This is a genomic window from Gellertiella sp. DMC107 (genome assembly GCF_056313605.1).
Genome location: NZ_JBQUZZ010000002.1, coordinates 1 through 449,686 on the forward strand (window position 1 = coordinate 1; position 449,686 = coordinate 449,686).

The following is a 449,686-nucleotide window of genomic DNA, read 5'->3' on the forward strand; positions in this document are numbered from 1 at the left end:
CAACTCCAACACGTTCGCCTTCCCAGGTCCTACCCCTCAGCGGCTAGCCTTCACACAACACGACAAAAACACAGACTTGCCAACAAATCCGCATCTTGGTCGCTGTCCACTCCGCTATGCGGAGAGTTGGAACCACGTCGTTAGCACCGCACTGCCCCCTCGGACTGACCGATGTTCCCCCAATTCGCCCGTTCGGTTCACAGCTGCGTGGCACGTCGAATGAGGACTACGGTTCCGTCTGATGAAAATATTCGGACAACCGTGAAACCGACGCCGATACCAATCTGGGCCACCAAGGAATGAGACGAACAACACCTATATCTAAGGTGGCATAGTTGCTGAAAGTATCATTAAAATTGAAGGCACAGCCCCAGAAACTATAGACCTCCCTGTGTCTTGCAGCGATCACCGGAAATCTGATATTCCAATATTTGTATTTTCTACTTCAAAAGACATCGCATCCAAGAGGTCGCGGCGACGTGCAAAATCCGGGTGAGCCCTCTTCCAGCCTTTTCAGTCCCATTTCGCTCGCTCAGGACATCGTGCGCCAGTATGCAAATGGATTTGCGGATTCCTTTTACCGGTTGTTCTTGGCCCATGAGGAGGCTTCGACCTACCTTTCCCATACGGTTGTTCAGCAGCGACTTACGCAGAGCCTGAAGGATTGGTTGGCAGATATTTGCGCACCGGATCTTGATGAAACAACATTTGCGGATCGGCAACGGCAGATCGGCGAGATCCATGCGCGGTTGAAAATCCCGATCCATCTGGTGCTCGAGGGCGCGTCGCTCCTCAAGAATGAGATGATCGTCCATCTTCACCGTCAAGGCCGGGAACCGGGCGATATTCTGGCGGCTGTTCTGGCGTTCGGTCAACGGGTCGATCTCGCCATGCGCCACATGAGTGCCGCTTTTGTCCAGAAAGCCGGTCAGCGGGCCCGAGCGGACGAAGCCTATCGATTGTTTGCCTTGGGACAGGACGTGGGGGCCGAGCGCGAAAGCCAGCGCGCCGCCCTGATGGAATGGAGCCAAACCGTCCTGTTTGACATCATCGCCAAAGGAGCAGGCCAGAACTGCAAGCCCCTCAACCAGTCACCCTTCGGCCTCTGGGTCCGTCACCGCGCCAGTGTGCTCTTTGAAGGCACATTGACGCTGGAGAACATGAAGGTGGCGATCCAGCAGATTGATGATTTCATCCTTCCAGGGCTGGCCAGCTCCTCCGATAATTCGGCCGCTGACAACGGCCAGATGATCAACGAACTGCGGCGCCGCATCGATGAAATCAAGTTCTTGCTGAATGATCTCTTTCAAACGGCGAATGCCATTGGCAACGGCCACGATCCCCTGACGCGCACCTTGAACCGGCGATTTCTCGCCTCGATCATCAGTCGCGAACTGGAGCTTGCAGCCACCAACGGCGTGGCTTTGACGGTCTTGATGGTGGATGTCGATTTCTTCAAGGCGGTCAACGATACCCACGGTCATGCCAGCGGCGATGCAGTGCTGCAACAGGTTGCCGATCTGCTGCTGAATTCGGTGACTCCAGCCGATTTCGTCTTCCGGTATGGAGGAGAGGAATTTCTTGTTGCGCTGGTCGAAACACCGGTCGCAAAAGCCATGGAGGTTGCCGAAACCATAAGAGCAGCCTGCGAGACGCACTCTTTTCGCCTTCCAGGCCATGGCGAGATTTCTGTGACCGTTTCCATCGGCCTTGCCGAGTTTGAAGGCCATCCCGACTTCAAATTTCTGATCGATTCGGCAGATGAAGCGCTTTATCGCGCCAAAAATGCCGGCCGCAACCGCGTGGAGTGCGGTGTTCGGCCCCTGTGATGCTTGCTTTGTGCTGTCTTTCTCCGGCCGGCCTCAGTTCCGGAGAGCCGCGGCAAGGGGGTGTTAACGTTTATTTTCTATTGATTGTGGTGAGTGTCCTTTGTCCATTTATGATGAGTGTTGTGACTCCCCATGCGCATCAATCGTACAAATTTCGGTAATTCCTCCAACGAATTAGCCAGGGATGAAGGGGATCGCCGCCAGCCCGCTGCAGCTCGTTTCGCAGGTCCCTCCCATCGCGGAACCGATGAAATTGCCGCCAGCGAGATCGAAGGACGAGGAGGCTTGCCTGGCTGGCAGGACGCATTCACGCTTCGACCAAATGTACGCTTCAGCCGCACGCCCGAGGCCGCTTTGAGCCGTCGTCCGGCGAGCGAGCCGGATCACGCGACACCGGCAGAACTGCCAGCCGCCCTTTCTGCCCCCGTGGCAACTGCCGCAACGCCGCATGCTTCCATAGTGCCCGCACCCATTTCCGGAACGGTCCAGATGATCGCTTCCACGCAGGCGATGGCGTCCCCGGTTCCGCAGGAGATCCATCCCACCGGTGCCCGTGCCATTACCTTCAGGCTCCGACAGGAATTCGAGAGCCGCCATCCGGTGGGTGTTCGGCAGAATTCCAGCCATCCGGTCTCTGCGCCGGGTCCATCCGTGTCTGCTCCGCTTGGGCGGCTGATTGAGGCGCTCGGTGAGGCGGCCAAGGCCGAACCCGCGACAGCGCCCTCTGGTCGAGCCGCTGTGGCTGCAACGGTCGCCGCTGAGGCCCGACACTTCCTGTCCGACTTCGCCTTCTGGGAATCCGTCGCCATGACTCCGGAAGAACCGGTGCCTGCGCCACGGCCCGAGCCTTCGGCATTGCGCAACCAGCAGATTTTGCGCGCGTCAGTCCGGACCAGCGCTGAAATCGTGGAACCGGTCCGCACGCCTCCACATGCCTTTGCCGAAAAGCCGGCTGTGCCGGCACCGGCAGTATTGGTTGCGCCCCTCCCGCGCTTTCCGGTCGCAGACGGCTCGATCGCGGGGCTCTACAGGGAAATCCCCGTGGCAACCGCTGCGGTGGCTGTCACGGCACCCACGCCGGAGCCAGCTTCGCCGCCGCCTGCTCACCCCACCCTTACAGAACTGCAGATGACAGCGCGTCTCGTCGAGCCCGTCGTGGTTCCAACGGACAATCCGGAGCCGGCCCTTTCGGTAGAAAAGCCCCGTTTTGCAATGATGGATCCGTTGGTCGTCGCTCAGACATCGGGCGAGTTCGAATTTCCTTCGATTGCGTTGTTGCAGGAGCCCAGCCAGCGGGTAGAGACCTCGATGACGCCCGAGGCTCTCGAGCAGAGCGCCGGGCTTCTTGAAAGTGTGTTGGAAGATTTTGGCGTGAAGGGCGAGATCATCGACGTAAGGCCAGGCCCGGTCGTTACCCTGTATGAATTCGAGCCGGCTCCGGGTGTAAAATCCTCACGCGTCATCGGTCTTTCCGACGATATCGCCCGCTCGATGTCGGCGCTGTCCGCTCGTGTCGCGGTGGTTCCCGGCCGGAATGTGATCGGCATTGAGCTGCCCAATCCGGTGCGTGAAACCGTTTATCTGCGCGAGCTGATCGAATCGTCCGATTATGCCGGCAGCCGTTTCCACCTACCACTCTGCCTCGGCAAGACGATCGGCGGTGAACCGGTCATCGCGGAACTGGCCAAGATGCCGCATCTGCTCGTGGCAGGCACGACCGGTTCCGGCAAGTCGGTCGCCATCAATACCATGATCCTTTCCCTGATCTATCGGCTGAAGCCGGAAGAGTGCCGGCTCATCATGGTGGATCCCAAAATGCTGGAGCTTTCCGTCTATGACGGGATTCCGCATCTGCTCACACCTGTTGTGACCGATCCGAAAAAGGCGGTCATGGCTCTGAAGTGGGCGGTTCGCGAAATGGAGGAGCGCTACCGCAAGATGTCGCGGCTCGGCGTCCGCAATATCGACGGCTATAACAGCAGGGCTGCCGCAGCGCGCGCCAAGGGCGAAACGATTTTCTGCACGGTTCAGAATGGCTTTGATCGCCAGACCGGCGAGCTGCTGTACGAGCAGGTCGAGATGGATCTGACAGCCATGCCCTATATCGTCGTCATCGTGGACGAAATGGCCGATCTCATGATGGTCGCCGGCAAGGAAATCGAGGGCGCCATCCAGCGGCTGGCCCAGATGGCCCGTGCCGCCGGCATCCATCTGATCATGGCAACCCAGCGACCTTCCGTGGATGTGATCACCGGCACCATCAAGGCGAATTTCCCCACCCGCATCTCTTTCCAGGTCACGTCCAAGATCGATAGCCGTACCATTCTCGGCGAGCCGGGTGCCGAACACCTGCTTGGCCAGGGCGACATGCTTCATATGATGGGCGGCGGCCGCATTGCCCGCGTCCACGGGCCCTTCGTTTCCGATGAAGAGGTCGAAAAGGTCGTCGCTCACCTGAAGACCCAAGGCCGCCCGGAATATCTTGGTACCGTGACGGAAGACGCAGACGAGATCGAGGAAGAGGCCGAGGAAGAAGCACCGGTCTTCGACAAGTCAGCCATGGCGGAAGAGGACGGCAACGACCTTTATGACAAGGCGGTCAAGCTTGTACTGCGCGACAAGAAATGCTCGACGTCCTACATCCAGCGCCGGCTGGGAATTGGCTACAACCGCGCTGCATCGCTTGTCGAGCGTATGGAGCAGGAAGGTCTGGTGGGCCCGGCGAACCATGTGGGCAAGCGGGCCATTCTGTCCGGAACCCGGGATCAGCATGAGCCCTCGCCCATGGAGAGCTTTGACTGATCGTCCGCCGTCGATAACAGGGCTCAATCCTGTACGGCCCTGCTCGGTGCATCGCTGATGGGTGGATGATCACCCGATAGAAAGTTGCCGAGCGGCTTCAGTCCGTCCACATGGTCTGCGATCACCTTGATCATCACGAGGATCGGAACGGCCATCAGCGCGCCGATGAAGCCCCAGAGCCACGACCAGAACGAGATGGAGATGAATACCGCTACCGCATTCAACTCCATCCGTCGTCCCACCAGCATGGGTGTCAGGAACTGGCCCTCCGCAATGTGGGTGAAGAGAATGAGCCCCGGGGCGAGCAGACTGTAGAAGACATTGTCAAAGCTGATGATGGAAATGATCCCCACCACCACGATGGAGATCAGCGCGCCGATGTAAGGCAGATAATTCAGCAAGAAGGCCAGCACGCCCCATACGAGGGGATTCTCGATTCCGATCAACCAGAGACCCGCCCCGACGAAAATGCCCACCATGATATTGATGATCGTGATGGTCAGCAGATAGCGGGAGATTTCGCCCTCGATGCTGTAGACGATCCGCAAGACCTTTTTCTTGTCGCTGAGGCGGGAAAAGGATTGAACGATCTTCTGGTAGAAAAGATTTCCTGACGCCAGCAGGAAAAGCGACAGGACGAACGTGATGGCGATGGTGGTGCCGGCCGATAGAAGGTTTCCGGCCGCCTTCGACAGGATGCCGGGCTGGGCGACAACGACTTTCTGTGCGGTCGTATCATTGATGTCGGCCGTCACGTTCTCGATCTGCGACGTGGCCTCGAGAGCGCCTGCGAGGGACTGTCGAAGCCCGATCAGCTTGAATTTCAGCGTATAGCCGATCTGCGGGGCATCGGCGATCAGCCCGGCAATCGGACCGCTGGTGATATAGCCGAGCAGAAAGAAGATGAAGGCCGAGCCCGCTATCAGAAGCGTCGCCGCCAAAGCGGGGGGGACATGCCATTTGCTGAGCATGCGAACCACCGGCGCCAGCGTCGTCGAGAGCATGAAGGCCAGGAAAACCGGCGTGAGGAATTCCTTTCCGAGATAGAGGGAGTGGATCACGAGAATGAAGAAAATCCCTATGATATAGGGCCGGCTGTTTTTGGTCATACGCGTGCTCCCCGCGGCAGCATGCCCGGTTTCCGGATGGAAGCGGAGCCGGCCTTTGCGCGCAGAATGCCCGAGCGCAGGATTGGTTCCCTGCAACGGCGTGCAGGCATGTTTGTGGGCTGTCGCCGGCCGCTTCTGTTCCTCATGGCAGACGGTAGGCAATGACGTAGTCGCCAGGCTTCGTGCCAACGGAGCCGTGGCCCCCGGCAACGATCACCACATATTGCTTCCCGTCCGATCCCCGATAACTCATGGGCGTGGCCTGGCCGCCCGCCGGGAGGCGGCTCTCCCAGAGAACTTTTCCTGTCGTGACGTCATAGGCCCGCAGATAGTCGTCTACGGCTGCACCGAGGAAAGCCACGCCGCCGCGGGTCAGCATAGGCCCACCAATTCCCGGAACTCCCACTTTGAAAGGCAGCGGAAGCGGAGTCATGTCGCGTACGGTTCCGTTGCGATGGCGATAGACGATCTTGCCCGAATTCAGGTCGACACCGGCGACATAGCCCCATGGGGGAGCCTGGCATGGAATACCGAGCGGACTGAGAAACGGCCCCATGACCACGCCATAGGGTGCTCCATCATTGCGGTTGAGGCCCTGTTCACTCCCCTTCGTGCCTTCACCCTTGGGCGGAATGGATGCCGCTGGAACGAGTTTCGAGGTAAAGGCGAGATAGGTGGGCATGCCGAACAGAATCTGCCGCTCCGGATCGATGGCGACGCTGCCCCAGTTGAACACGCCGAAATTGCCCGGATAGACGATCGTTCCGCGCAAAGACGGAGGCGTATAGCGCCCGTCATAACGGTGACTGAAAAAGGAGATGCGGCAGGCCAGTTGATCGAAAAGCGTGATCCCCCACATATCCCGTTCCCGCAAAGCCGGCGGCGAAAAGGTCAGGTCTGAGAGAGGCTGCGTCGGGGCGGTGCGGTCTTCAGGAATAGCCCCACCCGGTGCGGGCACCTCCCGGACGGGAATGATCGGTTCGCCCGTTCTGCGATCCAGCACGTAAATATCTCCCTGCTTGGTCGGCCCGACCAAAGCTGGAACGGACTGCCCATCGGACCGCTTCAGATCCAGAAGCACGGGCTGGGCAGGAACATCCATGTCCCATAGATCGTGGTGCACGGTCTGGCGAACCCATTTCAGCGCGCCGCTGTTCAGGTCGAGGGCGACGATGGACGAGGAGAATTTTTCGACATTCGCGCTTCGGTTCATGCCGAGCTGGTCCGGCACCTGGTTGCCGAGGGGCACGTAGACCATGCCGATCGCCTCGTCGGCCGAGAGCACGGACCAGGCATTGGGAGAATTGGTGGTGTAGAACTGGCCGGGCGGCAGGGGTGCGGTCTGGTCCGGATTGCCCGAATCCCAGTTCCAGACAAGCGCACCGGTTTCGATGTCGAAGGCACGAATGACGCCCGATTGCTCCTGCGTGGAGTAATTGTCGTTCACCGCTCCGCCGATGATCAGTTTGCCGGCGGCGGCAACGGGAGGAGAGGTCGAGTAATAGTATCCCGCGGGGCGATATTTCATGCCCTGCTCCAGGTGAAGCACGCCCTTGTCGGCAAAGCTCTCGCAGATCTTGCCGGTCGCCGCATCCAGAGCGATCAGCCGAGCATCGGAGGTGGGCAGATAGACCCGTTCGGCGCAAGCGCTACCCGCGGCGGCCGTGGGAGACTTGTAATAGGTCACGCCCCGGCATGTCTGGTGCTGCCGGTCCGGATTGAGACCGACATTCGGATCAAAGCGCCACTTTTCTTTGCCGCTGACGGCATCGAGCGCAATGGCAAGATTGTGGGGCGTGCAGAGGTAGAGGGTCTCGCCGACCTTGAGTGGCGTGACCTGATAGGTGGTTTCGCCCACGTCTTCCGGGCGTTTCACGTCGCCGGTCTGATATTGCCAGGCAACGGTCAGCTTGGAAACATTCGCAGGCGTGATATCCGCCAAGGGTGAAAAACGCTGCCCGAAGGGCGTTCGTCCATATTGGTGCCAATCGCTGTCGGGCACGGACCCGCCAAAGGCCGCCGTGTTCTGCACCGCCTCTGGCAAGCTGCCGGTCCTATCGTAGGGATCCTGCGTCATTGCATACAGGGCCACCCCGATGGAGGCGATGAGCGGGAGAGCCAGAACCCAGCTATAGGCGGCCCCGGCCTCCTCGAAGCTGGGTGTTCGCCGGCCGAGGTTCCGGCGGACGAAAGGGAGCAATAGCCAGAGGCCCAGGAGAATAAGCACTCCACCCCTGGGACCGAGCTGCCACCAGTCGAACCCGACTTCGGATATCGCCCAGACCAGCGCCACCACAATCAGAATGCCGTGAAGAGCAAGAGCGAGGGCGCGGCGGCGAAACAGGAAAATGGCGGTTGCCACCATCATCACACCGGCAAACAGATAAAACGGCGTTCCGCCAAGAGCCAGGAGCCAGGCGCCGCCTCCGGCGAGAACAAGGCCGGCGAGCAGAAAGAGGATAGCGGTCAGGGAAATAAGCACGTCATTTTCTCCCGAAGGGATGGGGCGATGGGTCGCCCGTCTGAACTGGTCGTCTTGGAAAGATGTGGGATGCGCAGCGGACGTGACCGGTCACGGCGTCTGGTCAATGGCATGGGGAGACGGTTGCTGCCCTTCGGACGAGGGGCCCGGGGACGGTCCCAGATAACCACCTAAAAAAAGGCCAGCGAGCAGAAGAAGGGCGACGATCAGGATCCAGATCCACCTATTGCGCATGTTTGCCTCCTGCCATTTATCGAGGGGAACGCGGGGCCCGAATGGTTGGTTCCGTCTGGTCACGCCCCGTGCGCGGAAAGAGGCATAAAAAAACCGCCCGTCTGCCAGATGGGAGACGGGCGGGATGGACAGCCGGGACGGTGAAGGGTCAGAGTTTGATCCAGGCTCCGTTACGCTTCGAAGAGGCAATGCAGGCTTCCACGAAGGCTACACCCTTCACGCCGTCCTCAACCGTCGGATAGATGACCTCCGGATCGACAGGCTTTCCCTGACGTCTCGCATGAATCGCGCGGGCTGCTTCCGTATAGATCGTCGCGAAACCTTCGAGATAGCCTTCCGGATGACCGCTCGGGACGCGGCTGACCCGCGCAGCCGCGGCATTCGCACCCGCGCCGTTGCGGGTTATCAGCTGTTTCGGCTTGCCGAGTTCCGTGAACCAGAGGTAGTTCGGGTCAGCCTGCACCCATTCGATACCGCCCTTGGTGCCGTAGACACGCAGCTTCAGCCCGTTCTCATGTCCTGTCGCCACCTGGCTGCACCAGAGCATGCCCCTTGCTCCACCGGCGAAACGCAACATCACATGGGCATTGTCATCCAGCTGTCGGCCAGGCACGAACGTATGCACATCCGCGGCAAGCTCCTCGAGTTCAAGACCGGTGACGAAAGACGCTAGATTATACGCATGCGTTCCGATATCGCCCGTAGAGCCGCCGGCGCCGGATTGTTTCGGATCCGTACGCCAGGCTGCCTGCTTCTGGCCCGACTGTTCGATCGGTTCGGCGAGCCAGTCTTGAGGATATTCGACCTGAACAACCCTGATTTCCCCCAGTTCGCCGTTGCGCACCATCTCGCGCGCCTGCCGCACCATGGGATACCCTGTGTAATTGTGCGTCAGCACGAAGAGCGCATCCGACTCCTGTGCGATTTTCAGAAGCTTCTTTGCGTCGGCGAGGTTGGACGTGAGCGGCTTGTCGCAGATCACGTGGATACCGCGGCGCAGGAATTCCTTGGCCGCCGGATAGTGCATGTGATTCGGCGTCACGATGGCCACGGCCTCGATGCCGTTCTTCAGCTTCGCCTCACGGATCGCCATGGATTTGAAATCATCATAGGTGCGGGCGGGATCGAGACCGAGCTCCGCCCCGGATTGACGGGATTTCTCCGGCGTGGAGGAGAGCGCTCCTGCAACCAGCTCATAATGATCGTCGATGCGGGCCGCAATGCGGTGCACTGCGCCGATAAAGGCGCCCGAGCCGCCACCCACCATGCCGAGCCTGATGCGCGGCTCCCGCTTTTCTGACCGTCCTTCGATCGCCATCCTCGTCTCCTCTCTCTATGATTGCCTTGAGTATGCCCTGAATTGCGTTTATCCTTGAAGTCCTGACGAGAAGGATGCCCTGTCGATGAACAACTGAGATCCGCCTCCCGGCGAGGCCAGACGATGAACGGGACGAATACCCTGTAGGGTCTTCCCCCTTTGACCCCCTGACCCAATGGATCCAGTCATGCCCCTTCTCGACGCGCGCAAGGCGCATCCCATCACGCTTCCCGACGGAACCGTCGTAACCGAAACCGTGCAATTGAAAGCCGTTCTCGATCACCCTCGAATCGAGGCGGGCGACTACACTTATTTCACCCATGCCGGCCGCCTCGAGGAGACGGCGGGCATCCTCGCACCCTACACCTTCCCCTTCAGCCCGGAGCGGCTGATCATCGGTAAATTCGGCCAGATCGCCCGTGGTTCCTATTTCATCACCAGTTCGGCCAATCACCCGATGGACGGCCTCACGACTTTTCCCTTCCGGATTTTCGATCTCGCGCGCACCGGCGGCTATCCGGATCTCCCCTATCAGGACACGATCGTCGGACACGATGTCTGGATCGCCCACGGATCGGTGATCATGCCGGGTGTTACGATCGGGAGCGGTGCGATCATCGCCGCAGCCTCCGTGGTGACCCGCGATGTGGAGCCCTACACGATTGTAGGCGGCAATCCCGCCAGACCTATCCGCAAGCGCTTCGACGACCGGAAGATTGCCGAACTGCTTGACTTGGCCTGGTGGGACTGGCCGGCGGACACCATCGAAACGCATGTCGCCGCGCTCGAGAGCGGCGACATGGATGCGCTTCGCCAGGCCAGCCGCCAAGTCTAGATCCCCAGCATGCGCCGGTTCGCCGCCTCGTCGGTGCCGGCGCCGGCAAAATCGTCGAAGGCCTTTTCGGTGACGCGGATGATGTGGCTGCGGACGAAGTCCGCCCCTTCCCGCGCGCCGTCTTCGGGATGCTTCAGGCAGCATTCCCATTCGACAACAGCCCAGCCATCAAAGTCATGGGCGGTGAGCTTCGAGAAGATCGAGCCGAAATCCACCTGGCCGTCGCCCGGGGAGCGGAAACGCCCGGCCCGGTTCACCCAGGACTGGAAGCCGCCATAGACACCCTGCCGTCCGGTCGGATTGAACTCGGCATCCTTCACATGGAACATCTTGATCCGCTCGTGATAGATGTCGATGTGGTCGAGATAGTCGAGGCACTGCAACACGTAGTGCGAGGGATCGTAGAGCATGTTGGCGCGCGCGTGATTGCCGACGCGGGCGAGGAACATCTCGAACGTGACGCCGTCATGCAGATCTTCACCGGGGTGAATCTCATAGGCGACATCGACCCCGCAATCCTCCGCATGGTCGAGGATCGGCCGCCAGCGGCGGGCGAGCTCGTCGAAAGCGGTTTCGACGAGGCCGGCCGGCCGCTGCGGCCAAGGATAGATGAAGGGCCAGGCAAGCGCGCCGGAGAAAGAGGCCATGGCGGTGAGGCCGAGATTTTTCGAAGCCGTGAGGCAGAGCTTCACCTGTTCGACCGCCCATTCCTGGCGCGCCTTGGCGTTACCGCGCACTTCCGGGGCCGCAAATCCGTCGAATGCCTCGTCATAGGCAGGATGCACGGCCACGAGCTGACCCTGAAGGTGCGTGGAAAGCTCGGTGATCTCGACACCGTTCTCGCGGGCGACGCCGGCGAACTCGTCGCAATAGTCCTTCGAGGTCGCCGCTTTTTTCAGGTCGATCAGCCGGCCGTCCCAGCTCGGCACCTGCACGCCTTTGTAACCGCAATCGGCGGCCCAGCGGGTAATATCCTTCCAGGAATTGAAAGGGGCGGCATCGCCTGCGAACTGCGCCAGGAAAAGCGCCGGACCCTTGATCGTCTTCATGCCAATCCTCCCATGGCAAAGAGTTCAAGCAAAGGAGCGCTTCGATGAAGCGCTCCCCTTAAATCGATTTATAAGCTCAGAAGGGCGAGTCCGGGAAGTAGAAATCCTTGGCATTGTCCTTCGTGACAAGCGTCGCATCCAGCGTGTAGGTGCCGCGCACCGGAACCTGGCTGTAAAGCGCCGCAGCCGTCAGTTCCATGGCAGAACCGACCATGGCCGGCGGATAGAGCACGTCGACCGGGATCATCTTGTCGCCGTCCTGAACCTTCTTGATCATGTCCTTGGAGCCGGCACCGCCGACCACATACTGGATGTCGGTGCGGCCGGACTGCTCGATGGCCTGCAGCACGCCGACGGCCATGTCGTCATCCTGGCACCAGACCACGTCGATCTTGGGGAACTTGGTCAGATAGTCCTGCATCACCTTGAAGGCATCGTCGCGGTTCCAGTTGCCGAACTGGCGGTCGAGAACCTTGACGTTGGAGCCGGCGATTGCCTTGTCGAACCCGTCCTGACGCTGCTGGTCGATCGGGATCGGCAGGCCGCGGATGACGACAACTTCCGCATCCGGCGTGGTGTTCTTGATGTAGTTGCCGGCCACTTCGCCGAGCGCCGGGTTGTTGCCCGCCACATAGAGATCGCGGACCGTGTCGTCCATGACGCTCGGGGCACGGTCGACGATGGCAACGAAAGTGCCCTTGCTCTTCACTTCCTTGATGGCGTTGACCAGCGGATCGGGATCCGTCGGCAGGATGACGAGCGCATCGAGACCCTGGGTTTCGAGATCCTGGATTGCATTGGCCTGGCTTGCCGGATCGGGCGAGGTCTTCACCACCACCTTGAGCCCCGGATGCGATTTCTGCAGGAGTTCGGCCACCCGTTCGGCGTGATAGACGACGCCAGCGGTCCAGCCGTGGTCTGCCGCGGGAATGGAAACGCCGATGGTCTTGGCGTCATCTGCTCCCGCCACACCAGCCGTGAGGCCGATGGCCGCAAAAGCTGCGGCGCGTGCAAAATTCTTGAGCATGTGTGTTCTCCTCCTGGGGTTGATCGCCCTTTCGGGCGGTACGTCTGGCCGAGCCTCCCGGAACGGCCTCACGATTTTCGAACGAGCGAGCGCTGCACGAGCATCGCGATGATGATGATCGAGCCCTGGATGGCACCGATCAGGTATTCGCTGATGAAATTGGAAAGCAGCATGATGTTGCCGACGATCTCCAGAATGAAGGCGCCGCAGATGGTGCCCCAGACCCGACCCGCGCCCCCCTTCAGGGCCGTGCCACCGACGACGACCGCAGTGATGGCCTGCAACTCCCACAGGATGCCCGTGGTGGCTGAGGTCGAGCCGAGGCGTGGCACGTAGAGAAGCACGGTAATCGCGACGCAGAGCCCCTGGATGATGAAGGCCACCATGCGCACGCGGTTGACCGCGATGCCGGAATAGCGGGCCACATCGCTGCTGGAGCCCACCGCCACCACATGGCGGCCGTAGCGGGTACGGTAGAGAATGAAGGCGGCGATGGCGGTGACGACGAGAATGACGACGATGGGAACCGGGATGCCGAGCACGCTGCCGAAGTAGGCAGGACGCACCATCGTCTGAATGTCGGGCGATTTCATCGTGATCGCGCCGCCCTGGGACAGCCAGGTGGTCAATCCGCGATAGATGCCCATGGTGCCGAGCGTGGCGATAAAGGGCTCGATCTTGCCAACGGTGGTGATCAGGCCGTTGAAGAAGCCGCAGACGGCGCCGGCCAGAATGGTCAGGGCGATGGCAGCGGCGATCGTCAGGGCAGGATCGGCAATGGCACCGGAATTCATGAAAAGAATCATGAGACTGGCCACGAAGGCAACCATGGAGCCGACCGAGAGATCGAGATCGCCTGCGGATATGACAAAGGTGGCTCCGACGGCGATGATCGCGATAAAGGCGGAGCGGGTGGCCACGTTGGCAAGATTGGCGAGGCTGATGAAGTTCGGGTTCACCAGCGCGCCGACAATCAGCAACAGGGCCAGCGCTGCAAAGGGTGCGATGGCCCTCAGGTCCATATCGCCGAAGCCTCGCGCCGTCCGCGCCTTGTCCGTCGTTTCCGAATTGCTGTTCATGGCCTGCTCTGTCCCCTCCCGTTCGTTCTTCACGCGCCTCATGCCCCGCTGTTCAAGCGGTCACGGCCTGCACAGGCGGCGATTGCTTCTTCAGCCCCGCGGCGTAACGCATGATTTCCTGTTCGTTGATTTCGTCCCCCTCCAGCACGCCGACGATCCGGCCCTCGCGCATCACCGCAACCCGGCTGCAAAGGCCGATGATTTCCGGCATTTCCGACGAGACCACGATGATCGACCAGCCGTCGCGGGCGAGCGACGAGATAAAATGATAGATCTGTTGCTTGGTGCCGACATCGATACCGCGGGTGGGTTCATCGATGATGACGATCTTGGGATCGGTCTCCATCACCTTGGCGAGGAGCAATTTCTGCTGGTTGCCGCCCGACATGCGCGCCGCCACCACATTGCCGTCCCGCACTCGAATATCGAAGCGACGTCTTGCCCGGTCCATGGCCTTCGCCTCGCTTTTGGGATCGAGATAGGCGACCGATCCGTGGCGCTCCAGCGATTGCAGCGTCAGATTGACGGTCATGCCCTCCTGCAGGAGAAGGCCTTTGCCCTTGCGGTCCTTCGTCATATAGGCAAGACCGGCCCGATTGGCTGTTCGTACATCCCCGGCCTGGAGCGGGGTGCCGTAAACAAGGACATGGCCGCTTGTGGGAATTCGGATACCGGCAATCGCCTCCATCAAGGCGCTGCGGCCTGAACCGATCAGCCCGGAGAAACCGAAAACCTCGCCCTTGCGGACCTCGAAGGTGGCATCCTTGACGTATCCTGTGGTCAGGTTGCTCACAGCAAGGGCAATCTCCTCGTCCACGTCCGGTTCGTGTTTTGCCGGATAGAGGCTGGAAAGTTCACGGCCCACCATGAGCTGGGCAATGCTTTCGCCATCCAGCTCGGAAACCGGCGCAGTCTTCACCCATTGCCCGTCGCGCAGCACGGTCACGCGGTCGGCAAGCTCCATCACCTCGTCCAGCTTGTGCGAGACGAAGACGAAGCTGGTGCCCTGATCGCGTAAGCGCCGCACCTGGTCGAAGAGAATGCGTGTTTCCTCTCGGGAGAGCACCGCCGTGGGCTCGTCCATGAACACCACGCGGGCATTGCGGCTGATCGCCTTGGCGATTTCCACCATCTGCTTGTCGGCAACCGCAAGCGACGATATCAGCGCATCTTCATGAATGCGGGAGCCGAGCCTGTCCAGAATATCCCGGGTGGCCTTGCGCATGGAGCGCCTGTCGAGAATGCCGAACCGGGTGATTTCCCGACCCAGAAACATGCTCTCCGAAACGGTGAGGTGATCGGCGAGGTTGAACTCCTGGTGGATCAGGACAATGCCGGCGGCTTCCGCTGCGCGATTGTTGGCGAAAGACGCATCCTGTCCATCCAGCAGAATTCGGCCCGAGGTGGGCTTCTCGAAGCCGCTCAGCACCTTGACCAGAGTGGATTTTCCCGCGCCGTTCTCTCCCATCAGGGCGTGAACCTCGCCGCGTCGCAATTCGAAGTCGACGCTGAACAAGACCTGCACGGCGGAAAACGATTTGCAGATGCGGCTCGCAGCCATGACGGCCACGCCTGTCTCGGACATGCTTTCCTCCCGGGCCCCTCTTCCCATGGAGGCATGATGTAAACCTTTACATCGACCATGTAAAGGTTTACATTATCGGAAAATCAAGGATTTCGCTGAAAGTTGGCTTTTCATGGGGCCTCAGGCTGTATATGGTCCCCGTCCATTAGCATCTCAGGACCTATCCGCAGTGTCTCACCCCGCTTCCGCAACGATCGAGGATGTCGCCCGTCTGGCGCAGGTTTCCATTGCGACTGTGAGCCGTGCGATTCACACGCCGGAGAAAGTGTCCCAATCGACCCGCCAGAAAGTCCATCAGGCGATCGCGATGACCGGCTACACGACCAATGCCATGGCGCGGGGGCTTCGGCTCGGCCGCTCCAACATGATCCTGGTCGTCGCGCCCGACATTGGCGATCCCAATTTCTCGCACATATTGATGGGCCTGGAAAACGAAGCGCGTGCCCACGGCTACGGCATTCTCATCGGCCACACCCAGAATGAGCCGCTGCGGGGCATGGAATATCTGAAGTTTCTGAATTCCGGCCAGGCAGCGGGCCTGATTCTCTTCACCGGCACACTGCCCTTTGGCCACCAGGCGGCGACCACCCAGCTTCCGCCGACCGTCGGTGTGTTCGAGCCGATCTTCAACGGCGGCATTTCCTATGTCGGCGTCGATGACCTCGCCGGGGCGCGCAAGATGGTGGATCATCTTCTCTCCGCCGGCCATCGGTCCATTGCCTTCATCGGAGAGAGCCGCACGCGTCTCGCCTACCAGCGCCGGCGAGAAGGCTACCAGAGCGGCATGCGCGAGTTCGGAGTTCCTGCCGAAAAGCACATCATCCTGGATGGTGACGGTACGGTGGAAAGCGGCCGGGCTGCCGTAGAACTTCTTTTCATGCGCGACATGCTCCCGACAGCCTTCATGTGCGTGAACGATCAGACAGCGGTCGGCGCCATGCTGGCACTCTCGGCCCGCGGTTACCAGGTACCGCGGGATTTCTCCGTTACAGGCTTCGACGATATTCCGCAGGCCAGCTTCACCAATCCCTCGCTGACCACCATACGCCAGCCACGCAGCATCATCGGCCGCCGGGCCATGGCGCTTCTGATCGAGCGTCTCGGTGGAGCAATTGCGGAGGAGCAGGAAATCCTGGTCTTGCCGGACCTCGTGGTCCGCAGCTCCGTCGGCGCCCCGCGGCAGCGGCTGCTCTGAGCGGTCCCCTACTGGCAAGCGGCGGAAAAGCCGCTATGTCTTGAGGGATGAAACCGGATGCTCTCCTCTATCCAACTCCTGAGGGGCTTTACTGCCCCGTCGGAGATTTTCATATCGATCCCGTGCAGCCCGTGGCGCGGGCACTGATCACGCACGGCCATTCCGATCATGCTCGCTCGGGTCACGGTGCGGTGCTCGCTTCCCGCGAAACGCTCGATATCATGCGCATCCGTATGGGCGAGGGCTTCTGCGGGCGCGAGCAGGTGGCGGTTCCGGGCGGGACGGTGGAAATGGGGGGCGTGCGTCTATCCTTTCATCCGGCGGGCCATGTGCTGGGCTCCTGCCAGATCCGGGTAGAATATCGCGGCACCCGCATCGTCGCCTCCGGTGACTACAAGCGAAGCCTCGATCCCACATGCGCCCCGTTCGAACCGGTGGCTTGCGATGTTTTCATCACGGAGGCGACGTTCGGCCTTCCGGTCTTCCACCATCCCGATCCCCTTGCGGAAATCCGAAAGCTCCTCGCCTCGCTGGCCCAGTTTCCCGAACGGACCCATTTCGTCGGAGCCTATGCGCTCGGCAAGGCGCAGCGCGTCATCGCCCTTCTGCGACAGGCTGGCTATGACAAGCCGATTTTTCTGCATGGAGCGCTCGTACGGCTTTGTGAATTCTACCAGAGTGAAGGCATCGACCTCGGACCGCTAAAGGTGGCCGTGGATGAGGATAAAACGGATTTCCGCGGTGCGGTCGTTGTGGGGCCCCCATCCGCTTTCTCGGGTGTCTGGATGCGCCGCTTCGCCGATCCCCTGCCTGCCTTTGCCTCCGGATGGATGATGGTGCGCCAGCGCGCCCGCCAGCGCGGCGTGGAATTGCCGCTGGTCATCTCCGACCATTGCGACTGGCCGGAACTGACTGCAACGATCCGCGAAATCATGCCCGGTGAAGTCTGGGTGACCCACGGTCGGGAGGAAGCGCTGGTACGCTGGTGCGAGCTTCAGGGCATTGCCGCGCGGCCGCTGCATCTTGTCGGTTACGAGGACGAGGGGGACGCATGAAGGCTTTTTCCGCCCTGCTGGACCGCCTGGTGCTCACACCGGGCCGGAATGCCAAGCTGAAACTCCTGACCGACTACTTTCGCATCGTTCCGGATCCGGACAGGGGTTTTGCTCTGGCGGCCATCGCCGGCACGCTCGACGTGCCGCATGTAAAACCGAAGCTGCTGCGCGAACTTGTGCTGGAACGGATGGACGAGGTGCTGTTCCGCTATTCCTATGATTATGTGGGGGATCTGGCGGAGACGATCTCGCTTGTCTGGGACAACGAACAGGAAAGCGGGGAACGCCTCTCCGAGCCGACCCTTGGCAGCGTGATCGAAAGGCTGAACGGAGCCGGGCGCACGGCGGTGCGCGGCGTGGTGCGCGATTTCCTCGATGCCCTCGATCCGTCCGGTCGCTATGCCTTCCTGAAGCTTGCGACCGGGGCCATGCGTGTGGGTGTCTCACGACGGTTGGCGGTACAGGCGCTGGCCGCCCTTGGAGATCGGGACTTCAATGAGATCGAAGCGCTCTGGCATGGGCTTTCTCCGCCCTACCGCTCGCTCTTCGACTGGATCGAGGGGCGCGCCGAACGGCCTGAACTGAAAAGCCCGGCGATCTTCCATCCGGTCATGCTTGCCAATCCGGTAGAGGAAGGGGATCTGAAGGATCTCGATCCGGCCCATTATGCGGCCGAGTGGAAGTGGGATGGCATCCGGATCCAGCTCACCCGCAAGGGATCGCTTGCCCGCATTTTTTCAAGGAGCGGGGAGGATATTTCCACGAGTTTCCCCGATGTGCTTGAGGCCATCAGCTTCGAAGGCACGGTCGACGGCGAATTGCTGGTCGGTGGCACCAGCCACTCCAATGGTGCAGCGCGGCCCTTCTCCGATCTGCAGCAGCGACTGAACCGCAAGGGCGTCACTGCGAAGACCATGGAGGAATTCCCCGCCTTCGTGCGCGCCTATGACCTACTTTTTTCCGGCGAAACGGACATGCGGCCCGCTTCCTTTCTGGAACGACGCGAAGCGCTCGGCCACGTGATCGGTGCCGCCGATCCCTTCCGGTTCGATCTCTCCCCGCTGGTCGGCTTCGACAGCTGGGACACCCTCGACAGGCTTCGGCGCGAGCCGCCCGATCCGGTCATCGAAGGGGTCATGCTGAAAAAGCTCGACAGCCCCTATCAGGCAGGTCGTCTGAAGGGCCCGTGGTTCAAGTGGAAGCGAGACCCGCACAATATCGATGCAGTGCTGATCTATGCCCAGCGTGGCCACGGCAAGCGCTCCAGCTTCTATTCGGATTTCACTTTCGGTGTCTGGACCGAGGGACCGGAAGGCGATCAGCTCGTGCCTGTCGGCAAGGCCTATTTCGGCTTCACGGACGAGGAGCTGAAGGTGCTCGACCGCTTCGTCCGCAACAATACGGTGGATCGTTTCGGCCCCGTGCGGGTGCTGAGGGCCACGAAGGAAGAGGGGTTCGTCGTAGAGGTGGCCTTCGAAGGCCTCAACCGGTCGAACCGGCATAAATCCGGTGTCGCCATGCGTTTTCCGCGCATTTCAAGGCTCAGGACCGACAAGCGGCCTGCCGATGCAGACCGCCTGGAAACCCTCAAGGCCATGTTGCCGCCCTGAACATGGGGTTTCAGAGGATCGGCTGGCCGCCCGTCACGGCAATCGTTGCACCCGATACGTAGCTGGATAAGGGATCCGCCAGCATCACATAGGTGGTTGCAAGCTCGGCCGGCTGTGCCGGACGTTTCATCGGCACCTGCTTGCCGAAATTCTTCACGCTTTCCTCTGTAAGAGTAGAGGGAATGAGGGGAGTCCAGACCGGCCCCGGCGCCACGCAGTTTGCACGGATCCCCTTTTCCCCCAGAAGCTGTGCCAAGCCTGCCGTAAAATTCTGGATTGCGCCCTTCGTCGTGGCATAGGCAAGAAGCGTCGGGTTCGGTTTGTCCGAATTGATCGATGCCGTATTGATGATCGATGATCCCGGCTTCATGTGCGGCACGGCTGCCTTCACCAGATAAAACATGGCGTGAATATTGACCTTGAACGTCAGATCCCATTCCTCGTCGGTGATATCCGTGATTTCCTGGAAGCTGGCTTGATGCGCCGCATTGTTGACGAGGATGTCGATCCCGCCCAGATCGCTGATTGCCCGGTCGATGATTGCACGGCAATGGCCGGGGCTTTGGATATCGCCTTCCATCAGAAGCGCCAGCCGCCCCGCTTCTTCGACGAGACGTTTGGTCTCCATCGCGTCCTGATGTTCGTTGAGATAGGAGATGATGATATCGGCCCCTTCCCGGGCAAAGGCGATCGCAACAGCCCGTCCGATGCCGCTATCGGCGCCTGTGATGACGGCCCGCTTGCCGAGAAGCCGGCCAGACCCGCGATAGGAGGTCTCGCCGTGATCCGGACGGGGGTGCATGTCTTCCGTCTTGCCCGGCATGGGCTGCTTTTTCGCAGGAAAGGGCGGGGCGGGTTTGTCGTTCATGGCGCGGCTCTCCTTGTCATGCAGCTCAGAACTGCGGGTCCCATTCCACGCCACCGGGCTTTTTTTGTCCGGGCGGCAGGCGATGTATGGTTGCATCCTCGGAGCCGTGCGGCGTGAGAACGGTGGGCTTGGCGCTTGCCACGCCGGACGCCTTGCGGTCCCCCTGGCTCTTGGCGAACTGGCCCTCTGCGTCTTTCTCGATACGGGTTTTCCCCGCGTCCTTGGCGCTGGTCATGATGGAATCCTCTGGCTGGTCGGGCTCAATGGGGGTGGTGTTCGGCGTTTCGCTTGCGCGTCGCGGCTGCTTTTTTTGCGGAGTCGGAGCGCTCGGCTGCGGGGCGCTGCGCGCTCGCCTTGCCGCCCCGCTCGCCGCCTTTTTTCGCCGATACATGGCTGTCGGGCTTGCCGCGGCCCGATCCTGACCGGTTGCCGCCGCCGCTTTCCTTGTTCACCGTTGCCCAAGCCCGGCGTTCGGCTTCGCTTTCGGAAAGACCGCGCTTTTCATAGCCTTCCTCGATATGGGCGGCCTTGCGCTTCTGCTTGTCCGTATAGGCGGATTTATCCCCTCTCGGCATGGATCTTCTCCTCGGCCTCTTGATGCTCTCCCAAGAGAAACAGGCCGAATGCGGAAAGGTTCCTGCGCGATGTCAGCGCATCGTCCAGGGGGCCGACTTGAACCAGTGGACAATCCGGGCAACGCATACCAATGCGGCAAATCCTGCCACGTTCACAAGCAGCGTGGCGGCGGCATCGTGATCCGTGCGGTCAAGAATGATACCCATGACCTGAGCCAGAAACATGCTGAAGACAAAGACCGCCAGGGATTGCTGCCCTACCTGTTGCACCATTTGCCCCGTGCGTCCGCCCAGACGTTCACCCCGTGGGCCCGCAACCTTGAGCGCCAGAGTGGCGACTGCCAGGAAATGCACCAGACGCAACAGCCCAAAAGCCGTCTTGTCCGTGAAGGGCAGGAGAATAGTGGCAATCCATTGCAGCGCTGGCTGGCTTTCCACGAGCGGACGCCATGAAAGCGGGAAAGCGACGAGAAGGATCGCGACGGAAAGGGTGATCGGCACCGCGCCGCGGGAGGGCAAGGATGGTCGGCGGCGCATGAGGAAGAATCCGGCAAAGAACAGCAACTGCCAGCCGAAGGGGTTGAAGAACCAGGGCCGATTGGACCACGGTTCTGCCGGCAGGTGGGTCAGCCCGGCTTGGGTGGCAAGCCACAATACCCCCATCAGGAGGAAAGGGAGGCGCGGATGGACCCGCTCTGCAGCGAGCATGAGCGGAATCAGCGCAAGCAGCACCATGTACATGGGCAAGACGTCAAAGAAATTCGGAACGTAGCTCAGTCCCAGCAGATGCGGAAGCAGCCAGCCGGGCATCTGGAAGAAGGGTTCCAGATTGAGTGCGGTCACGTAGCTATTGCCGTCGGGTCTTGTTCCGGCGATGGCCATCAGGCTTGCGGTTGCGATGAAAAGGCCGATATGCGCCCAATAGATCTGCCAGATACGGTAACCGACTCGGGCGGTCAGCAGCACAAGTCCCTGCCTGTCGGAAATCCGGCCGAAGGCGAGTGCCGAAGCCATGCCGGAGAGGAAAACGAAGATTTCCGTCGCATCGGAAAAGCCGAAGCGCGCCGGAATGAAAAGCGCCCAGTCATCGAAGGGGACATGGGCAATGAGGATGATGAAGAGCGCCAGCCCCCGGAAAAAATCGAGCCGGGGATCGCGGTTTCCTGCGGCGGAGGCCGGGCGCGCCGGGAGAAGGTCTGCGGGAGGCGTTCGCGTCAGCATCGGTTACTCGGTCATCGCAATCGGATCATGCTTCGTCCCGCAGACGAACGGCGCCCCAACGCCCTCTGCGGATCGGCAATGTCCTGTCTATGACACGCATGTAATGGATGAATGACAGCCATACAGACAACGGCCGCATTCTGTGTAGAGAATGCGGCCGCGGAACCGGGAATGCCGGTTGGAAAGATCAGCGATGCTTGAAGTCGGCCTGCCGCTTTTCGACGAAGGCAGCCATGCCTTCCTTCTGGTCCTCAAGGGCGAACATGGCGTGGAACACGCGCCGCTCGTGGCGAAGCCCTTCCGAAAGGCTCAGCTGATCGGCGCGGTTCACCGCTTCCTTCACCATCATGGCTGCCGGCAGCGACATCGCCGCAATCACTTCCGCCGTCTTCAATGCATCCTCGATGAGCGCGGCAGCGGGGACGATACGGGAAACCAATCCCGCCCGTTCCGCTTCCGCTGCATCCATCATCCGGCCGGTCAGGCACATGTCCATGGCTTTGGCGCGCCCGACCAGACGGGTCAGGCGCTGGCTTCCCCCCATACCCGGCATCACGCCGAGCTTGATTTCCGGCTGTCCGAACTTGGCGGAATCGGCAGCCAGAATGAAATCACACATCATGGCCAGCTCACAGCCGCCGCCCAGCGCATAGCCGGCAACCGCCGCGATCACCGGCTTGCGTACGGCCAGCATCCGGTCCCAAGCGGAGAACCAGTCGTTGGAGTACATTTCGATATAGGAAGCGGACTGCATTTCCTTGATATCGGCGCCCGCAGCGAAGGCCTTGTCCGAGCCGGTTACCACGATGCACCCGATGTCCGGATCGGTGTCGAATGCTTCGAGAGCAGCAAGCAGCTCCTCGGTCAGCTGTCGGTTGATCGCGTTCAGGGCTTTCGGGCGATTGAGCGTGATCAGGCCGACGCGGCCCTTCTTCTCCGTCAGGATCGTTTCATAGGTCGTGCTCATGGTGTTCCTCAGGCCGTCAGATCGCGAATATGCTGAATGATTGCAGAGAAGTCTTGGGAGCCATGACCGGACTTGTCAAATGCTTCGTAAAGTTCCGTTGCGTGGGCACCGAGCGGCGTTTCTGCTCCGCTTGCGGTGGCAGCTTCCTGCGAAAGGCGCAGGTCTTTCAGCATCAGGGCCGCAGCGAAACCCGGCCGATAATCATTGTTGGCGGGCGAGGTCGCCACCGGACCCGGTACGGGGCAATAGCTCGTCAGCGACCAGCATTGACCGGAGGAGGTGGAGGCGACGTCGAAGAGTGCCTGATGGGAGAGGCCGAGCTTTTCCGCCAGCACGAATGCTTCCGATACGGCCGCCATGGAAATACCGAGGATCATGTTGTTGCAGATCTTCGCGGCCTGACCAGCACCCGGATCACCGCAATGCACGATCTTCTTCCCCATGGCCGAGAGAATAGCGTTAGCCTTCCCGAAGGCCTCGCTTGTGCCTCCGACCATGAAGGTGAGCGTGCCCGCGGCTGCGCCGCCCGTTCCGCCGGATACGGGTGCATCGAGTGAATGGAGACGCTGGCCTGCGGCCAGTGCGTGGGCCTTTCGTGCGCTTTCCACGTCGATGGTCGAGCAGTCGATCATCAGCGTGCCAGGTCTGGCAACCGTCGTCAGGCTTCCCCAGACGGACAGGACATGTTTGCCAGCGGGCAGCATCGTGACGATGACGGAGGCGTCGGCGGCGGCGGACTCAGCGCTCTCGTAAAGTGTCACGCCCTTGGCCCGCGCCTCTTCTCGGCTTGCCTCGGAAAGATCGAAGCCGGCTACGGCAAAGCCCGCCTTGACGAGATTGGCCGCCATGGGCCCACCCATATTGCCAAGTCCGATGAATGCAATTTTGTCCGTCATGGGTCGCTCCTTGTGGATGGGTCAGCGAAAAAGCCGGGGATGCCGGGGAACGAAATAGCTGGCGACCGTTTCGTCCGAAACGGAGGCGAGATCCGCGGGTGACCAGCGAGGATTTCGGTCCTTGTCGATGATCGCGGCCCGCACCCCTTCGTAGAAATCATGCCCGGCGATCATCCCGGCGGTCACCGCAAACTCCCGCTCGAGGCACGTTTCCAGTTCCGCTGCGCGGCGGCCTTGCCGGTAGAGGTCCAGGGTAATCTTCAGGCTGGTCGGCGACTTGGTCAGCAACAGCGTTCGCGTCGCCAAGGCAAATTCGCTGCCGTCCGCATGCAGAGCCGCCAGAATATCCTCGACCCGATCATGGCAGAACGTGCGGTCGATAATCCGAAGCGCGGCTTCGTCCATGCCCGCCGGAGCCGGTGCGGCAAAAGCCGCGATCCTGTCGCTGACCTGTTGATGGACCGAGCCCGGGGGAAGGACGGTGAGCGTCTCCTTCAGCGCCTCCAGACGCGCTTCCGGCACGAAATGATCTGCAATACCGGCGGCGATCGTGTCGCCGGGCCCGCAGTTGACGCCCGTCATCGCAATATAGGTTCCGAATTCTTGGCCCGGACGCGTCAGCAACCAGGAGGCACCCACATCGGGGAAGAAACCGATGCCGGCCTCTGGCATGGCAAATCGGGTTCGCTCGATCACCAGCCGATGGCTGGCATGGGCCGCAAGCCCGACGCCGCCGCCCATGGTGATACCGTTCATCACGGAAATGACCGGTTTCGGAAATCGGCTCAGGCGGGCGTTGAGGCAGTATTCCTCCCGCCAGAAGGTCTCGGGCAGGCTCTCGCCGGCCTTGCCCGCATCGTAGAGGGCACGGATATCGCCTCCGGCGCAAAAGGCCCGGTCTCCGGCACCGATCATCCAGAGGGCCTGGACGGAATGGTCCGCCTCGAAATGGTCGAGCGCCTTGTCCATCTGCCGGACCATGGTCAGGGACAGGCTGTTCAACACCTTCGGGCGGTTGAGCACAAACACGCCCAGCGTCCCTTGCCGGGAAACCTCCAGCTCCTGTTCCTGTGCGATGTCCATCATCCTCTCCCCACAATACTGCGGGCAATGATCAGCCGCATGATTTCGTTGGTTCCCTCGAGAATCTGGTGCACACGCAAGTCCCGAACGATCTTTTCCAGACCATAATCGGCCAGATATCCATAACCGCCGAGCATCTGCAGCGCCTGGTTGGCCACCTCGAAGGCCCGGTCCGTCACATGGCGCTTGGCCATTGCGCAAAGCTTCGTCGCATCCGCATCGCCTCGGTCGAGCGCCGTTGCCGCGCGCCAGAGGAAAGTCCGTGCCACTTCGAGATCCGTCTCCATATCCGCAAGACGGAACTGCAGTGCCTGGAAATCGATGATCGCCTTGCCGAAGGCCTTGCGCTCCCGCATGTAGTCGACCGCCTTGTCGAAGGCGTTCTGCGCTCCGCCAAGGGCGGCCGCCGCGATGTTCAGACGCCCGCCATCGAGCCCCGCCATGGCGAAGCGAAAGCCCTCGCCCTCTGCGCCGAGCCGGTTTGCGGCGGGCACGCGCACCTTGTCCATGATCACCGCCCGCGTGGGCTGCGCATTCCAGCCCATCTTGCGCTCGTTGGCGCCAAAGGAAAGGCCTTCCATATCGGAGGTCAGCAGGAAGGCGGAAACGCCTTTCGGGCCGTCTTCGCCGGTCCGTGCCATCACGAGGTAGAGGCCGGCGCTGCCCGCGCCCGATATGAATTGCTTCTGTCCGGTCAACACATAATCGTCGCCATCCCGGACCGCCCGCGTCTTCAGTGCGGCCGCATCCGAGCCGGAACCGGGCTCGGTCAGGCAATAGCTCGACAGAACCTCCATCGAGAGGAGACCGGGCAGGAAGCGATCCTTCTGCTCGGGCGAGCCATAACGGTCGATCATGCCGGCGACCATGTTGTGGATGGAAACATAGGCGGAAACGGCGGGGCAACCGCGCGCCAGTTCCTCGATGATGACAGCGGTATCGAGCCGGGTCAGGCCCGTTCCTCCGGCCGCCTCGCTGACATAGATGCCGCCCATGCCGAGCGCTGCCACCTTCTGCAGGACATCGACAGGAAAATGCTTCTGCTCGTCCCAGATCAGCGCATGAGGCGCGATTTCCTCGGCCGCGAAGGCGCGAGCCATGTCCCGGATGGCGGTCTGATCGTCATTCAAGCCGAATTCCATGGGTCCTCCTTGCCGGATCCTCCGCATGTCGTCCGGCCTTGAGCCTTGCATTGCATAAATTCATGCACCGTTATAGGGGTAATTTTCCGCTGTTATTGTGCAGAAATTCACATGTCAAAACCGTTCGACTGGGATCTCCTCCGCTCCTTTCTCGCCGTCGCCCGCAGCGGCAAGCTCACCCTGGCAGCCAAGCGGCTGAAGGTGGATCACTCCACGCTGTCCCGCCGCATCCTTGCGCTGGAAACGTCGCTGAAGGCGAAATTGTTCGACAAGAGCCTGAACGGCTACACGTTGACGCTGGAAGGGGAGCGGCTGATGGCGGAAGCCGAACGGGTCGAGGCGGCGGTCACGACCATCCAGAGCGAGATTGCGGAAGAAAGCGCCGGCGTCTCCGGCACGGTCCGGATCGGTACACCGGACGGTTTCGGTACCTGCTTTCTTGCGCCGCGTATCGGCGTGCTCGCGGCCCGTCACCCGGATCTCGACATCGAGCTGGTCGCCAATCCCCGCAGCTTCAGCCTGTCACGGCGAGAGGCGGATATTGCCATCGGTCTGTCCGTGCCGGCCCATGGGCGGCTCCACACGGTCAAGCTCACCGACTACGAACTTGGCCTCTACGGCTCGGCAGAGCGTAGCGGGGACTGGGACGCGATCGCCGATCTTCCGGACCTCTCGGGCCAACCCTTCGTCAGCTATATCGACGACCTCATCTACACGCCAGAACTCGACTATCTTCCCCTCATCTCCCGCGCACTGACGACGCGCATCAGGAGCTCGAACCTGCTGGCCCAGGCTGAGGCCATTGCCGCCGGGGCCGGTCTCGGCGTGTTGCCCTGTTTTCTGGCGGAGAACGACCGGCGTTTCGTCCGCGTGCTTCAGTCGCGCGTTCGTCTCATTCGCACCTTCTACATGAGTGTGCATGAAGACCTGCGCAAACTGGCGCGGCTGAAGGCGACCATGGATTTCCTGCGCGAAACGACGGCTGCAAACCGGCCGGTTTTCATCGCGACAGAGGGATCGGCCAGCCTTTGATGTTTGCCATATCAGACCTTCGCCTCATGTGCAGGTCATTGACGAACCCGCTTCAAGCATCCCATCTTGCCGAAAAGCCGGAACGTCGGCGGGATTTCAAGGAGGAACAAGATGGACACCTTCCGCGCCATGGTCATCGATCAGGTCGACGGCAAGCCGAAGGCGGGTTTTCGAGACCTGACGCTCGCCGACCTGCCCGACAACGAAGTGCTGGTGAAAGTGGAGTTCTCCACACTGAACTACAAGGATGGCCTGTCCATCTCCGGCCGCGGCCGCATCGCCCGCCGCTTCCCGATGGTTGCCGGTGCCGATCTCGCCGGCACGGTCGTGGAAAGCCGCTCACCCGAATGGAAGGCAGGCGACAAGGTGGTGGTGAATGGATGGGGCATGTCGGAGACCGAGTGGGGCGGCTATAGCGGCTACCAGCGCGTCAAGCCCGGCTGGCTGACGCGGCTGCCCGAAGCCTTCACGCTGGAAGAGGCGATGGCCATCGGCACCGCGGGCTATACTGCAGCCCTCTGTGTGGTGGCGCTGGAGGATTGGGGCACGATCCGCAGGGGCGAGGGCGAGGTTCTTGTCACCGGCGCTGCCGGCGGCGTCGGCTCCGTTGCGGTGGCGCTGCTTGCAAGCCGCGGCTATCCGGTCACGGCCTCGACGGGCCGCCCCGATACCCATGACTATCTCAGGAGTCTTGGCGCAAGCCAGTTCGTGGACCGCGCGACGCTCGCCGAAAAGGGTGGGCCGCTCCAGAAGGAGCGCTGGTCGGGAGCCATCGATTCCGTGGGCTCGACGACGCTTGCCAATGTGCTCGCCCAGACCGTCTATGGCGGTGCGGTGGCGGCCTGCGGCCTCGCGGGCGGCTTCGATCTGCCGGGCACGGTCATGCCCCATATCCTGCGCGGCGTGACACTGATTGGCGTCGATTCGGTGATGGCACCCGCGGCAAAGCGCGATCGCGCCTGGGCTCTGCTGGCCGAAAGCCTCGACCGTCAAAAACTCGCCGCCATGACCACGGTCGAGCCGATGGACCGTCTGCCGGAGCTCGCCACGGCCATCATGGCAGGCCAGACGCGGGGTCGCGTCGTCATCCGTATCGGCTGAAAAGCAAAGGGCGGCTCCGCGCCGCCCTGTCATGGCTTATGCCAGATCGATCCAGGCGGTCTTCAGGTCGGAATATTTCTCCATGGCATGGAGCGACTTGTCGCGCCCGAAGCCCGATTGCTTGAAGCCGCCGAGCGGTACGGTGATGTCGGAGCCGCCATAGGTGTTCACATGCACCACGCCTGCGTGAATCGAACGCACCATGCGGTGGGCGCGGGAGAGATTGGAGGTCCAGACGGCGGAGGCGAGACCGTAATCCGTGCCATTGGCAAGCTTTACAGCTTCATCCTCCGTCTTGAAGGCCGTAACGGCAAGGACAGGTCCGAAGACTTCTTCCCTGAAAAGCGTCATGCCCGGCTGGACACCCGTGACGATGGTGGGGGCCATGTAGCTGCCGCCGGTTTCCGTCAGAATGCGGGAGCCGCCTGCCAAAACCGCGCCGCCTTCCCGTTTCGCCTGTTCGACGAATTCGAGATCCTTTGAAAGCTGGTCCTCGCTCGAAACCGCGCCAATATCGCTCGAAAGCTTGAGCGGATTTCCCACCTTGAACTTGGCCGTCGCCTCGGCCAGCTTCTCGAGGAAGGCATCATGAATGCTCTCCTCCACAAGCAGGCGGGAGCCGGCCACGCACACCTGACCCGAATTGCGGAAAATGCCGGCTGCCGAAACCTTGGCAGCCTTGGCAAGATCCGCCGTATCGGCAAAGACCACGTTGGGCGACTTGCCACCCAGCTCCAGGAAGACGCGCTTCAGGTTGGAGCGGGCGGAATATTCCATCAGCATCCGACCGACGCCGCCCGAACCGGTAAAGGCCAGAGCGTCCACATCCATGTGAAGCCCCAGCGCCTTGCCCGTCACCGAGCCCTTGCCGGTCACCACATTGAACACGCCCTCCGGCATTCCCGCTTCGAGCGCCAGTTCGGCCATGCGCAGCAGCGAGAGCGAGGCGATTTCCGCGGGCTTCAGCACCACCGTATTGCCGGCGGCGAGTGCCGGCGCGATCTTCCAGGCACCGATCATCATCGGAAAATTCCACGGTACGATGCAGCCGACGACACCCAGCGGGTCGCGGTGAACGAGCGCCAGCACCTCCGGCGCGGTCGGCGCGATCTCGTCATAGACCTTGTCGATCGCCTCGCCGTAGTAGCGGAAGGTGCCTGCAGCCGAGAGCGGCTCGGCCTTCAGCGCCATGTTGATCTCGGTGCCATTGTCCCGCACGCCGAGAACCGCAAGCTCCAGCGCATGCTTTTCGATGAGGTCCGCGAGCTTCAGCAGCACCTTCTTGCGAAAGGCCGGGCCCGAGCGCGACCATTTCTCGAAGGCCGCGCGCGCGGCGGCAACGGCGGCGTCGATATCGCTCTCTGCTCCCGATGAAATGCTGGTCAGGAGAGAGCCGTCGATCGGGCTTCTGACCTCGATGCGCTGGTCGCTTACGACCATCCGTCCGTTGATCAGATGACCGCGCGGCGCGATGGCCTCAGCGGCGAGCGTATCAATAGCTTCCTGGTTCAGCATGGACGGGCCTCCTCCGGGGCAAAGCAGCGGGTTCACTATGCGGACCCTTGTTTCACATTTAGACTTGCAAAACTTTCCGGCCGGTGTCAATGTATTTCACACGTTAAGTAAACTCATCGGATCAAGGCGCGGGAGACGCCCCTGGTGAAAGGCCACGCGTCCGGAGGAAAAGGGGAGGGGCGATGAGCACGGTCGGCAAAGCCATGGCGCTTCTCGACGCCTTCGATATGGAGCGCGGCGATCTCGGGCTGACCGAGCTTGCCGTCCGGACGGGCCATGACAAGGCCACAACCCGCCGTCTGCTGATCCAGCTCGCCGAAAGCGGCATGATCGAGCACGATCCGGTCACCCGTCGCTATCGTCTCGGGCCAGCCATCGTCCGGCTCGCCCGCATTCGCGACAGTCATTTCCCTTTCCTTGAAATTGCCCGACCCTTCGTCCAGTCGCTGGCAGACGAAACCGGCGAAACCACCCATCTCTCCGAATTCGAATCCGGCTCGCTCAATTCCATCCACGTAGCCGAATCGCCGCGGGCAAACCGCGTCAGCGTTCCGGTCGGCGCGCGCCTGCCGCTGCATGGCACCGCCTCCGGGCTCGCCTGGCTCGCGCAGGCACCCGAGGATATTGTCGAATCTGTTCTTGCACGGCCGCTCCCCGCGCATACCCGGTTTACCGAAACCGATCCGGCGCGCCTTCGCCAGCTTATCGAGGAAACGCGTATCCGCGGCTATTCCATCGGCCGACAAGGGCATGAAGAGGGCGTTTATTCCACGGGCGCTGCAATTTTCGGGCGCGACCCCCTCATGCCTGTGGGGGCCATCGCGATTGCCTGCCCGCTGGTGCGCATCGATGATGCCGGAATCTTGAAGCTCGGAGCCGCCGTCCGGCGGGCCGCTGACGAGATTTCGGCAAGGCTGTCCGGCGGGGTTCCCCGGAAAGCGCATCATCTCTCTTCATCCAGACTATCTTCAACCACACACTCTCTCGAACCGGCAAAGGCAGGCCCATGACGACCCGTCCCCGCATTATCGTGATCGGTACCGGCGATACGAAATCCGAAGAACTCCAGTTCATGGCCTCCTCGATCCGCGACGCGGGCGGCGAGGCGCTGCAGATGGATGTGAGCATTCTTGGCGACCCGCCCTACGCGCCCGATTTTTCCAAGCATGACGTGCTTGCGGCCGGCGGTCACACCCTTGAAGACGCAACCGCCGGCGGCGATGAAATGTCGGCCATGACCATGATGGCGGGTGGTGCCGCGATCCTCGCCCGCAGGCTTTATGACGAAGGCCGGATCGACGGCGTTCTGGCGCTTGGCGGCTCGATGGGCACGGATCTGGCGCTCGATGTGGCGCTCGCGCTCCCCCTCGGCGTGCCGAAATTCGTGGTCTCCACCATTTCCTATTCGCACCTTCTTCCGCCGGACCGGATTGCCACCGACCTGATGATGATCCTCTGGGCGGGCGGTCTCTATGGTCTCAACAGCGTCTGCCGGGCCGTCCTGTCGCAGGCCTCCGGCGCGGTCGTCGGCGCGGCGAAGACCGCCGTTCGCCCGACGCGCTCGAAGCCCGTGGTCGGCATGAGCTCGCTCGGCAAATCCTGCCTCAAATACATGACCCATCTGAAGCCCGAACTCGACAAGCGCGGCTACGAGCTCGTCGTCTTCCACACGACCGGCATGGGTGGCCGCGCGCTGGAAGCGGTCGCCGCCCAGCGCGGCTTTGACGTGGTGATGGATTTCTCGCTTCAGGAGCTTGCCAATTTCGAGAATGGTTCGGTGGTGAATTCCGGTGCGGACCGGCTGGAAAATGCAGGCCGCCTCGGCATTCCGCAGATCGTGGCACCCGGCGCGGTCGACATGATCGATGTCTGTGCCTGGCTGCCGCTGCCCCCGAAGCTCGCCGATCGCGCCTATCACGGCCATAACCGCCTGATCGGCTCCATCATCGCCACGCCGGAAGAGCGCCGCCATATCGCCGAGAAGATCGGCGAGAAGCTCTCCGCTGCCACCGGTCCGGTTGCCTTCATCCTGCCGGAAGGCGGCATCCAGGAATGGGATCAGGAGGGCCAGCCCTTCCACGATCCGGAAAGCCTCGGTGGCTTCCTCGCCGCCATGCGTGCCGCGATCCGGCCGCCGGTCGAACTCATCGAAACGCCCCATCACATCAATAGCCCGGGCTTTGCCGCCGTGGCCCTTGCCGTTCTCGACCGCTGGGCGGCGGAAGGCAAGGTGCCGGCCGGCGTGCCGGAACGGGCCGGAGAAGCAGCATGACGAGCAAGCTTGCCAAGGTCCTTGTCCTCGATTTCGGCGGGGTGATCTCGAAGACCATGTTCGAGACCCATCGCCTGACCGAACAGTCGCTCGGTCTTGCCGAGGGAACGCTCGACTGGCCGGGCCCCTTCGATCCCGCCCGCGATCCGCTGTGGCAGAAGATGCAGGCCGACGACATCAGCGAGCGGGACTACTGGCACATCCGTGCCGCCGAGACCGGCAAGCTGATCGGCGAGGACTGGACCGACATGCAGACCTTCGTCATCCGCTCCCGCGGCGCCGATCCGGATGCGGTGATCCGCCCCGAGGCAAGGAAGGCGATCGATCTCGTGGCGGACGCCGGCTTCCGTCTGGCGATCCTTTCCAACGAGCTCGACCTCTTCTACGGCAAGGATTTCCGCACCAAGCTGCCGCTGCTCGGCAAGTTCGAACTGATCAGCGATGCGACCTATACCGCCATCCTGAAACCCGATCCACGGGCCTACCGCACGGTGATCGAGGCGCTTGCCGTCGAACCCGATGACTGCGTCTTCGTCGACGACCAGCTGCGCAACGTGAAAGGCGGCGATGCCGTCGGCATGCGCACGGTCCATTTCGACGTGACCGCCCCCTTCAAATCCTATGAACAGGCGCTGGCCCATTTCGGCCTGAGCGCGCAATAAAGGACAAGACCCATGCGCGACAGCAACTTCCTTCGCGAACAGAATGCCCGCCATATCTGGCATCCCATGGCCCATCCGGCAGACATGCAGGCCAACCCGCCGAAGATCATCACCGGCGGCAAGGGCACCCGCGTCACCGATGTCGACGGCACGGAAGTCCTCGATGCGGTCGGTGGTCTCTGGAACGTCAATCTCGGCTACAGTTCGGATCCGGTGAAGAAGGCGATTGCCGCCCAGCTTGACCAGCTTCCCTATTATTCCGCCTTCCGCGGCACCTCGACGGCACCGGCCATCGAGCTTGCCCATGAACTCGCCGACTGGTTCGCCCCGGAGGGCATGGTCCGCTCCTTCTTCACATCTGGCGGTTCGGACAGTGTCGAAACCGCGCTTCGCCTTGCCCGCCAGTACTGGAAGGTGCGCGGCCTTGGCGAGAAGACCAAGTTCCTCGCGCTGAAGAAGGGCTATCACGGCACCCATTTCGGCGGTGCCTCCGCCAACGGCAATGCCAATTTCCGCCGCAACTACGAGCCGCTCATGCCGGGCTTCTTCCACATGCCGGCCCCTTACACCTACCGTAATCCCTTCAACGAAAGCGATCCGGCCGCGCTGGCCAAGCTGATCCTGCAGGCCTTCGAGGACGAGATTGCCTTCCAGGGCGCCGATACGATTGCCGCCGTCATCATGGAGCCGGTGTTGGGCGCTGGCGGGGTGATGGTGCCGCACGAGACCTTCATGCCGGCCGTGCGCGCCCTCTGCGATCGCCACGACATCCTCCTGATCGCCGACGAGGTCGTTACCGGCTTCGGCCGTACCGGCGCCTGGTCGGGCTCCCGCCTCTGGGGCGTCAAGCCGGACATGATGTGCATCGCGAAAGCCATCACCTCGGGCTACTTCCCGCTGGGCGCCACGCTGATCGGGCAGAAGGTGGCGGAAGCCTTCGAGGCGGACAAGACCACCTTCGGCGCCATCGGCCACGGCTATACCTATTCGGCCCATCCGGTCGGTTGCGCGGCAGCGCTTGCAACGCTTGCCGAAACCCGCCGGCTCGATCTCGCCGCCAATGCCGCAGCCCGGGGCCCGGAACTTCACGCCGGCCTTGCGAAGCTCAAGGAAAAGCACGAGGTCGTGGGCGATGTGCGGGGCATCGGCCTGATGGCGGCGCTGGAGCTCGTTTCGGACCGCGCCACCAAGAAGGCCGCCGACAAGAAGGTCATGGCCAAGGCCGCCGATGGCGCTTATGCCGACGGCGTGATGATCCGCGTTTCCGGCTCGAACATCATCCTGTCCCCGCCGCTTATTCTCTCGGCTGATGAAGTGCAGCTCATCCTCGGCGCGCTCGACAAGGCCTTTGCCGGCCTCTGAGTCCTATCCGACATGCACCCGCCGCCAGGCGGCGGGTGCCTCTCCCACGCGCTTGCGAAAGAAGCGGGAGAAATAGGCGGGGTCCTTGAACCCCGTCTCCGCGGCAATATCCTCGATCGGCCGGATGGTGAACATCAGGAGCCGCTTGGCCTCCAGCAGGCGCCGTTCCAGAATGACGGCCTTCACCGTCTGGCCGAACACCTGTTGCGCTGCCTTGTCGAGCAGATGCGGCGTGGTGTGGAGAAGCGCCACATAGAACTGCACGGGATGATCCTGCCGATAGTGCCGGTCGACTGCGCGCCGGAGCGCGAGCGCCAGCGAAACCGTGGGCGAGACGGAGGGCGCTTCCGCTCCCGAGCCGAGCCGGGCGATGTAGGACAGCGCCACGGCAATCAGCCCGGGCAGCACCCGCCCCGTCGGTGTTTCGCCCTCGCGGTACTCCGCCTGGATCAGCTCCAGCACGGCGGACAGCCGGAGCCACCCGATATCCGTTCGGTTGCCTTGCAAGAGCACCGGCTGGTCGAGCGGCAGCGAGGTGAAGCCGGAAAGTGTCTTCAGCGTATCGTCCGCCACCGACACGACGATCGCATCGGTCTGCGGACCGATCTCGAATCCGTGCACGATGTTGGAGGGTACGAAGCTGACCGCCGGCGCGGAAAAGTGAAACTGCCGATCCTCGATCCGGTAATCCCCCTCTCCGCGATACCAGAAGGTGATCTGCCCCATTTGCGCATGCTTGTGCGGCGCCACATGGCCCTGATGCAGGGATTGCCGCTCGTTGACGGTCTCCACATGCAGAAAGCCCACATCCAGAGAGCGGCTCGGCTCGCCGTAGACGAAGAAGGTCGGGATATCCTGATCAGCACTCATGCCGGAAAAAGTACCAGCGAATTGGCGGAAATGTCCATGGCCTCCCGGGCTTGCCCGGCCTATCTTTCCTTAACATGTTCAGGAGGAGAGAGCCCATGCGCCCCGAAGATATCCGCGCCGACAAGACCCGTCCCTTCACCGGGGCCGAATATATGGAAAGCCTGCGCGACGGCCGCGAAGTCTATATCAACGGCGAGCGCGTCGAGGATGTGACCACCCATCCGGCCATGCGCAATTCGGTCCGCTCGCTCGCGCGCCTTTACGATGCCCTGCACGACCCGGCGAAGAAGGACCGCCTGACCTCGCCGACCGACACCGGCAATGGCGGCTATACGCACAAATATTTCCGCGTCGCGAAATCCTCGGCAGAACTCGTCGCCCAGCAGGGCGCCATCGCCGATTGGGCCCGCATGTCCTATGGCTGGATGGGCCGCACCGCCGATTACAAGGCGGCTCTCATGAACACGCTCGGCGCCAATGCCGATTGGTACGGTCAATTCAAGGACAATGCCCTTGCCTGGCACAAGCGCGCACAGGAAAGCGTGCTCTTCATGAACCACGCCATCGTCAACCCGCCGATCGACCGCCACAAGCCCGCCGATCAGGTGAAGGACGTCTTCGTCCACATCACCAAGGAAACCGATGCGGGCATCTATGTCTCGGGCGCCAAGGTGGTCGCGACCTCCTCGGCCTTGACGCACTACAACTTCCTCGCCCAGTCCTCGGCAACGGTCACGGAAGATCCGTCGCTCTCGGTCATGTTCATCGTTCCGATGAATGCGCCCGGCATCAAGATGTTCTGCCGGGTCTCCTACGAGGAGACCGCAAACACCGCGGGTCTGCCCTTCGACTATCCGCTTTCCTCGCGCTTCGACGAAAATGATGCGATCCTCGTGCTCGACAATGTCTTCATCCCTTGGGAAGACGTGCTGGTGCTGCGCGACGCGCAGAAGATCCTCTCCTTCCATCCCGCTTCCGGCTTCATGCACGGCTATTGCTTCCAGGGCTGCACCCGGCTTGCCGTGAAGCTCGATTTCCTCGCCGGCCTGCTTGCCAAGGCGCTGCGCGCCACCGGCGGCGATGCCTTCCGCGGCAATCAGGCGATGCTGGGCGAAGTGATCGCGATCCGCCATCAGTTCTGGGCCTTCTCCAATGCCATGGCCTATAATCCGCAGCCCTGGGCGAATGGCGCGGTGCTGCCGAACATGGAAGCCGCACTTTGCTACCGTACCTTCATGTCGGAAGCCTATCCGAAGGTCATCGACATGGTCCGCCGCACCGTGGCCTCCGGCCTCATCTATCTGCCGTCCTCGGCGAAGGACTTTCAGAATCCCGAGATCAACAAATATCTCGCGCAATATGTGCGCGGCTCGAACGACATGAGCCATATCGAGCGCATCAAGATCATGAAGCTGCTCTGGGATGCGACCGGCACGGAATTCGGCGGCCGCCATGCCCTCTACGAGCTGAACTATGCCGGCGCGCCGGAAGAGGTTCGTCTGCAGGTGCTGAAGGGCGCCGAACGCACGGGGCGGCTCCGCGAAATGGAAGCGCTCGTCGATACCTGCATGAACGATTATGACGAGAACGGCTGGACCGGCGACACCTGGGAACAGTCGTTCCACCAGGATCCGCTCAAGGCAGCTGCCGAGTGAACCGTGCTGCCGGGAGGGCGAGACGATGACCGAAGTATCCAAGGGTGAATTCCGCGATGCCATGGCCCGCGTCTGCGCGCCGGTCAACATCATCACCACGGATGGCCCGCACGGGCGTGGCGGATTCACCGCCACGGCCATGTGCAGCGTCTCGGACGATCCGCCGTCCCTCCTCGTGTGCATGAATGGCAAGTCGGCACAGCGCGACCTGTTTCTCTCGAACGGGCGCTTTTGCGTCAACGTGCTCACCCATGAGCACCAGCATCTGGCGGGCAAGTTTGCCGGCCAGGTGCAGGACATGGCGGAGCGCTATGCCGCCGCCGAATGGGTTCTGATGGAATCGGGCACCCCGGCGCTCAAGGATGCGATCGTCAATTTCGATTGCGAGATCGAAACGGTGCAGCAGGCCGGCACCCACAACATCATGATCGCCCGCGTGACCGGCATCCGCCGCCGCGCCGATGGCGATGCGCTGCTTTACATGGACCGCGCCTACATGCGCCCGCAAACCTTCGCCAATGGCGGCTTCGGCGGTTAGTCTTCGGCGGCTTCGAAGGCGGCCGTCTCGACTATGCCGTTCTGGCTGGCGATCAGCGCCTCCAGCAGGTCAAGCAGCTCCTCGATGCGCTCGGGACCGAAGCGGCGCTCGATCTCGTCATAGATCGCCTGCCGCTCGGGCTGGACTTCATCGATCAGCGCGGTGCCGGGTGGCGCGATAGAGAGCTGAACCCGGCGGCCGTCGCCCTTGAATTTGCCGACGGTGATGAACTGCCGCTCCACCAGCGTCTTGATGATGCGGGTGAGGCTGGGCGCCAGGATCGAGGCCCGCTCGCACACTTCCGAGGCATCGAGAGGGCCTGCCTCCTGCAGGACTCTCAGGACGCGCCATTGCTGTTCGCTGACATTGTGCCGCGCCAGCATGGGCCGGAACTTCGACATGACCGCCTCGCGGCCGCGGAGCAGCGACATGGGCAGCGAACGGCGGGTATTCTTCGGCAGCAAGGATCTCTCCACGATGAGGCGGCCGCCGCCAGGGAATTGGCCGGCGCCTTCCATGGCTTATACTGGAGCGGCAATTTGTTTGGCAACGCCCGCAGGCGGGATCGGGCATTGACCAAAGGTGCAAAATCAGCCTGCATCGACTTGACAAGAGTGCGCAAATATTTAACATGTTAATTACATGAGGCGGCACATCTCAGGATCTGACCGCCGGGGAGGATGGCATGCCGCATTTCAGAATGGAATATTCGGCCAATCTCGAGGATGACGTGGACATGACCGCGCTCTGCGGTCTGGTGCGCGAGACGATTCTCGGAACGGGTCTTTTCGAAGTGGGTGCCGTGCGTGTCCGTGCCTTCCGCGCCGATGCCTGGTCGATTGCCGACGATCTCGCGGAAAATGCCTTCCTCGACATGGAATTCCGCATCGGCAAGGGCCGGAGCGAAGAAGACAAGAAGCGCGCCGGCGAGGCGATCTTCTCGGCCGTTGCCGCTTTCCTGAAGAACCGGTTCGAAACGCCGCATTTCGCCCTTTCGCTGGAGATCCGCGAAATCGATTCGGAGCTCAGCTGGAAGAAGAACGCCATCCATCCCCGCCTTCGCGACAAGTGAAATCCGCCGTTCCCGAGGGGACGGCAATCCATGGAAAGTCTCCGATGTCCACACTCGATGAAAACCTGAAGAAGGCCGAAGCCTATCTCGCCCGCTTCCGCAAGGATGGCGTGCTGAATCACATCGACGGCCAGGCCGTGCCCGCCGCCGATGGCGAAACCTTCGAGATCATCTCGCCCGTCGATCTGAAGCCGCTGGCCCAGGTCGCCAAGGGCAAGGCCGCGGATGTCGATCGCGCGGCAAAGGCTGCCAAGGCTGCCTTCCCGGCATGGGCCGCCGTCTCCGGCGACGAGCGCAAGAAGATCCTGCACAAGATCGCCGATGCCATCGTCGCCCGTGCGGAAGAGATCGCCTTCGTCGAGTGCATGGATACCGGGCAGTCGCTGAAGTTCATGGCGAAGGCCGCGCTGCGCGGCGCGGAAAACTTCCGCTTCTTTGCCGACCGCGCGCCGGAAGCCCGCGACGGCAAGGCACTGCGTGCACCCGGCCAGCTCAACATCACCACCCGCACCCCCATCGGCCCTGTCGGCGTCATCACGCCCTGGAATACGCCCTTCATGCTCTCCACCTGGAAGATCGCACCGGCGCTTGCCGCCGGTTGCACGGTGGTGCACAAGCCGGCGGAATTCTCGCCGCTGACGGCCCGTCTTCTGGTCGAGATCGCCGAAGAAGCAGGCCTGCCGAAGGGCGTCTGGAACCTCGTCAACGGCCTTGGCGAAGATGCCGGCAAGGCGCTGACCGAACATCCCGACATCAAGGCGATTGGCTTCGTCGGCGAAAGCCGGACCGGCTCGATGATCATGAAGCAGGGCGCCGATACGCTGAAGCGCGTGCATTTCGAGCTGGGCGGCAAGAACCCCGTGATCGTCTTTGCCGATGCGGATCTGGAGCGGGCCGCCGATGCCGCCGTCTTCATGATCTATTCGCTGAACGGCGAGCGCTGCACCTCGTCCTCGCGCCTGCTGGTCGAGGCGTCCGTCTACGACAGGTTCACGGCTCTGGTTGCCGAAAAGGCAAAGCGCATCCCCGTCGGCCATCCGCTGGATCCCAAGACGGTCATCGGGCCGCTCATCCATCCCGTGCACGAGAAGAAAGTGCTGGAATATATCGGCATCGGCCGGAGCGAAGGCGCGACGGTTGCGGCGGGTGGCGAGAAGTTCGAAGGCCCCGGTGGCGGCTGCTATGTCTCGCCCACCCTCTTCACCGGCGTGAAGAACGACATGCGCATTGCCCAGGAGGAAATCTTCGGTCCGGTGCTGTCCGCCATTTCCTTCACCGATGAGGCGGATGCTGTGCGCTTGGCCAATGATGTCCAATATGGCCTGACCGGCTATCTCTGGACCTCCGATGTCACCCGCGCACTGCGCATTACGGATCAGCTGGAAGCCGGCATGATCTGGGTGAATTCGGAAAATGTGCGCCATCTCCCCACCCCCTTCGGCGGGGTCAAGAATTCCGGCATCGGCCGGGATGGCGGCGACTGGTCCTTCGATTTCTATATGGAAACGAAGAATGTCGCCTTCGCCATGACGGCCCATGCCATCCAGAAACTCGGCGGCTGAACGGCCGAACCTGAACAACGCCCCGGCTTCGGCCGGGGCCATCCTTAGACTGTGACGGCCGCTTGCCAAAGGGAGGCAAGACAAAGCGCCGAGGAGGAGCGACATGCCCATACCCAGCCCCAATCTTCACCCGGATTTCAACACGGTGCGCCTCAGCCACGTGGAATTCATCGTCAAGGATCTTTCCGCCTCGCGGGCCTTCTATGTCGATACGCTCGGCTTGCAGGTGACCTACGAGGACAAGGATGCGATCTATCTGCGCGCCATGGAAGAGCGCGGCCATCACTGCATGGTGTTGAAAAAGGGCGAGGAAGCCGTTGCCAACGTGCTCGGCATGAAGGTCTATGGCGAGGACGACCTGGACCGCGCCAAAGCCTTCTTCGAAAAGAAAGGCCTGCCGACCGAGTGGGTCGAACGCCCCTATCAGGGCCGGACGCTGCGCACCCGCGACAATTTCGGCATTCCGCTGGAATTCTACCACAAGATGGATCGCTTGGCCCCGATCCACCAGCAGTATAAGCTCTACAAGGGCGTGAAGCCGCTGCGCATTGACCACTTCAACTGCTTCTCGCCCGATGTCGACGCCTCCGTCGCCTTCTACAGCGAGATGGGCTTCCGCGTGACCGAGTATACGGAAGACGAAGAGTCGAAGAAGCTCTGGGCCGCCTGGCTGCACCGCAAGGGCGGCGTGCACGACATGGCCTTCACCAATGGCCGTGGCCCGCGCCTGCACCACACCGCCTTCTGGGTGCCGACGCCCCTCAACATCATCGATCTCCTCGACCTGATGTCGACCACCGGCTACCTGAAGAACATCGAGCGTGGCCCGGGTCGCCACGGCATTTCCAATGCCTTCTTCCTCTATATCCTCGATCCGGATGGCCACCGCATCGAGATCTACTGCTCGGATTACCAGACGGTCGATCCGGATCTCGAGCCGATCAAGTGGGACCTGAAGGACCCGCAGCGCCAGACGCTTTGGGGCGCGCCGGCACCGAAGAGCTGGTTCGAGCATGGCAGCCTGTTTGCCGAGACCGAAGTGCGCGATTCCGCGTTGAAGGCGACGCCGATCATCGCACCGTAAACCTTGGTGAGGGGGGCGCATTAGCTGCCGCCCCCCTCATCCGCCTTCCGGTATCTTCTCCCCGATGGGGATAAGTGAAGGTTGGCCTCTATTGCCCGAGAACCAATCAGGACATGCCCATGCACACCCGCTTCGCAAGCTTCACCCGGAACGGACAGGCCGGCTACGGGATCATCGCCGAGACCGGCGTGATCGATCTCTCCGCCCGTTTCGGCACGGATTATCCGACCCTCCAGTCGGTCGTGGAGGCCGGTGCCCTTCATCGGCTGGAAGAGGCCACGCGTGGGCTTCAACCGGATTTCCCGGTCGCCGAGATTACGTACGAAATCCCGCTGCTCACGCCGGAAAAACTGATCTGCGTCGGCGTGAATTTTCCGGACCGCAACGAGGAATACAAGGACGGGCAGGCCGCGCCCTCGAACCCTTCGCTCTTCATCCGCTTTCCGCGCTCCTTCACGGGGCACGACCAGCCGCTGATCCGCCCGCCGGAAAGCCCGCAGCTGGACTATGAGGGCGAGATCGTCATCGTGATCGGCAAGGGCGGCCGGCGCATTGCCGAGGCGGATGCGCTCGATCACATCGCGGCGCTCACGCTCTGCGACGAGGGCACGATCCGCGACTGGGTGCGCCATGCCAAGTTCAACGTGACCCAGGGCAAGAATTTCGACCGCACCGGCTCTATCGGCCCGTGGCTGGTGCCCTACAAGGATGAGAGCCAGCTCGCCGATATCCGCCTCGTTACCCGCGTCAATGGCGAGGTGCGTCAGGATGACCGCACCAGCCGGATGATCTTTTCCTTCCGCAAGATCATCAACTATATCTCCACCTTCACCACGCTGGTGCCGGGCGACGTGATCGTCACCGGCACGCCGACCGGTGCCGGTGCCCGTTTCGATCCGCCGATCTGGCTGAAGCCCGGTGACGTGATCGAGGTGGAGGCCGATGGCATCGGCATCCTGAGAAACACCGTAGCAGACGAGGGAACCGCCTGATGCTGACCGAAGACCAGATCAAGGACGCCGCAAGGCGCCTCTTCGAGGCCGAGAAGAACCGCACCCAGATCCGCCTGCTCAGCCATGATTTCCCCGGCGGGACCATGGACGATGCCTATCGCGTGCAGGCCGAACTCGTCCGCCTCAAGATCGAGAGCGGCCTTGTGGTCAAGGGTTGGAAGATCGGCCTCACCTCCAAGGCCATGCAATATGCGCTGAACATCAACATTCCGGATTCCGGGGTGCTGTTCGACGACATGTTCTTCCCCGACAGCGCGACCATTCCCGCCGACCGCTTCATCCAGCCGCGCATCGAGGCGGAGATCGCCTTTGTCATGAAGGCGCCGCTGAAGGGGCCGGGCGTGACCATCTTCGACGTGCTGAATGCCACCGATTTCATCACGCCCTCGCTCGAAATCCTCGATACCCGCATCCTGCGCGTCGATCCGGAGACGAAGAAGACCCGTACGATCTTCGACACGATCTCCGACAATGCGGCCAATGGCGGCATCGTCATGGGCGGACGCCCCGTGCGGCCGCTCGATGCCGACATGCGCTGGATGGGCGCCATCGTCTCCCGAAATGGCGAGATCGAGGAAACCGGCCTCGGCGCCGGCGTGCTCAACCATCCGGCCGCGGGCATTGCCTGGCTGGCGAACCGTCTCGGCCAATATGGCTCTTCCATTTCGGCGGGCGATGTGGTGCTCTCGGGCTCCTTCATCCGCCCGGTGGAAGCCCGTCACGGCGATACGATCGTCGCGGATTTCGGCCCCTACGGCACCGTTTCAGCCTATTTTGCCTAAAAAGGAATAATCCATGCCCGCACCCAAGAACCCCTTCAAGGCTGGCTTGAAGGGCGAGAAGGTCATGATCGGCTTCTGGCTGAGCCTCGCCAGCCCCTATACGGCCGAAATCGCCGCCGGCGCAGGGTTCGACTGGCTGCTGATCGATGGCGAGCACGGGCCGAACGACATTCCGCTGCTGCTCGCCCAGCTTCAGACGCTCGCCGCCCATCCGGTCGCGCCCGTGGTGCGCGTGCCGATTGGCGAGACCTGGATGATCAAGCAGGTGCTGGATATCGGCGCGCAAAGCGTGCTGGTGCCGATGGTCGAAACCGCAGAACAGGCCCGCCAGCTGGTCAGGGCGATGAATTATCCGCCGAAGGGCGTGCGTGGCGTCGGTGCGGCGGTGGCGCGGGCCTCCGCCTTCAACCGCATTCCTGACTATCTGACGACCGCCAATGACGAGGTCTGCCTGATCGTGCAGGCAGAGAGCAAGGCCGCCGTCGATGCCATCGAGGAGATCGCCGCCGTCGATGGCGTGGATGCAATCTTCATTGGCCCCGCCGATCTCGCCGCCGACATGGGCTATCCGGGCCGGGGAACCGAGCCGGTCGTGCTCGAAACCATCGAAAAGGCGATCCAGCGCATCCAGGCCGCCGGCAAGCCCGCCGGCATCCTGAATTCCGATCCGAAGCTGGCGAACCGCTATATCGAACTCGGCGCGAAATTCGTGGCCGTTGGCACGGATGTGACGCTGTTCTCGCAGGCGACCAGCAATCTCGCCCGCTCCTACCGGGGTGAAGCGGCACCCCAGCCCGTGAAATCCACATCCAGCTATTGATCGCGTGCGGTCTTTTCCTCAGACCCGCTCGATCAGCATGGCAATGCCCTGGCCGACGCCGATGCAGAGCGTGACGACGGCGCGCCGGGCCTGTCGCGCCTCAAGCTCCAGTGCTGCCGAAAGGGCGAGCCGCGCGCCGGACATGCCGAGCGGATGGCCAAGGGCAATCGCCCCGCCATTCGGGTTCACGTGCTCCGCATCGTCAGGCAGCCCAAGCCCGCGCAGCACGGCGAGCGCCTGTGCGGCAAAGGCTTCATTGAGTTCGAAGAGATCGATGTCGGAAACCGTCAAGCCGGTCTTTGCCAGCAGCTTCTGCGTGGCCGGAACCGGGCCGATGCCCATGATCCGCGGCGGCACGCCGGCGACCGCCATGCCGACAATTCGCGCAAGCGGCTTCAGATCATGGCGCTTCAAGGCAGCTTCAGAAGCAATCAGAAGCGCCGCCGATCCGTCATTGACGCCCGACGCATTGCCCGCCGTCACCGTGCCCCCCTTGCGGAAAGGGGCGGGGAGGGCGCCGAGCTTTTCCAGCGTCGTCTCGCGCGGATGTTCGTCGTGCTCGACAAGCGTGACATTGCCCTTGCGGTCCTTGAGCTCCACCGGCGCGATCTCGCGCCCAAACCGCCCGTTCTTCTGGGCGGCGGAGGCGCGGGCCTGGCTGCGGAGCGCAAAGAGGTCCTGATCCTCGCGGGAAATGCCATGCTCTTCGGCCAGATTTTCCGCCGTTTCCGGCATGGAATCGATGCCATACTGCTTCTCGATCACAGGATTGACGAAGCGCCAGCCGATGGTCGTGTCATAGATCGCGGCATTGCGGGAAAAGGCGCTGTCTGCCTTCGGCATGACCAGCGGCGCCCGCGTCATGCTTTCGACGCCGCCTGCGATCATCAGGTCCGCATCGCCGGAGCGGATCGCACGGGCCGCCGTTCCGACTGCATCGAGGCCGGAGCCGCAGAGCCGGTTGATGGTCGTGCCCGGCACGGCCTCGCCGAGGCCAGAGATCAGCGCCGCCATGCGCGCCACGTTGCGATTGTCCTCGCCCGCCTGGTTGGCGCAGCCGAGGATGACATCCTCGATCAGCCCGGGATCGAGGTTCGGATGCCGCGCCATCAGCGCCTTCAGGCTGTGCGCCGCAAGATCATCCGTGCGGACCGAGGAGAGCGCCCCGCCATAACGCCCGATGGGCGAGCGGATACCGTCGACGATGAAAGCCTCAGCCATGGAAAACGCTCCTATTCGATACCGGCCATGAACATCGGCCCGCCGCGATGGGCAGGGAAGCCATAGCCGTTGATCAGCACCAGATCGATGTCGCTGGCCCGGGCGGCAATGCCCTCGGCCAGAAGCTTGCGCCCCTCGTCCGCCATGGCGGAGACGAGGCGCCTGACAATTTCACTCTCCGAGAAACTCTTTGGCTCAATGCCCTTCTCGCGCCGCGCCGCAGCGATCATCTGGGTCACCGTAGGGTCCTCCTGCCGCTTGCCCTCGACGTAGGCATACCAGCCCTTGCCCGCCTTCTGCCCGAAGCGACCGGCTTCACAAAGGCGGTCGGCAATGACCGAATAGCGTTCGGAGGGATCGCGGGTGGCTGCCTGCCGCTTGCGGCGCGCCCAGGCGATCTCGAGGCCTGCAAGGTCAAAGACGGCGAACGGGCCCATGGCCATGCCGAAGCCTTCCATGGCTCGGTCGATCTCGGCAGGGGAGGCGCCGTCTTCCAGCAGGAATTCCGCCTCCTTGCGATAGGCGGAAAAGATCCGGTTGCCGATGAAGCCTTCCGTCACGCCGCAGACGATGGGAAGCTTTCCAAGCTTTTTCGCCAGCGCAAGGCCGGTTGCGAGCACGTCGGGCGCGGTCTTTTCCCCCTTCACCACTTCCATCAGCCGCATGATATTGGCAGGCGAGAAGAAGTGCAGGCCGACCACGCGGGACGGATCGCCCGTTTCGAGCGCCAGCCGGTCGGGGTCGAGATAGCTGGTATTGGTGGCGAGAACAGCATCGGCGCGGACGATCCCGTCCAGTTCCCGGAAGAGGTTCGCCTTCACGTCATAATCGTCGAAGACCGCCTCGATCACCAGATCGGCGGGCTGAAGCGCCGCCTTGTCGCCAGCGGTCGAAAGCCTGGAAACGCGCGCGTCGAACCCGGCCTGATCGATCCGGCCGCTCGTCATGTTCTTGCGCAGCATGTCCTCGAGCCGGGTCCGGCCTTTCGCGGCCGCCTCCGCCGATTGCTCGACGGCGATCACCCTGAAACCGGCGTCGAGCGCCGAAACCGCAATGCCTGACCCCATCAGCCCCATGCCGACAATACCGATGGTTTCCAGCCTGCGCGGCGATACGCCCTCAAGCCCCTCCACCTTGGCGCTTGCCCGCTCGGCAAAGAAGACATGGCGGAGCGCCCTGGCTTCGGTACTGTCCTTGAGCTCGAGAAAGGTGCGGCGCTCCTCGGCAAGGCCTTTTTCCAGCGTGGCATGGGCCGCGAGCTTCACGAGCCGGATCGCTTCGGCCGGGGCGGCCTGTCCGCGTGCCTTGGAGAGCACCTTCCTTGCGGCGGCGTCCATGTCTGTTTCCGAGGCGGGCCTGACCGGCAGGGCGCCGGTGCGCCGGGGTGATGTGCCGGCGAGATCATGGGCAAAGGCCAGTGCCTCTTCGACGAGGGAGCCTTCTGCAAGCCGGTCGAGGATGCCATGTCCGAGGGCCTCGCTCGCTGCAACCGCCCGCCCGGAGCCGATCATCTCGATGGCGACGGTGACGCCCGCAAGACGCGGCAGCCGCTGCGTGCCGCCAGCGCCCGGCACGAGGCCGAGCTTCACTTCCGGCAACCCGACCTTGGCGGAAGCCGTGGCAATCCGGCCATGGCAGGCAAGCGCAATTTCCAGCCCGCCGCCGAGCGCAACGCCATTCAGCGCCGCGATGACGGGCTTCGAAGACGCCTCGATGGCGGCGACCACGTCAGGCAGGATGGGGTCGACCGGCGGCTTGCCGAATTCCTTGATATCGGCCCCGCCGACGAAGCTCTTGCCGGCGCCGGTCAGCACCATGGCCTGCAGCGCCGGATCGCCATTGAGATGCGCAAGCGCTGCCATGATGCCGGACCGAACCGACTGGGAGGCCGCATTGACCGGAGGATTGTCGAGCGTGACGACGAGAACGCCGTTCGTCACGGTCCCCGATACATTGGTGGAAAAGGCAATGGCAGACATCGGAGGCTTCCCTCTCTCGTTCGGGCGTGGCGTCGGCGTTCCTGATCAATCCGGGATGACGGCAGTCGCCTGGATCTCGATCTTTGCCCGGTCTTCGACAAGCGCAACCACCTGAACGGCGGCCATGGCCGGGAAGTTCTTGCCCATCACGGCGCGATAGGCCTCGCCCAGTCCCTTCGGATTGGAAAGATACTCTTCCTTGCTGGTGAAATACCAGGTCATGGTGGTGATGTGCTCCGGCTTGCCGCCGGCCTCGGCCAGGATCGCCACGATGTTTTCGAGCGTCTGGCGGACCTGCCCGACGAAGTCGTCGGTCTCGAATTCGCATTGGCCGTTCCAGCCGATCTGCCCGCCAATATAGACGGTGCGGCCCGATGCCATGACGCCGTTGGAATATCCCCGCGGCTTTGCCCAGCCTTCCGGTTGCAGGATCGTGTGCATCAACGGGTCTCCTTCAGCAATTCACGGGCAATGATGAGCTTCTGCACCTCGGTTGCCCCCTCGTAGATGCGCAGCGCCCGGATTTCCCGGTAGAGCTGCTCGGTGATTTCGCCGACCGCGACGCCGCGCCCGCCGAACATCTGCACGGCGCGATCGATCACGGTCTGTGCGGTCTCGGTCGCGGCCATCTTGGCCATGGCCGCTTCCTTGGTGGTGTTGAGCTTCTCCACGTCGCGCCGCCAGGCGGCCCGGTAGGTGAGAAGGGCAGCCGCATCGATGCCCGTGGCCATGTCGCCCAGCGCCCCTTGAGTCAGCTGCAGGTCGGCCAGCGTCGCGCCGAACATCTTCCGTGTCTTCGCGTGATGCACGGCCTCGTCGAGCGCGCGCCTGGCAAAGCCGAGCGCTGCGGCAGCGACGGATGCGCGGAAAATATCGAGCGTCCGCATGGCGATCTTGAAGCCTTCGCCGGGCGAACCCAGAAGGCGGTCTGCCGGGATGCGACAATTCTCGAAGCGGATGGTGGCAAGCGGATGCGGCGCGATCACGTCGATGCGCTCGGCAATCGAAAAGCCCGGATCGTCCGCATAGACCACGAAGGCGGAGATGCCGCGCGTGCCGGGTGCCTCGCCCGTGCGGGCAAAGACCGTGTAGACATCGGCGATGCCGCCATTGGAAATCCAGGTCTTTTCGCCGTCGAGCATGAAATGTCCGCCGTCCCGGCGGGCCGCGCAGGCCATGGCGGCGACATCGGAACCCGCTTCCTTCTCGGAAAGCGCAAAGGCCGAAATCCAGTTTCCGGACGTGACCTTCGGCAGCACATGGGCCTTGACCGCATCCGAGCCCGAAAGCCCGATGGCACCCGTGCCGAGCCCCTGCATGGCAAAGGCAAAATCCGCAAGCCCGTCATGCCAGGCCAGCGTCTCGCGGGCGATGCAGATCATTCGGCTGTCGATCACGTCCGTGCCGCCATTGCCGGTCGCGGCAGCCAGAAGCCCGGCTTCACCGAGAAGTTTGACGAGCGCCCGGCAGGCGCCGTCCGTATCGGAATGGTCGACACCGGCAAGCGCGCCCGAGGCGGCAAAGCGGTCGAGCTTTTCCGCAAAGACCTTGTGCTCCGGACCGAAGAAGGGCCAGCCGAGCGGCTCGCGCGTCGGGCCGGGAAGGGTGGTTGTGTGGCCCATCTCAGTCCCCCTTGAATTCAGGCCGGCGCTTTTCGGCAAAGGCCTCGAAGGCGCGGCGGAAATCCTGCGTCGCCATGCAGATCGCCTGGGCCTGTGCTTCCGATTCGATCAGCTCTTCCAGTCCCATGGCCCATTCCTGGTTCAGCATGGTCTTTGTCATCGTATGGGCGAAATAGGGGCCTTCGGCGAGCGAGCGCGCAAGTTTCACCGCTTCCGCTTCCAGTACCTCGCGGTCATGCAGCGCATTGTAGAAGCCCCAGTCCTTCCCCTCCTGAGCCGTCATCACCCGTCCGGTGAAGAGGAGTTCCGAGGCGCGGCCCTGGCCGATGATCCGGGGAAGGATGCCGCAGGCGCCCATGTCCGCGCCTGCGAGGCCGACGCGGGTGAAGAGGAAGGCCGTCTTGGTCTCTGCAGTTGAAAGACGCAGATCCGATGCCATGGCCATGATCGCGCCCGCACCGGCGCAGATGCCGTCGACGGCCGCGATGATCGGCTGCGGGCAACGGCGCATGGCCTTGACGAGATCGCCGGTCATGCGGGTGAAGGCCAGAAGATCGGGCATGGTCATCCGCGTCAGCGGCTCGATGATCTCGAAGACGTCGCCGCCGGAGGAGAAATTGCCGCCGGCCCCGGTCAGCACGATGGCGCGGATATCCGAGGCATAGACGAGATCGCGGAAGAGATCGCGCAGCTCCGCATAGCTGTCGAAGGTCAGCGGGTTCTTCTTTTCCGGCCGGTTGAGACGGATGGTCAGGACCTGTCCGTCCTCGCTGGCCTCGAACAGGAAATGCTCGGCCCTGTAGCCGGCGAAGGACCTCTTGTGGCCCTGCATGATGGTGCTGCGTTCCATGTGATCGTCCTTCCTATCCCGCAAAGACTTCGCCGCCGGAAATCGAAATGGCCTGGCCGTTCATCGAAGCCGCAGCTCGGCCCGCGAGCCAGAGCACGGCATCCGCGACTTCCTCCGGCTTCACAAGACGGTTCTGCGGATTGGTTTTTGTGAAGGCCGAGAGCGCTTCTTCTTCCGAGCGTCCGGTCTTTTCCATGATCTCAGCCACGGCGCGGGCGATGATCGGCGTGTCGGTGAAGCCCGGGCAGACCGCATTGACGGTCACGCCCTTGCGGGCAAGCTCAAGTGCCAGCGCGCGTGTCAGGCCGATCACGCCATGCTTGGCGGCGCAATAGGCACTCACATAGGCATAGCCGGTGAGGCCCGCCGTCGAGGCGACATTGATGATCCGGGCATCGCCCGTTGCCGCGCCGCGCGCCTTCAGGTCGCCCAGCACCGCCTGGGTCACGTTGAAGACGCCGGTCAGATCGACATTCATTACCTTCGACCAGAGATCGAGCGTGGTCTTCTCGAAGGGTGCGCTCGGCGCCTCGCCTGCATTATTGACGAGGATCGAGACCGGACCGAAACCGGCTCGCGCCTTGTCTAGCCCGGCGGCAATCGCCGGCGGATCGGTCACGTCGAAGCCGGCGACGACGGCAGCACCATCGCCCAGTTCCGCCGCGAGCGCCTTGAGCGGCTCCGCCCGGCGTCCGGTCAGCGTGACTTTTGCGCCCGCGCCATGCAGCGCGCGCGCAATCGCCGCCCCGATGCCGCTGCCGGCACCGGTGACGAGCGCATGATGTCCGTCGAGAGCACCCATCGCGACCCCTTACTTCGCAGCCGGGGCGGTTTGCGCCGCGCGCTCGATATTGGTCTCGTACTGGCTCTTGCCCGAATAATACTGCTTCGGCCAGGCGACGTTTTTCACGCCGATCCGGGCTGCTTCATGCAGCGTCCAGGCGGGGTCGGCAAGATGCGGACGGGCGACCGCGCAGAGATCGGCGCGGCCGGCCGCGATGATCGAATTGGCGTGGTCCGCTTCCGAGATCGCGCCGACAGCAATCGTGTCCACCTGGATCTCGTTGCGGATCTTGTCGGAGAAGGGCGTCTGGAACAGGCGGCCATAAACCGGCTGCTCTTCCTTCCACACCTGCCCGGACGAGCAGTCGATGAGATCGGCGCCCGCTTCGCGGAACATTTCGGCAAAGATTGCCGCATCGTCGGGCGTGTTGCCGCCCTCGAACCAGTCATGGCAGGAGAGGCGAACCGACATGGGCTTGTCCTTCGGCCAGATGGCGCGGACGGCCTTGAAGACCTCCAGCGGATAACGTGCCCGGTTCTCGTGGCTGCCGCCATACTCGTCCTCGCGGCGGTTGGTGAGCGGCGAGAGGAAGGCGGAGAAGAGATAGCCGTGGGCGGCGTGGAATTCCAGCCAGTCCGCCCCGGTCGTCACGGCCCGTTCCGTGGCGCTGACGAAATCGGCTTTCACCCGGTCCATGTCCTCGCGGGTCATGGCGCGCGGCACCTGGCTGTGCTTGAGATAGGGCAGGGCGGAGGCCGAAATCAGCGGCCAGGTCTCGCTTTCGGGAAGCGGCTGGTCGATGCCGTCCCAGGCGAGTTTCGTCGCACCCTTGCGGCCCGCATGGCCGAGCTGGATGCCGACCTTGGCACCGCTGTTCTCATGGACGAAATCCACGAGCCGCTTCCAGCCGGCCGCCTGCTCGTCGTTCCAGAGGCCGAGGCAACCGGGGGTGATGCGGGCATCGGGCGAGACGCAGGTCATCTCGCCGAAGACGAGGCCGGCACCGCCGAGCGCACGGGAACCCAGATGCACCATGTGGAAGTCGCTGATCAGCCCGTCCTTGGCGGAATACATCGCCATGGGCGAAACGACGATGCGGTTTTTCAGCGTCAGGCCGCGGATCGTGTAGGGCGTGAACATCGGCGGCGGGGCGCGCTCGCCCTCCTTGACCTCGATGCCCGAGCGGGTGGCGAACCAGCGCTCGTAGCCTTCGAGCCAGGTCTTGTCGCGCAGGCGCAGGTTTTCGTGGCTGATGCGCTGCGAGCGGGTCAGCATCGAATACATGAACTGCTCGGGCTCCAGCGTGTCCGCATAGCGGCGGCCGACCACCTCGAACCATTCCATGGCGTTGCGCGCCGCATTCTGGATGCGGGCAACATCGACGCGGCGGATTTCCTCGTAAGCGTCGAGAACGGCCGGAATCTTGTCCTTCTGGTGCCCCAGCTTCTGGAACTGGTTGGTCAGCTCGATGGCATCGTCGATGGCGAGCTTCGTGCCCGAACCGATGGCGAAGTGGGCGGTATGGGCGGCATCGCCCATCAGCACCACATGGCTCTTGCCGTTGAAATGGCTCCAATTGCCGCAGATCAGGCGGTTGAAGTTCAGCCAGGCCGAGCCGCGCAGATGCCGCGCATTGGTCATCAGCGGCGCGCCTTCCAGCACCTCCTCGAACAGCTTCTCGCAGAAATCGATCGAGCCCTGCTGATCGAGCTGGCCGAGACCATGCTTCTCATAGGCCTCTTCCGTGGTCTCGACGATGAAGGTCGAGGTTTCGTTGTCGAACTTGTAGATATGGGCCTGGAACCAGCCATGCTCCGTCTTGCGGAAATCGAAGGTGAAGGCGTCATAGAGGCGCTTGGTGCCGAGCCAGATATAGCGGTTCGGGCGCACCACCAGATCGGGCTGGAAGACATCCGCATAGGCATTGCGGATCTTGGAATTCAGGCCATCCGACGCGATGATCAGGTCCGCATCCGGGAAGTCGTGATCGCTCTCCACGTCGGTTTCGAAGACGAGTTCGACGCCGAGCGCCTCGCAGCGCTTCTGCAGGATGTTCAGCAGTTTCTTGCGGCCGATGCCGACGAAGCCGTGGCCGGAGGTGCGCTGGCGCGTGCCCTTGAACCAGACCTCGATATCGTCCCAATGGTTGAAGGCATCCTGGATTTCGGCGGCACTTTCCGGGTCCCAGACCTTCATGCTTTCCATGGTCGCATCGGAAAACACCACCCCCCAGCCGAAGGTGTCGTAGGGGCGGTTGCGCTCCACCACCGTGATCGAATGCTCAGGGTGAAGCTTCTTCATCAACAGGCCGAAATAAAGCCCGGCTGGGCCTCCGCCTATGCACACGATCCGCATGTCTGGCCTCCATCAACGATCTCTGGGCACCGCAGTGGCGCCGGGATATTTTAAGTTTAAAACATAGCACCGGACCGCCTTCTGTCAATGCGACGAAATGAAATATTTTAAGTTTAAAATATCTTTGCCTTTCGTCATTTTTGGGCCAATCCCCCGGCTCATGCTGCGCTTTGCAAATGAACATGATAATCGTCCGATGAAACTGGTTCCCCGGAGACCCGCATGTTCCCCCGTTCCCTTGCTGCGCCCGGCGCAGCCCTTGGCCTTCTCGTTCTTCTTGCCGGTTCCGCTACTGCCGCAGACCCGACTATTCCTGCCATCGACAAGGCCGTGAAGGCCTATCTCGGCAAGGACACGCCCGGCCTTGGCGTGCTCGTCATGAAGGAAGGCGAGGTTGTGCATCTGAAGGGCTATGGATATGCGGATATAGAAAGCGAAACGCCGGTCACGCGCGACAGCCTGTTCGATCTCGCCTCGGTGTCCAAGCAGATGACCGCCCAGGCGGCGATGCTGCAGATCGAGGATGAGCTCTACACGCCGGAGACGGAAATCTCGACATTGCTGCCCGCCTTCAAGAACCAGCCCGATGATGAGCGCCCTCTCGTGGTTTCTGATCTCGTCCACCATGTCAGCGGCCTTGCCGATTACCTCGATGGCAACGAGGAACTGAATTACGGCGCAGAAACCACCAATGCGGAGGTGATCAAATGGCTCTCCCGTCAGCCGTTGGTCAGGGCACCGGGCACCAAGTTCGACTATTCGAACTCCGGCTACCTCACTCTCGGTTCGCTGGTCGCCGCTGCCGATGGCAAGAAATCCCTCGACGACGTCCTTGAGGAGCGCATCTTCAAGCCGCTCGGCATGACGTCCAGCGGTCTCGTTACCTCGGACCGGATCGATGAGAACCGGCAGGTCACGGGCTATGCCGGGACGAAGGGCAAATTTGAGGAAAGCTATTCACCCACGGTCACCGAAGGCGATGGCAATGTCATCACGTCCCTGGCAGACCTCGTGAAATACGAAAAGGCGCTTGCCACCAACGAACTTCTGACGCCGGAAGCCACCGACCGGCTTTTCGAAAACGGCAGCTATGACGATGGCAACCCGATCGTCGAGGACGGGGACGGCTATGGCTACGGCTGGTCGATTTCCGAGGGAAAGCAGAACTATGCCTATCACAGCGGCAGCTGGATGGGCACATCCACTTATTATCAGCGTAATCTGACCTCGGGCGTCACCGTCATCCTGCTGGCCAATGGCGAGGATATTTCACTCGGAGATCTGGCAAGCGAGATCGAAACCGCGGCCGACGAAGCGGAGTAAGGGAAGCCCCTTACTCGGTCCGTTCGGCGGAAAGCGGCCGGTAGAGACCGCGCCAATAGACCAGCGCGCCTTCGTCCTCGGCGCGGATGCGCACATCCATCACCCGGCCGACCAGAATCGAATGGGAGGCGCGGTCGATCATCTCCTCCAGACGGCAGTCGAGCGCCACCGCAGCGTCGCCAAGCAGCGGGGCGCCGGTCGGCCCTTCGCTCCATTGCCCGAGCCGGTAGCGCTCCTCGCCCTTCACGCCGCCCTTGCCGGCAAAGAGATCGGCGATCGGTTGCTGCGCCGCTGTCAGCGCATTCACACCGAAATGCCGGAAGCGTTCAAAGAGCGGCCAGGAGGACGCGGAGCGGTTGACGCAGACGATCACCGTCGGCGGATCGACCGAGAGCGAAACAGCGGATGTCGCCACAAGGCCGGAGCGCTCCCCCGGTCGGCCGACCGTGATGACGCTGACATTGCCGGCAAAATGGCGCATGGCGGCGCGATAGGCATCCGCCGTCGGCGGCGCCGTGACAAGGCTTTCCATGATCATGATATCCCCAGACGAAAAGGGTGCGGCGGGCCTTATCGGGCCGAAGCCGGTGCGGCTTTTGCCGCGGAACGAGATGATGCGGGGCCAGCAAGGGCCGGCCCCGGCTGGCCTCAGGCTGCGACCGCCCGGACCCCATTCGGGCGGCGGATGCCTGCGGATTCGAGAATCGGCAGCACGGTGTCGCGGAAATAGGGGAACTCCTCGGCGTAATCCACGAAGGAAAGCGTCGTGCCGTTGAAGCCCGCCTTGTGAAGAGAGATGAGGCCTTCGGCCACCTGCTCCGGCGTGCCCACCAGCGGGAAGCCGCCATGGCCGGCGGCCATGCGATCGCGGATCAGCGCCAGGAGGTCGTGCGGGAAGGAGTGCGCATGGGCAAACTGGAGGTTGACCAGATTGTCGACCGCCGCCCAATCCGCATTGTCCTGGCCGAAATGCTGGAGATAGTCGCGCGCTTCCTTCTCCGTCGGCCGGCAGACCACATGCGAGAAGGTCAGCACGCCGACATTGCGGCCCACGGCCTTTGCCTGTTGCTTGAGACCACCGATTTCTTCCGTGGAGCGCGAGAGATCGATAGCCGGGGTGAAGAGGAAATCCGCATTGCGCACGGCAAATTCCCGGCCCTGGCCGGAGCCGGCCGCATTCAGGATCGGCACCTTCCGGGCCGGGCGCGGATCGCCGAGGACCTGCTTCAGCTTGAAGAACTTGCCGTCCCAGTCGAAGGCTTCTGTCCGGGTCCACAGCGCCTTGATGATGTCGAACCATTCCTGCGCATAGCCGTAACGGTCTTCATGCGCGGCGGGCAGTTCGAGCCCCAGCGCCTCATATTCCGGCTGGTTCCAGCCCGCAACGATGTTGAGGCCGATGCGGCTTGAGGAAATCTGGTCGATGGTCGCGATCTGCTTGGCGACGACAACAGGATGGTTTGCAGCCGTATGGATGGTGGCGAAGACATTGATGTTCTTCGTATGTGCCAGAAGGCCGGCAGCCCAGGTCATGGTTTCCAGCACGCCGCCATGGAAGTTGGTCTCGCCGCCATAGCCGATCCAGCGGGCAATCGGCAGCATGAAGTCGATGCCGGCATCGTCCAGCAGCTTGCCGAGGCGAAGATTGTTCTCCCAGGAATTCACCCAGCGCTCGGGCACCTTGGTGACCGACATGCCGCCGGAGCAATTGGAAGCGAAGGTGCCGAGCACGAACTGGTTCTCGGCAAACATGGAGTTCTGCAATTCCGTCATGGTGGTGGTTCCCCATTTATTATCTGATAGAATTTACGATAGAAAGTCTATCTTAAAAACGGTTCTTGTCAATTGTCAGGCGGCTTTGCATAGGGGGTCTGGTTCAAGATACTAGAAGCTTGAAGTAATTTGGAAATTGACGGAAAACCGCTTTCCTTGGGGCGCCGGGCCTGCAATAAATTTATCCGGCAGGCGGCGGCGGAGGCGAGACAATGGACAAGCGCAAGAGTGGCAAGGTCAGCGACGAGAAGAAGCCGGAGGCTCTCGACCGGCGCTGGCATCTCGCCCGTACGCCCGTCGAAGTCGATGTCGCGGAGATCGAATATGCGCTGATGCGCACCTATGAGTCCTTCAGCCGCTGGCAGACGGAATGCCTTTCCTCGGTGATCGATTTTGCAGCGAGCGGGCCGGAGAACGCCATGTTGCACATCATCCGCATGAACGACCGCCCGAAGACGATCAAGGATCTCGCGCGCCTTGCCAATCGCGAGGACATCCCCAACATGCAATACAGCCTGCGCAAACTCATTCAGGCGGGGCTGGTCGTGCGGGAAGGCAGCGGCCGCTCCGGCGTCACCTATTCCGTCACCGATCTCGGCCGCGACGTAACCGACCGCTACGCGGATGTCCGCTCGGCCCTGCTGGTGGATGCGATCCAGTCGGTCCCCGATTTCCCGCAGCGCCTCGAAGATGCCACCCGCACGCTTCAGCTCCTCAGCGGCATCTACGAACACGTCGCCCGCATGGCCGCCACCCATCGGCGGACGGGGCGATAAGGTCCACGAAGCCACGCCGGAAACGGGATTTGGTGACGATGTAGTGGTCGCTCATCGATGATGACGGAAAGCACGGCATATGCGACGTCATCCTCGGGCTTGTCCCGAGGATCTGCGAGGTTGAACAAGACCGAGAGGGTGGCAGATGCTCGGGACAAGCCCGAGCATGACGGAGAGGAAGGGCTACAGCCTTTGTAGCGTCATTCCACTCCGGAAAACCGAAGGCTTTCCCTGGGATAGCCTGTTTTCGATAGAAAAAAGGGGCGCCGGAGCGCCCCAAATCCCGACAAGGCGGGGGGAGGTCGGTTGCCGCCTCAGGCGGCAAGCTTGGCAAGATAGGCATCCGCCTCTTCCGGCACGGCAAACCAGGGGAAGAAATCGAGCGGGTTGTTGAAGCCGTTGGCAATCCGCTTGGCGAGCACGGGGAAGGCCTGCGCCGAACCCATGATGTTGAGCACATGCGGCGGTGGCGGCTGAAGCAGCGCATTGGTCCAGCCGACGACGAACTGCGCATAGGCCCAGTAGCGGTCGAAGGTCGCCTGCATGAAGGCAGCGTCGAAGGGCCTGTCACCATGCGCAAGGATCGCGTCCATATAGATCTTCGCCGCCTTCGAGGCATTGTTCGAGCCCTGGCCGGTGATCGGATCATTGAGGCAGACCGCATCGCCGAGGCCGAGCACCATGGCGCCCGAGGGCAGCCGGCCGATCGGTTTGCGCACGGTCGGGGCGAAGGAGCCGGCGAGAATGCCGTTGGCATCGGTCAGTTCCACCTCCCGGCAGCGCTCCGCCTCCCAGGGCAGGAAAGTCTCGAGGATCCATTTGGACTTGGCGAGATGTTCATCGGCGCTTTTTACGTCCTTCCAGCAATCCATCGGACCGCCCGGAATCCCCTCGAAGACCATGATGTCGCAAGGCCCTGTCGTGGTATAGGCCGGGAAGACGAAATATTCGCCGATGGTCGGGATCAGGTTGAAATTGACCGCCGAATGGTCGGGACGCGGCCGCATGCCCTTCACATAGGTCAGCGCCAGCGAACGTTGCGGCTTGTCGAAGGGTGATTTTTCCGCGTCACGCTCGAACATCCGCCCGACATCGCCCTTGCCGGAGGCAACGATCACCAGATCGCTTTCCCGTGCATAGGCTTCCATGTCCTCGATGCCGGCATCATGGATCGTCAGGCGGCCGCCGCGCTTTTCGAATTCGGCCATCCAGACGGGCACCTTTACCCGCTGGTCGACACTCTGGCCCGGCTTGTCGAGCTTGCCGTTCCAGTCGATTGCCTTGTTGCCGGATCCGTCAGGCGCAGGCACGCAAAAATTGATGCTGTCGACCGTCGGGCAGACATCGTCCCAGTAGTTCAGCCCGAGGTCGCGCTCGTTCTGGAGCGCATTGTCGAACATGCACTGGCTTGAGAGAACCTTGCCGTTCCTGATGTCTTCTGCGGTCCGGTTCTGCACGATGTGGACCGAATGGCTCGCATCCAGCAGGCCGCAACCGAGCTGCAGGCCCGATTGCCCGCCGCCGATGATGGTGAATGTCCTGGTCTTGCTCATTGTTTCATTCCCCTTCTTGTTTCTTTGATTGTCTGGCGCTCATTCCATCAGGAGCGGAATGGCGGGATCGGCCCGCTCGGGTCCCATGGCGGTGTAGCCGCCATCGACCCGGATATCCGTGCCGGTGATGAAGCTCGCCTGATCGGAAAGAAGAAAGGCAACGGCTTCGGCCACTTCCGCCGGATCGCCGGTGCGGCCGAGCAGGTGGAAGGGCTTTGCCACGCTGTCGGTCTTGGCACGGTTGCCGTTGGTCAGCTGGTTCATGATGTTCGACCAGGTCCAGCCGGGCGAGACCGCATTGACGCGAATGCCATCGGGCGCAAGGTCCATGGCCTGGTTGCGGGTGAGCTGCAAGATCGCCGCCTTGGCGACCGGATAGACCCAGCGCCCGGTCTGGGCGACGCGGGACGAAATGGAGCCGAAATTGACGATGGCGCCCTTGTTGGCCTTCAGATGCGCATGGGCGGCCTGCATCAGCATGATCGAGCCGACCACATTGACGTTGAAGGCCGTCAGCCAGTCGGCCCGGCTCGTGCTGGCGCCATTGTCCAGATAGGTGCAGGCCACGTTGACGAGGAAATCGAGCCGCCCCGTGCGCTTCACCGTTTCCTCGACCAGCGCCTTTATGTCTTCGTCGGACGTCACGTCGGTGCGGATGAAGGAGACATTCGCCCCGAGCCTTTCCGCTGCCGCGCTTCCGTCCGCCTCATTGATATCGGCGATGACAACCTTGACGCCATAGCCGGCGAGCACGTCCGCTACGGCCTGGCCGATCATGGTCGCGCCGCCCGAGACGATCGCCGTCCTGTCCTTCAATCCCCGCATCCGGTTCCTCCTTTTTTCTTCTGGTTGGTTTGATCTGAGATTGCCTCTCAGGCGCTCGCAGCCATCGGCAGGGGTGCTGCCGGCCGCGTGAAATGGCCGTCCGCATAAATCAGGGCCTCTCCGGGATCCTCTTCGGTCACCGTCGCGATGACCTGGCCGATCAGGATCACATGGGTTGCATGGTCGACGGCCTTGTCGAGCCTGCAGTCGAAGCTGACGAGCGCGCCATCCAGCACCGGCGCACCGCTCGTCCCCTCATGCCAGCGCCCGACGCCAAAGCGCTCGCCGGCGGCAAGACCGGCCCGGCCGGCAAAGGTTTCGGCCACATCCTGCTGGTCGGCGGAAAGCACGTTGACGCAGAAATTGCCGCTGACGGGAGCAAGCTGGCCCACCCAGGTCTCGCGATTGATGCAGGCCAGAACAGACGGCGGATCAGCCGAAAGCGAGCAGAAGGCGGTTGCCGTCACACCGCGCCTTTCGCCATCGGGACCTGTTGTTGTGACCACCGTCACCGTGCCGGAAACCCGGCGCATGCCCAGCCGAAAGAGATCGCGCTCGCTCGCCATTCATCCTCCTCGCCCTCGAAAACCGGCCTTCTCCCTTGCCGCTTTTCAAAGCTTTAAATTTAAACTAACCTGATGGTGATCCCTGGGAGGGGAGGCGGCAATCCGCATCGCGCAGCCTTTATCCGGATCGCGCAGTCGGCGCGGCCCTTGCGGCGCGGGATTTTAGGGGTCATGATCGCCCCTGGCGATCTGAACAATGCGGGATGTGACGGAGCGCGGGAGGGAGACCGATGCTTGATGCACTGATACCCCTGAACCAGTTCCAGCTGGTGGACACGCGCGAGCCCGATGCCGCGCGCGAGGAAATCGGCCGCATCTTCTGCCCCCATTTCCTCGATCCGCTGGCTCGCCGAGCCGAAGGTTTCCATGCCCGGCACAACCACGCCCGGGGCAATGGCTATTCGGTGAACTTCGTCAGCTATGGATCGGCGGTCGAGATCGATCCGGGCGCTCTGTCCCGTTTCTTCCTCCTGCAGATCCCGCTGAAGGGGCAGGCGCTCGTGCGATGCGGCACCATGCTGACCGAGGCAGAGGCCGGAACCCGCGCCTCGCTGCTCTCGCCCACGCTTCCCACCCGCATGACCTGGAGCGAGGGCTGCGAGAAGCTTATCCTGCTCATCGACCGGGCGGTCATGGAGGCCCAGTTTGCCAGCCTCACCCATCGCCCGCTCGGCACGGTGGAATTCGAAACGGGGATCGATCTGACGAGCCCCGCCGGTCGTGCGCTGATCCGCCATGCGGAGTTGGTGCTGTCGGCAGCGGAAGATCCGGCGAGCGCGCCGCCGGCCTATCTGGCGCTTTTGCGCGACGGGCTGACGACCCTCTTGCTGAGCGGTTTTTCCCATTCGGGTTCAGCGATTCTCAACCGGCCGCAGCCCCTGCCGGCGCCCGCGGCCGTACGCCGCGCGGAAGAATTCATCGAGGCGCATGCGGGCGAGGCGATCGCCATGGCGGATATCGCTGCGGCAGCGGGCGTGCCGCTCCGCTCGCTGCAGGAAGCCTTCAAGCGGGCCCGTGGACTGACGCTTTCGGAAGCGGTGCTGACGACCCGGCTCGACCATTTCCATGCGCGGCTGAAAAGCCCGCCGCCCGCGTCTTCGGTTGCCGATATCGCCTTCGAATGCGGCTTCGGCCATCTGGGACGGGCCGCCGCCGCCTATCAGGCCCGTTTCGGCGAAACGCCCTCGCAGACGCTTCGCCGGCACCGGTGATTATTTCGCGGGGTCCTTCGGGCTCCAGAGCACGGTTTTCGCGTCCTTTTCATAGGCCATGCCCTTCGGATAGCTGATCGCCTCCAGCTGCAGGCCCCAGGGCGCCTGGAAATAGAGAATGGTCTGGCCGGCTGCCGGACCCTGGTCCACGGGGATCGGCCCCATCCGCGTCTTCACGCCCTTGCCCTCCAAGTAGGCTTTGGCCGCCGCCACATCATCCACGTAGAAGGCGATATGGAAACCACCGATATCGCTGTTTTTCGGCGTCAGGTCTTTTTGGTCGGGTGCGGTATATTTGAACAGCTCGATATTGGAGCCGAAATTGCAGCGCATCATGGTGATTTCCTCGATCACCGCCTTCGGATCGACGCCCAGCACATCCTGCATGAAGGTGCCCTTGTCGTCGGCAAAGGGCCCGAAGCTCATCGCCTTCTCGCAGCCCACCACATCGGTGAAGAAGCTCACGGCCTGCGCCATGTCCGGCACGGTAATGCCTGTATGGTCATGACCGCGCATGCCGGGAATGCTGTCGGCGCTGGCGCCGCTCGCCGCGCCCGCGAGTATGGCCGTTACGGCCAGGATTCTATTGATGGTTTTCACTGCTGTTCTCCCTGATTGGCGGGCAAAACCGGTGCAAAAGGGCACCGTCGCGCCGGACCCGCATTTCCGGCACGGGAAGGAAGGATCGGCATGGGCAGCGATGAGGCGGGTCCCGATAATGGGGGCTCCACCCTCGCAATCATCAGGCGAGCGCAGGTTCCTTCAGCCAGTTCGCATCCACTTCGGGAAGCGGGATGGCATCGAGCAACTCGCGCGTATAGGCGGTTTTCGGGTTGTCGAAGAGCGTGGCGCAGTCGCCCGCCTCCTCGACGCGCCCCTGCCGCATCACATAGACGCGGTCGCAGACGGCGCGGATGACCGAGAGATCATGGCTGATGAAGGCCATGGCGAGACCGAGGTCGCGGCAGAGATCCTTGAGGAGATTGAGCACCTGCGCCTGGGTCGAGACATCGAGCCCCGAGACGATTTCGTCCGCGAGCACGAATTCCGGCTCCAGCAAGGCCGCCCGGGCAATGCCGATGCGCTGGCGCTGGCCGCCGGAAAGCTCGTGCGGATTGCGACCGAGCACGATCTTCGGCAGGCCGACACGGTCGAGCATGCGCACGAGCCGGGTCTCAGCCTCCGCATCGCTTTTGGCAAGCCCGTGGAAAAGCAGCGGTCCTGACAGGATCTGCCGGATCGTGTGGCGCGGATTGAGAGAGGCCATCGGGTCCTGGAAAATCATCTGCATCCGCTTGCGATAGGGCCGCATGGCCTCCTCGCCGAGATGGGTGATGTCTTTCCCGTCGAAGCGAATTTCACCCGCCGACGTATCGACCAGCCGGATGAGGGCCCGCCCCAGCGTCGTCTTGCCGGAGCCGCTCTCGCCGACGATGCCGATGGTCTCGCCCCGGTCGAGATGGATATCGACGCCGTGCAGCACCTTCACGCCGCCGCGGCGGCGATGGCCATAGGTCACCTCGATGCCCGTTGCCGTGATCAGCCGCTCAGCCATGAACGATCTCCTTCGCACCGCTGCGGATTTCCTGGTGAAGCTGGTCGAAGACCGCCTGCGGCACGGGTTCCAGCCCCGCATCCGGCCGGTCGTAGCGGGGACCGGCGGCAATCAGCGCCCGCGTATAGACATGGCGTGGGTTGGAAAGCACGGCCGCGGTCGGACCCGCCTCGATCACCTTGCCGCCATAGAGGAGCGTAACGCTGTCGCAGATCTTCGCGACCACGCCGAGATCGTGGGTGACGAAGATGACAGCGGTGCCGTGGGCCTCCTGCATGCCGCGAATGAGGCGGAGGATCTGCTTCTGCACCGTCACATCGAGCGCCGTCGTCGGCTCGTCCGCCACCACCAGCTTCGGCTCCAGCGAAAAGGCGGCCGCGATCATCACGCGCTGGCGCATGCCACCGGAAAGCTCGTGCGGATAGGCCTTCAGCACCCGTTCGGGATCGCGGATATGGACTTCCGAGAGAAGCTGCAGCGCACGCGCGTGGGCATCGCGGGCATTCATGCCGCGCCGGAGGCGAAGGCCGTCGGTCAGCTGCGCCTCGATCCGCCGGCCCGGGTTCAACGCCGTCTGCGGGTCCTGCGGGATGAGCGCGATGTCGCTCCCCATGATCGCCTGGAGATCCCGGGGCGTCATGGTCAGCAGATCGCGCCCCTCGAAACGCATCGTGCCCGCCGTCACCTTCACCGTGCGCGGAAGGATGCCGAGCAGCGCCTTGGCGATGGTGGATTTTCCCGCACCGCTTTCCCCGACAAGGCCGCGAACTTCGCCCCTCTTCAGGTTCAGCGAGACGTCCCGCAGGATCGGATTGCCGCCTTCGCGGAGCGATATGGCCGAGAGGCCGGAAATGTCGAGCAGCAGGTCACTCATCGTCTCAGCACCGGATCGAGCGCACGGCGCAGTCCGTCGCCGAGCAGGTTGAAGGCAAGCACGGTGGCAAACAGCGTGACCAGCGGGAAGGTGAGCACCCACCAGCCCTGGTAGATGATCTGCCGGCCTTGCGCGATCATGCCGCCCCAGGTCGGCGTATCGGAGGAAACCGAAAGCCCGACGAAGGAGAGGATCGCCTCGACGATGACGGCAATGCCCATTTCGAGGCTGAGAAGGGCGACCAGCACGGGCGCCACATTGGGCAGGATCTCGCGGACAAGGATGCGCAGGCGCGGATAGCCCATGGTTCGGGCGGCGGTTACATAGTCGAGCCGCGCCTGTGCCATGGTTTCCGCCCGGATCACCCGGCAGAAGCGGGTCCAGTCGATGATGACGATCGCCGCGATCACCGAATGCACGCCCGAACCGAAGACGGCGACGAGCAGGATCGACAGCAGTACCGGCGGAAAGGCCATCCAGATCTCGACGAGCCGGGAAATGACCGTATCCGCCCACCCGCCATACCAGCCGGCAATCAGGCCAAGCGCCGTGCCGAATAGCGCGGCAAGGCCCGCCGCCACGAAGGCGACGGTGAGCGCGATCCGCGTGCCGTGGATCAGGCGGGAGAGCACGTCGCGGCCGAGATCGTCCGTTCCGAGAAAATAGCCGGGCTCGTAGCCGGAACCGCCAACCGGGGGAAGCGTGCCTAGCATCAGGTCCTGCTCCAGCGGGTCTTTGGGTGCGATATACGGGGCAAAGAGGGCGAGAATGACGAGGAGGAGAATGAAACCGCCGGCAATGACCACCTTCGGCTCGGAGAGCATCGCCCTCAGTGCCGAGCGGTGGGACGCGGGCTTTTCCTTTGCGGCAGGCTGCATGGCGGCCTCCTTGGGTGCGTCGGAAACCAGACCGGACATCAGGCCTCCATGCGCGGATTGAAGGCGACGACAAGGGCGTCGGTCGCAAGGTTGACGAGAATGAAGAGCGCGCCGAACACCAGAACGAGCCCCTGGATCAGCGGCAGGTCACGGTTGATCACCGCGTCGATCGCCATGTTCCCGATACCGGGATAGGCGAAGATGCGCTCGACGATGACGGTACCGCCGATCAGGAAGGTGAACTGCACGCCAGTCAGCGCAATGGTCGGGCCGATGGCATTGCGCAGCGCCTCCTGCAGCACGAGGCGGAGACGGGACATGCCCTTGAGGCGGGCGAGCAGGATGTAATCCTGTACCATGGCCTCGGCGAGCGCCTCCTTCAGCACCTTGGTGATGATCGAGGCCAGCGGCAGTCCGAGTGCCAGAACTGGCATGATCATGTGGAGCGAAATGTCGAGAAGGTCGCGGAAACGGAAGGTGAGAAGGCTTTCCAGCAGATAGAACTGGGTTGCGAAACCTTCCTGGCTGTCGGGGTTGATGCGGCCCGAGAGCGGGAAGATCGGCAGGAGCACGCCGAAGAGCAGCACCAGCGCCAGCGCCCAGACGAAATCCGGCACCGCGAGGAAAAGCCCGTTCACCGTGTCCACCAGCGGCGCGATCTTCGTGCGGGAGAGAAGGGTTGCCGTCACCGCGATGAGGATGCCGAGCAGCACGGCAAAGACAAGCGCTGCGGCGGCGAGTTCCAGCGTGGCTGGCAGTCGCTCGGCAAGCAGGCCCAGCACGTCGCGGCGCAGCGAGATCGAGGTGCCAAAATCCCCCGACAGTACCGAGGTAAGCCAGATCCAGAACTGCACGGGCAGGCTCTGGTCGAGACCATACTGGGCGCGGAGCGCGGCAATGTCGGCCTCGCTCGCACCGGGCGAGATCATCATGGCGATGGGGTCGCCGGGGACCACGCGCAACAGCACGAAGACGATGACGGCCACCCCGAAAAGGGTAATGGCGGCCATCAGCACCCGGTGAAAGAAGGAATAGGCGGTCATGTTGGCCGGTATCCGTTCCTGGTCGAAGGCTTACAGGAAGGCACAGATCCGCCCGGCCGAGCAATGGTCCGGGGCCGGCTGGCCCATTCAGCGGTAAGGGGCAGGCGGAAGATGGAGATCTTCCGCCTGCGACCGATCAGGCCTTGGAGACGAGCGTCGGTTGCAGCGCGCCGGAAACGTTCGGCGTCACCTTGAGCGAAGACTTGTAGACGATCGGCTGCACATATTGCAGAACCGGGATCACATAGCCCTCTTCCGCAATATACTTGCTGACCTCTTTCCAGCCGGCAATGCGCTTTTCCTCGTCCTTCTCGCCCCAGAGCGGGCCGATCTTGGCGTCGAGGTCGTCGGTGTTCCAGACCGAGTGCGGCGAGGGGCCGAACATGGCGAAACCGGTGGAGGTGGTCGGATCGCCGATCGCATTGCCCCAATTGTAGAAGGCAGCCGGTGCGAGCTGGTCGGCGGCGCGCAGTTCGTAGTGCTTGGCGATTTCGTAGACTTCGATCTCGGCCTCGATACCCACCTTGCGCCACATGCCGACGATTGCCTGGATCATCTCGTAATCCTTCGGCTTGAAGCCACGGGTCGTCTGGATCTTGAACTTGGCGGGCTTGTCCGGCGAGAATCCGGAGGCGGCCAGCAGTTCCTTTGCCTTTTCGGGATCGTAGCCCACCTTCACGGAAGCATCATACGCATCGTATTCCGGTGCTTCCAGCGTATCGATCGGCACGCCATAGCCCTTGAGCAGGCGCTTGACGATGGCGTCCTTGTCGATGGCGTGATGGGCGGCAAGACGCACGTTCTTGTCGTTCATCACCTCGATATTGTTGAGGAAGATCATGCCGATGTCGGAGATCGGGGTGGCAACGCCGGCCAGGCCTTCCTTGCCCTTCAGGCGGTCGAATTCCTCATAGGGGATTTCGAGCGTCACGTCGGAAGCACCCGATTCGATTTCCGCGACGCGGCTCGTCGTATCCGGCACGAACTTGAAGATGACTGTTTCAAAAGCGGGCTTGCCGCCGAAATAATTCGGGTTGGCCTTGAGGCGCAGGAAGGCGTTGCCCTGGTATTCGTCGACCATGTAGGGGCCGGTGCCGATCGGCTTCTTCTCGAAGCCTTCCGGGCCCACCTTTTCATAATAGGCCTTGGGCAGCACATAGCCGGTCAGGAAGGCCATCCACTTGAAGAAGGTCGGCTCGAAACGCACCACGTCGGCGGTGATCTTGTTGCCTTCGACCTTGTAGTTGCCGGCGGTCGACCAGATGAACTGGATCGGGTTGCCGGTTTCCTGCTTGGCGGCGCGCTCCAGCGACCAGACCACGTCTTCAGCCGTGAAGGGCGAGCCGTCATGCCAGGTCACGCCGTCGCGAACCGTCATCCAGAGCTTGCTCTTGTCGTCGTTCCAGCCCCATTCGGTCAGCAGGCCGGGCTCAAAGGAGAGATCGGGCTTCTGGCCGATATACTGGTCGAAGACCGAGCGATAGATCGCCTGAATCGTCGGGTTCACGGCGGAAGGGCCAACCGTCGGATCGAAGGAAGGCAGGTTCACGTTATAGGCAATGGTCAGCGTGCCGTCTTCGGCGGCCAGCACCTTGCTGTGGCCGGCGAGAATGCCGCTCAGAAAGGCGGCCGCGCCGAGCGCAAGCGTTTCGCGTCTGGTAATCTTGGTCATTGGACAAACTCCGTCGTTCCCTGGTTTTTTAACCGGCTCGCCGCCGCCCCTTTTCCTCTCGGAGCCCGCGGTGCCTTTATCTGACTTTTCGGAATTAAAGAATGCCGTCGATGCGGGATGGCGGACCCTGCCCGGGCCTTCTGCCTGTCATGCGCATCCCCTCCCGAAAGCCGCCGCTATAGGCTCCCTCCTTTGACCGGCGGACCATCAGGTGGGATATGTATGTCATAGCATATAAATCCGCGCAAGCACCCTCTTGCGCGTTCCGCCCCAATTCAAGGCTGTATGGCGGAATTGCAAAAGATCGTTGACATTCTCCTTTCCCTCAAAATATGTTTTTGCAAGTTTTAACCGCATGGGCGTCCGCAAGGACGGAGGAGGGTCCCCGTGGCTGAACGGTCGTTTGCACGCGAGGTCGAGGATCTGAAGCTCGGCGAGGGCGAGATCTTCCGGGGCGAGGGCATTCTTGCCATTACAAAGGCGCTTCTACAATCCGGCGTTTCCTATGTCGGGGGCTATCAGGGATCGCCCATCTCCCATCTCATGGACGTGCTGGCCGATGCCAAGGACGTGATGGAAGATCTCGGCGTCCACTTCGAGACATCCGCCTCGGAAGCTGCCGCTGCCGCCATGCTCTCGGCCTCGGTCATGTATCCGGTGCGCGGCGCGGTGACGTGGAAGTCCACGGCCGGTACCAATGTCGCGTCCGATGCGCTCTCCAACCTCTCCTCCGGCGGCGTGACCGGCGGTGCGCTGATCATCATCGGCGAGGATTACGGCGAGGGCTCCTCGATCATGCAGGAGCGCAGCCATGCCTATGCGATGAAGTCGCAGATGTGGCTGCTCGATCCGCGGCCGAACCTGCCCTCGATCGTCAAGGCGGTGGAGGATGGCTTCGAGCTCTCGGAGGCCTCGAACACCCCCGTGATGCTGCAGGTCCGCATCCGCGCCTGCCATGTCCATGGCCAGTTTGTCGCGAAAGACAATCGCCGCCCCGCCTTCACGCTCAGGCAAGCGATGGAAAACCCGGTGCGCGACGTGAACCGCATCGTCTTGCCGCCCGCCTCCTTCGTGCATGAGAAGGACAAGCTGGAGCGCCGCTGGCCGGCTGCGGTCAATTTCGTCAGGGAGCGCAAGCTCAACGAATTCTTCGGTCCCGAGACCGGCGAAATCGGCATCATCACCGTCGGCGGCCTTTATAACGGCGTGCTGCGCGGCCTGCAGCAGCTCGGCCTTGCCGACGTCTATGGCGAAAGCCTGGTGCCCATCTATGTCATGAACGTCGCCTATCCGATGATCGATGACGAGGTGATCGAATTCTGCCGGGGCAAGAAGGCCGTCCTGATGGTGGAAGAAGGCGCCCCTGATTATATCGAACAGGGCCTCAATACCCTTCTTCGCCGCCGCGATATCCAGACCCGCATCTCGGGCAAGGATGTTCTGCCGATGGGTGGGGAATATACCGCGCCCGTCATGCTGAAGGGGTTGACTTCTTTCCTCGAGGCCCATGCAAGCCCGCTTCTCGGCAACCGCCCGCCGGTTCCGGACCCGTCGCCCGTCCTCTCCGACGAACGGGTGAAGGCGCTGGCAACCGTCGTGCCGCCCCGTCCGGCCGGCTTCTGTACCGGCTGTCCCGAGCGGCCGATCTTTGCGGCCATGAAGCTGGTCGAGAAGGAACTCGGTCCCCACCACGTCTCGGCCGATATCGGTTGCCACCTCTTCTCCATCCTGCCGCCCTTCAACATTGGCGGCACGACCATGGGCTATGGGCTCGGTCCGGCCTCTGCCTCCGCCTTCAACGTGGAGGCGGGCAAGCGCGCGATCTCCGTGATGGGCGATGGCGGCTTCTGGCATAACGGGCTCGCCACCTCGGTCGGCAATGCCGTCTTCAACAAGCAGGACGGGGTGATGCTGATCGTCGACAATTTCTATTCGGCGGCGACGGGCGGACAGGACATTCTCTCCTCCCGCGCGGAAAATCCCCGCCGCAAGACCAACAATTCCATCGTGTCGGCGGTCAAGGGCATCGGCGCCACCTGGGTGCGCCAGATCGACCGCACCTATGATGTGGCGAAGATGCGTGACACGCTGCGTGAGGCGCTGACGACGAAGGAGAAGGGGCCGAAGATCATCGTCGCCTCCTCCGAATGCATGCTGAACAAGCAGCGCCGCATCAAGCCGCAATTCGCTGCCGCGGTGAAGTCGGGCAAGCGCGTGGTGAAGGAACGCTTCGGCGTCGACGAGGATGTCTGCACGGGGGATCACGCCTGCATCCGCCTCTCCGGCTGTCCGTCTCTCTCGGTCAAGGAAACCAATGATCCCCTCAGGGACGATCCGGTCGCGGCAATCGACAATTCCTGCGTCGGCTGTGGCAATTGCGGAGAGGTGTCGGAAGCCGCCGTGCTCTGCCCCTCCTTCTACCGGGCCGATGTCATCATGAACCCCACCGGCTGGGACCGCTTCCTTGCCTCCCTGCGCAGCAAGGTGATCGGCTGGCTCCAGCGCCGCCGCGAAAGCCGCCGCGTCCTCTTCGCCGAAGGAGCCTGATCCATGGATGATGCATCGATCTCGGGACGCGCCCGTCTGTCGACCGTCAAGCCGGTGACCATCGCCATTCTCGCCATGGGCGGCCAGGGCGGCGGCGTGCTCTCCGACTGGATCGTGGCGCTTGCCGAAATGAAGGGCTGGGTGGCCCAGTCCACCTCCGTGCCGGGTGTCGCCCAGCGCACCGGTGCCACCATCTATTACATCGAGACCGTGCCCGGCGATGCCAGCCGCGAGCCGACGCTTTCCCTCATGCCGACACCCGGCGATGTGGACGTCGTGATTGCCGCCGAGCTGATGGAGGCCGGCCGCTCGGTCCTCCGCGGCGTGGTCACGCCCGGCCAGACGACCCTGATCACCTCGACGCACCGCTCCTATGCGGTGGCGGAAAAGGAAAAGCCGGGCAACGGCATTGCCGATCCGACGCTCGTTATCTCAGCGACGGATTTCGCCGCCAAACGCACCATCGCCTTCGACATGGAGGCGATTGCGGTGAAGAATGGCAGCGTGATTTCCTCGGCGCTGTTCGGCGCCTTTGCCGCTTCTGGCGTGCTCCCCTTCAGCCGCGAGGATTTCGAGTCCGTGATCCGCTCCGGCGGCAAGGGCATCGAGCCGAGCCTCAAGGCCTTCGGCGCCGCCTATGACCATGCGCTCGAAAAGCCGAAGATTGATCCGAAGCCGAAGGCCGACAAGCATCTGCCGGCCCCGCCGGAGCGTGTCGGCCAGCCCGAACACGATCTCCTGCTGACGCGCATCCGCACCAGCCTGCCGCTCGATCTCCAGCCCATGGCCTATGCGGGCGTGCGCAAGCTCACCGATTTCCAGGATCCCGCCTATGCGGGCGAATATCTCGACCGGCTGGTGGAGATCTTTGCCCGGGATCGTGCCTCGGGCGGGGAGACGCATCGCTTTGCCTTTACCGAGGAAGCGGCGAAATATCTCGCCATCGCCATGGCCTATGACGATGTCATCCGGGTCGCCGATCTGAAGGTGCGCGGCTCCCGCTTCGACCGGGTCAAGAAGGAGGTGGGCGTCAAGGGCGACCAGATCCTCTATACGACCGAGTTCATGCATCCCCGCATGGAAGAAGTCTGCGGCACGCTGCCGAAGGGCCTGGGACGCTGGATCGAGAACAACAAGGGGCTCTACGCCTTTCTCGACCGCCGGGTGAACAAGGGCCGCCGGGTGAAGACGGGCACGATCTTCTGGTTCCTGGGCCTCTATATGGTTTCCGGCATGCGCCGCTTCCGCCGCGGCACCCTTCGGCACGAACGGGAAATGGCCTTCACCGCCGAATGGCTGGAAAAGGCGCTTGCACTGCTTTCGAAGAATTACGCTCTCGCCGTCGAGGTGCTGAAGTGCCGCCGGCTTGTGAAGGGCTATTCCGGCACTCATGTGCGCGGCATCTCGAAATTCGACCGGGTGCTTTCGGCCCTGCCGCTCCTCGAAGCCCGCGAGGACGGCGCCGACTGGCTCCGCCGCCTCCGCCAGGCCGCCCTGCTGGACGAAGACGGTATCGCACTCGACGGCGCTCTGAAGACGGTGGCGTCCCTTTGACGTGAGGTGGCGCTCGCCCTTCGCCCCGCTAGCGCCTCTCTATCGGCCGGTTAGCTTGCGCGCGACCGGCAGTTCTCGATCTCGAGGAAGGCGTGAAGTCCGGTCTTTTCGTCGTCCTGAAAGAAGGATCCCTTGCGTTCGATCCTGCTTATCCGGTCAAGACGGAACGTTCTGAAATCGTTTCGCAATTCGCACCAGGCGGAAAACATCCAGCCATCGGTCAGGGACCAGATCACCAGCGGCCTCAGGCGGCGGCTGGAGGCGATACCGTCCGCATTGGTATAGGTGATCTCGATGATTTCCTTCCTGCGGATGGTCTCGCGCAGAAGGCCCACATGAACAGATGCCGTGCTGCGGTCCTGAAGGCTGAAAAAAGGGGCTTCGTCCAGCTTGCGCTCTTCCGGCTGCGGCAGTCCGGCCTGTATTTTCGCCCGAGCTTCCCGGGCGGCCAGAGCAAGCATGGGATCACCCGAGCGTTCGACGAAGGCGAGTCCCATGGCCAGCGCGTCGATCTGGTCGTGCGTGAAGGTGACGGGCGGCAGATCGAAGCCGGGACGAAGCAGATATCCCACACCCGCTTCCCCCTCGATGGGAAGCCCCGAGGCTTGCAGATGGGCAATGTCACGATAGACGGTGCTGACGCTCACCTCGAGTCGCCGCGCCAGGTCCTGTGCGCGCACCACGTCCGGGCCGCGCATCTCCCTGATCAACCGGAATAATCGTTCTGCTCGTCTCATCGGATCGATTCGCTGACCGGACAAGGCCGGCATCCGCCCGCATCATGCGGCGGACGGATGGAGCTGTCCATGGCTGCCTGCGGATCAGGCAACGGCGGTCGCTTCTATTTCGAACATCAGGTCGGGCAGGGCAAGGCGTGTCACGCCAAGAAGTGTCATGGGTGGACGAGCCTGTGCTGATCCGAGCCGGGCGCCGAGCAGATCGAAATTGCGCATCGCCGCATCCACGTCGGTCGTATAAACGGTGAGCCGCACCAGATGCGCGAATCCCATTCCGGCTGCTTTCAGAATCGCTTCCATATTGTCCAGCGAAAGCTCGATCTGTTTGCGCATTTCGCCGACATGCCGAGGTGCACCCTTTTCGTCGACGGATGTTTGGCCTGCGCAGAAAAGATGTCTGGTTGATCCCTCGATTATCTCTGCCTGATTGTAGCCCAGTTGCAACGACCATGCCCACGGATTGACGGCTGTTCTGTTCATGGAAATCTCCTTTCACGCTCGGTTCCAAGGCCTGTTTTAGACCACAGGCCTGCTGTCACCGTGGTGAGAGGAGTGTTGCGGGCATGTCGGAAATACCCTCTGAATTCGCCTGTTTAACCCTTGGCCGCCACCATGCCATGATGGGCAGATGGCAGGAGAGGTGCGGCATGTCCTATTACGACGCCTATCTGATACCGGTTCCCGAAGCAAAGCTCGCTGCCTACAAGGCCTTTTCGGCACGCATGGCTGCGATTTATCGGGAATATGGCGCATTGCGGGTAGTGGATTGCCTGCTCGATCCGGAAGTCCGGGATGGGGCGGAATTTCATGCCGAAGGCGCGCGGGAGGCGGCCTCGGCCGTCACGCTGCGGGATTTTCATGCGGCGGCGGATACGCGGCCGGGCGAAGTGGTGGTGCTCTCCTTTACCGAATGGCCGAGCAAGGCCGCGCGCGATGCCATCCTGCCCCGTGTGCTGGCCGATCCCCGGGTCCAGCCGGTCAAGGGAGAGGACATGGTCTTCGAAGGCACCCGGCTCGTGGCCGGCGGGTTCCTCGGGCTTCTGGAAGGCTGACGGCAAAGGAAAGATTTGCGGCAGATCCTGTCTGTCAGATCTCGTGCCGGCGGATATTGGTAAGGATGCGGTGGAGCACCGAGAGGAACTGCTTGTATTCCTCCTCGTCCACGCCATCGAACATGTGCAGGAAGAGGTCATACATGGTCGGCCAGACCTTGCCGAAGGCGGCGCGCCCCTCTTCTGTGATCGAGACATCGCGGATGCGCATGTCCTCGGCGCGCGGCTGGCGGCGGATATAGCCCTGTTCTTCCAGCGAATCGAGCGTCCGGCTCATGGTCGACTGTTCGGTGACGGCAAAGACCGAGAGCTCGTTGATCGTCAGCGACGGCGTCAGCGTCAGGATCGCCAGCGCCCGCATCTTGGTGGTGGTGATGTCATGCGTCTTCAGCTCTTCCGCCAGATTGGCGTTCCAGCGGGCCGCGATGCGGTTCATCATGTAGGGCGCAAACTGGTTGAGCCCGATCTCCCCCATGGTCGGAAGGGTTTCATCCGTATCGCCGGGGCGTCGCAAGATCCTGCCTGAGAACCGGTCTTCCATGCGGATGATCTGCCTTCTCGTTTGTTGCTATTTCAGGGATGAGGCCAGGAGGAAACCGGAACCGCCACCCAAGCCCGGCCCGGGATGGGTCGAGGCGCCGATGTGGTAGAGCCCCGGAATGTGGGTCGTGTGGTTAACAGAAGACTTGAACGGGCGCCACAGGAAAAACTGGTCGAGTCCGCAGAAGCCCCCATAGGGATCGCCGCCCACGAGATTGACGTTCATCTTCTCGAGATCGGCAGGCGAGAAGGCGCGGCGCGCAATCACGTTCTCGCGGAAATTCTCGATCCGGTCGGAAAGCATCGCCTCGATCCGGTCTGCATAGCGCTCGCGGATCTCCTCCGTCCACTGGCCGTCGGCCCCGATCCCGATCTCGCCGGCGGCATCGCCCTTGAGGAAGCGGGGCGCTTCCGGCAGCTGAAGCCACAGCACCGCCTGCCCCTCCGGTGCACGGCTCTTGTCGAAGGCGGTCGGCTGGCCCACGCAGACGGTGGGTTCTGCCGGCAGAAGGCCGCGCTCCGCCTCGTTCGCCGCCCGGGATACGCCGTCCAGGCCGGGGGTCAGATGAAGAAGGGCAACCTCGGAAAGTTCGGCCCCCGCCTTCCAGCGCGGCGGGCTTTTCAGCGCATAGTGGATCTGCATGTTGCCCTTGCCATGGCGGAAGGTGGAAAGCCCTTCCGTCACCGTTTCGGGAAACGGCGCTGGCCAGTCCTTCAGGAGGCCACCGTAAAGCTGGCCGGGGGCAACCGAGCAGATCACGCCATGGGTGGCGCGGATCGTCTCGCCGCTGGCCAGCGTCACGCCACCGGCACGCCCGCCAGCACCCTCTATGATCCCGGTCACGTCCGCGCCCGTGCGGATCGTGCCGCCATGATCGGTGATCAGTCGTTCGAAGGCCTTGACCAGATTGGCCGCGCCGCCCTTGACGATCGGGCAACCCGCCAGCTCGATGGCAAAGCCGATGACCTTGGCCATCTGGGCCGAATAGGCGCTTTCGGGGCCGAGGCCCGTATGCAGCACCCAGGGCGCCCAGAGTGCGCGGGTAACCTCGGAACGGTAACTGGTTTCGAGATAGGTCCGGGCGGGCGCAAGCGCCTCGCCGAACCAGCCGGCGAGATTGCGGAAACCGCGCCGCCAGGCTTCCTTGAGAACTGTCTTCGCCATGCCAAAGGACCAGAGCGAGCCGCCAAGCAGCGAAAAGAGGAAGGGCGCATCGCCGCCGAGGCGGTCCATTTCCCGGGCAAAGGCTGCGCCGTCGCCGGGCAAAAGCGCCTCCATCATCGCCACGTTGCGGGCGCGGTCCATGGAGAAGATTGCATGCGATCCATCGGGCCGGAGCACACCGGTCGGCAGCGCCGCATGGGCAAATTCGAGGCCGCGGGCCTCCAGATCCTTGCCGAGCGCGCCATAGGCGGGCGAGGTGAGGAAGAGTACCATGGTGGTGGCCATCACGTCATGGGTGAAGCCGGGCGCCGTCAGTTCTTCGGTGCGCAGGCAGCCGCCCAGTGCCCCGTTGCGCTCGAGAAGCGTGACGCGCTTGCCCTTCCTGGCAAGCAGTGCCGCCGCGACGAGCCCGTTGATGCCGCTGCCGACGATGACGTAATCCGGCTGTTCCATGGTCCCCCTCCTCCCGAATGCGAGGAAGCGGGACTTTCACCCCGCTTCCGAACGTCTTGCCGATCAGCCGGCAACCAGCGCCAGCGCGCGGATCGGCGAACCCGTGCCGCTGACGAATTTCAGCGGCGCGGCGATCAGCACCGCGCCCTTCGGCGGCAGCTGGTCGAGATGGCAGAGGCTGGCGAGGCCATAGCGGTTGGCCTTGTGCATCAGGTTGTGGGCCGGGAAGGGCGGGTTCATGCCGCCTGCGGCGCCTGCATCCGTGCCGATGCATTCCGTGCCCCAGCCGATGGCGCCCTTTTCGAGAATGTACTCGATAGCGTCAGGGGTCGGGCCGGGCGAATGCGGACCGTTCTCGTCGGCATTCAGGAAGGTTTCGGCCGAGCCGTTGCGCTTGTACCAGTCGGTGCGCATCAGCACCCAGCTGCCGGCTTCGATGGCGCCGTGCTTGGCTTCCCAGGCCTTGATACCGTCAGCCGTCAGCAGGAAATCCGGGTCCTTGGCAGCTTCGGCCGAGCAGTCGATGACATTGACCGGGGCCACGAAATTCTGTGCCGGAATGCGGTCGGTCGTGCCGTCGGCATAATCCTTGCCGGTGATCCAGTGAACCGGTGCGTCGAAATGGGTGCCGGTATGCTCGCCGAGCTCCAGCCAGTTCCAGGCCCAGAAGGGGCCGTTCTTGTCGTAGTGGGAGATGTTGTGCACCTTCACTTCCGGCGTGTTGACGGCGATTTCGGGCGGCAGCTTGATGACCGGCGTTTCGGGGCCGAGCGGCGCTGTCAGGTCGATCACCTTGACCGAACCGGAAAGAAGGGCGGATGCGAGCTGAGTGAGTGAAGTGGCAGACATGGACAGTTCCCCTGTTGGCCGTCCGTCGCCGCTTCCTCCTACGGCATGACCTCCGGACGGCGATCGGAAGGGAGCCTATGTCACAAAATATGTGCTTGCAAGTATTTTACGTGACGCCATGCGGGCTTTCGAGAGAACGGGCTTTCGCCCGGTAGGAGCCGCTTGATGGCTGTCAATCCTTCCGATTCAGGGGTCAGAAAGCGAATAGGCGACCTGCCGAAACCCCGTCCACCCCGCGCTTCGCCCTTGACCGATGCGAGAAAAATGTATGCATATGAGAATAAAGAGGCTGGAAGAACCTGAGGGGAGGAACACATGACGGCAGTCGATGCAGTGGTGATCGGGGCGGGGCATAACGGGCTGGCTGCCGCGGTCAATCTGGCAGCGAAAGGCTGGTCGGTCACCGTCATCGAAGCCAGGGACGAGCCCGGTGGCGCGGTGAAGACGCGGGAACTCACCCTTCCGGGCTTCCGGCACGATCTTGCGGCCATGAACCTCTCGATGTTCGCCGGCTCCGCCTTCCATGGCCAGCATGCGGGCGATCTCGCCCGCCACGGCCTCGGCTTCGTGCCAGCCGAACATTGCTTCGCCAGCATCTTCCGCGACCAGACCTGGCTGGGCGTCAGCAAGGATCTCGGCCTCACCACCTCCCGCATCGCGGCGCTCTCGCCCCGGGATGCGGAGGCCTGGAAGGCGATGTTTGACGAATTCGGTGCCGATGCGCCGCATATCTTCGGCCTGCTCGGCTCTCCCATGCCCTCCTATGATGCCTTCAAGGTGCTCTGGAGGGCCTGGCGCGCCCGCGGTACGGCCTGGGTTTATGACATGGTCCGCCTGCTGCTCGCCTCGCCGCGCGATTTCCTGGATAGCCGCTTCGAGAACCAGAAGGTGAAGACGATGATGGCGGCCTGGGGCCTGCATCTCGATTTCTCCCCGGATACGGCCGGCGGCGCGCTCTTCCCCTATCTGGAATCCATGGCGAACCAGGCCTTTGGCATGGTGATCGGCAAGGGCGGCGCGGCCACCATCATCGATGGCATGGTCGGTCTGCTGAAGGAAAAGGGCGGCACGGTCCGCACCGGTTCGCCGGTCGAGGAGATCCTCACCTCGGGCGGCCGGGCAAGCGGCGTACGGCTGGTGAGCGGCGAAGTCATCGAGGCCCGTCGTGCGGTGATTGCCAATGCCCATCCGAAGCTCGTCTTCGGCAAGCTTCTGAAGGCCGATCCGGCGCGCGCCGGCTTCGACCGGAAGATCGCCGGCTTCCGCGCCGGTCCGGGCACGATGATGATTCATCTGGCGCTGGACGGCCTGCCCGACTGGACCGCAGGTGAGGAGCTGAAGCAGTTCGCCTATGTGCATCTCGCCCCCGACCTGCCGATGATGGCCAAGGCCTATGGCGAGGCGGCCTCCGGCATCCTTCCGTCCGAACCGGCCCTTGTGGTCGGTCAGCCGACGGCGCTCGATCCCTCGCGCGCGCCGGAAGGAAAGCATGTGCTCTGGGTGCAGGTGCGGGTGCTGCCTGCCGAAATCGGAGGCGATGCGGCCGGCGAGATTGCGCCGGGCACCCCTTGGGATGCGGCAAAGGATGCCTACGCCGATCGCGTCATTCGCCTCATCGAAACCTATGCGCCGGGTCTTTCGGGGAAAATCCTCGGCCGCTCGGTCTTCTCGCCCGCCGATCTCGAAGCGGAAAACCCGAACCTGATCGGCGGCGACAATCTTTCCGGCAGCCACCATCTCGACCAGAACTTCCTGTTCCGGCCAGTTGCGGGCTATTCGCGCTACAAGACACCGGTCACGGGTCTCTATCTCTGCGGCGCCTCCACCTGGCCGGGCGCCGGCACGGGGGCGGGCTCCGGCCAGATGCTATCGAAGATGCTCGCCGGTTGAAGGCTCCACCCCGACCTTTGACATTTAAAGCATTTCGTCTAGAGGTTGGGGAGGGGGCAGGGCAGGCGTCGGACAGCGGAAGGGGTGACCCCATGGATCTCGAAATCATCGTTCAGGGGGCGCAGGCCGAAAGCAAGCCGGAGCTGAAGCTCTGGCTGCGTCTTCTGTCGACCACCAAGCTGATGTCTCACGAAATCCGCCGCCGTTTGCGGGCGGAATATGGCGCGACGCTGCCCCAGTTCGACCTGCTCGCCCAGCTCTATCGCGAGCGGGACGGTCTGCGTCTCGGCGAGCTTTCCCGTCGCACCATGGTGACCAATGGCAATGTCACGGGTCTGGTCGAGCGGCTGGAGGCCGATGGCCTTGTGATCCGCGAAACCCCGGATGGTGACCGGCGCGTGACGGTCGCGAAGCTGACCCCCAAGGGAGAAGAGTTTTTCGCCGGCATGGCCGCCGCCCATGAGGGCTGGCTGCGCGACATGATGGCCGATGTCTCGCCCGAACTGATCCAGTCCATGCTGCGCGAGGTCGGCCTGCTGAAGGCCTCGGCCCGCAATCATCTTTCCGGTACGGAAGACGAATAGAAAAAGGGCTCCCGGCGCGAACCGAAAGCCCTTTATGATCTCATCCGATTGTTACTCGGCGTCAGCCTTGCTCAGCGTTTCGAGCGTCGGCATGGAGGTGATGTTGTAGCCGGAATCCACATAGTGGATCTCGCCCGTCACCCCGCGCGACAGGCCAGACAGCAGATAAAGGGCCGAAGAGCCGACATCCTCGATCGTGACGGTGCGGCGCATCGGCGAGTTCTTCTGCTGCCAGGAAAGCATGGCGCGCGCGTCCGAAATGCCGGCGCCCGCAAGCGTCCGGATCGGACCGGCCGAAATCGCATTCACGCGCAGGCCGCGCGGACCGTAATCGGCGGCGAGATAGCGCACGGAGGCTTCCAGCGCCGCCTTGGCCACGCCCATCACATTATAGTTCGGCATCACCCTAACCGATCCGCCATAGGTGAGCGTCAGCATGGATCCGCCCTCGTTCATGATGGCGGCGGCGCGCTTGGCCACTTCCGTGAAGGAGAAACAGGAAATCACCATGGTGCGGGTGAAATTGTCCCGCGTGGTGTCCGCATAAAGCCCCTTCAGCTCGTTCTTGTCGGAGAAGCCGATGGCATGGACGATAAAATCGATCCCGCCCCAGCGCTCCTTCAGCGCGTCGAAGACCGCATCCACGGAGGCGAGATCCTCCACGTCGCAGGGAAGAAGGAAGTCGGAGCCGACTTCGGCCGCCAGCGGCTTCACGCGCTTGCCCAGCGCCTCGCCCTGATAGGTGAAGGCGAGTTCCGCACCTTCCGCGGCGATCGCCTTGGAAATCCCCCAGGCGATCGAGTGATTGTTCGCGACGCCCATGATGAGCCCGCGTTTCCCCTGCATCAGCTGTGCCATGCCCCGTTACCCGTTGTAGCGCTGGAAGACCAGCGTCGCGTTCGTGCCGCCGAATCCGAAGGAGTTGGATAGCGCGGTGTCGATCTTTGCATTGTCGATGCGGCTGCGCACGATCGGCACGCCGGAAAATTCCGGATCGAGCTCGGTGATGTGCGCGCTCTCGCCGATGAAGCCGTTCTGCATCATCAGCAGCGAGTAGATGGCTTCCTGTGCACCGGCCGCACCCAGAGAATGCCCGGTCAGCGACTTGGTGGACTGGATGTGCGGCATCTTCTCGCCGAAGACTTCGCGGATCGCGCCGATTTCCTTGGAATCGCCCACCGGCGTGGAGGTGCCGTGGGTGTTGATGTAATCCACCGCACCCTTCACCGTGGAAAGCGCCTGGCGCATGCAGCGCATCGCGCCTTCGCCCGAGGGGGCCACCATGTCGTAGCCGTCCGAGGTCGCGCCATAGCCGACCAGTTCCGCATAGATTTTCGCGCCGCGGGCCTTGGCATGTTCCAGCTCTTCGAGAACAAGAACGCCGGCACCGCCTGCAATCACGAAGCCGTCACGCGACACGTCATAGGCGCGCGAGGCAGAGGAGGGCGTATCGTTATACTTCGACGACATGGCGCCCATGGCGTCGAAGAGGTTCGACATGGACCAGTCGAGATCCTCGTGGCCGCCGGCAAAGACCATGTCCTGCTTGCCCCACTGGATCATTTCCGCCGCATTGCCGATGCAGTGCGCCGAGGTCGAGCAGGCCGAGGAGATGGAATAGTTGACGCCATGGATCTGGAACCAGGTGGCCAGCGTTGCCGAGGCGGTCGAGGACATCGCCTTCGGCACGGCGAACGGGCCGATGCGCTTCGGAGAATTGTTCTTCTGGGTGATTTCCGCCGCTTCGATGATGGTGCGGGTGGAAGGTCCGCCCGAACCCATGATGATGCCCACGCGCTCGCGCTTGGCATAGTCGGCCTCTTCCAGGCCGGCATCCGCAATCGCCTGCTTCATGGCGACGTGGTTCCATGCACCGCCCTGCGACAGGAAACGCATGGCGCGGCGGTCGACGAGCTCCGTCGGATCAAGCGTCGGCCGGCCCCAGACCTGGCAGCGGAAGCCGTGCTCGGCGAAATCGTTGGAGAACGAAATGCCGGACCTGGCATCACGCAGCGAGGCGGTGACTTCCGCGGCATCGTTCCCGATCGAGGATACAATGCCCAGACCCGTAACTACTACCCGTCTCATCATGGAAACCTTTTCTTGTCGTTTCGTCTGTTGGATCGCCAGGGGCACATGTGGTCCCGCAAGCGATCCTGCAAGTGTCAGGCCTTGGAAAGACCGACGCGAAGGTCGGTCGCCTGGTAGATCGGCTCGCCGTCCGCCTTCAGCACGCCGTCGGCGGTGCCGAGCACCAGACGGCCGCGCATCACGCGCTTGAAGTCGATCTCATATTTCAGGAGCTTGGTATCGGGACGCACCATGCCCTTGAACTTCACTTCGCCAGTGGAAAGCGCCATGCCCCGTCCGGGTTCCCCGAGCCAGCCGAGGAAGAAGCCGGTCAGCTGCCACATGCCGTCGAGACCGAGGCAGCCGGGCATGATCGGATTGCCCTGGAAATGGCAGGGGAAATACCAGTCGTCGGGGCGCACATCGTATTCCGCGCGGATGAAGCCCTTGTCGTGCAGGCCGCCAGTTTCGGAAATTTCGGTGATGCGGTGAACCATCAGCATAGGCGGCAGAGGAAGCTGCGCATTGCCCGGACCGAAAAGCTCGCCCCGACCGCATTGAAGAATTTCCTCGTAATTGTAGCTCGACTGTCTGGTTCCCATGGACCCCGTATTCCTTGACTCTGTGCCGTTGTTCTTTCACTGCTCTAAAGCAAGATTAAGCCAAAATGAAGCGCAACAATGGTCGCGGCAGCGCGCTTGACTGGCCTGCCCACGCCTTTTTTGCAAGAGGCATGGCAGGGCAAGGCCCGCAAAAGCCTTTGCGGGCAGGGTCTTGGGGTCCGTGAGCCCCTTTGTCGCTATTGAAAGCGACCCGACATGAAGTTATATGATGTGCGGATAAAGAACCTGTGACAGCCACCCGCAAAGGGTCGGCCCCCCTGTGGTGGAGATGAAATGACGGTCATGACGGATGCAGGAGCGGAACGACGGCTTCGCCGCCACGGGCTGAGGCCCACCCGCCAGCGCATCGCGCTCGCCGATCTCCTGTTTGCCAAGGGTGACCGGCATCTTACCGTCGAAGAACTGCATGAGGAAGCGGTAGAGGCCGGCGTGCCCGTTTCGCTCGCCACCGTCTATAACACGCTGCACCAGTTCACCGAGGCGGGCATGATCCGGGTTCTGGCCGTGGAAAGCGCCAAGACCTATTTCGACACCAATGTGTCCGATCACCATCACTTCTTCATCGAAGGCCGGAACGAGGTGCTGGACATTCCGGTATCCAACATCACCATCGATAATCTTCCGGCAGCGCCCGAAGGCATGGAAATCGCCCATGTGGATGTCGTGATCCGCCTCAGGCCCAAGCAGGCCTGAAGCCTCCCCTTCGTCACATCACATCGTCGGGATGGCGGCCGGGCCGCGCCTTGTAGGGCGGAAAGGTCCAGCCAAAAAGCAGCGCGCCACCACGCACCAGAAAAGCAAGAACCGAGCCGAGCAGCGAGGCGAGCCAGAGCGGTGCGCCGAGCGTGAGGGCGAGCGTGAAGAGCGCCGCCCCCGCAAGAGCGGCCGTGATGTAGATTTCCGGACGCAACAGCACCGACGGCTCGTTGGCGAGAATATCGCGCAGGATCCCCCCGAAGGCCGCCGTCATCGTGCCCGTGACGATGGCAACCGTCGGCGAGCCGGTTGCGGCCAGCCCCTTGGCGGCGCCCATCACGCAATAGGCGGACAGCCCTATAGCGTCGAGCCAGACCAGCAGCCGGTAGCGGGATTCGAACAGATGCGCGGTGAAGAACACCAGAACGCCCATGGCGATGCAAACGAGAATATAGGTCGGCTTCATCACCCAGAAGACCGGCAGTCGCCCGAGGATGATGTCGCGCAGCGTTCCGCCGCCGATGCCTGTGACGGCAGCGAGGAATAGAAAACCGATGAGATCGAGTTCCTTTCGGGATGCCGCAAGCGCTCCGGTGGCGGCAAAAACCGCGACGCCGGCATAATCCAGAAATTCGAGCAGCGACATCGATCCCCCATCCCGTTCGGGCGCAACCTGGAAAAAGCGCGCGCTTTCAAGCCTCCCGTCTCACCCATTCGCTGTCAAGGGCGGCGCAAGCTCTAAGCCCCATTATGCGCGCAGCAATTCTCACGCCGCGGGCCCCTCAATGCTGATCCGAAAAGCCATCGCCGCCGCCATCGGCGCCATTCTCGCCGTTCTTCCGCTCGTCGCTGGCGCGCAGCAGCAGCTCGTCCAGGATCCCGAGCGGTTCGAGCGCCAGCATTTCACGGAGATCTGCCAGACTGCGATGTTCGATGACGGCTTTGCCAAGGTTCTCGATATCAACAATGATGGCATCAAGGACATGGTCGTCGATGAAGGCAAGATCACCTGCGACGGCAAGGCGAATTATCTTTGCGACGAAGAAGGTTGCCCATCAAACTTCTATGTGCAGGTCAAGGAGGGCGGATATATCCTGGTGGCGACCGCCCGTATCTATGGCTATGACTTCAAGATGCGCTTCGGCAACATGGTCTTCGTCTTCAGCATGCATCAGAAATATTGTGACCGGACCGAAGGCGATCGCTGCCAGATGACCGTACGGGTGCGGGGCACCCGTTTCGTCACCATCAGCAAGCAATAAGCCAAAATCTGGATCAGGGTGCCGGAAACAAACTGTCCGTGCGCCCGGCAAGGTAATTGCCGATGAGCCCCGACCATTCCAGAACGGCCGTGGTCGTGACATTGAAATTGGCCATGGGCTCGTAGAAATCGAGCACGAAGCCCGACGCTGCGTCCGCTTCGTAGTCGGTCGGCCAGGGCAGAACGGTCACGCCCGCCACCCGGAACATTCCGACCGCGCGGGGCATGTGGAAGGCGGAGGTGATCAGCAGGCAGGGACCGAGCTTCTCGCGCTTCAGGATCGCCGCGGTATTCACCGCATTCTCGTAGGTGTTGCGCGACAAGGGCTCTGCGATGATGCGGGAGGGATCGATGTCGAAACCGTCGATCAGGCGCAACGCGATGGTTGCATCGTCGTCATACATCGCCGACATGTGGCCGTCGCCCCCTGACACGATGATCCTGGCTTCCGGATAAATGCGAGCAAGCCGCATCATCTCCACGAAGCGATCCCCGGCATTGTTGAGCTCCGCTCTTTTCCGGCCCGTGGAGATCTCGCTTTCGAAACCGCCACCCAGAACCACCATGCAGCTCGGTGCGGCGCTGAGTTGCGCCCGCGGGAAGCGGTCCTCCAGAATCTTCAGCAACAGGGCGCCACTGGTCGTATAGAGTGTGACGAACAGCACAAGCACGGTGAAAAGGCCGATCAGCCCCTGCAGCCGGCGCCAACCGAAAACGCCCGCCGCAAATGCGGCGAGCGTGAGCAGAAAGATCAGGCTGGGCGGCTGGATGACCAGACCATAAGCCTTCGAGATCAGGTACATGGCGGATCAGGCCTGCGGACGCCCGAGCGTCTGTTCGACAGCGGGGGCCGACGCCTTTCCGCGACGCAGATACCAGATGCCCCCCGCAATCACCGCGCCGGCAGCAATGATGCCCAGCGCCAGCAGCGGACGATAGGCAAACCAGCCCAGCGCAATCACCAGAGGCCCGAGAATGAGCGTCAGCAGAAGGGCGATCGTACCGGTGCCGAACGCGACCATCGATCCGATAAGCGGAATGACATCGGCCAGCACGGAAAGGATGGAGAAGGTCATCACGAAGCCGATGAGCATCATGAACAGTCCGCCGGCGCGGACCAGCCAGGTGATGATCACGTTGACATCTTCCGCATCCTTGAACATCTGCGCGGCAGGAACCTTGCCTGCGGCAGACAAGAAGATCTCGTGACCGTTGGAAGCCGCGTAGGAGCCGAGGCCGTCACCGATCTGCTTGCCAACGAAGCTCGCTTCCTTGAGGTCGCCGCGGGAATAGCTGATGCGCAGGTCGCCCACCCGCGGGCTCGTGGGATTGTTGCCCGCATAGATGCCGCCCTGAGACAGCTTGAGCGTGCGGCCATCGCCGAAGAAGGCATTGAAGGCGGCAAGATTGTCTTCGGTCAGCTTGACGGCACTTGCTTCGCCGAGCGGCGCAATGTCCTCACCCTTGATGGTGAAGCCGCCCACCTGGGCGTCCGGGACTTCGAATGTCTGGCTGGTGACGGGCATTTCCGGATTCTGGTGGCCGTCCGGCTGCTTGAAATCGGAGGAGTCCACATAGCGGTCGCTCCATTCCTTGGAGTAGGAATAGGTGGTCACCGTTTCCTCGCTGCCGCCGAGCTGCTTCTCGGTCTTGGAATCCTGCTTCTCTACCCACTGATACATTTCGACGGAACGGTTCAGCCCGACCGCACCATCGGCGCTGATGCCGAAATCCGCGTCTTCCACGATGCCGCCGGGTTTGACCGCCCCGGAAATATGCACCAGTTTGCCTTCGTTCGCCGCATCGGGCGACGCCGAATCCACGTCGATGACCAACCCTGCGCCTTCTACAAGCGCCCGGTAAGTGTTGATGGCCCGGCCCTCGTTCCAGAAGAGCAGGACGATGGAAGCGACAATCAGGATCAACCCGATAACGATCTTGATCAACGCTTCCTTGATGCGGGTAAACCAGGATTTGGTCGTGGTTTCCGTAAAGCTCATGTGTATGTCCCCTGTTCGAGCCGTATCCCGTCCTGTTTCCCTGTTGACGGACGGCTTCGCTGAGGCGGCCTTTTACACCAATTTTGCACCCTGCGCTTGAAAAAGAGCAATTCGGAATATGATCGCCCAAAAATGTTTCAAAGCTTGCCGAACGACTGCCGACCTATACTTGGCCATAGGCCTTGACGACTTGCGAAAGCACCGTCCTTTCCGCCTCTTTGGCCGCATCTGTCGTCCCATTTTCCGTCTCGCCCTCCTTGCCCTCCAGCGAGCGAATGGAGAGCAGGGTTTTCAGCGCCGCATCGGCCGGCGTCGTGGTTCTGGATTCATTCCGCTGCTTCTCGGCCTCCTTGGCCTCTGCTGCGGCCTTGAAGTCCTCTTCCCGCTTTGCCTGTTCCTTCTTGAAGATCTGGCCGGCGTAGAAAACCTTCTCACGGATCACGATTTCTGTCGGGGGAACACCTTCACCGTTTGCAATCACGATCTTGAATTCCCCCGGTGGGAACTTCTCGCGATTGTCTTCGATAACCGTCCTGAGCGCGTTTGCCTGCATATCCGTGTGGGCTGCGCCATCCACCGGGCCGAGGGAGTTTTCCTTTATCTTCTTGTAGGCATCGTTGAACGCCTTGTTGAGGCTCTTGTCGGTTGCGAAAGCCTCGAGAACGCCGAGCTGCGCCTTGGGCGGCACGAAGCTGACCTCGTCGGATATGGCAAAGCTGGAGGCGCTGAGGGTCTTTTCCTGCTGCAGGAAAAGAGCAAGCGTTGCGGCATTCATGTTGCGGTAAACTGAGACCATGGATGGAGCTCCTGAGCTGGTGCAAGGGAGCGCAGGGCCGGAGGGGTCAGACCGGAAATATCATCGCGCAATATTCATACTTGATGTATTGCGAATAGTAGAAAACAATAAAATTAACGCAAGGTTAAAACAGAAAGAAAAGGGTGAAAATTGGTGGAGCTAAGCGGGATCGAACCGCTGACCTCTTGCATGCCATGCAAGCGCTCTCCCAGCTGAGCTATAGCCCCATCAAAGGTACCGGGCGAGGCCCGGTCCGGGAACCGAGGAGAGTGTTTCGTCCCCGTCGGTGGCGGCTTGATACTTCCAGTTTCCTGTCATGACAAGCCTAAAAAAATCGTCCGGCGCATTTTTTTCAAAACCTTGCGCCGGACCGCTATCCTGCTGACGGATCAGACTTCGTCGTCGCCGCCAGTCACGCCGATCAGGCCGGTCATGTCGTCGTCGTCATCGTCTTCATCGGCTTCCAGGAAGGTGTCGTCGTCGTCATCGCCGAGATCCACGTCATCGTCGCCCATATCGGGCAGGTCATCGCCGCCGGCCGCATCGTCGGCATCTTCCAGCGATACGAGCTCGACTTCCGTGCTTTCGGTATCGACTTCCGCGACCTCTTCTTCGGCAGCCTTCTCCATGATGGCTGCAACGGAAGTTTCCTCGAAATAGGAAAGCGGCCAGGATTTGCCCGTATAGGGCGAAACGACCGGATCGCGATTGAGATCGTAGAACTTCTTGCCGGTGTCCGGGCAAGTCCGTTTTGTGCCAAGTTCCGCTTTTGCCACTGTCAAAGCCTCTTGCTGGCCGGTCGGAGGACCGGAGGGGACCGGAATGTCCGGCGCCATAGGGAAATAGGTTAGCGGGTCGCCTTAATCTATGGCGGCTTTCCTGTCAAAGCGAAACTTGTTGGCCCGGCGCCGGCTTCGTGCTATCGCCAGCCGCGCTTGCCAGAGGGGGCGGGATTTTTTTTCGTATTTAATCGGTTCAGATTCGATCCGACATGCGCTAAAGCCTCACCGTCCCGCCCGCGAACAGAAGACGTGAAGGAAGAAGATCGATGTCCCATGGCGCCGCCCCGAAGCCTGCCACTGCCAGCCGCTCCGAGAACCTCTCCGGCACGGTGACCATCCCCGGGGACAAGTCGATCTCGCATCGCTCCTTCATGTTCGGCGGCCTTGCGGCCGGCGAAACCCGCATCACAGGCCTGCTGGAGGGCGAGGATGTGATCAATACCGGCCGGGCCATGTCCGCCATGGGCGCGAAGATCCGCAAGGAAGGCGAGACCTGGATCATCAACGGCACGGGCAATGGCGCCCTTCTGGCTCCGGAAGCCCCGCTCGATTTCGGCAATGCCGGTACAGGCTGCCGCCTCACCATGGGCCTCGTCGGAGTGTATGATTTTTCCTCCACCTTCATCGGGGATGCCTCTTTGTCCTCGCGGCCCATGGGCCGGGTGCTGAACCCGCTGCGCGATATGGGCGTGCAGGTGGAAGCCGCCGCCGGCGACCGCCTCCCCGTCACGCTGCGCGGGCCGAAGACACCGGCACCGATCACCTATCGCGTGCCCATGGCGTCCGCCCAGGTCAAATCCGCCGTTCTCTTGGCGGGGCTGAATACACCGGGCATTACGACGGTCATCGAGCCGATCATGACCCGCGACCATACGGAAAAGATGCTGGCCGGCTTCGGCGCGGCGCTTTCGGTGGAAACCGATGCCGACGGCGTGCGTACCATCCGCCTCGAGGGTCGGGGCAAGCTTACCGGCCAGACGATTGCCGTCCCCGGCGATCCCTCGTCCACCGCCTTCCCGCTGGTGGCCGCGATCCTCGTTGCGGGCTCGGACATCACCATCCGCAACGTTCTGATGAACCCGACCCGCACCGGCCTCATCCTGACGCTGCAGGAAATGGGCGCCAATATCGAGATCCTCGATCCGCGCCTTGCCGGCGGGGAAGACGTGGCCGACCTGAGGGTCCGCCATTCCGAACTCATCGGCGTGACCGTGCCGGAAGACCGGGCCCCCTCGATGATCGACGAATATCCGGTTCTTGCCGTTGCCGCCGCTTTCGCCCGCGGCGAAACGGTCATGAACGGGCTGGAAGAGCTGCGCGTCAAGGAGAGCGACCGTCTCTCCGCCGTCGCCAACGGATTGAAGGTGAACGGCGTCACCTGCGTGGAGGGCGAGTCCTCCCTTTCCGTCACCGGTCGTCCGGATGGCAAGGGCTACGGCACGCCGAAGGATGCGGCCGTCAGGACCCATCTGGATCATCGCATCGCGATGAGCTTCCTGGTCATGGGCCTGGCCGCGGAAAACCCGGTCACCGTGGACGACGCGACGATGATCGCGACCTCCTTCCCCGAATTCATGGACCTGATGACCGGCCTCGGCGCCCGCATCGCCTGACGTTTCAAGCAAAGGAAGATCGGGCCGGAAATCTTAGCCTCCCGAGGGGCATTTGCGCACTCGGGACAATCCGACCATTTCACCTGCGGAATGCGGGCAACAAAAAACCCGGCTCGAAGGCCGGGTTTTGCATGTCGTCTGTCCGGACCTTACGGGGTCGGCAGCGGAACCGGGGTGTCGGCCAGCGTCGCAAGATAGGCGATCAGATTGGCGCGTTCGTCGTCCTTCTTCAGACCGGCGAAGCCCATGGCGGTGCCGGCCACATACTTCTTCGGTGCATGCAGGAAGCCGTTCAGGTGGTCGAAGGTCCACTTTTCGGAGCCGCCCTTGGAGAAATCCTTCATGGCAGCCGAATAGGCGAAGCCCTCATGGGTCGCGATCGGGCGATCGACCAGGCCGTAAAGGTTCGGACCGACCTTGTTGGGACCACCCTTGGTCCCGTCATGACAGGCCTGACACTTCTTGAAAACGGCTTCGCCTGCCTTTGCATCGGCCTTTGCCAGCAATTCTGCGATCGGAACGGCAGCCGCAGCAGCTTCACCGCCACCCGCAGAAGCTTCACCCGATTCGGCGGCCGCAATTTCGAAACCGGCCTTTTCGGGCGCTTCCGACTTGAAAATGCCTTCAGACGCGATGGATACGGACATCAGCACAAAAACGGTTCCCAGAAGGGCACCGACGCCCATGTTCACATATGAATTCATCAGCGAATGCTCCCCATGTAGCCAGTGCCTCGTCGTAACAGGCCATCTTGAAATCGCGCGGAACCTATGTCTTTTGGTCCGCCGTTGCAACAGTGTTTATGCCCCGATTGCTGAGACTTTTTGCCACTTTTTCGCTGGGGAGAGAAGGGCGCTTCATGAATAATCACCGATTTGACCGGTCTCTTGTGCTGATACCGGCCCGCATGGCCTCAACACGCCTGCCCGGAAAGCCTCTGGCCGACATCGGCGGCCTTCCGATGATCGTGCAGGTGGCGAAACGGGCAGCCGAAGCCGGCGCCTCGCGAATCATCGTGGCGACCGATACGCCGGACATTGTGGAGGCCGTGAAGGCCCATGGCTTCGAAGCCGTCATGACGGCCGCCACCCACCAGTCCGGCTCGGACCGCATCTTCGAGGCGCTCGGCAAGGCCGATCCCGAGGGCCGGGCGGAGATCGTCGTCAACGTCCAGGGCGATCTGCCGACCATCGATCCCGCCAGCATCCGCGCCGCGCTCGCCCCGCTCGAAGACCCCGCCGTCGATATCGCGACGCTGTGTGCCGTCATCCATGACGAGGCAGAGAAGACCAATCCCAATGTGGTGAAGGTGGTGGGCTCACCTGTGTCGCAGAGCCGTCAGCGGGCGCTCTACTTCACCCGCGCCACCGCGCCATACGGGCCGGGACCGCTCTATCACCATATCGGTCTCTATGCCTATCGCCGCGCCGCGCTCGAACGCTTCGTCGCGCTCGGGCCTTCGGCGCTGGAACGGCGCGAGTCGCTCGAACAGCTCCGTGCGCTGGAGGCCGGCATGCGCATCGATGTCGAGATCGTTGACACGGTTCCGCTCGGTGTCGATACTCCCGCCGACCTCGACAAGGCCCGGCAGATGCTCGGCCACTCCCCTCGCTGACGGACGCTCCCATGACCATGAAAACCAACCGCATCGCCTTCCAAGGCGACTTTGGCGCCAATTCCGATATGGCCTGCCGCGACATGTTCCCGCAGATGGAGCCCTTGCCGTGCCAGACCTTCGAGGACGCCTTCATGGCGGTGGAAAATGGCGATGCCGATCTGGCGATGATTCCGATCGAGAACACCATTGCCGGCCGCGTCGCCGACATCCACCATTTGCTTCCGGAATCACGCCTTCATATCGTCGGCGAATATTTCATGCCGATCCGTTTCCAGCTCATGGTCCTGCCGGGTGTGGGCAAGGACGAGGTCCGCACGGTTCACAGCCATATTCATGCCCTCGGCCAGTGCCGCAAGATCATCCGGGTGAACGGCTGGAAGGCCGTCGTCGCCGGCGATACGGCGGGGGCGGCAAAGCTCGTCTCCGAAACCGGTGACCGGTCCATGGCAGCGCTGGCTCCGCGCCTGGCTGCCGATCTCTATGGCCTGCACATCCTGGCGGAGAATGTCGAGGATACGGATAACAACGTCACCCGTTTCGTGGTGCTGTCCCGCGAGGAGAAGTGGACCGAGCAGGCCGGCGGACTGAATGTCACCACCTTCGTCTTTAATGTCCGCAACATTCCCGCTGCCCTCTACAAGGCCATGGGCGGCTTCGCTACCAACGGCATCAACATGACGAAGCTGGAGAGCTATCAGCTCGGCGGCCGCTTTGTCGCCACCCAGTTTTATGCCGATATCGAAGGGCATCCGTCCGATACGCCCGTCCGGCAGGCGCTCGAGGAATTGCGCTTCTTTTCCGAAAAGGTCCGCATTCTCGGCGTTTACAAGGGACATAGGATGCGCAGCCAGCTCTAGTCCGGGCGCCAGGACCCCGTCAGGCGGTCACCGCATCCTTCAGGCCGGGCACGTCCATATGCAGGGGCGGCCAGACGCGGTTGCGCCCGTGATTCTTGGCGGCATATAGCGCCCGGTCGGCCCGGGAAATGATTTCGTCCGGGGCCGCCTGGGCATGTTCGGCGCGCGAAACGCCGAAACTTGCCGTTACCACCGACCCCGCCGAACTGCCGGGATGGGGAATGCCCTGCCTTTCCAGCGAACCGCGAATTCGCTCCGCCAGCTGGATCGCGCCGCACAGATCCCGTTCCCGGACCAGGAGCAGAAATTCCTCGCCGCCATAGCGGAAGGCGTCGCCATCGGTATCGCCCATCTCGGCGAGCAGCAGAAGGGCCACCTGTTTCAGACATTCATCGCCGGCCAGATGGCCGAGCCGGTCATTGTAGATCTTGAAGTGGTCAATATCGAGAATGATGACCGCATGGCCCTCTTGCCAGCCGGGCATGTGCTGGTCCAGCAGTGCGAAACGGGCCTCCAGGGCGCGGCGATTGTAAAGGCCGGTCAGTGCGTCCCGATTGGAGATGCCTTCCATCTGGGTGGCCCGCACCCGCTCGCGGAGGGTCATCAGATAGAGAAGCCGTTGCTCCCGTTCCATCGTATAGGCAGCAAAAAGAATGAAGGCCGATCCGGTGATAACGGTGAGTTCGATGGCAAGAACCACCTCCTGCGACGACAGCCCCTGAAGCAACACAGAAACGGCGAAGATCAGGTTGAAAAGCACGGCGGTCGCGAGTGTATACCAGAACTCCATCCGCTGGATGAGGCATCCATAGAGAATGACCAGGAGGGCGCCCTGGTTGTAGATCACCCGGTCCGGATCCTCACTCAAGACCAGCAGCCAGGCCGTTGCCGAGAAGGAAATGATGAGGTTGAGGGACGCCAGAAGGTTGCGGTATCGGGCGAGCCGGCTTTCCTGCAAGACCACATAGATCAGGATCGAAATCGGTGTAACGACCAGCAGGCGGACGATGACGGCCAGATGGAACACATCGGAAATCAGCATCGAATCGGCAATCAGGAACAGGTTGTAGAGCAGAATGCCGATCAGGGCGGATTTGGTGAGCTGCATGACCTTGCGAGGACCCGTCTCGCGGTCATATTCACGCTCGATATCCGCGGGAAAGCGAAGCCATCTAGCGCCGCGGGCAATCTCTGTCTCCACCGCCTGCGCGGTCAGTCCGGCGGGGGGTGGCAATGCAATTTCTGGTATGCCCATCTGTCTGATCGCCCCGACCTCAACCCCCAATGCTATGTTTTCTTTATAACAATAGACTCACGCAACCACAAATGATTCATGCGTTGCATGCGGGGCTCGGTCCAGAACTCAGCTCGCTGGCCAGTCTACCCAGTCGCGCAGCAGCCGGTGGGCGATAGCCCCTTCCGGCGGCGACCAGTGAGCGGCTCCCTCTTCGGCCACCAGCAGCGCGCGCGCCTCTTCGCGGCTAAACCATCGGCAGTCTTCCAGTTCGCTTTCGTCGCGGCGAATATCCTGCGACCTTGCCTCGGCAAAACAGCCGATCATCAGGGAATGAGGCATCGGCCAGGGCTGCGAGGCATGGTAGCGCACCTGCCCCACATGAATGCCCGATTCCTCGAAGGTCTCGCGCCGGACGGAATCCTCGATCGTCTCGCCCGGCTCGACGAAGCCCGCGAGGCAGGAATACATGCCGGGCGGGAAATGGGGCCCGCGTGCCAGCAGGCAGCAGTCGCGCTCGATGTCGACCGTCAGCATGATGACCACCGGGTCGGTACGAGGAAAGGCCACCTGGCCGCAGGCCGTGCATTCCCGCTTGTAGCCGCCCGCACGGCTTTCCATCGGGGCGCCGCAGCGTCCGCAGAACCGGCTGGTGCGGTTCCAGGAGAGCAGACTGGACGCCTGGGCGAACTCGCCGAGCACTTCGCCGGTGAGGTGTCCTTCCCGATAGATGGTCCGCCCGTCGAGGACTTTCAGATGCCGGGCAAAACCTTCCGGATCGCCCTTGACGGGAACCGCCAGCCGCGGCTCGCCCGAGCGGCGGTAGCCGAGCAGGATCGCTTCATCGAAATCGGGCTCCAGCTCTTTCATCTCATAGAGCGCAAAGAGCGGATCGAGCACCTGCCCGTCATGCTTCAGCACCAGCTTGCCGCCGGAAAAGGCGAAAACATGGGCGCCATCCACCTTGAGCGCCTGTTCGATGCAATCCTCGGCGCGATGTTCCGACTGGCGGTCGAGCGCGTTGGCCGCAAAGGCCGTCAGGCGGCTGGGTTCGGGATGGGGCGGCAGGCGGTCGAAGATCGAACGGGTCATGCGGAAAGCGCTTTCAGGATCTGGCGGGTGAGGTCTCGTCTGTCGGCATCGCTGCGCGGTTCGGCCGTGCCGAAGCCCCAGACGGGTCTCGGCCAGTTCGCATCGCCCTCGCGGCGGGCGACCACGTGAATATGCAATTGGCGGACGATGTTGCCTATGGCGGCAATGTTGATCTTGTCAGCCCCGGTAACGGCCTTGAGCGCCGCGCCTACGCGGTTTGCTTCCGCCGCGGCGGTCATCTGGTCCTCTGGCGAGAGGTCGAAGGGTTCGGAAATGCCGGGCCTGCGGGGAACGAGCACCAGCCAGGGCCAGCGGCCATCCTTCATCAGCCTCACCTCGCTGAGGGCGAGATCGAGGATCCAGTCCGAATCGGCCTTCAGCCTTTCATCCACAGCGAATGCCTGCAAACCATGGCCTCCCGTTCATTGGCTTGCAGATGCTTAGCAGTTTTTTCCGTCCTTGGCTTGCATTTGCCGCGGTAATTTCCGATATGTGCCTTGGGAGGTTGGTGGTGGACGTTCCACTCGCCAACCGGGTCAGGTCCGGAAGGAAGCAGCCCTAACGAGCCCGGCACGGGTCATCGTTCCAGCCTCCCACCCTTCATTTTCACGGGGTTCGCGGCAACAGACCCTTGCGCTTCGGGCGCAGCAGGGCGTGAGAGGGCTTGAGACGCCATGAGCGAGATGGAGCCGAGCGGCGCACAGGGTCAGCAGGGTTCCGGATACCGGGTTCTCGCCCGCAAGTACCGCCCCAAGGATTTCACGGATCTGATGGTCGGCCAGGAGCCGATGGTCCGCACGCTCACCAACGCCTTCGAGACGGGCCGCATCGCCCAGGCCTACATGCTGACGGGCGTGCGCGGCGTCGGCAAGACCACGACCGCCCGCATCCTCGCCCGCGCGCTCAACTACAAGACCGCAGACATCGACCGTCCGACCATCGACCTGAAGATCCCCGGCGAGCATTGCCAGGCGATCATGGAAGGCCGGCATGTGGACGTGATCGAGATGGACGCCGCCTCCCATACCGGCATCGACGACATCCGCGAGATCATCGAGCAGGTGCGCTATCGCCCGGTTTCGGCGCGCTACAAGGTCTATATCATCGACGAAGTGCACATGCTCTCGACCCAGGCCTTCAACGGCCTGCTGAAGACGCTCGAGGAGCCGCCGGAGCATGTGAAGTTCATTTTTGCCACCACGGAAATCCGCAAGGTGCCGATCACGGTTCTGTCGCGCTGCCAGCGCTTCGACCTGCGCCGCATCAGCGCCTCCGATCTCGTCGGCCTGTTCAGCGTGATTGCGGCCAAGGAAGGCATTCCCGCCGAACCGGAAGCGCTGGCAATGATCGCCCGTGCCGCCGAAGGCTCGGCCCGCGACGGTCTCTCGCTGATGGATCAGGCGATCGCCCATGGCGGCGGCCGGGTGGAAACGGACGCGGTGCGCGGCATGCTCGGCCTTGCCGATCGCGCCCGCATCGTCGATCTGTTCGAACATGTGGTGCGGGGCGATGCCGCCGCCGCGCTGCAGGAATTTGCCAGCCAGTACGAAGCGGGCGCAAGCCCCGTCGTGGTGTTGACGGATCTTGCCGATTTCACCCATCTCGTCACCCGCTTCAAATATGTGCCGGACGCCGCCAAGGATCCCTCGCTGAGTGAGGTCGAGCGCGTCCGAGGTGCCGAATTCGGCCAGACGCTCGCCGTCAGCACGCTTTCGCGCATCTGGCAGATGCTGCTGAAGGGCATTGCCGAAACCGAAGGGGCCGCACGCCCCGCCGGCGCGGCCGAAATGGTGTTGATCCGGCTTGCCCATGCGGCAAGCCTTCCCTCACCGGAAGAAGCCGCGCGCATGGCGATCCAGTTTGCCAATGGCGGCGGCGCCCAGCCGCAGGGCGGGCGTTCCCCCTCTCCGGGCAATGGCGGCGGTGCGGGCATGCAGGGCGGGGGCGGCGCCATGGCGGTTGCCGCCGGCCAGCCGATGCCGTCTGCCGGTCCGCGCCCGCAGGGTCAGCCGGTCGCCCATCTGCGCGCCCTCGAGGGTTCGAAGCCTGCCCCCGAAGCGGTCGGCAGGACGGAAGCGCAGCGCGAGCCGCTGGTGGATATCCGCAGTCTCGCCGACATGGTCGATCTCTGCACCGGCAAGGATGCCGTTCTGAAGGCGAAAATCCGCAATTTCCTCAAGCTCGTGCGCATCGAGCCTGGCCGGCTGGACGTGGCGCTTGCAGAGGGAGCGCCGGGAACGCTGCTCAACGAGCTTTCCGCCAAGCTGCGCGAATGGACCGGCATTCACTGGGCCGTATCGCTCAGCAAGGAAGAGGGTGCACCCACCATCGTCGCGCAGGAGGCGGCCCAGCATGGCGCGCGCCTTGTCGATGCCCGCTCCGATCCGGATGTGGCGGCGATCCTGTCGCGGTTTCCCGGAGCCAAGGTGACCGATGTCCGCATCCGCGTCATCGACGAGGATGATGCTGACGAAGGAGAGGTTGCGCCCCCTGCTCTGGCCGAAAGCGAAGAGGGCGACATCCTGCCCGGCGACGATATCATATTCTGATCCCGTTCAATTGTGACAGTCAAAGGAGTTGGCCGATGAAGGACATCATGGGCATGATGGGCAAGGTCAAGGAAATGCAGGCCAAGATGGAGAAGATGCAGGCGGAAATCGCCGCGCTCGAAGTCGAGGGCAAGGCGGGCGGCGGTCTCGTCACCGTGCGCATGAACGGCAAGTCCGAGCTCCTCTCGGTCAAGATCGATCCTTCGCTTTTCAAGGAAGACGAAGTCGAGATCCTCGAAGACCTGATCATCGCCGCCCACAAGGATGCCCGCCAGAAGGCGGAGGCGCAGACCGCTGAAAAGACCCAGGCGCTCACCGCCGGCCTGCCGCTGCCCCCGGGCTTCAAACTGCCCTTCTAAGGGGTTTCACGCCTTGTCCAGCAAGGCTTGCCGGTACCGGCTGGCAAGGGGCGCGGCCATCAGGCGCGCCCGTTCCTCCGGCGAAATCCGCCGTCCGTAGGCGGCCATTATCTCGGGGATCGTCACCCGGTCCCCCGGGAAAGGTTCTGGGCGCACCGGTTCGCCGGCTGCGATCAGCCCGCCCTTCAGCACGCGCACATAGAAGCCCGGCCGGGCGGCCTGCAGATAGCGCCGTGCAAAACCCGGATCGTTCATGCGCAGGGTAAAGGTGGAGCAGGGAATGCGCGGTGCGGTCGCCTCGAGCACCACGTCGCCGATCTGAAACCGGTCGCCCGCCGCCACCTGGCGATTGTCGAGCCCCTCGATGACGAGATTTTCGCCGAAAGTGCCGGGCAGGTAGGGCTTTGCGAGCGCGGTGGCCCACCAGTCGAGCGTCAGCGATCCTTCCACGTAAAGCGCCTGATCCGGCCCGCCATGATGCTTGCGGTTCACCACCGCATCGCCCGCCAGCCCGTTGTCGTCGACAATCACCGCGCCGGTGACCGGATGCTTGAAGATACCGGTTTTCGTTTTTCGGTCCCCGAGCCTTTCGGCGGTCCCGATGCAGACGGCCAGAATTTTCATGGGATCCTTTCCCGAACAGTGATTCCCCCGAATCGGATAGATGGGATAAAAGCGCCGCATGGCAAAGCGAATTACCGGCCCCGAAATCGAGAAACTAATCCAGCTCCTGGCCAAGGTGCCGGGGCTCGGTCCCCGTTCTGCCCGGCGGGCGGCGCTGCATCTCGTCAAGAAGAAGGACCAGTTGCTCGGCCCTCTCGGCAAGGCCATGGGCGAGGCCTATGACAAGGTGCGCATCTGTTCCTGCTGCGGCAATATCGATACGGCCGATCCCTGCGCGGTCTGCACCGACGAGCGGCGCGATCATGGCGTGATCATCGTGGTGGAGGATGTCTCCGATCTCTGGGCGCTGGAGCGGGCCGGGGCCATGAATGCCGCCTATCACGTGCTCGGCGGCACCTTGTCGCCACTCGATGGCGTCGGCCCCGACGATCTGAACGTCAAGGGTCTGGTGTCACGGGTGTCGGAAGGTCACGTTCGCGAGGTCATCATTGCCGTCAATGCCACCGTCGAAGGCCAGACGACGGCCCACTACATCACCGACCAGCTGTCCGGCTTCGAAGTGAAGATCACCCGTCTCGCCCATGGCGTGCCCGTCGGCGGCGAACTCGATTATCTGGACGAGGGCACGCTGTCGGCAGCGCTCAGGGCGCGGACAGCGTTTTGAACGGGGCGGATACCCTTCCTCTGCCCGAAAGGGCGAGGACATGAAATCGGCATCTTGGCCGGTAGGCTCAGTCCGTTCGACAACGTCCATCCGGGAGGAACCCCATGCATCGCCCTAGCCGCCTTTTCCTCGCGCTTTCCCTCCTGCTGGCCTCGGCACTGTCCGCCTTCGCCGTCGACAAGGCCGGGGTGGAGCGGCAGTTTCGCGGCTGGTTGGAGGAAGATCTCTGGCCGGAGGCGAAGGCGAACGGCATTTCGCGTGATGTCTTCGAAAGCGCCATGGCGCGGGTGAAGCTCGACTGGACCCTTTCCGAACTGGTTCCGCCGGGATCGCGCCCGCCGAAAGAAGTGCCGCAGACCCAGGCCGAATTTTCCTCCCCGGCGCCCTATTTCGCCGAAAAGCGCCTTGCCGCCCTGGCGCTGAAGGGCCGGTCGCTGGCCGCCACCCATGCGGCAACGCTGCGGAAGATCGAGAAGCAATATGGCGTGCCGGGTTCGATCCTGCTCGCCCTCTGGGGCCGGGAAACCGGCTATGGTGCCGCGAAACTGCCGAGCCCGGCGCTGGATGTGCTCGCCACCCGCGCCTTCATGTCCACCCGCAAGGACCTGTTCCGCCGGGAGCTGATCGCCGCCCTGCACATCGTCGAAAGCGGCGACGCGACGCCGGACCAGCTGCGCGGCTCGTCGGCGGGCGCGCTCGGCCAGCCGCAGTTCATGCCCACCAGCTTCCTGAAATATGCGGTCGATTTCGACGGAGACGGCCACCGCAATATCTGGACCTCCGTTCCCGACAGTCTCGCCTCCATGGCCCGCTTCCTGGTCGACAAGGGCTGGCAGGGCGGCCGGGACTGGGGCTATGAAGTGGCCATTCCGAAAGGGGTTTCCTGTGCGCAGGAAGGCCCGGACCGGGCCCGCGCGCTGAAGGCATGGGAAGGGCTGGGCATTACCCGCATATCGGGCAAGGCCTTTCCGTCGAGCGAGGCGGGCAGGGAAGCGATGATGCTGGTGCCCGCCGGTACCCACGGACCCGAATTCATCGTCACGCCGAATTTCTACGTCATCAAGGAATACAACAATTCCGATCTCTACGCCCTGTTCATCGGCAATCTGGCAGACCGCATCGCTGCGGGATCGGGGGCGTTCCGGGCCCCTTTCGGCAATGTGGGCGGCATGCTGCGTTCGGATGTGAAGGCCATGCAGGATCGGCTGGTGAAGAAGGGATATGATGTCGGCAAGGCCGATGGACTGGCCGGCTACAAGACGCGCCGATCCATCGGCGAGTGGCAGGAAAAGAACGGACTTTCCCCCACCTGCTTCCCCGAACCGGCACTGAAGAAGGCGATCCGCTGAGGCCCCCTGGTTGCAAGCCTTGCAATCCGGGGCAAAGAGGTTTATATCCGCTTCAAATTCTTGATCGTCTGATGAAGAGTGGGGCCGCAAGGACCCGCTCTTTTTTGTTACCGTCATCGCGGGGGCCGGACGATCGGACCGCGCCGGAAGGCTTCCGGCGGCAAGAGACAAGATCGACGGATTATGAACGAACAGACTGCACCCGAGCCGCGCCTGATTACCGAAACCGGCATCGACCAGAGGCTGGCCGAGATCATCGAGCCCGTGATCACGGGCATGGGGTACCAGCTGGTGCGGGTCCGCCTGCTCAACCAGAACGGCCTGACGCTGCAGATCATGTGCGAAAAGCCCGATGGCACCATGACTGTGGAAGACTGCGAGACCGTATCCACCGCAGTTTCTCCGGTTCTGGATGTGGAAGATCCGCTCGATAAGGCGTATCATCTGGAAGTGTCGTCGCCCGGCATCGACCGCCCGATGGTGCGCATTTCGGATTTTCGCCGCTGGCAGGGCCATCTGGTGAAGGTGGAAACCTCGATCCTCGTGGAAAACCGCAAGCGCTTCCGCGGCAAGATCGTGGATGTGACGGATGAAGGCTTCACGCTCGAGCGCGACCAGATCGCCTATGGCGAGGAGCCGACCGTCAGGATCCCGTTCTCTACGCTCGCCGATGGCAAGCTGATCCTGACGGACGATCTCATCCGCGACGCGCTGAAGGCCGACAAGGCCGCCCGCGCTGCCGCCGCCAATCAGAATGACGAGGAAGACGGCGAAGAAGACGCCTGATTTTCCGAAATAACATGGGGCAGGTCCGGGACAGAGGAGCCCGCCCTTCGAGTTTAACAGACGGAGACTTGAGACATGGCAGTCAGTGCGAACCGGCTTGAACTTCTGCAGATCGCAGATGCAGTGGCGCGCGAAAAGGTCATCGACCGCGAGATCGTGCTGGCCGCGATGGCCGATGCCATCCAGAAGGCAGCCCGCTCCCGTTACGGCAGCGAGAGCAACATCCGCGCCGACATCAACTCCAAGACCGGCGAAATCCGCCTCCAGCGGCTGCTGGAGGTCGTCGATCACGCTGACGACTATTCCACCCAGATCCCGCTGGCTCTGGCCCGCGATCGCAACCCCGACGCCCAGATCGGCGATTTCATCGCTGATCCGCTGCCGCCGATGGATTTCGGCCGCATCGCCGCCCAGTCGGCCAAGCAGGTCATCGTGCAGAAGGTGCGCGAAGCCGAGCGCGACCGCCAGTATGACGAGTTCAAGGACCGCGTCGGCGAAATCGTCAACGGCACCGTGAAGCGCGTCGAATATGGCAACGTGATCGTCGATCTCGGCCGCGGTGAAGGCATCATCCGCCGCGACGAGATGATTCCGCGCGAAACCATGCGCTATGGCGACCGTGTCCGCGCCTATGTCTACGACGTCCGCCGCGAACAGCGCGGTCCGCAGATTTTCCTGTCGCGTACCCATCCGCAGTTCATGGTCAAGCTCTTCACCATGGAAGTGCCGGAAATCTACGACGGCATCATCCAGATCAAGTCGGTCGCCCGTGATCCGGGCTCGCGCGCCAAGATCGCCGTGATCTCGAACGATAGTTCGATCGATCCGGTCGGCGCCTGCGTGGGTATGCGCGGTTCGCGCGTCCAGGCCGTGGTCGGCGAACTGCAGGGCGAGAAGATCGACATCATTCCGTGGAGCCAGGATCCGGCGACCTTCGTGGTCAACGCCCTCCAGCCCGCAGAAGTCGCCAAGGTGGTTCTCGACGAGGATGCCGAGCGCATCGAAGTGGTGGTGCCGGACGAGCAGCTGTCGCTCGCCATCGGCCGCCGCGGCCAGAACGTGCGCCTGGCCTCGCAGCTCACCGGCTGGGACATCGACATCATGACGGAGCAGGAAGAATCCGAGCGCCGCCAGAAGGAATTCAACGAACGCACCAACCTGTTCATGGATGCGCTCGACGTGGACGAGATGGTCGGGCAGGTGCTGGCCTCCGAAGGCTTCGCCGCCGTCGAGGAACTGGCCTATGTGGACCTCTCCGAAATTGCCTCGATCGATGGTTTCGACGACGAGACCGCCGACGAGATCCAGACCCGCGCCCGCGAATATCTGGACCGGATCGAGCAGGAAATGGATGAAAAGCGCAAGGAACTCGGCGTGGCCGACGAGCTGCGCCAGATTGACGGCATGACCGCCAGCATGATGGTGGCCCTCGGTGAGGACGGCATCAAGACGATCGAGGACTTCGCCGGCTGTGCGGCCGACGATCTGGTCGGCTGGAGCGAGCGCAAGGATGGCGAGACCAAGAAGTTCGAAGGCCTCTTCTCCAAGCTGGACGTATCGCGCGTCGAAGCCGAGAACATGATCCTTCAGGCCCGCCTCGCGGCCGGCTGGATCACCGAAGAGGAAATGGCGGCCCAGGCCGAAGCCGTGGCTGCCGAGGACGCGGAAGACGAAGAGGCATGACGCCCGGTGAAGGCGCGGCTGGCCTCGACGATCAGGAGGACGGGTTCGATTATCCCGATGAGGGCATGAACGGACGCACCTGCATCGTCACCCGCGAGAAGACCGAACCGGATCAGCTGATCCGGTTCGTCGCCGCACCCGACGGCACCGTCATTCCCGACCTGAAGCGTCAGCTGCCGGGTAGGGGCTGCTGGATCGGCATCGAGCGTGCGCGCGTCGAGACCGCCATGGCAAAGAACCTCTTTGCCCGGGCGCTGAAGCGGAAGGTGAACGTGCCGGCCGATCTCGCCGATCAGGTGGACAGGCTCCTGTCCCAGCAGCTGGCGGGCATGATGAACCTCGGCCGCAAGGCCGGCCAGTTCATCTCCGGCACGATGAAGGTGGATGCCGCCGTTCGCTCCGGCGCGGCGCTGGCCGTTTTCCATTCGCTGGATGCGGCGCCCGACGGCGTGAGAAAAATCAACCAGGCCCGCAAGGCCTGGCACCTCGGCATGGAGACCGAGGCCGAAATTCCCTCCTTCCACCTCTTTGCCGGGGCGGAGATGGAGGAACTGATGGGCCAGAATGCTTTTATCCATGCCGCAGCGCTTGCAGGGCAGGCGGGTGAGGGTGTAGTGAAGCGCGCAAACCTGCTCGAACGGTACCGCAATGGCGGCCGCATCCGGGCTGTTGGCCGCGCTGGCCGGCAAGACCAATGACGCGGACACCGGCTTTGCCGGCCGCAATGACGATTGTGCAGGGAATGAACGACGGGGTCTGATGTCATCATCCGGCCCCTGTCCGAAGGAACGGGAACGGAATGACCGACAACAAAGACGACAAGACACTCAGCGTAACGGGCAAGAAGACTCTGACCCTCAAGCCATCGGGGATGAGCCAGGGCACCGTTCGCCAGGATATGGGTCGGGGTCGGACCAAGGCAGTCGTGGTGGAAACCCGCAAGCGCCGCCCGCACCGTCCTGAGGACGACAAGCCGCCGATCCAGCCCGTTGCCCCCCAGCCCGCCCCGCGCGCCGAGCAGCCCGCCCAGCCGCAGGCCCCCCGCCCGCAGCAGCCCGGCAACCGTCCGCAGCAGCCGCAGCGCGGCTACGACCAGCGTCAGGACCGGGACCGCGATTACAATCGTGACCGCGACCGCGGCAACCGCACCGGCGGTGGTCAGGTCCTGAACCATCTCTCGTCCAGCGAAATGGAAGCCCGCCGTCGTGCGCTGGTGGAAGCCCAGGCGCGTGACGCCGAGGACGCGCGTCGCCGCGCCGAGGAAGAAGCCCGCCGCCGCGAGGAAGAAATCCGCCGCGCCGCCGAGGAGGATGCTCGCCGCAAGGAAGAGCAAGCCGCCCGCGCCGCCGAGGAAGCAGCCCGCAAGGCCGAAGAAAAGAACGCTCCCGCTGCCCAGGCCCAGCCTGCAGCGCCGGCTGCTCCCGCCGCTCCGGTCCAGCCGGCGATCCGCATGGATGGTCCGGTCCGCCGCCTGAATGATCCCCGTCCCGCTGCCGGTCGCCCCGCGCCCGGCCGTCCGGCCCCGGCTGCTCCGGCAGACCCGGTTCCGGCCGTACAGGCCCGCGTGCGCAAGGTCGACGTGGAAGAGGATGAAGACCGCAAGGTTGCCCGCCCGGGTGCCGGCCCGGCCCGCAAGGTCGCCCGTCCCGAGCCGGCCAAGCCTGCTCGCGTCAAGACCGAGGACGAACGTCGCCGCGGCAAGCTGACGGTTACCGCCGCTGGCCTCGACGAGGACGGCGCGACCCGCGGTCGTTCGCTTGCCTCCATGCGCCGCCGGCAGGAGAAGTTCCGCCGCAGCCAGATGCAGGAAACCCGCGAGAAGATTTCCCGCGAAGTCATCCTGCCCGAGACCATCACCATTCAGGAACTGTCGCAGCGCATGTCCGAACGCGCCGTCGACGTCATCAAGTACCTGATGAAGGAAGGCCAGATGATGAAGCCCGGCGACGTGATCGATGCCGATCTCGCCGAACTCATCGCCGGCGAATTCGGCCATACGGTCAAGCGCGTCTCGGAATCCGACATCGAGCAGGGCATCTTCAACGTCAATGACGAGGAAGGCGACGTGCTGCCGCGTCCGCCGGTCGTGACCATCATGGGCCACGTCGACCACGGCAAGACCTCGCTGCTCGACGCGATCCGCCATGCCAACGTGGTCGCCGGCGAAGCCGGTGGCATCACGCAGCATATCGGCGCTTACCAGGTCGAACAGAACGGTCAGAAGATCACCTTCATCGACACCCCCGGCCACGCCGCCTTTACCGCGATGCGTGCCCGTGGTGCGCAGGCGACCGACATCGCGATCCTCGTGGTCGCCGCCGACGACAGCGTCATGCCGCAGACGATCGAATCGATCAACCATGCGAAGGCCGCCGGCGTGCCGATCATCGTCGCGATCAACAAGGTCGACAAGCCGACCGCCGATCCGCAGAAGGTCCGCACCCAGCTCTTGCAGCACGAGGTCTTCGTGGAAAGCATGGGCGGTGAAGTGCTCGATGTGGAAGTTTCCGCCAAGAACCGCACCAATCTCGACAAGCTGCTCGAGGCCATCCTGCTCCAGGCCGAAATCCTCGACCTGCGCGCCAACCCGAACCGTACGGCGGAAGGCACGGTCATCGAAGCCGAGCTCGACCGCGGCCGCGGTGCGGTGGCCACCGTCCTCATCCAGAAGGGCACGCTGAAGCCCGGCCAGATCATCGTGGCCGGTGACCAGTGGGGCCGTGTGCGCGCCCTCGTCAACGACAAGGGCGAGCACGTCAAGGAAGCGGGTCCCGCCATGCCGGTCGAGGTGCTGGGTCTTTCCGGCACGCCGGCCGCCGGCGACAAGTTCGCCGTGGTCGAGAACGAAAGCCGTGCCCGTGAAATCTCCGAGTACCGCCAGCGTCTGGCCCGCGACAAGGCGGCTGCCCGCCAGTCCGGTTCGCGCGGCTCGCTCGAGCAGATGATGAACCAGCTCCAGACCTCGGGCGTGAAGGAATTCCCGCTCGTGATCAAGGGCGACGTGCAGGGCTCGATCGAAGCCATTGCCGGCGCGCTGGACAAGCTCGGCACCGACGAGGTTCGCGCCCGCATCGTTCACTCCGCAGTGGGTGGCGTGACGGAATCGGATATTTCGCTCGCCGAAGCCTCGAACGCCGCCATCATCGGCTTCAACGTCCGTGCCAATGCCCAGGCTCGCTCGCTGGCCGAGCGCGAAGGCATCGAGATCCGCTACTACAACATCATCTACGATCTGGTGGATGACGTGAAGGCAGCCATGTCCGGCCTTCTCTCGCCGGAACGTCGCGAAACCTTCCTCGGTAATGCGGAGATCCTCGAGGTCTTCAACATCACCAAGGTCGGCAAGGTCGCAGGCTGCCGCGTGGTCGAAGGCAAGGTCGAGCGTGGTGCGGGCGTCCGCCTCGTGCGCGACAACGTCGTCATCCACGAAGGCAAGCTCAAGACGCTCAAGCGCTTCAAGGACGAAGTCGGCGAAGTGCCGGTCGGCCAGGAATGCGGCATGGCCTTCGAGAATTACGAAGACATCCGCGCCGGCGACACCATCGAGTGCTTCCGCGTGGAACACGTCACCCGCACGCTCTGATCCCTCGGGCGCAGACGGACGATATCGAGGCCGCCGGGCTTGCCCGGCGGTCATTTGCTTGAGTGTTCCGGAAAAGTTGCGCTGCCCGTTCGGGGCTGGGGCAAACCCCTCCGGACGCGTGATGACCAGATTGGGTCCAAACCCCAAGGACAAGAACCATGACCAAAGCTACCTCTTCCGCTCCCTCCCAGCGCATGCTGCGCGTCGGCGAGCAGGTGCGCGCGGCTCTCACTAAGGTGCTGCAGCGCGGTGACGTGCAGGATCCCGTCATCGAAAAGACGGTGATCGCCATTTCGGAAGTGCGCATGTCGCCCGATCTGAAGATCGCCACCGCCTATATTTCCCCGCTCGGCGTCTCCGATCACCAGGTGGTCATCAAGGCGCTGGCGAAGAACGCGAAATTCCTGCGTGGCCGCATTGGTCCCGAACTTCGACAGATGAAATACATGCCGGAACTGCGCTTCCGCGACGATACGAGCTTCGACAATTACTCGAAGATCGATGCGCTGCTGCGCTCGCCGGAAGTGGCCCGCGATCTCGATCCCGATACGGACGAAGACGAGGCCTGAGGGCTGTCTGCCGCTTCCTGTTTCCCGGCCGCGCCACCTTCCCGGGTGAGTGGCCCGATTTCCCTTGCCTGACTGAATGGAAAAGCCATGTCCAAGCCGCGCAAACCCAAGGGCCGCCCGATTTCCGGCTGGCTGATCCTCGACAAGCCCTATGATTTCGGCTCCACCGAGGCCGTTTCGAAGATCAAGTGGCTGTTCAAGGCGGAAAAGGCCGGCCATGCCGGCACGCTCGATCCGCTGGCCTCGGGCATGCTTCCGATTGCGCTCGGCGATGCGACGAAGACGGTTCCCTACGTCATGGATGGCCGCAAGGTCTATGAATTCACCGTGACCTGGGGCGAGGAACGCGCCACCGACGACCTGGAAGGCGATGCGGTGAAGACCTCCGACAGCCGCCCTTCGCCGGAGGAGATCCGCGCGCTCCTGCCGAACTATACCGGCACGATCCTGCAGGTGCCGCCGCAGTTTTCCGCGATCAAGATCGACGGCAACCGCGCCTATGATCTCGCCCGCGACGGCGAGGTGATCGAAATCCCCGCCCGCGAGGTGGAAATCCATCGCCTGACGCTGCTCGCCACGCCCGACGAGAACACCGCCCATTTCGAGGTGGAATGCGGCAAGGGCACCTATGTGCGCTCGCTCGCCCGCGACTTCGGCCGCGATCTCGGCTGCTATGGCTATGTCTCGGGCCTGCGCCGCACCTTCGTCGCGCCCTTCGCCGAGGAGACCATGGTGCCGCTGGCGAAGCTCGTCGAACTGGAAGCCGTCGAGGATATGGACGAGCGGCTCGCCGCGCTCGATGCTTACCTCATCGATACCGCCGAAGCGCTCTCCAGCCTGCCGCATGTGCCGGTGTCCGAGGACCAGGCGCACCGGTTGAAGATGGGCAATCCCATCATCCTGCGCGGCCGCGATGCGCCACTGCCGGCGCCGGAAGCCTATGCCACGACCCGCGGCAAGCTGATTGCCATCGGCGAGATCGCCGAGGGCGAGTTCCGCCCGCGCCGGGTCTTTGCCTGAGAGCCGCGGCTTTGCTAGGCTCTCCCCGAGCCGGCACCATGAGGGGGCCGCGAACGGGGAGTGAGGCCATGCTGAAGGCACTGATTGCAGGACTTGTCGTAACCCTTGGGCTCGCCGCCCCCGTCAAGGCGGATGACCGGTGGAAGACCCTGCCGGACATTCCACCGATGCCGAAAGCCGAACAATCCGGCTATGCCGAGGTGAACGGCATCCGCATGTATTACGCCACCTATGGCAAGGGCGATCCGGTGCTGCTCATCCATGGCGGACTGGGCTTCTCCGATGTCTGGGTCCATCAGGTGGAGGATCTCTCCCGGGATCACCTCGTGGTCGTCGCCGACAGCCGCGGCCATGGCCGTTCTAGCCGCACCACCGAGCCCTTCGGTTACGATCTGATGACCTCGGATTACGTGGCGCTGATCGACCACCTGAAGCTCCGCAAGGTCACGCTGGTCGGCTGGTCCGATGGCGGCATCATCGGCATCGACATGGCGATGAAAAATCCCGATCACCTCACCCGTGTCATCGCCCATGCCGCCAATGTCACGGTCGATGGCGTCAAGAGCGACGTGATGGAGAACAAGACCTTCTCCGATTACATCAACAGGGCCGGCGACTATTACAAGAAGCTCTCGCCGACCCCCAACGAATATGATGCCTTCGTCAACCAGATCTCCGCCATGTGGATGAGCCAGCCCGCCTGGACGCCCGAGATGCTGGGCAAGATCACCGTCCCCGTCACGGTGGTGATCGGCGATCATGACGAGGCGGTAAAGCGCGACCATACCGAGCAGATGGCAAAGGACATTCCGGGATCGAAGCTGGTGATCCTGAAAGATGCCAGCCATTTCGCCATGCTGCAGGACCCGGACGGCTACAACGCCATGATCCGCGCCGCCATGAAGGGTGAATGAGCGAGGCTGGACGGGGGCTTTGCCGAAGGAAAGGCCCCCCTTTCCTTTCTGCGCCGAATGGCGTATAGGCTGCGGCAGCTTTTCTGATGCCGGTAACGGGCGGACGAGCATTCATGGCCAAGGCTGGACGACATCCCGGCTTGTGGCGCCCCTTTTTCCTCTCTCATGAAAGGATTTCCCGATGTCGATCACTGCTGAGCGCAAGTCTGCGCTGATCAAGGAATATGCAACCGTCGAAGGCGATACCGGTTCTCCGGAAGTCCAGGTTGCGATCCTCACCGAGCGGATCAACAACCTGACCGGCCACTTCAAGGACCACAAGAAGGATAACCATTCCCGCCGTGGTCTGCTGAAGCTGGTGTCCAGCCGCCGTTCGCTTCTTGATTACCTCAAGAAGAAGGACGAAGCCCGTTACTCGAAGCTGATCGCTTCGCTGGGTATCCGCCGCTAACACTTTCCGGCGGGTGGGGCCTTGGCCGCACCCGCCGGTTTTCATTCTGGCGATAGCCAGAACCTTGCCTTCCGCCCGTCCGCCGCGGTCTCTTCCAGGAAGAGGCAGGAGCGGAAACACGGAAGATGGCGAGCCGGATGGGCCGGTCTCGCCAGGAGAAACCGATGGCCTGTCATGGGGCAGGATTGCCGGATGCTTGAGGGGACGATGTCCCGCCAGATGAAGCTTCCCGTTGTCTTGCCCGTGATCTGCCTCACGACCGGTGATGGAGCGTGCATGAGTTCCGGCCTTTGAAAGAGGCCCTCATGCCCCGTCGCCTTTGAAGGACAAGACATATGTTTGATGTTCATACCGTTGAAATCGAGTGGGCCGGCCGCCCGCTGAAGCTTGAAACCGGCAAGGTTGCCCGCCAGGCCGACGGCGCCGTCATCGCCACCTATGGCGAGACCGTCGTTCTCGCCACCGTCGTTTCCGCCAAGTCGCCGAAGCCGGGCCAGGACTTCTTCCCGCTCACCGTCAACTACCAGGAAAAGACCTATGCTGCCGGCAAGATCCCGGGTGGCTACTTCAAGCGCGAGGGCCGTCCGAGCGAGAACGAAACGCTGGTTTCGCGCCTGATCGACCGCCCGATCCGCCCGCTCTTCCCGGAAGGCTACAAGAACGACACCCAGGTCGTCGTCACCGTTCTCCAGCATGACCTCGAGAACAACCCGGACATCCTGTCCATGGTTGCCACCTCGGCCGCACTGACCATTTCCGGCGTGCCCTTCATGGGCCCGGTCGGCGGCGCGCGCGTCGGCTACATCAACGGCGAATACGTCCTCAACCCGCATCTCGACGAGATGGACGAGTCGAGCCTCGATCTCGTCGTGGCCGGCACGGCCGACGCTGTTCTGATGGTGGAATCCGAAGCCAAGGAACTGCCCGAGGATATCATGCTCGGCGCTGTGATGTTCGGTCATCGCGGCTTCCAGCCGGTCATCGACGCGATCATCAAGCTCGCCGAAGTGGCTGCCAAGGAGCCCCGCGACTTCACCCCGGAAGATCATTCCGCCCTCGAGACCGAAATGCTCTCGATCGCCGAAGCCGAACTCCGCGAAGCCTACAAGATCACCCAGAAGGCCGACCGTTACGCCGCCGTCGACGCCGTGAAGGCGAAGGTGAAGGCCCACTTCCTGCCGGAAGACGGCGAAGCCAAGTATTCGGCTGAAGAAGTCGGTGCCGTCTTCAAGCACCTGCAGGCCAAGATCGTTCGCTGGAACATCCTCGACACCAAGAGCCGCATCGATGGTCGCGATCTCTCGACCGTGCGCCCGATCGTTTCGGAAGTCGGCGTTCTCCCGCGCACCCATGGTTCGGCGCTGTTTACCCGCGGCGAAACCCAGGCGATCGTGGTTGCCACCCTCGGCACCGGCGAAGACGAGCAGTACGTGGACAGCCTGACCGGCATGTACAAGGAACGCTTCCTGCTGCACTACAACTTCCCGCCCTACTCGGTCGGTGAAACGGGTCGCATGGGTTCCCCGGGCCGTCGCGAAATCGGCCATGGCAAGCTTGCCTGGCGCGCCATTCGCCCGATGCTGCCCTCCGCCGAGCAGTTCCCCTACACGCTGCGCGTCGTCTCGGAAATCACCGAGTCCAACGGCTCCTCCTCCATGGCCACCGTCTGCGGCACCTCGCTGGCGCTCATGGATGCGGGCGTTCCGCTGGCCAAGCCGGTTGCCGGTATCGCCATGGGCCTGATCCTCGAAGGCGATCGCTTCGCGGTTCTCTCCGACATCCTGGGTGACGAAGACCACCTCGGCGACATGGACTTCAAGGTCGCCGGCACCGCCGACGGCATCACCTCGCTGCAGATGGACATCAAGATCGCCGGTATTACCGAAGAGATCATGAAGGTCGCGCTCGGCCAGGCCCAGGGCGGCCGCAACCACATCCTCGGCGAAATGGCCAAGGCCATCACCGAAGGCCGTGCCCAGCTCGGCGAATTCGCACCGCGCATCGAAGTCATGAACATCCCGGTCGACAAGATCCGTGAAGTCATCGGTTCGGGCGGCAAGGTCATCCGCGAAATCGTCGAAAAGACCGGCGCGAAGATCAACATCGAGGACGACGGCACCGTCAAGATCGCCTCCTCCTCCGGCAAGGAGATCGAGGCTGCCCGCAAGTGGATCCACTCGATCGTCGCAGAACCGGAAGTCGGCGCCATCTATGAAGGCACCGTGGTTAAGACCGCCGATTTCGGCGCCTTCGTCAACTTCTTCGGCGCCCGCGACGGCCTGGTCCACATCTCGCAGCTCGCCTCGGAGCGCGTTGCCAAGACCTCTGACGTCGTCAAGGAAGGCGACAAGGTCTGGGTCAAGCTGATGGGCTTCGACGAGCGCGGCAAGGTCCGCCTCTCCATGAAGGTTGTCGACCAGGCGACCGGCAAGGAAATCGTGGCCGAGAAGAAGGCCAAGGAAGACGGCGAAGCTGCCGAGTAATTGGCCTTCACCGATCTGAAGACAAAAGGGGCGCGGGTTTTTCCCGCGCCCCGTTCCGTATCTGCGGACCCCCGACATTGTGAAAAGAAGAAACCGAATTATGGCCCGTGAAACGCTGAAAACCCTGTTCCATCCCTTTGCCAGCGGTACGCTGGAACCGTTGCCCGAGGGCGCGCGGGTGGCGTTTCTGGGCGCGGAGGCGGGCTATGTCCTGCCGGAAGGTTTCGCGGCCGCCATCACCGCCGTGCAGGGCATCCGTCCGCTTTACCGCCGGCTGGAGACCAAGGGCGCGGATGTTCATCCCGCCCTGCCCGAAGGAACCTATGATGCCGGCTTCCTCATCCTCAACAAGCACCGCGGCGAGAACGAGAACCGTCTCGCCACGCTGCTCAGCGTCGTGAAGACCGGGGGTCTCATCCTCGTGGCCGGCTCCAAGGAAGACGGTATCCAGCCCATGCGCAAGCTTCTGCTGCAGCAGGGCGTCGCCTTCGAGCACATGCCGAAATATCACGGCGTCGTCTGCTGGTTCGAGGTGCCCGGTCATGCCGCGGAGCTTGCGGCCCGCATCGAGAAGCCCGCAAAGCGGCTCGAAGACCGTTTTGTGACGGCGCCCGGCATGTTCAGCCATGAACGGGTGGACGAGGGCTCCGCGCTCCTCGCCTCCCGTCTGCCGGAAGATTTCGACGGCAATGCCGCCGATTTCGGCGCCGGCTGGGGCTATCTCTCCGTCGCGCTTGCGGAAAAGGCACCGCGCACCGCCCGCATCGATCTCTTCGAGGCCGATCATGCGGCGCTTGAGGCGGCAAAGACCAATCTGGCAAACCTCGTGCCCGATCTGCAGGCGCGGTTCTTCTGGCAGGATCTCGCGCAGGAGGAGCCGAAGGAGCGCTATGACATGGTGATCATGAACCCGCCCTTCCACGAGGGGCATGCGGCCGAGCCCGGCCTCGGCCAGGCGATGATCCGCATGGCGGCGAAGGCGTTGCGCCAGGGCGGCAGGCTGATGCTGGTCGCCAATCGCGGCCTGCCCTATGAGCCGGTGCTCTCCGAGCTCTTCCGCGAAAGCGGCGAAACCTGCCGAAACGCCCGTTTCAAGGTGCTCTGGGCAAAGAAGTAAGGATCGGAAGAAAGGGCGGCTGGACCGCCCTTTTTCAATGGCCCTTCTCGTTGCGGAATTTCCGCTCGAGAAGCCCGACCAGCCGCACCATCGGCCAGAGAATGGCGATGTAGATCAGCGCGGCCGCGATCAGCGGCGAGGGATTGGCATAGAGCGCCTGGGCATTGTTCGCCTCCTTCAGCAGTTCGGGAAGCGCAACCGTCGAGGCAAGCGATGTATCCTTGAACATGGAGACGCAGTTGCTGGTCGTCGGCGCAACGACGACGCGCATGGCCTGCGGCAGCACGATCTTCAGCATGACGACGCGGAACGGCAGGCCAAGCGCCGCCGCCGCCTCGAACTGGCCCTTCGGTATGCTCTCGATGCCGGAGCGGAAGACCTCTGCCGAATAGGCGGCCATCACGATCGACAGCGCCATGATCGCCGAGGACCAGGACGACAGGCTGATGCCGACGAAGGGCAGTGCGAAATAGATCAGGATCATCACGACCAGCACGGGCGCTGCGCGGAAGATGTCGATGAAGCCGATGGCGATATAGCGCACGGGTTTCGGCCCGTAGAGCCGCAGCAGCGCCACGATCAGGCCGCCGGGCACGCCGATGCCGATGGCGGCGAGTGCCAGCAGGAAGGTGTTGAGCAGACCGCGCAGCAGGGCGGGCAGGGCGTCATGCATGACGCCGGCGTTGAAGAAAGTATCGATCAGCGACATGAAGCCCCCAAGCTGAACGCTCATGCGGGACAAGCCGCATGGTCCCATGCCGAGCATAGGCGGAAGAACCGCGCCGGCAAAGCCGGCGCGGCGGTCAATTCAGGCAACCCAGCCCTCAGCCCTTCGGAATCGGCTGTTCGGTGAGCGTGGAGCTGTCGGCCGGGGCATCGGTGCCGAACCACTTCTTGTGGATCGCCGCCATGGTGCCGTCCTTCTTCATCTCGGTGATGGCCGCATTGACCTTTTCAAGCAGGGGATGGTCCTTGGTCATCATCAGGCCGTACTGCTCGCCGGTCTTGATGCGGGACTTCACGGCAAGGTCCGTCATCTTGATGAAGGCATACTGCATGCCCGGCACGTCGGAGACGGCGGCATCGATGCGGCCGGCATTGAGGTCCAGCAGCATGTCCTGCTGGGCATTGTAGCCCTTCACTTCGGTAATGCCGAGCTTGTCCTTGTTTTCGTTCGACCATTTCTCGCCGGTGGAGCCGGAAAGAACGCCGACGGTCTTGCCCTTCAGGTCCGCTTCGGAAGCGAGTGCGGAATCCTTCTTGGTGGCGATGCCCATGTCGGAATCATAATAGGGCTGGGTGAAGGACTGGCTGCCCAGCCGCTCCTTGGTGATGGTGATCGAGGAAATTGCCACGTCGATGCGCTTGGAGCTGGTGGCGGCAAAGAGCGCCTGGAATCCGAGATCGGAGAATTCCGGTGTCAGGCCGAGGCGCTTGGCCACTTCCGAGGCGATCTCTGCCTCGAAACCTTCAAAGGTGCCGCTTTCGTTCTTGAATTCGAAGGGCGGGTTGGACGGATAGGAGCCGATCAGCAGCTTGCCCTCTTCGGCGGCTGCGAAGTGCGGCATGGCAAGAAGGCTTGCCGCGGCGAAGAGGCCCATGACGGTCCGGCGTGTAAAGCTCATTGCAATCTCCCAGGTTTGTCAGGTTTCAGAAAAAGCGTTCCCCCGGCGATTATTCTTGTTTACGCCGGTTTTTGGCATGCGGGATGGGCGGCTCTCAGCCGAGTGCGCCCACCATTCTGTCGAGCGCACGGGCAATGTCGCCGGTATCGCGGCACACGCACATGCGCAGGAAAGCGCGGGACGCCTCCCCGAAAAGATAGCCGGGCGCGAGCCCGACGCGCGCCTCCTCGAGGATACGCCGGCAGACGGCGCGAGAATCCGGCTCTCCCTCAAAGGCGAAGAAGGCATACATGCCGCCCTTCGGCTTGTCGGGCAGGATGATCCCCGGAATGGCCGACAGCCGGTCATAGGCGAGATCCAGCCCGGTCTTGGACAGGGCGCGGACCTGCCGGACCAGCGGCTCGCCTTCGGTAATCGCTGCCGCGCCGGCAGCCTGAAGCACGGCAGGCGTGCCGCTGTTGATATACTGCGTCATGGCGCCCAGCTGTGGCGCGACGGAGGAGGGATGGGTCAGCCAGCCCAGCCGCCATCCGGTCATCGCCCAGGCCTTGGAGAAGCTGTTGACGGACATCACCCGGTCGCCGTCTTCGGCGATCTGCAGGATGGAGGGCGCCACCTCGCCCTCGAAATAGAGCCGGCCATAGACCTCGTCGGAGATGATCCAGATGCCGGTCTTGCGGCTGAAATCGAGCAGCGCCTGCATGTCCGCCCGGCTTGCGGTCCAGCCGGTCGGGTTCGACGGTGTCGACAGAAAGATCGCCCGCGTACGCGCGTCGCAGGCATCGAAGAGCCTGTCGAGGTCCAGCCGCCAGTCCGTATCGAAGCCCAGCGGCACCTGCCGGGGCTCGGCGGCGGAGAGATGGATGACGCTGTGGATGTTCGGCCACTGCGGGCCGACATAGACCACATTCGTGCCCGGATCGGCCACGAGCTGCACGGCCAGAAACAGCGCCTGCATGCCGCCGGGCGTCACCGTGGTGCGCTCCGCAGGCACGGGCCGTCCATGAATGCGGGTCTGGTAGTCGGCAAGCGCCGTCGTTAGCCGGTCGAGGCCGCGCATGTTCGGCACATAGAAGGTCAGTCCCTCGTCCAGCGCGGCTTTTGCGGCATCGCGGATGAAGGCGGGCGTGACCATATCGCCCTCGCCATACCAGAGCGGAATGACATCGCCGATCTCGCGAGCCCTGACGGCCAGAAGCGCGATGTTTTCGGTTACCAGATCGCGGATCTGGCTCCGGATTCCCTGAAACGCAAAGCGGTCCGGCGCGATCTGCAGCCGTTCCAGCGTGGTGTCGATCGTCATCAGCTCGTCCCTCGGGCAGGCTTGCAACCGCCCTGTTCTTGTCTTTTGCCGGATCGTGGTGCAATTCCACGACAATTTCAAGCAAGAAGTTTTAAGTTTAAAAGAACCCCGTTTTCACGGGTCTTTCCGGGCCGCAGCAGCTCTGGCGCTTTGCATGGTTTTCTCCACGGAAGCGGTCAGCACCATGGCGTCACTGCCGAGGATGAAGAAACGCATACCCAGCGATAGATAGGCTTCTATGTTTTCCGGCCCGGGGCGGAACATGCCGAAGGCGCGGCCCGCCTTGCGACACGCCTCGGCGATCGTGTCGATTGCGGCCTCCAGAGTGGGCCGCTCGGCGACCGGCAGGGTGGAAAGCGAAACGCCGAGGTCGCCCGGCCCGATGAAGATCGCGTCGATGCCCTCCACGGCGGCAATTGCATCGATATTCCGCAGTCCTTCCACATTTTCCACCTGAACGGTCACCAGCACCGACCCGTTGGCGCGCGCGAGATAGTCGGGAATGCGGTAGCCGTAACCCGCGGCGCGGCCGGGACCCACCCCGCGGCGTCCGAGGGGCGGATAGCGGCAGGCTGAAACGACCGCTGACGCTTCCGCAGCCGTCGAAACCATGGGCACCATCACCCCGCTTGCCCCCGCATCCAGCACGCCGGCGAGCGCTTCCGGCGCCTTGCCGGGCACCCGCGCCAGCACCGGCACGCCGTGGACATCGCCGGCCCGGCAGAGATTTTCGAATTCGGCTCGTCCGATCTGCGAATGCTCGCCGTCGAGGCATATGAAATCCGGTCTGCCGAGCGCCAGAACCTCCACGGCGGCGGGATGGGCGATATTGCAGAAAAGGCCAAACAGGGCTTCGCCGGAAAGGCACGTCTCGCGAAGGGAAGGGGTCTTGTCGCGCATGGGCATCCGCTCGGGTTTGAGATGCCAACACGCGGACGCGCATCGGCGATGGTGCTTCAAGCTTAAACGATCTTCGGGTCACGGCAAGGGCCTGCCCGGTTTCCTTCCGTTCGTTGCTTCGCTATATGATCAAGCGAAACCTCATGTCCGGAGAACCCGATGACCACCATCCGCTACCACGAAGGCGATATTTCTGCCGCCGACGCTGCTCGCTACACCGGCGCCATCGCCATCGATACGGAAACGCTGGGCCTCGTGCCGCGCCGGGACAGGCTGTGCGTGGTGCAGCTTTCGCCGGGCGACGGGTCGGCGGACGTGATCCGCATCGCGCCCGGCCAGAAGAGCGCCCCGAACCTCACCGCGCTTCTCGAAGATCCGGCAAGGCTGAAGATCTTCCATTATGGCCGCTTCGACATAGCGGTCCTCTTTCATACCTTCGGCGTCACCACCGCCCCGGTTTTCTGCACCAAGATCGCCTCGCGTCTCTCCCGCACCTATACGGACCGGCACGGCCTCAAGGACAATCTGAAGGAAATGCTGGAGATCGACATCTCCAAGGCGCAGCAATCGTCCGACTGGGCAGCGGAAACGCTCTCGCCGGCGCAGCTCGAATATGCCGCGTCGGATGTTCTTTACCTGCATGCGCTGAGGGACAAGCTTTCGGCCCGGCTCGCCCGCGATGGCCGCATGGACCATGCCGAGGCTTGCTTTGCCTTCCTGCCGACCCGCGCCAAGCTCGACCTGCTCGGCTGGGAAGAGACCGATATTTTCGCCCATAGCTGAACCGTTTTTTTGGCTTCAACCCCGCATTTTTCGCTCTGCGGGCAAGCCCCTGAAAATGCATTCGAAAATCCGGCTTTTCAGAACGCGCGCCCGGCTTGGGCGCGCGTTTTGCGTGGTCGGCGGCCCGTTTTTCAAACCCTATGTTAACCATTTTGGGTTCGACTTCGCTTGCCGGGACGCGGTTGGGACCGTCTTCGGCATGATGCAGAATGTGTTATGTTTTTTGGGGGCGTTATGGTTGCCGCATTGCTTGGCAGTTTATCCTATGAAGATATGAGCGACCATCTCCTTGCAGATCAGTTTGAAGACAGCTTGTCCGGCGGATACTCCGAGCTGGACATGAGCGATATGGAAGGCGGGGAGGCCCAGCCTGCCTTCGTGCGCGGCAGCGTGCTCGATGCTTTTGCCGCCCACGATCGCGTGGAGCGGGCGCATCCCGCAAGCCACATTGCCGCGATCGATTCCGACGACAACGGCATTTATCGCCTGTTTCGTACCCGCTAAGGGCCGGACTTTCAGCGTCTGATTGCCCGCGCTCTTTCGCGAATCTCGTCGAAAGAGCGGTCGACCAGCAGATTCCCATCCACGTAGACCGGCTCGAGATGGTTGTGGCGCCGCCCGATCTCCTCGACCCGACAGGCCGTCAATTCACCGAATTCGTCCACAACGGCCAGTCGCCCGGCTTTCGGCGGCTTGTCCCGCATATGGGCCGGCCGGCGCGCCATGTCGATCCAGCGTCCCTCGCCGTTGAGGCGCGCGCTCGCCTTCATGGTGAATTCATAGCTGTCGCGATTGACTTTCTGGATCAGGTTCGAGCCGACGCCGAAGTAGATGTTATCAGCCGAAAAACCCATGGCCTCCATGCGGCCGAGAATGAGTTCCATGTCTTGCGGGCTCACGCCATCGCCCTGCATCACCCGGACTCCATGCTCGATCACCTTGTAGCCGCGGCTGTTGAGGCGGGTTCCGAAGGCATAGGCAAGCTGAGCAACGACCTGCACCGGCGTATCCACCGGGTCGCCGCTGTCCGGACGGATGATCACGGTGGCCCCTGAGCGAATGACATCCTCCTTCAGCGCCTTGCCCCAGATTTCCGCCACCGCATGGGAAATGTCGTAGCTGTCCGAAACGACCGAGACCGCTCCGTATCGAGCGAAATGATCCAGCATCATCCGGTACGCATCCGCTTCGTGGGCCTGCCCCCAGGCGGTCATGGTGGAATGTTCGGATGCGGGCAGCGAATGACCGGCCATCGGCGCGCCATAGAAATTCCGCGCCGCTACCAGTGCTGCAAGCGTATCGGTCCGGTCGAAGAAGAGCAGATGCGCCACGCCGCCCAGCGCACTCTGCTCGCGCGAGGTGGCGGCCCGCGCCCCGAAATCATGCAGGCGGCTCGGCAGATCCACCCGGTCGGGATCGGTGGTCTTCTCATAAAACGGCAGAAGGCGGTCGCGGATCTTGCGGGCATTGCTGGCGACCGAGGACGGGTACCAGACGGCGCGGAGCAGCGCCGTATCGAGCCAGGTCGCCACCCAGGCCGTCTCCGGGTCCGTGCTCGTCACCTGCACGAGCGGTATGCCGCGCATGACCAGCATCCCCTCGGGCAGCGCCTCGATACGGACCGGCAGATAGCCGCCGAACCGCGACACGATCCGCAGCCAGCCCTCGCGATTGAAGGGCAGGCCATGCAGGGTCGCGACCTCTTCCGCTTCCGACACGTCCCGCCGGGTCACGGGTCGTTGCATCATGTCTTTCAGGAACATCTGCAGTCCGAAGAACACCACATCCGGCCACAGAGATTGTCCCCGAGCCTCCACATAGGCGCTGAGAGCGGTCGTATCGGACGGATATTGCAGATGATGGCTCAGCTTGTAGCTGTCCGTATTGAGAAGCGGATTGTCGGGGATCATGCCTCGTTCCTATCGATCCGCATCCATCTCCTGGATTCGGCAGCATAAGCTACAACACCTTCCCGAAAGAGCAAACCGGCCCATCCCATCCGCCTGGTCTTGAAGGGTGGCGGGAAGCATGAAATGAATATGTAATTGCTAAGATCAGGATATAATCATGAAAAGATTTGCCTCTCTCGTGCTCGTTCTCCTTGCCGGCTGCCAGTCAGGCCCGCGGGAAACCCTTTACAAGGCCGGGTCGCTGGCACCGGAAAGACAGGCGACTTACGACGCCTGCAAGATTGCCTCCTTCCGGAAGATCCCCCAGGCGCTCGTCACCGAATACACGCCCGGTTATCACGATCCCGGCGTCCTCCAGTGCCAGACGGATCGCTCCGGTACGACCTGCATGACGATGGGGGCGATCGATCTGCCCGCGCATGCCGAAACCCGGGATGTCAATGCCGCCCTCCGTAAGCGCGAGGTAGAGCGCTGCCTGATCGCGGGAGGGTACCGGCTCCTCCTCCTGCCCCTTTGCCCGAACGCCGCCGACAGGCAGCGGCTGCGCGCCATGCCCCAGCCGGAAAACCCCGATGAGATGGTTTGCCGTCCAGACGATGGTCCTGCGGATTAAGGAAAATCCTCTCTTTCTTAACCTTTTGGCCCTGAAACAGGCCGTGGACAGTAAAAAGGTTAGCAATCTGTTAAATCTTTTGCTCTAATTTGGGTCCTAGACAAGTAAAAATTCCGGGCCATGATTCGCCAGGACGGCTTTGGAAAGCCATCCCGCGGGATAGTAAGGGGCAGGGTGCACTGTCCCCTCCAAAATCTGATCCAGCCACCCTCATTGTCAGAATGGAGCACGCCATGTTGCCTCCTGTTCGTACAATATCCGGGTCCAGCGGGTCCTATCAAAGTTCGTCCTCCGTTTCCGCAAGCGCACATCTGACGGGGGAGGCGATCTACCCAGGGCATGCCGCCGATGCGGACCGGGACGTCAATCCGAACCATTCGGGCAAGCTGAACATCTTGCTGCTGAATGGACGCGACGGTGTGCCCGAAGGGCTGGGCATGATTGCCGATGCGCTGGGCCGCGCGGTCAACCTGCCCCGCCGCGAGGGCGAAACGCCGTCCGCCTATGTCACCCGGCTCGCACTGGCCCTTTCCGTCATGCCCGCCGTGCTGAAGGCGGATGCGGAACACGAGCTGATGAAGATCCTGCGCGGGGTCCGTCTGCAACTGGTCATCGAAGCCTTCCTCAATCCCGCCGGACCCGAAGCGGCCCGCATCGTCGCGCTTCTGGAAATGGCCGGCACCACGGAGCGCGATCTCGCGGCCCTGACGGTGCTGACCTCCTATCGCCAGAACGACGGCGGCGATACGGCCTTGCCCGATCCTGTCATGCAGGGACCGCCGCCTGCGCCCCGCATGCCGTTCGGTCCGCCGCCCGCTCCGGAGGCACCGGTGCCGGGGGCGCCGCTCCTGACGACCGCGGCAGCCATGGGCGCCGCGGAGAGGGCGGAGACGTCACCCCTTCCCGAACCGGCACCCTCCGATGCCCTTCCCCCGGCGGAGGCCGCCGATCCGGACGCGCTCGAGCGTCAGGCCGCGCTGCCCTTCACCGGGGAAGCAGACGACGATCTCGGCCTGATCCGCTACCGCAAGACCGACAATATTTTCAGCCGCACCTCGGCGCCGGAGGCGATGGCCGACCGGCTTCCCGACGCGCCGGTCGAGGCGACGCCGGTGCGCCGGGCCATGGCCGATCTCGATCCGGCCCGGCTCGAGGCCCGGACCGCCGAAAACCCGCTGCGCGGTCTGCCTGCCCCCACCGATGCGCGCGGTCTGCAGACCGTGCTGACGGCTGCCTTCGCGGCAGGCGACAGCGAGGATCCGCTCGTACAGGCCAAGGCCGCCATGGACCTGCTGGCCGGCGAAGCCGCGGATGCCCCGGCTCCGGCCGGGCGCCTGCCCGCGGCCCGTCGGGACTTCGCCAGCCGGCCCTTTGCCGATTATGCCCGCCCCGCGCCGCGGCCCCTGCCGCGCCCGGAGGATTTGCCGCCCATTTTCGGGCTGAAGGGCTGGCCCGAAGACATCTTCATCGAGCCCGGCATCCTGCCCGCATCCCGCCTGACCGAGGCGGTTCTGGCGGCAACGCTGGTGCCCCATGCCGGGCCGGAGCCCGACCAGGCCGATCCCGCCTATGTGCTCCGGGGCCGGGGTGTCGCCGCCAACGATATCGGCGACCACGGCAAGGCGGCCCTCGAGGCCGCCGAGCAGCAATTGATCCGCACCGCCGACCAGGCCGCAGGCCTTTCCGCCGACCGCCGGCTGGATCCGTTGCCGCGCAGCGAGCGCTCCGGCGCCGACCAGCTTCTCGCCGCGGCCCTGCAGCTGGGGATCGATCCCCGCCAGGGCATGGGTTTCGCCAGCCTGCCCAACCCGATCGCCGACGAGCGGGATGAGGGGCCGGCGCCCCGGCGTGGTCACCGCGCAAGCGGCGAAGGCGCGGGCGACGACGAGGGCGACGAGCAGTCCGCAGATCGCGGCTTTGCCGAAGACGGCCCGGAGCCCGAGGCGGAGGACGCTGCCCCGGAGGCTCTTGCCAGCGGGGACGCGCAGCCCGCGTCCGGCCCGGCAGATGCAGCCGATCCCGCCTATGACTATTACCAGCGCATGGCCGGCTGGAGCTGATTACAGCGCCGCCGGTTTCAGGTCATCAAAGGCAGAAAGGCCCGCCATCGCTGGCGGGCCTTTCCTTTTGTCGTGTGTGTCGACCGATTACTCGGCGTTGCGGTTCTTCAGAGCCGCACCGAGGATGTCGCCGAGCGAAGCGCCCGAGTCGGAGGAACCGAACTGTGCGACGGCTTCCTTCTCTTCGGCGATTTCCAGCGCCTTGATCGAAAGCATGATCTTGCGGTCCTTCTTGGAGAAGTTGGTGACGCGGGCGTCCACAACCTGACCGACGGAGAAACGCTCGGGGCGCTGTTCGTCGCGGTCACGGGCGAGATCGGCGCGGCGGATGAACGAGGTGATGTCCTCGTGGTTCACCAGCTTCACTTCGATGCCACCATCGTTGACGGCGATGATTTCGCACGAGACGACGGCATTCTTGCGCAGGTCGCCGGAAGCGGCGGCTTCGCCGACCGAGTCCTTGCCGAGCTGCTTGATGCCGAGCGAGATGCGCTCCTTGTCGACGTCCACGTCGAGAACAACGGCGCGAACGACGTCGCCCTTGTTGTACTCTTCGATGACCTGCTCGCCCGGACGGTTCCAGTCGAGGTCGGAGAGGTGCACCATGCCGTCGACGTCGCCTTCGAGGCCGATGAACAGACCGAATTCGGTCTTGTTCTTGACTTCGCCCTCAACTTCGGTGCCGGCCGGATGGCTGTGCGCGAAGGCCTGCCACGGGTTTTCCAGCGTCTGCTTGAGGCCGAGCGAGATACGGCGCTTGGACGGATCGACTTCGAGAACGACCACGTCGACTTCCTGGCTCGTGGACAGGATCTTGCCGGGGTGTACGTTCTTCTTGGTCCAGGACATTTCCGAGATATGGATCAGGCCTTCGATGCCCGGCTCCAGCTCGACGAACGCACCGTAATCGGTGATGTTCGTGACGGTACCGGAAATCTTCTTGCCTTCCGGATACTTGGCCTGAATGCCATCCCACGGATCGGACTCGAGCTGCTTCATGCCGAGCGAGATGCGGTGGGTTTCCTGGTTGATGCGGATGATCTGAACCTTGACCTGCTGGCCGATGTTCAGGATCTCCGACGGATGGTTGACGCGGCGCCATGCCATGTCGGTCACGTGCAGCAGGCCGTCGATGCCGCCGAGGTCAACGAACGCACCGTAATCGGTGATGTTCTTGACGACGCCGTCAACAACCTGGCCTTCTTCGAGGTTCTGGACGATTTCAGAACGCTGCTCGGCGCGGGACTCTTCGAGAACCGTGCGGCGCGAAACCACGATGTTGCCGCGACGCTTGTCCATCTTGAGGATTTCGAAGGGCTGCGGGTTGTGCATCAGCGGGGTCACGTCGCGGATCGGACGGATGTCGACCTGCGAACGCGGCAGGAAGGCAACGGCGCCGTCGAGATCGACGGTGAAGCCACCCTTGACCTGGTTGAAGATCACGCCTTCGACGCGCTCGCCGTTCTCGAACTTGACTTCGAGACGCAGCCAGCTTTCTTCGCGGCGAGCCTTCTCGCGCGACAGCACGGCTTCACCGAGGGCGTTTTCGATGCGCTCGACATAGACTTCGACTTCGTCGCCGACCTTGAGCGAGCCGTCCTTGGCCTTGGCGCCGAATTCCTTGAGCGCGATGCGGCCTTCGACCTTGAGGCCGACGTCGACAACGGCAACGTCCTTTTCGATGGCGGTGATGAGACCCTTGGTCACATAGCCTTCGGCGAGGTCGTTCTTGGCAAAGGATTCTTCGAGAAGCGCGGCGAAATCGTCACGGCTGGGATTGGTATTGGACATGGAAACTCCTGGAAACATTCCCGTTTCGGGAATGCAGGCGCCGGCGGGTTGGCGTTGATCATGGCCTGAAACCGTCCGCCCTCCTTCTGGAGGGCAACCCGGCGCATAGACGGATTGTCAGGCATTGAGGCAGCCGCTTCACGCGCTGCCCATCATTCATTTCGTCTTCAGGACGGCATCGATCAGGGACCGGGCCGCGAGAAATGCCGCCTCTATACTCATTTCGGACGTATCTAGCAAGTGCGCATCCTCTGCCGGCCGCAAGGGACTTTCCGCCCGGTTCATGTCGCGCTCGTCCCGGGTGCGGACTTCGGCGAAGATCCGGTCGAAATTGGCGGGCTCGCCCGAAGCCATGATCTCCTCGTAGCGCCGGCGCGCCCGCACTTCGGGGCTCGCCGTCACATAGAGCTTCACCGGCGCATCGGGGCAGACCACGGTGCCAATGTCGCGCCCGTCCAGCACGGTTCCGGGCGCGCGCACCGCAAAGCGTCGCTGCGCCTCCACCAGCGCCTTGCGCACGCCGGGCATGACCGCAATCTTCGAAGCGGCCTCGCCGATGGCATGGGCGGCAAGCACCGACCGGTCGAGACCGGCCAGCTCCACCTTTTCCGCAAAGGCCGTCGCCACCGCCTCGTCGTCGAGCGGCTGGCCCGCATCGAGCAGCGCCTTGGCCGTCGCCCGGTAGGTCAATCCCGTATCGAGATGATGAAAACCGTAATGGGCCGCAATCAGCCGGGACAGGGTCCCCTTGCCGGCCGCAGCCGGCCCGTCGATCGCGATGGTGAAACTCATGGCGGTTGGATCCTCGTTCATGGCCGCGCTTCTTAATCCATGCAGCGCCTCTCGGCAAATGGCTTGTCGGGAAGAAGACCGGCTCTCCCGCCCTTCGCGGCTTTGGGCCTTTGCATCGGGGGGGGCTGGCGCTTGATCCGTGGGCTGCGGTGGCCCCAGCGGATCCGGGTCGCCTTGCTGCTCCGGGTGCTCAGCATGCTCGGGTTGCTCCGCATGCGCCATCTGCTCCGGCGGCTCCGCCCGCCCGGTCTGCAGGGGCTGATCCTCCGTCCTGTGCGATCCCCGCCCTATTCTCTGCGAGGGGCGGCGGCCTGCCATCGCGGGCCTGATCTTCAAGACGGGTTCGCCTTTCCAATCCCGACGACATGCCTGCAAAATCGCCCCCTCCTTTGGCCCCTTGTGGGGGCGTGGGGAGGGGGCAGTCATGCCATGCTTCATCGATCCCGCGCTTCGTTCGAAGCCGGGTTATGCCTCATTTCCCCCCTCGGGACACGAGGGGTCGGCCGGGGCGCGGGGAGCACCTCGTATGAATTAGTTTATATGGCGCTTTCCGCGCCCCGTTTCGGCTTTATGCGATGCAACTCCGGCTTCTCTGCACCAAGCCTACGGTCCGCCGGGTATTTCGCATGCCCCCGGCGACGGGCGACCGGATTGACCGGTCTTGTTCGCACCGGATCGCTATTTTTCACGCGACCCGGCCCGTAGCAGTTTTTCGTCGTCACACAGACGGACCCCCCGTCCTTTGCGACGGGGAGCGGAAACCATTTTCTGCACCGTCTCCTCCTGCGCATCTGCGAGAGCGCAGGAAGAAAGACCGGCTCCACCTGACCGGGATCGCAGGGCCCCCGGCGTTACCAGAGCGGAACGAGGAATATTATCCCGCAGGTTTTGATGAGGGGGATGACGGGGGTGCAAATTTATCTGCGGGGGAAAACAGGGGGTTAGGGGGGAGGAGTGAGTAGGGAGTAGTGAGTAGTGAGTAGTGAGTAGTGAGTAGGCAAGGTCAGTTGCCCGCGTAAGAGCACTGGAAGCCGAACGCCAGCGGTTGTCTTTCCTCTCCCCAGCGGGGAGAGGATGCCGGCAGGCAGGTAAGGGGGCGGCAGGCGCGGACCGGAGCCATCGCGTGATTTTACGGAGATCAGAGAGCGGCAGACTCGACCGTCTCCCTCCCCCTTGTGGGGAGGGGCAGGGGTGGGGGTATACCTAGGAAATCGACGTGTTTTGATTGAAAAACGCATTGAGGCCTTCGGCCACTCTTTACGTTCCGACCCCCACCCCTAACCCCTCCCCACAAGGGGGAGGGGAATCCCGCTGTCCTGCCCAACGGCCCCCTCATCTGCCCTCCGGGCATCTTCTCCCCGCTGGGGAGAAGAGGGCATCGCCAACCTTTGCGCAAAACTCAGGATGCTGAACGCCAGCGGCGGTTCCTCCTCTCCCCCGCGGCGAGATTCGCTTGTCCGCCGAGGGAGAGGATGCCGGCAGACAGGTGAGGGGGCGGCAGGCGCTGACCGATGAAGCCGCTTGGTTTGGTGATGATCATGGCGGCAAACTCGACCGTCTCCCTCCCCACAAGGGGGAGGGGAATCCCGCTGTCCTGCCCAACGGCCCCCTCATCTGCCCTCCGGGCATCTTCTCCCCGCTGGGGAGAAGAGGGAGAGTCGCCGATGTTCGCGCAAACCACTGGAAGCTGAACGCCGGCGGCGGTTCCCTCCTCTCCCCAGCGGGGAGAGGATGCCGGCAGGCAGGTGAGGGGGCGGCAGGCGCTGACCGGAGTCATTGCGTGATTTTACGGAGATCAGAGAGCGGCAGACTCGACCGTCTCCCTCCCCCTTGTGGGGAGGGGCAGGGGTGGGGGTATGCCGAGGAAATCGACGTGTTTTGATTGAAAACACATCGCGGCCTTCGGCCACCCTTTACGCTCCGACCCCCACCCCTAACCCCTCCCCACAAGGGGGAGGGGAATCCCGCCGTCCTGCCCAACGGCCCCCTCATCTGCCCTTCGGGCATCTTCTCCCCACTGGGGAGAAGAGGGCATCGCCGACCTCAGCGCAAAACTCAGGATACTGAACGCCAGCGGTCGTCTTTCCTCTCCCCCGCGGTGAGCTTCGCTCGTCCGCCGAGGGAGAGGATGCCGGCAGGCAGGTGAGGGGGCCTCTGGCGCTGACCGGAGTCATTACGTGATTTTACGGAGATCAGAGAGCGACAAACTCGACCGTCTCCCTCCCCTCACGGCGAGCGAAGTTTGGCCGGATGGGGGGAAGGAAGCGTCCAGCAGCGACCGAAGGCGTGCGGTTTTGTTCCGGCCCGTTACCCGATCCCCGCCAGCGCGGCCCAGAAGGTGACGGTTGCGACGCCGAGGAGGGTGGAGAGGGTGATGGCGGAGGCGGCGAGGCCCTGGGCGGTGCCGAAGCGGTTGGCGATCAGCCAGGCATTGACCCCCGTCGGCACCGAGGAGGTGAGCACCATGGCCGCCGCCCATTCCGGCGAAAGGCCGATGAGATGGGCAAAGACCCAGACGCTCGCCGGCAGAAGCAGGAGCTTCAGCAGCGCGATCGTGGTGGAAAGGCCGAGATTGCCGGAAATGCCGTAGCTGCGGAGCGCCATGCCGAGCGAGAGGAGCGCGGCCGGCCCCGCAATGCCGGCAATCTGCGCGGTCAGCGTGTCGAGCATGGCCGGCAGGGCAAGCCCGCTGAAATGCACGGCCGAACCGAGAAGCAGCCCGACGATCAGCGGGTTCTGCACGAGGTTGAGGAGCGTCTGCCTGACGATCGCGACCGCACCGCGGCCGGCCACGCCGGTTTCCCGCCGCACCGCCTCTTCCATCAGCACCGTTCCCGCCACCATCATCAGGGGCAGATGGACCGCCAGCAGCACCGAGACCGCGACGATGCCCTTGGCGCCCACCACCCGCTCCACCAGCGGCAGGCCGATGAAGACATTGTTGGCAAAGGCCGAGGATACGCCGGCGATCACGCCGCTGCGCCGGTCGCGGCCGAAAAGCCGCGTCGCAACCAGATGGCCGGCCGTCCAGGCCACCGTCACACCGGCGAAATAGGCGATCCAGAGCTTCACCGGCGTGCCGGCCCCCACATCCGCATGGGCGATGGTGCGGAACAGCAGCACGGGCACGGCGATGCGGAAGACGAATTCGCCCAGCGCTTCGCCCGTCTCCGCCTTCATCAGGCCGCTCAGAACCGTGAGATAGCCGGTCAGGATCAAGAGGAAGACGGGCAGGACATCATGGATGACGGCGATCATGGGCGACCTGGAAGAGACGGAGCGGCGCGACTTCGGCCGGCACGAAGCCCGCTCCTAGCACCCGTTGCCCTGCCTCTCCAGTGCAAAGCCTGTCACCGTGACGTTTTTCCCTTTCCTCCAGGGGAAAAACCGGTAGAACCGAACCCCGGCTGACAATATGACCGGGGCTTCCCTTTGACCAAGACCACCTATGACGTTCTCACCGTCGGCAATGCCATTGTCGATATCATCTCCCGCTGTGACGATGCCTTCCTGACCGACAATGGCATCACCAAGGCGGCGATGAACCTCATCGACGCGGAGCGGGCGGAGCTGCTCTATTCGCGCATGGGCCCGGCCATCGAAGCCTCCGGCGGCAGCGCCGGCAATACGGCGGCCGGTGTGGCAAGCCTCGGTGGCAAGGCCGCCTATTTCGGCAAGGTGGCGGAAGACCAGCTCGGCCGCATCTTCACCCATGACATTCGCGCTCAGGGCGTGCACTACGCCACCAAGCCGAAGGGCACGTTCCCGCCAACGGCCCGCTCGATGATCTTCGTGACGCCGGATGGCGAGCGCTCCATGAACACCTATCTCGGCGCCTGCGTGGAGCTCGGACCGGAGGATGTGGAGCCCGAGGTCGTGGCCGAGGCCAAGGTTACCTATTTCGAGGGCTATCTCTGGGACCCGCCGCGCGCCAAGGAGGCCATTCTGGAAGCCTGCCGCATCGCCCATGCCCATGGCCGCGAGACGTCCATGACCCTCTCCGACAGTTTCTGCGTCGGCCGCTACCGGGCGGAATTCCTCGACCTGATGCGCTCGGGCACGGTCGATATCGTCTTTGCCAACAAGGAAGAAACGCTCTCGCTCTACGAGACCGGGGATTTCGACCTGGCGCTGACGAAAATCGCCGCCGATTGCAAGCTCGCCGCCGTGACCATGAGCGAGGAGGGCGCCGTGATCGTCAAGGGGACCGAGCGCACCTATGTGCCGGCAACCGCGATCCGCGAACTGACGGACACGACCGGGGCGGGCGATCTCTTCGCCGCCGGCTTCCTGTTCGGCTATACGCAGGGGCGTTCGCTTGCGGATTGCGGCCATCTCGGCTGCCTCGCAGCCGGCATCGTCATCCAGCAGATCGGGCCGCGCCCGCTGATCTCGCTGCAGGATGCCGCCGTCAAGGCAGGGCTTCTCTGAAGCCCGCCCGGGAATAGCCCGCTTTTATTTGAAGACTTCGGCCGGATAGGCGCCCCAGATCTCGCCCTGCGAGATCCAGCCTTCGGTGCCTTCGTAATCGGCCTCGCACCAGTCGCCATTGCATTCGATGAGCTTGACGACCACGCCGGGTTCGAGCCGGGCGACGAGGGGGCTTCCCTTCTGCGGGTCGTGGCGCATGTCCACAAAGACCTCGCCGCCCTTGCCGCGCATCCACGGGGCGGTGACGGCGCTGCGCTGGCCCGAGAGCAGCGCCTGGTTCACCCAGCCCTCGGTGCCATCCGCATCGCGGATCTTCCGCCAATTGTCATATTCCTGGATGATTTCCACCGGCAGGCCGGATTTCAGATACATCCACGAGACCGCATAGCTGGTGCCGGGGCCGACGCGCAGGTTGACCTTCTTCGATTTCAGGCTGACGAAGCGCGGCAGCGGCAGGCCGCTCGGGCCCTTGCTGGCGCTCTGGGCAAGCGCAGCGGCGGGCATGACCGCAAGGCAAGCGGCCAGAAGAACGGGCATGAGGCCCCGGGAGGAGATCTTTGCCAGGAATTGGAACTTGCGGCTTGCCACGGTCGTCTCGCTCTCCAAGGGGTCCCGGTCAGGCCTGCGGGCATTCCTGCCCCCGTCGAAACCGGTGCGGATCGGCCGATATCAACAGCCGTCCGCGCGGGGGCCTTTGTGTTCCCCGGTCCGTCTGCTAGAACTGGCCTTCAAGGATTGTATCGTCCTTTTTGGTTAACGAGACCTGAACGAACCGCCGAAAGCGCCATGACCCCGAAGAAAAAACCCAAGGTTTATATTACGCGGAAACTGCCCGATGCGGTGGAAACCCGCATGCGCGAGCTCTTCGATGCGGATCTCAACATGGATGACCGGCCGCGCTCCCCGGAAGAGCTGCAGGCGGCGGTGCAGACCGCCGACGTGCTGGTTCCGACCGTCACCGACCGAATCGACGAAGCGCTGATCGCCGCCGCCGGGCCGCAGCTGAAGCTGATCGCGAGCTTTTCCAACGGGGTCGACCATATCGATGTGGATGCGGCCGCGAAGAAGGGCATCACCGTCACCAACACGCCGAACGTGCTGACCGAAGACACGGCCGACATGACCATGGCGCTGATCCTCTCCGTGCCGCGCCGGCTGGCCGAGGGCGCCCGCGTCCTCACGGACAAGGGCGGCGAATGGGCGGGCTGGTCGCCCACCTGGATGCTCGGCCACCGCATCTGGGGCAAGCGCATCGGCATCATCGGCATGGGCCGCATCGGCACGGCGGTGGCCCGTCGCGCCAAGGCCTGCGGCCTGTCGATCCATTATCACAACCGCAAGCGCGTCAGCCCGGCGACGGAAGAGGCGCTGGAAGCCACCTACTGGGACAGCCTCGACCAGATGCTGGCGCGGGTGGACATCGTCTCCGTCAACTGCCCTTCGACGCCCGCGACCTTCCACCTGCTGTCGGCCCGGCGCCTCGCGCTGATGCAGCCGACCAGCTATCTCGTCAATACGGCCCGCGGCGACGTGATCGACGAGCAGGCGCTGATCGCCTGCCTGAAGGCCGGCAAGATCGCCGGCGCCGGCCTCGACGTCTTCGAGAACGAGCCGAAGGTGAACCCGAAGCTGATCAAGCTCGCGCAGGAAGGCAAGGTCACCCTGCTGCCGCACATGTCTTCGGCCACCATCGAGGGCCGCATCGACATGGGCGACAAGGTGATCATCAACATCCGCACCTATTTCGACGGCCACCGCCCGCCGAACCGCGTTCTGCCCAATCGCACCTAACCGATTGTCCGCATTGAAAAAAGATCGATTAGCCTGAAAGGGGTTAATCGATCTCTTTCACCATGTCGACGGATGTGGTGCGGTCGAAGCCCGGATGCCGGCTCTCGCCTGCCCGGACAAAGCCCCAGCGCGCGAAGAGGCGGTGGTTCTCGGTGAGTTCCACCCGGGTTTCCAGCCGCAGGCGATGGCAGCCAGCGGCCCGGGCATGAGCTTCCGCCGCCGCGAGCAATTGCCGGCCAAGGCCCCGGCCCTGCCAGGCGGGGTCGACCGCGAGCTTGCCGAGATAGAGCGTTTCCGGGCCGTCGAGACGGCAGAAGAGGCAGGCGACCGGCAGACCGTCCGGACCGTCGATCACGAAGCCGGTTTCCTCCACCGCCTTGTCGCGCAGGCGTCCCGGCGTCAGCGTGCGGGCGGAGGAGGGCGGATCGATCCGTCCGTCCATGAAGGCGAAGGCCCGGAGGATGAGCCCCAGCAGGGCCTCCATATCGTCGCGTGCGGCGTCGATGCGGCGCGGGCCGGTCATCTCATTTCGCCTTCGGCCGCCGGTAGCGGATCGTATCGAAGCGCGCCGAGAGCCCGTCATAGAGAAGCAGCCGCCCGATGAGCGGTTCGCCGGCACCCGTTATCAGCTTGATCGCCTCCATGGCCATCAGCGTGCCGATCACGCCGGTCAGCGCCCCGATCACGCCCGCTTCCGCGCAGGCGGGGATCAGGCCCTCCGGCGGCGGGGCGGGAAAGAGATCGCGATAGCAGGGGTTGAGCTCGCCGGCGGCATTGGTCTCGTATGGCTTCAGCACCGTCACGCTGCCGTCGAAGCGCCCGACGGCGCCCGTCACCAGCGGAATGCGCGCTTTCTCCGCCGCATCCGCGGCCGCATAGCGTGTCTCGAAATTGTCGGACCCGTCGATCAGGAGATCGAAGCCGGAGAGCTGCAGCATCGCCCATTCCGGTGAGAAGCGCTCGGCAAAGCGGATCACCCGCACATGCGGATTGAGCCGGGCGAGCGCGCGCGCCGCACTTTCCGTCTTTTCCTCGCCGAGGCTGCCCGTGTCGTGGATCACCTGCCGCTGGAGGTTGGAGAGCGACACCCGGTCGTCATCGGCAATGCCGAGCGTGCCGACACCCGCAGCGCCCAGATATTGCAGCACCGGCGCGCCGAGCCCGCCGGCCCCGATGACCAGCACCCGGGCGCGTTTCAACGCCTGCTGGCCCTGGCCGCCGATTTCGGGCAGCAGGATATGGCGCTTGTAGCGGTCGATCTCGGTTTCGCTCAGCCGGTCGGCGGTCTCGTTCATGGGGGAAGCCTATCCGCTAATCGCGCCGGCGGCGACGGTAAAATATTGCGCCCTGTCGCCCAGCGCATCGAAGAGCATCCGGTCGGTGCCGGTCATGAAGGCCTGGCCGCCAAGGCCGTCGATCAGGTCGAACAGCGCGGCGCGCCGTCCCTCGTCCAGATGGGCGGCGATCTCGTCGAGAAGCAGGATGGGCGCAAAGCCCGTCATCGTGCCGACCAGACGGGCATGGGCGAGGATGAGGCCGATCAGCAGCGCCTTCTGCTCGCCGGTGGAGCAGCGCCCCGCATCCATATCCTTGGCGGCGTGGAAGACGAGAAGATCGGCCTTGTGCGGTCCCTCCGTCGTGCGCCCCGCAGCCGCATCCCGGTAGCGGTTTTCCGCCAGCAGGGCCGCATAATCCTCTTCGAGGTCGGCGGCAGGCCGCGTCGCCATGCCCTCGTCGAAAAATCCGGTGAGGGAAAGCCGCGCCGAAGGAAAGGGCGCATCATTGGCCACATCGGCGATCAACCGGGCGAGAAAACCCAGCATTTCATGCCGCGCCGCGCCCATGGCGACGCCAAGTTCGGCCATCTGCCGTTCGAGGCCCGTCAGCCAGGCGGGGTCCATCCGCCCTTCGGACAGCAGGCGGTTGCGGCTGCGCATGGCGCGCTCGAAATCGCTCGCCCGCCGCCCGTGTGCGGGATCGATCGAGAGCACCAGCCGGTCGAGAAAGCGACGCCGGTCGCCGGCCGCGCCGGTGAAGAGCCCGTCCATGGAGGGCGTCAGCCAGAGCACACGCAGATGGTCGGTCAGTTCGTCGGCCGTTCTGGCCGCCGTGCCGTTGAGGCGGAGCCGTCTCGCCGTTCCCTCGTCGCGGGCTTCGGCGCCGGTGCCGATCGCCACTTCCCCTTCCATCCCCTGCACGCGGGCAAAGATGGAAAAACCGTCCCCACCATTCACCTGCGTCACCTCGGGATAGGGGGCACGGCGCAGGCCCCGGCCGGGAGAAAGCAGCGAAACCGCCTCCAGCAGATTGGTCTTGCCGGAGCCGTTGTCGCCAGTCAGCACCACATGCCGCCCGTCGAGGCTCAAGGCCGCTTCCGCATAATTGCGAAAGGCGGTCAGCCTGATTTCCTCGATGAAGACCTTTTCGGGCATGGAGAATCCGCATGGAAGGGCACGTGTCCGTGTCCTATGCCGAAGCACCGCCGCTGGCAAGCGCGGCGCTCCCTCCGGCCCCGCGCGCCAACCCTTCGTCCCGGCGCATGTCCGGAGGGAAAACCGGGGTCACGCTTTTCCCGGAAAGGCCCTGGGCCCCGCTGCCAAAGTGGATTCCCAAATCGACAGATGCGCGCTTCCGCCGTTGGGCCGAGCAAGGTGTTTGGGATGCTCTCCCTGAGCCCCTCGTCGAACTGGAGCTGACGGATGATGGGCAGGCGGCGAGGCCTCCGATGACAACGCCGTTCCTGGCTTGCTGGCGATACCGGTCGGCAAACCGAGGCTGTTCCTTGCCGACAAAGGCTATGACGGCGAATTCCTGCGCGAGGAACGCCTGATCCATGGGATCAGGCGCATCGAGGGATGTTCAACGGCCTCAAGCAAGTCCGTCGCGTTGCGACCCGATACGACAAGACGCGAAAATCCTTCTCCGCATCCCTTGCCCTCGCCGCCGCTAACATATGGTTGCCATACTGTGTCAACAGGACCTGGTTTACCGGAGTAGAAAACAGCTCCGATAGCACCTTCGCGTCCTGCTGCTGAAAGCTGCTTCACGATAGTCATAACCTCAGACGGACTGGTCGCAGCCTCAAATAGTTTTGTGGCTACTGGAACAGCAGGCATGATCCAAATCGATAAACTAATATGTTAACAACACTAGATTGTTATAAAAATCTCTCTGCTGCTCGGGTTGTATTTAGCATTAAGTGAATTGTGGAAGGCCATCAGGCTTTCTTTACTGTATATCAGTGCTTGCCTGGTGGTTTCTTTGAGCTCATCTGTTATCGGCCCCTCATGAAAGGGGGTTCGGGGAACAAAAAAGGGGCTAAAAGGATCAAAAATATAGCTAATTTTGATGCTTTCAACAGGTAATCCATCGATGAGGATTGGTGGATCGAATCGGATCGCATCCCCCCGTTGATACTCGAATTCGAACTGATCATCACCAATCCATGTTGTGATGCGTTCAAAGCTTGGATCGTCACGATCAACCAAAGGGCGTTTTATAACTCTAATGCCTGGCCACTTCTTAATCTCTTTTCCGCTGAAGGAACCTCGTTCAGTCTGACTTTCGAATGTAAATCCTTCGCGGGCGGCATCTGAAACGGAATTCGGATCAAACGATTTACGAATTTCCCAGAGCTTTTGATGAAATTGAACAACATCCTGTCGCGGGGTACGCCAGTTGTTGATGAAATGTCCGGAAATTTTGGATCGCCTACCGAAATACGTTACTGTTTCTTGAAGAATTATTCCTGCAACTTTTTCAAGAAATCGTGCGATTGTCTCCTTATCATCAACCGTCAAAGATGGGATCTCTCGATAAAACGGCGCGTTATAAGAAATCTCCTCGAGACTGATGAAGACATTTTCCGGAATGTTGTATGAATTCGGAAATCTGCTTTCAGACGAATTTGCGTCATCCCAGGTCAGAAAGCAAAAATTGATCCGCTCCTCATAGCCACGCGATTCAACCGATCCAACCGTGACTTCTCCTTCCATGAAAAACGTTTGGACCCATCTGCACGGATCATCTTGCCGACGCAAACGGGTTGTCATGCCAACCATCGCGGTAACCGAACCTTGTCCTGATTTGAAATTCCAGCTATTGCCTCTGGTGTAAGTGGACAATCGATGAGATACTTGCCAAGGAATAAGTTCCTGCCTGTGCAGCTGATCTAGGTGTTTGCGACGTTCAGCATCTTCCATTTCGACATCTTCCTGATGATATGTGCGTATGAAATGTATTACGCAATTCTGATATTATCAAGTGATCCAGGCCTGGGCCCCGCTGCCAAAGTGGATTTCCAAATCAGCAGATGCGCGCTTCCGCCGTTGGGCCGAGCAAGGCCTCCGATGACAAAGCCGTTCCTGGCTTGCTGGCGATACCGGTCGGCAAACCGGGCTGTTCCTTGCCGACAAAGGCTATGACGGCGATTTCCGGGCATACAAGGACAGGAACCGCATCGAGCGGATGTTCAACCGCCTCAAGCAAGTCCGTCGCGTTGCGACCCGATACGACAAGACACGAAAATCCTTCTCCGCATCCCTTGCCCTCGCCGCCGCTAGGATATGGCTGCCATACTGTGTCAACAGGGCCTAGAACTGCCGGGAGAGGGTGAGCTTCACCATATGGGATTGCGCGTCGGCGGAAAAATTGCCGCCATAGGTCACGCCGAAACCGGTGCGGCCCTGATCGGCGCTGAGATCGAGACCCGCCTCGACGGCGAGGCTGTCGCCCGCCGTTTCCGCGCCCTTCAGGCTGAAGGCCTGGCTGCCGGCAAAGGAAAAGCGGGGGCCGTCCCCATTCGCCTCGAAGGCATGGTTCCAGCCGAGCATGCCCCGCACCCGCCCCGCCATGCCGCCGATGTCGAAGCGTTGCGCGGCGCGGAGCCCGATCACCGTCTCCGCCTGCGTGCTGTCCGCCGCCGTCACGTCGAGAGCGGCATGGCCGCCCGTTTCCCGGAAGCCCTCCGTGCGCGCCCAGGTGAAGGCCAGATTGGCAAAGGGTTCGAACTCGAGCGAATCGACGGCAAAGCTATGGCTCGCCTCCAGATAGGTCTGTACCGCATCCGCCCCATATCGGGCATCGAGCGTTTCGCTGAAGCCGTTGAAGCGGGCGGTGCGGGTGGAGGCAATGTCCTGATGCACGAAACTGGTGCCGAAGCGCAGCGACACCGGACCCGCCTGCGTGGCGCCATAGAGGCCCAGCGTATAATCCTGGCTGTCGGCGCTGGCGCGCTTGGCGCTCTCCCGCACATGGCCGGCGCCGATGCCGCCGAGGAGGCCGATCCGTAAGTTATCGCTGACGGAACTGTCCCAGCCGAACAAGAGCCCGCCCGTGGAGCCGATCCGGTCGCCTCCCTCTTCCGCCCGGGTGGAATAGCCGCCATAGGCCCGGGCCCAGCCCGTCGGTCCGCGTCGCTTTTCCTCCTCCAGCAGCGCGGCAAAAGCCCGGGCCGCATCATAGCCCTCGGGCGCGACATAGGCGGTCAGGGCGGAGGGTCCGGCGTCCGCGCCGGCCGCCTCCAGGCTCCCCACCCGCTCCAGCGCGGCGGCGCGGGCAAAGCGGCCCACATCGAAGCCGGCAAGGGCCGGCGAGGCATGGATCGTGCCGGCAAGATCGTCGAACGTGGTCTTCGCTTGCCCGGCAGAGAGCGAAACGATCTGGCGATAGAGGGGGTTCGTGCTGTCGAGCCCGTCCGCAATGCCGGCAACCGTCCGGGCACCGGGATCGGCGGCCGCGCTGGCAAAGCGCGTATCGTTGCGATGCAGGGTCAGAAACAGGTTGCGCCCGTCATGGGTGACCGTCGGTGTCACGAAGGCATAATTGGAGGTCACCGTATCGAAGCGGCCGGTGACGCCGCCGCCGCTGGACAGGATCCGGTCCCGCCGGTCGAGGGTGATGGCGCTGTCCTGCACCACATCCAGCACCGCCCCGGATGCAATGGTGGTCTTGCCGGTGACGGCCAGCAGATCCGCCCGGTTGCGGGAAGGCTCGATGCTGGCCTGAAAATGGCTGCCGGCCCCCATGGAGAGATTGCCGCGCACGGTCAGCGTGCCGGTGCCCTTGCCGGCAGGCGCGATGGTTCCGCCCTTGCCGACGGTGACCGAGCCGACCGCGCCGCTGCCGGCGAGCGTGCCATAGCCCCCGACCGAGAGGGTGCCGCCGAGTGCGCCATTGACGCTGAGCGTGCCGCCCGTGATGCGGGTCGAGCCGGTAAAGGCGGACGAATCCGCCGACAGCGCAACGGACCCCGCATCGACCAGAAGGGTCCCCTTGCCGCTGAGACGGGCCGCAAGCCCATAGGCGGGGCCGCCGAAATTGAACACGAGCGCGCCGTTGCCGGCCCCGAAGCGGATGGCGGTTGCGTTGAGATAGCCGGCCCCCCGGGCAATCTCCCCATGCCGCGCCCCGATGGACAGCGTGCCTGCGGACCCCGCATTGACCCCGAGATCGATGGTGGTGGCCTGGAGCCGCGCCTCGCCGGTAAGGGTGAGCGCGCCCGTGCCGGAGCGTCCGATTTCCACCGGATTGCCCGTGGTCAGCACCGTTCCGCCGCCGGAAAGCACGCCGTCGCCGACGCCCCCGGCGCTGGCGCCGAAGACCAGCCGCCCGGCCTTGCCGGTCGCGCCATCCTGAAGACGCAGGCTGCCCCGGCCGGCGGCTCCCACGACCAGATCGCCCGACGCGGCGATGGCCGTGCCGCCATTGCCGCCGACAAGGCTGCCGGACGCGCCGGCCCGCTCGCCGATCACGAGGCTGCCCGTCGAGAGGGTGGCGCCGGTAAAGGCCGTCGCCACGCCCGTGCCGGATTGTCCGATGGTGATCCGGCCGCTGTTGGTCAAGCGTGTGCCGCCGCCGGAGAGGGCAAGCCGGCCGCTGCTCGCCTTGTCGGCGCCGAGCGTCAGGGTGGCGGCGGTCAGCCCGGCCCCGGTCGTGACCGTCAGCGCGCCCGCGCCGCCCTTGCCGATTGCCACCGTTCCGGCGGCAATGGTCGTGCCGCTGCCCGAGGCGGAGCCCGTGCCGGAACCGCCCGCCAGCCCGCCGAACACCAGCGTGCCCGCCTTCAGCCTGCCGCCGCCGCTGATATCGAGCCGACCCTTGCCCGCCTGGCCGAAGGTCATCAGACCCGAAACCGTTGCCGCCGATTGGCCGGCAAGGACGAGCGCGCCATCGCCCGTGCGGCCGCCGCCGAGCGTGAGCGCCCCCGCCGTCAGGCTTCCGCCCCGATAGAGATTGATCTCGCCCCTGCCATTCTGCCCGGCAAGGAGGGTGCCGGCGGAAAGAAGCCGGGCGGCACTGCCGAGAAAGGTGATCGAGCCCCTTGAGCCCGCCTGTGCGCCCAGCGTCAGCGAGCCGAGGGAGAGCGCCTGTTCCGCATAGAGGCTCGCCGTGCGGGAGAGGCCGAGGATGAGCGAGCCCGCCGCACCCGGCTTGCCGCCCAGCCAGAGCTGCGGCAGACGGTCGACGATCGCCGTATCCGTGGCGGAGGGCGCGCGGCCCTTCGACCAGTTGCCGGCATTCGACCAGTCATTGTTGCGCGCACCGGTATAGAGATTGGTCTCGGCGGCGAGGGCGGGGGAAAGGCCGAGCAGTCCGGCGAGCAGGGCAGGCGCAGTCAAGCGTCCGCGGCGACGGGGAAAACGCACCGGAATACTCCCAAATCATTCGGTTGCCGCTTGGGCCCCTGGGGCAGAGCGGATGCCCGTTCGTCATGAGCGGGCCGGATTGCCGAAAAATAGAGCGTTCCCGTTAATGGCCTGTTTGGAAAAAGGGTTAACGTGGGCCCAAGCAAAAAGGGCAGAAGCGATGCTCCTGCCCTTTCCTGACCGGTCGATGAGGGGTCGCTCAGTCGCTGAGCGTATCGAAGAAATCCTTCATCCGGGCGAAGAAGCCCGAGGATTCCGGATTGTTCTCCTTGGAGGAGATCCGCTCGAATTCCTCGAGCAGCTCCCGCTGGCGCTTGGTGAGCTTCTGCGGGGTCTCGATCTGGATCTGGATATAGAGATCGCCGACCTGGGAGGAGCGGAGCACGGGCATGCCCTTGCCCTTCAGGCGGAACTGCTTGCCGGCCTGGGTGCCTTCCGGGATCGTCACGCGGGACTTGGTGCCGTCGAGTGTCGTCACGTCGAACTTGCCGCCGAGCGCGGCCGTCGTCATGGAGACCGGCACGCTGCAATAGAGATCCGCACCGTCCCGCTTGAAGAAGGGATGGGGGGCCACGGAGAGGAAGATATAGAGGTCGCCCGCCGGGCCGCCCCTGACGCCGGCCTCGCCCTCGCCCTGCAGGCGGATGCGGGTGCCGTCCTCGATGCCCGAGGGAATGTTGACAGAAAGGGAGCGTTCTTCGGTGACACGGCCGGCGCCATGGCACTTGCTGCAGGGATCCGCAATCGTCTGGCCGCGACCGCCGCAGGTGGGGCAGGTGCGCTCGACAGAGAAGAAGCCCTGGGTGGCGCGCACCCGGCCCGAACCGTGGCAGGTGCCGCAGGTGGCGGGCTTGGTGCCGGGCTTGGCGCCCGTGCCGGTGCAGGCATCGCAGGTGATGGCGGTGGGCACGCGGATCTGCGCCGTCTTGCCCTCGAAGGCCTCTTCCAGCGAAATTTCCATGTTGTAGCGCAGGTCGGCCCCGCGCTCGCGACCGCCGGAGGACCGACGGCCCCGGCCGCCGCCCATCATCTCGCCGAAAATGTCTTCGAAAATGTCGGAGAAGGAGCCGCCGGCAAAGCCGCCGCCTCCGAAGCCGCCGCCGCCCATGCCGCCCTGCTCGAAGGCCGCATGGCCATAACGATCATAGGCTGCCCGCTTCTGCGGGTCCTTCAGCGTTTCATAGGCCTCGTTGATTTCCTTGAATTTCTTCTCGGCGTTGGCATCGCCCGGATTCTTGTCCGGATGACATTGCATCGCCAGCTTGCGGAAGGCGCTCTTCAGCTCCTTCTCGTCCGCTGTCCTGGCCACGCCCAGGGTTTCGTAAAAATCAGCTTTCGCCATGCTGGTTCAGGCTCCGGTTCATGCAGGCGCCCGTCTTTTCCTCAAAAGCCGCGCGACATTTCTGGCGCGCGGCTTGAAGCTTTCCCGGGCTTTGGGCCGGACCGCCTCTTCAGAAAGGGGCGGCCCGGGATCCCTGACCCGGAAAGGACGGGACGTCGTCTGTCGCTTGGGGATGATCGGCTCAAGCGGAACGCTTGCGCTCGTCGTCCTTTACTTCCTCATAGTCCGCATCCACGACATTGTCGTCGGAAGCGCCGTCGGCACCCTCGGCGCCGGCTTCCGCCTGCTGCGCCTCATAGATGGCCTGACCGAGCTTCATGGAGGTTTCCATGAGGGTCTGCGTCTTCGCCTTGATGTCTTCGGCATCCGGTTCGGAGACCTCGACGGCGGTCTTCAGCGCGGCAATCGCGTCGGAGATGGCGTTGCGGTCCGTTTCGGAGACCTTGTCACCATATTCCTTGAGAGACTTCTCGGTGGAGTGAATCAGGCTTTCGGCCTGGTTCTTGGCTTCCACGCCCTCGCGGCGCTTCTTGTCTTCGGCCGCATGGGCTTCGGCATCCTTGACCATCTTCTCGATGTCGGCATCGGACAGACCGCCAGACGCCTGGATACGGATCTGCTGTTCCTTGCCGGTGCCCTTGTCCTTCGCCGAAACCTGCACGATGCCGTTGGCGTCGATGTCGAAGGTTACTTCGATCTGCGGCACGCCGCGCGGCGCCGGCGGCAGGCCGACGAGGTCGAACTGGCCGAGCAGCTTGTTGTCCTGGGCCATTTCACGCTCGCCCTGCGAGACGCGGATGGTCACGGCCTGCTGGTTGTCTTCGGCCGTCGAGAAGACCTGGCTCTTCTTCGTCGGGATCGTCGTGTTGCGGTCGATCAGACGGGTGAAGACGCCACCGAGCGTTTCGATGCCGAGCGACAGCGGGGTCACGTCGAGCAGCAGCACGTCCTTCACGTCGCCCTGCAGAACGCCGGCCTGGATGGCAGCGCCCATGGCAACCACTTCATCCGGGTTCACGCCCTTGTGCGGCTCCTTGCCGAACAGCTGCTTCACGGTTTCCTGAACCTTCGGCATGCGGCTCATGCCACCGACGAGAACCACTTCGTCGATTTCGCCGGCGGTGATGCCCGCATCCTTGAGCGCAGCCTTGCAGGGTGCGACGGTGCGCTGGACGAGGTCGTCCACCAGGCTTTCGAACTTGGCGCGGGTCAGCTTCATCGTCAGGTGCTTCGGACCGGAGGCATCTGCCGTGATGAAGGGCAGGTTGATTTCGGTCTGCTGCGAGGAGGAAAGCTCGATCTTCGCCTTTTCGGCCGCTTCCTTCAGGCGCTGGAGAGCCAGCTTGTCGTTCTTCAGGTCGATGCCCTGGTCCTTCTTGAACTCGGCTGCGAGATATTCGACGAGACGCATGTCGAAGTCTTCACCGCCGAGGAAGGTGTCGCCATTGGTCGACTTCACTTCGAAGACGCCATCGCCGATTTCCAGAACCGAGATGTCGAAGGTGCCGCCGCCAAGGTCGTAGACGGCGATCGTCTTGCCGTCCTTCTTGTCCATGCCATAGGCAAGGGCAGCGGCGGTCGGCTCGTTGATGATGCGCAGCACTTCGAGACCGGCGATGCGGCCGGCATCCTTGGTGGCCTGGCGCTGGGCGTCGTTGAAGTAGGCGGGCACGGTGATGACGGCCTTCTCGACCTTTTCGCCGAGGTAGGATTCCGCCGTTTCCTTCATCTTCTGCAGGATCATGGCCGAGATCTGCGACGGGGACTGGCCCTTGCCATTGGCCTCGACCCAGGCATCGCCATTGTCGCCCTTGACGATCTTGTAGGGAACGAGGGCCTTGTCCTTCTCGACGGTCGGGTCTTCGTAGCGGCGGCCGATCAGGCGCTTGACCGCGAAGAGGGTATTGGTGGGGTTGGTCACGGCCTGACGCTTGGCCGGCTGGCCGACAAGGCGCTCGCCATCGTCGGAGAAGGCCACCATGGACGGGGTCGTCCGCGCGCCTTCCGCATTCTCGATGACCTTCACATCCTTGCCATCCATGACGGCAACGCAGGAATTCGTCGTTCCGAGGTCGATACCAATTACTTTCGCCATGTCTACTCTCCTTGAAGCAGGCTGAGGGAACCCCATACAGGCATTCCCCGGTCAGCCCCTAACGGGAATGATTTCAGTTCGGGCGCAGCGTCTGCTGCGGTGATGCGGCGTATATAAGAAGCACTTTTCGTCCCTGCAAGGCATCGCGGACAGAAGAACGCCTGAAAAAGAGGCGCTTCGGCGGCCTTTTTTCGAGAAGCCGGAAGCATGGCCGCGCACGCTTGTGCGGACCATGCCATGCGGTCACTCGCCCATGAGAATGTCGAGAAGGCTGCTGCGGTGCGGCACGGGCCGTCCCGCCTCCTGGAGCGGCGGCAGGTTGGGATCGGGCGCGAGGTCGGGGCTGTCGGGCATTTCCCCGGGCGGCGCCTCGGGATAGGCCTCCGGATCGCCGGTGATGACGTCGCTGACGGTGAGCGGACCCTGGCCGACGCCCGGCGGGACCTGGTCGGAGGGCAGGCCGTTGCCGAAGATCGGCGCGGGCGAAAGGCCCTGATGCGCCGCCACCATGAATTCCTTCCAGGTCTGGGCCGGCAGGCCGCCGCCGGTGACCTTGCGCATGTATTTGCCGTCGTCATTGCCGAACCAGACGCCGGTGACGAGATTGCTGGTGAAGCCGAGGAAGAAGGCGTCGCGATAGGATTGCGTCGTGCCCGTCTTGCCCGCCACCTGCCAGCCGGGGAGCGCCGCCTTCTTGCCGGTGCCGATGGCGATCACCTGTCCCATCATGTAGTTCATGTCCACGACGATCTTCTCGTCCAGCACCCGGGGCGGCGTGTCATAGGTGTTTTCGTAAAGCACCTTGCCATCCGGCGTGGTCACCCGGCGGATCAGGTGCGGCGTCGCCTTGTAGCCCCCGTTCTGGAAGGAGGCATAGGCGGCGGTAAGCTCCATCAGCGAGACTTCCGACGTGCCGAGCGCGATGGAGGCATTGGACTGCAGCGGCGAGGTGATGCCGAGCCGGCGGGCCATCTGGATGACCTTGTCGGGCCCGGCCTGCATCACCAGCTGGGCGGCCACCGTGTTCAGCGAGCGGGCGAGCGCCTCGGCCAGCGTCACCGGGCCATTATATTTCTGCTCGTAGTTCTCGGGCGTCCAGTTGCCGATGCGGATGCGGGCATCGTTGTAGATCGAGGCGGGCGTATCGCCCATTTCCAGCGCGGCCGCATAGACGAAGGGCTTGAAGGCCGAACCCGGCTGGCGCTTTGCCTTGGTGGCCCGGTTGAACTGGCTGTCGGCATAGTCGCGCCCGCCGACGACCGCGCGGATCGCCCCCGTGCCGTCGATGGAGATCAGCGCACCCTGCGAGACGCGATACTTGCTGGCATTCTTGGAAATCGCCGTCGCGATCACCTCTTCCGCCTTCTTCTCCAGCGTCATGTCCAGCGTGGTCTCGACCACGATATCCTGCTTCACGTCGCCGATCAGGGCGGGCAGCTCGTCCATCACCATGTCGGCGGCATAGAATTCCCCGCCCGACCAGTAGCTCTTCGCCTTGGTCGGCGGGGCGGACATGGCGGTCTTGATCTCGCTGTCGGTGATGAAGCCTTCCTCGCGCATGGCATTCAGCACCACCTGCGCGCGGGCTTCCGCCGCCTGCGGATCGCGGGCCGGAGACAGGCGGGAGGGCGCCTTCAGCAGCCCGGCGAGAAGGGCGGCCTCGCCGAGCGTCACGTCGCGCGCCGACTTGTTGAAGTAGCGGCGCGAGGCGGCCTCCACGCCATAGGCATTCGAACCGAAGAACACCCGGTTCAGATACATTTCCAGGATCTGGTCCTTGGTGTAGGTATGCTCCAGCCAGAGGGCGAGCAGCACTTCCTGCACCTTGCGCTCGAGCGTGCGCTCGGGCGAGAGGAACATGTTCTTCGCCAGCTGCTGGGTCACGGTGGAGCCGCCCTGCACCATGCGGCCGGCGACCAGATTGGTGATCATCGCGCGGCCGAGGCCGAGCGGATCCACCCCGAAATGGTCGTAGAAGCGGCGGTCCTCGATGGCGACGAGCGCCATGGGAATATAGGGCGACATCTCGTGCAGCGACAATTCCTCGCCGCCGGTCGCACCGCGATTGGCGATCACGCTGCCGTCCACCCCGGTGATCTTCACGTTCGGCGGGCGCTCGGGGATCTTCCAGCTGTCGGCGCTCGGCATGCGCGCGCCGTAATAGACGACGAGGCCCGCAACCGCGATGCCGCCCCAGATGCCGAGCACGATCATCCAGTAGATCAGCCGGCGGATGAGGCGGAAGAGGCTGAAGGAGGAACGGCGCGGCGGCTTGCGCCCGCCGCCCTTCTGGGGCGATTTCGAAGCCTTGGGCTCGGATTTCCGGGGAGATGCCTTGCCACGACTGCCCACGACGCGATCCTCCGAATCCAGCCGGAAATCGTCATCGGCGTGCGACGCACCCTGATCGAACGAGGGTTCGATCCTGTCCCTAGACCTCGACTTTGCTGCCATTGCTTGCGATCAGTCCCACTTCCGGCAGGCTCGTTCCAAGAGGGGTCGAAGCCCGCACCGACCCGCCCGTCATCCTGCATTCCGGAGGCGATGATCTTAAAATGCGGCAAATTAAGGGGGCGTTAAAGAACAACGAGAGAAAAGTGCCACTTTCTCAGTGTGTTGGAGCGGGCGGCAGCCGGACGCCCGCCACCGGTCGGATCCATCCGCGTCTTTCCTCGTCTCCGCCGCCCGAATGCGGGGGGTGCGCGTCCGGTCCCGCCCGGATGGCGGAGCGAAGCCGGCTAGATTTCCCCGGACGAATCGCGGCGCTGCCGGTCCAGCTCCTCGGCATAGCGGCGCAGGGCATGGCTCTCCGTCAGAAGGCCGATCACCTGGCGCCGATAGCGGCTGTCCAGAACGGCGAGCGCATCGCTGCCGCTGCGCTCGAAGACCTGGGCCGCATCGCGCACATTCATGTCCTCCAGCAGATAATCGTCCTTGCAGCGGATGAAGGCCTCGAGGCCCCGTTGGGCATCGGCGTTTTCCATCGGGCTCGCATAGACGTCGGGCAGCTGGACCAGCCCGTCATACCGCCCGTTGGCATCGACAAGAAGGACGCGGCTCGTCGAGCCCAGCGGGAAGCTTTCCTGAAATTCCGGAAGGGGCAGATCGCTGCGGGCCGTGCGCACATCCGGGCGCATCATGTTCCCGACCGTCAGGTTCCTGACCCATCCGATGTCATGGGCGCTTCGGATGCTTTCGCCGCGCAGGTGAAAACGCCAGGTCGCGAAGGAATAGCCGAAGGTCGAGCGCACCACCAGCGACGAGGTGATCACCGCTGCGAGAACCAGGGCGGTAATGGGAAAGTCGCCGGTGATTTCGAGGGCGAGAAAGGTCATGGTGAGCGGGCCGCCAATGACGGCGACGGCCAGCGAACTCATGCCGATCACCGCATAGATGACCGGTGTCAGCGTGGCGTGATCGAAGAAGGGGGCCGCCGAGGCGAAGCCCTTGCCCAGCAGGGCGCCCAGGAACAGCGACGCGAAGAACAGGCCGCCCCTGAAGCCGGAGCCGATGGAAATCGCCGATGCCAGCGCCTTTAACAGGAAGAGACCGAAAAGGGTCGTGAGGGCCACATTCTGCTCGAGATTGAGGTGAAGGGCGCCATGACCGGCGGACAGGACCTGGGTGGTGATCATCGCCAGCAGGCCCACCGCGATCCCGCCGAACAGGGGACGCAGGGCCGGTGGAATGGAGCTGCGGCGCGCGAACTCCTCCGTCAGGGTCACCGCCTGCATGATGCCGATGCCCACCAGGGCGGCAATCACGCCGAGCACCAGCGCCGGCAGATAATCCTCCGGCACCACGGAGCCGAAATTTCCCACCTCGATCAGCGTGGCATCGCCCCTCAGCAGCGTCGCGGTCAGCGTGGCGCTGAGCGCTGCGACGACCACGGGCGCCAGCGACAGGATCGAATAGGTGCCGATGATCAGCTCGAAGGCATAGAAGGATCCCGTCAGGGGCGCGTTGAACGCCGCGGCGACGGCTCCGGCTGCGCCGCAGCCCACCATCAGCCGCAGGTCCGCACGCCGGAGATCGAGCTTGTAGCCCAGCTTGGAGGCAATGCCGGACGAGAGCTGGGTATAGCCCGCCTCGAGCCCGACGGAAGCGCCGAAGCCGTTCGAGATGAGGTTCTGCACCGCCACAAGGCAGCTATCCGTGAGCGACAGGCGCCCGCCATGCAGCGCATTGGCCTCGATCGGATCGACCATGGGTTTCTTTCGGGTCTTGCCCAGGACGAAAAGCAGGAGGCCGAGAAGGCAGCCGCCGGCAATCGGCGCGAGCAGCAGCAGGAGGCGATCCTGGGTGACAAGGCTGCTGAGGCCATCCGACAGCCCGACACCATAAATCCGGTGATGCATCAGCCGCGAGACGAGGCTCATGCCGGACACCACGCAACCCGCAAACACGCCGACCAGAGCGCCGAGAAGGGTAAGACCCAGCTCGCTGCGGCGGCCCGAGGCGACAAGCTGCCGCCAGTCAAACCTCCTGAAAAACGCAGGAAAGCGGATGGGACGGAACGGGCTTTGCATGACCGGTGCTTTCTGCGCGGGCGAAGGACGGGTGTCGGGAAGGGTCGCCGGAGTGTAGAGGAAAGAAGCCCGGATTTCATGGGTTGCGATGCCGCATGCCCGCAAAAGCGGGAGGGGCAGCGCCTTTCGGCCTGCGCTCCGGTCTCCGGGTGACGCCGCATCCGCTCCGCAGGGAAGGCTTTTTCGGCGAAACCAGCCCTTTTTCGGGATGTGACGCCGGGCGGCGCGAATGGTGAAATGGAGGCAGTCCCCATCCTGCGGAGGAAATCCCCATGCTCTCCCACCGCCTTCAGGCCATTCTGGATCTGCTGCCGCTCAAGCCGGGCATGCATGTGCTGGAAATCGGCTGTGCCACCGGCATCCTGGCGAAAGCCATGGCAGACAGGATCGGACGGGGGCTTGTGCTGGGCATCGACCGGTCCGGAACGGCCATCCTGCGGGCACAGCGTCTGGTGGTGGGCGCGGGGAATGGCGCCCGGCTGGCCTTCCGCTGCCAGACGGCGGAGGCCTTTGCGCCCGAGCCCGGGGAAGCGCCTTTCGATCTGGTGGTCGCCATCCGGGTGGGCGCCTTCGACGGACGGCACCCGGCGGCGGGTCATCAGGCCATGCCGCGCCTTCTCGCCTGCATGAAGCCGCAAGCGGGCTTCTTCATCGACGATGCCGGCGGCATTCGCGACATCAGGCGGGACTGGGAAGAGCGGTTGAAGCGGGAGACCTGAGGGCTCAGGCCTCCGTTTCCGGTTTCGGCGCCTGCGCCAGATCGGCCCATTCCGCACCCGTGAGCTCCGCCATGCGCTGCGGCGCGATGTGCACGGCGGCATTGATCGCGCCGGCGGCCGGCACGACCTGATCGAAGGCCTTCAGCGAAAGGTCGCAATAGACGGGCAGGGGCTGCGGCAGGCCGAAGGGGCAGACCCCGCCGACCGGATGGCTGGTCAGCTGGACCACGTCCTCCGCATCCAGCATGCGCGGCTTGACGCCGAAGAGGTCCTTGAACTTGCGGTTGTCGAGCCGCGCCGTGCCCGCCATGACGACGAGGATGACCCGCTCGCCCACCCGGGCGCAGAGCGTCTTGGCGATCTGTTCCGGCGCAACCCCATGCGCCTCCGCAGCCAGCGCCACGGTCGCGGAACTCTTCTCGGTGACGAGGACCGAAATCTCGGGGGCCTTCTCGGCGAAAAACTGGCGGACGGATTCGAGGCTCATGCGAACTGTTTAGAAAACGGGCAGTTCAAGGGCAAGCCGCTTTTTTAGCCATGCTATTTTTGCAACGCTGCACTGCAGCATTTGCGATAGCATAATTCATTCGATGATATATATTCAAACCATCGAAGCGGCGCACTCCTCCTCCCAGCGCCCTTCGTGGAGACTGGCAATCCTCCTCCTCCCAATATATTGCCAGTCAGCATTCGAAACCCGGCGCTCCTCCCGCGCCGGGTTTCGCGCTTTTCGGCAGCCCTTTCCCGCAAGGGCTTGAAAAGCGGTGCGCCCGACCCCATTTCCCCTTCATAAATTGTTAACCATTCCGCGCTATGCTGCAGGAATGTTTCGGGCAAGCTTCCCGACAGACAATTCATCGTCGACGGTCTGACCACGGATGTACTGGCAGGCCCGAGACCGATAAAAGGCCGGGTTTCGCCCGGCCTTTTGCTTTTTGTCGTTATTGCATTGCGAAATGTCGCCCCGGGCGCCATGCCCCGGATGCAAGGGGCATGGGCGGGAAGGACCGTCTCAGCGGGCGCTGAGCTTTTCCAGGATGCGGATCCAGGACCGGATGCCGCGATGATAGGAATTCAGGTCGTATTTTTCGTTGGGCGAATGGATGCGGTCGTCGGCAAGCGCAAAGCCGGCGAGCAGGGATTCCATGCCGAGCATCTTCTGGAAATCGCCGACGATCGGGATCGAGCCGCCCATGCCGACCACGACGGCGGCCTTCGGCCATTCTTCCGAGAGCGCTTCCTTGGCCTTGTTGAGCAGGGCGGAATCGTAAGGCAGCTGGATGGCGGGCGAGCCGCCATGCGGGTGGAATTCGACCGAGCAGTCGGCCGGCACCTTTGCGCGCACATAGGCGCGGAAGGCCTCGCGGATCTTCGCCGGGTCCTGCTTGCCGACCAGCCGGAACGAAATCTTGGCGGACGCCTTTGCCGCGATCACGGTCTTGAAGCCTTCGCCCGTATAGCCGCCCTCGATGCCGTTGACCTCCGCGGTCGGCCGGGCCCAGGTGAGTTCGAGGACCGAGCGACCCTTTTCGCCGGACGGGATGGAAAGGCCGATCTCGCCGAGGAAATCCTTGTCCGAACGCCCGAGCGAACGCCACATGGCCTTGATCTCGTCCGGGGTTTCCTCGACGCCTTCATAGAAGCCGGGCACCGTCACCCGGCCTTCGTCGTCATGCAGGCCCGCGAGGATGCGGGTAAGAATATGGATCGGATTGGCGGCCGCACCGCCGTAATAGCCGGAATGCAGGTCGCGGCTCGCGGCCTGGATCACCACTTCCTCGCCGACGAGACCGCGCAGGCCGGCCGAAATGGCGGGCGTTTCCCGGTCCCACATGGAGGTGTCGCAGACCAGCGCGAAATCCGCCTTCAGTTCGGCCGCATTGGCTTCGAGGAAGGGCTTCAGCGACGGCGAACCGCTCTCTTCCTCGCCTTCGAACAGGATGGTGACGCGGATGGGCAGGGCGCCATGCACGTCCTTGTAGGCGCGGCAGGCTTCCACGAATGTCAGCAGCTGGCCCTTGTCGTCGGAGGTGCCGCGGCCCGTGATCACGTCGCGACCGTCTTCCTGGCGCACGGCCGGATCGAAGGGATCATGGTCCCAGAGGTTCAGCGGATCGACCGGCTGCACGTCGTAATGGCCGTAGAAGAGCGCATGCGGTGCATCGGGCGAACCGGCATCATGATGGGCGACGACCATGGGATGGCCGGCCGTATCCCGCACCGAGGCGGTGAAGCCGAGACGGTTCAGCTCCGCCACCAGCCATTCGGCGGCCTTGCGGCATTCACCCGCATAGGCGGGATCGGTGGAGATGGACTTCAGGCGAACGAGCGCGAACAGGCGCTCGAGGCTTGCCGGCAGGTTCTGGTCGGCGCGGGCAAGGACGGCGGAAAGATCGGACATGGAGGTCTCCTTGTGGCAGCGGCGCAAGGGGGGGCTGCGCCATTGGCGCGGACCGTAAAGGCTCGCGCCGCCCTGCACCAGTTTGAATTTGTGAGGCATCCATAGCAAAGTCTTATGGGGTGCTCAGTCCTTGCGGCCATTGGCGAGCGCCATGCGCATATATTCGAGCAGCAACTCCCGTTCGAACCGGCGGAAGCCGGCAAAGAGCGCGTCATCCGCCGCACAGGCCGCCTCGATGGCCTTTTCTTCGAGCTGGCGGGACTGTTCGGTCAGGAACACCTGCTGGGCCCGCCGGTCGGTGGGATGCGGTCGGCGTTCCACCAGCCCGTCCCGCTCCATGCGCGAGAGCGTGTTGGCCATGGTCGCCTGTTCGATGCCCACCCGGTCGATCAGCTGGCGCTGGGTCAAGCCGTCTTCCGCCCAGAGCTCGAGCAGGATCGGCCATTGCCCCGGCGAAAAGCCGAGCGCCGCCGCATGGTTCTGCAGCGAGCGCGCGAAGGCGCGGGCGAGCTGCCCCGCCAGATAGGCCGCGGAATCCATTCTGTTGAAGGCCATGACCGCTTTCGCCGTACGTCCGAGGGTGGGGCGATAATGCGGTGGCTTTCCGCCCATGGCAAGCTGTGCGCTGCGCCGGACATGCAGTTTAGGAGGGGCTGAACAAGGAAAGGCCGCCATGGCCTGGAGGCGAGCCATGGCGGCGCTCTAAAAAAGGGGACAAAGGCCCGGAGAGGGGATAAGGCCTTTGTCCTGGGTCCGAGTGCCGAGCGGGGGACGGGCAGGCATTCGGACGTCGGCGGCTTCCAAGCGCCGGTAATCAGGAGATGAGGCTCCGATTGTGGTTTTTCAAGGGAAACGGTCGTCCCTTAAAATTACAATTTGGTAACGTTTCGGTGAGCCCTGGCATCCACCGCGAATCCGCGTCCGCCCGATTTCACCGATGGACCTTTGCCCGCCCTCGCGCTATCCATCGTTCCCATGAAAAAAGGCGATCATCTCTTCCTCGTCGATGGCTCGGGCTTCATCTTCCGTGCCTTCCACGCCATCCCCGCGCTGAACCGCAAGTCGGACGGCCTGCCGGTCAATGCGGTCTCCGGTTTCTGCAACATGCTGTGGAAGCTCCTGACCGATGCGCGCGACACGTCTGTCGGGGTGACGCCCACCCATTTCGCGGTCATCTTCGACTATTCCTCGAAGACCTTCCGCAACACGCTCTATCCGGAATACAAGGCGAACCGTTCGGCCCCGCCCGAGGATCTGATCCCGCAGTTCGGGCTGATCCGCCATGCCACCAAGGCCTTCAACCTGCCCTGCATCGAGATCGAGGGCTACGAGGCGGACGATATCATCGCCACCTATGCCCGTCAGGCCGAAGCCATCGGCGCGGATGTGACGATCATCTCCTCCGACAAGGACCTGATGCAGCTCGTCACCCCCAATGTCCACATGTATGACAGCATGAAGGACAAGCAGATCTCGATCCCCGAAGTGATCGAGAAATGGGGCGTGCCGCCCGAAAAGATGATCGACCTGCAGGCGCTGACCGGCGATTCCACCGACAATGTGCCGGGCGTTCCGGGCATCGGCCCGAAGACCGCCGCCCAGCTTCTCGAAGAATTCGGGGACCTCGACACGCTGCTTGCCCGCGCCGGCGAAATCAAGCAGCAGAAGCGCCGCGAGAACATCCTCGCCAATGCGGAGCTGGTGAAGATCTCGAAGCAGCTGGTGACGCTGAAGACGGATACGCCGGTCGACATGGCGCTTGAGGACCTGATGCTGCATCCGCAGGACGGACCGCGGCTCATCGCCTTCCTGAAGGCCATGGAATTCACCACGCTCACCCGCCGCGTCGCCGAGGCGACCGGAACCGATGCCGGCGCCATCGAGGCTGCCCAGGTAGCGGTGGAATGGGGCGCTGCCGCCCGTGGTCCGGATCTCGACCAGGGCGAGGCATCGGGCGGACCCGCAGCCCCGGTCACGGCCACCGCCGTGAAGGCGGACCCCGCCCAGACCGCCGCGACACCCGCAGGCACCCGCGCAAGCGAGGCCTTCGCCGTCGAACGGGCCGGTCTCTTCAAGGACCAGCCGATCGACCGCTCGGCCTATGTGACGATCCGCGATCTTGCCACCCTCGACCGCTGGATTGCCGCTGCCCGCGACACCGGCCTCGTGGCCTTCGACACGGAAACCACCTCGCTCGATGCCATGCAGGCCGATCTCGTCGGTTTCTCGCTGGCGCTGTCGGACAGCCGCGATACCGGTACACCGGGCACGATCCGCGCCGCTTACGTGCCGCTCGGCCACCGTTCCGGCAGCGATGACCTCTTCGGCGGCAACGATCTCGCGCCGAACCAGATCCCCATGGCCGAAGCCCTGCCGCGCCTGAAGGCGCTGCTCGAAGATCCGGCCGTGCTCAAGGTCGCGCAGAACCTGAAATATGATTATCTGCTGATGAAGCGCCACGGCGTCGAGGTGAAGAGCTTCGACGACACGATGCTGATCTCCTATGTGCTGGAAGGCGGCATCGGCACCCATGGCATGGATCCGCTCTCCGAACGCTGGCTCGGCCATACCCCCATTGCCTTCAAGGACGTGGCGGGCTCGGGAAAAAGCCTCGTTTCCTTCGACCGGGTCGAGATCGACAAGGCCACCGCCTATGCGGCGGAGGATGCGGATGTGACGCTGCGCCTCTGGTTCGCCATGAAGCCGCTGCTCGCGGCGCGCGGTCTCACCTCCGTCTACGAGCGGCTGGAGCGGCCCCTCGTGCCCGTGCTCGCCCGCATGGAAGAGCGCGGCATTTCCGTCGACCGGCAGATCCTCTCCCGCCTTTCGGGCGAACTGGCGCAGGGCGCCGCCGCCTATGAGGACGAGATCTACCAGCTTGCCGGCGAGCGCTTCAACATCGGCTCGCCGAAGCAGCTGGGTGATATTCTCTTCGGCAAGATGGGCCTGCCGGGCGGTGCCAAGACCAAGACCGGCCAGTGGTCCACCTCGGCCCAGGTGCTGGAAGACCTCGCCGCCGCCGGCCTCGAACTGCCGCGCAAGATCGTCGACTGGCGCCAGCTCACCAAGCTCAAATCCACCTATACGGATGCGCTGCCGGGCTATATCCATCCGGAGACGAAGCGGGTGCACACCTCCTATTCGCTGGCCTCGACCACGACCGGGCGTCTCTCCTCCTCGGAGCCGAACCTCCAGAACATTCCGGTGCGCAATGCGGAAGGCCGCAAGATCCGCACCGCCTTCATCTCCGCCCCCGGCCGCAAGCTGATTTCCGCCGACTACAGCCAGATCGAACTGCGCGTGCTCGCCCATGTGGCGGATATTCCGCAGCTGCGGCAGGCCTTTGCCGATGGCATCGACATCCACGCCATGACCGCCTCCGAAATGTTCGGCGTGCCCGTGGAAGGCATGCCGTCTGAGGTGCGCCGCCGCGCGAAGGCGATCAATTTCGGCATCGTCTACGGCATTTCCGCCTTCGGCCTCGCCAACCAGCTCGGCATCGAGCGGTCGGAAGCGGGCGATTATATCAAGCGCTATTTCGAGCGCTTCCCCGGCATCCGCGACTACATGGATGCGACCAAGGCCACGGCCCGCGACAAGGGCTATGTGGAAACCATCTTCGGCCGCCGCATCCATTATCCCGACATCCGCTCCTCGAATCCGAGCGTGCGCGCCTTTAACGAACGCGCCGCGATCAATGCGCCGATCCAGGGCTCGGCCGCCGACGTGATCCGGCGGGCGATGATCAAGATCGAGCCGGCGCTGGAAGCGGCCAAGCTCAATGCCCGCATGCTCCTTCAGGTGCATGACGAACTGATCTTCGAGGTCGAGGATGCGGAAATCGAGGCAACCCTGCCCGTCATCGTCGACGTGATGGAAAACGCCGCCATGCCGGCGCTCGCCATGCGCGTTCCGTTGAAGGTGGATGCGCGGGCCGCCCACAACTGGGACGAAGCCCACTAGCGGATTGAGCCCTGGAGGGGCTGCAAACGGCAAGGTCCTGCGCTTCCGGTGCTCATGGACCTTCAAGTCCACTCCGCTCCGGTTCTCGAACCTCACCGTTTTCGCTCGCCCCATGGCTCAATCATCGGGCCTTGATGCAAGAATAAGGGAAAAACCATGGCTTTTGCGACCCTGAACGGACTGAACGTCCATTACGAACTGATCGGCAATCCGAAGGCGAAGAAGCTGATCGTCTTTTCCAACGCGCTGGGCACGGATTTCCGCATCTGGCTGCCGCTCTTCGACGAACTGCCGGACGAGGCCTCGGTGCTGCTCTACGACATGCGCGGCCATGGCCTGACCTCCGATCCCGGAACGCCCTTTACCATCGATGATCTGGCCGACGATCTCATCGCGCTTGTCGAACACCTGAAAATCCGCCAGCCGATCTTCTGCGGTCTCTCGGTCGGCGGTCTCGTCGTGCAGGCGCTCGCCGTGAAGCGCCCCGATCTGGTGAAGAAGCTGATCGTCGCCCATTCCGCCGCCAAGCTTGGCGATGCCGAAACCTGGAATGCCCGCATCGAGACGATCCGCAAGGGCGGCCTTGCCGCCATTTCCGAAGCCACCATGCAGCGCTGGTTCACGCCGGATTTCCACCGCAGCCATGCGGCAGAAATCGCCGGCTACCGCACCATGCTGGAGCGCCAGCCGGTGGACGCCTATATCCGCATGGCGGAAGCGATCCGCGATGCGGATTATCGCGGGCAGGTGAAGGACCTGAAGCTCCCCACCCTCTTCCTCGCCGGCGATCAGGATGGCTCCGTTGCCGCTCAGGTGGTGGAGGACACGGCCGATCTCGTGGAAAATTCGGCCTATGAAGTGCTGGAAAATGCCGCCCACATCTCGCCCGTCGAAGAGCCCGAACAGCTCGCCGCCCTGATTTCGGATTTCATCCGGAACTGACGAACAGAAACGCGCGGCGGATCAGTCCGCCGCGCCGGGCCGTCGATAGCGGGCCCGTATTGCCGCGATTGCTTCCTCGCTGGCAAAGTCTCCACGATCCGCTTCTGCAATGCCGGCATCGATTTCGAGACCGATGAAAAATTCGACGATCGCCTTTTCCGCTTCCTCAAGACGGCCCGAATTGTCGATCGTCACCACGTCGAAATCGCCCTCGACCTCCAGGCTCGAACGATCGAGGCGGCGCAGGATGTCCTCGCGGCTTTCGCGGCCGCGGGCGGCGAGGCGTTCGGCGAGCACTTCGGGCCGGGCCGTGATGTTCAGCACCTTCAGCCGCGGAAAGGCCGCGCGGAAATGCGGAAGCGCCGAGCGCGAGCCATTGGCGATGACGAGCAGGCCCGCCTCCACCTGTTCCCTGGCCTCGGCCGGAATGCCGTAGGACAGCCCATGCGCCCGCCAGAAACAGGCAAAGGCGCCCGTCTGCCGGAGCCGTTCGAATTCCTCTTCCGTGACGGGCCGGTGGTCCTCGCCGCCCGCCTCTGCCGGTCTTGTGATCACCCGGCGCACGATGCGGACCGTTTCGGTCCCCGCGAAATGGCGGCGGACCGCATCGATCAGCGTGTCCTTGCCGGCCCCGCTCGGGCCGACCACGGCCACGAGCAGGCCGGCGGGGGAAGCCGGAGAAGAGCCGTCCATCACGCCACCCGCTTGCCCTGACGCCAGACGGAGCGCACGACGGGCACGTCGTCATGCCGCTCGACGCGGACGAGATCGGCGCGGAGCCCCGGCGCGATCCGGCCCCGGTCATGGAGATGGGCCGTGCGGGCGGGCGTCGCCGACACCAGCGAGATCGCCTTCGGCAGGTCGAGGCCCTCCACGGTATCTGCCAGAATGAAAGGCGCATGCAGCAGGCTGAGCGGCACATAGTCGGAGGACAGCACGTCGAGGAGACCAAGGGCGGCGAGATCGCTCGCGGCGATATTGCCGGAATGGGAGCCGCCCCGCACCACGTTCGGCGCGCCCATCAGCACGCTCATGCCCGCCTCGTGGGAGGCGCGGGCAGCCTCGATGCTGGTCGGGAATTCGGCCAATCGCGTGCCGTAGGAAACCGCCTCTTCCACATGGTCGAGCGTCGCATCGTCATGGCTCGCCAGCGCAATGCCCCGCTCCCGGCAGAAGGCGGCGAGCGCTTCGCGATGCGGCCGGGCGAACCGGTCGGAGGCCTCAAGCCGGCGCTTGACGTAATCGGCAAAGGCCTCGTCCGAAAGGCCCTTCGAGGTCTTGTAGTAGAAAATATACTGGTCCATCGTCTGGAACTGGCGCTGACCGGGCGCATGATCCATCAGCGAGACGAGGCGCACATTCGGGTCGGCCGCGAAATCCTCCACATGCTCGAGCACGTCTGAAGTCGAGACCTCGCAGCGCAGGTGCAGCAGGTGCTCGGCCCGCAGCCGCCCCTCGGCGGAAGCCTTCTGGATCGCATCCGCCATCTCCCGCATCTCGCCCTTCTGGAAGCCGGAATCGAGTTCCGCGCCCATGCGCAGGCAATCGAAGACCGTGGTGATGCCGGACGAGGCCACCTGTGCATCATGGGCCTGAATGGCGGCAGTCTTGTTCCAGCGAAGCCCGGCGCGCGGCGCATAGTGGATTTCCAGATGGTCCGTATGGAGCTCGACGAGGCCGGGGATCAGGTAATCGCCCTCCATGTCCTCGCCGGTCGCGGTGGATGTCTCGGAAATGTCGGCAATCTTCCCGTCGCGGATCAGCACCGATCCGGAAAGGATCGCGTCTTCCAGCACGATGCGGGCATTCTTCAGAACGGATTCCTGGGTCATTGAAAATCTCTTGTTGGATCAGGCAAGCGGGCAAAGCGCCCGAACGGTGAAATCGGCGCCACTTTCCGGCTCGTCGAAAAGGGCAAGGTGGGAAACGGTAAGCGGCTTGCCGATGAAGGCGCGGAAATGCCGCTTCAGGGCCTTATAGACATCCTCCTGCCGCTCGACCGGCACGGGTCCGGTCAGGCTCATGTGGAACTGGAACTGGTCGAAGACATAAGGATAGCCCCACTGGTCGAGCAGTTCCCGCTCGCGCGGCGAGAGGCGCTCCGGCCGGCGGCGGGCATAGTCGGCCTCGGAAAGCGGCGCACGAAACGGCTCGAAATCCGTCACCACAGCGCCGGCAAAGGTGGCGAGTGCTGCGCTCGGCTCGTCCTCGATCAGCGCGAAGAAGGGGCCGATGGCGGCCAGCGCAAGGGTGATCTCGAAAGCCTTGTGCTCGCCGGCAAATGTCTCGACGGCGGTTTCCAGTTCCGCGCTCGTCCGTCCCTCCGCCAGGCGGAAGGGCGCCTTGATCGTCGCGTGAAACCCGTAGCGACGCGGATCGGCGGTGATCGCCTTCCAGAAATCCGGCTCCAGCCCTGTCTCCGCGGGCGGATCCGTGAGCGCCGGACCGCCGAAGGCATCGCGGCCGAGCCATCTGACGGCAGCGCGCGTCAGGGGATGATCGGCGGGCGGAGCGACATAGAGGGCGTGGCGCAAGATGATCTTCCTTCCGGTGGAAGAGGGCGATTCGAACGGTTGTGAGTCTACATCGCTTTGGCGGAAGAAAATGACAGATTGATAACGACTGGGGACGATCCACCACTCTGGCCATTACTTATGGCGTTATGACTTGGTGTGTTCACCGTGCTTCTTAGACTTGCTTTTGGGCTCGAATAGATAGAGGCCTACCAAAGTCCAGAAACCGAAGACAGATGCGGTTGTCGTGGTGACGACCGCAATGAAAGGGCCATCGTTCATTCCTGTTCTGCCGGAGCTTACCACGCAGAGCTGAAGAATGGGAAAAAGTATGAGAAATGCGGCCCAGCACAAGGTGATAATGAAAGATCGATCTGCGTAGATTATACGCTCGCCCATGTCCTGTGCTCGTTCGCGACGGTCAAGATCATCCAGATCATCGATCGGATGCTTGAATATTGCTCCGTCTTCTTCTTGGCCATAGGGGTCTCTGTCAAGCCGAAGATTTTTGTCGTATTTGCTTTTTGGCGGATTCTTACGCCACAGGCGCAACCCCATTTTTCGCAGCCCTTATATCGTCAAAAGTTATTTCAGTACCCTTGGGCACAACATATTTTTCGCGTTCTGCTATTTCGCGCCAAGGTGTACCCGGCGCATGAGTCAGATTGGATAGATCGGCTCCCGAAAAATGGCCGAATCTTTCCCAAATTGCTTTCACGACTTTTTCCGATGTTTCATCAAGTTCGACAGGCTGTCCGCCCGACCAAAAGTCTATTTTGCTTTTGATAGGCTGGCTCTTCCAGATCTTGAGCCGATGATAAAGGCGGCTGAAGACCGGGCCATAGGGCCATACTTCAGGATTGCAATCCACAAGTGGTTCGCGATATCGACGGATTGAAAATTCGTGGGCCAGATACACCAGCTTTTGTATCTGCATATGGGTAAGACCCGCCTCCCCGGCGAGCTCGATGAACCGGTCAGCGATGTATTCCAGCTGATATGCCATCGTTTACTCCACCGTGAATCTGAAAGGCGGCTGGGAGGCCGCCTGTCGAAATTTCTAATATACAGTATCGGATCCGCTGCGGCTATTCAAGAGCAGCCTGCGATGTTGCCTCAATGGGCGGCGGACATGTCGCCCAGCACGTCCTTGGAGGCGACGGTGGAATCGGCGTTCAGCTTGTAGACCATCGGCACGCCCGTCGCGAGGTTGACGGAGAGGATCTGCTCGCGGTCGAGCCGGTCGAGCACCATCAGCAGCGAACGCAGCGAATTGCCATGCGCGGCCACCAGCACCTTTTCGCCGCGCAGCACGCGGGGCAGGATCTCGGTCATGTAATAGGGCCAGACGCGGGCGCCCGTATCCTTCAGGCTTTCCCCGCCCGGCGGCGGCACGTCATAGGAGCGGCGCCAGATATGCACCTGCTCCTCGCCCCATTTGGCGCGGGCATCGTCCTTGTTGAGGCCGGAGAGGTCGCCATAGTCGCGCTCGTTCAGCGCCTCGTTGCGGATCGTTTCGAGGTTCGGCTGGCCGATATTGTCGAGCACGATCTGGCAGGTCTTCTGGGCGCGCGACAGCGTGGAGGTGAAGGCGATGTCGAACTTCATGCCGTAATCGGCGAGCGCCTTGCCGCCGGCATTGGCTTCCTGAACCCCGAGCGGCGTCAGGTCCGGATCGCGCCAGCCGGTGAAGAGGTTCTTGAGGTTCCATTCGCTCTGCCCGTGACGGACAAGCACCAGAGTACCGCTCATTCGAAAATCTCCCTGATAGAGGATGTCATGCGTTGGAAAGCCCGAGCACGTCGAGCATGGAATAGAAGCCGGGCTTGCGGTCCATGCCCCAGAGGGCGGCGGTGACCGCGCCGCGCGCGAAGATCGAGCGGTCGCCGGCGCTGTGGGACATGGTCACCATCTCGCCCTCGCCGGCGAAATAGACCGTGTGCTCGCCGATGACCGAGCCGCCGCGCAGCGTCGCAAAGCCGATCGTGCCGGAGCCGCGCGGGCCCGTATGGCCATCGCGCACGCGCACGGAATGGGACGCAAGATCGATCTTGCGACCCCGGGCAGCGGCCTCGCCGAGCAGCAGCGCCGTGCCGGAGGGCGCATCCACCTTGTGGCGATGATGCATTTCGAGCACGTCGATATCCCAGTCGCGGGCAGGAAGGGCGGCTGCGGCCTGTTCGACCAGAACCGAGAGCAGATTGACGCCGAGGCTCATATTGCCGGATTTGACGATCCGCGCATGGCGGCCGGCGGCGCGGAACTTCTCCTCGTCGTCGCCCGAGCAACCGGTGGTGCCGATCACATGCACGATGCGGGCCTGGGCGGCGAGCCCGGCAAAGGTGACGCTGGCCGCCGGCGAGGTGAAATCGACCACGCCGTCCGCATGCAGGAAGGCGTCGAGCGGCTCGTCGCCGATGATCACGCCATTGGCCCCGAGCCCGGCGATTTCGCCCGCATCCTTGCCGATGAAGGGGGAGCCCGGCCGTTCGATGGCGGCATGCAGCACGGCGCCCGGCATGGCGTGGATCATGCGGATCAGCGTCTGGCCCATGCGGCCGGCCGCACCCGTCACGACAAGCTTCATATCCCGTTCCAAGCTCACGCTCCCTCCGTCTCGGTATCGTTGATCAGGCCGCCATCCGGCGCCTGCAGGCTGTGCAGGCGGGCATAGAGCCCGTTTGCCTTTTTCGAAAGGCTTTCATGCGTGCCCTCTTCCATCACGCGGCCATCCTGCATGGCCACGATCTTGTCCGCATGGATGACGGTCGAAAGGCGGTGCGCGATGACGACGACGGTGCGATGCTTCATCGCCTCTTCGAGCGCCTTCTGCACGGCGGCTTCCGAGGCCGTGTCGAGCGCCGAGGTCGCCTCGTCGAGAAGCAGGATGGGCGCATTGCGCACCAGCGCTCGGGCAATCGAAAGGCGCTGGCGCTGGCCGCCGGACAGCGTCACGCCGTTTTCGCCGACGGGCGTGTCGTAACCCTGCGGCTGGGCGAGGATGAACTCATGCGCATAGGCCAGCCGCGCCGCTTCCTCCACCTCCGCATCGCTCGCCTCCGGGCGGCCGTAGCGGATATTGTCGCGGATCGTGCCTTCGAACAGATAGGGCTGCTGCGAGACATAGGCGATGTGGCGGCGCAGCGACGCCTTGGTGATGCCCGCAATATCCTGTCCGTCGATCAGGATCTCGCCCACCGCCGGATCGTAGAAGCGGGGAATGAGGGCGATGATCGTCGATTTGCCGGCGCCCGAGGGGCCGACCAGCGCCGTCGTCTTGCCGCCTTCGGCGATCAGGTTCACGTCGCGCAGCACCGGCTCGCTGCCGGGATAAGAGAAGCTCACGCCGCGAAATTCGATGCGGGCTTCGGAAATCTTGAGGTCGGTCGCGCCCGGCTTGTCCTGCTGCTGCACGCGCATGTCGAGCAGCTCGTAGATCATCCGGGCATTCACCACGGCGCGTTCCAGCTGCGATTGCAGGCGGGCCAGCCGGCGGGCCGGGTCATAGGCCATCAGCAGCGCTGTCACGAAGGAGAAGAAGGCGCCCGGCGGCACATGGCCGTAGATCGACTGATAGGCCGCATAGGCAAGCACGCCCGAAATGACGAGGCCCGCAAAGCCTTCGGTCAGCGGCGCGGTGCGCTCGGAAAGGCGGGCAATGCGGTTGGCGCGGCTTTCCGCCTCGCCGATCACCCGGTTCAGCCGGTTGCCCAGCGCCTGCTCCATGGTGAAGGCCTTGACGATGGCAATGCCCTGCACGGTTTCCTGCATGGCGCCCAGCACGTGGCTGTTCAGCTCGATGGATTCCCGCGTCGCGGTGCGCAGCCGGTCCCCCACATAGCGGATCGCGAAGATCAGCGGCGGCGCGGTGACGAAGATGATCACCGTCAGCATCGGGTCCTTGGTCACCATCACGCCGAGAAGCGCAATCAGCGTCAGCACGTCGCGGGCAAGCGAGGTGACGGTCATGTTCAGCACGTCGCGGATGCCGGTGACGTTCTGGTTGATCTGGGCGGCCAGATGGGACGAGCGGGAGGCATTGTAGAAGCCGACCGAAAGCGTCATCAGCTTCTCATAGATGCGCCGCTGATAGCTGGCGACGATATTGTTGCCGATCTTGGACAGCGTCACCGACTGGCCGTAGGTGGCAAGCCCGCGCATCAGGAAGGCAACGAAGATCGAGCCGCAGATCAGCCAGACGCGGTTGGGGTCCGGATGCACGAAGGCGGTGGAGATCACCGATTCCATGATCCAGGCAACGAAGGCGGTAGTGAGCGCCATCAAGACCAGGCAGGAAATGGCGAAGACATAGCCCCGGAAGTGTTCCTTGCCGTTCTCCATGAAGATGCGGCGCATCACTTCCCGGTTGCTGGCCGTGCTGACGGCGGCCCTTTCCTGGTCCATTCGGTCGTTCAACGGGCTTCGAGCCTTCCCTGATCGCGTTCAAAAGTCGGGCGAAAAGCCCGTCAACCGGGCTCTATACCTTGATCTTGCCCGCCTCAAGGGAAAAGAGGGCAGGGCCGGCCTTCAAATCGGTTCAGCCTTTCCAGCGTCTTCCCTCGGTGCCAAGGCCGAAGCGGCTGGGCGTGCGGGCATAGGAGGCAAGGCCCGCAAGGGCCGCCATGGGATGGGTGACCACATAGGTGGGAATGCTGGCCATCATCGCCGAATGGGGCGCCTTGTCCTCGAAGCCGGCCCGGAATTCCGGGCTGCGAAGCGCCGGCAGGATCTTCTGCGAAATGCCGCCGGCGAGATAGACGCCGCCCCGCGCCATGAAGATCAGCGCCACATCGCCGGCGACCCGGCCGAGATAGGTGGCAAAGAGCGAGAGCGTTTCTTCCGCTGCCGGATCGGTCCCGTTGAGTCCCGCTGTCGAGACTTCTGCCGGATCGGTATAGCGGGGCGCCTTGCCATCCGCCTTGCAGATCGCCTGGTAGATGTTCACCATGCCCCGGCCACAGAGAAGCTGCTCGGCGGAAATGCGGCCCTCGATCGGCTCCAGATGCGGAAAGATCGCCCGGTCCCGATCGGTGCGCGGGCCGACATCGATATGGCCGCCTTCGCCCGGAACCGGGATCCAGGTATGTTCCGCGTGGATGAGACCGGCAACGCCGAGCCCGGTGCCCGGACCCAGCACGACGCGCGAGGCGGTCATCGCCTCGCCGCTCTGGCCGATGGGCTCCCGATGCTCGTCGGAAAGCGAGGCAATGGCCAGCGCCTGCGCCTCGAAATCATTGACGATCAGCACTTCCTCCAGCCGGAGATCGGCGATCATCTTCTTCGGGCGCACCACCCAGGGGCAATTGGTGAGCGGAATTTCCTCGCCGTTGATCGGTCCGGCAATGGCGAGGATCGCCGCGCGCGGCTGCAGGGAGGTCTTGTCCAGCACCCCCGCCTGGATCGCCTCGTCGATGGTGGCGAAATCCGCGGTCTGGATGATCGGGAATTCCTTCGGCTCGGCATAGACATCGACGAGGATCGAGAAGCGGGCATTGGTGCCGCCGATATCGCCGATCAGGATCGGAAAGGGCAGGGGATGGCTGTAATTGGTGTTCCTGGGCATGTCCGGTCCGTCAGTTCGTGTTTTCGGTTGCGGCGAGGCTTCGCACGAGAATTTCCGCGGTCGCGATATTCAGCGCCATCGGGATGTCATAGACGGTGGCGAGCCGGGTCAACGCCTTGACATCGACATCATGGGGCAGGGCGGACAAGGGGTCCACCAGAAAGATCAGCATGGAGACGTCGCCGGTCGCGATCAGCGCGCCGATCTGCTGGTCGCCGCCAAGCGGGCCGCTCTTCAGCCGCAGCACGTCGAGCGAAGGGCAGGCCTCCAGCACCCGCCCGCCCGTCGTTCCGGTCGCCACGATGGAATGCGGCTTCAGCAAGGCCTCGTTGCGGCGGGCAAAGGCCGCCATGTCATCCTTCTTCTGATCGTGGGCGATCAGGGCGATATAGGGCACGTCAGCCATGTGCAACCATCAATCCGGCGTTTTAAATCGATTTATCGCTCTTATAACATGTCCTGAAGCTTGGAAAGTGCCAAAGCGCGGCAAGGCCCGTCAGGGATGCGGGAAGGGGTAGGGGCCGAATTCCGGCAGCGACGGATAATCGGCACCGGGAATGATGCCCGGCTGCGGCGGCTCTTCGGAAAAGGCGGGCTCCGGGGCTGCGGTTTCTGCAAAGGCCGTGGCTGTCGAGCCGCCATAGGTGGCGGCCGCCATGGAGGGCACGGACGGCGCTTCCAGAACCGTCGTGCAGGCCTTTGGCAGCTGCGACAGCAGGATCGGCCGCGGCTTCGGGGCGGGCTTGTTGGGGTCGGGTTTGGTCTGCGCCCAAGGTTCCTTGGTGAACCACCAGGCGAGCTGCTTGCCACAGCCGTCCCCGTCCGGCACGGGGTCCTGCGCCTTGCAGCCGACCGCGCCCGGCGGGCAATGCATGCGGATGTGGAAGTGGTAGTCATGCCCGTAATAGGGCCGCACCTTGCCCAGATTGGTGCGGTCGCCGGTCCAGGTATCGCACAGCTTCTTCTTGATCGCCGGATTGACGAAGATGCGCTCCACCTGCGGATAGCTGGCCGCGCGCATGATCACCGCCGCATGGGCGGGCGTCCACACAGTCTTGTCCACGGTGAGGAAGGCATTCGGCTTCAGCATGGAGCGCGCGGAAATGTTTTCCCGCTCCGCTGCCGAGAGGGTGCGGGACGGCATGGGCGTCAGCCAGATATCCGCATCGAGCCCGATCTGGTGCGAGGCGTGGCCGCTCTTCATCGGCCCGCCGCGCGGCTGCGACATGTCGCCGAGCAGCAGCCCCGGCCATCCGTCATAGCGGGCGGCATCCTGCGACAGCCGCTCGATGAGGGCTACCAGCTGCGGATTGCCCCAGCGCCGGTTGCGCGACAGGCGCATCGCCTGCCAGGTCGGCCCATCGGTGGGAATGGCGACCGCGCCGCTCAGGCAGCCCTTGGCATAGAAACCATAGGATTGCGCGGCACCGCGATTGGGAAGCTGGACGGCGCCGAACAGGTCCTTGGCCACGCCGTCGGCCCGGGCGGGAAGCGTATCGGCCAGGACAAGGCCGGCGGCGACCGCCAGAAGGGCGCCCCTTCGGGCAAGGACGGAAAGGCGGCGGAGAATAGATGACGTCATGGATCGGTTCCGGTCGTGGTGCCCATCGCGCGAATCGCTTCGGGGCGAGCCTATCTTTAACCGCGGGAAAGGCAAAAGCATGATGGCCCGTTCCGCTGCCCGCGGTGGAACCGTGGGGTCGAATGATGGCCTGCGACCATCGCGCCGGGCTTACTTTGGCTTTCGTATTCGTCTATTTTGATAGTAGAAAAAAACTATTATCAACTAGATAGGATAAGACATGCGGTCTTGGGTGGGGCTTCTTCTGGCGGCGGCTTTGGCCGCGGGTCCGGTTTCGGCGGGCGCGGCAGAGCCGGATTTCGTGCCGGGCGTTTCCAGCACGGGCGATCCTGCGAAATACAAGGCAGGCTTTGCCCGCTTCGATTACGTCAATCCGGACGCCCCGAAGGGCGGGGATGTCACCCAGGCGGTGATCGGCACCTTCGACACGTTCAATCCGCTGCTGGCCAAAGGCGACGTGGCAACCGGCACGTCGCTGGTCTTCGAGACCCTTTTGAAAAGCGCGCTCGATGAAGTCACCACGTCCTATGGTCTGCTGGCCGAAGGCGTATCCGTGCCGGCGGATCTCTCCTCCGCCACCTTCCGCCTGCGCAAGGAGGCGAGATTCGAGGACGGCTCCCCGGTCACGCCGGAGGATGTCATCTTTTCCTTCGAGAAGGGCAAGGAGCTCAATCCGCAGCTCTTCGTCTATTATGCCCATGTGACCAAGGCCGAGAAGACCGGCGAGCGCGACGTCACCTTCCGCTTCGACCAGACCGGCAACAAGGAACTGCCGAGCATTCTCGGCCAGTTTCCGGTGGTGCCGAAGCACTGGTGGGAGGGCAAGGATGCCAAAGGCAATCCGCGCGACATCGGCCGCACGATCCTGGAACCGGTGATGGGCTCCGGGCCTTATCGCATCGCGGCCTTCCAGCCGGGCGCGTCGATCCGCTACGCGCTCAGGGACGATTATTGGGGCAAGGACCTGGCCGTCAATGTCGGCCAGAACAATTTCCGGACCATGAATTTCATCTATTTCGGCGACAAGGACGTGGCGTTCGAAGCCTTCCGCTCCGGGCAGCTGAACTTCTGGGTGGAGAACAAGGCCCTGCGCTGGGCCAAGTCCTACAATTTTCCGGCCTTCAACGAGGGAAAAGTCAAGCGCGAGGAAATTCCCGACCGGGATTCCGGCGTGCTGGTCGGCTTCCTGCCCAACATGCGCCGGGACATGTTCAAGGACCAGAAGGTGCGTCAGGCGCTCAATCTGGCCTATGATTTCGAGGACATGAACCGCACCCTCTTCTTCAACCAGTATAACCGCATCGACAGCTTCTTCTTCGGCACCGAACTGGCCTCGAAGGGCTTGCCCGAGGGGCGCGAGCTGGAAATCCTCAACGAGGTCAAGGACAAGATCCCCGCCTCGGTCTTCACCACCCCCTACACGAACCCGGTCGCCGGCAAGCCGGATCTCTTCCGCAACAACCTGCGCAAGGCGGTCGGCCTGCTGAAGGAGGCGGGCTACGAGATCCGCGCCGGCAAGATGGTGAACACGAAGACGGGTGAGCCCTTCCGCTTCGAGATCCTGCTCGACGATCCCACCTTCGAGCGCGTCTCCCTGCCCTTCGGCCAGGCTCTCGGGCGGATCGGCATCGATGTCCGCGTACGCACCGTCGATGCCGCGCAATATACCAACCGGGTCCGCAGCTTCGACTATGACATGATCTATGGCGGCTGGGGCCAGTCGCTCCATCCCGGCAACGAGCAGGCCGAATACTGGGGCTCGGACGCGGCAGGCCGGCAGGGGTCGAAGAACTATACGGGCATCGCCGATCCGGGCATCGATGCGCTGATCCGCAAGGTCATCTTTGCCGGGACCGGCGACGAGCTGAAGGCCGCCACCCGCGCGCTCGACCGGGTTCTGCTCGCTCATGATTTCGTGGTGCCGACCTATACGCTGCGTGCCAACCGCATCGCCTACTGGGAGCAGCTGGTGCGTCCGGAAAAGCTGCCCGACTACGGGATCGGCTTCCCCGATATCTGGTGGTCGAAGGCGGCGGTGAAATAGGCGGACCGGCAGGAATGTCTTGCTTTGCCGCATTCGCCCGCTACGAAATGCTGAGGACAGGGCGAATCGGCGGAGCAAATTCCGCCAGGCAGGGGACAGATCGATGGCTGTGACGAACGTGGAAGGCGGGCGCTGATGGGTGGCTATATCCTCCGGCGTCTGCTGCTGATGATCCCGACCATCGTCGGCATCATGGCCATTTCCTTCGCGGTCATCCAGTTCGCGCCCGGCGGGCCGGTGGAACAGGTCATCGCCGACCTGACGGGTCAGGGCGACAGCGCCGACCAGCGCCTGAACGGCGGTGGCGGCGACCTGCTGAACCAGCAGGAAGCCTCCTCCGAAATGAACGCCAAGTATCGCGGCGCGCAAGGCCTCGATCCGGACCTGATCGCCAAGCTGGAAAAGCAGTTCGGCTTCGACAAGCCGCCGCTCACCCGCTTCCTCGACATGATGTGGAACTACATCCGCTTCGATTTCGGCGAGAGCTTCTTCCGCAACACCTCCGTCATCGACCTGATCGCCGAGAAGCTGCCGGTCTCGATCTCGCTGGGCGTCTGGATTCTTCTGATCTCCTACGCCATTTCCATTCCGCTCGGCATCCGCAAGGCGGTCAAGGACGGCACCGCCTTCGATATCTGGACCTCCGGCATCGTGATCATCGGCTATGCGGTGCCCGGCTTCCTCTTCGCCATCCTTCTTGTCGTGCTCTTCGCGGGCGGATCCTTCCTCGACTGGTTCCCCTTGCGCGGCCTCGTCTCGGACAATTTCGCCGAGCTCAGCTGGTGGGAAAAGATCATCGACTATTTCTGGCACCTGACGCTGCCGCTGATCTCGCTGTCGCTCGCCGCCTTCGCCACGACGACGCTGCTGACGAAGAATTCCTTCATCGACGAGATCAAGAAGCAATATGTGACGACGGCCCGCGCCAAGGGCCTGAACGAACGGCAGGTGCTCTACGGCCATGTCTTCCGCAATGCCATGCTGATCGTCATTGCCGGCTTTCCGGGGGCCTTCATCTCCGCCTTCTTCACCGGCTCGCTGCTGATCGAGAACATCTTCTCGCTCGATGGCCTCGGCCGCCTCGGCTATCTCTCGGTGGTGAAGCGCGATTACCCGATCGTCTTCGCCACGCTCTACATCTTCTCGCTGATGGGCCTCATCGTCGGCCTGATCTCCGACCTCATCTATACCTGGATCGATCCCCGCATCGACTTCGACCGGAGGGATGTGTGACCATGGCCACCGCCTCTTTCGAACCGGAAGCACGTGCGCCCGAGGCGCCGCCGCGGCGCGGCCTGCTCTCGCCGATCAACCGCCGGCGCTGGGAGAATTTCAAGGCGAACCGTCGCGGCTACTGGTCGCTCTGGATCTTCCTGGTTCTCTTCGTGCTGAGCCTGCTCTCGAACGTGATCGCCAACGACCGCCCGCTCCTCGTCTCCTACAAGGGCGAGTTTCTGGTGCCCGTCCTCGTCGATTATCCGGAAGAGAAATTCGGCGGCTTCCTCGCCGAAACCGATTACCGCTCGGACTATATCGCCGAGGAGATCAACGCCAATGGCTGGATGATCTGGCCGCCGGTGCGCTATTCCTACCAGACGGTCAATTCCAACATCCCCTATTCCGCGCCCACCGCCCCCTTCTGGACCATGACGCAGGAGGAACGCTGTGCCGGCTATCCGCAAGGGGTGGACGATCCCGGCTGCACGCTCGGCAACCTCAACTGGCTCGGCACCGACGACCAGGCCCGCGACGTGGTGGCGCGCATGCTCTACGGTTTCCGCATTTCCGTGCTCTTCGGCCTGATCCTCACCCTCTGCTCGGCCGTCATCGGCGTCACGGCGGGGGCGATCCAGGGCTATTTCGGCGGCTGGACCGACCTTCTGCTGCAGCGCGTGATCGAGATCTGGTCCTCGATGCCGGTGCTCTACATTCTGCTGATCATTGCCGCGATCCTGCCGCCCGGCTTCTTCGTGCTGCTCGGCATCATGCTGCTCTTTTCCTGGGTCAGCTTCGTCGGCATCGTCCGCGCCGAGTTTCTGAGGGCGCGCAATTTCGAATATGTCCGCGCGGCCCGCGCGCTCGGCGTCAACAACCGCACCATCATGTGGCGACACCTGCTGCCGAATGCCATGGTGGCGACGCTGACCTTCCTGCCCTTCATCCTCTCGGGCTCGATCGCGACGCTGACTTCGCTCGACTTCCTCGGCTTCGGCATGCCACCGGGCTCGCCCTCGCTGGGAGAACTCATCGCCCAGGGCAAGAACAATCTCCAGGCCCCCTGGCTCGGCCTCACCGCCTTCTTCACCATGATGACCATGCTCTCCCTGCTGATCTTCATCGGCGAGGCCGTGCGCGATGCCTTCGACCCCCGCAAGACCTTCCGGTGATGCAATGAGCGGGGTTCGGCGCTATAATGGGCCTATTGTCACGCGACCGGAGACGAGGTCATGAACAGGATCGTGCGGAAACACTACCCGGTGTCGAAACTCCCCGAAGACTTGAGGGAGGGTCTTACTGACGGTGCCGAAGTCATGGTCACGATCGAAGTAACGGGCATGCGCACCCGGCCCGATGCCCCGCAGGGACCCCGCGCGCCCAAGTCCGCTGACGAGCTCCGCGACTCCATCCGGCGCTACAAGACATCACCCGCGTTTCAGGAAGCGACGGACGATCCCGTCGAGCGCATCCGCGCCCTGCGCGATGAATGGGATGATCGATGAGGATCTATCTCGATGCCAACATATTCATTCACGCGATGGAGAAGCTTGACCCGGTGGCAGGCCGGCTCGAAACCTTGATTCTGGCGGAGATGCCCCGCGCGGGAATCCTTGTTACCGCCGAACTCACGCTTTCCGAACTGCTGGTGAAACCCTATCGGGAGCAGAATGCTGCCCTGATCCAGCAATACGAGGATCTCCTGACAGATGGCGGGTTGATTTCCGTCTGCCCTTTGACGCGAGACATCTATCGGCTTTCGGCGCATCTGCGTGCCCGCAACAAAGGCCTGAAACTGCCCGATGCCCTGCATCTGGCTGCCGCTGCGGCTGTCGGCTGCAGCCATTTCCTCACGGGGGATCAGGGCATCCGGGCAAGCCAGCTGGAGGCAGACGGGATGGATGGCATGAGCGATCTCACCGTTATCCGCCCCGACATCCCCACCCTTGACGCCCTCCTGAAAAGTCTGGATTCATGACCGAACCGCTTCTTTCCGTCCGCGATCTGTCGGTGGCCTTCCATCAGGGTGGCAAGACGTCGCTTGCCGTCGACCATGTCTCCTTCGATATCGCCCGGGGCGAGGTGGTGGCGCTGGTCGGCGAAAGTGGATCGGGCAAGTCCGTCTCGGCCAATTCGATCCTGAAGCTGCTGCCCTATCCGGCCGCGAGCCATCCGTCCGGCTCGATCCTCTTCAAGGGACAGGACCTGCTGTCCGCCGATGACGAGGCGCTGCGCGCCGTGCGCGGCAATGATATCACCATGATTTTCCAGGAGCCGATGACCTCCCTCAATCCGCTGCATACGATCGAGCAGCAGATCGCGGAAATCCTCGCGCTCCACCAGCAGATCGATGGCGCGGCGGCCCGGAGCCGCATTCTCGAACTGCTCAATCAGGTGGGAATTCGCGAGCCAGAGAAACGGCTGAAGGCCTATCCGCACGAACTGTCAGGTGGCCAGCGCCAGCGCGTGATGATCGCCATGGCGCTCGCCAACCGCCCGGAACTGCTGATCGCCGACGAACCGACGACCGCGCTCGACGTGACCGTGCAGGCGCAGATCCTCGAGCTTCTGGCGAAGCTGAAGACCGAGCACGGCATGTCCATGCTCTTCATCACCCACGATCTCGATATCGTGCGCAAATTCGCGGATCGCGTCTGCGTGATGACCAGGGGCAAGATCGTCGAGGCGGGGCCTGTCGAGGATATTTTCGAAAACCCGCAGCACGACTATACGCGCCATTTGCTCGCCTCCGAGCCGAAGGGCGAGCCGCCGGTTGCCGATCCCTCCAAGCCCGTCATCATCGAGGGCCAGAATGTGAAGGTCTGGTTCCCGATCAAGGCCGGCTTCCTGCGCCGGGTCGTGGATTACGTGAAGGCGGTCGATGACGTGAGCGTCAAGCTGCGCGCCGGACAGACGCTCGGCATCGTCGGCGAGAGCGGTTCCGGCAAGACGACGCTGGGGCTGGCGCTCACCCGCCTCATCTCCAGCGAAGGGCGCATCGCCTTCGTCGGCTCGGATATTCATCAATATTCCTTCAAGGCCATGCGGCCGCTGCGCCGCCACATGCAGATCGTCTTCCAAGACCCCTATGGCTCGCTGAGCCCGCGCATGAGCATCGCCGACATCATTGCCGAGGGTCTGGCCGTCCACGAACCCAGCCTGAGCGCAGACGCCCGTGATCAGCGCGTGGCGGAGGCGCTGGTGGAGGTGGGGCTCGACCCCGCGACCCGCTGGCGCTATCCGCACGAATTTTCCGGCGGCCAGCGCCAGCGCATCGCCATTGCCCGCGCCATGGTGCTGAAGCCCCGCTTCGTCATGCTGGACGAACCCACATCCGCCCTCGACAAGAGCGTGCAGGCGCAGGTGGTGGATCTTTTGCGCGACCTGCAGGCGAAGCACGATCTCGCCTATCTCTTCATCAGCCACGATCTCAAGGTGGTGAAGGCGCTCGCCAATGACATCGTCGTCATGCGGGCCGGCAAGGTGGTGGAGCAGGGCCCCTCGGCCGCCCTCTTCGACGCGCCGCAGGACCCCTATACCCAGAAGCTGCTCGCCGCCGCCTTCGACCTCAAGGTCGTGAAGACGGCCTGACGCAACGCCAGATTTGGAATCCCGAACCATGACCAGCCCCGTCGTCATCGACCTGAAATTCGATCCCGAAAGCGTGGTTGCCGCGCTGAAGGCGGCCTTTCCGGGCCGCGAGACGATCAACATGGCCGATCCCGCCAATCGCGGCCGCGATCTGTCCGGCATCGCCTATGCCGTCTGCTGGAATCCGGATCACGATCTCTTCGCCCGCATGCCGGACCTGAAGGTGATCTTTTCGGGGGGCGCGGGCGTCGACAAGATCCTCGCCATTCCGACCCTGCCGAAGCACATCCCCATCGTCCGCTTCGTCGACGATACGCTGACCAACCGGATGAGCGAATATGTGCTGCTGCAATGCCTCACCCATCTGCGCCAGGTCGGCACCTATCAGGCCATGCAGAAGCGGGGTGAATGGCGCGAACTTGTCCAGCCGGAGGCGGCCGACCTCACCGTCGGCATGATGGGGCTCGGCGTGCTCGGCCTCGATGCGGCGCGCAAGCTGAAGATGATGGGTTTCCACGTCATCGGCTGGTCGCGGACGAAAAAGCACATCGACGGCATGGAAACCTACGATGCCGCCGGCCTCGATGCCTTCCTCGGCAAGACCGATATCCTCGTCGGCCTGCTGCCGCTGACGGCGGAGACGACCGGCCTCTACAATCAGGACCTCTTCGGCAAGCTCCGGCAGGGCGGCGCGCTCGGCAAGCCGGTCTTCATCAATGCCGGCCGCGGCAAGAGCCAGGTGACGGCGGATGTGATTGCGGCGATCCGGGGTGGCGTCCTTCTCGGTGCCTCGCTCGATGTCTTCGAGGAAGAGCCGCTGCCGGCGGATCACCCCGCCTGGGGCGTCGCGGAGATCATTCTCACCCCGCATGCGGCGGCGGCCTCCGACGAGCGGGCGCTGTTCCGGGCGGTAGAGCGCCAGATGGCCCGTTTCGAAGCGGGGGAAGCCCTTCACAATTTGGTTGACCGGACCGTGGGCTACTGATTTCCGGCTGGTGCGCCGGACGGAAATTCACCGAACGAGACTGGACATTCCTGTTCAGGTTTCCAATAAGATCGATTTAGAAAGTGCTTCAGGGCCATGACGGCTTGCCAATTCGAGAGGCGTGAACAGGCGCCGGAGTGTTGCCATGACCAAGACCGATATTGCGAGCCGCGTCTATAATCACACCTGGAAGCTCGACCCGATCATTCGCAGCCTGATCGACACGGATTTCTACAAGCTCCTGATGTTGCAGATGATCTGGAAGCTTTATCCCGAGGTCCATGCCACCTTTTCGCTGATCAATCGCACCACCTCGGTGCGCCTTGCCGACGATATTGACGAGCAGGAGCTGCGCGACCAGCTCGATCACGCCCGCTCGCTGAAACTGACCAAGAAGGAAGCGATCTGGCTGGCCGGTAACACCTTCTATGGCCGCAACCAGATTTTCGAACCGGAATTTTTGGCCTGGCTCGCCGCCTTCCGCCTGCCGGAATACGAGCTTTACCGGGAAGACGGGCAGTTCGTCCTGAATTTCCACGGCCGCTGGGTGGAAACCAGCATGTGGGAAATCCCGGCGCTGGCCATCATCAACGAGCTGCGCTCGCGCGCCGCCATGAAGCATCTCGGCCAGTTCACGCTCGACGTGCTCTATGCCCGCGCCAAGGCCAAGATGTGGAGCAAGGTGGAGCGGCTGCGCACCCTGCCGGGCTTGCGGATTTCCGATTTCGGCACCCGTCGCCGCCATTCCTTCCTCTGGCAGCGCTGGTGCGTGGAGGCGCTGAAGGAAGGCATCGGCGAGGCCTTTACCGGCACCAGCAACGTCAAGCTCGCCATGGACAGCGATCTGGAAGCGGTCGGCACCAATGCGCATGAGCTGCCCATGGTGGCGGCTGCCCTTGCCACCAACGATCGGGAACTGGCCGCCGCGCCCTACAAGGTCCTGCAGGACTGGAACCGGCTTTATGGCGGCAACCTGCTGATCGTGTTGCCCGATGCCTTCGGCACCGCCCATTTCCTGAAACATGCGCCCGACTGGGTGGCCGACTGGACCGGCTTCCGCCCGGACAGCGCCCCGCCCATCGAGGGCGGCGAGAAAATCATCGACTGGTGGAAGTCGAGGGGCAAGGACCCGCGCGACAAGCTGCTGATCTTCTCCGATGGCCTCGATGTCGATGCGATCATCGCCACCTACCGTCACTTCGAAGGACGGGTGCGCATGAGCTTCGGCTGGGGCACCAACCTCACCAATGATTTCGCCGGTTGCGCGCCGGCCGAAAATGCCGGGCTGAAGCCGATCTCCATCGTCTGCAAGGTGACGGATGCCAATGGCCGGCCCGCCGTGAAGCTCTCCGACAATCCCAAGAAGGCGACCGGCGATCCGGCTGAGGTGCAGCGTTACCTGCGATTCTTCGGCACGGAAGATCAGGTGGTTCAGGAAGTCACGGTCTGACAGGGAATTGTAAAGTAGGGAGATATAAAGTAATCATGCGGGCCTGAGCGGGAGGCCTTCATGAAGATCTATGTCATCGGAAATCTCGAAATCACCGATCTCGACCGTTTCCTCGTCTATTCCCGCCGTGTGCAGGCGCTTCTCGCCGAATGGGGCGGCCGCTTCCTCGTGCGCGGTGGCGAGCACCAGACCATCCAGGGCGACTGGCAGGCCCACCGGCTGATCGTGATCGAGTTTCCCTCCCGGGAGGTCTACGACCTTTTCAATGCCAGCGAAGCCTATCAGGCGATCATCCCCATCCGCGAGGCATCAACCCGTGGCAGCCTCGTCGTCGTCGAGGGCGTGCCGGAGGCCGCGTGACCGTCAGCCGAGAAAGGCGCGATAGCTCTCCGGCTTGAAGCCGACGAGGCTTTCCCCCGTATCCTTCACCAGCACGGGGCGCTTGATCATCGAGGGATTGGCGAGCATGAGGCGGATCGCCTTCTCCGCATCCAGGTCTTGTTTGTCTTCGTCCGGCAGCGCCCGGAAGGTCGTGCCGGCCCGGTTCAGCACGGTTTCCCAGCCATGGGCCTTCACCCAGCCGGAAAGCACCGCCGCGTCGATACCGGAGACCTTGTAGTCGTGAAAGGCCGCCTCCTTGCCCTCGCCGGCCAGAAAGGCGCGGGCCTTCTTCATGGTGTCACAGGTCTTGATGCCGTAGATGGTGAGAGACATGGGCGCAGGATCCGTCGATGGTGTGTTCAGGAAAGCCCCCCTCATCCGGCGAACCGGGTGAGGGGGCTGTTGACGTCCTGATATCAGCAATGGACCGAATGGACTACGCCCGCAGCCGCTCGTTTTTCGGATCCCAGACGACATCGGGCAGCACGCGGGCCTTGTGACGCTCGGTGAACATCAGCACCTCGAATTCGGTGCCGGGTTCGGCCTTGTCCGGAGACACATAGGCGAAGGCGAGCGACTTGCCCGTGGCATAGCCATAGGCGCCGCCGGTGGTCAGGCCGATGATCGCATCGCCCGCATAAACAGGCTCGTTGCCGAGGCTGTCCGCATCGGTGGCGTCGATCTCGATATAGACGAGCTTCATGCGCTCGCCCTTCTGCTTGCGGGCAAGGCTCGCCTCGCGGCCGATGAAGGCGTCCTTGTCGGTGCGGATGAAACGCTCCATCGAGGCTTCGAACATGTCGATCTCGGTGGTGAGTTCCGAACCCCAGCCGCGATAGGCCTTTTCCATGCGCAGCGAATTCATCGCCAGCGTACCGAAAAGGCGGATGCCATGCGGCTTGCCGGCCGCCATCAGCGCCGCATAGACCTTGGGCATGTCCGCCATCGGGCAATGCAGTTCCCAGCCAAGCTCGCCCACATAATTGACGCGGAGCAGCCGGACGCCGGCCACACCGGCCACCGTTGCCACCTTGCCGGTCAGCCAGCGGAAGGCGGCATTGGAAAGGTCTTCGCCGGTGCAGGCCGACAGCACGTCGCGTGCCCGGGGACCGGCCAGAACCAGCACGCCGAAATCATCGGTGATATCCGTGATCGTGACGGTCTCGCTGTCGAGCCTGCGCCAGGCGAGCTGGTCGAAGTCGTGCTCCTGTGCCACGGCGGCGGAGAGCACGTAGAAATGCTCCGCGCCGAGACGGGTAATGGTGAGCTCGGATTCGATGAAGCCGTTCGCATTGAGGAGGTGGCCGAGAATGATGCCGCCATCCTTGGCCGGCACCTTGTTGGCGCAAACCCGTTCCAGGAAGGCATAGGCGTCAGGCCCCTTCACCTCGAACTTCGAGAAGGTGGAGAGATCCATCAGCCCGACGCGCTCGCGCACGGCCATGGCTTCCTCGCGCACCGTCTCGAACGTATTGTTGCGGCGGTAGGAATAATCCTCGCCCTTGCCGGCAAGGTCATACCAGCGGGCGCGCTCCCAGCCATAGATCTGGCTGAACTGGGCACCCTCGGCCTTCAGCGTCTCGTGCAGGGAGGAGGTGCGCAGGTTGCGCCCGACATGGTGCTGCTCGCCGGGCTTATAGCAGTAGTACATCTTGTGGTAATCTTCGACGGAGACTTCCTCCGTGTATTCCTTCGAGGCCCAGCGGGAGCCGAAGCGGCGCGGATCGAATTCGCGCATGTTGATTTCGGCCTGGCCGTGCACCATCCATTGCGCGAGATACTTGCCCGCGCCGGCCCCCTGGCAGATGCCGATCGAGGCGCCGCAATGCATCCAGTAATTCTTCGGGCCATGGGCCGGGCCGGAAAGATAATTGCCATCGGGCGTATGGGTGATCGCGCCGGAGATGACGGATTTCAGGCCGGCCTTGTTGAAGAGCGGCAGGCGCTCGCCCGCCCGCTCCAGCCAGGGCATGAGACGGTCGAGTTCCGGTGCTACCAGTTCGCTCTCGAAATCCCAGGCCGGCGGCTTGCCGTCCCAGCACACATGGGCGGTCGCGGTTTCATAAGGACCGATCAGGATGCCGTTGGTTTCCTCGCGCAGATAGGAATGGCTCCAGGGATCGCGCACCACGGGCAGTTCGGGGATCAGGTCCACCAGTTCCTGCAGCGGTTCGGTGATGAGATAGTGGTGCAGCATGTTGGCGATCGGCACATTGTGGCCGGACCAGGCACCCACCACATCCGCATAGGAGCCGGCCGAATTCACCACATGCTCGCAGGTGATGTTGCCCTGATCGGTCACCACCAGCCATTCGCCGGAAGGCAAAAGCTTCACGTCGGTCACCATGGTGCGGCGGTAGATCTCGGCGCCGAGCTTGCGCGCGCCGGCGGCCATGGCATTGGTCACGTCGGCTGGCGCCACATGGCCGTCGGTGACGGTGTGGAAGGCGGCCTTGATGCCGTCGGTATTCAGGAAGGGATGGTATTTCTTGATCTCGTCCGGGCCGATGATCTCGCCCTCGTAGCCCGCAAGGCGCGAAACGCCCCAGACATATTTCAGCCAGTTCACTTCCTCGTCGGTGGTGGCGAGGCGCAAGCCCCCGCAGCCGTGCCAGGAAACGGCATGTCCGGTCAGTTCTTCCAGCTTGGGGTACAATTGTGTCCCATAATTGTGCACCCGGGCGAGGTTCAGCGAGGTGGTGAATTGCGGGCACTGGCCCGCGGCATGCCAGGTGGAGCCGGAGGTCAGCTCGCCTTTTTCGACCAGCACGATGTCGCTCCAGCCCTCCAGCGCCAGATGATAGAGCAGCCCGACGCCCATGATGCCGCCGCCGATGATCACGACTCTCGCGTGAGACTTCATTCGATAACCTCCCTTGCCGGACAGGCGTTCCGGCGACGGATCGGTTTCGGTCCGCCGCCGGTGCCTGCCTGCCGAAGCGCCTTTGTTCCTTCAGGAATCCGCTCGCCCCGATCCAGTTTTCACTGGCCATAAGGGGCCGCGAGGGGGGCTTCGAAGTCAAGCGCCGAGGGCGCCGAAACGCTCAAAAAGAAATTGGAGAATGACCCTACGGATTTTTTGCCTGCCCGCTTGTGGCGCAACGATCGGCACATAGAGAAAATTGTCCGCATCTCTATAACCTAAATGAAATTATTATAGATCAATATTGCGCTAGATAACTATCCATTGAGCGCAAAGATGATCTCCGCGATAGAAAAACTGATCAAGTGCCGCAGCGGTAACTTTACCATCACGACGGCTATTCTCCTGCCCATGCTTCTTATGGGAGTCGGGATTGCTGTGGATATTTCCACACTGTCGCGCAAACGGGAGCAGCTGCAGAACGCGGTCGACTCCGCAGCGCTGGCCGCCACATCCGCGATGGTCAACAACGGCATGTCCGAAACGCTGGCGAAAGCCCTGGCGGTCGGCATGGTGAAGGGGCAGATGACGGCCTCCGGCGAGACGGTCAATTTGCCGACATCGACCGTGACGGTCTCGCAGACCGCGCCGAACAGCCATAGCAAGATCTACACGGCCAAGGTGGTGACGACGTATAATGTGCCCTTGAGCGGTTTCCAGGTCTTGCTGGGCTATACCTCGTCCCGCATCACGGCCGTCGGCAGCGCGCAGAGCGAAATCGAGACCAAGAACCCGATTTCCATGTATCTCGTGCTCGACCGTTCCGGATCGATGCAGTGGGTGACTTCGGTGGTCGATACGACCCGCACGTCCTGCGACAATTATTATGAAGCCAACTGGCCGAATGCGACCTGGCAGAGCCCCTGCTACATCAAGAAGATCGACTCCCTGAAGACGGCCGTGAAGGCCCTGGGGGACCAGCTCGACGCCAACGATCCGACCAGCGAATATGTGCGTCTCGGGGCCGTGTCCTACAACACCGCGATCCAGACACCCCAGAACCTCTCCTGGGGCACGACGAATGTGCGCAGCTATGTCAACGCGCTGACGGCCAGTGGCGGCACCAATGCGGCCCCGGGCATGCAGCAGGCCTATCAGTCGCTGAACGCCAATTCCGAAAACCAGGTTCATGCGGCGAAGAACGGCGGCACGCCCAGCAAGTTCATCCTGCTGATGACGGACGGCGCCAACGACAATGCGTCGAATGACGCCACCACGCTGAGCTGGTGCACGACCGCCAAGACGGCAGGCATGAAGATCTACACGGTTGCCTTCGTCGCGCCGGATCGGGGCAAGACCCTCCTGGCCTCCTGCTCCAGCGGCACCGACTATTATTTCGAGGCGTCCAACGTCCCGCAGCTCATTGCGGCCTTCCAGACGATCGGTCTGAAGACGTCGAAGCTCGCCAATCGCCTCACGCAGTAGCGCGTCTGGCCTGAACGGTTTGGGAAAGCGGCGCCCTGCAGCGCCGCTTTTGCCGTTGGCAAAGCCTGTCGGCCAAAGTCAGGCCATGCGGTCCCGCTGCGGGTCGGTTCGCAAGGCGGTCTCGTAGGTCCAACCGGAAAAGCAAGGCCGCTGCCCAGCCCAAGGCGGGCCGTAGTTACTGCCGAGAAGTATGCAGTAACGGGAAAACCCCTGCTTGAGTAAAGTTTTCAAAAGAACCCGCTGAAGCACTTGATCAGCGGCGTTGCCGCAGGTTTTTTTCTGCACCCGCAGCGAGCAGGCGGAAATGTTAACCGATTTCGATAATTCTGGCCGGACAAATACTGAGTGGAACCTGATTCCGTCCGGCAATGATTGCTGAATTACCTTTTTGGGTGCGGCTTGCGGTGCAGCGGCTGTGGACGTCTCGAAAATGTGAGGAAGCAATGCTGGTGGACGCCATACTGTCGCGTTTCAAGATCAAGACGAAGGTCTTGATGTTCGTCCTGCCATTTGTGGTCACCATTTCCGCGGTGGGTTTTACCGGGCTTTATGCCTCGGGCCTGCTGGAAGGACGGCTGAACCTGTCCAATAGCGTCCTTCAATCCTTGAGCGGTTTCAAGGAGCTGGCCGGTTCCATGCACGAATTCCTGGAAAAGCCGGATGAGGAAAGCCATGGCCGCCTGCTGGAATTCCTGGCCGCCCAGCGCACCGCACTCGATGAAACCATGAAGGGCACGGCTGCGGAAGCGGATGGCATCGATCGTCTCGGCGAGGCCATTTCCGGCACGGATGCGCTGGAGCCGCTCGTCGGCCAGCTCTGGTCCTTCCATGGTGAATCCGAGACGCTGCGGGGCGAACTGCGCAAGGCCCAGCAGATGCTTGTCGGCGTCAGCCTTTCGGTGGAAACCCAGTCGGCCGAGGTCGAGCAGAGGATCATGCTGGAAGAGAGCACGGCCAAGAACATCCTCCGCCAGGCTGATTTCCTCATCCGCAATCGCGAGATGATGAGCAATATTCCGCGCAATTTCTTCAGCGCCAAGGATATGCCCGGCAAGGTCAAGGTGTTCGCCGATGCCGTCGGCAAGCTGAAGCGCATCAGGGGGCCCATCGTGCAGGCAATCGGCGATCCGGCTTCGCCCGCCGTCAAGTCCCTGGACGAGCTGATCGCGGCCGTCGGCCCTCTGCTCGAGGGCGAGCCGACCAACGAGACGATTTCGAAGCTTCAGGCCCAGTTCTCGTCGGTGAATTCCATCGCCGCCGAATTCTTCACCACCGCCAACCGGCGCACGGCGGAGGCGACGAAGGTTTTCGCCTCGCTGGACACCAAGATCGTCACGGCCAATTCCGCCCTCAACGATGTCCGCATCCTGCAGAAGCATATTTATGCGCTGCAGCTCGCCGAAGCGGAATTCCGCAACAATATCAGCGCAGAATCGCTCGGCCGCCTGAAGGGGGAAATCAAGGGCGTAACGTCCGATCTCGCCTCGGTCGATGTCTCTGCCAAGGATGTGGGGGAATTGCAGGGCCTGACGGAACAGGTTCCGCCCATCACCGCCGCCATCGAAAAGAGCGCCACCGCGCTGCTTGCGAACCGCGTCAGCCGGGACGAGACCTTCACCGCCGCCAAGAAGACCATCGATGCGGTCTGGTCCAACCTGACGGACTTTGCCGAGATGCAGAAGGTGGCTGCCGGCAACGAGAAGGAAAAGGCCAATGGCGTTTCCCTGCTCACCACCGGTCTCGGCATCCTTCTGTCGATCACGGGCGGCATTGCCCTGGTGCTGACATTGCAGCGCCCGATCGGCCAGATCACCGGCGTCATGCGCCGCATCGCCGATGGCTATCTCGACACCAGCATTTCGGGCCAGTCCCGCGCCGACGAAATCGGCGAGATGGCCCGGGCCCTGGGCATCTTCAAGGACAATGCGCTCTCCAAGCTTCGCATGGAGGAGGAAACCACCCAGGCGCGTGGCCTGGCCGAGGCGGAGCGCCGCCGCAGCGACGATGAAAAGCGCGCCTTCGACCTGCAGGTGGAAGACGCCGTCAGCCAGCTTGCCGCCGGTCTCGGCCGGCTCGCGCAGGGCGATCTGTCCGTGCAGATCGATACCGCCTTCCAGGGCCGGCTGGACCAGCTGCGGGTGGATTTCAACGCCTCCGTCGAGCGTCTCCATGACACGCTGATCGACATCCAGCACAATGCCGTCGCGATCCAGAACAAGGGATCGGACCTGATGCGGTCCGCCCTCGAACTCTCGCAGCGCACCGAAAACCAGGCCGCCTCGCTGGAGGAAGCCGCCGCTTCGGTGGACGAAATCACCGTGACCGTGCGGTCGACCGCCGAGCGGGCCCATGAAGCGAACCGTGCGGTCTCGAAGACCCGCGCCACCGCCGACAATTCCGCCAGCGTGGTGGAAAGCGCCATCTCCGCCATGGGGCGGATCGAGCAGGCTTCCAAGCAGATCGAGCAGATCATCGAGGTGATCGACGAAATTGCCTTCCAGACCAACCTTCTGGCGCTCAATGCCGGGATCGAGGCCGCGCGGGCAGGGGAGGCCGGCAAGGGCTTCGCCGTGGTCGCCATGGAAGTGCGCGAGCTCGCCCAGCGCTCGGCGGGCGCCGCGCGCGAAATCAAGGACCTCATCACCAAGTCGTCCGAGGAAGTCACCGGCGGGTCCAAGCTGGTGCTGGAGACCGGGGAGGTGCTGGCCGAGATCAGCCGCCAGATCTCCGCGATCAGCCACCATGTGGAAACCATTGCCACCGCCGCCCAGGACCAGTCCGCCGCGCTGCAGGAAATCAACGGTTCCGTCAACAACATGGACCAGATGACCCAGCAGAACGCCGCCGCCGCATCCCATACCACCGAGGCCAGCCGCGACCTTTCCGCCGAGGCCGACCAGCTGATGGACCTCGTCGGCCGCTTCCGGCTGGGCCAGGGCGGGACGCCCGCGCGCCGATATGCGGCGTAAGCAGACGCTTACGATTGAACAAGGGGCGGCCTAGGGGCCGCCCCTTTTGCATCCGGCGCGCCTTTGGTGTAGGGCTTTGCCCGATATAAAAGCACACCATCATGCGATGAACCGTTTATCCGGTCAGCGCGGCTGCGGGAGCTGGATGTGAAAAGGGTGACGCTGAAAGATGTGGCGCGTTCCGTCGGTTTGTCGGTGACGCAGGTCAGCCGTGCCCTGAACGATCATTTCGATGTGAACGAGGAAACGCGCCGCCGCGCCAAGGAAGAAGCCGCCCGCCTCGGCTACGAGCCGAATATTTCCGCCCGGAAGCTGGTGTCCGGCCGCTCGGGCATGGTGGCGCTGGTGGACACCAAATATCCGGGCCTCACCTCGGACTTTCTCTTCTTCGAGATCGTCGCCGGCCTTTCCTCGGAATTTGCGCGGCGCGGCATGCAGTTCGTGCTGCACGTGGCGGAAGAGGGCGACGATATCATCGCCGTCTATCAGAAGCTGGTGGGCAACGGTTCGCTGGATGGCTTCGTGCTGACCAAGCCTGTGATGAACGACCCGCGAATAGACTATCTCGCCAAGCGGAAGGTGCCCTTCGTCGTGCATGGCCGGCTGCCGGGCAGCACCGCCTATCCCTATTTCGACATCGACAACCGCGCCGTGGCGGTGGATTCCGTCCGGCGGTTCATCGAGGGCGGACACCGCCGCATCGCCCTTATCAACGGGATTGCCCATTTCACCTATGCGCGTGCCCGGCTGGAGGGCTATCGCGATATGCTGGCGGAACACGGCATCGCCTTCGATCCCGCGCTTGTGCGCCATGATCACATGACGGAGGAGTTCGGCTACCGCTCCGCAATGGAGATGCTCGCCGCCGATCCGCCGAGCGCGATTTTCTGCAGCAATGTCCTCATTGCGGCCGGTGTCTACCGGGCCGCTGCCGAAAAGGGACTGGCCATTCCCCGCGATCTCTCGGTCATCGCCCATGACGATGCCCTGCCCAATGCCGACCCGGCGGCCTTCGATCCGCCGCTCAGCACCACCTTCTCGCCCCTCAGCGCCAGCTGGCCGCCGCTGGCCGAATATTTGACCGGCGCCATCGAGGGGCGGCCCCTGGCCGACATGCAGCAGGTCGAGCGGCCGAGCTTCGTCGAAAGATCTTCCGTAGCACCCCTGGAACGTTAAGCGGGCCCTGCCGTTTACCTCTCTGGTTGAGGCCTCCGTCTTGCGCCAACAGGCTCTTGACACAAGCGAGCAGTTGACGCTAGCTTTCCGAAACGTTTCGGATTGCGGGAGGGAGCCCTCAATCGAGCGCCATGCGGACAATCCGCATCCAACCGGGAGGATATTTCATGACGATCAGCATCAGGGGCCTGATTGCAGGCTCCGCATTGTTTGCCGTTTTGGCTGCCACGGCCGTCAAGGCCGAAGAAATCACCTATGTCTCGGGCGCGGTCGGCAACGACCTGGAAATCTTCAAGCAGATCGTGAAGCCCTGGGAAGAAAAGACCGGCAACAAGGTCACGCTCGTGCCCATGCCGGCCTCCACCACCGACCAGTTCGGCCAGTACCGTCTCTGGCTTGCCGCCGGCAACAGCGATATCGACGTCTACCAGACCGACGTGATCTGGGCGCCGCAGCTGGCTGACCAGTTCGTCGATCTCACGGATGCAGCCAAGGACGTCATCAAGGACCATTTCCCGTCGATCATCGAGTCCCAGACGGTCAACGGCAAGCTTGCCGCGCTGCCCTATTTCACCGACGCGCCGGCGCTCTATTACCGCAAGGACCTGCTCGACAAATACGGCAAGCAGGCGCCGAAGACCTGGGACGAGATGGCGGCCATCGCCAAGGAAATCCAGGACAAGGAACGCGAGGCCGGCAACAAGGACATGTGGGGCTTCGTCTTCCAGGGCAATGCCTATGAAGGGCTGACCTGCGATGCGCTGGAATGGGTCAAGTCCCATGGCGGCGGCCAGATCGTCGAGCCGGACGGCTCCATCTCCATCAACAACGAAAAGGCCGTGAAGGCGCTGGAAACCGCCAAGAGCTGGGTCGGCAGCATTTCGCCGGATGGCTCGCTCGCCTATCAGGAAGAAGATACCCGCGGCATCTGGCAGAAGGGCAATGCCGTCTTCATGCGCAACTGGCCCTATGCCTATGCGCTCGGCAATGGCGACGACAGCGCGGTGAAGGGCAAGTTCGAAACCGTCGCTCTTCCCTCCGGCGGTGAAGGCGGCCAGTCCGCAGCCACCCTCGGCGGCTGGAACGTGGCGGTCTCCAAATATTCCAAGCATCAGGAAGCAGCCATTTCGCTGGCGCTCTATCTCTCCGGCCCCGAGGCCCAGAAGATGAACGCCCTGCTCGCCTCGCACCTGCCGACGCTGCAGGCGCTCTATGACGATGCGGAAATCAAGGAAAAGCAGCCGATCATCCCGCAGTGGAAGGAAGTCTTCCTGAACGCGGTTCCGCGCCCCTCCGCCCCCACCAAGGGCAAGTATAACGAGGTCTCGTCCAAGTTCTGGTCCGCCGTGCACGACACGCTGTCCGGCAAGGGCACGGCTGCCGAAAACCTCGAAGTCCTCGCGGCCGATCTCGAAGAACTCAAGGGCTCCGGCTGGTAAGCGGACGCCTGCCTCCCGGCCGGGCATGATTGCCCGGCCCTGTTCGCCAGGCTGGCCCGGGTTCATGACCCGGGTCACGCGGAACCTATCGGGAGATGATCATGACCCCCTCCGCTTCCCTTGCCGCGCCGGAGCGCTCGCCGAAGAACGAGCTCAGCCTGCAGCAACAGCGCGTGCGCTCGGCCTTCTGGTTTCTGGCGCCCATGGTGATCGCGCTGATCGCCGCAGCCGCCTGGCCGCTTCTGCGCACCATCTATTTTTCGCTGACCAACACCACCCTGTCCTCGCTCTATGAGGGGCAGTGGATCGGCTTCGACAACTATCTGAGCTGGCGCACGCTGTCTTCCGGCAAGACCATCTGGCGCGGAACCCTGGTCGATCCCGCCTGGTGGAATGCGGTCTGGAACACGGTGCGCTTCGCCTTCGTTTCGGTGGCGCTCGAAACCGTGCTGGGTCTCCTGGTTGCGCTGGTGCTGAATGCGGAATTCAAGGGCCGCGGGCTGGTGCGCGCCGCAATCCTCATCCCCTGGGCCATTCCCACCATCGTTTCGGCCAAGATGTGGGGCTGGATGCTGAACGACCAGTTCGGCATCATCAACGACCTCATGCTGAAGCTCGGCGTGATCGGGCAGAAGATCGCCTGGACCGCCAGCGATGCCACGTCCATGTATGCCGTGCTTCTGGTGGATGTCTGGAAAACCACGCCCTTCATGGCGCTGCTCTGCCTCGCCGGCCTGCAGATGATCCCGAAGGACATCTACGAGGCGGCAAAGATCGACGGGGTCCATCCGGTCCGCGTCTTCTTCAAGATCACGCTGCCGCTGGTGCGCCCGGCGCTGATGGTGGCCGTGATCTTCCGGACGCTCGATGCGCTGCGCATCTTCGATCTCGTCTATGTGCTGACGCCCAATTCCAAGGCAACGAAAACCATGTCGGTCATTTCCCGCGAGAACCTGATCGATTTCGACAAGTTCGCCTATGGGTCGGCGCAGTCCACGCTGCTCTTTGCCATCATCGCCGTCTTTGTCGCGGCCTATATCTGGCTCGGCAAGGTCAACCTGACCGGGGAGGGCCGCTGATGTCCGCCTCCCAGATACTCTACCGCATCGGGTTCTACATCGCGGTCGTGCTGATCGTGGTGATCTCGGTCTTTCCCTTCTATTATGCCATCCTGACCAGCTTCAAGACGGGCACGGCGATCTTCGAGGTCGATTACTGGCCGAAGAGCTTCGACCTGGCCAATTACGACAAGGTGCTGACCCAGGCGACCTTCCCGCGCAACCTGCTGAACTCGCTCTTCGTCGCCACCTCCACGGTCGGCCTGTCGCTGCTCCTGGCGGTCACTGCCTCCTATGCCCTTGCCCGCGTGCGGTTCCGGGGGCGCGGCCTGCTGCTGATCACCATTCTCGCCGTGTCCATGTTCCCGCAGATCGCCGTGCTGGCCGGGCTTTTCGAACTCGTCCGCTTCCTCGGCCTGTTCAACACGCCCTTCGCGCTGATCTTTTCCTACACGATCTTCACGCTGCCCTTCACCGTGTGGCTGTTGACCACCTTCATGCGCGACCTGCCCATGGAGATCGAGGAGGCGGCGATCGTCGACGGGGCGACGCCCTGGGTCATCATCACCAAGGTCTTCATGCCGCTGTTGTGGCCGGCGCTGGTCACGACCGGGCTGCTGGCCTTCATCGGGGCGTGGAACGAATATCTCTTTGCGCTCACCTTCACCTCATCGGAAACAACCCGCACGGTCCCCGTGGCCATCGCGCTCTTGACGGGTGCGTCCGACAAGGAGATCCCGTGGGGACCGATCATGGCGGCATCCGTCATCGTGACGGTGCCGCTCGTGGTGCTCGTCCTGATTTTCCAGCGCAAGATTGTAGCCGGTCTCACCGCCGGCGGTGTCAAGGGGTGAGGGGGTTTTCACATGGCACAGATCGAACTCAAGAATCTCCGCAAGTCCTTCGGCGCCTTCGATGTCATCAAGGGCATCGATCTCGAGATCCGCTCGGGCGAATTCATGGTCTTTGTCGGCCCGTCCGGCTGCGGCAAATCCACCCTGCTGCGGCTGATCGCCGGACTGGAGGACATCACCGCCGGCGATCTCCTCTTCGATGGCGAGCGGGTGAACAACCTCGTGCCGTCGAAGCGCGGCATCGCCATGGTGTTCCAGTCCTATGCGCTCTATCCGCATATGAAGGTCTATGACAACATGGCTTTCGGCCTGAAGCTGGCCCAGGCCGGCGAGGACGAAATCCGCCGCCGCGTGACCGATGCGGCCAAGCTGCTGCAGATCGATCACCTGCTCGATCGCCTGCCGAAGCAGCTCTCCGGTGGCCAGCGCCAGCGCGTCGCCATCGGCCGGGCCATCGTGCGCGATCCCCGCGTCTTCCTGTTCGACGAACCGCTCTCCAACCTCGATGCGGCGCTGCGCGTGCAGACCCGGCTCGAGATCGCCAAGCTCCACCATGCGATGAACAATGTCACCATGATCTACGTCACCCACGACCAGGTGGAGGCGATGACGCTGGCCGATCGCATCTGCGTGCTGCGCGATGGCCGGGTGGAGCAGGTCGGCACGCCGGCCGAGCTCTACGAGAAGCCCAACTCGCTGTTCGTCGCCGGTTTCATCGGCAGCCCGAAGATGAATTTCCTGACCGACAGCTTTGCGCAGGCCTATGGCTGCCACACGCTCGGCATCCGTTCGGAACACATTGCCGTCGGGGATGAGGGCGCCGTCTGGAGCGGGACGGTCGTCCACGCGGAAGACCTCGGATCGGACAATTATCTCTTCGTCGACATTGGCGCGAGCGAGCCCGTCATCGTCCGGCAGGCGGGGAAATTGACCATTCCCTATGGAACAAAGATCGGTCTGAGGCCTTCACCCGAAAACCTGCACCGATTTGACGAGAAAGGCGTACCGGCCCGCTGAGGCCGGCGCGAGGACAGAAGGCGGGGCAGTCCCAAGGGCTCCGCCCACACTGAAAAAGGAGAAACCGATGGCCATCAGAACCGTCGTCTGGGGCGAGAACGTGCATGAGCAGAAAAGCAAGGTCGTCCAGGAAATCTATCCCGACGGCATGCACAATTGCATTGCCAAGGCCCTGGCCGCCGACAGCGCCCTTTCCGTTACGACCGCCACCCTGCAGGAACCGGATCATGGCCTGACCGATAAGCGTCTGGCGGAAACCGATGTGCTGATCTGGTGGGGCCACGCCGCCCATGGCGATGTGGAGGACACGGTGGTGGAGCGCGTCTGCAATGCGGTCTGGGCCGGCATGGGCCTGATCTTCCTGCATTCCGCGCACTTCTCGAAGCCCTTCAAGCGGCTCATGGGCGCGCCCTGCAATCTCTCCTGGCGCGAGGCCGGCGAGCGCGAGCGCCTCTGGGTCACGTCGCGGCACCATCCGATCACCCGGGGTCTGCCCGACAGTTTCGAGCTGGAAAACGAGGAAATGTACGGCGAGCCCTTCGGCGTGCCGGAGCCGCTGGAAACGGTCTTCGTCAGCTGGTTCCAGGGCGGGGAAGTCTTCCGCTCAGGCCTCACCTATCGTCGCGGTGCCGGCAATGTCTTCTATTTCCGGCCGGGCCACGAAACCTACCCGACCTATCACGACGCCAATGTCCAGAAGGTCATCGCCAATGCGGTCCACTGGGCCTACAACCCTGTTGCCCGTATTGCCGATCCGAATGCCGCTCCCAATGTTCCGGTCGACAAGGCGCCGGAAAAGATCGAGGAGCGCGGACCCAAGCTTCACAAGGCGGGCGAGGCCGGCCTTCGCTGATTTTCCATCCGGGAGAGGGCGGCCTCTCCCGTTTTCTTGACCATCAGGCCGGAAGGCGGTGCCATGCAAAGGGGGTGGCAGCGCGTGATCCCCGGCCCGTTGCACAAAGGGGTGCACCATGAATGTTCAGTCCGGCTTCATCAAGGAAGGACCGATCCGGATATTGATCGTGGGAACCGGCGGCATGGCCAGGACCCATGTGGAGTCCTATCAGGCCATCGAGGGCGTGGAAGTGGTGGGCGGGGTCGATCCGCGCGAGGGGCCACGGGCGGCCTTTCTCGAGCGACACGGCATCCCCCACGGCTTTGCCTCCATCGAGGATGCCATTGCCTGGGGCGCGTTCGACGCGGTGTCCAACGTCACGCCCGATCAGGTCCATCATGCAACGACGTTGCCCTTCCTGGCCGCGGGCAAGCATGTGCTCTGCGAGAAACCGCTTGCGACCAGCTATCGTCAGGCGCAGGAAATGGCCGATGCCGCCAAGGCGGCCGGCGTGATCAACATGGTCAATCTCAGCTACCGCAACGTCCCGGCGCTGCAGGAAGCGGCGAAAATGGTGGCGCGCGGCGATATCGGCACGATCCGCCATTTCGAAGCATCCTATCTGCAGAGCTGGCTCACCCAGCCGGCCTGGGGCGACTGGCACACGGAAAGCCAGTGGCTGTGGCGCCTTTCGAAGGCCCATGGCTCGAAGGGCGTTCTGGGCGATGTGGGCATCCATATCATCGATTATGCCACCTTCATCATCGGCAGCGGCGTCAAGGACCTGAACTGCCGGCTCGTCACCTTCGACAAGGCGCCGGGCGGGGTCATCGACCAGTATACGCTTGATGCCAATGACAGTTTCGTCATGCATCTCTCGCTGGAAAATGGGTCGATCGGCACGATCAGCGCGACCCGCTTCGCCACCGGGCACCTGAACGACCTGCGCTTGCGGGTCTATGGCGACAGGGGCGGGCTGGAAGTGCTGTTCGAGAAGAAGGAAAGCCGGCTGCGTGCCTGCCTGGAACCGAACATGATCACCGCCACCTGGGAGGATATTCCGACCCCTGACGTGCCGACCGTCTATCAGCGTTTCGTCTCGGCCATCCGGGGCGAAGACGTGCCGGAACCGGATTTCCAGCGGGGCGCGGAATTGCAGCGGGTGCTGGACGAGGCCGAACGGTTCGAAACGCCCGGCCTGCAGGTGACACCGGACATGGCGCCCGCGACGACGGCCGCATGAGGCAGGAAGAGGGCGGCGCGGGCCGCCCTCTTCAGTTGACCGAGACGGGTTTGGAGCGCATGCGCGCCACGGTCTCGCGCTCGGCACGGCGCAGCCGGACCGGCGGCAGGCCCTTGTCCATGAACTCCATGTCGTCCAGCACCATCTCGCCCATGCGCTTGAAGGCGACGTCGAGGGCGCCGGCCCGATGGGCGGAGCGGAGAAAGCCGGGCATCGTCCGCACGGGATGGTGGGGCGGCAGCGGCTCTTCCGGCCAGACATCCGAGGCGGCAACGATATGGCCGCTGCCGACGGCCCGAACGAGCGCATCGAAATCCACCACATCGGCGCGGGACAGCAGGATGAAGGCCGCGCCACGACGCATGGAGGAGAAGCCCTTCTCGCCGAGAAAGGCGCGGTTCTCACTGGTGACGGCCGCCACCACGAAGATGAAATCGCTCTCCCGCATCACGGTGGCGAGATCGGCGGGCTCCACGCCCGCTTCCTTCAGCACGGTGGCGGGGATCCAGGGATCATAGACGCGGATATGCGGGCGAAAGCCCGTCAGCACCCGGTGCAGCGCCTTGCCCAGATCGCCATAGCCGACAATGCCTATCTCCGCGCCGGAGAGCAGCCGTGCGCTCCGGTTGCCGTCGCCGCCCCAGAGTTCGCGACCTTCGCGGAAATCGAGATCCGCATCCACGATGCCGCGGGCGAGATTGAGCGCCATGGCAAGTCCGAGCTCCGCGACGGGCACGGCAAAGACCTGCCCCGTGGTCAGGACATGGATGCCGCGCGCAAACACGGTGTCATAGGGCATGTTGTTGAGAAGATTGCTCTCGACGTTCAGAACGCTCTTCAGGCCGGAAAGCCGGGCGAGCGTCTCTTCCGAAAGCGGGGGCTGACCGATGATATAGCGGGCCTCGCGGAGGATAGGGTCAGGCAGGTCCGGCAGCGCCTCATCCGTGGTCTCCACGATCCGGTAGCGCTGATGAAGGATCTTCAGGTTTTCCGGGCTGAAAATAAGGTCGAGCGTGCGCGGAAGCGGGCAGGAAAGAACGAGCGGACGGCTGTCTTCGGACATCGATAGTCTCCCGGTCGGATCGGAAAGGATAGCGGGAGCTAATCAAAGCCGGCCGTGATCCGCAAGTCTTGCCGGCGTGGTTCCGGTTCTCTTTAACCGCCGTATTCCTCGTCGGTCACCGGTTCCATCCAGTCGGCGGAGCGGCCGTCGATCGCTTCGTGGATGGCGATATGGGTCATGGCCGTGGTCGGGCTTGCCCCGTGCCAGTGCCTTTCGCCGGCCGGAATCCAGACCACGTCGCCCGGCCGGATTTCCTCGATGGCCTCGCCGGCCTTCTGGACCCTTCCGACGCCCGCGGTCACGATCAGCGTCTGCCCGAGCGGATGGGTGTGCCAGGCGGTGCGTGCACCGGGCTCGAAGGTCACGCTGAGGACCTTCACCCGGCCCGGCGCTTCGGCCTCGTTCAGCGGGTCCTGGCGGACCGTGCCGGTGAAATAGTCCGAAACCACTTTCACGGAGGGCTGCGAGCCCGCGCGTCTGATCTTCATTGCCAATTCCTTTTCCACGGTCTTCGCAAAATCGCCCGGTCTTCGCCCGCTTGCCGCCCTCGATTCGCCGAGGCCCGTCCTCAGTCTCCACAGCCACGCGCAAGCTTCGGGCAATCCAGACTGCCTAATATGAGCCCATGCCGCGATGTTGACGGTAACGAAAGGACAATGACATGTCTAACCAGGTTGAAGCCTTTTTCGAGCAGCAGGATTTCCAGACGCAGCTCGCGCTGACCGATCTGACCGGCGACCAGCTCACCGAGATTGCCGTGGAAGCCCTCTACCGCGCCTTCGAGCTCCTGCGCGACGACGTCGCCACGGAAACCCTGCACTGAAATCGTCTAGCCGGTCTCTTCGACGCCCGCATTTCGGCCGGGGCCGTCGAGCCAGCCGTCCAGCGCGCCGATCACCGACAGCCTGAGGGGCATGCCCTCGAGCAGCGCCCGGGCCAGGGCGGGATCGCCGGGCTCCAGGCCGAGGGCGCGATTGAGCGCGGCGAGATCGAGGTTCCGGCGGGTCATTTCCGCCCGCACGCGGGCAATGGTTACCGGTGTCAGATAGCGCCCCGCCGCAATGGGCAACTGCCCTTCGCCGAGGCCGAGCCAGGCGGCAAAGGCGGCCCGCTCTTCGGATGTCGCCTTGCGCCAGTGTTTCTTCAGCTTGGAGAGCCGGCGGTTCGGGCCCGAAGCAGTCATTCCCTCATTCCTCTTCATCCCTGGCCTTCCGGCAGATCGGCGGGCAGCATTGGCATATTGGCCGAGCCTTGTCATGACCGGCCCGGCGCTCTCTCCCCGATCACCTTCCTGTCAACCCCGGGCTTGCCGTGAAGAAGGTTCTTGCCATCCGGCCCGCCGCAAGGGAAAACGGCGCAACGGGCCATGGCCCATATTTTTTCCAGCACGCCTGTAACACCACGGGCACCAGCTTCGTATGAAAGGCATTGGGTGGAACGATCAGCGCGCGAAACCGAATGGGCTGCCTTGCTGAAGCTCTCGCTTGAGGGGGACAGCAAAGCCTATCATCGGTTCCTCACGGCGCTGACGCCCCATCTCAGGGCCGTTTCGCGAAGGAGATGTGCAGAATTGGGTGCGCCGCCCGGCGATGCGGAGGATCTGGTGCAGGATGTCCTGCTGGCGATCCATCTGAAGCGCGGAACATGGGATCCGGATCGTCCGCTTGGCCCCTGGCTGTCGGCCATCGTCCGGAACAAGCTGATCGACAGTCTGAGGCGCAAGGGCCGCCGGGTGACCGTCACGATCGAGGACGTGATGGAAACGCTGGCGGTTGCTGAAGACCGGGACCGGTCCGACCGCCTCGACGCGGAACAGCTGGTCTCGACGCTCGGCGATCCGCAAAGGGACATCGTGCGATCGATCTCCATCGAGGGTGCGAGCGTGAGAGAGACGGCCGAACGCCTCCGCATGAGCGAGGGGGCGGTGAGGGTGGCGCTGCACAGGGCCCTGAAAAGCCTGGCGGCGCTTTATCGGAGAAGCGAATGAAAACGGATGAGCTGATCAACCTCCTGAAGGAAGATGCGCCGTCACCCGCGCGGGTCGGGCGGTTGCTGCCGCGCTTTCTGCTCGCCGGGGCCGTTTTTTCCGCTCTTCTGCTTCTCGCGACGGTGGGTCTGAGGCCCGATATGGCCGCAATGATCTTCACCCCCCGCGTGGCCTTCAAGATCGTTGAAACGGCGGCGCTGGCTGCCGTGGCCGTGGCGCTTGTCCTGCCCGCCGGCCGTCCCGAAACAGATCTCGGCCGGTCCCTGTGGCTTCTGCTTCTGCCGCTAGCCCTGCTCGCCGGCGCCGTCATCCTGGAGGCCCGGATCATCCCGCAAGCGGATTGGAAGGCGCGCTGGATCGGCGCGCATGCGGGCTTCTGCCTGTTCTTTATTCCCGTGCTGTCGGCCGCGCCGCTGGCGGCTCTCTTGTGGGCCTTGCGAACCGGGGCCCCGGCGCGGCCGGGCCTTGCCGGCGCCGTTGCAGGCCTTTCGGCCGGTTCGATGGCCGCCGCGCTCTATGCCTGGCATTGCCCGGATGACAGCCCCTTCTTCGTGGCCAGCTGGTACATGCTGGCGATCGGTGCGGTAACCCTTGTCGGCTATGCCACCGGACGCCGCCTGCTGCGCTGGTAGCGAGACATGGAAAGACCGGCCCGCGGACAAGGTCCGCCGGCCGGCAATTCAGGCTTCTTCTGTCCGCTTGTGCCGCCCGAAGGGCCTGGGAACTGGCTGCGGATCTTCTTTTGGGGAGCGGTTTAGCGGGCCGGCGGCGAGTAGAGCAGGCCGCCCTTGTTCCAGAGATTGTTGAGACCGCGCTCGATCTTCAGCGGGCTCGACGCGCCGAGATTGCGCTCGAAGATCTCGCCGTAATTGCCGACGGCCCCGATGGCCTTGGCCGTCCAGGTCATGTCGAGACCCAGCTCCTTGCCGGCTTCGCTGTCCTGCCCGAGGAAGCGCTTCTGGGAGGGATTGCCCTTCTCCTCGATCTCGGCCACGTTTTCCTTGGTAATGCCCTGCTCTTCGGCTTCCGTGAGCGCGAACATGGTCCAGCGCACGATCTTGAACCACTGGTCGTCGCCCTGGCGCACGGCCGGGCCAAGCGGTTCCTTGGAGATCACTTCCGGCAGCACCATGTACTTGTCCGGATCGGGAAGTGCGAGGCGCTGGGCATAGAGCGCGGAAGCATCGGTGGTGTAGACGTCGCAGCGTCCGGTGCCGAAGGCCTGGATGGTCTGGTCCGGACGCTCGAAGGTCACGACCGAATATTTCACCCCGTTGGCGCTGAAATAGTCCGCCATGTTCTGCTCGGTCGTGGTGCCCGTCTCGGTGCAGATCGAGGCGCCTTCCAGTTCCTTCGCGCTCTTCACGTTCAGATCCTTGCGGGTCATGAAGGCCTGACCGTCATAATACATGACGCCGACGAAGCTCATGCCCATGTCCACGTCGCGCGAGAGCGTCCAGGTGGTCTGGCGGGAAAGAAGATCCACTTCGCCCGATTGAAGCGCGGTGAAGCGCTCCTTGGTCGACAGCGGCACGAACTTCACCTTCATGGGATCGCCGAGCACCGCCGCGGCAACCGCCCGGCAGAAGTCCACGTCGAAGCCGCTCCAGTTCCCCGCCGTATCGGGGGCCGAAAAGCCTGCCACGCCCTGGCTGACGCCGCATTGCAGCGTGCCGCGTTGCTTGACGATCTCCAGCGTGGTGGCCGCCGAGGCCGCCGTGCCGGAGAGCAGAAGGGCGGCAAGCGCCGTTGTAATTGCAGTCTTCATGTCCTGTTCCTCCTCAGTTTTTGGACACAGTTTCCCCGTGCCGGGACCTGGCCGTCAGGCGCAGGTTCCGGTTGCTCGCAGAGCCGAATTTTTCAGTCAGTTTCCGGCTTCGCCGCCCGCCTTACGCGAGGACGGCGGCGAAGGTATCCTCCAGCACCTCGATCAGCAGGTCCGCATGGGCCCTGGTGAAGATCATCGGCGGCCGCATCTTCAGCACGTTGTCATGCGGGCCCTCCGTGCCCATCAGGATGCCCCGTTCGCGGGCGCCGTTGGAAATCGCCCGGGCAATATCGGTGGCGGGCGCCTTGGTCTTCCTGTCGGTGACGAGCTCGATGCCGAGGAAGAGGCCGAGCCCCCTCACATCGCCGATCACGTCATAGCGCGCCTGCATGCGGCGGAACGCATCCATCAGGTAATTGCCCATGTGGAGCGCATTGTCGCGCAGATTGCCCTGTTCGATCACGTCGAGCACGGCAAGGCCGACCGCCGAGGAAACCGGATTGCCGCCGAAGGTGTTGAAATATTCCATGCCCGTATGGAAGGCATCGGCCATCTCGCGGGTGGTCACGACGGCGGCCATGGGATGACCGTTGCCGATCGGCTTGCCCATGGTGACGATGTCGGGCACCACGCCCTGGGTCTCGAACGCCCACCAATGGCTGCCGACACGGCCGAAACCCACCTGCACCTCATCGGCGATGCAGACGCCGCCCGCCTCGCGGATCATCCGGTAGACGTCCTTGAGATAGCCCTCGGGCAGGAAAACCTGGCCCGCCACGCTCGGGATCGATTCCGCAATGAAATAGCCGGGCTTCTCGCCGCGCTTCTTCATGTCCTCCAGCAGCCGGGCAACGCTTTCCGCATAGCGGCGGCCATGTTCTTCGGCCGGCCAGTCTTCCGGCGCGCGGTAGCTGTCGGGAATCTCGGCCACATGCACATGCGGCTTCTGCCCCTTGCCGCCCTTGCGGCGGAACTTGTAGGCGCTGATGTCGATCAGCTCCTGCGTGGTGCCGTGATAGGCCCAGTCGAGCACGACCGCGTGTTCGCTGCCGGTTTTCGCCCGCATCATGCGGATGGCGAGCGTATTGGCTTCCGATCCGCTGTTGACGAAGCTGCAGATGGCAAGGCCCTTCGGCAGGGTGGCGGAAAGCCGCTCCGCATAGGAAACGATGTTGTCGTGCAGGTAGCGCGTATTGGTGTTGAGGATGGCGGCCTGCCGGGCGAGCGCCTCCACCACCTGCGGGTGGGCATGGCCCACATGGCAGACATTGTTGAAGCAGTCGAGATAGGCGCGGCCCCGGTCATCGATCAGCCAGGCGCCTTCGCCGCGCACGAACTTGATCGGCTTGTCGTAGGAAATCGAAAGATTCGGCAGGAGGATCTCGTGGCGTCTGGCGACGATTTCCTCGCGGCTGCGGCCGGGCGTCCCGTAGAATTCGGGCGCGACGCCGGCAAAGTCCCGCGCATCGGGGAAAAGCTCGGCCCAGACATCCATATAGGCGTCTTCGCCGACGCCGAGGATCTGCGTGGCGGAAAGGCGGGTATCGGCGGAAATCTGCAGGTGCAGATGTGGTGCCCAGCCGCCATTTTCGTCCGGCGCTCCCATATGGCCGACAAGGGCGCCTGCCTCCAGCCGGTCACCGGCCTTCAGGCGGCCCATCGCTTCATGCGCCATATGACCCCAGAGCGACACGAAGGCAGGACCGCCCTCGGGCTGGTGTTCGAGCGCGATCAGGCAGCCATAGCCGAGCGGATCCCTTTCGAGTTCGACGCTGCGCACGGTCGCGGCCAGCGGCGTGAAGACCGGCGTGCCCGCCGGCATGAAGAGGTCGAGCCCGAGATGACGGACGCGGCGCGTATTCTCCCGGAAGCGGGAGACGAACATCTCGCCCTGATAAACCGAGCGCGTCTCGCCGAAGGGGCCGATGCCGAGCTTTGCGCCGCTTGCCTTGCAGGCCTCTTCCCAGATCGCCTGCGCCTTTTCGGGCTCTTCGGCGGCGGACGCCACGGTCATCGGATGGGCTGGATCGCCATAGGGCACCAGCGCCGAGGGGTAGAAGGCGGCAGGATGGGTCAGCAGCGGCTTCAGGCTGCGTCTGTTCTCTGCGATCCAGCGGGAGACGGCACGGGCGCCCGGCACGGTTTCCAGCCCGCAGGCCCGCCGCAGGATGGCGGTGAAGAAATGCGGGTTCATCCGGTCGAGCTTGCGCAGATAATCCCATGCCCCCCGCTCGCTGATGGAGAGATAGGGATTGTCCGTGCTTTCCTCGCGGCGCGACGCCGAGATCGTCACCGAGGTGACGAGGCGCATGGCGATGCAATCATAGAGGAGGGCGAATTCCTCGTCCTCCAGCGGGAAGACGGCGTGATAGCCCGAAACGATGGCGGCTGCGGTATCGATGGGGGCGGTGTGGTCGAAGCCCGCATAGGCGGCCGCAATCGCCACATCCGCAACCAGCGGTCCGTAAAGCGCATCGCCGAAATCGATGATGCCCGAAACCCCCTTGCCGTCGGCGGTGAGAAGCACGTTCCAGTCATTGGCATCGTTGTGGATCACGCCGGCCCGGCACCGCTTGAGCCGGTCCTTCACGCCACCTTCGAAGCGCGCGAGAAACCGCTCCAGAAGTGCCCTGTCCTTGGGATCGGCGACGTGATCCAGCCGGCCGCGTGAACGGTCCGCATGCAGCAGGTTCCAGTCGATGTCGCGCAGGCTGCCCGCATGCATGAAGCCGCGGGAGGCGCGGGCGAGCGTGCCGAGCACCCGGCCTAGATCGCGCAGAACCGCTTCGCTCCGCTCGCCTTCCGCCAGCGGCGTGCCCTTCACCCAGCGCACCAGACGCACCCGGTGGATGAGGCCGCGCGGGCCGACCGCTTCCGCCAGGAACCCGCCCTTTATGGATTCCACCAGATGCGGCACCGGCAGATCGGGCGCGGCCTGGCCGAGATGGTCGAGGAAGGCCGTCTGGAAATCGCTTTCCGCCAGCGGTTCGGCCGCATTGACGATCTTGAGAATGAAGATGTCGCCGCCTTCGGTCTTCACCTTGAAATTTTGGTCCCGCTCGCTTTCGAGCGGCGAAAGCTGCCCCTCGATGCCGAAATGCATCCGCAACAGCGCCTTGGCCTCCTCTTCGGAAAAGGCAGGTGTGGTCTTCAGCATGTCGTTCATCACGCAACTCCGGAAAATTCGATAGGCGCAGATTTGCATGCCCGCTTTCGTTTCGCATCCGGCAACTCGTCGGTTGCACCGGCAGAGTGTCCGGTATAACCAGCATATTGTCGGCGGATGACGGGGAGGGAACCATGCAGGACATCGATGCCATCGACAGGACGATCCTCAGCATCCTGTCCCGCGAGGCACGCATTCCGATGAAAACGCTGGCGGGGCGGATCGGCCTGTCGCGCAGCGCGGCAACCGAGCGGGTGGCGCGGCTGGAAAAGACCGGCGTGATCCGCGGGTATCGGGCCGATATCGGGCAACTGGAGGAAGGGACGATCGACTTCTTCCTGCTCGTCACGCTCCGGCGGACACCGGCGCTGAACGTGCTCGACAGGTTGGCGGGTCTCCCCGCCGTCAAGCGCGTGTCCTCCGTGAGTGGCCAGATCGACCTGGTGGTGGAGGCAAGTGTCGGCTCGATCAATGCACTGAACGAATTCCGCAATGCGGTTGCGACGCTCGAAGAGGTCGAAGACCTCACGACGACCATCGTGCTGCGCCGGGAAATCGACCGCGCCTGAGGCGCTCAGGCGGGCTGGCGCACCAGCCGGTAAGCCGCAGCCTCCGGATCGAAATCCCGGATCACGAAATCCTCCGCAAAGGCAGCCTCGAACTGCGCCCGGCTGTCGAGACGCAGCGCGGTCGCCCGTGCCGGGTCACGCTTCATCGCGTCCTCGAAGCCGGGAGGAATGGCAATGGTGCGGATCTCGCCCTCCAGGGCGAGCAGGTCGCGATTGCCCGCCATCCTGCTTTCCACCACCGGTGCGTCCAGCACCCAATCCACCCGCAGTCGGTCGGACGGCGCCCCCTCGTTGATGCCGGTCATCTCGCCATAGAAATCCCGGTAATAGGTCGAGGCTTCCGCACCGAGAACCCGGATATTGAGCGCCGCATTGGTCTTGCGCAGCGGATCATAGGTCCAGCGGATCCGGCGGATGCCGTTCTCCAGGCACCAGCGGCGCTGGTAGCGCTTGAGCCCGGCGCCGAGGCCAAGGCCGCGCGCCTCGGGCAGAACGGCAAGCCGGTGCGAATATTGCACGAGCGGATCCCGGGTCGGAAAGCCGAACACATAGCCCAGCAGCTTGCCATCCACGAAGGCGCCGCCCACGAGGCCACCCTCGTTCTGCACCACCATCATGAGGTCGAACGGGTCTTCCTTGTCGCCCTCGCCCCAGACGGCGCGCTGCATGGCCTCGGCGGCCTTGAATTCGGAAATGCCGGCGAGGGGCCGGTAGAGGATCTCGCTCATCGGCCGAAGCTCTCCGCAGACAGCGTGATCGTCTCGATGAAATCCCAGTCCGGATGCACCCCGATGCCCGGTCCCTCCGGCACGGGCATGCGCCCGTTCACGGTCTCGAGCTTTTCGTGAATGAGATCGCGGGCGAAATAGCGGCTGGCGGAGGACGTGTCGCCGGGCTTGGAAAAATTGGGCAGGGTGGAGAGATGGATGTTGTGGGCGCGGCCGATCCCGCTTTCCAGCATGCCGCCGCACCAGACGGGCACGTCGAAGGCGGCCGAGAGATCATGGATGCGCCGCGATTCCAGATGGCCGCCGACGCGCCCGACCTTGATGTTGATCACCCGCGCCGCATCGATCTGCAGGGCCTGGCGGCAAATTCGCGCACTGCGGATGCTCTCGTCGAGGCAGATGGGCGTGCGGATCCTTTGCTGGAGCGTCGCGTGGTCCTGAATGTCGTTCCAGGCCAGCGGCTGCTCGATATAGTCGATGGCATAGTCGTCGAGCCGGGCGAGCTTGCCCGTATCGGCGAGCGTATAGACGCTGTTGGCATCGACGCTGAGGGACTGGTGGGGATAGGCCTGACGCACGGCCTCCACCAGCTTCACGTCATGGCCCGGCTTGATCTTCAGCTTGATGCGCTTGTAGCCCTGATCCACATGGGCACGCACCCGGTCGAGCGTTTCGGGGATCGGACCGATCCCGAGCGACACGCCGACATCGATCGCCTCTCCCGAGCCGCCGAGCAGCGTCTTCAGCGGCAATCCCAGCGATTTCGCCCAGAGGTCCATGAAGGCCATCTCGATCATCGCCTTGGTCATGTAATGGCCGCGCCAGGGGGCGAGCAGGCGCTCGACCGCCTCCGGATTCTCGAAGCTCTGGCCTACGACCTGCGGCAGCAGCACATCGCGCAGCAAGGCCATGCCGCCGGCGATCTGTTCGTCGAGATAATCGGGAAGCGGGTCCATCACCCCCTCGGCATAGCCTTCGATTCCATCGGCCCGCAGCGTCAGGAGCGGGATGATCTTCTCGTACATGGTGCCGGTGGAAATGGTGAAGGGGGTCAGCAGTTCCAGCCGCACGAGCCGCAGTTCCGCGCTGTCGATCTTCAGTCCCGAGCCCGTCCGTTCCGCCTGCATGTCATCCTCGTTATCGTTTGCCCAGAAGGCCTTTTTCATCGGCGCTATCTGATTCGGCAGCGACGGCAAATGCAAGCCGTGCATTTCAGCGAGACCCGCCATGGACACCAAAATCGCGGATAAATACGCGGCGAAGCCCGCTTTTTGCTGATGGTCGCCTGAATTTTTTTGGTTTTGGCTCCGATTTCTCTTCGCGCATTCTGTCCGCGGATCGACAGGAAAAAAGGAGCCGATCATGGAGCAGGACGACAGGCCGGTCCTCTTGCCGGCGGCGGAAGCAACGGCGCGCAAGCGCAGTTCCACCTATCCGGAACCGTTTCGCACAAGGGTGGCCGGGCGCATCAAACAGCCGCTCGGCGATCCGTTCGGCCTGACGAATTTCGGCGTCAACCGCACGACCCTGGAGCCCGGCGCCTGTTCCGCGCTTCTCCATCGTCACAGCCGTCAGGATGAGTTCGTCTATATTCTTGCGGGCGAGCCGACGCTGGTCACCGACCGTGGCGAATTCCCGATGCGGCCGGGCCTGTGCGCCGGCTTTCCCGCCGGAGGCATTGCGCACCAGCTCGTCAATCGCACCGATGAGCCGGTGATCTATCTGGAAGTGGGCGACCGCACGCCGGGCGACGAAGGCACCTATCCCGAAGACGATCTCCGCGCGGTGCAGGACGAAAGGGGAGGGTGGGTCTACCTGCACAAGGACGGCACGCCCTACTGAGGGGTCGCCCTCAGGTCTTCGACCGGCTCTTTCCCTTCCGTGCGGCCGCCGCAGCGCGATTTCGCTCGGCCGCCGCCTGGAAAAGCGCCCGTAACGCCGCCTCGTCCGGAAAGGCGCCCTCGGTAATATCGATGGCGCGGCGAACATTCCCCTCGAGGCTGGAGTTGAACAGCCGGTGGGGATCCTCAAGCGCCGCCCCGTTCATGAAGGTGAGCTTCACCGTCGACTTGTAGGTCTCGCCGGTGAACAGGATCCCGTCGGCGGACCAGACCGGCACGCCCCGCCATTTCACCTCTTCGATGACGCCGGGCACCGCCTCCTGCACCAGGCGACGCACCTGCGCGAGCACCCCGCCCCGCCAATCCTCGAGCGCGGCGATCCGCTGGTCGATCAGGTCTGTTGCATTCTCCCCGGCGCCGCTCATGGCCTGTCCTTTCGCTTGCAAAATCCGAGGGTTGGGCCCGCCGGATCGGTGCGCGAAGGGGAACCTTTCAGCCACCGTTTGTCAATCTCCGCAAATGGGGGATGACCGGGACGGGCGCGAGGATGGGCAAGCGCCGGGCCTGCATGCCCGGGCCTGCCAAAACAGAACCGCCGGCATGAGCCGGCGGTTTTGCGAGAGGTGTTTCCGGTAACGGCTGCTGCCGTTTCCTCATGCAGCGCGGCGATGGAGGCCAGCAGACGAGCCGATCCGGAAGCGGGAAACCAGCTCTTTCAGTCGGGTGGCTTCCTGGGACAGCGAGGAGGCTGCCGCTGTCGACTGTTCCACCATGGCCGCATTTTGCTGGGTGGACTGGTCCATATGGTTCACCGCCGAATTGATCTGGGTGAGACCGGAGGACTGCTCTTCGGCCGATGTGGCGATGGCCCGCATATGCCGGTTGATCTCCGAAATATAATCGCCGATCGTTTTCAGCGCGGCGCTGGCATCCCGAACGAGGTTGACGCCGTTCGTGACTTCCGCCGTGGAATTGTGGATCAGTCCCTTGATTTCCTTCGCCGCCTGCGCCGACCGCTGGGCAAGTTCACGCACTTCCTGCGCCACGACTGCGAAACCCTTGCCGGCTTCCCCGGCCCGAGCGGCTTCTACCCCTGCATTGAGCGCCAGAAGATTGGTCTGGAAAGCGATTTCGTCGATGACGCCGATGATGTTCGAGATCTGCTGGGAGCTGCCTTCGATGCGCTGCATGGCATTTTCGGTGTGCCCGACCACTTCGGCAGACTTCACCGCGCTTTGATTGGCCGCCTCGGCCACGCTGCGCACCTGAGCGGTAAGCTTGCTGGCCCCCGAGACATTGACCGTTATCTCGTCCAGAGCCGCTGCCGTCTCTTCCAGGGAGGCGGCCTGTTGTTCGGTCCGGCGGGAAAGATCGTTGGCGCCGGCGGCAATCTCGTGGGTTCCGCTTTCCATGTTCTCGATGGCCGTCATGATGCTGCCGACCGTCAGGGCAAGCTGATCCACCGAGGAATTGAAATCGTGCCGAAGCGATTCGTAATCGGCGGCAAAGCTGGTGTGGATCTGGCAGGTGAGATCGCCGGTGGCCAGTCGCGACAGGCTCTCGCCAAGGCTGGACGTGGCAAACTTCAATTGCTCCGCCTCGCGGGCCGCCCGCTCCTGATCGGCCATGCGGGCGCGCTCGGCGTCGCTGCGCATGGATTCCGTTTGGGCTTCCAGGGCCCGGGCCCGCAACCCGTTTTCCTTGAACACCTGCACGGCATTGGCCATCGTGCCGATCTCGTCGCGGCGGTCGGTGCCGACAATATTGGCTGAGAGATCGCCATTCGCCACTTCGCCCATCACCCGGGCCAACACCGTGATCGGCCGCACCAGCCAGGCACGTATGGCGAAATAGCCGAGGGTAATGACCACGATAATGCCGAGAACAACGGCGCCGACCGTGAGCTGGACCGTGCGGTCCGTCGTGGCTGTCAGGCCTTCGAGTTCGTGATCGGCGACGCCGATCATATCGGCGGTAACCTTGGTGACTTCCGGTGCCAGCGCAGCCAGAAGCGGCTGGCAGTCGCGCAGGAACAAGGCCTGGGCGCTGACATTTTCGACAGCCCCGTTGGCATTCTTGCCGGCTTCCACCGATGAAGCACAGGCAACATCCAGCGCCTGGAGGCCTTTCGCCTTCAAATCGGCCAGACCCGGTTCGTCGGGACGGGCGGCAATGGCCGCATTGACGAAGGTCTCGAAGCCCTTCCGGGTTTCTTCCAGTTCCTTCAAGGCATTCTGGTTACCCTCATCGGAATTGGCGATGAGCAGGTCGCCCATGGCGGCACGCGCTTCCTGGATCGACCGGTTCGCCCGGGACAGCGAAAGGGCCGCCTTCTGCGATCCGTTCGACATGCTGATATAGCCATCATCGATTGCCGACATCGACATGCCGGAATAGAGGGCTGTACAGAGTGAAAAGATGCCAAATGCACCGATAATTAATAAAAACTTTCCAACGATCGGGATATTCCGCATGTGTCACCCCCCAGACTTCAATAGATGGAGCTTCATGCTCTGCGTGGCATCGGAAGGCTGGTCTCGCCTCACCACGGCAGCGTGACAAATGCTGTCAATGCTAAAACTAGCGTCCGACCGTTAAATTTCCTTCAATGACTTTTATATTTTAAAATTTATTTTCTAAATTATGAATCGTGGATCGCCATGGATCCCCTGATCGGGCCGCTGCCGAAATGATTTTCTAAGAATCGCCACAACCATGAGGTGGCAGGTCGGCGAATTATTCCTAATTTCCTGCCGTGAAACGTGCATTCGATGCTCGTTTGGGCATTCTGCTGCTCACGGTCCACCTTGTGAAGGCACGAAGCCACCGCCTGCGTCTTTCGGGACATCGGCCAGGCCTCAACCGGATTGGAACCGCCACAGGCAGGGCGGACGCGCCCTCGGATTTTTGCGGCGCGGTTCGGCTCGTTCGTCCGCATGAGGGGAGACAGGATCCTGTCCGCCGCACCGGGCTGTCCCGGTGGAGCGGTGAGGCAGACGTAAACTTCTGAGGCTTTAGCCGGCACTATTTTTAGCATCATTAAAGATGCGTGTTGTCCCTACCCACAGCTCTCTGGCCGGTATTGTCCCGATATTTGTAGCCCGATGCGGAAGCGACGACGGAAAGTGCAACGTATCTCCCGCCTTGAGATAATATTGAGATCCATTGATTTCGTACAGGATTTCGCCTTCGATGATGTAGACGAAGTCTTCCCCCTCATGCGTCATCATTTCGGAAGCATATCCGACCGGAATTCTCGTTATGCAGCCGTTGAGCTTGGCGCCAGGAAAGCCACGCTCCAATATTTCGTAGACGCGCTCTTTTGTCTCGACAGTATATCCCGCCCTTGTTTCGGACCGGGAAACCATGGATGCAACATGTTGCGGCGGTTCGGAAAGAAACGCGTCGACTGGTGCGTTCAGAGAGTTGGCAATCTTGTAAAGTGAAATCAGGGAAGGTGCGGACAGACCACGCTCGACCTGGCTGATAAAGCCTTCGGTCAAGTCGCATTCTTGCGCAACTTGCTTCATTGTCTTGCCGATTTCTTTTCGCCGCTGTCGAAGGAGCTGTCCCAGCCGAACGCCCTCGTCTTTCGTCGCCATTTCCTCTGCTGCAGAGGGTGCCAGATCCGGCATCGATCGCATCTCCACTTGACTTGCTGCTGAGTTTGACTTTAGTGTATCTAAAGTCGAGCGCAACCACCTTTTCTGCGTTGATAATAGCAAATGCCGCTTGGCGCTCGACAAATTTCTCCGCGGCGACGGAGAAGGCGGAGCGACAACGCAGGGCCATGTAAACGAAATTGGGAGGCCTCAACAACATGAATAAGACGATGCTGTCGCTGATGGGTGCGGTTTTTGCGGTGATGCCGCTCTCGCTTCCCGCCTTTGCGGTCGAGCGGGGCGGGCAGATGAGTTTCGCCCGCTATGACGATTCGGTGCTGATCGACCCGGTCTGGGCGGAGCGCAATCCCGACATCTGGATGGTGACCAACCTTTACGACACGCTGTTGCGCAATGGCGAGAAGGGCGCGCTGCAGCCGGGCCTGGCCGAAAAGCACGAGGTTTCGGCCGATGGCAAGACCATCACGCTGACCCTGCGCGACGGCGTCAAGTTCTCCGATGGCTCCGCGCTCACCGTCGATGACGTGGTCTTCTCGCTGGAGCGGGCCCGCAATCCGGATGGTCCCTGGGGCAACCTGCTCGCCTCCGTCGACGGGGTAAAGGGCGACGGCAAGACCGTGACGCTCACGCTGAAGCAGCCCGATCCGACGATCCTGTCGGTGCTCGCCACCTTCAACACCGGCATCATGCCGAAGGCGGCCTATGAGAAGATGCAAGGGGCGAACGACCAGGAGAAGGCCGCGGCCTTTTACGCTGCCGGTCCGGTCACCTCAGGCCCCTTCATGCTGAAGGAACACCAGAAGGGCTCCCGCATGGTCTTCGTGCGCAACCCGAACTACTGGCGTCCCGGCGAGGACGGCAAGCCGCTCCCCTATCTGGACGAGGTGGATTTCGAGATCATCCCTGACGATGCGACCCGTATCCTGAAGCTGCAATCGGGCGAAGTTGAAGGGGCCGAGTTCATTCCCTTCTCGCGCGTGGCCGAGCTTTCCGCCGATCCCAACCTGGACATGAAGCTCTTCCCGTCCTCGCGCATCATCTACGCGCCGATCAACAGCCGCGACGCCAAGGCGGACGGATCGAAGAATCCGCTGGCCGACAAGCGGGTGCGGCAGGCGCTGAACTATGCGACCGACAAGGATGCGATCATCCGCCTCGTGACCTTCGACACGGGCATGCCGATGACCTCGCTGATGCCGATGGCGACCACCTATCACTACGGTCCGCAGCCGCTCTATGCCTACGACCCCGCGAAGGCACAGACGCTGCTGAAGGAAGCCGGCATCGAGGGCGGGCTCGACATCACCCTGACCACGCTTGCCGGTTCGGCGGATGATTCCACCCTCTTCACGGCGCTGCAGCAGATGTGGCAGGGCATCGGCGTCAACCTCAAGGTCGAGCAGGTGGACAGCCCCACCCGCGGCGAGAAGAACCGGTCCGGCAATTTCGACATCCATACCTATGGCTGGGCGAACGACATCAACGACCCCGCGCAGGTCACCAGCTGGCTCGGCTATTACAAGCATCGCCAGGCGGTCGGCACCGGCTGGAACAATGCGGATTTCAACGCGCTCTTCGAAACCTCGATGACCGAGACCGATCCGGAAAAGCGCCGCGAGGAATACAAGAAGATGCAGGAAATCTACGCGGAGGAAGCGCCGTTGCTCTTCCTCTACGAAACGCCTTTCGCGGTGGCGCTTGCGAAGTCCGTGCAGGGCTACGTCCAGTCGCCGCTGGGCGCCAATGATTTCTCCACGGCGTGGAAATCGAAGTAACCCCTCCCGCCTGCCTCGGGAACAGGTCCTGCGAGGGACCTGTTCCCCCTTTTCATTCCGGGGAGCCCTCATGCCTTCGCTTTCCTATCTTCTCTCCCGTCTCCTGCAGATCGTGCCGACCTTTCTGCTGGTGATGGTGTTCATCTTCCTGTTCGTGCGGCTTCTGCCCGGCGATCCCGCCATCGCCATGGCCGAGGCCAAGGCCAGCGACCAGCAGCTCATGGAGATCCGCGAGCGTCTGGGTCTGAACGAGCCGCTTCCGGTCCAGTTCGGCTATTTCGTCAAGAACACGCTGACCGGTGACCTCGGTCGTTCGATCCTGATGAAGCGGCCGGTGATCGAGGTGATCCTGGAGCGCCTGCCGGTGACCCTCTACCTCTCCCTCTATGCGGTGGCGCTCTCGGTTCTGGTGGCGGCACCCCTCGCGCTGCTTGCGGCCACGCGGGTCAACAGCACCACCGATGTGGCGATTCGCGGCGTCTTCCAGGTCGGGCTTTCCATGCCCGTCTTCTATATCGGCCTCCTGCTGCTCACCGTGCTCGGCGCAAAGCTTCGGCTGTTTCCGGTCGGCGGCTACGGGCGCAGCTTCTTCGCCAATCTTTACCATCTTGCCCTGCCGGCCCTCAGCATCGCGCTCTACACATCCGCCATCCTCATGCGCAATCTCAGGGCCTCGCTGGTGGAAGTGCTCGATGCGGAATTCGTGCAATTCGCCCGGGCGAAGGGCCTGGCGCGCCGTGTGGTCCTAAGCCGGCACGTGCTGCGCAATGCGCTGGTGTCCGCCGTCACGCTGCTGGGCCTGTCGATCGGCAACCTGATGAGCGGAACGCTCGTCACCGAAACCGTCTTTGCCGTGCCCGGCGTCGGGCGGCTGATGCTGGAGGCGATCTTTGCCCGCGACTATCCGCTGATCCAGGGGCTGACGCTGACCTTCGCCGTCATCGTGTCCCTGACATTCCTCGCCACGGACCTCGTCCAGTCCTGGCTCGATCCGAGGCTTCGCCAGGCATGACCACGCTCGATTTTACCGCGCCGCCACGGCGCAGCCGCCTTGCCGCCTTCCTGGCGCTTGCCTTCCGGCGACCGGCCTTCCTGGTCGGCACCGGCATCATCGCCGTCTCGCTGCTCATCGCGCTGATGCCGGGCCTCTTCGCCCCCTACGATCCACTGGCCTTCGACATGACGGCAATCCAGCAGGGGCCGTCCTTCAGCCATCCCTTCGGCACCGACGGATTCGGGCGCGATATCCTCAGCCGCGTGCTCTGGGCCTACCGGGTCGACATGCAGATGGCCTTCTTCGCCACCGTCTTCGCTCTCCTCATCGGGGTCGCGACCGGTGCGCTGGTCGGCTATTACGGCGGACTTGCCGACATGATCTTCGGCCGCATCGTCGATGCCGTCATCACCTTCCCCTTTCTGGTTCTGGTGATCGCCATCGTCGCGGTCCTGGGGCCGGGCCTCGTCAACATGTATGTGGCGATCACCGCCGTGAACTGGGTCTATTATGCCCGCCTCACCCGCGCGGAAATCATGGCGCAGAAGGCGCAGGATTATGCCGCTGCCGCCCGTGTGCTCGGCTATTCCGATGCCCGGATCATCTTCCGGCACCTGCTGCCCAACGCCATCAGCCCCGTCATCGTCTACTGGATGACGGACATGGCGCTTGCCATCCTGCTCGGCTCCTCCCTCGGCTATCTCGGCCTTGGCGCACAGCCCCCGGCTGCCGAATGGGGTGTTCTCATCGCCGAAGGGCGCAATTTCATCATGACGGCCTGGTGGATCAGCCTGATGCCGGGCCTCGCCATCGTGCTGACCGGTCTGGGATTCAGCCTGATGGGGGATTCCCTTGCCGATCTTCTCCGACCGAAGGGGCGTTGAGCCGTGATCTCCGACAATCCATTCGACGCGATCCAGCGCCCGGTCGTGCTGGACATCCGCAACCTCGTCACCAGCTTCGGCCCACCCGACCGGCCGCTCGTGGCCGTCGACCGGGTTTCGCTGACCTTGCGGCAGGGCGAAATCCTCGGCCTCGTGGGGGAAAGCGGCTCGGGCAAATCGATCACGCTGCGCTCCATCCTCGGCCTCATCCGGCCGCGTGGACGGATGTCGGGGCAGATCCTCTGGAAGGGGCGCGATCTTGTGCCGCTTTCCGAGCGGGCACTCGGCGACATAAGGGGCAAGGAGATCGCGATGATCTTCCAGGAGCCCATGACCTCGCTCAACCCGCTTCTGCCGGTGGGCTTGCAGATCACCGAAAATCTGGCGGCCCATACGGATCTTGATGCTCGCGCCCGCCGCGCCGAAGCCATCGCGCTGCTCGATCGGGTCGGTATCCCGGCCGCGGCCTCGCGGCTGGGCGATTTCCCGCACGAGTTCTCCGGCGGCATGCGGCAAAGGGTGATGATCGCGATTGCGCTCGCCTCGCGTCCCGCGCTGCTTCTCGCCGACGAACCGACGACCGCGCTCGACGTGACGATCCAGGACCAGATCCTCCGGCTTCTGCAGTCGCTCGCCGGCGAATTCGGCATGTCGGTGATCCTGGTTACTCATGACATGGGCGTGGTGGCGGCGAGCTGCGACCGCGTGGCGGTGATGTATGGCGGTCGCCTCTGCGAGACCGGCCTCACGGAGGCGGTGATCGAACGTGCGGCCCATCCCTATACGGAGGGGCTGCTGCAATCGATCCCGCGCGGGGTCGCGCCGCGCACGCTGCTCTATTCCATTCCCGGCCTGCCATCCGGCCTGGCGGATCGGCCGGCGGCCTGCGCTTTTGCAGCCCGCTGTCCCCATGCCACGGCGCTGTGCCGGCAGATCCTGCCGCCGCCGGTCGAGATCGGAGCGGGCCGCATGCTCGCCTGCCATCATCCCCGCCGCATGATCGAGGAGCTTTGACATGGATCTGCTTTCCGTTTCCGATTTGCATGTCCGCTTTGCAAAGAGCCGCAATCCGGTCGACCAGCTGATGGGGCGGCCGGCGAAGATCGTCCGGGCCCTGAACGGGGTCGATCTCGGGGTCGCCCGGGGGGAAACGCTGGGCATCGTCGGCGAATCCGGTTGCGGCAAGTCCACCCTGGCCCGCGCCATTGCCGGCCTCGTGCCGCCGACCGAGGGCGAGATCCTGTTTCAGGGCAAGCCGGTCTCCGGCCTCGCCGGCCGGGCCCGGCGCGACTATAACCGCCGGGTGCAGCTGATCTTCCAGGACCCCTACAGCTCGCTCAACCCGCGCATGACCGTGGGCGACATGCTGCGCGAAGCGCTGACGGTGCACCGCATGCGCACCGGCGCGGCCATCGGCGCCCGGATCGGTGAGTTGATGGATCTCGTCCGCCTCCCTTCGGATGCGGTCGCGAAATACCCGCACGAGTTTTCCGGCGGCCAGCGGCAGCGCATCGCCATTGCCCGGGCGCTGTCGGTGGAGCCCGATTGCCTGATCGCGGACGAACTCGTCTCTGCACTCGATGTGTCGGTGCAGGCGCAGGTGGTCAACCTGATGCTCGATCTGCAGGAGCGGCTGGGCCTCGCCGTGCTGTTTGTCGCGCACGACCTGCGGCTGGTGCGGCACGTTTCCCATCGCGTGGCGGTGATCTATCTCGGTTCCGTGGTGGAAATCGGCCCGTCCGAAACGCTGTTTACCGCGCCGAACCACCCCTATTCGCAGGCCCTGCTGGCGGCGGCGCCCAGCCTCGATGTCCGGCGACGCAGGATCGCGCCCGCGCTTTCGGGAGAGTTGCCGAGCCCTCTCGCCATCCCGCCGGGATGTCCCTTCCACCTCCGTTGCCCCCATGCCGCCGAGATCTGCCGGCGGGAGAAGCCGGCGCTGCGCCCCGCAGGCGGGGGCATGGCGGCTTGCCATTTTGCCGGAGAGATCGCGGCAGTCGGTCCGGCCCCCGGTCCCGCCACTCTCGAACCCTCTCTCTGACCCTTCCCGCGCCGGATCGGCGACAGCACCCGAAGGAGTGCACTGATGACCGTCATTCAACCGAAATTCCTGCTGGCCCAACGTCTGGCGGACATGCGGGCCGAACTGGCCCGCCGTGGTCTCGACGGGGTGATCGTGCCCCGCTTCGACGAGCACCAGGGCGAATATTGCGCGCCCCACGACAACCGGCTGGCTTTCCTGACCGGCTTTACCGGCTCCGCCGGCGTGGCGGCGGTCTTCCGCGACCGGGCGGCCCTGTTCGTGGATGGCCGCTACCAGGTGCAGGTGCTGGAAGAGACCGATACGGGGCTCTATGCCATCGAGCATTTTCATGAAGCCCCCTTGCATGGCTGGCTCGCCCGCAGCGTGAAGAAAGGGGAGCGGGTCGGATTCAATCCCATGCTCCTTCCCCATGCCTGGGATGCCGAATGCGGAGACGCGGTGCGGACCGCCGGTGGGGAGTGGGTGCCGCTCGAGACCGATCCGGTCGATCCGATCTGGGAAGACCAGCCCGCCAAACCGCTGGGCAGCATCAGCGCCATGCCGCTCGAGACGTCGGGCATGCGGTCCGCGGACAAGCGCCTGCTGCTGTCCCAGGCCCTGAAAACCATGGGAGCCGACATGCTGGTCGAAGCGCAGCCGGACAATATTGCCTGGCTGCTGAACGTGCGCGGGCGGGACGTCGCCTTCAATCCCATGCCCAATTCCTTCCTTGTCCTGACGGCGGAAGGGGAGGTGGAATGGTTCGTGGACAGCCGCAAGCTGCCCAACGACCTCTCCGAATTCGAACTGGACGACGTGGCAAAGTCCGACCCGGCACGCCTTCGCGAACGGTTGCGGCGGCTCGCTCCGGGCCGAAAGGCCGTGCTGGACCCCAATTTTGCGCCCTGTGCCTTCACCCACGACATTTCTGCGGCAGGCGGCGAGGTGATCTCCCGCCGCAGCCCGGTCACCCTGGCAAAAATGGTGAAGAACCCGGCGGAACTGTCAGGCTTCCGAACCTGCCATGAAAGGGACGGCGTGGCCTGGGTCCGCTTTCTTGCCTGGCTCGACGGGGTCGTGGCGGGACGGGAAGCCGAAGGACAGCCCGTGACCGAACTGGAAGCCGAGGCGAAAATTCTCTCTTTTCGGGAGATGGACCCGCAGTTTGTGGAACCGAGCTTCCGGTCGATCTCGGCGGCCGGCGGACATGCCGCCATGTGCCATTACGCGGCTGCGCCGGAAACCGACGCGCCCCTCTCCGCCAGCCAGATCTACCTGCTGGATTCCGGCGGGCAATATGTCTGCGGCACGACCGATGCGACCCGCACCACCGCCTTTTCCCCCGTGACGGGCGAGGTCAGGCGCGCCTATACGGCCGTGCTCAAGGGGCTGCTTTCCATGCTGGGCCTTCAGTTTCCACGCGGAACGCGCGGCCACCAGCTGGACGCCTTTGCGCGGCGCGCGCTCTGGGCCGAGGGCCTCGACTACGACCATGGCACGGGCCACGGCGTCGGCCATTTCCTTTCGGTGCATGAGCAGGCCCAGCGTTTCGACAAGCGTGTCAATGAAATCGACATTGAGGCCGGCATGGTGACGACCATCGAGCCCGGCCACTACAAGGCCGGCGTTTATGGCATCCGGCTGGAAAACCAGGTGGAAGTGATCGAGGGGCGCCATGAGGGCTTTCTTGCCTTCCGCAGCCTCACCCTCATCCCGCTCGACCTCCGCCTGGCCGACATGGGGCTTCTGTCCACCGACGAAATCCGCCTGCTGAACCAGTATCATGTCGATGTCCGGGCGCGCCTGTCTCCGCATCTCGAAGGCGAGGCGCTGCAATGGCTGCTCGACAGGACCGAGCCCGTACCCTCCTCGCGCCTGGCGGTCTGAACTGCGGCGTCTCGCCGGGAAAGGTCCCTTCCGGCGAGACAGCCATTCCCGGTCGAGGAAGGAAGAAGCCGCCGATGCGGGCCACCTCAGGGGCGCGCGGCGGTCGGAGCCACCGCGACCGTCACGGGTCAGACCATACGGCTACAGAATATGGTTCCGGCGACCTTATCCGGTGCTCGCCGCAAGAAGCGCGCGCGTATAATCGTCGCGCACCTGCCGGGATCTGAGATCCTCCCGGGTCAAGGTCTCCACGCACCGGGCGTTCTGCATCACCATCAGGCGGTCGCATCCATAGGCAATCACAGCGAGATTGTGGCTGACCATCAGATAGGTGAGATTCAGCTCCGCCCGCAGCTGGTTGAGCAGGTTCAGGATTTCGGCCTGGACCGAGACATCGAGCGCCGAGGTCGGTTCATCGAGGAGAAGGATGCGGGGAGACAGCGCCAGGGCGCGCGCGATCGCCACCCGCTGGCGCTGTCCGCCGGACAATTCATGCGGATATCGGGCGCTGAAGCTCGCGGCGAGCCCGGTCATGTCCAGCAGGCGTGCCGTACGACCGGGAATATCGGGAAGCCTGTGGATGCGCATCGGCTCGGCGATGGCGTCTCCGATCGTGTATCGCGGATGCAGGGAAGCATAGGGGTCCTGAAACACCATCTGCGCCAGGAGCGCGCGCTCACCGCGCGCGGTCGTCCTTATGTCCTGCCCGTTCATCCGGATTGTTCCGGTCCAATGACGGTTGAGACCCATGGCGGTGCGCAGCAAGGTGGATTTCCCGGAGCCGCTTTCTCCGACCAGACCGAAGCTTTCGCCTTCAGCGACCGAAAGGTTCACCTGGTCGACCGCCACGGCTGCGCCAAAGCGGACGGTGAGGTTTTCAACCGAGATCATGGATGGTCCTCTCCCCAATGGGCGTTTCGCTCCAGCGTCGGCAAGGGCGTCAAGGGGCCGTCGATGTGAGGCATGCAGGCAAGCAGCCCGCGGGTGTAGGGATGCCGCGCATCCTGCAGCGCCCGCGCATGCAAGGTTTCCACGATCCGCCCCGCATACATGACCAGCACCCGATCGCAGAAGCGGGACACAAGGGTGAGATCATGGCTGATCATCACCAGGCCCATGCCGCGCCGCTGCACGAGGTCGTTCATGATATCCAGAACCTGCGCCTGCACGGTGACGTCGAGGGCAGAGGTGGGTTCATCGGCAATGAGCAGTTCCGGCTCGCGCACGATCATCATGGCGATCATGACCCGCTGCCCCATGCCGCCGGAGAGTTCATGGGGATAGAGCCCGAACACCCGGTCCGGTGCCCGGATACGAACGGCCTCGAGGGATTCCAGCGCCTTCTGCCGGCATTCGGCGGTGCTCAGTCTGCTATTTCCCAGGCGGATCGCCTCGATGATCTGCCGCCCGACCGTCACGACCGGGTTGAGGGAAAATTTGGGATCCTGCAGGATCATGCTCATCCGGCTGCCGCGCAGGCCGCGACGGACCCGGTTCGAGGCCGTTAGAAGATCGATGCCTCCGAATTCCAGTCTCTGGGCCCGGACCGTCGCCGTGGGAGGAAGAACACCCATCAGAGCCCTGCAGGAAAGGCTCTTGCCCGATCCGCTTTCCCCGACGATGCCGAGCTTTTCCCGGCCGATGGAAAAGGAAACGCCCTTGACCGCCTCGACGCTTCTTCCATCCTCTCCACGGAAACTGATGCAGAGCCGTTCTATTTCAGCGAGGTTTCCGCTCATGCCCGTCTCCTCAGATGCGGATCGAGCTGATCCCGCATGGCGTCGCCGAGCAGATTGAAACCCAGGCTGACGATGAAAATGGCGAAGCCGGGAATGGTCGCGACCCACCACTGATCGAAGATGAACTTGCGGCCCGTGGAGATCATCGCGCCCCATTCCGGCAGCGGAGGTTGAGCCCCGAGCCCGATAAAGCCGAGACCCGCCGCCGTCAGGATAATGCCGGCCATATCCAGCGTCATGCGCACGATCACCGAGGAAATGCACATGGGGATCACATGCCGGAAGATGATCCGGGCCTCGGAGCCTCCGGCAAGGCGGATGGCGTTCACATAATCGCTCTCCCGGACAAGCAGCGCCTCGGCCCGCGCCAGCCGCGCATAGGGAGGCCAGGCGGTCAGGGTGATGGCGAGAGCCGCATTGACGATTCCGGGTCCGAGAGCGGCCACGAAGGCGAGGGCGAGCATTAGCTTCGGCACGGCCAGAAACACATCTGTCAGCCGCATGAACAGGGCATCGGTGAAGCCGCCCAAAGTGCCCGCTGCCGCGCCGATGACGAGGCCGATCGGCGCAGAGGTGACGACGACGAGCCCGACGATCAGGAGCGTGAGCCGCGCGCCATACAGAATGCGGGCGAAGATATCCCGCCCCAGCTCGTCCGTACCGAAGAGGTGGTTCGCCCCCGGGGCCGCCAGACGCCCCGCCAGATCGGGCAGATAGGGGTCATGGCTGGCAAGAAGCGGTGCGAAAAGCGCTGCCAGCACCAGCACGACGAGAATGGAGAGCCCGAGAACGCCGAGCGGATTGCGCAGAAAGCGCCGCGCGAAAAGCTGCGCGTCGCGCATCCGCTGCGGACGCGCGGACCGTTTCGCCGGCAGGGGCAGGCTTTGGGTGAGGGTCATGGCTTAGCCCCGTCCATAGAGTTGGGAGCGCGGATCGAGCGCCTGGTAAAGAAGGTCGGACACCATATTGAGGAGAATGAAGACGGCCCCGATCAGAACCGTACCGCCCAGCACCGCATTGACATCGGCGCGGAACAGGGACGAGGCGACATAATTGCCGATGCCCGGCCAGGCGAAAACGGTTTCAACCAGGACAGAGCCTTCGAGCAGGCCGCCATAGGACAGGGCGATGACGGTAACGAGCGGAATGCCGGCATTGCGCAGCGCATGCAGGAGGACCACCCGAAGCTCGCCTGCACCCTTCAGGCGGGCGGTAAGGACATATTCCTTGCTTAGCTGATCCAGCATCATCGAGCGGGTCATGCGCGAGATATAGGCAAGGCTGTAATAGCCGAGCAGCAGCGCCGGGAGGATGATGTGGCTGAAGGCATTGCCAAAAATTTCCCATTCGCCCGCCAGCGCCGAATCCAGAAGAATGGAGCCCGTCGTGACCGGCACGATGCCCTGGTAGAAAACATCGACCTGTCCGGGACCGGATACCCAGTCGAGACGGGCATAAAAGACCAGGAGCCCCACGAGCCCCAGCCAGAAGATCGGTACGGAATAGCCGACCAGACCGATCAGCCGGATGAGATAGTCCGGCCACCGGTCATGCCAGTAGGCGGCCGCAACCCCGGCCGGTACGCCGAGGAGGGTTCCGATGAGGAGGCCGAGCGTCGATAGTTCCAGGGTGGCGGGGAAAAACGTGGCGAGATCGGACAGAACCGCGCGGTTGGTGACGAAGGATATGCCGAAATCTCCCCGCGCCAGCCGCCAGACATAGAGGAAGAACTGTTCCCAGATCGGGCGGTCGAGCCCGAGCTCCTGAAAAACACGGTCATAAACATCCTGCCCGGCCTTTGGGCCGATGATCGAGATGACGGGATCGATCGGCACGAGACGCCCGATAAAGAAGGTCAGGGCCAGGAGGCCGAGCAGCGTCACGGTAACCGTTGCAAGAAGAGAAAGGATGCGCAGGGCCAGGGCCGGTAGCCGGGACGTTCGGGCGAGCGCTTGCGGGGGAACGGAAGCCAAGGGGGTTCTCCGGATTGCCGGGATGGGGAGAGGCCGGCGGAGGGTCTGCACCCCCGCCGGCCGTCCACGTTCCGATTTTATTTCGTCACGTCCCAATAGCGGTCGTCGGAGAAGGTCTGGCCGAGCACCACACCCTTGACATTGCTCCGGATGCCGACCTTGCGGACCTGCTGGAACATGTAGAGGAACGGCGACGTATCCGTATGGGTCTTCTGAAGGGCCTCATACAGGGCGCGTCGCTTGTCCGTATCCTTCTCGCGCACCGCCGCCATGGCGTCGGGAGAAAGGGCGCCCGCATCCCAGCCGAAGCGGTCCGCCAGTCCATCCGAGCCATCGGGGGCATCCTTGGCATTGACGGCAAAGGCCTTGGCGTTCGAATGCGGATCGGGATAATCCGGACCCCAGAGACCAAACCAGATATCCAGCTTGTGGGCACGGTAGCGCTCGAGCCATTGCTGACCGTCGACGACGTCCAGATTAAGCTTCACGCCGGCCTGTGCCATGGTGGCCTGCACCGCTTGAGCGAAGTCCGTATAGGGCGGCGTGTTCCAGACCACGGAATCCAGCGTGATCTCTCCGGAAATGCCGGCCTCGGCCAGCAGCGCTTTTGCCTTCTCGATGTCGAGTTTGTAGGGATTGTAATCGATAGCGCCGAGAAAGCCTTCCGGGACCAGCGTCTGGTGGACCTTGATCGTGCCCTTGGCGACCGTATCGGCGATGCCCTGGTAATCGACGAGGTATTTCAGCGCCTCCACCACTTTGGGCTTGGCCAGGTTCTCGTTGCGGACATTGAGGCCCATATAATAGATCGTGCCGGAACGGCCGGTGACGAAGCCGATATCGGGGTTCTTTTCCAGCGCGCCGAAATCATCCGGGCCGAGCTTGTTGGCGATGTCGATGTCACCCTTCTCCAGCAGCAGTCGTTCGGCAGCGCTCTCCGGCACATGCTGGATGAAGATCCGTTTTACCCCGCCCTCTCCGCCGGCATAATGGGGGTTGCGGGTGAGGAGCATGGATTGCTTCGGCTCCCAACGGGTCAGTTCGTAGGGGCCGGAGCCGGCGGAATGCGCCGCTTTCAGCCAGGCATTTCCGTAATCGCCATTGACCTCGTGCTCCTGCACCAGCTTGGAATCGACGATACCGCCCACATAGGACGAGAGGCAGTAGTAAAGGAACGACGGCGCATAGGCATCGCCCGTGCGGATGACCAGCGTGCTGTCGTCGGTAGCCTTGATCCATTCCTCGACATTGTCAGGCGTGAAGCCGAACTGGGTGAGAATGAAGGCGGAGCGCGACTTCATCAGCACGACCCGGCGCAGCGAATATTCGGCATCGCGGGCGGTTACCGGGTTGCCGGACGCAAATTTCAGCCCTGAACGCATCTTGAAGGTGAAGGTCTTGCCATCCTCAGCCACGCTAAAGCTCTCGGCAAGAATGCCGACGATCTTCGAGGGGTCGGCGATATCCGCCGCAACAAGCGGTTGATAGATCTGGTTCGCGGCCAGAACGCCACCGACCTCCGAGACCTCGCCGGGATCGAGCGTGATCACGTCGTCGATCGCATCGGCGATGACGAGCGTATCCTTGGGCGTTTCCGCCCCTGCCTGCAGGACGCCGATCCCGGACAGGATGATGGCGCTTGCAAAAAACTTCCTGATAAACATGGGTCCTCCTCCCACGGACAGTCAGGCTGTCCCCTTACAATCTGGTGCAACGGTGCATGGGCAATCGCGGCGAAATGCAGGATCGCACAGACTATAGTAAAACTAAAGTTCTTTAGTCAGGATGTCAATTGTGGGATCTGCAGGACCGCGGTTTTCCGGATAGCGAGCCCTGAGGCCTCCTTCGCAACCTAGGAGGCCTGACCCTGCCGCTTTAGCCCGTTCGTTCTGCGGCGAAACGGGTGCGAAACTGCTTCACTTTCGCACGATTGCCGCAAGTATCCATGGAGCACCAGCGGCGGGGCTTCGAGCGGCTGGTGTTCAGGAAGAAGCCACCGCAGGGATCACCTTCGCATCGACCGATTTGGCGCTCCACCGGAATTGCATGAAGGCTGACGACGGCGAGAGCGAGGCGCGCCAGAGGAAGTCGCAGGTCTCCTTCATCCCCCCTGACCGACGACCCCAGAAGCAGCGGCATTTCGGCCAGCAGGCCTGACAGCAACGCCATCAGTTGCGCCGGCAGCGCGGGAGCGTTTGCCGTTCCGGCAGCCCCTAAAATCAAGGTCAGATGGTCCCGCCAAAGCGCCCGGATCGCCAAGGCTTGCTCATGCGCGGCACGGGCCCCCACCGGATCTGCCGCGGCAAGGGCAAGGAGCCCGTCACGTTCCGTATTCTGAAGCAGGCCCGCGGGAACCGACCATTCCACCAGACTGACATAGTCGGGAATGAAGTCCACTTCCCGCCCGCCGCGCCAATGGAACGTATTGGCAAAATCCAGAGCAGGGTCGCCCGCAAGCATTCTCATGCGCCCGATCGATGACGTGTATGCGCGAACGGCCACGGCAGAACCCCTTTCAAAATCGACTGTAACCATTTAAATAGTTACGACTCACTGTGCAAGCCGCTCATCGAGCCGATAGGAGATATCATGGCAACCATCGTATTCGGAATGAACCAGTCGCTGGACGGCTATGTGGATCATATGCGGTTTCCGTCCGCACCAAAGCCGGGGCTGTTTCAGGAGTTTATCCGGCAGACAGAGGGTCTTGCCGGCAGTCTCTACGGAAGGCACCTCTACGAAGCCATGGCCTATTGGGATGAGGATCACGAGACCTGGGACGACGCACAGCGCGCCTTCGCGGCCGCATGGCGCAAGTCCCATAAATGGGTCGTATCCAGAACTCTCGAGCAGGTGGGACCGAATGCAAGCCTTCTCGGCGCAGACGTCGAGAGCGAAGTCCGGCGCCTGAAGCGGGAGGTGGAGGGCGAGATCGAGGTGGGGGGACCGGAACTTGCGCAGGCGCTCACCGAATGGGGATTGATCGACCAGTACCGCATCTATCTGCATCCGGTGGTGCTCGGACACGGGACGCCGTTTTTCGCCGGTCCACGACCGCCGCTACGCCTGATCAGCAGCGATCGTTTCGAAGGCGATGTTCTGCGACTGACCTATGCACCGGCCTGACGGGCTGGAGAGCAGATCAAGGGGCGGTCGCGCCAGGGCGTCTTCCATGACCCTGACTGCGGCAACGGCCCCTTGCCGCTCAAAGATCAGCAGAGACCTCAAGGCAATATCCACGGTCTTCAAATGACGTCACCGGTGAACGAAGGCGATCAATCGCCCCGAGACCCTTTCATAGCGAAGATCATGGCGGCCATAGAGCGGATGTATGCCGGGGATCTGGCGCCCGCACGGTCCGCGCTTGAATCCCTATGGTCCTGCCTCGGAGAAGAGCCGGATGCATTGCACGTCTGCGTCCTCTCGCATTTCCTTGCTGACCTGCAAGGTGATGTCCGTGAGGAATTGGCGTGGGATCTTCGCGCGCTTCGCGCTGCCGGAAACCTGACCGATGAGCGGGTCCGCGAACTGCATCCTTCCCTCCGTGTTGCCGGCTTTCGTCCATCCCTCCACCTGAACGTGGCCGATGCCGCATTCCGCGCCGGCGATGTCGAAACGGCCCACAGGCATCTCAAGGTTTGTCTGGAGCTGAAAGCCGGCCTGTCGCAGTCGCCCTTCGACACGCTCACGCGCAAAGGCATCGACAGCCTGGCTTTGCGGCTTGCCGCAACGCAAGCCCGGTAGGGTCAGGCCATCTCATGGGGCGTGGCGATGGCCACGCGCGAAGGGGCGATCCGAAAATCTCTCGGCAGCATGCGGTGATGCGCCATGACCATCTGGCAGGCGCTGCGGGCGTCCTGGCGCAGGTCGTGATGGATCACGAATGTCAGCCGACTTTCGGCGAGCAGCGTCCGGTTGTCGGCGTCGAGATCATGGGCGGCAAACACGTCAATCGGGCGTTTCTCCTCCGCAAAGGCTCTGAGGATGGCTCGGTTGCCCCCGCCGATCGAATAGACGGCCCGGATATCGGGATAGGCCGACAGCGCCGCCGTCACCAGATTTTCCGTCGTGCGATCCACCCCGAAACCTTCCGAGATGGTGACGGCGCCGAGATGCGGCGCGTCGTTGAGCAAGGCCTCGCGAAAGCCGCGCTCTCGCTCCTCTTCACCGGAAAACCGTGCGCTCGAGAGGGTCAGCAACACCTTTCCGTCGGCAGGACCCGACATGCGGGCCAGCAAATAGGCAGCGGTAGCCCCGGCCAGGCGGTTATCCATGCCCACATAGCCACTTCGCACAGGTTCCGGCAGGTCGGTCACCAGGGTGACGATCGGAATGCCGCTTTCCATCAGGTCCTTCGCCATTGCGGCCATAGCCGGGGTGGAAGGCACCTTCAGCACCACGCCATGGCTGCCTCGCCGCCTGATGCGCGTGAGAATCGAGAGAAGATCCCGCTCCTCGAAGGTTTCCGCCACATGAAAGCGGGCGGACAAGGCGGCCGGGCGCATGCCCGGCAGTTCGGCCTCGAAGGCGGCGCGCACGGCATTGGAAAAGCGCTGCGGCGTTTCCATCACCACATCCAGCACCAGCCGCCGCCCGGCGATCCGGCTTTCCGAATATTGCCGCTCCAGCTCGGCAATGGCCGCCTCGATCCGCATTCCCGTTGCCCTGGCCACGTGGCCGCGGCCGTGCAAGGCCCGGTCGACGGTGGCGAGGCTGAGACCGGATTGCAGGGCGATTTCCTTCAGGGGGAAGCGATGCGGCATAATCCGGCCCTTGAGGTGTTTTTGAGGTGTTTTGATACTCATGTCTCGATCATGTCTTGGCTATGGTCAAGTCAGAAACGGGATTTTGGGAGGAAGCCATGGATGCAAGAACAGTAACCAGCCGCCGGTCTGCGAAGGTGTGGCTCGACAAGGATGCCGGAGATATCGCCGCCTTTCGCGATCTCGTGGCACAGACGACCAATCCGGCCGACTGGCCCTTCGCCGTCGGCGTTGAGAAAAACGTGCTGATCTATGACGGCCAGGCCATCGGCGAGATGGCCCGCGATCCGCAGGCCCGCCGCGACGTGATGGCCGAATGGGTCGAGGCTTTCTCGACAGGTCCGGGTGTGATCGTCATAAAATCCGCGATTGCCGATCCGGCCGTCGTGGATCGTGCCACCGCCGTTTTCAACGGCATCGTCCAGGCGGAGAAGGAAGCCGGCAAGGCAGCGGCAGACCACTTCGCCAAGGCCGGTGCCAATGATCGCATCTGGAACTCGCTCCAGAAGCATGCAATCGCCGACCCCGAGAATTTCGCCCGCTACTACGCCTCCGAGGCGATCGCCATGGCGTCGGAAGCCTGGCTTGGCCGGGGCTACCAGATGACGGCGCAGATGAACCGGGTCAATCCCGGCGGCAAGGCGCAGGTGCCGCATCGCGACTATCACCTGGGCTTCATGTCGCCGGCGCAGATGCAGGCCTATCCGGGCCATATCCACGCCATATCGCCGGTGCTGACCCTGCAGGGGGCGGTTGCCCATTGCGATATGCCGGTTGAAAGCGGCCCGACGCTGTTCCTCCCCTATTCGCAAACCTTCTTTGAAGGATATCTCGCCTTCGGGCGACCGGAATTCCAGGCGCATTTCGCCGAACATCACGTACAGCTGCCCCTGAGCAAGGGCGACGCAGTGTTCTTCAATCCTGCGCTGATGCATGGTGCGGGGAACAATGTCTCGGCCGATATCTGGCGCATGGCAAACCTGCTCCAGGTCTCCTCGGCCTTCGGCCGGGCCATGGAAAATGTAGACCGCGACGCCATGTGCAGGGTCGTCTATCCCGTACTCCTGGCGGCGAAAAAGGCGGATGCACTGACGCCTGCCCAGATCGCCAACGCAATTGCTGCCACGGCGGAAGGCTATGCCTTTCCCACCAATCTCGACAGCGACCCGCCGGTCGGCGGCCTTGCGCCGAAAACGCAGAACAGCATGATGGCGGAAGCGCTGGAGGCAGGGATGGAGCCGGATGCCTTTGCAGCGCTCGTCGCAGCCCAGGCTGCAAAGCGCAAGGCATGAGGAGCACCATGGGAAGACTGGACAACAAGATTGCCGTCGTCACCGGCGGCACGCAGGGACTGGGTGCGGAAGTGGCGCGGCTCTTTGCCGAGCGCGGTGCGAAAGGCCTCGTCATCTGCGGCCGCAGCCGTGACAAGGGCGAGGCGAAAGCCCGTGAAATCACCGGCCGCTACGGCACGCCGGTGCATTTCGTTGCCGCCGATCTCGGCGAGGTCGACGACTGCCGCCGCGTCATCGCCGCAGCAGACGATGTCTTCGGCCGCGTCGACGCGCTCGTCAATGTCGCCGCGATAACGGATCGCGGCACCATCCTCGACACGGACGAGGCGCTGTTCGACCGCATGTTTGCCATCAATACCCGCGCGCCCTTTTTCCTCATCCAGGATGCGGTGAAGCTGATGGTGCGGGACGGCGTGGAGGGCACGATCGTCAACATTTCCTCGATGTCGTCGATGGCGGGCCAACCCTTCATCGCCGCCTATTGTGCGTCCAAGGGGGCTCTCGACACCCTGACCCGCAATGTGGCCTTCAGCCTTCTCCAGAACCGCATCCGCTGCAATGCCTTGAACATCGGATGGATGGCGAGCGATGGGGAGGACCGGATCCAGCGGGAATATCACGGGGCGCCTGCCGACTGGCTGAAGGAAGCCGCCGCCCGCCAGCCTTTCGGCCGCCTCGTCGATCCCGCCGAGGTGGCCCGAGCCTGCGCCTATCTGTCTTCCGAGGAAAGCGGCCTGATGACGGGAGCCACCATCAATTTCGACCAGTCGATCTGGGGCGCCTACGAAGACAGCCCGCATCCGAAGCAGAAGATGATGCTTCCCTGAGGCCAGCGAAACCGGCACCGCAAGTCCCTGCCTCCATCCGGCATGGACAGGCCTTGCGGTGCGGAGTTCAGGAGGGGATGATCCGGTTCCATGCCCACCTGCAGCGGCCCCTGCCTGAAACCCAGCTCCTCGGTTCATCCCCGCGTGTGCGGGGAGCACATGACATTGACCGCCATGCTGTTGCCGAGCGCCGGTTCATCCCCGCGTGTGCGGGGAGCACACGAGATAGGCGGTCACATTGATGGAGCCCGTCGGTTCATCCCCACGTGTGCGGGGAGCACGATGCTGCTGTTTTGGGTGGTATGGTCAACCGCGGTTCATCCCCGCGTGTGCGGGGAGCACTTTGCCCTATTATTCGGTCGGCCGGGCTCTATCGGTTCATCCCCGCGTGTGCGCGGAGCACTTTTCGGTGATTTCGAGGAGGATTGCCTCCTCCGGTTCATCCCCGCGTGTGCGGGGAGCACCAATGTTCGGCCTGCTGCTCTCCCGGCAGTGCCGGTTCATCCCCGCGTGTGCGGGGAGCACTGTTTCTTCCGATGCGGTGACAAGCCTGTGCGCGGTTCATCCCCGCGTGTGCGGGGAGCACCGCAAAATCGCTTTCCTCAATCCATTCATCGCCTGGTTCATCCCCGCGTGTGCGGGGAGCACGCCTGATGCCGTTCGGCAAGGGGCTCCGGCACCGGTTCATCCCCGCGTGTGCGGGGAGCACGAGTTACGGCTGACCGAGTTTCCGCCGTCCTGCGGTTCATCCCCGCGTGTGCGGGGAGCACGTGAAAATGAAGTCCGCGCGGCCCTTCCAGAGCGGTTCATCCCCGCGTGTGCGGGGAGCACCTGCGTCATTTCTGCCCCTGCCTGCTCGGCAGCGGTTCATCCCCGCGTGTGCGGGGAGCACCGCATAGCCGACGATTTTCCGCACGGCCTCGTCGGTTCATCCCCGCGTGTGCGGGGAGCACTCGGTGGATAGACCCATGCGGTCCGCGACGTGCGGTTCATCCCCGCGTGTGCGGGGAGCACACGACAATGGCAGCGAAGCGGTTGTCTCGAAGCGGTTCATCCCCGCGTGTGCGGGGAGCACTAGAGACGGACTGCGTTCGCTGCCTCTTCCATCGGTTCATCCCCGCGTGTGCGGGGAGCACCTGTTCTTCGTGTCCTGAACCTGAAACGCCGCCGGTTCATCCCCGCGTGTGCGGGGAGCACAGTGTCATTTGCGGGCCAGTACCATTCGCAAGCGGTTCATCCCCGCGTGTGCGGGGAGCACTGCACATTGGCGGCAACCGCGCCATCCAGGGGCGGTTCATCCCCGCGTGTGCGGGGAGCACCACGCCGCCCTCGGATGCGCGCGCCTGAATTGCGGTTCATCCCCGCGTGTGCGGGGAGCACTAAAAACGAGTGTCGTATGGGCTGGCTTTAATCGGTTCATCCCCGCGTGTGCGGGGAGCACAATGACGGAGACAAGATTGCGCAACTGTTGCGCGGTTCATCCCCGCGTGTGCGGGGAGCACCCGCCGGTCACGATGCCTGTGGTTTTCAGGGTCGGTTCATCCCCGCGTGTGCGGGGAGCACATGAAGGTGGGGATTGAGGATGACGGCAGCAGCGGTTCATCCCCGCGTGTGCGGGGAGCACCCGTCTGGATTTCACCGTGACGCTGACGGGCGCGGTTCATCCCCGCGTGTGCGGGGAGCACCGGCCGAGGCCTGCGAACAGTCCGTCGAACTGCGGTTCATCCCCGCGTGTGCGGGGAGCACCTCGCGATAAATCCGTCCACCCACTCCAGCGGCGGTTCATCCCCGCGTGTGCGGGGAGCACGTGCTAATGGACAGCGCCGCCCTCTCCGAAGCCGGTTCATCCCCGCGTGTGCGGGGAGCACGCGAAAGCGTTACGGTCCTGTCCGCCATCAGCCGGTTCATCCCCGCGTGTGCGGGGAGCACTCTTCCCAGAAGCATCTGATAAATTGGCGCTTTTTGCAATGGTCATTGACCACCGGCCAAAAGCGCCACTCTGAACGATGTCAAGGAACCTGTCCGGACCTCAGGGTGCGGGCACGAAGGCGACGAGTTTCAGGCCGTCGAAATCGACCGGAACGCGACGTCTTCTGCCGAAGGTTTCGAAATCGAAGCCGGCATCGGTCGAGGCAGTCCAGGCCAGAACAGCATCGCCATCGGCGATCAACGCGGCGATCTGGTCGCGGATCATTTCACGGGTGCGGGTCGAATAAGCGCCTACATAAACGCCGGCGCTCACCTCCAGCAACCAGACAGCAAGCCGTCCGCGCAAACGGGGTGGCGCATTGTTGGTAACGACCACCATCATGATCCTGTCTCCCTTGTCATCCGCGCTGGCCTTCCTCGCCCGAAGGGGAGGGATCGGGGAAGGCCGGCAGGACCGCATCCTGCGGGGCTTCCGGGCGCGGCAGATCCCCGGCCAGGAGCACATCCTCGATGGCGGGGATCAGCCGTGAGAGGATGTTGCTCTTGCGGAAGGTGTCGCGGCAGGCGTGGCGAACCGCCATCTCGACCGGCTTGTCCAGTTTTCCGCGGGCATGCTGGCCGGCAATCCGGAAGGCCTCGGGCACAACGGTTTCAAACTTGAAGAGATCCGCAATGTCATAGACAAACGAAAGCGGTTTGCCTGTGTGAAGAAAGCCCACCGCAGGGGCATATCCTGCGGCCAGAACCGCGGCCTCGGTGATGCCGTAGAGACAGGACGTCGCTGCCGACAGACAGCGGTTCGCCACATCCGAGATATCGAAATTGCCGGGATCGTAATCACGCCGCTTCCAGGTGACACCAAACTGGCGGGCAAGGCCCTGATAGATGGTGCGCACTCGGACGCCCTCGATGCCGCGCAACTGATCGACCGAACGACGCTCAGGCGCGGTTTCGCCGAAACGAACCTGAAACATGCGCCGGACGATCTTCAGCCGTGCATCCGGTTCCAGCGCCAGCCTGCATTGCCAGAGAAGCTTGTCCGAGCGGGCGCCGCCCGGCTGCCCGGTAGAATAAAGCCGGACACCACCCTCGCCCACCCAGACGAGCAGGGTGCCCGCCCGCGCCGCAAGCGACACGGCCGCATGGCTGGTGCGGGTTCCGGGTTCCAGCATGATCGCCGCCAGCCCGCCGACCGGAATGACGGTGCGAACCCCGCTTGCATCCACCAGCACGAAGGCACCGTCGATGACGTCGAGCTGGCCCTTTTCCACGAACACGATCGAGGCGCGGTCCTTGAGCGGTATCGGGCGGGGTGGGGCGGCACCGGGGGGGCTGCTCGTCCGGCCGGGCTCCTTCATGGTCAGACGGACCGCTTGATGAGCATGAGACCGCAGCCGAAAGCCTTGCCCCGGCCGAACCCGGCGGCGACACGGCTGCAGAAACCGTCAGGGTCCGTAACCTCGAGAAGGCCGGAGAGCCTGGCCACGCCAAGCTTCGGGGTCTCCTTCCGCCGGTCGCCGACATTGAGGATACCCTGATCGATCAGATCGGGCGTGCCCGCCAGACAAAATCCGTTCCTCTTCCCCTGCGCGACAAGCCAGTCCTTGAGCGCTTCGGCGGCAAGCCGTTCCTTCTCCACGCCGCGCGGACGGTCTTTTGGTCCCGTATGGCGAAGCGCATCGGCCACCACATCGATCCGCCTGCGGCCTTGCCGCCCCTTTCCGGGATCCAGCTGGCGGTCGACCGTGGCATTGACGACCAGATCGAAGGCCAGCCGATCACCCGGCATGAACCGGGGCATCCACGGCTTCGATTCGACGACGAAAAAGGCACTGTCTTCGCGGGGGCGCGGGCCGAGAAGGTAGAAGCTGTCGGCGCCGGTCATGTCGGGCGCGCGCCGCCACAGGAAGGCGGCCTTGTCCGCCCCCGTTGGCGAGGCGGGCTTGCCAGCTGCCTGCATGTCGGGCGGCATCAGCGTCCACAGCAGGCGGTGCGTGGTATTAAGGCCTCGCCCAGGGCCTGCATCGCCGAGCAGGATCTCGATCAGAGGCGCTACGTCCGGCGCATCGCGGCGGATGGTGGCACGGGTAAACCAAAGTTCGGCTGGGCTCATGTCCTTTCCTCCGGATTGTCCTTTCCCCCCAGCCGCCATTCGTCCCGCTCGCCGAAGGTCCACCGGATGGAACGGTCACGCGGATCGTCGCGGCGGAGATGACGGGAGACCCAGTTGGCGCCCGGCGCATCGTCGCGCGCCTCCAGGCTGAATTCCCGCGCCCTGCGCCTTCCAAGAAGCGGCGTGCGCTCCGCATGGTCCGAAAAGGCGTCGCGGACATCCTCGTGATCGAGAATGAGCGGATTGAAGGGATGGGCCGGCGGGCAGGAGCGCCTGCCGACATAAGGCGCGAAATGCGGGCGCCGGAAGGCCTCGGCCAGATTGGGCAGCGTGAGCACGCCCGGCTTTTCCGACAGGCGGTAGGCCGCCTGCCAGAGACCATCGGTGCGGTAACCCCGGCGCGTGATCGCGGTTTCGAGATGGTCACGGCGAGCCAATGCATCGGCCCGTGTGCGGGCGCCCCTGGCCGATTGGTTCAGCGACTGGAAGGTGTGAAAATCGGCGAGCGGTTCGCCGGCTTCATGGAGTGCCGCTGCCGTCACGAGGGCCGCGGCGAGGGCGGCCTGCCCCTCGCCATCCGTGCGTTCCACGCCCAGTACCGCGCCCGCCAGCCCGATCAGGGCCGAACGGGTCGGCATGTCGGAAGACGGACGCATGGCATTGCCCGGGCTATCGGCGAAGCTCGCAAAGGGTGCCTTGAGCACGATGACCAGCCATTCGGCCATCACAATCCCTCCGCGGCGAAGGCCGCCAGCTGAGCGAGGGTCCTGGATGCCGGATCGCCCGCCTTCAGGATGGCTGGCGGGAGATCCGCATCCTTGCCATAGATATCCTCGAAGTTTTTCCGCTCCCGTTCCAGCTTCGCGATGGCATTGGCAACCATATCCGGCCCCGTGACAGGCACGGTAAAGGCTCCCGCCAGATTGAGTGGTTGCTGGTCGCCCTTCAGCGCCAGAATGTAGCGGGCGCGGGCGTGATTGGCGTAGGAATTGATCTTGCCCGTTGGAACCGCCATTGCCACAGCGCGCACCAGTGCATCGAGCCCGCGCGCGGCCAGCACCTTGTCGCCTCCGAGATTCCGCGTCAGCAGATCCCTGTTGACACAGACATAGAGGTAGTAGATGCCCGACCCGAAGCCGGCCTCGCCAATAAAGCCTGCGCCCGCATCCTCGTCCTTTCCCTTGAGATCGTCCACGGCCGTGTAGAAATCGTCAGCGATGACGGTGCCGTTGACCGTGAAGGCATGCGCCACCTGAACGGCGGCATCCCGGTTGAGATCGGCATTGTCGGCCAGCATGCGGCCGAACATGGCGATATCGACCGCCCCGTCGGCGGGGCGCATGACCAGTCGGGCCAATTCCTTGTCTTTTGGAAGCGCCTCGCCTGCATATCGCCTCTCGGCTAGATCGAGAGCAGCGGCGCGCTCATCCGGCGAAATGAAGGCCAGCTGGGCGGTGCGGGCAAGATCGGCGTTCCTGGCCGTTTCCAGCTTGCCGAAGACCGTCACGATCTCCTTGGCAATATCGATGGCCTGCTTCTCCGGCGCGCCCCTGGCTTTAAGATGGGCGATGACCACTTCGCCCATGCGCTGGGTCCTTTCGCCGAGATGCCCCTCCAGGGCCTCGCGGAAGGCATTATGGGTGCGGATTGCGCGCTTGATGGCCTGGCTGGAAATGCGCTGGCGCTCCACCCCGCCGATCCTAGCGGCTTTGGGCCGCCCGAGATCGTCGCGATTGGGGTTGGAAATCGGATAATCGGTCAGAATATGCAGTTGCAGGAAGCGGCTCATGCGGCGGTCTCCTCGGTTGAAAGGGATGTATTTTCAGATGAGCTGGAATCGTATGGATGGCCGAAATAGTCGTAGGTCCAGCGTCGGCGGGCCTCCTCACCCCAGGAAAGGAGGTCCTTGACGAAGGCTTTCAGGTTGATGTCCTCGTCCCGAGCCAACTGCAGCGCGCGGCGGAGGCTGGTCATGATCTCCGTCTCATCGCCCCGGTCGAGCGCACCGATGAGGGCCTGAAACCGCAGTGGCTTGAGAAGGGTGTCCGACATTTCCTTCTGCTTGCCGAGCGCCCGCATCACGGACGTTCCCTGTTTGCGGTCGGTCTTGCGGCCCGCCAGAAGACCGGCAATCAGTGCAATGCGCCGCAGGCGATGGGGTGCATATCGGTAGGGTTCGAAATCGAAGCCTGTTTCTTTCATCCTCTTCAGGAATTCGTGAAACGCGGGCTCCAGCTCCACATCCGCCGGCGTGGCCGCCCGGCGCAGCTGCGCGCGCGCTCCGGCATCGCCGCGCTGCTTCCTTTCCTCGTTCGGGTAAAGCGCCTGCCACGCCGCGATGATCGCATCCACGGTCGATTTCCTGTCTGTCGTATCGCTTGTCATGCCACATCTCCCTTTGCGCGGTTGCGGGTCGATTTCGGTTCTGACGGTTGAGGGATGCCGAGATCGGCGGCGATCTTGCCGGTGTTCCCGAGTTGCCCAAGGAGACGCCGATGTCCTTCCACAACGGCTTCGATGCGGTTGAGCCGGGCGGGATCGGCGAGCGCCGGAGCCGTGTGCACGTCGTAGATGCGCAGGGCCGTTTGGCGCAGCGTCCTCAGCCAGGCCTTCTTCAAGGCCACGTCTTCGGGAGCATTCTGGTCGGCGATAGCGCGGAGATGGTCATGAAAGGCCGTTTCCGTATCGCTGAAGAAGACGTCGGCCGCTTCGGCAAACAGTCCGGCGTCGGTCGATTTCGCCGTGCCGGAGAACAGGGCCTCGTTCAGCACGATGCGCAACAGCCCGGCAGCCCTGTCCGCGCTGTCGGCAAGGGCGACCGCCAGATCGGCAAGGCGCTGCGCGGACTGTTCATCCGCTGCGATGTAAAGCGGCTGCACGGAGTAAAGGAAAGTTTCCGCCTCCATGTTGGACATCGACCAGCCAGCGGCCATGAGGCGCAAGGTCTGGCCACGCATCGCTTCGGCTGCCCGTCCTTTCAGGACCGCCTCCACCACCGCGGCGGGGTAAGCCGTATTGCTTTTCTCTGCCCTGCCGACCGTCATGCCCACCCAATCCCGGTATCCCACGCGGCTCGCCTTCGGTTTGACGCTATAGGGCGGGGCCTCCTTCAACTGGCGATAGGGTGTCAGCGGGTGGGTCCAGACCGAATAATTCATGCCCCACGGCTTCTGGATGAAGCCGGTGACCAACGGCCCGACTTCTCCTGTCATCGGGCAGGGGCCTTCCCCCCCGATAACCAGCCGGATGCGGCGCGGCATGCCGAAAAAGGCCTGTGCCGGATGCACGGCAGGGTCAGCCTGGGCAATTTCTCGTGGGGGCTTGCCTTCGGACGTGATGGTCGGCCCGAGCCAGGGAAGCACGCGGGCGATATCAACGTCCTGAAGCTGGCTTTCCCGGTCGAACTGCACTGGAAGATTGGCAAGCAGCATGCGCAGAAGCGGCACGGGAGCGCTAACGCCTATGGGGAGAATGAGTGTGGTCATCGGACCACCGCCGCGCATGGATGTCCGGTTGCCCGCCCCGCCCGAGGGTGCAAATTGCTGCAGCGTATAGAGCGCCAGGGCCGCCGCTTTCAGGCCGAGCGCGGGAAAGCGATCGCGGTGGGTCAACAGATCGGAATTCTTTTTCTGTCCGTTGACGCCGGGTGTATCGATCAGCAGGGCTTCGACCGCGTTCGGCTCTCCGGTCAGGTCCTCGAAATCCTGGCAAAAACGCGGGCCCCTGCCGTTTTCATCACCGAAGAGATTGAAGTGGGGCTGCAGCGCCGCAATACGGGCCGCAACATCGGTTGCAGTCTCGCCATACCAGATGGCGCGCCAGTCGGCGGGGCTTGCCGGCTTATGAACCAGTGACAGAACACCGATGCAAAGCTCGGCGCTCGCAATGTTAAAATCGGCACGCGACCATTCGAAGGCCACGGCGTAATCGCCATCCTCGACGAGAAGGTCGATAAAGGTCATCAAGACCCTTGCACCCGAAACCGTAACAACAGGGAAAATGGGATCGGCCAGTATATTGAGCTGTGAAATAGACATGACTATGCGCTCCTTGCGAGCCCAGTTCGCAGGCGCGCATCGGCAATTGGACGGGAGATTTGCGCAACCGCGGATGACGCTGCGCCTATCGAGTTATGCGCTGTGGATACTACGCCTCAGCGGATCACCGGCCGGTGCCGTGGGCGTAATTATTCGTATGAAATCATTGCCATTGAAGGACTGCAAATAAAGGGTGTAGCCAAGAAATATCGCAGCCTCAGTTTGAATTATAGGCATCTAAATAAGAGAGTCAAGCGGGTTCTCTCGCCCCTCAAACACCCCAAGTCTACTAACTTTAAAAATTCCGGCGTGCCAGCAGTGGCCACTCCGACGTCTGATATATGGCGCCTTGTAGAAGTTGCGAAAGCGATGCAATTCATGAGCAAAGTGTCGTTCCTCCCCGCGTGTGCAGGGAACGCCTTTTCGGGGATATGCACCCGAACTCGACCAACGGTTCATCCCCGCTTCTGCGGAGGACTCCACGACTATCGCCCGCTTGGCCCAGTGTCCAGCCCGGCAACCCGCAGGCCACGCCGTAAATCATAAACCAGTCCGGTCGGCTGAAGGGTTTTGAGGCATCCGTCCTTTCCCACCTCAAGGAGCAGGATATTTCGCTCCCATTCTGGCCAGGCCAGACGTGTTCTTTCGACAAATGCTGCATCGGCAGGTTCCGGCGCATGGCTGCCCGCATGGCGCTCCAGCCAACGTTCCCGGACGGATATTTCGCTGAGCGGCCAGTTGAGCCGGTCGTCGGCGTCCTGGCGCCGGACGAGGGGGGCCAGACATTGGCCTTCCCGCCGTGCCAGCCGGATCGTGACCTGTCTGGCGCCAAGGCGCGTGCCCACATCCTCATCTGCGGAAGGGCAGGTCAAATCGCGATAGCCATTTTCCGGCTGGATGACGTTCATTTGCCCCTGTGTTCGCTCCCCGTAGCGCGTGCCCACCGACTGGCGATGTTTGGCCCGAAGCGCCGCTGGCAGATCGTCCTCTTCGCTGCGATAGGCTGCCTCGATGAAGCGTCGGAGATCGTGAGGCGTGTCGAGCCTCCCCTTCTCCAGCAGCATGCGGGCCGTCCGCCACATCACCCCGGCGAAATCATAGACATGGACTGCGCTCCCCAGCACGTGGTTGAGCCAGTCCTCTGGAACATTTTCTTCGGGCGCTGCCGTCAGGAGATAAAGGATCGGCTCGGCGACCGGTCTGCGGGATCGGGCATGGCGCCAAAGACGCCCCGCCCGCTGGACGATCAGGTCCACCGGTGCCAGATCGGAAATCATCAGATCCGCATCGAGATCCAAAGACTGCTCAAGCACCTGCGTGCCGATCAGGATGCGCCCGGCTCTCGTCTCCGGTCGGCTCTGGCGGCCGAAAAGCTCCTGAACACGGCTTTCAATGGCCAGCCGGTCATCGACCACGAAACGCGCATGGGCGAGATGGCATCGGTCGGGGTCATGTCCCGCCTCAAGCATGGCATCATGACATTCAATTGCGGCATCCACCGTATTGCAGATCATGATGACGGCAGCACCTTTTGCCGCGGCCTCAAGCGCTTTGGCGATGCAATCCGTCCTTGACGCCAGCGGGCGAACCCCGACGCTCCGGACGAGCTCCGGCAGGGTTTCGACGGCATGTTCCTCGAGATCTGTCGATTCGCTCCAGCGGGTCAGCAGGGGATAGGACGGAGCTTCCGCGGTTCCCGTGAGGCCTGTCCACAAGCCGCGGCCATCCGAATAGGATTGGACCAGACGATTCCGGTCCTCCCGGGTGAGCGTTGCTGACAAAACGATGACCGAACCGCCAAGCCGAGCCTGCATTTCAACCAGCCGGTTCAGCTCCTCGCCCATATAGGCATCGCAGGCATGGGCCTCATCGACGATCAGGATGCGCCCGGCCAAGGCATACTGGCGCATGGTAAGGTGTTTCTTCGGCAGGATCGAGAGGAAAGCCTGGTCGATGGTTCCAGCACCCGCATCGGCGAAGAATGCCTTCTTGCGGCTGTCGCCGATCCAGGCGTTGAAATGGCTAGCTATACTGTCTTGATCCCCCTGATTCACCGTACCAAGCCGCGCCAACGCATTGGCGAGATTCGACTTGCCATGGGCCAGGACCAGAGTGGCATCGCCTTCGAACAGGCCGTTCATCGCCGCCTCGATCCGGGCGTGCATGGCATTTGCGGTTGCCATGGTCGGCAGTGCGACGAAAATCCCCTCGCCCCGACCTGCCGCGATCATTCGCGCTGCGAGCAGTAATGCGGCCTCCGTCTTGCCGGAGCCGGTTCCGTCTTCGATAATGACGATTTGCGGTTCGTCGGGAATGGCAAGGGTTGCGGCCAGCGCCTGCATTGGGCGCGCCGCCCCCGCGTGGGTTGAAAGGTCACCAAGGGATGCAATGCGTGCCTTCGCGGGGATCAGCCCCTTGTCAGCCAAGGCACGATCAGCAGCCTCAAGGGCCAGTGGCCAATAGTCAGCAACGCCAATGGACGGATCGAGGCAAGGGAAGTAGGCAAGATCGGACCCGACCCAATCCGCCAGCGTGATCAACCCATTGAGGGCAAAGGAAAGTTCTTCCGGCTGGCGAATCCGCGTCAGATCGCGAAGGGCAGGAAACAGGCCAACCAGCTCGGTGCACAATTGCGCAGCGGCGGCAACGCATGCACGGCCGATCTCACCATCGGTCACGGCCCTGTAAGGCGAGGCGGAGAGGTAGTCACACTTTGGTGCCTTCCCATGATGCCCGGCGACCGCGGACACGAGTAGGTCGCTCATGCCGTTCGGTCCGAACACCGGCGTCAATGCGCTCTTGATATCAGCTGCTTTCAAGAGAACCGCCGTTGCCTCCCAATGACCGTAGCGCCGGGAGGTCATTTCCGGCCAGGGGCCTAGAATCGTCGTTGGCCAGAGATCCTGGCGCTGCGCCTGGAAGACCACGGAAATCTTGCCAAGGTCATGCAGGGCGGCAAGGAGGCCGCAAAGACGGACATGCACATCCGCAGGCACTCCAGCCAAAAGCGCTTCCCGCTTGGTGCGAGTGGGATTGTTTTGAAGAAAACGCAGAGCACAAGCCCCGACATCCAACAGGTGATGAGAGACGATCTTGTGGTCGGGCTCTTTACCGTCATGATGTGATTTCGCCCAAAAATGGGAATGCAGGGGGCTCACGATTTTGGTTCCCAGTCTGGTTTCAGTGTTTTGCCAGCTTAAATATCAATGCATAAAACGCTAATATAGGGGAGACCTGATATTAAGGATGTCAACAGGACGGTTTCAGTTTTCCAGCAATGCGTCATGTAGCCGGGGCGATCATGGTTGACCCCCAAGAGCGATACGCGTGCCAAACGGGTGATGAGAGGAGGGGTGATTGGGCCCTGGCTTATGTCGCGACGGTTCCGGGCATCTTGCGGGAAGCCTGTTGGACTGTGCACCACATAGGGTCCAGGTGCTGGCTCAACGGGATGTTTCCTCACCGTCCAGAGGATGGAAACATGCACGCCTGCGCATGTCGTAGAGGGGCTGCCGGTATCAGGCCATATCCAGCGCTATCAAATGAGTGAGGATTTTAGAGGGCTGCCTTGTCTTCACCGCGAAGCATACAATAGGCACCGCACCAAGCCGCGTAATGGTGCCGAAGGCTGAGGGGCAGGCTAACGAACTCAAGGCGCTTTGGCCATGAATTCAAAATAAGATCAACATCTTGTTGAATTTGATGGCGGACAGAGAGGGATTCGAACCCTCGATACGCTTTCACGTATACACGCGTTCCAGGCGTGCGCCTTCAACCACTCGGCCACCTGTCCATTCCGGCGGGTTGGATCTGCGAACCAACCTGCGGACGGGCGGGATATATACAGAGGTTATCCTCCTGATCAACCGAAATCTGAAGGAAATTTCGAGGCAAATGACAAAACTGTGTATGATGGGCAACCTTGTGCCGGTGCAGGTGCTGCCCTATCTTCCCGGCAGGTCCGGAAAGGACGGGCGCGAGCCCAATCGCAAGGAGCCAGAGAGAGTATGCGTTTCCTGCTGCGTAGCGTCAGTTTTGTGTTGCTGGTTGCCGCCGTCTTCGCGGCAATCCTGGATACGATGAGTTCGGTAGCGGATTCGTCCGTTACCCTGACATCGCTCGGAACGGCCTGGAGCCTGATCGACAAGGCCAGCCTCACCAGTCTGGAAGCCGGTTTCGTCGCCGGTCGCCTGCCGGCGAGCCTTGCGGGGCTGTTCCCCTGGCTGCTGGCCCAGCCCGCATTCGGTGTCGCTCTCGCCCTGTCTCTCCTGTTCTGGATCGCCGGCTACAGAAAGCCACGCGCAGCGGGAAGATTCGCCGCCTGACGCCGGCCTGTCCCCATCCTGACCGAAGCTTGAAGAGGTCTCATCATGTTCGCACTCGATATGTTCGCCAAGAAGACCGCCATGCCCACCCCGGAGACAGCCCTTCCCGGGCGCGCCGATCCCATTCCCACCGCCGATACCCATCATGTGAGCGGCCGGCCTTTGTGGGGTCCCTATCCCGAGGGAACGGAAAGCATCTATCTCGGCATGGGCTGCTTTTGGGGCGCCGAACGGCTTCTGTGGAAGATCCCGGGAGTCTGGGTGACCTCCGTCGGCTACATGGGCGGGATCACGCCCAATCCCACCTATCACGAAACCACCACGGGGCTGACGGGCCATGCCGAGGTGGTGAAGGTGGTGTTCGACCCGCAGGTCCTTCCCCTCGAGCGGCTGCTGGCCAGCTTTTTCGAAGAGCATGACCCCACCCAGGGCATGCGTCAGGGCAACGATATCGGCACGACCTATCGCTCCGCCATCTATGCCACCACGGCAGAACAGCTGGCTGTGGCGCGCGCCGTGCGTGACCGTTTCCAGAGCGCGCTTGCCGGCAGTGGCATGAGCCGGCCGATCACGACGGAGATCGCCGAAGCCGGCCCCTATTACCACGCCGAGGACTATCACCAGCAGTATCTGTCAAAGAATCCCGGGGGATATTGCGGTCTGAGGGGCACCGGCGTGTCCTGCCCTGCGGCCTGAATATCACCGCATCCTTATTCAGTGGAAACTTCACCCCCGACGGTTCTCTGTCGGGGGATTTTATTTTTTAGAAACAAATGCTTGAACCGCCCAAAAGGGCGGGCGCCCGCTTCTTTACCAAGTGAAAAATTTCTGATGAATTTTTTCTGGAGCCGTGCAAGGATGGCTTAAGCCAGGCTTTGGAAAAGGGGCCGGCTCAACCGCAGACATGCCCCGCAAGGGGTTTGCGGGAGGACCCAACAAGATCATCAGAAGAATAGGGCTGCACAATGAAGAAAACCCTTCTCAGTCTCCTCGCCATGGCGGCCATGTCCGCAACCGCGCTGGCGGCAGACATCAAGCCGGCGCTGGTTTATGGCACCGGCGGCAAGTTCGACAAGTCGTTCAACGAGGCAGCTTTCAACGGCGCGGAGAAGTTCAAGACCGAGACCGGCATCGAATTCCGCGATTTCGAGCCGACCGGCGATACGCAGGGCGAGCAGGCCATCCGCAACTTCGCGTCCAAGGGCTACAACCCTGTTGTGGCCGTGTCCTTCGCCTGGACCTCGGCTATCGAAAAGGTAGCGGCTGAATTCCCCGACACCAAGTTCGTCCTGGTCGACTCCGTCGTCGACAAGCCGAATGTACGCTCGGTCGTCTATAACGAGCATGAAGGTTCCTATCTCGTCGGCGTTCTCGCCGGCATGGCTTCGAAGACCGGCAAGGTCGGCTTCATCGGCGGCATGGACATCCCGCTGATCCGCAAGTTCGAATGCGGCTACGAGCAGGGCGCTCGCGCAGCCAATGCCAAGGTGGAAGTGTTCCAGAACATGACCGGCACCACCGGCGCCGCCTGGAACGACCCGGTTCGCGGTGGTGAACTGACCAAGAACCAGATCGACCAGGGCGCGGATGTCATCTATGCGGCAGCTGGCGCGACCGGCCTTGGCGTGCTGCAGACCGCTGCCGACAACGGCAAGCTCTCCATCGGCGTCGATTCCAACCAGAACTACCTGCATCCGGGTTCTGTTCTGACCTCGATGGTCAAGCGCGTCGACCTGGCCGTCTACAATGCCTTCTCCGATGCCAAGAACGACAAGTTCACCGCTGGCGTCCAGGCGCTGGGCGTGAAGGAAGATGGCGTGGGCTGGGCGCTCGACGACAACAACAAGTCGCTGATCACCCCGGAAATGCAGGCAGCCGTGGACAAGGCCAAGGCCGACATCATCGCTGGCACGGTCAAGGTTCATGACTACATGAGCGACAATTCCTGCCCGAAGTGAGCTGAATGAACTGGGGCGGATGCGGAGGGGATCTGTATCCGCATCCGCTTTTTCAATAAGAAACCTGGGGAAAGGGATCGTCCACGCCGGCAGACCGGCTGACGATCGTAGGGACAGCCTATCATTGCGGACTCCGTTCCCGTGAACGGTTGGCGCGTCGTTTGCATCCGTGCCGAAGCGGGTGAGGGGAGGGTATTCCCTTTCCGGCGATCCCGGCCGTGGCGCTCCGTCTCAATGGTTCGATCGGTGCCTGACCGATTGCCCCCGACCCCCCGACGTGGAGCCGCATCCGTGACGGATCAACCTGCCATCGAGCTCATCGGCATCGACAAGAAGTTCGGCGCCGTTCATGCCAACAAGAATATCAATCTCACCGTGGCCAAGGGCTCCATCCACGGCATCATCGGGGAAAACGGGGCGGGCAAGTCGACGCTGATGTCGATCCTCTACGGCTTCTATCAGGCCGATAGCGGTGAAATCCGCATCAATGGCAAACCCGTGCATATCAAGGACAGCCAGACGGCAATCAGCGCCGGCATCGGAATGGTGCACCAGCATTTCATGCTGGTCGAGAACTTCACCGTGCTGGAAAATCTGATGCTGGGTGCCGAAGGTGGCGCTTTGCTCGCAAAGGGCGTGACCGCAGCGCGGGCAGAGCTGAAGCGGCTCGAGACCGATTATGGCCTGGACGTCGATCCGGACGCCGTCATCGAGGAACTCGCCGTCGGCCTGCAGCAGCGCGTGGAAATCCTGAAGGCCATGTATCGTGGCGCGGAAATTCTGATTCTGGACGAGCCGACCGGCGTTCTGACCCCGTCTGAGGCCGATCACCTCTTCAAGATCCTCGGCGTGCTGCGCGACCAGGGAAAGACCGTCATTCTCATCACCCACAAGCTGCGCGAGATCATGGCGATCACCGATACGGTGTCGGTCATGCGCCGCGGCGAAATGGTGGCGACCCGCAAGACGAAGGAAACCTCTGTCGAGGAACTGGCCGAGCTGATGGTCGGCCGCCGCGTGCTGCTGCGGGTCGAAAAGGGCGAGGCAAAACCCGGCGATGTGGTGCTCTCGGTCCGCAACCTGACGGTCAAGGACAATCGCGGCGTGACGATGGTGGACAATGTGTCCTTCGACGTCCGCGCCGGCGAGATCGTCGGCATAGCGGGCGTGGCCGGCAACGGCCAGTCGGAATTGCTCGAGGCCCTTTCGGGCATCCGCCAGCCCGCTTCCGGGGACATTCTGGTCGATGGCCAGCCCATCGGCAAGGCGAGCCCCGCCCGGCTGCGCGAGCTCGGCCTTGCCCATATCCCCGAAGACCGGCATCACATGGGCCTCGTCCTCAAGTTCGAGGAATATGAGAATGCCGCCCTCGGCTATCACCGCGATCCGAAATATGGCCGCGGCTTCATGCTCGATCTCGATGCCATGAAGAAGGATGCGGCGGAGAAGATCGAGAAATACGACATCCGCCCGCCGAACCCGCGCCTGAAAACCGCCAATTTCTCCGGCGGCAACCAGCAGAAGATCGTGGTTGCCCGCGAGATCGAGCGCGACCCCCGCATACTCCTGATCGGTCAGCCGACACGCGGGGTGGATATTGGCGCCATCGAATTCATTCACCGCCGGATCATCGATATGCGCGACCAGGGCAAGGCACTGCTGCTTGTCTCGGTGGAGCTCGATGAAATCCGTGCCCTTTCCGACCGTATCCTCGTGATGTTTGCCGGCCATATCGTCGGCGAAAAGACGGCCGAGGCCGGTGAACAGACGCTCGGCCTGATGATGGCCGGCATTGCCGCATGACGAGGCCCCGATGAGCACTGCATCCGTTCCGCTTCCCAACTGGATCACCTACGGCCTCATGCCGCTTCTCAATCTGGTGGTGGCTTTCTTCATTTCCGGGCTTGTCGTCTGGCTGATCGGCGAAAATCCGTTCGAGGCCCTGCAGCTTCTGCTGGTCGGTGCGCTCGGGCGCGGCGAAGGCATCGGCTTCACCCTGTTCTATGCCACGAACTTCATCTTCACCGGTCTTTCGGTGGCGGTGGCCATTCATGCGGGCCTGTTCAACATCGGCTCGGAAGGCCAGGCCTATCTCGGCGGTCTCGGTGCGGCCCTCGTGGCGCTGGCGCTGGACAATTACCTGCCCTGGTATCTGACCATGCCCTTCGCCGTGCTGGGCGCTGCTGTCTTCGGGGCCGCCTGGGCTTTCATTCCGGCCTGGCTTCAGGCCTATCGCGGCAGCCATATCGTCATCACCACGATCATGTTCAATTTCATCGGCGCGGCGCTGATGGTGTACCTGCTCGTCAACGTGCTGATCGTACCGGGCAAGATGGCACCCGAAACCCGCACCTTCCTCGAAGGCGGGCAACTGCCGAAGCTCGACTGGCTGATGGCCATGTTCGGGCTGAAGCTCGGCGCAGCACCCTTCAATTTCTCCTTCATCGTCGCGCTCGTCATGTGCGTGGCCGTCTGGTTCCTGATCTGGCGCACCAAGTTCGGCTATGAAATGCGCACCCTCGGCATCAGCCCCTCGGCAGCCAGCTATGCGGGCATCCCCTATGCGCGCACCGTCATCATCACCATGCTGATTTCGGGCGGGCTTGCGGGCATGATGGCGCTGAACCCCGTCATGGGCGCCTCGGCGCGCCTGCAGGTGGAATTCGTCGGCGGCGCCGGCTTCGTCGGCATCGCGGTTTCGCTGATGGGTCGCAACCATCCGCTCGGCATCGTGCTCGCCGCGCTGCTGTTCGGCGTGCTCTATCAGGGCGGGGGCGAACTCTCCTTCGACATGCCGAACATCACAAGGGACATGATCGTCGTGATCCAGGGTCTGGTGATCCTGTTCGCCGGCGCGCTTGAATACATGTTCCGGCCGACACTGGTGCGGATCTACCAGTCCTTCGTCAAGGCGTGAGGAGACCATCATGGATTATATCGATATCTTCATTTCCATCCTTGGCTCCACCATTCGCCTGTCGATCCCGCTGATCTTCACTGCGCTTGCCGGGCTGTTTTCCGAGCGGTCCGGTGTTTTCGACATCGGGCTGGAAGGAAAAATGCTGTCTTCGGCTTTTGCGGCAGCCTGCATCGCCTACCTGACGGGCAATGCCTGGATGGGGCTTCTCGCGGGGATTGCCATTTCCGTCGTTCTGTCGCTGGTGCACGGTTTTGCCTCCATCACCAATCGCGGCAACCAGATCGTCTCGGGCGTCGCGATCAATTTCGTCGCGGCGGGCCTCACCATCGTGCTGGGCCAGGCCTGGTTCGGCCAGGGGGGACGCACGCCCCAGCTCACCGCCTCCGGTCGCTTCGGCGAGATCAAGTTTCCCTATGCGGCAGAGCTTCGCGACAGTGGCTATCTCGGCAAGTTCTATGCTGATGTGATCTCCGGTCACAACATCCTGACCTATATGGCCTTTGCCGCAGTGCCGATCTCCTGGTGGATCCTGTATCGCACCCGCTTCGGCCTGCGTCTGCGCGCTGTCGGCGAAAATCCCGGTGCGGTGGATACGGCGGGCATTTCCGTCACCTGGCTGCGTTACCGCGCCGTCATCTGCGCGGGCATCCTCTGCGGTTTCTCGGGGACCTATCTGGCGATTGCCCAGTCGGCCGCCTTCATCAAGGACATGTCGGCCGGCAAGGGCTATATTGCGCTGGCCGCGCTTATCTTCGCCAAGTGGAAGCCGGTGCCGGTCATGTTTGCCTGCCTGCTTTTCGGGTTCCTCGATGCCTTTGCCAACTTCATGCAGGGCAAGTCGGTGCTCGGCATCGGCGAAGTGCCGGTACAGATTTTCCAGGCACTGCCCTATGTGTTGACCTGTATCCTGCTCGCAGGCTTCATCGGCGTCGCCCATCCGCCGAAGGCCGGCGGCGTGCCCTATACGAAGGAGCGTTGATCCATGTCGCACGATCTCTTCGAAGCCGCGAAGGCCGCCATGGCCTTCTCCCATGCGCCCTATTCGAAATTCCCCGTTGGCGCGGCGATCCGTGCCGATGACGGCAAGATCTACACCGGCGCCAATATCGAGAATCTGTCCTTCCCGCAGGGCTGGTGTGCGGAACCCACCGCCATTGGCTGCATGATCATGGGCGGCGGCAAGCGCATTGTGGAAATGGCCGTCATTGCGGAAAAGCTGCCGCTTTGCCCGCCTTGCGGCGGTTGCCGGCAGAAGATCGCCGAATTTGCCGACAAGTCGACGCCCATCTACCTGTGCGACGAGGTGGGCGTGAAGAAGACCCTGACGCTCGAACAGATGCTGCCCGGCAGCTTCGAAACGGACCTGCTCGGATGAAGACCATTCTCGATATTCTCGAAGGTCGCCTGGGCGGCCTGAAGCCGCGTCATGCGGTGATCCTGGGCTCGGGCCTCGGCTCGCTGGTGGAGGCGCTGGATAGTCCGGTGCGAATTCCCTACGGCGATCTGCCCGGCTTCCCCCAAAGCGCCGTTTCCGGCCATGCGGGCGAATTCGTGGGCGGCACCATTGCGGGCGTTCCCGTGCTGATGATGTCGGGCCGCATCCATTATTATGAAAAGGGCAATGCGGCAGCCATGCGCCTGCCGCTCGAAGTGCTGAAGGCGCTCGGCATCGAAATCCTGATACTTACCAATGCGGCAGGCTCGGTGCGCGAGGACATGCCGCCGGGTTCGGTGATGCAGATCACCGACCACATCAACTTCTCCGGCGAAAATCCGCTGATCGGCGAGGAGAGCGACGGTCGCTTCACCGGGATGACGTCCGCCTATGATCCGGACCTTGCCGCAGCACTCCACGCCGCCGCCGCCCGCACGGGCACCCCCCTTCACAAGGGTGTCTACATGTGGTTCTCGGGCCCAAGCTTCGAAACGCCGGCAGAAATTCTCATGTCGCGTATCCTGGGCGCGGATGCGGTCGGCATGTCGACCGTCCCGGAAGTCATCATCGCGCGCTTTCTGGGCCTCCGGGTCGCAGCCGCCTCCGTCGTCACGAATTTCGGCGCGGGCATGACCGGCGATGAAATTACCCATGCGGAAACGAAAGAAATGGCTCCCATCGGGGGCAAGCGGCTGGCTGCGATCCTGAAGGACATGCTCGCCCATGAAGGACAAGACAATGGATAATGTCACGGCAGCGCGGCGCGCCCTTTCCGTCCTCGATCTCACCAATCTCAAGGAAGACTGCACGCCGGAGCAGATCGAGGCGCTGGTGAAAAAGGCCGTGACGCCACAGGGCCCGGTCGCCGCCATCTGCATCTGGCCGCGCTTCGTGGCGCAGGCTCGGGCGCTTCTGGGGTCTGCATCGCCGGTGAAGATTGCCACCGTGGTCAATTTCCCCTCCGGCGATGGCACGGTCGAAGCCACGGTTCAGGAAACCCGCCAGGCGCTGGCCGACGGGGCCGACGAAATCGATCTGGTCATTCCCTACAAGGGATTCATCAAGGGCGATGACGCGGCTGTCTCGGCCATGGTATCGGCCGTGAAGGCCGCAATCCCGGCGCCGGCTCGCCTCAAGGTCATTCTGGAGACCGGGGAGATCGTAGAGCCAGCGCTGATCCGCAAGGCGAGCGATCTTGCCATTGCGGCGGGCGCCGATTTCATCAAGACCTCCACCGGCAAGACATCCGGCAATGCAACGGAAGAGGCCGCCGGCATCATGCTCGATGCCATCAGCGCCAGCGGCAAGCCCGTGGGCCTGAAGCCCTCCGGCGGCATCGGCTCGGTTCCGGTCGCAGGCCGTTATCTGGCGCTTGCCGACGGGAAGATGGGAGATGGCTGGGCGGTGGCGCAAAACTTCCGCTTCGGTGCGTCCGGCCTGTTGGACGATATCCTGCGGGTTCTTGAAGGCGGTTCTTCCGCGTCCGGCGGCCCGGGCTACTGACATGCTGCCGCAGGAGACCATCCTCAGGAAGCGCAACGGGGAGACGCTCGATCCCGGCGAGATCGCAGAATTCATCGGCCGCCTCGGGCGGGGCGAACTGTCCGAAGGCCAGATTGGCGCCTTTGCCATGGCGGTCTGGTTCCGGGGCATGAGCCGGGACGAGACCATCGCGCTGACGCTGGCCATGCGTGACAGCGGCGACGTGCTTTCCTGGGCGGATATCGGCCGGCCGATTGCCGACAAGCACTCCACCGGCGGCGTTGGCGACAATGTCTCCCTGATGCTGGCACCGATTGCGGCGGCGTGCGGCCTTGCCGTTCCCATGATTTCGGGCCGGGGCCTGGGTCACACGGGTGGCACGCTGGACAAGCTCGAATCCATCCCTGGCTACACGATCATGCCGGACGAGGCGCTCTTCCGGAAAACCGTTCGCGAGGCGGGCTGCGCCATCATCGGCCAGACCGCGGCCCTGGCGCCGGCCGACAAGCAGCTCTATGCAGTTCGGGATGTGACGGCGACCGTGGACAGCGTTCCGCTGATCACGGCTTCCATCCTGTCCAAGAAGCTTGCCGCCGGGCTCGAAAGCCTGGTGCTGGATGTGAAGGTGGGCAATGGCTCCTTCATGCAGGACATCGCCCGGGCGGAAGAGCTCGCCCGCTCGCTTGTCGAGGTGGCGAATGGTGCGGGCGTGCGCACCACGGCCCTGCTCACCGACATGAACCAGCCACTCGCCGATGCGGCGGGCAATGCGGTCGAGATCCGCAATGCCCTCGATTTTCTTGCGGGCCGCAAGGGCGGAACACGGCTTGAGGCGGTGGTTCTTGCCTTCGCCGCGGAAATGCTGGTGTCAGCGGGCCTTGCCGCCGATCGGCACGCGGCCGCAACCATGGCGGCCGACGCTCTGTCCTCCGGGCGCGCCATGGAGCAATTTTCCCGCATGGTGCACATGCTGGGCGGTCCTGCCGATCTGGCTGAACGGCCGGAACAGCATCTGGCGCAGGCGCCGGTCACCGTACCGGTTCCGGCACCGGCAAGCGGCGTCCTGGCGGGTTGCGAGACACGCGCGCTCGGCATGGCCGTCATCAAGCTCGGTGGCGGGCGCCTGAAGCCCTCGGATGCCATCGATCATCGGACGGGTTTTTCGCAGATCCGCCCGCTCGGAACGAAGGTGGAAAAAGGCGAACCTCTTGCGCTTCTTCATGCCGCCGACCGCGACCTGGCATCGAGCATGGCAGCAGAGGCGGCATTGCTGTTTCGCATCGAGGCTGACGCCCCGCCGCAAGCCCCCGTCGTTCTCTCGCGGGTCTGAGCCCTACTGGCGCAGCATCATCTTTCCGTCTTCCACGCTGAAGGATTTGAGCTTTCGCAGGAAGCTCATCCCGATCAGGGTGCCATCGAGTGCGTCGTCCTTGAGGACGAAGGCTTCGACGGACTGGGTGCGGAGCGATCCGATTTCCACTCTGTCCAGCACCACATGGGCCGCCTGGGCGGGCCCGTTGGCGGTGTTGACGGCATAACGGAAGTCGAGACCGTTGCCGGTAAATCCGAGCTCGCGGGCGGTGGATTCGTTCATGGCGACGAAGGTTGCCCCCGTATCGACCACGCCCTCGACCGTGCGCCCGTTGAGACGGAACGCATCGACAAAATGACCGGCGGCATTGGCCGAAATGGAATAGCTCCCCGGAATGACCGGCGCAGGGGCTTGCAGCTTCGCAGCCTGCACCTCTGCCACCGGTGCGGATGGGACAACCATCAGCTTGGGCACCTGCGACATGGCGACGGCACCGACCACGACAAGAAACAGGTTGCGCACCATCATTGAAGCATTCCTTCTTCTTTGTTTTCGGAAAGCATAGGAAAGGCGCTTCAAAATCTTGCTAACAGTCAAAGTAAAGGCCGTGGAAACGCGGCGGTTCCACAGCCCTTTGTCTTGCCTTGGTTAAAGCTCGGTGTCTGGTTACTTTGTGCCGTACATGCGGTCACCCGCATCGCCGAGACCCGGGACGATATAGCCCTTCTCATTCAGATGGCGATCGATGGAGGCCGTGAAAACGGGCACATCGGGATGCGCCGAGCGGAAATTCCGGATACCCTCGGGCGCCGCCAGCAGGCAGAGGAAACGGATGTTCTTCGCCCCTCTTTCCTTCAGCTTGTCGATGGCGGCTATGGAGGAATTCCCCGTCGCCAGCATCGGGTCCACCACGATGACCAGACGTTCCGACAGGCTTTCCGGCGCCTTGAAGTAATATTCTACCGGCTGCAGCGTCTCGTGATCACGATAGACGCCGATATGGGACACGCGTGCGGAGGGCACGAGATCCAGCATGCCTTCCAGCAGGCCGTTGCCGGCGCGCAGGATGGAGGCGAAGACCAGCTTCTTGCCTTCGAGGATGGGCATTTCCACGGTTTCGAGGGGAGTATCGATGGACTCCATCGTCAGCTCGAGGTCGCGGGTGACTTCGTAGCAGAGCAGGGTGGAGATTTCACGGAGAAGTCGGCGGAAGCTGGCCGTGGAGGTTTCCTTGCGGCGCATGATCGTGAGTTTGTGCTGCACGAGCGGATGATTGATAACGGTGACGCCGTCCATGTTGTCCTGCCTTCGGTCGTATTTTTTCCATGACTTTTTCTTCCACGGAAAAGCGGAGACTCGCAAGAGTACAGCCGAATTTTGCCGCAGGATCTCCCCAGCAGCCTGCCGAAACGGGCTCAAACCAGCGTCAAACCAGCGCAAGCAGCCGGCTGCGGGTGGCGTCGTCGACGAAGGCGGCTTCGAGGGCCGTGCGTGTCATGCCGTCGATATCGGCGTGGGTAAAGCCGAATTCGGTTTCCGCGATCTCGTATTCGCGCGCCAGCGAGGTGTGGAAGAAGGGCGGATCGTCCGAGCTGATCGTGACCCGGACACCCGCTTCCTTGAGCGCACGCAGCGGATGCGACCGGAAGTCGGGGAAGACCTTGAGAGCGATGTTCGAGCCGGGGCAGACTTCCAGAACCGTGCCCAGATCGGCCAGACGGGAGACCAGTGCCGGATCTTCGATGGCGCGCACGCCATGCCCGATGCGCGACGGGCGTACGAGATCCAGCGCATCGGCCACGCTGAAGGCGCCGCAAACCTCGCCGGCATGGATCGTCAGTCCGAGGCCGGCCTCCCGCGCGATGTCGAACGCCGCGGCGTAATCGGCAACCCGCCCCATCCGTTCCTCGCCGGCCATGTTGAAGCCCGTGACCAGCGGATTGTCGGAGCGGGCTGCATAGGCGGCCGCGGCCTTCACGCTGTCGGGACCGAAATGGCGCTCACCGACGACCACCAGCCGGCATTCGATGCCGGTGGCCGCCTTTGCACGACGTACACCCTCGCTGATCCCGGCAAAATAGCCGTCGGCCCCGAGCCCGATCCGGTCGCCATGATCCGGGGACACGAAGAGCTCGCTGTAGATGGTGTTCACGCCCCCCAGTTCCCGCAGGTAGGTCTCCGTCAGGAGGGCGTAATCCTCTTCCGTCCGGAAGACGGAGGCAACTTTATCATAGCAGGCTATGAATTCTGCGAAGTCCTTCCAGACGTAAGCGCCGTCCTTCAGGAAAGCATCGGTGGCTATGTTATATTTCCGCGCTTGATCCACCACGAGAGCGGGCGGTGCCGCACCTTCCAGATGGCAGTGCAATTCCACTTTCTTGAGGGATCGGGTCACAGGAAGCTCCTTCCATGGGTGCCGCCGGGAAGGCCGAGATGCTGGGCCAGGGTTTCGGCAATATCGGAAAATGTCGAACGGACGCCGATCAGGCGCGCGCGGATGCCGGGACCGAAGGCCATGATGGGCACGCGCTCCCGCGTGTGGTCGCTTCCCCTCCAGGTGGGGTCGCATCCGTGATCGGCGGTAATGAGGCAGATATCCCCGGGGCGCATGCGCCGGTGCACTTCCGGGAGACGACGGTCGAAAGCCTCAAGCGCCGCGGCATAGCCCGGCACGTCCCGACGGTGGCCATAGATCATGTCGAAATCGACGAAATTCGAGAAGACCAGATCGCCTTGCCCCGCCTCTTCCATGGATTTCAGCGTGGCCTCCATGATGGCCTGGTTGCCGTTGGCCTTGATCACCCGCGAAATGCCCTTGTGCGCGAAGATATCGCCGATCTTCCCGATGGCATGCACCTGATGGCCCGAGGCGATGACCCGGTCGTTCAGCGTACCCTCGGGCGGCGGCACGGAATAATCGCGCCGGTTGCCGGTGCGTTCGAAGCTGGCGGGGGACTCGCCGATGAACGGCCGCGCGATGACCCGGCCGATATTCAGGGGATCGATCAGGCGGCGCACGGTCTGGCTCAGGGCAAGCAGGCGATCGAGCCCGAAATGCCGCTCGTGAGCGGCAATCTGAAAGACGGAGTCGGAGGAAGTGTAACAGATCGGCTTCCCGGTCCGGATGTGCTCCTCGCCAAGCCGGGCAATGATTTCGGTGCCCGAGGCGTGGCAATTGCCGAGAATGCCGGGAACCTGGCCTTCCCGGCAAATCGCCTCCACCAGGTCCGGCGAGAAGGCTTCGCCTTCGGAGGGAAAATAGCCCCAGTCGAACTCCACGGGGGTTCCGGCAATCTCCCAATGGCCGGAGGGAGTATCCTTGCCTCTGGAAATTTCGCTTGCGGTCCCGTGAAGGCCGAAGACCCGTTCGGGTCGCGCCATGCCGGCCGGATAGGAACCGGTCGCCAGCCGTGCCGCTTCCAGCAGTCCAAGCGCGGACATGTTGGGCAGTTTCAGGGGGCCTTCGCGAAGATCGCGCCGGTCGCCGGCGCCGCCCGCACAAAACTCGGCAATATGGCCAAGCGTGTTGGCACCCCTGTCGCCATAGGTGTCGGCATCCGGTGCACCGCCGATGCCGAAGGAATCCAGTACGAAGAGAAAAGCACGCGCCATGGAATGTTCCCGCTTGAAAGCCGGCTTGCCGGCCCGCTCCTGCCGCGATTGGCAGGAATCCATGGTCTAGCCGCGGAAAGAAGGATTGGCAATTCCCGGCATCAACGCCGCCGGGCGCTCCTCAGCATTCGGAGCAGGGAACTTCGTCACCCACACGCTGGCGGAAGTAGAAGTCACGCTTGATGGTCACGGTGCGTGTGTCGTAGGACATGGTATTGGCCAGGAACAGACCGAGCTGGTGGTCGATCTGCAGTTCCGCATGGATCAGAAACGAATTGGCATTGTTCAGATCGGCCGGCAGGGTCACGACCGCATTCGGCACATAGGGCCGGGTTCCGTCCTGCTGCCAGGACCAGTTGATGCGCGCAATCTTTGTGCCATCCACCTTGATGGCGGAGACCTTCAGCTTCATGTTCTGCGGGGTATAGGGCGCATAGACACTCTGCGCCACGCCGATCATGGTGGCGAGAAGAGCCTTGTTCATCGCGGGCTGCTGGGTCACGAGGTCGGCAATCGTGCCGGCGGCACGGCTTGTCCGCTTGGCCACGCTCATGCCCACCGTGATCTCGAAGGCGCTGATATAGAGCATCAGGAGAATGGGCGCCAGGATGGCGAACTCCACCGCACCCGCGCCGGACCGGTCGCCTCGAAGCCGCCGGACAAGTCCGGCAAGCGGCATCAGAATGCCGCGGAACGCCCTGCCGGAGCCTGCGCGACCGGCCGAAACAGTCGAGTGAGTCACGTTCAATTCGTCCATTACGGATACCGCTCGTTCTGGAATGTCGACGTCGACACAATCAGGAAGTCACGCGGCATGCCGCCGCCCGCCGGCCGGATGGTGGTCAGGTAGGGGCGGACCAGATCCGTCATGATTTCCCAGCGGTAATAGGCGCGCAGCATGTTGATCGAGCCGGGGCCGCCCGGCGTATACTTAAACTTGCTCGTATCGAGATCGGCAAATTTGTCCGAAGAGACTCGCGGAATGGTCTTGGGGATCGCCGAGAAGGTCGCGAAGTTCTGTACGTCGAGGTAAAGCTTCGTGGGCGTCGCCGCCTCGCTGCCGGAGCAGCGGATCAGAACGGCAATCTCGTCGCAGAAGGCCTTACGGAACTGCGTCTGGGTCATGTCGGTCGCCCGGCCCAGATTGTAGGTGATGCGCCCGGTCCGGAGCTTTCTGCCCAGCGTATCCGTCGCATTGGCCACGACCTGCTCGCCGGTGAAAGCGAGAAAGGTTTCCAGAATCGCAATGACGATCATAAAGTAGGGCAAGGAAAGAATGGCGAATTCGATAGCCGCAGCCCCGTCCCTGGAACGCAAGAAGTGCTTCCAGCGGGCTTTCCACCCCTCTGGAGACACGCCATCATGACCTGTCCTGTCTATTGAGCCGTCCATCGTTCCGATCCGTCCCGGTACTCCAGGCTTCGAGCATATAAATAGTGTATTTAAAAACAGTTTAGGACGTCCTCACGATTCGATTTAATCAGGGACGTTCCCGTTCACCCGGTCTTAACACCTCAGCTGCCGCTGGCGCTTGAGGAAGAGGCTCCCGCGCTGGATCCGCCGACGGTTTTGGATTCGCAGTTGGGGGCGCAGGACATGACCGAACGGTCCGTCTGGCGGTAGACCCGGACGGTCTTCGCTTCGTCCAGCGCCACAAGCAGGCGCTCGTCCACGATGGCATTGCCGTCCGCATCGAGAAGAACGAGGTTTGTTGTCCCGAAATTGCGTCCCGTCAGCACGATTGTCTTGGCATCGGCAACCGTTGCGTCGGCAATCTGGTCGTTTCCGATGATCACCTTCGCCACCGGGCGGTCCAGTTTCAGCACGCGCGCGTGATCGAGCGAGAGTTTCAGATAGTCGTCCGCTTCCTCGGCCTTGGCGAAAGAAGCCGCGGCAAGCGCCGAAAGAGCCATGAAGCCGGCAAGAAGGCGGGCGGAGATGGGTAAATGCATCGGAGGCACTTTCATTCGAACATGCCCGGACTGGGCGATCCCGGTCTGATCTTGGCCAAGAATGGTAAATGAAGGCTTAAATTCAGCCAATTGCCCGGAATCCGGCCCGGTTTTCCCCGCCTCGCCGGACCGGTGATCCCAGGATGAAACGCCTTTCCTCGAACGCCCGAGCCGGTGATACCCTTGTAAAGATTATAGTTTTTTAGAAATTCCATTGTCTTTTATGACTGCTTTTATAAAAAGCTTTACCATACGAAGGTCATTGAGGAATTTAGATTTGAATAACCCTTTTCTTTAAGCCGATGGAAATAGGCCTCCACTAAGTTGCAGTCATCCGATCAACGGAAACAGTTGGCGGAAGTGCTGAACAACACGTAGAGTAGGAGTGACCCCCATGACCAAGCTTTTTGCACGTTTCCTGAAGGACGAATCCGGCGCGACCGCCATCGAATACGGCCTCATCGCAGCCCTCATCTCCGTAGCGCTGATCGCCGGCGCAACCTCGCTGGGCGGCCAGATCGGCACGACCTTCAACACCCTGAACACCAAGCTGGATAACGCTAACGGCTAATAGCCTGCGTCTCAGCGGGCCAGCAATGGCCTCGACGAAGCCGCTTCCCCCGGGAGGCGGCTTTTGTCGTTTCCCGCATATCGGCCGCAAAGCATGGCGCCAGAATCTCCAAACATCCTGAAGTTTTGTATTCAATAAAGCAAGTATAAATTATATATTACGAAAATGACGTATATTTTACACGCTTAAGAGGTTGCCTTCACCCCAAGGGGGAGGTGCCGAAGCGGCGCAGGCGCACGGAAAAATGCCGATCCTCCGGCGTGCGGGCAGCGATCGCCCCGTCCGGCATGTCACCGCGGCCTGCCGGTGACCCGCATGCCGGACCGGAAAAGGTCGCGCTCAAGACCCGAAGCGCGCTATGCGGGACGGGGCGACGGCGGAAGGAGAATCCATCGGGTTTGTTCGGACGGATTTGGGGAATGTTTATCTTTCGCTTTTAAACTATGGGCTTCCACAGCATGAGGAGCCTTCACCGTGGTTGCTGCTGCGATTTGCGCCATATTTCCTTTCTGCCTGGCAATGGCGGCCTTTACCGATCTCTTTTCGATGACCATCCCGAACCGGATTCCGCTCGCCGTCCTGGCTGCCTTTCCGGTGGCGGCCTACATGGCCGGTCTGCCGCTGACCGATGTCGGTCTGCACCTCATGGCCGGGCTTCTGGTCTTTGCGGTCTGTCTCGCCCTCTTTGCCGCCAATGTCATGGGGGGAGGCGATGCCAAGTTGCTGACCGCCTGTGCGGTCTGGTTCGGCATCAATATGTCCCTGCTCGAATTTGCCGTCTACGTGTCCTTTCTGGGCGGCCTGCTCACCGTCGCGATTGTCGTCTTGCGCTCCCAGGCGCAGGCCATCCACGCCATGGGCATCGATCTGCCCGGCTCGGTGCTGATGGCCAAGAAAATCCCCTATGGCATCGCCATCGCCGTTGGAGGGTTCCTCGCCTATCCCAGTTCACCCGTGGCCGCCCACCTGCTCGGCCTCTCGGGGTAATTGATAATTAACCAGCTTTGTAAGCAGGTTGTTAACTATAATTAAAGGGTTTGCTGTTCATCTGGGGCGAAGAATTCCGCTTCGCCCAAGGAACAAACATGAAGCCCGCTCGCATAATCATTCTCGGTGTTGCCGTTGCGACCGCGGGTCTGGCCGGTTTCCTCGCCATGCAGATGGCGAACCGACCCGCCCCGGAACCGCAGAAGGTCGTGACCGCGAAAGAGCCCACGGTCAATGTTCTCGTAGCGGCTGACAATCTGCCGACCGGAACACGGTTGCAGCCCCGGTCGATGTCCTGGCAAGCCTGGCCGCAGGGCGCCATTGCGACAGGCTCCATAACGGATGCGCAACGTCCCAATGCCATCGAGGAGCTGAAGGGCAGCGTCGTTCGTCTGCCCATGTTTGCCGGTGAGCCCGTCCGCGTGGAAAAGGTGGTAAACGGGTCCGGTCCGACCATGTCCTCCCTGCTGCCCTCCGGCAAACGGGCCGTCTCCACGGAAATCAGCGTGGCAACGGGCGCCGGCGGCTTCATCCTGCCCAATGACCGTGTCGATGTGATCATGGTGCGCAAGGGCGATGACGGCAACTTCATCACCGAGACGGTTCTGACCAACATTCGCGTTCTCGCCATCGATCAGCAGATCGAGGAACGGAAGGACGACACCCGTTCCGTGGTCGGCGCCACCGCAACGCTGGAACTCACGCCGGATCAGGCGCGGGTGATTGCCGTCGCCCAGCAGATGGCGCAGAGGCTGTCGCTTGCCCTTCGCTCGGTCGCCGACAGCCAGGAGCCGGATACGGGCGCGCCCGGCTATCTTCTCACCGGGTCCGGATCCAATGCCGTCCAGGTGATCAAGGCCGGCAACATCCAGAAGACCACCACCCTGCCTGCAGCGGAATAACGGAGACCGGACGATGTCTTTCAAGAAAAATATGCGCTCCACGCTCGCTGGCGGTTTGTCTTTCTGCCTCGCCTTTTCGGGCCTGCCGGGAGCCATGGTTCCCGGATCCGGCCTTCTGCCGCAAGCCGCGGCCGCAGCCGATACGGTCGTGCGCATCGCCCAGGCCGGCCCGGGAGCCCACAAGCGGCTGAAGATCGGCCTGAACAAGGCCATCGTCGTCGATCTGCCGGTCGATGCCCACGACATCCTGGTATCGGATCCGCAGATGGCGGATGCCGTGACCCGTACATCGCGCCGCATTTACCTGTTCGGCAAAACGGTCGGCCAGACCAACATTTTCATTTTCGGTCAGAACGGCGAGGAAATCGTCAGCCTCGACCTGGAGATCGAGCGCGATATCGCCGGTCTTCAGGACAATCTGCGGCGCTTCATCCCCGGTTCCGATATCAAGGTCGAAATCATCTCGGACAACGTCGTGCTGACGGGAACCGTACGCACGCCCCAGGATGCCGCCCAGGCCGAGCGCCTCACCTCCGCTTTCTTGAAGGGTGGTGAAGCAACCACGCGAAACCAGACCGCGACAGGCGGCAACGCCAATAGCGGCGTGGCCATCTTCGCCGAAGACCGCCAGCAATCCCAGATCGTGAACCTGCTGACGATCGAAGGCGAAGATCAGGTCACGCTGAAGGTAACGGTCGCGGAAGTGTCTCGCTCGGTTCTGAAGCAGCTCGGCTTCAGTGGCGCCATCGGTGGCTCGAGTGGGGGGATTTCCTTCCGCAATCCGACCAATCTCGGCGCATCGGTTGACTGGATGCCGCGCAACTTCATGACGGGTAGCCTCGGTGGGCTCGATGTCATGTCCTACATGAACGCCATGGAGCAGGCGGGCGTCATGCGGACGCTCGCCGAGCCGAGCCTCACGGCCATTTCCGGCGAACAGGCCAAGTTCAAGGTGGGCGGCGAGTTCCGCATGGCCAGCAAGCAGGACTTCAGCGACGGCAAGCAGAGCCGCGAATCCGAAACCACGGAATACGGGATCGAACTCAATTTCCGCCCGGTGGTTCTGTCCCCCGGCCGCATCAGCCTGCGAATCGAAACCAATGTCTCCGAGCCGACCTTCGAAGGCAATTTCGCCTCGGCCGGTTCCGATACGGTCGCCAATCCCTTCGCCAAGCCCACCACCTCCGCCGGCGCCTATGCGCAGGGCAAGTTCGCCCCCGGCGTTACCTATATGGGCATCCGCAAGCGCGAGGCCTCGACCAGCGTCGAACTGCCGTCGGGCGGCTCCATCGTCATCGCCGGTCTTGTCCGCGATGAAGTCCGTCAGGCCATGTCCGGCTTCCCCGGCCTGTCGAAGCTTCCGATTTTCGGCACCCTGTTCCGCTCGAAGGACTTCCAGCGCAACGAGACCGAACTGGTCATCATCGCGACCCCCTATCTCGTCCGCCCGGTCGCCCGCAACGAGCTGGCCCGCCCGGACGACAACTTCAATCCGGCGAGCGACGCTGCGACCTTCTTCATGGACCGCGTGAACCGCGTCTACGGCCGCCGTCAGGACACCGCAGCGGCAGGCCAGTACAACGGCGCCATTGGCTACATCTACAAGTGAGGGAAGCGGTCATGCAGACGAAAAAGACACGCAGGGAACGGACCCTCAGGCTTTGGAAAGGAATGGGCATGGGCAAGTCTATGCTGGTGCGCCTCTCGGCGATCGGGCTGGCGGCCATGGTGCTGCAGTCCTGCGGGACACCCCGGGACGACCTGAAGACCGGCGCGATCCCGGATGACTACCGGACCCGTCATCCGATTTCGCTCGCCGAAGTGCAGCAATCCATCGACATTCCCGTCGGCTCCGGCGAACGCAGCCTCTCGATCGGCTCGCAGGATGTGATCAGCGGGTTCCTGTCGGAAGCCAAGCGCCAGTCGTCGAGCGTGCTGACCATTCAATATCCGTCGGGATCGGTGAATGCCGCTGCCGCACAATCGATGCGCAGACAGTTTCGCCAGCTGGCGATCCAGTCGGGAATTCCCCCGCAGCGGATCGCCGAAATGAGCTATCAGGCGCCCCAGGACGGCGGGCTTGCCCCGGTGCGCATGTCCTTCAATTCCGTGAAGGCCACCACGGAACCGTGCGGCGAATGGCCGAGCGACATCCTGCATGATTCCGAAAACCGGAATTGGGAGAATTTCGGCTGCGCGACCCAGCAGAACCTGGCTGCACAGATCGCCAATCCGACCGACCTCATCGCGCCGCGCATCATGACGCCCATCGATGCGAAGCGCCGTACCACCGTCATCGGCAATTACCGCGATGGCAAGTCGACCGCCAGCAACTGATATCGCCTGAACGGCACCACGACAGGATTGAGCCATGAGCGCCATAGACTACGAGATCAAAGGCAACGGCCTGGACGAGCCAGTGGCTGCCGAGCCCGTGTCTTACAGCGACCTGGAAGCGCTGAGGCCTCTCCCGCGCATTTCGATCCACGCATTTTGCGAGACCGCCGAAACCCAGGCGGTCGTCGAGCGCCTGCAGCAGGACCGCCGCATGGCAAAGGTCAACCTGCGGATCACGGCCGGGGGTATCGGCGCTGCGGCGAACATGTTCGCCAGCACGCCGACGCCGAACCTGCTCATTCTGGAAACCGCAACGGAGCCGGCTCATATCCTGCACGAGCTCGCACCGCTGGCCGAAGTGTGCGATCCCTCCACCAAGGTCGTGCTGGTCGGCCGTTACAACGATATTGCGCTCTATCGCGAGCTGATGCGCAATGGCATCTCGGAATATATCGTGGCCCCGATCGGCATGGCCGAAGTGATGGCGGCGATTTCCGCCATCTTCGTCGATCCGGATGCGGAGCCGCTCGGGCGCTCCATGGCCTTCATCGGTGCCAAGGGTGGCACGGGCTCGTCCACCATCGCCCATAATTGCGCATTCGGCATCTCTTCCCTGTTCTCGACGGAAGTCATTCTGGCCGACCTGGATCTCGCCTACGGCACGGCCAACATCAATTTCGACCAGGACCCCGCGCAAGGCATGGCGGAAGCCGTCTTCTCGCCCGAGCGACTGGACGAGGTTTTCCTCGACCGTCTGCTCGCCAAGTGCTCGGAGCATCTCTCCCTGCTGGCAGCGCCGTCGCTGCTGGACCGCCCCTATGACTTCGACCGGATGGCCTTCCAGCCGGTGATCGAGGTGCTGCAGAGAAGCGTGCCCGTGACCGTGCTCGACGTGCCGCACATGTGGTCGGACTGGACCCGCGCGGTGCTGGCAGAGGCGGACGAAGTGGTGATCACCGCCGTCCCCGATCTGGCCAACCTCCGCAATGCGAAGAACCTGGTCGACAATCTGAAGCGGCTGCGGCCGAACGACAAGCCGCCGCATCTCATCCTCAATCAGGTCGGCATGCCCAAGCGCCCGGAAATCGCCGTTGCCGAATTCTGCGAACCGCTGGAAATGGAGGCTGTCGCCATCATTCCCTTCGACGCTCCGCTGTTCGGCAATGCGGCCAATAGCGGCCGCATGATTTCGGAACTGGATGCAAAATCGCCGACCGCTGAAACCTTCTCCCAGCTGGCGCATCTCCTCACGGGGCGCGCCACCATCAAGAAGGGCAAGAAGGGCGGCCTGGGGCGCATGATGTCGCTCCTGAAACGCAAGTAAGCAATAGCGATATAATCGGGACGGTACGGTATGTTTGGGAAGCGTGGTTCAGAAGGATTTGGGAAGTCGGGCGGTCTGGCGACTCCAGCTGCGCCGCCTCCAGTCGCGGTTCCGTCCGCCTCGGCGGCCCCTGTTCTGAAGGAGCCCGTGCGGGACGATGGCAGCCGCCAGTCGGTTTCGCCGCCGCCTCTTTCCCCGGCGCCCGGCCCGAAGAAGAAGCCGCAGCGCACGGAAAGCTATTACGACACCAAGGCGCAGGTCTTTTCCGCCCTGATCGACACGATCGATCTGTCGCAGCTCTCCAAGTTGGACGGGGAGAGTGCGCGCGAAGAAATCCGTGATATCGTCAACGATATCATCACCATCAAGAACTTCGCCATGTCGATTTCCGAGCAGGAGGAACTGCTCGAGGATATCTGCAACGACGTCCTGGGTTTCGGTCCGCTGGAGCCTTTGCTCGCTCGGGACGACATCGCCGACATCATGGTGAACGGCGCCGGCCAGACCTTCATCGAAGTGGGCGGCAAGACGATTGAATCGGAAATCCGCTTCCGCGACAATTCCCAGCTTCTGTCCATCTGCCAGCGCATCGTGTCCCAGGTGGGACGCCGCGTGGATGAATCGAGCCCCATCTGCGACGCCCGTCTTCCGGACGGTTCGCGCGTCAACGTCATTGCGCCGCCGCTGGCCATTGACGGCCCGGCGCTCACCATTCGTAAGTTCAAGAAGGACAAGCTGACCCTCGATCAGCTGGTGAAATTTGGCGCCATCACGCCCGAAGGCGCGACGATCCTCCAGATCATCGGCCGCGTCCGATGCAATGTGGTCATTTCCGGCGGTACCGGTTCGGGCAAGACCACGCTCCTGAACTGCCTGACGCGCTATATCGATACCGACGAACGCGTCATCACCTGCGAGGATACGGCGGAACTCCAGCTCCAGCAGCCGCATGTGGTGCGTCTCGAAACCCGCCCGCCGAACATCGAAGGCGAAGGCGAGATCACCATGCGCGATCTCATCAAGAACTGCCTTCGTATGAGACCGGAACGCATCATCGTCGGCGAAGTGCGCGGCGCGGAAGTGTTCGATCTTCTGCAGGCCATGAACACCGGTCACGACGGTTCCATGGGCACCATCCACGCCAATACTCCGCGTGAGTGCCTGAGCCGTATGGAATCCATGATCGCCATGGGCGGCTATACCCTGCCGGCCAAGACGGTCCGCGAGATCATCTCCACCTCTGTCGACATCATCATCCAGGCGGCCCGCCTTCGCGACGGCTCGCGTCGCATCACGCACATCAGCGAAGTGATGGGCATGGAAGGCGACGTGATCATCACCCAGGATCTGATGCGCTACGAGATCGATGGCGAAGACGAGCGTGGAAAGCTGATCGGCCGCCATGTGTCGACCGGTATCGGCAAACCCCACTTCTGGGATCGCGCCCGCTACTACAATGAAGAACGCCGTCTCGCCCAGGCCCTTGAGGATCTGGAGAAGAAGTCGAAGTAAACGAGGATATGCCGGCAATGGACATCAACGTCATCGCAATCGTCCTCCTCGCTGCTATTTCGGCGGCGGCGGTATCCTATGGCGTTCTCTTCTCGCGCATCGAGACGCAGAAAAAGACCGAGGGCCGCGTCGCCCGGGTCAAGTCCGCCGAGACGGACCAGAACAAGGTCAAGGCCGCGCGCGATCGTGTCCAGGATCTGGCCAAACGCCGCAAATCCATCCAGGAAGACCTGAAGGCACTGGAAAAGCGCCAGCAGGAAAACAGCAAGAAGAACCTGACCATCAAGGCCCGGATCACCCAGGCAGGTCTGAAGGTAACCCCCACCCAGTTCTATCTGATGAGCGTCGGCGTCGGGATCGGCTCGTTTCTCGCGGCCCTGATGTTGGGCGCATCGCTGCTGATCGGGCTCGGCATCGCCTTCGCCCTTGCCTTCGGTCTGCCCCGCTGGGTGCTCGGCTATGTCATCAAGCGGCGCAAGAACAAGTTTCTGGACGAACTGCCCAATTCGCTCGACGTGATGGTCCGTTCCATCAAATCCGGCCTGCCGCTCAACGATGCCCTGAAGCTGATCGCCCAGGAAGGGCAGGAGCCGGTAAAGGGCGAGTTCCGCAAGGTCGTCGAAGCCCAGGCGGTGGGCCTCAGCATACCCGAAGCCGTTGCGCGCATGTACCAGTCCTTTCCGATGCAGGAACTCAACTTTTTCACCATCGTGATCGCGATCCAGTCGCAGGCCGGCGGTAACCTTTCCGAAGCCCTGGCCAATCTGTCCAAGGTTCTGCGCGAGCGCCGCAAGATGAAGCAGAAGATCGCAGCCGTCTCCATGGAAGCGAAGGCCTCCGCGGCCATCATCGGTTCGCTTCCCTTCATCGTGGCGCTGCTCGTCTATCTGACTTCGCCGGACTACATCAAAATCCTGTTCACCGATCCGCGCGGGCATTTCATCATCGGCTTTTCCGGCATCTGGATGTCCGTCGGTATCATCATCATGCGTAACATGATCAACTTCGAGATCTGAGGAGAGCCGCCGTGTCCGAGGAACTCGCAGCCCGCCTGACAGATCCGGGTGTCTTGCTCGCCATTCTGGTGGCCATCTCTGTATTTGCGACGCTTTACACCCTGGTCGGCCCCTATTTTGCCCGGGGTGACCTCGACAAGCGCATGAAGGCCGTCTCGACCGAACGGGATCTGATCCGTGCCCGCGAGCGCGCCCGCGCCAATGCGGAAGCGGCGGCCGGTCGCCAATCCCTGCGCGGTCAGAAGAACCAGTCGGTCAGCAACATCGTCGAGCGGTTCAACCTCCGCAAGGCGCTGGCGGATGAAAACACGATGAAGAAGCTGCGGGCGGCAGGGTATCGCTCGCAGAACGCCCTCAACATGTTTCTGGTCGCCCGTTTTCTGCTGCCCTTCATGTTCCTGGGTTTCGCTGCGCTGTTTATCTTCGGCCTCGGCAAGATGGCGAACCAGACCTTCATGATCCGCATGCTGGTTGTCGTCGTCGTCGGCTATTTCGGCTTCTATCTGCCCAATCTGTTCATCTCCAACACAGCGTCGAAGCGTCAGCTGTCGATCAAGCGCGCCTGGCCGGACGCGCTCGATCTGATCCTGATCTGCGTGGAATCCGGTATTTCCATCGAAGCCGCGATGCGGCGCGTGTCGGAGGAAATGGTCGAGCAGTCTCCGGAACTGGCCGAAGAAATGGTGCTGACCACAGCCGAGCTGTCCTTCCTTCAGGAACGGCGCCAGGCCTATGAAAATCTCGCCAACCGAACCCAGCTCGATATGGTGAAGAGCGTGACGCAGGCCCTCATCCAGGCCGAGCGTTACGGAACGCCGATCGCGCAGGCGCTACGCGTTCTCGCCCAGGAAAGCCGTGACGACCGCATGGCCGAAGCGGAAAAGAAGGCCGCTGCCCTGCCGCCGAAGCTGACCGTGCCGATGATCGTGTTCTTCCTGCCCGTCCTGATGGCCGTCATCCTCGGACCGGCCGGCATCCAGATTGCCGAGACCTTCAAGTAAGGGGCAGCGCGCATCAAGATTTGCGGAAAAGAAGAAAAGGGCGGGATCGCTGAGATCCGGCCCTCTTTTCGTTCTGGAAGCAATTGCGGAGGATGCAGCCGGCGTCGGATTCAGTTTACCGCGCTGGCCTTTGCAGCCTTACCGTTCTTGTCGTCCTGGGCGAGCTTCGACCAGGAATTCTGCTGCGACAGCATGGAACGAAGATAGGTCATGTTGGCACTGGCCTGCTGCGGATCGAGTTCCCGCGTCGCGATCTGTTCCGCTTCGCCGAACCGGCCCTGAAGGCCAACGACAAGCGCCAGGTTCTGCCGCACGCGACTGTCGGCGTCGGGCTGTGCGGAGGCACTGCGCAGATAGGTTTCCGCGGTCTTCGCGTCGCCCGACAGCAGGTAGGACATGCCGAGATTGGAAAGAACCGTCGGATCGTTCGGCTTGATGTTAAGCGCGCTGCGATAGGCCAGCCGCGCCTCGTCCGTCCGTCCCATCTGGTCGAGCACCGCTCCCCGGGCCGATTCAAGCCGCCAGTCCGGCCGGTCGGGCGTCTGTGCCCGCTCGATGGTGGAAAGCGCCTGTTCCAGCTGGCCTGCGCTGGCCTGTGCCTTGCCATAGGCAGCCAGAACTTCCCGGTCGTTCGGATAGTTGATCGCCACCTGTTGCATCACCGCCAGCGCCTGACCGTTCTTGCCGGTCATCCGCAAGAGATTGGCATAGTTCAGACCGGCATTGCGGTCCTTTGGACTTTTTTCATAAGCTCGTCCGATACTCTCTTCGGCCTGCCGAAGCTCGATCTCGTTCATTTCCTCCACCGGTTTGGAGAAGGAGCGGGAGATGGAGCCCGTTGTCAGGTTGCTGCGGCTCGTGGTGCAGGCCGCCAAGGAAAGGGTACAAAATACGAGACACACTCCCTGAAGAAGACGGCGACTGCCCGGTGTTCTGTACGCCCATGCTGTCATCTGAAAAGCCCCTGGAATGAACTGGCCGGGATTTTCCCGAATCCCAAAGCCAAACCTTGGGTCAAGCAATATTCTGTTAACCTTAACGGACGGTTAAAGACGCCGCCTGCCGCCAGATCGAAAGAATCAAAATGGCCCCCTTCCAGTTCATCGAGCGACACACTCCTTTCACCTCCAAGGGCGGGAAGACCTTGCCGATCTTCGCCGTCACCCCGGCCCATATCGAAACCGGCACCATCGATCCGGTTGCGCTGGACTGGGCGCGCAAGGCGGGCTACCGCGCCGAAACCGGCTCGGTGCTTCTCATTCCTTCCAATGACGGGCATCTCGGCGGTGCCCTTTTCGGGCTCGGCAAAAATCCGTCCGATGCTCCCTTCCTCACCGGCAAGCTCGCCCGCACCCTCCCGGCCGGCGAATGGCATGTGGAAACCGCCCCTCTCACCGCCAATCGCCTGGCGCTCGGCTTCGGCCTTGGCAGCTACCGGTTCGAGAAATACCGTGCGGCGGCAGAGCCGGGCCCCACTCTTCTCATTCCCGCCGATGCGGATGCGACCGATATCCGCCGCCAGCTTGCCGGCGTGTTTCTGGCTCGGGACCTGATCAACACCCCGACCAACGATATGGGGCCTGTGCAACTCGAAGCCGCGTTCCGCCAGCTCGCCGCCCATTACAAGGCCGAAGTGAGCGTCATAACCGGTGAAGCCCTGCTTCAGGCCAATTTTCCGCTGGTTCACACGGTCGGCCGCGCTTCCGCAGATGCGCCGCGACTGCTCGAAATGCGGTGGGGCAAGAAGGGCCACCGCAAGGTGACGCTGGTGGGCAAGGGCGTTTGCTTCGATACGGGCGGTCTGGACATCAAGCCTTCGTCATCCATGCTCCTGATGAAGAAGGACATGGGCGGTGCCGCCAATGTCCTGGGGCTCGCCCTGATGATCATGGATGCCAAGCTGAAAATCGATCTCCGTGTGATCGTCCCGGCGGTTGAGAATTCGATTTCCGCCAATGCCTTCCGCCCCGGCGATATCTATCGCAGCCGCAAGGGCTTGACGGTGCAGATCGACAATACCGACGCGGAGGGTCGCCTCATTCTTGCCGATGCGCTCGCCTATGCCGACGAGGAGGAGCCCGATCTCCTGATCGACATCGCGACATTGACAGGCGCTGCCCGCGTGGCCCTCGGCCCCGATCTTCCCCCCTTCTTTACCGACAGCCGCGATCTCGCCGAGGGCATCGAGGACTCCAGTCTCGAAACGGATGATCCGGTCTGGCGCTTGCCGCTCTACAAGGGCTACGAAAAGGACATCAACGCCCGGATCGCCGATCTCACCAATGCCCCGTCGGGTGGCATGGCCGGAGCCATCACGGCAGCGCTTTTCCTGAAGCGCTTCGTGTCGCGTACGCGCAACTGGGCCCATTTCGATATTTATGGCTGGGCGCAATCGGAACGGCCGCATTCGCCGGTGGGCGGAGAGGCGCAAGCCATCCGCGCCCTCTACCATTATCTGCGCCATCACACGGCCTGAGCCGGCCGGCGGGTCCGTTCCTGTGGGGGACGGACCTCTGCTGGCTGCTCTGCAACCGAACGAGGATTGCCGCTATGACAGTGGAACTCAGCCCCTCGCAAGCTCTTGGCCTCTGGCACCAGGTGCTGGTCGGGCAGGTTCAGGACGATCTGCCGGACCTGACCGTTCGGCAGATGGCAATCCTGCTGCAGATCTATCTCGTGCCGCCCCCGCACACGGTGCGCGGGCTGGCAGCCTTGCTGAACGTGACCAAGCCGGTGATCACCCGTGCGCTCGACCGCATGGGTGAGCTGGGGCTGGTGGATCGCGCCCGCGACCCGCGCGACATGCGCAATGTCATCATCAAGCGGACCGTTTCCGGCGCTCTGTTTCTGGAGCGTTTTGGCGACCGTGTGATCGGTGTGGCGCATGGGCTCGACTAGAATGGACGTTGCCTGTTAGGTATCGAGGCCTGTTGCGAACCCTCACGGAGTGTCCATGTCGCTTCTCGATCGACGTATCCATGCCTATCGCGACGACCTGGCCGATATTCGCCTGAAAGGTCGCGTCGAAGCACCCCGCTATGTCGAGGGCACGCCCGGATATGTCTCAATGCCGGTGGTCGATCTGAAACCGAGGCCCGAGCGGGAGGCCGGTACCGATACCCAGTTGCTGCGCGGGGAGGAAATCCGCATCTTCGACCGGCGCGATGGCTGGGTCTTCGTTCAGTCCCTGCTCGACGACTATGTGGGTTATCTCGAGGAAAGCGTCATCCGGGAGGGTACGGTTTCGGCCACGCATGTGGTGTCCGTACCCCGCACCTTTGCCTATCCCGGCCCCGAGCTGAAAAGGCCACCTCTCGCCGCCCTGTCGATGGGAAGCCGCCTTTGCGTGACGGGCGAGGCCGAAACGCGCGGCACGCGCTATGTCTTGCTGGAAGGCGGGGAGGCGGTGATTGCCGCCCATTGTCGCCGCCTGGAGGACACGGCGCTCGCCGATCCGGTGGCGATCGCGCTGACATTCCTGGAAACGCCCTATCTCTGGGGAGGCCGGTCCGGCTTCGGTATCGATTGTTCCGGCCTTGTCCAGCTGGCCCACCAGATGGCGGGTCGCGCAGCTCCGCGCGATTCCGACATGCAACGGGATGGCTACGGCGCACCGGTCGCGATCGGGGAGCTGACCCGTGGCGACCTCGTCTTCTGGAAGGGGCATGTGGGCATCATGGAAAACGAGGACATCCTCCTCCATGCCAGCGGGCATACCATGTCCGTCATCCGCGAAAATTTCCAGGCAGCCGTGCAGCGGATCGGCTATCTCTACGGTCCGCCCACACTTTGCCGCAGACCCGGCGCATGACGGATCCCGCAAGGGGAGATATCGACATGGACCATCATATCAGGATCATCGTTCCAGGCCTGCTGTTTGCCCTGCTGCCGGCATTGGCATGCGCGCAGGACTTTTCCCAAGACGCCGTCAACAAGGCTCTGCCCTACAAGGATCTTCCGGGCGTCCAGGCGGCCGATGCGGACAAGGGCAGCGACGAGGGCGTGACCTGCACGCAGGAGATGCGCCTGCAGAATGCCCTGCGCCCGAATTCGCTGGGCCAGAAAGGGGCAGGAATCGTCTATCGGTGCGAAAAGGACGGCATCGTCGTCGAAAGCCCCCGTCCGCCGTTGCGCAAGTACTGGAACCCGCTGGAAGCGCAGTAATCCGGGCAAAGTTCGGGTTTTATCCGTCTCTTCGAATTTCGTGATTTTCTGACCGGTCCGCTTGATCTATCGCAAAGTGACCCGGCCTCCGCAGGCGCAGACTTGTCAAACGCCAAGAAGAAGGAGGACGGAATGACCGAAGAAGAAAATCACCCCCTTGCAACTGCAAATGAGCCGGAAGCGGCCGCCGCCCCGGAAGATGTGCTGGCCGGGCCCCTGCCGTCAGACCCCGCATCCACCGGGCCTGACGAAATCAAGGGCGGATCTTTCCATGTGGATCTCCGCAGTCTTCGTCGGGACCCGGAAGCCATCCGGCATACGTTCGAAACGGGCGCCTATCCCTACAAAAGCCGGATGTCCAACAAGATTTACATGGACCAGATTGCCGAATTGCAGGTCGAGCTGCTGAAGGCGCAGGCCTGGATCAAGGAAACCGGTCAAAAGGTGGTCGTCCTGTTCGAGGGACGCGACGCGGCCGGCAAGGGTGGCACCATCAAGCGGTTCATGGAGCATCTCAATCCGCGCGGCGCCCGCGTTGTGGCTCTGGAGAAGCCCACTGAGCGGGAACGCACGCAGTGGTATTTCCAGCGCTATCTGCAGCATCTGCCGGCCGGCGGCGAGATCGTGTTTTTTGATCGCTCCTGGTACAACCGGGCCGGTGTGGAGCGCGTCATGGGCTTCTGCACGCCGCCGGAATATCTGGAATTCATGCGCGAATGCCCGGACCTTGAGAAGATGATGGTCCGCTCCGGCATCCGCCTGTTCAAATACTGGTTCAGCGTGACCCGCGAGGAGCAGGCCAAGCGCTTCGAAGCGCGGGAAACCGATCCGTTGAAGCAGTGGAAGCTGTCGCCCATCGACAAGGCATCGCTCGGCAAATGGGACGACTACACCGAAGCCAAGGAAGCCATGTTCTTCTTTACCGACACGGCCGATGCGCCCTGGACGATCGTCAAATCGGACGACAAGAAGCGTGCGCGGCTCAACTGCATGCGTCATTTCCTGTCGTCGCTGCCCTATGCGGGCAGTGCTCCGAAACACGTCCAGCAGCCCGATCCGCTCATCGTCGGGTCGAGCGCCCATGTCATCGGACGGGATGAAGATATTCTCGGCAAGACGCTTCACCCGCAAAGCCGCCGCAACGGTCGCTAGGCGACCCCTTCGACCGTCCGGCACAGGGTCGGACGGTCCGGCGAAGGGCGTCGTCGCCCCGAGATCCAAGAGCTGGCAATTGCCCCAGGGGCGCAAATCGTCTATGCGGCGCTGGACCGGCCGAAAAGATCCCGCAGGCCGGCGAAAGGGCAAGCCCGTGGCTCAAGACATGTCCCAGTCCGGTGAGGCCGGCGCCGTATCCCAAACCGTTTCGGGGCGGTCGAATCTTCGCGCCATCCTGGTGGTGCTGCTGTCTTTTTCGGTCTTCTCCGGAACGGATGTCATGGTAAAACTGATGGCTGCCGATGTACCGGTGCCGCAGGTCACCTTTCTCATCACCGCAATCGCCCTCGGACTGAGCCTCGTCAACGGCCTGATAACGGGTGCCGCCCGCGATCTGCTGCCGCGCTACCCGGTTCTGGCGATCAGCCGTGCCGTGCTTCTGTCGGTCGACACGCTGCTGATCTATTACGCCTTTGCCCGTCTCCCTCTCTCCGAGGCCTATCTGATTGCCTTTACAACGCCGATCATAGTGGCGGGGCTGGCAGCGCTCTTTCTCGGTGAACGGCTCTCCCTCGTCGCCTGGACGGGAATTCTGGTCGGTTTCGCCGGCGTTGCGCTGGCCCTCCGCCCCGGGGTGCAGCCGCTCAATCTCGGCCACGCCGCCGCTCTGGGGGCCGCCCTGTGCTTTGCGCTTTCGCTGATCCTTCTGCGCCGGGCAAAGGCTGCCGAATCCGATACGGCCCTGATCGTGACGCTGATGACCCTGTTGCTCCTCATTTCGGGCATCGTCACCATGGCCAATGGCGGGTTTGTGGCGGTTTCGACGCATGGCTGGCTCCTCGCCGTCGCCGGGGGCATCCTCCTGTTTGGGGGGCATATCCTGCTGGTGCGGGCCTTCCGCATGGGCGATGCCTCGGTCATCGCACCGTTCCAGTACAGCCAGATCATCTGGGGATGCCTTTATGGCCTGCTGATCTTCGAAACGCCCATCGAGCCCTTCACCATAGCCGGTGCCGTCATCATCATCTTTTCAGGCTGGCTGGTCCTTCGCTAGGCGCGGGGGCTGTTCGTTTCGTCAGCTTCCTGTCAGGTTGGCCGTGGCATAAGCGGGTCGATCAACTTTGGATGGTGCAGACATGTTGAGTCACAAGGAAACCCACCTTATCGAGAGAATTGGCTGGCTGCGCGCGGCGGTGCTGGGGGCCAATGACGGGATCGTTTCCACGGCAAGCCTGATCCTGGGCGTGGTCTCGGCCTCAGGCTCCAGCGAGAATGCACTCGTCGCCGGCGTGGCGGGGCTTGTGGCCGGCGCCATGGCCATGGCCGCTGGCGAATATGTCTCGGTGAGTTCGCAGGCCGATACCGAAATGGCAGATCTCGAGCGAGAGCGCCGCGAGCTTCTGGAACAGCCGGAACATGAACTCGAAGAATTGACGCAGATTTATGTCAAGCGCGGCCTCGACCACGGATTGGCACGGCAGGTTGCCGAGCAGATGACGGCGCGCGATGCGCTGGCCGCCCATGCGCGGGACGAACTCGGCATCCTCGACCATACGGCGGCACGACCGGTGCAGGCGGCGCTGACATCGGCGGCCATGTTCGGGATCGGCGCTGCCTTGCCCCTGCTGGCTCTGCTTCTCGCACCGGCCCCCTTGATCCTCCCCTTCGTGGCTGTGGCATCGCTTCTCTTCCTCGCCGTGCTTGGCGCCATAGGCGCCCGGGCTGGAGGAGCGAATGTTCTGGTCGCCACCGTTCGTGTCACGTTCTGGGGTGCCTTCGCCATGGCCGCAACCGCGGGCATTGGCCTGCTGATCGGCGCACCGGTGGCTTGAGTTCGACGGGCGCGGGCTTCCGAGGCCGTCTTTTCTGCGCCCGCCCTCTGGATTTGCGGCGTCACCACGATAGGGTGGCGTCGGGTCGATCCGGGCCCGGATTTACCGAGCGGGAAGGGGCTGTCGATGGAGCGAATGCAGGTTGCACTTGCGGGCGCGGGGATCATGGGCAAGGGCATGGGCGAACGCCTGCTGGCGGCAGGCCATGGCCTGTCGGTGATTGCCAATCGCAGTCGCGAAAATGTCGATGCCCTGGTGGAAAAGGGCGCGCGGGAAGCCCGCACGACGGCCGATCTGATAGAAGGCGCCGGTGTCATCATTTTGTGCCTGCCGGATACGGAAACCGCACGGCAGGTGATTGCAAACTTCGAGACCTCGCTCAAGCCGGGCCAGATCGTGATCGACATGGGCACGTCCGAACCGGCGCTTGCCGCAGAAATGGTGGATCGGCTGGGTGCGAAAGGCTGCTTCTTCGTGGATTCGCCGGTCGCAGGCGGCGCCGTCCAGGCAGCCGAAGGAACGCTTGGCGCCATGGTGGGCGCCAGCCCGGAGGTGCTCGAGCGGGTTCGCCCTGTGCTTTCGGTTCTCTGCGCCCGCATTGCGCCCATGGGGCCTCCCGGATCAGGCGCAAAGGCAAAGCTCATTTCCAATTATCTGGTGGTCAGCATGGTTGCCAGCATCACCGAAACATTCCAGGTCGCGCGCCGCGCAGGCGTGGACTGGGCGTCTCTCTATGGTGTCATGTTGCAGGGCTCCAACAATTCCGTGGCGCTGCAACGCATCGTCGAGCCGGCCTTGAAAGGCGATTTCGACGGCTACCGGTTTTCCGTTGGGCATGCCCTGAAGGATCTCCAATATTTTCTCAGCATGGCGGAAGGCCTGGGCGGGACGAGCGCATCCGCAGGCGCGACGCTCGCCTTCTACGAAAAGGCGGTCGCGGCCGGTCATGGCGACCGAAACGTGTCCCGCCTGCTCGAAGGGGATGCGAACGCCGACTGACGGCGCGCACCCGTTGCGCCCTATCCGCTTCAGCGGGAAAGGCGCGCGATCAGCCTGCGGCCCCGGTTGCGGAGCGAGTTCAGCAACGAAATGGCGACCGGCACGAAGATCAGGGTCAGGATCGTGGAAGACAGCAACCCGCCGATGATGGCATGGGCCATCGACGCTCGTTCGCCCATGCCGACGGCGAGCGGCAACATCCCGACGATCATGGCCACCGTGGTCATGATGATCGGGCGCAGGCGGATCTTGCCGGCCTCCACAAGGCTTTCGCGGTCGCTCAGCCCGTCTTTGAGAAGCGTGTTGGCATGGTCCACCAGCAGAATAGCGTTTTTGGTCACCAGCCCCATCAGCGTGATGAAGCCGATGATCGAAAACAGATTGAGCGTCGATCCCGTCACGAGAAGGCCGAGCAGCACGCCCGTTAGCGACAGCGGCAAACTGGTCATGATCGCCACCGGCTGGATGAAGGAATTGAACTGCGAGGCGAGGATCAGATAGATGAAGATGACGGCCAGCAGGAGGGCCTGAACGGCATATCCGAAGCTCTCCGCCAGGTCTTCCGCCTCGCCACCGACAGTGATGCGATAGCCCGCCGGCAGGGGCGCCGCCTGCGTGATGCGGGTGACGTCCTCGATGATCGCGCCCAGGGGCCGTTGCGAAACATTGGCGGAGATGCGCACCTCCCGATCTCCGTCCCGGCGATAGATGGCCTGGGGCGCGGTCTCCTCCCGCACATCCGCCACCTGCGACAGCCGCACGGTCTGGGGCAGGCCTTCGGCGCTGGCCGCAGCGGGAATCCGCAGGTTTTTCAGATCGTCCACCGACCGCCGGTCCTCGGCCGAAAGACGCAGGACGACAAAGCGGGTGCGGGCTCCGGGCTCCCCCCAGCTGGCGATCTTCTCGCCGGAAACGAGGGGCCGCAGATTGCGGATCAGTTGATCGGCATTGACGCCGAGATTGGCAAGCACGTCCATTCGCGGCTCGATGACGATCGCCGGCTGGCGTTTTGCGGAAGAGCTTTCGATATCCGTCAGCCCCTCGACGCCCCTGAATTTCTCCACGAGCGCGCTGGCGACCGTTTCGAGCTGGTTCATGTCCTCGCCGAGGACCGAAATCTGCACCGGCTTCGATTCCTCGTCCCCGCCGCCATTCCGCCCCACTTCCACCTCCACGCCGGCCAGCGCGGACAAAACCTTTCGAACCTCGGGTGCGAGCGACATGGAGGTGCTGGACCGCAGCTCTGCCGGAACCATGGTGATGGTGATCTGCGCCTTGTTCGTCTGTCCGCCCTCGTTGCCATTCACGGTGGAGTAAAGGGCGCTCACATCCGGCAAGGTCCGAATCAGGGTCTCCGCATCGCGAACCTTGTCCGCCATGTAGTCCGAGGAGGAGCCTTCCGGCAGGGTCAGGCTGACAGAAACCATGCCCTCATCCGACTCGGGCACGAACTCGGTTCCGATGCGCGGGACGATGAACAGGCTGCCCACGAAAAAACCGATGACGGCCACGGTGACGATCCACCGGTGATCCAGACACCAGGCGATCAGCCGGCCATAGAAACCGGAAAGGCGCACGAAACTGTGCTCGAACCGATCCAGCCCGCGGGACAGGAAGCCCCGCTTCCCGGTGCGCGGCGGATCCGGCCAGACACTGGACAGCATCGGATCGAGTGTAAAGGAGACGAAAAGCGAGATCAGGACGGCGACCGAAACCGTGATGCCGAACTGGTAGAAGAAGCGGCCGAGAATGCCACCCATGAAGCCCACCGGCAGGAAGACCGCCACGATCGAGAGCGTGGTTGCCATGACGGCGATGCCGATTTCGGAGGTTCCTTCTATGGCGGCCCGTTTGCGATCCTTGCCCATGGCCGCGTGCCGGCTGATGTTTTCGCGCACAACGATGGCATCGTCGATCAGAATGCCGATGCAGATGGACAGGGCGAGCATGGTCAGGATGTTCAGGCTGAAGCCCATGAAGGAAACAGCCGCAAAGGTGCCGATCACGGAAATGGGCAGGGTCAGCGCCGTGATGACCGTGGATCGCCAGGAATTGAGGAACACCAGGACAATGATGACGGTCAGCATGCCGCCTTCCAGGATCGTGCTCTCCACATCGCCGATCTGCTGGATGATGGGGCGGGACGAATCCTGCGAGACCGCAATATCCAGATCGCGAAAAGCCGGATCGACCTTGAGCCGTTCGACCTCCGCCTGAACCCCCTTGGAGACCGAAACCGTATTGGCACCATCGATTTTCACGATATCGAGCCCGATGGTCGGAATGCCGTTGTACCAGGCGCGACTTTGCGGTTCGGAGCCCGCTTCGCTGATGTCTGCCACCTCGCGGAGCCGGATGGCACGGCCGGATTTGTCCCAGCCGATCACGATCTCGCGAAACGCGGCGAGGTCGCGCGGAACCACATTCAAGGTGACGCTGCGTTCCTGGGTGATGGACTTGATCGACCCGACGGCATTGTCCTGCGTTGCCTTCTGGATGCGATCGATCAGATCGGTAACGGACATGTTGAAGGAGGACAGCACCGCGATGTCAGGCTTGACCCGGATCTCGGAGGGGCTTCCGCCCACAATGCTCACCTGTCCCACGCCTGGCACGCGCCGGAGCCGGGGCACGAGGATGCGCTCGGCAAATCCCGTAAGTTCGGTCAGCGACACCGAGGATGAATTCAGCGCAAGCGACATGATGGGGGCTTCTTGCGGATTGAAGCGCGTGATCACGGGCGCATCCGACCCCTTCGGCAGCGTGCCCTGCAGACGCGAGACACGCTCGCGAATTTCGTCGGCGGCATCGCGCGAGGCCACATCGAGATTGAACTCGGCAAAAACGGCGGAATAGCCCGGTGCCGACCGGGAGGTCACCCGCTTGATGCCGGAAATGGTGCCGACGGCGTCTTCGACCGGTTTGGTAACCTGCTGTTCCATCGTAAGCGCGGAGGCGCCCTCATAGCGGGTCGTGACAACCACGGCCGGCAGGTCGACCGCCGGAAGCAGGTCAACGGGAAGCCGCAGCCAGGACACGAAGCCAAGCACCAGGATGGCAACCATCATCATGGCCGCGAAAACGGGTTGAGCGATGGAAATGCGGGCAAGGATCATGGCTTGACCCCGTCATGCCCGACGATCTCGACCGCTGCCCCCGCGCCCATTCCGGGAAGGGGAAGGGCAAGGATCGTGTCCCCAGACTTGAGGCCCTTGCGGATTTCCGTCAGCTTGCCGTCATCCAGCAGGCGTCCTCGCGTGACCGGCTGCTCGACCAATCGGCCGTCCGACACGAGCAGGACGGCACTCTCTCCGTTCTTTTCCTGCAAGGCCGGCATGGGTATGGCGATGATATTCTGGTCGCTGCGAAGGTGAAGCGCCCCCTGTGCGAACATGCCCCCGCGCAACATGCCTTCGCGGTCATCGACCGTCAGGAAAATCTGCAGCGAACGGGATGTGTCCAGGGCAACCGGCGCGATCCTGTCCAGGCGGGCGCTGAGCATCCGTGCGTCCAGCCCCTCGATCCGGATCTCTGCCGTCTGGCCGACGGAAAGGCGGGGCGTTGCCTCCAGCGGAACCGCGGCCGTGAGGGTCATGGTCGACGGATCGACGATTTCGATGAGTTCCGTATTCTCGGAGACGCTCTGGCCCGGGCTGATCTTGCGCTGGCTGACGGTGCCATCGAAGGGTGCGGAAAGCTGGGCTTCCTTGAGCTGCCTGCGTGCCTCCCCTTCCTCGGCGCGCAAGGCATCCCGCTCGGCTTCGAGCATCCTGACATCCGTTTCCAGCGACGCCAGTTTGGAAAGAGCGACGGTTCCCCCTTCGGCAAGCCCGCGGCCCCGCTCCAGTTCCCGCCTGGCCCGGTCCAGCTCGGCTTCCTTTCCCTGCGCCCGGGCAGCCCGGCCGGCAAGCTGCAATTGCGCCTGATCCTCATTGAAACGGACCAGAACGTCACCCTTCCTCACCGGGTCACCCACATCCGCAGTGACGTCGGTGACCACGCCGGACAATTTGGCCGACAACACCACCTTGCGCGCCGGCATGAGAAAGCCCTCAATGCGCAGGCTTTCCCGATGCGTCTGCGGCCGTACAACAAGCACTTCGAGTGCCGAAAGCCGTTTCACGACCGGCTTTGAGGCAACGGCCGCTCCGTTTTCCTCGGCACGGGACGGCAGGGCAAATCCGGCCGCGACGCCTGCTGCGATCAGGAAGGAGGCGGAGAAAACGAGCGTTTTTTTGGTCATGATATCTTTAAAAAACAATAGGTTGAAAATGCCCCGATGGCCGGGGACATCGTGGATAGGGCGGTTCAAAGCGACAAACAGCCAAAGAGGCAATCGAATGCATCATCGCGGTTTGCGCCTGATTCGCCATCTGGTCGATTGCGGGAGGCCAATGGCCTTAGCCTCGCCTTGATTGTGGTAATTGCAAGACAGACGGTTCCTGAAACGGAGCGTTTCCACGCCGCTTGCGCCGTCGGATCCGATAGACCGATGCAGGGGGCAGGTTGAGCGACGTACCGCCGATCCGCTCGACCTCGAGGTCGAGACGCAAGAGGATGTCCTCGGGAATCGGGCATCGGGGCCCGTAGGTGAACTGGTAGAAGGCACCCTCGGGCGACAGGCAGCGAAAGGCGCTTTCGGTGATTCTCAGAATGGTCCGCTTGCGCATGGCTTGCAGGCCGAGACCGCTCAGGATCGCGCCGGCATGCCCTTCGCAAAGTTCGGGAACCGACGAAAGGGTGGCCGCATCGATTTCCAGCGTGCGGGCAAGCGGGAAACGGCGGCGCAGCAGAGCAGCAAACTCGGCGTTCACCTCGATCAGCGTGATGTCCCGTTCGGGGATACCCCGCTTTCGCAGGGCGCGGGTGAAAACGCCAGTGCCCGGGCCAAGCTCGATCACCGTCCCCGTTTGCGGCGTGATCTCGCGCGTCATGATCCTTGCGAGCGCGCGGCTCGACGGCGCGATGGCCGCCGTTCGCAGGGGCGCCGTGGCCCAATGGCGCAAGAACAGGAGCCAGTCCTTCATGTGTCGATCCTTTCCGTCGGCTTCTCTGCCCGGCATGGTCGAACGGAAGGATTGAATCAGCATGGCACCTGTCTGCCCTCGTGCGACAAGGGGCAGAAAGAAGGTCAGGAAGCATGAGGTATGGCTTTTGTGGCCGGCGTGTCGCGACCGGCCAGCCCGAATCGCAGGGCGAAACACGCGCCCTTTCGACCCGGCCTTTCGATATAGGCGACCGTCGCCCCATGCAGATCCGCAATGCGCTTGACGAGATTGAGACCCAATCCGGCCCCTCGCGCATCCTGCGCCAGCCGGTGAAAGGGTTCGAAGATCCGGTCGCGCTCCGCCGGAGGGACGCCGTCGCCCTCGTCTTCGATTTCGATCGAGCCGTCCTGCTCGAGACGCAGGCAGATCCGGCCCCGGTATCCCCCGTAATCAATCGCATTTTGCAAGAGATTGGTGAGGGCGCGTTCCAGCGCCATCTCGTCGCCCTTGACGTGGATGTCCCGCGGCGCGGGCTGGAAATCCACCGCATATCCCGCGCGGAAGGCCAGTGGCGCTATGGAAGCCAGAACCCTTTGCGACAGAGCGTTGAGTTCCACCGTCCCGTAACGGATCGGCTGCAGTTCCAGCCTTTGCAAGTCCAGAAGCTGGCCCGCAAGCGTGGCCAACCGCGACGCATCCTCCGCGAGCCTTTGTCTTCCGGCGCCGGGCGGAAGCTCCTCCACATGCGCCGTCAGAACCGCGATGGGGGTCCGCAGCTCATGTGCCGCATCGGCGAGCAGCCGACGCTGGCGCTCGTAACCGTGGTCGAGACGGTCGAGTGCGGCATTCACCGCCCGGACAAGCGGCTGAACCTCCGCTGGCACGGGCTTGTCCGAGAGGCGGACGCCCTCCCGGTCCACGTCGATGGCGTCTGCCTGCCGCTTGAGGGCCTCCAGACCGGAAAAGGCCCGGGATACGACCCAGGGCGTCGCCAGCAGCGTGACCACGACGATCAGCGCCAGCAGCGGGAGCGTCACCACAAGGCTGATGTAGGAAGCCCCCATCAGCAGCCGGCTCCAGGTCAGGAAGGGATGGGCAATCGTGAAGATCTGCACCCGCCCTGCCGCCGTGTCCTTCCATTTTGCCAGCGCAATCACCGATCCCGGCAATCGCTCGGGCCCTGCGATCTCCAGCTGTCCGACGAGCGGGAGAAGATCGAGGGCGGGGCGGAAGCTCTCGGGCATGCGCCCTCCGCTGAGGCTGCGGCCCCGCTCGTCGCGAATGTGAAACCAGAAGCCGGCGGTTTCCCGCCTGATGCGCGCCAGGGCCGGCGTAGCCTCCAGACCGATCGCGCCGTCGCTGCGGCGGTAGACGGCATCCTCTAGTGCATCCATGGCACCGCTTTCATAGTAGCCCGACTCAGACACATAGAGCCAGATTCCGTTGACTGCCACGAGCATGACGCTGATCAGAATGGCGCCCTGAAGCATCACGAGCCGCCGGATCAGGGTCGTTTTCAGGCTCTGCATCTATTCCGCCTCCCGCAGCATGTATCCAACGCCGCGAATGCCTTCCAGCAGCAGCCCGGACTCGGCTTCGGCCAGCTTCTTGCGGAGCCGGCATACATGGGAGTCGAGCGCGTTCGACTGCACGCTGTCATCCAGCCCGAACACCGCCTCCATCAACGAGCTGCGCAGGACCATGCAATCCACCCTGCGCATCAGCGTGGCCAGGACGAGCCGTTCCCGGCGGGGCATCACCAGCAGGCGGCGACCGAGGCGCGCTTCCATCGTCTGAACGTTGAATTCCAGTCTTCCGGCCCGGATCACGTCGTCATCGACCTTTGCTGGCCGTCTGCAAAGGGCTCTCAACCGGGCCACCAGCTCGCTTGTGGCAAAGGGCTTGCCCAGGTAATCATCCGCCCCCTGATCGAGACCGTCGACCCGGTCGGCGAGATCGCCTCGCGCCGAGAGCATCATGACCGGTATGGTGATCCCTGCGGCGCGCAGTGGACGAATGATAGATAACCCGTCCCCATCGGGCAGGCGCCGATCGAGCAGCACCACATCATGGACCCTGTCCCGCAGAACCGAAGACGCATCGGCGATGGTCTGGACATGATCGACCAGCATGTCATGGCGGGAAAGCGCGTCCTTCAGTGTCCGCGCCAGTTCCAGTTCGTCTTCGACAAGCAGTATTCGCATGATCCGGCCCTCCGCTCGCTTCCGGACGAAGGGCTAGCCTTTCCCGATTGCAACAACATTGCATTACCCCAAAAAGCGGGAGTGCAGCGCGGTTCCTCCTGCCATGCAAGCGCAATCCGGCGGCCGGATGGTCTCGCCCATTCCGAAGGCAGGCTTCGGTCAGAAGTACGGACGGCGCATGTGATGATCCCCTTTCCCAAGGCTGCACGCGCTGCGGCGATTTTGCTTTGCCTGGCTGCCTGCGTGACGCCCCGTAGCCCTCCCTTGAACAGCCCGCTGCGAACCCTTGCGATCCCCCGGGAGCAAGGACACGCCGCTCTCTCGGACGAGGTCGGGGTGATCGTGCTGTTTTCCGGCGGAGGCGCTCGTTCGGCCGCCTACGGTTTCGGCGTCCTCAAGGCCTTGTCCCGCACAAGGACCGCAAGGGGTCACGCGCTCACGGAAGCGGTGGACGTCGTGGGCGGCGTCTCGGGCGGTGCCGTCCTCGCCGCCTATTTCAGCCTCAAGGGTGCCGGCGGCCTTTCCGGCTTCCGCCGCGACTTCCTGAGGGCCGATCCCGAGCGGGATCTGAGGATGGCGATCAGTCCGGTCAATCTGGTTCGGGGCTATCGGGGCGGGGTGAACGACGTCTCCGGCCTGCCGGCCTGGCTCGACCGGTATCTCTACGGGGGAGCGACGCTGGGCGACCTGCCCGCCAGACCACACCTTCTTCTTCATGCGACCGACCTTTACAACCGGCTTCCGTTTTTCTTCGACAAACGCGGGTTTTCCGCTCTCTGCAGCGATGAACGGCCCTATCCCATTGCCCTTGCGGTCGCGGCTTCGGCGGCGGTGCCCGTGGCTTTCGCGCCCGTGGTCCTGCGCAATTACAGTGCCACGTGCCCCGCCCGGCTGACGGCGCCGGAAAAGCGCCGCGATCCCGGCGCGTCCTTGCTCGAGCAGGAAGTCGACCGCGCCCGGCAGCGCTTCGCCCACGACCCGTCGATCCGCTATCTCAAGCTCTATGATGGCGGGCTGGTGGATGGCACCGGCGCGCTTGCGCTTACGGAAGCGATGCGTCAGCCGGAACCCTATCCCTTGACCGAGGAACGGGCGCGAGACATCCGCCATCTTCTGGTGATCGTCGTCGATGCGTCGACGCGGTGGGGTGGGTCACTCTCCGAAACGGCGGCCTTGCCCACTGCGCCGGATACGCTGGTGGCTGCCGTGGATGCGATGATCAACATTCCCAATATGCAGGGCATCGAACGGCTGGAGCCGGCGCTTTCAGCGTGGGCGAGACGCCTCGCCCGATGGCGGTGTCCGGCAAAGGGCAAGGACGGCTGTACGCCCCCAACCATCGATCTCGTCCGCATCGCGCTGTCCGACAGAGACGATCCCGGCGAACGCACGCGAATCCTCGGCCTGCACAACCGTTTGAGCCTGCAGCCGAAAGACACGCTCTTTCTGGAGACTTTGGCCGGCGCCCAGCTAAGGCTGGACGCCCGCTACCGCGCGTTCCTCCGGCGAACAGGCGCAAGAGAACTGCCGGATGGAGACGAACGGTAGACGACCCCGGCCTGCGCCTATGCCCTGTGGCACGCCACGCCATCGAAGGACGATCGCTTGCCGGGGTCCCCGGGGGCGTGCCCGATGCGCCGAATGAGATCAGGAAAAGCCAACAAAAAACCCCGCCGAAGCGGGGTCTTTGAATGTTCTCGGACGAACCGGAACTTGAAATTGGTGCCCAGAAGAGGACTCGAACCTCCACGCCTCGCGGCACAGGTACCTGAAACCTGCGCGTCTACCAATTCCGCCATCTGGGCGACGAGGAGCGATGTAATTGGGGGGCGCTCCGGTGTCAACCATGAATTTCAAGAAATTGCCAAAAAAGCAAAAAGCCTTGCTTACCCATGGGTTTGACCGAAGTCGCGGATCAGCTGCAGGCCCTGCGCCAGCAGGCTTTTGGCCGCACCTTCATCCGCAGCCTCCACATAACAGCGCATTTCCGGCGCGTTGCCCGATGGGCGGAAATGGATGATCCGGTCATCGGCCAGCGTGACGCGCAGCCCGTCTATATCGCTCACTCGCGCAACGGCACCCAGCGAGGCCACGAATTTTTCGAGAGAGGCCGCCGAGGAGCGGAGCGATGCCATCAGGGCCGCGCTGGTTTCGACCGGAAAATTCTCCAGCCGGTCCGCATCGGCGAAAGGAAGGCGGATGTCGCTGGACAGCGCAGACAGGCTTTTCCCCTGGCGCGCGGCCTCCGAAAGAACCGCCAGCATGGGCAGGAAGCAATCCCGGGTGGGCAAGGCGGAAATCTCCGCTCCGTTTACCACGAAGGCGCTGGCGGTCAGCAGTCCTCCGTTGGCCTCGAAACCCATCACGGCCGATTTTCCCTCCGACAAGGCCCGCGCCATGGCGGCAATGACATAAGGGGAGCCGACCCGGGTGCGGATGGTTTCGAAGGATCCGTTGGCCTCGATACCGGAGTTCGACGTGACCGGCGTCACCACGACCCGGGCCTTGAGGAATTGCGCCGTGATCAGGCCGAGAAGATCGCCCCGCAGCGGCGTGCCTGTCTCGTCCGCGAGAAGCGGGCGGTCCCCGTCGCCGTCGGCGGAGACGATGGCGGACAGGCTGTGCTGTACGGCCCAGTTCCTGAGCTGTGCCAGCGTGTCGGGCGAAACCGCTTCGGTATCCACCGGAATGAACCGGTCGGAACGGCCGAGCAGCACCACGTCGGCACCGAACCCTTGCAGCAGCTCCGCCAGCATGTCGCGTGCAACCGTGCTGTGCTGGTAGACGCCGATCTTCCAGCCGGAGAGGCTGCCTGCGGGCAACAAGCGGCGGTTGCGGTCCATGAAGCGCTCGGCCGTCGCCCGGGCTTCGTCCGCAAAGTCCGTCGGTCGCGCGGCAATCACGGTTTCGTCCGCCTCCGCCCGGGCAGCGAGCGCCACGATGGCCTCTTCGTCCTGCTTGTCGATTTCGCCGTCGGGCCGGTAAAACTTGATACCGTTCCGGTCCGCAGGAATATGGGAGCCGGTTACCATCAGGGCCGGAACACCTTCGGCGATGGCGCGTTCTGCAAGCGCAGGGGTCGGAACGGTGCCGCAATCGATGGGCCGGAAGCCGAGTTTCTCCAGTGCCGCAGCCGCAGTGGCGGCAATTTCAGGACTGGAGGGGCGATAATCCCGCCCGATGAGAACGCAGGCGCCCGTCTTCGCCGCACCGGATGTCAGCATGTGGCGGCCGAAAGCGGTGGCGTAGACGGCCGATGGTCTTCCCGCAAGATCGACGGAAAGTCCGCGCAAGCCGCTGGTGCCGAATTTCAGGCTCATGATCCACCTCGTTTCCCGATGTCGCCCGTTATATAAGGATGCGCCGCTTTATAGAGCGTGAATAGCAGTTGCCATCCGCCGGCATTTAGTGATTCATTAAAACCGATGTCATGCTACATCAGGGGCGGCGAGAGGAAACGAACCATAGAAGGAACAACCACTCATGCTTCTTCGCAAGAAGGCCCTACTGGCATTGGTGCTCGGCACCAGCATTCTGACGGACGCCGCCTTGGCGATGCCGTTGGGGCGTGCCATCGCGGGCGGCGATTCCCTGATCGTGCGGACGGGCGGCATCGTCTGCGATGTCGATGGCTGCCAGACCTATGACAACAACACCAATTCCGAAGTGTTTGTGGAGCCGCCGCCGCCGCGCCGGCGCCCACCGCCGCCGCCCCCGGTTTATGACGACAATGACGACGACTATCCCTATGACGATCCGACCATCGTGGTCCGACCCCGGGTAGAGCGCCGCATCTTCGTCGAGCCGCCTCCGCCTCCGCGGGTGAACCGCCGGATCTACATCGATCCCGCTCCGGATTATCCGGAACCGGTTCGCGTTCTGTCCCGCGCCCATGTGCGCTGGTGCCTGCAACGGTATCGGTCCTACAATCCGAGAACCGATCTCTATCTGGCGCGCCGCAACGTCTATCGCCGTTGCATATCGCCCTATAGCTGATCCCGTCGATCCGTCGGACCCGCCGTTACTGCGGGTCCGATTCCTCTTTTTGAAGCCCGGTCCGTATGGCCGAGATCCCGCTCCGGTTCGATCACGTCGCGGATGCGCTGCTTCAGTTCCTTGGGTCCGGGAAAACCGCCGTCCCGCTTCCGCTCCCAGACCAGATCCTCATTGACGCGGATCTCGAAATTGCCGCCGGTCCCCGGCATTAGCGTGACGCCGGCCAGGCTGTCTGAAAAGGTCTGCAGCAATTCCTGAGCCATCCAGGCAGCCCGCAGAAGCCAGTTGCACTGGGTGCAATAGAGAATGGTGATACGGGCCTTTTCCGATGTGTCCTGCATGCTTGCTCGTCCTCGCTCTGTCTCATGGACGCTCCCTCATCCTCATAGCTTGAGTTCGACCGGCAGGCATGATCATGTGCAGTCCTTGTCGATCATAGCCGGGAATCATCTGAAGAATGCGCGTCGCCGTCGTCGAGAATACCGTCATTTCCCATCTTGGTCAGGTGGGGGTCGCTCTGGAGGAAGCCGGGGCCGAGATCGTCGTTTACCGGCCCTTCCGGGGAGAGGCGCTGCCCGATATGTCGCGCTATCACGGTCTGGTGGTTCTGGGTGGCGAGCAAAGTGCGATCGATGACGATCTGCATCCCTATCTTCCGCACCTGGCCGCGCGCATGCGGGACGCGGCAGAGGCCGGCAAGGCGGTTCTTGGCATCTGTCTCGGCAGCCAGATCCTCGCCCGGGCCTTTGGCGGACAAAATCTTCTCGGCAAGACCCGTGAATTCGGCTGGCACCGCATTCATCATACGGCCGAAGGCAGGGCGGACCCGGTGCTCTCGGCGGTGGAAGAAGAGTTCCCCATCTTCCAGTGGCACAGCGATACCTTCACGCTCCCGGAGGGCGCCGTCCGGTTGGCGGAGAATACCGCTGTGGCCAACCAGGCCTTCCGTGTGGGCCGGGCCGCCTACGGGACCCAGTTCCATTTCGAGGCCAGCACCCCCGTCGTCGAGGAATGGACCGAAAAATTCGGCCACCTCATCGAGGCGATGCAGCCGGGCTGGATGACCACCTATCTCGAGCAGGCGATGCAAGACGGTGCAAGGGCGGATGCTGCCGGGCTCGCCATTGCGCGCGCCTGGGTAAAGCAGATCGAGGTTTGACCCTGGTCAATTCGCCTGGCCCGTTTCGCAGCTAGGAAAGGCGTCCGCCCAATCCGTGAGAATGCTTCGCCGTGTCACCTGCCAATTTCGCCCTGGCTCTCAGCCTGCTGCTGATCACCCCCGGTCCAACCAACACGCTGCTGGCCATGGCCGGCGCTGACGGGAAACGGCGGATCGGCTTCTGCTGCCTTGCCGCTGAGCTGGCAGGCTATATGACCAGTATTCTCCCGGTGCATTTCCTGGCCGCTCCCCTCCTGGAACGACACCCGGACCTTGCCCGAGCCGTCACCGCTGCAGCCGCCCTTTGGGTGCTTGCGCTGTCGGTCCGTTTATGGGGAAAGGCGCTGGTGCCCGATGCGCGAGGCTCGGTCAGTCCGCGATTGGTTTTCGTCACCACACTGCTCAATCCGAAGGGGCTGGTGATCGCGCTTGCCTTGTTGCCGCAAGAGGCGGGGCCGGAGCTGATCGTCTGTCTCGGCCTGCTGCTTCTCATCATTCCGGCGATTGCGATGCTCTGGCTCGCCTTCGGAGCCACCGTGGTGCGGCGGCTTTCCGCTCGCCACCCGCTGCTCGTCATGCGCACGGCGTCGAGCGCACTCGCTTTCTTCGCGGCAGGTCTGGCTATCCGGGCCGCCGGCCTGCTCTAGGTCCGGCGCGCCCCGAGCAGGCGGGAAGGGGGCTTATTCGTCGTTCATCTTCAGGGCGGCGATGAAGGCTTCCTGCGGAATCTCCACCTTGCCGAACTGGCGCATGCGCTTCTTGCCTTCCTTCTGCTTGTCCAGCAGCTTGCGCTTGCGGGTGGCGTCGCCGCCGTAGCACTTCGCCGTCACGTCCTTGCGCAGCGCGCGCACCGTTTCGCGGGCGATGATCTTGCCGCCGATGGCCGCCTGGATCGGGATCTGGAACATGTGCGGCGGAATGAGTTCCTTCAGCTTCTCGCACATGGAGCGGCCGCGCCGGTCGGCCGCGGACCGGTGCACCAGCATGGAGAGCGCATCGACGGGATCGCCGTTGACGAGGATGGACATCTTCACGAGGTCGCCCTCCCGATAGTCGATGATGTGATAGTCGAAGGAGGCGTAGCCCTTCGAAATCGACTTCAGGCGGTCGTAGAAATCGAACACCACTTCGTTGAGCGGCAGTTCATAGGTCAGCATGGCGCGGCTGCCCACATAGGTCAGCTCGGTCTGCAGGCCGCGCCGGTCCTGACAGAGCTTCAGGATGCCGCCGAGATACTCGTCCGGCGTCATGATCGTCGCCTTGATCCACGGTTCGCGGATGTGGTCGATCTTCACCACGTCGGGCATGTCGACCGGGTTGTGCAGCTCCCGCTCGGTGCCGTCGGTCATGGCGATTTCGTAGACGACCGAAGGCGCGGTGGCGACGAGGTCGAGATTGAATTCGCGCTCCAGCCGCTCCTGGATGATTTCGAGGTGCAGGAGGCCGAGGAAGCCGCAGCGGAAGCCGAAGCCGAGCGCCGCCGAGCTTTCCATCTCGAAGGAGAAGGAGGCGTCGTTGAGACGCAGCTTGCCCATGGCCGCGCGCAGATCCTCGAAATCCGCCGCATCGACGGGGAAGAGGCCGCAGAACACCACCGGCTGGGCCGGCTTGAAGCCCGGCAGGGCGGAGGCTGTCGGGCGGCGGTCGTCGGTGATGGTATCGCCGACGCGCGTATCGGCCACTTCCTTGATCGAGGCGGTGATGAAACCGATCTCGCCGGGGCCGAGGCTGTCCACATTGACCATCTTGGGCGTCAGCACGCCAACGCGCTCGACGGAATATTTCGCGCCCGTTCCCATCATGCGGATGGACTGGCCCTTGGTCAGCACGCCGTCGATGATGCGCACCAGCACCATGACGCCGAGATAGGTATCGTACCAGCTGTCGACGAGCAGCGCCTTCAGCGGCGCGCTTTCGCCACCCGGGCTCTTCGGCGCCGGCAGCTTCTCCACGATGGCTTCGAGCACGTCGGGAATGCCGAGGCCCGTCTTGGCCGAGATCATCACCGCTTCGGAAGCGTCGATGCCGATCACTTCCTCGATCTGTTCCTTGATCCGCTCCGGCTCGGCCGCAGGCAGGTCGATCTTGTTGAGCACGGTCACCAGTTCATGGTTGTTGTCGATCGCCTGATAGACGTTGGCGAGCGTCTGGGCTTCCACGCCCTGGCTGGCATCCACGACCAGCAGCGATCCCTCGCAGGCCGACAGCGAGCGCGAGACTTCGTAGGCAAAGTCCACGTGGCCGGGCGTATCGATGAGGTTCAGGATATAGGTCTCGCCGTTCTTGGCCTGGTAGTGCAGGCGCACGGTCTGGGCCTTGATGGTGATCCCGCGTTCCTTCTCGATTTCCATATTGTCGAGAACCTGTTCCGACATCTCGCGCGCGGCAAGGCCGCCGCAGGTCTGGATCAGGCGATCGGCCAGCGTCGACTTGCCGTGGTCGATATGGGCCACGATCGAGAAGTTGCGGATATGGTCGAGGGGGGTGCGGGTCGGATTGGTGCTCATGGGCCCGGCATATACCAGTGGCCGGGCCGGGCGCAAAGCTAAAAAGCGGCCTATTTCTCGTGTCGGGATGCTATTTGCGCACCGCAATACGGCTCAGGACGAAGAGCGCATAGGCCAAAGCCAGGATCAGGATCGCATAGATGAAGGTCTGCGGCCCGAAGCGGGGGGTGATCGCTGTAATCAGCAGCGGCACCAGCGTGGCCCCGGCGGACCAGGCGACCAGCAGGGCGGAGGAGAGCGGAACGAAATTCTCCGGCGCCGCCCGGTCATTGGCATGGGCATTGGCGAGGGAGTAGATGCTCTCGATGGCGCCGGCAAAGACGGCGAAGACGACCATCAGCAGGCCCAGCCGGCCGAAGTCCATGGTCAGGGCCGCCAGCCCCGCGAGGAAGATCAGGCCGCAGGTAAGGAGGATCACCGTTCGCCGGTCCATCCGGTCGGAGAGCATGCCGATCGGATATTGCACGAAGAGAAGGCCGGTCTGCATCACCAGCGAGAGCATGGCCACGTCGGATTGCGAGATCTTCGCCCCGGTCGCATAGATTGGCGTGAAACCCTGCACCGCCATGGAAATGCCGCCGGCCGTCAGCACGCCGATCACGCCCACCGGCGAGATCCGCCACGCCAGCGGCACGGCCTTCACCATGGAAAGGGCCGGCGGCAGGGGAGGCGGGGGCAGGCGCGTGAGGCCGATGGGCAGAACGGCGATGGCGGTGAGAAGGATGGTGGTCAACGGCCCCAGATTGCCGTCGGCGGGCAGCTGGCCGAAAATGAAGGATCCCGCCCCGAAGCAGAGAATATAGGCCATGTAGAAGAAGGACAGCGCCCGCCCGCGCCAGGAATTGCTGGCGGCGTGGTTGATCCAGCTTTGCGCGATGATGAAATTGATGTTCGAGGCAAGCCCGTAAAGACCGCGCGCCAGCACCCACAACACCGGATAGAACCCCACCGCAATCATCAACGCGGCCACGATGACCAGGGCCAGCGACACGGGAAACAGCCGCGCATGGCCGACCCGGCGGATGAGGGGCCCGGCCAGCACGCAGCCGGCGAGGCCGCCGAAAGCAACCGCCGTCACGGCCGCGCCCGCAAACCAGGGCTCCGCCTGTCGCGTGCCCAGCACGTAGGGCACATAGGTGAAAAGCAGACCGTTGCCCGCGGCCACCAGCATCATGGTGACGATCAGGCTGACGATCGCAAACGGGGAACTGTCTTTCACCATGGGGAAGGGCGCCTTGAGGTCAGCGAGGGAGGAACGCAAGCTGTAGCGGTTGGCTGAATTCGATGGCAAGTGCGGAAAATGACACCGGGCCACAAAATATTCGCGGCCTCTTGTGTTGTGTCGCGTTTTGCGGAATTCTACGATAATGGAAAACGAAGATCATATAGTTGACGACTTCGCGGCGAGACGGCTGCGGCACCTGCGGCGGCAGGCGGGCCTTACCCTCGACGGGCTCGCGCGCGCCTCCGGTGTCAGCCGCGCCATGATCTCGCGCATCGAGAGGGCCGAGGCAAGCCCCACGGCCGTGCTTCTCGCGCGCCTCAGCACCGCGCTTGGCCATTCCCTGTCTTCCTTTTTTGAGGCTGAGGAAGCCAAGCCTTCGCCGCTTGCCCGGAATGACACGCAGCATATCTGGACCGATCCGGAAACGGGTTATGTCCGCCGCGCGGTGTCGCCTCCCGGCACGATGTCGCCGATCGATCTGGTGGACGTGAATTTGCCGTCCGGAAAGGCCGTGCGCTTTCCACCCCAGGCCTCTTCGGCAGGCATCATGCAGCATGTCTGGGTCATCGAGGGCAGCCTCGTGATGCAGGTGGCCGGGGATCGCTTCCCGCTTGGAGCCGGCGATTGCCTCTATCACGATATCGGCCGTGGCCACACATTCGAAAACGAAAGCGGGAGTCCGGTGCGCTACCTCGTGGCGCTGGAACATGGCCGGCGTCGCGGAAAGGGACTGGAATGATCATCCGCCAACTCGAAGGAAAAGCCGCACGGGCGGCGATCGATGGCCTCTCTGCCGTTCTGGTCGATTGTGTGGAGGGCGGCGCCTCGGTCGGCTTCATGTCGCCCTTCGGCATGGAGGAGGCCGCGGCCTACTGGAACGGTGTCTTTCCGGCAGTCGAGGCCGGCGGAAGCTTGCTCTTCGTGGCGGAAGACGCGGATGGCCGAATTGTCGGAACCGTTCAGGTCGGCATCCAGCAATTTCCGAACCAGCCCCACCGGGGCGATCTGAAAAAACTGCTGGTCTGCGAGGCGGCGCGGGGACAGGGGGTCGCCCGCCGTCTGATGGAGGCTGCCGAGCGGGAGGCCCTGCGTCACGGCCGTGCATTGCTGGTGCTGGATACGGCCACCGGCAGTCCCGCCGAGGAGGTCTATCGCAGGCTCGGCTGGTCCACAGCCGGCACGGTGCCAAACTATGCGCTCTTTCCCGATGGCCGCTATTGCGGTTCCACATTCTATTACAAGCAGCTCGGTCCGCTGCCCGACTGGGCACAAAAATGATCGCTCAAAGCGCGTTTCGCTCGCTTCCGGCAGCTCGGCCGTCATGGTAGGTCTTGCCGAAAAAGGAGGGAAACCATGAAAAGTGCTTTTCGGACCATCACCGCCGGGCTGCTTGCGGTCGTCGGCATCGCATCCGCCGCGCTCGCGGATGACGTGACCTTCATCATGCGCAACAGCCATCCCAACGCCGTCGAGGTCGAGCTTTACAGCCAGGATCGCGAGCATGTCTGGCCGGGCGGCAACGAGGTCTATTATCTGGACGATGGGGAAACCAAGGAAATCCCGCTCTCCTGTGAAGGCGGCGAGAAAATCTGCTACGGGGCTTGGGTCGCCGGCGACAAGGGAACCTATTGGGGCACAGGCCCCGACAATGGCGAGCGCTGCGAGGACTGCTGCTACACCTGCACCGGCGGCCAGACCGAGGAAATCAACCTCACCGAATAGGCTATCGATGGGCAAGCGATCGTTCAATCCCGGGGCGTGTCCGCACGCCCCGCAGGATCATCCATAGCCGGATTGTAAAAGAGCGCGAGAAACAGGCTCTTGGCAATGCGCTCCGCCGTCTGCATGAACCAGACACGTGCTTCCGCTTCCGGATAGATCTCCAGGAGAGTGTCTCCGAAAAGCGCAAGCCAGTCCGCAAAGAGCGGCTCCCGCATACCCTCGACCGTCAGATGCGCCTGTACGGGTTTGCCGCCATAGGCACCGTTCTTGAACGCAATGGCCGACCAGAAGCGCTTCATCTTCGCGAGGTGGTCGTCCCAGCGGCCGGAAAGGCGCGCCTCGAAGACCGGGCCGAGGGTAGGGTGGCGGGCAATGCGTCCGTAGAAGGTCTCTACCAGCCGGTTGATGGAGGCCTGGTCGATACCGATCGCGGCCATGTCCGCGATGGCCCGACGGCTGATCGATTCCACATGGGCCGCCCGCGCGGACAATTCCTCAGTCATGGCTCTCGCTTTCCTTGCTGTCGACGGCGGCTTCCCATGTCAGCCGCTTGTAGTCAAACCCGTATTCGAGGGTAGGCTTGACCACCCGGAAATAGGGAGAAAGGTCGAAATCCCGGGGCGTGAAGAGCGAGTGATGGCGGATATGCAGGATTTCGTCCCGGGAATAGCGCGATACGGCCCGCGCATGGCCCGGCACGGCCTCCGTATCGGCGAGGATTGGATAGCGAATGGATTCAAAGGCTTGGGCAATCAGCGTCGAACAGATCGCCCGGGTCGGATCGCCCGATCCGAAGGCGATCATGCGCCGCCGCCAGCGCACCGGCACCGGTGGCGTCGGCAGGAAATAGCGCAGCATGTCGAAGATGTTCTTGAGATCGTAGCGCAGCCCCAGCCGCGACACCATGAAGCGGACGAGCGCTTCTCTGTCCTGCGCGGTCAGGCCGACCGGCCGGCAGATACGCGTGTTGTAGGTCGCATATTTCCCGAGCGCTGCCGTCACGCATCCTTCGCCGAGATTGACCTCGATCAGCTGCGGCCGCTCCAGCACGGGCAGCGCCGCCTCCTCTTCGGAAAGCGGCAGCTGCGCGCCGACGAACATGGCGGCATGCGACCAGGTGGACTGGGTCAGATACTTGATCGCGGAGGAGATCTTCGCATTACCCTCGACCAGCAGGATATCGCCCGGCTCAAGCACCCGCCCCAGCGTATCGGGATCGGAGGGCGTATAGGGCTGATAGCCGGAGGTCTTCTGCTCCAGCAGCGCGGCCATGAAGCGCCCGAGCTTGTCCAGCCAAGTGTCCGGGCTCTGCGAGGGACCTGTCATCATACTGTTCTCTTGCGGCGTGAGGGCGATTTGCCTGCGGACAAGAATGGGGGCAGCGAACCGAGGTTTCAACTCTTGACGCTGGCTTCGGTGAGGAATAGTTTAGAATAATTCTAAAAGGATCCTCCCATGCTCGGCAAATTCTTTCCCACCGGTCGCAAGTCCTTCGATTCTCTCAGCGAACAGGAAATGCTCGCGCTGGCCATTTCCTCGGAAGAGGACGACGCCCGCATCTACATGGCCTTCGCCCAGCGCCTGAAGCCGGATTATCCCCAGAGCGCCAAGGTCTTCGAGGACATGGCGGAGGTGGAGAGCACCCACCGCGCCATGTTGATCGACATGCATCGCCGGCGTTTCGGTGAGGTGATTCCCCTGATCCGGCGGGCCCATGTCAGCGGTTTCATCGAGCGCAAGCCGGATTGGCTGCGGTCGAACCTCACGCTCGATCAGATCCGCAGCGAAGCCGAATCCATGGAAGGCGAAGCGCACCGCTTCTATCTCGCGGCTGCGGAACGCACCTCGGATGCCTCCACGCGCAAACTTCTCGGTGAGCTGGCGCTGGCCGAACAGGGCCATGAGGATACGGCCCGCATGCTGGAAGAACGGCATGTGCCGGAGGAAGTGCGGAGCGAGGAAAATGCCGAGGCGCACCGCCAGTTCGTGCTGACCTATGTTCAGCCGGGCCTCGCCGGGCTGATGGATGGTTCGGTCTCGACGCTGGCGCCGATCTTCGCGGCCGCCTTCGCGACCCAGGATACCTGGCAGACCTTCCTGGTCGGCCTTTCGGCGGCGGTGGGCGCCGGCATTTCCATGGGCTTTACGGAAGCGGCCCACGATGACGGCAAGATTTCCGGTCGCGGATCGCCGCTGAAGCGGGGCCTTGCCTCCGGCATCATGACGGCCATCGGCGGCCTCGGCCATGCGCTCCCCTATCTCATCCCGCATTTCTGGACCGCGACGGCCGTCGCTGTCGCCATCGTCTTCGTCGAGCTGTGGGCCATCGCCTTCATCCAGAACAAATATATGGAGACGCCGTTCCTCAAGGCCGCCATGCAGGTGGTTCTGGGCGGCTCGCTGGTGCTGGCGGCCGGTATTCTGATCGGCAACAGTTGAGACCAACGAAAAAGGGCCGCATCTTGCGGCCCTTTCAATATCCGGAACACGACAGTGCTTACTGCAGCGCGCCCACCAGCACGTCGGCACCGTTCTCGATGGAGACCCAGCGGCCGGAATCGAACGTCGCCTGACGCTTCAGATAGGTATAGGGCGTGCGGTACCAGGGCTTGACCTCGTTCTCGAGATTGTCGAGCACGAAATCGCCGCTGGCGGTGCGCAGGGTCAGCACCGCATGGCCTTCGCCATCCGGCTTGCGTACGACGGTGATCAGAAGCGCCGATTCCGGGAAGCCCTTGTCCATCAGGATCTTGCGCTTGGCGAGAACGAAATCCTCGCAATCGCCCGCATTGACCGGATAGGCCCAGACTTCGTCGCGACCGAAGAGTTCCTGATCGGTGACGGGGGTGATTTCCGTATTCACGGCCAGGTTGACCGAGCGCACCATCGCCCAGCCCGCATCCGTCACCCGCGGCGCAGACAGATTGGTCTTGATCGCATGGCATTCGGCGGGGTTGGCACGGCAGAATTCGTAATGGCCGATCGGCTGGGAGGTGACGCCCCCGGTGATCATCGCAACCATGGCATTCGGCGAAGGCGTGGCGGCCGAAGCCGTGGCGCTGACTGCGAGCAACGCTCCGATGAAGGAAATAAGCTTTTTACGCGTAATCATACCGGTGCCTCGCAAAACCTTAACAAAGAATTAAGGGCGTGCGAGGTGAGGAGTCAATCTGTTAGGGTTCTGTTAACCATATCCCTTCGCAATTATGGTTAAGATGCATCATAGCGGGTGACGCCGACCAGCTCGGAAATCGCGGAAATCATCCGGTCTAGATCCTGCGGGCGCGAGAGCCGGTGATCTCCGTCGCGGATCAGGGTCAGCACGGTATCGTCGGCGGGAAGGTGGTCGAGCAGCTTCAGCGCATGGGCGAAGGGCACGTCCGGGTCACGCATGCCCTGCAGGATATGGACAGGGCAGCCGGTTTCGATCACCCCCTTGAGCACCCGGTTTTCCCGCCCGTCCTCGATCAGTGCGCGCGTGAAGATGTTCGGTTCGGAACTGTATTCGGAGGGCTCGTCGAAATAGCCACGCTCTTCAAGCGACTGTCGCTGCCCATCGGTCAGATGCGGTTCGATGAGTTCGCTGGTGAAGTCGGGGGCCGGGGCGATCAGAACCATGCCCTTGAGCGCCGGGCCTCGTCTTTCCGGGTCGCGCGCGCGCTTCTTCAGTTCCTCGGCAAGGCGGAGTGCGATCCAGCCTCCCATGGAGGAGCCGATCAGCACCAGTTCCTCCGGTGCGATATGATCGATGACGGCAAGCGCCTCCGTAAGCCAGCGGCTGATCGTGCCGCGCACGAATGCGCCTCCCGATTCTCCGTGCCCCGAATAGTCGAATCTGATGCAGGCAATGCCGAGCTTTTCCGCAAGCTGGTCCGCGGCCACGGCTTTCGACCCCTGCATGTCCGACCGGTAGCCGGAAAGCCACAGAAGCGTCGGTTCGCGGCTGTTGCGGGTCGCGGGCCGGTAACGGATGGCAATGGGCCGGAGGGCGTCGCCCGCTCCCACCTCGATGAACTCCGCATTCGTCGTTTCGCCTGTCATTCCTGTCTCCGCTCGCATCGCCGCATCCGACGTGTTTTCCGCATTCTTCCGCTTTTGGCAATGTTGAAGCGAGCCGAATATGGGCGACTACCCCTGTCCGTTGCATGAAAGTCCCCTCGAAATCCGCGTTAAAATCCGCTTTCCCGCCGCAGGAGGGAGGTGATTTTCCCGAAGAGACATGTTAAGAAACTGCCGCGTCGCTCGGCCGAGGGCCTGTCCCATGCACGGGACGCTTCCCATATGGAGCGGCGAATATTAATTTTTGAGGAGAATACGACCATTCGCAGACCTTTCAAAGCCGATGCCCCAACCCGTGACGGGCCGCGTTCCAACCGTGAAATCCGCGTCCCGCGCGTGCAGCTGATCGATGCGGAAGGCAACAATCAGGGTATCGTTCCGATCGATCAGGCCCTCCGTCTCGCCGACGAAGCGGGCCTCGATCTCGTTGAGATTTCCCCGAATGCCGAACCGCCGGTGTGCAAGATCCTCGATCTGGGCAAGCTGAAATATGCGACCCAGAAGAAGGCTGCAGAGGCGCGCAAGAAGCAGAAGATCGTCGAGGTCAAGGAAATCAAGATGCGCCCCAACATCGACACCCATGATTATGAGGTGAAGATGAAGGCGATGAATCGCTTCTTCGAGGAAGGCGACAAGGTCAAGGTGACGCTGAAGTTCCGCGGCCGTGAAATGGCGCACCAGGAGCTGGGCCTCAAGCTCCTGCTTCAGGTCAAGGAAGACACGCTCGGCGTGGCCAAGGTCGAAGCTGAGCCGAAGCTCGAAGGCCGTCAGATGATGATGGTGCTGGCACCGAAATGATTTTTGCCTCCTGAGGCAGAACAGAAAAGCCGTCCTTCGGGACGGCTTTTTTCGTTCTGCCTGACAGTTTGCTGACACCTCGCGTGGGGCTTTGTCAGGATGGTTTTGCGATAGTCCTCTCAACGAAGCAAGACATGAGGTGAATACGATGATCCGCTCCCTGCGAAAGATTGCTCTTCTGTCCTTTACGGCCATGGCGACCCTCGCGATCGTGCCGGCGATCGGCAAGACGGTTCTGACGACCAGTGCTTTTGCCAAGGACGGTAATCACGAATCCCACGGCGGCGATCATTCCGGTGGCGGACGGGGCCATGACGGCGGAGGTCATGAGGGCACGGGCCATGATGACGGCGATGACGACAGCGGCTCCACCGCCGGCACCGATACGGACGACTCCGGCGACGATGCCGATGACGACAAATCTGCAAAGCACGAGGATAATGGCCGCCGGCGTCACGGCAACGATACGGCCCGCGAACATGCAAACGAGCGCAGCCGCGTCGCCCTGTCGGTCTCCGACAGCGAGCTGGAGGGACTGCGGGATGGATCGCTGAAAGCGGTCGACAGCCTCGGGCGGACGCATGAGGTGGAAATCGAAAAGGAACACGGAACGGTCAAGGTGGAGGTCAAGCTGGATGGCGGAGACGACACCGGCGGCGCCATCACCGGCGTGAAAGTCGTGCCAGCCACCTGATCCAGATCATGCGCTTTGCCGGTCCGCGCCCCCATCAAGAGGGCTGGCAAAACAGGAACCCTGCCCAGGCTGCCGCCGCCCCGGGCAGGGTTTCTCCTTTTCCGGAGGTCCGTGGAAACGAAAAACGATTCCCGGCCATGCTTGAATCCGTTGCGGGGAAAGGCCAATCTGGGAAGGAACGGGAGAGCCGATGCAAAGACGTACATTCCTCTTTATCGCCATGACACTCTGCCTCGGCATAGCCGGGCCGATTGCGCCTGCTTTCGCCAAGGACGGTGGCAAGGGGGAAGGCGGCAAAGGGGAAGGCAAGGGCGGTGACGGCGGCGAAGGGGAAGGGTCCGGCGGCGGCGAAGGCTCAGGTGGCGGCGGCGAAGGGGAGGGCTCCGGCGGCAAGGGCTCCGGCCACTCGGGTTCCGATGGTGACGATGGCGATGACGGCGGCTCCGGCAAGGGCTCTGGCGGCGATGACGATGCCAAGGCGGAAGCGGAGGCGGAGGCCGAGCACGAGGAAGCGGCCGAGGCTGTGCGCAAGGGCGAAGTGCTTTCCTACAAGGATGTGATGGACCGTCTGAAAAGCGACCAGGTGGGCCGGGTGTTGCGCATGGAGCTCGATCGCTCTTCCCGCGGCCCCGTCTACCGCATGCGGATCGAAGACGAGGCCGGCTTTGTCTCGACGGTGGTCGTCGATGCCCGCACCGGGCGCTTGCTGTTGCCGGGGGCGCCCTGACATGCGCCTGCTTCTGGCGGAAGACGACGCCGATATTGCTGCCCATACGCTCGCCCGGCTTTCCGCCGAAGGCTATTCGGTCGACCATTGCAGCCGGGGCCCCGAAGTCTGGGACCGGGGCGAGACCGGAGATTATGCCGCGATCATTCTGGATCTGGGTCTGCCCGGCATGGACGGACTGTCCATCCTGAAGCGCTGGCGGGCAGCGGGCGTGGAAACGCCCGTCCTCGTTCTGACCGCCCGCGGCTCGTGGATGGAGCGGGTGGATGGCTTTGAAGCGGGAGCGGACGATTATCTGCCCAAACCTTTTCGTTCGGAAGAACTTCTGGCCCGGCTGAAAGCGCTCTTGCGCCGCGCGGTCAGGGCGCCCGTCGCAGCCCTCGCCGCCGGACGCTTCGTGATGGACGATGCATCGAAGCGTGTCACCTTCGACGGGCAGGTGCTGGACCTCAGCCCGCAGGAATATCGGCTCGTCTCTCTCTTCATCCGCGAAAAGGGCCGCGTGCTCTCACCGATCGAGATTGCCAATCACGTGCAGGGCCGGGACGACGATGCAGCCAAGAATGCGGTGGAAGCGATGATTGCCCGCCTGAGGCGCAAGACCGACCCTTCCGCCATCGAAACCCGGCGCGGCTTTGGCTACTGCATGCCGGACCATCGCGAATGATCCGGTCGCTGCGCTTCCGGCTGGCTGTCGGCGCCCTTGTCGCCATTGCGCTCGCCCTGCTTGCGACCGGCCTCATCCTCAGCCGGGTGTTTACCGATTATGTCGTCCAGCGCTACCGGACCGAAATGGGCGCGGTCATCGATCAGTTGACCGCCGAGATGGAGTTGAGAAATGGCCAGCTGGTAATCCGGCGCAAGCCCGCGGATCCCCGCTTTCGCTTGCCGGCCAGCGGCCGCTATTGGCAAATCACGCCCGAGACGGGCGCTGCGCTGCGGTCTCCATCGCTCTGGGATACGGCGCTGGAGGGGCAGGCGGAGGCAAATTCACCGGCTTTCCTGCGCGGCAGCGGTCCTGACGGAGCGCCCGTCCTGATCGTCGAACGGGCGCTCAAACTCGAATCCGGGGATGGCACGGTGCTTCCCTTTCGGATCATGTCGGCTTTTCCGGAAGAAGAGCTCAATCGGGCCCTGGAAGACTATCACAGCACGCTTCGGCGCATGCTGCTGCTGACGGCTGCACTGCTGATGGCGGCAGCCTATCTGCAAGGCGCCATCGGCCTGCGCCCCCTGACCCGGCTGCGCAAGGAGGTGGCGGAGGTGCGCTCCGGCGCCGCGAACCTCATTGCCGACGAAGGACCCGCCGAGCTGAAGCCGCTGATCGCCGAGCTCAATCTCCTGTTGCGCGAGCGGCAGACGGCCCTGGAGCGCGCCCGCGCCCGGGCAAGCGATCTCGCCCATGGCCTGAAGACACCGTTGACCGTCCTGCAGCAACTGGCCGACAAGCTGCCGGAGCAGGACCGTGCCCTTGCCCGCCAGCAGGTGGAACTCGTGCGCCAGCGGGCCGACCGGCAATTGCAGGCAGCCCGCCTCGGCGTCGAGCAGATGGCGAGCACCGGGCTTGCCGGCCTCTGCGGCAAGCTCGTCATGGTCCTCACGCCCGTCACCCGCAGTCGCAAGGTGATCTGGGAAAGCGAGATCCCCGCCGAAATCGCCATTCACGCGGATGCGGCGGATCTCGCGGAATGCCTCGGCAACATTCTCGACAATGCGAGCCGCTGGGCCGTGAACCGCATCCTGATCCGGGCGGAACGCCTCGAGGCGGGCCGGATCGCGATTGTCGTTTCCGATGACGGGCCGGGCATCGCCGAGGCGGACCGGGAGCGTCTGCTGAAGCGGGGCGAGACCGATGACCGCAGCGCCACCGATGCCGGACAGCCGGCGGGAAGCGGCCTCGGGCTTGCCATCAGCCGCGATATCGTCGAAGCCTATGGCGGTCGCCTCGTGCTTGGACAGGGCGAGACGGGCGGGCTCGAGGTTCGGCTCGACTTTCCGGGTTCCGCCGGGGCCTGAGGCAAAGATTCTCGCGCCGCTCCCGTTGCACTTTTTCAAGCCTGCGGTTATAAGCGCGCGTCCGAACGGTCCGGCAGGGCATGCCGTGGCCGTTCTTTATGCTTGAAAACGGGCTTCGTCTGCCTGTTTCGATACAAGAACAATGGAGTAGCAAAATGCCCAAGATGAAGACGAAATCGTCTGCCAAGAAGCGGTTCAAGATCACCGCGACCGGCAAGGTAAAGGCTGCAGCCGCTGGCAAGCGCCATGGCATGATCAAGCGTACCAACAAGTTCATCCGCGATGCACGCGGCACGATGGTTCTGGCCGAGCCCGATGGCAAGAAGGTCATCAAGAACTACCTGCCCAACGGTCTCTGAGACTGTAAGCCCGCGTTACTTTAAGGAGATCATGACATGGCACGCGTAAAACGTGGCGTAACGTCCCGCGCCAAGCACAACAAGGTATTCAAGGCAGCCAAGGGTTTCTACGGCCGCCGCAAGAACACGATCCGCGCCGCAAAGGCCGCTGTGGATCGTTCCAAGCAGTTCGCTTACAAGGATCGCAAGATCAAGAAGCGGAATTTCCGCGCTCTGTGGATCCAGCGTATCAACGCCGCTGTGCGTGAATTCGGCCTGACCTACGGCCGCTTCATCGACGGCCTGAACAAGGCTGGCATCGCTGTTGACCGCAAGGTCCTGTCCGACATGGCCATCCATGAGCCGGCAGCTTTCGGCGCGCTCGTCGCCGCCGCCAAGAAGGCACTCGCCTACCTCAAGGAAGCCGGTACGGCAAACGAGTTTGAAAGCGCGGTCAAGTAAGCCAGCGCTTCCCAAGCTTTTGCATTAAAACCGATTGGGAAACCCGCGCTGGCAGGGCTGGCGCGGGTTTTTCTTATGCCTGCCTCCTCCCGCCTCTTTCCGATCCAAGCCAGGAAATCCAGGAATGTCCGATCTCGACACTTTGAAAACCGAACTGCTCGGCGCGGTGGCTGAAGCCGCCGACGAGGCCGCCATCGAGGCCGTGCGCGTATCTGCCCTTGGCAAGAAGGGCTCGGTCTCCGAATTGCTGAAGACGCTGGGGGCCATGAGCGCCGAGGAGCGCCAGACGCGCGGTGCGGCCATCAACGCGCTGAAGAACGAGGTGACGGAGGCGATTGCCGCCCGCAAGGCCGAGCTCAAGGAAGCGGCGATCAATGCCCGCCTGAAGGCCGAAACGGTCGATGTCAGCCTGCCGGTCCGCTCTTCGCCGGCCGAGCGCGGCCGCATCCACCCGATCAGCCAGATCGTCGACGAGATCACCGCCATTTTCGGCGACATGGGCTTCTCCATTGCCGAAGGCCCTGACGTCGAGACCGACTATTACAACTTCACGGCGCTCAACTTTCCGGAAGGCCACCCGGCCCGCGAGATGCACGACACCTTCTTCTTCCGCCCGGACGAGAAGGGCGAGCGCAAAGTCCTGCGCACCCACACCTCGCCGGTGCAGGTTCGCACCATGGAAGCGCAGAAACCGCCGATCCGCATTATCATTCCCGGCAAGACCTATCGCCAGGACAGCGACGCCACCCATTCGCCGATGTTCCATCAGGTGGAAGGCCTCGTGGTCGACCGCAAGGCCAATGTGGCGAACATGCGCTGGGTGCTGGAAGAGTTCTGCAAGGCCTTCTTCGAGGTGCCTTCCGTCACCATGCGCTTCCGCCCGTCCTTCTTCCCCTTCACCGAGCCGTCCTTCGAGGTCGACATCCAGTGCGACCGCTCCGGCCCCTCGGTGAAGTTCGGCGAAGGCAAGGACTGGATGGAAATCCTCGGCTGCGGCATGGTTCACCCGAACGTGCTGCGCGCCGGCGGGTTGGACCCGGACGAATATCAGGGCTTTGCCTGGGGCATGGGCCTCGACCGTATCGCCATGCTGAAATACGGCATGCCCGACCTGCGCGACTTCTTCAACGCCGATGTCCGCTGGATGACCCATTACGGCTTCCGGCCGCTGGACATGCCGACGCTGTTCGGGGGACTGAGCCAGTAAGATGCCGACGCTTCTGATATGGCATGGCTACAAGTTCCGTTTTTATGCCTCTGACGGGCCGGAACCGCCTCGCGTCCATATCGTGCGAGACCAGAAGTCAGCCAAGATGTGGCTGATCAGCATGGAACTGGCCTATGCCCACGGCTATAATAGCCGGGAAATCGCCGAGTTTACCGCCAAGGTGGCGGAGAACCGGCAGGTCTGGATGGAGCAGTGGAATGAGTTCTTTGGAATTTGAGACCGAAGAAATGCGCCCGGTGGCTGCCCGTTGTGACAGGGATTTTGTCTATGTCGCCGTGGCGGACGGTCGCGAGATCCGCGCACCACTGTGGTGGTACCCCTTCCTGGCGGAAGCCACGCCAGAACAGCGGGCCCATGTCGAACTCCTCTATTCCGGGGTCTGGTGGCCCGACATGGATGAGGGTGTCTCGGTCAAGGGCCTTTTCCTGGGCTGGAAAGCGCCTGGCGCCAAGGCGCCCGGCAAGGCCGCTTGAATAATTTTCCGGATGTCCGGCATGGCCCCCAAGGGCCAGATGAATGCGACGATGAAGGTTTGATACGATGAAATTCACCCTTTCCTGGCTCAAGGATCACCTCGATACCGATGCCACGCTGGACGAAATCTGCGAGCGCCTGACGGCCATCGGCCTCGAGGTCGAGGATGTCGACGACAAGGCGGCCTACAAGCCCTTCGTCATCGCCAAGGTCGTTTCGGCCGAGAAGCATCCCCAGGCGGACCGCCTGAAAGTGCTGATGGTCGATATCGGTGCGGGTGCGCCGGTGCAGGTCGTCTGCGGTGCGCCGAATGCGCGCGCCGGCCTCGTCGGCGCCTTTGCCGCGCCCGGCACCCATGTGCCCGGCATCGACGTGACGCTTGCCGTCGGCAATATCCGCGGTGTCGAAAGCCGCGGCATGATGTGCTCCGAAAAGGAGCTCGACATGTCCGACAATCATGACGGCATCATCGACCTGCCTGACGATGCGCCCGTCGGCACGAGCTTCGCCGCCTATGCCGGCATTGACGATCCGGTCATCGAGATCAACCTCACGCCGAACCGCTCGGACTGCACCAGTATCTACGGGATTGCGCGCGATCTCGCCGCCTCCGGCCTCGGCCGTCTTAAGACGCCGGTAGCGCCCTCGTTCAAGGCACAAGGCGCAACGCCGACCGAGGTTATCCTCGATCTTGACGATGCAAGTCTCTGCCCCGGCTTTGCGCTCCGCCTCGTGCGCGGCGTAAAGAACGGCCCGAGCCCGGAATGGATGCAGCGCCGGCTCACCGCCATCGGCCTTCGCCCGATCAATGCGCTGGTCGACATCACCAACTACCTGACCTTCGATCAGGGCCGCCCGCTGCACGTCTTCGATGGGGCGAAGGTCAAGGGCAATCTCGTGGTACGCCGCGCTACCGAAGGCGAGACCGTGCTGGCGCTCGACGGGCGCGAATACAAGCTTGGACCCCAGAACGTCGTCATTGCCGATGAAAACGGCGTCGAATCCATCGGCGGCATCATGGGCGGGGAGCATTCGGGCTGCGATGAGAACACGGTGGACGTGCTGATTGAATCCGCGCTCTGGCATCCGCTGAACATTGCCAAGACCGGCCGTTCGCTCGGCATCATCACCGATGCGCGCTACCGCTTCGAGCGTGGCGTCGATCCGGAATACTTGGTCCCCGGGCTCGACCGCGCCACCGAACTGGTTCTGGACCTCTGTGGCGGCGTTGCGGCGGAAGCCCGCGTCACCGGCTATGCCGGCTATCAGGCGAAGATCGTCGATTTCCCCTTCTCGGAAGTCAAGCGTCTGACCGGCCTGACTGTCTCGAAGGAAGAGTCCGTCGAAATCCTGACCGGCCTCGGCTTCACCGTCGCCGGCTCCGGCGAGCGGGTTTCCGTCTCGGTACCCTCCTGGCGGCCGGATGTGGATGGCAAGGCGGATCTCGTGGAAGAGGTCATGCGCATCCACGGCGTCGACAACATCAAGCCCGAGCCGCTGGAACGGGATGTGCCGGTCAATGGCCGCATTCTCACCACGCTGCAGATCCGCACCCGCGCGGCCAAGCGTGCGCTTGCCGCGCGCGGCATGCTGGAAGCCGTCACCTGGTCCTTCATCTCGGAAGAACAGGCAAAGCTTTTCGGCGGCGGTTCCGAGGCGCTGAAGCTCGCGAACCCGATTGCCGCCGACATGTCCGACATGCGGCCCTCGCTGCTGCCGGGCCTGCTCACCGCTGCCCAGCGCAATGCGGACAAGGGCTTCGGCGATGTGGCGATCTTCGAAGTGTCCGGCACCTATGAAAACGACCGCCCGGAAGGCCAGCGTCGCGTCGCCGGCGGTATTCGCCGCGGTACGGCGACGATTTCGGGCGCGGGCCGCATGTGGTCCAACGCCAAGACGGGCGGCGGCAAGAATGCCGATGTCTTCGATGCCAAGGCCGATGCGCTGGCGGTGATCGAAGCCGCAGGTTTGCCGATGGCCAATATCCAGATCGAACAGGGCGGACCGGACTGGTATCACCCGGGCCGCTCCGGCACGATCAAGATGGGCCCGAAGATCGTGCTCGGCCATTTCGGCGAGTTCCATCCGAAGGTGCTGGAAGCGCTCGACGTCTCCGGCGCACTGGCCGGTTTCGAGGTCTTCCTCGATGCCATGCAGGAGCCGAAGAAGAAGGCCACCCGCACCAAGCCGGCGCTGGAGCTGTCGCCCTTCCAGGCGGTCAAGCGCGACTTCGCCTTCGTGGTCGACAAGGCCGTCGATGCCGCCTCGATCCTGAAAGCCGCCGGCAGCGCCGACCGAAAGCTGATTACTGCCGTCAACGTCTTCGACGTCTTCGAGGGTGCATCCATCGGCGAGGGCAAGAAGTCGGTCGCCATTGAAGTGGTGATCCAGCCGGTTGACCGCACGCTCACCGACGAGGATTTCGAGGCGCTGACCGGCCGCATCGTCGGCAATGTCACGAAGACGACGGGCGGCGCGCTGCGGGCCTGATCCGGCAAATGAAACGCTGCAGGAAGGCACCCCGCGGGTGCCTTTTTGCTTTTCGGGTGGTGGAGCCATCGGCGGTCGCGCTAGTTTTCCCTGATCAAGAGGGAGATTCGAGCCATGCGAAAACCCGCATCCGTCAGGGGATTGGAAGAACTCGGCCGCGTGCGCCTGTCGCAAAATTTCTTCCTTCGCGATTTTCTCCATTCGGAAATCGCCGCCCTGCATGGCTTTGCCAATATTCCCGACAATCCCGATCTCGCCATTGCGGCGGGTAAACGCCTTTGCGAAGACCTGCTGGAGCCGCTGCAGGCCACCTTCGGGCGACTGCATATCCGCTCCGCCTACCGGTCACCCGAGGTCAATGATTTCGGCAATCGCAACGGTTTCAACTGTGCCCAGAACGAGAAGAATTATGCGGGCCATATCTGGGACAGGCGGGATGCGGCGGGCCGCATGGGCGCCACCGCCTGCATCGCCATCCCCTGGATCTGGGACCGGTTTCAGACAAAAGGCGACTGGCGCCGGCTTGCCTGGTGGATCCACGATCATCTGCCTTATCACGGTCTCGAATTCTTCCCGAAACTCTGGGCGGTGAACGTCAACTGGCGCGAGGAGCCGGAGCGCATCATCACCAGTTTTGCCGATCCCCGCGGCGTGTTGACACGGCCGGGAATGGCGAACCATGAGGGCCGTCATGCGGCGGAGTATGAGGGTTTCCGGAATTGAAGCGGGCGGGGTGATTTTCAAAGGCAGCTTGAAGATGGTTGGTCTCAGGCGACCCCCACCCCTGACCCCTCCCCACAAGGGGGAGGGGGAAAGCGCCGCCTTGCCAAAGTTGCCATGCATGTCGACCAAAGACCTACATCCAGGCCGGAATGGGGCTGGGGCAGAGCGCCTGCCCTCCCCCCCCTTGTGGGGAGGGGCAGGGGTGGGGGTAACCCTGGAATGGAGGAGTGAGGTAAACTCAGCGAGGAGGCGGGAACCCGGCTCCCGCCCTCAGAAGCTCGCCGGCGTATTGATCCATAGAAGGATGGTCTCGGCTTTGGAGACATTGCGCCAGGAATGGGGGCGATGGCTTTCGAAGGTGAAGCTGTCGCCGGCGTTCAGTTCGAAGAACTGGTCGCCATCGAGAATGATCTCCAGCGAGCCGGTGAGCACATAGATGAATTCCTCGCCGTCATGCTGGTAGGCGCCCTCCGAGGAAGCGCCGGGCGCGAGCTGGAAGCGGTGGCACTGCATCTGCTTGGCGCCTTCGGCGAGCACCTGCACCGTCACGCCCGATGTGGTGGCCGGCCAGGTCGGCCATTCGCCATAGCGCACCAGACTTTCGTTCGGGCGGGTCTTGTCCTCGCCGCAAAGGATCGACACGGTCGTGCCGAAATAATGGGCGACCGCATGCAGCGCCGTCAGCGACAGGCCCTGCGACGTGCGCTCGAAGGTGGAAAGAACGGAGGTAGTGACGCCGATTGCCTTCGCCACCGTGTCCAGCGTGTCGCCCGCCGCCCGGCGCATGCGCCGCACCTTGTGACCGACGGGGATCTCGTCCGGGCCCGGCTTGCGTTCGGGAAGCGGCGCGGCGGCAACGGGCAGGGGGCCTGCGTCGCCCTCGTCCTCCCCCTTCAGAAATTCGCGGATGGCCGCCGGGTTGAGCCCCTGCTCCTGCCGCAGCCAGGCAATCCGCTTCAGTCGTTCCAGAAGATCGCCGTCATAGAGCCGCTGGCCGCTTTCGGTGCGGATCGGTTCGAACAGGGACTGGCTTTCCCAGAGCCGGAGCGTCGAGGGCGAGACTCCCACCATCCGCGCCGCTTCCGCAATCTTGAACCGTGTTGTCTGCATCGGAGGCCAGCCGTTTCTGTGTCGCGATTTCTCTTTAGCGATGGAAATCCATATTGCAAATCTACAGAAAAAATGTAAGTAAATTTTCGGCCCAAGTCGAGGGCCGTTTTCTTTGACCAGAGCGCGGGGCTCCGCGCCGACCACCATCCCGGGGATTTCACCATGTTGAACGCCGAAATTTCAGCACGCAAGAACGAAGCCATCTCTCGCGGCGTCGGTATGACGACGCAGGTCTATGCCGAGCGTGCCGAGAATGCCGAAATCTGGGATGTCGAGGGCCGACGCTATATCGATTTTGCCGCCGGTATCGCCGTGGTCAATACGGGCCACCGCCACCCCAAGGTCATCGATGCGGTCAAGAACCAGATCGACCGCTTCACCCATACCTGCCATCAGGTCGTGCCTTACGAGAACTATGTGCGTCTCGCCGAGCGCCTGAACAAGCTGGTTCCCGGCAACTTCGCCAAGAAGACCATTTTCGCGACCACCGGCGCCGAAGCCGTTGAAAACGCGATCAAGATCGCCCGCGCCGCCACCGGCCGCTCGGCCGTTGTCGCCTTTACCGGCGCTTTCCACGGCCGTACCTTCATGGGCATGGCGCTGACCGGCAAGGTCGTTCCCTACAAGGTCGGCTTCGGCGCGATGATGAGCGATGTCTTCCATGTGCCGTTCCCGGTCGACCTGCATGGCGTCTCGGTCGAAACCGCACTCGACGTGCTCGACAAGCTCTTCAAGGCCGATGTGGATCCAAAGCGTGTGGCCGCGATCATCGTCGAGCCGGTTCAGGGCGAAGGCGGCTTCTATGAAGTCCCCCGCGCACTGATGAAGGCGCTCCGCAAGCTCTGTGACGATCATGGCATCCTGCTGATCGCAGACGAGGTGCAGACCGGCTTTGCCCGTACCGGCAAGCTGTTTGCGATGGAACATCATGATGTGGTTCCGGATCTCACCACCATGGCCAAGGGTCTCGCCGGCGGCTTCCCGCTGTCCGCCGTCACCGGCCGCGCCGAAATCATGGATGCGCCCGGCCCCGGCGGCCTCGGCGGCACCTATGCCGGCTCGCCCATCGGTGTGGCGGCTGCCAATGCGGTGCTGGACGTCATCGAGGAAGAAAAGCTCTGCGAACGGGCCGAAGCGCTCGGCGCCCGCCTGAAGCAGCGGCTGGCCTCGCTCCGTGATGCGGTGCCGCAGATTGTCGATATCCGCGGCCCGGGCTTCATGGTCGCCGTCGAATTCAACAACAAGGGCACCAACAAGCCGGATGCGGATTTCGCCAATGCGATCCGTCTGAAGGCGCTGGAGAAGGGCCTGATCCTGCTGACCTGCGGTGTTTACGGCAATGTCATTCGCTTCCTGGCGCCGATCACGGTACAGGACAACGTGTTCAACGAGGCGCTGGACATTCTCGAAACCTGCATGCGCGACGTATCGGCGGAGGCAAAGTAATGGCGATTTCGAACACACTCCTCTCGAAGCTCAAGGACCCCTCGCTGGTCACCGACAAGGCCCTGGTCGCGGGCGAATGGCTGGCGGCCAGCGAAAGCGGCCGCACCTTCGACGTGACCAACCCGGTCAATGGCGAAGTACTGGCCACGCTCCCGAACCTGACGAAGGCCGAGCTCACCCGCGCCATCGACAAGGCGCATGAGGTGCAGAAGGCCTGGGCGAAGAAGACGGGCAAGGAGCGCGCGGGCGTTCTGCGCAAGCTCTTCGATCTCATGGTCGCGAATGCCGACGACCTCGCCACCATCCTGACGATGGAAATGGGCAAGCCGCTGGCGGAAGCCAAGGGCGAAATCCTCTATGGCGCAGCCTATGTCGAATGGTTCGGCGAGGAAGCCAAGCGCGTCTACGGCGACACCATCCCCGGCCACCAGGCCGACAAGCGCATCATCGTCATCCGCCAGCCGGTGGGTGTGGTGGGCGCCATCACGCCCTGGAACTTCCCCAATGCCATGCTGGCCCGCAAGATGGCGCCGGCACTGGCCGTCGGCTGCACCATGGTGTCGAAGCCCGCCGCCCAGACGCCGCTTTCGGCCCTGTCGCTCGCGCTCCTCGCCGAGCGCGCCGGCGTGCCCGCCGGTGCCTTCTCGGTCTTTACCGGCACCGAGGCGTCCATGGTGGGCAAGGAGTTCTGCGAAAACGAGAAGGTGCGCAAGCTCACCTTCACCGGCTCCACCAATGTCGGACGCATCCTGATGCGGCAGGCAGCCGACCAGATCAAGAAGCTCGGCCTCGAACTCGGCGGCAACGCACCATTTATCGTCTTCGACGATGCGGATCTCGATGCGGCGGTGGAAGGGGCCATGGTCTCCAAGTACCGCAATGCCGGCCAGACCTGCGTTTGCGCCAACCGCATCTATGTGCAGGCCGGCGTCTATGATGCCTTTGCCGAAAAGCTCGCGGCCCGCGTCTCCGCCATGAAGGTGGGCGACGGTCTCGAAGCCGGTGTCAACACCGGCCCGATGATCGACGGCAATGCGCTCGCCAAGGTGCAGGAGCACGTGGACGATGCCGTTTCCAAGGGGGCGAAGATCGCCGTCGGCGGCAAGCAGCCTGATCTCGGCGGCCTCTTCTACCAGCCGACGATCCTGACCGGCGTGACCTCGGACATGATGGTGGCCCGGGAAGAGACGTTCGGTCCCGTGGCGCCGCTCTTCAAGTTCGAGACGGAAGCCGAAGTGGTGGAAATGGCCAATAATACCGAGTTCGGCCTCGCCTCCTACTTCTTCTCCCGCGACGTCTCGAAGATCTTCCGCGTGGCCGAGCAGCTGGAATATGGCATGGTCGGCATCAATACGGGCCTGATCTCCACGGAAGTGGCGCCCTTCGGCGGCATCAAGCAGTCCGGCACCGGTCGCGAAGGCTCGAAATACGGCATCGACGACTATACCGAGCTGAAATACATGTGCCTTGGCGGCATCGAGTAAGCCGAAACCCATGAAAACCCCGGCCTCGCGCCGGGGTTTTTCGGTCTAGAGCAGACTGTCGGCCACTTCCCGACCGAGTCTTGCCAATTCGGCGAAATGCGGCGCGCGGCTGCTGTTGCGCCGCCAGAAGAAGCCGATCGTCCGCTCTGCCCGCCAGTCTTCCAGACGGATCAGATGCAGGTTGCTGTCCTTGCCGAATTCCGAGCGCACATAAAGCTCCGGGAAGAGCGACAGGCCCATTTCGATGGATACCATCTGGCGCAGCGCATCGAGGCTGGTTCCTTCATAATCCTCGGCCATTTCCGCGCCCGAGATGGCGGCGAGACGCCGGACGTCATCGAGCAGGCGGTGGCCGCGTCCGAGCGTGAGCAGCCGCTCGCCTTTCAGCGCCTCTGCCGGCACGGAGGCAAATCTGGCCAGCCGGTGATCGCGATGCACGGCCAGATAGATCTTCTCCCGACAGATCGGCTCGAAGGAAAAGGCTTCCGGATCGTCCGGTTGCTGGCCCAGACCGCAGTCGGTCTCCCCACCCAGCACCGCGCTTTCGAGCAGCCTCGGCCTGTCCTCGCGGATATAGAGTTGCAGGTCGCGATGCGCCGTATGGACCCGGGGCAAGAGATAAGGGAGGAAATAGGGCCCGAAGGAAGGCACCACGCCGAGCCGGATAAGCCCGCCGAGGCTGCCCTTTGCGCTGCGCGCCAGCGCGGTGATCTCGTCAAGGCTGGAGAGGATGCCCCGCGCCGTGGCGATGATCGCCGCCCCCGTTGGTGTCGGCTCGATCCGGCCCGGACTGCGGTCGATCAGCACGGTACCGAGCTGCTTTTCGAGAAGGGCCAGTTGCACCGATAGCGTCGGCTGCGAGACATGGCAGCGCCGGGCGGCTTCACCGAAATGCCCGGTATCGCCCAGGGCGACCAGATATTCCAGCTGTCTGTGCGTGGGCCGGTAGGGCAAGCTTTCCTCCATAGAGGCTATCTATTGCGAGGATAATATCAATCAATTGGATCAATTGGGCAAGGCGTGCGATCTTGCAGGCGTTGAGAAAGGAGTAAGAGATGAAACCGCTGTTGCGATCGCTGCGTACCCGCCATGAAATCGTCGATGCCAAGATCGGAAGCGAGCAGAACCGCCCCATGCCGGACAACCTGCGTATTCGGGCCCTGAAGAAGATCCGGCTGCGTATCAAGGAGCAGATCGCCTTTCTGGAACGGGAGGAGCGCACGCTGCTTGTCGGCTCGTAATACCCCCGCCTCAATCATGCCGGCCCATGAGCCGCCAGGGGCCGCGAGCTGCGGGGATGGCATGTCCGCCGCCATCCCCGCATTCGCCCGATGCGCCTCAGGCACTCCGACCCAGCGCCAGGACAAGAATGCCGAGCGCGGTGAGGCCGATGCCGGCCAGAGAGAGACGGCTGACCTCTTCGCCGAGGATCAGCACGCCGGAAAGGGTGGTGATGATGATGCCGAGCGCCACGAAGGGATAGGCGAAGGAAACCGGAATGCGCGAGAGGACGAAAAGCCAGAGAAGCGTGCCGAAACCATAGGCGGCAAGGCCTCCCCACAGGAAGGGCGATGCGAGCAGGATGCGCACCACCTCAGCCGCGCTGCCACCGCGCCCGAGCACGGCCTGAACGTCGGGGCGCGTCATTCCGACGCGAAAAAGGGTCTGCGCGAAAGCAGAGAGGCAAACGCTGACGAGAATAAGCAGGATCGGCATCAGGGCGTTTCCTTTGATGCGGCGGGATAGACGCAGAGATCGCCCTCCCTGTGCACGGGCGCTTCGGTGACTGCCGGATCGCAAAAGGTCACGACATAATCGATGCCCTGCTGCCGCGCATAGGTCATCCGCGCAGCGGCGGTCGGCAGCACCCGCACGGCGTCATAACGGCGTCGCCATTCGGCGTGGGTTGCGGGCGCCCACATGGGCGCGGCCCCGAATTTGTAGCTCGTCCAAACGGACCGATCGGCCGCTGCGAAAAAGCCGGTGACGTCATAGGCGAGGGCCTGGGAAAGGGCGGAGGCGCCTTCCGGGGCGGCTTCCGTACCCACGGGCAGCAGAAAAACGCTGTCGGCCCGCGTATGCTGCGCCGCCCATTGCCCGATCCGTTCCCATTGCGCGGAAAGTGCCCAGAGATTGCGGCTGCTAGCGATCGAGGGCAGCAGGGTCGAAGAAATGGAAAACGCAAGACTTGCAGCGAAGATGGCCTTTGCGAGCAGAAGCGTGAGGGGGCGCTGGACCAATGTCAGGGCAGGGCGCGCGGCGGGCAAGACCAGAATGACCGCAGCCGCCAGAAACAGGGGAAGCGCCGGCTTGCCGATCACGAGAAGTGCCGCCAGTGCGAAACCGGCAACCTGCGCGGGGCGGGCCTCGTCCGCCGCAAGCCCGGCGGCGGCCATCGAAAGCCCCAGCACGGCGAGCCACTGGATCAGCACGGCGCTGCGGATCAGGTGCAGGTTCAGGATGAAACGGCTTTCGGTGACAAGCGGGACCAGGCTGCCCAGGGCCAGGAGTACGAGTGCGGCGAGGGCCGCGGCCAGAAACAGGGCACGACGTTGCCGTATCAGGAATGCAGCGAGAACCATGCTCGCCGAGAGCAGGGCCAGAGACCACAGGTCCGGCTTCGACAGGCTATCGATGAAGAAATGGTAGGGGAAAAAATCGCGCAGATAGCCGCTGTAGGAATAATCGGGCCTATAGCCGGGCACTTCAGGCGTCAGGATCGTCCGGATGACCGGAACGAGTAGCGGCGCGCCGAGAACTCCCCCCGCCATCACGCCTTTCAGGAGGCCGACGAGACTTTCCTCCTTCGCATGAAGCCGCGTGGCCATGATCGCCAGCCAGAGCGGCGCGAGCCAGACGGCCATGAAGGCATTGAGGAAAAAGGTGACAGAGGCCACAAAGACCGAGCGGGCGATCTGACCTCTCACCGCCAGCGACAGCGAGAATATCAGCGTGGCATTGGCGAGTTCCGAATGAGAGAAATAGTTGATGTTCAGCCCACCGCCGCCCGGCGCATAACCGCTGGCCAGGGGGGATACCGCGATCAGGAACAGGAAATACGCCGAAAACCGGGTGCCGGAATAGCCAAAACTGCGGGCGAAATGAAGCACCGCGCCCATGGTCAGCAGTCGGGACAGGACAAAAGCAAGCAGCAGAAAGCTTTTCGGGGCGATCAGTGAGGCACTGCCGGCAAAAACCAGCCAGAATCCCGACGAAAAGCGTTGGAGTGACTGGATGAAGGCATCCCCAGCAAATTGCGGCAGATCGTAATCGCCCCGCAGGATCGGCAGGTGATAGATATTGTTGTTGTAGAACGGCACGAGCCCTGAATAGAGGATCGAGAGGAAGGCCGCTGCGCAGACGAGGGCGGCGATGACCAGGGTCGAGCCTTTGCTGCCCCCGGATTGCAGGCCGGTCGAGGACATCTGCGTCTCCATCACATGGCCAGGGCAACGAGCGTCAGGGTCGAGGCGCCGACCAACCAGCTGCGGACGTCCGTCAGCGCAAAGACAATCGGATCGTCATGCAATTGCCGCCGGTGGGCGAGCAGCAGCACGCGCCCGATCCAGTAGAGAAACAGCGGGCAGAGCAGCCACAGCAGCGCCGGCCTGGAATAGAGCTGCTTCACCGTATCGGAATTGACATAGAGCGCGAGGACAGTGATCGCATTCATGCCCGCTGCGGCAGCAAGGGCGGCAATGATCGGCAGGTCTGCAACACGGTAATCCCGGTTGGAGGGGTCGGGCAATTCCTTGTCGAGCCTTGCGGAAAGTTCCACATAGCGCTTGGTCAGAGCCAGCGCGGTGAAGAACATCAGGCAGAAGGCAAAGAGCCATTCGGAGACCGCAACCTGCACCGCTCCGGCGCCGGCCACGACGCGCATGGAATAGAGCAGCGAGAGCACGGTCACGTCCACCAGCATCATTTTCTTCAAGGAGAAAGAATAGGCGGTGGTCAGGGCCATATAGCCGACGAGCAGCGCCGCAAAGAGCGGCGGAAGCTGCGTGGCCAGCAGGGCAGAGGCGGCAAGCAGCAGCGGCACGAGCAACAGGCCGTGAGCCGGCGACACCGCGCCGGATGCGAAGGGTCTGCGCCTCTTCGACGGATGTCCGCGATCCGCGTGCAGATCGAGAAAATCGTTGATCACATAGACGGCGGAAGCCGCCAGAGAAAAACAGACGAAGGCGATCAGGGCGGAGACGAATGCCTGCCCCGCCAGCTGGTGCGATGTGAGCGCCGGAACGAAAACCAGCACATTCTTGGCATATTGATGCGGTCGGAGAAGCTTCACCAGCGCCTTGGTGCTGGAGGCCTTGCCCGAAAGCGCGGTCACATCGAGCCCTTCCCGGCGGAAGGCATCCGAATGGCCTGCGCTCATGCCGACCGCATAGGCCCGCCGTGCCGCCCGCCAGCCTGGACTATCGGTCCCCGCTGCACCCAGATAATCGAAGTCCGCTCCCTGTCCTGCCATCCGGAGCACGCTCTCCGGGTGGGTTGAGAAATCGGCCTTCGACAGAACCCCTGTCACGCAGCCGAGCCGTTGTTGCAGCAGCAGGGCGAGGGGCTTCATCGCCGGACTTGCCAGGAGATAGACCGGCCGCCCGGCGCGATGGGCATTGGTGATCACCACCTCGGCCTCTTCCCTCAGAGGCAGGGTCCGGGCCACCGTTTCAAGACCCTCCTCGCCGTCCGTACCCGTCAGGCATCCGATGGCCGCTTTCATCCGGCCGGCGGAAAGATTGGCTGCAAGCCGTTCCAGCCGGATATCCGCAGACAAAAGCCCGCCTTCCAGCTCCACCAGCAGCGGGACCGGCAATGCCGCCGTCTCCACTGCCCGATGCAGTTCCTCTTGCCGTTGGTTCTGCAGCATCATGCGCACGGACGAGTTCCTGTTGAAAAATGGACATACAATGGGAACAGCATATGAATCGATTGATTGAAGCTTTTCTTAACTAAGCCCGCTTTTTTGCGTGCAGCATGAAAAAAGCCGCCTTCCGAGGGGAAGGCGGCTTGAAGGGCCGTGCTGGATCCGGTCAGGATCAGTCCTTGGCGCGCTCCACATAGGAGCCGTCTTCGGTCATGATCACGACGCGGGTGCCGGCAGTGATATGCGGGGGAACGAGCGTGCGAACGCCGTTCGACAGGATCGCGGGCTTGTAGGAGGAAGAAGCCGTCTGGCCCTTCACGACCGGCTCGGTCTCGGTGATTTCGAGTGTCACGTGGCGCGGCAGTTCGATGGCGAGCGCTACGCCCTCGTGCATCGAGAGAATGCAGCTCATGCCTTCCTGCAGATAGGCCTTCATGTCGCCCACGGTTTCCGCGTCGACGGCGACCTGATCGTAGTTTTCGGGGTTCATGAAGTGATAGCCTTCGCCATCCTCATAGAGGAACTGGAAGGGACGGTCTTCCACGAAGGCGCGCTCGACCTGCTCGGTGGTGCGCCAGCGCTCGGAAACCTTCACACCGTCGACGATGCGGCGCATGTCGACCTGGGTGACAGGCGTGCCCTTGCCCGGATGGAAGTTCTGGGCGGTGAGCACCACGTAGAGCTTGCCGTCCACTTCGACGACATTGCCCTTGCGCAGCGAGGATGCGATGATCTTGACCATTAAGACGTCCTTGTAACTCTTCTTCCGGCGTCGTAGAGGGACGGCAACGATGGCGTCCCGGAACCGGCTTTGTCCGTTTCAGGGCCGGGACCTATCCTAATTTGCCGCCAAATGCCAGCCTCGGCGCGTGAAATAGAGCGAAGAAAGCGCGTAAAAAGCCATGGTCGCATCCCCCACACGACCGTCTCCCTGGTGGTCGCCCTCGGTCCATGCCGACCGGCGTCCCTTCCTGATCGGGCGCAACCGCATCCAGGCGGCCTTCCGGGCCTTCTTCGCGCGCCATGATTTCATCGAGGTGGATACGGCCACCCTGCAGGTTTCGCCGGGCAACGAGGCCCATCTGCACGCCTTTGCGACGCAGGCGATCGATCACGCGGGCGCGCGCCACCCGCTCTATCTCCATACCTCTCCGGAATTTGCCTGCAAAAAGCTGTTGGCCGCCGGGGAAGCCCGCATTGCCTGCTTTGCCCATGTCTATCGCAACCGCGAGCGCGGGCCGCTGCATCACCCCGAATTCACCATGCTGGAATGGTACCGGGCCGGAGAGACCTACGAGGCGCTGATGCGCGACTGTGCCGATCTTCTGGCGCTTGCGGCGGAAACCGCCGGCTGCCGGCTCTTTTCCTGGCGTGGCGAAACCTGCGATCCCTTTGCCGAACCCGAGCGCCTGAGCGTCGCTGACGCCTTTGAACGCTTCGCAGGCATCGACCTTCTGGTTACCACCACGGCCGCCGGCGAAACCGACCGGGACGCCCTGGCGGCGGCCCTTTCCCGCGCCGGCATTCGCCATGCCGCCGATGACAGCTGGGCCGATCTTTACAGCCGCGTGCTGGTGGAAAGGATCGAGCCGAAGCTGGGTTTCGGCCGTCCGACCATCCTCTACGGCTATCCGGTCAGCGAGGCGGCCCTTGCGCGGCCCTCGGCCGAGGAGCCCCGGGTGGCGGAACGCTTCGAGCTTTATGCCTGTGGCGTCGAGCTCGCCAATGCCTTCGGCGAACTCACCGACCCGGTGGAGCAGCGCCGTCGCTTCACGCTGGAAATGGCCGAAAAGCGACGGGTCTATGGCGAGGAATACCCGCTCGACGAGGAATTCCTCGACGCGCTCGCCCACATGCCTGATGCCAGCGGCATCGCGCTCGGCTTCGACCGCCTGGTCATGCTGGCGACGGGCGCGACCCGCATCGAGCAGGTGCTCTGGGCACCCGTGGCGGAGGTCTGAGGCGTGGGCGCCCGCACCATCACCACGGCGGAAGGCCTGGCGGATGCCGGCTTGATCTCGCCCGAAGCGGTCGATGAGGCCCGCCGGGTCGGCGCGCGCTATGCGATTGCCCTCACGCCCCTCATGGCCGCTCGGATCGCGGATCCGGAGGATGGCATCGGTCGGCAATTCCTGCCGCAGGCACGGGAACTCGATACGCTGCCGGATGAACTTTCCGATCCCATCGGCGATCATGCCCACGCGCCCGTCGAGGGGCTGGTGCATCGCTATCCGGACCGGGTGCTGCTCAAGGTTCTGCATGTCTGCCCGGTCTATTGCCGCTTCTGCTTCCGGCGGGAAATGGTCGGGCCGACGGGCGACGGCACGCTGTCCAGCGACGCGCTCGACCGGGCACTGGCCTATATCGCGGATCATGCGGAAATCTGGGAAGTCATCCTCACGGGCGGCGACCCGCTGATGCTTTCACCCCGCCGCCTGGGGGAGATCATGGCGCGCCTCTCGGCCATTCCGCATGTGAAGGTGGTGCGCCTGCACAGCCGGGTGCCGGCGGTCGAACCTGCCCGCATCTCGCCAGAGCTGGTGGCCGCGCTTCGCGGCTTCCGGGGCAGCACCTATGTGGCGTTGCATGCGAACCACCCCGACGAGTTCACGAAAGAGGCGGCGGACGCGCTTTCCCGGCTTGTGGACGCCGGGATCGTCCTCCTCAGCCAAAGTGTGCTGCTGCGCGGTATCAACGACGATCCCGATGTGCTTGAAAGGCTGATGCGCCGTTTCGTCGAGCATCGCGTCACCCCCTACTATATCCACCATCCCGATCTGGCTCCGGGGACGGCCCATTTCCGGCTCCCGATCGCCGAAGGCCTCAGGCTGGTCGCCTCGCTGAAAGGCCGGCTTTCAGGCCTCTGCAGGCCCGCCTATGTGCTCGATCTGCCCGGCGGTCACGGCAAGGTGGATCTTGAAAGCGCAGCCGCCGTCGCGCTGGAAGAGGGGCTCTGGCAACTGACCGACTATCGCGGCACGCCCCATCTCTACCGGGATTCCTGCCTCTGACAGAGCCTGATCGGGCAGATTTTCCGCAGCCTGTCCTATGCTGAAATGAAACAGGTGTGTATTTCCGTTTCGGTTTTTCCATCCCGGCCTGAACAGGAGAAATATCGCAACCACCTGTATTCAAAGCCATATGAGGGCAGATGTGTAAAAGTTACACAAGTTATGTTATACAACTTTAACTGAGTGAATTATCCGAATTTTATGGAATCCGCGCTATTCCTCTGGCTCGAATTTACCGGAGCTAGGGATCATCATGAACGTCAAAATCCGTGAACTTTTGGGCAAGCTCGGAAATCTGCCGGTTCCTGTCGAAACACTGGCGGACGATGCGGATCTCTACACGGCGGGCCTCTCCTCCTTCGCCTCTGTGCAGCTGATGCTGGGCATCGAGGACGCTTTCGAGATCGAGTTTCCCGACCATCTGCTGAACCGCAAGTCGTTCCAGAGCATTGCCGCCATCGAGGCGACCGTCGCCCAGATCGTCGCATCGAGCGAGGCCGCCTGATGAACATCGCGGCGCCGGTCATAACGGACAGTCTTGCCAGCCGCGCCGCCAGGGTCGCGGAAATCGCCGGGCGTCATGCGGCGGCGGTGGATCAGGAAGGTCGCTTCCCGCGCGAGGCGGTCGCGGCCATGAAAGCTGAAAGGCTTCTCGGCATCCAGGTGCCGGCAAGCGAGGGCGGAGAAGGCGCGACCTTTGCCGACATAGCCGAGCTGTGCTCGGTCATCTCCCAGGCCTGCGCCTCCAGTTCCATGATTTTCGCCATGCATCACATCAAGCTGTCGAGCCTGGTGGAGCACGGCTTCGAAAGCGCCTGGCATACGGAATTCATGCGCCGCGTGGCGGCCGAACAGCTGCTGCTCGGCTCGGCCACCACCGAAGGCGGCATTGGTGGCAACCTGCGCAATTCCATCTGCGCCATCGAGATTGCCGATGGCCGCTGCCGGCTGGAAAAGGATGCAACCGTCATCTCCTATGGCGCGGAAGCGGATGCGATCCTCATCACGTCGCGCGCCCATAAGGATGCGGCCCCCTCCGATCAGGTCATGACCGTCTTCCTCAAGGACCAGTACACGCTGGAGCGCACCCATGTCTGGGATACGCTCGGCATGCGCGGCACCTGCTCCGACGGCTTCCTGTTCAAGGGCGAGGCGCCTGCCGAACAGGTGTTCCCGAAGCCCTTTGCGGAAATTGCCGCCCAGTCCATGCTGGCTGCATCCCATCTCCTGTGGAGCGGCGTTTGGTATGGGATTGCTGCCGATGCGGTGGCGCGGGCCCAGGGCTTTGTGCGCGCCGCGGCCCGCAAGTCGCCTGGCCAGACACCGCCCGGCGCCCTTCGCCTGGCCGAGATTTCCGCCCAGCTCCAGCTGGTCCGGTCCAATGTCGTCGCGGGCCTGAAGACCTATCAGGATGCCCGCCATGACGAGGAGAAGCTCTCCTCCATGGCTTTCTCGGTGGCGATGAACAACATCAAGATCTGCTCGTCCGAGATGATCCTCGAGATCATCAACGGCGCCATGCTGATCTGCGGAATCATGGGCTACAAGAACGGCACGCCCTTCAGCCTCGGCCGGCATCTGCGCGATGCCCATTCGGCGCAGCTGATGATTTCCAACGACCGCATTTACTGCAACACGTCCTCCATGCTGCTCGTGCACAAGCAGGACACCAGCCTTCTGGGGTGAAACGATGGATATGCAGGTTTCCTTTCTCGACCGGCTTTTCGAATCCGGTCTGTTGATCGACACGGGCGTGGACGGTCTTTATGGCCGCTCCGGCCAGTTCGAGGACGTCATTGCCGCCTTCGAGCGGCTGATCGACCGCACCGGCGGGCCTGACGGCGCCGAAGCGATCCGCTTTCCGCCCGGCATGAACCGCGCCTATTTCGAGGCGAGCGGCTATATGAAGAGCTTTCCGCAGCTTGCCGGTACGGTCCATTCCTTCTGCGGCTGCGAGCTGGACCATATCAGCCTCCTGAAATGCATGGAGGACGGCCAGGACTGGACCAAGGGCCAGGAAGCCACCGACATCGTGCTGACGCCCGCTGCCTGCTACCCGCTCTATCCGACCATCGCCAAGCGCGGCGCCGTGAAGGAGGAGGGCCAGCTCTATGACCTCCAGTCCTACTGCTTCCGTCACGAACCTTCCAAGGATCCGGCCCGCCAGCAGCTGTTCCGCATGCGCGAATATGTCTTCATGGGTCCGCAGGACGAGGTGATGGCTTTCCGCCAGCGCTGGATGGACCGCGGCACCGAGATGATGAAATCGGTCGGCCTGCCGGTCGAGATCGACGTCGCCAACGATCCCTTCTTCGGCCGCGCCGGCAAGATGCTGGTCAACAACCAGCGCGACCAGAACCTGAAATTCGAGCTTCTGATCCCAATCACCTCGGTGGAAAAGCCGACTGCCTGCATGAGCTTCAATTACCATCAGGACCAGTTCGGCATCAAATGGGGCCTGAAGTTCAGGAACGACAATCCGGTCCATACCGCCTGTGTCGGCTTCGGTCTGGAGCGCATCGCGCTCGCGCTCTTCCACACCCACGGTCTCGACGTGAAGGAATGGCCGGAGAGCGTCCGCACGGTACTCTGGGGCTGATGGCCGATGGCTGATGTCTTTCCGGGTCTCGATCCGGCCACATACCGCCCGCATGCCCTGCATGCGAGCGAGCGCATGTGGCCGGAAACCAACTGCTATATCGATCTCTGGATCGAGGTGCTGAACACGCTTCGTGCAGCCCCCGAGGCGATGCTCGGCTTCACGCTGACGCAGGATTTCGAGGGCGACCAGTTCACCTTCTTCAAGGTGCCCCTGGAGGATCTCGAACGCCTTTACGGCATCCGCGCCACCGAGCTTGCGATCTTCGACAGCGTCGAGGCCCATGTACTCGAGCAGATCCGGCGCGGCCGGCTCTGCCTGGTCGAGATGGACAGCTTCTTCATGCCCGATACCCATGCGACCGGCTACCGCCGCGAGCATGGCAAGACGACCGTCGGGATCAACCGGCTCGATCCGGACGCCCGCGTGATGGATTATTTCCACAATGCCGGCTACTTCCGCCTGTCGGGCGAGGACTACGATGGCCTCTTCCAGAAGCATCTGAAGGCGGAGGACCCGCCCTTCCTGCCCTACACGGAATTCGCCAAGTTCCCGGCCGTTCTGCCAGACGAGGCGCATCAGCGAAGCGAAGCGCGCCGGCTGCTCGGCCTTCATTTCCGCCGTCGGCCGGAGACGAACCCGATTGCCGCCTTTGCCGCCGTCTTCCCCGCGCAGGTGGAGAAGGTGGCCGACCGGCCTTTCGATTTCTTCCACAAATATGCCTTCAACACGCTGCGCCAGCTCGGCGCGAATTTCGAGCTCGCCGCCACGCATCTGCAGTGGCTGGGCGAGGGCGAGGGCTTTGCGGAAGCGGCGGAGCAGGCGCTGAAGATTTCGGAAGTGTCGAAGACGGTGCAGTTCCAGCTGGCCCGCGCGATTGCGCGCCGCAAGTTCGATCCCCTTGCCACTGCGCTGGCACCCGCTATGGATGCCTGGGACGGCATGATGGACAGGCTCGGACCGGCCCTTGGCTGATTGGTCCGGGGAGGGGACGGGGCACATGGAACGGATTCTGGCGGCAAGTGTGGAGGAAATCCCGCTCGACAAGGGGTGGCAACTGGTCCTTACCTCAGCCGGCCGCCATGCCTTGCCTTCCGATATTCCCGCCGATACCGCGATCCCCGCGGCTGTTCCCGGAACGGCGGCCGGCGCACTGGCTGCAGCTGGCCGCTTCAGCGCTGAAGCCCCCGAACCGCTGATCGATCGGGATGCCTGGTATCGTCTGGACGACCCCCTGCCGGCCGGCGAGGCCGTGCTGCGCTTCGAGGGACTGGCCACCATTGCCGAAATCTATCTCGACGACCGGCTCGTCCTCACCTCCGACAGCATGTTCGAAAGCCATGACCTGCCGGTCTCGCTCAAGGGCGGCGAGCGGCTTTCCCTCTGCTTCCGGGCGCTGAAACCCCATCTGGACAAAACCGGTCCCCGTGCCCGCTGGCGTCCGCGCATGATGAGCCATCAGGGACTCAGGCTCGTCCGCACCACCCTGCTCGGCCACATGCCGGGCTGGTGTCCGGAGGTGCATGCGGTCGGGCCCTGGCGGCCGGTCAGCCTCCTTAAGCCCCGTCCCCATGCCGTTTCCGATCTCATGCTGCATGCTACTCTGGACGGCGAAGGTCAGGGAAAGCTTACGCTTCGCTTCCGTGCGGACGGTCCCGGTCCCTACAGTCTGTCCTGCCATGGCGCCGAAGCGGACTGCACGCGCAGCGAAGAGGGTGTCTGGCAGGCAGAACTCACCCTTCACGATATTCAGCCATGGTTTCCGCACACCCATGGCGAGCCGGTGCTCTACGATGTGTCGCTGAAGACGGCCTGGGGCAATCTGTCCCTTGGCAGCACCGGCTTCCGCAGTCTGACGGTCGACACGGGCGAGGATGGCCGTGGCTTCCAGCTGAAGGTCAACGGCGTTCCCGTCTTCTGCCGGGGTGCGGTCTGGACCACGGCCGACATTCTCACGCTCCCCGGCGGCGAGGCGGATTATCTGCCGCTTCTCACGCAGGCCGTGGATGCGGGCATGAACATGATCCGCATCGGCGGCACCATGGCCTATGAGACCAAGGCCTTCTTCGATTGCTGCGACCGGCTGGGCATTCTCGTCTGGCAGGACTTCATGTTCGCCAATTATGATTATCCGGTGAAGGATGAGGCTTTCCTCGCCCATGTCCGGCGCGAGGTACGCGACCAGCTTGCGCCGCTCTCGGCCGCGCCGTCGCTCGCCGTCCTCTGCGGCGGCAGCGAGATCTATCAGCAGGGGGCGATGCTCGGCCTGCCCCGGATGATCTGGGAAGGGCCGCTGTCGGCGAGCCTGCTCAAGGACCTGTCCGCCCTTTACCGTCCCGATTGCCTTTATGTGCCGAACTCCCCCTTTGGCGGGGCCATGCCCTTTGCCCCCAACGAAGGCGTCACCCATTATTACGGGGTCGGAGCCTATGAGCGACCGATTGAGGATGCGCGCCGCGCCGATGTGCGCTTCTCGGCGGAATCGCTGGCCTTCGCGCAGGTGCCGCAGCAGCGGACGCTCGATGCCCATCTGCCCGTTCCCGCGGTGCATGATCCTCGCTGGAAGGCCCGCGTGCCCCGTGACCGCGATGCCTCGTGGGATTTCGAGGACACGCGCGATCACTATCTGGAGCGCCTCTACGGCCTCGATCCAGCCCGTCTGCGCCGCGAAGATCCCTCCCGTTATCTGGATTTCTCCCGTGCGGTGACCGGCGAGGTTTCAGAAGCCACCTATGCGGAGTGGCGCCGGACAGGTAGCCGCTGCGGCGGCGCCCTCGTCTGGACGCTGCGTGATCTTCTGCCTGGCCCCGGCTGGGGCGTGATCGACAGCACGGGAGAACCGAAGCCGGTCTGGTATGCGCTGAAGCGGGCCTTTCGCTCGCTCCAGGTTCTGCTTACCGATGAAGGCACCAACGGGCTCGATATTCATGTCATCCATGAAAGGCCGGAGAGAAAGACGGTGCGGCTGGAGCTTGCCTGCCTGCGGGACGGTCGGCAGCCCGTTGTCTCTGCCGCACGCGAACTGGTGCTGGACGGGCGAACAACCATCCGGTTCGCTGCAACCGATCTCTTCGGCGCGTTCTTCGACACCACCTATGCCTTCCGCTTCGGTCCCCCGTCTCACGATGTGACGGTGGTGCGGCTGAAGGATGTGGAAACGGGTGAGTGTCTTGCCGATCACGTGCATTTCCCGCTCGGGCGACAGGTTGCGCTGCATGCGGGGGGCCTTGAAACCAGTCTGGTAAAGGATGACGCCGGCTGGACCTTGAAGCTGATCGCGGATCGCTTCCAGCAGTCGATCGAGATCGAGTGCAATCTGTTTCGTGCGGAAGAGGACTGGTTCCATCTTCCTCCTGGAGAAACGCGGAACATCCGTCTGTGGCCGAGACCAGGCACGCCCGACGATGCCATGCCGTCCGGTACGGTCCGGTCGCTGAGCTCCCGCACCGCCTTCCCCTTCTGATCAGCGCTTGCCGTCCCGTTTCATCGGCAGCCGGGGAAGGATGACCTCTTCCCGTCCAACCGCAGGAAGGCCGTCTTCGGTCCGCAGCAATAGGCATCCCATGGCGCTGTCCAGGATCGTCTGGTCGGGGCAGCCGGAGACATCCGCCACGATGGTCATCCCGAAGGCATGCGCAAAGGCGCTGACCGCTTCCAGAACGCGGGGCTGTTCGAGCTCCAGGTTGGAGGGGGCCAGCATGGAATGATCAAGCTTCAGCCTGTCCGGCGCCAGTCGCAGAAGGCCGATGAGCGACCCCTCTCCATCGCGAATCCCGCTGATGGCGAGCTGCGCGCCGAGCGATTTCATGAGGGTCGCAGCCTTCAAAGTGGAGGCGGTAATGTCCTTGAGCGAATCGGAGGCGCTCAGCTCGAAGCAAAGCCTTGCGGCCAGCCGGTCGGCGCGCCTTGCCGCATCGATCAGCGCGGCGGATGCGAACACGTCGCCTGAAATGGACAGGGAGACCCGGGGCAATGAAAAGCCGAGCCCCTGCCAGAAACGCAGGTCGTCGATCACGGAACGAACGAGGTGCAACTCCAGATCCTGAAGCAGGCCCATCTCTCGAAGGTCGGGCCGGAACTCCTCGAGCGAGAAACGGCCGAGCACCGGATGGTCCCAGAAAGGCGCTGCCTCCAGCCCCGCCAGCTCGCCTGTGTGGCCTTCGACCTGTGCGCGGTAGAGCGCACGAATTGCGCCTGTCTCGATCGCCGCACGGATCTCGCTCGACTGGAAAGGGGCCGGCTCTCGCCCATGCATGTCCGGCCGATAGAAGACAACCCGGCCTCGCCCATGTCTTTTCGCGCTGTAAAGGGCAATATCCGCATCCCGCAAAAGCGAGCCGACCGGCCGATCCTGTCCGACAGCGATACCGAGCGACGCGCCCGTGACGATCCGCTTGCCGTCGATCTCGATTCCTTGCCCGATCCGTTCGACCAGCATTTGTGCCCGGCGGCGCAAATCGGCCTCGTTGGCCGCATGCGGCGAGACGATGACGAATTCATCGCCGCCCATGCGGGCCGCGACGTCGCCCTGGCGGAGCAGCGAGCGGATCACCCGTGCCGCGGCCTTGAGCACCCGATCGCCCGCCTCGTGACCGAAGAGATCGTTGGCCTCCTTGAAGTGATCGAGATCCACATGCATCACGGCGAGATGGCGTCTCTCGATTTCCTCGTCGAACTGGCGGCAAAGCCGGTCGAACAGCCGACGGTTCGGAAGGCCGGTGAGATAGTCGTGATCCGCCGCATATTCGATCTGTTCGCGGGTCTCCTGAAGGGCGGATGCGCGCTCTTCGGCCAATCGTCTCTGGTCGGCGAGGTCGCGGGCCAGCTCCACATCGGCCGTCACGTCCCATTCGGCTCCGATGAAACCCGGTTGGCCACTGCCATCGAGAAAGTAGTTTGCCATCGATCGGATATATCGGATCGATCCGTTCGGCAGCATGATGCGGAATTCCGACCGGTACGAGCCCTTTCGCTCGACCGCCCTTTCGAAGTCGGCAATGGCGGCTGCCCGGTCGTCGGGATGCAGCGCGTTCATCCATATGTCCACCGGAACCCGGTCGGCGGTTGGCTCTGTTCCGTAAAGCAGGTGCATACGCCTGTCCCACGTGACGGTATGGTGGACCAGCGAATGCTCCCACACACCGATATGAGACGCGCCGAGGGCCAGATCCAGGCGGCGTAGCAGGGCCTGATATTCGTCCTCGGTATGAAGATGGGTCTGGATGTCGAAGCCCCGGAAGCCGGATTGATAGCGGTTGCTCTCCGCTTTCTTTGGGAGAGCCTCTTCGGCAGACGGCTCTCCGATGGCGGGCATGCCCTTCACTGTCGTCCGGTCTCCCTGGTGGTACATGTTCGCAGAGTCTAACCAAAAGGTGTGAATCAGAACCTTAGACTCTCACCCAAATTCATCCACCTGAATTATAGTATAATAAATAACCAGTATCTGAACTCGGGCAAGAAAAGGCTGAATAATCGGCGAAAGGGCCCCAAAGCCCGCTTGTTCCCTCGTATTGCCGCCTTCCCAACCCCATCGCCCATGATTAAAGTGGGTGTGGATTACCGAGGGGATGTAAATGACGAATGATGTGCTTCTTCAACGCATTGAGACGCCCAGGCCGGACGTGACGGCGGGAGAGGCAGCGGCCATTCTGGAAACTTTCTACGGCCTGCGTGGCGAAATTGTGGAGCTCGGCAGCCAGCAAGACCGCAATTACCGCATAGTCTCGGAAGAGGGGCCCTTCGTGCTGAAGATCTGCCGTTCCGATTATGCGACGGTGGAACTCGAGGCGCAAAATGCCGCGATGCTGCATATCAGCGGCAAGGAAGGGGCGCCCCGCGTGCCGCTGCCCCGCCGCGCCCGCAATGGGGACGATATTCTCTTCCTTGCCGTGGGAGGCGTGGATTATCAGGTCCGTCTCCTGTCCTATCTGGAGGGAGAGCCTCTCACCCGGCGCAAGCACATGTCGCTGCAAATGGTGGAAGGGCTGGGCGCCCTTGCCGCGCGGGTGGCCCTGCTTCTGGCTGATTTTGACCATCCCGGTCTGGATCGCGAGGTGCAGTGGGATCTGCGCCGGGCTGGACCTGTGGCGCTGCGGCTTCTGTCGGCGGTCTCCGATCAGGCCAAGCGGGATCGGATTGCCAAGGTCATGGTGGCAGCGGTCAAGCGGCTGCAGCCGCTTGCGCCGGCCCTGCGCGTCCAGCCGATCCATCATGACATCACCGATGATAATGTGGTGGCCCGGCCCGATGCGAATGGCCGCATGATTGCCGATGGGGTGATCGATTTCGGCGATATCGTCCAGGGCTGGCTTGCGGCGGATCTGGCCGTGACCTGCGCCTCCCTGCTGCATCATGCGGATGGCGATCCCTTCTACATCTTGCCCTGCATCCGCGCCTTCCACGCCATTCACCCGCTCACCGAGGCGGAAGCCCGCGCGCTTTGGCCCTTGATCGTGGCCCGCGCCTCGATCCTGGCGGCGAGCGGCGAGATGCAGCTTTCCATCGATCCCGACAATGGTTACGTCGCCGCCAATCTGGAATTCGAGCGCGAGATTTTCGAGCTCGCCGCCCGAACGCCCCATGTGCTCATGGAAACCGCCATCCTGCAGGCTACGGGCTTTGCTCCGCCCGTGCCGGCGCTGCAAGACCCGGGCCCGCTTCTGCCCGGTATCGAGGCAGGCCAGATCCGTTTTGCCGATTTTTCCGTTCTGAGCCGAAGCATCGTTGAAGACAACTGGGCCGATCCGCAAACCGAGATGAGGGTGCTGGAACAGGCAGCCCGCGAAACGGGCATTGCCGTTGCCCGTTTCGGCGAGCACCGGCTGACCCGCACCGAGCTTCTCAGCCCGCGCGAACCGCAAAGCGTCTCGCTGCATCTCGCCGTCTGTCTGCCCGCCGGTTTCCAGGCGGCTGCTCCCTTTGCGGGCCGCATCGAACGGGATGGCCACAGGACGCTCCTGGCCGGTGCCGACGCCACCCTTTTCCTGGAAGGTCTGGATGCGGCGCATGAAAGCGGCATTCCGGTCGAGGCGGGTGAGCCACTCGGCACGGTGTCCGGCGAGCAGGGGCGCTTCGGTCATCTCGCCATCCAGCTGTGTGTCGGGCAAGGTCTCGTGCCGCCCCATTTCGCAACGCCCACCCATGCCGAAGCGTGGAAGGCGCTCTGCCCGTCGCCATCGGTTTTGCTCGGTGCGGATTGCGATGCTGCTCCGCTCGAGGGCGAACGGTTGATGGCGCGCCGCAAGGCGAATTTTGCCCAGGTCCAAAAGAACTATTATCGGGATCCTCCGCAGATCGAGCGCGGCTGGCGCGAATTCATGTTCGACACGCGCGGTCGCGCCTATGTCGATATGCTGAACAATGTGGCGATCGCCGGTCACGGCCATCCGCGCCTTGCCGAGGCGGCGGGCCACCAGTGGTCGTTGCTCAACACCAACTCCCGCTTCCATTATGCCGGCATTGCTGAGTTTTCCGAACGGCTGGCCGCGTTGGCTCCGGAAGGGCTCGATACGGTTCTGCTGGTCAATTCCGGCTCGGAAGCGGTCGACCTCGCCTTGCGTCTTGCCTGGGCCTGGACCGGGGCGAAACATGTCGTTTCCCTGCTTGAGGCCTATCATGGATGGACCATGGCAAGCGATGCGGTTTCCACCTCGATTGCCGACAACCCGGCCGCGTTGAATACCCGGCCCGCATGGGTGCACCCGGTCGTGTCACCCAACACCTATCGCGGTCCCTATCGGGGCCCGGATAGCGGACCCGCCTATGCGGCCCATGTGCGCCAGACGCTGGAAACGCTGGATGCGCGGGGCGAACGGCTGGCCGGTTTCATCTGCGAGACGGTCTATGGCAATGCCGGTGGCATTCCACTGCCCGATGGCTATCTGAAGGAGGTCTATGGCCTCGTGCGTCAGCGCGGCGGCCTGTGCATCGCGGATGAAGTGCAGGTCGGCTATGGCCGCCTGGGTCACAGCTTCTGGGGCTTCGAGCAGCAGGGCGTGGTGCCTGATGTCATCACCGTGGCGAAGGGTATGGGCAATGGCCATCCGCTCGGCGCTGTCATCACCCGCCGTGAGGTGGCCGATGCCCTGGAGAGGGAAGGTTACTTCTTCTCCTCATCCGGCGGCAGCCCTGTAAGCTGTGCGATCGGCATGACGGTGCTCGACATCATGCGTGACGAGGGGCTGCAGGAAAATGCGCGCATCGTCGGCGATCATCTGAAGGCCCGGCTCGAAGCGCTGTGCCAGCGCCATCCGATTGCCGGCGCGGTGCACGGCATGGGCCTCTATCTCGGGCTTGAATTCGTCCGCGACCGCAACACCCTGGCCCCAGCCACCCAGGAAACCGCGGCCATCTGCGATCGGCTGCTCGACCTCGGCATCCTGATGCAGCCGACCGGCGATCATCTCAACGTCCTGAAGATCAAGCCACCGCTCTGCCTGTCCGTCGAAAGTGCCGATTACTTCGTGGACATGCTGGATCGGGTCCTGACCGACGGCTGGTGAGTTCTGCGACGCCCGACCTCCCGGAACGCCGTTCGGCCGCGCGCCGTGCGGCGTTTTTCGTTTCTCAAGACAGCCCGATGCGCTTTTCACGATCTTGCCCCCTTTCTGTCATCATGTCGAAAAGAAAGCTCCTTAAGAGCCCGACTGTCGATGCTGACGGGATGAGGAGCAGCGGAATGTCAGCGGGCGTCTTGAACGGCCCGCTCCGCGGAACCATCTCCGAAAGCATGGCGTTTGGGAGCCGGTGAGAATGGCAGGCCCGGGAAGGGCGGCCCGAAAGACCGGTCTCGCTTTAGCGCACAGGAGACTGAAGAATGCAAAGACAGGTCGTTGAATATGCCGGAGTGCCCGTTGGAATTCTCATTCCTGACGCGGACCGCATGAAATTTATCGCCGTCAAGTTCCACGTTCACGATCTCGATGAACGACACTTCGATTCCGCCAAGGATGTGAAGGACGCCATCCGCGAACTCCTTCACAGTCGAAAGCCCACCTATCTTGGCTGATGCCGGTCTGCGCCTGCGCAGATCTCTCTCCGGTCCGGCCGGAAAACAGGGCTCCGGCAATATGCCGGAGCCTTTTTCGTTGGTCATGCCGCCCGGCGAGCCGAGCCGGCCCCTTCATGAGTCAAGCTGAAATTCTGCAACAGACCTGCAAGAGCGGTCGCCTCGTGCGCCAGCGTGTGGCTGGAGGCGGTGGTCTGCTCCACCATGGCCGCATTCTGCTGGGTGTTCTGGTCGATCACGTTGACCGCTGTATTGATTTCGCGAAGTCCGGTCGCCTGTTCGCGCGAGGCCTCCACGATGGCCGCCACGTGACGGTTGATTTCCAGCACTTCGCCGACGATCTCCCCAAGCGCCTTTCCGACTTCGCTGACGAGAGTGACACCGTCATTGACCTGGCTGCCAGAGACGGTGATCAGATCCTTGATTTCGCGCGCTGCCTTTGCCGAGCGCTGTGCCAGTTCACGCACTTCCATGGCCACGACGGCAAAGCCTTTGCCTGCTTCGCCAGCCCGTGCAGCCTCCACGCCCGCATTCAGCGCGAGAAGATTGGTCTGGAAGGCGATTTCGTCGATGACGGAGATGATCGTATTGATCTGGCGCGAGGACTGCTCGATGGAAACCATGGCCGCCGTGGTGCGATCCGCAAGTGCGCTGGACCGCTCGCCCCGTTCCTTTGCGCGTGCGACAAGCGCCCCCACCTCTTCCGCACGCTTGCGGCTGTCCGCCACGGTCGTGGTGATTTCCTCAAGGGCGGCGGCCGTTTCCTCCACGGATGCCGCCTGTTGTTCGGTCCGGAACGAGAGATTGCTCGCGGCCTTGCTGATTTCCCCCGTACCGGAGTGAATCACGGAGACCGTCTGGCCGACCGTCGAGAGAGCCCCGTCCAGCTGGGCGACCGCTTCGTTATAGTTGACCCGCAGCATGTCGAGATGTGCCACGAAGGGTTGGCGGATCCGGAACTGAAGATTGCCGGTTGCCAGTTCGCGCAGGGCTTCGGCCACACCTTCCACGGCCTCGGCCAGTTGCGCGGCTTCCAGCGCCTTCTGCCGTTCCCGCTCCAGCCGTTCGGCCTCCGCCTGCTGACGCAGCGCCTCGGCTTCCGCCTCCATGCGGCGTTTGTCGATGGCCGCATCCCGAAAGACCGCAACCGACCGCACCATGTCCCCGATCTCGTCGGCCCGTTTCTCGCCGAGAAGGGCGATCTCCGTATTGCCCCCCGCAAGATCTTTCATGGCGCCGACGAGCAGCACGATGGGCCGCATCAGCTGGCGGGAGAGCAGGGTGCTGACAAGAAGGGAGGCAAGCAGAAGACCCAGGGCGGCCAGCGAAACCATATTCCGCATGGCAACGACCGGTGCCTGCGCCTCGTCCTCCCCCTTCAGCGCACCGATGGCCCAAGTGGTGCCGTGATAGGCAACCGGCTCGAAGGCGGCGAGACTTGTCATGCCCCGGTATCCCTCAAGGGTGCCGATCCCCGGGGTTCCCTTGATGGTGCTGTCGATCAGCGGGCTGTCGATCTTGACCTTGAGCGTGTCATTGTCCGGCGTGCGGACGGAATCGATGGTCAGCAGGCGATCCTTGTTGACCAGAATCGTCTCGCCCGTTTCGCCGAGACCCGTATTGTTGGAAAGGGTCTCCAGAAACTTGTTCATCGGCATCTGGATGGCCAGCACGCCGATGGTGTGGCCATTTTCGCGGATCGGTCGCGCCAGAAAGGCAGCCGCATCGCCATTGGACGGCGCATAGGGGGTGAAGTCCGAATAGAAGATCGCCGCGTCGTCTGTCGCGGCCATGGCCTGCCGGTAGATCTCTCCGAGGCCGGACTGGGCATAGGGACCTGTCCTGAAATTGGTGCCGAAATCCGCCTCCTTGAACACGGTATAGACGGCGTCACCCTTCGCGTTGAAGAGGAACATGTCGTAATATCCATAGGTCCTTAAGTGTTGCCGAATGAAGGGGTGAATCCGCTGGTGCAGCGTGTCATAGGCATTCTGGTTCGCGCTATCGAGCAGGTCATGCTGTCCTGCGGGATGCGGATTGTTCGTCACATAGGCGGATCTGAGTTTTTCGAGACCGCCTGAACCCAGCGCTGCCACTTCAGTGTCGAAAGCCTTGAGCGCGCCGATGATTTCGGGGCTGGCCGCTGTCAGCTGGATATCCTTGTCGATGGAGCCGAGCAGCTGCTGCAGATCATGCTTTCGGTCTTCGGCATAGGCGTTCAAGGTTTCCACCGTTTGTCGATTGACCTCGCGGCTGGCGAAGGAGAGGGCAATCGTGGTGGAAACGCCGACGGCAAAGACGGTCAGGAGTGCGGCGGCGAGGGGCAGTTTGCGGGATACCAGCATTTTTCCGTCCTTGGGAAAGGCGTACGACATCCGTTTTCATGACGGAACCAGGCCAGGCATCGGACCGGAGAACGCCACGGGCAGCAGCGTTTCATAGAAAGGATTGCAGTTATCAATTAAAATATAGGAAATACATAATGTAAGAATTGGCCGATTGCCCCCATTACGATGCAATCGGCCCGGCTATTCAGAACGCAGTGAAAGTAAGGGTTGTCAGGGAGCGGACAATGCCCGGAATGCAAGCAATATTCTCGTTAATGAACTTGCCAATATCGTTCTCGTCCCGAATATAGACTTTTAGAAGAAGATCATATTCGCCGCTGGTCGAGTAAAGTTCCGAGACAAGCTCGGTCTTGTAGATGGCATCGGCCACCTCATAGGTTTTGCCGGGCGCGCATTGGAGCTGCACGAAAATCGGTTTCATCGGGGCCTCGCAAATCGGGACTGGCTGCGCCGTCGTCAAACGGCTTCGGGGCACTATGCGGAAATTTCGCCGCGTCTGGCAAGGGGGCGAGCCGCGCTCTCCGCGCTATCACGGGCTTCATCGGTAATCCAGTTGCGAAAGGCGACGAGCGGCGGATAGGCGGCCCGTTCGAAGGGGACGGCCAGAAAATAGCGCTCCGCGCTTTCCATCGCCGGGCCGACGGTAACGAGATCCCCCCGCTCCAGTTCCTCGCGGATGAGGAAACTCGGCAGCAGGCCCACGCCAAGCCCGGCGGTCGCAGCCTGCGCGGCGGTCGCGAACTGGTCGAACAGCATGCCCTGCACACCCTCCGCCTTGATCCCCTGCGAGGCAAACCATTTCTCCCAGGCATCGGGCCGGGTGGCGAGATGGAGGAGAGGGCGTTCCAGCAGATCCTCGGGTCGTTCGACCGGATTGTTGTCGAGAAAATCCGGGCTGCAGGCGGGCACGGTCTCCTCGCTCATCAGGAAGGTCAAGTCTGCGCCCGGCCAGTGACCGAGCCCGAAATGGATCGCCGCGTCGATCAGGTCCAGCCGGAAATCGAAGGGCGAGAGCCGCGTGACGAGGTTGATCGTGATACCCGGATGAAGCCGCAGGAACCGCCCGAGCCGCGGCGCCAGCCAGCGCGTGCCGAAGGTGGGGAGGATGGCGAGGTTCAGCGTGCCCCCATGCGGATTGGCCTTGAGATTGAGCGAGGCGGAGGAAATGCGCCGAAGCGCCTCGCGGATCTCGCGCGCATAGCTGTCGCCGGCAAGCGTGAGCCGGATGGTCTGGCGCTCGCGCACGAAGAGCGTCACGCCGAGCTGTTCCTCCAGCGCCTTGATCTGCCGGCTGACGGCGCTCTGGGTCAGGTCGAGCTCCTTTGCGGCCGTGGTAATGCTGCCCGTGCGGGCCGCCGCCTCGAAGGCGGCGAGCAGGGCGGTGGAGGGCAGGAATCGGCGGGGCGCAACCATGGAATCATTCCGTTTCAGAATGAACTCTTGAACAAATGCCGATATTCCCCGCCGAAAGCGGAATGTAAAGTCATGACAAAGGATAATTTTGGAATGATGGCTCCGGCCATCCATCGCAAAGGTCTTCTCCCATGGCAGCATCCCGCCCCGAATTCGTATCCTCGGATATGATCCGCTCGCTCTTCACCGAGGCCATGTCGGCCATGTATCGGGAAGAAGTGCCGCAATATGGTACGCTGATCGAGCTGGTCGCCGATGTGAATGCGGAGGTGCTCGCGGCCGATCCGACGCTGAAGGCCCGGCTTGAGGCCTTGGGCGAGCTCGACCGCATCAATGTGGAGCGCCATGGCGCGATCCGTCTCGGCACGCCGGAAGAACTCTTCACCATACGCCGCCTGTTTGCCGTCATGGGCATGGAAGCGGTCGGCTATTACGATCTCTCCATGGCTGGTGTGCCGGTCCACTCCACCTGTTTCCGTCCGGTGGACGAGGTGGCGCTCAACATCAACCCCTTCCGCGTCTTCACCTCCCTTCTGCGTCTCGAACTGATCGAGGACGAGGCGCTGCGTGCCGAGGCGCAGGCGATCCTCTCCCGCCGCAAGATCTTCACCGACGGCGCGCTCGCCATGATTGCCCGCTTTGAGGAAAAGGGCGGCCTGACGGAAGACGAAGCAAAGACCTTCGTCGCCGAGGCGCTCGAAACCTTCCGCTGGCACTCGGAAGCCACCGTATCCGCCGAAACCTACAAGCGTCTGCACGATGCCCACCGCCTGATTGCCGACGTGGTTTCCTTCAAGGGCCCGCATATCAACCACCTGACGCCCCGCACGCTCGATATCGATGCCGTGCAGGCCGGCATGCCCAAGCGCGGCATCACGCCGAAGGCGATTATCGAAGGTCCGCCGCGCCGCAAGGTGGATATCCTGCTGCGCCAGACCTCCTTCAAGGCGCTCGAAGAACCCGTCCAGTTCGTCGGCGATGCCGCAGCCGCCGGCACCCACACCGCCCGCTTCGGCGAGATCGAGCAGCGCGGCGTGGCCCTGACGCCGAAGGGCCGGGCCCTTTACGACAAGCTGCTCAACACTGTGCGCGGCGAGGTGCAGGTGAGTGCTGCCGGTGCTGGCGCCGGCGATTACATGAGCGAGCTTTCCGCCCGCTTCGCCGATTTCCCTGACGATGCCGATACGCTGCGCCGCGAAAGTCTGGCCTTTTTCCGCTATTCCGCCACCGAGGCGGGCCGGAAGGCCGTCGCCGAAGGCGCGAAGCTTCAGGCCTCCGTCGAGGAACTGCTGAAGGCCGGCTTTCTCCGGATCGATCCGATTGTCTATGAAGACTTCCTGCCGGTCAGTGCCGCGGGCATCTTCCAGTCGAATCTGGGCACCGACCAGCAAGTGAATTATGCCGCCCGCGCCAACCGTGCCGCCTTCGAGACGGCCCTTGGCGCCAAGGTGGAGGACGAGCTGGAACTCTATGCCGCCACCCAGAACAACTCGCTCGCAGCCGCCCTTCAGGCGCTGGGCTTTGCCGCCCCGCAGCTGAAGTCCATCGCCTGAGTTGTCTGTGGGCGCGCCGGTCTTCATGCCAGGCTCTGTCGAGGAACGGCTTCCGCCGTTCCTCGCAGCACTTCGTGCGGCCGGCTTTTCCGGTGACATTGCCGAGGATACGGCAAGCCGCATCGTCTATTCGACCGACAATTCCATCTATCAGCGCGCACCCGCAGCCGTCGTCTTTCCCCGGGATGGAGACGATGTCGCGCGCGTCGTGCGCGCGGCGGCCCTTCATCGCATGCCCGTCACCGCGCGTGGTGGCGGCACGGGTACCAACGGCCAGTCGCTGACATCCGGCGTGCTCGTCGATTGCTCCCGCCACATGACCCGCGTGCTCGCCTTCGATCCCGAGGCCCGCACCATCACGGTCGAGCCGGGCATGGTGCTCGACCAGCTGAATGCCTTTCTGAAGCCGCATGGCCTCTTCTTCCCGCCGACCGTCTCCACCGCATCGCGCGCCACCCTCGGCGGCATGATCGCGACCGACGCCTCCGGCAAGGGGTCGCGCATCTATGGCCGCACGTCTGACTATGTCGAGGCGCTGGACGTGGTGCTTGCGGACGGTTCGACCGGCCGGGTGAAGACGGAGGATGCGACGGGGCTCCGGCGGCTCGCTGCCGAAGGTGGACGCCTTGCCATTGCCACCGCCCGGGTGATCGAGATGGTCGACGCTCACCGCACCGAGATCGAGGCGGTCTTCCCGAAGATGAATCGCGGCCTCACGGGCTACAACCTTCTGGATGTGAAGAGGAGCGATGGGCGCATTCGTCTGCAGAAGCTGCTCGCCGGTTCGGAAGGCACGCTCGCCTTCACCCGCGCCGCAACGCTCCGGCTGATCCCGCGCCCGGCTTTCCGGGCCATCGCCGTTCTGCGATACGCGTCCTTCCGGGCAGCGCTTGACGATATCGCCCGGCTGCTCAGCGCCGACCCGGCGGCAATCGAGATCATGGACGACAAGGTTCTGGCACTGGCCCAGGAAGATGTCGTCTGGGCGAGCCTCGAAAAGGTGCTGGGCGGGGCGACCGACCGGCCGGTTGCCGGGCTTAACGTCGTGGAATTCGTCGGCGACACGAAGGAGGCCGTGGAGGCTCAGCTCGATCGGCTCGCCCGGCTGCCCGCCTCGACCGATGCCGACCTGATCGACCAGATCACTGTCCGCGACCAGGCGCTTGTCGCCACGGTCTGGGACCTCCGCAAGAAGGCTGTCGGCCTGCTCGGTCGGCTCGGCGGCGTTCCCTTCATCGAGGATACGGCGGTGCCGCCGGAAAGCCTGCCCGCCTATGTGGCGGAGTTCCGCGCGCTGCTCGATGGCCATGGCCTCGATTACGGCATGTTCGGCCATGCGGATGTGGGCTGCCTGCATGTGCGCCCGGTGCTCGACCTGCGCAATCCCGATCACGCGGCACTGATCCGCCCCCTCAGCGATGCGGTCGCGGCCTTGACCAAGCGCTATGGCGGCCTGCTCTGGGGCGAGCACGGGCGAGGCGTGCGCGGGGAATATTCGCCGCTCTTCTTCGGCCCGGAGCTGACACCCGTGCTTGCGAAGATCAAGGCGGCCTTCGATCCCGGCAATCTCTTCAATCCCGGCAAACTCGCGGTTCCCGCCGAGGGTCTGACCGTCGACCGTATCGACGGTGTGCCCTTCCGCGGCAGCTTCGACCGTGAGCTGGATCATGCCCACGCGGACCGCTTCGGCAAGGCTGTCGCCTGCAATGGCAATGGCGCCTGCCATGGCTGGGATGCCTTCGATCTGATGTGCCCGTCCTACAAGGCGACGCGGGATCGCAACCAGTCGCCCAAGGGCCGTGCGGCGCTCCTGCGCGAATGGGCCCGCCGCCGGAGCACGGGCGAAGACCGGGATGCCGCCTTCCGTCCCTTCGAGGAGGAGGTGAAGGCTGCGCTCGATACCTGTCTCTCCTGCAAGGCCTGCGCGAGCCTCTGTCCCGTGAAGGTCGATATTCCCGCCATGCGGGCTGATTTCTTCGCCGCCTATTATGAAAACCGCAAGCGGCCGCTGCGCCACCGCGGGCTCGGGCTTCTGGAAGCGGGCCTTGTCGCCGCCCAGAAAATGCCGCGCCTTGCCCGTCTCGCAAGCGGTTCGAAGCTGATTGCGGCCATTGCGGACAAAGCCTTCGGCCTCGTCGATCTGCCCGCCTATCACGCTGCCCGCAAGGCCTCCGCCGCGCCGGTCGGCCCGGCCAATGGTCGTCCGGTCGTTCTCCTCGAAGACCTCTTTACGGCGAGCTTCGACGGTCTGTCGGTCGAGGCCGCGGAATCCCTGCTCGTCCGGCTCGGCTACCGGGTCAGCCGCCGGGCAGCCCGCCCGAACGGCAAGGCCCTGCAGGTGCTCGGCTTTATTGGTCCTTTCCGCCGCATCGCCGAAGCAAGGCTGATCGAGGTGGATGCGCTTGCGGAAGGCGGCGTTCCGGTCGTCACCCTCGATGCCGCGATCGGTCTGATGTTTGCAGACGATTATGCGAAAGCAGCAGGCCGTGCGCCGAAGGCCCCGGTCTTGTCGCTCGAACAGTTCCTCACCGCCGAGCTAGACTCCGGGCGGATGAAACCGCCAGTTCCGTCAACGGCAAAAACCCTCACGCTGCTTTCCCATTGCACCGAGCGCGCGGCCCGTCCGCTCGCGCCGAAACAGTGGCAGGCGATCTTTGTGGCCTTCGGCATCACGCTTGAAACGCCCGCTGCCGGCTGCTGCGGCATGGCCGGCATGTTCGGGCATGAAAAAGAGCACAAAAGCCTCTCGGAAACGCTTTTCCGGATGAGCTGGCAGCCAATTCTTGATAGAGCAGAGCCGAATGCGGTTCTCGCCAGCGGTTTTTCCTGCCGCTGCCAGACGGAGCGCTTCGGCGGCTTCCGTCCCCGGCATCCGGCGGAAGCGCTTCTGGAGGCCATTTCCGGTGCGGCAGAGCCCTCCGGCCCGCACGGTTTGAAGACAGGTGATATCCATGCTGAATGATCCGAGATCCCACGGCCTTTGGGAAAAGACCGCCCCGCCCGCGCCCGAGACGCGCCCGCTTCAGGGCGACGTGACGGCGGATGTCGTCATCGTCGGCGGCGGCTATACCGGCCTCTCCGCCGCGCTGCATCTGGCGCAGGAAGGCACCCGGGTGGTCCTGCTCGAAGCCAAGGAAATCGGCTTCGGCGGTGCGGGCCGCAATGTCGGACTGATCAATGCCGGCATGTGGGTCATGCCCGACGACTTGCCGAACGAACTCGGTGCCGTCCATGGCGAACGCCTGCTCGACCTGCTCGGCAATGGCCCGCGTGTGGTGATGGATCTCATCGACCGGCACCAGATCGCCTGCGAACTCGAGCGCAACGGCACGCTGCATTGCGCCGTTGGCGATGCCGGCCTGAAGGAAATCGAGGACCGCGCCGCCCAGTGGCAGAAGCGCGGCGCGCCCGTCACGCTTCTGTCTTCAGAAGAAACCGCCCGCCGGGTCGGCACGTCAGCCTATCGCGGCGCCCTGCTCGACATGCGGGCCGGCACCCTGCAGCCGCTCGCCTATGCCCGAGGCCTTGCCCATGCGGCGCTGAAGGCGGGTGCTGTCCTGCATACGGCAAGCCCCGTCATCGCACAGGTCGAGACCGCTTCCGGCTGGACCGTGAAGACCGAGAAGGGCACCGTCACCACCTCCTGGCTGGTCGTCGCCACGGATGCCTATTCGGAAGGCCCCTTTGCCGCCGTGCGCAACGAGCAGGTGCATCTGCCCTACTTCAATTTCGCCACCGTGCCGCTCGGCGACAACATGCGCCGCTCCATCCTGCCGGGCCGCGAAGGCGCCTGGGATACGAAGGAAATCCTTTCCTCTTTCCGCATGGATCAGGCCGGACGTCTCGTCTTCGGCAGTGTCGGCGCGCTCCGCAATGCTGGCGCCACCATCCATCGCGACTGGGCCCGCCGTTCGCTGAAGAAGCTCTTCCCCGAGATTGCCGACGTGCCTTTCGAGACCGAATGGTATGGCAAGATCGGCATGACCGACAATGCGTTGCCGCGCCTCCACCGCTTCGGCCGGCAGGCCATCGGCTTCTCCGGCTATAACGGGCGCGGCATTTCGCCGGGCACCGTCTTCGGCAAGGTGCTGGCCGAGCACATTCTCGGCCGCATGTCGCTCGAAGCGATGCCGCTGCCCGCCACCGATATCCGCGAGCCCGGTTTCCGGGCCGCGAAGGAAGCCTGGTACGAAGCCGGTGCGGCGGTTGCCCATCTGGCAGGCGCCCGGCTCTGACCCCATCTGAACCCCATTCACCCCGCGAACCTGGAAAGAACACCATGACGCTGACCAAATCCGCCCTTGCCCCCGAAGTCGCCGCCATCATGGGCCGCCTTGGCGTCGCCGCAGACCGCTACACCGGCGGTTCGCTGGCCGTTGCCTCGCCTGTCAATGGCGAGAAGATCGCCGATGCGGTTGAAGTCACCGCCGCTGCCGCCAGCGACGTGATCGCCAAGGGCCACCAGGCCTTCCTGTCCTGGCGTCTCGTGCCCGCCCCGAAGCGCGGCGAACTGATCCGCCTGCTGGGCGAAGAGCTGCGCACCCACAAGGCCGATCTCGGCCGCCTCGTCTCCATCGAAGTCGGCAAGATCACCTCCGAAGGCCTCGGTGAAGTGCAGGAAATGATCGACATCTGCGATTTCGCAGTCGGTCTCTCCCGCCAGCTCTACGGCCTCACCATTGCCACCGAGCGCGCCGATCACCGCATGATGGAAACCTGGCACCCGCTCGGCGTTGTCGGCATCATCTCGGCCTTCAACTTCCCCGTGGCCGTCTGGGCCTGGAATGCCGCACTCGCTCTCGTCGCCGGCAATGCCTGCGTCTGGAAGCCGTCGGAAAAGACCCCGCTGACCGCAATCGCCGCCCATGCCATCTTCGACAAGGCCCTGAAGCGCTTCGTCGCCGAAGGCGGACAGGCCCCTGCGGCCCTCTCGCAGCTTCTCATCGGCGGCCGTGATGTCGGCGAAGTCCTCGTCGACGACCCCAAGGTCGCGCTCGTTTCGGCGACCGGTTCCACCGCCATGGGCCGCATCGTCGGCCCGAAGCTTGCCGCCCGCTTTGCCCGCTCGATCCTCGAACTCGGCGGCAACAATGCCGCGATCGTCGCCCCGACCGCCGATCTGGATCTCACGCTCCGCGGCGTCGCCTTCGCCGCCATGGGCACCGCCGGCCAGCGCTGCACCACGCTCCGTCGCCTCTTCGTGCATGACAGCGTCTACGACCAGCTCGTGCCGCGCCTCGTCAAGGCTTACGGCTCGGTCACCATCGGCAACCCGCTCGAAACCGGTACGCTGGTCGGCCCGCTGATCGACAAGCTGTCCTATGAGCGCATGCAGAAGGCGCTGGCCGATGCCAAGGCAAACGGTGGCACCGTGCATGGCGGCGAGCGCGTGCATGAAGCCGATGCCCCGAACGCCTATTACGTGCGTCCGGCGCTGGTCGAAATGCCCGCCCAGTGCGGCCCGGTCGAGCACGAAACCTTCGCGCCGATCCTCTATGTCATGAAGTATTCCAACTTCGACGACGCGCTGGAGCTGAACAATGCGGTTCCGCAGGGTCTCTCCTCCTCCATCTTCACCAACAACATGCGCGAAGCCGAAGCCTTCGTTTCGGCCCGTGGCTCCGATTGCGGCATTGCCAATGTCAATATCGGCCCGTCGGGTGCGGAAATCGGCGGCGCCTTCGGTGGCGAAAAGGAAACCGGCGGCGGCCGCGAATCCGGCTCGGATGCGTGGAAGGGCTACATGCGCCGCGCCACCAACACCGTGAACTACGGCGCCTCGCTTCCGCTCGCCCAGGGCGTGAAGTTCGACGTGGAATAAGGAGAAACGCCGATGGCTGACAGTATCGCAAGCGGGGCGGCCTTCCGCCCTGCATCCCGGATTTCGGCCATCGGCGTGTCCGAAATCCTCCAGATCGGGGCCAAGGCCTCCGCTCTCAAGCGCTCGGGCCGGGATGTGATCATCCTCGGTGCCGGCGAGCCCGATTTCGATACGCCCGACTTCATCAAGGAGGGCGCGATTGCCGCCATCCGCGCCGGGCAGACCAAATATACCGCACTGGATGGCACGCCCGAGCTGAAGGCGGCGATTGCCGCCAAGTTCAAGGCCGACAACAATCTCGACTATGCCGCAGACGAGATCACCGTCTCCACCGGCGCCAAGCAGGTGATCTACAATGCCATGATGGCAACGCTCGATCCGGGCGACGAGGTCATCATCCCGACGCCCTATTGGGTCTCCTATTCGGACATCGTGCAGATCGCCGGCGGCGTGCCTGTTCTCATCCCCTGCGGGGCCGAAACCGGTTTTCGCCTGACGCCCGAGCGGCTCGAAGCGGCGATCACGCCGAAGACCCGCTGGCTGATGCTGAACTCGCCGTCGAACCCGTCAGGGGCGGCCTATTCCCGCGCCGACTACAAGGCGCTGACCGAGGTTCTCGTCCGCCACCCGCATGTCTGGCTGCTCGCCGACGACATGTACGAGCACATTCTCTATGACGGCTTTGAATTCTCGACGCCGGCCGAAGTGGAGCCGCGCATCAAGGACCGGACACTGACCGTCAACGGCGTCTCAAAGTCCTACGCCATGACCGGCTGGCGCATCGGCTTCGGCGGCGGTCCGAAGGCGCTGATCAAGGCCATGTCCGTCATCCAGAGCCAGTCGACCTCCTGCCCGTCCTCGGTCAGCCAGGCGGCGGCGCTGACGGCGCTGGCCGGCCCGCAGGACATCGTGCGCGAGCGCTGCCTCTATTTCCAGAAGCGCCGCGATCTGGTGGTCGAAGGCCTGAACGCCATTCCGGGCATTACCTGCCCGAAGCCCGAAGGCGCCTTCTACACCTTCGCCAGCTGTGCCGGCGTGCTCGGCAAGAAGACGCCTGACGGCAAGGTGATCGAGACCGACCGCGATTTCTGTGCCTGGCTGCTCGAAAGCCATGACGTTGCCATGGTGCCCGGCACCGCCTTCGGCCTCGCGCCCTTCTTCCGCATCTCCTACGCCACGTCGGAGCAGGAACTGAAGACCGCGCTCGCCCGCATCGCTGCGGCGGTTGCCACGCTTGCCTGATACGGAAGAGCCGGGATAAGGTCCCGGCTCCCATCCCCGGACAGGAGACCCTTGATGACCGATGCAGGATCGACCATGCGGGTTTTCAATCCCTATTCGGGTGTGCTTGCCTTCTATGATGGTCGCATCCCCGGCAAGCGCCTGCACGGGGCGGAGCCGAACTGGCTGGATGACGGCGCCTTCAGTCTCGGCACCGCCTCCTACGTAATCATCGATGGGGGCGAGGCGCTGGTCTACGATGCCCAGATGACGCTGTCCCATGCCCGCCTCATCCGCGAGCGCCTGCAGGACGAAGGTTGCCATTCCATCCGCCTCGTTCTCTCCCACTGGCATACGGATCACGTGGCTGGAAACGAAGCCTTTGCCGATTGCGAGATTATCGCCAACAGCCGCACGCTGAAGGCGCTGGAAGCCAATCGCGACAGCCTCGAAAACGGCGATCCGCCGATCCGCCCGCTGATCCTGCCGAACCGGATCTTCGAAGATCATCTGGCGCTGAAGGTCGGGCGTTTCGATGTGGAGTTGCGGCTGGTCGATATTCACAGCCATGACGAAACGGTGCTTCTGCTGCCGGACCAAGGGCTGCTTCTGGCCGGCGACACGGTGGAGGACAGCGTCACCTATGTCTCGGAGCCGGAACATCTTTCCACCCATCTCAAGGAACTGGACCGGATGGCCGGCTTCTCCTTCCGCCATATCCTGCCCAATCACGGCGACCCCGACATCATCGCCGCCGGCGGCTACGACCGGCGCCTGATCGAGGCGACGAAGCTCTATGTGGCGAAACTCCTGCGCCTGCGCGCAGAACCGTCACTGGCCGAACTCTCCTTCGTCGACTTTGCGCAGGAAAGCTTTGCAACCGGCGGCGCGCGCTATTATGAGCCCTATGAGCCCGTCCACCGGCAGAATGTCGAGGCGGTGCAGAAACTTGCCGTGACCGGCCCCTGAACCCTCATCCATTCCGAGACCGGTACATATTCCATGTTCATGCTCACCCAGTCCGGCTCCTTTGCGCAGGAGATCAAGAAAAGCCGCTTCGTGGCCTTTGCCGGGCCGGTGGCGACGGAGGAGGAGGCAAAGGCCTTCATCGCCGCGCATGCGGACCCTGCCGCCACCCATAATTGCTGGGCCTTCCGCATCGGCCCGCGCGTGCGCTTCAACGACGATGGAGAGGTGGGCGGCACGGCGGGAAAGCCCATCTTGCAGGTGATCGAGGGCAATGCGCTCGATCATGCCGTGGTGCTGGTCACCCGCTATTATGGTGGCATCCTGCTCGGTACGGGCGGGCTGGTGCGCGCCTATGGCGGCACTGCAGGAGAATGCGTAAAGCGCATCGAAAAGGGGCCGATCGTGCTGCGGGTACGCTTCTCGATTGCCTGCGATTTCAACGACATGGCCGTGCTGAAGTCCAGGCTCCTGCCGCTTCCCGCCTTGACCCTCGACTCGGAGGATTTCGCACCGGAGGGCGCTGTCCTGACCTTCTCGATCCCCGCCGACGGCTTTGACGAAATCGCTCGCCTTGTGCAGGACCTGACCCGGGGACGGGCGTCGGCAAAGCTTGAAATGTAAGCAATAACTTACTTTTCTTGAGCGGTTTCCTGAGGGAGGTGTGCTGCAGCGCGGCGCATGGCGGCCTTTTCCATTTCCAACACGGCCAGACCGGAGGATGATGATGGGGCCAGCGCCGCGCTCCTGTCATCACCCGCGGGCTTGTCCCGAGCGTCTGCCCTTCGTTGCAAAGGACGCCAGGGAAGCTGGATTCGATTCTATCGCTGCTCATGGGACGTCTGTTGCCGGGATCGCTCCTCCCACTTCACCCAAGATCGGCCATTGCAGGGAAGCGGTCTGCTGGCGTATCGATAGGCAACGCATCACCCGAGGAGTGAATTTCGCCCATGAGCCGCTTCAATCCGCTTGTCGAACGCCTGAACCCGCCCGCCATTCCGACCGTCCTTGGCTGGGGCCGCGCCTATGACGGGCATCGGGGCAAGCTCATCGATCTGTCGCAGGCGGTTCCCGGCTATCCACCGCATCAGGACATGCTGCGCATTCTCTCGGAAGAGGCGCTGTCGCTCGCCAATATCAGCTACGGTCCCATCGAGGGCGAGCGGCCGCTGCGCGAGGCCTACGCGACCTATGTCACCACGGCTTATCGCACCCCGGTTGCGCCTGAGAACATCCACATCACCGCTGGCGCCAACCAGGCCTTCATCGCCACCTGCCTTGCCACCATGGCCTACGGTGATACCATCGCCACCACCAACCCCTTCTATTTCAACGAGGAAATCAGCCTTTCCATGCTGGGCATGAAGGTGCGGCAGATCCGTTGCGCCCCGGAAAACGGGTTCGTGCCCGATGCGGCTTCCGTCCGCGCGGCCATCGACCCCTCGGTCAAGGCGCTGGTGCTGGTCACGCCCAACAACCCCACCGGTGCGATCTATCCGGAGGTGCTGCTCGAGGAGATCTACGAGATCTGCAAGGCAAACGGCACCTGGCTGATTCTCGACGAGACCTATCGCGACTTCCTGCCAAGCGCCATCGACCGGCCCCACGGCCTGTTCGGCAAGGCGGGCTGGGACGAAACCCTGATCGGTCTTTACAGCTTCTCGAAAAGCTTCTGCATCCCCGGCCAGCGCATGGGGGCCATCACCGCATCGCCCTATGTGGTGGCACAGATTTCCAAGGTCATGGACAATCTGCAGATCTGCGCGCCGCGCGCAGCCCAGGCCGCCCTTGCCCGCGCCATTCCTGCGCTGACGGAATGGCGCGCCGGAAACCGCATCGAGATCGACCGCCGAGCCGCCGCGCTCAAGGCCGTGATGCAGCACGCGCCGGACTGGCGGATGGATTCGCTCGGTGCCTATTTCGCCTTCGTGAAGCATCCTTTCCCGGGCGTGCCTGCCGCCGTGGTCTCCGAGCGGCTGGCGCGGGATGCGGGCGTGCTCTGCGTGCCGGGCTCCTATTTCGGCAAGGAGCAGGATCAGCACCTGCGCTTCGCCTTCGCCAATGCGGATGCAGAAACCATCGGCCTCATCGCCGAGCGGCTGGAAGGCTTCCGCATCAACGACTGAATGCAGCCTCCGGAAGATTGCCGGAGGCGAAAAGCTTCGCTAGGGTCTGCCCGGTTCAATCGTTTTAACAGGGGCATTTCATGCTGCGCTTCGGCATTCTCTCGACCGCCAAGATCGGCCGCGAACTCGTCATTCCCGCCATCCAGGATGCGGAAAACTGCGTCGTCACCGCCATTGCCAGCCGCGACGTCACCAAGGCGCGCGCGCTGGCGGATCGCTTTTCCGTGCCGCACGCCTTCGGCTCCTATGAGGAGATGCTGGCGAGCGACACGATCGACGCGGTCTATATCCCGCTGCCCACCTCCCAGCATGGGGAATGGACGATCAAGGCTGCCGATGCCGGCAAGCATGTGCTCTGCGAAAAACCCATTGCACTCAAGGCCTCCGAAATCGATGCGCTGATCGCAGCCCGCGACCGGAACCGGGTTCTCGTGTCGGAAGCGTTCATGGTGACTTACGCTCCGGTCTGGAAAAAAGTGCGTTCGCTGCTGCGCGAAGGCGCTATCGGCACGCTGCGCCATGTGCAGGGCGCCTTCACCTATTTCAACCGCGATCCCGGCAACATGCGCAACATTCCCGCCCTTGGCGGCGGTGGCCTGCCCGATATCGGCGTTTACCCCACCATCACCACGCGGTTCGTGACGGAGGCTGAGCCCCTGCGTGTGCAGGCCACCACCGAGCGCGACCCGGAATTCGGGACTGACATCTATTCCTCGGTCCGCGCCGATTTCGGCAGTTTCGAATTGAGCTTCTATATTTCCACCCAGATGGCCAACCGGCAGATCATGGTTTTCCACGGCACGGAAGGCTTCATCGAGGTAAAATCGCCCTTCAATGCCGATCGCTATGGTGCGGAAGAGGTGGAGTTGACCAACCAGAACCACGGCATCTCCCAGATCTTCCGCTTCCAGGACAGCCGGCAGTACCGGTGCGAAGCGGAAGCCTTCGCCGCCCGGGCGCTCGGCGGCGAGGCGGAGGTCGTGTCGCTGGAAAGCTCGAAGCGCAACCAGGCCTTCATCGACGCCATCTACCGCGCCAGCGAACGGGATGGCTGGGAAACCGTCTGAGCCTTGAGGCGGGGCCTCAGGCTCCGCCTTCATCCCCTTCGTCCTTCCGGCCTTCGCCGAAGACGAAACGGGAATAGCCGACATAGCTGAAAGCCATGGCGGCGAGCGAAGCCGCCACCACGGCCGCCACCGGCTGCAATCCGGGCAGCAGGAAGATCAGGCTCGCATAGATCGCGTAATTCAGGCAGGCGCCGAGAATGCCGACAAAGGCATAGCGCACGCCCTCATCCGTCGCCGAGCGGCCTGACCGGTCGAAGGTGGCATTACGGTTGATCTGCCAGGTCACAAACATGGCAAGCGCAATCGAGAGGATGCGCGCGAAATAGGGGCCGAGCGGCGTGTGGGTGATCATCAGATGCAGGCTGCCCGCATCGGTCACGAAGCCGGCGGTGCCGGCAATCACGAAGAAGGCGAGTTTCTTGATCTTGTCCCGCACGGATCACGCAGCCTCGGCGCGGCGCGGCGCGCCGCTGGCCATGGTGGAGGCGGGATAGGCCGCGCTCAGCGATTTCATGCTGTTGTACCAGAACCGCAGTTGCTCCGTCCGGGAGCGGGCGACCGAATCCAGGATGGTCCCCGCCGTCAGCGCCACGAAGGAAATCATCATCAGCGCCATGGACAGCACCCAGGTGGGCTGGCGCGGCACCAGTCCGGTCATCGCATATTCGTAGAGAATGGGCGTCATCAACGCGCCGCTTGCCAGCATCAGCATCACGGAAAGCAGGCCAAAGAAGGAAAATGGCCGCACTTCCTTCATCAGCATAGCAAACATCCAGAGAATCCGGAAGCCATCGCGGAAGGTGGAAAGCTTCGATTCCGACCCCTCGGGCCGGCGGCCATAGTCGAGCACGATCTCCGAAACCGGCAACCGCAGGCGGAAGACATGCACAGACATTTCCGTCTCGATCTCGAAGCCGCCGGAAACGGCGGGGAAGGTCTTGGCAAAGCGGCGGGAAAAGGCACGGTAGCCGGAAAAGATATCGGAAAAATCCGTCCCGAACAGAGTGCGGTAGAGCGTATTGAACAGCCGGTTGCCGAAGGCATGCCCCTGGCGGCCCGCATCGTCATGCACGCCGCGCCGTGCGCCGACCACCATGTCGGCCTGACGGTCGATCAGTTCGGAAATCATGTGACCCGCATCCGCCGCCGAATAGGTGCCGTCGCCATCGGCCATCAGATAGATGTCCGCCTCGATATCGGCGAACATGCGCCGCACCACATGGCCCTTGCCCTGACGGGGCTCGGTCCGGACGATCGCGCCCGCCAGCAGCGCCTTCAGCGCCGTGCCATCGGTGGAATTGTTGTCGTAGACATAGATATCGGCGCGCGGCAATGCAGCGCGGAAGCCGGCCACCACCTCCGCAATCGTCGCCGCCTCGTTATAGCAGGGGATCAGCACCGCGACCTGGGGTTCTGCAGTCATTGCATCGGCCATTGGTTTCTACTCTCGACACAGGAAATCAGCCGGACCATAGGCAGGTTCCGTGTATTTACTATTTCTTGAGAAGGTTAAGGCAAGGTTTCCGAAAATTCATATTGGACGAATGATTATGCACATTGATTGGAACTTTACCGACGATGGCTCCGGCATCAGGCCGGAAGACCTCGAGACAACCGGACCGCGCCCCTACAATCCCTTTCCCCTGCTGGCGATCTACGGCCTTATCCTCGTTTTCATTCAGCTATTTGCCCACAGCAAGAGCAGCGACTATGTGGGTTTCGACAATGACGATGCCATGCGCCTCGTCGAGGTTCGCGATCTCCTTGCCGGTCAGTCCTGGTTCGATCTGACACAATATCGCATCGGTCTTGAAAACGGGGTGCTGATGCACTGGTCCCGCTTCGTGGACTTGCCGATCGCGCTCCTGATCCGTTTCTTCTCGCTCTTCACCCCCGGGGAGGGGGCCGAAGCGCTGGCGCTGGCCGTCTGGCCCCAGTTCTTGTCCTTTATCATTGTGATGCTGATGGGCATGGCGGGCCTGCGCGCCGGTGGCCGGGTGACCATGAACATCGCGGCTGGCATGACCGTCCTCTATGTGTACAGCATGGGTCGCTTCATGCCCGGCTCCGCCGATCATCACAATCTGCAGCTCACCTTCGCCACGCTTCTGCTCGTCATGCTGCTCGATCCCCGGAGGCGGGCCTCGAATTATGCGATTGCGGGTTTCGCGGCTGCGATGGAAATCGCCATCGGCGCGGAGGCCGTTCCCCACGTGGCCGCGGTGTGCCTGGTCGTTGCCTGCCTCTGGGCCTGGCATGGGGAGAAGATGCGCCGCGCAGCAGCGGCCTTCGGCCTGTCGCTCCTGTTCTTCATCTCGGCCGCCTTTTTTGGCACTGTGCCGCCCCATCTCTATGGCATGGTCACCTGCGACAGTCTCTCGCTCGGTTTCTATTCGCTTGCCACGGTGGGTGGCGGGCTCCTGTTCCTGTCGGCGGCCTTCCTGTCGGGGCGCAGCGTTGCGATCCGTGTCGGGGCGCTGGGCGTAACGGGCGCCGCGGTACTGGCAACGGCCGGCATCATCGCTCCGCAATGCCTCGGCAATCCGCTCGGCAATCTGGATCCGATGTTGACCGAGCTCTGGCTCAGCAAGATCATCGAGGCCTATTCGATGGTCCGTCAGTGGCACGAGCAGCCGGGAAGCGTCGGCGCCTACTATGGGGTTGCCTTCGCGGCAATTCTCCTCTGCCTCTACCGCATCCTGCGTGGAGACCGGCGCGAATTGCACCTCATTGTCCTGCCGCTGCTCGCCATCAATTTCGCCATCGCCGCCGTTCAGGTGCGGGGCACCATGTTCTCGAACCTGATCACCATCCTGCCCATGGCCGTCCTCGTCACCGATCTCAGGGCCTGGCAGCAGGCAAAGCCCGACAGCACGGTACGATCGCTGACCTATCTTTCTGCCGGTCTCCTGTCGCTGCCCCTCCTTTGGTCCCTGATGGGACTGATGCTGGACAAGGGCTGGAAAGGCTTCGTCGAGCAGATGGGGGAGCCGACCATCAAGGCGGCAGCCTGCGGGTCGCGCGCGATGCTGCAGCCGTTGAACGCCCTGCCGACGGGCACCATCCTTGCGCCGTCCGAGCTCGGAACCAAGATCCTCCGCTTTACATCCCACCGCGCCCTTTCGGCGCCCTATCATCGCAACCAGGCGGGGATGCTGACCGAATTGAACACGGGCCTTTCCATGCCGGATGAAGCGATTGCCTTCCTGCGCGGCGCGAAGGTGGATTATGTGCTCTTCTGCTCCACAGACGCCCAGACGCAGAATCTTGCCCGCATGAAGCCCGAGGGCTTCTACGGGAGCCTGCTGGCCGGGAGGGTTCCCGCCTATCTCGAGCCCCTCAACCATCCGGAACCGGGCGGGCTGGAGATCTTCCGGGTGCTGCGATAGCAGCATGCGGTCCAGGGGAAGCGGCTGCGCCTTCAAGTTCCTGATTTCGCTCGCCGCCCGCATCCACTAGTCTCTCGCTCATGAGCAGCCTTTTCGATGCCGATTCGCCGAGCAATCTCACCGAATATTCCGTTTCGGAATTATCCGGCTCCATCAAGCGTACCGTGGAAACGGCCTTCGATCAGGTGCGGGTCCGCGGCGAGATTTCCGGCTACCGGGGTCCCCACTCGTCCGGCCATGCCTATTTCTCCCTGAAGGATGACCGCGCCCGCATCGATGCGGTCATCTGGAAGGGCACCATGGGGCGTCTGAAGTTCCGCCCCGAAGAGGGCATGGAAGTGGTCGCGACCGGCAAGATCACCACCTTTCCCGGCTCGTCCAAGTACCAGATCGTCATCGACGCGCTGGAGCCAGCCGGGGCCGGCGCGCTGATGGCCCTGATCGAGGAGCGCAAGCGCCGCCTCGGCGCCGAAGGTCTCTTCGATCCCGCCCGGAAGAAGCGCCTTCCCTTCCTGCCGAAGGTGATCGGCGTCGTGACCTCGCCGACGGGCGCCGTCATCCGCGATATCCTCCACCGCATCGCCGACCGCTTCCCTGTCGATGTCATCCTCTGGCCGGTCAAGGTGCAGGGGGAAGGCTGCGGCGAGGAGGTGGCGCGCGCCATTGCCGGGTTCAATGCCCTGTCGCCCGACGGCCCCCTGCCGCGCCCGGACGTGCTGATCGTTGCGCGCGGCGGCGGCAGCCTGGAGGACCTCTGGGGCTTTAACGACGAAATCGTCGTCCGGGCTGCCGCCGCCAGCGCCATTCCGCTGATTTCCGCCGTCGGCCACGAAACCGACTGGACGCTGATCGACCATGCCGCCGATATCCGGGCACCCACCCCGACGGGTGCGGCGGAAATGGCGGTGCCCGTGCGGGCCGATCTTCTGGCGCAGGTCAGCGGGCTCGGCGCCCGGCTCGCCTCCGCGCAAGTCCGCCGCATGGACATGCGTCGCCAGGAGTTGCGCGCTCTCATGCGTGCCTTCCCCTCGCTGGACCAGCTTCTTGCCCTGCCGCGCCGGCGCTTCGACGAAGCCTCGGCCGCGCTCGGACGGGCGCTGGAACTCAACACCGTCGCCAAGCGCCGCCGCTTCGAGAAGGCGGCTGCCGGCCTGCGTCCGGAAACCATGGTGCAGCGGCTTGCCCATGAGCGCCAGCTGCTTGCCCGCCGCATGGACCGCATCGCCCGCAATGCCGAACGGGTCATCGATCTCTCCCGGGCAAGGCTGCACCGGGCCAGCGGGGCGCTGGACGGGGTGCCGCTCCGCCTGCTCGGCGAGTATCGCCGTCTGCGCGACCGGCTGGAGAACCTTTCCCGCCAGGCCGACAGCGCGCTGTCGAACCGGCTGGTGCGCTATCGCCACACCGTCGCCGCGCAGGACCGGGTTCTGCAATCGCTCTCCTACCGCAATGTGCTGAAGCGCGGTTATGCGGTGGTGCGCGATGCGGAAGACAGGCCCGTCAGCCTCAAGGCGGCCCTGACCGGCGGCGAGGCCGTGTCGGTGGAATTTGCCGATGGCCGCATCTCCGCCGTGGTCGGCGAGGGCGCCCCGGAACCCGCCGCCGCGCCGGCTGCCCCGGCTCGCAAGCGCGGCCCCCGTACCGATGGCGGCAATCAGGGGAGCCTCTTCTGAACCATGCATGTTCTCGTCGTTCTCGCCCATCCCGTGCCGGAGAGCTTCGCCGCCGCCGTGGCGGACACCGTGGTCTCCACGCTGAAGGCCGGCGGCCACAGCGTCGATCTGCTCGATCTCTACCGGGAAGGCTTCCAGCCCTGCCTGACCCGGGAGGAGCGCGGTGCCTACATGCAGCCCGGTTATGATCCCGTCGCGGTCAGGAGCGAGGTGGAGCGGCTGAAGGCTGCCGATGGGCTCATCCTCGTCTTCCCCCAGTGGTGGTTCAACATGCCGGCCATCCTGAAGGGCTTCATCGACCGGGTCTTTGCCCCCGACGTCGCCTTCCTCCATGATCCGGAAGGTGGACGCATCCGGCCCGGCCTGACGCGCCTGCGCTTTTTCTGGACCGTCACCTCCACCGGCTCGCCCTGGTGGGTGGTGCATCTCTATATGGGCAACCCGCTTCGCCGTATCCTGAAGCGGGGCGTGGCCACCTTCTGTGGCAAGGGCCTCTCCTTCCGCAGCCTCAACCTCTATGACATGGACCGCGCCACGGCGGCCAAGCGCTCGCGCCATCTGGAAAAGGTCCGCCGCGCGGTGGCGGCGATCCGCTAGCCGGCCCCCCGCGCCTTTTCCTCCGCTGCCCCGAGCATGGCCCGCACCATCCTGGCAAGACCGGTCTTCTCCATGGCGACCAGGCCGGCTGCGGTCGTCCCGCGATAGTCGAGGAAGATGTCGACAATCCCGGCGGGCGAGCGGTCGCCCGCAAGTTCACCCGCAGCGCCCTTGAGCAGCTGGGCGATCGCCCGGCCTGCCAGACCCTCCGGCAGGCCCCGCGCCCGAGCGTCCTCTTCCATGGCCGCGGCCAGACGGGCAAAGAAGGCGGGTCCCGAGCCGGTCAGCCCCGTCAGGTAATCGAGCTGGTCTTCTGCCTCCACCCATTCGGCAAGACCGCTGGCGCCGAAGAAAGCCTCCGCCCATGCCCGGTCCTCCGCCGTTACCTCCGGCGAAGCGAAGAGCGGCGTGAAGGAGAGACCCCGCTCCGCCGCAGCATTCGGCATGGTGCGGATGATCCGCCGCGCGCCGAACCGGCGTTCGAGTGCTTCCATCGGCACCATGGCCATGACCGACAGCAGGAGCTTGCCCGAGAGGTCGAGCGGCACGGCATCGAGATCCTGCGGGCGCACGGCGAGCAGCACCACATCCGCCGATGCTGCGGCTGCGAAATTGTCCGCCGTGACCGCGACGGCGGGGAAGGCCTCGAAGCCGGCAATCGCGCCCCTGCGGCTGGTGATCACGGTGCGGGCCGCCTCGATGACGCCAGCGGAAAGAGCCCCGCGCACAAGCGCGCTGCCGAGCCACCCGCCGCCACCGATGGCCGCTAGGCGCGGCGTTGCCATCAGGCCCATTCTCCCTTGCGTATGACAGGCACGCGGCTGCCATCGGCAGCGATGCCGTCGATGTCGATCTCGCCCGAGCCGATCATCCAGTCGATATGGATCAGGCTGGAATTGCCGCCCTGCGCCTTGATTTGTTCCGGCGTCAGCGAAGCGCCGTCGACGAAGCACTTCGAATAGCACTGGCCAAGCGCGATGTGGCAGGAGGCGTTCTCGTCGAAGAGCGTGTTGTAGAACAGCACGCCGCTGGCCGAGATCGGCGAGGAATGGGGCACGAGCGCCACTTCGCCCAGCCGGCGGGCGCCCTCGTCGGTGTCCAGCACCTTGTTCAGCACCGCTTCGCCCTTCGAGGCGTGCGCCTCCACGATCCGGCCCGCTTCGAAGCGCACCCGGATCTCGTCGATCAGGCTGCCCTGATGCGACAGCGGCTTGGTGCTCGACACATGGCCCTCCACCTTCAGCGCATGCGGGGTGGTGAAGACTTCCTCGGTCGGGATGTTCGGGTTGCAAACGACGCCGTTATTGGCCTTCGCCGCGCCGCCATGCCACTCATGCCCGTCGGCAAGCCCGACAGTCAGGTCGGTTCCCGGCCCGGTGAAGTGCAGAGCCGAAAAGCGCTTGCCGTTCAGCCAGGCGGAGCGGGCGGCGAGATGGGCATTGTGCTGGCGCCAGGCCTCCACCGGATCGGCCACGTCGACCCGCGATGCGGCGAAGATCGCATCCGCCAGCTTGCCGACGGCCTCGTCTTCCGGCAGGCCGGGGAAGACCAGCTTCGCCCAGGAGGGGTTGGGATAGGAAATGATGTTCCAGTTGATGTCGAAATTGGAGATCTTTTCCAGCGCCGGCTTATAGGCGGCGGAATTGGCCCGGTTGGCGCGGGAGACCTTGGCAGGGTCCTCATTGGCCAGCAGCATCGGGTTGTCGCCCGCCACAGCCAGGCGTGCCGCGCCGTTTGCATAGGCCTTGGCCATGCCCTCGTAGAGCCAGCCGGCCGCCCGGTCGAAGCTCTCGTCGCTGCCGTTGCGATAGCGCGCCAGCGTGCTTTCCTCGTCGGAATAGAAGGTGGTGACGATGCCGGCGCCCGCCAGATAGGCGTGCTTCGTGAGAAGGCGGGTCAAGGGCAGGGCCGCCACCGGCGCGGTGATGACGAGATCCTGGCCCTTCTGCAGCTGGAGGCCGACCTTGATGGCCACTTCGGCCAGTTTCTCGAGCTTTGCGGGATCAATCGGAGCAGACATGCCGTGCCTTTCGAATCTGTGGTGGGCGCAGACTTTATGCGGTTTATCCGTCGGGAAAAAGGCGGTAGTTTTCGCCGGAACGGGCGAAATGTTGCAGATATGCGGCAGGGGCATCGCCCCTGTGGAAGAGAGAGGCAGGCAGGCATGACCGGCGCCGACAGACTGGATTTCCGCAGCTACCGGGCCGAGGCAGAACGGCACGCCCACGGTTTCTGGCAAGTCGTGCTGCCGGTGGAAGGCCGTCTGGATCTGGACGTCGAGGGGCGTGGCGGCCGGGTGGAGAAGGGGCAGGGCGCGCTGATCCCGCCGGGGTACTTTCACGCCTTCGAGGCGCATGCCGAAAACCGCTTTCTGGTCGCCGATGTGGTGAGCGTGCCGCTCGATGCCCCGCTCTCCGAGCGCTTCGGGGCACGGGCCTTCTTTCCCGTCCGGCCGCCGGTGCGGGCGCTGATCGATTACCGCGCCGCGATGCCGCTTGCCGACGAGGCGGTCGGGCACTGGTGCGCCCTGCTTCTGGCCGCCATTGCCGAAGGTTTCGAGGAAACGGCGGACGGAAATGGCGAGGCGCAGGCAGTCATCCGCGCCCGCGCCTTCCTGGAGGCACATCTCGCCGAGCCGATCACCATCGAGCGGCTCTGCGGGGAAACCGGGCTCGCCGCTCATCGCCTCACCCGCGCCTTCCGCCGGGAACTCGGCGAAAGCCCCTATGCGCATCTGACCGCGCTTCGGGTGCGCCGCGCCGTCGCCCTGCTGCGCACGACGGATCTTCCCCTTGCCGACATCGCCGCGCTGTCCGGCTTTGCCGACCAGAGCGCCATGACCCGCCACATGCGCCGTCGCGGGCTGGAAAGCCCCGCGGCAAGCCGCCGGATGCAGAAGCGCCCCGCCTGACCATTTCCGACGAACGGCCGTTCGAAACATTCAAGACGGCTTGCCCGCATTCTGCTAGAGGCACCCCATTCCAGGGGGAGCAATCATGGACACCAAGACCCGCGCCACGCTGATTGGCATCATCGCGATCCTGCTCTGGGCGCTGCTGGCGCTCTTTACGGCGACCGCGGGGGCCATTCCGCCCTTCGAGCTGATGGCGCTCACCTTCGGCATCGCCTTTGCCGGCGGGCTCGTCGTGCTTTCGCTGCGGGGAAGGGCGGGGCTTGCCGAGCTTCGCCAGGCGCCGGCGCCCTGGCTCGTCGCCTTTTTCGGGCTGTTTGGCTATCACGCGCTCTATTTCTACGCGCTGCAGAATGCGCCGGTGGGCGATGCCAGCATCATCTGCTATCTCTGGCCGCTCTTCATCGTGCTTCTGGCCGCGCTCCTGCCCGGCGAGGGGCTGAAGGCCCGCCATCTGGCCGGCGCGCTGCTGGGCTTTGCCGGGACCGCACTGATCATCTTTTCAAAGAACGGAGGCGTGTCCGCCTCGGGGCATGTCACCGGCTATGTCGCGGCCTTCGGCTGTGCGCTCGTCTGGTCCGGTTATTCCGTTCTCAACCGCCGCTTCGGCTCGGTGCCGAGCGGCATGCTGGTGGGCGTCTGCGGTGCCGTGGCGCTGGCAGCGGCAGCGGCCCATCTCGCCTTCGAGACCCCGCTCACCCCGACGCCGACCCAATGGGCCGCCATCCTCGCCCTCGGCCTCGGCCCGGTGGGGCTCGCCTTCCTAGCCTGGGATCACGCCACCAAGCACGGCAACATCACGCTGCTCGGGACGCTTTCCTACATGGCGCCGCTGCTCTCCACCGCCCTTCTGGTGATGACGGGTGCAGCCCCCGCCTCGCTCACCCTGGGTCTGGCCGCCCTTCTCGTCATCGGCGGCGCCGTGCTCGCCACCGGCCTTCCGGGGAAGAAGGGTTGAGCTATCCCTTGATCTCCTGCAGGCAATTGCCACCATCCACGACGATCAGCTGGCCGGTGATGTAGCTGGCACCGGGACTGGCGAGGAACGCAATGGCCGCAGCCATTTCCTCCGGCGTGCCGGACCGGCCGATGGGCGTTGCCCGCCCCGCACGGGCCTCGATCTCCGTTTGCGAGGCGGTCTCGACCCAGCCGGGAGCGATGCTGTTGATGGTGACGCCGCGGCTGCCCGCATCGAGCGCGACGGAACGGCTCATGCCTGTTATGGCGGCCTTGGCGGCGCTGTAGGCGGCCTCGCCCGGCATGCTGACCACGGGCCCCGTGACGGAGGCGACATTCACCACCCGGCCAAAGCCACGGTCCATCATGCCGGGGATCACGGCTCGGGTGAGGTTGAAGCACGTCGTCAGGTTGCGGGCGATCAGCCGGTCCCAGATCTCTCCGTCGAGCTGGTCGAAGGCCATGCTTTCGAAGCTCGTGCCTTCCATCGCCATGCCCGCATTGTTGACGAGAATGTCGGTCGGACCGAGGTCTGCCTCGGTCGCCGCAACGATCGAGCGGACCGCCTCGCGGTCTGTGAGATCGGCGACGAGGCCGATGGCTTCGATGCCCTCCGCCCTCAGTTCCGCAGCCCGTGTCTCGATGCGCGGTCCCGTAGCGGTGATCGCCACCCGCGCACCGAGTTCACCCAGAAGCCGCGCCGCAGCAAGGCCGATGCCTCGTTCGCTGCCGGCGCCCGAGACCAGCGCCACCTTACCGGATAGATCGAAAAGCCGGTGCATGCCCATCTTCGCTGCGCCCTCCCGACGCCCAAAACGAAAGAGGGGCGGCAAACGCCACCCCTTTTCCCTGTCTCAGTTCATTCCCACTCGATGGTGCCCGGCGGCTTCGAGGTGACGTCGTAGACGACGCGGTTGATGCCGCGCACCTCGTTGATGATGCGGGTTGCGGCCCGGCCGAGGAATTCCATGTCGTAGTGGTAGAAGTCCGCCGTCATGCCGTCGACCGAGGTCACGGCGCGCAGCGCGCAGACGAATTCATAGGTGCGCCCGTCGCCCATCACGCCGACGGTCTGCACCGGCAGCAGCACGGCAAAGGCCTGCCAGATGGCGTCGTAGAGGCCGGCCTTGCGGATTTCGTCCAGATAGATCGCATCCGCCTCGCGGAGAATTTCGAGCTTCTCGCGGGTCACGCCGCCGGGGCAGCGGATGGCAAGGCCGGGACCCGGGAAGGGATGGCGGCCGATGAAGCTGTCGGGCAGGCCGAGCTCGCGGCCGAGCGCGCGCACCTCGTCCTTGAAGAGCTCGCGCAGCGGCTCCACCAGCTGCATGTTCATCCGCTCCGGCAGGCCGCCCACATTGTGGTGCGACTTGATCGTCACCGAGGGACCGCCGGTGAAGGAGACGCTTTCGATCACGTCGGGATAGAGCGTGCCCTGGCCGAGGAAATCCGCCCCGCCCAGCTTCTTCGCCTCGTCCTCGAAGGTTTCGATGAAGAGACGGCCGATGATCTTGCGCTTGGTTTCCGGGTCGGACACGCCTTCCAGTTCGCCGAGGAACTTGTCGGAGGCATCCACATGCAGGAGGTGCAGCTTGTAGTGCTCCTCGAACATCTTCACGACGTTCTTCGCCTCGTCCTTCCGCATCAGGCCGTGATCGACCAGAATGCAGGTCAGCTGGTCGCCGACCGCCTCATGGATGAGAAGGGCGGCCACCGAACTGTCGACGCCGCCGGAAAGCGCGCAGATCACCCGCTTGTCGCCCACCTGCTTGCGGATCGCCTCGACGGCGCGGGCACGATAGGCGGACATGGTCCAATCACCCTGGATGCCGGCGATCTTGTGCACGAAATTGGCGATCAGCTTGGCGCCATCGGGCGTGTGCACCACTTCCGGGTGGAACTGCACGGCATAATATTTGCGGACCGGATCGGCGATGAAGGCATAGGGCGCGTTGGGCGAGGTCGCCACCACCGAGAAGCCCGGCGGGATCGCGGTCACGCGGTCGCCATGGCTCATCCACACCTGATGGCGGGAGCCGACCGACCAGAGGCCGTCGAAGAGCGGGCAATTCTGTTCCACATCGAGGAAGGCCCGGCCGAATTCCCGGTGATGCCCGCCTTCCACCTGGCCGCCGAGCTGCATGCACATGGTCTGCTGGCCGTAGCAGATGCCGAAAACCGGCACGCCGCTGTCGAAGATCACCTGCGGGGCGCGGGGGCTTCCCTCGTCCAGCGTCGAGGCCGGCGAGCCGGACAGGATCACGGCGCGCGGCTTCAGCCGGGCAAAGCCCTCTTCGGCGGATTGGAAGGGAACGATCTCGCAGTAAACCCCGGTCTCGCGGACACGCCGCGCGATCAGCTGGGTAACCTGGCTGCCGAAATCAACGATGAGGACGGTGTCGGAAGGTGCTGTCTGGGTCATGCCGAGCCTTTAGAGAAATTGAACCCGTCTTGCAATCGTCTCCTGCGCCGCAGGACCGGTTTTATTGTCCCGATTGTCCCAGATTTCAGGGCCTCTGGCGAGACGGCCGGCTCTCCCGCCCGGAGAACCTTTGCGTCGGGCGGCTTGAGACCGGTCTGTGTGCTGAGGCTGTTCTTGCGGATCCGGGTGGGGCTGCGCCACGGGCCTTGCCTGATCCGCCCTGGGCCTGAGGTCTAAAACGGGACCGTCTTTCCAATCCCCGGGTTCATGCCTGCAAAATCGCCCCCTCCTTTGGCCCCTTTTTGGGGGCGTGGGGAGGGGGCAGTCATGCCAGGCCATGCTTCATCGATCCCGCGCTTCGTTCGAAGCCGGGTTATGCATCATTTCCCCCCTCGGGACACGAGGGGTCGGCCGGGGCGCGGGAGCACCTCGTATGAAATTATTTATATGGCGCTTACCGCGCCCCGTTTCGGCTTTATGCGATGCAACTCCGGCTTCTCTGCACCAAGCCTACGGTCCGCCGGGTATTTCGCATGCGCCCGGCGACGGGCGACCGGATTGACCGGTCTTGTTCGCACCTGATCGCTATTTTTCACGCGACCCGGCCCGTAGCAGTTTTTCGTCGTCACACAGACGGACCCCCTGTCCTTTGCGACGGGGAGCGGAAGCCATTTTCTGCACCGTCTCCTCCTGCGCATCTGCGAGAGCGCAGGAAGAAAGACCGGCTCCACCTGACCGGGATCGCAGGGCCCCCGGCGTTACCAGAGCGGAACGAGGAATATTATCCCACAGGTTTTGGCAAGGGGGATGACGGGGGTGCAAATTTATCTGCGGGGGAAATCAGGGGGTTAGGGGAGGGGAGTGAGTAGTGAGTAGGGAGTAGTGGGTAGTGGGTAGGTGGCGACGGGTATTCGTGAGGGGCAGGGCAGTTGATGTCCTGCCCAACGGCCCCCTCATCTGCCCTTCGGGCATCTTCTCCCCGCTGGGGAGAAGAGGGCATCGCCGATGTTCGCGCAAACCAACGGATGCTGAACGCCAGCGGTCATCTTTCCTCTCCCCAGCGGGGAGAGGATGCCGGCAGGCAGGTGAGGGGGCGGCAGGCACGGACCGTAGAAATCGCATTGTTTGGAACAGATGGGGAGCGGCAAACTCAAGGGTCTCCCTCCCCCTTGTGGGGAGGGGCAGGGGTGGGGGTAGGCCGAGGAAATCGGGTTCAGGAATGAAGCTACATTGGGGCCTTCGGCCACATCTTACGTTCCGACCCCCACCCCTAGCCCCTCCCCACAAGGGGGAGGGGAATCCCGCCGTCCTGCCCAACGGCCCCCTCATCTGCCCTCCGGGCATCTTCTCCCCGCTGGGGAGAAGAGGGCATCGCCGACCTCGGCGCAAAACACAGGATGCCGAACGCCAGCGGTTGTCTTTCCTCTCCCCCGCGGCGAGCTTCGCTCGTCCGCCGAGGGAGAGGATGCCGGCAGGCAGGTGAGGGGGCCTCTGGCACTGACAGAAGCCATTGCATCATTTTACGGAGATCAGAGAGCGGCAAACTCAAGGGCCTCCCTCCCCCTTGGGGGGAGGGGCAGGGGTGGGGGTAGGCCGGGAAACTCGACGTACTTTGATTGGAAACGCATTGAGGCCTTCGGCCACTCTATATTTTCCGACCCCCACCCCTAACCCCTCCCCACATCCGGACGAGCTTCGCTCGCCGTGAGGGGGAGGGGAATCCCCCGTACTGCCAAATAGACTCTACATCCAGCCCTTCGGCCAAACGGCAGTCGCCAGGCCCTCTTACAGGCTCTCCAGCGTCCCGTCCTCGAGCGCCTTGATCAGCTTGTCCACGGCGGTGGCGAGTTTTTCGTCGACGATGTGGAGGTAGTCCTTCCAGTCGTGCAGGCCGGTGAGTTCGTGGGTGCCGTCGGAAATGCCGCGGAGGCCGATGAGGGGGATGTCGAAGCGCTGGCAGGCGCGCAGCACGGCGAAGGTTTCCATCTCGACGAGATCCGCATCGATCCCGGCATAGGCGGCGCCGGAGACCACATTGGCGCCGGTGGAGAGCCGGGCTTCCGGCACGCCGGGGATGCGCAGCCGCAGGGGGACTTCGGCGGGCAGGTCGAGGAGCGGCGTCCGGCCCTTCTCGAAGCCCAGCGCGCTCGCATCCATGTCGCGATAGCTGGCGGAGGTGATCTGGTAGACTTCCGTATGCGCGAGCGTCGCCGAGCCGGCCGAGCCGAGGCAGATGACGAGATCGGGGCGATGGCCCGCTGCATCGAGGGCCGCCAGCGCGTGGGTGACGGAAACGGCGGCCTCGACGGGGCCGATGCCGGTCAGGAAAGGCTCGATCCGCTGGCGCAGATGCACGCCGTATTCCGCATCGACCGCCATGACGAAGAAGAGCCGCCTGCCCGCGACGAGAAGGGTGGGGGGTGTCATCCGGCAATGTCCTCCCGCCCGCGGATCACCATCATGGTGCCGGTCATGGAGGCGATGAGCTTGGCCGGTCCGTCGCCGATGGCATAGGCGCGCCCGTCCGCCACGATGATGGTGGAGCCGGGCTTGGTCACGTCACCCCGGAAGAGAAAGCGCTCGCCGCGTCCCGGCGACAGGAGGTTGACCTTGAACTCGATGGTGAGGATCGAGGCATCCGGATCGGTCACCGTATAGGCCGCGTAGCCGCAGGCCGTATCGAGCGCGGCGGAGATGATCCCCGCATGCAGGAAACCATGCTGCTGGGTCAGCTTCTCGTCGAAGGGCATCTCGATCTCGATCGAGCCATGCTCGATGCGGGTCATCACCGCACCGATGGTGGCCATGGCCTTCTGCTTGGTGAAGCTGGCGGTGATCCGCTCGCGAAAATCGTCCATGTCGCTCATGCGGGCGATCCTGTTCCTTTTGAGGGGCGGACAGTCGCATGCGGGATCGCCGGGAGCAAGGGCTCAGTTCAGCCAGACGATGGCGGCGTTGAGGAGTGTCGCAAAGCTGACCCAGAGCCCGTAGGGAACGAGAAGCAGCGCGGAAATCCGGTCTCGCGATAGCGCAGCGCCGATCAGCGCTACCAGCACGACGAGAAGGGCGGCGACCACGAGGAGCGCCAGCACCGGCTGGTGCAGGGCAAAGAAGGCGGGCGACCAGAGGAAATTCAGCACGAGCTGCGCCCACCAGAGCCGCAGGGCGCCGGAGGAGGGGGCCTTCAGATAAAGCCGCGCCCCGGCAATGCCGATCAGCACGTAGAGGATCGACCAGACCGGGCCGAACAGCCAGTTGGGCGGCTGGAAGGAGGGCTTCTGCAGGGCCGCGAACCAGCCGTCCGGCATGGAGACCGTGCCGATCAGCAGGCCGCCGCCGAGCGTCAGCAGGAGAAACAGGAGCGTGACGACAAGGGGATTGCGTTGAGCCATGGGGGCTCCTTTCAGGACATCAGAGATGTCTGGAAGATAGGGCGGCAATGTGCTGGTCAAAGGTGAGCGCGAGCTTTTTCTCGCCGAAGCGCCCCTCATAGGAGGAAACCGCAAAGCCGGCCGGCGCGGGTGCAATGCCCGCGGCATCCGGCAGGCGGGTCTGGCCCACCACGCGGCCCGTCTTCATCTCCACCGTCACCGAGAGCCCGCCCTTCGGCGAGACGAGGCCGACAAGGCCCTGGCGCCGGTTGACCGCAATCGCCCCCACATAGAGCGCCAGCCCTTCGGTCACGTCGTCAGGCAGGGTGAGGAAGCGGAGATCCTCGCCGGGCGCGAAGGACCCGGCCAGCGGCGGCCGGTCGTCGCGCGCGCCCTCGTATTGGCAGGCAAACCAGATGCGCCCTTCGCCATCCGTATCCACATGCCGGGTCGAGAGCCGGGAGAGAGAAGCGGGCAGCGCATGTTTCTGGAGAAGATGTCCGTCGCGGGCGTCGAGGAGCACCAGCGAGGGCTCCATCCGGTCGAGGTTCAGCTTGGTGCGGCCGAAATCCGGATGGGTCTCGATGCCGCCATTGGCGACGATCAGCGCCTTGCCGTCATCGGTGATCGAGAGATCGTGCGGGCCGATGCCCTCAGAGGAGAACTCGCCGATCCGCCGGTAGGCATCGGTGGCGTCGTAAAGGCCGATCACGCCGCGCCCGCCGTCGAAATCGTTCTCGCAGGCATAGAGGATCCGGCCATCCGGCGAATAGCAGCCATGGCCGTAGAAATGTCGCCCTTCGGCGGCGGTGACGACCACGGGAGCGGAAAGCCCGCGCCGCGCGACGATCATCAGATAGGTGCCGGGCCGCCGGGCGAAGGCGGCAATGTGGTCGGTGGCCGGGCTATAGGCCAGGCCATGCGCCCGGTCGGGCAGAAGTGCCCGGTCGACAAGCGCCCCCTCTTCGGTCAGCGTCGCAATGCCGAACCGGCCGTCTTCATCCCGATAGGCCGTGGCAAAGAGCGCATCGGCGGCCAGCGCCGCCCGCGCGCCCTCGGGCGAGAGCGCGGCGAGAAAGGCCGCGCCGCTCGCCTTCAGGAAATGCCGCCGGTCGAAGAGCAGAGGCCCCGCCATGGTCAGTCCCCGTCGGAGAAGGAGAAGCCGGCGCCGAGCCCCAGCGCCTTGCCGTAATCTTCGCTGAGGCGGATGATCAGGTCCTTGCCGTTCAGCATCAGGAAATCGAGCTTGGCGCGCTCTTTCGGCTGGCTGAGCGCCGCCTCGATATCGGGCGTGACGCTGGCGGCGGTCCGCTTCAGCGATTTCATCACGAATTCGATGGAGGTTCCGACCGAGCGCTGGTCGTCCTTCAGAAGATCGTTCATCCCGGCCTTCTCCCAGAAATCGAGAAGCCCCGCCATGTCGGCGCCGAGAATGGTGAAGGTCTGGCCGGAACGCCAGAAGATCGCCAGCTTCGGATTGGGCTTCTGCTCCTTCGAGCCGTAGAAGGCGCGGATGCGCTGGTCGCGGACCATTTCCGCCCCATGCACCATCACGCCGAGCAATTCGGTGATGGCCTCCTGATCCGTGCGGAAGAGGGGATTGTCCGGCCCCGGCTTCTTCCACTGGGCGCCGATCCCGTCGGGCGCCTGCCAGGCGGTGACGAATTCGCCGGCAATGCCCTGGAGATTGGCGGCAATGGCTGCGCCGTAGCGGCAGCGATGCGAGGCCTTTTCCGTGGCAAGCGTTTCATGGCCGGTGCCGTAGAGCACGAATTCCAGCGCGCCGAGCCCCTGCACGCCCACGCTCTTGCCGGAAAGGCTCGCCGCATCGGCGGCACTCTCGTCCTTCTTCGCGATGATGGCCTGCACCTGTTTGAGGGCGATGCCCTTGCGATCCGGATAGTAGAGCACCCGTTCGAAGCGGTTCTTTTCGAGCGCCGGGCCGCTGCGGATGATTTCGACCGGTCCCCAGGCCTTCAGCGTCTCGACGAAGGCCGCCCGGGCAGCGGCCTCGCTGTCGGCGGAAGGCGTGGCGCAGAGCGCCTGCATGGCGGTCGAAAGGCCGGCGGTCTTGTCCGCAAAGGCCCGGTAGCCGGGAATGATCGCCGCATCCACGGCACGGGCCAGAACCGCATCGGCCTTGTCCGCCTCGGTGGCGCTGGCGGGGTTCGCGGCAAGGAGGGCAAGAAGGGCAAGAAGCGGTTTGGCAAGGCGCATCAGAGGGACTCCAGAAAGCGGATGAGGGACTGCCGGTCGGCCAGGGTTGCCCGGCGATAGGCTTCGCGGGCGGCTTCGGCCTCGCCGCCATGCCAGAGAATCGCCTCCTCCGGGCTGCGGGCCCTGCCGTCATGCAGGTAGAATCTGTTGCCGTTGACCGTTTCGGCAAGACCGAGACCCCAGAGCGGCGGCGTGCGCCATTCCGACGCCGCGGCCGCACCGGCAGGCGTTCCATCGGCGCGGTGGTCGGCAAGCGCCGCGCCCATGTCATGCAGCAGGAAATCGGAATAGGGCCGGACAATCTCGCCGCCAAGAGGGGCATTTGTCGCAGTGGCCGGAAGCGTGAAGCGGGGTGTGTGGCAGGCGGCGCAGCCAAGCGCGTGAAACACCCGCTTGCCGGCCAGCACGTCAGGAAAGCTCGCCTGACGCCGGGCGGGCACGGCCACCTGCTGCGAATAGAAGACCAGCGCATCGAGCGCCTCGCCGGATACCTCGCCCGGCCCGAGGCGGGGCTGCTCGCCGGTCGGGCGGGCAAGGCAATCCGTCTGCGCCGGCGTGCAATCGCCCTGGGGCAGGCGAAGGTCGGGGGTGGAAAGGCCCATGTCCATGGCCAGCGCGGTCACCGTCTGCTGGCGCACGCCCGGCTGTTCCGCCTTCCAGCCGAAGCGGCCGAGTGCGGTCTGTCCTGCGGTGTCCGTGGCCAAATCAGCGACACGGCCGGAAATGCCGTCCCCGTCGTGATCTTCGGGATCGGCGAGCGCCCGGATCGCCGCTTCGGGGATCGCCTCGATCAGCCCGAGCCCGAGCATCGGCGGGGCAAGCCGGGGCGACAGCACGGTCTGCGGATCGAGCGGACCATAGCCGGGATCGCTCACCGCATAGTCGGGCTTGCGCAGCGTCACGGTCGTCCCGTCGCCAAGCGTCACCGGCCGGTCGCTGTAGCGGATTGTCACCCGACCCTCGGCGGCAAGGCCGGGAGCGGCCAGATCCTGCAGCTGATGGCCATAGACCGGATCGGGGAAGATATCGGCCCGATCCCGCCCGATCCTCACCAGCAGGCCGGTGCCGGTCTCGGCCTCCCGGGGCGGACGACCGCGTCCGTCGCGGGCATGGCAGGTCTCGCAGGAACGGGCATTGTAGAGCGGTCCCAACCCGTCCGATGCCTGGGTGGAGGAGGGGGCTGCCACCCAGAGCTTGCGGAACAGGGCGCGGCCGAGCTGGAACCGCATGCCCTCGCTGGCCGGCAGATGGGCGCTCATATGGCGAAAGGCATTGCGGTCCGGCGGATCGATGGAGGTGGCGACCCCGGCGGAAAGGGTTTCCTCCGGCTCCGGTCCGACTGGGCTGTTCGAGGCGGCATCCGCCCGACGCGCCGCTCCGGACCCCGCCACCAGCAGGGTGCTCGAAAGCAGGAGGATAAGGGCCGCCTGGCGCATGGATCAAACCGGTTTGCGGCCTCCGCGGGCCGAACCCGCGGAAGGCGACGAGAGGGGTCTTACTGGGCGACGGCACCCGGATTGTCGAGGCTGTCGGACCCTTCGAGCGTGATGCCCGAGAGAGCGAGTGCCGCGATCACCCGCTGGATCGACTTGGTCTGGTCGACGAGGTCGTCGACCGCCGTCTGGATCAGCCGGTTGCCTTCCGCATTGCCTTCGGCCAGCATCTGGTCATAGGCTTCGCCGCCTTCGGCCCGCTTGGCAATGGCTTCCATCGCGCTCACGGTTTTTTGAAGCTTGGCGGAAAGCTCCGCATCGAGCGCCTTGTCCTTGGCCGCCACCAGTTCGGAGAGCGAGGGGCCGGTCATCTTGGTGCCGTCCAGGCGCTCATAGGTGCCCGTATAGGCTTCCAGGAGACCGCGCGCATCGTTGAGATGGGAGTTGTGAGTATTGTCGGAGAAGCAATCCTGCTCCTCCTCGGGATCGTGGAGGATGAGGCCGAGCTTCATGCGCTCGCCGGCAAGCTCCCCGTAGGACAGCGAGCCCATGCCGGTGAGGATGGCGCTGACCCCCTTCTTCGGATCGTCGGTGATCACCTTCGCGGCCTCGCCGCCCGGCTGCCACTTGGCGGCCATTTCCTTGAGGTCGGCGACGAGCAGCGCCGAGGCCGCCTTGAGATAGGCGGCGCGCCGGTCGCAATGGCCGCCGGTGCAGGCCTTCAGGTCGTAATCGGTATAGGGGCGGTTGCCCGCACCCGGGCCGGTGCCGTTCAGGTCCTGCCCCCAGAGCAGGAACTCCACGGCATGATAGCCGCTCGCCACATTGGCATCGACACCGCCAGCGCTCTGCAGGCGGGCGGCGATCAGCTCGGGCGTGATCTGCGAAACATCCACGTCCTTGCCGTCGATCTTGACGGATGTGCTGGCGATGACATTGGCGACGAAAAGCGCATTCTCGTCGCTCTCCGAGCCGTAGCTCTCGTCCACATAGTCGATCAGGCCCTCATCCAGCGGCCAGGCATTCACCCGCCCTTCCCAGTCGTCGACGACGGGATTGCCGAACCGGTAGACCTCGGTCCGGAGATAGGGAACACGGGCCACCTTCCAGGCGTCGCGGGCAGCCTTCAGGCCCGCTTCGCTGGGGGCAGCGAGAAAGGCGTTGATCGCCGCATCGAGCGCCTCGCCGGCCTTCGCCGCATCCTCGAACTTGGCAAGGCCGACCTCGGCGAAATGGGCGGCGACCGCCTTCTCGTCCACCGGGGCGGCGAGGGCCGGAAGGCCGGAGAAAAGGCTGCCTGCCAGCGCGACGCTGGCGGCAAGCGAAAGGGTGATCCGTCTCATGTTCGCTCCTCGAAGGGATGGTGCCCTGATCTGGACCGCGTACATGGCGGAAATTTAAACTGGTGTCAAATAGTCTAGTTTAGAATGCTTCGAGATTTCAGGCCTTGCGCTGCATCAGGCAGAAGAAGAAACCGTCCGTATCGGTGGAGGCGGGGGTAAGCGTCAGCGACCGGCCGTCGCGGCTGTGCGGGCGATGGCCGCTCTTGCCGAACAGGCGGTCCCAGATCTCCATGGCCGGCTGGAGGGAGAAGTCCGGATTGCGCGACACAAAGCCGCTCACCTGATGCTCGTTTTCCTGCGGCAGCACGGAACAGGTGACATAGACGAGATGGCCGCCGGGCCGCACGAAGGCGGCGGCCTGGGTCAGGGCATCGTCCTGCTGGGCAAGGCGCTCCTCCAGGTTCTTTTCCGTCAGCCGCCACTTGGTATCCGGGCGACGGCGCCAGGTGCCGGTGCCGGTGCAGGGCGCGTCGACCAGAACCCGGTCGAGCTTGCCCTTCATCTGGTCGAGATCGCGGCGATTGTCATGCACCTGCACATTGCGGGTGCCGGCTCTTTTCAGCCGCTCGATGATCGGCGCCAGCCGCTTGCGGTCCGCATCATAGGCGTGGATCTGGCCCTTGTTGTTCATGGCAGCCGCCATGGCCAGCGTCTTGCCGCCGCCGCCGGCGCAGTAATCGAGCACCTGCTCGCCCTCCTGCGGGGAGGAGAGATCCGCAACGATCTGCGAGCCCTCGTCCTGCACCTCGAACCAGCCTTTCTGGAACGAAAGCTCGGCTGTGACGTTTGGAAGTCTGGAAGGGCCTTCGCCGGCAGGTATCCGGATGCCGTTGCGGGCGATATGGGCGGGCAATGCGCCCGCGCGCTCCAGCGCCTTCACCACCTTGTCCCGGCCGGCCTTCAGCGTATTGGCGCGCAGGTCGAGCGTCGGCCGCCCGGCAAGGGCCTGCGCTTCCGCCAGCCACTGATCGCCGAAGGCTTCGGCAAAGGCCGGCACGACCCATTCGGGAACATCGCCCTGCACATGGGCGGGCGCATCGGCCAGCGAACGGCTGGAAAAGGCAAGGAGCGAGGCTTCGGAGAGCGGCGGCGGGGCGAACCGGTCGCCCTCGAGTTCGGCGGCAAGACCGTCGGCCGTCATACCCCACTGGCGCAGCAGCACCGCATAGGCCAGCGCCACCGGCCCGTCATCGTCCATCAGCCAGGCGTGGGAAAGCCGCATGCGCAGCGCATCATAGACGATATTGCCGATGGCGGCCCGGTCGCCCGATCCGGCAAAGCGATGGTTCAGGCCCCAGTCCTTCAGCGCGTCCGCCACAGGGCGACGCCGGGTCTCGATATCGGCCAGAACCTCGATGGCTCCCGCGAGCCGTCCACCCAATCGCATGCTTGCTCTCCAGATTATCCGTTTGGGTGGTAACGGCAGATCGCCGCAAGAGCAAGACGTGTCGGCAGAATGCGGCCTCAGCCGAGGATTTCGTAGCACACCTTGGCAGTTCCGGACGAAATCATGCCGAGGTTGCGCGCCGCCGCCTTTGATACGTCCAGCACCCGGCCCCGGACGAAGGGACCACGATCGTTGATGCGCACGACGACGCTCTTGCCATTGCGGCGGTTGGTGACTTTCACTTTCGTGCCGAAGCGCAGCGAACGATGCGCGGCGGTCATGAGCGAGGCATTCATCCGCTCGCCGGAGGCGGTGCGCGAACCGAGCGCATACCAGGAAGCGCCACCGCAACCGGCGGCATCGGCACCTGCGGGCATCATCAGCGTGGAAGCTGCAAGCGCACAGGCGGCGAAGGAAATCCGAAACTTAAGCAATACGTATGGTCCCTTTTTTTCCGCTCGGGGCGGATTGGCGTCAGGTCGGGCCTGGCTAAGGGACGTTCAAAAATGGCGAAAAAGTGCAAAATCCAATCACGGAATGTTACAGTCTGTAATATTTCTTGCGTTTTTGAGCCCGCACGGCCGCCCGATGGTTAACGAGCCGTTCTGAAAGAATCATATGAATCAATGCTCCGTTAGGGGTTTCGTCTATTCGACATCGCGCAGGCATGCGTTCACGAAAGGCAGTGAAATATTTTTCTAATTTCACGCTATGGAACACGGAAAAAGCACGGTTAACGGCCCATTAACCAAAAGCAGCGGTGAAAATTCCTCCGCCAAAGGCCCGTTTCCATCACAAATTTTCCGAATGACCGCGCGCGGTCGCGGATCGAGGGCGGAAGAAATCAGTCCTTCTGCCACCCGTCACGGTAGAGCTGGGCGAGCGATTCTCGATATTCGGGAAACTGGAAGACAAAGCCCGTGGCCTTCAGCCGGGCATTCGAAACCCGCTGGTTCTTGCCATAGAAGGACCGCGCCATGGGGGACAGGTCGGCCGTTTCGAAATCCTGCTCCGGCGGTGGCTCGACGCCCATCAGCCGGGCGGCCTCCGTCACCACGTCCTGCGGCGGGGCGGGCTCGTCATCGGTGACATTATAGATGCCGCCGAGCGCGCCCGTCGCCAGATGCAGGGCGGCGCGGCCGATATCCTCGACGCGGATGCGGTTGAAGACCTGACCGGGCTTGATCAGCCGCCGGGCGGTGCCCTGGGTAAGATTGACGAAGGTGTTGCGGCCCGGCCCGTAAATGCCCGAAAGCCGCAGAACGGCCACCGGCACGCCGAGGCGCGCGCCGAGCTGAAGCCAGTCCCGCTCCGCGACCAGCCGTTCGGCGCCGCGGGCGGCTTCCGGCCGGCATTCGGTATCCTCCGTCACCCAGCCGCCGTCATGATCGCCATAGACGCCGACGGTGGAGAGATAGCCGATCCATTTCAGCCGGGGCAGCAGATCCCGGGCCTCTGCGCCGAGCAGGCCCGGCAGGGAATCGCCCTCCGGCCCCGGTGAGACGGATTGCACGAGATGGGTGACGCCCGACAGCGCCCGCGCCAGCTCCCCGGACAGGGTCTGCCCGTCATAAAGATAGGCGGAAATGCCGGCCGACCGCAGGCCGACGGCCTTTTCCGGGCTGCGTGTGGTGCCCGAGACGGCAAAACCTGCGCCCATGAAGGCCGAAGCGATGGCCTTGCCGGAATAGCCGGCGCCGAAAATCATCAGGCTCATACGGGTCTCTCCCATTCCTCGATCACCGAAGCATCGGTTTCCGCCTGCCGTTGTGCCGCAAACCGCGCCGCGACGGAAGGCCCGGCGAGCCGTTTCAGCGCCCAGACCGCCATGGCCCTGACGACAGGCGAGGCGTCGTCAAGCAGAGGCGCGCAGGCCCCGACCAGATCGTCCCGGCCGGAATTGCCCGCCGCGATCAGCACATTGCGGATAAAGCGGTCCCGGCCGATCCGCTTCACCGGCGAGCCGGAGAACAGCGCCCGGAAGGCCGCATCGTCGAGCGTCAGCAGATGGGCGATCTCCGGCTCCTTCAGCGCGTCCCGCGCCTTCAGCTTCGCCTCGCGCGCCTCCGCCGCGAACTTGTTCCACGGGCAGGCGGCGAGACAGTCGTCGCAGCCATAGATGCGGTTGCCGAAGAGCGGACGCAAATCCGGGTCGATCGGTCCCTTGTGCTCGATGGTGAGATAGGAGATGCAACGCCGCGCATCGATCCGGTAGGGCGCCGGGAAGGCATCGGTCGGGCAGGCCTCGAGACAGGCGCGGCAGCGTCCGCAATGGTCCGCCTCCGGTTCGTCCGGCATAAGCGCGGCGGTGGTGAAGATCGAGCCGAGGAACAGCCAGGAACCGAAATCGCGGCTGACCAGATTGGTGTGCTTGCCCTGCCAGCCGAGCCCGGCCGCCGCGGCGAGCGGCTTTTCCATCACCGGCGCCGTATCCACGAAAACCTTCACATCCGCGCCGGAGCGCGCGGCAAAACGGGTCGCGATCTCCTTCAGCCGGCCCTTGACGATGTCGTGATAGTCGCGGTTGCGGGCATAGACGGAAATATGGGCGCGATCCCGTTTCTGCTGGAGGTGGCGGGGGTCTTCCTCCGGCCCGTAATTGAGGCCCAGCATGACGATGCTTTTCACCTCGCCCCACAGATGGGCGGGCTGGCTTCGCCGCTCTTCGGTTTCCGGCATCCACTCCATCGTGCCGTGATAGCCGGCGGCGATGAATGCCCGGAGCCGGGCGGCAGCTTCGGGGATGCGATCGGGAAGCGTGATGCGGCAGAGATCGAAGCCGACGGCGTCCGCCTCGGCCTTCACGAAGGCGGTCAGTTTTTCCGCCCGCGCCTGCTCTTTCGCCGCGTCGCCCGCCATCGGCGCGGCTTCTCAGAAATCCAGATCGGCGTAATGCGAAACCGGCGTCAGCCCGCGCACGCGATCATTGAGCAGCGGCCGGAAGGAGGGCCGCGATTTCACCCGCTGGTACCAGTCCTTGACGAGCGGGCTTTCGTTCCAGTCGATCTCGCCGAGATAGTCGAGCACGGAAAGCCCGGCCGCCGCCGCGAGATCCGCATAGCTCATCCGCTCGCCGGCCAGCCACTGGCGCGAGCCCGCAAGCCAGGTGAGATATTTCATGTGCTGGCGGATATTGGCGCGCGCCGTGCGCAGCACCTTGGAATCCGGAGCGCCGCCGCCCTGATCGGCGGTCATCTGCAGCTTGAAGGCCCGTTCCCGCGCGAGCGGCCGCGTGACATCCTGCTCCATCTTGACGAGGAACCATTCCGTCAGCCGCCGGATCTCGGCGCGCTGGAACGGATCCTCGGCCAGCAGCCGCCGGTCGCGCTTCAGGACGCCATGGGTCTCGTCCAGATATTCGGAAATCACGGTCGCACCGCAGAGCGCCCGCATGCTGTCGTCCACATAGACGGGCAGGGTGCCGGCCGGGTTCAAGGCCAGGAAATCCCGGCGCTTTTCCCACGGCTGCTCCTCGATCAGGTCCACCTGATAATTGTATTCCGTCAAGATCAGGCGGACGAAGCGCGATGCTGATGACATCGGGTGATGATAGAGCGTGGGCATGGATACTCGAGAAAATCCGTTTGTCCCCAGAGCTTTGCGCATCATTGCGCCTCTGGTCATAAAGGGTTCAGCAAAGCTATAGGTCGTTGCATCTCGCAACACAAGCGAATCAGCCGTTTTCACCATGTTTCAGAAGGAAAATGCATGGCAGACCAATCCATCGTCAGCGCGCTCGTGCTGGGCCTCATCGAGGGGCTTACCGAGTTCATCCCGGTTTCCTCCACCGCGCACGTGCTGCTGGCGGAGCATTTTCTGGGCTTCACCTCGCCGGGCAATACCTTTCCGGTGCTGATCCAGCTCGGCGCCATCCTCGCCATCCTGCTGGTCTATTTCCGCAAGCTGTGGGACATCGTGACCGCCCTGCCGTCGAGCCCGACCGCCCGGCGTTTCGTGGTGACGGTGCTGGTCGCCTTCTTTCCCGCCGCCATCATCGGCGCGCTCGCCCATGATTTCATCAAGCGCGTGCTGTTCGAAACCCCGGCGCTCATCTGCGTGGTGCTGATCGTCGGCGGCGTCATCCTGCTTTTCGTCGACCGGATGACCTTCAAGCCGAAATATCGCAACATCATGGATTATCCGCCGTCACTTGCCTTCAAGATCGGCCTCTTCCAGTGCCTGGCGATGATCCCCGGCACCTCGCGCTCCGGCGCCACCATCGTCGGCGCGCTGCTGATGGGGGCGGACAAGCGCTCGGCGGCGGAATTCTCCTTCTTCCTCGCCATGCCCACCATGGTCGGGGCCTTCGCGCTCGACCTCTACAAGAACCGCCATCTCATGACCTTCGACGGCGCCTCGCTGATCGCGGTCGGCTTCGTCATGGCCTTCGTCTCGGCTCTCTTCGTGGTGCGCTCGCTCCTCGATTTCGTCTCGAAGCGCGGCTATTCGGTCTTCGCCTGGTGGCGCATCGCCGTCGGCCTGGCCGGCCTTGCGGGCCTGATGCTGGTGCACTGAGCCAAAGAAAAGGCCGGCGAAAGCCGGCCTTTTTCATCACAGCCCGTCCCGTCGCAAAGCCGCGAAACGGCGATCCTTTGCGGGATGGGGGGAGTGTTTATTCTGCAACCTTCACGGGGATCGAGCCGGTGACGCAGGGATCGACGCCATAGGCGGGGCTGCATTCCGGGCTGCCGGCGGCGACGGTGCCGGGGGCAAGGAAGGAACCAGCAATAACAACGAGTGCCGCACACGCGAAAAACAGTGCGATGGACTTGCCCATGGAAAGTGCCTCATGATGGGATTTGGTGGATGGCGTCTGGCCGATTCCCCGTCGGCTTCGCGCGGTTATTAGTCTTTACAGTTTCCGACATCAATAGAAGAGTTTGCTAAACCTTCGGTTAACGAGACACTGACAATTCGATTGTGGCCGGTTTGCAATGTTTTAATGCAGTTCTGGCCGCAACGGTTCCCCGCGCGGCCAGAAAAGCGTTACAATCCAGTCTGTTCGGGCATCTTGCCCGTCAGGCGGCCTTGCCGGATCCGGTGAACTGTCCTTCCGGCCGGTACTGCACCAGGTAGGAGGGCAGAACGGCGCTCGGAATGGCCGGGCTGATGCCCATGCCCTTCAGCGTGCGGCCTTCCTTTTCGGCCGCGTCCGACACCACGTTGTCCGATTTCAGCAGCGTGACCTGGTCGGGCGTGATCGGCGCGTCGACGAAGGGTACGAGGCTGGCGACCGAGCCCAGCAGCGAGGCGATGCCGAAGGGCAGGGAGACGAAGGAACGCTTGCGTTCGGTGACGTCGAGCATCAGTTCCAGGCACTCGCGGAACGAGAGAATTTCCGGGCCGCCCAGTTCATAGACCGTGCCGGCCTTCAGCTGGCCCTCGACGGCGCGGGCAACCGCCTCCGCCACATCTTCCACATAGACCGGCTGGAAGCGGGTCTTGCCGCCGCCGACGAGCGGAAGCACGGGCATGCTGCGCGCCATGGAGGCGAAACGGTTGAAGAAATCGTCCTCCGGTCCGAAGACGATGGAGGGACGCAGAATCACCGCATCCGGCTTGATCGACAGCACGGCGGCTTCTGCCTTGCCCTTGGTGCGGGCATAGGCGGATTCCGATTGCGCATCGGCACCGATGGCGGAGACATGGGTCAGCGTCGCGCCGACGCCGCGGGCCGCTTCCGCAATCGCACGGGCGCCGAATTCCTGCACGGCCTCGAAGGTGTTGCGGCCCTTGTTGGCCAGAAGCCCCACGCAATTGACCACGTGATCAGCGCCCTGCACGGCCGCATCCACGGACCAGCGATAACGCAGGTTCGCCTGCACGAAGGAAATCTGCCCGACATTGCCGAGCGGCTGCAGGAAGCCGGCGAGATCGGGCCGGCGCACGGCGACCCGGATGCGGTAACCGCGGCGGGCGAGCGCCCTGACCACATGCCGCCCGATGAAGCCCGAGCCGCCGAACACGGTCACCAGCGGGGGAAGGTTGGACAGGGTCATTGCGCGCTCCTTGTTTGTGCGGGCCATCGGGCCTGAGCCCGACTCTGCGGGCAGCCATCTCTTTGCCGCTCTATTAGCGGAAAAGCGCGGCAAGGTGAAGGGCTTCAGCGCAGCCCTTCATACCCTGCCTCAACCATCCTGACGGATGTCAAATCCCCTCGACAACAACCATTTCCGCATCGGCCACCTTCTGGCGGATTTTCGCGGCGATCTGGTATTCGGGCGAGTTGTAGCAATCGACCGCATGCTGCAGCGAGGGAAATTCGATCACCACATTGCGGGCGCGGGCCGGACCTTCCAGTTCGACGAAAGCGCCGCCGCGCGCGAGGAAGTTCGCGCCATATTTCTCGAAGGCGGGCTTGGCCGCCGCCACGTAATCCTTGTAGTTCTCGGTGTCGCGCACATCGACGCGGGCAATCCAGTATCCCTTGGGCATGTTTTTCCTCCTGAAAGAATGGGTGAAAGCGGTCAGGCGCCGGCCATTTCGGCCAGAATGGCGCGCGCCGCGGCCAGCGGATCCGGAGCCTTGACGATGGGGCGGGCAACGACCAGATGGCTCGATCCGGCCCGCAGCGCATCGGCCGGCGTCATCACGCGCTTCTGGTCGCCCGCATCGGCGCCGGCCGGGCGGATGCCGGGCGTTACCACGGCCATGTCAGGCCCGAGAATCTGGCGCACCGCGCGGGCCTCTTCGGCAGAGCAGACAATGCCGCCCATGCCCGCCGCGCGCGCCTGTTCGGCGCGGCGCAGCACCAGCGTGTGCGGATCGTATTCGTAGCCGGCTTCGACCATGTCCGCCTCGTCCATCGAGGTCAGCACCGTCACGCCGAGCAGGCAGAGATCCGACCCCTTGGCCGCAGAGACCGCCGCGCGCATGGCCTTCGGATAGGCATGCAGCGTCAGCATGGACATGCCCATCTTGACGATGTTCTCGACGCCGGAGGCGACCGTGTTGTCGATGTCGAGCAGCTTCATGTCGAGGAAGACCTTCTTGCCCGAGCGGGCAAGGTCGCGGGCCAGTTCCAGGCCGCCCGCAAAGACCAGCTGGTAGCCGATCTTGTAGAACAGGATGTCCTCGCCAAGCGTGGCCACCAGGCCTTCGGCTTCCTTCACGGTCGGAACGTCGAGGCCGACGATCAGTCTTTCGCGGGGCGTCATGGTTGCATCATCCTCTCGGGCTGTTTCCGGGTGAGTGCCATGCAAAGCGGCAGCCCGCAAGACGGCTTCGGAAACTTCACCCGGAATTGCCCGGCAAAATGTAAGGTCAGGGGCGGGTATAGAGCCAGATCTGCGCCGGCGGGATGTTGCGCACGATGAAATCGAAATGCTTGATCCGGTAGCGGTCGGGCTGGGCGACGATGGGCGAGACCGGACCATAGCTGAACTGCACGACAGGCCGCCCGGGCGGCAGGCGGTCAAGCAGCGATTCCAGCAGCTTCACCCGCTGATGCATGGGGAAATTCAGAAGCGGCAGGCCCGAAATGGCCGCATCGAAGCGCTGGTCTTCGAGATGGGAAAGCGTGTCGTCGAGATCGAAGGCATCGCCATGGATGAAATGCACGCCCGGATAGGCGCCCTTCAGATGGGCGATGAAACTGTCGGAATATTCGATCGAATAGATGCGTTCCGGGGAAATGCCGCGCTCCAGGATGGCCCGGGTGATCACGCCGGTGCCGGGCCCGAGTTCCAGGACAGGCAGGGTCGAGGCGGGATTGACGACGCTCGCCATCCGGCGCGCCGTATGGACCGAGGTCGGCATGATCGCCCCGACGGTCTTGGGCTTGTCCATCATGCCGCGGATGAAACGGATTTCTTCGCCGAATTTCTGCTCGATCCGCTCTTTGATGCGCAATCCCATGTGCCGCCGGCCCCCACCAGTTCATTGTTGGGCAAATCAGGATATTCACTCCCGCCAGAGAGGCGAGGATTGAGCCCTTTTTGTGAATATACGCGCAACGAAGCCCCCGTGCGCGCAAATTCTTTGCAAAGCCTTAACGCGGCCGGTCGCGGCGTCAGACCCGCATCGGCATCAGCACGTAGAGGGCGTCATCGCCGGCGAGATCGCGGATCAGCGTCGGCGAGCCCGCATCCGCCAGCAGGAAGATCGCATCCGTGCCGGACAGCTGGCCGGTAATGTCGAGCAGGTAGCGGGCATTGAAGCCGATTTCCATCGGATCGCTGTCATAGCTGACGGCGACTTCTTCCGTCGCACTGCCGGAATCCGGATTGTTGACCGTCAGCGTCAGCTGGCCGTCGCCGATCGCCAGCTTCACGGCGCGGCCGCGCTCGGAGGAAATGGTGGAGACGCGGTCCACCGCCTGGGCGAAGCTGGAGCAATCCACCCGCATTTCCCGGTCGTTGTTGGCGGGAATGACCCGCTGGTAATCCGGGAATGTGCCGTCGATCAGCTTCGAGGTCAGAACGATGGAGCCGATGGTGATGCGGATCTTCGCGTCGGAAACCTCCATCGTCACCATGGCGTCCGGCTGGTCGACGAGCTTCTGCAACTCGCCCACGGTCTTGCGCGGAATGATGATACCAGGCATGCCTTCCGAGCCCGAGGGGGCGATCACGTCGGCGCGGGCGAGGCGATGGCCGTCAGTGGCGACCGCGCGGATCTTCAGCTCCCCGCCGGCCTCGATCGTGTGCAGGAAGATGCCGTTCAGATAGTAGCGGGTTTCTTCGGTGGAGATCGCGAACTGGGTGCGGTCGATCAGCATCTTCAGGTCGGCGGCCTTCAGGCTGAAGGCGTGGCTGAAGCTGCCGGCGGTGAGATCGGGAAAATCCGCTTCCGGCAGGCATTGCAGCGAAAACTTCGAGCGGCCCGAGGCCACCGTCATGGTCGAGCCATCCGGATTGGTGGCCAGCAGCACTTCCGCGCCGTCGGAAAGCTTGCGCACGATGTCATAGAGCAGATGGGCGGGCACCGTGGTGGCGCCGGCCTGTTCCACATTGGCGGGCGTCGCCTCGGTGATTTCGAGATCGAGGTCGGTCGCCTTCATGTCCAGATTGGTGCCGTTCGCCCGAAGCAGCACGTTGGACAGGATCGGGATCGTGTTCCGGCGCTCCACCACGCGGTGAACATGGTTCAGCGATTTCAGCAGATTGGAACGCTCGAGAGTGATACGCATGGAGTGATACTCTTTCGATCAACGACGGCCGTCGAATGCGGCTATGAAGACAGGTTTTCCCTCCGGCCCTGTGCCAGAAGAGAACGGACGGGCAAAATGGCAGAATTTCCAGCCGGATTGCAAGCGAAGAACGGCGGCATTCCAGCGAGGCCGCCTTTTCCACCGTTTTCCACATGAGCCCACCCGCTTGCCGCATCGGCCGCGCTCGACCATAAGGGACGGAAGCGACATGGAAGCGGGGCCTCGCCGATGATGCATGAAACCAATCAAACTGCGGAAAAGCCGACGCGCACCTATCGCCTGCACAATGCCAGCATTCCGGCGCGGCCGCTGGAACCGGCGCTCTATCTGGTGGCGACGCCCATCGGCAATCTCGGCGATATCACGCTGCGTGCGCTGGAAGTGCTGGCCGGCGCCGACCTGCTGGCCTGCGAGGATACGCGCGTCACCCGCGTCCTTCTCGACCGTTTCGGCATCGCGACCCGGCCCTATGCCTATCACGAGCACAATGCCAACGAGGCCGGGCCGAAGCTGATTGCCGCGCTGAAGGCGGGGCAATCGGTGGCGCTCGTTTCCGATGCCGGCACGCCGCTCGTCTCCGATCCCGGCTACCGGCTGGCCGAGACAGCGCTTGCCGAGGGGCTGAAGGTGGTGCCCATTCCCGGCGCGTCGGCCCCGCTCGCGGCCCTGGTCGGCTCCGGCCTGCCGAACGAAAGCTTTCTCTTCGCGGGCTTCCTGCCCACCAAGGACAAGGCCCGGCGCGACCGGCTGGGCGAATTTGCCAGCCTTCGCTCCACGCTCATCTTCTTTGAATCGCCCCACCGGATCGCCTCGACGCTTTCGGCGGCAGCGGATGTGTTCGGGGCCGATCGCCCCGCCGCCGTCTGCCGCGAACTGACCAAGGCCTATGAGGAATTCAGCCGGGGGCCGCTCGACCAGCTGGCGGAGGATTTCGCCGGTCGCAGCGTCAAGGGCGAGATCGTGCTGGTCATCGGCCCGGCGCCCGAGGGGCCGGAAACCCCGCTGGAGGATGTAGATGCGCTGCTGCTTGCGGAAGCCGGTCGCCAGTCTGCCGGCAAGGCCGCCTCCGAGGTCGCCCGGCTGACGGGCCTGCCGCGCAAGGTGCTCTACCAGCGGCTCATCGCGCTGAGGGGCGGGGATGGCGGCGAGACCGAGTGAAACCCGCCGCCGCGCCGAACGGCACGGCCGGCTCGCGGAAGGGGCCGCAGCCCTCTCGCTCCTGTTGCGCGGCTATCGCATCCTCGCCCTGCGGCACCGGACCCCGCTGGGCGAGATCGACCTCATCGCGCGGAAGGGGGATCTGGTCGTCTTCGTGGAGGTCAAGGCAAGGCGCGGCGAAACCGCTGCCCTCGATGCCGTCACCGCCACCGCTGCCCGGCGCATCCGGGCCGCGAGCGATCTCTGGCTTTCAAGGCAGCCGGATGCCCATCGCCTGTCCAGCCGCTTCGATATCGTCGCCGTCCTGCCCTGGCGCTGGCCCCGGCATTTTCCGGATGCCTTCTGATCCGGAATTGTCTCGCATTTGAACGATCTCCCTAACCGCGTTTCAATCCGGGGTAGTTATGTTCTTTTACATAACAATATCGGAGTTGCCCGTGGTCTGGAAATTTTTTGCAGCCAGCGCCCTCGCCATGGCGGCGCGTGACCTGTCTTTCAACAAGCCGAAGCGGAAGTTCCCGGCGCTCGTGGCGGGCCATCCGTCTGCGCTGAAACTCCGGGATGCGACCATCGATCCGTCCTGGATCATTTCCGGCAATCCGCAGGCCCGGCTTGCGGAACATTCCCGCAGTGTCGACGGGGCGGCCGCCACCGCAATCTGGGAATGCACGGCCGGCACCTTCCGCTGGTTCTTCGCCTGGGACGAAACGGTCGTCATCCTCGATGGCGGCGTGCACGTGACCGACGAGGACGGCGTGGAACGCATGCTGAAGGCTGGCGACATCGCCTATTTCAAGGCGGGCAGCTGGGCCACGTGGAGCATCGAGAGCCATGTGCGGAAGATCGCCTTCGTGCGCCGGCCCTTCCCGCAGGTCGTCGCCCGGACCTGGAGAATGATCAAGTCGCTGCGCCAGTCGGCCACCGGCACCGGGCTCGGCGGCTGATCCTTCAAAAAGCCTCTGTCCCGACCGTTGCGTTTCGCAAGGCCCCGTCCTACATGATGGGGCCACGGCTTGAGCAAGGATCGGGGCGGAAATGGCAGCCATCAAGAATGTCGCGGTCCAGATGGACCATGTATCCTCCATCAATATTGCGGGGGATTCGACCTTCGCCATGAGCCTCGAGGCCCAGTCCCGCGGCTACAGGCTCTTCCATTACACGCCGAACCAGCTCTCGCTGCGCGACGGCAAGGTCTATGCCACCGTCGAGCCCATGGAGCTGCGCGACGAGAAGGGCAACCACTACACGCTCGGCCCGCAGGAGCGGGTGGATCTTTCCACCATGGACGTGGTGCTGCTGCGCCAGGACCCGCCCTTCGACATGGCCTATATCACCTCCACCCATCTGCTCGAACGGGTCCACCCGAAGACGCTCGTCGTCAACGATCCGAACTGGGTGCGCAATTCGCCGGAAAAGATCTTCGTCACCGAATTCGAGGATCTGATGCCGAAGACGCTGATTACCCGCGATGTGGGCGAGATCGCCCGCTTCCGCGAGGAAATGGGCGACATCATCCTTAAGCCGCTTTACGGCAATGGCGGGGCTGGCGTGTTCCACTCCTCGCGCGATGACCGCAACTTCACCTCCCTGCTCGAAATGTTCGGCCAGATGTTCCGCGAACCCTATATCGCGCAGCAATATCTGCCGGCCGTGCGCAAGGGCGACAAGCGCATCCTGCTCGTCGACGGCGAGCCGGTCGGCGCGATCAACCGCGTGCCGGCCGAGCATGACAGCCGCTCCAACATGCATGTGGGCGGCCGCGCCGAACCGACCGAGCTCACCGCCCGCGAGCGGGAGATCTGCGCCCGCATCGGCCCGGCGCTCAAAGCCCGCGGCTTCCTGCTCGTCGGCATCGATGTCATCGGCGATTACATGACCGAGATCAACGTGACCTCGCCCACCGGCCTGCGCGAGGTGAAGCGCTTCGGCGGCGCCGATATCGCGGCCCTGCTCTGGGACGCCATCGAGGCCAAGCGCCGCTGATCCCGCCCGGGCAGCGGTCCCCCTTTGTTCCGGTTTGCAACCGGGTACATCGCGAGAACCCGTTTTCGGCGTGATTGTTCACACCCTGTTCTTGTTGAATAGATGAGAATATGCAAATGTGCAGCTTGAGGGCTGCATCCGGTTGCGAAGATCGCGCGCGACATGACCGGCCCGGATCGGGGGCAGGGTGGTTGCAAGGGTCAGTACGATCGCGTTTCAGGGGATAGAAGGCGTGCCGGTGGAGGTGCAGGTTCTGCTGAGCCCCGGCAAGATCAACATGCATATCGTCGGCCTGCCGGACAAGGCGGTGGCCGAAAGCCGCGAGCGCGTGCAGGGTGCGCTGCATGCCTCGGGTCTGGCCATGCCCGCCAAGAAGATCACCATCAATCTGGCGCCCGCCGACCTGCCGAAGGAAGGCAGCCATTTCGACCTGCCCATCGCGCTTGGCCTGATGGCGGCGCTGGGCGCCATTCCGGGCGATGCGCTGGCCGGTTATGTGGTGCTGGGCGAGCTGAACCTCGACGGTACGCTGGCGCCGATTGCCGGGGCACTGCCTGCCGCCATCGGTGCGCATGGTCTGGGCAAGGGCCTGATCTGCCCGGCAGAATGCGGGCCGGAAGCGGCCTGGGCGGGGGAGGGGCTCGATATTCTCGCCCCCCGCAGCCTGATCGCGCTGGCCAACCATTTTCGCGGCACCCAGGTGCTGACGCGCCCGCAGCCGGCGGTGCGCCAGCCTGCGGGCGACCTGCCCGATCTTGCCGACATCAAGGGCCAGGAAAGCGCCCGGCGCGCCCTGGAAGTGGCCGCCGCCGGCGGGCACAATCTGCTGATGATCGGGCCGCCCGGATCGGGAAAATCCATGCTGGCCGCCCGTCTCGCCTCCATCCTGCCGCCGCTCTCGCCGGCGGAATTGCTGGAAGTGTCGATGATCCACTCCATGGCCGGCCAGCTGCCGGGCGGCCGCCTTTCGGACCGGCGTCCCTTCCGCGCGCCGCACCATTCCGCCACCATGGCGGCGCTGGTCGGCGGCGGCTTGCGGGCCCGGCCGGGCGAGGCATCGCTCGCCCATCATGGCGTGCTCTTCCTTGACGAACTGCCGGAATTCTCGCCACAGGTGCTGGATGCGCTGCGCCAGCCGCTGGAAACCGGCGAATGCGTGATCGCGCGGGCCAATCACCGGGTCACCTATCCCGCGGAAATCCAGCTTGTCGCCGCGATGAATCCCTGCCGCTGCGGCATGGCGGGCGAGCCCGGGCGCGGCTGCGCGCGCCAGCCCCGCTGCATCGGCGATTATCAGGCCCGCATTTCCGGCCCGCTGCTCGACCGCATCGATATCCGGATCGACGTGCCGGCGGTGGCCGCCCTTGACCTGATCCGGCCCGGCACATCCGAAACGAGCGGCGCAGTCGCGCTGCGCGTCGCCCGCGCCCGCGCCCTGCAGAAGCAGCGCTCCGAAAGCCTGGGCGACGCGGCCGCCACCTGCAATGCCCGCGCCGCCACGAGCCTGATCGAAAGGATCGCGGAACCGGATTCCGGCGGCCTCCAGCTCTTGCGGGATGCGGCGGAAAAGCTGAAATTCTCGGCGCGCGGATATCACCGGGTGCTGAAGGTCGCCCGCACGCTGGCCGATCTCGATGGCGAGCCACGGGTGGGGCGGGTGCATCTCGCGGAAGCCATCGCCTACCGCATGGCGGGAGACAGGATATCGACCGCCGCCTGAGCGGCATTCGGGGAGGGCAGGGAAACCTGCAGGCAAGCATGGCGCCAACGGGCCGGATCATCCGCATCAACAGCCAGACACCGGAATGGCACGCGGCCTTTTTCGCCCATGCCGAGGCGGCCTTTGCCATCGATTTCCGGCCCTGGGCGCATCATCTGGGCTGGAGCCGCACCTATGAAGTGGCGGCCCTTATGGAGGACGGCCGCATTCTCTCCACGGTCGGCATGACCCGCATGGCGCTCTCGCTGGCCGACCGGGAACTGGGCCGCGACTTCCGCCGGCTGGTGGAGGGTGTGCAGCTCGGTTCGGTGGCCACCGTTCCCGACCGGCAGGGCGCGGGGCTGGGCCGCCACCTGATGGAACAGGTGCTCGCGGAGATCGACGCGAAGGCCTGGCCGGTGCTGCTCTTTTCCAACGAGCGGTCGCTCGACTACTATCCCCGCTTCGGCTTCCGGCCGGTGGACAGCATGCGCTATCGCTGGACGACGGACATGGAACCACGGCCGGGTCCCCCGCCGCTGCGGTTCGACGTCAAATCCGCCCGGGACCGTGGCCGCATGGCGGCGCTGCTGACCGGAAACCGCTCCCATGGCGGCGGCCTGTCCGCCCGGCCCGATCCATGGGTCATTCTATGGTATCTGTTCAATACGCCGGCCCAGGGTGTGTTCCTGCCCGGCGGCAGGGCGCTGGTCTTCCTGGAGGAGGAGGACGAGACCCTCATTATCCGCGAATGGCTGGGCGAGAAGCCGCGCCTTCTGGACGACGTCCTGCCGGGGCTTCTGTCTCGCCCGGTGCGGCAGGTCGAATTCGGCTTCGCGCCACCCGCCGGCTGGCTGCTTCCGGGTGTGGAAAGGGCGCCGGATCCGGACAGCCGGCTCTTCCTGCGCGGGCTGGAGCTGGTGCCCGACGTGCCGATCTGCTTTCCGGATTTTCTGAGAACCTGAACGCCGGCATCCTTCGCCGGCCGCAGACAAAAAAAGGGGCGCCGGAGCGCCCCGTCATTGCGTGTCGTCCAGCCGTTCTCAGCCGCCGAGCCCGTCGAAGAGGGCCGTCGACAGATAGCGTTCGGCAAAGGAGGGGATGATGACCACGATGGTCTTGCCCTCGTTTTCCGGCCGCTGGCCCACCTTGATGGCCGCCGTCAGCGCGGCGCCGGAGGAGATGCCGACCGGCACGCCCTCGAGCCGCGCCACGAGCCGCGCAGTCTCGAACGCCTCGTCATTGCCGACGGTGACGATCTCGTCATAGATCTCCCGGTCGAGAATGGCCGGGGCAAAGCCCGCGCCAATGCCCTGGATCTTGTGCGGGCCGGGATTGCCGCCGGAAAGAACCGGGCTGTCTGCCGGCTCGACAGCCACCACCTTGAGGCCCGGCTTGCGGGATTTCAGCACCTGGCCCGTGCCGGTGATGGTGCCGCCCGTGCCGATGCCGGACACGAAGATATCGACTTGGCCATCCGTATCGTTCCAGATTTCCTCGGCGGTCGTCTTGCGGTGGATTTCCGGGTTGGCGGGGTTTTCGAACTGCTGGGGAATGATGGCGTCGGGGTTGGTGGCGGCCAGTTCCTCGGCCTTGGCAATCGCCCCCTTCATGCCCTTGGGGCCTTCGGTCAGCACCAGTTCCGCACCCAGCAGCGCCAGCATCTTGCGGCGCTCGATGGACATGGTTTCCGGCATGGTGAGAATGAGCTTGTAGCCCTTGGCAGCCGCCGCGAAGGCCAGCGCAATGCCCGTATTGCCGGAAGTCGGCTCGATCAGCACGGTCTTGCCGGGGGTGATCTTGCCCTGCGCTTCCAGCGTTTCGATCATCGCCACGCCGATGCGGTCCTTGACCGAGGCGATGGGGTTGAAGAATTCCAGCTTGGCGAGGAGATGGGCCTTGACGCCCTTTTCCTTCGCCAGCTTGTCGAGCCGGACGATGGGGGTATCGCCGATCGTGTCGGTGATCGAGGCATAGATGCGGCCGCGGCCGGGCTTTCTGGCGTCAGACATAAACCAATCTCCCTTTGTTTGAAGCAAACATAGGCGAGACGCGGCAAAGGATAAAGCCATCCGACGCCACGGTCTGCGCAAAGCCGGGAATGCCATTCCCCAAGCGCGGCGCTTGCAGAAAAAATCAGCTCCGGGCGATGATCATGGTGGCCGCACCCGCCATGAAGCCGGCGGCCGTCCGGTTCAGAAGCTGCATCTTCTTCGGCTCCGCCAGCCAGTCGCGCGCCTTGCCGGCAAGCATCATATAGGGCGTGAGGACCACCAGCAGCACGAGGAAGGTGACGACCGAGAGTTCGGCAAACTGCGGCAGGCCCACCTTGGTCAGATCGATCACGGCAGGCACGATGCCGAGATAGAACAGCATGGTCTTCGGATTGCCCAGCGTCAGCGTCAGGCCGGACAGGAAGCACTTGAACCCGTCGAGCGGCTTCTTCTCACTGTTCACATCGATCTTCATGCCAGATTTCCAGAGCCCCCAGGCGAGGTAGATGAGATAGGCGGCCCCGGCATATTTGATCGCCATGAAGGCATAGCCGAAGGTCTGCGCCACATAGGCAAGCCCGAGGATAACAGCCGTCAGATAGAGGATGTCCCCGAGGATCAGCCCGAACGCCATCGGATAGGCGGTCCGGAACCCCTGTCCCAGCGCGCGGGCCACCACCGCCGTGATCCCCGGTCCGGGAATGGCGGCTGCGATGAACAGGGCAAGGCTGTAGCTGAAAAAATCGGTCGCGCTCATGGGGATCTCGGAGGGGTGCAGGAACTGTTTCTTCTGGAATGCCTAATTCAGCGGCTGAATGCAAGCAGGCAAACGAAGATCTGGTCTGGGCCTTCCGGCGATAAACCCGCCTATGGCATCAAGCCGTTCCCTTAGAAAGCGAAAGGCCCCGGTAAACCGAGGCCATGGCGCCGACCGGGAACGAACTCCCAATCCACTTGGTAGAAACATACTGAGTATGTGATGTTCCTTCAAGAGCCTCAGTTCAGCCCTGTCGAGCCGAAGCCGCCGGCGCCGCGGTCGGTGGCGGTGGCAAGGGCGGTTTCGGTGAGGATGGCCTGCACGACGGGGGCGATGATCATCTGCGCGATCCGCATGCCCCGTTCGATGACGAATTTCTCCTCGCCCAGATTGACGAGCAGAACCTGCACCTCGCCGCGATAATCGCTGTCGATGGTGCCGGGCGTGTTGAGGCAGGTGACGCCGTTCTTGAAGGCGAGGCCGGAGCGCGGCCGGATCTGCGCCTCGAAACCCTGCGGGATCTCGAAAATCAGGCCGGTCGGCACCAGCGCCCGCTTGCCGGGCTTCAGCGTCAGGCGCTCGCCCTCGGGGATTGCCGCGCGCAGGTCCATGCCCGCGGAGCCGGGCGTCTCGTAGGCGGGCAGATCGAGGCCGTGCCCATGCGGCAGGCGGACGATGCCGATGACGGGAGCGGCGGTTTTCGGGGCGGTTTCGGACATGGTTGACCCTTCGGCGGCGGTTCTACAATTGCATCTCGCCCGTCTAGCCGCTAGAAGACCGGCCATTCAACAGGAATTTCATGCTTATGGCCGAATCCCTTGCCGAAGCGGTTTCCCGCCGCCGCACCTTCGCGATCATTTCCCACCCGGACGCCGGTAAGACGACGTTGACGGAAAAGCTGCTGCTGTTCGGCGGCGCCATCCAGCTCGCCGGTGAAGTGAAGGCCAAGAAGGATCGCATCCAGACCCGGTCGGACTGGATGAAGATCGAGCGCGAGCGCGGCATTTCGGTCGTCACCTCGGTCATGACCTTCGAATACAATGACACGGTCTTCAACCTGCTCGATACGCCCGGCCACGAGGACTTTGCCGACGACACCTATCGCACGCTGACGGCGGTCGATGCGGCCGTCATGGTCATCGACGCCGCCAAGGGCATCGAGCCGCGCACGCTGAAGCTCTTCGAAGTCTGCCGCATGCGCGACATCCCGATCATCACCTTCGTCAACAAGATGGACCGCGAAAGCCGCGATCCCTTCGAGATCCTGGACGAGGTGGAGCAGAAGCTGGCGCTGGATACCGCGCCCGTCACCTGGCCGATCGGCCGGGCGAAGAGCTTCTGCGGCTCCTATCATCTGGCGAAGAACGAGGTGCGCGGCTCCGACACGGAAGAGAAGACCACGCCGGTCAACGGCCCGCAGGCGATTGCCGAGCGGCTGCCGGAAAACGAGCGCGCGGCCTTCATCGACGAGATGGAACTCGCCATCGAGGCCTGCCGCCCCTTCGACCGGGAAAGCTTCCTTGAAGGGCATCTGACGCCGGTCTTCTTCGGCTCGGCGCTGCGCAATTACGGCGTGCGCGATCTCATCAACGCGCTGGCCGACTATGCGCCGCCGCCGCGCGATCAGGTGGCCGATGTGCGCACCGTGCACGCGACCGACGAGAAGATGACCGCCTTCGTCTTCAAGATCCAGGCGAACATGGATCCGAACCACCGCGACCGCATCGCCTTCGTGCGCGTCTGCTCCGGCAAGCTGGAGCGGGGCATGAAGGCCAAGCTTTCGCGCACGGGCAAGCAGATGGGGCTTTCCGCGCCGCAATTCTTCTTCGCCTCGCAGCGTCAGCTCGCCGACACGGCTTATGCCGGTGACGTGGTGGGCATTCCGAACCACGGGACGCTCCGCATCGGCGATACGCTGACCGAGGGCGAAAGCCTCGTCTTCCAGGGGGTGCCGAACTTTGCGCCGGAAATCCTGCGCCGCGTGCGGCTCGAAGATGCGATGAAGGCGAAGAAGCTGAAGGAAGCGCTCCAGCAGATGGCGGAAGAGGGCGTCGTGCAGCTCTTCTCGCCGGAAGACGGGTCGCCGGCCATCGTCGGCGTGGTCGGCGCGCTGCAGCTCGACGTGCTGAAGGAACGCCTCCAGGCCGAATATGGCCTGCCGGTCTCCTTCGAAATGTCGCGCTTTTCCGTCTGCCGCTGGATTTCGGCGGATAACAATGCGGACCTCGAAAAGTTCATCACCCAGAAGCGCGGCGATATCGCCCGCGATCTCGATGGCGACCCGGTCTTCCTCGCGCAGGACGGCTTCTCGCTGCGCTACGAGTCGGAACGCTCCCCGGCCATCAAGATGGTGGCGATCAAGGAATACCACGCCGTCAAGGCGGCGTGATACTTCAGCCCGGCGGCGTGACCTCGAGCGCCGTCAGGTTCTGCGCCCAGGCAAATCCGGAGGCGATCCAGGTCTGGCGGGCGGGCGTGAGCGCCTGCCGCTGCCGGATCGTGCCGATCCGGATGCCGACCTTCTCCTCGCCCTCGCCGATCCGGTAGAGGTTGGAGCCGCAGGTCTCGCAGAAATATTGCTCGCTCTTGCGGCCGCTGCCGCCCGTCTTCACATAAGCCTTTGCCGTGCCGCGCGTCACGCGGAAGTCCTTGCGCATGGCGGTCACGGTCGCGCGATAGGGCGAGCCGGAAAAGGCCTGACAATCGGTGCAGTGGCAAAGCCCGATCTCCGGCGAGAGGAGCTCCGCCTCATAGGCGATGGCCCCGCAGAAACATTCCCCGTCGATATGCATGATCCCGCATCTCCAGAACTGAAAAGGCCCCGCCCCCATGAGCTAGGGGCGGGGCCTCGTTCTTCAAGGAGGAGAAATCAGTGGCCCGACTTGATGAAGGTGCCGTTCTGCAGCTCGCGCATGGCCTGCATGATCTCCTCGCGGCTGTTCATCACGATGGGGCCGTGCCAGGCGACAGGCTCCTCGATGGGCTTGCCGGAGACGAGCAGGAAGCGGATGCCCTGTTCGCCGGCCTGCACGGTCACTTCGTCCCCCGTATCGAACACCACGAGCGTGCGGTTGCCGGACATGTCGCGGATATTCACTTCCTCGCCGTTCACCTCCTTCTCGACGCGGACGCCGAAGGGCTTGGACGCATCGCGGAAGGTGCCGGAGCCGGCGAAGATATAGGCGAAGGCCTTGCGGTAGGTATCGACCGGCAGCACCTTTTTCTTGCCCGGGGGAACCGAGACGTCAAGATAGACCGGCTCGGCGGCAATGCCGTCCACCGGGCCGGACTTGCCCCAGAAGCTGCCGCAGATGACGCGCACCGCCGTGCCGTCGTCATCGACGACAACAGGGATATCGGCGGACTTCACGTCCTGATAGCGCGGCGCGGTCATCTTCAGCGTGGAGGGCAGGTTCGCCCAGAGCTGGAAGCCATGCATGCGCCCGGCGAAATCGCCCTGCGGCATTTCCTGGTGCAGGATGCCGGAGCCCGCCGTCATCCACTGCACGTCGCCGGCGCCGAGCACGCCGCGATTGCCGAGGCTGTCGCCGTGCTCGACGGTGCCGGCGAGCACATAGGTGATCGTCTCGATGCCGCGATGGGGATGCCAGGGGAAGCCGCGCAGATATTTCTGCGGCTCGTCATTGCGGAAATCATCCATCATCAGGAAGGGATCGGTGAGCGACGGATCGCCGAAGCCGAAGACGCGGTGCAGGTGCACGCCAGCGCCTTCCATGGTGGGGCGGGCGACGCTCTCGTGCTTGACGGGGCGGATGGACATCGGAAAAGTCCTTTCGGAAAGGGTTTGCTTGGGGCGGAATATATCGCTTTTTTGCCTCTTGCTAAGGGACCCCGCGGGAACGCAGTGTTCACAAGAGCCGCCCTTGCGATGAAAAATAACGATTGCCGGGCTGGCGAACCACATTTTAACCAATTATTAGCCGGATTTATCAAAGCTTGTGGAATGGCAAATTCCACGGCCGGGAGAGACCCCGGTCCCTGATCATCGGAGTGTCCGTTCATGTGCCGCTGGGCAGCCTATCGGGGGGAACCCCTCTATCTCGAAGAGCTGATCACCTCGCCTGCCCATTCGCTCATCGAACAGTCCCACCATGCCACCCGCGCGAAGACGCCGACCAATGGCGACGGCTTCGGGGTTGCCTGGTACGGAGACCGGCCTGAGCCCGGCCGCTACCGGGACATCCTGCCCGCCTGGGCCGATTGCAACCTGAAGAGCATTGCCCGGCAGATCCGCTCGCCGCTCTTCCTCGCCCATGTGCGGGCCGCGACCGGCGGCGGCACCCGGCGCGACAATTGCCATCCCTTCGTCCACGAGAACTGGGCCTTCATGCACAATGGCCAGATCGGCGATTTCGAGCGCGTGCGCCGGCCGATGGAAACCATGCTGGGCGACGATCTCTACAATGCCCGCTGCGGCACGACGGATAGCGAACTCATCTTCCTGCTCGCCTTCCATTTCGGCCTGCGCGAGGATCCGCTGCGCGCCTTTGCCGATGCGATCGGCTTCATCGAGCGGCTGTCCTGGCACATCAACGGCTCGGCGCTGGTGCGCTTCACGGCGGCTTTCTCCAACGGGCGCTCGCTCTTTGCCATCCGCTATGCGACCGACCGCAAGGCCCCGACGCTCTATGCCGCGCCGATGGGCAAGGGCCAGGGCTATTGCCTCGTCTCCGAGCCTTTGGATGACGATATCGATACCTGGGTGGAAATTCCCGATGGCAGCGCCGTCACCATCGGCGAGGAAGGCCTCGATCTCGTCATGTTCGAGCCGGGCAATTCCATTGCCCTCCAGCCCGCCCGCGAAGTGGTGTGATTTCGCCTAGAGAGGAATGCCGAGCTCGGCCCTGAGCTTCTTCGTCAGCCCCGCAGCGACGAGCCCATGGGAACGGGTGAGGTAGTAGCCAAGATCTTCTTCGGAAAGCGGCGCGCCCTCGCGGATCGACACCCATTTGCGCTTGGCGAAATAGGGGGCCTGCTCGATGCCCTCAAGGGCCGTCAGAATCTCGAAGCTTTCCTCCGTCACCTTCACCACGAGACGCGCTTGCCCGCCCGCGCCATTGAGGAGGGTGAAAACCTTGTCTCCCACCTTGGCGACCCGGCTTTCCCACTGGTCGACCAGCTTTGTGCCGGGCAGGGCAAGCACGAAGGCGTCGAAATCCGGCTGGCGAAAGAGGTTCGTCATGCGGTCAACCGTGCGGCAATCAGCGCGGCAAGCTTTTCGGCAACGGCCTCCTTCGGCATGTCGGGCCAGGCCTCTACGCCCGCTTTCGAGAGGATTTTCACGCTGTTGCGCGTGCCGCCCATGATGCCGGTTTCCGGCGAGACGTCATTGGCAACGATCAGGTCGGCGCCCTTGCGGGCGAGCTTCGCCAGGCCGTTCTCTTCCACATTCTGGGTCTCGGCGGCAAAGCCGATCACCAGTTTCGGACGCTGGGCATGGTGGCCGACGGTCTTCAGGATATCGGGATTTTCGGTGAGCTGCAGCGGCGCCGGGCCTTGCCCGTCCTGCTTCTTGATCTTCTCGCCGGATTGGGAGGCCACCCGCCAGTCGGCGACGGCGGCCACCATCACGGCGGCATCGGCGGGGAGGGCGGCGAGCACCGCATCGCGCATCTCCTCCGCCCGCTCCACATGGAGGACTTTGACGCCCTTCGGATCGGGAATGGAGACGGGACCGGAAACCAGCGTCACCTCGGCGCCCAGCCGGGCAAGTGCCTCGGCAATCGCATGGCCCTGCCGGCCGGAGGAGCGGTTGGCGATATAGCGGACGGGATCGATGGGCTCGTGGGTCGGGCCTGACGTCATGACAATCCGCTTGCCGGCAAGCGGCTTTGCGGCGGGCGACAGCAGCGCTTCCACGGCCGCGACGATCTCCAGCGGCTCGGCCATGCGGCCGATGCCCGCCTCGCCCTTTTCCGCCATTTCGCCGGCCATCGGCCCGATGAAATGATGTTCGTCCGCCTTGAGGCGTTCCACATTGCGCAGCGTCGCCCGGTTCGCCCACATCGCCGGGTTCATGGCCGGGGCGAGAAGGACGGGTCTGGTGGTGGCGAGCAGCACGGTGGAGGCGAGATCGTCCGCAAGGCCGTTTGCCATCTTCGCCAGGAGATTGGCGGTTGCCGGCGCGACGATGACAAGATCGCAGTCGCGGGCGAGGCGGATATGGCCCACTTCCTGCTCGTCCTCGCGGGAGAAAAGCTCGGTATAGACAGCCGTTGCGGAGAGGGCCCCGACGGCAAGCGGCGTGATGAATTCCTGCGCACCCGCCGTCATGACCGGGATCACCACCGCGCCCCGTTCCTTCAGGCGGCGGATCAGGTCCAGGCTCTTGTAGGCGGCGATGCCGCCGGAAATGACGAGAAGAAGGCGCTTGCCTTGAAGAGACATGGGGGCATCCGGGTCTGTTCGAACTGAGCCGGACCCTAATGGCTGACGCGCCCGCATGCAATGCGAAGCGGTGGAAAGCAAAAGGCCACCGCAGAGGGTGGCCTTTCAGTTCGGGAAATATCAGCCCTTGGCGCGCTTCTTGCCGGCCCAGTTGCCGCCTTCCGGCTTCTGGCGCGGCTTGTCGAAGCCGGGCTTGTTGCCGAAGCGCTGCTTGGAGGCCGGGCGGTCGAAGTCGCGGGCAGCACCTTCATCCGGCTTGCCGCGCTTGGGGCCACGGGGCTTGTCGTCGGCGCGGTCGCGGTTCCAGTCCTTGCGGGGCGCACGCTCGCCGTCGAAATCGCGCGGGGCGGACTTGCGGCCACCCTCCATGTCCGGCTTGCCGGGCAGGGCCTGCACGCGGATCGAGTTTTCCAGCATCTTCTTCGGGCCGAGTGCGGTCTCGAAGGCGTCGACGCTGTCGGCGGCGATTTCCACATAGGTCTCGGCCGGCTGCATCTTGATCTGGCCGATGTCGCGCTTGGCAATATTGCCATTGCGGCAGAGCATCGGGATCAGCCAGCGCGGTTCGGCATTCTGCTTGCGGCCGACGGAAAGCGAGTACCAGACGCTGTCGCCGAAATCGGCGCGCGGGCCGGGGGCGCGGTCGTCCTTCTCGAACTTCGGACGGTCGGGACGTTCCGTGCGTTCACGCTTACGCTTGTTGTCGAAGATCTCGATTTCGATCAGTTCCTCGGGCGCGGAGCGGCCGGCGCTGTAGGCGCGCAGGAAGGCGGCAGCCACCTGCTCGGCGCCGTGGGTGGCGATGAGGGCTGCAACCGCATCGGCCTCTTCCTCACGGATCGGATCGGTGAGCGAGGCATCGGCGAGCATCCGCTCGGCATCGCGGGCGCGGATCTCGTCGGCGGAGGGTGCGTTCACCCAGACCGGCGTGATCGCGGCATCGCCCAGCACGCGCTCGGCGCGGCGACGGGCGCTGACGGGCACGATCAGCGCGCTGACGCCCTTCTGGCCGGCACGGCCGGTCCGGCCCGAGCGGTGCAGCAGGGTTTCGCGGTTGGTCGGCAGATCCGCATGGATGACAAGTTCGAGGCCGGGCAGGTCGATGCCGCGGGCGGCAACGTCGGTTGCGACGCAGACGCGGGCGCGTCCGTCGCGCATGGCCTGCAGCGCATGGCTGCGCTCGTTCTGGGACAGCTCGCCCGACAGCGCCACGACCGAGAAGCCGCGATTGTGCAGGCGGGCCGTCATGTGGTTGACGGCGGCGCGGGTCGAACAGAAGACGATCGCATTGCGGGCTTCGTAGAAGCGCAGCGCGTTGATGATCGCGTTTTCCTTGTCGGCGGGGGCGACGAGCAGCGCGCGATATTCGATATCGTGGTGCTGTTCGGTGTCGCCGGCGGCGGCAATGCGCACCGCATCGTTCTGGTAATTCTTGGCCAGCGTCGCGATGGACTTCGGCACGGTGGCCGAGAACATCATGGTGCGGCGGTCTTCCGGCGAGGATTCGAGGATGAATTCGAGGTCTTCGCGGAAGCCGAGATCGAGCATTTCGTCGGCTTCGTCGAGAACGACGGCGGCGAGATGATCGAGAACCAGCGCGCCACGGGTGATGTGGTCACGCAGACGGCCGGGCGTGCCGACGACGATATGGGCGCCGCGTTCCAGCGTGCGCCGCTCGGTGCGCATGTCCATGCCGCCGACGCAGGACGCAACCACGGCGCCGGTGAGTTCGTAAAGCCATTCCAGTTCGCGCTGAACCTGGAGGGCCAGCTCGCGGGTGGGGGCAACGACGAGGGCCAGCGGCTCGGCGGCGCGGTCGAACCGGTCGCGGCCGGAAAGCAGGTCCGGGGCGAGCGCGAGGCCGAAGGCCACCGTCTTGCCGGAGCCGGTGCGGGCGGAAACCAGCGCATCGCGGCCTTCGAGGGCGGGGTCGAGCATGGATTGCTGGACGGGCGTCAGGCTCGTATAGCCGCGCTTGAGCATTGCTTCGGCAATCGCCGGAACGACGCCTTCAAAAGTGGTCATGAATTGTATCTTTCGGGTTTTGGGATGCCGGTCGCCACATTCCGCGTCCTGCGGCAACAGCTATCCGGCCCTGTCACGCGGCCCTATCGCCGCCCAAGTTGGGGGCTCAGTACGCGAATATGCGTGCTTTGTACAGCGCTAACCCACGCTTTTTGGTCAGGGCAGCCCTTCGCAGGGCGAATACCGGCCGGTTTTTCGGCGAAATTGATGCTTTGCAACACTGATACTTAGGATGAATGGCCGCTTGCAGCGTTCCTCTCTATAGGTGAAAAGGCAGGCTCAACCCCTGGGAGGCGGGTTTCATGCGCATTGCATTCCTTTCCGACATACACGCGAACCGCGAGGCCTTCGAAGCCTGTCTCGCGGCGGTGACGGATGTCGACCGCATCGTGCTGCTCGGCGATATCGTCGGTTATGGCGCCGATCCCGGCTGGTGCGCGGACAAGGCCCGCGAGATCGAGGCGGCCGGCGGGATCGTCATCAAGGGCAATCACGATGCGGCCGCCGTCCATGGCGGTGCCGACATGAACCCGACCGCCCGCATCGCCATCGAGTGGACGCGGGCCATGCTGTCGGAGGGCCAGAAGGCCTGGCTCGACGCTTTGCCGATGTCGGTGACCGATGAGGACCGGCTCTATGTCCATGCGGAGGGCAGCGATCCCGCCCGCTGGATGTATGTGACCGACACCACCGATGCGGGCGCTCATTTTGCCGGCACCTCGGCGCGGGTCTCCTTCTGCGGCCACATCCACCTTCCCTCGCTCTACTGCCTGCCGCAGATCGGCAAGGTGACGAAATTCGTGCCCAATTCCGCCGAGCCCATTCCGTTGCTTGCCCAGCGGCGATGGCTTGCGGTCATGGGCGCGGTCGGCCAGCCCCGCGATGGCAATCCGGCGGCGGCCTTTGCGGTTTACGATACGGTCCGGCGCGAGCTGCGCTATCGGCGTGCGCCCTATGACGTGGAGACGGCACAGGAGAAAATCCGTGCCGCCGGGCTTCCCGAAAGCCTGGCGAGCCGGCTGGCAAGGGGGCATTGAAGCGCATGGCAGGCAAGCTTCAACCGGGCATGGAGCTGGACGGCTTCACGCTGAAGGAACTCGCCCATACGGGCGGCATGGCGCGGCTCTGGATCGTGACCCACCCGGATCACGCGGGCGAGCTCCTGATGAAGGTGCCGATGATCGGCGAGGGCGACGATCCCGCCGCCATCGTCAGCTTCGAGATGGAGCAGATGATCCTGCCGCGGCTTTCCGGAGCCCATGTGCCGAAGCACGTCGCCAACGGGGATTTCGCGGTCCATCCCTATATCGTCATGGAGCGGCTGCCGGGCAAATCCCTCTATCCGCGCCTGAAGGAGCTGCCGCTTCCCTGGAAGGAGGTGGCCGATCTCGGCGTCCGCATCGCCACCGCGCTCGATGCGCTGCATCGCCAGCATGTGGTGCATCTCGATCTCAAGCCGTCCAACATCCTCTTCCGGGAAAGCGGCGAGGCGGTGCTGGTTGATTACGGCCTTGCCCGGCACAATCTCCTGCCCGACCTGATGGAGGAGGAATTCCGCCTGCCCTATGGCACCGCGCCCTATATGGCGCCCGAGCAGATCCTGCGCATCCGCAGCGATTACCGCTCCGATCTCTTCGCGCTCGGCTGCCTGCTCTATTTCTTTGCGACAGGCGAACGCCCCTTCGGCGATCCGCAGCGGCTGAAAGGCCTGAAGAAGCGCCTCTGGCGCGATCCCATGCCGCCGCGCGCGCTGAAGCGGGACATTCCGCCGGCCCTGCAGGAAGTGATCCTGCGGGCGCTGGAGGTGAACCCCAACCGCCGCTTTCCGACGGCGGCCCAGATGGCGGCGGCGCTCAAGGATCTCTCGCAGGTGCCGCTGACGCCCCGCGCCACCAAGATGAAGCGCGATCCCTGCCTGGACGTGGTCCGCCGCCGGTTCAATCCGGAAGACATCCAGCCGCCGAAGCTGAAGCAGCAGGACGGCCAGTGGTCGAATGCGCCCATCGTCGCCGTGGCGCTCGATCTCAGCGACGGTTCGGAGGAGCTGAAGGAGTCGCTGCGCGTCACCACCCAGCGCATCATCGAAAAATCGCCGGAAGCCCGCGTCGCCTGCATCAATATTCTGAAGATCAACCGCCTCGCCCTCGATACGACGCTGGACGAGGAGGGGCAGAACAAGCATGTGCAGCGGCTGGTGGAGCTGAAAAGCTGGGCGGAAGCGCTGAAGGCGCCGGAAGGATCCGTCACCTTCCACGTGCTGGAAGCCGTCTCGCCGGCGGATGCGATCCTCGATTATGCCCGGCAGAACTATGTCGACCACATCGTGATGGGCGCGCGTGCCGCCTCCACCATGCGCTCGCTGCTGGGCAGCGTTTCCGGCGAAGTGGCGGCGCACGCGCCCTGCACGGTGACCGTGGTGCGAAACCGGGCCGCCCCCGCGGGGGAATAGGCCCGGTCCGTCATCGAAGGGTCAGAGGCGGATATAGGGCACGCCCTTCTTCTCCACCTCGTCGAGCGCCTCCTCATAGCCCGCATCCGCATAGCGGATGACGCCGAGCGTGGTGTCGTTGGTCATGGAATGATCGAGCCGTTCGTCCGCTTCCGGCGTGCCGTCGGCAATCACGGTCACGCCGCAGCTCGTCATGTAGCCCGCATAACCGCCGCCGCCGGAATGGACGACCACGAGATCGGCCATGGAGGCCGAGAGCATCATGGCATCGATCAGCGGCCAGTCGGCAATCGCATCCGAACCGTCCTTCATGCCCTCGGTCATGATGTTCGGATGGGCCATCGCGCCTGCATCGAGGTGATCGCGGGAGAAGGCGACAGGGCCCTTCAGGTCTCCGGAGGCGACCAGCGCATTGACGCGGCGGGCAAGCGCGGTGCGCTCCCCGTGGCCGAGCCAGGCGATGCGGGCGGGCAGGCCTTCGAAGGGAATGTTCTCGCGCGCGAGCTTTACCCAGTTGGTGACGATGTGGTTGTCGGGGAACATCTCGAGGAGCAGATCGTCGATCCGCGCAATGTCGCTTTCCTCGCCCGAAAGCGCCATCCAGCGATAGGGGCCGATGGCCCGGCAGAAGAGCGGGCGCAGATAGGCTTCGGTGAAGATCGGAATGTCGAAAGAATTCGTGACCCCGCCTTCGCGCGCCTGGGTGCGGATGAGATTGCCATTGTCGAAAACCTCCGCGCCCGCCTGCTGGAAGGCCAGCATGGCCTTCACATGATCGACGATGGAGGCGCGGCTTTCGGCCATCAGCTGTTCCGGGGCGTCCGTCCGCATCCGGCGGGCCTCCTCCAGCGTCCGCGTCTTCGGCACATAGCCATAGACGAGGTCATGGGCAGACGTCTGGTCGGTAACGATATCGGGCGTGATGCCCCGGGCGACGATCTCCGGATAGATCTCCGCCGCATTGCCGACGAGGCCGACGGAGAGCGCCTTGCCCGCCTTCACCGCGCCGTCGATCAGCGAAAGCGCGTGATCGAGATTGTCGGCGATCATGTCGAGATAGCCGATTTCCTTGCGCTTTGCCGCCCGGTCCGGATCGACGTCGACGCAGAGGATCGCGGCCTCCGCCATGCGGCCCGCAAGCGGCTGCGCGCCGCCCATGCCGCCGAGGCCGGCCGTCAGGATGAAACGCCCCTTCAGCGAGCCGCCGAAGCGCTTCTCGGCAATCCGCATGAAGATCTCGTAGGTGCCCTGGATCACGCCCTGGCTGCCGATATATTGCCATGCGCCGGCGGTGAGCCCGCCCCAGCAGATCAGCCCCTTCTTCTGCAGCTCGTAGAAGACCTCCGCCTTCGCCCATTGGCCCACCATGTTGCAATTGGCCATGATGACGAGCGGGGCCTTCGCATGGGTCTTCACGAGGCCGACCGGCTTGCCGGACTGGATCAGCAGCGTCTGGTCCTCGTCCATCTCAAGAAGCGTCTTGACGATGGCGGCATGGGACTTCCAGTCCCGCGCGGCCTTGCCGAGTGCGGCATAGACGATGAGATTGTCAGGGTCTTCCCCGACGGAAAGCACGTTTTCGAGAAGCCGCAGCAGCGCTTCCTGGCGCCAGCCCTTGGCGCGCAGCGCCGGGCCGCCGGGAACGGGGAAATTTGCGTGACGGGAGGGGCGGGCATTCATGGTCTTCTCTCCTCAGGCCTTGGCAGACAGGGCATAGCGGGCAATCTCGATGCCCATGGCCTTTTCGCAGACGGGGTAGACGCTCGGATCGAGCACGCTGGCGGAAAGCGGAATGATATCCATCGGCACATGCAGCACATGGATCGTCATGCCCTCCTTCAGCTGGCCGACGCTCAAGGGTTCGGCCTCTTCGGAAAGCGTGGTGATGACCGAGGGGAAGGTGGCAAGGCGGGTGCCATCCGCATCGTCGACGGCCATGTACTCGTTCATCACATGCAGCGTGCGGGCGGACGAACCGGAGCCGATCACCACGGTGCCGATGTCGAAGGCTTCCTTCGTGTAAACGACGTCCTTCTTCGTGATCACGCCGGAGGTGAGGATATGCCCGCCTGTCACCGTGCAGATCGCATCGATGACGGCGCTCGGCCCCTTCTTCTCGGCCGCGATGATCGCCTCGCCCAGCGTCAGCGCCATGGAAATGCCGCCGAGGGCCGCGTTCTTCTTGACGTAGGAGGCGCGCAAGGGGTTGCGGGCGGAGGCAATGAAGCCGCCGGACTGGTCGGAGGCCGCGCGGAGCACGGGGGATATCTTTGCCGTCGCGCCGCGCACCACGAGCTCGATATAGCGGTTCTCGTCGCGATTGCCGCCCGCCGCCGTCTGGATCATCTGTTCCGGCGAACCGGCCATGCCGATCGAGCCCATGTCGCCGGTCGGATGGGCGCGGATATCGCCCACCGCATCCACCACCTTCGTGCCGAGAATGGCGGAGGGCAGCCAGGCATTCAGCGTCGAGGACTTGCCGTTCTGGCCGATGATGAGGCCGGCGATCTTCTCGCCGAGCGCCTCCTGCAGCAGCGAGACGGCGCGGACATAATCGACGCCGCGCATTTCCCAGGGGGTGGTGGAGGCCGGCGCGCCGATGGCGGCAGCGGTTGCCACCCAGTCGTTTTCGTCAAGCTCGTCGATGGAGACGAGTTCCGGCTTGCCGATGGAAACGGCCGCATAACCCAGCATCCGGCCATGATCGGCCCAGCCGCCACCGCCCGCGGCATAGACGGAACCGCCCTTCACCGCCGCTTCCACATCCTTCTCGACCAGTATCCGTCCCATCTCTCCCCCCTTTGTCTCAAGCCTGTTTGTCGAGGGCGATCACCGCCTCGAAGAGCACTTCCGCGCCAAGCGCGATGGCATCGTTTTCCGTCCATTCCTCGGGCGCATGGCTGAGGCCGTCCTTGCTGGCGACGAAGATCATCGCCGCCGGCGCCTTGCGCGCCACCCAGGCGGCATCGTGTCCGGCGCCCGAGGCCAGCGGCCGGTGCGTCGCGCCGATCCGGTCACAGGCGCCGCGCAGGAGATCGAGCAGATTGGCATCGGACGGCACGGCGGCGTTATCGGAAATGATAACCGGTGCGGGCACGGCAACGCCTTCCGCACCATCCATGCGGGCGGCCTCCGCCTTCACCCAGGCGAGGAAGGCCTCCATGTCCGGCCGATGCTCGGCGCGGGCATCGATCAGCAGGCGCACCTTGGCGGGGACGACATTGGCCGCATTCGGCTCCATGCGGAATTCGCCGACGGTCGCGGCAAAATGGCGGGGCTGGCTGGCCAGAACACGGGCGGCCTCATCCACCTTCTGCACGAAGCGGGAGGCGGCCACCAGCGCATCGGCCCGCGCGCCCATCGGCGTCGTGCCCGCATGGCCCGGCTGGCCGTTGAAGGTCAGTTCGATGCGGGTGATGCCGGAGATCGCCCCGACAATGCCGATATCGATGCCCTCGCGCTCAAGCACCGGGCCCTGCTCGATATGGAGTTCGAGAAACCCCTTGATATCGGGGACGGTGAGCGTCCGGAGTGTGGCGGGATCGCCGCCCACCTCGCGGATCGCCTCGCCAAGCGTGCGCCCGCCTTCCACCCGCTCCAGCCATCCCTCCGGAAACTGGCCGGTCAGGCCCCGGCTGCCGACGCAGGAGACGCCGAAGGCGGAGACTTCTTCCGCGAGGAAATCGACAATCACCAGATCATGGTCCAGCTCGATGCCCCGCTCAGTGAGCGCCCGGGCCACTTCCAGCCCGACGACCACGCCGGCAATCCCGTCGAACCGGCCGCCATCCGGCACCGTGTCCGAATGGGAGCCGAGCATGATCGCCTTGCGGGAGGATTTGCCCTTGCGCAGGCCAAGCAGATTGCCGGCCGCATCGATCCGGGTTTCGAGACCGGCCTCCCGCATCCGCTTTTCGACAAGGGCGCGGCCTTCGAGGAAGAGCGGCGTGAAGGACCGGCGCGTCCAGGGGCGGCCGGGCTCGGTGATATCGGCGAGTTCGGCAATGTCGCGCTCGATGCGGGCGGCGTGGACGGAAAGATTGCGGTTCATCGATTCATGGCTCCGATGGAAGACTGACGCGTCCGCATCGCGGCGCGCTTGAGCATGGGGACCAGACCCCCACCCCTAACCCCTCCCCACAGGGGGGAGGGGGACTTTGGAGGCAGGCCGCTCATTCCTATCGCGAAGGTGCTTTCGGATTTATTGGTTGTACGCGGCGCCAGCCATTCCCCTCCCCCTTGTGGGGAGGGGTAAGGGGTGGGGGTCAGGCCGAAGGCCCGAGGCGGGAAAATATACCCGCCCCGAGATCGCATCGATGCGGGCTTTCGCGCCGGAGCGATACTTCCAGCCGCAATCGCTTGTGCGATCGGGGATTTCCGCCACCCGTTTGCCTGAAGATTTGAATCCATCACGCGCGCTCACCCTGCTTTACCGGCGGGCGGACGAAGCGGCCGGTGCCGGGCTTGGCGGTGACGCGGGTGCCGTCGAAGGCGAGGTTGCCGCGCAGCCAGGTGCCGGCGACCGTATAGGGAAGCCGGATTCCGTCATAGGGGCTCCAGTCCACCACGGTATGGCCGGATTGCGAGGCGGAATAGACCTTTTCCTCAGGCGTCAGCACGGTGATATCGGCGTCGCGTCCGACTTTCAGCGCGCCCTTGACGTGATCCAGGCGGAAATGTTTCGCCGGATTCTCCGCCATCAGCCGGGCTGCCCAGGTGAGCGAGATATCGCGCTCCAGCGCGCCCTTGACGAAGAGCGGGATCATCACTTCGAGACCCGGCACGCCGGAGGAATTGGCGAGCATGTCCGGGTTGGTCTTGCGGTTTTCCGACCAGGCCACATGATCGGTGGAAACCAGCCAGACGAGGCCGTTGCGCACCCGGTCCCAGACGGCTTCCACCTCCTTGCGGGGGCGCAAGGGCGGATTGATCTTCGCCTTGCCGCCGAGCCGGGCGACATCATGGTCCTCGTCGAGCGTCAGGTAATGGATGCAGCATTCGACGGTCGCCTCGAAGCCGTCGAGCCGGTAGGCGGCGGCAATGTCGTAGCCGCGCGCGAGCGAGCAATGCACCACATGGGCGGGGCAGCCGGTCTGCGCGCCCGTCTCGAAGATCGTGTGCATGGCGAGCAGCTCGGAAAGCGGCGGGCGCGAGAGGCCATGGGCGCGCCAATCGGTGATGCCGGAGGCCTTCACCCGGTCCATGTAGATCCGGACTGTCTCGTCATCCTCATTGTGGACGCCGGCGGTCAGCCCGGTCTTGGCGATTTCCGCAAAGGCATCCGCCAGCATTGGCGGGTGAATGCGCGGAAAGCGCTTCGGATCGGTCCCGAAGGTCGAGAACTTGAAGGCGGCAACGCCGGCTTCGGCCTGTTCGGCGATGCGGGCCGCCCCTTCCAGCGGGTCGATGGTGCCGTAGAGGGCGAAATCCACGCGGGCCTGCGGGCTCGCATGCTCGATCTTCCGTTGCACGGCAGCTGCCGAGCAGACGAGATCGCCTTCGTCATAGGGCATGTCGACGATGGTGGTGACGCCGCCGGCGGCCGCCGCATTGGTGGACCAGAGGAAATCCTCCTGGTTCTTCTGCGAGAGCGAGTGCACCTGCGCATCGATGGCGCCGGGAAGCACGAGGCCCGCGCCGAAATCCTGCCTTTCGCGGGCGGCGGGCGCCGGCCCTTCGCCCACATGGGCAATCAGCCCGTCGCTGACGGCCACATAGCCCTTCTCGATGATCCGGTCCGGCAGGATGACCTTGCCGGAGACTACGAGGTCGAAATCAGCCATGGGTTCTCCTCCTCAGGCCACGTGCCGGCGGCTGGCCTCGGTCGAGGCCGGCCCAAGCGCAAAGAAATCGTCCACCGCAGGCAGCGGCGACAGCTCGATCAGCCGCCCCATGAAGCTTTCCGAGGCGAGCTCCATCTCGATGGCCTCGATCTCGCAGGAGAGCGTCCGGTCGACGGTCAGGAAGGCGGCATGCTTGCGCACCACCCGGTAAAGCTCCGCCGCCATGCCTTCCGGCTTCATGCCGAGAATGTCGAGCGCCTGGGCGGCCAGCATGGCCTCGATGGCCGCCAGACGCTTCAGCGCCTCCATCTGCCGGTCGAGGCGGTCGATGACGAGCGGCAGGAAGGCCGCTTCGTCTTCCAGCCCGCCCGCCACAACAAGCGACTGGGCCGAAACCGGATTGGACATGGACAGCACGCGCGAGAAGATCTCGCCCGCCAGCTTGATCATCGGGCCGAAGCCGGTGGCAATCGCGCCCTTCGGCACCAGATTGACGGGCAGGTCCGCCCGCATGCCATTGCCGAGCAGGACGCAGCGGTTGAAGGCATTGCGCGCCGCATGGGCCATGCACAGCGCGGAGGATTCGAGCAGCAGCGTCACGTCGAGCGGGAGAGAGCCGCCCGAGGTCAGGATCTTGTCGCCGGCAATCACGGGATTGTCGTCGGGTCTGGCGGTGGCCGAGACGATGCGGAAACCCGATGCCATCAGGCTTTCGATGACCGCGCCGAACACCTGGGCGATCATGCGCACGCTCAAGGGATCCTGGATATTGGTGGTGACGCTCCACGCCCAGGGGCGCGAGGCTTCCAGCAGCCAGGCGCCGGTCTGGGCTTCGCGCGGCGTGCCGACGGCGGTCACCGCCTCCCAGGGCGTCCGCGAGGCGCCGAGCGCGCCGCAGGCCATCAGGCCGGTGGCGAGCAGAACCCGGATGGCGGACACCGTGCTGCGCACCGTCTCGGCCGCATTGGCAAAGCTCACCGCATTGACGCCGAGCGCCGCAAGGCCGTCGCGCGGGGCCATCACCAGCGGCTTCAGGCCCGCCGCCGCCAGTGCATCAGCGGCTTCCATGCGCCGCCCGCGATAGACCGCTTCGCCGTCCCCCACCAGCACCGCGCCGATCTGGCCCATGAGGCCGATATCGCCGCAGCCGATGGAACCGGTCTTGCGCACGACCGGAATGACGTCCTTGTCGAGGAGGGCAAGGAAGGCTTCCACCAGCGCCGGTGTGCAGCCCACATGGCCGGTCAGGGCGGTGTTCACCCGGATGGCCATGGCATTGCGGACGACCGATGTGGGGAAGGCCGGCCCCGTGCCGAAATGATGGGCGCGGACAAGGCCGAGATTGAAGGCATTGATCGCATCCGGCGACCATTCCACATCCTTCATCGCGCCGACACCCGTCGTCGCGCCATAAACGGGAACGCCCGCCGCAATCGCCTGCTCCAGCACCTGCCTCGAGGCGGAAACCCGTTCCATGCCTTCGCCGCTTGCGCGGACGGTGACCCGGCCCGTGCCGATATCCACCATCTTCGCAAAGCCGATGGGTTGCCCGTTCAGTTCCAGCGTCGCCGTTGCGCCCGTCATGCCATGCCCCTCGATAATGCTCGCCTCAGACTAGGCGAGTTTGCGGAAATGTGGCATATCCCAAAAAATGAACACATGATGCGGAAAGGTGCGTGAGCCCTGGATACGGTTTCGATCATCGTCGTGGATGCCCTCTTGACCGAACCCGGCGTCCGGGAAGCGGCACGGCGTCTCGGCCGCCCGCCCTCCACCGTGCTCGCCGCAATCCGCCGCACCGAGGAAGCGCTGGCGGTGCGCCTGTTCCAGCCGTCCGGAAACGGGTTGATGCGGACGCTCGACGGCGAGCGCCTCCAGCCGATCTTTGCCGCCCTGGCTGCGGAAACCGGCCGGCTTTTCGGGCAGACCGGCGGGAAGGTGCCCATGCTGGGGCTCGAAGCCCTGCACCGGGTGCTGACCGTGGCGCGCAAGGGCAGCATCCGCGCCGCTGCGCGCGAGCTGGGCATCGGCCAGCCGCAATTGACGCGCCAGATCGCCCATGTGGAGGCGAAGACCGGCTTCCCGCTCTTCCAGCGCAGCGCCGACGGAGCGCTGCCGACCGGGCCGGGGCTGGACTGGATCGACGCCGCCCGCCGCATCGAGGATCTCTGGCGGGAGGTTTCGGCCCGGTCGGGCGAGCGGTTCCGGCGGCTTGCCGCTACGGTCCGGGTGGGCTCGGTCTTTCCGCTGGGAGCCGAAAGCAGCATTGCCGGCCTGCTCGCCCGGCTCTCGGCGCAATGGCGGCTGCGCTATCCCCGCCAGCCGCTCTTCATCACCTCCATGATCGCGGAAGAATTGCTGAACGGTGTGCGGCGCGGCCTCTTCGATCTGGTCTTGCTGGACCTGGCCGCCCTGCCCGACGATCTGGATGGCCGGCTTCTCTCCACCTCGCCGCTGATGCTGGTGGCCGCCCGCGAGACCGCAGAGCGGGCCGGCGGCACGCTCGCCAACCTGTTGCTGACCTCGCCGCTTGCCCTGCCGAGCGCCCGCAGCGGGCTTCGCCAGATCATCGACCGCATGCTGGAAACGGCGGATTTCGCCGCCTGGCGGGGCAGTGTCGACCCCGTCGAGGTGGACAGCATTCCCGTCATCCTGCGCATGGTGGAAGATCACGGCTTCGTCGCCATCCTGCCGGCGGCCTCGCTGCCCCAGCGCAACGAAAGGCTTGCCGCCCTTCCTTTGCCGGGACAGTGGGACATGCCGCTCTATGCGGCCTGGCCGAAGGGCAGGGGGGATGCGGGGCTCGTCAATCGCGTTCTGTCGCTGGCGCGGGTCTAGATCCCGTCCGGCTCACTCCGGTTCGCCTGACCCGCTCCAACTCTTTGTCTGGAGGCATTTCCGGACGGAAAATCGGATCCGCACTTTTCCTGGAAATGCTCTCGCGCCCGCCCTCAGTGGATCTGCCAGGCGATATAGAGAAGCGTGGCGGCAATGACCCAGAGCGCGATGCGCCCGGACCGGCTGTGCCGGGCTTCGGCCTCGCCGATCTCCTCCGCCGTCTTGCGGTCGAAGCGCAGGCCGTGCTCGCTCATATGCATGAGATCCGCATGCAGCTTCTCGGTTTTTGCGGCGATCTCCGGGGCGGCTTCCGCAAGCTTCAGCGCGGCACGGAGCCCATCCTTCAGGTCGGTCACGATGCGTTTCGGCCCGAGATTGTCGCGGATCCAGCCGCCGACGACCGGTTCGGAGGCCTTCCACATGTTGAAGCGCGGATTGAGCATGCGCGCCACGCCCTCCACCACCACCATGGTCTTCTGCAGCATGACCAGTTCCGGTCGGGTCTCCATGTCGAAAAGTTCGGTAACCTCGAACAGCAGCGTCAGCAGCTTGCCCATGGAAATGGTTTCGGCCGGCTGGCCGTGGATCGGCTCGCCGATGGCGCGGATCGCCTGGGCGAAGCTCGACACGTCATGGTGCTGCGGCACGTAGCCCGCCTCGAAATGCACCTCCGCCACCCGGCGATAGTCGCGGGTGATGAAGCCGTAGAGGATCTCGGCGAGGAAGCGGCGCTCCTTCTTGCCGAGCCGGCCGACGATGCCCATGTCGACCGCGACGATCATGCCGGCGGGATCGACGAAGAGATTGCCGGGATGCATGTCCGCATGGAAGAAGCCGTCCCGCAGCGTGTGGCGCAGGAACGACTGGATCAGCGTATCGGCCAGTCCGTTGAGATCGTGGCCGGCGGCCTTCAGCGCCTCCACATCCGACATCTTGATGCCGTCGATCCACTCCATGGTGATGACGTCGCGCCCGGTGCGCTCCCAGTCCACGGTCGGCACCCGGAAGCCGGGATCGTCGCGGGTATTTTCCGCGATTTCCGAAAGGGCGGCGGCCTCCAGCCGCAGGTCCATCTCGATCCGCGTCGTTTGTTCCAGCGTGCGGGTGACTTCCGTGGGCTTCAGCCGCCGATGGGACGGAATGAATTTTTCCTGCAGCCGCGAGACCAGATACATGGCCTCGAGATCCCGGGCGAAGCGCTGGCGCACGCCCGGACGGGCGACCTTGACGGCCACTTTCTTCGGGCCCGACGGGGTGACGATCTCGGCGGGATGCACCTGGGCGATGGAGGCTGCGGCAATCGGCGCCTCGAAACGGCTGTAGAGGTGATCGAGCGGCCGCCCCAGCGAGCCCTCGACTGCGGCCCGCGCCGCACCCTCCGGGAAGAAGGCCATGCGGTCCTGCAACTTGGCGAGGTCGTTGGCGAGCTCGACCCCCACCACGTCGGGACGGGTGGCGAGGAATTGGCCGATCTTCACATAAGACGGACCCAGCCGTTCGACGGCCCGCGCAACCCGGTCGCTGCGGTCGGCGCCGGTCGCCTGGCGGCGGGCAAGGGGCGCGAGCAGCCGCTTGGCGAGCCGAAGCGGCGGGGGCATATCCTCATCCGGCAGGCTGCCGAGCACGCCCTCGCGCACCAGCACGTAACCCACCCTCAGGATGCGGAAATAGGCAGCCGGTGTGCTCATCCGGTCAGATCTTCCAGCCGGAATGCAGCGCGGCAATGCCGCCGGTATAATTGGTATAGCTCACGCGGGAAAAGCCGGCGTCGCGGATCATGGTCGCGAAATCGTCCTGGTTCGGGAACTTGCGGATCGATTCCACCAGATACTGATAGGGCTCCGCATCGCCGGTGATCATCTTGCCGAAGCGCGGGATCGCCTTGAACGACCACTGTTCGTAGAACGTGTCGAGAAGCGGCATGGTCACTTCGGAGAATTCCAGCACCAGCAGGCGGCCACCGCGCTTGAGAACGCGGAAGGCTTCCTTCAGCGCCACGTCGATGCGCGGCACGTTGCGGATGCCGAAGGCGATCGTATAGGCGTCGAATGAGCCGGATTCGAACGGCAGCTCTTCCGCATTGGCCTCGACGAAGGTGAGATTGTCGGTGAGCCCCTTTTTGGCCGCCCGCTCTTCGCCCACGCCCAGCATGGAGCCGTTGATGTCGAGCACGGTGGCATGGGCCAGCCGGTTCGAGGCCTCGACGATGCGGAAGGCGATGTCGCCCGTGCCGCCGGCCACGTCCAGCACCCGGTAGTCGGGTGACTTGCGCGGGTTGAGGGCCGCAATCATTGCATCTTTCCAGACCCGGTGCAGCCCGGCCGACATCACGTCGTTCATGATGTCGTAGCGCTTGGCGACCTTGTGGAACACGTCATTGACGAGCGGCTGCTTCTCGCCTTCTGCCACGTCGCGGAACCCGTAGGAGGTTGCCATTCCGCCCGTGGCGGAGGTGCGCTGTTCACCCATCCGAATACTCCCGTAACAAATTGGACTTGCCCGCCGGACGGCGGAACCATATCGAAAAGACCGCGCGGACGCCATCGGATGTGCACGGCGAGGCTGCGGCATGCTGGCGCTGGTCTATAGACCGGATTGCCCGAGGTTGAAACAGGAAGATGGATCGCGATGCCAGAATTGCCAGAAGTGGAGACCGTCCGGCGCGGACTTGAGCCGGTCATGGCCGATGCCCGGATCGGCCGGCTGGAGCTGCGCCGCCCGGACCTGCGCTTTCCCCTGCCGGAGGCGCTGGCCGAACGGGTCGAGGGCCGCCGCATCCTCGGTCTTGCCCGGCGGGCCAAATATCTGCTGATCGATCTCGACGACGGCTGGACCATCCTCGCCCATCTCGGCATGTCCGGCTCCTTCCGCATCGAGGAAGGCGAGGCGGCGGAAACGCCCGGCGCGTTTCACCATGCCCGGTCGAAGGATGAGAAGCACGATCACGTCGTCTTCCATCTGGAGACGGGGGCCGGCCCGCGCCGCGTCATCTATAATGATCCCCGCCGCTTCGGCTTCATCGATCTCTTCGAGCGGCGGGAGATGGACAGCCACCCCTCGTTCCGCGGCCTCGGCCCGGAACCGCTCGGCAACAGCCTCGATGCGGACGATCTCGCCCGCCGCATGGCGGGCAAGAGCCAGCCGCTCAAATCCGCGCTCCTCGACCAGCGCCTGATCGCCGGTCTCGGCAATATCTATGTGTGCGAGGCGCTGTGGCGCGCCCATCTTTCGCCGCTGCGGTCCGCCGGAACGCTGGTCACGGCCGCCGGCCGGCCGGGGCAGAGGCTCGTGGACCTCACCGAGGCCATCCGCGCCGTCATTGCCGATGCGATCGAGGCCGGCGGCTCGTCCCTGCGCGACCATATCCAGACGGACGGGTCGCTCGGCTACTTCCAGCATCGTTTCGCCGTCTATGACCGGGAGGGCGAGCCCTGCCGCACCGAAGGCTGCGGCGGCACCGTCAGCCGGATCGTGCAGGCGGGCCGCTCCACCTTCTATTGCGAGACCTGCCAGAAATAGAGGACGGGCCTGGGGAAAGTGTCGTCACGCCCCTCGCTTTGGCGACATTCCGGCAAAATCCGCGTTGACGTCCCTGCGCTTTCCCGCTATATGCCCGCCCACAGAAAGGAAATCCGGTCTGGGTTTCCGCTATTGCTCCCGAAAAGCTGTGCGAAGAGGTCGCTTGAGACCGCGGCTTGAGCGGAGTTTGGTTCGAATTCGAAGAGAGGCATACATGGCCAATACCACTTCGGCGAAGAAGGCGACCCGCAAGATCGCTCGCCGCACTGCAGTCAACAAGGCACGCCGTTCGCGCATCCGTTCCTTCATCCGCAAGGTTGAAGAAGCCATCGCTTCCGGTGACGCCGCTGTCGCGAAGGCCGCCCTGCAGGCTGCCCAGCCCGAGCTGATGCGCGCCGCAACCAAGGGTGTTATGCACTCCAACACTGCATCCCGTAAGGTTTCGCGCCTTGCCAGCCGTGTAAAGGCCCTCTCGGCCTGATGTGACCCCGTCACAATCTGACACAATTCAAGCCCGGCCTCTGGCCGGGTTTTTGTGATTCATGATTTCGCATCTGCGTAAATTGGCCTTTGCCAGACTTCTTCATGTCAGCCGAATGACATGAAAAACTATTTGTTATCAATGAATTATTGGGGGTCATCTGTGAATTGGGCGCTTGTTGCCCATCCCGGTGACACCAAGGCAGAGTCAAGTCATTTTTTTGTTTTTTTCTTTTTCGGGCCTCTCGCAGACCGACAAAATCGAATCCCCTTGATTCACTTAAGATTCTTTTTTGAGGGCCGGCTTCGATGCGAAAAGCGCCGCAAGAGTCAATGGCCTCCTTACTTTTGCGCGCAAAAATCATCGTTGATCTTGCAATTTGATCCTGCGTAAATGGTTTCCAGCAAGAGGGCGCGGACGGCCCGGATACCTGTAGGATTTCGCTACAGGAGATCAGGTTCGGTCCCTCAGCTCCTTGTCACGGAACAGTCTGTTCCGTTTTTTCAGAAAGCGTCAGGGCTCATGAGCTGGATTCCATCCGGATTCCTTCGCGGGGAACCTTGCGCTAAAAAGAATGCTTTTCGGCCAAGGCACGGAAAGAGGAGTAGGGCAAGCAAGACGCCGACGAGGATGGCGTCGACAATGAGACCGGATTGATCCGGCAGGGAAAGGACATGTTCCAATCTCTATAGGCGTTAGGGAAAAGGCTCGCACCTGTGGCATGGCTCGGAAGGTCTGACCTTCTGGCCGGTGGCGGTTCCGGCGGATGGCTCGAGGTCATCCGGCAGGCGGAATCGGCAGGCAAGGCTGCATGCGGTCTTCACGAAGCGCAAGGGAATCGGGTTTCTCCATCCTGCGGAGGATGAGGATCCGGTTCACGGGAACATGCCCGGCGATTTTCGCAGGGAAGAACTTGGAATTTGGAAGGCGGCGAAATGCAAATGAATGTAAGATCCTCCGACGCATTGGGTTATGGGGACCATGCGGCCGGTAACGGTGCAGAAGGTGCCGGTGCTGCGATGAATGAAACAGGTGCGGGCCATTCCGTTCTTTTCGAACGGGTCAGTGCCCGGCTGAAGGCCCAGGTGGGGCCGGATGTCTATGCCAGCTGGTTTGCCCGGCTGAAGCTGCATTCCGTTTCGAAGAGTGTCGTGCGGCTGACGGTGCCGACGACATTCCTGAAATCCTGGATCAACAACCGTTATCTCGATCTCATCACCAGCCTGTTTCAGGCAGAGGACGCGGAAATCCTGAAGGTGGAAATCCTGGTCCGGACCGCAACGCGGACCGTACGCCCCTCTGCCCCGGAAGAGCAGCCCTCCCATCACGCACCCGCGCCGGCGGCTCAGCCCGTCCAGCGTCGGGCCCAGCCCCAGCAGGCCGGGCAGGTGGCGAGCGCGGCCGTCCAGACGGCGCGTCCGGCAGGCCAGCCCTCGGCGGCCTCGCCGCTCTTCGGTTCGCCGCTCGATCCGCGCTACACCTTCGACACCTTTATCGAAGGTGCCTCGAACCGCGTGGCGCTGGCGGCCGCCAAGACGATTGCCGAAGCCGGTGCGAGCGCCGTGCGCTTCAACCCGCTCTTCGTTCACTCGACCGTCGGCCTCGGCAAGACGCATCTGCTGCAGGCAATTGCCAATGCGGCCGTCCAGAGCCCGCGCGCACCCCGCGTGGTCTATCTGACCGCCGAATATTTCATGTGGCGCTTCGCAACCGCGATCCGCGACAATGATGCCCTGACGCTGAAGGACTCGCTCCGCCACATCGATCTGCTCATCATCGACGACATGCAGTTCCTGCAGGGCAAGATGATCCAGCACGAATTCTGCCACCTGCTGAACATGCTGCTCGACAGCGCCAAGCAGGTCGTCGTTGCGGCCGACCGCGCCCCCTGGGAGCTGGAATCGCTCGATCCCCGCGTGCGCTCGCGCCTGCAGGGCGGCGTTGCCATCGAAATGGAAGCGCCGGACTACGACATGCGTCTCGACATGCTGGTCTGCCGCCTTCAGGCCGCGCGCCAGGAAGATCCGGGCCTCGATATCCCCATGGAAATTCTCGCCCATGTGGCCCGCAACGTGACGGCGTCCGGCCGTGAGCTGGAAGGCGCCTTCAACCAGCTCGTCTTCCGCCGCTCCTTCGAGCCCAATCTGTCCATCGAGCGGGTCGACGAACTGCTCAGCCATCTGGTCGGTTCCGGCGAACCGAAGCGCGTGCGCATCGAGGACATCCAGCGCATCGTCGCCCGGCACTACAACGTGTCGCGGCAGGAGCTGGTCTCCAACCGCCGCACCCGCGTGATCGTGAAGCCGCGCCAGATCGCCATGTATCTGTCCAAGACGCTGACGCCGCGCTCCTTCCCCGAAATCGGCCGCCGCTTCGGCGGGCGCGATCACACCACCGTGCTGCATGCGGTGCGCAAGATCGAGGAGCTGATCTCCGAGGACAACAAGCTGAGCCACGAGATCGAGCTTTTGAAGCGTCTGATCAACGAATAGGCCAATCCTCCTTGCAGGATGGACAAGGCGGGGCTGACAAGGCCCCGCCATTTTCGTTTCAGGGGCGGATGCGGGCCATGGCCAGCGCATCCGCATAGCGCCCCGCCTGAAAGGCGAAATCGGTGAGCCGACCCTCCTCCACGAAGCCGAACTTGCGGTAGAGGCCGATGGCCGGCGCATTGTCCGCAAAGACGGTCAGTTCCAGCCGGCGCAGATTGAGCCAGTCGTCGGCGGTTTCGATCAGGGCCGCGAGGAGGGCGCTGCCGATGCCGCGCCCGCGGTGGCGGTCGTCGACGCCCATGCCGATTTCGCCCACATGGGACCGTCGCCCGTCGAAGCGGCGCAAACCTCCGTTGCCGACCACCTCTCCCTTCACTTCGGCCACCAGCAGCACCTGCGCGGGATCGGGCGCCTGAAGCCGTGCCTTGACGCTTTCGAAGGCCGGATAGGGCAGGCGAAGGGTGCCATGCCGGTAACCCGGCTGGCCTTGCAGCCGCCACAGGCTTTCCGCATCCTCCAGACGGGCGGCACGGATGAGAATATCGTCGGTCATGAAAAATGCTCCTGTTTCAAAGAACCGGGAGCGTGATCGTCAGCCCTCTCTCCCGGTCGCTGCCGGATGGAGGGCGTCGTCTGTTGCTCAGGCCACAGGCATGCCACTCCACCCGCAGGGGTGAAGCATGGACACGGTGAGCGTGAGACGAGTACGGTTGATCATGGCCGGAAAGCTAGCAGCCTTTTCCCGAAAGGCAAGGGCCGCTCAGCAGGCGAGATCGGCCACGACGGAATCGAGTATGAGCATGCCCGAGGGCGTGCAGCGCAGCCGCGAATTGCCGAGGCGCTCGATAAAGCCGTGGGAAATCAGGAAGGCCTCCCGGTCCGGATCGGGCTCGCGGCCGGAAAGCTCCTGCCAGCGCACGAGATCGATGCCCTCCTTGAGGCGGAGCCCCATCAGCAGAAGCTCGTCCGCCTGCTCGTCATAGCCGAGCCGTTCCTGGTCGATCATGCCATGGCCCTGTTCCTCGACGAGGCCAAGCCAGGTTTCCGGATGCCGTTCGGTCGCGGTCGCAATCTTGTCGCGACCCACGGAAATGCGCCCATGCGCGCCGGGGCCGATCCCCACATAATCGCCATAGCGCCAGTAGGTGAGGTTGTGCCGGCTTTCCGCACCGGGCCGCGCATGGTTGGACACTTCATAGGCGGGAAGGCCGTGGGCCGCGGTGATCTCCTGCGTCGCCTCGTAGAGGAGGGCCGATTCCTCGCCATCGGGCAGGGTGAACTTCTTCGCCTTGTGCAGGCCGAAGAAGGGCGTGCCCTCCTCGATCGTCAGCTGGTAGAGCGAGAGATGGTCGACCGCATAGGAAATGGCCTGCTTCAGCTCCGCTTCCCAGGCGGCCACCGTCTGGCCGGGCCGGGCATAGATGAGATCGAAGGACATGCGCGGGAAAATCTCCCGCGCCAGCCGGATCGCGCCCAGCGCCTGCTCCACGTCATGCAGCCGGCCGAGGAATTTCAGGTCCGCATCGTTCAGCGCCTGCACGCCGAGCGACAGCCGGTTGACGCCTGCCGCCCGGTAGCCCCGGAAGCGGTCCGCCTCGACGCTCGACGGGTTGGCTTCCATGGTGATCTCGATGCCGTGCGGCACGTGCCAGTGACGGGCAATGCCCTCCAGAATGGCGCCCACCGTTTCCGGCAGCATCAGCGAGGGCGTGCCGCCGCCCATGAAAATGCTGGTGACGGTGCGCTGGCCGGTCATGGCGCGCATGGTCTGCATTTCCTTCAGGAAGGCGGCCACGAAACGCGGCTGGTCCACGGGCTGGTGGCGCACATGGCTGTTGAAATCGCAATAGGGGCACTTGGCCGCGCAGAAGGGCCAGTGCACGTAAAGGCCGAAACCCGGCTCGCCCGTGTCAGGAAGCAGCATCGGGATGGGCTCGGTCATGGGCATCAGCCTTCCAGGCAGGTTTCGACGAAAAGCTTGAAGGCCCGCGCCCGGTGCGACAGCGCCTCCGCATCGCCGGGCTTCCAGCCATGCTTCTCCTCGGCGGTCATCTCGCCGAAGGTGCGTTCATGGCCTGCCGGCTGGAAAATGGGATCATAGCCGAAGCCGGCCGTTCCGCGCGGCGGCCAGACGACCGTGCCCTCCACCTCGCCGCGAAAGATCTCCGTATGCCCGTCGGGCCAGGCGAGACACAGCACGCTCACGAAGCGGCAGCCGCGCTGCTCGGGCCGGGTCGCGCCCTTGTCCACAAGCGCGGCTTCCACCTTTTCCATCGCCATCGCGAAATCGCGCGTGCCGTCTTCCTTTTCCGCCCAGTTGGCGGTGTAGACGCCCGGCGCGCCGTCGAGCGCATCGATGGCAATCCCGCTGTCGTCGGAAAGCGCAGGCATCCCGGCAGCCATGGCGGAGGCAAGCGCCTTGATCCGGGCGTTTTCCTCGAAGGTGGTGCCGGTTTCATCCGGCTCGATGAAATTCAGTTCCGCTGCAGACCTGGCCGAAAAGCCGAAAGGGCCGATCAGGTCGGCAATCTCGCGGATCTTGCCCTGATTGTGGCTGGCGACCACGATCGTCTTGGTGTCGAGCTTGCGCATCGGGTCACGTCCTTGTGTCGAGCCCCCAAAGGGCGGGTTCGGAAAGTTCCAGGCTGTTGCCGGCGGGGTCGCGGAAATAGAGCGAGCGGGCCTCGCTGCCCGGCCAGCGGAAATCCGCCTCCACCGCCACGCCGGCCGCTTCGAGCCGCGCGGCCATGGCATCCATCCGCTCGGGCGAGACCCGGAAGCAGGCATGCCCCGGGCCGCGAGCGCCATGGGCCGGCACCGGCAAGGCGCCGGGTCCGGCGGCTTTTTCCGTTTCGTCCGGATTGAAGATCAGGAGGATCGACCCGCCGAGTGAGAAGAAAATATGGCGGTTGCCCGCCCTCGTCACGGTCTTCAGCCCCAGCACCGTCCCGTAGAAGGCCTCGGCGCGGTCGATGTCGTCGACATAGAGCGCGGTTTCGAGAATGCCTTCTATGGGTGAATGGTTCATCGGGTCACTCCCCAATCCGGTCGAGGCCGGCGGCTCAGCCGATCGTCTGCTTCTGCAGCGCGACGAGATCGGCAATACCGTTGCGGGCAAGGCCGAGAAGGGTGAGGAATTCCTCCTGGCTGAAGGGCGTGCCTTCGGCGGTGCCCTGGATTTCCACGATGCCGCCCTTGCCGGTCATGACGAAATTGGCGTCGGTTTCGGCGGCGCTGTCTTCCAGATAGTCGAGATCGATGACCGGCTGGCTGGCGAAGATGCCGCAGGAAATCGCGGCCACATGGTCCTTCAGCACCTTTTCCACCTTCACCATGCCCCGGGCTTCCATCCACTTCAGGCAGTCGTGAAGGGCAATCCAGGCGCCGGTGATCGAGGCCGTGCGCGTGCCGCCATCGGCCTGGATGACATCGCAGTCGATGGAAATCTGCCGTTCGCCAAGGGCCTCCAGATCGACCACGGCGCGCAGGCTGCGGCCGATGAGACGCTGGATTTCCTGGGTGCGGCCGCTCTGCTTGCCGCTCGAAGCCTCGCGGCGCATGCGCTCGCCGGTGGCGCGCGGCAGCATGCCGTATTCGGCGGTGACCCAGCCCTTGCCGCTGTTGCGCAGCCATGGCGGCGTCTTGTCCTCAAGGCTTGCGGTGCACAGCACGTGCGTATCGCCGAACTTGACGAGGCACGAGCCTTCCGCATGCTTGGAGAAGTTGCGCTCGAAGCTGACAGCGCGCATGGCGTCGGTTTTTCTGCCGGAAGGCCGCATGAATGACTCCTGATAATCTGGTTCCCGCGTCTTAAGGCCCCCCTCCGCATTTTGCAAAAGGATTTCATGGGAGAGGCAGGGCCCTTCTGATTTGCAAGGCTTTTTCCTTTTGCCAAGCCGCAAGGCTCTATTATATTCATGCAAGGACAACAGGCTTTTCTGGGAGGACCATGGGTCTGGCGACGCACAGGGGCATAGAAGCGGCAGCGCAGCTGGACGACCGGTCTCGGGAAATCTTCCGCCGGATCGTGGAGGGCTATCTGGAAACGGGCGAGCCGCTGGGTTCGCGCAGCCTGTCGCGGCTCCTGCCCATGTCCCTGTCCCCCGCTTCCGTGCGCAATGTCATGAGCGATCTGGAGGAGCTTGGCCTGATTTATTCCCCGCATATCAGCGCCGGGCGGTTGCCGACCCAATCGGGGCTGCGCTTTTTCGTCGATGCCTTCATGCAGGTGAGCGATCTGTCCGGGGAGGAGCGCGCCAATATCGACCGGCAGATCCGTTCGAACGACCGGGACAAGCCGGTGGAAACCATGATGTCGGAGGCCAGCCGGATATTGTCGGGGATTTCCGGCGGGGCGGGCCTGGTCATCACCGCCAAGAACGATCCCGTGCTCAAGCATGTGGAATTCATCCGGCTGGAGCCCACGAAGGCGCTTGCCGTGCTGGTGGGCGAGCATGACCAGGTGGAAAACCGTATCATCGAGCTGCCCGCCGGCACGACCGCCTCGCAGCTGACGGAGGCGGCCAATTTCATCAATGCCCACATGACCGGGCAGACGCTCGCCGACCTTCGCCGGCAGATCGAGAACCTCAGAAGCGCGGTCCGCAACGAACTGGATACGCTGTCCCAGAGCCTCGTGGAGCGCGGCCTGGCCGTCTGGTCCGGCGGCTTCGACGACGACAAGCCGACCCAGCTGATCGTGCGCGGGCGTGCCAACCTGCTGGAGGGCGTGGCGGGGGCCGAGGATATCGTCCGGCTGCGCATGCTCTTCGACGATCTCGAGAAGAAGGACAGCCTGATCGAAATCCTCAATCTCGCGGAGACGGGCTCGGGCGTGCGCATCTTCATCGGATCGGAAAACAAGCTTTTCTCCCTGTCCGGTTCGTCGCTGATCGTCGCGCCCTATCGCGACAGTGAGGATCGGGTTGTGGGGGCCGTCGGCGTGATCGGGCCGACCCGGCTCAACTACTCGCGCATCGTGCCGATGGTGGATTATACCGCGCAGGTGCTGGCCAATCTCTCCCGCAAGACGATCTGAAGGACCGGTTGGCTTGCCTGTGCGTCCCGTCTGAAAAGCGCCGGGAAGCCTTGATTTTTCAGCGTGGAACATCGATATCGGCGCATGAAGAGGTCTGCCCCGCCGGCGGACCGCCCCGGGGCGGCCGAACCCAAGGTTCGGGAACGCCCGAGCACACGCGTAAATCGGAGAACGGCATGACTGAAGAGACGAACAAGAACGGACCGGATGCAGCAGCCCCCGAGGCGGACGCCATGGACACCGCCGCGACCGAGGCCGCTTCGGCCGAAGCCCCCACCGAGATCAATCCCCTGGACGCCCTGCGCGCCGAGAACGGCGAGCTGAAGGATCGGTTCCTGCGCCTGGCCGCCGAAATGGACAATCTGCGCCGTCGCACCGAGCGTGACGTGAAGGATGCGAAATCCTATTCCGTCGCCGGCTTCGCGCGCGACATGCTGGCCGTGGCCGACAACCTGCGCCGGGCGCTGGAAGCCATTCCCGCCGAAGCCCGCGCCGCCGCCGACCAGGGGCTCAACACGCTGATCGAAGGCGTGGAAATGACCGAGCGCTCCATGCTCTCCGCTCTCGAACGCCACGGCGTGAAGAAGATCGAGGCCGAAGGCCAGAAATTCGATCCCAACTTCCACCAGGCCATGTTCGAGGTGCCGAACCCGAACGTGCCGAACAACACGGTGGTGCAGGTGGTGCAGGCCGGCTTCGTGATCGGCGAACGGGTGCTGCGCCCCGCCATGGTCGGCGTCGCCAAGGGCGGCCCGAAGGACCTGGCCGCCAATCCCGAAACCGCCGGCCAGCAGGGCTGATCCCGAGGGCAACCCGGATCGACGGTAAGCGAAGGCTGACCTATCCCGAAATCCCGTGCCCCGCAGGGCGCGGGATTTTTTTGTGCCGGCGCGGTCGCCACCCGCTTTGATGCGGGCTTCGGGCGTCACCCGCCGGGCGCGCGTTCATACCAGCCCTTCGAGCGGTTGACGATCCAGACCACCGACAGCATGACCGGAACCTCGATCAGCACGCCGACCACGGTGGCGAGTGCGGCGCCCGAATGGAAACCGAAGAGCGAGATGGCCGCGGCCACCGCGAGTTCGAAGAAATTGGACGCGCCGATGAGGGCAGAGGGGCCGGCCACGCAATGCTGTTCGCCGGCGATACGGTTGAGCAGGTAGGCCAGACCGGCGTTGAAGTAGACCTGGATCAGGATCGGTACGGCCAGCAGGCCGATGACGGCGGGTTGCGCCAGGATCTGCTCTCCCTGAAAGCCGAATAGCAGGACCAGCGTTGCGAGAAGGGCCAGCAGCGAAAGCGGCTGCAGGCGGCCCAGAAGCGCATCGAGGCGGACCGCCGATCCCCCGGAGACCAGCATGCGCCGGAGGGCCTGCGAGAGAAGGACCGGAATGAGGATGTAGAGCCCGACCGAAAGAGCCAGCGTATCCCACGGAACGGTAATCGCGGACAGGCCGAGCAGGAAGGCGACGATGGGGGCGAAGGCAACCACCATGATGGCGTCGTTCAACGCCACCTGCGAGAGGGTGAAGTGCGGCTCGCCCTTTGTCAGGTTCGACCAGACGAACACCATGGCCGTACAAGGGGCGGCGGCCAGAAGGATCAAGCCTGCAATATAGCTGTCGATCTGCGACTCCGGCAGGTAGGGGCGAAACAGCCAGCCGATGAACAGCCAGCCGAGCAGGGCCATGGAGAAAGGCTTCACCGCCCAGTTCACGAACAGCGTCGCCCCAATGCCGCGCCAGTATCGCCCGACATCCGCCAAGGCGGCAAAATCGATCTTGAGCAACATGGGAACGATCATCAGCCAGATGAGCACGGCGACAGGAATGTTGACCCGGGCCATCTCAAGGGCCCCCACGGCGTGAAAGAAGGCGGGGAACTGTTGGCCGAGCACGATGCCGGCCAGGATGCAGAGGCCGACCCAGAGGGTGAGATACCGTTCGAACCTTGACATCAGGCGCCCCTTCCCGTGGCGGAGGTGGCGCCCTCCAGGCATCCGATCTCCTTCAGCTTCGCCTGCAGCGCCGGCCCGTCGAGGGAGCCGAAAGGCAGGTCGAGGAAAGCGCCTATCCGGTCCTTCAGGTGGCGGGCGGCATCGGAAAAGGCCTGCCGCCTGTCCTCCTCCGCGCCGTCAACGGCTGCGGGATCGGCGATCCCCCAATGGGCGGTCATCGGATGTCCAAGCCAGACCGGGCAGGCTTCGCCGGCGGCATTGTCGCACACCGTGAAGATGAAATCGAATTCCGGCGCCCCCGAGAGGGCGAATTCGTCCCAGCTCTTGGAGCGGAAACCCTCATGCGGATAGCCGAGCGCCCGTAAGGTCTCGAGGGCCAGCGGATGCACCGCACCCTTCGGCTGGCTTCCGGCGGAGAAGGCGCGAAAGCGGCCCTGTCCCTCGGCTTGAAGAATGGATTCGGCGAGAATGGAACGCGCGGAATTGCCCGTGCAGAGAAACAGCACGGTCGGGACCTGAGGCATGGCGTGATCTTTCGTCGGTTCAGCAGGATGTCGGAGCGGTGTCTTTGGCAGGGCAGCAGGGGCTGAGGTCGGCAATCAGCGGCGCGCAAAGCCGCGCATTCCCGCCACAACAATCCTGCAGCAGATAGAGCATGACGCTGCGAAAGGTTTCGAGATCGGCGCGGTAGAGGATCGAGCGGCTCTGCCGCTCCCCCGCGATCAGCCCGGCATTGGCCAGGATCGCCAGATGCGCCGACATGGTGTTCTGCGGAACGCCCACGTGCCGCGCCAGATCACCGGCCGGAACCCCGTCGGGCTCCCGCGCAACGAGAAGGCGGAAGGTCTGAAGCCGTGTCGGCTGGGCGAGAGCGGCGAGCGCCGCTATGATTCCATTTTCATCCATATATCCAGAATAATGGATATCATGATGCTGTCAAGCCGCGGTGCTTTCCGGAAGGATCGGTTGCCGGACCTCACGAAAAACGCCACCCGCAAGGCTGCGGATGGCGGGATGTTTTCCCTGTCGGACTGCCCTTGCGGGGATCAGAACTCTTCCCAATGTTCGGCCGGAGCGGCTGGGGCCGAAAGGCCAACGGCTCGCGCCACTTTCTGCATCATCTGCCGGGCGGGCGACGCGACGGGCGAGGGCGCGGCACTGTGCGGCGTCACGGCTGCCGGCCTTTGCACCCCGCGGGACCCGGCGCCGGAGGGAGCGGATCCGACCGCTCCGCCGGTCACCCGGAACTGGCCGACCAGGTGCTGCATCCGCAGGGCCTCCGCCGCCAGCGCTGCACTGGCCGCGGTCGATTCCTCCACCATGGCCGCATTCTGCTGGGTGACCTGATCCATCTGGTTGACCGCCGTGTTGACCTCCACCAGACCGGTGGCCTGTTCCCGCGCGGAGGTGGCGATGGCATCCAGCTGGCTGTTGATGGTCACCACATGCGCCTCGATCACTTTCAGCGCGTCGCCGGTTTCCCTCACCAGCTTCACCCCGTTGGCGACCTCGCTGCCCGATGCGCGGATGAGCGCCTTGATCTCCTTCGCAGCCTGGGCGGAGCGCTGGGCGAGTTCCCGCACCTCCTGGGCCACGACCGCAAATCCCTTGCCGGCTTCGCCCGCGCGGGCGGCCTCGACCCCGGCATTCAGCGCCAGCAAATTGGTCTGGAAGGCGATTTCGTCGATCACGCCGATGATGTTGGAGATCTGCGTCGACGACTGCTCGATGCGCTCCATCGCATCCACCGCATTGGCCACCACGATACCCGACTGCCGCGCCGAATGATTGGCCTCGAGAGCCACGGAACGGGCCTCCTCGGTCCGCTTCGAGGCGCTGGAGACGTTGGAGGTGATCTGGTCCAGCGCGGCGGCGGTTTCTTCCAGCGACGCGGCCTGCTGCTCGGTGCGGCGGGACAGGTCCTCGGCGCTGGTCCTGATTTCCCGCGAGCCGTTGTCGATGGCCCGGGTGGCCTCAGAAATGTGGCTGAGGGTCTCCGCCAGTTGCGCGACCGCCGCATTGAAGTCCGTCCGCAAGGTCTCGAAGTCCGGCGCGAAGGGGTCGTCAATCCGGAAGCTGAGGTCCCCGCCGGCAAGATGTTGCAGCCCGGCTGCCATGCCGGATGTGGCCACGGCCATATCTTCGGCCCGCTGCCGCTCCAGCGCCATGGTGCGCTGCCGGTCCGTTTCGGTGGCGGCGCGGGCCTCTTCGGCAGCGCTCGCCACCGCCCGTGCCTGAAGACCGGCCTGCTTGAACACATCCACCGAGCGCGCCATGCCGCCGATTTCGTCCCGCCGGTCCGTCCCCGCCACGTCCAGCGTCAGGTCGCCGGCCGCCATGTCACTCATCTGCCCGGACAGGCCCTGGAGAGGCGCGACCACAAAGCGGCGCACCGCCCCATAGCCGGCGACCAGCACCAGCGCCAGCCCGGCGAGCACCCCGCAGAAAGTCGAGGTGATCGTCCAGGCCGTATCGTCGGAAATATGCTGCGACTTTGCCGTCGATGCCTGGATGATCGCGTCGGTCATGCGCACCAGATCCGGCGAGAAGGCGTTCAGCTTCGGCTGGCAGACATCGAGAAACAGCGCCGCCGCATTCCCTTCCGGAGCGCCGCTGGTCGACCTTGCCGCATCCACCGCCGGAGCGCAGTCGCGCGTCAGGATGGCCAGTCCGCGAGCCTTTAAGGGCGGCAGGGCAGCGTTTTCAGGCAGCACGCCGATGGCAATATCCGTGAACTTGCCGAAACTTTCGACGCTGGCCGCAATTTCCTTCAGCGCCACGCTGCGGCCTTCCGGCGAATTCGCCAGGATCAGTTCGCCCATGGAGGCCCGGGCTGCCTGCAACGAGCGGTTGGCTCTCGCCATGAAGATCGCCCCCTTGTCCGACCGTTCGATCAGGGACGTATAGCCCGCGTCGATGGCGGACATGGCGCCCGCCGAATAGAGTGTACTGGCGATCGAGAAAACACCGAAAACGCCCATTATGGCCAGGAATTTCCCGGCGATCGGTATATTGCGCATGCGCCTGCTCCAACAAATGGATGACTGGGGAGCTTCATGCTCGTCGTGACAGGGCGCAAAGGAAGCCGGAGCCGGCAAGGGTGCGCAGAAGCGTCTCTGGAGGGAGAGTAGGGCTGATTATTAAAATTTTAGATACGCATCTATGCCGAGAGATTGCAGGCATGAATGCCTGAGGGTGCATAAATATACCCCAGCGGAGACCGGGCATGGCTCGGCCGCATCATTTTTCAACCTTTCGGGATGGTCAGACGGGGCTGACGGTCGGCTCCTGCGTCAGGCAGGCATACAGCGCGGAGGCCGATTCGGTCGAGCGCAGCTTCAGCACGAGATCCTGGTCGCGAAACAGGCGGGCGATCCGCGACAGCGCCTTCAGGTGATCCGCCCCGGCGCCTTCGGGCGCGAGCAGCAGGAAAACGAGATCGACCGGCTGGTCGTCCAGCGCTTCGAAGTCGATCGGGGTTTCCAGCCTTGCAAAGACACCGGCAATCGAGTGCAGCTGCTTCAGCTTGCCATGCGGTATGGCAATGCCGTTGCCGACGCCGGTGGAGCCCAGCCGCTCCCGTTGCAGGATGACGTCGAAAATTTCCCGTTCGGGCAGGCCCGTGATCTTCGCGGCGCGGGCGGCCAGTTCCTGCAGTACCTGTTTCTTGGAATTAACCCGGAGCGCGGGGATGATCGCATCATCCTGCAGCAGATCTGCCAATGCCATTCTTCTGGTCCTTCGCACCGCCCGGAAGGCCTGTGGGCCGGGGTAGGCGGCATGCCGCCTACCCCGGCCCGAAGCCGATCAGCCCTTGATGTTTGCGGCATCAATCCAGCCGATATTGCCGTCCTGGCGGCGATATACGATGTTGAGGTGCTCACTGCCCGGGTTGCGGAACATCAGCACCGGCTCGTCCGTCATATCGAGTGCCATCACGGCGGATGCAACGGACATGGTTTTCAGTTTCTTCGTGCTTTCCGCAACGATGGCGGGAGCAAAATTATCCGGCGCTTCCTCATCCTCCTCGATACCCGTATCCATGACCGTATAGGCCACTTCCACATGGCCGTTGCCGGCGCCGAGATGATGGTCCTTCAGTTTGCGCTTGTAGCGGCGCAGGCGCTTTTCGACTCGGTCGAAGGCCATGTCGAAGGCCAGCTGGGGATCGTTCGCTTCCCCTGCCGCATGCAGGTTTGCGCCCGAATCGAGGTGGAGGCGGCAATCTGCGGAAAAGCGCGAACCCGCCTTTTCCACGATGACCTGACCGGAATAGCCGCCATCGAAGTACTTCTTGATGGCATCGGCAATCTGGCTTTCGATCCGGAGACGGAATGCATCGCCAATCTCCATATGCTTGCCGGCTATACGAACGCTCATGGAACTCCCCTTCTACCTGGTGATTTGCAAGGGTCAGTCTACGCCAACCCAGAAACGCATCCAAGTATTTCGCGCAACGAAGTCGATCTTCGGTAATGGGCTTCCTATCGCTTGCGCTCCGTGTCCCGTTTTGAACGCCGAGTGCCGTCGGGCCGGGCTTCTACTCTCGTTCAGAGGCGATTGTCAATGACTTGTTAACGGGCAAGGCCTGCCGGACAAGGCTTCAGCGGATAGCGCCGAGCCGCGCCTCGGCCAGTTTTTCGCGCCGCCGCTGCACGGAAGAGGGGATGTTCATCGCCTCGCGGTACTTGGCCACCGTGCGCCGGGCAAGCTGTATGCCGGCCGTGGCGAGCGCCTCGACGATGTCGTCGTCCGACAGAATGGACGTGGCGCTCTCGGCCGCGATCAGCGCGCGGATGCGGTTTCGCACCGATTCGGCCGAATGGGCGTCGCCGCCCTCCATCGCCGCGATGGAGACGGTGAAGAAGTATTTCAGCTCGAACACCCCGCGGGGTGTCTCCATATATTTGTTGGAGGTCACCCGGCTGACGGTGGATTCGTGCACGCCGATGGCATCAGCCACCGCTTTCAGGGTCAGCGGGCGCAGATGATCGATGCCGTGCAGCAGGAAGGCATCCTGCTGGCGGACGATCTCCTCGGCCACCTTGAGGATGGTCCGGGCGCGCTGATCGAGGCTCCGCACCAGCCAGTTGGCGGTCTGAAGGCAATTGCCGAGAAACTGATGGTCCTCATCCGGGCGCAGCCGCCCCACCATCACCCGGCGATGATAGGTCTGGTTGATCAGCACCCGCGGCTGGGTGGCGGGGTTGAGGTCCACCAGCCAGCTCATGTCGGGGCCCGGTCGCACGATCACGTCTGCCACCACGGCTTCGGCCATGCTGCCACCGAAACCGCTGCCGGGCTTGGGATTCAGCCGGCGGATTTCGGACAGCATGGCGAAGAGATCCTCCTCGCTCGCCCGGCAGAGCCGCTTCAGGCTCTGGAAGTCGCGCTTGCCCAGAAGCTCCAGGTGATCGATCAGGCTTTGCATCATCGGATCCAGTCGATCCAACTGCCGAAGCTGGATGGCCAGGCATTCCTTGAGGGACCGGGCGAAAATGCCCGGCGGGTCCAGGCCCTGAAGACCGGCCAGGATCAGCTCCGCCTGCTCGGGCGTGAGGCCCAGCCGTTCCGCCATGTCGCTGAAGGCCGTACCGTCCATATAGCCGCTGTCCTCGATGAGACCGGCAAAGGCCTCCGCCGCCCGCCGGTCGGCGAGATGGGCAAAGGCCAGCGGAATCTGCTGCAGAATGTGGTCGAGCAGCGACGGCGGGGCGGCCTGCATGTCGTCCGGCTCGAAGGCCTCGCCCGGCGCGCCGCTCCAGGCGTCCTGCAGCGCGCCTTCCGAGCGGGCCGTCGCATAGCCGTCCTCCGGCCCCGAAGCCTCGCCGAAATTGGCGTCCATTTCTTCCGAAAGACCGCTGGCGGCGCCCGTGTTTTCCGATTCGTACCATTCCGCCGAAAGGTCGCCATTCTCGGACAGCACGCTGCGCTCTGCCGCTTCCGGCTCCTCGCGTCCCTCCGCATCCGCGTCCCCGCGCTCGTCCTCGGTCAGAAGCTCCAGCAGCGGATTGCGTTCGATTTCCAGCTCGATGAATTGCAGGAGTTCGAGATGCGGCATCTGCAGCAGCTGGATGGATTGCATCAGCTGCGGGGTCATCACCAGCGACTGGCTCTGGCGTTGATAGAGGCTGGCAGAAAGAGCCATGATGGCCGCCGATACTCCTGTGCCGGAACCAGACGCAACAGGAGGCTCCGACGAACGTGATGAACTGGCCCGAAAATTGCTTGTTTTTCTGTTCGGGTCAATCCTCTGGGCAGGGGCTAGGAGGCGGAATTTCGCCTAAAGCGCCTCTGGCTGGCCCAATTGCGCCGGCCCGCCTGTCTCAGAGACTGAAATTGTCCCCGAGATAGAGGCGGCGCACGTCGGAATTGTTGATGATTTCATCGGCCCGGCCATGGGTCAGCACCTCACCGGCATGGATGATATAGGCGCGGTCGATCAGCCCCAGCGTTTCGCGCACATTGTGGTCGGTGATCAGCACGCCGATGCCGCGGGCGGTCAGATGCCGGACCAGATTCTGGATATCCGCAACCGAAATCGGGTCGACGCCCGCAAAGGGTTCGTCGAGCAGCATGAAGGTCGGATCGCTGGCGAGCGCGCGGGCGATTTCCAGCCGTCGACGCTCGCCGCCGGACAGGGCGACCGCCGGCGACTTGCGCAGGCGCTCGATATGAAACTCCTCGAGCAGCTCGGAAAGCTTGCGCTCCCGGTCGCGGCGGTTGGAAATATGCACCTCGAGAACCGCATTGATGTTCTGTTCCACCGTCAGCCCGCGAAAGATCGAGGCTTCCTGCGGCAGATAGCCGACCCCCAGCCGGGCGCGCCGGTACATGGGCATCTTCGTCACGTCGCGGCCGTTCAGATGGATGCTGCCCTGATCGACCGGCACCAGGCCGGTGATCATGTAGAAGCAGGTGGTCTTGCCGGCGCCGTTGGGGCCGAGAAGGCCCACGGCCTCGCCGCGCCGCACCACCAGCGAGGCGCCATTCACCACGCGGCGGGCGCGATAGGTCTTGGTCAGGCCACGGGCGATGAGCGTTCCCTCATAGCGCGAGGGATCGGCGGGCTGCGGCGGGGCGGCCCTGTTTTCGGGGTTGCCGGACGGTGATGCGGTCACGGGGAGGATTTATCCTTACTGCTTTTTCTGGCTTTTCGGATCCAGCTGAATGCGCACCCGGCCGCCACAGGCTTCCAGATGGGCTTCGCCCGTATTGGCCTGCACGGTGAGCTTGCAGCCGACGAACACGTTCTGCTGGTCACTGAGAACCACCTGCTGGCCTTCCAGCGTGAAGACCTGGGTGGCCATTTCGAACGAGCCGGTATCCCCGGTGGCCTGCTGGGTCCCCGAATTCAGCAGGACGCCACCGGACAGCTCGATGCGCTTGATATCCGTATTGCCGGCGGTCATGGATTTGCCGCCACTGTTGTAATGAACGATCATGTGACCGGCCTTCAGCGACGTCGTCCCCTGGATGACGCTGACATTGCCGTCGAAGATCGCAATCTTTTCCTGTTCCTTGATCTGCAGCTGGTCGCTTTCGATCTGGATCGGCTTGTCGTTGGAAAGCTTCAGCCCCTCCATCTGGCTGCTCGTCCCCTGGGCGAGGGCAGCAAGAGGCGCCAGGAAAAGGCTGGCGGACAGGAGGCTGGTCAGAAAAAGAGCGCGCGGCATAGGAAACACCATGGAAGGACCTTCATTATTGCGGCTTGTGCACGGCGGCGGCTTCGATGGAAACCTTGACCTTGCCACGGAACAAAATAGTGCGCCCCTTATCCGTCATCTTCATGCTTTGGGCAAGAATCGATGCCGAATTTGTCTTGATGGAAACGGGCTTCGTGGTTTCCATCCGCCCTGCCTTCACATCCAGGTTGGCCGACTGGAATTCCGCACGGATGCCGGAGTTCAGATTGATCGAGAAGGGCTCGGTCATCTGCAGGTCGTCCTTGGCGCGGTTATAGAGCGCCTCGATTGCCGTCACGCTCGCCAGGACGTCCTTGGAAACGGGCACGGAGGCCTTGATCGTCTGCAAGGTGATGAGATCCGGATTCTTGATGTCCTGCAACGCCCGCTCGGCCACCATCGTATAGCTGATGCCCTCGTTGTTGCGGCCTGAAACCGCCGGTTTTTCCATCACGATCTTGCCGTTCTCGATCTTCACGCCGCCGACGGCGATATTCTCCGGCAGATAGGCGCGCACCACCGACACTGCAATAAAGGCGAGCGAAATCAGCAGTGCAACGATCGGCAGCAGCACCTTGAGACGCTTGACGCGGCGGGAATGCGCCATCGCCGTCGCGTAGCTGTTCGCAAAGGGCAGCTTGCCCCTTATGACCTGACCGCGTGCCATGAACTGCAATGATACTTCCTTAAAGTTGATACGACTGAGAGATCACGAGACCTCGATGCGAGGCCTGCACAATCGGGCGCCCTCCATGGCTTCCGATTATGGAAAAATTGAAGCGGCGTATAAACGATGTCTTTGCTACCAGCGCGATGTACACTAAAAATCGGCCGCAGCAAAGTTGCTGTGATAAATTCCGATGCTAACGAAGAGGCCCCGCATGGATCCGATGCTGCTTGCCGACCGGCGCAAACTGAGGCGAAAGGTCACGTTCTGGCGCGTTGCGGCGGTGCTGCTGGTCGCCATCATTGGTTTTGGCATCTTCAGTTTCGCCACGGAGGACAAGGGGTTCGTGCAGCCGCACATCGCGCGAATCAACCTCAGCGGGATAATTCAGGACGATCCCGAATTGCTCGAACGGCTGAAGAAGATCGAGGAATCGGAGTCTGCCAAGGGCCTGATCGTCTCCATCTCCTCGCCCGGCGGCACGACCTATGGCGGCGAGCGCATCTTCAAGGCCATCCGCGCGGTGGCGGCGAAAAAGCCCGTGGTCTCCGATGTCAGGACGCTCGCCGCATCGGCGGGCTACATGGTGGCGGTTGCCGGCGACACGATCTTTGCCGGCGAATCCTCGATCACCGGCTCGATCGGCGTGATTTTCGAATATCCGCAGGCCAAGCCGCTGCTGGACAAGCTGGGCGTCTCGCTGGAAGAGATCAAGTCCACCCCGCTGAAGGCGGAGCCGTCGCCCTTCCATGCTCCCCCGGAAGAGGCAAAGACCATGATCCGGACCATGGTCATGGACAGTTATGACTGGTTCGTCGATCTGGTGGCCGACCGCCGCAAGCTCCCCCGCGCGGAAGTGCTGCGGCTTGCGGATGGCCGCATCCTCACCGGCCGTCAGGCGCTCAAGGAAAAGCTCGTCGACAAGCTGGGCGGCGACGACGAGATCCTCGCCTATTTCAAGAGCCGGGGCGTGGACGACACGCTGAAGATCGAGGAATGGAAGCCGGAGGACAAGGGCGGCTATTTCGGGATGCATTCGCTGCTGCGCACGGCCTTCGGGCTCGCGGGCCTCGATGCGGGCCGCTCGCCGGCGGATTTCGTCACCTATCTGCGCGGCAAGTTGTTCCTTGACGGTCTTGTCTCCGTTTGGCAGGTTGATTGAGAAAGAAGAACAAACTGTTCCTTGGGGGAAAACGTGATCAAATCGGAACTGGTGCAGATCGTTGCCGCTCGCAACCCGCATCTCTATCACCGCGACGTGGAAAACATCGTCAATGCGGTGCTGGACGAGATCACGGATGCGCTCGCCGCCGGAAACCGGGTGGAACTGCGCGGTTTCGGCGCCTTTTCCGTCAAGAACCGCCCCTCCCGTTCGGGCCGTAACCCGCGCACGGGCGACAGCGTCTTCGTCGAGGAAAAATGGGTGCCCTTCTTCAAGACGGGCAAGGAATTGCGCGAACGGCTCAATCCCGGCCAGCCGGACGAGGACGGGGATTCCGACTGAGACAAAGGGCCCGCTCGCCCGGCCCGAGCCGAGGCTTGCGGCACGGCCGCCGGTTCCTGTATGCCTGATCAGGAACATGCCGGCTCGATCCGGCGCCATTCCGTTGCAGAAGGAGATCCCGGATGATCCGCAAGGCTTTCAACATCGTGATCCTGGCTCCGCTCGCCATCGTGCTGATCGTGCTTTCGGTGGCCAACCGGCACATCGTTCCCATGGCGCTCAATCCCTTCCGGCCGGATGACAGCCTGTTGCGGATCGAGGCACCGTTCTTCGTGTTCCTGTTCGCTGCCCTGATCCTCGGCATGCTGCTCGGGGCGCTGGTCACCTGGTTCGCCCAGGGCAAGCACCGCCGCCGCGCGCGGATGCTGCGGGATGAAAGCCAGAAATGGCAGCAGCAGGCGGCTTCCACCAGCCGCACCGCCCCGCGCCAGATCGGCGCCTGAAAGCCGCGCCTGCGGGGAAAGCTTTGCCAATCCGGGGTTCCGGTGCTATTGGCCCCGCCTGAACATTGTCAGAGAGAAGATCCGCCTCGTGAAGAACAGGGAACGCCGGCCCGGCTCCGCCAAAGCTCCGCCCCCCGCCGGCAAGGCGAAATCGCCGTCCAGACCGCCGCGCGCCGCCTCTGCGGCAGAGCGTCCGGCGACGGGTGCAAAGAAGGGACCGCGCCCGGAAGAACCCCGTGCCGTTGCCTCGGCGCGTCCCCGCGAGGATGAGGCGCCCGCCCGTCCGCTGAAGGATCGCACCGGCGAACGGCCCGCCGAACGGGTGCCGGTCATTCTGGAAACGCCCGGTGCCGGCGATTTCCACCTGATCGACAGCGGCAACCAGCTGAAGCTCGAGCAATACGGCCCCTACCGCATCGTGCGGCCCGAGGGGCAGGCGCTCTGGAAGCCCTCGCTGCCCGCCCATGTCTGGGAAAAAGTCGATGCCGTCTTTACCGGCGACGTGGACGAGGAAGGGGCGGGCCGCTGGCGCTTCCCCCGCGAGGCGCTTGGCGAGACCTGGCCCTTGCAATTGCTGGACGTGGATTTTCACGGCCGCTTCACGTCCTTCCGCCATGTGGGCGTCTTCCCCGAGCAGATCGTTCACTGGAGCTGGATGAAATCGGAAATCGAGGCGGCGAAGCGTCCGTTGAAGGTTTTGAACCTCTTCGGCTACACCGGGGTCGCCTCGCTGATCGCCGCCGCGGCCGGTGCCGAAGTCACCCATGTCGATGCCTCGAAGAAAGCCATCGGCTGGGGCCGCGAGAACCAGGCGCTGAGCCGTCTCGACCGCGCCCCGATCCGCTGGATCTGCGAGGATGCGATGAAGTTCATCCTGCGCGAGGAACGGCGAGGCAACCGCTACGACATCATCCTCACCGATCCGCCGAAATTCGGACGTGGACCGAATGGCGAGGTCTGGCATCTTTTCGACCATCTCCCGCTGATGCTGGATATCTGCCGGGACCTGCTCACGCCGAATGCGCGCGGCCTTGTGCTGACCGCCTATTCCATCCGGGCGAGCTTCTATTCCATTCACGAGCTCATGCGCGAGATCATGCGCGGGCGGGGCGGCGTGGTGGAATCGGGCGAACTCGTGATCCGCGAAAGCGGCCCCTCCGGCAAGGAGCACGGGCGCGCGCTGTCCACTTCCCTCTTCAGCCGCTGGGTGCCCAAATGAACGACAGGCGTCACGAACAGGACGGCGGCCCCCGCCGCGTCGGTCAGGTCAAGGAAGTCACCAGCCTTGCCAATCCGATCATCAAGGACATCAAGGCGCTTTCGCTAAAGAAGCATCGCGACGAGAGCCGGACCTTTCTTGCCGAAGGCCTGAAGCTGGTCATCGATGCCCAGGAACTCGGCTGGACCATCCGCACCCTCATCTATTCCAAGGCCGGGCGCGGCAAGCCCGCCGTGGAACAGGCCGCTGCCCGCACCGTCGCCTCCGGCGGGCTGGTGCTGGAAGTCAGCGAAAAGGTGATGGGCTCCATCACCCGGCGGGACAATCCCCAGATGGTGTCCGCCGTTTTCGAGCAGCGCTGGTCGCCCCTGTCGGCCTTCCGTCCGAAAGCCGGCGAAACCTATGTGGCTCTGGATCGCGTGCGTGATCCCGGCAATCTCGGAACCGTCATCCGCACCGCCGATGCGGCCGGCGCATCCGGCATCATCCTGGTGGGCGACACGACCGACCCCTTCTCGCTGGAAACGGTGCGCGCCACCATGGGCTCGCTCTTTGCCGTACCGATCGCCCGCGCGAGCGTTTCCGAATTCCTCGACTGGAAGAAAAGGGCAGGCGCCCGGGTCGTCGCCACCCATCTGGCGGGTGCCGTCGATTATCGGACCATCGATTACAAGACAAAGCCCGTGGTGCTGCTGATGGGCAACGAGCAGTCGGGCCTTCCCGACGAGCTGGCGAAAGAAGCGGATGCGCTCGCCCGCATTCCCCAGCAGGGGCGGGCGGATTCGCTCAATCTGGCCGTTGCCACCGCGGTGATGCTCTTCGAGGCGCGTCGTCACCTGCTGACGCTGGACCAGCGCTGATGCCGGAACGCTTGTCTCCCTTTTCCCGGCCATGGCCGATCCTGCTCCTCGTTCTGGCTGCGATCCTTCTCGATCAGGCCTCCAAGATCCTTGTCGAGCGGATGCTGCCTTTCGAAGCCGGCATGCCGGTGCTGCCCTTCCTGACATTCTTCCGCACCTACAATACGGGCGTTGCCTTTTCCCTGTTTGCCGACGCCCATGGCTGGTTCATCGTGGGTATGCGGCTGTGCATCGTCGTCTTCGTGCTCTGGCTCTGGCGACGCACGCCTGCGGGGCGCATTCTCGCCCATCCCGGCTATGCCCTGATCATTGCGGGCGCCGCCGGCAACCTGATCGACCGTTTCCTGTACGGTCACGTCATCGATTTCATCCTCTTCCATACGGCTGACTGGTATTTCGCCGTCTTCAACCTCGCCGACAGTTTCATCACCATCGGGGCGGGTCTGGTCATCCTCGATGAGCTCCTGCTCAAAAAAAATACGGATGCCTAGAATTTTAGCGTTTTCTTGAAGCGATCGGGAACGGCTCACCGCTAGCTTTGCGGCATGAGCGATCTTGACCAGCTGAAGAAACGTTTGTCTGCGGCCTTCGAGCAACCGGACCGGCATGAGGTCGGCCACGGAACGACCGGTCGGGACCTCCTGCATCTCCTGCCCGACGAGGCGGAGCGCCCCGTGCCATCGCCGGCGGGCGGACCGGACAGCGAGCCGCAGTCGCTGGCTCTCTGGATCGCGGGCGGCGGCCTTCTCGTCTGTGCCCTGTCCCTGTCTTTCGGCGCGCAGCAGAGCAACCTGCTGCTGGCTGGCGGCATGCTGACGCTGGCCGTTGTTTTCGCAGCCTATCATGTGGTCGAGCGCACGCGGCTGGCGCGTGCCCGCCGCGCCGTCGCCGCCGAGCGGCAGGTGCAGGCCGACCGCGACTGGGCGCTGGAAGAGCGGCACGCGCTGATTTCCTCGATCCATGAGAGCTTCGGCGATCTCGCCGTGGTGCGGGATCTCAAGGGCGTGATCCTGGAAACGAATGCCACATTCCGCCAGATGACCGGCCTTGCCGAACCCGCAGGCATGACCTGCGAAGAGGCAGGCTTCCGCTTCGAAGGCGGTTCCCGGCCCGGTCGCTTCGTCGCCCGCATCGAGACGGACGAGGGAGAAAAGATCTTCACCTGGGTCGATGTCCTGATCCGCCAGCCGGAAACCGGAGCGCTGGTGACCGAAAGCGTCGCGCGCGACATTACCGAGGAAACCCGATCCAACAATGCCGCCGACGAGGCCCGCCGGAAGGCGGAGCGGGAAAGCGCCGCCAAGTCGAGACTGCTCGCCACGGTCGCCCATGACATCAGGACCCCGCTGACCGGTCTGCTCGGCATGGCCGATCTTCTGGAGAAGTCGCGGCTCAATCCGGACCAGCGCAATTACGTGGCGGGCCTGCGCCAGTCGGGCCAGGTGCTGACCTATCTGGTCGAGGATCTCCTCGATTTCGCCACCATGGAAGCCGGGCGCTTTGCGCTGCGGGCGGAAACGGAATCGCCCCGCGCCCTCATCGAAGGCATCGTCGAGATGCTGGCTCCGCGCGCCCATTTCAAGGGCTTGGAAATCGCCTCCTTCATTGGCCCGGACGTGCCCGAGACGATCGAGATCGATGCCGGTCGGCTGCGGCAGGTGCTGTTCAACGTGGCCGGCAATGCGGTCAAGTTTACCCGCCGCGGCGGCGTGTCCCTGTCCACCACCGTGAAGGATGCCGACCTTGTCATCGCCGTCAGCGATACGGGCCCGGGCATGACGCCTTCGGAAAAGGAACGCATTTTCGAGGAATTCATCCAGGTCGGCACGGCGCGGGCCCGCGCGGCCGGTGCCGGTCTCGGTCTCGCCATCTCGGCCCGGATCGTGGCAGCCTTCGGCGGCCGCATGAGCGTGGAAAGCACCCGGGGCGTGGGGAGCACCTTCACGATCTCGATCCCGCTGGTCGCGGGCAAGGCCGGAGCCGGCGACGGATCGCGGCTGGGGTCGGTGCGCAACACGGTGGCGCTGGTCCTTGCCCCGAAAGGCCCCGCCGGGGAGGCCATTGCCCGCACGATCGAGGCGCTGGGCGGCCAGTGCCGGTTGTTCCACAGCGGCTTCGACCTTCTTGAAAGCTTGGGACATGGGGAGCTTGGCGGACGGCGGCTCACGGACGTGATCGTCGACCACCGCCTGGAAGACGATTTCATCGGACCGGCGTCCGACCGTGCCGAAGCCCTCGGGCTGAGACGGATCTTCCTCGTCAACCCCGAGCAGCGTCAGGCCCGGATCGCCGGTCCCTACGATGCCTGGCTGATCCGGCCGCTGCGCGAGCAATCCCTGGTCGACGTGCTGAACGGGCGTCTGCGCGGGCTGGAAAAGCGCGGGGCGGTGAATGACAACCGGGCGCTTGGCCTTCTGTCGGATCAACCGCCCGTGACGATCCGCGGCCGCATCTTCCTCGGGGAGGATGACCCGGTGAACGCTCTCCTGATCCGCACCGCCCTGGAAAAGGCCGGCTACAGCGTGCACCATGCCAGCGATTTCGATACGCTGACCGATCTCGTCTCCGGCTCCGACGGATGGCGGCCGGACCTGCTCCTCACCGATCTTGGCATGCCGGGTACGGCAGGCCGCGATACCATCGCCGAACTGCGCGGCAGGCTGGATGCCGCAGGCCACGGCCACGTGCCGGTCCTGGTCATTTCCGGCGAGATGGCTGACGATGTGCGCCAGAGCGCCTTGCAGCGGGGCGCCGAACTTTATCTGACGAAGCCGGTGCCGCCGGCGGACCTCATGGCCGCCGTCGAGAAATCGCTGGCCCGCCATCGCAAGCGGCGCGAGGGATGACTGTGGCACGCCGGCCGGCCAGATCTGTCCCCCCAAACTTCGTCACTGTCCTGTCGCATTGCCATGGTTTAAACTCCCGCTTATTCGCAACCGGGGGAAGTTGATGATGACTGTCGAACAGGCACCGAACGGCCAGTTTGAAGACAGGGAAATATCCCGTGGCCTGCCGCCGGTCTCCGGCGACGATCAGCCCGTTCTCGGCCGTATCGGTTCGCTCGAAACCCGGCTTGCCCGCAACGCCGAGGAAATCGATGCCGCGCAACGCGTGCGCTTTCAGGTGTTCGTCGAGGAAATGAAGGCCAGGCTTTCACCCGAATGCATGGCGCGCCGGCGCGATTTCGACAATCTGGACTTGATCTGCGATCACCTGCTCGTGCTCGACCGTTCGATCGAAGGCGATGTGGAAGACCAGATCGTCGGCACCTATCGCATTCTCCGCCAGGAAATTGCCCTGCGTCGCGGCGGCTTCTATTCGGCGTCGGAATTCGAAATCGACAGCCTGCTGGCCCGCCATCCCGACAAGCAGTTCATGGAACTGGGCCGGTCCTGCGTGCTTCCCGCCTACCGCACCCGGCGCACGGTGGAGCTGCTGTGGCAAGGCAACTGGGCCTACGCCCTGAAACACCGCATGGACGCCATGTTCGGCTGCGCCTCCTTCCCGGGCACCGACCCCGCAGAGCACGCGCTCGCCTTCGGTTTCCTGCACCATCAGGTGCTGGCCACCGGGGAATGGGCGGTCAATGCCCGGCCCGAGCTCTTCGAGCCGCTCGACCGCCACCCCTTCGATCCCGCCGACAGCCGCAAGGCGCTGGCCGCCATGCCGCCGCTGGTGAAGGGCTATCTGCGTCTTGGCGCCATGGTGGGCAATGGCGCGGTGATCGACCGCGCCTTCAACACCACCGACGTGCTGATCGTGCTGCCGATCGACCGCATCTCCGACCGCTACATCAGCCATTACGGTGCCGATGCGGGCCGTTTCTCGGCCTGACCTGACTGTCCTCCCGGAGGCTTAGTCCGCCCGACAAGCATTCTTTTGCCGGGCGGCGGTAGCCTGTGGCCGCTGCAAGGGCAGATCACCGAGCGCCCGAAGATCCATCCGGATAATATCCTTCTGGTGGAAGGGATCTGTGCTCTCAAGGTCGGTACCGGGCCCGTCGGTTTGTTTCAACCAGGCCAGCCATTCCATGGGTAGAAGCATTGTTCCACTCCTTCACGCTCTGTCGTGAAATCAGTTTTTCTCTATCAATGAAGCAATTTCAATTGAGTTTTATGACCTTCGAGTTTAGCTTTTCTATATGCGAAACTTGAACCGGGTTCACCTCAACGGATTGCGGGCACTGGAAGCGGTGGCGCGGCTGGGCTCCCTGCAGGCCGCTGCCGAGGAGCTCGGCGTGTCGACGGGCGCCGTCAGCCAGCAGATCGGCAAGGCGGAGGCGCAACTGGGGATCACGGTTTTCGAGCGCCTGCCGAGGGGACTGGTGCTGACCGCCCGCGCCGAACCGCTCATCGCCCGCCTGACCGAGGGGTTTCGGCATCTCTCCGATGGGGTGCGGCTTGCCGGCTCCCCGGACCCGACGATCCTGACGATTTCCGTGGCGCCGGTCTTCGCCGCGCGCTGGCTGGTTCACCGGCTGGACCGCTTCTCCGCCACCCATCCCGACCTGCATTTGCGGATCGACGCCACCTCGCGGCTGGTTGATCTCAGCGCCACGGACGTGGATCTCGCAATCCGCGTCGGCGAGGGAAAATGGCCGGGCGTGGAAAGCGAGCTTCTGCTGGCGCAGGAAATCTTCCCGGTGATCTCACCGGCCCTGGCTGCGCGCGTGAAGACGCCTGCGGATCTTGCCGCCCTTCCCGTGGTGATCGACGAACGGTCGATGTTCGACTGGAAGAGCTGGTTGCAGGCAGCCGGCGTTCCCGATCTGCCGCTGAAGGTGGGGCATCGCTTGAACGAGGCGTCCCTCTGCCTCGATGCGGTGATGGCAGGGCAGGGGGTGATGCTTGCCTGGCACACGCTGGCCGGCGATGCCATTCGCGAGGGACGGCTGGTTGCGCCCTTCCCCCTGCGGGTCCGAACCGGTCTGGCCCACTATATCGTCACGCCCCGGCGCAGCCGGTTGCGCCCGGCCGCCACGGCCTTCGTCCGCTGGTTAAGGGCGGAGCTGGAGGAGAGCATGGCGGCGCTGAACGCCCACATGCGCTCCCCGTCCGTTCAGGTCCCGGCATTATAGGCGGCAATGGCCGCCATGTTGACGATGTCGCTGTCCTTTGCGCCCATCTGGGTAATCTGCACCGACTTGTCGAGCCCCACGATCAGCGGGCCGATCACGGTGGAGCCGCCCAATTCCTGCAGCATCTTGGTCGAGATGGAGGCGGAGTGGATGGCGGGCATGACCAGCACATTGGCGGTGCCGGAGAGGCGGCAGAAGGGATATTGCTCCATCCGCTCGTGATTGAGGGCGATATCGGCCCCCATTTCCCCGTCATATTCGAAGTCGACGCGCCGGCGGTCGAGGATCTTCACCGCTTCACGCACCCGCTCCGAGCGCTCCCCGGTCGGGTGGCCGAAGGTGGAATAGGCAAGCATGGCGACGCGCGGCTCGTAACCCATGCGGCGCGCCGTGCGGGCGGCTTCCTCGGCGATATCGGCAAGCTCCTCCGCCGTCGGCATGTCATGCACGGCGGTGTCGGCGACGAAGACGGTGCGTCCGCGCGACAGCACCAGTGACACGCCGATGACCCGATGGCCGGGGCGCTGGTCGATGCAGCGGCGGATATCCTCGAAGGCGGTGGAATAGTTTCGGGTCGTGCCCGTCACCATGGCATCCGCATCCCCCAGCGCCACCATGCAGGCGGCAAAGTGGTTGCGGTCCGTCTTCACCAGTCGCTGGCAGTCGCGGTAAAGATAGCCCTTCCGCTGCAGGCGCGAATAGAGATAGTCCGTATAGGCATCCACCCGGTCGGAAATGCGGGCATTCACCACCTCGATGCCCGGGCGGTTGAGATCGATCCCGTGCTTCTCTGCGGTCGCATGCATCGGCTCGTCGCGGCCGAGCAGGATGGCGGTGCCGAGCCCCTGATTGGCATAGGAGATCGCCGCGCGCATGACCTGCTCTTCCTCGGCCTCGGCAAAGACGACGCGCTTCGGATTGGCGCGCACCCGCTCGTAAAGCCGCTGAAGCGTCGAGGCGATGGGGTCGCGCCGGGCCGAAAGATCCCGCGCATAGACATCGAGATCCGGAATGGGCTTGCGGGCAACGCCGCTCTCCATCGCCGCGCGGGCAACCGCGACCGGGATCGCCGAGATCAGCCGGGGATCGAAGGGCACGGGAATGATGTAGCGCGGCCCGAAGCGCGGGCGGTGCCCCTGATAGGCGGCGGCCACGTCGTCGGGCACGTCCTCGCGGGCGAGCTCCGCCAGCGCCCGGACAGCGGCGATCTTCATCGCATCGTTGATCGTCGAGGCATGCACGTCGAGCGCGCCGCGGAAGATATAAGGGAAGCCCAGCACATTGTTGACCTGGTTCGGATAGTCCGAGCGGCCTGTGGCCATGATGGCGTCGCCCCGGATTTCCGCCACCGCTTCCGGCGTGATCTCGGGGTCCGGATTGGCCATGGCGAAGATGATCGGCTTCGGCGCCATGGAGCGGATCATCTCGTCGGTAAAGGCGCCCTTCTGGGAAAGACCGAACACCACGTCCGCGCCTTGCATGGCTTCGGCGAGCGTCCGGTTGTCGGTCTTGACCGCATGGGCCGATTTCCACTGGTTCATGCCCTCGGTGCGGCCCTGCCAGATCACACCCTTGGTATCGCAGAGCGTGATGTTCTCGGGCGCAAAACCCATGGCCTTGATCAGCTCGATGCAGGCAATCGCCGCCGCACCCGCGCCATTGCAGACGAGCTTCGTGGTCTTGAAGTCGCGGCCCGTCAGTTCGAGCGCGTTGATGAGACCCGCCGCCGCGATGATCGCGGTCCCGTGCTGGTCGTCGTGGAAGACGGGAATATCCATGATTTCCCGGAGCTTCTGCTCGATGATGAAGCAGTCGGGCGCCTTGATGTCCTCGAGATTGATCCCGCCGAAGGAGGGGCCGAGAAAGCGCACGCAATTGATGAATTCGTCGACATCCTCGGTGGCCACTTCGAGATCGATGGAATCGACATCGGCAAAGCGCTTGAACAGCACCGCCTTGCCTTCCATCACCGGCTTGGAGGCCAGCGCCCCGAGATTGCCGAGGCCCAGAATGGCGGTCCCGTTCGAGATCACGGCCACCATGTTGCCCCGGGCGGTATAGTCATAGGCGGCGGCGGGATTGGCGGCGATCGCCTTCACCGGCACGGCGACCCCCGGCGAATAGGCGAGCGAGAGATCCCGCTGCGTCGCCATCGGCTTGGTCGGTGTGATTTCCAGCTTGCCGGGGCGTCCCCGGGCGTGGAAATCGAGCGCCTCCTGCTCGGTCACGGTGGCCTTGGTGCGTCCCGTCTGCTCGGTCATGAAACCTCCCCTCATGCCTGCCGGCGCAGCGTTCTTGCCGGCCGGTCTTGTCGTTTGTCTCTCGCCCCGGTCTTTCCGACCCGTTCTCGGCTGTGGGCAGACATCAGGAACATGGCCTTTATGGTTGTGCCGGCAGCCGGGGGAGGGATACTGTTGCACGACTTTTCGATCCTGCAAATATAAAAGCCGTGACAATCAACCTCTCGCCCACAGCGCAAGCCCTGACCCAAGACGTGCTCGTCTCCGACGCCAGCCGCCAATCGGCGACGCCGATGATGGAGCAGTATATCGAGATCAAGGCCAGCAACCCGGATTCGCTTCTGTTCTACCGGATGGGCGATTTCTACGAGCTGTTCTTCGATGACGCGGTGGAGGCATCGCGCGCGCTCGGCATCACGCTGACGAAGCGCGGCCAGCACATGGGCCACGATATTCCCATGTGCGGCGTGCCGGTGCACGCGGCGGACGATTACCTGCAGAAGCTGATCGGCCTCGGCTATCGCGTCGCGGTCTGCGAACAGGTGGAAGATCCGGCGGAGGCGAAGAAGCGCGGCTCCAAATCCGTGGTCCGGCGCGATGTGGTGCGCCTCGTCACCCCCGGCACCATCACCGAGGAAAAGCTGCTTTCACCGGGCGAAGCCAACTACCTGATGGCGCTCGCCCGCATCAAGGGCGGGGCCGAGCCGCAGCTGGCGCTGGCCTGGATCGACATTTCGACCGGCATCTTCCGCCTGGCGGAAACCGATGCGGGGCGACTGCTCGCCGACGTGTTGCGCATCGAGCCGCGCGAGTTGATCCTTCCCGATACGCTCTTCCACGATCCGGAGCTGAAGCCGGCGCTCGACGTGCTCGGCCGCATCGTCATGCCGCAACCGGCCGTGCTGTTCGACAGCGCCACGGCGGAACGGCGGATCGCCCAATATTATGGCGTCTCGACGCTCGATGGCTTCGGCACCTATTCGCGGGCGGAGCTTGCCGCCGCCTCGGCCGCCGTTGCCTATGTGGAAAAGACCCAGATTGCCGAGCGCCCGCCGCTCGGACGGCCGGAACGGGAAAGCAGCGCCTCGACGCTCTTCATCGATCCCGCGACGCGCGCCAATCTCGAACTGACGAAGACGCTCTCCGGCGATCGCAATGGCGCGCTCTTGAAGGCGCTCGACCGCACGGTGACCGGCGGCGGCGCCCGCCTTCTCACCGAGCGGCTGATGTCGCCGCTGACCGATCCCGGCATCATCCACGACCGGCTGGATTCGGTCGAGGCGCTGCTGGGCGATCCCTCCCTCCGGTCTGCGCTGAAGGAAGGCCTGAAGCAGATGCCGGACATGCCGCGCGCGCTTTCCAGGCTCGCGCTCGACCGGGGCGGTCCGCGCGATCTCGGCGCGATCCGCCAGGGGCTGGAAACGGCGCGGCTGATCGGCGGGCTGCTCGATGGCCGGCATCTGCCGCGCGAGCTTGCCGAGGCCCATGCCGATCTCAGGGCGCTCCCGTCGACGCTCCAGTTGCAGCTCGATCACTGGCTGGGGGAAGACCTGCCGCTCCTGAAGCGCGATGGCGGCTTCGTGCGCGACGGTGCGAGCAGCGAGCTTGACGAACTCCGGGCGCTCCGCGACCAGTCGCGCCGCGTGATTGCCGGCCTGCAGCTGCAATATGCCGAGGAAACCGGCATCAAGTCGCTGAAGATCAAGCACAACAACGTGCTCGGCTATTTCATCGAGGTCACGGCCGGCAATTCCGGCACCATGACCGAGGGCGACGAGGCGAAGGGGCGCTTCATCCATCGCCAGACCATGGCCAATGCCATGCGCTTCACCACGCCGGAGCTGGCCGATCTCGAAAGCCGGATTGCCAATGCCGCCGGTCAGGCGCTCGAACTGGAACTCGAGGCTTTCGAGGCCATGCGCGCCGATGTGGTCGATGCGGCCGAGGCGCTGAAGCGCGGTGCCCGGGCGCTGGCCGTGCTCGACGTGGCGCAGGGCCTTGCCCATCTCGCCGAAGAGCAGGATTACTGCCGGCCGGTGGTGGATACGTCGGCCACCTTCGCCATATCGGGCGGCCGCCACCCCGTGGTCGAGCAGGCGCTAAGGCGGCAGGGCAGCGCGGCCTTCGTGGCGAACAGCTGCGATCTCTCGCCGCCCTCCGGCGGCACGCTCGGCGCGATCTGGCTTCTGACCGGTCCCAACATGGGCGGCAAGTCCACCTTCCTGCGCCAGAATGCGCTGATTGCGATCATGGCGCAGATGGGGTCCTATGTTCCCGCGGCCGAGGCCCATATAGGTGTGGTCGACCGGCTCTTCTCCCGCGTCGGCGCCTCCGACGATCTCGCCCGCGGCCGCTCCACCTTCATGGTGGAAATGGTGGAAACCGCCGCGATCCTCAATCAGGCGACGGATCGCTCGCTGGTCATCCTCGATGAAATCGGCCGCGGCACCGCGACCTTCGACGGTCTGTCCATCGCCTGGGCGGCGGTCGAGCATCTGCACGAGGCAAACCGCTGCCGCGGTCTTTTCGCCACCCATTTCCACGAACTCACCGTTCTCTCGGAAAAGCTCGGCCGTCTCTCCAACGCCACCATGCGGGTGAAGGAATGGGACGGCGACGTGATCTTCCTGCACGAGGTCGGGCCGGGTGCGGCCGACCGCTCCTATGGCATCCAGGTCGCGCGGCTTGCGGGCCTGCCGTCCTCGGTGGTCGAGCGGGCGCGTGACGTGCTGGCCAAGCTGGAGGATGCGGACCGCAAGAACCCCGCAAGCCAGTTGATCGACGATCTGCCGCTCTTCCAGGTGGCGGTCCGGCGCGAGGAGGCGAAGCGGGCCGGTCCCTCCAGGGTGGAGACCGAACTCGCGGCGCTCAACCCCGACGACATGACCCCGCGCGAGGCGCTGGATGCCCTCTATGCGCTGAAGAAGCAGCTCGCCGCCGCCCGTTCCTCCTGAGACGAAAGGGCTCTGGCGCGGCGGGGGCGAAGCGGTTAAACAGGGGGCGATTTCCACCCCTTTGTCCGGGAGCCCGCCGCGACGATGAGCGCATCCGCAAGCGATATCTCCTCCTTCGATCCGGACGCCCTGTTCGATGCCGCCCAGTTGCGGCGCAGCCTTTCGCTGATCGCGAGCACGCAGGCCGAAAGCGCCACGGGCACACGCACCGCCATTCTCCAGCTGCTGAAAAAGGTCAAGGCGGAAAGCTTGGCCGAAGCGCGCCATCGCCTCGATGCCGACCGGCTGGGCCTCGCCTGCGCGCGCCGCATCTGCCGCATGATGGACGAGATGATTTCGGCGCTGCATGATTTTGCCGTCGACCATGTCTTCGGCGCCGCCAATGCCGCACCCGACACCCGCATCGCGGTCATGGCGGTCGGTGGCTATGGGCGCGGCACGCTGGCGCCCGGTTCCGATATCGACCTGCTGTTCCTGCTGCCGCAGAAGACGGCCGCGTGGAATGCCCCGCTGATCGAATATATCCTGCTTCTGCTCTGGGATCTCGGCTTCAAGGTCGGTCATGCCACGCGCACGGTGGAGCAGTGCCTGGCGAGCGCCAAGGGTGACATGACCATCCGCACGGCCATTCTGGAGGCGCGCCTCGTCACCGGTTCCGCGCCGCTGGCCGAGTCCCTGCTCAACCGGTTCGACTGGGAAGTGGTGCTGAACACGGGCGCGGAATTCGTCGCCGCCAAGCTCGAGGAGCGCGACGAGCGCCATCGCAAGTCCGGCGACACGCGCTATCTGGTCGAGCCCAATGTCAAGGAGGGCAAGGGCGGCCTTCGTGACCTGCACACCCTCTTCTGGATTTCCAAATATTATTACCGGGTCAAGGAGCCGGGGGATCTGGTCAAGCTCGGCGTGCTCTCCCGCCATGAATGGCAGCTTTTCCAGAAGGCGGAGGATTTCCTCTGGTCGGTGCGCTGCTTCCTGCATTTTCTGACCGGAAAGGCGGAGGAACGGCTGTCCTTCGATGTCCAGCGCGATATCGCCCAGAGCCTCGGCTATCAGTCACGGCCGGGTCTTTCCGATGTCGAGCGGTTCATGAAGCATTACTTCCTGGTCGCCAAGGACGTGGGCGATCTCACCCGCATCTTCTGTGCCGCGCTCGAGGACCAGCAGGCCAAGGAAGCCCCGGGCCTTGCCAGCATGTTCCGGCGTTTCTCGAACCGCAAGCGCAAGATCGCCGGCACGCTGGATTTCGTGGTGGACCGGGGCCGGATCGCACTCGCCGATGCCGATGTGTTCAAGCGCGACCCCGTCAACATCATCCGCTTCTTCCACATGGCCGACATCAACCGGCTCGAATTCCATCCCGATGCGCTGAAGCGGGTGACGCGGTCGCTGTCGCTGATCAACCAGGAGCTTCGCGAGAACGAGGAAGCGAACCGGCTTTTCCTCTCCATCGTCACCTCCAAGCGCGATCCCGCCCTGATCCTGCGCCGCATGAACGAGGCGGGCGTGCTCGGCCGCTTCATTCCCGATTTCGGCAAGATCGTCTCGATGATGCAGTTCAACATGTATCATCACTATACGGTGGACGAGCACCTGATCCGCTCGCTCGACGTGCTGGCCGAGATCGACCAGGGGCGGGCGGGCGAAGCCCATCCGCTCGCCGCCACGGTCATGCCGGGTATCGCCGACCGGGAAGCCCTCTTCGTTGCGGTCCTGATCCACGATATCGCCAAGGGCCGGCAGGAGGATCACTCGATTGCCGGCGCCAAGGTGGCGCGCAAGCTGTGCCCCCGTCTCGGCCTGTCGCCGCGCCAGACCGATCTCGTCGCCTGGCTGATCGAGGAACATCTGCTGATGTCCATGGTCGCCCAGACCCGCGACCTCAACGACCGCAAGACGATCACCGACTTTGCCGAGCGGGTGCAATCGCTCGAGAGGCTGAAGCTGCTGCTCGTGCTGACCGTCTGCGATATCCGCGCGGTCGGCCCCGGTGTCTGGAACGGCTGGAAGGGCCAGCTTCTTCGCACCCTTTATTACGAGACCGAACTGCTGCTCTCCGGCGGCTTTTCGGAAGTCTCCCGCAAGGAGCGCGCCGAACAGGCGGAGCGGGCGCTGGCGGAGGCCCTGTCCGACTGGTCGCAGAAGGATCGGCGCCATTATTCGCGGCTGCATTACCAGCCCTATCTGCTGTCGGTGCCGCTGGAAGACCAGGTGCGCCATGCCCAGTTCATCCGCCAGGCGGACAAGGCCGGCCAGGCGCTCGCCACCATGGTGCGCACCCATTCCTTCCATGCGATCACCGAAATCACCGTGCTGTCGCCCGACCATCCGCGCCTGCTCGCGGTCATCACCGGCGCCTGCGCCGCGGCGGGCGCGAATATTGCCGATGCCGAGATCTTCACCACCACCGATGGCCGCGCGCTGGATACGATCCACATCAACCGCGCCTTCGAGAAGGACGAGGACGAGCTGCGCCGGGCCGGCACCATCGGCAAGATGATCGAGGACGTGCTCTCGGGCAAGAAGCGCCTGCCGGAGGTGATCGCCACCCGTACCAAGGGCAAGAAGAAGAGCCGCGCCTTCGTCATCTCTCCCGGCGTCACCCTGTCGAACACCCTGTCGAACAAGTTCACCGTCATCGAGATCGAATGCCTCGACCGCACCGGCCTTCTGTCGGAAATCACCGGCGCGCTGGCCGACCTCTCGCTCGACATCGCCTCGGCCCGCATCACCACCTTCGGCGAGAAGGTCATCGATACCTTCTACGTCACCGATCTGGTGGGCCAGAAGATCACCAACGAGAATCGCAGTTCCGCCATCATTCAACGATTGAAAGCGGTGATGAGCGAGGGGGAAACGGACAGGGAGGCGGCATCGGCCCGCGCCTCTGACAGCCCGCGCAGCGAGGGACACAGAAAGGCGCGGAGCGAAGCATGAGCCTGGTCAAGAAGTTTGCAACGGTGGGCGGGGCAACCCTCGGCAGCCGCCTGTTCGGTTTTGCGCGCGAAACCCTGATGGCCGCAGCGCTGGGGACCGGCCCCATGGCCGACGTCTTCTATGCCGCCTTCCGCTTTCCCAATCTCTTCCGGCGGCTTTTTGCCGAAGGCGCTTTCAATGCCGCCTTCGTGCCGCTCTTTTCCAAGGAGATCGAGGCGAACGGCATAGACGGCGCCAAGCGTTTCTCGGAAGAAGTCTTCGGCGTGCTGTTCACGGTCCTGCTGCTGCTGACGATCGCCATGGAACTGGCCATGCCGCTGATCGTGCAGTTCATCATCGCGCCCGGCTTTTCCGACGATGCCGACAAGTACTGGACGACGGTGAAGCTCGCGGCGATCATGTTTCCCTATCTGATGTGCATGTCGCTGACCGCCATGCTCTCGGGGATGCTGAACTCCCTGCACCATTTCTTTGCCGCGGCCGTCGCGCCGATCTTCCTCAACGCCGTCATGATCGCCGCCCTCGGCTATGCGCTGTGGACCGGCGCAGAACCGCGCGAAACCGCCTGGTATCTCTCCTACGGCGTGCTCGTCGCGGGCCTCCTGCAGATGGCCGTCGTCTATGCCGGCGTGCGCCATGCCGGCATTGCGCTGACCTTCAAGCGGCCGAAAATCACGCCCAACGTCAAGCGCCTGCTGATGCTTGCCGTTCCGGCCGCCGTGACGGGGGGCATTACCCAGATCAACCAGATCATCGGCCAAGCGATTGCCTCCGGCAAGGAGGGCGCGATTGCCGCCCTTCAATATGCAGACCGCATCTACCAGCTGCCGCTCGGCGTGGTCGGCATTGCCGTCGGCGTGGTGCTGCTGCCGGAACTGGCCCGGGCGCTGAAGGCCGGCCACCTGAAGGAAGCCGGCAATACCCAGAACCGCTCCATCGAATTCGTTCTCTTCCTGACGCTGCCGGCCGCTGCCGCTCTCTGGGTGCTGTCGGATGAAATCATCCGGGTCCTCTATGAGCGCGGCGCTTTCTCCGAGCAGAATACCGCCGTCGTGGCATCGATTCTCGCCATCTACGGCATCGGCTTGCCGGGTTTCGTGCTGATCAAGGCGCTTCAGCCCGGCTTCTACGCCCGGGAGGATACGAAGACGCCGATGCGCTTCACCATCGTCTCGGTCATCGTCAACTGCACGCTGGCCGTGACCCTCTTCCCCCTGATCGCCGAGAAGGGCATCGCGACCGCCGAGGTCGCCTCGGGCTGGATCAACACGCTGCTCCTCGGCTCCACGCTTCTGTGGCGCCGGCATCTGGAGCCGGAATTCGCCCTGATCCGCCGCGCCGCGATGATGCTGGTCTCCGCGCTCGCCATGGCGGGCGTGCTCGTCTACGCCAAAGCCTATATGGCGAACTGGCTTCTGCCGCACACGCCGCTGCTGCATCAGGCGGGCGCGCTGGCGGCGCTGATCGGGCTTGCCATGGTCGTCTACTTCACCCTGGTCTTCCTGATCGGCGGGGCGAACCTCTCCATGCTGCGCCGAAACCTGAAGCGCGGCCAGCGCCAGGATGCGGCCTGATGCGCCAGTCCCTGTTCCTCGTCACGCTTGTCGTCGACGACTATGATCGCGCCAAACGCTTCTACTGCGAGGCGCTCGGCTTCGACTGCGTGAAGGACGATCCGCTGGAGCCCGGCAAGCGCTGGCTGGTGGTCCGGCCGCGCGGCGGGGAAGGGGCGGGGCTGCTGCTGGCCAAGGCGGACGGCGAAACACAGCGGACCGCGATCGGCAACCAGACCGGCGGCCGGGTGGGGTTCTTCCTGGAGACCGACGATTTCGACCGGGACCATGCCCGCATGATCGCTGCCGGTGTGGCTTTCCTTGAAAAGCCGCGCCGGGAGATCTACGGCAAGGTTGCGGTTTTCGCCGATCCTTTCGGCAATAGCTGGGACCTGATCGAGCACGCCGTGTGAAATTTCTTGATCGGCAAGGGCATGGCGTTGCATAAGCGCCCCAATCACACCTCATCCTATCCGGGGATAGCCATGAACCAGTTCCAGCCGCTCGTATTTTCCGGTGTGCAGCCGACGGGCAACCTGCATCTCGGAAATTATCTCGGCGCCATCAGAAAGTTCGTGGCGCTGCAGGAAAACAACGATTGCATCTATTGCGTCGTCGATCTTCACGCCATCACCGCCCAGCTGGTGCATGAGGACCTGAAGGGCCAGATCCGTTCGATCGCGGCAGCCTTCATCGCCTCCGGCATCGATCCGGTGAAGCACATCGTCTTCAACCAGTCCGCCGTTCCGCAGCATGCGGAGCTCGCCTGGGTGTTCAACTGCGTCGCCCGCATCGGCTGGATGAACCGGATGACCCAGTTCAAGGACAAGGCCGGCAAGGACCGCGAAAATGCCTCGCTGGGCCTGCTCGCCTATCCGAGCCTGATGGCGGCGGACATTCTCGTCTACCGCGCCACCCATGTGCCTGTCGGCGACGACCAGAAACAGCATCTGGAGCTTGCCCGCGACATCGCCCAGAAGTTCAACATCGACTATCAGGACAAGATCCGCGCCATGGGCCAGGGTGTGGACATGGTGGTCGGGGAAGAACCGATCCATGGCTATTTCCCGCTCGTCGAACCGCTGATCGACGGCCCGGCGCCCCGCGTCATGAGCCTTCGCGATGGCACGAAGAAGATGTCGAAGTCGGATCCCTCCGATCTCTCGCGCATCAACCTCATGGACGATCAGGACACGATCCTGAAGAAGATCCGCAAGGCGAAGACCGATCCGGATGCGTTGCCCTCGGAAGTGGACGGCCTGGCCGGCCGCCCGGAGGCGGACAATCTCGTCGGCATCTTTGCCGCGCTCTCGGACAAGTCCAAGGCCGATGTGCTGAAGGATTTCGGCGGCCGCCAGTTCTCCGATTTCAAGCCGGCGCTTGCCGATCTGGCGGTGGAAGTGCTGGCGCCCATCAATGGCGAGATGCGCCGGCTGATGGACGATACCAGCCATATCGACTCCATCCTGCGCGATGGCGGCGAACGTGCCCGCGCCCGCGCCGAAAAAGTGATGAACGACGTGCGCGACATCATCGGTTTCCTGCGGTAAGAGTGTGCGGGACGGCTCGACCGTCCCGTTCCCATTATGCGCGGAGGCTGAAGGCGCTGCATGGTATCCAAACGTCTTTCCCGGCTCGAAGGCCACAGACGCAAATTCATGGCCGTGATCGACGGCACGCCGGAGTGCCAGCGTGCCGTCTATTATGCGGGCCGCCGCGCCAAGAACTCCAATGGCGGTCTGGTTCTTCTCTATGTGATTCCCGACGGTGATTTCTCCCAGTGGATCGGCGTCGAGGCGATCATGCGGGCGGAAGCCCGTGAGGAGGCGGAAGCCATTCTTGCCAAGACGGCCCAGTCCGTGCGCGAGACCATAGGCCTGGAGCCGGAGATCGCCATCCGCGAAGGCAGCGTCACGGATCAGATCCATGCCCTCATCGAGGAAGACCGGGACATCGCCATCCTGGTGCTGGCGTCCGGCTCCGCGAAGGACGGTCCCGGCCCGCTGATCGCTTCCATCGCAGGCCGCAGCGCCGCCTTCCCGATTCCCGTGACGGTTCTGCCCGACAATCTTAGCAACGAAGACATAGACGCGCTCTGCTGACCCGGCCGGAACGGCTTGGATGATCACCGGTTTATGACTTGTAAGCCGGAGGGAAAGCGCCTATCTCTTTTGAAAAGTTCTAAACTCTTTGCCGTACTCCCCGGAGGAGACCCCATGTTCATCCAGACCGAAGCGACCCCCAATCCCGCCACGATGAAGTTCCTGCCCGGCAAGGTGGTGCTGGAGCAGGGAACTGCCGATTTCCGGTCCGCCGAAGAGGCGGAAGCCTCGCCGCTCGCCGCCGCGCTCTTCACGGTTCCCGGTGTGACTGGTGTGTTCTTCGGCTATGATTTCGTGACGGTATCCAAGAACGATTCCGAATGGCAGCATCTGAAGCCCGCCATCCTCGGGGCCATCATGGAACATTACATGTCCGGTGCGCCGGTGATGAAGACGGCCGGTGCGGCCTCTGCCGGCGCTGCCGAAGAGGGGGAATTCTTCGAGCCCGGTGACGAATCCATCGTGGCCACCATCAAGGAGCTGCTGGACACCCGCGTCCGTCCGGCGGTCGCGCAGGATGGTGGCGACATCACCTTCAAGGGCTTCCGGGGCGGCAAGGTGTTCCTGAACATGAAGGGTGCCTGCGCCGGTTGCCCGTCCTCGACGGCAACGCTGAAGCATGGCGTGCAGAACCTGCTCCGCCATTTCATTCCGGAAGTTCAGGAAGTCGAAGCCGTCTGAGCCGGAAAGCGGCTGCCCATGATCCTTCTGGTCCTCGACACGTCAGGCGTCGATTGCTCCGCAGCCCTCTATGACAGTGCGGCGGATCGCCTTCTGTCGTCCCGTACCGAGCGTCTTGGCAAGGGTCATGCAGAGCGCCTGCCCGGCATGGTGGGGGAGATATTGGTCGAAGCAGGCCTGACGCTGCAGCAGGTCCAGAGGATAGGCGTGACGGTCGGTCCGGGTTCCTTCACCGGCATCCGCACCGGTGTGGCCGCGGCCCGGGGCTTTGCCCTGGCGCTCGGCATTCCCTCCGTCGGGGTCTCCACTCTGGCCGTTCTGGCGCATCAGTGGCGCGAAACCGGGGGCGCCCGGCCCGTCGTCGCCGCGATGGATGCAAAGCGCGGGGAAATCTACGCGCAGCCCTTCGATGCGGACGGCACGCCGTCCTCCAATCCTGCGGCCATCGATCTCACGACACTGCGCGCGCTTGTCGGCCGTCAGGGCGGTGTGGTGACGGGATCGGCAGCGGGGCTTCTTTCCGATCCGGCCGTGCCAACCGAGGCGGATAGCCTGTCTCCCCTGTCCATCGCCCGGCTCGCCGCCGCAGCAACACCCGGCGAAAAGCCGAAACCCCTTTATCTTCGCGCACCCGACGCCAAGCCGCAGGCCGGCTTCGCCCTTTCCCGGATCTGATCCCGTGCTGGACAATTATCTGAACCGCCGCCCCGAATTCGAAGTTCTGCCGATGCGGGCGGAGGATTGTCCGGCCGTCTCGACCCTGCATGGCGAACGCTTCGCGCAGCGATGGGGGGATGGCGAATTCCACAGCCTGCTGGCCCAGCCCTCGGTCTTCGGTTTCGTCGCGCGCCAGACGAAGGGCCTCTTCAAGCCGCCGCTGGCCGGTTTCGTCCTGTCGCGGGAGGCGGCCGGCGAGGCGGAAATCCTCACCATTGCCGTCAGCCAGAAATTGCAGCGCGCCGGTCTGGGCTGGCGTCTCATGCAGGCCGCCATGCGCGAAACCCGCAATCGCGGCGGCTCGACCCTGTTTCTGGAGGTCGATGACGGCAATTCTCCGGCCCTTGGTCTCTATCGCAAGCTCGGCTTCGAGAAGGTGGGGGAAAGGCCGGCCTATTACACGGCCCCCGACGGGCGGCGTGCCACGGCGCTTGTCATGCGACGCGTTCTTGGCTAGGTCCTTAAGGATCGAGTGTTTTTCCGGGGTACGGACTGAGGCGATGGGCAACCTGTCCAAGACATTGGAGGAGCTGTGCGCGGCGCGCGGCATGCGCATGACCGGCCAGCGCCGGATCATCGCCCGCATCCTCGACGAATCCGCCGACCACCCCGATGTGGACGAGCTCTATCGCCGGGCCTCAAAGGTCGATTCGCGCATTTCCATCTCCACGGTTTACCGCACCGTGAAGCTTCTGGAGGATACGGGCGTGATTGCCCGCCATGCCTTCCGGGATGGTCGCTCCCGCTATGAGACCATTCCGGCGGAGCATCACGACCACCTGATCGACCTGAAGACCGGACGGGTCATCGAGTTTCGCTCCCCGGAAATCGAGGCCCTGCAGGAACGGATTGCCCGTGAGCACGGTTTCAAGCTGGTCGACCATCGACTGGAACTGTATGGCGTGCCGCTGAAAAAAGACGAGCGCTGACATGCTGAAGCCAGAAAGCGGACCCGGGATCGTCAGCCGCCTGCGGATCGGTCTCGTGCTCGTCGCGATCGTTCTGGTCACTCTCCTGCTTCTGCCGTTCCATCTGGTCAGCCTGGCGCTGAAGCTGAAGCTCGCCCGGCGTATTCCGCGCCTCTGGCATCGGGTTGCCTGCCGCCTGCTCGGCCTCCGCATCCGCCTGCGCGGAAAACCCGAAAGCCAGCGCCCGCTGATGATCGCTTCCAACCATATTTCGTGGAAGGACATCCTCGTTCTCGGCTCGCTGATGGATGTGGTCTTCATCGCCAAGGATGAGGTGCGCCATTGGCCCGTCTTCGGCCTGCTCGCGAAATTGCAGCGCTCCATATTCGTCAAGCGCGAGGAAACCCGGAAGGTGGGCAAGCAGGCCAACGAGATCGCCATGCGGCTTGCGGATGGGGAGGTGGTGGTGCTGTTCCCCGAGGGAACGACGTCCGATGGCAACCGGCTGATGGACATCAAGTCCTCCCTCTTCGGCGCCGCAGCCTCCGCCGTGCCGCACAGCCCGCATGGCAAGGTCTATGTGCAGCCGGTCACGATTGCCTATACGGGAATCCACGGCATGCCGATGGGCCGTTTCCACCGGCCGATTGCCGCCTGGCCCGGCGATATCGGCCTGATCCCCCACCTCGCGGGCATCCTGAAGACCGGGGCTATCGAAGTGGATGTCAGCTTCGGCGAAACCGTGACCTTCGACGCGGAAAGCAATCGCAAGCGACAGAGTGCGCTGATCAAGGACCGTATCCGCCAGATGCTGGAAGACAGTCTGCGCGGCCGGCTGCCCCACTGACGGGATCGCGGGCATTTTCCCGATTTCCAACCGCGCGAAAAGCCACTAAATAGCGCCCATGAGCACAGAACCTTCCCAGAATGCCGAAACGGCTGCCAAGACCAATGCGCGCAAGGTCTTCATCAAGACCTATGGCTGCCAGATGAATGTCTATGACAGCGACCGCATGACAGATGCGCTTTCGCGCGACGGCTATGTGGCCACCGCCGAGATGCAGGATGCGGATCTCGTCCTCATCAACACCTGTCACATCCGCGAGAAGGCGGCGGAAAAGGTCTATTCCCAGCTCGGCCGTCTGCGCGAGATGAAAAAGCTTCGTGCCGCCGAAGGCCGGGAGCTGATGATCGGTGTGACCGGTTGCGTCGCCCAGGCGGAAGGCGAGGAAATCCTGCGCCGCGCGCCCGCGGTCGATGTGGTCATCGGTCCGCAGACCTATCACCGGCTTCCCGAAGCCCTCAAGCGCGCGAAATCCGGCGAGCGGGTGGTCGATACCGAATATGCGCTGGAAGACAAGTTCGCCCATCTGCCGCAGGCGGAAAAGGCAAAGACGATCAGCCGTGGCGTGACCGCCTTTCTGACCGTCCAGGAAGGCTGCGACAAGTTCTGCACCTTCTGCGTGGTGCCCTATACGCGCGGTTCGGAAGTCTCCCGCCCGCTGGCGCAGGTCATGGAGGAGGCCCGCAATCTGGTCTCCGCGGGCGTGCGCGAACTGACGCTGCTCGGCCAGAACGTCAATGCCTGGCACGGCAAGGACGAAACCGGCCGCGAACTGACGCTCGGCGATCTCCTCTACCGGCTGGCCGAGATTCCGGGCCTGCAGCGCCTGCGCTACACGACGAGCCACCCGCGCGACATGGACGACCGGCTCATCCATGCCCATCGCGACCTCAGGATGCTGATGCCCTATCTGCACCTGCCCGTGCAGTCCGGTTCGGACCGGATCCTGAAGGCGATGAACCGCAGGCACACCGCCAGCGAATATATCGCGCTGATCGAGCGCATCCGTGCGGCCCGTCCCGATATCGCGCTCTCCGGCGATTTCATCGTGGGCTTCCCCGGCGAGACCGAGGAAGATTTCGAAGACACGATGCGGCTGATCGAGACCGTCGGCTATGCCCAGGCCTTCTCCTTCAAATATTCGATTCGCCCAGGCACGCCCGGTGCGGAACTCGGCGACCAGGTGGATGAGGCGATGAAGAGCGCCCGGCTGGAACGGCTGCAGGCATTGCTCCTGCGGCAGCAGCAGGCTTTCAACGAGAGCCGTATCGGCATGGAGTTCGATATCCTGCTGGAAAAGCCCGGTCGTATGGAAGGCCAGCTGATCGGTCGGTCGCCCTGGCTCCAGTCGGTGAACGTGACGGGAAAGCCCGAGGAAATCGGCTCGCTGATCCGCGTCCGCATCCATGGCACGGGCGCCAACAGCCTGTTCGGCGAGCGGATTTGAGGTCAGCTTCGGCACGAAGGTTGCGCGAAGCCTGTTGAGGGCGGTTTCTCGCCCTTCACAAATCACCCGACAAGGACTAGCTTGGAGACAGTCGACCAAGCACAGGAGCCCGATCGCTTGAACGGACACGAACTGGTTACTACCAAACCGCGCCAGTCCCGCACTTCCGAGACCGACGTCAATCACTTCGTCCTTACGTTCGAGAACAACCGACTTGCGAGCGAGCTTTTCGGTCAGTTCGATCAAAACCTGAAACTCCTTGAAAAACATCTCCGGATCGATGCGACCGCACGCGGCAATTCCGTTTCCATAACGGGAGAGCTGATGGCCACGAACCAGGCCCGGCGCGCGCTCGATTTTCTGTATGAGCGCCTGCAGAAGGGCAGCGCGGTGGAGGCCTCCGACGTGGAAGGCGCCATCCGCATGGCGGTCGCCGCCGACGATCAGCTGACCCTGCCGACGATGGAGCGAAAGGCGAAGTTGTCCATGGCGCAGATTTCCACCCGCAAGAAGACCGTTGCCGCCCGCACGCCCACCCAGGATGCCTATATGCGGGCGCTGGAGCGCAGCGAGCTGGTTTTCGGCGTTGGCCCGGCCGGCACCGGCAAGACCTATCTGGCGGTGGCGCATGCGGCGCAGCTCCTGGAGCGCGGTGCGGTCGACCGCATCATTCTTTCCCGTCCGGCTGTGGAGGCTGGCGAGCGCCTGGGCTTCCTGCCCGGCGACATGAAGGAGAAGGTCGATCCCTATCTCCGCCCGCTCTATGATGCGCTTTACGACATGATGCCCGGCGACAAGGTGGAGCGGGCGATCACGGCCGGCGTCATCGAGATCGCCCCGCTCGCCTTCATGCGCGGGCGCACGCTCGCCAATGCCGCCGTCATTCTCGATGAGGCGCAGAACACCACATCCATGCAGATGAAGATGTTCCTCACCCGTCTCGGCGAGAATTCGCGCATGATCATCACCGGCGATCCCAGCCAGGTCGATCTGCCGCGCGGCGTGAAATCCGGTCTGGTCGAGGCCCTGCAGATCCTGCCGGGCGTCGAGGGCATTTCCATCGTGCGGTTCAAGGATATGGACGTGGTCCGCCATCCCCTCGTTGCCCGGATCGTCCGCGCCTATGATGCCGATACGGCCATCGTGGACGACAGCGAACAACCCGACCGCTGACCATGGCGCCGAAGAAGGACAGGCAGCGGCTGGATATCCAGGCGAGCGTGGAAGAGGGCGACTGGCCGGAAGAGGCGGTGCTGGAAGCCTTGTCGATGCGCGTGCTCGAACGGGCGGCCCTCTATCTGGCCGAAGCGGAAAAGCAGCCCTTCGGCACCCAACCTCTCGAAGTGTCGCTCGTCTTTACCGACGATGCGGCCATCCGCGAGATCAATCGGGAATGGCGCGACAAGGACAAGCCGACGAACGTGCTCTCCTTTCCCGCCTTTCCGCTGGAGCCCGGCGGCAAGCCCGGACCCATGCTGGGCGATATCGTGCTTGCGCGGGAAACCATCGAACGGGAGGCCGCCGATCTCGGCAAGCCGGTTGACGAACATTTGACGCATCTCCTCGTGCATGGATTTCTGCATCTTTTCGGCTATGATCACATGGATGCGGAGGAGGCCGAGGAAATGGAAGGTCTCGAGACTCGCATTCTTTCGGAACTTGGGATATCAGATCCCTATGCCGGGCAGGACCCGGTCTGACATATTGGTACGATGAACGACTTGAACTCCACACCGGCCCATGAGGCCAAGGAATCGGCGAACACGGACGACCCTTCGAGTACGCCCAGAAGCGAGCCGGCACCCAAATCCGCCGTCTCGTTCTGGTCGCGCGCGGCCCGCATCTGGCGGCCCGCGCAGGGCTCAAAGCTGCGCCAGGATCTGGCCGAGGCCCTTCTTTCCAGCGAAAGTTTCGACAATGCCTTCTCCCCCGAGGAGCGGGCCATGCTGCACAACATTCTCCGCTTCCGCGAGGTGCGCGTCGAGGATGTGATGGTGCCGCGTGCCGATATCGAGGCCGTCGACATCAACACCACCATTGGCGAGCTGATGGTGATCTTCGAGGAATCCGGCCGTTCCCGCATGCCTGTTTACAGCGAGACGCTGGATGATCCGCGCGGCATGGTGCATATCCGCGACCTGCTGTCCTATGTGACCAAGCAGGCGCGCAACAAGCGCCGCAACGGCAGCAGCGCCAAGGCCGCCGCCGGTGCTGAAAAGACGGACGCCAAGGCCCAGCCGAAGCCCGCCATGGATCTCGGCCGTGTCGATCTCGCCAAGACGATAGGCGAAGCCGGCATCCTGCGCAAGGTGCTCTTCGTGCCGCCCTCCATGCTCGCGTCGGATCTGCTCGAGCGCATGCAGGCGAACCGTACCCAGATGGCGCTCGTCATCGACGAATATGGCGGCACGGACGGGCTCGCCTCCCACGAGGACATCGTGGAAATGGTCGTTGGCGATATCGATGACGAGCATGATGACGAAGAAGCCATGTTCACCCAGACCTCCGACGACGTCTTCGTCGCCGATGCCCGTGTCGAGCTGGAAGAACTGGCCGAGGCCATCGGCGCCGATTTCGACGTGGCCGACCGCCTCGACGACATCGATACGCTGGGCGGCCTGATCTTCTCGGCGCTCGGGCGCATTCCGGTCCGCGGCGAGGTCGTGCAGGCGCTGCCGGGCTTCGAGTTCCATGTGCTCGATGCCGATCCGAGACGCATCAAGAAGGTGCGCATCACGCGCCGCCGCGGCGCCGTTCGCCGGCGCGCAACCAAGGGCGAGGGCGAGGGTGGCATGGTCGACATGCCCGCCAGCGGCCCGGCCGGCGGCAACCGGGACGGCGACGTTCCCGCCTGAGCTTTTCCGCCTCGGAGAAAGCCTGCCCCGCGCCTCGACATTGTTGCCGAAGCCGGGACGACAAACCGCCCGGATTTTGAAACACTGGCAACCGTTGATTCGCGGCTGCAGGCGGGGGAAGACTGCGTGGAAAGACTGGCAAGCTGGGTGATGTTGCAATGGGGCTGGAAACGCGCCCTGATCGCCATCTTTGCCGGAGCCGTCGGAACGCTTGCGACGGCCCCTTTCAGCATACCCTTTGCCATGTTTGTTTCCTTTACCCTGCTGGTCTGGCTGGTCGATGGGCTCGCCGGTGTGCCGGGTGCTGGCCTGGTGGGCCGCCTGCGCCCCGCCTTCGTCACCGGCTGGCTGTTCGGCTTCGGTTATCTTGTCGGCAGTCTCTGGTGGATCGGCAATGCGCTGCTCGTGGAGGCGTATGAATTCGCCTGGGCCCTTCCGCTCGCCATCCTTGGTCTGCCGGCCTTTCTGGCTCTCTATTACGGCCTTTCGGTCATGGTGGCCCGAATCTTCTGGTCCGACGGGGTCGGGCGGATCGCGGCCCTGGCCGCTTGTGTGGCGGTCGGCGAGTGGTTGCGTGGCTGGGTGGTGACAGGCTTTCCGTGGAATGCCATCGGCTATGCCGCCATGCCCATCCCCCTGATGATGCAATCCGCGCATTTTGCGGGCCTCTTCGGCGTGACGGCCGGCGCCGTCTTCGTCTTCTCCGTGCCGGCGCTCCTGGGGACGCGCCGCGGTCTTGTCCCCGGCCTTGCGGTCGCCGTTCTCCTTGTCGCGGCCCATTTCGGCTATGGGGCCTACCGCCTCAATGCCATGGCGGAGACCGAAGCCGCGAAGGGCACGACGGTGCGCCTCGTCCAGCCCGTGATCGACCAGATGAAGAAGATGGACGACCGGGAAAAGTCGGCGGTGTTCGAGGAGCATCTGAAGCTCTCGGTAGAGCCCTTGCCGGGCGTCAAGGACAAGCCGTCGATCATCGTCTGGCCCGAGACGTCCATTCCCTTCATCCTGACGGACAATCAGGATGCGCTGACGCGCATTGCCGATGTGCTGGACGACAACCAGATCCTGATCGCAGGCGCTGTCCGTGCGGAAGCGCCGGCGGCCGGATCTGCGGCCCGCTACTACAATGCGATGCTCGTCATCGATGGAAAGGGCAATATCATCGGCGGGGCGGACAAGGTCCATCTGGTGCCCTTCGGTGAATATGTGCCCTTCGAAGAGTTTATCCTCAACCTGGGGATCAGAGCCGTGGCGCAGATGCCGGGCGGCTATACGGCCGCGTCGGTGACCCGTCTCCTGACCCTGCCGGGAGGGATCAAGCTTTATCCGCTGATCTGCTACGAGGCGATCTTTCCGGATGAAATCGGGCCCTCCGTCTCCGAGGCCACGGCGCTGATCAACCTGACCAACGATGCCTGGTTCGGCAATTCTCCCGGGCCTTACCAGCACTTCCTGCAAGCCCGCATTCGTGCCGTCGAGACCGGGCTTCCCATGATTCGGGATGCGAATAACGGCATATCCGCAATTATGAACAATCGCGGAGAAATTATTTCTGGTCTTGATCTGAATGCAAAAGGTGCGGTTCAAACGACCTTGGGTAGTTCGGTGAAGAAAAACTGGTCGCAAGCCGATAGAAACCTGCACTTTTGGTTGATTGTATTTTTGCTGATTTTATGGGCTGCTTTCTCACGCGTTAGTTTTAAAAGCAGAACGAATTGACCTAAAACCCCCAAAATTGCATAGTGTTGCGCATGGGGGCGATGACCGGGACTAAGAAAATGACGCCGCGTTGTTTCAACACGGCGGTAGGGTCGTTGGCGGTACCCACTGGGGAAAAGTTGAACCGATTATTAGGACCGCAAGATGATTGAGAACAAGAAGAAACCGAATCCGATCGACATTCATGTCGGTAGCCGGATCCGGTTGCGCCGGACAATGCTGGGCATGAGCCAGGAAAAACTGGGTGAAAGCCTCGGTATTACGTTCCAGCAGATTCAGAAATATGAAAAAGGCACCAACCGTGTCGGTGCAAGCCGTCTTCAGAACATCTCCAATATTTTGAATGTACCGGTTTCTTTCTTTTTCGAAGACGCCCCCGGAGAAGCCCAGTCTGCCCTTTCTGGCATGAGCGAGTCCTCCAGTTCCAACTACGTGGTGGATTTCCTGTCTTCTTCGGAAGGCCTGCAACTCAACCGTGCGTTTGTGAAGATCAACGATCCCAAGGTTCGCCGGCGTCTGGTCGATCTGGTGAAGGCTTTGGCCGCCGAAGCGGACATGGAATGATCTGCGGATGAATTTTCCCGGAAAAGGCGGCCGTTCGAGCCGCCTTTTTTATTTTCCGGCCCATAAAGAGATCAAACGGTAAGGTTCACATAAAGATATCTCTATATCCTTCTGTCCTTGTCAGCGCCGGCTCTTCCGGCTACTAGAGTTACCGTCCATTTCTTTGAGGGGAATCCCGCATGCGCAGCAATTATCTGTTCACCAGTGAATCCGTGGCTGAAGGTCATCCTGACAAGGTCTGCGACCGGATTTCGGATGAAATCGTCGATCTCGTATATCGTGAAGCCGCCAAGACGGGTGTCGATCCCTGGAGCGTGCGCATTGCCTGCGAAACCCTTGCGACCACCAACCGTGTCGTCATCGCCGGCGAGGTCCGCCTGCCGCCGAGCCTTCTGAAAAAGGACAAGGATGGCAAGGACGTCATCAACCCGTCCAAGTTCAAGGCAGCGGCCCGCCGGGCCATCCGCGACATCGGTTACGAGCAGGACGGCTTCCACTGGAAGACCGCAAAGATCGACGTGCTGCTGCATTCGCAGTCGGCCGATATCGCCCAGGGCGTCGACAATGCCGCTGACCGGCAGGGCGATGAAGGGGCCGGCGACCAGGGCATCATGTTCGGTTACGCCTGCCGCGAAACGCCTGATCTGATGCCGGCACCGCTCTATTATTCGCACCGCATCCTGCAGTTGCTCGCCGCCGCCCGCAAGAAGGGCGAGGGCGATGCCGGCAAGCTCGGCCCCGATGCCAAGAGCCAGGTAACCGTGCGCTATGTCGACGGCAAGCCGAGCGATGCGGTCTCCATCGTTCTCTCCACCCAGCACCTCGACGAGAGCTGGGACTCCGCCAAGGTGCGCTCCGTCGTCGAGCCCTATATCCGCGAGGCGCTGGGCGATCTGAAAATCGCTGACGATTGCAAGTGGTACATCAACCCCACCGGCAAGTTCGTCATCGGCGGTCCGGACGGTGATGCGGGCCTGACCGGCCGCAAGATCATCGTCGATACCTATGGCGGTGCCGCCCCCCATGGCGGCGGCGCCTTCTCCGGCAAGGACACCACCAAGGTGGACCGCTCCGCCGCCTACGCGGCCCGCTATCTGGCGAAGAACGTGGTCGCCGCGGGTCTTGCAGACCGTTGCACCATCCAGCTGTCCTACGCCATCGGCGTTGCGCAGCCCCTTTCGGTCTATGTGGACCTGCATGGAACGGGCAAGGTTTCCGAAGACCAGATCGAGGCGGCAATCCGTAAGGTCATGGACCTGTCCCCGTCGGGCATCCGCCGCCACCTCGATCTCAACAAGCCGATTTACGCGAAGACGGCCGCTTATGGTCATTTCGGCCGCAAGGCCGGCCGCGACGGCTCCTTCTCCTGGGAGAAGGTGGATCTGGTCAAGGCTCTCAAGGATGCGGTCAAGGCCGCAGCGTAAAGGCTTGAATATGACGGAGAGCGAACGCCGTAGCCGCGCGACCGAAGCCTTTTTCGGTCGCCGCAAGGGCAAGCCGCTGCGCGATACGCAAGCCGAGGCGATCGCCTCGGCATTGCCCGTGCTGAAGATCGACCTTCATTCGGAAGCGCCGGCAGACCTGTCGGCGCTGTTTGCCGTTCCGGTCGAAAAAATCCGGCTGGAAATCGGTTTTGGCGGCGGCGAGCATCTGGCGCACCGCGCGGCCGAACAGCCTCAGACGGGCTTCATCGGCGTGGAGCCCTTCGTCAATTCGATGGCCAAAATGCTGTCCAAGGTCGACGAGCGGGGCCTGACGAACATCAGGCTCTATGACGACGACGCCACCCAGCTGCTGGACTGGCTGCCGGCATCGTCCATCGATCAGATCGATCTTCTCTATCCGGACCCCTGGCCCAAGAAGAAGCACTGGAAGCGGCGCTTCGTGTCCAGGGTCAATCTGGATCGCTTCCACCGGGTTCTGAAGCCGGGCGGATTGTTCTGCTTCGCATCCGACATCGATACCTATGTGAACTGGACTTTGCTGCATTGCCGCGATCATGGCGGCTTCGAATGGCAGGCCCGCAACTCGGGCGACTGGCTTCGTCCATTCGACACCTGGCCGGGTACGCGATACGAGGCCAAGGCGAGGCGGGAAGGGCGTTCCTCCGCCTATCTCACGTTCCGGCGCGTCTGACCGCGCTGGAGATCATTCCGGTCTTTGTCCGTCAGTGCAGGCTCACCGTCTTCAGGTCGTCTTCGGCTGCCTTGAAGAAGGTGCTGGAACGGTTATCCGTCAAGAGGATGGGCGTCCCGTCGGCGCCGAACAGCGCCCACAGATCCAGCGACGGATCGATTTCCGGTGCTTCCGGAAAGCATCGGGATACTTCTTCAGAACGCATCTTCCTGATATAGCCGACCTCGCCCGCGCCCAGGTGGGCAAGTTCCGACTGTGTCAGCTGTGCATGAACGTCTTTCATCATTCCGGTCCCTCCAGAATAAGGGTTACGGCGGTACTCGCCGTTGCTTCAGTTTGAAACCGAAATGTTAATTTTCCGCACCATGCGCTCCGGTTCTGGACGAATGAGATCGATGGAAAGCAATCCATTTTTCAGGCTTGCCCCCAGAACCTGCATGCCATCGGCCAGAACGAAGCTGCGCTGGAACTGACGCGCCGCAATGCCGCGGTAGAGATAATCCCGCTCGCCCTGGTCCATTTGCCGCCCGCGGATCAGCAACTGGTTCTCTTCGGTGGTCACCTCCAGCTCGTCCTCGGAAAAGCCCGCGACCGCCAGCGTGATCCGCAGTCTCTCGGGAATGGCGCGAGCCGGATCGCCCGACATTCTTTCGATATTATAGGGGGGATAACCGTCGCTCGCCTTGGCAATCCGCTCCAGCGTCTTTTCCATGGCATCAAAACCCAGCAGCAGCGGGCTTGCGAAGGGGGGCATGCGGCTCATCGTCTCCAAGTCCTTGCATTCAAGCGACCGATCCGGACCCCTCGGGGCATCCGGTGCCTCTGAATATGGTATCCGGAAACATCGGTTGCAAGTTCTTCCGTCAGGCCGCCGGCGGGCTCATCAACGGCTTTTTACCACCCGGTAAAAAGCCGAACTTGACTTTGGCGATAAGCAATTGTCAGGTGCCACGGCAGATTTACGGGCAACGTCGCTTCGGGGGCAGGCATGAGCGAAAAAAGAAAGATCATCATCGATACGGATCCGGGTCAGGATGACGCCGCCGCCATCTTCCTGGCCTTCGGCAGTCCGGAAGAGATCGATCTGCTGGGTATTACCACGGTCGCCGGCAATGTGCCGCTGAGCTACACCTCCCGCAACGCCTTGATCCTTTGCGAGCTGTGCAATCGCCCCTCGGTGAAGGTTTTTGCCGGCGCGGACAAGCCTCTCAAGCGCGCTCTGGTCACGGCGGAACATGTGCATGGCAAGACCGGGCTCGATGGGCCGGCGCTCGAGGAGCCGACCCTGTCGCTTC

General features: G+C 63.5%; 409 protein-coding genes, 3 tRNA genes, 1 other RNA gene, 2 pseudogenes and 1 CRISPR repeat array (1 of these 416 cut by a window edge). Of the genes and pseudogenes, 211 read left to right on the forward strand and 204 right to left on the reverse strand.

Annotated elements, in window-relative coordinates:
* Nucleotides 1-479 precede the first annotated feature (479 nt).
* A complete protein-coding gene (locus ACT54B_RS05510) occupies nt 480-1,829 on the forward strand; it encodes a diguanylate cyclase (protein WP_476043530.1) in 1,350 nt (449 codons plus the stop codon).
* A gap of 132 nt (nt 1,830-1,961) precedes the next feature.
* The gene (locus ACT54B_RS05515) at nt 1,962-4,631 is read left to right on the forward strand and encodes a DNA translocase FtsK (protein WP_476043531.1); all 2,670 of its coding nucleotides are present in this window, start codon (nt 1,962-1,964) and stop codon (nt 4,629-4,631) included.
* A 23-nt stretch (nt 4,632-4,654) separates the two neighbouring features.
* On the opposite strand, the gene ACT54B_RS05520 is transcribed toward ACT54B_RS05515, so the two are convergent.
* The 3 genes from ACT54B_RS05520 to ACT54B_RS05530 form a co-directional block, all read right to left on the reverse strand.
* Nucleotides 4,655-5,740, reverse strand: coding sequence for an AI-2E family transporter (locus tag ACT54B_RS05520; protein WP_476043532.1), 1,086 nt, complete (start codon nt 5,738-5,740; stop codon nt 4,655-4,657).
* A 142-nt stretch (nt 5,741-5,882) separates the two neighbouring features.
* Complete coding sequence (locus ACT54B_RS05525) at nt 5,883-8,222, reverse strand: glucose/quinate/shikimate family membrane-bound PQQ-dependent dehydrogenase (RefSeq protein WP_476043533.1); 2,340 nt, start codon at nt 8,220-8,222, stop codon at nt 5,883-5,885.
* A gap of 382 nt (nt 8,223-8,604) precedes the next feature.
* The gene (locus tag ACT54B_RS05530; protein ID WP_476043534.1) at nt 8,605-9,774 is read right to left on the reverse strand and encodes a Gfo/Idh/MocA family protein; all 1,170 of its coding nucleotides are present in this window, start codon (nt 9,772-9,774) and stop codon (nt 8,605-8,607) included.
* Between the two features lie 187 nt (nt 9,775-9,961).
* On the opposite strand from ACT54B_RS05530, the gene ACT54B_RS05535 reads away from it, so the two are divergent.
* Nucleotides 9,962-10,609, forward strand: coding sequence for a CatB-related O-acetyltransferase (locus ACT54B_RS05535; RefSeq protein ID WP_476043536.1), 648 nt, complete (start codon nt 9,962-9,964; stop codon nt 10,607-10,609).
* On the opposite strand, the gene ACT54B_RS05540 is transcribed toward ACT54B_RS05535, so the two are convergent.
* The 4 genes from ACT54B_RS05540 to ACT54B_RS05555 all read right to left on the reverse strand — a co-directional run bounded on the left by ACT54B_RS05540 (nt 10,606) and on the right by ACT54B_RS05555 (nt 15,349).
* Nucleotides 10,606-11,658: a sugar phosphate isomerase/epimerase family protein gene (locus ACT54B_RS05540; RefSeq protein ID WP_476043537.1), complete on the reverse strand. Its 1,053-nt coding sequence runs from the start codon at nt 11,656-11,658 to the stop codon at nt 10,606-10,608. The two genes, ACT54B_RS05535 and ACT54B_RS05540, sit on opposite strands and share 4 nt — an antisense overlap.
* Before the next feature lie 76 nt (nt 11,659-11,734).
* Nucleotides 11,735-12,685: a substrate-binding domain-containing protein gene (locus tag ACT54B_RS05545; protein ID WP_476043539.1), complete on the reverse strand. Its 951-nt coding sequence runs from the start codon at nt 12,683-12,685 to the stop codon at nt 11,735-11,737.
* A gap of 68 nt (nt 12,686-12,753) precedes the next feature.
* Nucleotides 12,754-13,764 carry an ABC transporter permease gene (locus tag ACT54B_RS05550; RefSeq protein WP_476043540.1) on the reverse strand — a complete coding sequence of 337 codons (1,011 nt, stop codon included), beginning with the start codon at nt 13,762-13,764 and terminating at the stop codon, nt 12,754-12,756.
* 52 nt (nt 13,765-13,816) lie between these two features.
* Entirely contained in the window at nt 13,817-15,349 is a 1,533-nt protein-coding gene (locus ACT54B_RS05555; protein WP_476043542.1) for a sugar ABC transporter ATP-binding protein, read from the reverse strand.
* 169 nt (nt 15,350-15,518) lie between these two features.
* On the opposite strand from ACT54B_RS05555, the gene ACT54B_RS05560 reads away from it, so the two are divergent.
* The 3 genes from ACT54B_RS05560 to ACT54B_RS05570 are packed head-to-tail and all read left to right on the forward strand — an operon-like array spanning nt 15,519 to nt 19,209.
* Nucleotides 15,519-16,544 carry a LacI family DNA-binding transcriptional regulator gene (locus ACT54B_RS05560; protein ID WP_476043544.1) on the forward strand — a complete coding sequence of 342 codons (1,026 nt, stop codon included), beginning with the start codon at nt 15,519-15,521 and terminating at the stop codon, nt 16,542-16,544.
* A gap of 47 nt (nt 16,545-16,591) precedes the next feature.
* On the forward strand, nt 16,592-17,599 hold the full coding sequence (locus tag ACT54B_RS05565; RefSeq protein ID WP_476043545.1) for a ligase-associated DNA damage response exonuclease: 1,008 nt from the start codon (nt 16,592-16,594) through the stop codon (nt 17,597-17,599).
* On the forward strand, nt 17,596-19,209 hold the full coding sequence (locus tag ACT54B_RS05570; protein ID WP_476043546.1) for a cisplatin damage response ATP-dependent DNA ligase: 1,614 nt from the start codon (nt 17,596-17,598) through the stop codon (nt 19,207-19,209). Before ACT54B_RS05565 ends, ACT54B_RS05570 begins: the two co-directional genes overlap by 4 nt.
* 10 nt (nt 19,210-19,219) lie before the next feature.
* Here ACT54B_RS05570 and ACT54B_RS05575 read toward each other — a convergent pair whose 3' ends face one another.
* The 8 genes from ACT54B_RS05575 to ACT54B_RS05610 form a co-directional block, all read right to left on the reverse strand.
* Nucleotides 19,220-20,077, reverse strand: a complete 858-nt coding sequence (locus ACT54B_RS05575; RefSeq protein WP_476043547.1) for an SDR family oxidoreductase — start codon at nt 20,075-20,077, stop codon at nt 19,220-19,222.
* A 25-nt stretch (nt 20,078-20,102) separates the two neighbouring features.
* Nucleotides 20,103-20,312, reverse strand: a complete 210-nt coding sequence (locus tag ACT54B_RS05580) for a hypothetical protein (protein ID WP_476043548.1) — start codon at nt 20,310-20,312, stop codon at nt 20,103-20,105.
* Between the two features lie 25 nt (nt 20,313-20,337).
* Nucleotides 20,338-20,652 carry a plasmid stabilization protein gene (locus ACT54B_RS05585; protein ID WP_476043549.1) on the reverse strand — a complete coding sequence of 105 codons (315 nt, stop codon included), beginning with the start codon at nt 20,650-20,652 and terminating at the stop codon, nt 20,338-20,340.
* Between the two features lie 72 nt (nt 20,653-20,724).
* A complete protein-coding gene (locus tag ACT54B_RS05590; protein ID WP_476043550.1) occupies nt 20,725-21,873 on the reverse strand; it encodes an OpgC family protein in 1,149 nt (382 codons plus the stop codon).
* 187 nt (nt 21,874-22,060) lie between these two features.
* Nucleotides 22,061-22,840 carry an enoyl-CoA hydratase gene (locus tag ACT54B_RS05595; protein ID WP_476043551.1) on the reverse strand — a complete coding sequence of 260 codons (780 nt, stop codon included), beginning with the start codon at nt 22,838-22,840 and terminating at the stop codon, nt 22,061-22,063.
* A gap of 8 nt (nt 22,841-22,848) precedes the next feature.
* A complete protein-coding gene (gene mmsB / locus ACT54B_RS05600; protein ID WP_476043552.1) occupies nt 22,849-23,736 on the reverse strand; it encodes a 3-hydroxyisobutyrate dehydrogenase in 888 nt (295 codons plus the stop codon).
* Nucleotides 23,737-23,757: 21 nt separating this feature from the next.
* Complete coding sequence (locus ACT54B_RS05605) at nt 23,758-24,819, reverse strand: enoyl-CoA hydratase/isomerase family protein (RefSeq protein WP_476043554.1); 1,062 nt, start codon at nt 24,817-24,819, stop codon at nt 23,758-23,760.
* Nucleotides 24,819-25,961, reverse strand: a complete 1,143-nt coding sequence (locus ACT54B_RS05610; protein WP_476043555.1) for an acyl-CoA dehydrogenase family protein — start codon at nt 25,959-25,961, stop codon at nt 24,819-24,821. The genes ACT54B_RS05605 and ACT54B_RS05610 overlap by 1 nt, the downstream gene beginning before the upstream one ends.
* 111 nt (nt 25,962-26,072) lie before the next feature.
* On the opposite strand from ACT54B_RS05610, the gene ACT54B_RS05615 reads away from it, so the two are divergent.
* Both ACT54B_RS05615 and ACT54B_RS05620 read left to right on the forward strand, forming a co-directional pair.
* On the forward strand, nt 26,073-26,993 hold the full coding sequence (locus ACT54B_RS05615; protein WP_476043556.1) for a LysR family transcriptional regulator: 921 nt from the start codon (nt 26,073-26,075) through the stop codon (nt 26,991-26,993).
* 111 nt (nt 26,994-27,104) lie between these two features.
* On the forward strand, nt 27,105-28,094 hold the full coding sequence (locus ACT54B_RS05620) for an MDR family oxidoreductase (RefSeq protein WP_476043557.1): 990 nt from the start codon (nt 27,105-27,107) through the stop codon (nt 28,092-28,094).
* A gap of 36 nt (nt 28,095-28,130) precedes the next feature.
* On the opposite strand, the gene ACT54B_RS05625 is transcribed toward ACT54B_RS05620, so the two are convergent.
* Nucleotides 28,131-29,609, reverse strand: a complete 1,479-nt coding sequence (locus ACT54B_RS05625) for an aldehyde dehydrogenase (protein WP_476043559.1) — start codon at nt 29,607-29,609, stop codon at nt 28,131-28,133.
* 182 nt (nt 29,610-29,791) lie between these two features.
* Here ACT54B_RS05625 and ACT54B_RS05630 point away from each other — a divergent pair, with 182 nt between their 5' ends.
* The 4 genes from ACT54B_RS05630 to ACT54B_RS05645 are packed head-to-tail and all read left to right on the forward strand — an operon-like array spanning nt 29,792 to nt 33,905.
* On the forward strand, nt 29,792-30,619 hold the full coding sequence (locus tag ACT54B_RS05630) for an IclR family transcriptional regulator (RefSeq protein ID WP_476043560.1): 828 nt from the start codon (nt 29,792-29,794) through the stop codon (nt 30,617-30,619).
* Nucleotides 30,616-31,881: a Tm-1-like ATP-binding domain-containing protein gene (locus ACT54B_RS05635; RefSeq protein ID WP_476043561.1), complete on the forward strand. Its 1,266-nt coding sequence runs from the start codon at nt 30,616-30,618 to the stop codon at nt 31,879-31,881. Before ACT54B_RS05630 ends, ACT54B_RS05635 begins: the two co-directional genes overlap by 4 nt.
* On the forward strand, nt 31,878-32,543 hold the full coding sequence (locus tag ACT54B_RS05640; protein ID WP_476043562.1) for an HAD-IA family hydrolase: 666 nt from the start codon (nt 31,878-31,880) through the stop codon (nt 32,541-32,543). The genes ACT54B_RS05635 and ACT54B_RS05640 overlap by 4 nt, the downstream gene beginning before the upstream one ends.
* A gap of 12 nt (nt 32,544-32,555) precedes the next feature.
* Nucleotides 32,556-33,905, forward strand: a complete 1,350-nt coding sequence (locus ACT54B_RS05645; RefSeq protein WP_476043564.1) for an aminotransferase class III-fold pyridoxal phosphate-dependent enzyme — start codon at nt 32,556-32,558, stop codon at nt 33,903-33,905.
* A 3-nt stretch (nt 33,906-33,908) separates the two neighbouring features.
* Here the strand turns inward: ACT54B_RS05645 and ACT54B_RS05650 are convergent, their stop codons facing one another.
* Nucleotides 33,909-34,775: a helix-turn-helix domain-containing protein gene (locus ACT54B_RS05650; RefSeq protein WP_476043566.1), complete on the reverse strand. Its 867-nt coding sequence runs from the start codon at nt 34,773-34,775 to the stop codon at nt 33,909-33,911.
* Nucleotides 34,776-34,870: 95 nt separating this feature from the next.
* Between ACT54B_RS05650 and ACT54B_RS05655 the strand changes: the two genes are divergently transcribed.
* Both ACT54B_RS05655 and ACT54B_RS05660 read left to right on the forward strand, forming a co-directional pair.
* The gene (locus ACT54B_RS05655; protein ID WP_476043567.1) at nt 34,871-36,430 is read left to right on the forward strand and encodes a 4-hydroxyphenylacetate 3-hydroxylase N-terminal domain-containing protein; all 1,560 of its coding nucleotides are present in this window, start codon (nt 34,871-34,873) and stop codon (nt 36,428-36,430) included.
* 25 nt (nt 36,431-36,455) lie between these two features.
* Nucleotides 36,456-36,968, forward strand: coding sequence for a flavin reductase (locus ACT54B_RS05660; protein ID WP_476043568.1), 513 nt, complete (start codon nt 36,456-36,458; stop codon nt 36,966-36,968).
* On the opposite strand, the gene hpaR is transcribed toward ACT54B_RS05660, so the two are convergent.
* Nucleotides 36,965-37,486, reverse strand: coding sequence for a homoprotocatechuate degradation operon regulator HpaR (hpaR, locus tag ACT54B_RS05665; protein WP_476043569.1), 522 nt, complete (start codon nt 37,484-37,486; stop codon nt 36,965-36,967). The genes ACT54B_RS05660 and hpaR overlap by 4 nt on opposite strands.
* 167 nt (nt 37,487-37,653) lie before the next feature.
* Between hpaR and ACT54B_RS05670 the strand changes: the two genes are divergently transcribed.
* From ACT54B_RS05670 to hpaI, 6 genes are all read left to right on the forward strand, one after another.
* Complete coding sequence (locus tag ACT54B_RS05670; RefSeq protein WP_476043570.1) at nt 37,654-38,040, forward strand: 5-carboxymethyl-2-hydroxymuconate isomerase; 387 nt, start codon at nt 37,654-37,656, stop codon at nt 38,038-38,040.
* A gap of 44 nt (nt 38,041-38,084) precedes the next feature.
* Nucleotides 38,085-39,602: a 5-carboxymethyl-2-hydroxymuconate semialdehyde dehydrogenase gene (hpaE, locus tag ACT54B_RS05675; protein ID WP_476043572.1), complete on the forward strand. Its 1,518-nt coding sequence runs from the start codon at nt 38,085-38,087 to the stop codon at nt 39,600-39,602.
* Between the two features lie 103 nt (nt 39,603-39,705).
* Nucleotides 39,706-40,686: a 3,4-dihydroxyphenylacetate 2,3-dioxygenase gene (gene hpaD, locus ACT54B_RS05680; protein WP_476043573.1), complete on the forward strand. Its 981-nt coding sequence runs from the start codon at nt 39,706-39,708 to the stop codon at nt 40,684-40,686.
* 119 nt (nt 40,687-40,805) lie between these two features.
* Nucleotides 40,806-41,678: a fumarylacetoacetate hydrolase family protein gene (locus ACT54B_RS05685; RefSeq protein ID WP_476043574.1), complete on the forward strand. Its 873-nt coding sequence runs from the start codon at nt 40,806-40,808 to the stop codon at nt 41,676-41,678.
* Nucleotides 41,678-42,481 (forward strand): 2-oxo-hept-4-ene-1,7-dioate hydratase, encoded by an 804-nt coding sequence (gene hpaH, locus ACT54B_RS05690; protein ID WP_476043575.1) that lies wholly within the window; start codon nt 41,678-41,680, stop codon nt 42,479-42,481. The genes ACT54B_RS05685 and hpaH overlap by 1 nt, the downstream gene beginning before the upstream one ends.
* A 13-nt stretch (nt 42,482-42,494) precedes the next feature.
* Nucleotides 42,495-43,301, forward strand: a complete 807-nt coding sequence (hpaI, locus tag ACT54B_RS05695) for a 4-hydroxy-2-oxoheptanedioate aldolase (protein WP_476043576.1) — start codon at nt 42,495-42,497, stop codon at nt 43,299-43,301.
* A gap of 18 nt (nt 43,302-43,319) precedes the next feature.
* Here hpaI and pcaF read toward each other — a convergent pair whose 3' ends face one another.
* Genes pcaF through ACT54B_RS05730 form a run of 7 tightly spaced genes read right to left on the reverse strand, consistent with a single transcriptional unit; the run spans nt 43,320 to nt 52,112 of the window.
* Nucleotides 43,320-44,522 (reverse strand): 3-oxoadipyl-CoA thiolase, encoded by a 1,203-nt coding sequence (gene pcaF, locus ACT54B_RS05700; RefSeq protein ID WP_476043577.1) that lies wholly within the window; start codon nt 44,520-44,522, stop codon nt 43,320-43,322.
* 11 nt (nt 44,523-44,533) lie between these two features.
* A complete protein-coding gene (locus ACT54B_RS05705) occupies nt 44,534-46,501 on the reverse strand; it encodes a 3-hydroxyacyl-CoA dehydrogenase NAD-binding domain-containing protein (protein ID WP_476043578.1) in 1,968 nt (655 codons plus the stop codon).
* A 45-nt stretch (nt 46,502-46,546) separates the two neighbouring features.
* The gene (locus ACT54B_RS05710) at nt 46,547-46,942 is read right to left on the reverse strand and encodes a RidA family protein (RefSeq protein ID WP_476043579.1); all 396 of its coding nucleotides are present in this window, start codon (nt 46,940-46,942) and stop codon (nt 46,547-46,549) included.
* A complete protein-coding gene (locus ACT54B_RS05715; RefSeq protein WP_476043580.1) occupies nt 46,942-48,123 on the reverse strand; it encodes an acyl-CoA dehydrogenase family protein in 1,182 nt (393 codons plus the stop codon). The genes ACT54B_RS05710 and ACT54B_RS05715 overlap by 1 nt, the downstream gene beginning before the upstream one ends.
* Nucleotide 48,124: 1 nt before the next feature.
* Nucleotides 48,125-48,973, reverse strand: coding sequence for an enoyl-CoA hydratase family protein (locus ACT54B_RS05720; RefSeq protein WP_476043581.1), 849 nt, complete (start codon nt 48,971-48,973; stop codon nt 48,125-48,127).
* Nucleotides 48,974-48,986: 13 nt separating this feature from the next.
* Nucleotides 48,987-49,775: an SDR family NAD(P)-dependent oxidoreductase gene (locus tag ACT54B_RS05725; RefSeq protein WP_476043582.1), complete on the reverse strand. Its 789-nt coding sequence runs from the start codon at nt 49,773-49,775 to the stop codon at nt 48,987-48,989.
* A 9-nt stretch (nt 49,776-49,784) separates the two neighbouring features.
* A complete protein-coding gene (locus ACT54B_RS05730) occupies nt 49,785-52,112 on the reverse strand; it encodes a bifunctional salicylyl-CoA 5-hydroxylase/oxidoreductase (protein WP_476043583.1) in 2,328 nt (775 codons plus the stop codon).
* Between the two features lie 222 nt (nt 52,113-52,334).
* Between ACT54B_RS05730 and ACT54B_RS05735 the strand changes: the two genes are divergently transcribed.
* A complete protein-coding gene (locus ACT54B_RS05735; RefSeq protein ID WP_476043584.1) occupies nt 52,335-53,435 on the forward strand; it encodes a serine hydrolase domain-containing protein in 1,101 nt (366 codons plus the stop codon).
* Nucleotides 53,436-53,445: 10 nt separating this feature from the next.
* Here ACT54B_RS05735 and ACT54B_RS05740 read toward each other — a convergent pair whose 3' ends face one another.
* Nucleotides 53,446-53,967 carry a flavin reductase family protein gene (locus tag ACT54B_RS05740; RefSeq protein WP_476043585.1) on the reverse strand — a complete coding sequence of 174 codons (522 nt, stop codon included), beginning with the start codon at nt 53,965-53,967 and terminating at the stop codon, nt 53,446-53,448.
* 116 nt (nt 53,968-54,083) lie between these two features.
* A complete protein-coding gene (locus ACT54B_RS05745) occupies nt 54,084-55,208 on the reverse strand; it encodes an LLM class flavin-dependent oxidoreductase (protein ID WP_476043586.1) in 1,125 nt (374 codons plus the stop codon).
* Between the two features lie 212 nt (nt 55,209-55,420).
* Between ACT54B_RS05745 and ACT54B_RS05750 the strand changes: the two genes are divergently transcribed.
* Nucleotides 55,421-55,984, forward strand: a complete 564-nt coding sequence (locus ACT54B_RS05750; RefSeq protein ID WP_476043587.1) for a winged helix DNA-binding protein — start codon at nt 55,421-55,423, stop codon at nt 55,982-55,984.
* 314 nt (nt 55,985-56,298) lie between these two features.
* Here the strand turns inward: ACT54B_RS05750 and ACT54B_RS05755 are convergent, their stop codons facing one another.
* From ACT54B_RS05755 to ACT54B_RS05765, 3 genes are read right to left on the reverse strand one after another with little or no spacing between them, the layout of a single operon-like run.
* Entirely contained in the window at nt 56,299-57,537 is a 1,239-nt protein-coding gene (locus ACT54B_RS05755; RefSeq protein WP_476043588.1) for a styrene monooxygenase/indole monooxygenase family protein, read from the reverse strand.
* A gap of 39 nt (nt 57,538-57,576) precedes the next feature.
* Entirely contained in the window at nt 57,577-58,362 is a 786-nt protein-coding gene (locus ACT54B_RS05760; RefSeq protein ID WP_476043589.1) for an SDR family oxidoreductase, read from the reverse strand.
* Nucleotides 58,363-58,409: 47 nt separating this feature from the next.
* On the reverse strand, nt 58,410-58,928 hold the full coding sequence (locus ACT54B_RS05765; RefSeq protein ID WP_476043590.1) for a flavin reductase family protein: 519 nt from the start codon (nt 58,926-58,928) through the stop codon (nt 58,410-58,412).
* A gap of 230 nt (nt 58,929-59,158) precedes the next feature.
* Between ACT54B_RS05765 and ACT54B_RS05770 the strand changes: the two genes are divergently transcribed.
* Complete coding sequence (locus ACT54B_RS05770; RefSeq protein WP_476043591.1) at nt 59,159-60,139, forward strand: AraC family transcriptional regulator; 981 nt, start codon at nt 59,159-59,161, stop codon at nt 60,137-60,139.
* On the opposite strand, the gene ACT54B_RS05775 is transcribed toward ACT54B_RS05770, so the two are convergent.
* The 6 genes from ACT54B_RS05775 to ACT54B_RS05800 form a co-directional block, all read right to left on the reverse strand.
* A complete protein-coding gene (locus ACT54B_RS05775) occupies nt 60,140-60,655 on the reverse strand; it encodes a VOC family protein (protein WP_476044783.1) in 516 nt (171 codons plus the stop codon).
* A 226-nt stretch (nt 60,656-60,881) separates the two neighbouring features.
* Nucleotides 60,882-61,694 (reverse strand): ATP-binding cassette domain-containing protein, encoded by an 813-nt coding sequence (locus tag ACT54B_RS05780; RefSeq protein WP_476043592.1) that lies wholly within the window; start codon nt 61,692-61,694, stop codon nt 60,882-60,884.
* The gene (locus ACT54B_RS05785; RefSeq protein WP_476043593.1) at nt 61,687-62,568 is read right to left on the reverse strand and encodes an ABC transporter ATP-binding protein; all 882 of its coding nucleotides are present in this window, start codon (nt 62,566-62,568) and stop codon (nt 61,687-61,689) included. Before ACT54B_RS05785 ends, ACT54B_RS05780 begins: the two co-directional genes overlap by 8 nt.
* Nucleotides 62,565-63,392, reverse strand: coding sequence for an ABC transporter permease (locus ACT54B_RS05790; protein WP_476044784.1), 828 nt, complete (start codon nt 63,390-63,392; stop codon nt 62,565-62,567). Before ACT54B_RS05790 ends, ACT54B_RS05785 begins: the two co-directional genes overlap by 4 nt.
* Before the next feature lie 92 nt (nt 63,393-63,484).
* Nucleotides 63,485-64,489, reverse strand: a complete 1,005-nt coding sequence (locus ACT54B_RS05795) for an ABC transporter permease (RefSeq protein WP_476043594.1) — start codon at nt 64,487-64,489, stop codon at nt 63,485-63,487.
* Between the two features lie 136 nt (nt 64,490-64,625).
* Entirely contained in the window at nt 64,626-66,161 is a 1,536-nt protein-coding gene (locus ACT54B_RS05800; RefSeq protein WP_476043595.1) for an ABC transporter substrate-binding protein, read from the reverse strand.
* A 387-nt stretch (nt 66,162-66,548) separates the two neighbouring features.
* On the opposite strand from ACT54B_RS05800, the gene ACT54B_RS05805 reads away from it, so the two are divergent.
* Together ACT54B_RS05805 and ACT54B_RS05810 are read left to right on the forward strand one after the other, a co-directional pair.
* Nucleotides 66,549-68,708 carry a thiamine pyrophosphate-dependent enzyme gene (locus ACT54B_RS05805; protein ID WP_476043596.1) on the forward strand — a complete coding sequence of 720 codons (2,160 nt, stop codon included), beginning with the start codon at nt 66,549-66,551 and terminating at the stop codon, nt 68,706-68,708.
* 3 nt (nt 68,709-68,711) lie between these two features.
* Nucleotides 68,712-70,262, forward strand: coding sequence for an indolepyruvate oxidoreductase subunit beta family protein (locus ACT54B_RS05810; protein WP_476043597.1), 1,551 nt, complete (start codon nt 68,712-68,714; stop codon nt 70,260-70,262).
* A 50-nt stretch (nt 70,263-70,312) separates the two neighbouring features.
* On the opposite strand, the gene ACT54B_RS05815 is transcribed toward ACT54B_RS05810, so the two are convergent.
* Both ACT54B_RS05815 and ACT54B_RS05820 read right to left on the reverse strand, forming a co-directional pair.
* Nucleotides 70,313-71,032: a helix-turn-helix transcriptional regulator gene (locus ACT54B_RS05815; RefSeq protein WP_476043598.1), complete on the reverse strand. Its 720-nt coding sequence runs from the start codon at nt 71,030-71,032 to the stop codon at nt 70,313-70,315.
* A 51-nt stretch (nt 71,033-71,083) separates the two neighbouring features.
* Nucleotides 71,084-71,479 carry a RidA family protein gene (locus tag ACT54B_RS05820; protein WP_476043599.1) on the reverse strand — a complete coding sequence of 132 codons (396 nt, stop codon included), beginning with the start codon at nt 71,477-71,479 and terminating at the stop codon, nt 71,084-71,086.
* A gap of 167 nt (nt 71,480-71,646) precedes the next feature.
* Here ACT54B_RS05820 and ACT54B_RS05825 point away from each other — a divergent pair, with 167 nt between their 5' ends.
* Complete coding sequence (locus ACT54B_RS05825; protein ID WP_476043600.1) at nt 71,647-72,051, forward strand: DUF1428 domain-containing protein; 405 nt, start codon at nt 71,647-71,649, stop codon at nt 72,049-72,051.
* Between the two features lie 34 nt (nt 72,052-72,085).
* Here ACT54B_RS05825 and ACT54B_RS05830 read toward each other — a convergent pair whose 3' ends face one another.
* The 3 genes from ACT54B_RS05830 to ACT54B_RS05840 all read right to left on the reverse strand — a co-directional run bounded on the left by ACT54B_RS05830 (nt 72,086) and on the right by ACT54B_RS05840 (nt 75,058).
* Nucleotides 72,086-72,592 carry a MarR family winged helix-turn-helix transcriptional regulator gene (locus tag ACT54B_RS05830; protein ID WP_476043601.1) on the reverse strand — a complete coding sequence of 169 codons (507 nt, stop codon included), beginning with the start codon at nt 72,590-72,592 and terminating at the stop codon, nt 72,086-72,088.
* A gap of 27 nt (nt 72,593-72,619) precedes the next feature.
* Nucleotides 72,620-74,209 carry a phytoene desaturase family protein gene (locus tag ACT54B_RS05835; protein ID WP_476043602.1) on the reverse strand — a complete coding sequence of 530 codons (1,590 nt, stop codon included), beginning with the start codon at nt 74,207-74,209 and terminating at the stop codon, nt 72,620-72,622.
* Nucleotides 74,210-74,272: 63 nt separating this feature from the next.
* Nucleotides 74,273-75,058: a cyclase family protein gene (locus ACT54B_RS05840; protein WP_476043603.1), complete on the reverse strand. Its 786-nt coding sequence runs from the start codon at nt 75,056-75,058 to the stop codon at nt 74,273-74,275.
* Between the two features lie 315 nt (nt 75,059-75,373).
* Between ACT54B_RS05840 and ACT54B_RS05845 the strand changes: the two genes are divergently transcribed.
* Both ACT54B_RS05845 and ACT54B_RS05850 read left to right on the forward strand, forming a co-directional pair.
* Entirely contained in the window at nt 75,374-76,948 is a 1,575-nt protein-coding gene (locus tag ACT54B_RS05845) for a phytoene desaturase family protein (protein WP_476043604.1), read from the forward strand.
* Nucleotides 76,949-77,040: 92 nt separating this feature from the next.
* The gene (locus ACT54B_RS05850) at nt 77,041-77,532 is read left to right on the forward strand and encodes a MarR family winged helix-turn-helix transcriptional regulator (RefSeq protein ID WP_476043605.1); all 492 of its coding nucleotides are present in this window, start codon (nt 77,041-77,043) and stop codon (nt 77,530-77,532) included.
* 51 nt (nt 77,533-77,583) lie between these two features.
* Here ACT54B_RS05850 and fabI read toward each other — a convergent pair whose 3' ends face one another.
* From fabI to fabA, 3 genes are all read right to left on the reverse strand, one after another.
* Nucleotides 77,584-78,390 (reverse strand): enoyl-ACP reductase FabI, encoded by an 807-nt coding sequence (fabI, locus tag ACT54B_RS05855; RefSeq protein ID WP_476043606.1) that lies wholly within the window; start codon nt 78,388-78,390, stop codon nt 77,584-77,586.
* Nucleotides 78,391-78,396: 6 nt separating this feature from the next.
* Complete coding sequence (gene fabB / locus ACT54B_RS05860; RefSeq protein WP_476044786.1) at nt 78,397-79,620, reverse strand: beta-ketoacyl-ACP synthase I; 1,224 nt, start codon at nt 79,618-79,620, stop codon at nt 78,397-78,399.
* Nucleotides 79,621-79,697: 77 nt separating this feature from the next.
* On the reverse strand, nt 79,698-80,204 hold the full coding sequence (gene fabA / locus ACT54B_RS05865; protein WP_476043607.1) for a 3-hydroxyacyl-[acyl-carrier-protein] dehydratase FabA: 507 nt from the start codon (nt 80,202-80,204) through the stop codon (nt 79,698-79,700).
* Nucleotides 80,205-80,498: 294 nt separating this feature from the next.
* Between fabA and irrA the strand changes: the two genes are divergently transcribed.
* On the forward strand, nt 80,499-80,918 hold the full coding sequence (gene irrA / locus ACT54B_RS05870) for an iron response transcriptional regulator IrrA (protein ID WP_476043608.1): 420 nt from the start codon (nt 80,499-80,501) through the stop codon (nt 80,916-80,918).
* A gap of 13 nt (nt 80,919-80,931) precedes the next feature.
* On the opposite strand, the gene ACT54B_RS05875 is transcribed toward irrA, so the two are convergent.
* Complete coding sequence (locus ACT54B_RS05875) at nt 80,932-81,567, reverse strand: trimeric intracellular cation channel family protein (protein WP_476043609.1); 636 nt, start codon at nt 81,565-81,567, stop codon at nt 80,932-80,934.
* A gap of 139 nt (nt 81,568-81,706) precedes the next feature.
* Between ACT54B_RS05875 and ACT54B_RS05880 the strand changes: the two genes are divergently transcribed.
* On the forward strand, nt 81,707-82,183 hold the full coding sequence (locus ACT54B_RS05880) for a hypothetical protein (protein ID WP_476043610.1): 477 nt from the start codon (nt 81,707-81,709) through the stop codon (nt 82,181-82,183).
* Nucleotides 82,184-82,196: 13 nt separating this feature from the next.
* Here ACT54B_RS05880 and ACT54B_RS05885 read toward each other — a convergent pair whose 3' ends face one another.
* The 5 genes from ACT54B_RS05885 to ACT54B_RS05905 form a co-directional block, all read right to left on the reverse strand.
* Nucleotides 82,197-82,985 carry a YdcF family protein gene (locus tag ACT54B_RS05885; RefSeq protein WP_476043611.1) on the reverse strand — a complete coding sequence of 263 codons (789 nt, stop codon included), beginning with the start codon at nt 82,983-82,985 and terminating at the stop codon, nt 82,197-82,199.
* Between the two features lie 6 nt (nt 82,986-82,991).
* Entirely contained in the window at nt 82,992-84,182 is a 1,191-nt protein-coding gene (locus ACT54B_RS05890) for a TMEM43 family protein (protein ID WP_476043612.1), read from the reverse strand.
* A 163-nt stretch (nt 84,183-84,345) separates the two neighbouring features.
* Nucleotides 84,346-84,978, reverse strand: coding sequence for a hypothetical protein (locus ACT54B_RS05895; protein ID WP_476043613.1), 633 nt, complete (start codon nt 84,976-84,978; stop codon nt 84,346-84,348).
* A gap of 151 nt (nt 84,979-85,129) precedes the next feature.
* Nucleotides 85,130-85,205 (reverse strand) — tRNA-Ala (locus tag ACT54B_RS05900).
* Nucleotides 85,206-85,367: 162 nt separating this feature from the next.
* Entirely contained in the window at nt 85,368-85,754 is a 387-nt protein-coding gene (locus ACT54B_RS05905; protein ID WP_476043614.1) for a TIGR02300 family protein, read from the reverse strand.
* A 272-nt stretch (nt 85,755-86,026) separates the two neighbouring features.
* On the opposite strand from ACT54B_RS05905, the gene aroA reads away from it, so the two are divergent.
* Nucleotides 86,027-87,373, forward strand: a complete 1,347-nt coding sequence (gene aroA, locus ACT54B_RS05910) for a 3-phosphoshikimate 1-carboxyvinyltransferase (RefSeq protein ID WP_476043615.1) — start codon at nt 86,027-86,029, stop codon at nt 87,371-87,373.
* A gap of 149 nt (nt 87,374-87,522) precedes the next feature.
* On the opposite strand, the gene ACT54B_RS05915 is transcribed toward aroA, so the two are convergent.
* On the reverse strand, nt 87,523-88,077 hold the full coding sequence (locus ACT54B_RS05915; RefSeq protein WP_476043616.1) for a c-type cytochrome: 555 nt from the start codon (nt 88,075-88,077) through the stop codon (nt 87,523-87,525).
* 155 nt (nt 88,078-88,232) lie between these two features.
* Here ACT54B_RS05915 and ACT54B_RS05920 point away from each other — a divergent pair, with 155 nt between their 5' ends.
* Both ACT54B_RS05920 and ACT54B_RS05925 read left to right on the forward strand, forming a co-directional pair.
* The gene (locus ACT54B_RS05920; RefSeq protein WP_476043617.1) at nt 88,233-88,988 is read left to right on the forward strand and encodes a 3-deoxy-manno-octulosonate cytidylyltransferase; all 756 of its coding nucleotides are present in this window, start codon (nt 88,233-88,235) and stop codon (nt 88,986-88,988) included.
* Between the two features lie 11 nt (nt 88,989-88,999).
* The gene (locus ACT54B_RS05925; protein WP_476043618.1) at nt 89,000-89,848 is read left to right on the forward strand and encodes a prephenate dehydratase; all 849 of its coding nucleotides are present in this window, start codon (nt 89,000-89,002) and stop codon (nt 89,846-89,848) included.
* A 19-nt stretch (nt 89,849-89,867) separates the two neighbouring features.
* Here the strand turns inward: ACT54B_RS05925 and ACT54B_RS05930 are convergent, their stop codons facing one another.
* The 3 genes from ACT54B_RS05930 to ACT54B_RS05940 all read right to left on the reverse strand — a co-directional run bounded on the left by ACT54B_RS05930 (nt 89,868) and on the right by ACT54B_RS05940 (nt 92,581).
* Nucleotides 89,868-91,103 (reverse strand): GGDEF domain-containing protein, encoded by a 1,236-nt coding sequence (locus ACT54B_RS05930; RefSeq protein WP_476043619.1) that lies wholly within the window; start codon nt 91,101-91,103, stop codon nt 89,868-89,870.
* A 108-nt stretch (nt 91,104-91,211) separates the two neighbouring features.
* Nucleotides 91,212-92,174: an NAD(+) diphosphatase gene (gene nudC, locus ACT54B_RS05935; protein ID WP_476043620.1), complete on the reverse strand. Its 963-nt coding sequence runs from the start codon at nt 92,172-92,174 to the stop codon at nt 91,212-91,214.
* Nucleotides 92,171-92,581, reverse strand: a complete 411-nt coding sequence (locus ACT54B_RS05940) for an HIT domain-containing protein (protein WP_476043621.1) — start codon at nt 92,579-92,581, stop codon at nt 92,171-92,173. Before ACT54B_RS05940 ends, nudC begins: the two co-directional genes overlap by 4 nt.
* A 93-nt stretch (nt 92,582-92,674) precedes the next feature.
* Between ACT54B_RS05940 and ffs the strand changes: the two genes are divergently transcribed.
* From ffs to ACT54B_RS05955, 3 genes are all read left to right on the forward strand, one after another.
* Nucleotides 92,675-92,771: signal recognition particle sRNA small type (gene ffs / locus ACT54B_RS05945), an RNA gene on the forward strand.
* A gap of 77 nt (nt 92,772-92,848) precedes the next feature.
* A complete protein-coding gene (locus tag ACT54B_RS05950; RefSeq protein ID WP_476043622.1) occupies nt 92,849-94,723 on the forward strand; it encodes a DNA polymerase III subunit gamma/tau in 1,875 nt (624 codons plus the stop codon).
* 35 nt (nt 94,724-94,758) lie between these two features.
* A complete protein-coding gene (locus ACT54B_RS05955) occupies nt 94,759-95,082 on the forward strand; it encodes a YbaB/EbfC family nucleoid-associated protein (protein WP_476043623.1) in 324 nt (107 codons plus the stop codon).
* Nucleotides 95,083-95,088: 6 nt separating this feature from the next.
* Here the strand turns inward: ACT54B_RS05955 and ACT54B_RS05960 are convergent, their stop codons facing one another.
* On the reverse strand, nt 95,089-95,706 hold the full coding sequence (locus tag ACT54B_RS05960) for an MOSC domain-containing protein (RefSeq protein WP_476043624.1): 618 nt from the start codon (nt 95,704-95,706) through the stop codon (nt 95,089-95,091).
* Nucleotides 95,707-95,764: 58 nt separating this feature from the next.
* Here ACT54B_RS05960 and recR point away from each other — a divergent pair, with 58 nt between their 5' ends.
* The 12 genes from recR to ACT54B_RS06020 all read left to right on the forward strand — a co-directional run bounded on the left by recR (nt 95,765) and on the right by ACT54B_RS06020 (nt 110,325).
* Nucleotides 95,765-96,370, forward strand: coding sequence for a recombination mediator RecR (recR, locus tag ACT54B_RS05965; protein WP_476043625.1), 606 nt, complete (start codon nt 95,765-95,767; stop codon nt 96,368-96,370).
* 104 nt (nt 96,371-96,474) lie between these two features.
* Entirely contained in the window at nt 96,475-97,719 is a 1,245-nt protein-coding gene (locus ACT54B_RS05970) for a lytic murein transglycosylase (RefSeq protein WP_476043626.1), read from the forward strand.
* A gap of 183 nt (nt 97,720-97,902) precedes the next feature.
* Nucleotides 97,903-98,505, forward strand: a complete 603-nt coding sequence (rimP, locus tag ACT54B_RS05975; RefSeq protein WP_476043627.1) for a ribosome maturation factor RimP — start codon at nt 97,903-97,905, stop codon at nt 98,503-98,505.
* A 75-nt stretch (nt 98,506-98,580) separates the two neighbouring features.
* Complete coding sequence (nusA, locus tag ACT54B_RS05980) at nt 98,581-100,188, forward strand: transcription termination factor NusA (RefSeq protein ID WP_476043628.1); 1,608 nt, start codon at nt 98,581-98,583, stop codon at nt 100,186-100,188.
* Nucleotides 100,189-100,253: 65 nt separating this feature from the next.
* A complete protein-coding gene (locus tag ACT54B_RS05985) occupies nt 100,254-100,886 on the forward strand; it encodes an RNA-binding protein (RefSeq protein ID WP_476044787.1) in 633 nt (210 codons plus the stop codon).
* A 101-nt stretch (nt 100,887-100,987) separates the two neighbouring features.
* Nucleotides 100,988-103,771 (forward strand): translation initiation factor IF-2, encoded by a 2,784-nt coding sequence (infB, locus tag ACT54B_RS05990; RefSeq protein ID WP_476043629.1) that lies wholly within the window; start codon nt 100,988-100,990, stop codon nt 103,769-103,771.
* Between the two features lie 158 nt (nt 103,772-103,929).
* Nucleotides 103,930-104,340 (forward strand): 30S ribosome-binding factor RbfA, encoded by a 411-nt coding sequence (rbfA, locus tag ACT54B_RS05995; protein WP_476043630.1) that lies wholly within the window; start codon nt 103,930-103,932, stop codon nt 104,338-104,340.
* An 87-nt stretch (nt 104,341-104,427) separates the two neighbouring features.
* Entirely contained in the window at nt 104,428-105,360 is a 933-nt protein-coding gene (gene truB, locus ACT54B_RS06000; RefSeq protein WP_476043631.1) for a tRNA pseudouridine(55) synthase TruB, read from the forward strand.
* 71 nt (nt 105,361-105,431) lie between these two features.
* Entirely contained in the window at nt 105,432-106,274 is an 843-nt protein-coding gene (locus tag ACT54B_RS06005; protein WP_476044789.1) for an alpha/beta fold hydrolase, read from the forward strand.
* Between the two features lie 181 nt (nt 106,275-106,455).
* Entirely contained in the window at nt 106,456-106,725 is a 270-nt protein-coding gene (gene rpsO, locus ACT54B_RS06010) for a 30S ribosomal protein S15 (RefSeq protein ID WP_476043632.1), read from the forward strand.
* Nucleotides 106,726-107,060: 335 nt separating this feature from the next.
* The gene (gene pnp / locus ACT54B_RS06015) at nt 107,061-109,208 is read left to right on the forward strand and encodes a polyribonucleotide nucleotidyltransferase (protein ID WP_476043633.1); all 2,148 of its coding nucleotides are present in this window, start codon (nt 107,061-107,063) and stop codon (nt 109,206-109,208) included.
* A 100-nt stretch (nt 109,209-109,308) separates the two neighbouring features.
* Nucleotides 109,309-110,325 (forward strand): class I SAM-dependent methyltransferase, encoded by a 1,017-nt coding sequence (locus ACT54B_RS06020; protein WP_476043634.1) that lies wholly within the window; start codon nt 109,309-109,311, stop codon nt 110,323-110,325.
* Between the two features lie 34 nt (nt 110,326-110,359).
* Here ACT54B_RS06020 and ACT54B_RS06025 read toward each other — a convergent pair whose 3' ends face one another.
* The 4 genes from ACT54B_RS06025 to ACT54B_RS06040 form a co-directional block, all read right to left on the reverse strand.
* Nucleotides 110,360-111,034 carry an amino acid ABC transporter permease gene (locus ACT54B_RS06025; protein WP_476044791.1) on the reverse strand — a complete coding sequence of 225 codons (675 nt, stop codon included), beginning with the start codon at nt 111,032-111,034 and terminating at the stop codon, nt 110,360-110,362.
* 115 nt (nt 111,035-111,149) lie between these two features.
* Nucleotides 111,150-111,950, reverse strand: coding sequence for an ABC transporter substrate-binding protein (locus ACT54B_RS06030; protein WP_476043635.1), 801 nt, complete (start codon nt 111,948-111,950; stop codon nt 111,150-111,152).
* A gap of 94 nt (nt 111,951-112,044) precedes the next feature.
* Nucleotides 112,045-113,253, reverse strand: coding sequence for a pyridoxal phosphate-dependent aminotransferase (locus ACT54B_RS06035; protein ID WP_476043636.1), 1,209 nt, complete (start codon nt 113,251-113,253; stop codon nt 112,045-112,047).
* A gap of 114 nt (nt 113,254-113,367) precedes the next feature.
* Entirely contained in the window at nt 113,368-114,153 is a 786-nt protein-coding gene (locus ACT54B_RS06040) for an HpcH/HpaI aldolase family protein (protein WP_476043637.1), read from the reverse strand.
* Between the two features lie 159 nt (nt 114,154-114,312).
* Here ACT54B_RS06040 and ACT54B_RS06045 point away from each other — a divergent pair, with 159 nt between their 5' ends.
* Nucleotides 114,313-114,936: a ribonuclease D gene (locus tag ACT54B_RS06045; RefSeq protein ID WP_476043638.1), complete on the forward strand. Its 624-nt coding sequence runs from the start codon at nt 114,313-114,315 to the stop codon at nt 114,934-114,936.
* 234 nt (nt 114,937-115,170) lie between these two features.
* The gene (locus ACT54B_RS06050; RefSeq protein ID WP_476043639.1) at nt 115,171-115,440 is read left to right on the forward strand and encodes a hypothetical protein; all 270 of its coding nucleotides are present in this window, start codon (nt 115,171-115,173) and stop codon (nt 115,438-115,440) included.
* 11 nt (nt 115,441-115,451) lie between these two features.
* On the opposite strand, the gene ACT54B_RS06055 is transcribed toward ACT54B_RS06050, so the two are convergent.
* A complete protein-coding gene (locus ACT54B_RS06055; protein ID WP_476043640.1) occupies nt 115,452-116,846 on the reverse strand; it encodes a nicotinate phosphoribosyltransferase in 1,395 nt (464 codons plus the stop codon).
* A gap of 157 nt (nt 116,847-117,003) precedes the next feature.
* Here ACT54B_RS06055 and ACT54B_RS06060 point away from each other — a divergent pair, with 157 nt between their 5' ends.
* On the forward strand, nt 117,004-117,459 hold the full coding sequence (locus ACT54B_RS06060) for a hypothetical protein (protein ID WP_476043641.1): 456 nt from the start codon (nt 117,004-117,006) through the stop codon (nt 117,457-117,459).
* 233 nt (nt 117,460-117,692) lie between these two features.
* The gene (locus ACT54B_RS06065) at nt 117,693-119,519 is read left to right on the forward strand and encodes a hypothetical protein (protein ID WP_476043642.1); all 1,827 of its coding nucleotides are present in this window, start codon (nt 117,693-117,695) and stop codon (nt 119,517-119,519) included.
* 87 nt (nt 119,520-119,606) lie between these two features.
* Here ACT54B_RS06065 and rpsA read toward each other — a convergent pair whose 3' ends face one another.
* The 3 genes from rpsA to ACT54B_RS06080 all read right to left on the reverse strand — a co-directional run bounded on the left by rpsA (nt 119,607) and on the right by ACT54B_RS06080 (nt 125,360).
* Nucleotides 119,607-121,310: a 30S ribosomal protein S1 gene (gene rpsA / locus ACT54B_RS06070; RefSeq protein WP_476043643.1), complete on the reverse strand. Its 1,704-nt coding sequence runs from the start codon at nt 121,308-121,310 to the stop codon at nt 119,607-119,609.
* 156 nt (nt 121,311-121,466) lie between these two features.
* The gene (gene cmk, locus ACT54B_RS06075; RefSeq protein ID WP_476043644.1) at nt 121,467-122,123 is read right to left on the reverse strand and encodes a (d)CMP kinase; all 657 of its coding nucleotides are present in this window, start codon (nt 122,121-122,123) and stop codon (nt 121,467-121,469) included.
* A 2,286-nt stretch (nt 122,124-124,409) separates the two neighbouring features.
* Nucleotides 124,410-125,360 carry an AEC family transporter gene (locus ACT54B_RS06080; protein ID WP_476043645.1) on the reverse strand — a complete coding sequence of 317 codons (951 nt, stop codon included), beginning with the start codon at nt 125,358-125,360 and terminating at the stop codon, nt 124,410-124,412.
* Nucleotides 125,361-125,534: 174 nt separating this feature from the next.
* Here ACT54B_RS06080 and ACT54B_RS06085 point away from each other — a divergent pair, with 174 nt between their 5' ends.
* Entirely contained in the window at nt 125,535-126,533 is a 999-nt protein-coding gene (locus ACT54B_RS06085) for an adenosine kinase (protein ID WP_476043646.1), read from the forward strand.
* Between the two features lie 24 nt (nt 126,534-126,557).
* Here the strand turns inward: ACT54B_RS06085 and ACT54B_RS06090 are convergent, their stop codons facing one another.
* Nucleotides 126,558-127,070, reverse strand: coding sequence for an SH3 domain-containing protein (locus ACT54B_RS06090; protein WP_476044792.1), 513 nt, complete (start codon nt 127,068-127,070; stop codon nt 126,558-126,560).
* Nucleotides 127,071-127,319: 249 nt separating this feature from the next.
* Between ACT54B_RS06090 and ACT54B_RS06095 the strand changes: the two genes are divergently transcribed.
* Nucleotides 127,320-128,324 carry a 2-hydroxyacid dehydrogenase gene (locus tag ACT54B_RS06095; protein ID WP_476043647.1) on the forward strand — a complete coding sequence of 335 codons (1,005 nt, stop codon included), beginning with the start codon at nt 127,320-127,322 and terminating at the stop codon, nt 128,322-128,324.
* A 43-nt stretch (nt 128,325-128,367) separates the two neighbouring features.
* Here ACT54B_RS06095 and ACT54B_RS06100 read toward each other — a convergent pair whose 3' ends face one another.
* Genes ACT54B_RS06100 through recF form a run of 3 tightly spaced genes read right to left on the reverse strand, consistent with a single transcriptional unit; the run spans nt 128,368 to nt 130,756 of the window.
* The gene (locus ACT54B_RS06100; RefSeq protein WP_476043648.1) at nt 128,368-128,847 is read right to left on the reverse strand and encodes a GNAT family N-acetyltransferase; all 480 of its coding nucleotides are present in this window, start codon (nt 128,845-128,847) and stop codon (nt 128,368-128,370) included.
* 1 nt (nt 128,848) lies between these two features.
* Complete coding sequence (locus tag ACT54B_RS06105) at nt 128,849-129,619, reverse strand: molybdopterin-synthase adenylyltransferase MoeB (protein ID WP_476043649.1); 771 nt, start codon at nt 129,617-129,619, stop codon at nt 128,849-128,851.
* A 9-nt stretch (nt 129,620-129,628) separates the two neighbouring features.
* Nucleotides 129,629-130,756 carry a DNA replication/repair protein RecF gene (recF, locus tag ACT54B_RS06110; RefSeq protein WP_476043650.1) on the reverse strand — a complete coding sequence of 376 codons (1,128 nt, stop codon included), beginning with the start codon at nt 130,754-130,756 and terminating at the stop codon, nt 129,629-129,631.
* Between the two features lie 11 nt (nt 130,757-130,767).
* On the opposite strand from recF, the pseudogene ACT54B_RS06115 reads away from it, so the two are divergent.
* Nucleotides 130,768-131,359, forward strand: a pseudogene (locus ACT54B_RS06115) (transposase family protein).
* A gap of 114 nt (nt 131,360-131,473) precedes the next feature.
* On the opposite strand, the gene ACT54B_RS06120 reads toward ACT54B_RS06115, so the two are convergent.
* Nucleotides 131,474-132,526 (reverse strand): hypothetical protein, encoded by a 1,053-nt coding sequence (locus tag ACT54B_RS06120; RefSeq protein ID WP_476043651.1) that lies wholly within the window; start codon nt 132,524-132,526, stop codon nt 131,474-131,476.
* Nucleotides 132,527-132,728: 202 nt separating this feature from the next.
* Between ACT54B_RS06120 and ACT54B_RS06125 the strand changes: the two are divergent.
* Nucleotides 132,729-132,920: pseudogene (locus ACT54B_RS06125) on the forward strand (transposase); the annotation flags it as partial.
* Here the strand turns inward: ACT54B_RS06125 and ACT54B_RS06130 are convergent.
* The 5 genes from ACT54B_RS06130 to ACT54B_RS06150 form a co-directional block, all read right to left on the reverse strand.
* Entirely contained in the window at nt 132,917-135,970 is a 3,054-nt protein-coding gene (locus ACT54B_RS06130; RefSeq protein ID WP_476043652.1) for an autotransporter outer membrane beta-barrel domain-containing protein, read from the reverse strand. The pseudogene ACT54B_RS06125 and the gene ACT54B_RS06130 overlap by 4 nt on opposite strands.
* Nucleotides 135,971-136,169: 199 nt before the next feature.
* The gene (gene dnaJ, locus ACT54B_RS06135; RefSeq protein ID WP_476043653.1) at nt 136,170-137,312 is read right to left on the reverse strand and encodes a molecular chaperone DnaJ; all 1,143 of its coding nucleotides are present in this window, start codon (nt 137,310-137,312) and stop codon (nt 136,170-136,172) included.
* Nucleotides 137,313-137,493: 181 nt separating this feature from the next.
* A complete protein-coding gene (gene dnaK / locus ACT54B_RS06140) occupies nt 137,494-139,407 on the reverse strand; it encodes a molecular chaperone DnaK (protein WP_476043654.1) in 1,914 nt (637 codons plus the stop codon).
* A gap of 243 nt (nt 139,408-139,650) precedes the next feature.
* The gene (locus ACT54B_RS06145) at nt 139,651-141,861 is read right to left on the reverse strand and encodes a transglycosylase domain-containing protein (RefSeq protein ID WP_476043655.1); all 2,211 of its coding nucleotides are present in this window, start codon (nt 141,859-141,861) and stop codon (nt 139,651-139,653) included.
* Between the two features lie 284 nt (nt 141,862-142,145).
* Nucleotides 142,146-143,936, reverse strand: a complete 1,791-nt coding sequence (locus ACT54B_RS06150; RefSeq protein ID WP_476043656.1) for a chloride channel protein — start codon at nt 143,934-143,936, stop codon at nt 142,146-142,148.
* A gap of 272 nt (nt 143,937-144,208) precedes the next feature.
* Here ACT54B_RS06150 and ACT54B_RS06155 point away from each other — a divergent pair, with 272 nt between their 5' ends.
* Nucleotides 144,209-144,655 (forward strand): SAM-dependent methyltransferase, encoded by a 447-nt coding sequence (locus tag ACT54B_RS06155; protein ID WP_476043657.1) that lies wholly within the window; start codon nt 144,209-144,211, stop codon nt 144,653-144,655.
* Nucleotides 144,656-144,659: 4 nt separating this feature from the next.
* On the opposite strand, the gene ACT54B_RS06160 is transcribed toward ACT54B_RS06155, so the two are convergent.
* From ACT54B_RS06160 to ACT54B_RS06170, 3 genes are all read right to left on the reverse strand, one after another.
* Nucleotides 144,660-145,142 carry a YbaK/EbsC family protein gene (locus tag ACT54B_RS06160; RefSeq protein ID WP_476043658.1) on the reverse strand — a complete coding sequence of 161 codons (483 nt, stop codon included), beginning with the start codon at nt 145,140-145,142 and terminating at the stop codon, nt 144,660-144,662.
* 525 nt (nt 145,143-145,667) lie between these two features.
* Entirely contained in the window at nt 145,668-147,056 is a 1,389-nt protein-coding gene (locus tag ACT54B_RS06165) for a M20/M25/M40 family metallo-hydrolase (protein ID WP_476043659.1), read from the reverse strand.
* Nucleotides 147,057-147,179: 123 nt separating this feature from the next.
* Nucleotides 147,180-147,611, reverse strand: coding sequence for a MarR family winged helix-turn-helix transcriptional regulator (locus ACT54B_RS06170; RefSeq protein ID WP_476043660.1), 432 nt, complete (start codon nt 147,609-147,611; stop codon nt 147,180-147,182).
* A 420-nt stretch (nt 147,612-148,031) separates the two neighbouring features.
* On the opposite strand from ACT54B_RS06170, the gene polA reads away from it, so the two are divergent.
* Both polA and pcaD read left to right on the forward strand, forming a co-directional pair.
* Nucleotides 148,032-151,019, forward strand: a complete 2,988-nt coding sequence (gene polA / locus ACT54B_RS06175) for a DNA polymerase I (RefSeq protein ID WP_476043661.1) — start codon at nt 148,032-148,034, stop codon at nt 151,017-151,019.
* Between the two features lie 156 nt (nt 151,020-151,175).
* The gene (pcaD, locus tag ACT54B_RS06180) at nt 151,176-151,961 is read left to right on the forward strand and encodes a 3-oxoadipate enol-lactonase (RefSeq protein ID WP_476043662.1); all 786 of its coding nucleotides are present in this window, start codon (nt 151,176-151,178) and stop codon (nt 151,959-151,961) included.
* 21 nt (nt 151,962-151,982) lie between these two features.
* On the opposite strand, the gene phnN is transcribed toward pcaD, so the two are convergent.
* From phnN to mepA, 11 genes are all read right to left on the reverse strand, one after another.
* Nucleotides 151,983-152,654, reverse strand: a complete 672-nt coding sequence (gene phnN, locus ACT54B_RS06185) for a phosphonate metabolism protein/1,5-bisphosphokinase (PRPP-forming) PhnN (protein WP_476043663.1) — start codon at nt 152,652-152,654, stop codon at nt 151,983-151,985.
* Complete coding sequence (locus tag ACT54B_RS06190; protein WP_476043664.1) at nt 152,654-153,793, reverse strand: alpha-D-ribose 1-methylphosphonate 5-triphosphate diphosphatase; 1,140 nt, start codon at nt 153,791-153,793, stop codon at nt 152,654-152,656. The genes phnN and ACT54B_RS06190 overlap by 1 nt, the downstream gene beginning before the upstream one ends.
* Before the next feature lie 18 nt (nt 153,794-153,811).
* Entirely contained in the window at nt 153,812-154,495 is a 684-nt protein-coding gene (locus tag ACT54B_RS06195; RefSeq protein WP_476043665.1) for a DUF1045 domain-containing protein, read from the reverse strand.
* Between the two features lie 126 nt (nt 154,496-154,621).
* Nucleotides 154,622-155,032 carry a hypothetical protein gene (locus tag ACT54B_RS06200; RefSeq protein WP_476044833.1) on the reverse strand — a complete coding sequence of 137 codons (411 nt, stop codon included), beginning with the start codon at nt 155,030-155,032 and terminating at the stop codon, nt 154,622-154,624.
* Nucleotides 155,010-155,480, reverse strand: a complete 471-nt coding sequence (locus ACT54B_RS06205; protein WP_476043666.1) for a Panacea domain-containing protein — start codon at nt 155,478-155,480, stop codon at nt 155,010-155,012. The genes ACT54B_RS06200 and ACT54B_RS06205 overlap by 23 nt, the downstream gene beginning before the upstream one ends.
* A gap of 110 nt (nt 155,481-155,590) precedes the next feature.
* Entirely contained in the window at nt 155,591-156,226 is a 636-nt protein-coding gene (locus ACT54B_RS06210) for a 2,3-bisphosphoglycerate-dependent phosphoglycerate mutase (protein ID WP_476043667.1), read from the reverse strand.
* 25 nt (nt 156,227-156,251) lie between these two features.
* The gene (gene dapB / locus ACT54B_RS06215) at nt 156,252-157,061 is read right to left on the reverse strand and encodes a 4-hydroxy-tetrahydrodipicolinate reductase (RefSeq protein WP_476044793.1); all 810 of its coding nucleotides are present in this window, start codon (nt 157,059-157,061) and stop codon (nt 156,252-156,254) included.
* Between the two features lie 14 nt (nt 157,062-157,075).
* The gene (locus ACT54B_RS06220) at nt 157,076-158,878 is read right to left on the reverse strand and encodes an ABC transporter ATP-binding protein (protein ID WP_476043668.1); all 1,803 of its coding nucleotides are present in this window, start codon (nt 158,876-158,878) and stop codon (nt 157,076-157,078) included.
* A gap of 133 nt (nt 158,879-159,011) precedes the next feature.
* Nucleotides 159,012-160,037, reverse strand: coding sequence for a glucokinase (locus ACT54B_RS06225; protein WP_476043669.1), 1,026 nt, complete (start codon nt 160,035-160,037; stop codon nt 159,012-159,014).
* Between the two features lie 10 nt (nt 160,038-160,047).
* Complete coding sequence (locus ACT54B_RS06230; RefSeq protein WP_476043670.1) at nt 160,048-160,443, reverse strand: methylglyoxal synthase; 396 nt, start codon at nt 160,441-160,443, stop codon at nt 160,048-160,050.
* 90 nt (nt 160,444-160,533) lie between these two features.
* The gene (gene mepA / locus ACT54B_RS06235) at nt 160,534-161,619 is read right to left on the reverse strand and encodes a penicillin-insensitive murein endopeptidase (RefSeq protein ID WP_476043672.1); all 1,086 of its coding nucleotides are present in this window, start codon (nt 161,617-161,619) and stop codon (nt 160,534-160,536) included.
* A 220-nt stretch (nt 161,620-161,839) separates the two neighbouring features.
* Between mepA and ACT54B_RS06240 the strand changes: the two genes are divergently transcribed.
* The 9 genes from ACT54B_RS06240 to ACT54B_RS06280 all read left to right on the forward strand — a co-directional run bounded on the left by ACT54B_RS06240 (nt 161,840) and on the right by ACT54B_RS06280 (nt 171,264).
* Entirely contained in the window at nt 161,840-163,663 is a 1,824-nt protein-coding gene (locus tag ACT54B_RS06240) for an extracellular solute-binding protein (protein ID WP_476043673.1), read from the forward strand.
* Nucleotides 163,664-163,798: 135 nt separating this feature from the next.
* Nucleotides 163,799-164,896, forward strand: a complete 1,098-nt coding sequence (locus ACT54B_RS06245; protein WP_476043674.1) for a microcin C ABC transporter permease YejB — start codon at nt 163,799-163,801, stop codon at nt 164,894-164,896.
* Nucleotides 164,897-164,898: 2 nt separating this feature from the next.
* The gene (locus ACT54B_RS06250) at nt 164,899-166,050 is read left to right on the forward strand and encodes an ABC transporter permease (protein ID WP_476043676.1); all 1,152 of its coding nucleotides are present in this window, start codon (nt 164,899-164,901) and stop codon (nt 166,048-166,050) included.
* Between the two features lie 60 nt (nt 166,051-166,110).
* Entirely contained in the window at nt 166,111-166,383 is a 273-nt protein-coding gene (locus ACT54B_RS06255) for a hypothetical protein (RefSeq protein ID WP_476043677.1), read from the forward strand.
* Complete coding sequence (locus ACT54B_RS06260) at nt 166,380-166,856, forward strand: type II toxin-antitoxin system VapC family toxin (RefSeq protein ID WP_476043678.1); 477 nt, start codon at nt 166,380-166,382, stop codon at nt 166,854-166,856. Before ACT54B_RS06255 ends, ACT54B_RS06260 begins: the two co-directional genes overlap by 4 nt.
* Entirely contained in the window at nt 166,853-168,469 is a 1,617-nt protein-coding gene (locus ACT54B_RS06265; RefSeq protein WP_476043679.1) for an ABC transporter ATP-binding protein, read from the forward strand. The genes ACT54B_RS06260 and ACT54B_RS06265 overlap by 4 nt, the downstream gene beginning before the upstream one ends.
* A 28-nt stretch (nt 168,470-168,497) precedes the next feature.
* On the forward strand, nt 168,498-169,454 hold the full coding sequence (locus ACT54B_RS06270; protein WP_476043681.1) for a 2-hydroxyacid dehydrogenase: 957 nt from the start codon (nt 168,498-168,500) through the stop codon (nt 169,452-169,454).
* 145 nt (nt 169,455-169,599) lie between these two features.
* A complete protein-coding gene (pncB, locus tag ACT54B_RS06275) occupies nt 169,600-170,904 on the forward strand; it encodes a nicotinate phosphoribosyltransferase (RefSeq protein WP_476043683.1) in 1,305 nt (434 codons plus the stop codon).
* A 60-nt stretch (nt 170,905-170,964) separates the two neighbouring features.
* Complete coding sequence (locus tag ACT54B_RS06280; protein WP_476043684.1) at nt 170,965-171,264, forward strand: DUF1330 domain-containing protein; 300 nt, start codon at nt 170,965-170,967, stop codon at nt 171,262-171,264.
* 3 nt (nt 171,265-171,267) lie between these two features.
* Here ACT54B_RS06280 and ACT54B_RS06285 read toward each other — a convergent pair whose 3' ends face one another.
* Both ACT54B_RS06285 and ACT54B_RS06290 read right to left on the reverse strand, forming a co-directional pair.
* Nucleotides 171,268-171,618 carry an ArsC family reductase gene (locus ACT54B_RS06285; protein ID WP_476043685.1) on the reverse strand — a complete coding sequence of 117 codons (351 nt, stop codon included), beginning with the start codon at nt 171,616-171,618 and terminating at the stop codon, nt 171,268-171,270.
* 103 nt (nt 171,619-171,721) lie between these two features.
* Nucleotides 171,722-174,148 (reverse strand): GcvT family protein, encoded by a 2,427-nt coding sequence (locus ACT54B_RS06290; RefSeq protein WP_476043686.1) that lies wholly within the window; start codon nt 174,146-174,148, stop codon nt 171,722-171,724.
* A 336-nt stretch (nt 174,149-174,484) separates the two neighbouring features.
* Between ACT54B_RS06290 and ACT54B_RS06295 the strand changes: the two genes are divergently transcribed.
* The 9 genes from ACT54B_RS06295 (at nt 174,485) to ACT54B_RS06335 (ending at nt 186,224) form a co-directional block, all read left to right on the forward strand.
* A complete protein-coding gene (locus ACT54B_RS06295) occupies nt 174,485-175,633 on the forward strand; it encodes a vWA domain-containing protein (protein ID WP_476043687.1) in 1,149 nt (382 codons plus the stop codon).
* Between the two features lie 443 nt (nt 175,634-176,076).
* Nucleotides 176,077-178,602 (forward strand): methyl-accepting chemotaxis protein, encoded by a 2,526-nt coding sequence (locus tag ACT54B_RS06300; RefSeq protein WP_476043688.1) that lies wholly within the window; start codon nt 176,077-176,079, stop codon nt 178,600-178,602.
* 147 nt (nt 178,603-178,749) lie between these two features.
* Nucleotides 178,750-179,778 (forward strand): substrate-binding domain-containing protein, encoded by a 1,029-nt coding sequence (locus ACT54B_RS06305; RefSeq protein ID WP_476043690.1) that lies wholly within the window; start codon nt 178,750-178,752, stop codon nt 179,776-179,778.
* 167 nt (nt 179,779-179,945) lie between these two features.
* Entirely contained in the window at nt 179,946-181,217 is a 1,272-nt protein-coding gene (locus ACT54B_RS06310; protein ID WP_476043691.1) for an ABC transporter substrate-binding protein, read from the forward strand.
* A gap of 101 nt (nt 181,218-181,318) precedes the next feature.
* Nucleotides 181,319-182,296, forward strand: a complete 978-nt coding sequence (locus ACT54B_RS06315) for a carbohydrate ABC transporter permease (RefSeq protein ID WP_476043693.1) — start codon at nt 181,319-181,321, stop codon at nt 182,294-182,296.
* Nucleotides 182,296-183,129 (forward strand): carbohydrate ABC transporter permease, encoded by an 834-nt coding sequence (locus ACT54B_RS06320; RefSeq protein ID WP_476043695.1) that lies wholly within the window; start codon nt 182,296-182,298, stop codon nt 183,127-183,129. The genes ACT54B_RS06315 and ACT54B_RS06320 overlap by 1 nt, the downstream gene beginning before the upstream one ends.
* 12 nt (nt 183,130-183,141) lie before the next feature.
* Complete coding sequence (locus ACT54B_RS06325; RefSeq protein ID WP_476043696.1) at nt 183,142-184,146, forward strand: ABC transporter ATP-binding protein; 1,005 nt, start codon at nt 183,142-183,144, stop codon at nt 184,144-184,146.
* Nucleotides 184,147-184,213: 67 nt separating this feature from the next.
* A complete protein-coding gene (locus ACT54B_RS06330; RefSeq protein ID WP_476043697.1) occupies nt 184,214-184,999 on the forward strand; it encodes a ThuA domain-containing protein in 786 nt (261 codons plus the stop codon).
* Between the two features lie 154 nt (nt 185,000-185,153).
* On the forward strand, nt 185,154-186,224 hold the full coding sequence (locus tag ACT54B_RS06335) for a Gfo/Idh/MocA family protein (protein WP_476044794.1): 1,071 nt from the start codon (nt 185,154-185,156) through the stop codon (nt 186,222-186,224).
* 31 nt (nt 186,225-186,255) lie between these two features.
* Here ACT54B_RS06335 and ACT54B_RS06340 read toward each other — a convergent pair whose 3' ends face one another.
* Nucleotides 186,256-187,287 (reverse strand): NAD(P)-dependent oxidoreductase, encoded by a 1,032-nt coding sequence (locus tag ACT54B_RS06340; RefSeq protein WP_476043698.1) that lies wholly within the window; start codon nt 187,285-187,287, stop codon nt 186,256-186,258.
* 92 nt (nt 187,288-187,379) lie between these two features.
* Entirely contained in the window at nt 187,380-187,775 is a 396-nt protein-coding gene (locus tag ACT54B_RS06345; RefSeq protein ID WP_476043699.1) for a (R)-mandelonitrile lyase, read from the reverse strand.
* 173 nt (nt 187,776-187,948) lie between these two features.
* Here ACT54B_RS06345 and ACT54B_RS06350 point away from each other — a divergent pair, with 173 nt between their 5' ends.
* Nucleotides 187,949-188,110, forward strand: a complete 162-nt coding sequence (locus tag ACT54B_RS06350) for a hypothetical protein (protein ID WP_476043700.1) — start codon at nt 187,949-187,951, stop codon at nt 188,108-188,110.
* A 6-nt stretch (nt 188,111-188,116) separates the two neighbouring features.
* On the opposite strand, the gene ACT54B_RS06355 is transcribed toward ACT54B_RS06350, so the two are convergent.
* The gene (locus ACT54B_RS06355; RefSeq protein ID WP_476043701.1) at nt 188,117-188,470 is read right to left on the reverse strand and encodes a hypothetical protein; all 354 of its coding nucleotides are present in this window, start codon (nt 188,468-188,470) and stop codon (nt 188,117-188,119) included.
* A gap of 249 nt (nt 188,471-188,719) precedes the next feature.
* Between ACT54B_RS06355 and ACT54B_RS06360 the strand changes: the two genes are divergently transcribed.
* Both ACT54B_RS06360 and ACT54B_RS06365 read left to right on the forward strand, forming a co-directional pair.
* On the forward strand, nt 188,720-189,274 hold the full coding sequence (locus ACT54B_RS06360; protein WP_476043702.1) for a sigma-70 family RNA polymerase sigma factor: 555 nt from the start codon (nt 188,720-188,722) through the stop codon (nt 189,272-189,274).
* On the forward strand, nt 189,271-189,906 hold the full coding sequence (locus ACT54B_RS06365; RefSeq protein ID WP_476043703.1) for an NrsF family protein: 636 nt from the start codon (nt 189,271-189,273) through the stop codon (nt 189,904-189,906). The genes ACT54B_RS06360 and ACT54B_RS06365 overlap by 4 nt, the downstream gene beginning before the upstream one ends.
* A 122-nt stretch (nt 189,907-190,028) precedes the next feature.
* Here ACT54B_RS06365 and ACT54B_RS06370 read toward each other — a convergent pair whose 3' ends face one another.
* Both ACT54B_RS06370 and ACT54B_RS06375 read right to left on the reverse strand, forming a co-directional pair.
* Nucleotides 190,029-191,042, reverse strand: a complete 1,014-nt coding sequence (locus ACT54B_RS06370; RefSeq protein WP_476043704.1) for an amino acid ABC transporter substrate-binding protein — start codon at nt 191,040-191,042, stop codon at nt 190,029-190,031.
* A gap of 121 nt (nt 191,043-191,163) precedes the next feature.
* Complete coding sequence (locus tag ACT54B_RS06375) at nt 191,164-194,208, reverse strand: aminotransferase class III-fold pyridoxal phosphate-dependent enzyme (RefSeq protein WP_476043705.1); 3,045 nt, start codon at nt 194,206-194,208, stop codon at nt 191,164-191,166.
* A 134-nt stretch (nt 194,209-194,342) separates the two neighbouring features.
* On the opposite strand from ACT54B_RS06375, the gene ACT54B_RS06380 reads away from it, so the two are divergent.
* On the forward strand, nt 194,343-194,777 hold the full coding sequence (locus tag ACT54B_RS06380) for an Lrp/AsnC family transcriptional regulator (RefSeq protein WP_476043706.1): 435 nt from the start codon (nt 194,343-194,345) through the stop codon (nt 194,775-194,777).
* 5 nt (nt 194,778-194,782) lie between these two features.
* Here the strand turns inward: ACT54B_RS06380 and ACT54B_RS06385 are convergent, their stop codons facing one another.
* Nucleotides 194,783-195,505 (reverse strand): GNAT family N-acetyltransferase, encoded by a 723-nt coding sequence (locus ACT54B_RS06385; RefSeq protein WP_476043707.1) that lies wholly within the window; start codon nt 195,503-195,505, stop codon nt 194,783-194,785.
* Complete coding sequence (menC, locus tag ACT54B_RS06390; protein WP_476043708.1) at nt 195,502-196,671, reverse strand: o-succinylbenzoate synthase; 1,170 nt, start codon at nt 196,669-196,671, stop codon at nt 195,502-195,504. Before menC ends, ACT54B_RS06385 begins: the two co-directional genes overlap by 4 nt.
* A gap of 196 nt (nt 196,672-196,867) precedes the next feature.
* Between menC and ACT54B_RS06395 the strand changes: the two genes are divergently transcribed.
* Nucleotides 196,868-197,347: a cupin domain-containing protein gene (locus ACT54B_RS06395; protein ID WP_476043710.1), complete on the forward strand. Its 480-nt coding sequence runs from the start codon at nt 196,868-196,870 to the stop codon at nt 197,345-197,347.
* Nucleotides 197,348-197,357: 10 nt separating this feature from the next.
* Here the strand turns inward: ACT54B_RS06395 and ACT54B_RS06400 are convergent, their stop codons facing one another.
* The 3 genes from ACT54B_RS06400 to ACT54B_RS06410 all read right to left on the reverse strand — a co-directional run bounded on the left by ACT54B_RS06400 (nt 197,358) and on the right by ACT54B_RS06410 (nt 200,981).
* A complete protein-coding gene (locus ACT54B_RS06400; RefSeq protein ID WP_476043712.1) occupies nt 197,358-197,771 on the reverse strand; it encodes a DUF1801 domain-containing protein in 414 nt (137 codons plus the stop codon).
* A gap of 228 nt (nt 197,772-197,999) precedes the next feature.
* Nucleotides 198,000-199,727 carry a methyl-accepting chemotaxis protein gene (locus ACT54B_RS06405; RefSeq protein ID WP_476043714.1) on the reverse strand — a complete coding sequence of 576 codons (1,728 nt, stop codon included), beginning with the start codon at nt 199,725-199,727 and terminating at the stop codon, nt 198,000-198,002.
* Between the two features lie 633 nt (nt 199,728-200,360).
* Nucleotides 200,361-200,981, reverse strand: a complete 621-nt coding sequence (locus tag ACT54B_RS06410) for a cupin domain-containing protein (protein WP_476043716.1) — start codon at nt 200,979-200,981, stop codon at nt 200,361-200,363.
* A 185-nt stretch (nt 200,982-201,166) separates the two neighbouring features.
* Here ACT54B_RS06410 and ACT54B_RS06415 point away from each other — a divergent pair, with 185 nt between their 5' ends.
* The 6 genes from ACT54B_RS06415 (at nt 201,167) to ACT54B_RS06440 (ending at nt 208,532) form a co-directional block, all read left to right on the forward strand.
* Complete coding sequence (locus tag ACT54B_RS06415) at nt 201,167-202,744, forward strand: ABC transporter substrate-binding protein (protein ID WP_476043717.1); 1,578 nt, start codon at nt 201,167-201,169, stop codon at nt 202,742-202,744.
* A gap of 70 nt (nt 202,745-202,814) precedes the next feature.
* The gene (locus ACT54B_RS06420; protein WP_476043719.1) at nt 202,815-203,756 is read left to right on the forward strand and encodes an ABC transporter permease; all 942 of its coding nucleotides are present in this window, start codon (nt 202,815-202,817) and stop codon (nt 203,754-203,756) included.
* The gene (locus ACT54B_RS06425; protein WP_476043720.1) at nt 203,753-204,622 is read left to right on the forward strand and encodes an ABC transporter permease; all 870 of its coding nucleotides are present in this window, start codon (nt 203,753-203,755) and stop codon (nt 204,620-204,622) included. Before ACT54B_RS06420 ends, ACT54B_RS06425 begins: the two co-directional genes overlap by 4 nt.
* A gap of 3 nt (nt 204,623-204,625) precedes the next feature.
* Complete coding sequence (locus ACT54B_RS06430) at nt 204,626-205,636, forward strand: ABC transporter ATP-binding protein (protein ID WP_476043722.1); 1,011 nt, start codon at nt 204,626-204,628, stop codon at nt 205,634-205,636.
* Nucleotide 205,637: 1 nt separating this feature from the next.
* A complete protein-coding gene (locus ACT54B_RS06435) occupies nt 205,638-206,663 on the forward strand; it encodes an ABC transporter ATP-binding protein (RefSeq protein WP_476043724.1) in 1,026 nt (341 codons plus the stop codon).
* A gap of 45 nt (nt 206,664-206,708) precedes the next feature.
* Complete coding sequence (locus ACT54B_RS06440; protein ID WP_476043725.1) at nt 206,709-208,532, forward strand: aminopeptidase P family protein; 1,824 nt, start codon at nt 206,709-206,711, stop codon at nt 208,530-208,532.
* A gap of 165 nt (nt 208,533-208,697) precedes the next feature.
* Here the strand turns inward: ACT54B_RS06440 and ACT54B_RS06445 are convergent, their stop codons facing one another.
* The 6 genes from ACT54B_RS06445 to ACT54B_RS06470 all read right to left on the reverse strand — a co-directional run bounded on the left by ACT54B_RS06445 (nt 208,698) and on the right by ACT54B_RS06470 (nt 214,746).
* Complete coding sequence (locus tag ACT54B_RS06445) at nt 208,698-209,423, reverse strand: ABC transporter ATP-binding protein (protein WP_476043727.1); 726 nt, start codon at nt 209,421-209,423, stop codon at nt 208,698-208,700.
* Nucleotides 209,420-210,271, reverse strand: coding sequence for an ABC transporter ATP-binding protein (locus tag ACT54B_RS06450; RefSeq protein ID WP_476043728.1), 852 nt, complete (start codon nt 210,269-210,271; stop codon nt 209,420-209,422). The genes ACT54B_RS06445 and ACT54B_RS06450 overlap by 4 nt, the downstream gene beginning before the upstream one ends.
* On the reverse strand, nt 210,268-211,170 hold the full coding sequence (locus tag ACT54B_RS06455) for an ABC transporter permease (protein ID WP_476043729.1): 903 nt from the start codon (nt 211,168-211,170) through the stop codon (nt 210,268-210,270). Before ACT54B_RS06455 ends, ACT54B_RS06450 begins: the two co-directional genes overlap by 4 nt.
* A 3-nt stretch (nt 211,171-211,173) precedes the next feature.
* Nucleotides 211,174-212,244, reverse strand: coding sequence for an ABC transporter permease (locus ACT54B_RS06460; protein WP_476043730.1), 1,071 nt, complete (start codon nt 212,242-212,244; stop codon nt 211,174-211,176).
* A 77-nt stretch (nt 212,245-212,321) separates the two neighbouring features.
* Entirely contained in the window at nt 212,322-213,908 is a 1,587-nt protein-coding gene (locus ACT54B_RS06465; protein WP_476043731.1) for an ABC transporter substrate-binding protein, read from the reverse strand.
* 211 nt (nt 213,909-214,119) lie between these two features.
* A complete protein-coding gene (locus ACT54B_RS06470; RefSeq protein ID WP_476043732.1) occupies nt 214,120-214,746 on the reverse strand; it encodes a CGNR zinc finger domain-containing protein in 627 nt (208 codons plus the stop codon).
* 87 nt (nt 214,747-214,833) lie between these two features.
* Between ACT54B_RS06470 and ACT54B_RS06475 the strand changes: the two genes are divergently transcribed.
* Together ACT54B_RS06475 and ACT54B_RS06480 are read left to right on the forward strand one after the other, a co-directional pair.
* Nucleotides 214,834-215,370, forward strand: coding sequence for a dihydrofolate reductase family protein (locus tag ACT54B_RS06475; RefSeq protein WP_476043734.1), 537 nt, complete (start codon nt 214,834-214,836; stop codon nt 215,368-215,370).
* Nucleotides 215,371-215,442: 72 nt separating this feature from the next.
* The gene (locus ACT54B_RS06480) at nt 215,443-215,988 is read left to right on the forward strand and encodes a hypothetical protein (RefSeq protein ID WP_476043735.1); all 546 of its coding nucleotides are present in this window, start codon (nt 215,443-215,445) and stop codon (nt 215,986-215,988) included.
* A gap of 2 nt (nt 215,989-215,990) precedes the next feature.
* Here ACT54B_RS06480 and ACT54B_RS06485 read toward each other — a convergent pair whose 3' ends face one another.
* Nucleotides 215,991-217,007, reverse strand: a complete 1,017-nt coding sequence (locus ACT54B_RS06485; RefSeq protein WP_476044795.1) for a LacI family DNA-binding transcriptional regulator — start codon at nt 217,005-217,007, stop codon at nt 215,991-215,993.
* A gap of 98 nt (nt 217,008-217,105) precedes the next feature.
* Here ACT54B_RS06485 and ACT54B_RS06490 point away from each other — a divergent pair, with 98 nt between their 5' ends.
* Both ACT54B_RS06490 and ACT54B_RS06495 read left to right on the forward strand, forming a co-directional pair.
* Nucleotides 217,106-218,299, forward strand: coding sequence for a phytanoyl-CoA dioxygenase family protein (locus ACT54B_RS06490; protein WP_476043737.1), 1,194 nt, complete (start codon nt 217,106-217,108; stop codon nt 218,297-218,299).
* A complete protein-coding gene (locus ACT54B_RS06495) occupies nt 218,296-219,126 on the forward strand; it encodes an SDR family oxidoreductase (protein WP_476043738.1) in 831 nt (276 codons plus the stop codon). The genes ACT54B_RS06490 and ACT54B_RS06495 overlap by 4 nt, the downstream gene beginning before the upstream one ends.
* A 130-nt stretch (nt 219,127-219,256) precedes the next feature.
* Nucleotides 219,257-221,055: direct repeats of the CRISPR family, unit length 29 nt; unit sequence CGGTTCATCCCCGCGTGTGCGGGGAGCAC.
* Between the two features lie 100 nt (nt 221,056-221,155).
* Here ACT54B_RS06495 and cas2e read toward each other — a convergent pair.
* The 9 genes from cas2e to ACT54B_RS06540 form a co-directional block, all read right to left on the reverse strand.
* Nucleotides 221,156-221,437: a type I-E CRISPR-associated endoribonuclease Cas2e gene (cas2e, locus tag ACT54B_RS06500; RefSeq protein WP_476043739.1), complete on the reverse strand. Its 282-nt coding sequence runs from the start codon at nt 221,435-221,437 to the stop codon at nt 221,156-221,158.
* 16 nt (nt 221,438-221,453) lie between these two features.
* The gene (gene cas1e, locus ACT54B_RS06505) at nt 221,454-222,413 is read right to left on the reverse strand and encodes a type I-E CRISPR-associated endonuclease Cas1e (RefSeq protein ID WP_476043740.1); all 960 of its coding nucleotides are present in this window, start codon (nt 222,411-222,413) and stop codon (nt 221,454-221,456) included.
* Between the two features lie 2 nt (nt 222,414-222,415).
* Nucleotides 222,416-223,168, reverse strand: coding sequence for a type I-E CRISPR-associated protein Cas6/Cse3/CasE (gene cas6e, locus ACT54B_RS06510; RefSeq protein WP_476043741.1), 753 nt, complete (start codon nt 223,166-223,168; stop codon nt 222,416-222,418).
* Entirely contained in the window at nt 223,165-223,893 is a 729-nt protein-coding gene (gene cas5e, locus ACT54B_RS06515) for a type I-E CRISPR-associated protein Cas5/CasD (protein WP_476043742.1), read from the reverse strand. The genes cas6e and cas5e overlap by 4 nt, the downstream gene beginning before the upstream one ends.
* The gene (cas7e, locus tag ACT54B_RS06520; RefSeq protein ID WP_476043743.1) at nt 223,893-224,957 is read right to left on the reverse strand and encodes a type I-E CRISPR-associated protein Cas7/Cse4/CasC; all 1,065 of its coding nucleotides are present in this window, start codon (nt 224,955-224,957) and stop codon (nt 223,893-223,895) included. Before cas7e ends, cas5e begins: the two co-directional genes overlap by 1 nt.
* Nucleotides 224,954-225,553, reverse strand: a complete 600-nt coding sequence (gene casB / locus ACT54B_RS06525) for a type I-E CRISPR-associated protein Cse2/CasB (RefSeq protein ID WP_476043744.1) — start codon at nt 225,551-225,553, stop codon at nt 224,954-224,956. Before casB ends, cas7e begins: the two co-directional genes overlap by 4 nt.
* The gene (gene casA / locus ACT54B_RS06530; RefSeq protein ID WP_476043745.1) at nt 225,550-227,205 is read right to left on the reverse strand and encodes a type I-E CRISPR-associated protein Cse1/CasA; all 1,656 of its coding nucleotides are present in this window, start codon (nt 227,203-227,205) and stop codon (nt 225,550-225,552) included. Before casA ends, casB begins: the two co-directional genes overlap by 4 nt.
* Before the next feature lie 485 nt (nt 227,206-227,690).
* On the reverse strand, nt 227,691-230,363 hold the full coding sequence (gene cas3, locus ACT54B_RS06535; protein WP_476043746.1) for a CRISPR-associated helicase Cas3': 2,673 nt from the start codon (nt 230,361-230,363) through the stop codon (nt 227,691-227,693).
* Nucleotides 230,364-230,908: 545 nt separating this feature from the next.
* Nucleotides 230,909-230,998 (reverse strand) — tRNA-Ser (locus ACT54B_RS06540).
* 214 nt (nt 230,999-231,212) lie between these two features.
* On the opposite strand from ACT54B_RS06540, the gene ACT54B_RS06545 reads away from it, so the two are divergent.
* The 10 genes from ACT54B_RS06545 to deoA all read left to right on the forward strand — a co-directional run bounded on the left by ACT54B_RS06545 (nt 231,213) and on the right by deoA (nt 240,655).
* Nucleotides 231,213-231,530 (forward strand): hypothetical protein, encoded by a 318-nt coding sequence (locus tag ACT54B_RS06545; protein ID WP_476043747.1) that lies wholly within the window; start codon nt 231,213-231,215, stop codon nt 231,528-231,530.
* A 45-nt stretch (nt 231,531-231,575) separates the two neighbouring features.
* Entirely contained in the window at nt 231,576-232,226 is a 651-nt protein-coding gene (msrA, locus tag ACT54B_RS06550; RefSeq protein ID WP_476043748.1) for a peptide-methionine (S)-S-oxide reductase MsrA, read from the forward strand.
* 269 nt (nt 232,227-232,495) lie between these two features.
* Nucleotides 232,496-233,488 (forward strand): BMP family lipoprotein, encoded by a 993-nt coding sequence (locus ACT54B_RS06555; protein ID WP_476043749.1) that lies wholly within the window; start codon nt 232,496-232,498, stop codon nt 233,486-233,488.
* Between the two features lie 291 nt (nt 233,489-233,779).
* Complete coding sequence (locus ACT54B_RS06560; RefSeq protein WP_476043750.1) at nt 233,780-235,291, forward strand: ABC transporter ATP-binding protein; 1,512 nt, start codon at nt 233,780-233,782, stop codon at nt 235,289-235,291.
* Nucleotides 235,292-235,301: 10 nt separating this feature from the next.
* Nucleotides 235,302-236,405, forward strand: a complete 1,104-nt coding sequence (locus tag ACT54B_RS06565) for an ABC transporter permease (protein ID WP_476043751.1) — start codon at nt 235,302-235,304, stop codon at nt 236,403-236,405.
* 10 nt (nt 236,406-236,415) lie between these two features.
* Nucleotides 236,416-237,387, forward strand: a complete 972-nt coding sequence (locus ACT54B_RS06570; RefSeq protein WP_476043752.1) for an ABC transporter permease — start codon at nt 236,416-236,418, stop codon at nt 237,385-237,387.
* Between the two features lie 3 nt (nt 237,388-237,390).
* Entirely contained in the window at nt 237,391-237,783 is a 393-nt protein-coding gene (locus ACT54B_RS06575) for a cytidine deaminase (RefSeq protein WP_476043753.1), read from the forward strand.
* Entirely contained in the window at nt 237,780-238,589 is an 810-nt protein-coding gene (locus tag ACT54B_RS06580; RefSeq protein ID WP_476043755.1) for a purine-nucleoside phosphorylase, read from the forward strand. Before ACT54B_RS06575 ends, ACT54B_RS06580 begins: the two co-directional genes overlap by 4 nt.
* Complete coding sequence (gene deoC / locus ACT54B_RS06585; protein WP_476043756.1) at nt 238,567-239,346, forward strand: deoxyribose-phosphate aldolase; 780 nt, start codon at nt 238,567-238,569, stop codon at nt 239,344-239,346. The genes ACT54B_RS06580 and deoC overlap by 23 nt, the downstream gene beginning before the upstream one ends.
* A 1-nt stretch (nt 239,347) precedes the next feature.
* Nucleotides 239,348-240,655: a thymidine phosphorylase gene (deoA, locus tag ACT54B_RS06590; RefSeq protein ID WP_476043758.1), complete on the forward strand. Its 1,308-nt coding sequence runs from the start codon at nt 239,348-239,350 to the stop codon at nt 240,653-240,655.
* A gap of 3 nt (nt 240,656-240,658) precedes the next feature.
* Here the strand turns inward: deoA and ACT54B_RS06595 are convergent, their stop codons facing one another.
* From ACT54B_RS06595 to ACT54B_RS06625, 7 genes are all read right to left on the reverse strand, one after another.
* Nucleotides 240,659-241,165, reverse strand: a complete 507-nt coding sequence (locus tag ACT54B_RS06595) for a TIGR02281 family clan AA aspartic protease (RefSeq protein ID WP_476043760.1) — start codon at nt 241,163-241,165, stop codon at nt 240,659-240,661.
* A 138-nt stretch (nt 241,166-241,303) separates the two neighbouring features.
* Complete coding sequence (upp, locus tag ACT54B_RS06600; protein WP_476043762.1) at nt 241,304-241,933, reverse strand: uracil phosphoribosyltransferase; 630 nt, start codon at nt 241,931-241,933, stop codon at nt 241,304-241,306.
* Between the two features lie 130 nt (nt 241,934-242,063).
* A complete protein-coding gene (locus ACT54B_RS06605) occupies nt 242,064-243,032 on the reverse strand; it encodes an adenosine deaminase (RefSeq protein WP_476043764.1) in 969 nt (322 codons plus the stop codon).
* A complete protein-coding gene (locus ACT54B_RS06610) occupies nt 243,029-244,249 on the reverse strand; it encodes a phosphopentomutase (RefSeq protein WP_476043766.1) in 1,221 nt (406 codons plus the stop codon). Before ACT54B_RS06610 ends, ACT54B_RS06605 begins: the two co-directional genes overlap by 4 nt.
* A gap of 121 nt (nt 244,250-244,370) precedes the next feature.
* On the reverse strand, nt 244,371-244,991 hold the full coding sequence (locus ACT54B_RS06615; RefSeq protein ID WP_476043768.1) for a TadE/TadG family type IV pilus assembly protein: 621 nt from the start codon (nt 244,989-244,991) through the stop codon (nt 244,371-244,373).
* A 14-nt stretch (nt 244,992-245,005) separates the two neighbouring features.
* Nucleotides 245,006-245,641, reverse strand: a complete 636-nt coding sequence (locus ACT54B_RS06620; protein WP_476043770.1) for a TadE/TadG family type IV pilus assembly protein — start codon at nt 245,639-245,641, stop codon at nt 245,006-245,008.
* 122 nt (nt 245,642-245,763) lie between these two features.
* The gene (locus tag ACT54B_RS06625; protein WP_476043772.1) at nt 245,764-246,201 is read right to left on the reverse strand and encodes a pilus assembly protein N-terminal domain-containing protein; all 438 of its coding nucleotides are present in this window, start codon (nt 246,199-246,201) and stop codon (nt 245,764-245,766) included.
* Nucleotides 246,202-246,595: 394 nt separating this feature from the next.
* Here ACT54B_RS06625 and ACT54B_RS06630 point away from each other — a divergent pair, with 394 nt between their 5' ends.
* The 9 genes from ACT54B_RS06630 to ACT54B_RS06670 all read left to right on the forward strand — a co-directional run bounded on the left by ACT54B_RS06630 (nt 246,596) and on the right by ACT54B_RS06670 (nt 255,851).
* On the forward strand, nt 246,596-246,772 hold the full coding sequence (locus ACT54B_RS06630) for a Flp family type IVb pilin (RefSeq protein WP_476043774.1): 177 nt from the start codon (nt 246,596-246,598) through the stop codon (nt 246,770-246,772).
* A 474-nt stretch (nt 246,773-247,246) separates the two neighbouring features.
* A complete protein-coding gene (locus ACT54B_RS06635; RefSeq protein WP_476043775.1) occupies nt 247,247-247,759 on the forward strand; it encodes an A24 family peptidase in 513 nt (170 codons plus the stop codon).
* A gap of 98 nt (nt 247,760-247,857) precedes the next feature.
* The gene (gene cpaB, locus ACT54B_RS06640; RefSeq protein WP_476043776.1) at nt 247,858-248,661 is read left to right on the forward strand and encodes a Flp pilus assembly protein CpaB; all 804 of its coding nucleotides are present in this window, start codon (nt 247,858-247,860) and stop codon (nt 248,659-248,661) included.
* 13 nt (nt 248,662-248,674) lie between these two features.
* A complete protein-coding gene (locus ACT54B_RS06645) occupies nt 248,675-250,270 on the forward strand; it encodes a type II and III secretion system protein family protein (protein WP_476043778.1) in 1,596 nt (531 codons plus the stop codon).
* A gap of 68 nt (nt 250,271-250,338) precedes the next feature.
* Nucleotides 250,339-250,998, forward strand: a complete 660-nt coding sequence (locus ACT54B_RS06650) for a CpaD family pilus assembly protein (protein WP_476043780.1) — start codon at nt 250,339-250,341, stop codon at nt 250,996-250,998.
* A gap of 34 nt (nt 250,999-251,032) precedes the next feature.
* Entirely contained in the window at nt 251,033-252,322 is a 1,290-nt protein-coding gene (locus ACT54B_RS06655) for a CpaE/TadZ family protein (protein WP_476043782.1), read from the forward strand.
* 30 nt (nt 252,323-252,352) lie between these two features.
* The gene (locus tag ACT54B_RS06660; RefSeq protein WP_476043783.1) at nt 252,353-253,834 is read left to right on the forward strand and encodes a CpaF family protein; all 1,482 of its coding nucleotides are present in this window, start codon (nt 252,353-252,355) and stop codon (nt 253,832-253,834) included.
* A gap of 8 nt (nt 253,835-253,842) precedes the next feature.
* Entirely contained in the window at nt 253,843-254,850 is a 1,008-nt protein-coding gene (locus ACT54B_RS06665; protein WP_476043785.1) for a type II secretion system F family protein, read from the forward strand.
* An 11-nt stretch (nt 254,851-254,861) separates the two neighbouring features.
* Nucleotides 254,862-255,851, forward strand: a complete 990-nt coding sequence (locus tag ACT54B_RS06670; RefSeq protein WP_476043786.1) for a type II secretion system F family protein — start codon at nt 254,862-254,864, stop codon at nt 255,849-255,851.
* Nucleotides 255,852-255,961: 110 nt separating this feature from the next.
* Here ACT54B_RS06670 and ACT54B_RS06675 read toward each other — a convergent pair whose 3' ends face one another.
* Complete coding sequence (locus ACT54B_RS06675; RefSeq protein WP_476043787.1) at nt 255,962-256,804, reverse strand: tetratricopeptide repeat protein; 843 nt, start codon at nt 256,802-256,804, stop codon at nt 255,962-255,964.
* A 131-nt stretch (nt 256,805-256,935) separates the two neighbouring features.
* Between ACT54B_RS06675 and ACT54B_RS06680 the strand changes: the two genes are divergently transcribed.
* The 8 genes from ACT54B_RS06680 (at nt 256,936) to ACT54B_RS06715 (ending at nt 264,001) form a co-directional block, all read left to right on the forward strand.
* Nucleotides 256,936-258,327 carry a leucyl aminopeptidase family protein gene (locus ACT54B_RS06680; RefSeq protein ID WP_476043788.1) on the forward strand — a complete coding sequence of 464 codons (1,392 nt, stop codon included), beginning with the start codon at nt 256,936-256,938 and terminating at the stop codon, nt 258,325-258,327.
* A 74-nt stretch (nt 258,328-258,401) separates the two neighbouring features.
* Nucleotides 258,402-258,749, forward strand: a complete 348-nt coding sequence (locus ACT54B_RS06685) for a MarR family transcriptional regulator (RefSeq protein WP_476043789.1) — start codon at nt 258,402-258,404, stop codon at nt 258,747-258,749.
* 55 nt (nt 258,750-258,804) lie between these two features.
* Nucleotides 258,805-259,662 carry a C40 family peptidase gene (locus ACT54B_RS06690; RefSeq protein WP_476043791.1) on the forward strand — a complete coding sequence of 286 codons (858 nt, stop codon included), beginning with the start codon at nt 258,805-258,807 and terminating at the stop codon, nt 259,660-259,662.
* 26 nt (nt 259,663-259,688) lie between these two features.
* Nucleotides 259,689-260,015 (forward strand): hypothetical protein, encoded by a 327-nt coding sequence (locus ACT54B_RS06695; RefSeq protein ID WP_476043793.1) that lies wholly within the window; start codon nt 259,689-259,691, stop codon nt 260,013-260,015.
* A 132-nt stretch (nt 260,016-260,147) separates the two neighbouring features.
* Nucleotides 260,148-261,167: a polyphosphate kinase 2 gene (ppk2, locus tag ACT54B_RS06700; RefSeq protein ID WP_476043795.1), complete on the forward strand. Its 1,020-nt coding sequence runs from the start codon at nt 260,148-260,150 to the stop codon at nt 261,165-261,167.
* A 157-nt stretch (nt 261,168-261,324) separates the two neighbouring features.
* Nucleotides 261,325-262,224 (forward strand): DMT family transporter, encoded by a 900-nt coding sequence (locus ACT54B_RS06705; protein WP_476043796.1) that lies wholly within the window; start codon nt 261,325-261,327, stop codon nt 262,222-262,224.
* An 82-nt stretch (nt 262,225-262,306) separates the two neighbouring features.
* Nucleotides 262,307-263,002, forward strand: a complete 696-nt coding sequence (locus ACT54B_RS06710; RefSeq protein WP_476043798.1) for a VIT1/CCC1 transporter family protein — start codon at nt 262,307-262,309, stop codon at nt 263,000-263,002.
* Nucleotides 263,003-263,128: 126 nt separating this feature from the next.
* On the forward strand, nt 263,129-264,001 hold the full coding sequence (locus tag ACT54B_RS06715) for an NAD(P)-dependent oxidoreductase (protein ID WP_476043799.1): 873 nt from the start codon (nt 263,129-263,131) through the stop codon (nt 263,999-264,001).
* Between the two features lie 29 nt (nt 264,002-264,030).
* Here the strand turns inward: ACT54B_RS06715 and ACT54B_RS06720 are convergent, their stop codons facing one another.
* The 5 genes from ACT54B_RS06720 to ACT54B_RS06740 all read right to left on the reverse strand — a co-directional run bounded on the left by ACT54B_RS06720 (nt 264,031) and on the right by ACT54B_RS06740 (nt 271,193).
* Complete coding sequence (locus ACT54B_RS06720) at nt 264,031-267,117, reverse strand: efflux RND transporter permease subunit (protein WP_476043801.1); 3,087 nt, start codon at nt 267,115-267,117, stop codon at nt 264,031-264,033.
* Nucleotides 267,114-268,244 carry an efflux RND transporter periplasmic adaptor subunit gene (locus ACT54B_RS06725; RefSeq protein WP_476043803.1) on the reverse strand — a complete coding sequence of 377 codons (1,131 nt, stop codon included), beginning with the start codon at nt 268,242-268,244 and terminating at the stop codon, nt 267,114-267,116. The genes ACT54B_RS06720 and ACT54B_RS06725 overlap by 4 nt, the downstream gene beginning before the upstream one ends.
* Before the next feature lie 157 nt (nt 268,245-268,401).
* Nucleotides 268,402-269,028: a class I SAM-dependent methyltransferase gene (locus tag ACT54B_RS06730; protein ID WP_476043804.1), complete on the reverse strand. Its 627-nt coding sequence runs from the start codon at nt 269,026-269,028 to the stop codon at nt 268,402-268,404.
* Nucleotides 269,029-269,132: 104 nt separating this feature from the next.
* The gene (locus ACT54B_RS06735; RefSeq protein WP_476043806.1) at nt 269,133-270,518 is read right to left on the reverse strand and encodes a sensor histidine kinase; all 1,386 of its coding nucleotides are present in this window, start codon (nt 270,516-270,518) and stop codon (nt 269,133-269,135) included.
* Entirely contained in the window at nt 270,519-271,193 is a 675-nt protein-coding gene (locus ACT54B_RS06740; protein ID WP_476043808.1) for a response regulator transcription factor, read from the reverse strand.
* Nucleotides 271,194-271,376: 183 nt separating this feature from the next.
* Between ACT54B_RS06740 and ACT54B_RS06745 the strand changes: the two genes are divergently transcribed.
* Nucleotides 271,377-272,741, forward strand: coding sequence for a patatin-like phospholipase family protein (locus tag ACT54B_RS06745; RefSeq protein ID WP_476043810.1), 1,365 nt, complete (start codon nt 271,377-271,379; stop codon nt 272,739-272,741).
* Nucleotides 272,742-272,913: 172 nt separating this feature from the next.
* Here the strand turns inward: ACT54B_RS06745 and ACT54B_RS06750 are convergent.
* Both ACT54B_RS06750 and ACT54B_RS06755 read right to left on the reverse strand, forming a co-directional pair.
* Nucleotides 272,914-272,998: transfer RNA gene (locus tag ACT54B_RS06750), tRNA-Leu, on the reverse strand.
* A gap of 81 nt (nt 272,999-273,079) precedes the next feature.
* Entirely contained in the window at nt 273,080-274,513 is a 1,434-nt protein-coding gene (locus tag ACT54B_RS06755; protein WP_476043811.1) for a phosphomannomutase, read from the reverse strand.
* Between the two features lie 163 nt (nt 274,514-274,676).
* On the opposite strand from ACT54B_RS06755, the gene ACT54B_RS06760 reads away from it, so the two are divergent.
* Nucleotides 274,677-275,189 carry a BA14K family protein gene (locus ACT54B_RS06760; protein WP_476043813.1) on the forward strand — a complete coding sequence of 171 codons (513 nt, stop codon included), beginning with the start codon at nt 274,677-274,679 and terminating at the stop codon, nt 275,187-275,189.
* Here ACT54B_RS06760 and ACT54B_RS06765 read toward each other — a convergent pair.
* Nucleotides 275,180-275,530 carry an Rdx family protein gene (locus tag ACT54B_RS06765; RefSeq protein ID WP_476043815.1) on the reverse strand — a complete coding sequence of 117 codons (351 nt, stop codon included), beginning with the start codon at nt 275,528-275,530 and terminating at the stop codon, nt 275,180-275,182. The two genes, ACT54B_RS06760 and ACT54B_RS06765, sit on opposite strands and share 10 nt — an antisense overlap.
* 116 nt (nt 275,531-275,646) lie before the next feature.
* Here ACT54B_RS06765 and ACT54B_RS06770 point away from each other — a divergent pair, with 116 nt between their 5' ends.
* Both ACT54B_RS06770 and ACT54B_RS06775 read left to right on the forward strand, forming a co-directional pair.
* Nucleotides 275,647-276,348: a type 1 glutamine amidotransferase gene (locus tag ACT54B_RS06770; RefSeq protein ID WP_476043816.1), complete on the forward strand. Its 702-nt coding sequence runs from the start codon at nt 275,647-275,649 to the stop codon at nt 276,346-276,348.
* Between the two features lie 71 nt (nt 276,349-276,419).
* On the forward strand, nt 276,420-276,995 hold the full coding sequence (locus tag ACT54B_RS06775; protein WP_476043818.1) for a LysE family translocator: 576 nt from the start codon (nt 276,420-276,422) through the stop codon (nt 276,993-276,995).
* Nucleotides 276,996-277,028: 33 nt separating this feature from the next.
* On the opposite strand, the gene lepA is transcribed toward ACT54B_RS06775, so the two are convergent.
* Nucleotides 277,029-278,855 (reverse strand): translation elongation factor 4, encoded by a 1,827-nt coding sequence (gene lepA / locus ACT54B_RS06780; protein ID WP_476043820.1) that lies wholly within the window; start codon nt 278,853-278,855, stop codon nt 277,029-277,031.
* Nucleotides 278,856-278,925: 70 nt separating this feature from the next.
* Nucleotides 278,926-280,077, reverse strand: coding sequence for an MFS transporter (locus tag ACT54B_RS06785; protein WP_476043821.1), 1,152 nt, complete (start codon nt 280,075-280,077; stop codon nt 278,926-278,928).
* Between the two features lie 145 nt (nt 280,078-280,222).
* Between ACT54B_RS06785 and ACT54B_RS06790 the strand changes: the two genes are divergently transcribed.
* The 3 genes from ACT54B_RS06790 to ACT54B_RS06800 all read left to right on the forward strand — a co-directional run bounded on the left by ACT54B_RS06790 (nt 280,223) and on the right by ACT54B_RS06800 (nt 281,802).
* Nucleotides 280,223-280,819, forward strand: coding sequence for a helix-turn-helix domain-containing protein (locus ACT54B_RS06790; RefSeq protein ID WP_476043823.1), 597 nt, complete (start codon nt 280,223-280,225; stop codon nt 280,817-280,819).
* The gene (locus tag ACT54B_RS06795) at nt 280,816-281,358 is read left to right on the forward strand and encodes an N-acetyltransferase family protein (RefSeq protein WP_476043825.1); all 543 of its coding nucleotides are present in this window, start codon (nt 280,816-280,818) and stop codon (nt 281,356-281,358) included. The genes ACT54B_RS06790 and ACT54B_RS06795 overlap by 4 nt, the downstream gene beginning before the upstream one ends.
* 75 nt (nt 281,359-281,433) lie before the next feature.
* Nucleotides 281,434-281,802 carry a hypothetical protein gene (locus ACT54B_RS06800; protein WP_476043827.1) on the forward strand — a complete coding sequence of 123 codons (369 nt, stop codon included), beginning with the start codon at nt 281,434-281,436 and terminating at the stop codon, nt 281,800-281,802.
* Between the two features lie 23 nt (nt 281,803-281,825).
* Here the strand turns inward: ACT54B_RS06800 and ACT54B_RS06805 are convergent, their stop codons facing one another.
* Together ACT54B_RS06805 and ACT54B_RS06810 are read right to left on the reverse strand one after the other, a co-directional pair.
* Nucleotides 281,826-282,305, reverse strand: a complete 480-nt coding sequence (locus ACT54B_RS06805) for a group III truncated hemoglobin (protein ID WP_476043829.1) — start codon at nt 282,303-282,305, stop codon at nt 281,826-281,828.
* Nucleotides 282,298-283,128: a C40 family peptidase gene (locus ACT54B_RS06810; RefSeq protein WP_476044796.1), complete on the reverse strand. Its 831-nt coding sequence runs from the start codon at nt 283,126-283,128 to the stop codon at nt 282,298-282,300. Before ACT54B_RS06810 ends, ACT54B_RS06805 begins: the two co-directional genes overlap by 8 nt.
* A gap of 129 nt (nt 283,129-283,257) precedes the next feature.
* Here ACT54B_RS06810 and mbfA point away from each other — a divergent pair, with 129 nt between their 5' ends.
* Entirely contained in the window at nt 283,258-284,241 is a 984-nt protein-coding gene (mbfA, locus tag ACT54B_RS06815; RefSeq protein WP_476043830.1) for an iron exporter MbfA, read from the forward strand.
* 58 nt (nt 284,242-284,299) lie between these two features.
* Here the strand turns inward: mbfA and ACT54B_RS06820 are convergent, their stop codons facing one another.
* Nucleotides 284,300-284,914: a transglutaminase-like cysteine peptidase gene (locus tag ACT54B_RS06820; protein ID WP_476043832.1), complete on the reverse strand. Its 615-nt coding sequence runs from the start codon at nt 284,912-284,914 to the stop codon at nt 284,300-284,302.
* Between the two features lie 98 nt (nt 284,915-285,012).
* Nucleotides 285,013-285,843 carry an alpha/beta hydrolase gene (locus ACT54B_RS06825; RefSeq protein WP_476043834.1) on the reverse strand — a complete coding sequence of 277 codons (831 nt, stop codon included), beginning with the start codon at nt 285,841-285,843 and terminating at the stop codon, nt 285,013-285,015.
* A gap of 279 nt (nt 285,844-286,122) precedes the next feature.
* Here ACT54B_RS06825 and infC point away from each other — a divergent pair, with 279 nt between their 5' ends.
* From infC to ACT54B_RS06885, 12 genes are all read left to right on the forward strand, one after another.
* Entirely contained in the window at nt 286,123-286,659 is a 537-nt protein-coding gene (infC, locus tag ACT54B_RS06830; RefSeq protein WP_476044797.1) for a translation initiation factor IF-3, read from the forward strand.
* A 148-nt stretch (nt 286,660-286,807) separates the two neighbouring features.
* Nucleotides 286,808-287,353, forward strand: coding sequence for a hypothetical protein (locus ACT54B_RS06835; RefSeq protein WP_476043836.1), 546 nt, complete (start codon nt 286,808-286,810; stop codon nt 287,351-287,353).
* Between the two features lie 190 nt (nt 287,354-287,543).
* Nucleotides 287,544-288,080 carry a PepSY domain-containing protein gene (locus ACT54B_RS06840; protein ID WP_476043838.1) on the forward strand — a complete coding sequence of 179 codons (537 nt, stop codon included), beginning with the start codon at nt 287,544-287,546 and terminating at the stop codon, nt 288,078-288,080.
* A gap of 1 nt (nt 288,081) precedes the next feature.
* Nucleotides 288,082-288,747, forward strand: a complete 666-nt coding sequence (locus ACT54B_RS06845) for a response regulator transcription factor (RefSeq protein WP_476043840.1) — start codon at nt 288,082-288,084, stop codon at nt 288,745-288,747.
* Nucleotides 288,744-290,096 carry a sensor histidine kinase gene (locus tag ACT54B_RS06850; RefSeq protein ID WP_476043842.1) on the forward strand — a complete coding sequence of 451 codons (1,353 nt, stop codon included), beginning with the start codon at nt 288,744-288,746 and terminating at the stop codon, nt 290,094-290,096. Before ACT54B_RS06845 ends, ACT54B_RS06850 begins: the two co-directional genes overlap by 4 nt.
* Nucleotides 290,097-290,251: 155 nt before the next feature.
* Nucleotides 290,252-290,455: a 50S ribosomal protein L35 gene (gene rpmI / locus ACT54B_RS06855; RefSeq protein WP_230827871.1), complete on the forward strand. Its 204-nt coding sequence runs from the start codon at nt 290,252-290,254 to the stop codon at nt 290,453-290,455.
* A 36-nt stretch (nt 290,456-290,491) separates the two neighbouring features.
* Nucleotides 290,492-290,896 (forward strand): 50S ribosomal protein L20, encoded by a 405-nt coding sequence (gene rplT, locus ACT54B_RS06860; RefSeq protein ID WP_476043843.1) that lies wholly within the window; start codon nt 290,492-290,494, stop codon nt 290,894-290,896.
* A 124-nt stretch (nt 290,897-291,020) separates the two neighbouring features.
* Complete coding sequence (gene pheS, locus ACT54B_RS06865) at nt 291,021-292,103, forward strand: phenylalanine--tRNA ligase subunit alpha (protein WP_476043845.1); 1,083 nt, start codon at nt 291,021-291,023, stop codon at nt 292,101-292,103.
* A gap of 1 nt (nt 292,104) precedes the next feature.
* The gene (locus ACT54B_RS06870) at nt 292,105-292,341 is read left to right on the forward strand and encodes a DUF4160 domain-containing protein (RefSeq protein WP_476043847.1); all 237 of its coding nucleotides are present in this window, start codon (nt 292,105-292,107) and stop codon (nt 292,339-292,341) included.
* On the forward strand, nt 292,322-292,597 hold the full coding sequence (locus ACT54B_RS06875; RefSeq protein WP_476043849.1) for a DUF2442 domain-containing protein: 276 nt from the start codon (nt 292,322-292,324) through the stop codon (nt 292,595-292,597). Before ACT54B_RS06870 ends, ACT54B_RS06875 begins: the two co-directional genes overlap by 20 nt.
* Nucleotides 292,598-292,664: 67 nt before the next feature.
* Complete coding sequence (pheT, locus tag ACT54B_RS06880; RefSeq protein ID WP_476043850.1) at nt 292,665-295,088, forward strand: phenylalanine--tRNA ligase subunit beta; 2,424 nt, start codon at nt 292,665-292,667, stop codon at nt 295,086-295,088.
* 114 nt (nt 295,089-295,202) lie between these two features.
* The gene (locus tag ACT54B_RS06885) at nt 295,203-295,811 is read left to right on the forward strand and encodes a hypothetical protein (protein ID WP_476043852.1); all 609 of its coding nucleotides are present in this window, start codon (nt 295,203-295,205) and stop codon (nt 295,809-295,811) included.
* Between the two features lie 270 nt (nt 295,812-296,081).
* On the opposite strand, the gene ACT54B_RS06890 is transcribed toward ACT54B_RS06885, so the two are convergent.
* Nucleotides 296,082-296,921, reverse strand: coding sequence for a MerR family transcriptional regulator (locus ACT54B_RS06890; protein WP_476043853.1), 840 nt, complete (start codon nt 296,919-296,921; stop codon nt 296,082-296,084).
* Between the two features lie 162 nt (nt 296,922-297,083).
* Here ACT54B_RS06890 and ACT54B_RS06895 point away from each other — a divergent pair, with 162 nt between their 5' ends.
* Nucleotides 297,084-298,367: a 4-aminobutyrate--2-oxoglutarate transaminase gene (locus ACT54B_RS06895; RefSeq protein WP_476043855.1), complete on the forward strand. Its 1,284-nt coding sequence runs from the start codon at nt 297,084-297,086 to the stop codon at nt 298,365-298,367.
* The gene (locus tag ACT54B_RS06900; RefSeq protein ID WP_476043857.1) at nt 298,367-299,851 is read left to right on the forward strand and encodes an NAD-dependent succinate-semialdehyde dehydrogenase; all 1,485 of its coding nucleotides are present in this window, start codon (nt 298,367-298,369) and stop codon (nt 299,849-299,851) included. The genes ACT54B_RS06895 and ACT54B_RS06900 overlap by 1 nt, the downstream gene beginning before the upstream one ends.
* A 45-nt stretch (nt 299,852-299,896) precedes the next feature.
* Here ACT54B_RS06900 and ACT54B_RS06905 read toward each other — a convergent pair whose 3' ends face one another.
* On the reverse strand, nt 299,897-300,805 hold the full coding sequence (locus ACT54B_RS06905; RefSeq protein ID WP_476043859.1) for a hydrogen peroxide-inducible genes activator: 909 nt from the start codon (nt 300,803-300,805) through the stop codon (nt 299,897-299,899).
* A 101-nt stretch (nt 300,806-300,906) separates the two neighbouring features.
* Here ACT54B_RS06905 and ACT54B_RS06910 point away from each other — a divergent pair, with 101 nt between their 5' ends.
* Nucleotides 300,907-301,092 carry a YdcH family protein gene (locus tag ACT54B_RS06910; protein ID WP_476043860.1) on the forward strand — a complete coding sequence of 62 codons (186 nt, stop codon included), beginning with the start codon at nt 300,907-300,909 and terminating at the stop codon, nt 301,090-301,092.
* A 97-nt stretch (nt 301,093-301,189) separates the two neighbouring features.
* On the opposite strand, the gene ACT54B_RS06915 is transcribed toward ACT54B_RS06910, so the two are convergent.
* The 4 genes from ACT54B_RS06915 to efp all read right to left on the reverse strand — a co-directional run bounded on the left by ACT54B_RS06915 (nt 301,190) and on the right by efp (nt 305,460).
* A complete protein-coding gene (locus ACT54B_RS06915; RefSeq protein WP_476043862.1) occupies nt 301,190-301,567 on the reverse strand; it encodes a DMT family transporter in 378 nt (125 codons plus the stop codon).
* The gene (locus ACT54B_RS06920; protein ID WP_476043863.1) at nt 301,567-303,276 is read right to left on the reverse strand and encodes a hypothetical protein; all 1,710 of its coding nucleotides are present in this window, start codon (nt 303,274-303,276) and stop codon (nt 301,567-301,569) included. The genes ACT54B_RS06915 and ACT54B_RS06920 overlap by 1 nt, the downstream gene beginning before the upstream one ends.
* Before the next feature lie 11 nt (nt 303,277-303,287).
* Nucleotides 303,288-304,724, reverse strand: a complete 1,437-nt coding sequence (locus ACT54B_RS06925; RefSeq protein WP_476044798.1) for a UbiA family prenyltransferase — start codon at nt 304,722-304,724, stop codon at nt 303,288-303,290.
* 166 nt (nt 304,725-304,890) lie between these two features.
* A complete protein-coding gene (gene efp / locus ACT54B_RS06930; RefSeq protein WP_476043865.1) occupies nt 304,891-305,460 on the reverse strand; it encodes an elongation factor P in 570 nt (189 codons plus the stop codon).
* A 160-nt stretch (nt 305,461-305,620) separates the two neighbouring features.
* Between efp and epmA the strand changes: the two genes are divergently transcribed.
* From epmA to ACT54B_RS06965, 7 genes are all read left to right on the forward strand, one after another.
* Nucleotides 305,621-306,679, forward strand: a complete 1,059-nt coding sequence (gene epmA, locus ACT54B_RS06935; protein WP_476043867.1) for an EF-P lysine aminoacylase EpmA — start codon at nt 305,621-305,623, stop codon at nt 306,677-306,679.
* Between the two features lie 3 nt (nt 306,680-306,682).
* Nucleotides 306,683-307,729 (forward strand): lysine-2,3-aminomutase-like protein, encoded by a 1,047-nt coding sequence (locus ACT54B_RS06940; protein ID WP_476043869.1) that lies wholly within the window; start codon nt 306,683-306,685, stop codon nt 307,727-307,729.
* Nucleotides 307,730-307,982: 253 nt separating this feature from the next.
* Nucleotides 307,983-308,234 carry an acyl carrier protein gene (locus ACT54B_RS06945; protein WP_476043870.1) on the forward strand — a complete coding sequence of 84 codons (252 nt, stop codon included), beginning with the start codon at nt 307,983-307,985 and terminating at the stop codon, nt 308,232-308,234.
* Entirely contained in the window at nt 308,234-309,415 is a 1,182-nt protein-coding gene (locus ACT54B_RS06950; protein WP_476043872.1) for an acyl-CoA dehydrogenase family protein, read from the forward strand. The genes ACT54B_RS06945 and ACT54B_RS06950 overlap by 1 nt, the downstream gene beginning before the upstream one ends.
* A 4-nt stretch (nt 309,416-309,419) precedes the next feature.
* Nucleotides 309,420-310,328 (forward strand): amino acid--[acyl-carrier-protein] ligase, encoded by a 909-nt coding sequence (locus ACT54B_RS06955; protein WP_476043873.1) that lies wholly within the window; start codon nt 309,420-309,422, stop codon nt 310,326-310,328.
* 6 nt (nt 310,329-310,334) lie between these two features.
* Nucleotides 310,335-311,303 carry a DUF1839 family protein gene (locus tag ACT54B_RS06960; protein ID WP_476043875.1) on the forward strand — a complete coding sequence of 323 codons (969 nt, stop codon included), beginning with the start codon at nt 310,335-310,337 and terminating at the stop codon, nt 311,301-311,303.
* 25 nt (nt 311,304-311,328) lie between these two features.
* Entirely contained in the window at nt 311,329-313,791 is a 2,463-nt protein-coding gene (locus ACT54B_RS06965) for a glycosyl hydrolase 2 galactose-binding domain-containing protein (RefSeq protein WP_476043877.1), read from the forward strand.
* Here the strand turns inward: ACT54B_RS06965 and ACT54B_RS06970 are convergent, their stop codons facing one another.
* Nucleotides 313,792-315,678, reverse strand: a complete 1,887-nt coding sequence (locus ACT54B_RS06970; protein ID WP_476043879.1) for a diguanylate cyclase domain-containing protein — start codon at nt 315,676-315,678, stop codon at nt 313,792-313,794.
* 223 nt (nt 315,679-315,901) lie between these two features.
* On the opposite strand from ACT54B_RS06970, the gene ACT54B_RS06975 reads away from it, so the two are divergent.
* Together ACT54B_RS06975 and ACT54B_RS06980 are read left to right on the forward strand one after the other, a co-directional pair.
* Nucleotides 315,902-318,829: an aminotransferase gene (locus ACT54B_RS06975; protein ID WP_476043881.1), complete on the forward strand. Its 2,928-nt coding sequence runs from the start codon at nt 315,902-315,904 to the stop codon at nt 318,827-318,829.
* A 314-nt stretch (nt 318,830-319,143) separates the two neighbouring features.
* On the forward strand, nt 319,144-319,335 hold the full coding sequence (locus tag ACT54B_RS06980; protein WP_476043883.1) for a hypothetical protein: 192 nt from the start codon (nt 319,144-319,146) through the stop codon (nt 319,333-319,335).
* Between the two features lie 83 nt (nt 319,336-319,418).
* Here ACT54B_RS06980 and ACT54B_RS06985 read toward each other — a convergent pair whose 3' ends face one another.
* From ACT54B_RS06985 to ACT54B_RS06995, 3 genes are all read right to left on the reverse strand, one after another.
* On the reverse strand, nt 319,419-321,680 hold the full coding sequence (locus ACT54B_RS06985; RefSeq protein ID WP_476043884.1) for a methyl-accepting chemotaxis protein: 2,262 nt from the start codon (nt 321,678-321,680) through the stop codon (nt 319,419-319,421).
* A 187-nt stretch (nt 321,681-321,867) separates the two neighbouring features.
* Complete coding sequence (locus ACT54B_RS06990) at nt 321,868-322,104, reverse strand: Lrp/AsnC ligand binding domain-containing protein (RefSeq protein ID WP_476043885.1); 237 nt, start codon at nt 322,102-322,104, stop codon at nt 321,868-321,870.
* A 53-nt stretch (nt 322,105-322,157) separates the two neighbouring features.
* The gene (locus ACT54B_RS06995; protein ID WP_476043886.1) at nt 322,158-323,096 is read right to left on the reverse strand and encodes a LysR family transcriptional regulator; all 939 of its coding nucleotides are present in this window, start codon (nt 323,094-323,096) and stop codon (nt 322,158-322,160) included.
* Nucleotides 323,097-323,227: 131 nt separating this feature from the next.
* Between ACT54B_RS06995 and hglS the strand changes: the two genes are divergently transcribed.
* From hglS to ACT54B_RS07040, 9 genes are all read left to right on the forward strand, one after another.
* Nucleotides 323,228-324,649, forward strand: coding sequence for a 2-oxoadipate dioxygenase/decarboxylase HglS (hglS, locus tag ACT54B_RS07000; RefSeq protein ID WP_476043888.1), 1,422 nt, complete (start codon nt 323,228-323,230; stop codon nt 324,647-324,649).
* Nucleotides 324,650-324,674: 25 nt separating this feature from the next.
* Nucleotides 324,675-327,611, forward strand: a complete 2,937-nt coding sequence (locus ACT54B_RS07005) for an FAD-binding and (Fe-S)-binding domain-containing protein (RefSeq protein ID WP_476043889.1) — start codon at nt 324,675-324,677, stop codon at nt 327,609-327,611.
* Complete coding sequence (locus ACT54B_RS07010; protein ID WP_476043891.1) at nt 327,601-328,884, forward strand: NAD(P)/FAD-dependent oxidoreductase; 1,284 nt, start codon at nt 327,601-327,603, stop codon at nt 328,882-328,884. Before ACT54B_RS07005 ends, ACT54B_RS07010 begins: the two co-directional genes overlap by 11 nt.
* Nucleotides 328,885-328,928: 44 nt before the next feature.
* Complete coding sequence (gene amaB, locus ACT54B_RS07015; protein WP_476043893.1) at nt 328,929-330,470, forward strand: L-piperidine-6-carboxylate dehydrogenase; 1,542 nt, start codon at nt 328,929-328,931, stop codon at nt 330,468-330,470.
* Nucleotides 330,471-330,482: 12 nt separating this feature from the next.
* Complete coding sequence (locus ACT54B_RS07020) at nt 330,483-331,712, forward strand: pyridoxal phosphate-dependent aminotransferase (protein WP_476043894.1); 1,230 nt, start codon at nt 330,483-330,485, stop codon at nt 331,710-331,712.
* Between the two features lie 54 nt (nt 331,713-331,766).
* The gene (locus ACT54B_RS07025; RefSeq protein ID WP_476043896.1) at nt 331,767-332,660 is read left to right on the forward strand and encodes an MBL fold metallo-hydrolase; all 894 of its coding nucleotides are present in this window, start codon (nt 331,767-331,769) and stop codon (nt 332,658-332,660) included.
* Nucleotides 332,661-332,693: 33 nt separating this feature from the next.
* Entirely contained in the window at nt 332,694-333,281 is a 588-nt protein-coding gene (locus ACT54B_RS07030) for an IMPACT family protein (RefSeq protein ID WP_476043898.1), read from the forward strand.
* A 326-nt stretch (nt 333,282-333,607) separates the two neighbouring features.
* Nucleotides 333,608-334,783 (forward strand): aminotransferase, encoded by a 1,176-nt coding sequence (locus ACT54B_RS07035; protein ID WP_476043899.1) that lies wholly within the window; start codon nt 333,608-333,610, stop codon nt 334,781-334,783.
* Nucleotides 334,784-334,863: 80 nt separating this feature from the next.
* Nucleotides 334,864-335,850, forward strand: coding sequence for a Gfo/Idh/MocA family protein (locus ACT54B_RS07040; RefSeq protein ID WP_476043900.1), 987 nt, complete (start codon nt 334,864-334,866; stop codon nt 335,848-335,850).
* Between the two features lie 16 nt (nt 335,851-335,866).
* Here ACT54B_RS07040 and ACT54B_RS07045 read toward each other — a convergent pair whose 3' ends face one another.
* Together ACT54B_RS07045 and ACT54B_RS07050 are read right to left on the reverse strand one after the other, a co-directional pair.
* Nucleotides 335,867-336,286, reverse strand: a complete 420-nt coding sequence (locus ACT54B_RS07045; protein ID WP_476043902.1) for a GtrA family protein — start codon at nt 336,284-336,286, stop codon at nt 335,867-335,869.
* A 3-nt stretch (nt 336,287-336,289) separates the two neighbouring features.
* Nucleotides 336,290-337,285 (reverse strand): glycosyltransferase, encoded by a 996-nt coding sequence (locus ACT54B_RS07050; protein WP_476043903.1) that lies wholly within the window; start codon nt 337,283-337,285, stop codon nt 336,290-336,292.
* Nucleotides 337,286-337,400: 115 nt separating this feature from the next.
* Between ACT54B_RS07050 and ACT54B_RS07055 the strand changes: the two genes are divergently transcribed.
* From ACT54B_RS07055 to ACT54B_RS07065, 3 genes are all read left to right on the forward strand, one after another.
* Nucleotides 337,401-339,239 carry a hypothetical protein gene (locus ACT54B_RS07055; protein ID WP_476043905.1) on the forward strand — a complete coding sequence of 613 codons (1,839 nt, stop codon included), beginning with the start codon at nt 337,401-337,403 and terminating at the stop codon, nt 339,237-339,239.
* An 80-nt stretch (nt 339,240-339,319) separates the two neighbouring features.
* Nucleotides 339,320-340,912, forward strand: a complete 1,593-nt coding sequence (xseA, locus tag ACT54B_RS07060) for an exodeoxyribonuclease VII large subunit (RefSeq protein ID WP_476043907.1) — start codon at nt 339,320-339,322, stop codon at nt 340,910-340,912.
* A gap of 3 nt (nt 340,913-340,915) precedes the next feature.
* Nucleotides 340,916-341,509, forward strand: coding sequence for an NAD(P)H-dependent oxidoreductase (locus ACT54B_RS07065; RefSeq protein ID WP_476043908.1), 594 nt, complete (start codon nt 340,916-340,918; stop codon nt 341,507-341,509).
* Here ACT54B_RS07065 and ACT54B_RS07070 read toward each other — a convergent pair.
* Complete coding sequence (locus tag ACT54B_RS07070) at nt 341,506-342,294, reverse strand: pyrroline-5-carboxylate reductase family protein (protein ID WP_476043909.1); 789 nt, start codon at nt 342,292-342,294, stop codon at nt 341,506-341,508. The two genes, ACT54B_RS07065 and ACT54B_RS07070, sit on opposite strands and share 4 nt — an antisense overlap.
* Nucleotides 342,294-343,529: an aminopeptidase gene (locus ACT54B_RS07075; RefSeq protein ID WP_476043910.1), complete on the reverse strand. Its 1,236-nt coding sequence runs from the start codon at nt 343,527-343,529 to the stop codon at nt 342,294-342,296. The genes ACT54B_RS07070 and ACT54B_RS07075 overlap by 1 nt, the downstream gene beginning before the upstream one ends.
* A 144-nt stretch (nt 343,530-343,673) precedes the next feature.
* Here ACT54B_RS07075 and ACT54B_RS07080 point away from each other — a divergent pair, with 144 nt between their 5' ends.
* Both ACT54B_RS07080 and yddG read left to right on the forward strand, forming a co-directional pair.
* A complete protein-coding gene (locus ACT54B_RS07080; protein ID WP_476043911.1) occupies nt 343,674-344,420 on the forward strand; it encodes a helix-turn-helix domain-containing protein in 747 nt (248 codons plus the stop codon).
* 85 nt (nt 344,421-344,505) lie between these two features.
* A complete protein-coding gene (gene yddG, locus ACT54B_RS07085; RefSeq protein ID WP_476043912.1) occupies nt 344,506-345,378 on the forward strand; it encodes an aromatic amino acid exporter YddG in 873 nt (290 codons plus the stop codon).
* Nucleotide 345,379: 1 nt separating this feature from the next.
* On the opposite strand, the gene ACT54B_RS07090 is transcribed toward yddG, so the two are convergent.
* From ACT54B_RS07090 to ACT54B_RS07155, 14 genes are all read right to left on the reverse strand, one after another.
* Nucleotides 345,380-346,159, reverse strand: a complete 780-nt coding sequence (locus tag ACT54B_RS07090) for an SDR family NAD(P)-dependent oxidoreductase (RefSeq protein WP_476043913.1) — start codon at nt 346,157-346,159, stop codon at nt 345,380-345,382.
* Between the two features lie 77 nt (nt 346,160-346,236).
* Nucleotides 346,237-347,799, reverse strand: coding sequence for a glutamine-hydrolyzing GMP synthase (guaA, locus tag ACT54B_RS07095; protein ID WP_476043914.1), 1,563 nt, complete (start codon nt 347,797-347,799; stop codon nt 346,237-346,239).
* A 1,785-nt stretch (nt 347,800-349,584) separates the two neighbouring features.
* Nucleotides 349,585-350,226, reverse strand: a complete 642-nt coding sequence (locus tag ACT54B_RS07100; RefSeq protein ID WP_476043915.1) for a 5'-methylthioadenosine/S-adenosylhomocysteine nucleosidase — start codon at nt 350,224-350,226, stop codon at nt 349,585-349,587.
* Nucleotides 350,223-350,666, reverse strand: a complete 444-nt coding sequence (locus ACT54B_RS07105) for a PaaI family thioesterase (RefSeq protein ID WP_476043916.1) — start codon at nt 350,664-350,666, stop codon at nt 350,223-350,225. The genes ACT54B_RS07100 and ACT54B_RS07105 overlap by 4 nt, the downstream gene beginning before the upstream one ends.
* Nucleotides 350,667-350,729: 63 nt before the next feature.
* A complete protein-coding gene (locus ACT54B_RS07110) occupies nt 350,730-351,191 on the reverse strand; it encodes a TspO/MBR family protein (protein ID WP_476043917.1) in 462 nt (153 codons plus the stop codon).
* Between the two features lie 19 nt (nt 351,192-351,210).
* On the reverse strand, nt 351,211-352,305 hold the full coding sequence (locus ACT54B_RS07115; RefSeq protein WP_476043918.1) for a DUF1513 domain-containing protein: 1,095 nt from the start codon (nt 352,303-352,305) through the stop codon (nt 351,211-351,213).
* Between the two features lie 2 nt (nt 352,306-352,307).
* Nucleotides 352,308-353,387 carry an imelysin family protein gene (locus ACT54B_RS07120; RefSeq protein ID WP_476043919.1) on the reverse strand — a complete coding sequence of 360 codons (1,080 nt, stop codon included), beginning with the start codon at nt 353,385-353,387 and terminating at the stop codon, nt 352,308-352,310.
* Nucleotides 353,387-354,823: a di-heme oxidoreductase family protein gene (locus ACT54B_RS07125; RefSeq protein WP_476043921.1), complete on the reverse strand. Its 1,437-nt coding sequence runs from the start codon at nt 354,821-354,823 to the stop codon at nt 353,387-353,389. Before ACT54B_RS07125 ends, ACT54B_RS07120 begins: the two co-directional genes overlap by 1 nt.
* A gap of 59 nt (nt 354,824-354,882) precedes the next feature.
* Nucleotides 354,883-356,163, reverse strand: a complete 1,281-nt coding sequence (locus tag ACT54B_RS07130; RefSeq protein ID WP_476043922.1) for an imelysin family protein — start codon at nt 356,161-356,163, stop codon at nt 354,883-354,885.
* 97 nt (nt 356,164-356,260) lie between these two features.
* Nucleotides 356,261-357,550 (reverse strand): RsmB/NOP family class I SAM-dependent RNA methyltransferase, encoded by a 1,290-nt coding sequence (locus ACT54B_RS07135; protein ID WP_476043924.1) that lies wholly within the window; start codon nt 357,548-357,550, stop codon nt 356,261-356,263.
* Nucleotides 357,551-357,627: 77 nt separating this feature from the next.
* Nucleotides 357,628-357,984 (reverse strand): septal ring lytic transglycosylase RlpA family protein, encoded by a 357-nt coding sequence (locus ACT54B_RS07140; protein WP_476043925.1) that lies wholly within the window; start codon nt 357,982-357,984, stop codon nt 357,628-357,630.
* 410 nt (nt 357,985-358,394) lie between these two features.
* On the reverse strand, nt 358,395-359,267 hold the full coding sequence (locus ACT54B_RS07145) for an NAD(P)-dependent oxidoreductase (RefSeq protein WP_476043927.1): 873 nt from the start codon (nt 359,265-359,267) through the stop codon (nt 358,395-358,397).
* Nucleotides 359,264-360,409 (reverse strand): tRNA epoxyqueuosine(34) reductase QueG, encoded by a 1,146-nt coding sequence (gene queG / locus ACT54B_RS07150; protein WP_476043929.1) that lies wholly within the window; start codon nt 360,407-360,409, stop codon nt 359,264-359,266. Before queG ends, ACT54B_RS07145 begins: the two co-directional genes overlap by 4 nt.
* 12 nt (nt 360,410-360,421) lie before the next feature.
* Nucleotides 360,422-361,114, reverse strand: coding sequence for a glutathione S-transferase family protein (locus ACT54B_RS07155; RefSeq protein ID WP_476043931.1), 693 nt, complete (start codon nt 361,112-361,114; stop codon nt 360,422-360,424).
* A gap of 144 nt (nt 361,115-361,258) precedes the next feature.
* On the opposite strand from ACT54B_RS07155, the gene ACT54B_RS07160 reads away from it, so the two are divergent.
* Nucleotides 361,259-362,065, forward strand: coding sequence for an undecaprenyl-diphosphate phosphatase (locus ACT54B_RS07160; protein ID WP_476043933.1), 807 nt, complete (start codon nt 361,259-361,261; stop codon nt 362,063-362,065).
* A 97-nt stretch (nt 362,066-362,162) separates the two neighbouring features.
* On the opposite strand, the gene ACT54B_RS07165 is transcribed toward ACT54B_RS07160, so the two are convergent.
* The 6 genes from ACT54B_RS07165 to dnaN all read right to left on the reverse strand — a co-directional run bounded on the left by ACT54B_RS07165 (nt 362,163) and on the right by dnaN (nt 366,680).
* Nucleotides 362,163-362,327 (reverse strand): hypothetical protein, encoded by a 165-nt coding sequence (locus ACT54B_RS07165; RefSeq protein ID WP_476043935.1) that lies wholly within the window; start codon nt 362,325-362,327, stop codon nt 362,163-362,165.
* 241 nt (nt 362,328-362,568) lie between these two features.
* Nucleotides 362,569-363,549, reverse strand: a complete 981-nt coding sequence (locus ACT54B_RS07170; RefSeq protein ID WP_476043937.1) for a complex I NDUFA9 subunit family protein — start codon at nt 363,547-363,549, stop codon at nt 362,569-362,571.
* Nucleotides 363,550-363,697: 148 nt separating this feature from the next.
* Nucleotides 363,698-363,985 carry a DUF1330 domain-containing protein gene (locus ACT54B_RS07175; RefSeq protein ID WP_476043939.1) on the reverse strand — a complete coding sequence of 96 codons (288 nt, stop codon included), beginning with the start codon at nt 363,983-363,985 and terminating at the stop codon, nt 363,698-363,700.
* Between the two features lie 32 nt (nt 363,986-364,017).
* Complete coding sequence (gene pyrF, locus ACT54B_RS07180) at nt 364,018-364,707, reverse strand: orotidine-5'-phosphate decarboxylase (protein ID WP_476043940.1); 690 nt, start codon at nt 364,705-364,707, stop codon at nt 364,018-364,020.
* 106 nt (nt 364,708-364,813) lie between these two features.
* On the reverse strand, nt 364,814-365,407 hold the full coding sequence (pmtA, locus tag ACT54B_RS07185) for a phospholipid N-methyltransferase PmtA (RefSeq protein ID WP_476043941.1): 594 nt from the start codon (nt 365,405-365,407) through the stop codon (nt 364,814-364,816).
* 154 nt (nt 365,408-365,561) lie between these two features.
* Nucleotides 365,562-366,680, reverse strand: a complete 1,119-nt coding sequence (gene dnaN / locus ACT54B_RS07190) for a DNA polymerase III subunit beta (protein WP_476043942.1) — start codon at nt 366,678-366,680, stop codon at nt 365,562-365,564.
* Nucleotides 366,681-366,932: 252 nt separating this feature from the next.
* On the opposite strand from dnaN, the gene rsmI reads away from it, so the two are divergent.
* The 6 genes from rsmI to ACT54B_RS07220 all read left to right on the forward strand — a co-directional run bounded on the left by rsmI (nt 366,933) and on the right by ACT54B_RS07220 (nt 372,506).
* Nucleotides 366,933-367,859: a 16S rRNA (cytidine(1402)-2'-O)-methyltransferase gene (rsmI, locus tag ACT54B_RS07195; RefSeq protein WP_476044799.1), complete on the forward strand. Its 927-nt coding sequence runs from the start codon at nt 366,933-366,935 to the stop codon at nt 367,857-367,859.
* Complete coding sequence (locus tag ACT54B_RS07200; RefSeq protein ID WP_476043943.1) at nt 367,840-368,205, forward strand: YraN family protein; 366 nt, start codon at nt 367,840-367,842, stop codon at nt 368,203-368,205. The genes rsmI and ACT54B_RS07200 overlap by 20 nt, the downstream gene beginning before the upstream one ends.
* Before the next feature lie 91 nt (nt 368,206-368,296).
* Nucleotides 368,297-368,803, forward strand: a complete 507-nt coding sequence (locus ACT54B_RS07205) for a cupin domain-containing protein (RefSeq protein WP_476043944.1) — start codon at nt 368,297-368,299, stop codon at nt 368,801-368,803.
* Nucleotides 368,804-368,894: 91 nt separating this feature from the next.
* Nucleotides 368,895-369,842: a glutathione synthase gene (gene gshB / locus ACT54B_RS07210; protein WP_476043946.1), complete on the forward strand. Its 948-nt coding sequence runs from the start codon at nt 368,895-368,897 to the stop codon at nt 369,840-369,842.
* Between the two features lie 187 nt (nt 369,843-370,029).
* Nucleotides 370,030-371,562 (forward strand): YifB family Mg chelatase-like AAA ATPase, encoded by a 1,533-nt coding sequence (locus tag ACT54B_RS07215; protein ID WP_476043947.1) that lies wholly within the window; start codon nt 370,030-370,032, stop codon nt 371,560-371,562.
* Between the two features lie 38 nt (nt 371,563-371,600).
* Nucleotides 371,601-372,506 carry a GNAT family N-acetyltransferase gene (locus ACT54B_RS07220; protein ID WP_476043948.1) on the forward strand — a complete coding sequence of 302 codons (906 nt, stop codon included), beginning with the start codon at nt 371,601-371,603 and terminating at the stop codon, nt 372,504-372,506.
* A 78-nt stretch (nt 372,507-372,584) separates the two neighbouring features.
* Here the strand turns inward: ACT54B_RS07220 and cysK are convergent, their stop codons facing one another.
* From cysK to dut, 3 genes are all read right to left on the reverse strand, one after another.
* Nucleotides 372,585-373,553: a cysteine synthase A gene (gene cysK / locus ACT54B_RS07225; protein ID WP_476043950.1), complete on the reverse strand. Its 969-nt coding sequence runs from the start codon at nt 373,551-373,553 to the stop codon at nt 372,585-372,587.
* Nucleotides 373,554-373,677: 124 nt separating this feature from the next.
* Nucleotides 373,678-374,292 carry a LysE family translocator gene (locus ACT54B_RS07230; protein ID WP_476043952.1) on the reverse strand — a complete coding sequence of 205 codons (615 nt, stop codon included), beginning with the start codon at nt 374,290-374,292 and terminating at the stop codon, nt 373,678-373,680.
* Between the two features lie 239 nt (nt 374,293-374,531).
* A complete protein-coding gene (gene dut / locus ACT54B_RS07235; protein WP_476043954.1) occupies nt 374,532-375,011 on the reverse strand; it encodes a dUTP diphosphatase in 480 nt (159 codons plus the stop codon).
* A gap of 86 nt (nt 375,012-375,097) precedes the next feature.
* On the opposite strand from dut, the gene ACT54B_RS07240 reads away from it, so the two are divergent.
* Nucleotides 375,098-376,681, forward strand: a complete 1,584-nt coding sequence (locus tag ACT54B_RS07240) for a peptide chain release factor 3 (RefSeq protein WP_476043955.1) — start codon at nt 375,098-375,100, stop codon at nt 376,679-376,681.
* A 4-nt stretch (nt 376,682-376,685) separates the two neighbouring features.
* Here the strand turns inward: ACT54B_RS07240 and ACT54B_RS07245 are convergent, their stop codons facing one another.
* Entirely contained in the window at nt 376,686-377,084 is a 399-nt protein-coding gene (locus tag ACT54B_RS07245; protein WP_476043957.1) for a GFA family protein, read from the reverse strand.
* Between the two features lie 77 nt (nt 377,085-377,161).
* Nucleotides 377,162-378,073, reverse strand: coding sequence for a pirin family protein (locus ACT54B_RS07250; RefSeq protein ID WP_476043958.1), 912 nt, complete (start codon nt 378,071-378,073; stop codon nt 377,162-377,164).
* A 240-nt stretch (nt 378,074-378,313) separates the two neighbouring features.
* Between ACT54B_RS07250 and ACT54B_RS07255 the strand changes: the two genes are divergently transcribed.
* Nucleotides 378,314-379,126: a class II glutamine amidotransferase gene (locus ACT54B_RS07255; protein WP_476043959.1), complete on the forward strand. Its 813-nt coding sequence runs from the start codon at nt 378,314-378,316 to the stop codon at nt 379,124-379,126.
* A 6-nt stretch (nt 379,127-379,132) separates the two neighbouring features.
* Here the strand turns inward: ACT54B_RS07255 and ACT54B_RS07260 are convergent, their stop codons facing one another.
* The 3 genes from ACT54B_RS07260 to ACT54B_RS07270 all read right to left on the reverse strand — a co-directional run bounded on the left by ACT54B_RS07260 (nt 379,133) and on the right by ACT54B_RS07270 (nt 382,725).
* Nucleotides 379,133-379,495: an MmcQ/YjbR family DNA-binding protein gene (locus tag ACT54B_RS07260; RefSeq protein ID WP_476043961.1), complete on the reverse strand. Its 363-nt coding sequence runs from the start codon at nt 379,493-379,495 to the stop codon at nt 379,133-379,135.
* Nucleotides 379,492-380,700, reverse strand: coding sequence for a bifunctional phosphopantothenoylcysteine decarboxylase/phosphopantothenate--cysteine ligase CoaBC (coaBC, locus tag ACT54B_RS07265; protein WP_476043963.1), 1,209 nt, complete (start codon nt 380,698-380,700; stop codon nt 379,492-379,494). Before coaBC ends, ACT54B_RS07260 begins: the two co-directional genes overlap by 4 nt.
* Nucleotides 380,701-380,820: 120 nt before the next feature.
* Nucleotides 380,821-382,725, reverse strand: coding sequence for a DEAD/DEAH box helicase (locus tag ACT54B_RS07270; protein ID WP_476043964.1), 1,905 nt, complete (start codon nt 382,723-382,725; stop codon nt 380,821-380,823).
* Between the two features lie 302 nt (nt 382,726-383,027).
* Here ACT54B_RS07270 and ACT54B_RS07275 point away from each other — a divergent pair, with 302 nt between their 5' ends.
* Together ACT54B_RS07275 and ACT54B_RS07280 are read left to right on the forward strand one after the other, a co-directional pair.
* Nucleotides 383,028-383,762, forward strand: a complete 735-nt coding sequence (locus ACT54B_RS07275) for a metallophosphoesterase family protein (protein ID WP_476043965.1) — start codon at nt 383,028-383,030, stop codon at nt 383,760-383,762.
* Nucleotides 383,763-383,767: 5 nt separating this feature from the next.
* Nucleotides 383,768-385,174, forward strand: a complete 1,407-nt coding sequence (locus tag ACT54B_RS07280) for a serine/threonine protein kinase (RefSeq protein WP_476043967.1) — start codon at nt 383,768-383,770, stop codon at nt 385,172-385,174.
* 21 nt (nt 385,175-385,195) lie between these two features.
* On the opposite strand, the gene ACT54B_RS07285 is transcribed toward ACT54B_RS07280, so the two are convergent.
* The 5 genes from ACT54B_RS07285 to ACT54B_RS07305 all read right to left on the reverse strand — a co-directional run bounded on the left by ACT54B_RS07285 (nt 385,196) and on the right by ACT54B_RS07305 (nt 392,541).
* Complete coding sequence (locus ACT54B_RS07285) at nt 385,196-386,854, reverse strand: urocanate hydratase (protein ID WP_476043969.1); 1,659 nt, start codon at nt 386,852-386,854, stop codon at nt 385,196-385,198.
* Nucleotides 386,855-386,866: 12 nt separating this feature from the next.
* The gene (locus tag ACT54B_RS07290; protein ID WP_476043970.1) at nt 386,867-387,964 is read right to left on the reverse strand and encodes a DUF917 domain-containing protein; all 1,098 of its coding nucleotides are present in this window, start codon (nt 387,962-387,964) and stop codon (nt 386,867-386,869) included.
* Between the two features lie 16 nt (nt 387,965-387,980).
* Nucleotides 387,981-389,225 carry a Zn-dependent hydrolase gene (locus ACT54B_RS07295; protein WP_476043971.1) on the reverse strand — a complete coding sequence of 415 codons (1,245 nt, stop codon included), beginning with the start codon at nt 389,223-389,225 and terminating at the stop codon, nt 387,981-387,983.
* A gap of 358 nt (nt 389,226-389,583) precedes the next feature.
* A complete protein-coding gene (locus ACT54B_RS07300; RefSeq protein WP_476043973.1) occupies nt 389,584-390,957 on the reverse strand; it encodes a dihydroorotase in 1,374 nt (457 codons plus the stop codon).
* Between the two features lie 12 nt (nt 390,958-390,969).
* Nucleotides 390,970-392,541, reverse strand: coding sequence for an aromatic amino acid ammonia-lyase (locus tag ACT54B_RS07305; protein WP_476043974.1), 1,572 nt, complete (start codon nt 392,539-392,541; stop codon nt 390,970-390,972).
* A gap of 135 nt (nt 392,542-392,676) precedes the next feature.
* On the opposite strand from ACT54B_RS07305, the gene ACT54B_RS07310 reads away from it, so the two are divergent.
* Nucleotides 392,677-393,795: a LysR family transcriptional regulator gene (locus tag ACT54B_RS07310; protein ID WP_476043976.1), complete on the forward strand. Its 1,119-nt coding sequence runs from the start codon at nt 392,677-392,679 to the stop codon at nt 393,793-393,795.
* A gap of 113 nt (nt 393,796-393,908) precedes the next feature.
* Here the strand turns inward: ACT54B_RS07310 and ubiB are convergent, their stop codons facing one another.
* A complete protein-coding gene (gene ubiB, locus ACT54B_RS07315) occupies nt 393,909-395,483 on the reverse strand; it encodes a 2-polyprenylphenol 6-hydroxylase (protein ID WP_476043977.1) in 1,575 nt (524 codons plus the stop codon).
* A gap of 4 nt (nt 395,484-395,487) precedes the next feature.
* The gene (ubiE, locus tag ACT54B_RS07320) at nt 395,488-396,264 is read right to left on the reverse strand and encodes a bifunctional demethylmenaquinone methyltransferase/2-methoxy-6-polyprenyl-1,4-benzoquinol methylase UbiE (protein WP_476043978.1); all 777 of its coding nucleotides are present in this window, start codon (nt 396,262-396,264) and stop codon (nt 395,488-395,490) included.
* A 159-nt stretch (nt 396,265-396,423) separates the two neighbouring features.
* Between ubiE and mutM the strand changes: the two genes are divergently transcribed.
* The 3 genes from mutM to dnaA all read left to right on the forward strand — a co-directional run bounded on the left by mutM (nt 396,424) and on the right by dnaA (nt 400,287).
* Entirely contained in the window at nt 396,424-397,314 is an 891-nt protein-coding gene (gene mutM, locus ACT54B_RS07325) for a bifunctional DNA-formamidopyrimidine glycosylase/DNA-(apurinic or apyrimidinic site) lyase (protein ID WP_476043979.1), read from the forward strand.
* A 214-nt stretch (nt 397,315-397,528) separates the two neighbouring features.
* The gene (gene rpsT, locus ACT54B_RS07330) at nt 397,529-397,795 is read left to right on the forward strand and encodes a 30S ribosomal protein S20 (RefSeq protein ID WP_476043980.1); all 267 of its coding nucleotides are present in this window, start codon (nt 397,529-397,531) and stop codon (nt 397,793-397,795) included.
* A 935-nt stretch (nt 397,796-398,730) separates the two neighbouring features.
* Nucleotides 398,731-400,287, forward strand: a complete 1,557-nt coding sequence (gene dnaA / locus ACT54B_RS07335; protein ID WP_476043981.1) for a chromosomal replication initiator protein DnaA — start codon at nt 398,731-398,733, stop codon at nt 400,285-400,287.
* Between the two features lie 58 nt (nt 400,288-400,345).
* Here the strand turns inward: dnaA and ACT54B_RS07340 are convergent, their stop codons facing one another.
* From ACT54B_RS07340 to rph, 5 genes are all read right to left on the reverse strand, one after another.
* Nucleotides 400,346-400,840 carry a GNAT family N-acetyltransferase gene (locus tag ACT54B_RS07340; RefSeq protein ID WP_476043982.1) on the reverse strand — a complete coding sequence of 165 codons (495 nt, stop codon included), beginning with the start codon at nt 400,838-400,840 and terminating at the stop codon, nt 400,346-400,348.
* A gap of 207 nt (nt 400,841-401,047) precedes the next feature.
* Entirely contained in the window at nt 401,048-402,229 is a 1,182-nt protein-coding gene (gene hemW / locus ACT54B_RS07345; protein ID WP_476043983.1) for a radical SAM family heme chaperone HemW, read from the reverse strand.
* Between the two features lie 5 nt (nt 402,230-402,234).
* A complete protein-coding gene (rdgB, locus tag ACT54B_RS07350; RefSeq protein WP_476043984.1) occupies nt 402,235-402,879 on the reverse strand; it encodes an RdgB/HAM1 family non-canonical purine NTP pyrophosphatase in 645 nt (214 codons plus the stop codon).
* Between the two features lie 4 nt (nt 402,880-402,883).
* Nucleotides 402,884-403,315: a VOC family protein gene (locus tag ACT54B_RS07355; RefSeq protein ID WP_476043985.1), complete on the reverse strand. Its 432-nt coding sequence runs from the start codon at nt 403,313-403,315 to the stop codon at nt 402,884-402,886.
* 34 nt (nt 403,316-403,349) lie between these two features.
* The gene (rph, locus tag ACT54B_RS07360; protein WP_476043986.1) at nt 403,350-404,066 is read right to left on the reverse strand and encodes a ribonuclease PH; all 717 of its coding nucleotides are present in this window, start codon (nt 404,064-404,066) and stop codon (nt 403,350-403,352) included.
* Nucleotides 404,067-404,236: 170 nt separating this feature from the next.
* Here rph and hrcA point away from each other — a divergent pair, with 170 nt between their 5' ends.
* The gene (gene hrcA / locus ACT54B_RS07365; RefSeq protein WP_476043987.1) at nt 404,237-405,325 is read left to right on the forward strand and encodes a heat-inducible transcriptional repressor HrcA; all 1,089 of its coding nucleotides are present in this window, start codon (nt 404,237-404,239) and stop codon (nt 405,323-405,325) included.
* Nucleotides 405,326-405,501: 176 nt separating this feature from the next.
* Nucleotides 405,502-406,125, forward strand: a complete 624-nt coding sequence (gene grpE, locus ACT54B_RS07370; RefSeq protein WP_476043988.1) for a nucleotide exchange factor GrpE — start codon at nt 405,502-405,504, stop codon at nt 406,123-406,125.
* 125 nt (nt 406,126-406,250) lie between these two features.
* Here grpE and arsB read toward each other — a convergent pair whose 3' ends face one another.
* The 10 genes from arsB to lptC form a co-directional block, all read right to left on the reverse strand.
* Nucleotides 406,251-407,282, reverse strand: coding sequence for an ACR3 family arsenite efflux transporter (gene arsB / locus ACT54B_RS07375; protein ID WP_476043989.1), 1,032 nt, complete (start codon nt 407,280-407,282; stop codon nt 406,251-406,253).
* Complete coding sequence (locus ACT54B_RS07380) at nt 407,282-407,806, reverse strand: arsenate reductase ArsC (protein WP_476043990.1); 525 nt, start codon at nt 407,804-407,806, stop codon at nt 407,282-407,284. The genes arsB and ACT54B_RS07380 overlap by 1 nt, the downstream gene beginning before the upstream one ends.
* A 19-nt stretch (nt 407,807-407,825) precedes the next feature.
* Complete coding sequence (locus tag ACT54B_RS07385) at nt 407,826-408,188, reverse strand: ArsR/SmtB family transcription factor (protein ID WP_476043991.1); 363 nt, start codon at nt 408,186-408,188, stop codon at nt 407,826-407,828.
* A gap of 140 nt (nt 408,189-408,328) precedes the next feature.
* Nucleotides 408,329-410,302, reverse strand: a complete 1,974-nt coding sequence (locus ACT54B_RS07390) for a methyl-accepting chemotaxis protein (RefSeq protein WP_476043992.1) — start codon at nt 410,300-410,302, stop codon at nt 408,329-408,331.
* Nucleotides 410,303-410,546: 244 nt separating this feature from the next.
* A complete protein-coding gene (gene ptsN / locus ACT54B_RS07395; RefSeq protein WP_476043993.1) occupies nt 410,547-411,011 on the reverse strand; it encodes a PTS IIA-like nitrogen regulatory protein PtsN in 465 nt (154 codons plus the stop codon).
* A 78-nt stretch (nt 411,012-411,089) separates the two neighbouring features.
* Nucleotides 411,090-411,662: a ribosome hibernation-promoting factor, HPF/YfiA family gene (hpf, locus tag ACT54B_RS07400; protein ID WP_476043994.1), complete on the reverse strand. Its 573-nt coding sequence runs from the start codon at nt 411,660-411,662 to the stop codon at nt 411,090-411,092.
* 223 nt (nt 411,663-411,885) lie between these two features.
* On the reverse strand, nt 411,886-413,430 hold the full coding sequence (rpoN, locus tag ACT54B_RS07405) for an RNA polymerase factor sigma-54 (RefSeq protein WP_476043995.1): 1,545 nt from the start codon (nt 413,428-413,430) through the stop codon (nt 411,886-411,888).
* Nucleotides 413,431-413,608: 178 nt separating this feature from the next.
* Nucleotides 413,609-414,403 (reverse strand): LPS export ABC transporter ATP-binding protein, encoded by a 795-nt coding sequence (gene lptB, locus ACT54B_RS07410; protein ID WP_476043996.1) that lies wholly within the window; start codon nt 414,401-414,403, stop codon nt 413,609-413,611.
* Nucleotides 414,404-414,418: 15 nt separating this feature from the next.
* Nucleotides 414,419-414,958 carry an LptA/OstA family protein gene (locus tag ACT54B_RS07415; RefSeq protein ID WP_476043997.1) on the reverse strand — a complete coding sequence of 180 codons (540 nt, stop codon included), beginning with the start codon at nt 414,956-414,958 and terminating at the stop codon, nt 414,419-414,421.
* 25 nt (nt 414,959-414,983) lie between these two features.
* Nucleotides 414,984-415,634, reverse strand: a complete 651-nt coding sequence (gene lptC / locus ACT54B_RS07420) for an LPS export ABC transporter periplasmic protein LptC (RefSeq protein WP_476043998.1) — start codon at nt 415,632-415,634, stop codon at nt 414,984-414,986.
* Between the two features lie 214 nt (nt 415,635-415,848).
* Here lptC and sppA point away from each other — a divergent pair, with 214 nt between their 5' ends.
* From sppA to ACT54B_RS07465, 9 genes are all read left to right on the forward strand, one after another.
* Entirely contained in the window at nt 415,849-416,796 is a 948-nt protein-coding gene (sppA, locus tag ACT54B_RS07425; protein ID WP_476043999.1) for a signal peptide peptidase SppA, read from the forward strand.
* A 33-nt stretch (nt 416,797-416,829) separates the two neighbouring features.
* Complete coding sequence (locus ACT54B_RS07430; RefSeq protein WP_476044001.1) at nt 416,830-417,138, forward strand: integration host factor subunit beta; 309 nt, start codon at nt 416,830-416,832, stop codon at nt 417,136-417,138.
* Between the two features lie 122 nt (nt 417,139-417,260).
* Nucleotides 417,261-417,581, forward strand: a complete 321-nt coding sequence (locus ACT54B_RS07435) for a LapA family protein (RefSeq protein ID WP_476044002.1) — start codon at nt 417,261-417,263, stop codon at nt 417,579-417,581.
* A gap of 88 nt (nt 417,582-417,669) precedes the next feature.
* Nucleotides 417,670-418,800 (forward strand): class I SAM-dependent methyltransferase, encoded by a 1,131-nt coding sequence (locus ACT54B_RS07440; protein ID WP_476044003.1) that lies wholly within the window; start codon nt 417,670-417,672, stop codon nt 418,798-418,800.
* Nucleotides 418,797-419,660 carry a TrmH family RNA methyltransferase gene (locus ACT54B_RS07445; protein ID WP_476044004.1) on the forward strand — a complete coding sequence of 288 codons (864 nt, stop codon included), beginning with the start codon at nt 418,797-418,799 and terminating at the stop codon, nt 419,658-419,660. The genes ACT54B_RS07440 and ACT54B_RS07445 overlap by 4 nt, the downstream gene beginning before the upstream one ends.
* Entirely contained in the window at nt 419,660-420,151 is a 492-nt protein-coding gene (lspA, locus tag ACT54B_RS07450) for a signal peptidase II (RefSeq protein ID WP_476044005.1), read from the forward strand. The genes ACT54B_RS07445 and lspA overlap by 1 nt, the downstream gene beginning before the upstream one ends.
* 54 nt (nt 420,152-420,205) lie before the next feature.
* Nucleotides 420,206-422,506, forward strand: a complete 2,301-nt coding sequence (locus ACT54B_RS07455; protein ID WP_476044006.1) for an ATP-binding protein — start codon at nt 420,206-420,208, stop codon at nt 422,504-422,506.
* 106 nt (nt 422,507-422,612) lie between these two features.
* Nucleotides 422,613-423,494, forward strand: coding sequence for a l-ornithine N(alpha)-acyltransferase (olsB, locus tag ACT54B_RS07460; protein WP_476044800.1), 882 nt, complete (start codon nt 422,613-422,615; stop codon nt 423,492-423,494).
* A 307-nt stretch (nt 423,495-423,801) separates the two neighbouring features.
* Nucleotides 423,802-424,737 (forward strand): LysR substrate-binding domain-containing protein, encoded by a 936-nt coding sequence (locus ACT54B_RS07465; protein ID WP_476044007.1) that lies wholly within the window; start codon nt 423,802-423,804, stop codon nt 424,735-424,737.
* Here ACT54B_RS07465 and ACT54B_RS07470 read toward each other — a convergent pair.
* Nucleotides 424,719-426,998: an NADP-dependent malic enzyme gene (locus tag ACT54B_RS07470; protein WP_476044009.1), complete on the reverse strand. Its 2,280-nt coding sequence runs from the start codon at nt 426,996-426,998 to the stop codon at nt 424,719-424,721. The genes ACT54B_RS07465 and ACT54B_RS07470 overlap by 19 nt on opposite strands.
* A gap of 194 nt (nt 426,999-427,192) precedes the next feature.
* On the opposite strand from ACT54B_RS07470, the gene mutS reads away from it, so the two are divergent.
* The 19 genes from mutS to trmB all read left to right on the forward strand — a co-directional run bounded on the left by mutS (nt 427,193) and on the right by trmB (nt 448,391).
* Entirely contained in the window at nt 427,193-429,931 is a 2,739-nt protein-coding gene (mutS, locus tag ACT54B_RS07475; protein WP_476044801.1) for a DNA mismatch repair protein MutS, read from the forward strand.
* A gap of 84 nt (nt 429,932-430,015) precedes the next feature.
* Nucleotides 430,016-432,865, forward strand: a complete 2,850-nt coding sequence (locus ACT54B_RS07480) for a [protein-PII] uridylyltransferase (protein ID WP_476044011.1) — start codon at nt 430,016-430,018, stop codon at nt 432,863-432,865.
* Nucleotides 432,862-434,439, forward strand: coding sequence for a murein biosynthesis integral membrane protein MurJ (murJ, locus tag ACT54B_RS07485; RefSeq protein WP_476044013.1), 1,578 nt, complete (start codon nt 432,862-432,864; stop codon nt 434,437-434,439). The genes ACT54B_RS07480 and murJ overlap by 4 nt, the downstream gene beginning before the upstream one ends.
* Nucleotides 434,439-434,831 carry a VOC family protein gene (locus tag ACT54B_RS07490; RefSeq protein ID WP_476044015.1) on the forward strand — a complete coding sequence of 131 codons (393 nt, stop codon included), beginning with the start codon at nt 434,439-434,441 and terminating at the stop codon, nt 434,829-434,831. The genes murJ and ACT54B_RS07490 overlap by 1 nt, the downstream gene beginning before the upstream one ends.
* Nucleotides 434,832-434,903: 72 nt before the next feature.
* The gene (gene trpS, locus ACT54B_RS07495) at nt 434,904-435,968 is read left to right on the forward strand and encodes a tryptophan--tRNA ligase (RefSeq protein WP_476044016.1); all 1,065 of its coding nucleotides are present in this window, start codon (nt 434,904-434,906) and stop codon (nt 435,966-435,968) included.
* A gap of 60 nt (nt 435,969-436,028) precedes the next feature.
* Complete coding sequence (locus tag ACT54B_RS07500) at nt 436,029-436,520, forward strand: universal stress protein (RefSeq protein WP_476044017.1); 492 nt, start codon at nt 436,029-436,031, stop codon at nt 436,518-436,520.
* A gap of 114 nt (nt 436,521-436,634) precedes the next feature.
* The gene (locus ACT54B_RS07505) at nt 436,635-437,201 is read left to right on the forward strand and encodes a NifU family protein (RefSeq protein WP_476044018.1); all 567 of its coding nucleotides are present in this window, start codon (nt 436,635-436,637) and stop codon (nt 437,199-437,201) included.
* A gap of 18 nt (nt 437,202-437,219) precedes the next feature.
* Entirely contained in the window at nt 437,220-437,876 is a 657-nt protein-coding gene (gene tsaB / locus ACT54B_RS07510; protein WP_476044020.1) for a tRNA (adenosine(37)-N6)-threonylcarbamoyltransferase complex dimerization subunit type 1 TsaB, read from the forward strand.
* Nucleotides 437,877-437,880: 4 nt separating this feature from the next.
* The gene (locus ACT54B_RS07515) at nt 437,881-438,375 is read left to right on the forward strand and encodes a GNAT family N-acetyltransferase (RefSeq protein WP_476044021.1); all 495 of its coding nucleotides are present in this window, start codon (nt 437,881-437,883) and stop codon (nt 438,373-438,375) included.
* A 43-nt stretch (nt 438,376-438,418) separates the two neighbouring features.
* On the forward strand, nt 438,419-438,847 hold the full coding sequence (locus ACT54B_RS07520; RefSeq protein ID WP_476044022.1) for a Fur family transcriptional regulator: 429 nt from the start codon (nt 438,419-438,421) through the stop codon (nt 438,845-438,847).
* Between the two features lies 1 nt (nt 438,848).
* Nucleotides 438,849-439,673, forward strand: coding sequence for a lyso-ornithine lipid O-acyltransferase (gene olsA, locus ACT54B_RS07525; RefSeq protein ID WP_476044023.1), 825 nt, complete (start codon nt 438,849-438,851; stop codon nt 439,671-439,673).
* Nucleotides 439,674-439,731: 58 nt separating this feature from the next.
* On the forward strand, nt 439,732-441,117 hold the full coding sequence (gene miaB / locus ACT54B_RS07530) for a tRNA (N6-isopentenyl adenosine(37)-C2)-methylthiotransferase MiaB (protein WP_476044024.1): 1,386 nt from the start codon (nt 439,732-439,734) through the stop codon (nt 441,115-441,117).
* A 117-nt stretch (nt 441,118-441,234) separates the two neighbouring features.
* A complete protein-coding gene (locus ACT54B_RS07535) occupies nt 441,235-442,290 on the forward strand; it encodes a PhoH family protein (protein ID WP_476044025.1) in 1,056 nt (351 codons plus the stop codon).
* A 2-nt stretch (nt 442,291-442,292) separates the two neighbouring features.
* Nucleotides 442,293-442,817, forward strand: a complete 525-nt coding sequence (gene ybeY, locus ACT54B_RS07540; protein ID WP_476044026.1) for an rRNA maturation RNase YbeY — start codon at nt 442,293-442,295, stop codon at nt 442,815-442,817.
* Nucleotides 442,818-442,829: 12 nt separating this feature from the next.
* Complete coding sequence (locus tag ACT54B_RS07545) at nt 442,830-443,972, forward strand: hemolysin family protein (protein WP_476044027.1); 1,143 nt, start codon at nt 442,830-442,832, stop codon at nt 443,970-443,972.
* A 126-nt stretch (nt 443,973-444,098) separates the two neighbouring features.
* The gene (lnt, locus tag ACT54B_RS07550) at nt 444,099-445,691 is read left to right on the forward strand and encodes an apolipoprotein N-acyltransferase (RefSeq protein WP_476044029.1); all 1,593 of its coding nucleotides are present in this window, start codon (nt 444,099-444,101) and stop codon (nt 445,689-445,691) included.
* A gap of 144 nt (nt 445,692-445,835) precedes the next feature.
* A complete protein-coding gene (locus ACT54B_RS07555; protein ID WP_476044030.1) occupies nt 445,836-446,255 on the forward strand; it encodes a helix-turn-helix domain-containing protein in 420 nt (139 codons plus the stop codon).
* A 179-nt stretch (nt 446,256-446,434) separates the two neighbouring features.
* Nucleotides 446,435-447,679: a methionine adenosyltransferase gene (gene metK / locus ACT54B_RS07560; protein WP_476044031.1), complete on the forward strand. Its 1,245-nt coding sequence runs from the start codon at nt 446,435-446,437 to the stop codon at nt 447,677-447,679.
* Nucleotides 447,680-447,689: 10 nt separating this feature from the next.
* Nucleotides 447,690-448,391, forward strand: a complete 702-nt coding sequence (gene trmB / locus ACT54B_RS07565; protein WP_476044033.1) for a tRNA (guanosine(46)-N7)-methyltransferase TrmB — start codon at nt 447,690-447,692, stop codon at nt 448,389-448,391.
* 31 nt (nt 448,392-448,422) lie between these two features.
* On the opposite strand, the gene ACT54B_RS07570 is transcribed toward trmB, so the two are convergent.
* Together ACT54B_RS07570 and ACT54B_RS07575 are read right to left on the reverse strand one after the other, a co-directional pair.
* A complete protein-coding gene (locus tag ACT54B_RS07570; protein ID WP_476044035.1) occupies nt 448,423-448,677 on the reverse strand; it encodes a BQ00720 family protein in 255 nt (84 codons plus the stop codon).
* Between the two features lie 45 nt (nt 448,678-448,722).
* Nucleotides 448,723-449,154, reverse strand: a complete 432-nt coding sequence (locus ACT54B_RS07575; RefSeq protein WP_476044036.1) for an Hsp20 family protein — start codon at nt 449,152-449,154, stop codon at nt 448,723-448,725.
* Between the two features lie 225 nt (nt 449,155-449,379).
* On the opposite strand from ACT54B_RS07575, the gene ACT54B_RS07580 reads away from it, so the two are divergent.
* On the forward strand, nt 449,380-449,686 hold the 5' end (the start) of the coding sequence (locus tag ACT54B_RS07580) for a nucleoside hydrolase (protein ID WP_476044038.1). It continues 638 nt past the right edge of the window; 307 of the gene's 945 nt are visible here — the first part of the coding sequence; its start codon is at nt 449,380-449,382; its stop codon lies beyond the right edge, outside the window.

What these genes read in the sequence shown, in the direction of transcription:
- ACT54B_RS05515 (WP_476043531.1), top strand. Translation starts at nt 1,962, where the DNA reads ATGCGCATCAATCGTACAAATTTCGGTAATTCCTCCAACGAATTAGCC.
- ACT54B_RS05520 (WP_476043532.1), bottom strand. Translation starts at nt 5,740, where the DNA reads ATGACCAAAAACAGCCGGCCCTATATCATAGGGATTTTCTTCATTCTC.
- ACT54B_RS05530 (WP_476043534.1), bottom strand. Translation starts at nt 9,774, where the DNA reads ATGGCGATCGAAGGACGGTCAGAAAAGCGGGAGCCGCGCATCAGGCTC.
- ACT54B_RS05535 (WP_476043536.1), top strand. Translation starts at nt 9,962, where the DNA reads ATGCCCCTTCTCGACGCGCGCAAGGCGCATCCCATCACGCTTCCCGAC.
- ACT54B_RS05540 (WP_476043537.1), bottom strand. Translation starts at nt 11,658, where the DNA reads ATGAAGACGATCAAGGGTCCGGCGCTTTTCCTGGCGCAGTTCGCAGGC.
- ACT54B_RS05545 (WP_476043539.1), bottom strand. Translation starts at nt 12,685, where the DNA reads ATGCTCAAGAATTTTGCACGCGCCGCAGCTTTTGCGGCCATCGGCCTC.
- ACT54B_RS05550 (WP_476043540.1), bottom strand. Translation starts at nt 13,764, where the DNA reads ATGAACAGCAATTCGGAAACGACGGACAAGGCGCGGACGGCGCGAGGC.
- ACT54B_RS05555 (WP_476043542.1), bottom strand. Translation starts at nt 15,349, where the DNA reads ATGTCCGAGACAGGCGTGGCCGTCATGGCTGCGAGCCGCATCTGCAAA.
- ACT54B_RS05565 (WP_476043545.1), top strand. Translation starts at nt 16,592, where the DNA reads ATGAAACCGGATGCTCTCCTCTATCCAACTCCTGAGGGGCTTTACTGC.
- ACT54B_RS05570 (WP_476043546.1), top strand. Translation starts at nt 17,596, where the DNA reads ATGAAGGCTTTTTCCGCCCTGCTGGACCGCCTGGTGCTCACACCGGGC.
- ACT54B_RS05575 (WP_476043547.1), bottom strand. Translation starts at nt 20,077, where the DNA reads ATGAACGACAAACCCGCCCCGCCCTTTCCTGCGAAAAAGCAGCCCATG.
- ACT54B_RS05580 (WP_476043548.1), bottom strand. Translation starts at nt 20,312, where the DNA reads ATGACCAGCGCCAAGGACGCGGGGAAAACCCGTATCGAGAAAGACGCA.
- ACT54B_RS05585 (WP_476043549.1), bottom strand. Translation starts at nt 20,652, where the DNA reads ATGCCGAGAGGGGATAAATCCGCCTATACGGACAAGCAGAAGCGCAAG.
- ACT54B_RS05590 (WP_476043550.1), bottom strand. Translation starts at nt 21,873, where the DNA reads ATGCTGACGCGAACGCCTCCCGCAGACCTTCTCCCGGCGCGCCCGGCC.
- ACT54B_RS05595 (WP_476043551.1), bottom strand. Translation starts at nt 22,840, where the DNA reads ATGAGCACGACCTATGAAACGATCCTGACGGAGAAGAAGGGCCGCGTC.
- mmsB (WP_476043552.1), bottom strand. Translation starts at nt 23,736, where the DNA reads ATGACGGACAAAATTGCATTCATCGGACTTGGCAATATGGGTGGGCCC.
- ACT54B_RS05605 (WP_476043554.1), bottom strand. Translation starts at nt 24,819, where the DNA reads ATGGACATCGCACAGGAACAGGAGCTGGAGGTTTCCCGGCAAGGGACG.
- ACT54B_RS05610 (WP_476043555.1), bottom strand. Translation starts at nt 25,961, where the DNA reads ATGGAATTCGGCTTGAATGACGATCAGACCGCCATCCGGGACATGGCT.
- ACT54B_RS05615 (WP_476043556.1), top strand. Translation starts at nt 26,073, where the DNA reads ATGTCAAAACCGTTCGACTGGGATCTCCTCCGCTCCTTTCTCGCCGTC.
- ACT54B_RS05620 (WP_476043557.1), top strand. Translation starts at nt 27,105, where the DNA reads ATGGACACCTTCCGCGCCATGGTCATCGATCAGGTCGACGGCAAGCCG.
- ACT54B_RS05625 (WP_476043559.1), bottom strand. Translation starts at nt 29,609, where the DNA reads ATGCTGAACCAGGAAGCTATTGATACGCTCGCCGCTGAGGCCATCGCG.
- ACT54B_RS05630 (WP_476043560.1), top strand. Translation starts at nt 29,792, where the DNA reads ATGAGCACGGTCGGCAAAGCCATGGCGCTTCTCGACGCCTTCGATATG.
- ACT54B_RS05635 (WP_476043561.1), top strand. Translation starts at nt 30,616, where the DNA reads ATGACGACCCGTCCCCGCATTATCGTGATCGGTACCGGCGATACGAAA.
- ACT54B_RS05640 (WP_476043562.1), top strand. Translation starts at nt 31,878, where the DNA reads ATGACGAGCAAGCTTGCCAAGGTCCTTGTCCTCGATTTCGGCGGGGTG.
- ACT54B_RS05645 (WP_476043564.1), top strand. Translation starts at nt 32,556, where the DNA reads ATGCGCGACAGCAACTTCCTTCGCGAACAGAATGCCCGCCATATCTGG.
- ACT54B_RS05650 (WP_476043566.1), bottom strand. Translation starts at nt 34,775, where the DNA reads ATGAGTGCTGATCAGGATATCCCGACCTTCTTCGTCTACGGCGAGCCG.
- ACT54B_RS05655 (WP_476043567.1), top strand. Translation starts at nt 34,871, where the DNA reads ATGCGCCCCGAAGATATCCGCGCCGACAAGACCCGTCCCTTCACCGGG.
- ACT54B_RS05660 (WP_476043568.1), top strand. Translation starts at nt 36,456, where the DNA reads ATGACCGAAGTATCCAAGGGTGAATTCCGCGATGCCATGGCCCGCGTC.
- hpaR (WP_476043569.1), bottom strand. Translation starts at nt 37,486, where the DNA reads ATGGAAGGCGCCGGCCAATTCCCTGGCGGCGGCCGCCTCATCGTGGAG.
- ACT54B_RS05670 (WP_476043570.1), top strand. Translation starts at nt 37,654, where the DNA reads ATGCCGCATTTCAGAATGGAATATTCGGCCAATCTCGAGGATGACGTG.
- hpaE (WP_476043572.1), top strand. Translation starts at nt 38,085, where the DNA reads ATGTCCACACTCGATGAAAACCTGAAGAAGGCCGAAGCCTATCTCGCC.
- hpaD (WP_476043573.1), top strand. Translation starts at nt 39,706, where the DNA reads ATGCCCATACCCAGCCCCAATCTTCACCCGGATTTCAACACGGTGCGC.
- ACT54B_RS05685 (WP_476043574.1), top strand. Translation starts at nt 40,806, where the DNA reads ATGCACACCCGCTTCGCAAGCTTCACCCGGAACGGACAGGCCGGCTAC.
- hpaH (WP_476043575.1), top strand. Translation starts at nt 41,678, where the DNA reads ATGCTGACCGAAGACCAGATCAAGGACGCCGCAAGGCGCCTCTTCGAG.
- hpaI (WP_476043576.1), top strand. Translation starts at nt 42,495, where the DNA reads ATGCCCGCACCCAAGAACCCCTTCAAGGCTGGCTTGAAGGGCGAGAAG.
- pcaF (WP_476043577.1), bottom strand. Translation starts at nt 44,522, where the DNA reads ATGGCTGAGGCTTTCATCGTCGACGGTATCCGCTCGCCCATCGGGCGT.
- ACT54B_RS05705 (WP_476043578.1), bottom strand. Translation starts at nt 46,501, where the DNA reads ATGTCTGCCATTGCCTTTTCCACCAATGTATCGGGGACCGTGACGAAC.
- ACT54B_RS05710 (WP_476043579.1), bottom strand. Translation starts at nt 46,942, where the DNA reads ATGCACACGATCCTGCAACCGGAAGGCTGGGCAAAGCCGCGGGGATAT.
- ACT54B_RS05715 (WP_476043580.1), bottom strand. Translation starts at nt 48,123, where the DNA reads ATGGGCCACACAACCACCCTTCCCGGCCCGACGCGCGAGCCGCTCGGC.
- ACT54B_RS05720 (WP_476043581.1), bottom strand. Translation starts at nt 48,973, where the DNA reads ATGGAACGCAGCACCATCATGCAGGGCCACAAGAGGTCCTTCGCCGGC.
- ACT54B_RS05725 (WP_476043582.1), bottom strand. Translation starts at nt 49,775, where the DNA reads ATGGGTGCTCTCGACGGACATCATGCGCTCGTCACCGGTGCCGGCAGC.
- ACT54B_RS05730 (WP_476043583.1), bottom strand. Translation starts at nt 52,112, where the DNA reads ATGCGGATCGTGTGCATAGGCGGAGGCCCAGCCGGGCTTTATTTCGGC.
- ACT54B_RS05735 (WP_476043584.1), top strand. Translation starts at nt 52,335, where the DNA reads ATGTTCCCCCGTTCCCTTGCTGCGCCCGGCGCAGCCCTTGGCCTTCTC.
- ACT54B_RS05740 (WP_476043585.1), bottom strand. Translation starts at nt 53,967, where the DNA reads ATGGAAAGCCTTGTCACGGCGCCGCCGACGGCGGATGCCTATCGCGCC.
- ACT54B_RS05745 (WP_476043586.1), bottom strand. Translation starts at nt 55,208, where the DNA reads ATGACGGAATTGCAGAACTCCATGTTTGCCGAGAACCAGTTCGTGCTC.
- ACT54B_RS05750 (WP_476043587.1), top strand. Translation starts at nt 55,421, where the DNA reads ATGGACAAGCGCAAGAGTGGCAAGGTCAGCGACGAGAAGAAGCCGGAG.
- ACT54B_RS05755 (WP_476043588.1), bottom strand. Translation starts at nt 57,537, where the DNA reads ATGAGCAAGACCAGGACATTCACCATCATCGGCGGCGGGCAATCGGGC.
- ACT54B_RS05760 (WP_476043589.1), bottom strand. Translation starts at nt 58,362, where the DNA reads ATGCGGGGATTGAAGGACAGGACGGCGATCGTCTCGGGCGGCGCGACC.
- ACT54B_RS05765 (WP_476043590.1), bottom strand. Translation starts at nt 58,928, where the DNA reads ATGGCGAGCGAGCGCGATCTCTTTCGGCTGGGCATGCGCCGGGTTTCC.
- ACT54B_RS05770 (WP_476043591.1), top strand. Translation starts at nt 59,159, where the DNA reads ATGCTTGATGCACTGATACCCCTGAACCAGTTCCAGCTGGTGGACACG.
- ACT54B_RS05775 (WP_476044783.1), bottom strand. Translation starts at nt 60,655, where the DNA reads ATGCGCGGTCATGACCATACAGGCATTACCGTGCCGGACATGGCGCAG.
- ACT54B_RS05780 (WP_476043592.1), bottom strand. Translation starts at nt 61,694, where the DNA reads ATGGCTGAGCGGCTGATCACGGCAACGGGCATCGAGGTGACCTATGGC.
- ACT54B_RS05785 (WP_476043593.1), bottom strand. Translation starts at nt 62,568, where the DNA reads ATGAGTGACCTGCTGCTCGACATTTCCGGCCTCTCGGCCATATCGCTC.
- ACT54B_RS05790 (WP_476044784.1), bottom strand. Translation starts at nt 63,392, where the DNA reads ATGCTCTCCGAGCCGAAGGTGGTCATTGCCGGCGGTTTCATTCTCCTC.
- ACT54B_RS05795 (WP_476043594.1), bottom strand. Translation starts at nt 64,489, where the DNA reads ATGACCGCCTATTCCTTCTTTCACCGGGTGCTGATGGCCGCCATTACC.
- ACT54B_RS05800 (WP_476043595.1), bottom strand. Translation starts at nt 66,161, where the DNA reads ATGACCAAGATTACCAGACGCGAAACGCTTGCGCTCGGCGCGGCCGCC.
- ACT54B_RS05810 (WP_476043597.1), top strand. Translation starts at nt 68,712, where the DNA reads ATGGATGATGCATCGATCTCGGGACGCGCCCGTCTGTCGACCGTCAAG.
- ACT54B_RS05815 (WP_476043598.1), bottom strand. Translation starts at nt 71,032, where the DNA reads ATGCCGGCCTTGTCCGGTCAGCGAATCGATCCGATGAGACGAGCAGAA.
- ACT54B_RS05820 (WP_476043599.1), bottom strand. Translation starts at nt 71,479, where the DNA reads ATGAACAGAACAGCCGTCAATCCGTGGGCATGGTCGTTGCAACTGGGC.
- ACT54B_RS05825 (WP_476043600.1), top strand. Translation starts at nt 71,647, where the DNA reads ATGTCCTATTACGACGCCTATCTGATACCGGTTCCCGAAGCAAAGCTC.
- ACT54B_RS05830 (WP_476043601.1), bottom strand. Translation starts at nt 72,592, where the DNA reads ATGGAAGACCGGTTCTCAGGCAGGATCTTGCGACGCCCCGGCGATACG.
- ACT54B_RS05835 (WP_476043602.1), bottom strand. Translation starts at nt 74,209, where the DNA reads ATGGAACAGCCGGATTACGTCATCGTCGGCAGCGGCATCAACGGGCTC.
- ACT54B_RS05840 (WP_476043603.1), bottom strand. Translation starts at nt 75,058, where the DNA reads ATGTCTGCCACTTCACTCACTCAGCTCGCATCCGCCCTTCTTTCCGGT.
- ACT54B_RS05845 (WP_476043604.1), top strand. Translation starts at nt 75,374, where the DNA reads ATGACGGCAGTCGATGCAGTGGTGATCGGGGCGGGGCATAACGGGCTG.
- ACT54B_RS05850 (WP_476043605.1), top strand. Translation starts at nt 77,041, where the DNA reads ATGGATCTCGAAATCATCGTTCAGGGGGCGCAGGCCGAAAGCAAGCCG.
- fabI (WP_476043606.1), bottom strand. Translation starts at nt 78,390, where the DNA reads ATGGCACAGCTGATGCAGGGGAAACGCGGGCTCATCATGGGCGTCGCG.
- fabB (WP_476044786.1), bottom strand. Translation starts at nt 79,620, where the DNA reads ATGAGACGGGTAGTAGTTACGGGTCTGGGCATTGTATCCTCGATCGGG.
- fabA (WP_476043607.1), bottom strand. Translation starts at nt 80,204, where the DNA reads ATGGGAACCAGACAGTCGAGCTACAATTACGAGGAAATTCTTCAATGC.
- irrA (WP_476043608.1), top strand. Translation starts at nt 80,499, where the DNA reads ATGACGGTCATGACGGATGCAGGAGCGGAACGACGGCTTCGCCGCCAC.
- ACT54B_RS05875 (WP_476043609.1), bottom strand. Translation starts at nt 81,567, where the DNA reads ATGTCGCTGCTCGAATTTCTGGATTATGCCGGCGTCGCGGTTTTTGCC.
- ACT54B_RS05880 (WP_476043610.1), top strand. Translation starts at nt 81,707, where the DNA reads ATGCTGATCCGAAAAGCCATCGCCGCCGCCATCGGCGCCATTCTCGCC.
- ACT54B_RS05885 (WP_476043611.1), bottom strand. Translation starts at nt 82,985, where the DNA reads ATGTACCTGATCTCGAAGGCTTATGGTCTGGTCATCCAGCCGCCCAGC.
- ACT54B_RS05890 (WP_476043612.1), bottom strand. Translation starts at nt 84,182, where the DNA reads ATGAGCTTTACGGAAACCACGACCAAATCCTGGTTTACCCGCATCAAG.
- ACT54B_RS05895 (WP_476043613.1), bottom strand. Translation starts at nt 84,978, where the DNA reads ATGGTCTCAGTTTACCGCAACATGAATGCCGCAACGCTTGCTCTTTTC.
- aroA (WP_476043615.1), top strand. Translation starts at nt 86,027, where the DNA reads ATGTCCCATGGCGCCGCCCCGAAGCCTGCCACTGCCAGCCGCTCCGAG.
- ACT54B_RS05915 (WP_476043616.1), bottom strand. Translation starts at nt 88,077, where the DNA reads ATGAATTCATATGTGAACATGGGCGTCGGTGCCCTTCTGGGAACCGTT.
- ACT54B_RS05920 (WP_476043617.1), top strand. Translation starts at nt 88,233, where the DNA reads ATGAATAATCACCGATTTGACCGGTCTCTTGTGCTGATACCGGCCCGC.
- ACT54B_RS05925 (WP_476043618.1), top strand. Translation starts at nt 89,000, where the DNA reads ATGACCATGAAAACCAACCGCATCGCCTTCCAAGGCGACTTTGGCGCC.
- ACT54B_RS05930 (WP_476043619.1), bottom strand. Translation starts at nt 91,103, where the DNA reads ATGGGCATACCAGAAATTGCATTGCCACCCCCCGCCGGACTGACCGCG.
- nudC (WP_476043620.1), bottom strand. Translation starts at nt 92,174, where the DNA reads ATGACCCGTTCGATCTTCGACCGCCTGCCGCCCCATCCCGAACCCAGC.
- ACT54B_RS05950 (WP_476043622.1), top strand. Translation starts at nt 92,849, where the DNA reads ATGAGCGAGATGGAGCCGAGCGGCGCACAGGGTCAGCAGGGTTCCGGA.
- ACT54B_RS05955 (WP_476043623.1), top strand. Translation starts at nt 94,759, where the DNA reads ATGAAGGACATCATGGGCATGATGGGCAAGGTCAAGGAAATGCAGGCC.
- ACT54B_RS05960 (WP_476043624.1), bottom strand. Translation starts at nt 95,706, where the DNA reads ATGAAAATTCTGGCCGTCTGCATCGGGACCGCCGAAAGGCTCGGGGAC.
- recR (WP_476043625.1), top strand. Translation starts at nt 95,765, where the DNA reads ATGGCAAAGCGAATTACCGGCCCCGAAATCGAGAAACTAATCCAGCTC.
- ACT54B_RS05970 (WP_476043626.1), top strand. Translation starts at nt 96,475, where the DNA reads ATGCATCGCCCTAGCCGCCTTTTCCTCGCGCTTTCCCTCCTGCTGGCC.
- rimP (WP_476043627.1), top strand. Translation starts at nt 97,903, where the DNA reads ATGAACGAACAGACTGCACCCGAGCCGCGCCTGATTACCGAAACCGGC.
- nusA (WP_476043628.1), top strand. Translation starts at nt 98,581, where the DNA reads ATGGCAGTCAGTGCGAACCGGCTTGAACTTCTGCAGATCGCAGATGCA.
- ACT54B_RS05985 (WP_476044787.1), top strand. Translation starts at nt 100,254, where the DNA reads ATGAACGGACGCACCTGCATCGTCACCCGCGAGAAGACCGAACCGGAT.
- infB (WP_476043629.1), top strand. Translation starts at nt 100,988, where the DNA reads ATGACCGACAACAAAGACGACAAGACACTCAGCGTAACGGGCAAGAAG.
- rbfA (WP_476043630.1), top strand. Translation starts at nt 103,930, where the DNA reads ATGACCAAAGCTACCTCTTCCGCTCCCTCCCAGCGCATGCTGCGCGTC.
- truB (WP_476043631.1), top strand. Translation starts at nt 104,428, where the DNA reads ATGTCCAAGCCGCGCAAACCCAAGGGCCGCCCGATTTCCGGCTGGCTG.
- rpsO (WP_476043632.1), top strand. Translation starts at nt 106,456, where the DNA reads ATGTCGATCACTGCTGAGCGCAAGTCTGCGCTGATCAAGGAATATGCA.
- pnp (WP_476043633.1), top strand. Translation starts at nt 107,061, where the DNA reads ATGTTTGATGTTCATACCGTTGAAATCGAGTGGGCCGGCCGCCCGCTG.
- ACT54B_RS06020 (WP_476043634.1), top strand. Translation starts at nt 109,309, where the DNA reads ATGGCCCGTGAAACGCTGAAAACCCTGTTCCATCCCTTTGCCAGCGGT.
- ACT54B_RS06025 (WP_476044791.1), bottom strand. Translation starts at nt 111,034, where the DNA reads ATGTCGCTGATCGATACTTTCTTCAACGCCGGCGTCATGCATGACGCC.
- ACT54B_RS06030 (WP_476043635.1), bottom strand. Translation starts at nt 111,950, where the DNA reads ATGAGCTTTACACGCCGGACCGTCATGGGCCTCTTCGCCGCGGCAAGC.
- ACT54B_RS06035 (WP_476043636.1), bottom strand. Translation starts at nt 113,253, where the DNA reads ATGACGATCGACACCACGCTGGAACGGCTGCAGATCGCGCCGGACCGC.
- ACT54B_RS06040 (WP_476043637.1), bottom strand. Translation starts at nt 114,153, where the DNA reads ATGCGCGACAAGACCCCTTCCCTTCGCGAGACGTGCCTTTCCGGCGAA.
- ACT54B_RS06045 (WP_476043638.1), top strand. Translation starts at nt 114,313, where the DNA reads ATGACCACCATCCGCTACCACGAAGGCGATATTTCTGCCGCCGACGCT.
- ACT54B_RS06050 (WP_476043639.1), top strand. Translation starts at nt 115,171, where the DNA reads ATGGTTGCCGCATTGCTTGGCAGTTTATCCTATGAAGATATGAGCGAC.
- ACT54B_RS06055 (WP_476043640.1), bottom strand. Translation starts at nt 116,846, where the DNA reads ATGATCCCCGACAATCCGCTTCTCAATACGGACAGCTACAAGCTGAGC.
- ACT54B_RS06060 (WP_476043641.1), top strand. Translation starts at nt 117,004, where the DNA reads ATGAAAAGATTTGCCTCTCTCGTGCTCGTTCTCCTTGCCGGCTGCCAG.
- ACT54B_RS06065 (WP_476043642.1), top strand. Translation starts at nt 117,693, where the DNA reads ATGTTGCCTCCTGTTCGTACAATATCCGGGTCCAGCGGGTCCTATCAA.
- rpsA (WP_476043643.1), bottom strand. Translation starts at nt 121,310, where the DNA reads ATGTCCAATACCAATCCCAGCCGTGACGATTTCGCCGCGCTTCTCGAA.
- cmk (WP_476043644.1), bottom strand. Translation starts at nt 122,123, where the DNA reads ATGAACGAGGATCCAACCGCCATGAGTTTCACCATCGCGATCGACGGG.
- ACT54B_RS06080 (WP_476043645.1), bottom strand. Translation starts at nt 125,360, where the DNA reads ATGATCGCCGTCATCCATGATGTCCTGCCCGTCTTCCTCTTGATCCTG.
- ACT54B_RS06090 (WP_476044792.1), bottom strand. Translation starts at nt 127,070, where the DNA reads ATGCCCGTTCTTCTGGCCGCTTGCCTTGCGGTCATGCCCGCCGCTGCG.
- ACT54B_RS06095 (WP_476043647.1), top strand. Translation starts at nt 127,320, where the DNA reads ATGACCCCGAAGAAAAAACCCAAGGTTTATATTACGCGGAAACTGCCC.
- ACT54B_RS06100 (WP_476043648.1), bottom strand. Translation starts at nt 128,847, where the DNA reads ATGACCGGCCCGCGCCGCATCGACGCCGCACGCGACGATATGGAGGCC.
- ACT54B_RS06105 (WP_476043649.1), bottom strand. Translation starts at nt 129,619, where the DNA reads ATGAACGAGACCGCCGACCGGCTGAGCGAAACCGAGATCGACCGCTAC.
- recF (WP_476043650.1), bottom strand. Translation starts at nt 130,756, where the DNA reads ATGCCCGAAAAGGTCTTCATCGAGGAAATCAGGCTGACCGCCTTTCGC.
- ACT54B_RS06120 (WP_476043651.1), bottom strand. Translation starts at nt 132,526, where the DNA reads ATGGAAGATGCTGAACGTCGCAAACACCTAGATCAGCTGCACAGGCAG.
- dnaJ (WP_476043653.1), bottom strand. Translation starts at nt 137,312, where the DNA reads ATGGCGAAAGCTGATTTTTACGAAACCCTGGGCGTGGCCAGGACAGCG.
- dnaK (WP_476043654.1), bottom strand. Translation starts at nt 139,407, where the DNA reads ATGGCGAAAGTAATTGGTATCGACCTCGGAACGACGAATTCCTGCGTT.
- ACT54B_RS06145 (WP_476043655.1), bottom strand. Translation starts at nt 141,861, where the DNA reads ATGGCAGCAAAGTCGAGGTCTAGGGACAGGATCGAACCCTCGTTCGAT.
- ACT54B_RS06150 (WP_476043656.1), bottom strand. Translation starts at nt 143,936, where the DNA reads ATGCAAAGCCCGTTCCGTCCCATCCGCTTTCCTGCGTTTTTCAGGAGG.
- ACT54B_RS06155 (WP_476043657.1), top strand. Translation starts at nt 144,209, where the DNA reads ATGCTCTCCCACCGCCTTCAGGCCATTCTGGATCTGCTGCCGCTCAAG.
- ACT54B_RS06160 (WP_476043658.1), bottom strand. Translation starts at nt 145,142, where the DNA reads ATGAGCCTCGAATCCGTCCGCCAGTTTTTCGCCGAGAAGGCCCCCGAG.
- ACT54B_RS06165 (WP_476043659.1), bottom strand. Translation starts at nt 147,056, where the DNA reads ATGTCCGATCTTTCCGCCGTCCTTGCCCGCGCCGACCAGAACCTGCCG.
- ACT54B_RS06170 (WP_476043660.1), bottom strand. Translation starts at nt 147,611, where the DNA reads ATGGCCTTCAACAGAATGGATTCCGCGGCCTATCTGGCGGGGCAGCTC.
- polA (WP_476043661.1), top strand. Translation starts at nt 148,032, where the DNA reads ATGAAAAAAGGCGATCATCTCTTCCTCGTCGATGGCTCGGGCTTCATC.
- pcaD (WP_476043662.1), top strand. Translation starts at nt 151,176, where the DNA reads ATGGCTTTTGCGACCCTGAACGGACTGAACGTCCATTACGAACTGATC.
- phnN (WP_476043663.1), bottom strand. Translation starts at nt 152,654, where the DNA reads ATGGACGGCTCTTCTCCGGCTTCCCCCGCCGGCCTGCTCGTGGCCGTG.
- ACT54B_RS06190 (WP_476043664.1), bottom strand. Translation starts at nt 153,793, where the DNA reads ATGACCCAGGAATCCGTTCTGAAGAATGCCCGCATCGTGCTGGAAGAC.
- ACT54B_RS06200 (WP_476044833.1), bottom strand. Translation starts at nt 155,032, where the DNA reads ATGGGGTTGCGCCTGTGGCGTAAGAATCCGCCAAAAAGCAAATACGAC.
- ACT54B_RS06205 (WP_476043666.1), bottom strand. Translation starts at nt 155,480, where the DNA reads ATGGCATATCAGCTGGAATACATCGCTGACCGGTTCATCGAGCTCGCC.
- ACT54B_RS06210 (WP_476043667.1), bottom strand. Translation starts at nt 156,226, where the DNA reads ATGAGCGGTACTCTGGTGCTTGTCCGTCACGGGCAGAGCGAATGGAAC.
- dapB (WP_476044793.1), bottom strand. Translation starts at nt 157,061, where the DNA reads ATGAAGCTTGTCGTGACGGGTGCGGCCGGCCGCATGGGCCAGACGCTG.
- ACT54B_RS06220 (WP_476043668.1), bottom strand. Translation starts at nt 158,878, where the DNA reads ATGGACCAGGAAAGGGCCGCCGTCAGCACGGCCAGCAACCGGGAAGTG.
- ACT54B_RS06225 (WP_476043669.1), bottom strand. Translation starts at nt 160,037, where the DNA reads ATGCCCAGGAACACCAATTACAGCCATCCCCTGCCCTTTCCGATCCTG.
- ACT54B_RS06230 (WP_476043670.1), bottom strand. Translation starts at nt 160,443, where the DNA reads ATGGCTGACGTGCCCTATATCGCCCTGATCGCCCACGATCAGAAGAAG.
- mepA (WP_476043672.1), bottom strand. Translation starts at nt 161,619, where the DNA reads ATGACGTCATCTATTCTCCGCCGCCTTTCCGTCCTTGCCCGAAGGGGC.
- ACT54B_RS06240 (WP_476043673.1), top strand. Translation starts at nt 161,840, where the DNA reads ATGCGGTCTTGGGTGGGGCTTCTTCTGGCGGCGGCTTTGGCCGCGGGT.
- ACT54B_RS06245 (WP_476043674.1), top strand. Translation starts at nt 163,799, where the DNA reads ATGGGTGGCTATATCCTCCGGCGTCTGCTGCTGATGATCCCGACCATC.
- ACT54B_RS06250 (WP_476043676.1), top strand. Translation starts at nt 164,899, where the DNA reads ATGGCCACCGCCTCTTTCGAACCGGAAGCACGTGCGCCCGAGGCGCCG.
- ACT54B_RS06255 (WP_476043677.1), top strand. Translation starts at nt 166,111, where the DNA reads ATGAACAGGATCGTGCGGAAACACTACCCGGTGTCGAAACTCCCCGAA.
- ACT54B_RS06260 (WP_476043678.1), top strand. Translation starts at nt 166,380, where the DNA reads ATGAGGATCTATCTCGATGCCAACATATTCATTCACGCGATGGAGAAG.
- ACT54B_RS06265 (WP_476043679.1), top strand. Translation starts at nt 166,853, where the DNA reads ATGACCGAACCGCTTCTTTCCGTCCGCGATCTGTCGGTGGCCTTCCAT.
- ACT54B_RS06270 (WP_476043681.1), top strand. Translation starts at nt 168,498, where the DNA reads ATGACCAGCCCCGTCGTCATCGACCTGAAATTCGATCCCGAAAGCGTG.
- pncB (WP_476043683.1), top strand. Translation starts at nt 169,600, where the DNA reads ATGACCAAGACCGATATTGCGAGCCGCGTCTATAATCACACCTGGAAG.
- ACT54B_RS06280 (WP_476043684.1), top strand. Translation starts at nt 170,965, where the DNA reads ATGAAGATCTATGTCATCGGAAATCTCGAAATCACCGATCTCGACCGT.
- ACT54B_RS06285 (WP_476043685.1), bottom strand. Translation starts at nt 171,618, where the DNA reads ATGTCTCTCACCATCTACGGCATCAAGACCTGTGACACCATGAAGAAG.
- ACT54B_RS06290 (WP_476043686.1), bottom strand. Translation starts at nt 174,148, where the DNA reads ATGAAGTCTCACGCGAGAGTCGTGATCATCGGCGGCGGCATCATGGGC.
- ACT54B_RS06295 (WP_476043687.1), top strand. Translation starts at nt 174,485, where the DNA reads ATGATCTCCGCGATAGAAAAACTGATCAAGTGCCGCAGCGGTAACTTT.
- ACT54B_RS06300 (WP_476043688.1), top strand. Translation starts at nt 176,077, where the DNA reads ATGCTGGTGGACGCCATACTGTCGCGTTTCAAGATCAAGACGAAGGTC.
- ACT54B_RS06310 (WP_476043691.1), top strand. Translation starts at nt 179,946, where the DNA reads ATGACGATCAGCATCAGGGGCCTGATTGCAGGCTCCGCATTGTTTGCC.
- ACT54B_RS06315 (WP_476043693.1), top strand. Translation starts at nt 181,319, where the DNA reads ATGACCCCCTCCGCTTCCCTTGCCGCGCCGGAGCGCTCGCCGAAGAAC.
- ACT54B_RS06320 (WP_476043695.1), top strand. Translation starts at nt 182,296, where the DNA reads ATGTCCGCCTCCCAGATACTCTACCGCATCGGGTTCTACATCGCGGTC.
- ACT54B_RS06325 (WP_476043696.1), top strand. Translation starts at nt 183,142, where the DNA reads ATGGCACAGATCGAACTCAAGAATCTCCGCAAGTCCTTCGGCGCCTTC.
- ACT54B_RS06330 (WP_476043697.1), top strand. Translation starts at nt 184,214, where the DNA reads ATGGCCATCAGAACCGTCGTCTGGGGCGAGAACGTGCATGAGCAGAAA.
- ACT54B_RS06340 (WP_476043698.1), bottom strand. Translation starts at nt 187,287, where the DNA reads ATGTCCGAAGACAGCCGTCCGCTCGTTCTTTCCTGCCCGCTTCCGCGC.
- ACT54B_RS06345 (WP_476043699.1), bottom strand. Translation starts at nt 187,775, where the DNA reads ATGAAGATCAGACGCGCGGGCTCGCAGCCCTCCGTGAAAGTGGTTTCG.
- ACT54B_RS06350 (WP_476043700.1), top strand. Translation starts at nt 187,949, where the DNA reads ATGTCTAACCAGGTTGAAGCCTTTTTCGAGCAGCAGGATTTCCAGACG.
- ACT54B_RS06355 (WP_476043701.1), bottom strand. Translation starts at nt 188,470, where the DNA reads ATGACTGCTTCGGGCCCGAACCGCCGGCTCTCCAAGCTGAAGAAACAC.
- ACT54B_RS06365 (WP_476043703.1), top strand. Translation starts at nt 189,271, where the DNA reads ATGAAAACGGATGAGCTGATCAACCTCCTGAAGGAAGATGCGCCGTCA.
- ACT54B_RS06370 (WP_476043704.1), bottom strand. Translation starts at nt 191,042, where the DNA reads ATGAAGACTGCAATTACAACGGCGCTTGCCGCCCTTCTGCTCTCCGGC.
- ACT54B_RS06375 (WP_476043705.1), bottom strand. Translation starts at nt 194,208, where the DNA reads ATGAACGACATGCTGAAGACCACACCTGCCTTTTCCGAAGAGGAGGCC.
- ACT54B_RS06380 (WP_476043706.1), top strand. Translation starts at nt 194,343, where the DNA reads ATGCAGGACATCGATGCCATCGACAGGACGATCCTCAGCATCCTGTCC.
- ACT54B_RS06385 (WP_476043707.1), bottom strand. Translation starts at nt 195,505, where the DNA reads ATGAGCGAGATCCTCTACCGGCCCCTCGCCGGCATTTCCGAATTCAAG.
- menC (WP_476043708.1), bottom strand. Translation starts at nt 196,671, where the DNA reads ATGAAAAAGGCCTTCTGGGCAAACGATAACGAGGATGACATGCAGGCG.
- ACT54B_RS06395 (WP_476043710.1), top strand. Translation starts at nt 196,868, where the DNA reads ATGGAGCAGGACGACAGGCCGGTCCTCTTGCCGGCGGCGGAAGCAACG.
- ACT54B_RS06400 (WP_476043712.1), bottom strand. Translation starts at nt 197,771, where the DNA reads ATGAGCGGCGCCGGGGAGAATGCAACAGACCTGATCGACCAGCGGATC.
- ACT54B_RS06405 (WP_476043714.1), bottom strand. Translation starts at nt 199,727, where the DNA reads ATGTCGGCAATCGATGATGGCTATATCAGCATGTCGAACGGATCGCAG.
- ACT54B_RS06410 (WP_476043716.1), bottom strand. Translation starts at nt 200,981, where the DNA reads ATGCCGGATCTGGCACCCTCTGCAGCAGAGGAAATGGCGACGAAAGAC.
- ACT54B_RS06415 (WP_476043717.1), top strand. Translation starts at nt 201,167, where the DNA reads ATGAATAAGACGATGCTGTCGCTGATGGGTGCGGTTTTTGCGGTGATG.
- ACT54B_RS06420 (WP_476043719.1), top strand. Translation starts at nt 202,815, where the DNA reads ATGCCTTCGCTTTCCTATCTTCTCTCCCGTCTCCTGCAGATCGTGCCG.
- ACT54B_RS06425 (WP_476043720.1), top strand. Translation starts at nt 203,753, where the DNA reads ATGACCACGCTCGATTTTACCGCGCCGCCACGGCGCAGCCGCCTTGCC.
- ACT54B_RS06435 (WP_476043724.1), top strand. Translation starts at nt 205,638, where the DNA reads ATGGATCTGCTTTCCGTTTCCGATTTGCATGTCCGCTTTGCAAAGAGC.
- ACT54B_RS06440 (WP_476043725.1), top strand. Translation starts at nt 206,709, where the DNA reads ATGACCGTCATTCAACCGAAATTCCTGCTGGCCCAACGTCTGGCGGAC.
- ACT54B_RS06445 (WP_476043727.1), bottom strand. Translation starts at nt 209,423, where the DNA reads ATGATCTCGGTTGAAAACCTCACCGTCCGCTTTGGCGCAGCCGTGGCG.
- ACT54B_RS06450 (WP_476043728.1), bottom strand. Translation starts at nt 210,271, where the DNA reads ATGAGCGGAAACCTCGCTGAAATAGAACGGCTCTGCATCAGTTTCCGT.
- ACT54B_RS06455 (WP_476043729.1), bottom strand. Translation starts at nt 211,170, where the DNA reads ATGACCCTCACCCAAAGCCTGCCCCTGCCGGCGAAACGGTCCGCGCGT.
- ACT54B_RS06465 (WP_476043731.1), bottom strand. Translation starts at nt 213,908, where the DNA reads ATGTTTATCAGGAAGTTTTTTGCAAGCGCCATCATCCTGTCCGGGATC.
- ACT54B_RS06475 (WP_476043734.1), top strand. Translation starts at nt 214,834, where the DNA reads ATGGCAACCATCGTATTCGGAATGAACCAGTCGCTGGACGGCTATGTG.
- ACT54B_RS06485 (WP_476044795.1), bottom strand. Translation starts at nt 217,007, where the DNA reads ATGCCGCATCGCTTCCCCCTGAAGGAAATCGCCCTGCAATCCGGTCTC.
- ACT54B_RS06490 (WP_476043737.1), top strand. Translation starts at nt 217,106, where the DNA reads ATGGATGCAAGAACAGTAACCAGCCGCCGGTCTGCGAAGGTGTGGCTC.
- ACT54B_RS06495 (WP_476043738.1), top strand. Translation starts at nt 218,296, where the DNA reads ATGAGGAGCACCATGGGAAGACTGGACAACAAGATTGCCGTCGTCACC.
- cas2e (WP_476043739.1), bottom strand. Translation starts at nt 221,437, where the DNA reads ATGATGGTGGTCGTTACCAACAATGCGCCACCCCGTTTGCGCGGACGG.
- cas1e (WP_476043740.1), bottom strand. Translation starts at nt 222,413, where the DNA reads ATGAAGGAGCCCGGCCGGACGAGCAGCCCCCCCGGTGCCGCCCCACCC.
- cas6e (WP_476043741.1), bottom strand. Translation starts at nt 223,168, where the DNA reads ATGAGCCCAGCCGAACTTTGGTTTACCCGTGCCACCATCCGCCGCGAT.
- cas5e (WP_476043742.1), bottom strand. Translation starts at nt 223,893, where the DNA reads ATGGCCGAATGGCTGGTCATCGTGCTCAAGGCACCCTTTGCGAGCTTC.
- cas7e (WP_476043743.1), bottom strand. Translation starts at nt 224,957, where the DNA reads ATGAGCCGCTTCCTGCAACTGCATATTCTGACCGATTATCCGATTTCC.
- casB (WP_476043744.1), bottom strand. Translation starts at nt 225,553, where the DNA reads ATGACAAGCGATACGACAGACAGGAAATCGACCGTGGATGCGATCATC.
- casA (WP_476043745.1), bottom strand. Translation starts at nt 227,205, where the DNA reads ATGTCTATTTCACAGCTCAATATACTGGCCGATCCCATTTTCCCTGTT.
- ACT54B_RS06545 (WP_476043747.1), top strand. Translation starts at nt 231,213, where the DNA reads ATGCGTTTCCTGCTGCGTAGCGTCAGTTTTGTGTTGCTGGTTGCCGCC.
- msrA (WP_476043748.1), top strand. Translation starts at nt 231,576, where the DNA reads ATGTTCGCACTCGATATGTTCGCCAAGAAGACCGCCATGCCCACCCCG.
- ACT54B_RS06555 (WP_476043749.1), top strand. Translation starts at nt 232,496, where the DNA reads ATGAAGAAAACCCTTCTCAGTCTCCTCGCCATGGCGGCCATGTCCGCA.
- ACT54B_RS06565 (WP_476043751.1), top strand. Translation starts at nt 235,302, where the DNA reads ATGAGCACTGCATCCGTTCCGCTTCCCAACTGGATCACCTACGGCCTC.
- ACT54B_RS06570 (WP_476043752.1), top strand. Translation starts at nt 236,416, where the DNA reads ATGGATTATATCGATATCTTCATTTCCATCCTTGGCTCCACCATTCGC.
- ACT54B_RS06575 (WP_476043753.1), top strand. Translation starts at nt 237,391, where the DNA reads ATGTCGCACGATCTCTTCGAAGCCGCGAAGGCCGCCATGGCCTTCTCC.
- ACT54B_RS06580 (WP_476043755.1), top strand. Translation starts at nt 237,780, where the DNA reads ATGAAGACCATTCTCGATATTCTCGAAGGTCGCCTGGGCGGCCTGAAG.
- deoC (WP_476043756.1), top strand. Translation starts at nt 238,567, where the DNA reads ATGAAGGACAAGACAATGGATAATGTCACGGCAGCGCGGCGCGCCCTT.
- deoA (WP_476043758.1), top strand. Translation starts at nt 239,348, where the DNA reads ATGCTGCCGCAGGAGACCATCCTCAGGAAGCGCAACGGGGAGACGCTC.
- ACT54B_RS06595 (WP_476043760.1), bottom strand. Translation starts at nt 241,165, where the DNA reads ATGATGGTGCGCAACCTGTTTCTTGTCGTGGTCGGTGCCGTCGCCATG.
- upp (WP_476043762.1), bottom strand. Translation starts at nt 241,933, where the DNA reads ATGGACGGCGTCACCGTTATCAATCATCCGCTCGTGCAGCACAAACTC.
- ACT54B_RS06610 (WP_476043766.1), bottom strand. Translation starts at nt 244,249, where the DNA reads ATGGCGCGTGCTTTTCTCTTCGTACTGGATTCCTTCGGCATCGGCGGT.
- ACT54B_RS06620 (WP_476043770.1), bottom strand. Translation starts at nt 245,641, where the DNA reads ATGGACGGCTCAATAGACAGGACAGGTCATGATGGCGTGTCTCCAGAG.
- ACT54B_RS06625 (WP_476043772.1), bottom strand. Translation starts at nt 246,201, where the DNA reads ATGCATTTACCCATCTCCGCCCGCCTTCTTGCCGGCTTCATGGCTCTT.
- ACT54B_RS06630 (WP_476043774.1), top strand. Translation starts at nt 246,596, where the DNA reads ATGACCAAGCTTTTTGCACGTTTCCTGAAGGACGAATCCGGCGCGACC.
- cpaB (WP_476043776.1), top strand. Translation starts at nt 247,858, where the DNA reads ATGAAGCCCGCTCGCATAATCATTCTCGGTGTTGCCGTTGCGACCGCG.
- ACT54B_RS06645 (WP_476043778.1), top strand. Translation starts at nt 248,675, where the DNA reads ATGTCTTTCAAGAAAAATATGCGCTCCACGCTCGCTGGCGGTTTGTCT.
- ACT54B_RS06650 (WP_476043780.1), top strand. Translation starts at nt 250,339, where the DNA reads ATGGGCAAGTCTATGCTGGTGCGCCTCTCGGCGATCGGGCTGGCGGCC.
- ACT54B_RS06655 (WP_476043782.1), top strand. Translation starts at nt 251,033, where the DNA reads ATGAGCGCCATAGACTACGAGATCAAAGGCAACGGCCTGGACGAGCCA.
- ACT54B_RS06660 (WP_476043783.1), top strand. Translation starts at nt 252,353, where the DNA reads ATGTTTGGGAAGCGTGGTTCAGAAGGATTTGGGAAGTCGGGCGGTCTG.
- ACT54B_RS06665 (WP_476043785.1), top strand. Translation starts at nt 253,843, where the DNA reads ATGCCGGCAATGGACATCAACGTCATCGCAATCGTCCTCCTCGCTGCT.
- ACT54B_RS06675 (WP_476043787.1), bottom strand. Translation starts at nt 256,804, where the DNA reads ATGACAGCATGGGCGTACAGAACACCGGGCAGTCGCCGTCTTCTTCAG.
- ACT54B_RS06680 (WP_476043788.1), top strand. Translation starts at nt 256,936, where the DNA reads ATGGCCCCCTTCCAGTTCATCGAGCGACACACTCCTTTCACCTCCAAG.
- ACT54B_RS06685 (WP_476043789.1), top strand. Translation starts at nt 258,402, where the DNA reads ATGACAGTGGAACTCAGCCCCTCGCAAGCTCTTGGCCTCTGGCACCAG.
- ACT54B_RS06690 (WP_476043791.1), top strand. Translation starts at nt 258,805, where the DNA reads ATGTCGCTTCTCGATCGACGTATCCATGCCTATCGCGACGACCTGGCC.
- ACT54B_RS06695 (WP_476043793.1), top strand. Translation starts at nt 259,689, where the DNA reads ATGGACCATCATATCAGGATCATCGTTCCAGGCCTGCTGTTTGCCCTG.
- ppk2 (WP_476043795.1), top strand. Translation starts at nt 260,148, where the DNA reads ATGACCGAAGAAGAAAATCACCCCCTTGCAACTGCAAATGAGCCGGAA.
- ACT54B_RS06710 (WP_476043798.1), top strand. Translation starts at nt 262,307, where the DNA reads ATGTTGAGTCACAAGGAAACCCACCTTATCGAGAGAATTGGCTGGCTG.
- ACT54B_RS06715 (WP_476043799.1), top strand. Translation starts at nt 263,129, where the DNA reads ATGGAGCGAATGCAGGTTGCACTTGCGGGCGCGGGGATCATGGGCAAG.
- ACT54B_RS06720 (WP_476043801.1), bottom strand. Translation starts at nt 267,117, where the DNA reads ATGATCCTTGCCCGCATTTCCATCGCTCAACCCGTTTTCGCGGCCATG.
- ACT54B_RS06725 (WP_476043803.1), bottom strand. Translation starts at nt 268,244, where the DNA reads ATGACCAAAAAAACGCTCGTTTTCTCCGCCTCCTTCCTGATCGCAGCA.
- ACT54B_RS06730 (WP_476043804.1), bottom strand. Translation starts at nt 269,028, where the DNA reads ATGAAGGACTGGCTCCTGTTCTTGCGCCATTGGGCCACGGCGCCCCTG.
- ACT54B_RS06735 (WP_476043806.1), bottom strand. Translation starts at nt 270,518, where the DNA reads ATGCAGAGCCTGAAAACGACCCTGATCCGGCGGCTCGTGATGCTTCAG.
- ACT54B_RS06740 (WP_476043808.1), bottom strand. Translation starts at nt 271,193, where the DNA reads ATGCGAATACTGCTTGTCGAAGACGAACTGGAACTGGCGCGGACACTG.
- ACT54B_RS06745 (WP_476043810.1), top strand. Translation starts at nt 271,377, where the DNA reads ATGATCCCCTTTCCCAAGGCTGCACGCGCTGCGGCGATTTTGCTTTGC.
- ACT54B_RS06755 (WP_476043811.1), bottom strand. Translation starts at nt 274,513, where the DNA reads ATGAGCCTGAAATTCGGCACCAGCGGCTTGCGCGGACTTTCCGTCGAT.
- ACT54B_RS06760 (WP_476043813.1), top strand. Translation starts at nt 274,677, where the DNA reads ATGCTTCTTCGCAAGAAGGCCCTACTGGCATTGGTGCTCGGCACCAGC.
- ACT54B_RS06765 (WP_476043815.1), bottom strand. Translation starts at nt 275,530, where the DNA reads ATGCAGGACACATCGGAAAAGGCCCGTATCACCATTCTCTATTGCACC.
- ACT54B_RS06770 (WP_476043816.1), top strand. Translation starts at nt 275,647, where the DNA reads ATGCGCGTCGCCGTCGTCGAGAATACCGTCATTTCCCATCTTGGTCAG.
- lepA (WP_476043820.1), bottom strand. Translation starts at nt 278,855, where the DNA reads ATGAGCACCAATCCGACCCGCACCCCCCTCGACCATATCCGCAACTTC.
- ACT54B_RS06785 (WP_476043821.1), bottom strand. Translation starts at nt 280,077, where the DNA reads ATGGTGAAAGACAGTTCCCCGTTTGCGATCGTCAGCCTGATCGTCACC.
- ACT54B_RS06790 (WP_476043823.1), top strand. Translation starts at nt 280,223, where the DNA reads ATGGAAAACGAAGATCATATAGTTGACGACTTCGCGGCGAGACGGCTG.
- ACT54B_RS06795 (WP_476043825.1), top strand. Translation starts at nt 280,816, where the DNA reads ATGATCATCCGCCAACTCGAAGGAAAAGCCGCACGGGCGGCGATCGAT.
- ACT54B_RS06800 (WP_476043827.1), top strand. Translation starts at nt 281,434, where the DNA reads ATGAAAAGTGCTTTTCGGACCATCACCGCCGGGCTGCTTGCGGTCGTC.
- ACT54B_RS06805 (WP_476043829.1), bottom strand. Translation starts at nt 282,305, where the DNA reads ATGACTGAGGAATTGTCCGCGCGGGCGGCCCATGTGGAATCGATCAGC.
- ACT54B_RS06810 (WP_476044796.1), bottom strand. Translation starts at nt 283,128, where the DNA reads ATGACAGGTCCCTCGCAGAGCCCGGACACTTGGCTGGACAAGCTCGGG.
- mbfA (WP_476043830.1), top strand. Translation starts at nt 283,258, where the DNA reads ATGCTCGGCAAATTCTTTCCCACCGGTCGCAAGTCCTTCGATTCTCTC.
- ACT54B_RS06820 (WP_476043832.1), bottom strand. Translation starts at nt 284,914, where the DNA reads ATGATTACGCGTAAAAAGCTTATTTCCTTCATCGGAGCGTTGCTCGCA.
- ACT54B_RS06825 (WP_476043834.1), bottom strand. Translation starts at nt 285,843, where the DNA reads ATGACAGGCGAAACGACGAATGCGGAGTTCATCGAGGTGGGAGCGGGC.
- ACT54B_RS06835 (WP_476043836.1), top strand. Translation starts at nt 286,808, where the DNA reads ATGATCCGCTCCCTGCGAAAGATTGCTCTTCTGTCCTTTACGGCCATG.
- ACT54B_RS06840 (WP_476043838.1), top strand. Translation starts at nt 287,544, where the DNA reads ATGCAAAGACGTACATTCCTCTTTATCGCCATGACACTCTGCCTCGGC.
- ACT54B_RS06845 (WP_476043840.1), top strand. Translation starts at nt 288,082, where the DNA reads ATGCGCCTGCTTCTGGCGGAAGACGACGCCGATATTGCTGCCCATACG.
- ACT54B_RS06850 (WP_476043842.1), top strand. Translation starts at nt 288,744, where the DNA reads ATGATCCGGTCGCTGCGCTTCCGGCTGGCTGTCGGCGCCCTTGTCGCC.
- rpmI (WP_230827871.1), top strand. Translation starts at nt 290,252, where the DNA reads ATGCCCAAGATGAAGACGAAATCGTCTGCCAAGAAGCGGTTCAAGATC.
- rplT (WP_476043843.1), top strand. Translation starts at nt 290,492, where the DNA reads ATGGCACGCGTAAAACGTGGCGTAACGTCCCGCGCCAAGCACAACAAG.
- pheS (WP_476043845.1), top strand. Translation starts at nt 291,021, where the DNA reads ATGTCCGATCTCGACACTTTGAAAACCGAACTGCTCGGCGCGGTGGCT.
- ACT54B_RS06870 (WP_476043847.1), top strand. Translation starts at nt 292,105, where the DNA reads ATGCCGACGCTTCTGATATGGCATGGCTACAAGTTCCGTTTTTATGCC.
- ACT54B_RS06875 (WP_476043849.1), top strand. Translation starts at nt 292,322, where the DNA reads ATGAGTTCTTTGGAATTTGAGACCGAAGAAATGCGCCCGGTGGCTGCC.
- pheT (WP_476043850.1), top strand. Translation starts at nt 292,665, where the DNA reads ATGAAATTCACCCTTTCCTGGCTCAAGGATCACCTCGATACCGATGCC.
- ACT54B_RS06885 (WP_476043852.1), top strand. Translation starts at nt 295,203, where the DNA reads ATGCGAAAACCCGCATCCGTCAGGGGATTGGAAGAACTCGGCCGCGTG.
- ACT54B_RS06890 (WP_476043853.1), bottom strand. Translation starts at nt 296,921, where the DNA reads ATGCAGACAACACGGTTCAAGATTGCGGAAGCGGCGCGGATGGTGGGA.
- ACT54B_RS06895 (WP_476043855.1), top strand. Translation starts at nt 297,084, where the DNA reads ATGTTGAACGCCGAAATTTCAGCACGCAAGAACGAAGCCATCTCTCGC.
- ACT54B_RS06900 (WP_476043857.1), top strand. Translation starts at nt 298,367, where the DNA reads ATGGCGATTTCGAACACACTCCTCTCGAAGCTCAAGGACCCCTCGCTG.
- ACT54B_RS06910 (WP_476043860.1), top strand. Translation starts at nt 300,907, where the DNA reads ATGAAACCGCTGTTGCGATCGCTGCGTACCCGCCATGAAATCGTCGAT.
- ACT54B_RS06915 (WP_476043862.1), bottom strand. Translation starts at nt 301,567, where the DNA reads ATGCCGATCCTGCTTATTCTCGTCAGCGTTTGCCTCTCTGCTTTCGCG.
- ACT54B_RS06920 (WP_476043863.1), bottom strand. Translation starts at nt 303,276, where the DNA reads ATGTCCTCGACCGGCCTGCAATCCGGGGGCAGCAAAGGCTCGACCCTG.
- ACT54B_RS06925 (WP_476044798.1), bottom strand. Translation starts at nt 304,724, where the DNA reads ATGATGCTGCAGAACCAACGGCAAGAGGAACTGCATCGGGCAGTGGAG.
- efp (WP_476043865.1), bottom strand. Translation starts at nt 305,460, where the DNA reads ATGGTCAAGATCATCGCATCCTCGCTGCGCAAGGGCAATGTCGTCGAA.
- epmA (WP_476043867.1), top strand. Translation starts at nt 305,621, where the DNA reads ATGGTCGCATCCCCCACACGACCGTCTCCCTGGTGGTCGCCCTCGGTC.
- ACT54B_RS06945 (WP_476043870.1), top strand. Translation starts at nt 307,983, where the DNA reads ATGAACGTCAAAATCCGTGAACTTTTGGGCAAGCTCGGAAATCTGCCG.
- ACT54B_RS06950 (WP_476043872.1), top strand. Translation starts at nt 308,234, where the DNA reads ATGAACATCGCGGCGCCGGTCATAACGGACAGTCTTGCCAGCCGCGCC.
- ACT54B_RS06955 (WP_476043873.1), top strand. Translation starts at nt 309,420, where the DNA reads ATGGATATGCAGGTTTCCTTTCTCGACCGGCTTTTCGAATCCGGTCTG.
- ACT54B_RS06960 (WP_476043875.1), top strand. Translation starts at nt 310,335, where the DNA reads ATGGCTGATGTCTTTCCGGGTCTCGATCCGGCCACATACCGCCCGCAT.
- ACT54B_RS06965 (WP_476043877.1), top strand. Translation starts at nt 311,329, where the DNA reads ATGGAACGGATTCTGGCGGCAAGTGTGGAGGAAATCCCGCTCGACAAG.
- ACT54B_RS06970 (WP_476043879.1), bottom strand. Translation starts at nt 315,678, where the DNA reads ATGTACCACCAGGGAGACCGGACGACAGTGAAGGGCATGCCCGCCATC.
- ACT54B_RS06975 (WP_476043881.1), top strand. Translation starts at nt 315,902, where the DNA reads ATGACGAATGATGTGCTTCTTCAACGCATTGAGACGCCCAGGCCGGAC.
- ACT54B_RS06980 (WP_476043883.1), top strand. Translation starts at nt 319,144, where the DNA reads ATGCAAAGACAGGTCGTTGAATATGCCGGAGTGCCCGTTGGAATTCTC.
- ACT54B_RS06985 (WP_476043884.1), bottom strand. Translation starts at nt 321,680, where the DNA reads ATGCTGGTATCCCGCAAACTGCCCCTCGCCGCCGCACTCCTGACCGTC.
- ACT54B_RS06990 (WP_476043885.1), bottom strand. Translation starts at nt 322,104, where the DNA reads ATGAAACCGATTTTCGTGCAGCTCCAATGCGCGCCCGGCAAAACCTAT.
- ACT54B_RS06995 (WP_476043886.1), bottom strand. Translation starts at nt 323,096, where the DNA reads ATGGTTGCGCCCCGCCGATTCCTGCCCTCCACCGCCCTGCTCGCCGCC.
- hglS (WP_476043888.1), top strand. Translation starts at nt 323,228, where the DNA reads ATGGCAGCATCCCGCCCCGAATTCGTATCCTCGGATATGATCCGCTCG.
- ACT54B_RS07005 (WP_476043889.1), top strand. Translation starts at nt 324,675, where the DNA reads ATGCCAGGCTCTGTCGAGGAACGGCTTCCGCCGTTCCTCGCAGCACTT.
- ACT54B_RS07010 (WP_476043891.1), top strand. Translation starts at nt 327,601, where the DNA reads ATGCTGAATGATCCGAGATCCCACGGCCTTTGGGAAAAGACCGCCCCG.
- amaB (WP_476043893.1), top strand. Translation starts at nt 328,929, where the DNA reads ATGACGCTGACCAAATCCGCCCTTGCCCCCGAAGTCGCCGCCATCATG.
- ACT54B_RS07020 (WP_476043894.1), top strand. Translation starts at nt 330,483, where the DNA reads ATGGCTGACAGTATCGCAAGCGGGGCGGCCTTCCGCCCTGCATCCCGG.
- ACT54B_RS07025 (WP_476043896.1), top strand. Translation starts at nt 331,767, where the DNA reads ATGACCGATGCAGGATCGACCATGCGGGTTTTCAATCCCTATTCGGGT.
- ACT54B_RS07030 (WP_476043898.1), top strand. Translation starts at nt 332,694, where the DNA reads ATGTTCATGCTCACCCAGTCCGGCTCCTTTGCGCAGGAGATCAAGAAA.
- ACT54B_RS07035 (WP_476043899.1), top strand. Translation starts at nt 333,608, where the DNA reads ATGAGCCGCTTCAATCCGCTTGTCGAACGCCTGAACCCGCCCGCCATT.
- ACT54B_RS07040 (WP_476043900.1), top strand. Translation starts at nt 334,864, where the DNA reads ATGCTGCGCTTCGGCATTCTCTCGACCGCCAAGATCGGCCGCGAACTC.
- ACT54B_RS07050 (WP_476043903.1), bottom strand. Translation starts at nt 337,285, where the DNA reads ATGGCCGATGCAATGACTGCAGAACCCCAGGTCGCGGTGCTGATCCCC.
- ACT54B_RS07055 (WP_476043905.1), top strand. Translation starts at nt 337,401, where the DNA reads ATGCACATTGATTGGAACTTTACCGACGATGGCTCCGGCATCAGGCCG.
- xseA (WP_476043907.1), top strand. Translation starts at nt 339,320, where the DNA reads ATGAGCAGCCTTTTCGATGCCGATTCGCCGAGCAATCTCACCGAATAT.
- ACT54B_RS07065 (WP_476043908.1), top strand. Translation starts at nt 340,916, where the DNA reads ATGCATGTTCTCGTCGTTCTCGCCCATCCCGTGCCGGAGAGCTTCGCC.
- ACT54B_RS07070 (WP_476043909.1), bottom strand. Translation starts at nt 342,294, where the DNA reads ATGGCAACGCCGCGCCTAGCGGCCATCGGTGGCGGCGGGTGGCTCGGC.
- ACT54B_RS07075 (WP_476043910.1), bottom strand. Translation starts at nt 343,529, where the DNA reads ATGTCTGCTCCGATTGATCCCGCAAAGCTCGAGAAACTGGCCGAAGTG.
- ACT54B_RS07080 (WP_476043911.1), top strand. Translation starts at nt 343,674, where the DNA reads ATGACCGGCGCCGACAGACTGGATTTCCGCAGCTACCGGGCCGAGGCA.
- yddG (WP_476043912.1), top strand. Translation starts at nt 344,506, where the DNA reads ATGGACACCAAGACCCGCGCCACGCTGATTGGCATCATCGCGATCCTG.
- ACT54B_RS07090 (WP_476043913.1), bottom strand. Translation starts at nt 346,159, where the DNA reads ATGCACCGGCTTTTCGATCTATCCGGTAAGGTGGCGCTGGTCTCGGGC.
- guaA (WP_476043914.1), bottom strand. Translation starts at nt 347,799, where the DNA reads ATGACCCAGACAGCACCTTCCGACACCGTCCTCATCGTTGATTTCGGC.
- ACT54B_RS07100 (WP_476043915.1), bottom strand. Translation starts at nt 350,226, where the DNA reads ATGACACCCCCCACCCTTCTCGTCGCGGGCAGGCGGCTCTTCTTCGTC.
- ACT54B_RS07105 (WP_476043916.1), bottom strand. Translation starts at nt 350,666, where the DNA reads ATGAGCGACATGGACGATTTTCGCGAGCGGATCACCGCCAGCTTCACC.
- ACT54B_RS07110 (WP_476043917.1), bottom strand. Translation starts at nt 351,191, where the DNA reads ATGGCTCAACGCAATCCCCTTGTCGTCACGCTCCTGTTTCTCCTGCTG.
- ACT54B_RS07115 (WP_476043918.1), bottom strand. Translation starts at nt 352,305, where the DNA reads ATGGCGGGGCCTCTGCTCTTCGACCGGCGGCATTTCCTGAAGGCGAGC.
- ACT54B_RS07120 (WP_476043919.1), bottom strand. Translation starts at nt 353,387, where the DNA reads ATGCGCCTTGCCAAACCGCTTCTTGCCCTTCTTGCCCTCCTTGCCGCG.
- ACT54B_RS07125 (WP_476043921.1), bottom strand. Translation starts at nt 354,823, where the DNA reads ATGCGCCAGGCGGCCCTTATCCTCCTGCTTTCGAGCACCCTGCTGGTG.
- ACT54B_RS07130 (WP_476043922.1), bottom strand. Translation starts at nt 356,163, where the DNA reads ATGAGACGGATCACCCTTTCGCTTGCCGCCAGCGTCGCGCTGGCAGGC.
- ACT54B_RS07135 (WP_476043924.1), bottom strand. Translation starts at nt 357,550, where the DNA reads ATGCGATTGGGTGGACGGCTCGCGGGAGCCATCGAGGTTCTGGCCGAT.
- ACT54B_RS07145 (WP_476043927.1), bottom strand. Translation starts at nt 359,267, where the DNA reads ATGAGCCTGATGATTTTCGGCGCCGGCTATTCCGGCAAGGCCATCGCT.
- queG (WP_476043929.1), bottom strand. Translation starts at nt 360,409, where the DNA reads ATGGCGGGCGACGCGGCGAAAGAGCAGGCGCGGGCGGAAAAACTGACC.
- ACT54B_RS07155 (WP_476043931.1), bottom strand. Translation starts at nt 361,114, where the DNA reads ATGCCCACGCTCTATCATCACCCGATGTCATCAGCATCGCGCTTCGTC.
- ACT54B_RS07160 (WP_476043933.1), top strand. Translation starts at nt 361,259, where the DNA reads ATGGCAGACCAATCCATCGTCAGCGCGCTCGTGCTGGGCCTCATCGAG.
- ACT54B_RS07165 (WP_476043935.1), bottom strand. Translation starts at nt 362,327, where the DNA reads ATGGGCAAGTCCATCGCACTGTTTTTCGCGTGTGCGGCACTCGTTGTT.
- ACT54B_RS07170 (WP_476043937.1), bottom strand. Translation starts at nt 363,549, where the DNA reads ATGACCCTGTCCAACCTTCCCCCGCTGGTGACCGTGTTCGGCGGCTCG.
- ACT54B_RS07175 (WP_476043939.1), bottom strand. Translation starts at nt 363,985, where the DNA reads ATGCCCAAGGGATACTGGATTGCCCGCGTCGATGTGCGCGACACCGAG.
- pyrF (WP_476043940.1), bottom strand. Translation starts at nt 364,707, where the DNA reads ATGACGCCCCGCGAAAGACTGATCGTCGGCCTCGACGTTCCGACCGTG.
- pmtA (WP_476043941.1), bottom strand. Translation starts at nt 365,407, where the DNA reads ATGGGATTGCGCATCAAAGAGCGGATCGAGCAGAAATTCGGCGAAGAA.
- dnaN (WP_476043942.1), bottom strand. Translation starts at nt 366,680, where the DNA reads ATGCGTATCACTCTCGAGCGTTCCAATCTGCTGAAATCGCTGAACCAT.
- rsmI (WP_476044799.1), top strand. Translation starts at nt 366,933, where the DNA reads ATGCATGAAACCAATCAAACTGCGGAAAAGCCGACGCGCACCTATCGC.
- ACT54B_RS07200 (WP_476043943.1), top strand. Translation starts at nt 367,840, where the DNA reads ATGGCGGCGAGACCGAGTGAAACCCGCCGCCGCGCCGAACGGCACGGC.
- gshB (WP_476043946.1), top strand. Translation starts at nt 368,895, where the DNA reads ATGGCAGCCATCAAGAATGTCGCGGTCCAGATGGACCATGTATCCTCC.
- ACT54B_RS07220 (WP_476043948.1), top strand. Translation starts at nt 371,601, where the DNA reads ATGGCGCCAACGGGCCGGATCATCCGCATCAACAGCCAGACACCGGAA.
- cysK (WP_476043950.1), bottom strand. Translation starts at nt 373,553, where the DNA reads ATGTCTGACGCCAGAAAGCCCGGCCGCGGCCGCATCTATGCCTCGATC.
- ACT54B_RS07230 (WP_476043952.1), bottom strand. Translation starts at nt 374,292, where the DNA reads ATGAGCGCGACCGATTTTTTCAGCTACAGCCTTGCCCTGTTCATCGCA.
- dut (WP_476043954.1), bottom strand. Translation starts at nt 375,011, where the DNA reads ATGTCCGAAACCGCCCCGAAAACCGCCGCTCCCGTCATCGGCATCGTC.
- ACT54B_RS07240 (WP_476043955.1), top strand. Translation starts at nt 375,098, where the DNA reads ATGGCCGAATCCCTTGCCGAAGCGGTTTCCCGCCGCCGCACCTTCGCG.
- ACT54B_RS07245 (WP_476043957.1), bottom strand. Translation starts at nt 377,084, where the DNA reads ATGCATATCGACGGGGAATGTTTCTGCGGGGCCATCGCCTATGAGGCG.
- ACT54B_RS07250 (WP_476043958.1), bottom strand. Translation starts at nt 378,073, where the DNA reads ATGTCCATCCGCCCCGTCAAGCACGAGAGCGTCGCCCGCCCCACCATG.
- ACT54B_RS07255 (WP_476043959.1), top strand. Translation starts at nt 378,314, where the DNA reads ATGTGCCGCTGGGCAGCCTATCGGGGGGAACCCCTCTATCTCGAAGAG.
- ACT54B_RS07260 (WP_476043961.1), bottom strand. Translation starts at nt 379,495, where the DNA reads ATGACGAACCTCTTTCGCCAGCCGGATTTCGACGCCTTCGTGCTTGCC.
- coaBC (WP_476043963.1), bottom strand. Translation starts at nt 380,700, where the DNA reads ATGTCTCTTCAAGGCAAGCGCCTTCTTCTCGTCATTTCCGGCGGCATC.
- ACT54B_RS07270 (WP_476043964.1), bottom strand. Translation starts at nt 382,725, where the DNA reads ATGACCACTTTTGAAGGCGTCGTTCCGGCGATTGCCGAAGCAATGCTC.
- ACT54B_RS07275 (WP_476043965.1), top strand. Translation starts at nt 383,028, where the DNA reads ATGCGCATTGCATTCCTTTCCGACATACACGCGAACCGCGAGGCCTTC.
- ACT54B_RS07280 (WP_476043967.1), top strand. Translation starts at nt 383,768, where the DNA reads ATGGCAGGCAAGCTTCAACCGGGCATGGAGCTGGACGGCTTCACGCTG.
- ACT54B_RS07285 (WP_476043969.1), bottom strand. Translation starts at nt 386,854, where the DNA reads ATGAATGCCCGCCCCTCCCGTCACGCAAATTTCCCCGTTCCCGGCGGC.
- ACT54B_RS07290 (WP_476043970.1), bottom strand. Translation starts at nt 387,964, where the DNA reads ATGGGACGGATACTGGTCGAGAAGGATGTGGAAGCGGCGGTGAAGGGC.
- ACT54B_RS07295 (WP_476043971.1), bottom strand. Translation starts at nt 389,225, where the DNA reads ATGAACCGCAATCTTTCCGTCCACGCCGCCCGCATCGAGCGCGACATT.
- ACT54B_RS07300 (WP_476043973.1), bottom strand. Translation starts at nt 390,957, where the DNA reads ATGGCTGATTTCGACCTCGTAGTCTCCGGCAAGGTCATCCTGCCGGAC.
- ACT54B_RS07305 (WP_476043974.1), bottom strand. Translation starts at nt 392,541, where the DNA reads ATGACGGGCGCAACGGCGACGCTGGAACTGAACGGGCAACCCATCGGC.
- ubiB (WP_476043977.1), bottom strand. Translation starts at nt 395,483, where the DNA reads ATGAGCACACCGGCTGCCTATTTCCGCATCCTGAGGGTGGGTTACGTG.
- ubiE (WP_476043978.1), bottom strand. Translation starts at nt 396,264, where the DNA reads ATGGGTGAACAGCGCACCTCCGCCACGGGCGGAATGGCAACCTCCTAC.
- mutM (WP_476043979.1), top strand. Translation starts at nt 396,424, where the DNA reads ATGCCAGAATTGCCAGAAGTGGAGACCGTCCGGCGCGGACTTGAGCCG.
- rpsT (WP_476043980.1), top strand. Translation starts at nt 397,529, where the DNA reads ATGGCCAATACCACTTCGGCGAAGAAGGCGACCCGCAAGATCGCTCGC.
- dnaA (WP_476043981.1), top strand. Translation starts at nt 398,731, where the DNA reads ATGCAAATGAATGTAAGATCCTCCGACGCATTGGGTTATGGGGACCAT.
- ACT54B_RS07340 (WP_476043982.1), bottom strand. Translation starts at nt 400,840, where the DNA reads ATGACCGACGATATTCTCATCCGTGCCGCCCGTCTGGAGGATGCGGAA.
- hemW (WP_476043983.1), bottom strand. Translation starts at nt 402,229, where the DNA reads ATGACCGAGCCCATCCCGATGCTGCTTCCTGACACGGGCGAGCCGGGT.
- rdgB (WP_476043984.1), bottom strand. Translation starts at nt 402,879, where the DNA reads ATGCGCAAGCTCGACACCAAGACGATCGTGGTCGCCAGCCACAATCAG.
- ACT54B_RS07355 (WP_476043985.1), bottom strand. Translation starts at nt 403,315, where the DNA reads ATGAACCATTCACCCATAGAAGGCATTCTCGAAACCGCGCTCTATGTC.
- rph (WP_476043986.1), bottom strand. Translation starts at nt 404,066, where the DNA reads ATGCGGCCTTCCGGCAGAAAAACCGACGCCATGCGCGCTGTCAGCTTC.
- hrcA (WP_476043987.1), top strand. Translation starts at nt 404,237, where the DNA reads ATGGGTCTGGCGACGCACAGGGGCATAGAAGCGGCAGCGCAGCTGGAC.
- grpE (WP_476043988.1), top strand. Translation starts at nt 405,502, where the DNA reads ATGACTGAAGAGACGAACAAGAACGGACCGGATGCAGCAGCCCCCGAG.
- arsB (WP_476043989.1), bottom strand. Translation starts at nt 407,282, where the DNA reads ATGTCAAGGTTCGAACGGTATCTCACCCTCTGGGTCGGCCTCTGCATC.
- ACT54B_RS07380 (WP_476043990.1), bottom strand. Translation starts at nt 407,806, where the DNA reads ATGCCTCAGGTCCCGACCGTGCTGTTTCTCTGCACGGGCAATTCCGCG.
- ACT54B_RS07385 (WP_476043991.1), bottom strand. Translation starts at nt 408,188, where the DNA reads ATGGATGAAAATGGAATCATAGCGGCGCTCGCCGCTCTCGCCCAGCCG.
- ACT54B_RS07390 (WP_476043992.1), bottom strand. Translation starts at nt 410,302, where the DNA reads ATGCGCAATATACCGATCGCCGGGAAATTCCTGGCCATAATGGGCGTT.
- ptsN (WP_476043993.1), bottom strand. Translation starts at nt 411,011, where the DNA reads ATGGCATTGGCAGATCTGCTGCAGGATGATGCGATCATCCCCGCGCTC.
- hpf (WP_476043994.1), bottom strand. Translation starts at nt 411,662, where the DNA reads ATGAGCGTTCGTATAGCCGGCAAGCATATGGAGATTGGCGATGCATTC.
- rpoN (WP_476043995.1), bottom strand. Translation starts at nt 413,430, where the DNA reads ATGGCTCTTTCTGCCAGCCTCTATCAACGCCAGAGCCAGTCGCTGGTG.
- ACT54B_RS07415 (WP_476043997.1), bottom strand. Translation starts at nt 414,958, where the DNA reads ATGCCGCGCGCTCTTTTTCTGACCAGCCTCCTGTCCGCCAGCCTTTTC.
- lptC (WP_476043998.1), bottom strand. Translation starts at nt 415,634, where the DNA reads ATGGCACGCGGTCAGGTCATAAGGGGCAAGCTGCCCTTTGCGAACAGC.
- sppA (WP_476043999.1), top strand. Translation starts at nt 415,849, where the DNA reads ATGGATCCGATGCTGCTTGCCGACCGGCGCAAACTGAGGCGAAAGGTC.
- ACT54B_RS07435 (WP_476044002.1), top strand. Translation starts at nt 417,261, where the DNA reads ATGATCCGCAAGGCTTTCAACATCGTGATCCTGGCTCCGCTCGCCATC.
- ACT54B_RS07445 (WP_476044004.1), top strand. Translation starts at nt 418,797, where the DNA reads ATGAACGACAGGCGTCACGAACAGGACGGCGGCCCCCGCCGCGTCGGT.
- lspA (WP_476044005.1), top strand. Translation starts at nt 419,660, where the DNA reads ATGCCGGAACGCTTGTCTCCCTTTTCCCGGCCATGGCCGATCCTGCTC.
- ACT54B_RS07455 (WP_476044006.1), top strand. Translation starts at nt 420,206, where the DNA reads ATGAGCGATCTTGACCAGCTGAAGAAACGTTTGTCTGCGGCCTTCGAG.
- olsB (WP_476044800.1), top strand. Translation starts at nt 422,613, where the DNA reads ATGACTGTCGAACAGGCACCGAACGGCCAGTTTGAAGACAGGGAAATA.
- ACT54B_RS07465 (WP_476044007.1), top strand. Translation starts at nt 423,802, where the DNA reads ATGCGAAACTTGAACCGGGTTCACCTCAACGGATTGCGGGCACTGGAA.
- ACT54B_RS07470 (WP_476044009.1), bottom strand. Translation starts at nt 426,998, where the DNA reads ATGACCGAGCAGACGGGACGCACCAAGGCCACCGTGACCGAGCAGGAG.
- ACT54B_RS07480 (WP_476044011.1), top strand. Translation starts at nt 430,016, where the DNA reads ATGAGCGCATCCGCAAGCGATATCTCCTCCTTCGATCCGGACGCCCTG.
- murJ (WP_476044013.1), top strand. Translation starts at nt 432,862, where the DNA reads ATGAGCCTGGTCAAGAAGTTTGCAACGGTGGGCGGGGCAACCCTCGGC.
- ACT54B_RS07490 (WP_476044015.1), top strand. Translation starts at nt 434,439, where the DNA reads ATGCGCCAGTCCCTGTTCCTCGTCACGCTTGTCGTCGACGACTATGAT.
- trpS (WP_476044016.1), top strand. Translation starts at nt 434,904, where the DNA reads ATGAACCAGTTCCAGCCGCTCGTATTTTCCGGTGTGCAGCCGACGGGC.
- ACT54B_RS07500 (WP_476044017.1), top strand. Translation starts at nt 436,029, where the DNA reads ATGGTATCCAAACGTCTTTCCCGGCTCGAAGGCCACAGACGCAAATTC.
- ACT54B_RS07505 (WP_476044018.1), top strand. Translation starts at nt 436,635, where the DNA reads ATGTTCATCCAGACCGAAGCGACCCCCAATCCCGCCACGATGAAGTTC.
- tsaB (WP_476044020.1), top strand. Translation starts at nt 437,220, where the DNA reads ATGATCCTTCTGGTCCTCGACACGTCAGGCGTCGATTGCTCCGCAGCC.
- ACT54B_RS07520 (WP_476044022.1), top strand. Translation starts at nt 438,419, where the DNA reads ATGGGCAACCTGTCCAAGACATTGGAGGAGCTGTGCGCGGCGCGCGGC.
- olsA (WP_476044023.1), top strand. Translation starts at nt 438,849, where the DNA reads ATGCTGAAGCCAGAAAGCGGACCCGGGATCGTCAGCCGCCTGCGGATC.
- miaB (WP_476044024.1), top strand. Translation starts at nt 439,732, where the DNA reads ATGAGCACAGAACCTTCCCAGAATGCCGAAACGGCTGCCAAGACCAAT.
- ybeY (WP_476044026.1), top strand. Translation starts at nt 442,293, where the DNA reads ATGGCGCCGAAGAAGGACAGGCAGCGGCTGGATATCCAGGCGAGCGTG.
- ACT54B_RS07545 (WP_476044027.1), top strand. Translation starts at nt 442,830, where the DNA reads ATGAACGACTTGAACTCCACACCGGCCCATGAGGCCAAGGAATCGGCG.
- ACT54B_RS07555 (WP_476044030.1), top strand. Translation starts at nt 445,836, where the DNA reads ATGATTGAGAACAAGAAGAAACCGAATCCGATCGACATTCATGTCGGT.
- metK (WP_476044031.1), top strand. Translation starts at nt 446,435, where the DNA reads ATGCGCAGCAATTATCTGTTCACCAGTGAATCCGTGGCTGAAGGTCAT.
- trmB (WP_476044033.1), top strand. Translation starts at nt 447,690, where the DNA reads ATGACGGAGAGCGAACGCCGTAGCCGCGCGACCGAAGCCTTTTTCGGT.
- ACT54B_RS07570 (WP_476044035.1), bottom strand. Translation starts at nt 448,677, where the DNA reads ATGATGAAAGACGTTCATGCACAGCTGACACAGTCGGAACTTGCCCAC.
- ACT54B_RS07575 (WP_476044036.1), bottom strand. Translation starts at nt 449,154, where the DNA reads ATGAGCCGCATGCCCCCCTTCGCAAGCCCGCTGCTGCTGGGTTTTGAT.